The 457,862-nt window shown below is 58.0% G+C and carries 433 protein-coding genes, 5 tRNA genes, 2 pseudogenes and 1 riboswitch (2 of these 441 only partly in view); of the genes and pseudogenes, 185 read left to right on the top strand and 255 right to left on the bottom strand.

Features of this window, described 5'->3' with window-relative positions; all coding sequences use genetic code 11:
* Positions 1–1,666: the 5' portion of a 4Fe-4S binding protein gene (locus ACR3FC_RS16575; protein ID WP_480476680.1), read on the bottom strand. It extends 287 nt beyond the left edge of the window; 1,666 of the gene's 1,953 nt are visible here — the first part of the coding sequence; its start codon is at positions 1,664–1,666; its stop codon lies off the left edge, out of view.
* Between the two features lie 263 nt (positions 1,667–1,929).
* Here ACR3FC_RS16575 and ACR3FC_RS16570 point away from each other — a divergent pair, with 263 nt between their 5' ends.
* The 10 genes from ACR3FC_RS16570 (at position 1,930) to ACR3FC_RS16525 (ending at position 11,074) form a co-directional block, all read left to right on the top strand.
* A complete protein-coding gene (locus ACR3FC_RS16570; protein WP_480476678.1) occupies positions 1,930–2,484 on the top strand; it encodes a DUF3305 domain-containing protein in 555 nt (184 codons plus the stop codon).
* Positions 2,481–3,056 (top strand): DUF3306 domain-containing protein, encoded by a 576-nt coding sequence (locus ACR3FC_RS16565; RefSeq protein WP_480476676.1) that lies wholly within the window; start codon positions 2,481–2,483, stop codon positions 3,054–3,056. Before ACR3FC_RS16570 ends, ACR3FC_RS16565 begins: the two co-directional genes overlap by 4 nt.
* A 4-nt stretch (positions 3,057–3,060) precedes the next feature.
* On the top strand, positions 3,061–3,672 hold the full coding sequence (locus ACR3FC_RS16560) for a TorD/DmsD family molecular chaperone (RefSeq protein WP_480476674.1): 612 nt from the start codon (positions 3,061–3,063) through the stop codon (positions 3,670–3,672).
* A gap of 57 nt (positions 3,673–3,729) precedes the next feature.
* On the top strand, positions 3,730–3,915 hold the full coding sequence (locus ACR3FC_RS16555; protein ID WP_480476672.1) for a ubiquinol-cytochrome c reductase iron-sulfur subunit N-terminal domain-containing protein: 186 nt from the start codon (positions 3,730–3,732) through the stop codon (positions 3,913–3,915).
* A gap of 105 nt (positions 3,916–4,020) precedes the next feature.
* Positions 4,021–6,915 (top strand): formate dehydrogenase subunit alpha, encoded by a 2,895-nt coding sequence (locus ACR3FC_RS16550; protein WP_480476670.1) that lies wholly within the window; start codon positions 4,021–4,023, stop codon positions 6,913–6,915.
* A gap of 12 nt (positions 6,916–6,927) precedes the next feature.
* Positions 6,928–7,521 carry a formate dehydrogenase FDH3 subunit beta gene (gene fdh3B / locus ACR3FC_RS16545; RefSeq protein WP_209504177.1) on the top strand — a complete coding sequence of 198 codons (594 nt, stop codon included), beginning with the start codon at positions 6,928–6,930 and terminating at the stop codon, positions 7,519–7,521.
* A gap of 75 nt (positions 7,522–7,596) precedes the next feature.
* Positions 7,597–8,799 (top strand): formate dehydrogenase subunit gamma, encoded by a 1,203-nt coding sequence (locus ACR3FC_RS16540; protein ID WP_480476668.1) that lies wholly within the window; start codon positions 7,597–7,599, stop codon positions 8,797–8,799.
* On the top strand, positions 8,800–10,062 hold the full coding sequence (locus ACR3FC_RS16535) for a c-type cytochrome (protein WP_480476666.1): 1,263 nt from the start codon (positions 8,800–8,802) through the stop codon (positions 10,060–10,062).
* Between the two features lie 13 nt (positions 10,063–10,075).
* Positions 10,076–10,201 (top strand): hypothetical protein, encoded by a 126-nt coding sequence (locus tag ACR3FC_RS16530; protein ID WP_480476664.1) that lies wholly within the window; start codon positions 10,076–10,078, stop codon positions 10,199–10,201.
* Positions 10,202–11,074, top strand: a complete 873-nt coding sequence (locus ACR3FC_RS16525) for a substrate-binding domain-containing protein (RefSeq protein WP_480476662.1) — start codon at positions 10,202–10,204, stop codon at positions 11,072–11,074.
* Between the two features lie 64 nt (positions 11,075–11,138).
* Here the strand turns inward: ACR3FC_RS16525 and ACR3FC_RS16520 are convergent, their stop codons facing one another.
* The 10 genes from ACR3FC_RS16520 to ACR3FC_RS16475 form a co-directional block, all read right to left on the bottom strand.
* On the bottom strand, positions 11,139–11,954 hold the full coding sequence (locus ACR3FC_RS16520; RefSeq protein ID WP_480476660.1) for an ABC transporter substrate-binding protein: 816 nt from the start codon (positions 11,952–11,954) through the stop codon (positions 11,139–11,141).
* Positions 11,955–11,974: 20 nt separating this feature from the next.
* Entirely contained in the window at positions 11,975–12,709 is a 735-nt protein-coding gene (locus ACR3FC_RS16515; protein ID WP_480476658.1) for an ATP-binding cassette domain-containing protein, read from the bottom strand.
* Entirely contained in the window at positions 12,702–13,415 is a 714-nt protein-coding gene (locus tag ACR3FC_RS16510; protein WP_480476656.1) for an ABC transporter permease, read from the bottom strand. The genes ACR3FC_RS16515 and ACR3FC_RS16510 overlap by 8 nt, the downstream gene beginning before the upstream one ends.
* Positions 13,416–13,574: 159 nt before the next feature.
* Entirely contained in the window at positions 13,575–14,564 is a 990-nt protein-coding gene (locus tag ACR3FC_RS16505) for an ABC transporter substrate-binding protein (protein ID WP_480476654.1), read from the bottom strand.
* A 61-nt stretch (positions 14,565–14,625) separates the two neighbouring features.
* On the bottom strand, positions 14,626–15,471 hold the full coding sequence (locus tag ACR3FC_RS16500) for an ABC transporter permease (protein ID WP_480476652.1): 846 nt from the start codon (positions 15,469–15,471) through the stop codon (positions 14,626–14,628).
* Positions 15,468–16,385: an ABC transporter permease gene (locus tag ACR3FC_RS16495; RefSeq protein WP_480476650.1), complete on the bottom strand. Its 918-nt coding sequence runs from the start codon at positions 16,383–16,385 to the stop codon at positions 15,468–15,470. Before ACR3FC_RS16495 ends, ACR3FC_RS16500 begins: the two co-directional genes overlap by 4 nt.
* Positions 16,382–16,825, bottom strand: coding sequence for an N-acetyltransferase family protein (locus ACR3FC_RS16490; protein ID WP_480476648.1), 444 nt, complete (start codon positions 16,823–16,825; stop codon positions 16,382–16,384). Before ACR3FC_RS16490 ends, ACR3FC_RS16495 begins: the two co-directional genes overlap by 4 nt.
* Positions 16,815–17,612, bottom strand: a complete 798-nt coding sequence (locus ACR3FC_RS16485; protein ID WP_480476646.1) for an ABC transporter ATP-binding protein — start codon at positions 17,610–17,612, stop codon at positions 16,815–16,817. Before ACR3FC_RS16485 ends, ACR3FC_RS16490 begins: the two co-directional genes overlap by 11 nt.
* 54 nt (positions 17,613–17,666) lie before the next feature.
* On the bottom strand, positions 17,667–19,121 hold the full coding sequence (gene hydA, locus ACR3FC_RS16480; protein ID WP_480476644.1) for a dihydropyrimidinase: 1,455 nt from the start codon (positions 19,119–19,121) through the stop codon (positions 17,667–17,669).
* 91 nt (positions 19,122–19,212) lie between these two features.
* Entirely contained in the window at positions 19,213–20,463 is a 1,251-nt protein-coding gene (locus ACR3FC_RS16475) for a Zn-dependent hydrolase (protein WP_480476642.1), read from the bottom strand.
* Between the two features lie 172 nt (positions 20,464–20,635).
* Between ACR3FC_RS16475 and ACR3FC_RS16470 the strand changes: the two genes are divergently transcribed.
* A complete protein-coding gene (locus ACR3FC_RS16470; RefSeq protein WP_480476640.1) occupies positions 20,636–21,244 on the top strand; it encodes a TetR family transcriptional regulator C-terminal domain-containing protein in 609 nt (202 codons plus the stop codon).
* A 47-nt stretch (positions 21,245–21,291) separates the two neighbouring features.
* Here the strand turns inward: ACR3FC_RS16470 and preA are convergent, their stop codons facing one another.
* The 4 genes from preA to ACR3FC_RS16450 form a co-directional block, all read right to left on the bottom strand.
* On the bottom strand, positions 21,292–22,596 hold the full coding sequence (gene preA, locus ACR3FC_RS16465) for an NAD-dependent dihydropyrimidine dehydrogenase subunit PreA (RefSeq protein ID WP_480476638.1): 1,305 nt from the start codon (positions 22,594–22,596) through the stop codon (positions 21,292–21,294).
* Between the two features lie 18 nt (positions 22,597–22,614).
* On the bottom strand, positions 22,615–23,451 hold the full coding sequence (locus tag ACR3FC_RS16460) for a class I SAM-dependent methyltransferase (protein ID WP_480476636.1): 837 nt from the start codon (positions 23,449–23,451) through the stop codon (positions 22,615–22,617).
* 46 nt (positions 23,452–23,497) lie between these two features.
* Positions 23,498–24,832 (bottom strand): NAD(P)-dependent oxidoreductase, encoded by a 1,335-nt coding sequence (locus tag ACR3FC_RS16455; protein WP_480476634.1) that lies wholly within the window; start codon positions 24,830–24,832, stop codon positions 23,498–23,500.
* 159 nt (positions 24,833–24,991) lie between these two features.
* Positions 24,992–25,624 (bottom strand): cupin domain-containing protein, encoded by a 633-nt coding sequence (locus ACR3FC_RS16450; RefSeq protein ID WP_480476632.1) that lies wholly within the window; start codon positions 25,622–25,624, stop codon positions 24,992–24,994.
* Between the two features lie 143 nt (positions 25,625–25,767).
* Between ACR3FC_RS16450 and ACR3FC_RS16445 the strand changes: the two genes are divergently transcribed.
* From ACR3FC_RS16445 to ACR3FC_RS16435, 3 genes are all read left to right on the top strand, one after another.
* Complete coding sequence (locus tag ACR3FC_RS16445) at positions 25,768–26,763, top strand: hypothetical protein (RefSeq protein WP_480476630.1); 996 nt, start codon at positions 25,768–25,770, stop codon at positions 26,761–26,763.
* Between the two features lie 72 nt (positions 26,764–26,835).
* The gene (locus ACR3FC_RS16440; RefSeq protein ID WP_480476628.1) at positions 26,836–28,128 is read left to right on the top strand and encodes an O-acetylhomoserine aminocarboxypropyltransferase/cysteine synthase family protein; all 1,293 of its coding nucleotides are present in this window, start codon (positions 26,836–26,838) and stop codon (positions 28,126–28,128) included.
* A gap of 2 nt (positions 28,129–28,130) precedes the next feature.
* Positions 28,131–28,841 carry a GNAT family N-acetyltransferase gene (locus ACR3FC_RS16435; RefSeq protein ID WP_480476626.1) on the top strand — a complete coding sequence of 237 codons (711 nt, stop codon included), beginning with the start codon at positions 28,131–28,133 and terminating at the stop codon, positions 28,839–28,841.
* A 2-nt stretch (positions 28,842–28,843) separates the two neighbouring features.
* Here ACR3FC_RS16435 and ACR3FC_RS16430 read toward each other — a convergent pair whose 3' ends face one another.
* Entirely contained in the window at positions 28,844–29,548 is a 705-nt protein-coding gene (locus ACR3FC_RS16430) for an SIMPL domain-containing protein (protein ID WP_480476624.1), read from the bottom strand.
* A gap of 155 nt (positions 29,549–29,703) precedes the next feature.
* On the opposite strand from ACR3FC_RS16430, the gene ACR3FC_RS16425 reads away from it, so the two are divergent.
* Positions 29,704–31,656: a hypothetical protein gene (locus tag ACR3FC_RS16425; RefSeq protein ID WP_480476622.1), complete on the top strand. Its 1,953-nt coding sequence runs from the start codon at positions 29,704–29,706 to the stop codon at positions 31,654–31,656.
* A gap of 87 nt (positions 31,657–31,743) precedes the next feature.
* Here ACR3FC_RS16425 and hppD read toward each other — a convergent pair whose 3' ends face one another.
* The gene (gene hppD, locus ACR3FC_RS16420; RefSeq protein WP_480476620.1) at positions 31,744–32,841 is read right to left on the bottom strand and encodes a 4-hydroxyphenylpyruvate dioxygenase; all 1,098 of its coding nucleotides are present in this window, start codon (positions 32,839–32,841) and stop codon (positions 31,744–31,746) included.
* A 147-nt stretch (positions 32,842–32,988) separates the two neighbouring features.
* On the opposite strand from hppD, the gene ACR3FC_RS16415 reads away from it, so the two are divergent.
* Together ACR3FC_RS16415 and ACR3FC_RS16410 are read left to right on the top strand one after the other, a co-directional pair.
* Entirely contained in the window at positions 32,989–33,444 is a 456-nt protein-coding gene (locus tag ACR3FC_RS16415) for an Lrp/AsnC family transcriptional regulator (protein WP_480476618.1), read from the top strand.
* Between the two features lie 19 nt (positions 33,445–33,463).
* Entirely contained in the window at positions 33,464–35,344 is a 1,881-nt protein-coding gene (locus tag ACR3FC_RS16410; RefSeq protein ID WP_480476616.1) for a monovalent cation:proton antiporter-2 (CPA2) family protein, read from the top strand.
* A 30-nt stretch (positions 35,345–35,374) separates the two neighbouring features.
* On the opposite strand, the gene cobT (ACR3FC_RS16405) is transcribed toward ACR3FC_RS16410, so the two are convergent.
* On the bottom strand, positions 35,375–36,385 hold the full coding sequence (cobT, locus tag ACR3FC_RS16405) for a nicotinate-nucleotide--dimethylbenzimidazole phosphoribosyltransferase (RefSeq protein WP_480476614.1): 1,011 nt from the start codon (positions 36,383–36,385) through the stop codon (positions 35,375–35,377).
* Positions 36,386–36,463: 78 nt separating this feature from the next.
* On the opposite strand from cobT (ACR3FC_RS16405), the gene cobS (ACR3FC_RS16400) reads away from it, so the two are divergent.
* On the top strand, positions 36,464–37,228 hold the full coding sequence (gene cobS / locus ACR3FC_RS16400) for an adenosylcobinamide-GDP ribazoletransferase (RefSeq protein WP_480476948.1): 765 nt from the start codon (positions 36,464–36,466) through the stop codon (positions 37,226–37,228).
* Here the strand turns inward: cobS (ACR3FC_RS16400) and ACR3FC_RS16395 are convergent.
* The 6 genes from ACR3FC_RS16395 to ACR3FC_RS16370 all read right to left on the bottom strand — a co-directional run bounded on the left by ACR3FC_RS16395 (position 37,225) and on the right by ACR3FC_RS16370 (position 43,086).
* Complete coding sequence (locus ACR3FC_RS16395; RefSeq protein WP_480476612.1) at positions 37,225–37,986, bottom strand: potassium channel family protein; 762 nt, start codon at positions 37,984–37,986, stop codon at positions 37,225–37,227. The genes cobS (ACR3FC_RS16400) and ACR3FC_RS16395 overlap by 4 nt on opposite strands.
* 117 nt (positions 37,987–38,103) lie before the next feature.
* Positions 38,104–38,613: a CarD family transcriptional regulator gene (locus ACR3FC_RS16390; RefSeq protein WP_050603638.1), complete on the bottom strand. Its 510-nt coding sequence runs from the start codon at positions 38,611–38,613 to the stop codon at positions 38,104–38,106.
* Positions 38,614–38,893: 280 nt separating this feature from the next.
* Positions 38,894–39,232: a ferredoxin FdxA gene (gene fdxA / locus ACR3FC_RS16385; protein WP_170616129.1), complete on the bottom strand. Its 339-nt coding sequence runs from the start codon at positions 39,230–39,232 to the stop codon at positions 38,894–38,896.
* A 66-nt stretch (positions 39,233–39,298) separates the two neighbouring features.
* Positions 39,299–39,664 (bottom strand): RNA-binding S4 domain-containing protein, encoded by a 366-nt coding sequence (locus ACR3FC_RS16380; protein ID WP_209504209.1) that lies wholly within the window; start codon positions 39,662–39,664, stop codon positions 39,299–39,301.
* Positions 39,665–39,670: 6 nt separating this feature from the next.
* A complete protein-coding gene (locus tag ACR3FC_RS16375; RefSeq protein WP_480476610.1) occupies positions 39,671–42,496 on the bottom strand; it encodes a helicase-related protein in 2,826 nt (941 codons plus the stop codon).
* Between the two features lie 20 nt (positions 42,497–42,516).
* Positions 42,517–43,086 carry a tetratricopeptide repeat protein gene (locus tag ACR3FC_RS16370; protein ID WP_480476608.1) on the bottom strand — a complete coding sequence of 190 codons (570 nt, stop codon included), beginning with the start codon at positions 43,084–43,086 and terminating at the stop codon, positions 42,517–42,519.
* Between the two features lie 69 nt (positions 43,087–43,155).
* Here ACR3FC_RS16370 and ACR3FC_RS16365 point away from each other — a divergent pair, with 69 nt between their 5' ends.
* From ACR3FC_RS16365 to ACR3FC_RS16350, 4 genes are all read left to right on the top strand, one after another.
* Positions 43,156–43,446: an SCP2 sterol-binding domain-containing protein gene (locus ACR3FC_RS16365; protein ID WP_209504212.1), complete on the top strand. Its 291-nt coding sequence runs from the start codon at positions 43,156–43,158 to the stop codon at positions 43,444–43,446.
* Positions 43,446–44,420, top strand: a complete 975-nt coding sequence (locus ACR3FC_RS16360; protein ID WP_480476606.1) for an alpha/beta hydrolase — start codon at positions 43,446–43,448, stop codon at positions 44,418–44,420. The genes ACR3FC_RS16365 and ACR3FC_RS16360 overlap by 1 nt, the downstream gene beginning before the upstream one ends.
* An 85-nt stretch (positions 44,421–44,505) precedes the next feature.
* The gene (locus ACR3FC_RS16355) at positions 44,506–46,326 is read left to right on the top strand and encodes a M3 family oligoendopeptidase (RefSeq protein ID WP_480476604.1); all 1,821 of its coding nucleotides are present in this window, start codon (positions 44,506–44,508) and stop codon (positions 46,324–46,326) included.
* A 130-nt stretch (positions 46,327–46,456) separates the two neighbouring features.
* The gene (locus ACR3FC_RS16350; protein ID WP_480476602.1) at positions 46,457–46,999 is read left to right on the top strand and encodes a hypothetical protein; all 543 of its coding nucleotides are present in this window, start codon (positions 46,457–46,459) and stop codon (positions 46,997–46,999) included.
* A 53-nt stretch (positions 47,000–47,052) separates the two neighbouring features.
* Here the strand turns inward: ACR3FC_RS16350 and ACR3FC_RS16345 are convergent, their stop codons facing one another.
* The 4 genes from ACR3FC_RS16345 to ACR3FC_RS16330 all read right to left on the bottom strand — a co-directional run bounded on the left by ACR3FC_RS16345 (position 47,053) and on the right by ACR3FC_RS16330 (position 50,709).
* Positions 47,053–47,322 carry a DksA/TraR family C4-type zinc finger protein gene (locus ACR3FC_RS16345; RefSeq protein WP_480476600.1) on the bottom strand — a complete coding sequence of 90 codons (270 nt, stop codon included), beginning with the start codon at positions 47,320–47,322 and terminating at the stop codon, positions 47,053–47,055.
* 59 nt (positions 47,323–47,381) lie between these two features.
* Positions 47,382–48,356: a Gfo/Idh/MocA family protein gene (locus ACR3FC_RS16340; protein ID WP_480476598.1), complete on the bottom strand. Its 975-nt coding sequence runs from the start codon at positions 48,354–48,356 to the stop codon at positions 47,382–47,384.
* 276 nt (positions 48,357–48,632) lie between these two features.
* On the bottom strand, positions 48,633–49,529 hold the full coding sequence (gene rpoH / locus ACR3FC_RS16335) for an RNA polymerase sigma factor RpoH (RefSeq protein ID WP_480476596.1): 897 nt from the start codon (positions 49,527–49,529) through the stop codon (positions 48,633–48,635).
* Between the two features lie 142 nt (positions 49,530–49,671).
* Entirely contained in the window at positions 49,672–50,709 is a 1,038-nt protein-coding gene (locus tag ACR3FC_RS16330; protein ID WP_480476594.1) for an RluA family pseudouridine synthase, read from the bottom strand.
* Between ACR3FC_RS16330 and ACR3FC_RS16325 the strand changes: the two genes are divergently transcribed.
* The gene (locus ACR3FC_RS16325; RefSeq protein ID WP_480476592.1) at positions 50,708–51,010 is read left to right on the top strand and encodes a DUF6476 family protein; all 303 of its coding nucleotides are present in this window, start codon (positions 50,708–50,710) and stop codon (positions 51,008–51,010) included. The two genes, ACR3FC_RS16330 and ACR3FC_RS16325, sit on opposite strands and share 2 nt — an antisense overlap.
* A gap of 5 nt (positions 51,011–51,015) precedes the next feature.
* Here ACR3FC_RS16325 and ACR3FC_RS16320 read toward each other — a convergent pair whose 3' ends face one another.
* From ACR3FC_RS16320 to ACR3FC_RS16300, 5 genes are all read right to left on the bottom strand, one after another.
* Entirely contained in the window at positions 51,016–52,923 is a 1,908-nt protein-coding gene (locus tag ACR3FC_RS16320) for an ATP-grasp fold amidoligase family protein (protein WP_480476590.1), read from the bottom strand.
* A gap of 26 nt (positions 52,924–52,949) precedes the next feature.
* On the bottom strand, positions 52,950–53,969 hold the full coding sequence (locus tag ACR3FC_RS16315) for a glycosyltransferase family 2 protein (protein ID WP_480476588.1): 1,020 nt from the start codon (positions 53,967–53,969) through the stop codon (positions 52,950–52,952).
* A 55-nt stretch (positions 53,970–54,024) separates the two neighbouring features.
* On the bottom strand, positions 54,025–54,696 hold the full coding sequence (locus tag ACR3FC_RS16310) for a class I SAM-dependent methyltransferase (protein ID WP_480476586.1): 672 nt from the start codon (positions 54,694–54,696) through the stop codon (positions 54,025–54,027).
* Between the two features lie 94 nt (positions 54,697–54,790).
* A complete protein-coding gene (locus tag ACR3FC_RS16305; protein ID WP_480476584.1) occupies positions 54,791–56,671 on the bottom strand; it encodes a glycosyltransferase family 2 protein in 1,881 nt (626 codons plus the stop codon).
* A 190-nt stretch (positions 56,672–56,861) separates the two neighbouring features.
* A tRNA-Leu gene (locus ACR3FC_RS16300) sits at positions 56,862–56,948 on the bottom strand.
* A 141-nt stretch (positions 56,949–57,089) separates the two neighbouring features.
* Between ACR3FC_RS16300 and ACR3FC_RS16295 the strand changes: the two genes are divergently transcribed.
* Positions 57,090–57,749, top strand: coding sequence for a DsbA family oxidoreductase (locus ACR3FC_RS16295; protein ID WP_480476582.1), 660 nt, complete (start codon positions 57,090–57,092; stop codon positions 57,747–57,749).
* A gap of 41 nt (positions 57,750–57,790) precedes the next feature.
* Complete coding sequence (lipB, locus tag ACR3FC_RS16290; protein WP_480476580.1) at positions 57,791–58,447, top strand: lipoyl(octanoyl) transferase LipB; 657 nt, start codon at positions 57,791–57,793, stop codon at positions 58,445–58,447.
* A 494-nt stretch (positions 58,448–58,941) separates the two neighbouring features.
* Here lipB and ACR3FC_RS16285 read toward each other — a convergent pair whose 3' ends face one another.
* Together ACR3FC_RS16285 and ACR3FC_RS16280 are read right to left on the bottom strand one after the other, a co-directional pair.
* Complete coding sequence (locus ACR3FC_RS16285) at positions 58,942–59,364, bottom strand: HIT family protein (protein ID WP_480476578.1); 423 nt, start codon at positions 59,362–59,364, stop codon at positions 58,942–58,944.
* Between the two features lie 344 nt (positions 59,365–59,708).
* Entirely contained in the window at positions 59,709–60,110 is a 402-nt protein-coding gene (locus ACR3FC_RS16280) for a hypothetical protein (RefSeq protein WP_480476576.1), read from the bottom strand.
* 611 nt (positions 60,111–60,721) lie between these two features.
* Between ACR3FC_RS16280 and ctaD the strand changes: the two genes are divergently transcribed.
* The 3 genes from ctaD (at position 60,722) to ACR3FC_RS16265 (ending at position 63,638) form a co-directional block, all read left to right on the top strand.
* Positions 60,722–62,380: a cytochrome c oxidase subunit I gene (gene ctaD, locus ACR3FC_RS16275; RefSeq protein ID WP_267366169.1), complete on the top strand. Its 1,659-nt coding sequence runs from the start codon at positions 60,722–60,724 to the stop codon at positions 62,378–62,380.
* A 122-nt stretch (positions 62,381–62,502) separates the two neighbouring features.
* Positions 62,503–63,102: a DsbA family protein gene (locus tag ACR3FC_RS16270; RefSeq protein ID WP_480476574.1), complete on the top strand. Its 600-nt coding sequence runs from the start codon at positions 62,503–62,505 to the stop codon at positions 63,100–63,102.
* Between the two features lie 44 nt (positions 63,103–63,146).
* Complete coding sequence (locus ACR3FC_RS16265) at positions 63,147–63,638, top strand: DUF2244 domain-containing protein (protein ID WP_480476572.1); 492 nt, start codon at positions 63,147–63,149, stop codon at positions 63,636–63,638.
* A gap of 21 nt (positions 63,639–63,659) precedes the next feature.
* Here ACR3FC_RS16265 and ACR3FC_RS16260 read toward each other — a convergent pair whose 3' ends face one another.
* On the bottom strand, positions 63,660–64,145 hold the full coding sequence (locus ACR3FC_RS16260) for a GatB/YqeY domain-containing protein (protein ID WP_480476570.1): 486 nt from the start codon (positions 64,143–64,145) through the stop codon (positions 63,660–63,662).
* 183 nt (positions 64,146–64,328) lie between these two features.
* Between ACR3FC_RS16260 and carA the strand changes: the two genes are divergently transcribed.
* Positions 64,329–65,495, top strand: a complete 1,167-nt coding sequence (carA, locus tag ACR3FC_RS16255) for a glutamine-hydrolyzing carbamoyl-phosphate synthase small subunit (RefSeq protein ID WP_480476568.1) — start codon at positions 64,329–64,331, stop codon at positions 65,493–65,495.
* 81 nt (positions 65,496–65,576) lie between these two features.
* Positions 65,577–67,454: a glycosyltransferase gene (locus ACR3FC_RS16250; RefSeq protein WP_480476566.1), complete on the top strand. Its 1,878-nt coding sequence runs from the start codon at positions 65,577–65,579 to the stop codon at positions 67,452–67,454.
* A gap of 3 nt (positions 67,455–67,457) precedes the next feature.
* On the opposite strand, the gene ACR3FC_RS16245 is transcribed toward ACR3FC_RS16250, so the two are convergent.
* A complete protein-coding gene (locus ACR3FC_RS16245) occupies positions 67,458–68,105 on the bottom strand; it encodes a GntR family transcriptional regulator (RefSeq protein WP_267363400.1) in 648 nt (215 codons plus the stop codon).
* 100 nt (positions 68,106–68,205) lie between these two features.
* On the opposite strand from ACR3FC_RS16245, the gene ACR3FC_RS16240 reads away from it, so the two are divergent.
* The 3 genes from ACR3FC_RS16240 to ACR3FC_RS16230 all read left to right on the top strand — a co-directional run bounded on the left by ACR3FC_RS16240 (position 68,206) and on the right by ACR3FC_RS16230 (position 70,457).
* A complete protein-coding gene (locus ACR3FC_RS16240) occupies positions 68,206–68,850 on the top strand; it encodes a pyrimidine 5'-nucleotidase (RefSeq protein ID WP_480476564.1) in 645 nt (214 codons plus the stop codon).
* Positions 68,851–68,937: 87 nt separating this feature from the next.
* A complete protein-coding gene (locus ACR3FC_RS16235) occupies positions 68,938–69,186 on the top strand; it encodes a hypothetical protein (protein ID WP_480476562.1) in 249 nt (82 codons plus the stop codon).
* A 74-nt stretch (positions 69,187–69,260) separates the two neighbouring features.
* Positions 69,261–70,457, top strand: a complete 1,197-nt coding sequence (locus ACR3FC_RS16230; protein ID WP_480476560.1) for a UbiH/UbiF family hydroxylase — start codon at positions 69,261–69,263, stop codon at positions 70,455–70,457.
* Between the two features lie 12 nt (positions 70,458–70,469).
* Here ACR3FC_RS16230 and ACR3FC_RS16225 read toward each other — a convergent pair whose 3' ends face one another.
* Complete coding sequence (locus ACR3FC_RS16225) at positions 70,470–71,597, bottom strand: aminotransferase class V-fold PLP-dependent enzyme (RefSeq protein WP_480476558.1); 1,128 nt, start codon at positions 71,595–71,597, stop codon at positions 70,470–70,472.
* Between the two features lie 317 nt (positions 71,598–71,914).
* On the opposite strand from ACR3FC_RS16225, the gene ACR3FC_RS16220 reads away from it, so the two are divergent.
* Positions 71,915–72,529 (top strand): GntR family transcriptional regulator, encoded by a 615-nt coding sequence (locus ACR3FC_RS16220; protein WP_480476556.1) that lies wholly within the window; start codon positions 71,915–71,917, stop codon positions 72,527–72,529.
* 6 nt (positions 72,530–72,535) lie between these two features.
* Here ACR3FC_RS16220 and ACR3FC_RS16215 read toward each other — a convergent pair whose 3' ends face one another.
* Complete coding sequence (locus ACR3FC_RS16215; RefSeq protein WP_209504239.1) at positions 72,536–72,994, bottom strand: Lrp/AsnC family transcriptional regulator; 459 nt, start codon at positions 72,992–72,994, stop codon at positions 72,536–72,538.
* A complete protein-coding gene (locus ACR3FC_RS16210) occupies positions 72,991–73,446 on the bottom strand; it encodes an Lrp/AsnC family transcriptional regulator (RefSeq protein ID WP_480476554.1) in 456 nt (151 codons plus the stop codon). The genes ACR3FC_RS16215 and ACR3FC_RS16210 overlap by 4 nt, the downstream gene beginning before the upstream one ends.
* A 131-nt stretch (positions 73,447–73,577) precedes the next feature.
* Between ACR3FC_RS16210 and ilvC the strand changes: the two genes are divergently transcribed.
* Positions 73,578–74,600 (top strand): ketol-acid reductoisomerase, encoded by a 1,023-nt coding sequence (gene ilvC, locus ACR3FC_RS16205; protein ID WP_480476552.1) that lies wholly within the window; start codon positions 73,578–73,580, stop codon positions 74,598–74,600.
* 52 nt (positions 74,601–74,652) lie between these two features.
* Here the strand turns inward: ilvC and ACR3FC_RS16200 are convergent, their stop codons facing one another.
* Positions 74,653–75,102 (bottom strand): SRPBCC domain-containing protein, encoded by a 450-nt coding sequence (locus tag ACR3FC_RS16200; protein ID WP_480476550.1) that lies wholly within the window; start codon positions 75,100–75,102, stop codon positions 74,653–74,655.
* Positions 75,099–75,410 (bottom strand): ArsR/SmtB family transcription factor, encoded by a 312-nt coding sequence (locus ACR3FC_RS16195; RefSeq protein WP_480476548.1) that lies wholly within the window; start codon positions 75,408–75,410, stop codon positions 75,099–75,101. The genes ACR3FC_RS16200 and ACR3FC_RS16195 overlap by 4 nt, the downstream gene beginning before the upstream one ends.
* Before the next feature lie 78 nt (positions 75,411–75,488).
* Here ACR3FC_RS16195 and ACR3FC_RS16190 point away from each other — a divergent pair, with 78 nt between their 5' ends.
* Entirely contained in the window at positions 75,489–76,391 is a 903-nt protein-coding gene (locus tag ACR3FC_RS16190) for a DMT family transporter (RefSeq protein ID WP_267363378.1), read from the top strand.
* Here the strand turns inward: ACR3FC_RS16190 and glmM are convergent.
* The 9 genes from glmM to ACR3FC_RS16145 form a co-directional block, all read right to left on the bottom strand.
* Complete coding sequence (gene glmM / locus ACR3FC_RS16185; RefSeq protein WP_480476546.1) at positions 76,388–77,731, bottom strand: phosphoglucosamine mutase; 1,344 nt, start codon at positions 77,729–77,731, stop codon at positions 76,388–76,390. The genes ACR3FC_RS16190 and glmM overlap by 4 nt on opposite strands.
* A 33-nt stretch (positions 77,732–77,764) precedes the next feature.
* Positions 77,765–78,763, bottom strand: a complete 999-nt coding sequence (gene folP, locus ACR3FC_RS16180; protein WP_480476544.1) for a dihydropteroate synthase — start codon at positions 78,761–78,763, stop codon at positions 77,765–77,767.
* Positions 78,760–79,680, bottom strand: coding sequence for a dihydroneopterin aldolase (locus ACR3FC_RS16175; protein ID WP_480476542.1), 921 nt, complete (start codon positions 79,678–79,680; stop codon positions 78,760–78,762). The genes folP and ACR3FC_RS16175 overlap by 4 nt, the downstream gene beginning before the upstream one ends.
* A 100-nt stretch (positions 79,681–79,780) precedes the next feature.
* Entirely contained in the window at positions 79,781–81,154 is a 1,374-nt protein-coding gene (locus ACR3FC_RS16170) for a multicopper oxidase family protein (protein WP_480476540.1), read from the bottom strand.
* A gap of 73 nt (positions 81,155–81,227) precedes the next feature.
* On the bottom strand, positions 81,228–81,869 hold the full coding sequence (locus ACR3FC_RS16165; protein WP_480476538.1) for a cell wall hydrolase: 642 nt from the start codon (positions 81,867–81,869) through the stop codon (positions 81,228–81,230).
* Between the two features lie 187 nt (positions 81,870–82,056).
* The gene (locus ACR3FC_RS16160; RefSeq protein WP_480476946.1) at positions 82,057–84,597 is read right to left on the bottom strand and encodes a putative PEP-binding protein; all 2,541 of its coding nucleotides are present in this window, start codon (positions 84,595–84,597) and stop codon (positions 82,057–82,059) included.
* A gap of 89 nt (positions 84,598–84,686) precedes the next feature.
* Complete coding sequence (glyS, locus tag ACR3FC_RS16155) at positions 84,687–86,906, bottom strand: glycine--tRNA ligase subunit beta (protein ID WP_480476536.1); 2,220 nt, start codon at positions 86,904–86,906, stop codon at positions 84,687–84,689.
* A 9-nt stretch (positions 86,907–86,915) separates the two neighbouring features.
* Positions 86,916–88,163: a sodium/glutamate symporter gene (gene gltS, locus ACR3FC_RS16150; RefSeq protein WP_480476534.1), complete on the bottom strand. Its 1,248-nt coding sequence runs from the start codon at positions 88,161–88,163 to the stop codon at positions 86,916–86,918.
* On the bottom strand, positions 88,139–88,660 hold the full coding sequence (locus ACR3FC_RS16145; protein WP_480476532.1) for a DUF6446 family protein: 522 nt from the start codon (positions 88,658–88,660) through the stop codon (positions 88,139–88,141). The genes gltS and ACR3FC_RS16145 overlap by 25 nt, the downstream gene beginning before the upstream one ends.
* Positions 88,661–88,738: 78 nt before the next feature.
* Between ACR3FC_RS16145 and ACR3FC_RS16140 the strand changes: the two genes are divergently transcribed.
* Positions 88,739–89,371, top strand: a complete 633-nt coding sequence (locus ACR3FC_RS16140; RefSeq protein ID WP_480476530.1) for a MarC family protein — start codon at positions 88,739–88,741, stop codon at positions 89,369–89,371.
* Positions 89,372–89,376: 5 nt separating this feature from the next.
* Here ACR3FC_RS16140 and ACR3FC_RS16135 read toward each other — a convergent pair whose 3' ends face one another.
* The gene (locus tag ACR3FC_RS16135) at positions 89,377–90,309 is read right to left on the bottom strand and encodes a glycine--tRNA ligase subunit alpha (protein ID WP_480476528.1); all 933 of its coding nucleotides are present in this window, start codon (positions 90,307–90,309) and stop codon (positions 89,377–89,379) included.
* A 207-nt stretch (positions 90,310–90,516) separates the two neighbouring features.
* Between ACR3FC_RS16135 and ACR3FC_RS16130 the strand changes: the two genes are divergently transcribed.
* Positions 90,517–92,256 carry a serine protease gene (locus ACR3FC_RS16130; RefSeq protein ID WP_480476526.1) on the top strand — a complete coding sequence of 580 codons (1,740 nt, stop codon included), beginning with the start codon at positions 90,517–90,519 and terminating at the stop codon, positions 92,254–92,256.
* Between the two features lie 67 nt (positions 92,257–92,323).
* Here the strand turns inward: ACR3FC_RS16130 and ACR3FC_RS16125 are convergent, their stop codons facing one another.
* The 5 genes from ACR3FC_RS16125 to metZ all read right to left on the bottom strand — a co-directional run bounded on the left by ACR3FC_RS16125 (position 92,324) and on the right by metZ (position 98,869).
* Positions 92,324–93,898: a 5-guanidino-2-oxopentanoate decarboxylase gene (locus ACR3FC_RS16125; RefSeq protein WP_480476524.1), complete on the bottom strand. Its 1,575-nt coding sequence runs from the start codon at positions 93,896–93,898 to the stop codon at positions 92,324–92,326.
* Complete coding sequence (locus ACR3FC_RS16120) at positions 93,898–95,346, bottom strand: TrkH family potassium uptake protein (RefSeq protein ID WP_480476522.1); 1,449 nt, start codon at positions 95,344–95,346, stop codon at positions 93,898–93,900. The genes ACR3FC_RS16125 and ACR3FC_RS16120 overlap by 1 nt, the downstream gene beginning before the upstream one ends.
* Positions 95,347–95,405: 59 nt before the next feature.
* A complete protein-coding gene (locus ACR3FC_RS16115; RefSeq protein WP_480476520.1) occupies positions 95,406–96,044 on the bottom strand; it encodes a hypothetical protein in 639 nt (212 codons plus the stop codon).
* A gap of 283 nt (positions 96,045–96,327) precedes the next feature.
* Positions 96,328–97,431 (bottom strand): GTP cyclohydrolase FolE2, encoded by a 1,104-nt coding sequence (folE2, locus tag ACR3FC_RS16110; RefSeq protein WP_480476518.1) that lies wholly within the window; start codon positions 97,429–97,431, stop codon positions 96,328–96,330.
* A 247-nt stretch (positions 97,432–97,678) separates the two neighbouring features.
* The gene (metZ, locus tag ACR3FC_RS16105) at positions 97,679–98,869 is read right to left on the bottom strand and encodes an O-succinylhomoserine sulfhydrylase (RefSeq protein WP_480476516.1); all 1,191 of its coding nucleotides are present in this window, start codon (positions 98,867–98,869) and stop codon (positions 97,679–97,681) included.
* A gap of 61 nt (positions 98,870–98,930) precedes the next feature.
* A riboswitch (SAM riboswitch) is annotated at positions 98,931–99,008 on the bottom strand.
* A 123-nt stretch (positions 99,009–99,131) separates the two neighbouring features.
* Between metZ and ACR3FC_RS16100 the strand changes: the two genes are divergently transcribed.
* Together ACR3FC_RS16100 and ACR3FC_RS16095 are read left to right on the top strand one after the other, a co-directional pair.
* Entirely contained in the window at positions 99,132–99,830 is a 699-nt protein-coding gene (locus ACR3FC_RS16100; protein ID WP_480476514.1) for a glutathione S-transferase N-terminal domain-containing protein, read from the top strand.
* A 133-nt stretch (positions 99,831–99,963) separates the two neighbouring features.
* The gene (locus ACR3FC_RS16095; RefSeq protein WP_480476512.1) at positions 99,964–100,920 is read left to right on the top strand and encodes a calcium/sodium antiporter; all 957 of its coding nucleotides are present in this window, start codon (positions 99,964–99,966) and stop codon (positions 100,918–100,920) included.
* A gap of 148 nt (positions 100,921–101,068) precedes the next feature.
* On the opposite strand, the gene ACR3FC_RS16090 is transcribed toward ACR3FC_RS16095, so the two are convergent.
* A complete protein-coding gene (locus ACR3FC_RS16090; RefSeq protein ID WP_480476510.1) occupies positions 101,069–101,566 on the bottom strand; it encodes a hypothetical protein in 498 nt (165 codons plus the stop codon).
* A gap of 240 nt (positions 101,567–101,806) precedes the next feature.
* Positions 101,807–102,178 carry an OB-fold nucleic acid binding domain-containing protein gene (locus ACR3FC_RS16085; protein WP_480476508.1) on the bottom strand — a complete coding sequence of 124 codons (372 nt, stop codon included), beginning with the start codon at positions 102,176–102,178 and terminating at the stop codon, positions 101,807–101,809.
* Positions 102,179–102,305: 127 nt separating this feature from the next.
* Between ACR3FC_RS16085 and ACR3FC_RS16080 the strand changes: the two genes are divergently transcribed.
* Positions 102,306–102,629 (top strand): 2Fe-2S iron-sulfur cluster-binding protein, encoded by a 324-nt coding sequence (locus ACR3FC_RS16080; protein ID WP_209504265.1) that lies wholly within the window; start codon positions 102,306–102,308, stop codon positions 102,627–102,629.
* Positions 102,629–103,372, top strand: a complete 744-nt coding sequence (locus ACR3FC_RS16075) for an FG-GAP repeat domain-containing protein (RefSeq protein ID WP_480476506.1) — start codon at positions 102,629–102,631, stop codon at positions 103,370–103,372. The genes ACR3FC_RS16080 and ACR3FC_RS16075 overlap by 1 nt, the downstream gene beginning before the upstream one ends.
* Before the next feature lie 134 nt (positions 103,373–103,506).
* Here ACR3FC_RS16075 and purD read toward each other — a convergent pair whose 3' ends face one another.
* Positions 103,507–104,775 (bottom strand): phosphoribosylamine--glycine ligase, encoded by a 1,269-nt coding sequence (purD, locus tag ACR3FC_RS16070; protein ID WP_480476504.1) that lies wholly within the window; start codon positions 104,773–104,775, stop codon positions 103,507–103,509.
* 76 nt (positions 104,776–104,851) lie between these two features.
* On the opposite strand from purD, the gene xseA reads away from it, so the two are divergent.
* A complete protein-coding gene (gene xseA / locus ACR3FC_RS16065; protein WP_480476502.1) occupies positions 104,852–106,336 on the top strand; it encodes an exodeoxyribonuclease VII large subunit in 1,485 nt (494 codons plus the stop codon).
* A gap of 3 nt (positions 106,337–106,339) precedes the next feature.
* Positions 106,340–106,981 carry a glutathione S-transferase family protein gene (locus ACR3FC_RS16060; RefSeq protein ID WP_480476500.1) on the top strand — a complete coding sequence of 214 codons (642 nt, stop codon included), beginning with the start codon at positions 106,340–106,342 and terminating at the stop codon, positions 106,979–106,981.
* Here ACR3FC_RS16060 and ACR3FC_RS16055 read toward each other — a convergent pair whose 3' ends face one another.
* Positions 106,982–107,362 (bottom strand): hypothetical protein, encoded by a 381-nt coding sequence (locus ACR3FC_RS16055; RefSeq protein ID WP_480476498.1) that lies wholly within the window; start codon positions 107,360–107,362, stop codon positions 106,982–106,984.
* Positions 107,363–107,517: 155 nt separating this feature from the next.
* Here ACR3FC_RS16055 and ACR3FC_RS16050 point away from each other — a divergent pair, with 155 nt between their 5' ends.
* The 5 genes from ACR3FC_RS16050 (at position 107,518) to ACR3FC_RS16030 (ending at position 111,752) form a co-directional block, all read left to right on the top strand.
* Positions 107,518–108,156, top strand: coding sequence for a lysoplasmalogenase family protein (locus tag ACR3FC_RS16050; RefSeq protein ID WP_480476496.1), 639 nt, complete (start codon positions 107,518–107,520; stop codon positions 108,154–108,156).
* 58 nt (positions 108,157–108,214) lie between these two features.
* The gene (gene ftsY / locus ACR3FC_RS16045; protein WP_480476494.1) at positions 108,215–109,357 is read left to right on the top strand and encodes a signal recognition particle-docking protein FtsY; all 1,143 of its coding nucleotides are present in this window, start codon (positions 108,215–108,217) and stop codon (positions 109,355–109,357) included.
* 88 nt (positions 109,358–109,445) lie between these two features.
* Complete coding sequence (locus tag ACR3FC_RS16040) at positions 109,446–110,348, top strand: EamA family transporter (protein ID WP_480476492.1); 903 nt, start codon at positions 109,446–109,448, stop codon at positions 110,346–110,348.
* A 16-nt stretch (positions 110,349–110,364) separates the two neighbouring features.
* Complete coding sequence (locus tag ACR3FC_RS16035; RefSeq protein WP_480476490.1) at positions 110,365–110,970, top strand: inner membrane-spanning protein YciB; 606 nt, start codon at positions 110,365–110,367, stop codon at positions 110,968–110,970.
* A gap of 113 nt (positions 110,971–111,083) precedes the next feature.
* Positions 111,084–111,752, top strand: coding sequence for a Crp/Fnr family transcriptional regulator (locus ACR3FC_RS16030; protein ID WP_480476488.1), 669 nt, complete (start codon positions 111,084–111,086; stop codon positions 111,750–111,752).
* A 218-nt stretch (positions 111,753–111,970) separates the two neighbouring features.
* Here the strand turns inward: ACR3FC_RS16030 and ACR3FC_RS16025 are convergent, their stop codons facing one another.
* The 6 genes from ACR3FC_RS16025 to rpiA form a co-directional block, all read right to left on the bottom strand.
* Positions 111,971–113,464 (bottom strand): Do family serine endopeptidase, encoded by a 1,494-nt coding sequence (locus tag ACR3FC_RS16025; protein ID WP_480476486.1) that lies wholly within the window; start codon positions 113,462–113,464, stop codon positions 111,971–111,973.
* 127 nt (positions 113,465–113,591) lie between these two features.
* Positions 113,592–113,786, bottom strand: a complete 195-nt coding sequence (locus tag ACR3FC_RS16020) for a DUF2065 domain-containing protein (protein WP_480476484.1) — start codon at positions 113,784–113,786, stop codon at positions 113,592–113,594.
* Entirely contained in the window at positions 113,786–114,682 is an 897-nt protein-coding gene (gene hflC / locus ACR3FC_RS16015; RefSeq protein WP_480476482.1) for a protease modulator HflC, read from the bottom strand. The genes ACR3FC_RS16020 and hflC overlap by 1 nt, the downstream gene beginning before the upstream one ends.
* A complete protein-coding gene (gene hflK / locus ACR3FC_RS16010) occupies positions 114,682–115,824 on the bottom strand; it encodes an FtsH protease activity modulator HflK (RefSeq protein ID WP_480476480.1) in 1,143 nt (380 codons plus the stop codon). Before hflK ends, hflC begins: the two co-directional genes overlap by 1 nt.
* 72 nt (positions 115,825–115,896) lie before the next feature.
* Positions 115,897–117,255: a glutathione-disulfide reductase gene (gene gor / locus ACR3FC_RS16005; RefSeq protein WP_480476478.1), complete on the bottom strand. Its 1,359-nt coding sequence runs from the start codon at positions 117,253–117,255 to the stop codon at positions 115,897–115,899.
* Between the two features lie 124 nt (positions 117,256–117,379).
* Positions 117,380–118,168 carry a ribose-5-phosphate isomerase RpiA gene (gene rpiA, locus ACR3FC_RS16000; RefSeq protein WP_209504279.1) on the bottom strand — a complete coding sequence of 263 codons (789 nt, stop codon included), beginning with the start codon at positions 118,166–118,168 and terminating at the stop codon, positions 117,380–117,382.
* A gap of 167 nt (positions 118,169–118,335) precedes the next feature.
* Here rpiA and ACR3FC_RS15995 point away from each other — a divergent pair, with 167 nt between their 5' ends.
* From ACR3FC_RS15995 to ACR3FC_RS15980, 4 genes are read left to right on the top strand one after another with little or no spacing between them, the layout of a single operon-like run.
* Complete coding sequence (locus ACR3FC_RS15995) at positions 118,336–119,037, top strand: glutathione S-transferase family protein (RefSeq protein ID WP_480476476.1); 702 nt, start codon at positions 118,336–118,338, stop codon at positions 119,035–119,037.
* A gap of 1 nt (position 119,038) precedes the next feature.
* Entirely contained in the window at positions 119,039–120,412 is a 1,374-nt protein-coding gene (locus tag ACR3FC_RS15990; protein ID WP_480476474.1) for an L-serine ammonia-lyase, read from the top strand.
* A 20-nt stretch (positions 120,413–120,432) separates the two neighbouring features.
* Positions 120,433–120,849, top strand: coding sequence for a GFA family protein (locus ACR3FC_RS15985; protein WP_480476472.1), 417 nt, complete (start codon positions 120,433–120,435; stop codon positions 120,847–120,849).
* Positions 120,850–120,894: 45 nt separating this feature from the next.
* Positions 120,895–121,809: a DMT family transporter gene (locus tag ACR3FC_RS15980; RefSeq protein WP_480476470.1), complete on the top strand. Its 915-nt coding sequence runs from the start codon at positions 120,895–120,897 to the stop codon at positions 121,807–121,809.
* Here the strand turns inward: ACR3FC_RS15980 and ACR3FC_RS15975 are convergent.
* Positions 121,754–122,461 (bottom strand): thiamine diphosphokinase, encoded by a 708-nt coding sequence (locus ACR3FC_RS15975; protein WP_480476468.1) that lies wholly within the window; start codon positions 122,459–122,461, stop codon positions 121,754–121,756. The genes ACR3FC_RS15980 and ACR3FC_RS15975 overlap by 56 nt on opposite strands.
* Before the next feature lie 123 nt (positions 122,462–122,584).
* Between ACR3FC_RS15975 and ACR3FC_RS15970 the strand changes: the two genes are divergently transcribed.
* Positions 122,585–124,288: a hypothetical protein gene (locus tag ACR3FC_RS15970; RefSeq protein ID WP_480476466.1), complete on the top strand. Its 1,704-nt coding sequence runs from the start codon at positions 122,585–122,587 to the stop codon at positions 124,286–124,288.
* A gap of 200 nt (positions 124,289–124,488) precedes the next feature.
* Here the strand turns inward: ACR3FC_RS15970 and ACR3FC_RS15965 are convergent, their stop codons facing one another.
* The 5 genes from ACR3FC_RS15965 to nthA form a co-directional block, all read right to left on the bottom strand.
* The gene (locus ACR3FC_RS15965; RefSeq protein WP_480476464.1) at positions 124,489–124,725 is read right to left on the bottom strand and encodes a DUF2842 domain-containing protein; all 237 of its coding nucleotides are present in this window, start codon (positions 124,723–124,725) and stop codon (positions 124,489–124,491) included.
* Complete coding sequence (locus ACR3FC_RS15960) at positions 124,725–126,020, bottom strand: adenylosuccinate synthase (protein WP_480476462.1); 1,296 nt, start codon at positions 126,018–126,020, stop codon at positions 124,725–124,727. The genes ACR3FC_RS15965 and ACR3FC_RS15960 overlap by 1 nt, the downstream gene beginning before the upstream one ends.
* A 215-nt stretch (positions 126,021–126,235) precedes the next feature.
* The gene (locus ACR3FC_RS15955) at positions 126,236–126,574 is read right to left on the bottom strand and encodes a nitrile hydratase accessory protein (RefSeq protein WP_480476460.1); all 339 of its coding nucleotides are present in this window, start codon (positions 126,572–126,574) and stop codon (positions 126,236–126,238) included.
* Positions 126,571–127,248, bottom strand: coding sequence for a nitrile hydratase subunit beta (gene nthB, locus ACR3FC_RS15950; protein WP_480476458.1), 678 nt, complete (start codon positions 127,246–127,248; stop codon positions 126,571–126,573). The genes ACR3FC_RS15955 and nthB overlap by 4 nt, the downstream gene beginning before the upstream one ends.
* The gene (nthA, locus tag ACR3FC_RS15945) at positions 127,245–127,859 is read right to left on the bottom strand and encodes a nitrile hydratase subunit alpha (protein WP_480476456.1); all 615 of its coding nucleotides are present in this window, start codon (positions 127,857–127,859) and stop codon (positions 127,245–127,247) included. Before nthA ends, nthB begins: the two co-directional genes overlap by 4 nt.
* A gap of 150 nt (positions 127,860–128,009) precedes the next feature.
* On the opposite strand from nthA, the gene secG reads away from it, so the two are divergent.
* The 11 genes from secG to ACR3FC_RS15890 all read left to right on the top strand — a co-directional run bounded on the left by secG (position 128,010) and on the right by ACR3FC_RS15890 (position 137,087).
* A complete protein-coding gene (gene secG, locus ACR3FC_RS15940; protein ID WP_480476944.1) occupies positions 128,010–128,369 on the top strand; it encodes a preprotein translocase subunit SecG in 360 nt (119 codons plus the stop codon).
* Between the two features lie 160 nt (positions 128,370–128,529).
* Positions 128,530–130,173: a CTP synthase gene (locus ACR3FC_RS15935; RefSeq protein WP_480476454.1), complete on the top strand. Its 1,644-nt coding sequence runs from the start codon at positions 128,530–128,532 to the stop codon at positions 130,171–130,173.
* A gap of 112 nt (positions 130,174–130,285) precedes the next feature.
* On the top strand, positions 130,286–130,768 hold the full coding sequence (locus ACR3FC_RS15930; protein WP_480476452.1) for a bacterioferritin: 483 nt from the start codon (positions 130,286–130,288) through the stop codon (positions 130,766–130,768).
* 160 nt (positions 130,769–130,928) lie between these two features.
* Positions 130,929–131,699, top strand: a complete 771-nt coding sequence (locus tag ACR3FC_RS15925; RefSeq protein WP_480476450.1) for an isocitrate lyase/PEP mutase family protein — start codon at positions 130,929–130,931, stop codon at positions 131,697–131,699.
* A gap of 180 nt (positions 131,700–131,879) precedes the next feature.
* The gene (locus ACR3FC_RS15920; protein ID WP_209504295.1) at positions 131,880–132,329 is read left to right on the top strand and encodes a tellurite resistance TerB family protein; all 450 of its coding nucleotides are present in this window, start codon (positions 131,880–131,882) and stop codon (positions 132,327–132,329) included.
* A 20-nt stretch (positions 132,330–132,349) separates the two neighbouring features.
* A complete protein-coding gene (locus tag ACR3FC_RS15915) occupies positions 132,350–132,787 on the top strand; it encodes a tellurite resistance TerB family protein (protein ID WP_480476448.1) in 438 nt (145 codons plus the stop codon).
* Positions 132,784–133,533 (top strand): phosphate/phosphite/phosphonate ABC transporter substrate-binding protein, encoded by a 750-nt coding sequence (locus tag ACR3FC_RS15910; RefSeq protein ID WP_480476446.1) that lies wholly within the window; start codon positions 132,784–132,786, stop codon positions 133,531–133,533. Before ACR3FC_RS15915 ends, ACR3FC_RS15910 begins: the two co-directional genes overlap by 4 nt.
* A 128-nt stretch (positions 133,534–133,661) precedes the next feature.
* Positions 133,662–134,438, top strand: coding sequence for an ABC transporter ATP-binding protein (locus tag ACR3FC_RS15905; RefSeq protein WP_209504298.1), 777 nt, complete (start codon positions 133,662–133,664; stop codon positions 134,436–134,438).
* Positions 134,439–134,472: 34 nt separating this feature from the next.
* Complete coding sequence (locus tag ACR3FC_RS15900) at positions 134,473–135,222, top strand: transporter substrate-binding domain-containing protein (protein WP_480476444.1); 750 nt, start codon at positions 134,473–134,475, stop codon at positions 135,220–135,222.
* A 79-nt stretch (positions 135,223–135,301) separates the two neighbouring features.
* On the top strand, positions 135,302–136,189 hold the full coding sequence (locus tag ACR3FC_RS15895; RefSeq protein WP_480476942.1) for an ABC transporter permease: 888 nt from the start codon (positions 135,302–135,304) through the stop codon (positions 136,187–136,189).
* A gap of 91 nt (positions 136,190–136,280) precedes the next feature.
* Positions 136,281–137,087: an ABC transporter permease gene (locus ACR3FC_RS15890; protein WP_480476442.1), complete on the top strand. Its 807-nt coding sequence runs from the start codon at positions 136,281–136,283 to the stop codon at positions 137,085–137,087.
* 92 nt (positions 137,088–137,179) lie between these two features.
* Here the strand turns inward: ACR3FC_RS15890 and ACR3FC_RS15885 are convergent.
* Positions 137,180–137,256, bottom strand: a tRNA-His gene (locus ACR3FC_RS15885).
* Between the two features lie 48 nt (positions 137,257–137,304).
* Positions 137,305–137,787, bottom strand: coding sequence for a GNAT family N-acetyltransferase (locus tag ACR3FC_RS15880; RefSeq protein WP_480476440.1), 483 nt, complete (start codon positions 137,785–137,787; stop codon positions 137,305–137,307).
* A gap of 77 nt (positions 137,788–137,864) precedes the next feature.
* On the opposite strand from ACR3FC_RS15880, the gene ACR3FC_RS15875 reads away from it, so the two are divergent.
* Positions 137,865–138,053 carry a DUF6324 family protein gene (locus ACR3FC_RS15875; RefSeq protein ID WP_117869403.1) on the top strand — a complete coding sequence of 63 codons (189 nt, stop codon included), beginning with the start codon at positions 137,865–137,867 and terminating at the stop codon, positions 138,051–138,053.
* Between the two features lie 5 nt (positions 138,054–138,058).
* On the opposite strand, the gene ACR3FC_RS15870 is transcribed toward ACR3FC_RS15875, so the two are convergent.
* On the bottom strand, positions 138,059–138,490 hold the full coding sequence (locus ACR3FC_RS15870; protein WP_480476438.1) for an MmcB family DNA repair protein: 432 nt from the start codon (positions 138,488–138,490) through the stop codon (positions 138,059–138,061).
* Between the two features lie 114 nt (positions 138,491–138,604).
* Here ACR3FC_RS15870 and ACR3FC_RS15865 point away from each other — a divergent pair, with 114 nt between their 5' ends.
* Together ACR3FC_RS15865 and ACR3FC_RS15860 are read left to right on the top strand one after the other, a co-directional pair.
* Positions 138,605–138,925: an ArsR/SmtB family transcription factor gene (locus tag ACR3FC_RS15865; RefSeq protein ID WP_480476940.1), complete on the top strand. Its 321-nt coding sequence runs from the start codon at positions 138,605–138,607 to the stop codon at positions 138,923–138,925.
* Complete coding sequence (locus ACR3FC_RS15860) at positions 138,922–139,347, top strand: SRPBCC family protein (RefSeq protein WP_480476436.1); 426 nt, start codon at positions 138,922–138,924, stop codon at positions 139,345–139,347. Before ACR3FC_RS15865 ends, ACR3FC_RS15860 begins: the two co-directional genes overlap by 4 nt.
* A 214-nt stretch (positions 139,348–139,561) precedes the next feature.
* On the opposite strand, the gene ACR3FC_RS15855 is transcribed toward ACR3FC_RS15860, so the two are convergent.
* The 5 genes from ACR3FC_RS15855 to ACR3FC_RS15835 form a co-directional block, all read right to left on the bottom strand.
* Positions 139,562–139,867 (bottom strand): hypothetical protein, encoded by a 306-nt coding sequence (locus ACR3FC_RS15855; protein ID WP_480476434.1) that lies wholly within the window; start codon positions 139,865–139,867, stop codon positions 139,562–139,564.
* Between the two features lie 59 nt (positions 139,868–139,926).
* Positions 139,927–140,409 (bottom strand): transcription antitermination factor NusB, encoded by a 483-nt coding sequence (gene nusB / locus ACR3FC_RS15850; RefSeq protein WP_209504306.1) that lies wholly within the window; start codon positions 140,407–140,409, stop codon positions 139,927–139,929.
* On the bottom strand, positions 140,406–140,957 hold the full coding sequence (locus ACR3FC_RS15845) for a 6,7-dimethyl-8-ribityllumazine synthase (RefSeq protein ID WP_480476432.1): 552 nt from the start codon (positions 140,955–140,957) through the stop codon (positions 140,406–140,408). The genes nusB and ACR3FC_RS15845 overlap by 4 nt, the downstream gene beginning before the upstream one ends.
* A gap of 2 nt (positions 140,958–140,959) precedes the next feature.
* Complete coding sequence (gene ribB / locus ACR3FC_RS15840) at positions 140,960–142,081, bottom strand: 3,4-dihydroxy-2-butanone-4-phosphate synthase (protein WP_480476430.1); 1,122 nt, start codon at positions 142,079–142,081, stop codon at positions 140,960–140,962.
* Positions 142,082–142,185: 104 nt separating this feature from the next.
* The gene (locus ACR3FC_RS15835; RefSeq protein WP_480476428.1) at positions 142,186–142,773 is read right to left on the bottom strand and encodes a riboflavin synthase; all 588 of its coding nucleotides are present in this window, start codon (positions 142,771–142,773) and stop codon (positions 142,186–142,188) included.
* A 225-nt stretch (positions 142,774–142,998) separates the two neighbouring features.
* Between ACR3FC_RS15835 and ACR3FC_RS15830 the strand changes: the two genes are divergently transcribed.
* The 3 genes from ACR3FC_RS15830 to ACR3FC_RS15820 all read left to right on the top strand — a co-directional run bounded on the left by ACR3FC_RS15830 (position 142,999) and on the right by ACR3FC_RS15820 (position 147,428).
* Positions 142,999–144,210, top strand: coding sequence for a capsule biosynthesis protein (locus ACR3FC_RS15830; RefSeq protein ID WP_480476426.1), 1,212 nt, complete (start codon positions 142,999–143,001; stop codon positions 144,208–144,210).
* A gap of 80 nt (positions 144,211–144,290) precedes the next feature.
* Complete coding sequence (locus ACR3FC_RS15825; protein ID WP_480476424.1) at positions 144,291–145,424, top strand: polysaccharide biosynthesis/export family protein; 1,134 nt, start codon at positions 144,291–144,293, stop codon at positions 145,422–145,424.
* 3 nt (positions 145,425–145,427) lie between these two features.
* On the top strand, positions 145,428–147,428 hold the full coding sequence (locus ACR3FC_RS15820; RefSeq protein WP_480476422.1) for a capsular polysaccharide biosynthesis protein: 2,001 nt from the start codon (positions 145,428–145,430) through the stop codon (positions 147,426–147,428).
* Positions 147,429–147,430: 2 nt separating this feature from the next.
* Here ACR3FC_RS15820 and ribD read toward each other — a convergent pair whose 3' ends face one another.
* The 6 genes from ribD to ACR3FC_RS15790 form a co-directional block, all read right to left on the bottom strand.
* Positions 147,431–148,531, bottom strand: a complete 1,101-nt coding sequence (gene ribD / locus ACR3FC_RS15815) for a bifunctional diaminohydroxyphosphoribosylaminopyrimidine deaminase/5-amino-6-(5-phosphoribosylamino)uracil reductase RibD (RefSeq protein ID WP_480476420.1) — start codon at positions 148,529–148,531, stop codon at positions 147,431–147,433.
* A complete protein-coding gene (gene nrdR / locus ACR3FC_RS15810) occupies positions 148,528–148,998 on the bottom strand; it encodes a transcriptional regulator NrdR (protein ID WP_267367325.1) in 471 nt (156 codons plus the stop codon). The genes ribD and nrdR overlap by 4 nt, the downstream gene beginning before the upstream one ends.
* 120 nt (positions 148,999–149,118) lie before the next feature.
* A complete protein-coding gene (locus ACR3FC_RS15805; RefSeq protein WP_480476418.1) occupies positions 149,119–149,532 on the bottom strand; it encodes a secondary thiamine-phosphate synthase enzyme YjbQ in 414 nt (137 codons plus the stop codon).
* 21 nt (positions 149,533–149,553) lie between these two features.
* Positions 149,554–149,958 carry a hypothetical protein gene (locus tag ACR3FC_RS15800; protein ID WP_480476416.1) on the bottom strand — a complete coding sequence of 135 codons (405 nt, stop codon included), beginning with the start codon at positions 149,956–149,958 and terminating at the stop codon, positions 149,554–149,556.
* A gap of 78 nt (positions 149,959–150,036) precedes the next feature.
* Positions 150,037–150,582: a DUF4166 domain-containing protein gene (locus ACR3FC_RS15795; protein ID WP_480476414.1), complete on the bottom strand. Its 546-nt coding sequence runs from the start codon at positions 150,580–150,582 to the stop codon at positions 150,037–150,039.
* Positions 150,583–150,584: 2 nt separating this feature from the next.
* Entirely contained in the window at positions 150,585–151,022 is a 438-nt protein-coding gene (locus ACR3FC_RS15790) for a thiol-disulfide oxidoreductase DCC family protein (RefSeq protein WP_480476412.1), read from the bottom strand.
* 345 nt (positions 151,023–151,367) lie between these two features.
* Between ACR3FC_RS15790 and ACR3FC_RS15785 the strand changes: the two genes are divergently transcribed.
* Positions 151,368–152,387, top strand: a complete 1,020-nt coding sequence (locus ACR3FC_RS15785; RefSeq protein WP_480476410.1) for a helix-turn-helix domain-containing protein — start codon at positions 151,368–151,370, stop codon at positions 152,385–152,387.
* 178 nt (positions 152,388–152,565) lie between these two features.
* Here the strand turns inward: ACR3FC_RS15785 and rpoD are convergent, their stop codons facing one another.
* The 4 genes from rpoD to ACR3FC_RS15765 form a co-directional block, all read right to left on the bottom strand.
* The gene (gene rpoD / locus ACR3FC_RS15780; RefSeq protein WP_480476408.1) at positions 152,566–154,548 is read right to left on the bottom strand and encodes an RNA polymerase sigma factor RpoD; all 1,983 of its coding nucleotides are present in this window, start codon (positions 154,546–154,548) and stop codon (positions 152,566–152,568) included.
* A 114-nt stretch (positions 154,549–154,662) separates the two neighbouring features.
* Complete coding sequence (dnaG, locus tag ACR3FC_RS15775; protein ID WP_480476406.1) at positions 154,663–156,615, bottom strand: DNA primase; 1,953 nt, start codon at positions 156,613–156,615, stop codon at positions 154,663–154,665.
* Between the two features lie 80 nt (positions 156,616–156,695).
* Positions 156,696–156,992 carry a hypothetical protein gene (locus ACR3FC_RS15770; RefSeq protein ID WP_480476404.1) on the bottom strand — a complete coding sequence of 99 codons (297 nt, stop codon included), beginning with the start codon at positions 156,990–156,992 and terminating at the stop codon, positions 156,696–156,698.
* Positions 156,993–157,111: 119 nt separating this feature from the next.
* Positions 157,112–158,542 (bottom strand): Glu/Leu/Phe/Val family dehydrogenase, encoded by a 1,431-nt coding sequence (locus tag ACR3FC_RS15765; RefSeq protein ID WP_480476402.1) that lies wholly within the window; start codon positions 158,540–158,542, stop codon positions 157,112–157,114.
* 335 nt (positions 158,543–158,877) lie between these two features.
* Here ACR3FC_RS15765 and ACR3FC_RS15760 point away from each other — a divergent pair, with 335 nt between their 5' ends.
* Genes ACR3FC_RS15760 through ACR3FC_RS15750 form a run of 3 tightly spaced genes read left to right on the top strand, consistent with a single transcriptional unit; the run spans position 158,878 to position 161,649 of the window.
* A complete protein-coding gene (locus ACR3FC_RS15760; protein ID WP_480476400.1) occupies positions 158,878–160,515 on the top strand; it encodes a pilus assembly protein TadG-related protein in 1,638 nt (545 codons plus the stop codon).
* Positions 160,512–161,048 (top strand): TadE/TadG family type IV pilus assembly protein, encoded by a 537-nt coding sequence (locus ACR3FC_RS15755; RefSeq protein WP_480476398.1) that lies wholly within the window; start codon positions 160,512–160,514, stop codon positions 161,046–161,048. Before ACR3FC_RS15760 ends, ACR3FC_RS15755 begins: the two co-directional genes overlap by 4 nt.
* Positions 161,049–161,052: 4 nt before the next feature.
* Complete coding sequence (locus ACR3FC_RS15750) at positions 161,053–161,649, top strand: TadE/TadG family type IV pilus assembly protein (RefSeq protein WP_480476396.1); 597 nt, start codon at positions 161,053–161,055, stop codon at positions 161,647–161,649.
* On the opposite strand, the gene ACR3FC_RS15745 is transcribed toward ACR3FC_RS15750, so the two are convergent.
* A complete protein-coding gene (locus ACR3FC_RS15745) occupies positions 161,611–162,090 on the bottom strand; it encodes a hypothetical protein (RefSeq protein WP_480476394.1) in 480 nt (159 codons plus the stop codon). The two genes, ACR3FC_RS15750 and ACR3FC_RS15745, sit on opposite strands and share 39 nt — an antisense overlap.
* 157 nt (positions 162,091–162,247) lie before the next feature.
* Between ACR3FC_RS15745 and ACR3FC_RS15740 the strand changes: the two genes are divergently transcribed.
* Positions 162,248–163,159, top strand: coding sequence for a pirin family protein (locus ACR3FC_RS15740; RefSeq protein ID WP_480476392.1), 912 nt, complete (start codon positions 162,248–162,250; stop codon positions 163,157–163,159).
* A 21-nt stretch (positions 163,160–163,180) separates the two neighbouring features.
* Here the strand turns inward: ACR3FC_RS15740 and ACR3FC_RS15735 are convergent, their stop codons facing one another.
* Positions 163,181–163,768, bottom strand: a complete 588-nt coding sequence (locus ACR3FC_RS15735; RefSeq protein WP_480476390.1) for a TetR/AcrR family transcriptional regulator — start codon at positions 163,766–163,768, stop codon at positions 163,181–163,183.
* Positions 163,769–163,816: 48 nt separating this feature from the next.
* On the opposite strand from ACR3FC_RS15735, the gene ACR3FC_RS15730 reads away from it, so the two are divergent.
* The 6 genes from ACR3FC_RS15730 to ACR3FC_RS15705 all read left to right on the top strand — a co-directional run bounded on the left by ACR3FC_RS15730 (position 163,817) and on the right by ACR3FC_RS15705 (position 168,694).
* On the top strand, positions 163,817–164,119 hold the full coding sequence (locus tag ACR3FC_RS15730; RefSeq protein ID WP_480476388.1) for a hypothetical protein: 303 nt from the start codon (positions 163,817–163,819) through the stop codon (positions 164,117–164,119).
* 125 nt (positions 164,120–164,244) lie between these two features.
* The gene (locus ACR3FC_RS15725; RefSeq protein WP_480476386.1) at positions 164,245–165,531 is read left to right on the top strand and encodes a homoserine dehydrogenase; all 1,287 of its coding nucleotides are present in this window, start codon (positions 164,245–164,247) and stop codon (positions 165,529–165,531) included.
* 69 nt (positions 165,532–165,600) lie between these two features.
* Positions 165,601–166,584 carry a class II fructose-bisphosphatase gene (gene glpX / locus ACR3FC_RS15720; protein WP_480476384.1) on the top strand — a complete coding sequence of 328 codons (984 nt, stop codon included), beginning with the start codon at positions 165,601–165,603 and terminating at the stop codon, positions 166,582–166,584.
* A 93-nt stretch (positions 166,585–166,677) separates the two neighbouring features.
* The gene (gene recJ / locus ACR3FC_RS15715; protein ID WP_480476382.1) at positions 166,678–168,420 is read left to right on the top strand and encodes a single-stranded-DNA-specific exonuclease RecJ; all 1,743 of its coding nucleotides are present in this window, start codon (positions 166,678–166,680) and stop codon (positions 168,418–168,420) included.
* A gap of 98 nt (positions 168,421–168,518) precedes the next feature.
* A tRNA-Glu gene (locus tag ACR3FC_RS15710) sits at positions 168,519–168,593 on the top strand.
* A gap of 26 nt (positions 168,594–168,619) precedes the next feature.
* Positions 168,620–168,694 (top strand) — tRNA-Glu (locus ACR3FC_RS15705).
* A gap of 65 nt (positions 168,695–168,759) precedes the next feature.
* Here ACR3FC_RS15705 and ACR3FC_RS15700 read toward each other — a convergent pair.
* Positions 168,760–169,542: a DeoR/GlpR family DNA-binding transcription regulator gene (locus tag ACR3FC_RS15700; protein WP_480476380.1), complete on the bottom strand. Its 783-nt coding sequence runs from the start codon at positions 169,540–169,542 to the stop codon at positions 168,760–168,762.
* A 474-nt stretch (positions 169,543–170,016) separates the two neighbouring features.
* Here ACR3FC_RS15700 and ACR3FC_RS15695 point away from each other — a divergent pair, with 474 nt between their 5' ends.
* From ACR3FC_RS15695 to ACR3FC_RS15660, 8 genes are all read left to right on the top strand, one after another.
* Positions 170,017–171,756 carry an ABC transporter substrate-binding protein gene (locus ACR3FC_RS15695; protein ID WP_480476378.1) on the top strand — a complete coding sequence of 580 codons (1,740 nt, stop codon included), beginning with the start codon at positions 170,017–170,019 and terminating at the stop codon, positions 171,754–171,756.
* A gap of 62 nt (positions 171,757–171,818) precedes the next feature.
* Positions 171,819–172,868, top strand: coding sequence for an ABC transporter ATP-binding protein (locus tag ACR3FC_RS15690; RefSeq protein ID WP_480476376.1), 1,050 nt, complete (start codon positions 171,819–171,821; stop codon positions 172,866–172,868).
* Between the two features lies 1 nt (position 172,869).
* Positions 172,870–173,946 carry an ABC transporter ATP-binding protein gene (locus ACR3FC_RS15685; RefSeq protein ID WP_480476374.1) on the top strand — a complete coding sequence of 359 codons (1,077 nt, stop codon included), beginning with the start codon at positions 172,870–172,872 and terminating at the stop codon, positions 173,944–173,946.
* The gene (locus ACR3FC_RS15680; protein WP_480476372.1) at positions 173,943–174,806 is read left to right on the top strand and encodes a carbohydrate ABC transporter permease; all 864 of its coding nucleotides are present in this window, start codon (positions 173,943–173,945) and stop codon (positions 174,804–174,806) included. Before ACR3FC_RS15685 ends, ACR3FC_RS15680 begins: the two co-directional genes overlap by 4 nt.
* On the top strand, positions 174,803–175,600 hold the full coding sequence (locus ACR3FC_RS15675) for a carbohydrate ABC transporter permease (protein ID WP_155139158.1): 798 nt from the start codon (positions 174,803–174,805) through the stop codon (positions 175,598–175,600). Before ACR3FC_RS15680 ends, ACR3FC_RS15675 begins: the two co-directional genes overlap by 4 nt.
* A gap of 8 nt (positions 175,601–175,608) precedes the next feature.
* Positions 175,609–176,013 carry a DUF2160 domain-containing protein gene (locus ACR3FC_RS15670; protein ID WP_480476370.1) on the top strand — a complete coding sequence of 135 codons (405 nt, stop codon included), beginning with the start codon at positions 175,609–175,611 and terminating at the stop codon, positions 176,011–176,013.
* 65 nt (positions 176,014–176,078) lie between these two features.
* Positions 176,079–176,474 (top strand): BlaI/MecI/CopY family transcriptional regulator, encoded by a 396-nt coding sequence (locus ACR3FC_RS15665; protein WP_480476368.1) that lies wholly within the window; start codon positions 176,079–176,081, stop codon positions 176,472–176,474.
* Entirely contained in the window at positions 176,461–177,558 is a 1,098-nt protein-coding gene (locus tag ACR3FC_RS15660; protein WP_480476366.1) for a M56 family metallopeptidase, read from the top strand. The genes ACR3FC_RS15665 and ACR3FC_RS15660 overlap by 14 nt, the downstream gene beginning before the upstream one ends.
* A 9-nt stretch (positions 177,559–177,567) precedes the next feature.
* Here the strand turns inward: ACR3FC_RS15660 and ACR3FC_RS15655 are convergent, their stop codons facing one another.
* From ACR3FC_RS15655 to xylF, 5 genes are all read right to left on the bottom strand, one after another.
* On the bottom strand, positions 177,568–179,031 hold the full coding sequence (locus tag ACR3FC_RS15655; protein WP_480476364.1) for an MATE family efflux transporter: 1,464 nt from the start codon (positions 179,029–179,031) through the stop codon (positions 177,568–177,570).
* Between the two features lie 89 nt (positions 179,032–179,120).
* Positions 179,121–180,428, bottom strand: a complete 1,308-nt coding sequence (gene xylA, locus ACR3FC_RS15650; protein WP_480476362.1) for a xylose isomerase — start codon at positions 180,426–180,428, stop codon at positions 179,121–179,123.
* Positions 180,429–180,438: 10 nt separating this feature from the next.
* The gene (locus ACR3FC_RS15645; RefSeq protein WP_209504341.1) at positions 180,439–181,236 is read right to left on the bottom strand and encodes an ATP-binding cassette domain-containing protein; all 798 of its coding nucleotides are present in this window, start codon (positions 181,234–181,236) and stop codon (positions 180,439–180,441) included.
* A complete protein-coding gene (locus ACR3FC_RS15640; protein WP_480476360.1) occupies positions 181,236–182,534 on the bottom strand; it encodes a sugar ABC transporter permease in 1,299 nt (432 codons plus the stop codon). The genes ACR3FC_RS15645 and ACR3FC_RS15640 overlap by 1 nt, the downstream gene beginning before the upstream one ends.
* Before the next feature lie 76 nt (positions 182,535–182,610).
* On the bottom strand, positions 182,611–183,630 hold the full coding sequence (gene xylF, locus ACR3FC_RS15635; RefSeq protein ID WP_480476358.1) for a D-xylose ABC transporter substrate-binding protein: 1,020 nt from the start codon (positions 183,628–183,630) through the stop codon (positions 182,611–182,613).
* A gap of 152 nt (positions 183,631–183,782) precedes the next feature.
* Here xylF and ACR3FC_RS15630 point away from each other — a divergent pair, with 152 nt between their 5' ends.
* Complete coding sequence (locus ACR3FC_RS15630) at positions 183,783–185,000, top strand: ROK family transcriptional regulator (RefSeq protein ID WP_480476356.1); 1,218 nt, start codon at positions 183,783–183,785, stop codon at positions 184,998–185,000.
* Positions 184,990–186,501 (top strand): CRTAC1 family protein, encoded by a 1,512-nt coding sequence (locus ACR3FC_RS15625; protein WP_480476354.1) that lies wholly within the window; start codon positions 184,990–184,992, stop codon positions 186,499–186,501. Before ACR3FC_RS15630 ends, ACR3FC_RS15625 begins: the two co-directional genes overlap by 11 nt.
* On the opposite strand, the gene ACR3FC_RS15620 is transcribed toward ACR3FC_RS15625, so the two are convergent.
* The 3 genes from ACR3FC_RS15620 to xylB are packed head-to-tail and all read right to left on the bottom strand — an operon-like array spanning position 186,502 to position 190,201.
* Positions 186,502–187,800, bottom strand: coding sequence for a cytochrome-c peroxidase (locus ACR3FC_RS15620; RefSeq protein WP_480476352.1), 1,299 nt, complete (start codon positions 187,798–187,800; stop codon positions 186,502–186,504). It abuts the gene before it with no gap.
* The gene (locus ACR3FC_RS15615; RefSeq protein WP_480476350.1) at positions 187,797–188,744 is read right to left on the bottom strand and encodes an aldose epimerase family protein; all 948 of its coding nucleotides are present in this window, start codon (positions 188,742–188,744) and stop codon (positions 187,797–187,799) included. The genes ACR3FC_RS15620 and ACR3FC_RS15615 overlap by 4 nt, the downstream gene beginning before the upstream one ends.
* A complete protein-coding gene (gene xylB, locus ACR3FC_RS15610; protein WP_480476348.1) occupies positions 188,744–190,201 on the bottom strand; it encodes a xylulokinase in 1,458 nt (485 codons plus the stop codon). The genes ACR3FC_RS15615 and xylB overlap by 1 nt, the downstream gene beginning before the upstream one ends.
* A 341-nt stretch (positions 190,202–190,542) precedes the next feature.
* Between xylB and ACR3FC_RS15605 the strand changes: the two genes are divergently transcribed.
* Both ACR3FC_RS15605 and ACR3FC_RS15600 read left to right on the top strand, forming a co-directional pair.
* The gene (locus ACR3FC_RS15605) at positions 190,543–192,972 is read left to right on the top strand and encodes a GcvT family protein (RefSeq protein ID WP_480476346.1); all 2,430 of its coding nucleotides are present in this window, start codon (positions 190,543–190,545) and stop codon (positions 192,970–192,972) included.
* Positions 192,973–193,003: 31 nt separating this feature from the next.
* Positions 193,004–194,014: an Ldh family oxidoreductase gene (locus tag ACR3FC_RS15600; protein ID WP_480476344.1), complete on the top strand. Its 1,011-nt coding sequence runs from the start codon at positions 193,004–193,006 to the stop codon at positions 194,012–194,014.
* A 164-nt stretch (positions 194,015–194,178) separates the two neighbouring features.
* Here ACR3FC_RS15600 and ACR3FC_RS15595 read toward each other — a convergent pair whose 3' ends face one another.
* A complete protein-coding gene (locus tag ACR3FC_RS15595; RefSeq protein ID WP_480476342.1) occupies positions 194,179–196,116 on the bottom strand; it encodes an FAD-dependent monooxygenase in 1,938 nt (645 codons plus the stop codon).
* A 136-nt stretch (positions 196,117–196,252) separates the two neighbouring features.
* Between ACR3FC_RS15595 and ACR3FC_RS15590 the strand changes: the two genes are divergently transcribed.
* From ACR3FC_RS15590 to speB, 12 genes are all read left to right on the top strand, one after another.
* Positions 196,253–196,696 carry a MarR family winged helix-turn-helix transcriptional regulator gene (locus ACR3FC_RS15590; RefSeq protein ID WP_480476340.1) on the top strand — a complete coding sequence of 148 codons (444 nt, stop codon included), beginning with the start codon at positions 196,253–196,255 and terminating at the stop codon, positions 196,694–196,696.
* 337 nt (positions 196,697–197,033) lie between these two features.
* Positions 197,034–198,074 carry a TRAP transporter substrate-binding protein gene (locus tag ACR3FC_RS15585; protein WP_480476338.1) on the top strand — a complete coding sequence of 347 codons (1,041 nt, stop codon included), beginning with the start codon at positions 197,034–197,036 and terminating at the stop codon, positions 198,072–198,074.
* Positions 198,075–198,132: 58 nt separating this feature from the next.
* The gene (locus tag ACR3FC_RS15580; RefSeq protein WP_480476336.1) at positions 198,133–198,717 is read left to right on the top strand and encodes a TRAP transporter small permease; all 585 of its coding nucleotides are present in this window, start codon (positions 198,133–198,135) and stop codon (positions 198,715–198,717) included.
* Complete coding sequence (locus ACR3FC_RS15575) at positions 198,714–200,027, top strand: TRAP transporter large permease (RefSeq protein WP_480476334.1); 1,314 nt, start codon at positions 198,714–198,716, stop codon at positions 200,025–200,027. Before ACR3FC_RS15580 ends, ACR3FC_RS15575 begins: the two co-directional genes overlap by 4 nt.
* A 91-nt stretch (positions 200,028–200,118) precedes the next feature.
* Complete coding sequence (locus ACR3FC_RS15570; protein WP_480476332.1) at positions 200,119–200,883, top strand: SDR family NAD(P)-dependent oxidoreductase; 765 nt, start codon at positions 200,119–200,121, stop codon at positions 200,881–200,883.
* A 10-nt stretch (positions 200,884–200,893) separates the two neighbouring features.
* The gene (locus ACR3FC_RS15565; protein WP_480476330.1) at positions 200,894–201,661 is read left to right on the top strand and encodes a crotonase/enoyl-CoA hydratase family protein; all 768 of its coding nucleotides are present in this window, start codon (positions 200,894–200,896) and stop codon (positions 201,659–201,661) included.
* A gap of 4 nt (positions 201,662–201,665) precedes the next feature.
* Positions 201,666–202,148 carry a MarR family winged helix-turn-helix transcriptional regulator gene (locus ACR3FC_RS15560; protein ID WP_480476328.1) on the top strand — a complete coding sequence of 161 codons (483 nt, stop codon included), beginning with the start codon at positions 201,666–201,668 and terminating at the stop codon, positions 202,146–202,148.
* Between the two features lie 2 nt (positions 202,149–202,150).
* Positions 202,151–203,968, top strand: coding sequence for a feruloyl-CoA synthase (locus ACR3FC_RS15555; RefSeq protein WP_480476326.1), 1,818 nt, complete (start codon positions 202,151–202,153; stop codon positions 203,966–203,968).
* A gap of 15 nt (positions 203,969–203,983) precedes the next feature.
* Positions 203,984–204,859: an amidohydrolase family protein gene (locus ACR3FC_RS15550; protein WP_480476324.1), complete on the top strand. Its 876-nt coding sequence runs from the start codon at positions 203,984–203,986 to the stop codon at positions 204,857–204,859.
* A gap of 118 nt (positions 204,860–204,977) precedes the next feature.
* Entirely contained in the window at positions 204,978–206,507 is a 1,530-nt protein-coding gene (locus ACR3FC_RS15545) for an acyl-CoA dehydrogenase family protein (RefSeq protein ID WP_480476322.1), read from the top strand.
* Positions 206,508–206,576: 69 nt separating this feature from the next.
* Positions 206,577–207,866: a flavin-dependent oxidoreductase gene (locus ACR3FC_RS15540; RefSeq protein ID WP_480476320.1), complete on the top strand. Its 1,290-nt coding sequence runs from the start codon at positions 206,577–206,579 to the stop codon at positions 207,864–207,866.
* A gap of 291 nt (positions 207,867–208,157) precedes the next feature.
* Positions 208,158–209,135 carry an agmatinase gene (speB, locus tag ACR3FC_RS15535; protein WP_480476318.1) on the top strand — a complete coding sequence of 326 codons (978 nt, stop codon included), beginning with the start codon at positions 208,158–208,160 and terminating at the stop codon, positions 209,133–209,135.
* 32 nt (positions 209,136–209,167) lie between these two features.
* Here speB and ACR3FC_RS15530 read toward each other — a convergent pair whose 3' ends face one another.
* The 9 genes from ACR3FC_RS15530 to ACR3FC_RS15490 form a co-directional block, all read right to left on the bottom strand.
* Complete coding sequence (locus tag ACR3FC_RS15530; protein WP_480476316.1) at positions 209,168–210,388, bottom strand: aminopeptidase P family protein; 1,221 nt, start codon at positions 210,386–210,388, stop codon at positions 209,168–209,170.
* A 162-nt stretch (positions 210,389–210,550) separates the two neighbouring features.
* Positions 210,551–211,762, bottom strand: coding sequence for an ABC transporter permease (locus ACR3FC_RS15525; RefSeq protein WP_480476314.1), 1,212 nt, complete (start codon positions 211,760–211,762; stop codon positions 210,551–210,553).
* 5 nt (positions 211,763–211,767) lie between these two features.
* The gene (locus tag ACR3FC_RS15520; RefSeq protein ID WP_480476312.1) at positions 211,768–213,042 is read right to left on the bottom strand and encodes an ABC transporter permease; all 1,275 of its coding nucleotides are present in this window, start codon (positions 213,040–213,042) and stop codon (positions 211,768–211,770) included.
* A 70-nt stretch (positions 213,043–213,112) separates the two neighbouring features.
* Positions 213,113–214,204, bottom strand: coding sequence for an extracellular solute-binding protein (locus tag ACR3FC_RS15515; RefSeq protein WP_480476310.1), 1,092 nt, complete (start codon positions 214,202–214,204; stop codon positions 213,113–213,115).
* 103 nt (positions 214,205–214,307) lie between these two features.
* A complete protein-coding gene (locus tag ACR3FC_RS15510) occupies positions 214,308–215,408 on the bottom strand; it encodes an ABC transporter ATP-binding protein (RefSeq protein ID WP_480476308.1) in 1,101 nt (366 codons plus the stop codon).
* 136 nt (positions 215,409–215,544) lie between these two features.
* Positions 215,545–216,255, bottom strand: coding sequence for a maleate cis-trans isomerase family protein (locus ACR3FC_RS15505; protein WP_480476306.1), 711 nt, complete (start codon positions 216,253–216,255; stop codon positions 215,545–215,547).
* A complete protein-coding gene (locus tag ACR3FC_RS15500; protein WP_480476304.1) occupies positions 216,252–217,397 on the bottom strand; it encodes a M24 family metallopeptidase in 1,146 nt (381 codons plus the stop codon). The genes ACR3FC_RS15505 and ACR3FC_RS15500 overlap by 4 nt, the downstream gene beginning before the upstream one ends.
* Positions 217,394–218,437 (bottom strand): pyridoxal-phosphate dependent enzyme, encoded by a 1,044-nt coding sequence (locus ACR3FC_RS15495; protein WP_480476302.1) that lies wholly within the window; start codon positions 218,435–218,437, stop codon positions 217,394–217,396. The genes ACR3FC_RS15500 and ACR3FC_RS15495 overlap by 4 nt, the downstream gene beginning before the upstream one ends.
* Positions 218,438–218,507: 70 nt before the next feature.
* Positions 218,508–219,380, bottom strand: coding sequence for a LysR family transcriptional regulator (locus tag ACR3FC_RS15490; protein WP_480476300.1), 873 nt, complete (start codon positions 219,378–219,380; stop codon positions 218,508–218,510).
* Between the two features lie 107 nt (positions 219,381–219,487).
* On the opposite strand from ACR3FC_RS15490, the gene ACR3FC_RS15485 reads away from it, so the two are divergent.
* Genes ACR3FC_RS15485 through ACR3FC_RS15465 form a run of 5 tightly spaced genes read left to right on the top strand, consistent with a single transcriptional unit; the run spans position 219,488 to position 224,287 of the window.
* A complete protein-coding gene (locus tag ACR3FC_RS15485; protein WP_209504371.1) occupies positions 219,488–220,087 on the top strand; it encodes an amino acid synthesis family protein in 600 nt (199 codons plus the stop codon).
* Positions 220,059–220,847 (top strand): alpha/beta fold hydrolase, encoded by a 789-nt coding sequence (locus tag ACR3FC_RS15480; RefSeq protein ID WP_480476298.1) that lies wholly within the window; start codon positions 220,059–220,061, stop codon positions 220,845–220,847. Before ACR3FC_RS15485 ends, ACR3FC_RS15480 begins: the two co-directional genes overlap by 29 nt.
* On the top strand, positions 220,844–221,761 hold the full coding sequence (locus tag ACR3FC_RS15475; protein WP_480476296.1) for a flavin reductase family protein: 918 nt from the start codon (positions 220,844–220,846) through the stop codon (positions 221,759–221,761). Before ACR3FC_RS15480 ends, ACR3FC_RS15475 begins: the two co-directional genes overlap by 4 nt.
* 3 nt (positions 221,762–221,764) lie before the next feature.
* Positions 221,765–222,799, top strand: coding sequence for an LLM class flavin-dependent oxidoreductase (locus ACR3FC_RS15470; RefSeq protein WP_480476294.1), 1,035 nt, complete (start codon positions 221,765–221,767; stop codon positions 222,797–222,799).
* Positions 222,800–222,808: 9 nt separating this feature from the next.
* Positions 222,809–224,287, top strand: coding sequence for an aldehyde dehydrogenase (locus tag ACR3FC_RS15465; RefSeq protein ID WP_480476292.1), 1,479 nt, complete (start codon positions 222,809–222,811; stop codon positions 224,285–224,287).
* An 83-nt stretch (positions 224,288–224,370) separates the two neighbouring features.
* Here the strand turns inward: ACR3FC_RS15465 and cuyB are convergent, their stop codons facing one another.
* The gene (cuyB, locus tag ACR3FC_RS15460) at positions 224,371–225,078 is read right to left on the bottom strand and encodes a cysteate racemase (RefSeq protein WP_480476290.1); all 708 of its coding nucleotides are present in this window, start codon (positions 225,076–225,078) and stop codon (positions 224,371–224,373) included.
* A 3-nt stretch (positions 225,079–225,081) separates the two neighbouring features.
* A complete protein-coding gene (gene cuyA / locus ACR3FC_RS15455; RefSeq protein WP_480476288.1) occupies positions 225,082–226,095 on the bottom strand; it encodes a D-cysteate sulfo-lyase in 1,014 nt (337 codons plus the stop codon).
* Between the two features lie 122 nt (positions 226,096–226,217).
* Between cuyA and ACR3FC_RS15450 the strand changes: the two genes are divergently transcribed.
* Positions 226,218–227,123: a LysR family transcriptional regulator gene (locus tag ACR3FC_RS15450; RefSeq protein ID WP_480476286.1), complete on the top strand. Its 906-nt coding sequence runs from the start codon at positions 226,218–226,220 to the stop codon at positions 227,121–227,123.
* Between the two features lie 133 nt (positions 227,124–227,256).
* On the opposite strand, the gene ACR3FC_RS15445 is transcribed toward ACR3FC_RS15450, so the two are convergent.
* The 17 genes from ACR3FC_RS15445 to ACR3FC_RS15365 all read right to left on the bottom strand — a co-directional run bounded on the left by ACR3FC_RS15445 (position 227,257) and on the right by ACR3FC_RS15365 (position 245,607).
* On the bottom strand, positions 227,257–228,993 hold the full coding sequence (locus ACR3FC_RS15445) for a SulP family inorganic anion transporter (RefSeq protein WP_480476284.1): 1,737 nt from the start codon (positions 228,991–228,993) through the stop codon (positions 227,257–227,259).
* A 135-nt stretch (positions 228,994–229,128) separates the two neighbouring features.
* Complete coding sequence (locus ACR3FC_RS15440; RefSeq protein ID WP_480476282.1) at positions 229,129–230,811, bottom strand: bifunctional protein tyrosine phosphatase family protein/NAD(P)/FAD-dependent oxidoreductase; 1,683 nt, start codon at positions 230,809–230,811, stop codon at positions 229,129–229,131.
* 15 nt (positions 230,812–230,826) lie between these two features.
* Positions 230,827–231,711, bottom strand: coding sequence for an MBL fold metallo-hydrolase (locus tag ACR3FC_RS15435; protein WP_480476938.1), 885 nt, complete (start codon positions 231,709–231,711; stop codon positions 230,827–230,829).
* Positions 231,712–231,803: 92 nt separating this feature from the next.
* Complete coding sequence (locus ACR3FC_RS15430) at positions 231,804–232,424, bottom strand: hypothetical protein (RefSeq protein WP_480476280.1); 621 nt, start codon at positions 232,422–232,424, stop codon at positions 231,804–231,806.
* A gap of 150 nt (positions 232,425–232,574) precedes the next feature.
* Positions 232,575–233,240, bottom strand: coding sequence for a Crp/Fnr family transcriptional regulator (locus ACR3FC_RS15425; RefSeq protein WP_480476278.1), 666 nt, complete (start codon positions 233,238–233,240; stop codon positions 232,575–232,577).
* The gene (locus tag ACR3FC_RS15420) at positions 233,237–233,707 is read right to left on the bottom strand and encodes an Rrf2 family transcriptional regulator (protein ID WP_480476276.1); all 471 of its coding nucleotides are present in this window, start codon (positions 233,705–233,707) and stop codon (positions 233,237–233,239) included. Before ACR3FC_RS15420 ends, ACR3FC_RS15425 begins: the two co-directional genes overlap by 4 nt.
* Positions 233,708–234,003: 296 nt before the next feature.
* A complete protein-coding gene (locus tag ACR3FC_RS15415; protein ID WP_480476274.1) occupies positions 234,004–234,711 on the bottom strand; it encodes an IS6 family transposase in 708 nt (235 codons plus the stop codon).
* Positions 234,712–235,118: 407 nt separating this feature from the next.
* The gene (locus ACR3FC_RS15410) at positions 235,119–236,273 is read right to left on the bottom strand and encodes a Gfo/Idh/MocA family protein (protein WP_480476272.1); all 1,155 of its coding nucleotides are present in this window, start codon (positions 236,271–236,273) and stop codon (positions 235,119–235,121) included.
* Positions 236,273–237,328 (bottom strand): sugar phosphate isomerase/epimerase family protein, encoded by a 1,056-nt coding sequence (locus ACR3FC_RS15405; protein WP_480476270.1) that lies wholly within the window; start codon positions 237,326–237,328, stop codon positions 236,273–236,275. Before ACR3FC_RS15405 ends, ACR3FC_RS15410 begins: the two co-directional genes overlap by 1 nt.
* A 27-nt stretch (positions 237,329–237,355) precedes the next feature.
* Positions 237,356–238,414: a LacI family DNA-binding transcriptional regulator gene (locus tag ACR3FC_RS15400; RefSeq protein ID WP_480476268.1), complete on the bottom strand. Its 1,059-nt coding sequence runs from the start codon at positions 238,412–238,414 to the stop codon at positions 237,356–237,358.
* Positions 238,415–238,421: 7 nt separating this feature from the next.
* Positions 238,422–240,044 carry a dihydroxyacetone kinase subunit DhaK gene (locus ACR3FC_RS15395; RefSeq protein WP_480476266.1) on the bottom strand — a complete coding sequence of 541 codons (1,623 nt, stop codon included), beginning with the start codon at positions 240,042–240,044 and terminating at the stop codon, positions 238,422–238,424.
* An 11-nt stretch (positions 240,045–240,055) separates the two neighbouring features.
* Positions 240,056–241,048, bottom strand: a complete 993-nt coding sequence (locus ACR3FC_RS15390) for an ABC transporter ATP-binding protein (protein WP_480476264.1) — start codon at positions 241,046–241,048, stop codon at positions 240,056–240,058.
* Positions 241,041–242,138: an ABC transporter ATP-binding protein gene (locus ACR3FC_RS15385; RefSeq protein WP_209597607.1), complete on the bottom strand. Its 1,098-nt coding sequence runs from the start codon at positions 242,136–242,138 to the stop codon at positions 241,041–241,043. Before ACR3FC_RS15385 ends, ACR3FC_RS15390 begins: the two co-directional genes overlap by 8 nt.
* A gap of 2 nt (positions 242,139–242,140) precedes the next feature.
* Complete coding sequence (locus ACR3FC_RS15380; protein ID WP_209504399.1) at positions 242,141–242,329, bottom strand: hypothetical protein; 189 nt, start codon at positions 242,327–242,329, stop codon at positions 242,141–242,143.
* Entirely contained in the window at positions 242,326–243,264 is a 939-nt protein-coding gene (locus tag ACR3FC_RS15375) for a carbohydrate ABC transporter permease (protein ID WP_010442361.1), read from the bottom strand. The genes ACR3FC_RS15380 and ACR3FC_RS15375 overlap by 4 nt, the downstream gene beginning before the upstream one ends.
* Positions 243,261–244,208 (bottom strand): carbohydrate ABC transporter permease, encoded by a 948-nt coding sequence (locus tag ACR3FC_RS15370; protein WP_480476262.1) that lies wholly within the window; start codon positions 244,206–244,208, stop codon positions 243,261–243,263. Before ACR3FC_RS15370 ends, ACR3FC_RS15375 begins: the two co-directional genes overlap by 4 nt.
* 79 nt (positions 244,209–244,287) lie before the next feature.
* Positions 244,288–245,607: an ABC transporter substrate-binding protein gene (locus ACR3FC_RS15365; RefSeq protein ID WP_480476260.1), complete on the bottom strand. Its 1,320-nt coding sequence runs from the start codon at positions 245,605–245,607 to the stop codon at positions 244,288–244,290.
* A 270-nt stretch (positions 245,608–245,877) separates the two neighbouring features.
* On the opposite strand from ACR3FC_RS15365, the gene ACR3FC_RS15360 reads away from it, so the two are divergent.
* The gene (locus ACR3FC_RS15360; RefSeq protein ID WP_480476258.1) at positions 245,878–246,093 is read left to right on the top strand and encodes a hypothetical protein; all 216 of its coding nucleotides are present in this window, start codon (positions 245,878–245,880) and stop codon (positions 246,091–246,093) included.
* A 224-nt stretch (positions 246,094–246,317) separates the two neighbouring features.
* On the opposite strand, the gene gcvA (ACR3FC_RS15355) is transcribed toward ACR3FC_RS15360, so the two are convergent.
* Complete coding sequence (gene gcvA, locus ACR3FC_RS15355) at positions 246,318–247,190, bottom strand: transcriptional regulator GcvA (RefSeq protein ID WP_480476256.1); 873 nt, start codon at positions 247,188–247,190, stop codon at positions 246,318–246,320.
* Positions 247,191–247,312: 122 nt separating this feature from the next.
* Here gcvA (ACR3FC_RS15355) and ACR3FC_RS15350 point away from each other — a divergent pair, with 122 nt between their 5' ends.
* The 10 genes and pseudogenes from ACR3FC_RS15350 to ACR3FC_RS15305 all read left to right on the top strand — a co-directional run bounded on the left by ACR3FC_RS15350 (position 247,313) and on the right by ACR3FC_RS15305 (position 258,740).
* Positions 247,313–248,020, top strand: a complete 708-nt coding sequence (locus ACR3FC_RS15350; RefSeq protein ID WP_480476254.1) for an SDR family oxidoreductase — start codon at positions 247,313–247,315, stop codon at positions 248,018–248,020.
* A gap of 28 nt (positions 248,021–248,048) precedes the next feature.
* Entirely contained in the window at positions 248,049–249,299 is a 1,251-nt protein-coding gene (locus ACR3FC_RS15345) for an NAD(P)/FAD-dependent oxidoreductase (RefSeq protein WP_480476252.1), read from the top strand.
* 10 nt (positions 249,300–249,309) lie between these two features.
* Positions 249,310–250,200 carry a 4-hydroxy-tetrahydrodipicolinate synthase gene (gene dapA, locus ACR3FC_RS15340; RefSeq protein ID WP_480476250.1) on the top strand — a complete coding sequence of 297 codons (891 nt, stop codon included), beginning with the start codon at positions 249,310–249,312 and terminating at the stop codon, positions 250,198–250,200.
* Positions 250,201–250,254: 54 nt separating this feature from the next.
* Positions 250,255–251,502 (top strand): annotated as a pseudogene (locus ACR3FC_RS15335) (NAD(P)/FAD-dependent oxidoreductase).
* Positions 251,503–251,515: 13 nt separating this feature from the next.
* Positions 251,516–252,991 (top strand): aldehyde dehydrogenase family protein, encoded by a 1,476-nt coding sequence (locus ACR3FC_RS15330; RefSeq protein WP_480476248.1) that lies wholly within the window; start codon positions 251,516–251,518, stop codon positions 252,989–252,991.
* 5 nt (positions 252,992–252,996) lie between these two features.
* Entirely contained in the window at positions 252,997–254,010 is a 1,014-nt protein-coding gene (locus ACR3FC_RS15325; RefSeq protein WP_480476246.1) for a proline racemase family protein, read from the top strand.
* A gap of 456 nt (positions 254,011–254,466) precedes the next feature.
* The gene (locus tag ACR3FC_RS15320; protein WP_480476244.1) at positions 254,467–256,029 is read left to right on the top strand and encodes an arylsulfatase; all 1,563 of its coding nucleotides are present in this window, start codon (positions 254,467–254,469) and stop codon (positions 256,027–256,029) included.
* 126 nt (positions 256,030–256,155) lie between these two features.
* The gene (locus ACR3FC_RS15315) at positions 256,156–256,545 is read left to right on the top strand and encodes a DUF4345 domain-containing protein (protein WP_170582982.1); all 390 of its coding nucleotides are present in this window, start codon (positions 256,156–256,158) and stop codon (positions 256,543–256,545) included.
* Between the two features lie 28 nt (positions 256,546–256,573).
* Entirely contained in the window at positions 256,574–257,404 is an 831-nt protein-coding gene (locus ACR3FC_RS15310; RefSeq protein WP_480476242.1) for a DUF302 domain-containing protein, read from the top strand.
* Positions 257,405–257,720: 316 nt separating this feature from the next.
* Positions 257,721–258,740, top strand: a complete 1,020-nt coding sequence (locus ACR3FC_RS15305; protein ID WP_209599476.1) for an IS110 family RNA-guided transposase — start codon at positions 257,721–257,723, stop codon at positions 258,738–258,740.
* Positions 258,741–259,404: 664 nt separating this feature from the next.
* On the opposite strand, the gene ACR3FC_RS15300 is transcribed toward ACR3FC_RS15305, so the two are convergent.
* The 9 genes from ACR3FC_RS15300 to ACR3FC_RS15260 all read right to left on the bottom strand — a co-directional run bounded on the left by ACR3FC_RS15300 (position 259,405) and on the right by ACR3FC_RS15260 (position 270,071).
* Positions 259,405–260,028, bottom strand: a complete 624-nt coding sequence (locus tag ACR3FC_RS15300) for a DUF1326 domain-containing protein (RefSeq protein WP_480476240.1) — start codon at positions 260,026–260,028, stop codon at positions 259,405–259,407.
* Between the two features lie 11 nt (positions 260,029–260,039).
* Positions 260,040–260,825 (bottom strand): DUF2182 domain-containing protein, encoded by a 786-nt coding sequence (locus ACR3FC_RS15295; protein ID WP_480476238.1) that lies wholly within the window; start codon positions 260,823–260,825, stop codon positions 260,040–260,042.
* Positions 260,822–262,141 carry an FAD-dependent oxidoreductase gene (locus ACR3FC_RS15290; protein WP_480476236.1) on the bottom strand — a complete coding sequence of 440 codons (1,320 nt, stop codon included), beginning with the start codon at positions 262,139–262,141 and terminating at the stop codon, positions 260,822–260,824. Before ACR3FC_RS15290 ends, ACR3FC_RS15295 begins: the two co-directional genes overlap by 4 nt.
* A gap of 2 nt (positions 262,142–262,143) precedes the next feature.
* Positions 262,144–263,505 (bottom strand): FAD-dependent oxidoreductase, encoded by a 1,362-nt coding sequence (locus tag ACR3FC_RS15285; protein WP_480476234.1) that lies wholly within the window; start codon positions 263,503–263,505, stop codon positions 262,144–262,146.
* A gap of 7 nt (positions 263,506–263,512) precedes the next feature.
* The gene (locus tag ACR3FC_RS15280; protein WP_480476232.1) at positions 263,513–264,616 is read right to left on the bottom strand and encodes a glycine cleavage T C-terminal barrel domain-containing protein; all 1,104 of its coding nucleotides are present in this window, start codon (positions 264,614–264,616) and stop codon (positions 263,513–263,515) included.
* Between the two features lie 105 nt (positions 264,617–264,721).
* Complete coding sequence (locus ACR3FC_RS15275; RefSeq protein ID WP_480476230.1) at positions 264,722–266,299, bottom strand: ABC transporter substrate-binding protein; 1,578 nt, start codon at positions 266,297–266,299, stop codon at positions 264,722–264,724.
* 125 nt (positions 266,300–266,424) lie between these two features.
* Positions 266,425–267,273: an alkaline phosphatase family protein gene (locus ACR3FC_RS15270; protein WP_480476228.1), complete on the bottom strand. Its 849-nt coding sequence runs from the start codon at positions 267,271–267,273 to the stop codon at positions 266,425–266,427.
* Entirely contained in the window at positions 267,273–268,457 is a 1,185-nt protein-coding gene (locus ACR3FC_RS15265; protein WP_480476226.1) for an acetyl-CoA C-acyltransferase, read from the bottom strand. Before ACR3FC_RS15265 ends, ACR3FC_RS15270 begins: the two co-directional genes overlap by 1 nt.
* Before the next feature lie 15 nt (positions 268,458–268,472).
* Positions 268,473–270,071 (bottom strand): fatty acid--CoA ligase, encoded by a 1,599-nt coding sequence (locus ACR3FC_RS15260; protein WP_480476224.1) that lies wholly within the window; start codon positions 270,069–270,071, stop codon positions 268,473–268,475.
* Between the two features lie 193 nt (positions 270,072–270,264).
* Between ACR3FC_RS15260 and ACR3FC_RS15255 the strand changes: the two genes are divergently transcribed.
* The 3 genes from ACR3FC_RS15255 to ACR3FC_RS15245 are packed head-to-tail and all read left to right on the top strand — an operon-like array spanning position 270,265 to position 273,868.
* Positions 270,265–271,212 carry an ABC transporter permease gene (locus ACR3FC_RS15255; protein WP_480476222.1) on the top strand — a complete coding sequence of 316 codons (948 nt, stop codon included), beginning with the start codon at positions 270,265–270,267 and terminating at the stop codon, positions 271,210–271,212.
* Positions 271,209–272,084 carry an ABC transporter permease gene (locus ACR3FC_RS15250; RefSeq protein WP_480476220.1) on the top strand — a complete coding sequence of 292 codons (876 nt, stop codon included), beginning with the start codon at positions 271,209–271,211 and terminating at the stop codon, positions 272,082–272,084. The genes ACR3FC_RS15255 and ACR3FC_RS15250 overlap by 4 nt, the downstream gene beginning before the upstream one ends.
* Positions 272,081–273,868 carry an ABC transporter ATP-binding protein gene (locus ACR3FC_RS15245; protein WP_480476218.1) on the top strand — a complete coding sequence of 596 codons (1,788 nt, stop codon included), beginning with the start codon at positions 272,081–272,083 and terminating at the stop codon, positions 273,866–273,868. The genes ACR3FC_RS15250 and ACR3FC_RS15245 overlap by 4 nt, the downstream gene beginning before the upstream one ends.
* 4 nt (positions 273,869–273,872) lie before the next feature.
* Here the strand turns inward: ACR3FC_RS15245 and ACR3FC_RS15240 are convergent, their stop codons facing one another.
* On the bottom strand, positions 273,873–275,072 hold the full coding sequence (locus ACR3FC_RS15240) for a serine hydrolase domain-containing protein (RefSeq protein WP_480476216.1): 1,200 nt from the start codon (positions 275,070–275,072) through the stop codon (positions 273,873–273,875).
* Between the two features lie 108 nt (positions 275,073–275,180).
* Here ACR3FC_RS15240 and gcvA (ACR3FC_RS15235) point away from each other — a divergent pair, with 108 nt between their 5' ends.
* The gene (gene gcvA, locus ACR3FC_RS15235) at positions 275,181–276,110 is read left to right on the top strand and encodes a transcriptional regulator GcvA (protein ID WP_480476214.1); all 930 of its coding nucleotides are present in this window, start codon (positions 275,181–275,183) and stop codon (positions 276,108–276,110) included.
* Here gcvA (ACR3FC_RS15235) and ACR3FC_RS15230 read toward each other — a convergent pair.
* Together ACR3FC_RS15230 and ACR3FC_RS15225 are read right to left on the bottom strand one after the other, a co-directional pair.
* Positions 276,098–276,862 carry an SDR family NAD(P)-dependent oxidoreductase gene (locus ACR3FC_RS15230; protein WP_480476212.1) on the bottom strand — a complete coding sequence of 255 codons (765 nt, stop codon included), beginning with the start codon at positions 276,860–276,862 and terminating at the stop codon, positions 276,098–276,100. The genes gcvA (ACR3FC_RS15235) and ACR3FC_RS15230 overlap by 13 nt on opposite strands.
* Positions 276,863–277,575: 713 nt before the next feature.
* Positions 277,576–278,448 carry a bile acid:sodium symporter family protein gene (locus ACR3FC_RS15225; RefSeq protein ID WP_170379994.1) on the bottom strand — a complete coding sequence of 291 codons (873 nt, stop codon included), beginning with the start codon at positions 278,446–278,448 and terminating at the stop codon, positions 277,576–277,578.
* 227 nt (positions 278,449–278,675) lie between these two features.
* Here ACR3FC_RS15225 and ACR3FC_RS15220 point away from each other — a divergent pair, with 227 nt between their 5' ends.
* The 4 genes from ACR3FC_RS15220 (at position 278,676) to ACR3FC_RS15205 (ending at position 281,922) form a co-directional block, all read left to right on the top strand.
* Positions 278,676–279,653, top strand: a complete 978-nt coding sequence (locus ACR3FC_RS15220) for an AraC family transcriptional regulator (protein ID WP_237217123.1) — start codon at positions 278,676–278,678, stop codon at positions 279,651–279,653.
* A 161-nt stretch (positions 279,654–279,814) separates the two neighbouring features.
* Entirely contained in the window at positions 279,815–280,681 is an 867-nt protein-coding gene (locus ACR3FC_RS15215; RefSeq protein WP_058282012.1) for a cysteine hydrolase family protein, read from the top strand.
* Positions 280,682–280,729: 48 nt separating this feature from the next.
* Entirely contained in the window at positions 280,730–281,215 is a 486-nt protein-coding gene (locus ACR3FC_RS15210; RefSeq protein WP_480476210.1) for a YHS domain-containing (seleno)protein, read from the top strand.
* A gap of 137 nt (positions 281,216–281,352) precedes the next feature.
* A complete protein-coding gene (locus tag ACR3FC_RS15205; RefSeq protein ID WP_170473744.1) occupies positions 281,353–281,922 on the top strand; it encodes a carboxymuconolactone decarboxylase family protein in 570 nt (189 codons plus the stop codon).
* 30 nt (positions 281,923–281,952) lie between these two features.
* Here the strand turns inward: ACR3FC_RS15205 and ACR3FC_RS15200 are convergent, their stop codons facing one another.
* Together ACR3FC_RS15200 and ACR3FC_RS15195 are read right to left on the bottom strand one after the other, a co-directional pair.
* Positions 281,953–282,363, bottom strand: coding sequence for a LysR substrate-binding domain-containing protein (locus ACR3FC_RS15200; protein WP_480476208.1), 411 nt, complete (start codon positions 282,361–282,363; stop codon positions 281,953–281,955).
* Between the two features lie 458 nt (positions 282,364–282,821).
* Positions 282,822–283,685 (bottom strand): LysR family transcriptional regulator, encoded by an 864-nt coding sequence (locus ACR3FC_RS15195; protein ID WP_480476206.1) that lies wholly within the window; start codon positions 283,683–283,685, stop codon positions 282,822–282,824.
* A gap of 122 nt (positions 283,686–283,807) precedes the next feature.
* Here ACR3FC_RS15195 and ACR3FC_RS15190 point away from each other — a divergent pair, with 122 nt between their 5' ends.
* On the top strand, positions 283,808–284,803 hold the full coding sequence (locus ACR3FC_RS15190) for an N-acetyltransferase family protein (RefSeq protein WP_480476204.1): 996 nt from the start codon (positions 283,808–283,810) through the stop codon (positions 284,801–284,803).
* Positions 284,804–285,001: 198 nt separating this feature from the next.
* On the opposite strand, the gene ACR3FC_RS15185 is transcribed toward ACR3FC_RS15190, so the two are convergent.
* The 4 genes from ACR3FC_RS15185 to ACR3FC_RS15170 all read right to left on the bottom strand — a co-directional run bounded on the left by ACR3FC_RS15185 (position 285,002) and on the right by ACR3FC_RS15170 (position 289,644).
* Complete coding sequence (locus ACR3FC_RS15185) at positions 285,002–286,174, bottom strand: serine hydrolase domain-containing protein (RefSeq protein WP_480476202.1); 1,173 nt, start codon at positions 286,172–286,174, stop codon at positions 285,002–285,004.
* Positions 286,171–287,013, bottom strand: coding sequence for a CPBP family intramembrane glutamic endopeptidase (locus tag ACR3FC_RS15180; protein WP_480476200.1), 843 nt, complete (start codon positions 287,011–287,013; stop codon positions 286,171–286,173). Before ACR3FC_RS15180 ends, ACR3FC_RS15185 begins: the two co-directional genes overlap by 4 nt.
* 45 nt (positions 287,014–287,058) lie before the next feature.
* A complete protein-coding gene (locus ACR3FC_RS15175) occupies positions 287,059–287,691 on the bottom strand; it encodes a TetR/AcrR family transcriptional regulator (RefSeq protein ID WP_480476198.1) in 633 nt (210 codons plus the stop codon).
* Positions 287,692–288,081: 390 nt separating this feature from the next.
* Positions 288,082–289,644 carry a winged helix-turn-helix domain-containing tetratricopeptide repeat protein gene (locus tag ACR3FC_RS15170; RefSeq protein ID WP_480476196.1) on the bottom strand — a complete coding sequence of 521 codons (1,563 nt, stop codon included), beginning with the start codon at positions 289,642–289,644 and terminating at the stop codon, positions 288,082–288,084.
* A gap of 118 nt (positions 289,645–289,762) precedes the next feature.
* On the opposite strand from ACR3FC_RS15170, the gene ACR3FC_RS15165 reads away from it, so the two are divergent.
* From ACR3FC_RS15165 to ACR3FC_RS15140, 6 genes are all read left to right on the top strand, one after another.
* Positions 289,763–290,647 carry a class I SAM-dependent methyltransferase gene (locus ACR3FC_RS15165; protein WP_480476194.1) on the top strand — a complete coding sequence of 295 codons (885 nt, stop codon included), beginning with the start codon at positions 289,763–289,765 and terminating at the stop codon, positions 290,645–290,647.
* Positions 290,648–290,759: 112 nt separating this feature from the next.
* Positions 290,760–291,230: a cupin domain-containing protein gene (locus ACR3FC_RS15160; protein WP_480476192.1), complete on the top strand. Its 471-nt coding sequence runs from the start codon at positions 290,760–290,762 to the stop codon at positions 291,228–291,230.
* A gap of 83 nt (positions 291,231–291,313) precedes the next feature.
* Positions 291,314–291,877: an OsmC family protein gene (locus ACR3FC_RS15155; protein WP_480476190.1), complete on the top strand. Its 564-nt coding sequence runs from the start codon at positions 291,314–291,316 to the stop codon at positions 291,875–291,877.
* 29 nt (positions 291,878–291,906) lie between these two features.
* On the top strand, positions 291,907–293,142 hold the full coding sequence (locus ACR3FC_RS15150; protein WP_480476188.1) for an NAD(P)-binding domain-containing protein: 1,236 nt from the start codon (positions 291,907–291,909) through the stop codon (positions 293,140–293,142).
* 15 nt (positions 293,143–293,157) lie between these two features.
* Positions 293,158–293,694 (top strand): OsmC family protein, encoded by a 537-nt coding sequence (locus ACR3FC_RS15145; RefSeq protein WP_480476186.1) that lies wholly within the window; start codon positions 293,158–293,160, stop codon positions 293,692–293,694.
* 6 nt (positions 293,695–293,700) lie between these two features.
* Entirely contained in the window at positions 293,701–294,120 is a 420-nt protein-coding gene (locus ACR3FC_RS15140; protein WP_480476184.1) for an MAPEG family protein, read from the top strand.
* A 228-nt stretch (positions 294,121–294,348) separates the two neighbouring features.
* On the opposite strand, the gene ACR3FC_RS15135 is transcribed toward ACR3FC_RS15140, so the two are convergent.
* The 5 genes and pseudogenes from ACR3FC_RS15135 to ACR3FC_RS15115 form a co-directional block, all read right to left on the bottom strand.
* Positions 294,349–295,734 (bottom strand): transposase, encoded by a 1,386-nt coding sequence (locus ACR3FC_RS15135; RefSeq protein WP_480476936.1) that lies wholly within the window; start codon positions 295,732–295,734, stop codon positions 294,349–294,351.
* Between the two features lie 153 nt (positions 295,735–295,887).
* A pseudogene (locus tag ACR3FC_RS15130) lies at positions 295,888–296,043 on the bottom strand (IS5/IS1182 family transposase); the annotation flags it as partial.
* A gap of 51 nt (positions 296,044–296,094) precedes the next feature.
* The gene (locus ACR3FC_RS15125; RefSeq protein ID WP_170442133.1) at positions 296,095–296,802 is read right to left on the bottom strand and encodes an IS6 family transposase; all 708 of its coding nucleotides are present in this window, start codon (positions 296,800–296,802) and stop codon (positions 296,095–296,097) included.
* A 272-nt stretch (positions 296,803–297,074) separates the two neighbouring features.
* The gene (locus ACR3FC_RS15120) at positions 297,075–297,992 is read right to left on the bottom strand and encodes a homocysteine S-methyltransferase family protein (protein ID WP_480476182.1); all 918 of its coding nucleotides are present in this window, start codon (positions 297,990–297,992) and stop codon (positions 297,075–297,077) included.
* A 28-nt stretch (positions 297,993–298,020) separates the two neighbouring features.
* The gene (locus ACR3FC_RS15115; protein WP_480476180.1) at positions 298,021–299,415 is read right to left on the bottom strand and encodes an FAD-binding oxidoreductase; all 1,395 of its coding nucleotides are present in this window, start codon (positions 299,413–299,415) and stop codon (positions 298,021–298,023) included.
* A gap of 143 nt (positions 299,416–299,558) precedes the next feature.
* Between ACR3FC_RS15115 and ACR3FC_RS15110 the strand changes: the two genes are divergently transcribed.
* Positions 299,559–300,590 (top strand): GlxA family transcriptional regulator, encoded by a 1,032-nt coding sequence (locus ACR3FC_RS15110; RefSeq protein WP_480476178.1) that lies wholly within the window; start codon positions 299,559–299,561, stop codon positions 300,588–300,590.
* A 452-nt stretch (positions 300,591–301,042) separates the two neighbouring features.
* On the opposite strand, the gene ACR3FC_RS15105 is transcribed toward ACR3FC_RS15110, so the two are convergent.
* Positions 301,043–302,143 carry an AraC family transcriptional regulator gene (locus ACR3FC_RS15105; RefSeq protein ID WP_480476176.1) on the bottom strand — a complete coding sequence of 367 codons (1,101 nt, stop codon included), beginning with the start codon at positions 302,141–302,143 and terminating at the stop codon, positions 301,043–301,045.
* Positions 302,144–302,203: 60 nt separating this feature from the next.
* Between ACR3FC_RS15105 and ACR3FC_RS15100 the strand changes: the two genes are divergently transcribed.
* From ACR3FC_RS15100 to ACR3FC_RS15090, 3 genes are all read left to right on the top strand, one after another.
* Positions 302,204–303,640: an amidohydrolase family protein gene (locus tag ACR3FC_RS15100; protein ID WP_480476174.1), complete on the top strand. Its 1,437-nt coding sequence runs from the start codon at positions 302,204–302,206 to the stop codon at positions 303,638–303,640.
* A gap of 231 nt (positions 303,641–303,871) precedes the next feature.
* Entirely contained in the window at positions 303,872–305,059 is a 1,188-nt protein-coding gene (locus ACR3FC_RS15095; RefSeq protein ID WP_480476172.1) for a carbohydrate porin, read from the top strand.
* Positions 305,060–305,253: 194 nt separating this feature from the next.
* A complete protein-coding gene (locus tag ACR3FC_RS15090) occupies positions 305,254–305,886 on the top strand; it encodes a tyrosine-type recombinase/integrase (RefSeq protein WP_480476170.1) in 633 nt (210 codons plus the stop codon).
* A gap of 465 nt (positions 305,887–306,351) precedes the next feature.
* Here ACR3FC_RS15090 and ACR3FC_RS15085 read toward each other — a convergent pair whose 3' ends face one another.
* Complete coding sequence (locus ACR3FC_RS15085) at positions 306,352–307,050, bottom strand: HAD family hydrolase (protein WP_480476168.1); 699 nt, start codon at positions 307,048–307,050, stop codon at positions 306,352–306,354.
* A 101-nt stretch (positions 307,051–307,151) separates the two neighbouring features.
* On the opposite strand from ACR3FC_RS15085, the gene ACR3FC_RS15080 reads away from it, so the two are divergent.
* Positions 307,152–308,309, top strand: a complete 1,158-nt coding sequence (locus ACR3FC_RS15080; RefSeq protein WP_480476166.1) for a sugar-binding transcriptional regulator — start codon at positions 307,152–307,154, stop codon at positions 308,307–308,309.
* A gap of 51 nt (positions 308,310–308,360) precedes the next feature.
* Here the strand turns inward: ACR3FC_RS15080 and ACR3FC_RS15075 are convergent, their stop codons facing one another.
* From ACR3FC_RS15075 to ACR3FC_RS15025, 11 genes are all read right to left on the bottom strand, one after another.
* Entirely contained in the window at positions 308,361–310,709 is a 2,349-nt protein-coding gene (locus tag ACR3FC_RS15075) for a glycoside hydrolase family 65 protein (protein ID WP_480476164.1), read from the bottom strand.
* A gap of 34 nt (positions 310,710–310,743) precedes the next feature.
* Positions 310,744–311,727, bottom strand: a complete 984-nt coding sequence (locus ACR3FC_RS15070) for a carbohydrate kinase family protein (RefSeq protein WP_480476162.1) — start codon at positions 311,725–311,727, stop codon at positions 310,744–310,746.
* A 60-nt stretch (positions 311,728–311,787) separates the two neighbouring features.
* A complete protein-coding gene (locus ACR3FC_RS15065; protein ID WP_480476160.1) occupies positions 311,788–312,855 on the bottom strand; it encodes a substrate-binding domain-containing protein in 1,068 nt (355 codons plus the stop codon).
* Between the two features lie 83 nt (positions 312,856–312,938).
* Positions 312,939–314,099 carry a sugar ABC transporter permease gene (locus ACR3FC_RS15060; RefSeq protein ID WP_480476158.1) on the bottom strand — a complete coding sequence of 387 codons (1,161 nt, stop codon included), beginning with the start codon at positions 314,097–314,099 and terminating at the stop codon, positions 312,939–312,941.
* A 12-nt stretch (positions 314,100–314,111) separates the two neighbouring features.
* On the bottom strand, positions 314,112–315,644 hold the full coding sequence (locus ACR3FC_RS15055) for a sugar ABC transporter ATP-binding protein (protein WP_480476156.1): 1,533 nt from the start codon (positions 315,642–315,644) through the stop codon (positions 314,112–314,114).
* Positions 315,645–315,812: 168 nt separating this feature from the next.
* Positions 315,813–316,862, bottom strand: a complete 1,050-nt coding sequence (locus ACR3FC_RS15050; protein WP_480476154.1) for a sugar ABC transporter substrate-binding protein — start codon at positions 316,860–316,862, stop codon at positions 315,813–315,815.
* A 947-nt stretch (positions 316,863–317,809) separates the two neighbouring features.
* Positions 317,810–320,974: an adenylate/guanylate cyclase domain-containing protein gene (locus ACR3FC_RS15045; protein WP_480476152.1), complete on the bottom strand. Its 3,165-nt coding sequence runs from the start codon at positions 320,972–320,974 to the stop codon at positions 317,810–317,812.
* Positions 320,975–320,981: 7 nt separating this feature from the next.
* Entirely contained in the window at positions 320,982–321,245 is a 264-nt protein-coding gene (locus ACR3FC_RS15040) for a DUF4242 domain-containing protein (RefSeq protein WP_480441994.1), read from the bottom strand.
* 330 nt (positions 321,246–321,575) lie between these two features.
* A complete protein-coding gene (gene terL / locus ACR3FC_RS15035) occupies positions 321,576–323,054 on the bottom strand; it encodes a phage terminase large subunit (RefSeq protein WP_170352647.1) in 1,479 nt (492 codons plus the stop codon).
* Positions 323,041–323,472 (bottom strand): DUF5681 domain-containing protein, encoded by a 432-nt coding sequence (locus ACR3FC_RS15030; protein ID WP_093964947.1) that lies wholly within the window; start codon positions 323,470–323,472, stop codon positions 323,041–323,043. Before ACR3FC_RS15030 ends, terL begins: the two co-directional genes overlap by 14 nt.
* Entirely contained in the window at positions 323,465–324,859 is a 1,395-nt protein-coding gene (locus ACR3FC_RS15025; protein WP_480476150.1) for a site-specific DNA-methyltransferase, read from the bottom strand. The genes ACR3FC_RS15030 and ACR3FC_RS15025 overlap by 8 nt, the downstream gene beginning before the upstream one ends.
* A 448-nt stretch (positions 324,860–325,307) precedes the next feature.
* On the opposite strand from ACR3FC_RS15025, the gene ACR3FC_RS15020 reads away from it, so the two are divergent.
* From ACR3FC_RS15020 to ACR3FC_RS15010, 3 genes are read left to right on the top strand one after another with little or no spacing between them, the layout of a single operon-like run.
* Positions 325,308–325,538 (top strand): DUF3489 domain-containing protein, encoded by a 231-nt coding sequence (locus tag ACR3FC_RS15020; protein WP_093964945.1) that lies wholly within the window; start codon positions 325,308–325,310, stop codon positions 325,536–325,538.
* Positions 325,535–325,951 (top strand): DUF2924 domain-containing protein, encoded by a 417-nt coding sequence (locus tag ACR3FC_RS15015; protein ID WP_093964944.1) that lies wholly within the window; start codon positions 325,535–325,537, stop codon positions 325,949–325,951. Before ACR3FC_RS15020 ends, ACR3FC_RS15015 begins: the two co-directional genes overlap by 4 nt.
* A complete protein-coding gene (locus ACR3FC_RS15010; RefSeq protein WP_480476148.1) occupies positions 325,948–327,627 on the top strand; it encodes a recombinase family protein in 1,680 nt (559 codons plus the stop codon). Before ACR3FC_RS15015 ends, ACR3FC_RS15010 begins: the two co-directional genes overlap by 4 nt.
* Positions 327,628–328,002: 375 nt before the next feature.
* On the opposite strand, the gene ACR3FC_RS15005 is transcribed toward ACR3FC_RS15010, so the two are convergent.
* Positions 328,003–328,092: transfer RNA gene (locus ACR3FC_RS15005), tRNA-Ser, on the bottom strand.
* A gap of 202 nt (positions 328,093–328,294) precedes the next feature.
* On the opposite strand from ACR3FC_RS15005, the gene ACR3FC_RS15000 reads away from it, so the two are divergent.
* The 8 genes from ACR3FC_RS15000 (at position 328,295) to ACR3FC_RS14965 (ending at position 335,850) form a co-directional block, all read left to right on the top strand.
* Positions 328,295–329,575, top strand: coding sequence for an SPOR domain-containing protein (locus tag ACR3FC_RS15000; RefSeq protein WP_480476146.1), 1,281 nt, complete (start codon positions 328,295–328,297; stop codon positions 329,573–329,575).
* Between the two features lie 16 nt (positions 329,576–329,591).
* Positions 329,592–330,758, top strand: a complete 1,167-nt coding sequence (locus ACR3FC_RS14995; RefSeq protein WP_480476144.1) for a D-alanyl-D-alanine carboxypeptidase family protein — start codon at positions 329,592–329,594, stop codon at positions 330,756–330,758.
* The gene (gene tmk, locus ACR3FC_RS14990) at positions 330,755–331,381 is read left to right on the top strand and encodes a dTMP kinase (RefSeq protein WP_480476142.1); all 627 of its coding nucleotides are present in this window, start codon (positions 330,755–330,757) and stop codon (positions 331,379–331,381) included. Before ACR3FC_RS14995 ends, tmk begins: the two co-directional genes overlap by 4 nt.
* Positions 331,382–331,384: 3 nt before the next feature.
* On the top strand, positions 331,385–332,506 hold the full coding sequence (locus tag ACR3FC_RS14985) for a DNA polymerase III subunit delta' (RefSeq protein WP_480476140.1): 1,122 nt from the start codon (positions 331,385–331,387) through the stop codon (positions 332,504–332,506).
* On the top strand, positions 332,503–333,309 hold the full coding sequence (locus ACR3FC_RS14980) for a TatD family hydrolase (RefSeq protein WP_480476138.1): 807 nt from the start codon (positions 332,503–332,505) through the stop codon (positions 333,307–333,309). Before ACR3FC_RS14985 ends, ACR3FC_RS14980 begins: the two co-directional genes overlap by 4 nt.
* Positions 333,306–334,124, top strand: a complete 819-nt coding sequence (locus ACR3FC_RS14975) for an MBL fold metallo-hydrolase (RefSeq protein ID WP_480476136.1) — start codon at positions 333,306–333,308, stop codon at positions 334,122–334,124. Before ACR3FC_RS14980 ends, ACR3FC_RS14975 begins: the two co-directional genes overlap by 4 nt.
* A 33-nt stretch (positions 334,125–334,157) precedes the next feature.
* Positions 334,158–335,090: an AEC family transporter gene (locus ACR3FC_RS14970; protein ID WP_480476134.1), complete on the top strand. Its 933-nt coding sequence runs from the start codon at positions 334,158–334,160 to the stop codon at positions 335,088–335,090.
* A 61-nt stretch (positions 335,091–335,151) separates the two neighbouring features.
* The gene (locus ACR3FC_RS14965) at positions 335,152–335,850 is read left to right on the top strand and encodes a CbiX/SirB N-terminal domain-containing protein (RefSeq protein WP_480476132.1); all 699 of its coding nucleotides are present in this window, start codon (positions 335,152–335,154) and stop codon (positions 335,848–335,850) included.
* A gap of 39 nt (positions 335,851–335,889) precedes the next feature.
* Here ACR3FC_RS14965 and ACR3FC_RS14960 read toward each other — a convergent pair whose 3' ends face one another.
* The 5 genes from ACR3FC_RS14960 to ACR3FC_RS14940 form a co-directional block, all read right to left on the bottom strand.
* The gene (locus ACR3FC_RS14960) at positions 335,890–336,882 is read right to left on the bottom strand and encodes a diguanylate cyclase domain-containing protein (RefSeq protein WP_480476130.1); all 993 of its coding nucleotides are present in this window, start codon (positions 336,880–336,882) and stop codon (positions 335,890–335,892) included.
* The gene (locus ACR3FC_RS14955) at positions 336,879–337,466 is read right to left on the bottom strand and encodes a heme NO-binding domain-containing protein (protein WP_480476128.1); all 588 of its coding nucleotides are present in this window, start codon (positions 337,464–337,466) and stop codon (positions 336,879–336,881) included. The genes ACR3FC_RS14960 and ACR3FC_RS14955 overlap by 4 nt, the downstream gene beginning before the upstream one ends.
* Positions 337,467–337,584: 118 nt before the next feature.
* On the bottom strand, positions 337,585–339,144 hold the full coding sequence (locus ACR3FC_RS14950) for a trimethylamine methyltransferase family protein (RefSeq protein WP_480476126.1): 1,560 nt from the start codon (positions 339,142–339,144) through the stop codon (positions 337,585–337,587).
* Between the two features lie 118 nt (positions 339,145–339,262).
* On the bottom strand, positions 339,263–339,955 hold the full coding sequence (locus ACR3FC_RS14945) for an HAD family hydrolase (protein ID WP_480476124.1): 693 nt from the start codon (positions 339,953–339,955) through the stop codon (positions 339,263–339,265).
* A 24-nt stretch (positions 339,956–339,979) separates the two neighbouring features.
* Entirely contained in the window at positions 339,980–340,264 is a 285-nt protein-coding gene (locus ACR3FC_RS14940) for a DUF3572 domain-containing protein (protein WP_480476122.1), read from the bottom strand.
* Between the two features lie 88 nt (positions 340,265–340,352).
* On the opposite strand from ACR3FC_RS14940, the gene ACR3FC_RS14935 reads away from it, so the two are divergent.
* Positions 340,353–341,753, top strand: coding sequence for a diguanylate cyclase domain-containing protein (locus ACR3FC_RS14935; protein ID WP_480476120.1), 1,401 nt, complete (start codon positions 340,353–340,355; stop codon positions 341,751–341,753).
* Positions 341,754–341,758: 5 nt separating this feature from the next.
* Here ACR3FC_RS14935 and ACR3FC_RS14930 read toward each other — a convergent pair whose 3' ends face one another.
* Genes ACR3FC_RS14930 through ACR3FC_RS14915 form a run of 4 tightly spaced genes read right to left on the bottom strand, consistent with a single transcriptional unit; the run spans position 341,759 to position 343,666 of the window.
* A complete protein-coding gene (locus tag ACR3FC_RS14930) occupies positions 341,759–342,232 on the bottom strand; it encodes a periplasmic heavy metal sensor (protein ID WP_480476118.1) in 474 nt (157 codons plus the stop codon).
* Positions 342,229–342,582 (bottom strand): hypothetical protein, encoded by a 354-nt coding sequence (locus ACR3FC_RS14925; RefSeq protein WP_480476116.1) that lies wholly within the window; start codon positions 342,580–342,582, stop codon positions 342,229–342,231. The genes ACR3FC_RS14930 and ACR3FC_RS14925 overlap by 4 nt, the downstream gene beginning before the upstream one ends.
* Positions 342,572–343,189, bottom strand: a complete 618-nt coding sequence (locus tag ACR3FC_RS14920) for an RNA polymerase sigma factor (RefSeq protein ID WP_480476114.1) — start codon at positions 343,187–343,189, stop codon at positions 342,572–342,574. Before ACR3FC_RS14920 ends, ACR3FC_RS14925 begins: the two co-directional genes overlap by 11 nt.
* 6 nt (positions 343,190–343,195) lie before the next feature.
* Positions 343,196–343,666, bottom strand: coding sequence for an EF-hand domain-containing protein (locus ACR3FC_RS14915; protein WP_267362793.1), 471 nt, complete (start codon positions 343,664–343,666; stop codon positions 343,196–343,198).
* A 219-nt stretch (positions 343,667–343,885) separates the two neighbouring features.
* Here ACR3FC_RS14915 and ACR3FC_RS14910 point away from each other — a divergent pair, with 219 nt between their 5' ends.
* Both ACR3FC_RS14910 and ACR3FC_RS14905 read left to right on the top strand, forming a co-directional pair.
* Positions 343,886–344,284, top strand: a complete 399-nt coding sequence (locus ACR3FC_RS14910; RefSeq protein ID WP_480476112.1) for a DUF983 domain-containing protein — start codon at positions 343,886–343,888, stop codon at positions 344,282–344,284.
* 25 nt (positions 344,285–344,309) lie between these two features.
* Positions 344,310–345,011, top strand: coding sequence for an NUDIX hydrolase (locus ACR3FC_RS14905; protein WP_480476934.1), 702 nt, complete (start codon positions 344,310–344,312; stop codon positions 345,009–345,011).
* A gap of 10 nt (positions 345,012–345,021) precedes the next feature.
* Here ACR3FC_RS14905 and ACR3FC_RS14900 read toward each other — a convergent pair whose 3' ends face one another.
* The 32 genes from ACR3FC_RS14900 to ACR3FC_RS14745 all read right to left on the bottom strand — a co-directional run bounded on the left by ACR3FC_RS14900 (position 345,022) and on the right by ACR3FC_RS14745 (position 373,935).
* The gene (locus ACR3FC_RS14900) at positions 345,022–346,689 is read right to left on the bottom strand and encodes a ribonuclease J (RefSeq protein ID WP_480476110.1); all 1,668 of its coding nucleotides are present in this window, start codon (positions 346,687–346,689) and stop codon (positions 345,022–345,024) included.
* Positions 346,686–347,465: a type III pantothenate kinase gene (locus tag ACR3FC_RS14895; RefSeq protein ID WP_480476108.1), complete on the bottom strand. Its 780-nt coding sequence runs from the start codon at positions 347,463–347,465 to the stop codon at positions 346,686–346,688. The genes ACR3FC_RS14900 and ACR3FC_RS14895 overlap by 4 nt, the downstream gene beginning before the upstream one ends.
* Before the next feature lie 11 nt (positions 347,466–347,476).
* Entirely contained in the window at positions 347,477–348,226 is a 750-nt protein-coding gene (locus ACR3FC_RS14890) for a biotin--[acetyl-CoA-carboxylase] ligase (RefSeq protein WP_480476106.1), read from the bottom strand.
* A gap of 55 nt (positions 348,227–348,281) precedes the next feature.
* Complete coding sequence (nuoN, locus tag ACR3FC_RS14885; RefSeq protein ID WP_480476104.1) at positions 348,282–349,724, bottom strand: NADH-quinone oxidoreductase subunit NuoN; 1,443 nt, start codon at positions 349,722–349,724, stop codon at positions 348,282–348,284.
* 15 nt (positions 349,725–349,739) lie between these two features.
* A complete protein-coding gene (locus ACR3FC_RS14880) occupies positions 349,740–351,284 on the bottom strand; it encodes an NADH-quinone oxidoreductase subunit M (RefSeq protein WP_480476102.1) in 1,545 nt (514 codons plus the stop codon).
* Positions 351,284–353,422 (bottom strand): NADH-quinone oxidoreductase subunit L, encoded by a 2,139-nt coding sequence (nuoL, locus tag ACR3FC_RS14875; protein WP_480476100.1) that lies wholly within the window; start codon positions 353,420–353,422, stop codon positions 351,284–351,286. The genes ACR3FC_RS14880 and nuoL overlap by 1 nt, the downstream gene beginning before the upstream one ends.
* A 6-nt stretch (positions 353,423–353,428) precedes the next feature.
* Entirely contained in the window at positions 353,429–353,734 is a 306-nt protein-coding gene (gene nuoK / locus ACR3FC_RS14870; RefSeq protein WP_005984024.1) for an NADH-quinone oxidoreductase subunit NuoK, read from the bottom strand.
* Positions 353,731–354,279, bottom strand: a complete 549-nt coding sequence (locus ACR3FC_RS14865) for a hypothetical protein (protein ID WP_480476098.1) — start codon at positions 354,277–354,279, stop codon at positions 353,731–353,733. The genes nuoK and ACR3FC_RS14865 overlap by 4 nt, the downstream gene beginning before the upstream one ends.
* A complete protein-coding gene (locus tag ACR3FC_RS14860) occupies positions 354,276–354,878 on the bottom strand; it encodes an NADH-quinone oxidoreductase subunit J (RefSeq protein WP_480476096.1) in 603 nt (200 codons plus the stop codon). Before ACR3FC_RS14860 ends, ACR3FC_RS14865 begins: the two co-directional genes overlap by 4 nt.
* On the bottom strand, positions 354,875–355,285 hold the full coding sequence (locus ACR3FC_RS14855) for a carboxymuconolactone decarboxylase family protein (protein ID WP_170476531.1): 411 nt from the start codon (positions 355,283–355,285) through the stop codon (positions 354,875–354,877). Before ACR3FC_RS14855 ends, ACR3FC_RS14860 begins: the two co-directional genes overlap by 4 nt.
* Positions 355,282–355,776 (bottom strand): NADH-quinone oxidoreductase subunit NuoI, encoded by a 495-nt coding sequence (gene nuoI, locus ACR3FC_RS14850; RefSeq protein ID WP_480476094.1) that lies wholly within the window; start codon positions 355,774–355,776, stop codon positions 355,282–355,284. The genes ACR3FC_RS14855 and nuoI overlap by 4 nt, the downstream gene beginning before the upstream one ends.
* A gap of 1 nt (position 355,777) precedes the next feature.
* Entirely contained in the window at positions 355,778–356,815 is a 1,038-nt protein-coding gene (gene nuoH / locus ACR3FC_RS14845) for an NADH-quinone oxidoreductase subunit NuoH (RefSeq protein ID WP_117868407.1), read from the bottom strand.
* Positions 356,808–356,951: a hypothetical protein gene (locus ACR3FC_RS14840; protein WP_480476092.1), complete on the bottom strand. Its 144-nt coding sequence runs from the start codon at positions 356,949–356,951 to the stop codon at positions 356,808–356,810. The genes nuoH and ACR3FC_RS14840 overlap by 8 nt, the downstream gene beginning before the upstream one ends.
* A gap of 68 nt (positions 356,952–357,019) precedes the next feature.
* Entirely contained in the window at positions 357,020–359,041 is a 2,022-nt protein-coding gene (nuoG, locus tag ACR3FC_RS14835) for an NADH-quinone oxidoreductase subunit NuoG (RefSeq protein ID WP_480476091.1), read from the bottom strand.
* A 5-nt stretch (positions 359,042–359,046) separates the two neighbouring features.
* Positions 359,047–359,451 (bottom strand): DUF5333 domain-containing protein, encoded by a 405-nt coding sequence (locus ACR3FC_RS14830; protein WP_480476089.1) that lies wholly within the window; start codon positions 359,449–359,451, stop codon positions 359,047–359,049.
* Positions 359,452–359,549: 98 nt separating this feature from the next.
* The gene (locus ACR3FC_RS14825) at positions 359,550–359,900 is read right to left on the bottom strand and encodes a hypothetical protein (RefSeq protein ID WP_480476087.1); all 351 of its coding nucleotides are present in this window, start codon (positions 359,898–359,900) and stop codon (positions 359,550–359,552) included.
* A 37-nt stretch (positions 359,901–359,937) separates the two neighbouring features.
* Positions 359,938–360,354, bottom strand: a complete 417-nt coding sequence (locus tag ACR3FC_RS14820) for an MAPEG family protein (protein ID WP_480476085.1) — start codon at positions 360,352–360,354, stop codon at positions 359,938–359,940.
* A 6-nt stretch (positions 360,355–360,360) separates the two neighbouring features.
* Complete coding sequence (gene nuoF / locus ACR3FC_RS14815) at positions 360,361–361,659, bottom strand: NADH-quinone oxidoreductase subunit NuoF (protein ID WP_480476083.1); 1,299 nt, start codon at positions 361,657–361,659, stop codon at positions 360,361–360,363.
* Between the two features lie 12 nt (positions 361,660–361,671).
* Positions 361,672–361,893 carry a DUF5337 domain-containing protein gene (locus ACR3FC_RS14810; protein ID WP_209598087.1) on the bottom strand — a complete coding sequence of 74 codons (222 nt, stop codon included), beginning with the start codon at positions 361,891–361,893 and terminating at the stop codon, positions 361,672–361,674.
* Positions 361,894–361,923: 30 nt separating this feature from the next.
* Positions 361,924–363,024, bottom strand: coding sequence for an NADH-quinone oxidoreductase subunit NuoE (nuoE, locus tag ACR3FC_RS14805; protein WP_480476081.1), 1,101 nt, complete (start codon positions 363,022–363,024; stop codon positions 361,924–361,926).
* Positions 363,024–364,247 (bottom strand): NADH-quinone oxidoreductase subunit D, encoded by a 1,224-nt coding sequence (locus ACR3FC_RS14800; RefSeq protein ID WP_480476079.1) that lies wholly within the window; start codon positions 364,245–364,247, stop codon positions 363,024–363,026. Before ACR3FC_RS14800 ends, nuoE begins: the two co-directional genes overlap by 1 nt.
* A gap of 123 nt (positions 364,248–364,370) precedes the next feature.
* Positions 364,371–364,544 (bottom strand): hypothetical protein, encoded by a 174-nt coding sequence (locus ACR3FC_RS14795; RefSeq protein WP_010442775.1) that lies wholly within the window; start codon positions 364,542–364,544, stop codon positions 364,371–364,373.
* Complete coding sequence (locus tag ACR3FC_RS14790) at positions 364,544–365,149, bottom strand: NADH-quinone oxidoreductase subunit C (RefSeq protein ID WP_480476077.1); 606 nt, start codon at positions 365,147–365,149, stop codon at positions 364,544–364,546. The genes ACR3FC_RS14795 and ACR3FC_RS14790 overlap by 1 nt, the downstream gene beginning before the upstream one ends.
* Before the next feature lie 12 nt (positions 365,150–365,161).
* A complete protein-coding gene (locus tag ACR3FC_RS14785; protein ID WP_209504454.1) occupies positions 365,162–365,695 on the bottom strand; it encodes a NuoB/complex I 20 kDa subunit family protein in 534 nt (177 codons plus the stop codon).
* Positions 365,686–366,051 (bottom strand): NADH-quinone oxidoreductase subunit A, encoded by a 366-nt coding sequence (locus ACR3FC_RS14780; protein ID WP_209504455.1) that lies wholly within the window; start codon positions 366,049–366,051, stop codon positions 365,686–365,688. Before ACR3FC_RS14780 ends, ACR3FC_RS14785 begins: the two co-directional genes overlap by 10 nt.
* A 193-nt stretch (positions 366,052–366,244) precedes the next feature.
* Positions 366,245–367,027 (bottom strand): crotonase/enoyl-CoA hydratase family protein, encoded by a 783-nt coding sequence (locus tag ACR3FC_RS14775; RefSeq protein ID WP_480476075.1) that lies wholly within the window; start codon positions 367,025–367,027, stop codon positions 366,245–366,247.
* A gap of 1 nt (position 367,028) precedes the next feature.
* Positions 367,029–367,880 (bottom strand): hydroxymethylglutaryl-CoA lyase, encoded by an 852-nt coding sequence (locus ACR3FC_RS14770; RefSeq protein WP_480476073.1) that lies wholly within the window; start codon positions 367,878–367,880, stop codon positions 367,029–367,031.
* A 78-nt stretch (positions 367,881–367,958) separates the two neighbouring features.
* Positions 367,959–369,890 (bottom strand): acetyl/propionyl/methylcrotonyl-CoA carboxylase subunit alpha, encoded by a 1,932-nt coding sequence (locus ACR3FC_RS14765; protein WP_480476071.1) that lies wholly within the window; start codon positions 369,888–369,890, stop codon positions 367,959–367,961.
* Between the two features lie 3 nt (positions 369,891–369,893).
* Entirely contained in the window at positions 369,894–370,319 is a 426-nt protein-coding gene (locus ACR3FC_RS14760) for an ASCH domain-containing protein (protein ID WP_480476069.1), read from the bottom strand.
* Between the two features lies 1 nt (position 370,320).
* Positions 370,321–371,928, bottom strand: coding sequence for a carboxyl transferase domain-containing protein (locus ACR3FC_RS14755; protein ID WP_480476067.1), 1,608 nt, complete (start codon positions 371,926–371,928; stop codon positions 370,321–370,323).
* A 1-nt stretch (position 371,929) separates the two neighbouring features.
* Positions 371,930–372,412 carry a hypothetical protein gene (locus tag ACR3FC_RS14750; protein ID WP_480476065.1) on the bottom strand — a complete coding sequence of 161 codons (483 nt, stop codon included), beginning with the start codon at positions 372,410–372,412 and terminating at the stop codon, positions 371,930–371,932.
* Positions 372,409–373,935, bottom strand: a complete 1,527-nt coding sequence (locus tag ACR3FC_RS14745) for an AMP-binding protein (RefSeq protein ID WP_480476063.1) — start codon at positions 373,933–373,935, stop codon at positions 372,409–372,411. Before ACR3FC_RS14745 ends, ACR3FC_RS14750 begins: the two co-directional genes overlap by 4 nt.
* A 136-nt stretch (positions 373,936–374,071) precedes the next feature.
* On the opposite strand from ACR3FC_RS14745, the gene ACR3FC_RS14740 reads away from it, so the two are divergent.
* Complete coding sequence (locus ACR3FC_RS14740) at positions 374,072–374,677, top strand: OmpW/AlkL family protein (RefSeq protein ID WP_480476932.1); 606 nt, start codon at positions 374,072–374,074, stop codon at positions 374,675–374,677.
* 50 nt (positions 374,678–374,727) lie between these two features.
* On the opposite strand, the gene ACR3FC_RS14735 is transcribed toward ACR3FC_RS14740, so the two are convergent.
* The 3 genes from ACR3FC_RS14735 to ACR3FC_RS14725 all read right to left on the bottom strand — a co-directional run bounded on the left by ACR3FC_RS14735 (position 374,728) and on the right by ACR3FC_RS14725 (position 377,957).
* Complete coding sequence (locus ACR3FC_RS14735; RefSeq protein ID WP_267362877.1) at positions 374,728–375,891, bottom strand: isovaleryl-CoA dehydrogenase; 1,164 nt, start codon at positions 375,889–375,891, stop codon at positions 374,728–374,730.
* 164 nt (positions 375,892–376,055) lie between these two features.
* A complete protein-coding gene (locus ACR3FC_RS14730) occupies positions 376,056–377,246 on the bottom strand; it encodes a DegT/DnrJ/EryC1/StrS family aminotransferase (protein ID WP_480476061.1) in 1,191 nt (396 codons plus the stop codon).
* Positions 377,247–377,285: 39 nt separating this feature from the next.
* Positions 377,286–377,957 carry an HAD-IA family hydrolase gene (locus tag ACR3FC_RS14725; protein WP_480476059.1) on the bottom strand — a complete coding sequence of 224 codons (672 nt, stop codon included), beginning with the start codon at positions 377,955–377,957 and terminating at the stop codon, positions 377,286–377,288.
* Between the two features lie 134 nt (positions 377,958–378,091).
* On the opposite strand from ACR3FC_RS14725, the gene glmU reads away from it, so the two are divergent.
* The 4 genes from glmU to ACR3FC_RS14705 are packed head-to-tail and all read left to right on the top strand — an operon-like array spanning position 378,092 to position 382,509.
* Entirely contained in the window at positions 378,092–379,444 is a 1,353-nt protein-coding gene (glmU, locus tag ACR3FC_RS14720; RefSeq protein ID WP_480476057.1) for a bifunctional UDP-N-acetylglucosamine diphosphorylase/glucosamine-1-phosphate N-acetyltransferase GlmU, read from the top strand.
* A gap of 3 nt (positions 379,445–379,447) precedes the next feature.
* Entirely contained in the window at positions 379,448–381,271 is a 1,824-nt protein-coding gene (glmS, locus tag ACR3FC_RS14715) for a glutamine--fructose-6-phosphate transaminase (isomerizing) (RefSeq protein WP_480476055.1), read from the top strand.
* A 3-nt stretch (positions 381,272–381,274) separates the two neighbouring features.
* Positions 381,275–381,817, top strand: coding sequence for a pyridoxamine 5'-phosphate oxidase family protein (locus tag ACR3FC_RS14710; protein WP_480476053.1), 543 nt, complete (start codon positions 381,275–381,277; stop codon positions 381,815–381,817).
* Positions 381,818–381,822: 5 nt separating this feature from the next.
* The gene (locus ACR3FC_RS14705; RefSeq protein ID WP_480476051.1) at positions 381,823–382,509 is read left to right on the top strand and encodes a DNA alkylation repair protein; all 687 of its coding nucleotides are present in this window, start codon (positions 381,823–381,825) and stop codon (positions 382,507–382,509) included.
* Here the strand turns inward: ACR3FC_RS14705 and ACR3FC_RS14700 are convergent.
* Complete coding sequence (locus tag ACR3FC_RS14700; protein WP_480476049.1) at positions 382,497–382,928, bottom strand: hypothetical protein; 432 nt, start codon at positions 382,926–382,928, stop codon at positions 382,497–382,499. The two genes, ACR3FC_RS14705 and ACR3FC_RS14700, sit on opposite strands and share 13 nt — an antisense overlap.
* Positions 382,929–383,018: 90 nt before the next feature.
* Here ACR3FC_RS14700 and moaA point away from each other — a divergent pair, with 90 nt between their 5' ends.
* Together moaA and ACR3FC_RS14690 are read left to right on the top strand one after the other, a co-directional pair.
* Entirely contained in the window at positions 383,019–384,026 is a 1,008-nt protein-coding gene (gene moaA / locus ACR3FC_RS14695; protein ID WP_480476047.1) for a GTP 3',8-cyclase MoaA, read from the top strand.
* 3 nt (positions 384,027–384,029) lie between these two features.
* Positions 384,030–385,352, top strand: a complete 1,323-nt coding sequence (locus ACR3FC_RS14690) for a 3-deoxy-D-manno-octulosonic acid transferase (RefSeq protein ID WP_480476045.1) — start codon at positions 384,030–384,032, stop codon at positions 385,350–385,352.
* 43 nt (positions 385,353–385,395) lie between these two features.
* On the opposite strand, the gene ACR3FC_RS14685 is transcribed toward ACR3FC_RS14690, so the two are convergent.
* Genes ACR3FC_RS14685 through ACR3FC_RS14665 form a run of 5 tightly spaced genes read right to left on the bottom strand, consistent with a single transcriptional unit; the run spans position 385,396 to position 391,964 of the window.
* A complete protein-coding gene (locus tag ACR3FC_RS14685) occupies positions 385,396–386,559 on the bottom strand; it encodes a M20 aminoacylase family protein (protein ID WP_480476043.1) in 1,164 nt (387 codons plus the stop codon).
* A 24-nt stretch (positions 386,560–386,583) separates the two neighbouring features.
* A complete protein-coding gene (locus ACR3FC_RS14680; protein WP_480476041.1) occupies positions 386,584–387,747 on the bottom strand; it encodes a M20 aminoacylase family protein in 1,164 nt (387 codons plus the stop codon).
* Positions 387,748–387,762: 15 nt separating this feature from the next.
* A complete protein-coding gene (locus ACR3FC_RS14675; RefSeq protein ID WP_480476039.1) occupies positions 387,763–388,929 on the bottom strand; it encodes a M20 aminoacylase family protein in 1,167 nt (388 codons plus the stop codon).
* A gap of 43 nt (positions 388,930–388,972) precedes the next feature.
* Positions 388,973–390,139 (bottom strand): acetylornithine deacetylase, encoded by a 1,167-nt coding sequence (gene argE / locus ACR3FC_RS14670; RefSeq protein ID WP_480476037.1) that lies wholly within the window; start codon positions 390,137–390,139, stop codon positions 388,973–388,975.
* 4 nt (positions 390,140–390,143) lie between these two features.
* Complete coding sequence (locus tag ACR3FC_RS14665) at positions 390,144–391,964, bottom strand: ABC transporter ATP-binding protein (RefSeq protein ID WP_480476035.1); 1,821 nt, start codon at positions 391,962–391,964, stop codon at positions 390,144–390,146.
* Between the two features lie 285 nt (positions 391,965–392,249).
* Here ACR3FC_RS14665 and ACR3FC_RS14660 point away from each other — a divergent pair, with 285 nt between their 5' ends.
* From ACR3FC_RS14660 to ACR3FC_RS14650, 3 genes are all read left to right on the top strand, one after another.
* Positions 392,250–393,956 (top strand): peptide ABC transporter substrate-binding protein, encoded by a 1,707-nt coding sequence (locus tag ACR3FC_RS14660; protein WP_480476033.1) that lies wholly within the window; start codon positions 392,250–392,252, stop codon positions 393,954–393,956.
* A 93-nt stretch (positions 393,957–394,049) separates the two neighbouring features.
* Entirely contained in the window at positions 394,050–395,057 is a 1,008-nt protein-coding gene (locus tag ACR3FC_RS14655; RefSeq protein ID WP_209504480.1) for an ABC transporter permease, read from the top strand.
* Positions 395,050–396,030 (top strand): ABC transporter permease, encoded by a 981-nt coding sequence (locus ACR3FC_RS14650; protein WP_480476031.1) that lies wholly within the window; start codon positions 395,050–395,052, stop codon positions 396,028–396,030. Before ACR3FC_RS14655 ends, ACR3FC_RS14650 begins: the two co-directional genes overlap by 8 nt.
* 7 nt (positions 396,031–396,037) lie before the next feature.
* On the opposite strand, the gene ACR3FC_RS14645 is transcribed toward ACR3FC_RS14650, so the two are convergent.
* The 6 genes from ACR3FC_RS14645 to ACR3FC_RS14620 form a co-directional block, all read right to left on the bottom strand.
* Entirely contained in the window at positions 396,038–397,174 is a 1,137-nt protein-coding gene (locus ACR3FC_RS14645) for an MFS transporter (RefSeq protein ID WP_480476029.1), read from the bottom strand.
* 68 nt (positions 397,175–397,242) lie between these two features.
* Complete coding sequence (locus tag ACR3FC_RS14640) at positions 397,243–398,520, bottom strand: DUF3422 family protein (protein ID WP_480476027.1); 1,278 nt, start codon at positions 398,518–398,520, stop codon at positions 397,243–397,245.
* A 109-nt stretch (positions 398,521–398,629) separates the two neighbouring features.
* Entirely contained in the window at positions 398,630–398,986 is a 357-nt protein-coding gene (locus ACR3FC_RS14635; protein WP_480476025.1) for a VOC family protein, read from the bottom strand.
* 154 nt (positions 398,987–399,140) lie between these two features.
* The gene (locus ACR3FC_RS14630; RefSeq protein ID WP_480476023.1) at positions 399,141–400,595 is read right to left on the bottom strand and encodes an NAD(P)(+) transhydrogenase (Re/Si-specific) subunit beta; all 1,455 of its coding nucleotides are present in this window, start codon (positions 400,593–400,595) and stop codon (positions 399,141–399,143) included.
* Positions 400,596–400,608: 13 nt separating this feature from the next.
* Positions 400,609–402,180 carry a Re/Si-specific NAD(P)(+) transhydrogenase subunit alpha gene (locus ACR3FC_RS14625; RefSeq protein ID WP_480476021.1) on the bottom strand — a complete coding sequence of 524 codons (1,572 nt, stop codon included), beginning with the start codon at positions 402,178–402,180 and terminating at the stop codon, positions 400,609–400,611.
* Positions 402,181–402,309: 129 nt separating this feature from the next.
* A complete protein-coding gene (locus ACR3FC_RS14620; RefSeq protein WP_480476019.1) occupies positions 402,310–402,759 on the bottom strand; it encodes a methyltransferase family protein in 450 nt (149 codons plus the stop codon).
* A 172-nt stretch (positions 402,760–402,931) separates the two neighbouring features.
* Between ACR3FC_RS14620 and kynU the strand changes: the two genes are divergently transcribed.
* Positions 402,932–404,125, top strand: coding sequence for a kynureninase (gene kynU, locus ACR3FC_RS14615; RefSeq protein WP_480476017.1), 1,194 nt, complete (start codon positions 402,932–402,934; stop codon positions 404,123–404,125).
* On the opposite strand, the gene ACR3FC_RS14610 is transcribed toward kynU, so the two are convergent.
* Positions 404,118–404,696, bottom strand: coding sequence for a TetR/AcrR family transcriptional regulator (locus ACR3FC_RS14610; RefSeq protein ID WP_480476015.1), 579 nt, complete (start codon positions 404,694–404,696; stop codon positions 404,118–404,120). The two genes, kynU and ACR3FC_RS14610, sit on opposite strands and share 8 nt — an antisense overlap.
* Positions 404,697–404,795: 99 nt before the next feature.
* Here ACR3FC_RS14610 and ACR3FC_RS14605 point away from each other — a divergent pair, with 99 nt between their 5' ends.
* Positions 404,796–405,260, top strand: coding sequence for a (2Fe-2S)-binding protein (locus tag ACR3FC_RS14605; protein WP_480476013.1), 465 nt, complete (start codon positions 404,796–404,798; stop codon positions 405,258–405,260).
* Positions 405,261–405,263: 3 nt separating this feature from the next.
* Positions 405,264–407,504, top strand: coding sequence for a xanthine dehydrogenase family protein molybdopterin-binding subunit (locus ACR3FC_RS14600; protein ID WP_480476011.1), 2,241 nt, complete (start codon positions 405,264–405,266; stop codon positions 407,502–407,504).
* A gap of 59 nt (positions 407,505–407,563) precedes the next feature.
* Here the strand turns inward: ACR3FC_RS14600 and ACR3FC_RS14595 are convergent, their stop codons facing one another.
* From ACR3FC_RS14595 to ACR3FC_RS14585, 3 genes are all read right to left on the bottom strand, one after another.
* A complete protein-coding gene (locus ACR3FC_RS14595) occupies positions 407,564–408,343 on the bottom strand; it encodes a gamma-glutamyl-gamma-aminobutyrate hydrolase family protein (RefSeq protein ID WP_480476009.1) in 780 nt (259 codons plus the stop codon).
* A 221-nt stretch (positions 408,344–408,564) separates the two neighbouring features.
* Positions 408,565–408,990: a GlcG/HbpS family heme-binding protein gene (locus ACR3FC_RS14590; RefSeq protein ID WP_480476007.1), complete on the bottom strand. Its 426-nt coding sequence runs from the start codon at positions 408,988–408,990 to the stop codon at positions 408,565–408,567.
* Positions 408,991–409,047: 57 nt separating this feature from the next.
* Entirely contained in the window at positions 409,048–411,183 is a 2,136-nt protein-coding gene (locus tag ACR3FC_RS14585; RefSeq protein ID WP_480476005.1) for a malate synthase G, read from the bottom strand.
* Positions 411,184–411,390: 207 nt separating this feature from the next.
* Between ACR3FC_RS14585 and pepN the strand changes: the two genes are divergently transcribed.
* From pepN to ACR3FC_RS14550, 7 genes are all read left to right on the top strand, one after another.
* Positions 411,391–413,943, top strand: coding sequence for an aminopeptidase N (pepN, locus tag ACR3FC_RS14580; protein ID WP_480476003.1), 2,553 nt, complete (start codon positions 411,391–411,393; stop codon positions 413,941–413,943).
* On the top strand, positions 413,940–414,368 hold the full coding sequence (locus ACR3FC_RS14575; RefSeq protein ID WP_480476001.1) for a hypothetical protein: 429 nt from the start codon (positions 413,940–413,942) through the stop codon (positions 414,366–414,368). The genes pepN and ACR3FC_RS14575 overlap by 4 nt, the downstream gene beginning before the upstream one ends.
* 129 nt (positions 414,369–414,497) lie before the next feature.
* Entirely contained in the window at positions 414,498–415,757 is a 1,260-nt protein-coding gene (locus tag ACR3FC_RS14570) for a hypothetical protein (protein ID WP_480475999.1), read from the top strand.
* Positions 415,758–415,838: 81 nt separating this feature from the next.
* Positions 415,839–417,350, top strand: coding sequence for an Asp-tRNA(Asn)/Glu-tRNA(Gln) amidotransferase subunit GatB (gatB, locus tag ACR3FC_RS14565; RefSeq protein WP_480475997.1), 1,512 nt, complete (start codon positions 415,839–415,841; stop codon positions 417,348–417,350).
* A gap of 147 nt (positions 417,351–417,497) precedes the next feature.
* Positions 417,498–418,754 carry a peptidase T gene (pepT, locus tag ACR3FC_RS14560; protein WP_480475995.1) on the top strand — a complete coding sequence of 419 codons (1,257 nt, stop codon included), beginning with the start codon at positions 417,498–417,500 and terminating at the stop codon, positions 418,752–418,754.
* A gap of 80 nt (positions 418,755–418,834) precedes the next feature.
* On the top strand, positions 418,835–419,266 hold the full coding sequence (locus tag ACR3FC_RS14555; protein WP_480475993.1) for a DUF4177 domain-containing protein: 432 nt from the start codon (positions 418,835–418,837) through the stop codon (positions 419,264–419,266).
* A gap of 161 nt (positions 419,267–419,427) precedes the next feature.
* Positions 419,428–420,504 (top strand): PLP-dependent cysteine synthase family protein, encoded by a 1,077-nt coding sequence (locus ACR3FC_RS14550; protein ID WP_480475991.1) that lies wholly within the window; start codon positions 419,428–419,430, stop codon positions 420,502–420,504.
* Between the two features lie 9 nt (positions 420,505–420,513).
* Here ACR3FC_RS14550 and ACR3FC_RS14545 read toward each other — a convergent pair whose 3' ends face one another.
* A complete protein-coding gene (locus tag ACR3FC_RS14545; RefSeq protein ID WP_209597754.1) occupies positions 420,514–420,768 on the bottom strand; it encodes a BolA family protein in 255 nt (84 codons plus the stop codon).
* Positions 420,769–420,874: 106 nt separating this feature from the next.
* On the opposite strand from ACR3FC_RS14545, the gene ACR3FC_RS14540 reads away from it, so the two are divergent.
* The 3 genes from ACR3FC_RS14540 to ACR3FC_RS14530 all read left to right on the top strand — a co-directional run bounded on the left by ACR3FC_RS14540 (position 420,875) and on the right by ACR3FC_RS14530 (position 423,071).
* On the top strand, positions 420,875–421,501 hold the full coding sequence (locus ACR3FC_RS14540) for a J domain-containing protein (RefSeq protein WP_480475989.1): 627 nt from the start codon (positions 420,875–420,877) through the stop codon (positions 421,499–421,501).
* Positions 421,502–421,632: 131 nt separating this feature from the next.
* A complete protein-coding gene (locus tag ACR3FC_RS14535; protein ID WP_480475987.1) occupies positions 421,633–422,181 on the top strand; it encodes an NYN domain-containing protein in 549 nt (182 codons plus the stop codon).
* 50 nt (positions 422,182–422,231) lie between these two features.
* Complete coding sequence (locus ACR3FC_RS14530; RefSeq protein ID WP_480475985.1) at positions 422,232–423,071, top strand: hypothetical protein; 840 nt, start codon at positions 422,232–422,234, stop codon at positions 423,069–423,071.
* A gap of 166 nt (positions 423,072–423,237) precedes the next feature.
* Here ACR3FC_RS14530 and ACR3FC_RS14525 read toward each other — a convergent pair whose 3' ends face one another.
* On the bottom strand, positions 423,238–424,128 hold the full coding sequence (locus tag ACR3FC_RS14525) for a Hint domain-containing protein (RefSeq protein ID WP_480475983.1): 891 nt from the start codon (positions 424,126–424,128) through the stop codon (positions 423,238–423,240).
* A gap of 448 nt (positions 424,129–424,576) precedes the next feature.
* On the opposite strand from ACR3FC_RS14525, the gene cobS (ACR3FC_RS14520) reads away from it, so the two are divergent.
* The 4 genes from cobS (ACR3FC_RS14520) (at position 424,577) to ACR3FC_RS14505 (ending at position 429,839) form a co-directional block, all read left to right on the top strand.
* Positions 424,577–425,563, top strand: a complete 987-nt coding sequence (cobS, locus tag ACR3FC_RS14520) for a cobaltochelatase subunit CobS (protein WP_480475981.1) — start codon at positions 424,577–424,579, stop codon at positions 425,561–425,563.
* 121 nt (positions 425,564–425,684) lie between these two features.
* On the top strand, positions 425,685–427,562 hold the full coding sequence (cobT, locus tag ACR3FC_RS14515) for a cobaltochelatase subunit CobT (protein WP_480475979.1): 1,878 nt from the start codon (positions 425,685–425,687) through the stop codon (positions 427,560–427,562).
* Positions 427,563–427,643: 81 nt separating this feature from the next.
* Positions 427,644–429,434: an aminopeptidase P family protein gene (locus ACR3FC_RS14510; RefSeq protein WP_480475977.1), complete on the top strand. Its 1,791-nt coding sequence runs from the start codon at positions 427,644–427,646 to the stop codon at positions 429,432–429,434.
* Positions 429,435–429,497: 63 nt separating this feature from the next.
* Positions 429,498–429,839 (top strand): DUF427 domain-containing protein, encoded by a 342-nt coding sequence (locus ACR3FC_RS14505; protein ID WP_480475975.1) that lies wholly within the window; start codon positions 429,498–429,500, stop codon positions 429,837–429,839.
* 59 nt (positions 429,840–429,898) lie between these two features.
* On the opposite strand, the gene ACR3FC_RS14500 is transcribed toward ACR3FC_RS14505, so the two are convergent.
* From ACR3FC_RS14500 to ACR3FC_RS14410, 19 genes are all read right to left on the bottom strand, one after another.
* Positions 429,899–431,584 carry a chloride channel protein gene (locus tag ACR3FC_RS14500; RefSeq protein ID WP_480475973.1) on the bottom strand — a complete coding sequence of 562 codons (1,686 nt, stop codon included), beginning with the start codon at positions 431,582–431,584 and terminating at the stop codon, positions 429,899–429,901.
* A gap of 99 nt (positions 431,585–431,683) precedes the next feature.
* Positions 431,684–433,333, bottom strand: a complete 1,650-nt coding sequence (recN, locus tag ACR3FC_RS14495; protein ID WP_480475971.1) for a DNA repair protein RecN — start codon at positions 433,331–433,333, stop codon at positions 431,684–431,686.
* A gap of 36 nt (positions 433,334–433,369) precedes the next feature.
* On the bottom strand, positions 433,370–434,233 hold the full coding sequence (locus ACR3FC_RS14490) for an outer membrane protein assembly factor BamD (protein WP_480475969.1): 864 nt from the start codon (positions 434,231–434,233) through the stop codon (positions 433,370–433,372).
* Positions 434,234–434,359: 126 nt separating this feature from the next.
* A complete protein-coding gene (gene lpxC / locus ACR3FC_RS14485) occupies positions 434,360–435,280 on the bottom strand; it encodes a UDP-3-O-acyl-N-acetylglucosamine deacetylase (RefSeq protein ID WP_480475967.1) in 921 nt (306 codons plus the stop codon).
* Positions 435,281–435,493: 213 nt separating this feature from the next.
* Positions 435,494–437,098, bottom strand: a complete 1,605-nt coding sequence (ftsZ, locus tag ACR3FC_RS14480) for a cell division protein FtsZ (protein WP_480475965.1) — start codon at positions 437,096–437,098, stop codon at positions 435,494–435,496.
* 348 nt (positions 437,099–437,446) lie between these two features.
* Complete coding sequence (locus ACR3FC_RS14475) at positions 437,447–437,866, bottom strand: hypothetical protein (protein WP_480475963.1); 420 nt, start codon at positions 437,864–437,866, stop codon at positions 437,447–437,449.
* Complete coding sequence (ftsA, locus tag ACR3FC_RS14470) at positions 437,853–439,187, bottom strand: cell division protein FtsA (RefSeq protein WP_480475961.1); 1,335 nt, start codon at positions 439,185–439,187, stop codon at positions 437,853–437,855. The genes ACR3FC_RS14475 and ftsA overlap by 14 nt, the downstream gene beginning before the upstream one ends.
* An 8-nt stretch (positions 439,188–439,195) precedes the next feature.
* The gene (locus ACR3FC_RS14465) at positions 439,196–440,203 is read right to left on the bottom strand and encodes a cell division protein FtsQ/DivIB (RefSeq protein ID WP_480475959.1); all 1,008 of its coding nucleotides are present in this window, start codon (positions 440,201–440,203) and stop codon (positions 439,196–439,198) included.
* A complete protein-coding gene (locus ACR3FC_RS14460) occupies positions 440,191–441,114 on the bottom strand; it encodes a D-alanine--D-alanine ligase (RefSeq protein ID WP_480476930.1) in 924 nt (307 codons plus the stop codon). Before ACR3FC_RS14460 ends, ACR3FC_RS14465 begins: the two co-directional genes overlap by 13 nt.
* A 102-nt stretch (positions 441,115–441,216) precedes the next feature.
* Positions 441,217–442,155 carry a UDP-N-acetylmuramate dehydrogenase gene (murB, locus tag ACR3FC_RS14455; protein WP_480475957.1) on the bottom strand — a complete coding sequence of 313 codons (939 nt, stop codon included), beginning with the start codon at positions 442,153–442,155 and terminating at the stop codon, positions 441,217–441,219.
* Positions 442,152–442,445, bottom strand: a complete 294-nt coding sequence (locus ACR3FC_RS14450) for a hypothetical protein (RefSeq protein WP_209504519.1) — start codon at positions 442,443–442,445, stop codon at positions 442,152–442,154. Before ACR3FC_RS14450 ends, murB begins: the two co-directional genes overlap by 4 nt.
* Before the next feature lie 24 nt (positions 442,446–442,469).
* Complete coding sequence (locus ACR3FC_RS14445) at positions 442,470–442,736, bottom strand: DUF2484 family protein (protein ID WP_480475955.1); 267 nt, start codon at positions 442,734–442,736, stop codon at positions 442,470–442,472.
* Positions 442,733–442,981 (bottom strand): DUF2484 family protein, encoded by a 249-nt coding sequence (locus ACR3FC_RS14440; RefSeq protein ID WP_480475953.1) that lies wholly within the window; start codon positions 442,979–442,981, stop codon positions 442,733–442,735. Before ACR3FC_RS14440 ends, ACR3FC_RS14445 begins: the two co-directional genes overlap by 4 nt.
* A 75-nt stretch (positions 442,982–443,056) precedes the next feature.
* Positions 443,057–444,466 (bottom strand): UDP-N-acetylmuramate--L-alanine ligase, encoded by a 1,410-nt coding sequence (murC, locus tag ACR3FC_RS14435; RefSeq protein ID WP_480475951.1) that lies wholly within the window; start codon positions 444,464–444,466, stop codon positions 443,057–443,059.
* A complete protein-coding gene (locus ACR3FC_RS14430) occupies positions 444,463–445,560 on the bottom strand; it encodes a UDP-N-acetylglucosamine--N-acetylmuramyl-(pentapeptide) pyrophosphoryl-undecaprenol N-acetylglucosamine transferase (protein ID WP_480475949.1) in 1,098 nt (365 codons plus the stop codon). The genes murC and ACR3FC_RS14430 overlap by 4 nt, the downstream gene beginning before the upstream one ends.
* Complete coding sequence (gene ftsW, locus ACR3FC_RS14425) at positions 445,560–446,723, bottom strand: putative lipid II flippase FtsW (RefSeq protein WP_480475947.1); 1,164 nt, start codon at positions 446,721–446,723, stop codon at positions 445,560–445,562. Before ftsW ends, ACR3FC_RS14430 begins: the two co-directional genes overlap by 1 nt.
* A 189-nt stretch (positions 446,724–446,912) precedes the next feature.
* Positions 446,913–448,514 (bottom strand): S8 family serine peptidase, encoded by a 1,602-nt coding sequence (locus tag ACR3FC_RS14420; RefSeq protein WP_480475945.1) that lies wholly within the window; start codon positions 448,512–448,514, stop codon positions 446,913–446,915.
* A gap of 21 nt (positions 448,515–448,535) precedes the next feature.
* Complete coding sequence (locus tag ACR3FC_RS14415) at positions 448,536–449,693, bottom strand: phosphatase PAP2 family protein (RefSeq protein ID WP_480475943.1); 1,158 nt, start codon at positions 449,691–449,693, stop codon at positions 448,536–448,538.
* A gap of 28 nt (positions 449,694–449,721) precedes the next feature.
* Complete coding sequence (locus ACR3FC_RS14410) at positions 449,722–451,545, bottom strand: adenylate/guanylate cyclase domain-containing protein (protein WP_480475941.1); 1,824 nt, start codon at positions 451,543–451,545, stop codon at positions 449,722–449,724.
* Between the two features lie 838 nt (positions 451,546–452,383).
* Here ACR3FC_RS14410 and ACR3FC_RS14405 point away from each other — a divergent pair.
* A complete protein-coding gene (locus ACR3FC_RS14405; RefSeq protein WP_480475939.1) occupies positions 452,384–453,565 on the top strand; it encodes a BaiN/RdsA family NAD(P)/FAD-dependent oxidoreductase in 1,182 nt (393 codons plus the stop codon).
* Positions 453,566–453,588: 23 nt separating this feature from the next.
* Here the strand turns inward: ACR3FC_RS14405 and ACR3FC_RS14400 are convergent, their stop codons facing one another.
* The 5 genes from ACR3FC_RS14400 to ACR3FC_RS14380 form a co-directional block, all read right to left on the bottom strand.
* Positions 453,589–453,963 carry a glycine zipper family protein gene (locus ACR3FC_RS14400; protein ID WP_480475937.1) on the bottom strand — a complete coding sequence of 125 codons (375 nt, stop codon included), beginning with the start codon at positions 453,961–453,963 and terminating at the stop codon, positions 453,589–453,591.
* A gap of 109 nt (positions 453,964–454,072) precedes the next feature.
* Positions 454,073–455,470, bottom strand: coding sequence for a UDP-N-acetylmuramoyl-L-alanine--D-glutamate ligase (murD, locus tag ACR3FC_RS14395; protein ID WP_480475935.1), 1,398 nt, complete (start codon positions 455,468–455,470; stop codon positions 454,073–454,075).
* Entirely contained in the window at positions 455,467–456,012 is a 546-nt protein-coding gene (locus tag ACR3FC_RS14390) for an AAA family ATPase (protein ID WP_480475933.1), read from the bottom strand. The genes murD and ACR3FC_RS14390 overlap by 4 nt, the downstream gene beginning before the upstream one ends.
* On the bottom strand, positions 456,009–457,091 hold the full coding sequence (gene mraY, locus ACR3FC_RS14385; RefSeq protein ID WP_480475931.1) for a phospho-N-acetylmuramoyl-pentapeptide-transferase: 1,083 nt from the start codon (positions 457,089–457,091) through the stop codon (positions 456,009–456,011). The genes ACR3FC_RS14390 and mraY overlap by 4 nt, the downstream gene beginning before the upstream one ends.
* Positions 457,092–457,127: 36 nt before the next feature.
* Positions 457,128–457,862 carry the 3' portion of a UDP-N-acetylmuramoyl-tripeptide--D-alanyl-D-alanine ligase gene (locus ACR3FC_RS14380; protein WP_480475929.1) on the bottom strand. It continues 660 nt past the right edge of the window, so the window shows 735 of its 1,395 coding nt (coding positions 661–1,395); its start codon lies beyond the right edge, outside the window; it ends in the stop codon at positions 457,128–457,130.

Below are 457,862 nucleotides of genomic sequence, written 5' to 3'. Positions count from 1 at the left end.
GGTCCAGTTGTGGTACCAAGGTGATCGCATCTTCGGGGCAGATCGTCTTGCACATTCCGCATTGCAGGCACGCATCCTGCTGAAAGTTCAGCTGGGGCTTGTCAGGGTTATCCATCAAAGCCCCGGACGGGCACAGAGACACACAACTAAGACAGAGTGTGCAACTGTCAGTATTCACTGCAACGGCACCGTAAGGCGCACCTTCAGGCAATGGCAGCGGGGCTTTGGCCTGCGGATTCAGGGCCTGTGCTGCCAGTCGCGCGATTTGTCGGCGGTTGCCAAGTGGCAAGACCGGATCTGCCAACGGTTCGGGGACATTTTGCGCATACAGCAAGTCTGCCATCGCATCAGGGTCCACCTCCTCAATCAGCCCGATCCCATCCGAACTGGCTATGGCACGTGCCAGTTCAAGTTCGCGATCCAGCGCATCCCGCTCGGTCGTCGGGGCCAGCAGCACATCCACACGCGCAAATCCATGTGCCAGTGAGGCCAGCATTTCCGAATGACCGAACCCGGATATCACTTTCAATTCCAGCGGGATAACATCCGAAGGCAATCCCCGCCCGAACCTTGCTGCAAGCCTTATCATTTCGGCCCCGTGGGCGTCGTGCACAAGCAACCGGGGTGCGATACCGCCTGCCCTTCGGTACGTGCGCGCCAGAGTGTGCATCCGTGATAACAAGGCCGAAACAGGTGGATCTTCATAGGTTATCGCCGTCGACGGACAGACCGCCGCGCATTCACCACACCCGGCGCAGACCATCGGATCAATCGCTACATGCTCGCCCGAGGGCGTGATTGCACCGGTTGGGCAGATATCCAGACAGTTTGAGCACCCGACCTGTTCCGCCCGCGAATGGGCGCAAAGTGTTTCTTCCAGTCGCACGTACAGGGGTTTTTCGAATGTTCCAACCAGTTGGGCGGCGTCAAAAGCCAGACGTTCTACAGAAACCGCATCCTTGGGATCAGCCTTCAGGTACCCCTCGCGCTTGGCCGGGGCCTGCACAAAGGGCGTGCCCCCCGTCAGATCAACAATGATATCGCAGGCCGATTGCGCCCCATCTCTTGGTTCCGTCCAATTGAAAGCACCCCTGCCTGCGGGAACCACTTGCTGCACATTGTCCAGACGCAAAGAAAACCGACCCAGAGCACCCGAAACAGACCGCAACTGTCCCCGAATAACGTCGAAGGCCCGAGAGTCCTGCTCAGCCTGATCTGTGACCAGAACGGTTACAGCCAGTGTCCGGGCCAACCTTTCCGCCAGTCCAAAGGCAACGGTGCCCGGACCTATGATGAAACACGTGCCTTCGCTGATGACATCAACGCTGGGCGTCACGGGTTGCGGCAGGAACGCTTCGGCGGCTAAGGCAGCCATTTTGGCCGTCGCATCCGCGCCCTGATCGGACCACCCAGCGCGATCCCGCAGGTCGACAAAGCCGGGGGTCTCGATATTCATATCTTCGGCAAGCGACCGGAACACCTCTTGTTCTTGCAGACAGGCGATGACGATATCGCCCTCTTGCATCGAGGCCGCAGCGGATTGCAGTTCTTTTGTACAAAGCGCGGTATGCACCTTTGAACAGGAAATTCCGCAGGCGCTTTCGATCCTGTCGGTATCCAGCGCCTGAGTTCCCGCGCAATCGCAGAGCAAAAGTTTCGTGCCCATGTCCCCTCCCTCGGGAAGCAGTCCCGATCCTCTGCACTTTAGGCTGCATTCCCGATGAAGCAACTTCAACCCTGTGCAGCGTGCAGGGCGCCGGGCAGAATTGCGCGGCAAAATCCCATAAAACAAAAGCATTCTCAGGCTTTGATCACGAAGACGCTACCGGGAATACGACCAAAGTATTAACGCACGGGCTTGGCACGTGGCTATTTTGTGTACCATAGTGGACGTGGAAAGGCAGGGGAGAGCCTTTCGGGGAGGATCCAGTGGCCAAGGCCGCAAGCCAGATCGACATGCCGGTTGGCGTCATTGTGCGCAAAACACCCGGGGTCACGCGTTGGGCCCGCTGGAACTGGCGCGCGGTCGCCGTGTTGCCTGGTGCAGGGCCAGCCGATTGGCAGGAACTGCGCCGCGAAGGCGAGGCGGTCGAATACCACGCTGCCACCCTTCCTCTGACCCTTTGGGCGGACGAGACCGAAGCCTACCTGGTCAACCTGTCGGACGGGCAGCCCTCGATCTATCTTGTACTGCGGAATGAGCTGAAGGGCGACACGCCGCTGAATGCAGTTCTGATCACCGCTTCTCCGTTCCAGGGGCAGGATTACGCAGATACCGGCGAAGAAATTGTCGAGAAAATCCCAATGACCGAAGGGCTGATCGCCTGGGTGCGGGATTTCACCCTGAAACATCACCAGCACGAAGTGTTCGTCAAGCGCCGTCGCGACAAGAAGCGGACGGATCTGGTTGAAGACGGCAAAGGTGATGCACGTATCCGGCAGGCATCGGACGTGTACCGCTCGCCGAGACGGGTGCTGCAATGACAGAGCGGCGTGATTTCTGGTCGCGCCGGAAGGCAGCCGTTCAGGCCGAAGCTGAAGCCGAGACGATGGCCCTCGAAGAACGGGTGATCGCAGCACATCACACCGAACTTGAAGAAAAGAGTGACGCCGAGATTTTGGCCGAATTCAACCTTCCCGATCCGGATACCCTCGGACCCGGCGATGATGTTTCGGGCTTTATGTCCAAGGCAGTGCCTGATCGCCTGCGGCGCCGCGCCCTGCGTCGGCTGTGGCGGTTGAACCCTGTTCTAGCCAATGTCGACGGGCTGGTCGATTACGGCGAGGACTATACCGATGCGGCCTGCGTGATCGAAAACATCCAAACCGCCTATCAGGTTGGAAAAGGCATGCTGGCGCATGTCGAAGCGCTGGCCGCCGACGCGCAAGAAACGGAAGAAAACGAAATCGAAACTGATACGCTCTCTGAACCAGAGGTCGTGTCAGTTGACCCCGATCCCGTGCCACAGCCGGTTTCAGTGGTTAAGGTGGAAGAGCCGGAAGAAGTCGACCGTCCCCCGTCTCCACGTCGAATGACATTTGAATTTGAAGGATGACCGAATGACCGCAAGTGACGCGCACACTCTGGATGTTTCAGCCGAGGATCGCCTGCGCGCGGATTTCTACAACTTTCTGGGTCTGTTACTGGCAGGTCCTCCGGACCAGATGTTGCTGAACCAAATGGCTGGTCTGGTCGGAGATGACACGGATCTCGGCAAGGCCATTCAATCCATGGCGCGGGTTGCCAAGGTCACCAAGCCAGCCGCTGCCGAACGGGAATTCAATGCGTTATTCATCGGATTGGGCCGGGGTGAGTTGCTGCCTTACGCCAGTTTCTACCTGACGGGCTTCCTGAACGAGAAACCCTTGGCTCAGCTGCGCAATGACATGGCGGTTCGCGGGATCACACGTGCCCAAAACGTGTTCGAGCCCGAAGATAACATCGCCTCATTGATGGAGATGATGGCCGGAATGATCGTCGGGCGTTTTGGCAGCCCGGCATCCCTGGATGACCAAAAGGCATTCTGGAGCAAGCATATCGGCCCCTGGGCCACGCATTTCTATTCGGATTTGGAAGCAGCCGAGAACTCGGTTCTTTATGCATCCGTCGGCACTGCCGGTCGGGTGTTCATGGAGATCGAGCGCGAAGCGTTCCGGATGACGGCGGGGTAACCCGCACATCGCCGGTGTCCCATGGGCGCCAAACCGCAATTGGGAAAGGAGGTTCCCATGAGCAAGACCAAGGAAGAAGGCGCCACCCGCCGTGACTTCCTCAAACTGGCCGGAACCGCAGCACCCGCTGCCGTTGCCGCCAGCCTGACCGGGAAGGCCGAAGCCGCCGCGCTGCCGACCGACGAAACCCGCATTCAGGATACTGCGCATACACGCGCATACATCGAGAGCACCCGGTTCTAGGACTGGACGCTTTCACACCCGACAGACGGTTGCGATTGGCCCTGACGTCGGCTTCAGCAGTACCAAGCCAGCCGTGGCTTACACGGCGCGCAAGGGAGGAAAGACATGCTTAGGAAAAAGACCAACGGGGTTGCGAGACGCCCCCAGCGGACAAGTATCCTGTCCCAGGTCGGCGAGAAAACCGTCGATCGCCGCGCATTCCTGCGTGGCTCGGGCCTGACGATCGGCGGCCTTGCCGCGATCAGCGCCACAGGTGGAACCGTGACGCCAGCCAGTGCCCAGACGGCGGCCAAACAGGCCGTTGAAAACATCAAATCCGTATGCACCCACTGTTCGGTCGGCTGTACTGTCGTTGCCGAAGTGCAGAACGGTGTCTGGGTCGGGCAGGAACCCGGCTGGGATAGCCCGTTCAACCTGGGTGCACACTGTGCCAAGGGGGCCTCGGTTCGCGAGCACGCCCATGGTGAGCGTCGCCTGAAATATCCGATGAAAAAGGAAGGCGGCGAGTGGAAGCGCATCAGCTGGGAAGAGGCGATCAACGAGATCGGCGATGGCATGATGTCGATCCGCGAAGAATCCGGGCCCGACAGCGTGTATTGGCTGGGCTCTGCAAAGCACAATAACGAACAGGCCTATCTGTTCCGCAAATTCGCCGCCTACTGGGGCACGAACAACGTGGACCATCAGGCCCGTATCTGCCACTCGACCACGGTTGCGGGTGTTGCGAATACATGGGGCTACGGCGCCATGACCAATTCGTATAACGACATCCACAACTCGCGCGCCATCTTCATCATCGGCGGCAACCCGGCTGAAGCGCACCCTGTCTCTCTGCTGCACGTTCTGCGCGCAAAAGAGCAGAACAACGCACCGCTGATCGTCTGCGACCCGCGATTTACGCGCACCGCGGCCCATGCGGATGAATATGTCCGTTTCCGCCCGGGCACGGACGTTGCGCTGATCTGGGGCATCCTGTGGCACATCTTCGACAACGGTTGGGAGGATAAAGAATTCATCCGCACCCGTGTCTGGGGCATGGACCAGATTCAGGATGAGGTGGCCAAATGGACGCCTGAAGAAACAGAACGCGTCACCGGCGTGCCCGGCTCGCAACTGAAACGTGTTGCCCGAACCATGGCCAACAACCGCCCCGGCACGGTCATCTGGTGCATGGGCGGCACACAGCACACCAACGGCAACAACAACACCCGCGCCTATTGCGTGCTTCAGCTTGCGCTGGGCAATATGGGTACCTCGGGTGGTGGCACCAATATCTTCCGCGGTCATGACAACGTGCAGGGCGCGACAGACCTTGGTGTATTGTCCCATACCCTGCCCGGCTATTACGGCCTGTCCGCGGGCGCATGGGGCCACTGGAGCCGCGTCTGGGGTGAAGACCTGGATTGGCTGAAGGGCCAGTTCGCCACGATCAAGGGCAAAGACGGCAAGGACAAACCGCTGATGAATGAAAGCGGTATCCCGGTATCCCGCTGGATCGACGGTGTTCTGGAAGACCCTGCGAACATGGATCAGGACAACAATGTCCGTGCCATGGTTCTGTGGGGTCACGCGCCGAACTCGCAAACGCGGGGTCCGGAAATGAAAACGGCAATGGAAAAGCTGGACATGCTGGTCGTGGTCGACCCGTATCCCACCGTTTCCGCTGTTCTGCATGACCGCACCGATGGCGTCTACCTTTTGCCCGCCTGTACGCAGTTCGAAACCCGTGGCTCGGTCACCGCGTCAAACCGCTCGTTGCAGTGGCGTGACAAGGTCGTCGAACCGCTGTTCGAAAGCCTGCCGGACGAGGTCATCATGGCCAAGTTCGCCAACAAGTTCGGTTGGGCGGATCGCCTGTTCCGCAATATCGAGATGGAAGACCCCGAGACCCCGAATGTTGAAAGCATCACGCGTGAGTTCAACTCGGGCCTCTGGACCATCGGCTATACCGGGCAGTCACCGGAACGCTTGAAAAGCCACATGGCTAATCAGCACACGTTCGACAGAACCACGCTGCAGGCCATTGGTGGACCAAACGACGGCGAATATTATGGTCTGCCCTGGCCGTGCTGGGGAACCGCTGAGATGGGTCATACGGGGACTCCGAACCTCTATGACATGTCCAAACCGGTGGCCGAAGGCGGCCTGACCTTCCGCGCCAGGTTCGGAGTGGAACGCGATGGCGACAACCTGCTGGCCGAAGGGGTCTATAGCGTTGGATCAGAAATTCAGGACGGATACCCTGAATTCACGATGCAGATGCTGATGGACCTTGGCTGGGACGGCGACCTGACGGCTGAAGAACGCGCTGCAATCGATGCCGTTGCAGGCCCCGAGACCAACTGGAAAACCGACCTTTCGGGCGGTATCCAGCGGGTGGCGATCAAGCATGGCTGTGCGCCCTTCGGGAACGCCAAGGCCCGCGCGGTCGTCTGGACCTTCCCGGATCCGATCCCACTGCATCGCGAGCCGCTTTATACGAACCGGCGTGATCTGGTGGTGGACTATCCAACCTACGAGGACCGGCACGCATATCGCCTGCCCACCCTTTATGCTTCGATCCAAAAGAACGACTTTTCAAAGGATTACCCGATAATCCTGACGTCAGGTCGTCTGGTCGAATATGAAGGCGGCGGCGAGGAAAGCCGGTCTAATCCATGGCTTGCTGAACTTCAGCAGGATATGTTCGTCGAGATCAACCCGCGCGATGCCAACAACCTTGGCATTCGGGACGGGCAACAGGTCTGGGTCGAAGGTCCGGAAGGCGGTAAGGTCAAGGTGATGGCAATGCTGACCAATCGGGTTGGTGCCGGTGTCGCCTTCATGCCTTTCCACTTTGGCGGCCATTTCCAGGGCGAGGACTTGCGGCACAAATACCCCGCCGGTGCTGACCCCTATGTTCTGGGCGAAAGTTCCAACACCGCCCAGACCTATGGCTATGATTCAGTGACCCAGATGCAGGAGACCAAGTGTACTCTCTGCAAGATCTCGGCAGCGTAAGGAGGACGATTAATGGCTAGAGCAAAGTTTCTCTGCGACGCTGAACGCTGCATCGAATGCAACGCCTGCGTAACCGCGTGCAAGAACGAGCATGAGGTACCCTGGGGTATCAACCGCCGCAGGGTGGTGACGATCAATGACGGCAACCCGGGCGAACGCTCGATCTCGGTGGCCTGTATGCATTGTTCGGACGCACCCTGCATGGCGGTGTGCCCGGTCGACTGCTTCTATCAGAACGAAGAAGGTGTTGTCCTGCACTCCAAGGACCTGTGCATCGGTTGCGGTTATTGCTTTTACGCTTGCCCGTTTGGCGCGCCGCAATACCCGCAGGCGGGCAATTTCGGTTCACGTGGCAAGATGGACAAATGCACGTTCTGTGCCGGTGGTCCCGAAGAAAACCACTCGACCGCAGAGTTCGCCAAATATGGTCGCAACCGGATCGCCGAGGGCAAACTGCCCATCTGCGCCGAAATGTGCTCCACCAAGGCCCTGCTTGCCGGTGACGGTGACGTGGTGTCGGCTGTTTACCGTGAACGCGTCGTGGCGCGCGGTTTCGGCTCGGGCGCCTGGGGCTGGGGTACTGCCTACGACCAGAAAGACGGCTAAGCCGCTGTCTGCACAAAGCAATGGACAACCCGCTCAGCGCGGGTTGTCCGATCTTGGAATTTGACCGAGGTTCAGATGCTCCGCTTTCTCATCGCTTTTCTGTTCACCCTTGGGCTTACCTTTTCGGGTGCCGCCCAAACGACCGATGACAGCACCGCCATACCTGAAAGGGCGGGAACCGGCGGAGCGACGACCCTCGAAGACATCCTCGCCCGGCAACGTGGTGAGAAGGTGGATAACGCTTATCGCTCCGACAATACCGGCCAGAGCAATGTCGAGGGTCTGATGGGGCAGCTTGGCACCCGTGGTGTTGCATCGAACAGCGATGTGTACCGTGCGTTGCGCTATGGTTCGGCCGATGTGACCGTGTCGTCAAACGGCCCCGCTGCTAGCGTGTTGATACAGGATGGTGGCATGTGGTGGCTGAATTTCCGCACCGGGCCGCTGCGCGAATATGGCACTTACATCATCGCCGGGATGTTGGGCATCATTTTGCTGTTCTTCCTGATCCGTGGGAAAATCCGCATCGATGGAGAGAAAACGGGCCGCACAGTCACCCGTTTCAACGGGATTGAACGTTTTGGCCATTGGCTGTTTGCTGGATCGTTCCTGATCCTCGGCATTACTGGTTTGCTCACGCTCTATGGCCGCGACTTCCTGATCCCGGTCTTCGGCAAGGAAGGTTTCGCCACCATCGCACAAGGCTGCAAGTGGCTGCATAACAATCTGGCCTGGGCCTTTATGCTGGGTCTGATCATCGTCACGGTGAACTGGATTGCTCATAACATCCCCAACCGCACTGACCTGAAATGGCTGGCCGCTGGCGGGGGCCTGTTCACCAAGGGCAACCACCCGCCCGCCCGGAAATTCAATGCGGGGCAGAAGATCATCTTCTGGGCCTGCATCCTGCTGGGCGTGTCAATCAGTCTGTCCGGCTTATCACTGCTGTTTCCGTTCGAGTTGCCCCTGTTCGCCAAGACCTTCTCGGTCGCAAACGCCACGGGCGTTCCTCAGGCGCTGGGTCTGACCTTGCCGGTGCAGATGTCACCGCAGGAAGAGATGCAATTCGCTCAAGTCTGGCATGTCATGATTGCCTATGTGTTCATCGCGATCATCGTTGCGCATATCTATCTCGGCTCGGTCGGTATGGAGGGCGCATTTGACGCCATGGGAACCGGAGAGGTCGAGGAACAATGGGCGCGCGAGCATCACTCGCTCTGGCTGGAAGAGGTGCAGGAAAAAGAGGCTGGCAAAGCAGCCGCCTCACCCGCTGAATAGATGCGTGGGCTGGTTCTGGCGCTGGCGCTGGTGCCCCTGCCTGCCGTGGCAGAGTTCTTTACACTGAAAGGGCATGGCGGCCCCATTATGGGCATTGCCACCGCGCCAGACGGTCGCATCGCAACAGCCAGTTTCGACAACTCTGTGGGTCTTTGGACCGGGCAAAAGCCAGATTGGTTCGAAGGGCACGAAGCGGCGGTGAACGCAGTCGCGTTCAACGGCTCCGCTTTCTATTCTGCCGGGGACGATTTCACCCTGCGCAAATGGCCAAGCGGTGAAATCATTGGCCGACACAAGGGCAAGATTGTTGGCCTTGCCGCGTCAGAAACCCTTATTGCCACGGCCAGCTGGGATGGAACAATCGGCCTGTGGCCTGTCGATGGCACTGAACCCACGCGGCTTGAACCGACCGGCAGTGGCGTGAATGCGGTCGCATTTTCACCTGACGGCACGCAACTTTATTCGGCGGGAGTCGACGGCGCTTTGCGGCTATGGGATGTATCCAGCGGGCAGGAAACAAGACGTCTGGTCGAGCACGGGTTCGGCATCAATGAACTGGCCCTGAATGCACAGGATAACTGGATCGCCTATGGTGCGGTTGACGGTGTTACGCGTATCCTTGACCTTGCCACCGGGGGAGAGCGCGACTTCACACTGGACCGCCGCCCGATCCTTGCCCTTGCACTCAGCCCGGATCGGAGACTCTTGGCCGTAGGCGATGGCGAAGGGTATATTATGGTCATCGACACCGTCGATTGGCGCATTGCACAGGATTTTCGCGCCACGTTGCGCGGTCCGGTCTGGGCTTTGGCATTTTCCGCAGACGGTAAAAGCATCCATGCGGGCGGACTTGACGAGGCGATGTACAGCTGGCCTGTGGACGCGTTGTCCGGCCAACACCAGATGGCCTCGGCAGAACCGAGTTTCCTGAAAAATCCTGATGAGATGGACAACGGAGAACGCCAGTTTGCGCGCAAATGTTCGATCTGTCACAGCCTGTCCTCCGATAATGCACGACGTGCAGGCCCCACCCTGCACGGTGTATTTGGACGTCCGGCCGGCACAGTTCGCGGATATTTGTACTCGGATACATTGCAAGGCTCTGATATCATTTGGAATGACGAAACGATAAATGCCCTTTTCGACGAAGGGCCAGACCACTACATTCCGGGGTCGAAAATGCCGATGCAGCGGATTGCCAAAGCACAGGATCGCCAGGATCTTATCGCTTTTCTGCGTCGCGCAACAACTGACCGGAACTGAACCGGAGGAGCCCATGAAAGCCTTTCTCGCCGCCGTCGCCGCGATGGTCGTTATTGCAGGCGCAGCCCCGTTTGTGCTGGAACAAATCGGATTCAGTACCGCTGACACAACATCCGGCACCGCCGTGCGCCTCGACTGAATGCCGCAATATCTGACCACCCGTGAACTGGCCGATCTGCTGCGCATTGGCGAGCGGAAGGCCTATGACCTTGCCTCGTCAGGCGAAATACCGTGCGTGCGCGCCATGGGTAAGCTGTTGTTTCCGCGGGCCGAGATCATTGCCTGGCTCAACGCGTCGCGATCCGGTCCTCAGGTCGCCGAACCGCCCCTGCCCCCGATCATAGCGGGCAGCCACGATCCCTTGCTGGACTGGGCGTTACGTGAAAGTGGATCGGGGCTGGCCACCTATTACGACGGTTCTTTTGACGGGCTGATCAGGCTCAGCAAACGCAGCGCGCAGGCCGCTGTGCTGCACATCCACGAAAATGGCGGATTCAACAAAGAATCCCTGCTTAACACTTTGGGCGAAGCCCCGGTGATCCTGTTTGAAATCGCCCGACGTGAGCGTGGATTGCTTCTTGCCCCGGGCATATCCGACATCAATTCTTTTGACGACCTCAAGTCTCGCACCGTCATGCTACGTCAGGACAGTGCGGCAAGCCAGCGCCTGTTTGACTCCCAACTTGATGCCCACGGTCTGAGCCGGGATGATCTGGACATTCGACCAGGCTGCGCACGCACAGAAGAAGAGCTGGCCATCGCCCTGCATGACCGGAAGGCCGAGGCCGGTTTTGGGCTTGGCGCCCTAGCCGGGCTCTACAACTTGGGTTTTGTCCCCACTCATTCCGAGCGGCTGGACCTCGCGATCTGGCGCCGGGCCTTCTTCGATCCGCCAATACGGAAACTGCTGACCCTGTTGCGCTCGGGTCAATTCGCCCAGCGGGCAAGCGAATTCGGCGGCTATGACCTGTCTGGTCTTGGCACGATCCACCACAATGGGGCCAGCGGGTGAGCTTCCACCCGCGCCTTCATCTTTTCAAAAATACTCGCCCCGCAGGGGCTGGCCGCAGGCCAGCTTATTGCGCATTGGGGAAAAACACCTGCTGACCGTCCAGTCGGAAAGAGGCGATCGCCTCCTGCCCGTCCGGCCCGGTCAACCAATCGATGAACCGCTGTCCAGAGGCAGCGCGCACATGGGGATGCTTTTCGGGATTTACGAGGATCACACCATATTGGTTGAACAGACGCGGATCACCTTCGACCAGGATCTCAAGATTGCCTCTGTTACCAAAGGATAGCCACGTCGCCCGATCTGTCAGAGTATACGCGTTCATGCCGCTGGCCACATTCAGCGTTGCCCCCATACCCGACCCGGTTTCCCGATACCAACTGCCGGATGCGCCGGTTGGATCCAGCCCCGCGGCAGACCAATGCCGCAGCTCGGCCTTATGCGTTCCACTGTCATCTCCGCGCGATGCAAACGGGGCTTCAGCGCTTGCGATCGCAGCAAGAGCGTTCAAAATTTCGGCACCACCGCGAATTCCGGCAGGATCTGCCTTGGGGCCCACCAATACAAAATCGTTATACATCAGGTCCCTCCGCTCCACGCCATATCCATCAGCGACGAATTTCTCTTCGGCGGATTTGGCGTGAACCAGCAGGACGTCACCGTCACCGTTCACTGCGTTGCGAATTGCCTGACCTGTTCCTACGGCCACGACGCGCACGTCAATGCCCGAATCGGCCTCGAACCACGGCAGAATATAGTCCAACAGCCCCGAGTTCTGGGTGGATGTCGTAGATTGAACGACAATGAACGGAGTCTCTGCCCTGGCCGCACTTGCCGACAGACCAAGGGCTATCACTGCTGCCCGAAATATTGCGCGGAACATCATACTCTCCGTTTTATCTTTTAAGTAACCAATCCACCCGCGAGGTAGCGGCGCGATGCTTCGCTTACCGGGGTATCCAAAACCTGTTTTGCGGGACCGTGTTCAACCACAAGACCGCCCTGCATCATGACCACATCCGAGGCCAAACGACGGGCCTGACCAATATCATGTGTCACCATCACGATCCGTACACCCCGCGCAGAGGCGCGCAGAACCATACGTTCGATCATCTGTGTCGCGCCGGGATCAAGGGCGCTGGTCGGTTCGTCCAGAAACAGTGTTTCGGGCTCCAGCGCCAAGGCACGCAATATGGCCAGCCTCTGGGCCTCGCCGCCCGACAGTGATCGGGCGGATTGCCGGGCCTTACCATCCAGCCCGCCTTCGGCCAGCAACTCGGTGATACGTGCCTTTCTTGCTGTTCGCCCAATGCCCTGTCGCTTAAGGACAAAGCCCAGGTTTGCAGCAACAGACCGTCGCAACAGAACCGGTCTCTGAAACACCATGGCTTGGCGCGCTTTCTGCGCGGCGCCCAGAGGGTTTCCATCCTGCACCACCCGCCCGCGATCCGGCGAGATCAGGCCATGCAAGCACCGCAGCAACAGGCTTTTGCCCGCACCGTTGGGGCCAAGAAGCAACGTCGGCCCCAGACCATCCAGAACCAATGAAGGAACATCCAGCAAAACCTTGCCGTTGCTGCGAATTTGCAAGTTTTCAACTGTCAGACAGTTCGACATGTCACAGGTCACGTCACGCATGGCGCAACCCCTCCTGTTCGGCCCGCAAACTGACCGCGCTGACCATCGCGTTTACGGCAATTGCAATTCCGATCAGGATCGCCCCCAGCGCCAATGCCAGAGACAGATTTCCCTTCGACGTTTCAAGCGCAATGGTCGTCGTCATCACGCGGGTCACATGATTGATGTTTCCGCCAACGATGATAACCGCGCCCACCTCGGCGATGGCGCGTCCGAAACCTGCAAGCAAAGCCGTGACAAGTGCCAGTCGCGCATCCCACAACAAAACCGGCACCGAGGCCAGCCGTGACACACCCAAGGAGCGCAGTTGTTCGGAATATTCCTCAGCCAGCATCTCAACAACCTGTCGCGTCAAAGCCGCGACAATGGGGGTGACCAAAACGACCTGCGCAATGATCATGGCAGTCGGAGTGTACAAAAGCTCAAGCACCCCAAGGGGACCGGAACGGGACAGGGTCAGATAGACCAGCAGGCCCACGACAACCGGTGGAAACCCCATCAGTGCATTCATCAGGACGATCAGCATCCTGCGGCCGGGGAACCGGGCGACGGCCAACGCAGCCCCCACGGGCATTCCGATCAGAGCAGAAACCAGCACTGCAAACACGGACACTTTCAGAGACAACAACACAATTGCCCACAGCTCAGAATCTCCCCCGAGGATCAAGGCGATCGCAGCGCTGAATTCTGATGAAAATTCCTGCATTTTCTTCCTAGTTATCTACGCTTCGTACAGAACGCGCTAGATTACAGGGAAATACTACTTCTTTTCGGTGCCAAGTACAGACACAATTCCGACATCCCGAATACGAAACGCGGCCCCGATTGGGACCGCGTTTTTTTTCACTCAGATGAACCGTTGGCGTCAGTTCAGAGCAGCGTCCGTGATCTGATGCGTCCAGGCCCCTTCGGGTGTTTTGGTGATTACCGGATCAGAACCTCCGGCCAGCAGAGTACCAACGGTGCGATCAAAATCCGCCGGGTCCAGCGCGCCGTTCGAACCTGCGGTCAACTTGGCGATCTCACCCATCATGCGTTTCTGATGCTCTTCTGTCTGCGCACCCGTTGCATCGTTCTCCAGCACGATATCTGCCGCTTCATCGGGGTTCTCCTCGGCGTATTTCCAACCTTTCATCGAGGCGCGCACAAACCGCTGCATCTTGTCGGTGAACGCCGCATCGCTGAGATTTTCTTCCAGAACGTAAAGACCGTCTTCCAGCGTCGCGACACCCTGGTCTTCGTATTTGAAGGTTACCAGTTCATCCGGGCTGACACCGGCATCGATGACCTGCCAGTATTCATTGTAGGTCATGGTGCTGATGCAATCCGCCTGACGTTGCAGCAGCGGGTCGACGTTGAAGCCCTGTTTCAGAACTTCCACACCGTTGTCGCCTTTCCCATCAGTGCTGATGCCCAACTGGCTCATCCAGCTCATGAACGGGAATTCATTGCCAAAGAACCAGACGCCCAGCGTGCGGTTCTTCAGGTCCTCGGGCGACGAAATACCGGCATCTTTCCAGCAGGTCAGCATCATGCCCGAGCTTTTGAACGGCTGGGCGATGTTCACCAACGGCAACCCTTTTTCACGTGCGGCCAGAGCGGCAGGCATCCATTCAACGGTCACATCAGCACCGCCGCCCGCAATCACCTGTGTCGGAGCAATGTCAGGCCCGCCGGGCAGAATGGTAACGTCCAGCCCTTCTTCCTCGTAAAAGCCCTTGTCCTTGGCAACGTAGTAGCCCGCGAATTGTGCTTGCGTGACCCATTTCAGTTGCAGTGTCACTTCATCCGCCGCCAGCGCCGTACTGGCTGCCAGACCAAAGGCGGCAACCGCCCCGCTGAATAGCTTGTTCATCTTCATTTCTCCTAGTTGCTTGTTGCGCCCCGATTTTCAGGGTCTGTTGATTTTCTTCGTCTTATCCGCGTTGTGAGGGGTGCCAGAACGTCACCACTTTTTCGATTCCCGCCACCAGGCCATAAAAGGCCGTACCTGCGATAGCGGCAACAACGATTTCGGCCCAGACCATGTCCAACGACAATTGACCGACGCTGGTGGATATCCGAAATCCCATACCGAGTGTTGGCGATCCGAAGAATTCAGCCACGATGGCGCCAATCAAAGCCAAAGTTGTCGAAATCTTCAACCCGTTGAAAATGAAAGGCATCGCCGCAGGCAGCCGCAACTTCAGAAAGCTGTGCCAATAACTTGCAGCATAGGTTTCCATCAAGTCACGCTGCATCGCTGTGGCCTCGCGCAGACCGGCCACGGTGTTGACCAGCATCGGAAAGAACACCATCACAACGACCACCGCCGCTTTGGAATGCCAATCAAACCCGAACCACATGACCAGAATGGGTGCCGTCCCCACAATAGGCAAAGCCGCGACGAAATTCCCGACTGGCAATAGCCCCAAACGCAGGAAATCCCACCGATCAACAGCAATCGCTATAAGGAAGGCCGATCCACAGCCGATGACATATCCGCTGAGCGCGCCTTTCAGGATAGTCTGAACAAAGTCGGCCCAAAGAATGTCAATGCTACCTGCAAATCGCACCGCTATGGCGGAGGGTGCAGGCAGAATGACCAGCGGCACTTCAAGCCCGCGGACCACCAGCTCCCAGGCTCCGACGATGGTCAGACCAAAAATCACCGGTGCCAGGAAGCGTACCATCTGGCTGTCGGCTTGCGGGCCACTGGCCAATCGGCTGTTCAACCACCAGCCGAAGGCCCACAGCAGCAAAGCAAAGACAACCAACATCATTGCGCCATCCCCATTCGCCTCAGAACCGACCGTTCAATCAATCCCAGCAAACCGACCAGGCACGCGGCCAGAATGGCTGCTGCAAACAGCGCTGACCATATCTGCACGGTTTGACCATAGTAACTGCCTGCCAGCAACCGAGCGCCCAATCCTGCGACAGCGCCTGTCGGCAGCTCGCCCACGATTGCGCCGACCAGCGATGCCGCAATACCGATTTTCAACGAGGTGAACAGGTATGGCATCGACGCAGGCAAGCGCAGTTTCCAAAACCCTTGGGATTGGCTGGCATTATAGGTCCGCAACAGGTCAAGTTGCATCGCGTCAGGGCTGCGCAACCCTTTGACCATGCCTACAACAACCGGAAAAAAGCTCAGATAAGCTGAGATGATCGCTTTGGGAATGATCCCCTGAACCCCAACCGAGTACAGGACCACGATAATCATCGGTGCCAGAGCGATAATCGGGATCGTCTGGCTCACGATAGCCCATGGCATGACCGACAAATCCATCACGCGGCTATGCACGATCCCAACGGCCAACAAGACTCCCAGCCCGGTCCCGATGACAAAGCCCAGCATCGTAGCGCTGAGTGTCACCCACCCATGAAAGATCAGCGATCTTTTCGAGTTGATTTTCTTCAGGACAGTTGTATCCCACAGTTCAGTCGCCACCTGATGAGGTGATGGCAAACGGGGCTTACCCTGCTCCCAAGTTGCTGGAATCGCGAACGAGTTATCCTGAACCAGACCGAACTCTCCCAGATCCCGACGCGCGCTTGCGGTGGGCGGCTGAACCTCGGCTCCACCACGTTCAAGTTCGGTCAAAACCCCTTTGATGTTCATTGGAACGCAAGCGGTATACCAGAACAGAACGATCACGGCGACGACGGTGAAAACGGCGATGATCTGCTTCATGCGTGCCACTCCATACGATAGACGGGCACTGTATCCGGCGGTGCAGGCAGTTCTTCGGCGGTTACCTCGAACCCTTCACGGCGGTAAAACCTCTGCGCCGCCTGATTGGGTTTGTGTGTTGTCAGCCAAAGGTGGGTCCGACCCTCCTTCGCCTTGTCAACGAAACGCTTGCCAATTCCCTGCCCCGTCCGGCTGCAATACAACGCACCGATTTTACTCTGCGCCGGATCAACGGACATGTAGCAATCAACCGGATCACCCGCGACCCAGATCTCACGGCTGTCGAACGCATCGCGGATCAAGGCCGCCAATTCCTCCACCGGCATTTCATCAGGCATCCAGTCCGCCTGCGAGGCCCAATTGTAAATCACGCGGGCACAAGCCGGCACGTCACCTACCACGGCCTGTCTGATGGTTTCTGCCCCCGGATCAGTCGTCATAAGAATGCCCCGCCCGCAACCCGTCGCGAACACGATGGGCCACTTCGATGAATTCTGGGGTGTCACGAATGTCCAACGGTCGTTCCTTTGGCAGCGGGCTGTCGATCACATCCGTAATCCGCCCCGGCCGCGGGCTCATCACGACAATCTTGGTGCTCAGATATACGGCTTCGGGAATCGAATGCGTCACGAATCCGATGGTCTTTTCGGTTCTTGCCCAAAGCGCCAGAAGCTGCTCGTTCAAGTGGTCGCGCACAATCTCATCCAAAGCGCCGAACGGCTCATCCATCAACAAGATATCGGCATCAAAGGCCAAGGCCCGCGCGATGCTGGCGCGCTGCTGCATCCCGCCGGATAACTGCCATGGGAATTTCCCACCGAACCCTTCAAGATCAACCAGTTCCAGGACTTTTCTCACCCTTTCTTCCTGCTCGGACGCGGAATAGCCCATGATCTCAAGCGGCAACTTGACGTTCTTTGCTATGGTGCGCCAGGGATAAAGGCCCGCTGCCTGAAAGACATACCCATAGGCCCTGTTCCGCCGCGCTTCGTCCGCTGTCATTCCGTTGACAGTCAGCGACCCGCCGGTCGGTGACTCCAAGGCCGCGATACAGCGCAGGAAAGTGGTTTTCCCACAGCCCGAGGGGCCAATGAAACTAACAAATTCACCCTTGTCGATCGTCAGGTTCACGTCTTTCAACGCGTGAACAGGCCCGTCATTGGTTTGAAAGGTGAGGTCAAGCTGCCTTGCTTCGATGACGTGCTGGGTCGTGCTTTCAGTGGTCATTCTACTGCCTTGAAAAGAGTGGTACCGGGGCCGCCCAAATAGCGGCCCAACGGATCAAACCCCCGTCGCCGGGATACCTGTCCGCTCAACTGGCCGAGGGGCGGTTAGTTCTTTCCACGCGCTCAAAGCCTTGTTGACGGTCGTATTTGCCTCGCGCGCTACGAACTCGCCATGGCCTTCCTGCGTGCGGATTTCACCATCATGTACCGCAACCTGTCCACGGGTCAGCGTAAAGCGCGGCAAGCCTTTGACCTCTTTGCCCTCAAACACGTTGTAGTCGATCGAAGATTGCTGCGTACTGGCCCTGATCGTTTTCGTTTTCTCAGGATCCCATACGACGATATCTGCATCCGCTCCAACAAGGATCGCGCCCTTTTTCGGATAGCAATTCAGTATCTTGGCGATGTTTGTAGAAGTCACCGCTACAAATTCGTTGTGCGTCAGGCGCCCGGTATTCACACCGTGCGTCCACAGCATCGGCATCCGATCCTCCAGACCGCCGGTCCCGTTAGGGATCTTGGTGAAATCCCCAACTCCAAAACGTTTCTGTTCGGTCGTAAAGGCGCAATGGTCGGTTGCCACAACACTCAGCGACCCTGATTGCAGGCCATTCCACAGGCTGTCCTGGTGCTGCTTATTGCGGAACGGGGGGCTCATGACCCGCCGCGCGGCGTGGTCCCAATCCTGATTGAAATATTCACTTTCATCCAGGGTCAGATGCTGAATCAGCGGTTCACCCCACACCCTCTTGCCCTGCATTCGGGCCCGGCGAATGGCCTCATGAGACTCTTCGCAGGATGTATGAACAACATAAAGCGGCACGCCCGCCATATCAGCGATCATGATGGCCCGGTTGGTGGCCTCACCTTCCACCTGCGGTGGTCTGGAATAGGCATGCGCTTCGGGGCCAGAGTTCCCCTCAGCCAGCAGCTTGGCGCTCAGCTCGGCAACGACGTCACCATTCTCGGCATGCACCATTGCGATGCCGCCCAGTTCGGCCAAACGCCTGAACGAGGCATAAAGCTCATCGTCATTCACCATCAATGCGCCTTTATAGGCCATGAAATGCTTGAACGTGTTGATGCCGCGCGTCTCGATCACGGTCTTGAGGTCGTCAAATACCTGTTCACCCCACCATGTCACTGCCATGTGGAACGAGTAGTCGCAATTCGCCCGAGTTGATTTGTTGTCCCAGCGCTTCAGGGCATCCAGCAGGCTTTCGCCCGGATTGGGCAGCGCGAAATCAACAACCATCGTCGTGCCCCCCGCCAGGGCCGCCCGCGTACCGCTTTCGAAATCGTCGCTGGAATAGGTGCCCATGAACGGCATTTCCAGATGGGTATGCGGATCAATCCCGCCGGGCATCACATAACAGCCGGTCGCGTCCAGCTCGCTATCCCCTTTCAGACCCATCCCGATCCCGGTGATGACGCCGCCTTCGACCAATACATCCGCCTTGTAAGACAAATCCGCGGTGACAACGGTTCCGTTTTTGATAACAGTACTCATTTTGAACTCCCTGATGCGGTCTGCGCCGCTTGCTTCATCTGGCCAAAAATATCCCGGGGGAGTCGCCCAATGGGCGACGGGGGCAGCGCCCCTATTCCACGATTTCGGCAGTCTCGACCACGGCATGCAGCAGGACATCTGCCCCGGCTGCTGCCCAATCCTTGCTGATCTCTTCAGCCTCATTATGGCTCAACCCATCAACACAGGGGCACATGACCATGGCGGTCGGGGCCACACGGTTGATCCAGCAGGCATCATGCCCCGCGCCCGAGATGATGTTGGTATGCGAATAGCCCAACCTTTCAGCCGCATCGCGCACGGCGGACACGCAATCGTCGTCGAATTTAACCGGATCAAAACCGCCGACTTTCTCGAATTCGATCTGCAGGCCCATTTCTTCGACAATATCTTCCGCCGCCACCCGCAGGCGGTTTTCCATGTCGGTGATCACCTCCAGCTCGGGCGAGCGGAAATCGACCGTAAAAACGACTTTTCCGGGGATTACATTTCGCGAGTTCGGGAAAACGTCAATATGACCCGCAGCACCAACCGCATGCGGCGCATGAGACCAGGCGATTTCGTCCACTTTCTCAAGAATGCGCGCCATCGCCAGCCCGGCATTCTTGCGCATCGGCATCGGGGTCGAACCGGTATGGGCATCCTTTCCGGTCAGCGTGATCTGTGTCCAGCTCAGACCCTGACCGTGGGTAACGACGCCGATATCCTTGCCTTCAGCTTCAAGGATCGGGCCCTGTTCGATATGCAACTCAAAGAAAGCGCGCATCTTGCGCGCGCCGACTTCTTCTTCGCCGCGCCAACCGATCCGGTTCAGTTCATCCCCGAATTTCTTACCCTCGGCATCTTCACGGTCATACGCCCAGTCCTGCGTGTGCATTCCTGCAAAGACACCGGACGACAGCATGGCAGGCGCATATCGCGTCCCTTCCTCGTTGGTCCAGTTGGTCGCCACGATGGGATGTCTTGTCTTGATCCCGAGATCGTTGAGCGTTCGGATAATTTCCAACCCGCCCAGAACGCCCAGCACACCGTCATATTTTCCACCGGTCGGCTGCGTATCCAGATGCGATCCCACATAGACCGGCAAAGCGTCCGGATCGGTGCCCTCACGATGCGCAAACATGTTGCCCATCTGGTCCAGACCCATGGTGCATCCAGCCTCTTCACACCACTTCTGGAACAAGGCGCGGCCTTCGGCATCTTCGTCAGTCAGAGTTTGCCGGTTATTCCCCCCCGCAACACCGGGACCGATCTTAGCCATCTCCATCAGGCTGTCCCACAACCTGTCGCCATTGATCCTGAGATTCTGCGCCGGAGCTGCCATTGTCTTATTCCCTGTTTGCTTGCGATTTTGCTCGCTATTGGTGTCTTGATTTGACCAACTGGTCAAACTCACGCTATCACGGGTTCGGTATCAGTCAAGAAATTGCGCGGCAAAGCCTGAAATTTCAGTGTAATCCGTGCCTATCCGACGAAAAAAGAGACACACTGAAATCATGCCGAAAGACCGCGCACCGACTCGTATCCAGAAGAAGAACCGAGCCGCGATTCTCGAGGCTGCCCTGAATGTGTTTTCCGCACACGGGTTTCGTGGGGCGACCGTCGATCAGATTGCCGCCGAGGCGGGGTTGAGCAAACCCAATCTCCTCTACTATTTCGCGTCCAAAGAGGCGATCCACACCGAATTGCTTTCGGGCTTGCTGGAAACCTGGCTGGCGCCCTTGCACGATCTGGATGAGACCGGTGATCCGATGGAGGAAATGCTGGCCTATATTCGCCGGAAACTGCAGATGAGTCAGGAGCTACCACGGGAAAGCCGCCTTTTTGCCAATGAGCTTGTGCAAGGCGCGCCCCGCATTCACGATGCTTTGTCCAATGATCTCAAACAACTGGTTGACGAAAAGGTCACCATTCTCACTAACTGGATGGATCAGGGCAAAATCACGCGGCTGCACCCTTATCATCTGATGTTTTCGATCTGGGCGCTGACGCAGCATTATGCCGATTTCGACGTTCAGGTGCGGGCAATTCTGGGCGACGAAAACCCGTTTGAGGGTGCAGAACCCTTTGTTGATACGCTGTACCGAAAACTCCTGACACCATGAATTCAGGGGCCGCGTCAGCGGCCCCTGAGGGATATTCCCTGTCTCGATCATTCCGCTGCTTTGGCCATCGGATTGTTCGGGTGCGTGGTCCAGTTCGCGTAGGTCGGCTGAACCTCTTTCCCGGTGCGCGGATCGATTTCACCCGCCGCCATCGGCACCATCGAAATACAGCCTTCCACCGGGCAGACATCAACGCAGAGGTTACAGGCGACGCATTCGTCATCCATCACCTCGAACACACGGTCATCCGACATTGAAATCGCCTGATGGCTGGTATCTTCACAGGCGGCATAGCATCGGCCGCATTTGATGCACTGGTCCTGATCGATCTTGGCTTTGGCGATGTAGTTCAGGTTCAGGTATTGCCAATCGGTGACATTGGGCACCGCGCGTCCGATCACCTCATCAATGCTGGTATACCCCTTTTCATCCATCCATTCCGACAGACCTGCTGTCAATTCATCGATGATCTTGAACCCATAGGTCATCGCAGCGGTACAGACCTGCACCGTGCCACATCCCAGCGAGATAAACTCGGCCGCATCACGCCATGTGGTGACACCCCCGATGCCCGAGATCGGCATGCCATGCGTCGCCTCGGCCCGTGCGATTTCGGACACCATCGACAGAGCGATCGGTTTCACGGCAGGGCCACAATACCCTCCGTGGCTGCCCCTGCCATCGATCGAGGGTTCCGGGCTGAACGTGTCCAGATTGACGCTGGTGATCGAATTGATCGTGTTGATCAGCGACACCGCGTCCGCGCCACCATTTCTGGCCGCCGCCGCGGGTTTCCGGATGTCGGTGATATTCGGTGTCAGTTTCACGATGACCGGACGGTCATAGTATTGCTTGCACCAACGCGTGACCATCTCGATATATTCCGGCACCTGCCCTACGGCGGACCCCATGCCGCGCTCACTCATCCCGTGCGGGCAACCGAAGTTCAATTCGATTCCGTCTGCGCCGGTTTCAGCCACGCGCGGTAGAATGGCTTTCCAGGCTTCTTCCTCGCAGGGCACCATGATCGAAGCGATCAGGGCGCGATCCGGATAGTCGGACTTGACCCGCGCCATTTCCTCGAGGTTCACCTCAAGCGGGCGGTCGGTGATCAGTTCGATATTGTTCAGTCCCAGCAAACGGCGGTCGGCACCGTAGATCGCGCCATACCGCGGGCCGTTCACATTTACGACCGGCGGTCCCTCGGACCCCAGTGTCTTCCACACAACACCGCCCCAACCGGCCTCAAACGCGCGACGAACATTGTATTCCTTGTCCGTCGGCGGCGCAGAGGCCAGCCAGTAAGGGTTTGGGCTGGAAATGCCCAGAAAGTTAGTCGTCAGATCGGCCATGGCTTCTCCCTTCCCGGCTCAGCCGGATTTTTTGAATATCATTTCGGTCGGGCGTATGCGCCCGGCCTTGAGGTTTTTGACGTAGTTCTGGAACTTTTCGGGCGCCGTCTCGCCCATCATCAGATGAATGCCCAGTGGTGCCGGGCCGGATTCGGCAATCTTTGCAAAGACGTCCTCAAAGAACTGTATCGCGAATTCGGTGCGATCCGTTTCTGTCACCAGTTCAAAACCCGCGGCGCTTGCCGCAGACTTATAAACATCCGGCGCATCCACGAACGAGGTCTCGGCAACAGTGGACCACGGCAGAGGGAAAGCCAGCGGCTCGTCCACGTCTCCGGCCATCACATCGAAAAGGGCAAAAGTACCGCCCTTGGCAAGCGCCCGCGACACTTCGGCGAACAGCCCGGCCTTGTCCTTTATGTTCATGCCGACATGCATCATGACGGCCAGGTCGAACCCAGCATCCGGCACCGGCATCTCCAAAGCGCTGCCCACATGAAAGCTGGTTTTCGAGGAATGCCCGACCATATCGCTGAGAACCCTGGCGGTTTCAACGAATTCCGGTGTCAGATCGACACCTGTTACTGTCGAATCATAGCGATCCACGACATAGCGAGAGGTTCCGCCGATACCGCATCCGACATCCAGAACACGGGTCGCATGGGTCGGCGACAACTGCGCAAACAGGTTGTTGGTCGCCAGAACGCCGCCCGTGTGGAACTCGTCCCCCGCTTTCAGGTCTGCGACCGTGGCCGCATCCGGATCGATACCGCTGGCCTCAAGCGCCGCGCGAACGCGGTCGGCCAGTGCTCCGGTGGTGTAGTGTTGCGCTACGGCTTGTTCGATCTGGGACATGGGAATACCTCAGCAGCGAAAGGAATGGGGCGAATACCCCATCCTATCACGAAACCAGCGTCGCGTGGATGTCCATCGCAGCATCCCGGCCTTCAGCAACAGCCGTAACGGTGAGGTCTTCGCCGCCCGCCGCGCAATCTCCACCTGCCCAGACACCAGCCACGGAAGTGCGGCCTGCACCGCTGACAGCGATCTTGTTGCCGTCCAGCTTCAGCCCTTCCGGCGCACCTTCCAGCGTCTGACCGATGGCTTTGAGAACCTGATCTGCCCGCAGCCGGACCGTCTCTCCGGTTCCGGTAAGCTGACCGTTCTGGCTCGAGGTATATTCCAGCTCAATCTCGGTAGCGGCTCCATTGCCGTGTACTGCCACCGGCTGCACATTGGTCAAAATCTGAACCCCGTGCGAGGCTGCCAGATCCTGCTCGTACCGGCTGGCACCCATGGCGTCGCGTCCCCGGCGATAGGCAATGGTGACGTTTTCGGCACCTAACAATTTGGACTTTACCGCCGCGTCCACGGCAGTCATGCCTCCGCCAATAACGACGACGTTCCGCCCGACAGGAAGCTTTGCAAGATCACCAGCTTGCCGCACGTCCGCGATGAAATCGACGGCATCCCGCACGCCGTCCTTGTCAACACCATCCGCGCGCAGGGCATTGACCCCAGCAAGCCCGATGGACAGGAACACCGCGTCGTAGTTTTCGACCAGACCATCCAGTGAGATGCCTTCACCCAGAACCGACCCGGTTTCAATCGTGATACCACCGATTTTCAGCAGCCAGTCGACCTCGGCCTGCGCAAAGTTGTTGGTCGATTTATAGGCGGCAATCCCATATTCGTTCAGACCGCCCGGTTTGGGCTTGCCTTCGTGGATCACCACGTCATGGCCCAGCATGGCAAGACGATGCGCACAGGCCAGACCAGCAGGCCCTGCCCCCACGACAGCAACCGTTTTCCCGGTCGATGCCGCACGTTCAAACGGATGCGCGCCCGAGGACATAAGATCATCTGTCGCAAAGCGCTGTAGCCGTCCGATCTCGACCGGTTTGCCCTCGGCCGCCTCACGAACACAGGCCTCCTCGCACAGTGTTTCCGTCGGACAGACACGGGCGCACATTCCGCCCAGAATGTTTTGCTGAAAGATCGTTCGCCCGGCAGCCTGGGGCTGTCCGGCCTGAATCTGCCGGATGAATAGCGGAATATCGATGTCTGTCGGACACGCTGTCACGCAAGGTGCGTCATAGCAGAAATAACAACGGTCTGCTGCAACTGCGGCCTCATGCGGGGCCAATGGCGGATGCAGATCGGTGAAATTCGAGGTCAGCTCATCGCTTGAAAGCCGCCCCGCGACGATGCCGGGTGCCATCTGGCCCTGTGCCATCACTCTACTCCCTGTAGAAATGTTTGTTATGACCTCAGCTTGCCACAAATAAATTTTTTATCAATTGGTAAAATTTGCCAAATGGTCAAAAAATCGAAAATCCGGGCCGTTAAACCCGGATTTATTGGCATTTTAGCTGATTTCAGGGCCGAAAAGCTTTCAGACCATTTCACCAAGGTGGCAGGACTTGATCCAGACTCGGGCCCCATCAGGCCCTGCAACAGCCCGTGAGTGCGTTCCGGGAGGCAGGCGCAACCAGTCCCATTTCGAAAATTCTTCCCCCGATTCAGAGAAACTGCCCCTTATGACAAACACTTCCATGCCGTCACGCGCGTCCAGCTCGACCACGTCCCCAGCAGCCCATGTCCACACAAAAACGTCCTCATGATCATCTTTGAACAGCTGTACGTCAGAATCGCCATTTATCGAGCGACGAACCTCGGTCCGGTCCTGCGGGTCAAACTGGTGCAACTTGACCAGAATGGTTGCGCCCTCGGCAGCGGACGGAGTGTGCGAGGAAGTTGGAGGGTTGCGAACATAGCTGCCGACGGGAAAATCTCCGGTCTCGTCCTGAAATACACCGTCCAGCACCAGATATTCCTCGCCGCCGTCATGGGTATGGGCGGAAAAGGTGCTGCCGGGCGCAAAGCGGACAATGGTTGTTGCGCGGGCCACCTCATCACCAATCCGGTCCAGCATTTTGCGCTCGACCCCTGCGGCGGGAGAAGCGACCCATTCACTTTCGTCAAAGTGTACTGCGACCCGTTTGGTGAAATCCGCATTGATCCGCATGTGTATCCCTTTCTGAAGCGACCCCTGAAAGAAATGGGATCGCGTGATGAAATTTCAAATTATCCGCTTTTGACGCCTTGGGCCGCTTGATGTAATCCGAACGTCAAGGTGCATGGTCAAACACCTGTCGGGAACGGGCATAGATGCAGGCAACGTCACAGAAATTCAACGTCGCGGTCGTCGGTCAAAACAACCGTCTGCAATACGAGGCCCTGCTGTTTGCGGCTTCACTGCGCCATTCTTCACCGAAATTCGGGGGCAAACTGTTTGTCGTCACACCCAATCCGGGGCCACGCTGGAAACAGGATCCCCGCATTCAGGACGAAGATGTTCTGAAAGCCCTGAAACAACTGGATGCTGAAATTCTGCCCTTCGACTCGCATGTATTCGGTGAAAGCTATCCCTACGGCAACAAGATCGAAGCGCTGATGGCCCTGCCAGAAGAAGAGCCCTTTGTGTTCTTTGACACCGACACGCTGATCACTGGCGAGATCACATCTGTTCCTTTTGACTTCGACCGCCCCAGCGCGTCACTGAAAGTTGAAGGGACATGGCCCAAACCAACGCTGTATGGCCCTGGTTTTGACGGTATCTGGCGCGCGCTTTACGACCGCTTCGGGTTGGATTTCGAAAGCTCGCTGGACACCGATCAACCCCATGACCACTGGCGACGGTACCTGTATTTCAATGCAGGCTATTTCTTCTACAAATGCCCCCGGAAATTTGGTGAGCGTTTTCTGGACTACGCCAGAACAATCCGCGACGAAAACATTCCTGAGCTGACTGGCCAAAGCCTTGACCCCTGGCTGGATCAGGCCGCCCTGCCCCTTGTCATTCACTCGTTCGGCGGTGGTCGTGATGTTTTGCCCTCTGGTTTGCTGGATGGATCCGTCAGTTGCCACTATCGCCTGTTTCCCTTGCTGTACGCCCGTGAAAGCGACCATGTGATAGACGTTTTGGAAACCATCGTCGCTCCAAACAAGGTCAAGAAGGTTCTCAAGCAATATGAGCCGCTGAAAAAGATGGTTCTGCAGGGGAAAGGCGCAAAAGTCCGCGCCCTGTTTGACCGCGATCATCTGCCACGACGTGAACAGGCCATCCGCAACACGATCAAAAGCAAGGGCCTCTGGCTGCGCTGACAGGATCGTTGTGCGCAAGCGGGCAATGGCCTACAGATTTCGCAAGACAAATTCCAACAGGAGATTTTCAAGATGTCTGACGGCCCTATCTACGGTTTCGACACGTTGCAAATTCACGCGGGCGCCCGCCCCGACCCGGCGACCGGAGCGCGCCAGACACCCATTTATCAGACCACGGCCTATGTGTTTCGCGATGCAGACCACGCAGCGGCCCTGTTCAACCTGCAAGAGGTGGGCTTTATCTATTCGCGCCTGACCAACCCAACTGTGGCTGTTCTTCAGGAACGCGTGGCTACACTTGAGGGCGGTGTTGGCGCCGTTTGCTGTTCGTCCGGGCACGCGGCCCAGATCATGGCGCTGTTCCCGCTGATGGGTCCGGGTTGCAACGTGGTCGCCTCAACCCGTCTGTACGGCGGCACGGTCACCCAGTTCAGCCAGACAATCAAACGCTTTGGGTGGTCTGCCAAGTTTGTCGACACCGATGATCTGGACGCGGTGAAGGGCGCAATCGATGAAAATACCCGTGCGATTTTCTGCGAGTCTATCGCTAATCCCGGCGGCTATGTGACGGACATCCGTGCACTGGCAGATGTGGCCGATGCGGCGGGCATTCCGCTGATTGTCGATAACACCTCGGCAACACCATATCTGTGCCGCCCGATCGAACATGGAGCGACCCTGGTCGTGCATTCAACCACCAAGTACCTGACCGGCAACGGTACGGTCACTGGCGGTTGCATCGTGGATTCGGGCAAGTTCGACTGGTCGGCAAATGACAAGTTCCCCTCGCTCAGCCAACCCGAACCGGCCTATCATGGACTGAAGTTCCACGAAACGTTCGGACCTTTGGCCTTTACCTTCCACGGCATCGCCATCGGTCTGCGCGATCTGGGCATGACCATGAACCCGCAGGCGGCCCACTACACGCTGATGGGGATCGAAACCCTGTCGCTGCGGATGGAGCGTCATGTTGAAAACGCGCAAAAAATCGCGGCCTGGCTGGAAGCGGATGATCGCGTGGACTACGTCACCTATGCCGGGCTGCCTTCGTCGCCCTATCAGGATCGGGTCAAAGCTCAGTATCCACGCGGTGCCGGCGCCCTGTTCACATTCGCCGTGAAAGGTGGCTATGACGCCTGTATCAAACTGGTCAATGCGCTAGAGATTTTCAGCCACGTAGCCAATCTGGGCGACGCGCGTTCGCTGATCATTCATTCGGCTTCGACCACACATCGTCAGTTGACCCCGGAACAGCAGGAAGCCGCGGGCGCAGGTCCGAGCGTGGTGCGCGTATCCATCGGGATCGAGGACGTGAACGATCTGATTGCCGACCTTGATCAGGCTCTGGCCAAAGCAACCGCCTGACCATGACCCAGCACGATACAAACAACCTTGGCCAGCCCATCGGTTTACCGGTTTCGGGTGACTTTCCACGCCCGACACCACCCTATACGCCGATGGTGGGCCGGTATTGTTCTGTCGTGCCCCTTGATGTGAACAGGCACGCGCCCGGACTGTTCCGGGCGTTTGCCAAGGACACGGATGGCCACAACTGGACCTACCTGCCCTACGGCCCGTTTGACAGCGAACCTGAGTTCGAAGACTGGGCGCGCGCCAACTGCGTGGACGCGGACCCGATGTTCCATACCGTTCTGGACGGTGATGAGGTACCGTTGGGCATGGCTTCTTACCTCAGGATAGCTCCCGCCGCCGGAGCGATTGAGGTCGGGCATATCCACTTTTCACCCCTGCTTCAGCGCAAGCCGCAATCAACCGAAGCCATGTATCTGATGATGCGGCGCGTGTTCGATGAACTGGGTTACCGGCGATACGAGTGGAAATGCGACGCGCTGAATGGTCCGTCGCGCAGTGCGGCAGAGCGGCTTGGGTTCACCTTCGAAGGCGTGTTTCGCCAAGCAACCCACTACAAAGGGCGCAACCGCGACACGGCCTGGTATTCAATCATAAATACCGAATGGCCACGCATCCGTGATGCTTTCGAGGCCTGGTTGTCACCCGATAATTTCGACGCTTCGGGCCAACAACGAAAACCGCTGATGGCCCGCGCGAGGGGTTGAATTCATTCGGAAATCTCGAACACCATCGAGACGCTGACAGACACCGAAACCTCACCACCTGCCACAGGAACACCCCCTGCGTCAGCCATGCTCATCATACGCATCTCGGGCATCGGGCGCACGCCCCCCGTTTGTTCCGAAATCGTTTGCACCGCGCCAAGGGTTACACCCGCCGCCTGTGCCAGCTGCTCGGCCTTGGCCATAGCTTCGCCCACAGCTTGCGCGCGCGCTTGGGCTTCGATTGGTTTGGTATCCTGCACCCCAAAGCTCAATCCACCAAAATCGTTGGCGCCATCCTGAATGACCGCATCCATGATACTTCCTAGTTTGGACAGATCATGCACACGCACAAACACGCGGTTCGAGGCAGCGAACCCTGAGATCTCCGGTGTTTCCCCATTCTGCCCGTGCCGCCCGGACCAAACAGGGGAAAGCGACAGATCGCGGGTCTGGATATCGCGGTCTTCAATCCCCATCCCGGTCAGGTGCACAAGCATCTTCGCAACTGCGTCCGAGGTGGCCTGCATCGCCGCCGAAGCCTCGGCGTTTTCATTTGTCACACCCAATGTGATCGTCGCCATATCGGGGGCAACCTCTATGGTTCCAGTTGCGTCAACGGTGATGCGACGTTCTTCCGCATGGGCAAGTCCAGCGGTCGTTGCGGCCATCATCGCGGCCAGAAAAGCGAATGTCTTCAATGTTATCACTCCGATTTGCTTGGGTTAAAGATGGGTCGGCGATGCATTGCCATACAAGAGGAGAGTTTGCCTTTTTCTTTCCCTCGGCAAGTTCCTGCTTTAATGTCGGTCTGCGAACGCCAAGGTGTTTGCATTGACGTTGATAATTATGGTTCCTGCGGATTATGAAACCTGCCTTTGCGCTGTCTTTTTCTGCGACCGGAATATCATTGCATCATCACTCGGATGACGAATGGTTCGTTATCGGCTCGATTCCCTTGGATTCGCCGGACCTGTCTGGTCAGATGCAGGTTTTGCGGGAAAACGCTTTTGCGTTGGAAAACGACCTGAGCTGCAAGCTTGTTTTGCCTTCCGAACAGGTTCGATACCTTCAGGTTGCAACCGATGGCTTACCCCCCCAAGACACAGTGGAACGCATTGAGAGCGCACTTGCTGACGCAACGCCTTACGTTTTGTCCGAACTTAGCTACGACTATCAAACCGAAGGCGGCACCACCTATGTTGCGGCTGTTGCGCAAGAAACGCTGAGCGAGGCTCGGGCCTTTGCCTCGGACCATGGTTTCGTGCCGGTTTTATTTTGCGCCGAAGAAGACGCAGACGCATTCCCTCGAGAAGCATTGTTCGCAGAGCGTTCGGGCGCATCGGAAACCCGACCAGCAGAGCCACCGCTGTCGGCAAAAAACACAGACCAGCCCGAACCGGCAAAATCCGCCGGGAAACCAGCGCATCCCATTGCAGGCACAGCCGCACCAAACGTGTTTCTGACCCCCGAAACACCTGACAATAAGTTTGCGAATACGAAAGCGCAGGCACCGCGCATTGCGATCCCGGCATTTGCCGCGGCGGTTCTTCTTGGCGGCGTTTTCGGCGTTTGGCTGGCCTTGGACAGCGGTGGAGAAACAGATCAGGTCGCACTGAGCCCAACTCCAACCGAGATAGGTGTTTCCGAGCCGGATATCGACGCCCTGCCACCGATAGTGCCCGAAGTTGCGGCAATCACCCCCCCTGAAAATTTGCCGCCTGAGGCTCCACTGGACAGGGATGTGCCCCCCACGCCAGAACCTGCCGAGGCCGAAGCCGTAGAACAACCAGAGCTCACCCCTACCGACGCGGCAATCCTTGAGGCGCTCAAGGTGGCCCCTACTCTGGTTGACCCCATCGCTCAGGACCCCGAGGCAGACGAGGATATCAGCGCCGCCTCCGGTGTGAATGTAACGCCCCCGGCCGCTTTGGACGTGCCGGAAGCCCCGGAGCCGGACGAGTTGTATCTGACATCGATCGACAAATCCGACCTGTCCAGCGATGCGGTTGCCCTGCCCCCGGCTTCCAGTTTCGATACCGACGAACCCTTCGTTCGGGACGTGCAACATGGCATAGCAGGAGCGCGGTTCAATCTGGATGATCGCGGGCTTGTGGCACCTACACCGGAAGGAACGCTGAACCCGGATGGGATTGTCGTTTATCAAGGCCGACCGTCAAAGGTTCCGCCAGCAACGCCAGTGCGTTTCGAAGATGAACCCGTACTTGACGAGGTCGACGAAAGGCTGGCCGGTCTACGACCCAAACCTCGCCCTTCAGATCTGGTCGAGAGTTTCGAACGCGGGCAGTTGGGGGGGCGGTCGCTGGCAGAGCTTTCGGCCAAGCGCCCAAAAGCACGCCCGGACAGTCTGCAAGCGCGCACAGAAATCGACGAGACGCCAACCGCGTTGGCCGTTGTCCGTGTCCCGCGCCCCAGGGTGCGCCCGGCGGGTCTGGACACTGCAAAGGCACCCGCTTCTGGTAACTCCAATCTTGGATCAACGGCCGCGCTGGACCAGAGCTCTGACGAATCCGGATCGTTTCAGGCGAAATCTGTCGCCCCCAAGATTCCCACAACTGCGTCTGTTGCCCGGCAGGCCACGCTCGATAACGCGATCAATTTGCGTCGCCTGAATCTGATCGGTGTTTACGGCACACCCGCCAACCGGCGCGCCTTGGTCCGGCTTCCCAGTGGACGTTACAAGAAACTGAAAGTTGGGGACAGTATTGACGGCGGCAAGGTCATTGCCATCAGCGACAGCGAGCTGCGTTATCAGAAGAAGGGTCAAAACGTGACGCTGGCGATGCCGCGTGGCTGATTTCGGCACTCAAGGCCTTGACCCATTAACTGTAAACAGGCGCGTCGGAGGCGGCAGAACCGCCTCCGACATGTTGGTTTACTTTGATCAAGCTGCCGAAATCTCGCCGCTTTCGATCTGTTCACGCTCGATGGATTCAAACAGCGCCTGGAAGTTCCCTTCACCGAAACCATCATCACCCTTGCGTTGAATGAACTCGAAGAAGATCGGGCCAATCACCGTTTTCGAGAATATCTGCAACAGAATGCGCGTCTCGCCTCCGTCAACGACGCCTTCGCCGTCGATCAGGATGCCGTGTTTCATCATCCGGTCTAGCGGCTCTTCATGGCCGACCACGCGGGTCCTGGACTTCTCGTAATAAGCTTCGTTTGGACCCGGCATGAACTTCAGCCCGTTTTCAGCAATAGCATCGGTTGAAGCGTAGATGTCGTCGCTGCCAACAGCGATATGCTGAATGCCTTCGCCTTTGTATTTCTTCAGGTAAGACACGATCTGCCCGGTCTCGCCGCGGTCCTCGTTGATCGGAATACGGATACGGCCGCAGGGAGACGTCAGCGCTCGGCTGTAAAGGCCGGTAAACTTCCCCTGAATGTCAAAGAAACGGATTTCACGGAAGTTGAACAGGTCGCCATAAAACTTGAACCACTTGTCCATGTTGCCCTTGTAGACGTTGTGCGTCAGGTGATCGAGATAGAAGAACCCCTCGCCCCGAGGTTTTGATTCTTTGATCCAATTGAATTCCTGATTATAGGGTGATGTGTCGTAGTACTGATCAATGAAATAAATCAGCGACCCGCCAATACCCTTGATCGCAGGCACATTCATTGTTCTGTCATCGTGGTCGTAAGGTTCCGCACCTTTTGACAGGGCATGCTCATACGCTTTTTGCGCGTCCACCACCCGCCAGCCCATCGATGGCGCGCAGGGCCCATGTTCGGCCACGAACTTAGCCGCGAAACTGTCCGGGTCAGCATTCAGGATGTATGTGACATCCCCTTGTTGCCAAAGCTCGACAGCAGGTTTTTCCTTGTGGCGGGCCACCAGATCAAACCCCATCTTTGCGAACAGATCACGCAGCTCCTGCGGTTCTGGATGGGCGAATTCGACGAATTCAAACCCATCTGTACCGGCAGGGTTTTCTTCGCTGATCACGGATTTCGGGGCATTGTGCGGGAAAGGACCCATGGCGCGTCTCCTACGAAAACAGGAATTTCTTTGCTGATTCAAAAATACGACTTTTCTGGCGCTGTTTCTGCGCATTGTTTTCGTATAAACTGCAAGATGACGCGTAAAACGCGCATATAAATTAATAAAATCAGGATTTTTCCGCACATGCTGGATGCAACCGACAAGCGACTGCTTTCCGCGCTGCAAAAAGATGCACATCTGACGGCGCATCAACTGGGTGAAATGCTGAACTTGTCGTCCAGTCAAGCGGGACGCCGCCGACAACGGCTTGAAGTCGAAGGGTACATCACCGGATACGCTGCCCGGCTGGACCCGCTGAAACTGGGCCTGCAGGTGCAGGGGTTTGTTCAGGTGCATCTGGGCACCCATGGCCCCGAGCAATCCGCAAGCTTTGCCCGCATGGTCGACACCCGCCCCGAAATTACCAGCGCATGGACGATGACGGGCGAGGCCGACTATCTGCTGCACATCTACTGTGACGACCTGTCCGCCCTCAACAGCTTGCTACATCACGTGATCCTGCCGCATCCTGCCGTTGCAAGAGTACAAAGCCAGATCGTAATGGATCAACTTAAACGCGACGCCCCCCTTCCCACCTGAAAAGGTTCCGAGGACACACATGGACGACTTTCTATATCAGGCTTCGATCTATCTGGCAGCGGCTGTCATTGCCGTTCCCCTGTCTGCCAGACTAGGGTTGGGGTCCGTGCTGGGCTATCTTGCCGCCGGGATCATTATCGGACCCGTACTGGGACTTGTCGGAGCGGAAACCGAAAATCTTCAGCATGTGGCCGAATTTGGCGTGGTGATGATGCTGTTTCTCATTGGCCTGGAACTGGAGCCACGCGCCCTATGGGACATGCGCGACAAGCTATTGGGTCTGGGCGGATTGCAGGTGTTGCTGTCAACAATCGCGATTGCTGCCGTGGCCATGTACGCCAACCATCCCTGGTCGGTTGCCCTGGCGGTAGGGTTGACCCTTTCGCTTTCATCGACCGCGATCGTTCTTCAAACCTTGTCAGAAAAAGGCCTGATGCAGACAAATGGCGGCCGTGCGACATTTTCGGTTCTGTTGACGCAGGACATTGCGGTGATCCCAATTCTGGCTTTGTTGCCACTGCTGGCCCTGCCCGCCATGCCGCGCTTCCAAGCCGATGGATCGATAGACAGGGGGGCCGGAGGTTCACATGGCGCGGGCGATCACAGCCTGTCACTGGTCGAGGGGTTGCCGGGCTGGGCCGTTACCCTGGTCACAATCGGCGCGGTGGTGTTTGTCATTCTGGCCGGTGTCTACCTGACAAGACCGTTGTTTCGCTTCATCCACGCAACCCGTCTGCGCGAGATGTACACCGCACTAGCACTGATGATCGTCGTGGGTATTTCGTTTCTGATGACACTGGTCGGCCTGTCACCTGCCTTGGGCGCGTTCCTGGCAGGTGTTGTTTTGGCCAGTTCTGAATTCAGACATGAAATGGAAAGTGACCTTGAACCGTTCAAAGGGTTGTTTCTGGGGCTGTTTTTCATCACGGTCGGGGCCGGAATAGACTTTGGTTATTTCTTCAACGACCCGCTGGACCTGATTGGACTGGCGCTGCTTGTGATACTTGCCAAGGGGATCATCCTTTATCTGGTGGGCAGGGCTTTCAAACTGCGGGGGCGTGATCACTGGTTGTTCACCCTTGGGTTAGCGCAGGCTGGTGAGTTCGGATTTGTCCTGCTGGCATTTTCGACGAAACAGAATGTTATTCCGCCCAACCTGTCGCAGAAGCTGCTGATGATCGTTGCTCTGACGATGTTGATCACACCTCTTCTTTTCATTGTCTACGACGCCTTGTCAAAGAAGATTGGCGATTCAGCGACCACCCCCGAACCGGACGTGATCGACGAAAAGGGCCCGGTCATCATCGCCGGCATTGGTCGCTTTGGTCAGATCGTCAACCGGCTGGTACGGGCCAGCGGTTTCAAGACAGTCGTTTTGGACCACAATATTGAAACCATTCAGCTGATGCGCCGATTTGGTGTCAAAGGCTTTCTGGGTGATCCCACTCGGCCGGAACTGTTGCGCGCGGCGGGATTGGACAAAGCATCCGTTCTTGTCGCCGTTATGGATGATCACAAGCAAGTCACGCGACTGGTCAGCTATGCCAGACGGCAGCGCCCTGACCTGCACATCATCGCCCGCGCCCGCGACCGGACCCATGTGTACGAGTTGTATCAGGCGGGTGCCAATGACATCGTGCGGGAAATGTTCGACAGCTCGCTGCGTGCAGGTCGCTATGTTCTGGAGAATATCGGGCTGAGTGAGTACGAAGCAGCCCAGGCCGAGCAGACGTTTTACCACCACGACCGGAAGTCATTGCGTGATCTGGCCGAGCTTTGGGTTCCCGGACTGCCAACCGCCGAAAACAAAAAATACATTGAGCGTTCGCAGGCGCTGGAAAAGGATCTGGAAACCGCGCTGCTGGAACTGGCCGAAGAGCACGCGAAAAAATCGGCCTGACCCAAGCCTTTGCCCGAGTCAGGCGCGGGTTTAGCCGTCAGAAACCCCAGCTTCGGCAAAGGTTGCCATGCCGGAATGACAGGCAACGGCACTTTTCAGAATGTTGATCGCCAATGCCCCGCCGGACCCTTCGCCCAACCGCAGGCCAAGGCTCAGCAATGGCTCTTTACCCAATTTCGCCAGCACGGCACCATGGGCCGCTTCGGCGCTTTGATGACCTGCCACAGCATGATCCAGCGCGCCATCGGACAGCTTACACAAACAGGCGGCGGCGGCCGAACAAATGAACCCGTCTAGGATCACCGGGATGCGCAACACCCGCGCAGCCGCAATTGCACCCGCCATTGCGGCAATCTCGCGTCCACCCAGACAGCGCAGGATGTCCAGACCATCATCTGACGCGTGTTTGGCGACACCCTCGGCCACGACACGGGTTTTGTTGACCAGACCTGCGTCATCCACACCAGTTCCGCGCCCTGTCCAATCGGACGCGTCGCCACCAAACAGAGCACAGGCAATAGCCGCAGCCGGGGTGGTGTTGCCAATCCCCATTTCGCCGACCACCAAAAGATCGGATTGCGGATCAACGGCCTGCCAGCCAGTGCGCAACGCGGCTAGCAATTCATCCTCTGTCATGGCTGGGGCTTGGGTGAAATCCGCAGTCGGCTTGTCCAGATCCAGCGCGTGTACATCCATCTTCGCGCCCGCGGCCCTGGCCAACTGATTTATCGCCGCCCCGCCATGTTCGAAATTCATCACCATCTGCACGGTCACTTCCGGTGGAAAGGCCGAAACACCCTGCACGGTAACACCGTGATTTCCGGCAAACACGATAACCTGAGGCGCACTGATCTGTGGACGGGCGTCCCCCCGCCATCCTGCATACCAGACTGCAAGATCCTCAAGCCGACCAAGCGCGCCGGGGGGTTTGGTCAATTGTCCATTTCGCTCGGCCGCGCCCTGCACCGCAGCGGCATCTGGGCCCGGAGCTCCCGCCAGGACAGCACGGAACGTGTTCAAATCATTCAGTTCAGGCAGCATGAAAGCCTCATTGCATCAGAGTGGTCCTGCGTGTTTAACCGAAGGATCGAAACCAACAAGACCCCGAAAGGCACGGGCGTGCATAAAAACGACACCAAACCGTTTTCCCTGTGGGATGTTCCGCTGGCCCTGGTGCTGTTGACCCGCCTGCCCCTGCCCCGTTTGCCCAAAGCCGTTTTTGCCCGGCAGGCACAATCGGTATGGGCGTTTCCACTGGTTGGGCTGGTCGTTGGCGGGTTGGCATGCCTGACCGGTTGGCTGGCGATGGGGCTTCAACTGCCCCCGTTTGTGGCGGCTTCATTACTGGTTTCAGCGCTGATCCTGATGACCGGGGCAATGCACGAAGATGGTCTGGCTGATACGTTCGACGGGCTTTGGGGCGGTTTCACCGCTGAACGGCGGCTGGAGATCATGAAGGACAGCCAGATTGGAACTTACGGCGTGCTCGCTTTGGTGATGTCGCAGCTTTTACGAGTATCCGCGATTTCTACCATACTTGTCACTGGTCCGATCTGGATGGTGGTTGCGGCTTGTGTATTTTCCCGCGCATTGATGCCAGCACTGATGGTACTTCTTCCAAACGCCAGAACGTCGGGCCTGAGCCATTCGGTTGGTACCCCCGGCGCAGGATCAGCCTGTATCGCTGTGGGCATCGCAATTCTGGTCGCTTTCAGCTTGTGCGGAAGTCTTGCGCTTAACGCGATAGTCTTCGCGACTTTGGTCGTTGCCGTTTTGGGGCTCGTCGCGAAAACCAAGATCGGCGGTCAAACCGGAGATATTCTGGGAGCGTCGCAGCAATTGGCGGAAGTCACGTTTCTGCTTACACTCAGCGCCCAGACCTAAGGCGACCCCCCTGTTTCAATTCGCAACGTATCGCCGCAATGTTTGCAATGCACGGCGTCTGGGTCGTGCCGGTACAGCCCGCAGCTGGGGCATTTGTGACGGACCTTCTGTGGCGCGAAAATTGCTTGCGCCAGCCGGACGAACAGTGCCACGCCAACGACCATAATGAAGACAGAAAACAGCTTGCCACCCGGTGTGACCAAAGTGATGTCGCCAAACCCGGTCGTCGTGAGCGTCGCCATGGTAAAATACAGCGCATCTACGTAGGGCGTTTGCGCGTCTTCTGGTATAAAAAACACCAAAACGGCCGTCGAGGTGGCAAAGACAAAGACCAGCAGGTTGATCGCTGCGATAACAGCGTCCTCGTGCGTGCGGAAAAAACGGCTGTCGCGCCGCAAATCCCAGAGCAGGTGATATGAATGGATCAGACGCAGGGCGCGTAATATCCGCAGGAAAGCCAGGTTGCCTGTCAAAAACGGATCAAGCACCAGAGAGAGGACGACTACGATATCCGCCACCGTGTAAATCTGGCGCAACAGCTTCCAGCGGTCTTTTGAAATCCAGAGCCGCGCAGAGAAATCCAGAAAAATCAGCACGCCGACCAGTTGGCTTGCAACGGTCAAACCTGGCCCATGCGGGATGTGGGCCGTCGCGACAAAGAAAATGATTGTCGCAACATCGAACAGGATCAGCGCATACCTAAACCAAACCGAAACAGGGTCGTGTCCGATATACAGGTATTTCACAGTCTGCTTCATGTCTGTCCGGTAATCCGCTGCATACACAGTGAAATTAGCGCCATATGAACAAATCACCAAGCCACGAAAAAGGCCGCCCCAAATTCGGAGCGGCCCGTTTTGTCAAAGTACCTTCGATCAGGCAGCGCGTGAGGTCAGAACTTCGTCCACCTGCTTGGCGGCAGACACCTCGCCAGCGCCTGAAACAGCCGCGACCTCACGGGTCAGACGTTCCAAAGCGGCTTCGTACAGCTGACGCTCGGAATAGCTCTGCTCGCGTTGATCATCGGTGCGGTGCAGGTCACGGACAACTTCGGCGATCGAGATCAGATCGCCCGAGTTGATCTTCTGTTCATATTCCTGCGCGCGACGGGACCACATGGCGCGCTTAACCTTGGCTTTGCCCTTCAGCGTTTTCATCGCCTGGCTGATCACATCGGGCGAGCTGAGCGACCGCAGACCGGATTCGGTCGCCTTGTTGGTCGGCACGCGCAACGTCATCTTGTCTTTCTCAAATGAGATGACGAACAGCTCGAGCGTGAATCCCGCGACATCCTGTTCCTCGATCGAAATAATCTGACCCACGCCATGGGCGGGGTAGACAACATAGTCGTTCGGGCGGAACTCGAGCTTTTTCGACTTTGTCATTCAGTTTTTTCCTTGCTTGCGGACGGGACACGGACAACAAAAACACCACATGCGGGGACTGTCTCAGCCCCGTCAGGCGGCGATATTGTCATAAATTCAATACTCCAAAGTGAGCATACTTACGGAGCGCATCCCAATCTCGGTCATCATGTGGGGTGGAGTATATCACAAAATTACGACGCCCGAAAGTTTACCTTACGGGAATTTTTCATATTCAACCTGCGTTCAACAGGTTGTGCCGTGATCTTTATGTCAAAACAGGCCGTGTGGAACGAATCACTCAGCCGCCTTCTCCGGGCGCTTCCGAGAAATACTTCTCCATCTTACCCTCTTCACCGTCACGCTCCTCTGCGTCGGGCAGCGGGTCTTTCTTGGTGACGATCACCGGCCATTGTTCGGAATACTTGCGATTGAACTCGACCCACTCCTCCATACCCGGCTCGGTATCGGGGCGGATTGCATCGGCGGGGCACTCGGGCTCGCACACTCCGCAGTCAATGCATTCGTCAGGATGAATGACCAGCGTGTTTTCACCTTCGTAGAAACAGTCCACCGGACACACTTCGACACAGTCGGTGTATTTGCAGGCGATACAGTTTTCGGTGACTACATAGGTCATGGTTGGATTCCTGTTTGCGGTTTGAGCGACTAGCTAATTCAGTCTGGCCCGCTCTTCAAGACAGGATCAGTGATCTTCCGGGCGAGAAAGATCAATAGCGCGTCGATCTTTCTTGGTTGGCCGACCTTTTCCCTCGAAACCTGGATTTACAAGAGGCGCTTCCTGCTTTTCGGTCATATCAAAGTACAGAGTTTGCGCCTCGGGCGCCGGACCGCGGCGTTCCCCCAGTTTTTCCACACGTATGACGCGGACGATGCGACCCTGCGAGAAGGTCAGAACGTCACCGGGGGCCACGGCCTGCGCCGGTTTCAGCACCCGGTTTCCATTCAGCCGGACATGGCCACCACTGACCTGTTTGGCGGCAAGGCTGCGGGTCTTGAAGAACCGCGCCTGCCACAACCATTTATCGATCCGCAGTTTGGCCTCGGCCATCTTGCGTCAATTGCCGTCCTTCAGACCCATAAGCGCTGCGGCGAACGGGTTGTCGGGATCAATAGCCTTTTCCTTTTTCGGTGGCCGTGACGAGAAGGTCTTGGCCCCTTGCGGCTTGCCGCCCTTCTTGCCGTGTGGTTTGCCACGGCCCTCCTGCGGTTTGCCCCGTGGTTTCCCCTTGCCCTGCCCCTGCTCGCGGCGCGGACCACGGTTCGGCTGACGCTGACGGCCCCAGGTGAAGGTGTAAAACACTTCAACCTCGGGTTCATCCGACGCAGGTTCCGCGACCTGACCTTCTGCGACAGCCTCGGCTGCCGTCTCGGTGCTTTCGGTGGCCTCGGCTGCCTCCTCGGCGGTCGCGGCGACCTCTTCTGATGCCGCGTCAGGTGCTGGCGTCTCGTCGATAACGGCTTGTTCAGCCGCCTCTGTCACAGGCTGCTCAACCGGTGCCGGTTTGACCTTGCCACGCTCGCCGCGTTCGGCTTTGTAACCCAGCCCTTGCATCAGGTCAGCAAACTGTTCAAGCGTCATACCAGTGATCGACAGCATATCCGGCTTGGCTTCGAACCCGCCACGGCTGTCTTCCGCACGAAGCATATCGGCCAGACGTTCCAGCATGTCGATACGGATCGATCGGTCGCCCGCATCGCGGTAGCCGCACATGGTGTCGTAACCCTGCGGTGCATCCTTGGCGACCGGCACAGTCACCAACCCCGGAGGCGGTGCTTCGGGGAATTCCTGCAAACCGCCATACAGCGCCCACAGCACCAGACGCAGACGCGTCGGTGCGGGCTTCAGCAAGAGCGGCATGAAGATGGTGAACTGGCCAAAGCGGATGCCATGCTTGCGCAAGGCGCCACGCGCGTCCTGATCCAGATCCTTGACCTCTTGCGCGACGCCGGCGCGCGGCAGTACGCCCAGCGCCTCGAGCATGCGGAAGGCAAACCCTTTCGCCAGCCCGTTGAGCTCCTCGTCGCGCGACAGATTCAGCAGCGGCTCGAACAGTGCAGCGATCTTGCGGTCGATGAAATGCTGCAACCGGCGCCGCACCTTCTGTTCGACATCCGGACCTGCGGCCTCGTCCACAAAAACCTCGACCACGGGCTTGAGAGGTTCGGCCCCGGCAACCAGTTTGCCAACGGCATATTCGCCCCACATCAGGCCGCCCTGATCGGTGAAATCAATTTCGGTATCGGGCGCATTGTAGAAGCGATCGGCACGCAGATGGAATTGCGGCGCGAGTGCTTGCAAAGATGCCGATTTGAGCGCTTTCGCTTCGGTTCCTTGCGCGCTTTTGTCCGGGCTGAACCGGAACCCTTCCAAACGACCGACGAATTCGCCTTCGACGGTCACTTCACCCTTGTCATTTACTTCGGCCAAAAGGGCCTCCTTCTGTTTGAGCCGCCGCAACAAAACCGATGTACGCCGGTCCACAAATCTTTGAGTCAGTCGCTCATGTAGTGCGTCAGACAGCCTGTCTTCTACAGTGCGCGTTTCGTCACGCCAATGTGATTCGTCACGCACCCAACCGTTTCGTTGCGCAACATATGTCCAGGTGCGAATATATGCCAACCTTTTGGATAACGCATCGATATCCCCATGGGTTTGGTCAATCCGCCGTATCTGCCGGGCCATGAAATCGTCGGGAATACTGCCGCGTTCGTGCAGGTGGCCATAGATCACTTCCAGCAGACTGGCGTGCTCTGCATGGCTGATGCCGCGAAAATCAGGGATTCTGCACACATCCCACAGCAATCGGATGGATGGACCGTCACTTGCACGGGCGGCAATCTCGGCCTGTTGTGACAGCGATTTCAACACATTCAGGTCATCAGCAGGGCGGGCTTTGATCAGGTGTTCGTCACTCGGACTGACCTCAAGCGAGCTGATCAGCGCATCAATCGAACCAAACCGGAGAGCGGCATTCCGCCAGTTCAGCTTTTTCATCGGCGTAAACCGGCTGTCCATGATTGCCTGGGCGACACCTTCGTCCAGCGGCGGCGCCTCTCCGGTCACGCCAAAGGTGCCGTCCGACATGCCACGCCCGGCACGGCCTGCGATCTGGGCCAGTTCATTCGGGGCCAGCGGGCGCATCCGCCGCCCGTCGAATTTGGTCAGGGATGAAAATGCAACGTGGTTTACATCCAGGTTCAAGCCCATGCCGATGGCATCTGTGGCAACCAGATAATCAACCTCGCCATTTTGATAAAGTTCCACCTGGGCATTCCGCGTCCGTGGGCTCAGGGCCCCCATGACCACCGCCGCGCCACCTTTCAGGCGGCGCAGAAGCTCCGCGATGGCATACACATTCTCAACCGAAAACCCGACAATAGCGCTGCGGGCCGGCATCCGGCTGAGTTTCTTCGAACCGGAATAGACCAGCTGCGACATCCGCTCGCGTCGGACAAACTGCGCCTCGGGCACCAGCGCCGCAATCGGGCCGCGCATCGTGTCAGAGCCAAGAAAAAGCGTCTCGTTTGTTCCGCGCGACCGAAGCAGGCGATCTGTAAAGACATGGCCGCGCTCGGGATCGGCACACAACTGGATTTCATCAATCGCCACGATATCCGCACCCATACCTTCGGGCATCGCCTCGACAGTACAGACCCAATACTGGGTCCGGGGGGGTACGATCCGCTCTTCACCGGTGACAAGCGCAACAACCGACGGCCCGCGGATGGCGACGATCTTATCGTAGACCTCGCGCGCAAGCAGACGCAGCGGCAGACCGATGACACCTGTGCGGTATCCCAGCATCCGTTCGATTGCGTAATGGGTTTTACCTGTGTTCGTAGGGCCCAAAACGGCCACTATTCGGGATGACCCGCTCACCTTTGCCCCCTGCCCGGACCTTACAGCGCTGCGCCGTCAATCTGCGGCTTCAGTCGATTCACCGCATTGGTTACTTCTTCGTGGTGGGGATGTATAGCCAATGCCCGTGAATAGGCCTCGTAAGCTTTGTCAGGTTGTCCGATAATCTCAAAGATCAGGCCCAGACCGTAGATTGCCTCGTAATTGTTGGGGTTCAGGGTCAGGGCATGTTCCAGATCGGCAGCGGCCATGCCAAACCGTTCGATCCCGAAAAAGGCCGAAGCGCGCAGGTGCCAGCCTTCAGCAAAATCGGGCGCATGGTCCGTCAGGGCGGTCAGATGTTCCAGTGCCGCACTTACGTCTCCGTCATCCAACGCTTCGCGGCCACGTTCCAGCAGCAGATCGGCCGATGCTGAACCGGACTGGGCCCACAGAGCTTGCAACTGCCGATCCAGAGCAATGGCCTGATCGGGCGTCGATTGGGCAAGTTGTTGCAGCAATTCGCCCTCGTCCCGTGAATCCGCCTGTTGCGCAAGGCAAGTGGAGGAAATCGTGACTAGGACAAAAAGTGCCGCGACGATACCTTTGAGATTGTGGATTGCAATGCTCATAACAATAGTCAGTGTAGCGTTGCGACCGGGGATGTCCATTCACGGCGCACTAACAATATGAGGAAAAACATGAGCGAGACACTTGAAAAGGCAGCCGCCGCTTTGAATGAAAAACTGGAAGGCGGCGCGTTTGATGCCTCGGCCAAGTTTGATATCGCCGATCTGGGTGCCATTGTCCTGGATTCCAACGGCGCGCGGGTCAGCGACGATGATGCTGATGTCACCCTAAGCGCGGATGCCGACACGTTTGAACAGATCCTCAGCGGTGAATTGAACCCGACAGGTGCGTTCATGTCCGGCAAGCTGAGCATTGATGGCGACATGGGTGTTGCCATGAAACTTGCATCGGTACTGGCCTGATGGAGTTCTCGCCGGCCCCTTTGTTTGAAGACGTGGCCGGCGGCCCCGCCGGTGGAAAGGCCCACTGGTTGATAACGTCGGATCAAAAACGCATTCGCGTTGCTCACTGGCTTCCGGACGGAAAGGTACATGGCACTGTCATGATGTTTCCTGGACGCACGGAATACATTGAGAAATACGGCACTACTGCCAGCGAATTCGTAGAGCGTGGGTTCGCCATGCTGGCCGTCGACTGGCGCGGTCAGGGTCTTGCAGATCGATTGCTGGACGATGCTCGGGTCGGACATGTCGATCAGTTCACCGATTACCAGCAGGACGTTCAGGTCACTCTGAAACTTGCAAGCGCGCTGGATCTGCCAAAACCATGGTACGTGGTCGGGCATTCGATGGGCGGTGCAATCGGGTTGCGTGCCGTCATCGAGAAAGGATGTTTTGCCGCTTGCGCTTTCACGGGCCCAATGTGGGGAATTTTCTTCACTCCGGTCATGAAACCCCTAAGCCGCGTTACGGCCTATTGGGGCACAGCGCTTGGCCTGGGCGAACGAACGCCCCCCACCACAACACTCAAAAGCTATGTCCTGTCGCAACCTTTCGAGGGAAACATGCTGACCCGCGACCCGGACATGTACCGGATGATGCAGGATCAGTTGAATGCACACCCAGAACTCGCGCTTGGTGCCCCTTCAAATCTGTGGCTGCGCGAGTCGCTGGATGAATGTGCTTGGTTAATGGAGCAGACCGCCCCTCAGACACCCTGCCTGACATTTCTGGGCAGCCATGAGCAAATCGTTGACCGCAAGGAAATTCGTGCGCGCATGGCCAATTGGCCCAACGGAACGCTGATCGAAATTCCGGATGGTGAACACGAGGTACTAATGGAAGCACCCGAGGTTCGGGGGCCGGTGCTGGACAAGATTGCGGCGCATTTTCTGGCCAATCAGGCCAATGGCGCACCCGAGCTGGTTTCCTCGTAAACCCTTTCACCTTTGGGATTGGCCGCTTGTGATCCGGGCGCGCCAGCCCTAGATGTTTGCAAAAGCAGTCTACTAAAGGTGATCCATGCGCGACCTTCCCTTCCCTGTCCGTGACGCGAACGCAATCGGTGGCTCCGGCAATCTGGGCAATCTTCCGGAATGGGATCTGAGCGATCTCTACACCTCGGAAAACGCACCCGAATTAGCGCGCGATCTGGATTGGCTGGAAGGCGAATGTGCCGCATTTGCTGCTGATTACGAAGGCAAGCTGGCCGATCTGGAGGCCGCAGACCTGCTGACCTGTGTGCATCGCAACGAAAAGATCAACGCCATCGCCGGGCGTGTCATGTCCTTTGCAGGTCTGCGCTATTACCAACTGACCACAGACGCAGAGCGCGCCAAATTCCTGTCGGATATGCAGGAAAAGATCACGATCTTCACCACTCCGCTTGTGTTCTTCACGCTCGAGATCAACCGGATCGAAGACGATGTTCTGAAAGCGCATTTTGCGGCCAACACGGATCTAGCCCGCTACGAACCTGTGTTCCGTCGCATCCGTGCAATGAAGCCCTACCAACTGTCTGACGAGCTGGAAAAGTTCCTTCATGATCTGGGGGTTGTCGGCGACGCGTGGGAACGTCTGTTCGACGAAACGATTGCCGGACTGGCATTTCATGTCGACGGTGAAGAACTGAACATCGAAGGCACCCTGAATCTGCTGACGGAACAGGACCGCGCGAAACGTGAGGCCGCGGCGCGTGAACTGGCATCGGTTTTTCAGGACAACATCAAAACCTTCGCCCGCGTTCACAACACGCAGGCCAAAGAGAAAGAAATCGTTGATCGCTGGCGCAAGATGCCGACCGCTCAGACCGGGCGTCACCTGTCGAACGACGTCGAACCCGAAGTGGTCGAGGCCCTGCGCGAGGCGGTCGTGGCCGCCTACCCCAAGCTGAGCCATCGCTATTATGAGCTGAAGCGCAAGTGGCTTGGACTGGACGTCATGCAGGTCTGGGACCGCAACGCGCCCCTGCCCATGGAAGACACGCGTATCGTGAATTGGGAAGAGGCCCAAAAGACGGTGATGAACGCGTATGATGCCTTTGATCCCCGCATGGGCGAAATCGCGGCGCCTTTCTTCTCAAAAGGATGGATCGACGCGGCGGTGAAACCGGGCAAAGCGCCGGGGGCCTTCGCCCATCCGACAGTTACGGATGTCCACCCCTATGTGATGCTCAACTATCTGGGCAAACCGCGCGATGTGATGACGCTTGCTCATGAACTGGGACACGGCGTCCATCAGGTGCTGGCCGCAGGCCAGGGCGAGATGTTGTCATCCACCCCGCTGACGCTGGCGGAAACTGCCTCGGTCTTTGGTGAGATGCTGACCTTCCGCAAGATGCTGGAACAGGCGGAAACCCCGGAACAGCGCAAGGTTCTGCTGGCTGGCAAGGTCGAAGATATGATCAACACGGTGGTCCGACAGATCGCCTTCTACGACTTTGAATGCAAGCTGCACGCTGCCCGACGTGAGGGCGAGCTGACCCCGGATGACATCAACGCCCTTTGGATGAGTGTACAGGCCGAAAGCCTTGGCCCCGCATTTGAATTCATGGACGGGTACGAGACCTTCTGGGCATACATCCCACACTTCGTTCACTCGCCCTTTTACGTCTATGCCTATGCCTTCGGCGACGGCCTCGTGAATGCGCTTTATTCTGTTTACGAAAGCGGCGCGGATGGGTTTGAGGACAAGTATTTCGACATGCTGCGCGCTGGTGGTTCGATGCACCACAAGGAACTGCTGGCCCCGTTCGGTCTGGACGCCAGCGACCCCAAGTTCTGGGACAAGGGCCTGTCGATGATCTCAGGCTTTATCGACGAGTTGGAGGCGATGGAGGGCTGAGACGCCCTCGACAGAGGGCGGCGACATCTGCCTTGCGGAAAAAACCTGCCATGCCCGGCAATTTTGGATCAGGCTTTATGAAAAAGCTATATCTCAGTGAAGAAACGTAGCCTTGAATGCGGGATGGCCATTGAAACTTCTTACTCAATTCATAGTTGTCGCCTCAATTCTATTTGCACAATCAAGCTGTGCAGAAGGCACTCGGTTTGGTCGCCTTGAAGGGTCATACCTTATCGCCAACATGGAAAGAGAGGGAATCTGGTCAGCCGAGTTCAATGAGGCATTTATCAAGTACACCTGCTTAGAGTGCGCTTCTCCGGTCACAGCTCTCTTGGAAACCATCAAGCCTTACACGTCTGAACACTATGGAAGTTTGACCGAAAGGTATCTTTCAGAACGCAAGATTTATTGCGCGGAATTGGTAGGAAGCGGCGCCGGTCAATGCCTGAAAACACGTCCAGCACGTATGCGTGGAGGTTCTTTGTCAGGATTTGCCTCTGAGCAAGACATTGCAAGTCAGCGAGAAATCGAAATCGTGTTCTTTTACCATGAACGAGAGTTTGGCCCTGAACTAATCCGAACCAAGATTTTGCTCGAAGATGGTGCAATCTTACCAATTGATGCCCTGGGAATGTTTCGAGAGCATATGGCAAAGCTTACAATATTCTGGTGATCGAACAGTTTGCGTAGCTTATAAGTCAGGGCTCTTAGAAGCCAAACCCGAACTCACTTCAGCTGACTGTCCTTCGACCCCCGCCGATTGACGCCGCCGCGCGCTTTGAACGCGCCATCGCGTTCCTGCTGGCACTCAAGGCACAGCTTCACGCCCGGCAAAGCAACGCGGCGTTTTTCAGGGATCGTCTCTTCGCATTCGGCGCAATGGGTCAGGCTTTCACCAACAGGCCGCTTTTGCGCCTGCATCCGCGCCAACTCATCCGAAATCGACGCTTCGATCTGTTCGTTTACTGCGCCGTCGCGCGCCCAGCCTCCGGCCATGGGTCATCTCCTGCTAAACGTACGCAAAAGGATAGCCGAGCCCGCGCGCAAAGGGCAAGTTACAGCGAAACTGCACCCGCGAACACACGATCAATCACCTCTTGCGTCCCCCGAGAAAACTCCAGCGGACAGGGATACTCTACCCCTTCCCGGACCGAGCGGCAGAAGGCCTCGACCTGAAGCTTGTAATGGTCCGCTGCGGGGAACCGGGTGACCAGCACCTCAAGCCCCGGACGATGCAACTCGACCCGGGCTTCACCAAACACTCGCGCATTAAACGGTGTAGTCAGGCGGATCAGGCCATTTTCCCCGTGAAACACCATTTCCTGATGGGGATGCATCCGAATGGACACGTAGCTTGAGTAGGTAAAACCGGGGAACTGCGCGCGAATTTCGGTGAAGATGTCGATATCATCCTGCCAACGGATGGCTGACTGTATCGCCACCGGTTCCTGCCCCGTTGCAAACCGGGCTCCGCCAATTACGTAAACACCGATGTCTCGCAATCCGCCGCCGCCCGTTTCAGCGCGGTTACGAATATTCTGGGTATCTGCCCGATTGTCGAAACTGAACGCTCCGGTTACGTGCACCAGATTGCCGATTGCACCATCCGCAATCAGTTTACGTGCCAGTTGCCACTGGGGGTGATGCACGATCATATACGCCTCGGCGGCAAGCAAGCCGCTTTCGTCGCGCTTTTGGATCAATGCGTCAAACTCGTCCGCCTTCATAGTCATCGGCTTTTCGCACAGCACATGCTTGCCGGCATCCAACGCTTTCAGGCTCCATTCCACATGAAGATGGTTGGGCAGTGGTATGTAGACCGCATCAATACCAGGGTCCGCCAACAGCGCATCATAGCTTTTGAACACGTTCAGATCGGGACAGAAAGACGAAAAAGGTTCAGCCTTTGCCGCATCTGACGTCGCCAGTGCAGCCAGTCGCGCCCCGTTGGCGGCATGTATCGCCGGTGCCATGTATTCACGCGCGAATTTCGCGGCACCTAACACGCCAAACTGAACCGGTTTTTGCATAACGCTCTCCATAGATGTTCGAACCCCAAAGGGTTCGTTCCCCTGCGAGGTCCGCAGGATCGACCTGTCACACCGTCATCGAAATGAAACGCGTCTTTGCCCTACCATAGCTTTGACCCTGCGGCCATTCTTTTGGCTTCACAGTCAGGATAACGGCCTCAGACGTTCAACTGGTAGTGAGTCGTCAGGATGCGCCGGGAATGTGCGCGTAGAGGAGGATTATTCGCACAAATGCAAAAACCAGCCCGCAGCTATTGCAGCAGGCTGGTATCGTGGTCAGCTGACACCCAGCATCCCTTTTTCACGCGCAAGATCCCGCATTTTCCTTTGCAGTTTCTCGAACGCGCGAACTTCGATCTGTCGAATCCGCTCGCGGCTGACATTATATTGGGCGCTGAGGTCCTCCAGCGTCACCGGCTGATCCAGCAACCTGCGCTGAGTCAGGATATCCTTTTCACGGTCGTTCAACACGTCAAGCGCCGCAGCCAGCAACTCGCGACGCGCTTCCAGCTCATCGCGCGCCTCATAATCTCCGGCCTGGTCGGCATCTTCATCCTCAAGCCAATCCTGCCATTGCATCGTGCCTTCGCCTTCGGACCCGACCGTGGCGTTCAGAGACGCGTCCCCGCCGGACATGCGGCGGTTCATGCTGATCACTTCCTCTTCGGTCACACCCAGATCATTGGCGATTTGCGCGACATTTTCCGGACGCAAGTCGCCCTCTTCCAGGGCGCCGATGCGCGCCTTGGCTTTGCGCAGGTTAAAGAACAGCTTTTTCTGCGCCGAGGTTGTGCCCAGTTTAACCAGCGACCACGACCGCAGGATATATTCCTGAATCGAGGCGCGAATCCACCACATGGCATATGTGGCCAGACGGAAGCCTTTTTCAGGGTCAAAACGTTTGACCGCCTGCATCAGGCCCACATTGGCTTCGGAAATCACTTCGGCTTGCGGCAAACCGTAGCCGCGATATCCCATGGCAATCTTGGCCGCCAGCCGCAGGTGCGATGTCACCATCTTATGCGCGGCTTCTGTGTCCTGCTCTTCGACCCAGCGCTTGGCCAGCATATATTCTTCTTCCGGCTCAAGCAGGGGAAACTTGCGAATCTCCTGCATATAGCGGTTCAGGCCGCCCTCGGGCGTCGGCGCGGGGAGATTTGCGTAATTTGCCATTATGATGTCCCTCCGACAAATGTTTAAGTCTTTAACATAGGATATGGGTAAAGAACCCATCCTGTTCAAGAGGTGCTGCTAACAGTCTGAAATTAATCTTTCATGAAGGAAAGATAAGAAACTCTTACTCACAGGACTTTGCTTATTGTGTCAGCGGCGCGCGAAGCGCGGCAATCAGGTTCTCCATGTCTTGCGGCAGTTCGGCCTCAAACCGCAGGTGTTCGCCCGTCACCGGGTGCTCGAACCCCAATACGGCGGCGTGAAGCGCCTGCCGGGGAAAGTCGTACACGCATTCGGCAGCGGCGGGCGTAAACGCCCTGGTGGCCAGTTTCCGCTTGCCACCATAGATCGGATCCCCGACAAGCCCATGCCCGGCATGGGTCATATGAACACGGATCTGGTGCGTTCGCCCGGTCTCGAGCCAGCATTCGATCAGAGCAAGACCAGCAGGCGTGCCAAATGTTTCAACTACCCGCGTGCGTGTCACCGCGTGACGCCCGCCATGAAACAACACCGCCTGCCTTTGACGGTCGGTCTTGTGCCGCGCAAGCTGGGTGGTCACACGCATGATGTTTCCCGGCTCAAAGCTCACCCCTTTGACGCCTCGCAGACGGGGATCACTTGCATCCGGAACCCCGTAACACACAGCGCGGTAATAGCGTTCGACACTATGTGCTGCGAATTGTTCGGCCAGCCCGTGATGTGCGGCGTCTGATTTGGCGACCACCAGAAGACCGCTGGTTTCCTTATCGATCCGGTGAACGATACCGGGGCGTTTCACCCCCCCAACACCTGACAAAGCGTCACCGCAATGGTGTAACAAGGCGTTGACCAGCGTACCCCCGGGCGAGCCCGGCGCGGGGTGCACCACCATGCCTGCTGGCTTGTTGACGACGATCACGTCTGCGTCTTCGAAAACAACCTCAAGCGGGATGTCTTCAGCACCGATGTGGCTGTCTTCCGCCTCGGCCACAGTTATGGCGACCTGCGCCCCTTCGGACACCTTGGCCTTTGGGTCCTGCGTCCGGGTTCCGTCAATCCAAACCGCGCCGTCCTCGATCAGGCGCGCCAACCGCGTGCGCGACAGGTTTTCACCGTCTGGCACATCGCGGGAAAGCGCCTTATCAAGGCGAGGCGGCGGATCAGCCGCGATCTGAAACTCAATCTGGCGGGTGCCCATGACTGTCCCTTCCGAACCCCAAGAACCGCAGGAAACCCCGCAGCTGCGATTACTGCGGCGGATGGTCATGCTGCTGACCGCGGTGATGATTGGCGGGGTTCTAGTGACATTCGCCCTGATTGTCATCCGCCTATCGGACCGCGCACCTGCCTTGCCAGATCAGATCAACCTGCCCGACGGTGCCCGGGCACAGGCCCTGACCATCGGGTCCAACTGGTATGCGGTCGTGACCGACGACAACCGCGTCCTGATCTTTGACAAGACAACAGGAAAGCTGCGTCAGGAAATCGCCGTCGAGTAACCTGATCAGTTCGGGAACAGACGGGTGCCAACCCAGGCCTCACCCATCTGCACATCCAGTTCGGGCGTACGCATCTTGCGTTTTCCGCCAAACGGGCAGAGCGTGATTTCGCCCAGATAAATCTTGTCGCCAATTACATAGAGGTCCACCCGCGCAAATTCGACACGTTGCCCGACGGCTTCGGCGATTGCGACCATATCGTCAAACACCTTTGGCTTGGGCTCGGTGTCATCGCTTGTCTGGAAATACAGCTCTTTCGGGATGAAGTTGAAATCCCGGTCGTGGATCATCTGCACATGTCCCCGAGAGCGGTCCCGGTCGACCTGAACAATCTGGACCTTTCCGGCGACAACCCAGAATTTCCAATCGATGATGTCCTGACCTTCAGCCGCCAGATCCTCTTCGAGGAAATAGCGCGTGTCGATCGTGGAATACCACCATTCTGCCGCCCAAAACCCGTGGGGAATGGGTTTATTGCTCCAGTTGGCAATCTTTTCCTGGGCCAGGTTGCGGTCTTCCGTGTTCATGGGCCAGGTGACCCTGTGGTTTTGCCCCTGCCCGTTATTGCATTTGAGCCAATAGCTGCCCGGCTCGAGATCGAGGTCTTCCGGCAACTCAGGCGACGATGAAACCCAATAGCGTTTCACCGGTGTAACAAGGTTCCTGGCTGGTTCTGGGATATAACTTTCCGCTGTCAACTTATCCGCCGCCGACACTTCAGGCATCTCGGCAAACAGCTTCATGACCAGCATCTTCTCAGTCACGGTCTTGGGGTTGCTCAAATCGGGTAAATAGCGCTGGTTGTTGGCAAATCTCGACAATGACATAGACATGGCATTCAACCGCAATGCGTCATTGGCATAGTGATCCCAACCTCGCTGATGACCCGATTGGGGTTTGTCATTCACCCCATAAAGCCCTTTGTCTTTTATCTTATCCAATTCAACCTGGGCCAATTTGAAGAACTGCTCAGAATTTGCGACCTGAGCTACGGACATCACGCCGTTAGTGGCTTCACTGATTTCCTCTTTGCTGATCCGCAAGTCCGGAAGCGAGTCGGGAAACTCGATGTTCTGCGGCGCGCCCCGCCCTCTGCGCGGCAAAGGTGCATTGGCAGGACTGATCCCCAAACCGCGCAGCCTTCGATCCAGAAATGAATGACGTTTTACACCCTTGGCAAGCCACCAACGCATCCGACGGCCCCAAAGATGGACGGCCTGCGTCTGATCCGTAAGGTACTTTTTTCGAAACTCCCGCGCTGGAATGTCGTTCGCCTGCCCCGTTTGCCGAAACGGCAAAGGATAAAACACCGGGGGTGGGCTAGCGTGTTCGATCTCGCCATGATGTCGCAGAAACCACGTCATGACACCGGGTCCGTAAACACTGTGAGCCTGATCCGAGGCATGAGGCAACTCACCGGCCTTTTTCTGGCGTTCCAGATTCTCGCGTTCTTCACCTTCTACCCAAGGACGGATTGGGAATGGATCAAGACTGTATTCCGTATACGCTTTCAGCGCGGGGCTGTCGGACGGCAACCGCATGATCGCATTGCAGATCGTATTGCGATTGAAGAAACCGAAAATATGATCCGCCTTCGGGATCGGCTTCAAAGAAATCACATCCGTATCGCACCAGAGAAAATCAGTTTTTTGCATCAGTTGCAGCCTGAAAATATCAGATTGCGGAACCGGTGTTTTGAACTGGTTGTTCATAATGAACCGCTGCGGTTCGTGAATTTCGTTCGCCGAAACCAGTTCGATACCTTCGGGTACATTCTCGACTTCGTCATAGTGGAACAGCACGACCCTGTGTCCGTTCGCGACAAAAGACAAAAGGCACATCTGTTCCAGAAAACTGAGAGGACCTTCCAACCAGAGCATTCCGATTGTGGGAAGAGTATTTTCCGCGGCCATATGCAGTTTCTCCGAGGGCGAGTTTGTCAGGATTCAGGCTGTTTTACGCTGGAAGACGGTTGCTTGTCTGACGAAAGACGCGCGTGCAATCCGCGGTCTTTTGCAACAAATTCTACAGCCGGCTTATTAACAAGCGTCTGGTAAAGCGCGTTGTATTCTGGCTGTTTGAGAAGGTCCTCGATCAACGCCTTGTGCCACAGGAATGCTTTTCGGTGCAGCCGTGCAAGCCGTTCGTCGGACTGAAATTCTGCCATCACCGCGTCAACGTCCTCCTTATACCTGAGGATTGTCTCATCCGTCGCGCCACCCCTGTTCCAGCGGTCCCAGTATTCCGTTCCCAGCGTCTGCGAGGAGTGGTTGGCCCGCCCACGGCTGCGCTTGGCCAAATAGGCTTGTGTGGAGCGGACCGCGTAATGATTGATCTGTGCAATCTCAAATCCAAAAGGCGGTGCAACATGGTTCCCAAAGGGTGCGGGTTCTTTCGCGTGCCCCCCGGGAACAGACCGGAATACACCTGCCTGAAACTCGGACTTGGGATGCGGGTTGTGCATACCATAGCGGAGATAGACTTCACCCTGCCGGAAAAGCGATTTGACGAACCGGCGCCCCGCCCCGCCCTGCTCATACTTCAACTCACCATCGAAAAACTGCTGCGTCACTGGCGCGTCGCGCAACACATGGCGACCGCTGTTCGAGAATATCTTCCATGGAATGGAAATGACATCCACGCCCGGTGTGGCCTCGATCAGGTCGTCCACCTTATGGTTTCCGACATGAATATTCAGAAACTCATCCGCATCGCAGACATAGACCCATTTGGCTTCTTTCACGACGGGCAAACGGCGGGCCTGCCTCAGAGCTGATCTGTGAATCCCGCCCGTTCCAACGCGGTTCCTGTGAAACTCAACATGACCCAGGGCCTCAAGACGGCGCAAAATTCTGTTCGTACCGTCCGTGCAATCGTTGGTGTAAACAATGATCCTGTCGAAACCCACAACTTTATGATGAGCCACCCATTCCAGAATGTACGGGCCCTCATTTTTCATCGCAGAGATGAGGATTTTTTCAGGCTTGTTCATCACTGCCATTCACCCCAGACGCTTAGTCGCCCTGTTTCTTGCTGTCATCTTGCGGGGTGATTTTTTCAATAGCGATCTGCGCACCAGCAATTGCCCGGATACGCAATTCACGGGGGTGTTTGCCCAGAAACTCGTTGACGGCCCGGATCACTCCGTCGCCCCACCACCCCCGGCGGTGGTAATCATCAAACGCCATGATCCCACCCGATTTGATCTTGGGAAACAACGCCTCTAGGTCCGCAGTAACACCTTCGTAAGAATGATCCCCATCGACATAGGCAAATGAAATGCTCTCATCGTCAAAAAGCTTTAATGCTGGCACCGAGAAATCGCGAATAATGCCAACCTTGCCCTCCTCGATCTCTTTTTCGAAGGACGTGACGACCTTCTGGAAGATGGCTTCCATCTTTTCGTCTTCGGTCCTGCCGACAAACGCCGTTGTATGCGATTCCTCGCCAATATGTTTCCAGGGGTCGATCAGAAACAACTGACTGGGTTCAAGCAACTTCAGGATTGTCGGAGAAAACTCGCCCTGCCAGACACCGATCTCAACAGCCACCCCACCCTTGGGAAGGCGCGTCAGGAACGTACGTCGGATCGCGTCTTTTGTATTCTTGCGTTTGGTTGCCTTGTCTGCGTTCGGTTTATTCTGGCTGCCGGGAACAGCACCGATCACTCTGGGTTCGTTTGACATCTCGACCTCACTTGCAGACGGGTATTGATTTCTCGCGAAACCCGTTTTGTTTATTGGGCAATGGCTAACATGTCGTTGCTTCAAGAACCAGAAGCTAAGTGTCGTTTTTGGAAAGTGGTGGCAACTTGTCGATACCAAGCCACGGAGGCTCGAGGCTTGTAACCCGATAGTCACTCGCTTTGCTCGCGAGAAAACGGTTAATCGCCGAAGACATGCCGGAATAAGACCCTTTGCCCCGCCTGTAGGATGTAAAGGCGATGCTCCCGCCCGGAGCCAGAACCCTGTCGATCCGGTTCAACAGCTGCAACATGACACGCTCGGCCCGAACCCCGCGTATGATCACGACACCAACGCTTTGGTCTTCAAACAGCTTCAGCATCAAAGGCGGCAGCGCCCGGTAGACCCTCAGACGCCCAGCGACGATCGGTTCTCGGAAGTACTCCAGCAATGCATAGAAGGTGCGATCCAGGGCCTGAAGTTTAGGATCTTGCGTCGCATCCTCACAAGTAAAGCTGTCCCAGGACAGCCCCCACGGCCCAATGATCGTCAATTGCGCAACTGCATCCAATGCAAGTATTTCTTCTACGATTTCGGTTTCGACATGCCCGATCAAAACCCAGTTCTTCTTGCCACTGATTGACCTCAAGAACCGCTGTCGCTGCTCTTTCGTTCTTTCAACCTCCGGAGACACTGGCGGCAGGAAAGATGAGTCCTTCGGATCGAACGGCAAATCCACCTGTTTTGCATCAGTGATTAATGCATGCTGCGCCGCCGCTTCTTCGTACTCCATGGCCGTTCCCAGGGAATCCAGCCGGGTAAACCAGGGGTAGTTATTGGGTCTTGAGTTTTCAGATTTGGACATCTTGCCCAAACGCGTCCATTTCGCAACTTGCGCGAAAGAAACTTCGGGGTCTTTGTAGGTCTCCGCATCAAAGGAAAGATCGCCTTCTTCCATCACGCCCAGATCCAGCGCCTTTATATATCGCCCCCCGGCAAAATTCTTGTACCGAGTTATGAATCCCTGTGCGGCCTCTGTTTCACGTATCTCCGAGATACGGCGCTTGTGATAAGCAACAGCTTTTTCGTGCAAGTCTCCCAGAACACGATCCGCACGTAGTTCATCATACGATTTCCCAAGGCGGTCCAATTTGGAAAGGATCGATAATTCTTCAACTTTGTTGAAGCAATGCATGTGCCAATAGGCTTGTCCCGTTGCCTCCATCTTGGGATGAAACGCGGTTGTGTTTACATCCCCCCGCAGCCGCTTCATCAGATAACTCTCGATGGATCGGACGGCATAGTGGTTCATCCTGAAAAACTGCTGCCCAAAGGCCGCGCCAGTAGTGGAATGGGACCAACCATTTCGCCGCATTGCAGGTGGCAAGGGATCTCCGTCACCATCAATCCATGCAAAGCTTTCGGCCTTACCGGCGATTGGGCCACGCGGACGGTGTGTGTTGATTGCCCGATAAGACCCGTTGTTTCTGACAAGCGATTTGAAGGCACGCACATTCTGCGGCGTCACCACCCCCAACTCTGCTGCAGATGTGAATTGTTCGATCACAAACTTGTCTTCAAACTCGACAATCCCATTGTGTCCGAACATCTGCCATATCGCGGCAAAGCCATCTGCATGTGGAAAGGTGCGAAACAGATCGTCCAGCGTACCGTCCCCAACACGGATATCGAGAAATTCGTCGACATCACAAACCAGAATCCACTCGGCTTCAGCGTACCAGGGATGTTCCATAGCGTTCGCATAGGCCGACGCCTGCGGCCCATGCTTCCAGGGACCGGGGTTATCGATATGCGCCAGAAAACCCAGTTCCTCGCATCTTTTCAAAATCGCGTCAGTGCCGTCGGAGCAGTCATTCGAGTTAACGATGAAATGCGTAAACCCGATCGAAAGGTAATACGCGATCCATTCAAGGATGAACGGCCCCTCGTCTTTCATCGTTGATATGACAAGTCTCATCGCACCTACCCGCAACTACGGCCCGCAAATTCAGGACGAAGGGAAAAAACGCATCATTGCAGAGGCATGGCGCGCTTCCCGACACCTGGCTTAGTTACGGGCCACGGATATGCAATGCAAGAGAACAGACCAGAACGGCAAAGCCTGCTTCGCGTAAGCCAATTTGAATATCTCAAGATACGAGAAGATTTGGTGCGGTCGAGAAGACTCGAACTTCCACGGGAGTTACCCCACAGCGACCTCAACGCTGCGCGTCTACCAATTCCGCCACGACCGCACTGCCAGTGACTTGGTAGAGCGGCGTATAGACGTTGGCGCACGCGATGTGAAGAGGCAAAAACACACTGGTTTAAAAACCTTCGCAGCAGTCTTATCTAAGCCGATGAGCAACGCAGTTTCGATCTAGCAGGAGCCTCAGATGACCTCGACCGACACCCGCCCCATCATACAGATCGATATCGTGTCGGACGTTGTGTGCCCATGGTGTATAGTCGGGTTTCGCCAGCTTGATGTGGCATTGAAACAGCAGGGCATCCAGGCCCAAATTCGCTGGCACCCGTTCGAATTGAACCCGAACATGCCACCTGAAGGGCAGAACCTGCGGGAACACATCACTGAGAAATATGGCTCGACCCCCGAACAGAGCCAGCAGGCACGTGACAGGCTAACGGCGATCGGCGCAGAACTGGGGTTCACCTTCAACTTTCACGAAGACAGTCGGATCGTGAATACATTCAAGGCGCATCAGTTGCTGGATTGGGCCGAAAGTCAGGGCCAGCAACACCAATTGAAGCTTGCGCTTTTCGACGCATATTTCACACGGCAACAGGATGTGTCCGACGTTGAGGCTCTGCTGCAGGCCGTCACGTCTGCCGGGCTGAACCCTGATGCCGCACGTCAGGTGCTTGAGACCGGCGAACGCATCGCCTTGGTTCGAGAGAAACAGCAATTCTGGACCAGCAGGGGTATCTCAGGTGTGCCGTCCATGGTGTTTGGCGGAAAATACCTGCTGACCGGCGCGCAAGGGGTCGATACCTATTCCCGAGTGCTGCAACGGTGTTTGGCCGAAGCGGCCTGACCCCTCTTCCCCTGCCCGCTATGGACGGATATGAGGCCGCCATGGAATGGAAAATCACCGATGGTCTGACCAGTTATGACGAAGCGACCGCCTTTATGGAGGCACGCGTCGCCGGGATTGCACGCGGCGACGCGGAGGAGTGCATCTGGTTACTGGAACACCCGCCGCTTTATACGGCAGGCACGTCAGCTAAGATAGAAGACCTGACCGATCCTGACCGCTTTCCGGTTTATGCAAGCAAACGGGGCGGCGAGTACACCTATCACGGCCCCGGTCAGCGTGTGGCCTATGTCATGCTGGATCTGAACAAGCGCGGGCGCGACGTGCGCCAATTCGTGAAACAGTTGGAAAACTGGGTGATATCGGCACTTGCCGAATTCAACGTGCATGGCGAAATACGCGACGGGCGCGTTGGTGTCTGGGTGCGGCGCGACGACAAACCGCTGACGGTGACCGGCAAACCGGCAGAGGACAAGATCGCGGCAATTGGCCTGCGTTTACGCAAATGGGTCAGCTTTCACGGTATTTCGATCAATGTCGAACCGGATCTGGAGCATTTCTCGGGCATTGTTCCCTGCGGGATCAGCGAATATGGCGTGACTTCATTGGTGGATCTGGGGCTTCCGGTCACCATGAATGATCTTGATGCGGCCTTGAAGAAAACCTTCGAGGGCGTGTTTGGTGCCTCTGATTTCTGATTCTGCCTTGGCAGAGAATCAGCTTCCGCTGTGCTTGGATACAACAATATGCATGTGCGGAAGGCTCTGTTTCCGAAACACGTCGCAATTTACCAAGAACCATTCAGTTTTACGTTATTCTTTAGGCAAGTTTTAATTCTCTAGGATACACCGGTGTTGTTAACGAGTAATATGAAACTGCCAATCAAGAGTGAGTGGTATGTTAAACCGGTGATCAAGGGCTCGCCCTCGAAATCCGAGAAGTGTTTGGTTACGAGTCTGCCGTTCCGACCCCAAATCGGAACGGCAATTCATTTCCCCCCTTCACGCTGAAACCCGTGCTCAAGCCGCAATGGTCGGGGGCAGGCGATTTCTGCGTTGTCCAGCTGTGGAGTCTCATGGCCTGTCCCAAGGAGGGGTTTCGGGTTTTCTTGTCTCCGGTCGCGGCGACATGCACGGGCGGATGCTGGCATTTGTCCGGATTGGCACCTCACAAACAGACCAAAAGGTCTTGATTACAAAGCGGTTTTTATCTTCTCCGCATGTTTGGCAATCAGGTCGAAATCACCCATTTTACCAGGTGGGCGCATCGACACCCCGACATGACGCGGCAGGACGTGAAAATGCAGGTGGAAAACCTCCTGCCCGCCTGCGGTTTCGTTGAATTGCTGAATGGTTATACCGTCCGCGTCGAAGGCTTTCATCACTGCACGAGCCATCTTTTGAACGGTGTTCATGACCGCCGCCAGTTGGTCGGGCGTGGCATCCAGCACATTGCGGCAGGGCGTTTTGGGGATCACCAGCAAATGCCCATCAGCGCGCGGCATGATGTCCATGAAGGCCAGTGTGTCGGCGTCTTCGTAAACTTTTGACGAAGGTATCTCGCCGCGCAGAATTTTGGCGAAGATGTTGTCGGGATCATAATCCATGGTTGCCATCCGTTCCTTGAGGGGCTTTTGACCGAGTTGTGGTCCACCCGCCCCGCCGGGTCAAGCCGGGGGATTGAGCCCTGAAATGTGCAAATTGTACCGGGTTTTCAGTGGGGGTTGTACGTTTTGTACACTTGGATTTGGCATGAGATCACATCATCAGAGACAGAGGCGGCACGTTCCCAACAGGTGATTTCTGCCTACGCAGCAGAGTACCGATTTCGCAACTCTTAATCGGACGTAAACTGGTTAAGTTTTTGAATACTTCATCAAGCTCAAGTCGAAGGTGCACTGTGCGGACAAATTGAGCTTTCGCTACAGTTGCGCCAATGACAAATTTGCCGGCGAGTAGTTCATTTCAAGAACTGCCCAGCCGCCAACTGTTCTTCCAACTCTGGGAGCAAGTATACCTTTGCGTGTTGCTCCTCTCCTCGGCATGCACCGATCCATTCCCCACAGTATTTTGCGAGAGCTTCTTTCAGAAAAGCTATCGCGTCCTCTTGCTGCTCGATTGAGATAAAATGTTCGTCAAGAGCCACAGGCTCAAAGCGGTGGGATGGGTTATGGACGCGGCGTGACGTATGCGTTTTTGCCAATGTATCAAAATAGAGTGGCATACCAAGAGAGCCTATTACCCAAGTCGTTTCTCGCTTGGGCCCCTGATAAACGCTGGGCGGGAACGGTCTGCCTCCCTTTTGACCGATCTGAATACTCAGATCGTCCAATTTTAGAAACAAATACATTACCGCTTCCATTCCGCCAGTTCTGACAAAATTCAACGATACGTCAGGGTTTGACGTAGCGATCCGCCTGCTTTCGTGTTCATACCAGAACTCCAGACCTCCAGTTGTTCGGTAGTTCTGGGGGGTACATACGAGTTTCTTGGGTTGAGGTACGATGCGTCTATTTTGCTGAGCCATAACGCTGTTCCGATTCTCCCGTACACTGCATTTCCAGAGTTGCCTTCGAGCCCAAGTTGGCGCACTCGTTGCACCTCCGAACATATAGCGGACATTTAATCGTTATGCAGCATTCGGTAAATTGGCCTCAACACCCCCCTTCCCTGTCCTTGATCCTGCGGATTGGGCCGGCGGCAAGGGTTCACGCCTGCCGGGTCAGCTTTGAGAGCCGGACCCATTGCGGGCGACCTGAACACAGGCGCCAGGCCCGCTGTATCACCAGCCCCCCCGAACGCTCAGATCCCGGCTTCTCGAACACCCGTTTTCAAGGGGGGTGCGGCCATTTATCTTGATCCAGATCAAACTCGGCCATTGAAGGTCGCCCCTACGCATTCTAAAACCAGCAGGAATCCCGCGCGTTGGAGAGGTCCGGCTGCGCGGTGTAGTTGCAACAGGAGGCACCTATAATGGCAGACGCAGCCATTCATGGTCACGACCATGAAGACCAGCGCAGCTTTTTCCAGCGCTGGTTCATGTCGACCAACCACAAGGACATCGGGATTCTGTACCTGATCGTTTCGGCTCTGGCCGGTCTGATCTCGGTTCTGATGACCGTTTACATGCGGCTTGAACTGATGCACCCCGGTGTTCAGTACATGTGCCTTGAAGGCTTCATGGCCGACCCGTGTACGCCCAACGGGCATCTGTGGAACGTGATGATCACCTATCACGGTGTTCTGATGATGTTCTTTGTTGTCATCCCTGCCCTGTTCGGCGGATTTGGCAACTATTTCATGCCGTTGCAGATCGGCGCGCCGGATATGGCGTTCCCGCGGATGAACAACCTGTCCTTCTGGCTTTATGTTGCCGGTACCTCGCTGGGCGTCGCCTCGCTGCTGAGCCCGGGTGGGAACGATCAGATGGGTTCGGGCGTGGGCTGGGTTCTGTACCCGCCGCTGTCCACGACCGAGGGCGGCATGTCCATGGACCTTGCGATCTTTGCCGTGCACGTATCGGGCGCCTCCTCGATCCTCGGCGCGATCAACATGATCACCACCTTCCTGAACATGCGTGCCCCCGGCATGACCCTGTTCAAGGTGCCGCTGTTCAGCTGGTCGATCTTCGTCACCTCGTGGCTGATTCTGCTGTCGCTGCCGGTTCTGGCGGGCGCAATCACCATGTTGCTGATGGACCGCAACTTTGGCTTTACCTTCTTTGATCCGGCCGGTGGCGGCGATCCGATCCTGTATCAGCACATCCTGTGGTTCTTTGGCCACCCGGAAGTGTATATCGTGATCCTGCCCGGTTTCGGCATCATCAGCCATGTCATCGCGACCTTCTCGCGCAAGCCGATCTTTGGCTATCTGCCGATGGTCTGGGCGATTATCGCGATCGGTGTTCTGGGCTTTGTCGTGTGGGCGCACCACATGTACACCGTCGGCATGTCGCTGCGTCAGCAGGCCTATTTCATGCTGGCCACGATGGTCATCGCGGTTCCGACGGGCGTTAAGGTCTTCTCGTGGATCGCGACCATGTGGGGCGGTTCCATCGAGTTCAAGACACCGATGCTGTTTGCCTTCGGCTTCCTGTTCCTGTTCACCGTTGGCGGTGTGACCGGTGTGGTTCTGTCGCAGGCAGGCGTGGACCGTGCCTATCACGACACCTACTATGTGGTTGCGCATTTCCACTATGTGATGAGCTTGGGTGCCGTCTTTGCGATCTTTGCGGGGATGTATTTCTACTTCGCGAAAATGACCGGTCGCCAGTATTCCGAGTTCTGGGGCAAGGTTCACTTCTGGATGTTCTTCATCGGCGCCAACCTGACCTTCTTCCCGCAGCACTTCCTGGGTCGTCAGGGCATGCCGCGCCGCTACATCGACTATCCCGAGGCGTTCGCGCAGTGGAACTATGTTTCGTCGATTGGTGCGTTCATCTCGTTCGCTTCGTTCCTGCTGTTCTTCGGCATCGTGATCTACGCCCTGCTGCGTGGCGCACGCGAAACCCGGCCCAACTACTGGAACGAGTATGCGGATACGCTGGAATGGACCCTGCCCACGCCGCCGCCCGAGCACACGTTCGAGCAGCTGCCCAAGCAAGAAGACTGGGACAAGGGCCACGCGCACTGATCCCGATCTGATCAAAGGAAACCCCGCCCAGGTGGCGGGGTTTTTCTTTGCCCTCACCCCGCGTTCGCCAAGTGCCCCGAAATCAGCTATGATGTGCGGACGGAACAGTCGGAGGGTCGGCAATGCCCGAGATCGACTTTTGGTATTCCATTGGCAGCACGTACAGCTTCCTGACCGTGATGCGTCTGGACGAATGGTGCGCCGAGCATGACGCCACAGTGAACTGGCGCCCGTTCAATGTGCGTACGGTGATGTCGGCCCAGCAGAATATTCCTTTTGCTGGAAAGCCTGTGAAATCGGCTTATATGTGGCGCGACATCGAACGCCGCTGTGCCAAGTACCACATCCACGCCAACCTGCCCGCGCCCTATCCGATTTCCAATCTGCCGCTGGCCAATCAGGTTGCGGTGCTTGGGATGAAGGATGGCTGGGGCGTGACGTTCACCCAGACGCTTTATCGCATCTGGTTCGAAGAAGGGGTGGAAGCCGGTAGCGAAAGTGCACTGTCCGAGGCGCTTTTACGGTGTCAGCAGGACCCCCGACTGACCCTGGCGCGCGCACAAGGCGACGACATCGTCGCGGTCCTTGAGGCCGAGACGGAAACCGCCGTCAAACTGGGTGTTTTCGGTGCCCCCAGCTTTGTTGTCCGGCAAGAGGTGTTCTGGGGTGACGATCGTCTGGATGACGCCCTATCCTGGTCTCGGGTCGGCCACGTCGTCTGATCAAAACCCGTCGACATGAGGCCGCGCTGCGCTATGTTCGCGGTATGCCCTACACGTGGAATCAGACCTCGGAAACCGAACAGGAACTGCGGCTTTGGCCGCATAACTCGCTGCCTCCGCGAGGGGCGATGATCATGATATTGTCGGTATTCCTGTTTGGCCTGATCCCGTTGCTGGCCACGCTTGGTTCCGTGATCCTGTGGGGGTTGCTGCCGTTTCTGCTGATCACTGTGCTGGGGCTTTGGCTGGCCATCAAGACCAACTACCGCGCCCGCAGTGTTTTCGAGGTTCTGACCCTGTCGGGCACACATGCGCGGCTGGTGCACCACACCCCCGGCAAAGAGCAGCACGAATGGTCTTGCAACCGCTATTGGGCGCGACCGGCGATGCACGAGAAAGGCGGCCCGGTTCCGCATTATGTCACCCTTGTCGGAGACGGGCGCGAGGTCGAAATCGGGGCGTTTCTGTCCGAAGATGAGCGGATCACGCTTTATGACGAGCTGGTCCTAAGACTGCGCGAGCCGATCGCGCAGTAGCAATTCACAGGGCCCAGTGCCTCAGCAATCGCCGTTTGAGGCTGCGCAAAGGTGATCCTTGACCATCGGGCCGACCTTGCCGAAATCCATCCGGCCGGTATAGCGCGTCTTCAACTCGCCCATCACCTTGCCCATATCGCGGATCGAACCCGCGCCGGTTGCCGTAATGGCGGTTTGAATGGCCTTGCTGACCTCATCGTCATCCAGCTGTTTGGGCAGAAATTCCTCGATCACCTCGACTTCGCGAATCTCGCGTTCGGCCAGATCCAGGCGACCGCCCTCTTCGTAGACGCGTGCGCTTTCCTTGCGCTGCTTGGTCATTTTTCCAAGGATTTCAAGAACCTCTGCGTCGCTGCATCCCTTTGCTTCTTCATTGTCGGACGCACGTGCCGCGATGTCGCGGTCTTTGATGGCGGCGTTGATCAACCGCAGCGTCGACAGACGCTCGGCTGCTTTGTCTTTCATTGCTTGCTTCAGGGCGGCATTCACCCGTGATCGCATATCCATTTGGTTTGTCCATCCCCATGACAAAGGAACCCCGACCATATCGAAACAAAAAGCCTGACACAACCGGGGGTGAATACAGCTAACCCATTGAAAAACAACAATAGCCTAAAAATTGAACAGACTTGACCCAGACGCGCAACCCCCTTAGGTATGCGCCGATTTACCCTACAGGAGAGTCGCGCCATGGCCCCGAATGCCCCGTCCAAGCCCACCGCATGTCTGGCTTTGGCCGATGGAACCCTGTTTTACGGCGCAGGCTTCGGTGCGACCGGGCAAACTGTGGCCGAGCTGTGCTTTAACACGGCGATGACCGGATATCAGGAGATCATGACCGACCCGTCTTATGCCGGGCAGATCGTGACCTTTACATTCCCTCATATCGGCAATGTCGGTGTGAACCCCGAGGATGACGAAACCGGTGATCCGGTCGCGGCAGGCATGGTTGTGAAATGGGATCCGACCGAGCCATCAAACTGGCGCTCGACCGAGGAACTCAAGGGCTGGCTGGCGCGCCGAGGGCGCATCGCCATCGGTGGTGTCGATACCCGCCGCCTGACCCGTGCCATCCGGCAGCAGGGCGCCCCGCATGTGGCGCTGGCCCATGATCCCGAGGGAAACTTCGACATTGGGGCGCTGGTGGCTGCCGCGCGCGGCTTTGCCGGGCTGGAGGGCATGGACCTGGCCAAGGATGTCACCTGCGCACAAAGCTATCGCTGGGATGAGATGCGGTGGGCCTGGCCGGATGGGTACCAGCGTCAGAAGGCCCCCGCCCACAAGGTTGTTGCCATTGACTATGGCGCCAAGCGCAACATCCTGCGCTGCCTTGCATCCGCTGGATGTGACGTTACCGTTCTGCCCGCGACTGCGACCGCAGCCGACGTGCTGGCACATCAGCCTGACGGTGTGTTCCTGTCGAACGGTCCCGGCGATCCGGCAGCAACAGGCGAATACGCTGTTCCAATGATCAAAGAGATTCTGGAGACGACAGACCTGCCTGTGTTCGGCATCTGCCTTGGACACCAGATGCTGGCGCTGGCGCTGGGTGGTCAGACGGTCAAGATGAACCACGGCCACCATGGCGCGAACCACCCGGTCAAGGATCTGGACACCGGCAGGGTCGAGATCACCTCGATGAACCACGGTTTTGCCGTCGATGCGCAATCCCTGCCCGATGGCGTCGTGGAAACTCACCGGTCGCTGTTTGACGGCTCGAACTGCGGTATCCGCATGGCGGACCGGCCGGTCTATTCGGTGCAGTACCACCCCGAGGCATCGCCCGGACCGCAGGACAGTTTCTATCTGTTCGAGCGCTTCGCCGAGGCGATGGAAAAGAAGAAAATACAGGCATAACTGCTTGTCTGTGCAGTGTTAACCGGGCGTTAACCTTGATCGAACAACCCTGAGCGCAGGTAACTGCGCCAGGGTTTTGTTATGGCTGAGCTTGATCTTCTGGATTTCACGTCCGCCGCACCGATCCCTGCGCCCGGGTATCGGAAACCACTGGGCACCTGCCTGCTGGAAACCGGAGCCATCACCCGATCCCAGCTGGACCATGCGCTGAGCCAGCAAACCAGACAGAACGCTCCGCTGGGAGAGATACTGGTCGGCGAAGGCTATGCCACCCGGCAGGACGTGTTGAGCGCGCTGTCCGCGCAATCCGGCTGGCAGATTGCGGATCTTGAACAGATCCCGCCGATGCCGGAACTGAGCGGGCTGATGCCGGTCGACTTCTGGCTGCAACACAATGTCATCCCCTGGATGCGGATTGGCCCCCTTGTTCTGGTGGCCACGGCCCGGCCCGACCGGTTCGCAACCGTGACCGCCGAAATGCGCGAATGCGATTATGCCGTGATCCCGGTGCTGGCGGCATCCGATCAGATCGACCGCACGATCGCGCGGCAATTCTCGGGGTCTTTGGCCAGATCGGCGGAAACGCGAGTTGATCCCGCGCAAAGCTGCCGCAACTGGACCCTTAGGTCGCGCGTAGGGCCGTCGGTGGCCCTGTTGTGTGTGCTGGGGCTGTTTGCCTTGTTCCCGGCGTTTGGCCTGCTGGCGATGCTGGGCATGGCTGTGGGAACTCTGGTGCTTTTTGCAGTCTTTCGGACGGCTGGCACGCTGGCTTATCTTTGGCATCGCCTGAGAACGCAGCCGGACCACACCGAAGCGGCCATCACATTGCGGCAGCCCTGCGTGTCGATCATGGTGCCTTTGTACAAGGAGCGCGAGATTGCAAACGCTCTGGTGCACAGGCTACAGCGGCTGACCTATCCCAAGGCGTTGCTGGATGTCATCCTTGTGCTTGAGGAAAAGGATGACGTGACGCGCAATGCCCTTGCGCAGGTGAGCCTGCCCAGTTGGATGCGCATCGTCGAGGCGCCCGAGCTGAACGGGCTGACCACCAAACCCCGCGCCATGAATTACGCGCTGGATTTCTGCCGGGGCGACTTCGTTGGCGTCTGGGACGCGGAAGACGCCCCGCAACCGGATCAGATCGAGCGTGTGGTGGCGCATTTCACCCTGGCCGCGCCGGATGTTGTGTGCCTGCAAGGGGTTCTGGATTACTACAACCCGCGCAGCAACTGGCGGTCGCGCTGCTTTACCATCGAATACAACAGCTGGTTCCGCGTGATCCTGCCGGGGATCGCCCGCATGCGGCTGGTGGTGCCGCTTGGGGGCACCACGTTCTTTTTCCGTCGCGACAAACTGTTGGAACTGGGCGGCTGGGATGCCCACAATGTCACCGAGGACGCTGATCTGGGCGTAAGGCTGTGCCGGGCCGGGTACCGGACCGAAATGGTGGATACCACAACATATGAGGAGGCGAATTTCCGGGCCTGGCCCTGGGTCAAACAGCGCTCGCGCTGGCTCAAGGGGTTCATGGTCACGTATCTGGTGCATATGCGCAGCCCGCGAAAACTGTGGCGTGACCTTGGTGCTGTTAAATTTCTGGGCCTTCAGGCGTTCTTTTTGGGCACGTTGGGGCAATTTCTGCTGGCACCCATTCTCTGGGTATTCTGGCTGTCAAGCCTGGGGCTGGCCAATCCGATGGGGAATATTCTGCCGCATTCCATCTCAACCGCGCTGATCGGGCTGTTTCTGGTGGCAGAGGGGCTGAGTATCGGTGTTGGCCTGATCGCCGTATCCGCGCGTGAGCGGCGGTTTCTTTTGCCTTGGGTTCCGACGATGTTTCTGTATTTCCCGCTAGGCGTGATTGCCGGTTACAAGGCGTTGTGGGAATTGGCGACCAACCCGTTTTTCTGGGACAAGACCCAGCACGGACAGGCCAGCGAAGACGAGCCGCTGACCTGATAATCACTTGTCGCGGCGACTTGCGTCCTGTTTCAGGCGCGTCATGAACGCGATCGAGATATGATCCTTGAGCGCCCGCCCCGCCGCCTCTTCATCGCGCGCGGCAATGGCTTCGACGATGCCTTTATGTTCGCTCTGGGCAATCTCTCCGCGCCCCTGCACGGCCAGCGACGTGGTTGCCATCAAGGCCATAGTCCGGTGCACCAGATCAAGCTGCTGGACAAGGTAGCGGTTGTGCGAGGCCAGATGGATCTGTTCGTGAAAGCGCCGGTTGGCACGTGACAGCGCCATCGGATCACCCACCAGCTTGTCATCTTCGAGAACCATGTCCTGAAGAACCCTGATCTCTTCTTCGGTGGCGTGTTTGGCAGCCAGCCGCGCGGCGAGCCCTTCCAGTTCGCGGCGCACGATATAAAGCTCGGCCATCTGGTTGTGGTCCAGCGACGCCACGATCAGTGACCGACCGTCCCGTTCCAGCAGAGACTGGGTTTCCAGGCGTTGCAACGCTTCGCGGATCGGGGTGCGCGACACCCCGAACCGTTCTGCCAGCTCGCTTTCCACCAGACGATCGCCGGGCTTGTAGACGCCGACATCAATGGCTTCGAGTATCAGGCTATAGGCATCCTTGGTGGGGGATCGGGTCTGGCTCATGGGGTATTCTGTCTCCTCGTTCGGACATGTCTATCCGTCTCTGGGGGCAGCAATCAAGTACGGCATTGAAATCACCCGGCCCGCGCCCTAAACCCAAGCCATGGTCAAACCGTCCTTCAGTCATGTCACGCAATGGGTGTTCGATCTGGACAACACCCTGTATCCGCCGCATATGCAGCTGTTCGATCAGATCGAAGTTCTGATGACGGATTATGTGGTGCAAGCCATCGGCGTGGACCGGGCCGAGGCCGACAGGCTGCGCGGGCAATACTGGCGCCAATACGGCACCACGCTGGCCGGGTTGATGGCCGAACATGATCTGGACCCCGAGCCCTATCTGCACGCGGTGCATCAGGTGGACATGAGCCATATGGACCCGGATGCAGAGCTGGCCGATCACATTCGCGCCCTGCCCGGACGGCGCATCGTCTACACCAATGGCAGCGCGCCCTACGCCGAGCGGGTCTTGCAGGCGCGCGGGCTTTCGGGGCTGTTTGATGCAATCTATGGCGTCGAACATGCCGGGTATCGGCCCAAGCCCGAGAAAGCCGCCTTTGAAGCCATCTTTGCACAGGATGGCATTCAGGCTGACAAGGCCGCGATGTTCGAGGACGACCCGCGTAATCTGGCCGCCCCGCATGAGATGGGAATGCGCACGGTTCATGTCGCCCCGGACCCGCATGAGGCCGATCACATCCACCATCACACGGACGATCTGACCGCATTTCTGGCCCGCCTGCGGTAGCCTGTCACACTGCGACGATCCGTACGTTCTGCACCCGCATGCGCAGCCCTATATGCGCTGGAGCGACGAACAGAACGGAGAAGCCCCATGAGCGCGATCGATATGCCCGGACGCCTGCCGGTTTGGCAGCGCCTTTTCTTTGCAATTCCGGTTTTCGGGTGGCTGGCCCGCGACGCGGCCAACGGCAAGGCGGAGGACCTGTATTACACCGTCGGCGCGGTCCTCAGCATGTGGGGCTGTTCCGCCATGGTGTTTGGTCTTCCCGGCCTTTACATCCCTGCCCTGATGATGGTGCCGGTGATGTTCCTGGTCCTAGTCCTGATCTCGCGCGGCTGACATACGGGACAGGATGTCACTTGGCGCAGGGGGTGGAACCGAACTAGGGTCTGCCCGAGATGATGAGAGGCGCCATGACTGACAGTTGTGACATCCTGATTTCCGGCGGTGGAATCGCCGGTCTGACCGCAGCGGCGGCGTTTGGAACCGCCGGGTTTGACGTGGTGTGCGTAGATCCCGCGCCACCGATCACCGAACGGGATGTGGACGGGTCCGACCTGCGCACCACCGCCTTTCTGCAACCTGCGCGCGGCCTGCTGGAGCAATGCGGCCTGTGGGCGCGGCTGGATGCCCATGCGGCCCCCTTGCAGATCATGCGTATTGTCGATGCCGGGGGGGACGTGCCCGAACCCCGCGTCGTACGCGATTTCAACGCCGCTGACATTTCCGAGCAACCGTTTGGCTGGAACCTGCCCAACTGGCTGTTGCGCCGGGAAATGGTCGCGCGGCTGGCAGAGCTGCCGAATGTCGATTTCCGCCCCGGCACCGGCACCGTCAGCCTGTTCACCCGCACTGCCGAAGCCCGCGTTGGCCTGAGCGACGGCAGCCGCATCCGCTGCAAGCTGGTGCTGGCCGCAGATGGGCGCAACTCTCCCATGCGCGCGGCCGCCGGTATCAAAGTGCATACAACGCGGTATGGGCAGAAAGCGCTGGCGTTCGCGGTGACGCATCCCGTACCGCACGAGAATGTCTCGACCGAGATACACAGGTCTGGCGGGCCGTTCACATTGGTTCCGCTGCCCGATTGGCAGGGGCAGCCCTCGTCCGCCATTGTCTGGATGGAACGCGGGCCAAATGCCGTTGACCTTTTGACCCTTGATGCCGAAGCGTTTGAGACTGCGATGACAGAACGGTCCTGTGGCCTGTTTGGCCACTTGAAGCTGGCATCGCGCCGGACCATCTGGCCGATCATCAGCCAGTCCGCGGAACGGCTGGCGGGTGAGCGCATTGCCCTGATGGCCGAGGCCGCGCATGTGGTGCCGCCGATCGGCGCGCAGGGGCTGAACATGTCATTGGGCGATCTGCGCTGCCTGCTGGATCTGGCGCAATCCCAGCCCGAAGGTCTGGGCGACGCGCAGATGCTGGACGCATATCACAAGGCGCGCCACACCGAGATCGAGATGCGGGTCAAAGGGATCGACCTGCTGAACCGCGCCTCGATGATCGAGGCGCGCCCGCTGCGGGATGCGCGCGCAATGGGGCTGAGCGCGCTTTATTCTCTGCCCCCTGTGCGCAAGACGCTGATGCAGATGGGCCTTGGCGTTCGCTAAGGCCCGGCCTGTTTACAGAACCTGATCCAGCACGCGTTTCAGGCGCGCGATGGTGGCGTCTACATCATAAAGCTTGTCCAATCCGAACAGGCCCAGACGGAAGGTGCTGAAGCCTTCGGGTTCGTCACATTGCAGCGGCACCCCGGCGGCAATCTGCATCCCCAGAGCGGCAAATTTCTTGCCGTTCTGGATTTCGGGGTCCGAGGTGTAGCTGACCACAACGCCGGGTGCGCCGAAACCGTCAGCCGCCACCGAGACAATGCCATACTCCTTCAACATCGCCCGCACGCCGTCGCCCAATGCCCATTGCGCCTTGCGCAGCTTTTCGAACCCGTATCCCCTGGTTTCTGCCATGGTGTCGCGGAAAGCCAGCAGCGCATCGGTGGGCATCGTGGCGTGATAGGCGTGACCGCCATTTTCATAGGCCTGCATGATCTGGCGCCACTTTTTCAGGTCGATGGCGAAACTGTCCGAGCTTGTCTGTTCCAGACGCGCCTCGCCCCGTTCGGACAGCATGACCAGACCGGCACAAGGCGATGCGCTCCAGCCCTTTTGCGGGGCCGAGATCAGGACGTCGACGCCGGTGGCTTTCATATCCACCCAGGCACACCCGGATGCGATGCAATCCAGCACCATCAATGCACCCACTTCATGCGCCGCGCTGGCCAGGGCGGTCACATAGTCATCCGGCAGGATGACACCTGCCGCCGTTTCAACATGCGGTGCGAACACAACACCGGGTTTCTGTTCGCGAATCGTTGCGACGACCTCGTCAATCGGTGCGGGCGCAAAGGGGGACGGGCTGGTATTGCCGGTCTCGCGCGCCTTCATCACGGTGGTCGAGCTGGTCAGGGCGCCGCTTTCGATGATCTGGCTCCAGCGGTATGAAAACCAACCGTTCCGAACCACAAGGACATCCGCCCCGCGCGCGAATTGCCGGGCGACCGCTTCCATCGCATAGGTGCCACCGCCCGGAATGACGGCCACCCCGTCTGCCTTGTACACCTCTTTCAGCATGGCCGAGATGTCGCGCATTACCCCCTGAAACTTTTGGGACATGTGGTTCAGCGAGCGATCGGTGAATACGACCGAGAATTCTTCGAGCCCGTTCGGGTCAACGTTTTTCAGCAAGGCAGGCATATGGCGTCCTTTCAATATCGTCAGTGCAGTCTTGGTCTCTTTACCTTGGCCAGTAAAGCCATTTCGCGACAAAAAGTGACGCCACGGAATGCGGGTAAAATCGGCCTGTTTGGTGCTGTAGGACGCTGGGAACACAAGAAAATGACGCCAACCAGTGTCACTTCCCCTTTACACTTCTGCTTGCTTCTGAACAGATGCGCACACTTTTTACTTGAAGGGATATTTTTCCTGTGACGATTCATAAGCGTATTAACTTCCAGTCCGTTCGAGATGAAGTAAAACGACGTATTGAAAGCCGCGTGTGGCCTCAGGGATCTTTGCTGCCGACCGAAACGCAACTGGCGGAAGAATTCAATTGCGCCCGCGCGACGGTGAACCGCGCCCTCAGGGAACTGGCCGATCAGGGTTTTATCGAACGCAAGCGCAAAAGCGGTACGCGGGTCAAGAAAGAACCCAGCAAACACGCCAAGCTGGAATTCTCGCTGGCGCGACAGATGGTCGAAAGCCAGAATGCCGCCTATCGCTATGCGCTGGTGGAACGGACTGTCGAGGCCTGCCCCCGCTGGCTGTCCTCTCAGCTTGATGTCCCCGCCGAGACGCGGGTTCTGCATGTCGTCTGTATGCATTACGCAGACAACCGCCCGTTCCAGCTTGAAGAGCGCTGGATCAATATCGGAACCGTCCCCGATGTGGAAAAGGCCGACCTGACCCAGCAAGGACCGCATGAGTGGCTGTTGAATGCCGCTCCGTTCAACGATGCCGAGGTTGCGTTCTGCGCGATTTCCGCTGATGCAAGGCTGGCGGAATTCATGGGAACCACGGCGGGCGCGCCGATGATCCAGATGGAGCGCACCACATGGAAAGAAGACAAACCGATTACGTTTGCCCGCCTGACCCATCATCCCGGATATTACATCCGCACCAGATACTAAGGCAGGTCACCCAATCGGTCCGGGCAGCCGTTCCTCGCTCAGCAGAACATTCGCCTCGACATCGCCTGCGCCGGGCAGCGTCATGATCCGGCGCCGCAACACGCGTTCGAAATCGGACAGGTCCCGCGCCACGACGCGCAAACGGTAGTCGTACAGACCCAGAACATGCTCGACAGTCTGAACTTCAGGGATGGCGCTGACGGCGCGTTCGAAATCCTCAAGGCTGATCTGGCCCTTGCGCGCCAGCTTGACCCCCAGAAACACGGTCACGCCAAAGCCGAGCGCCTCGGCATTCAGGCGCAACCTTCGGCCCTTGATGATCCCGGCGTCCTCCAACCTGCGGATACGCCGCCAGGTGGCGGGTTGAGACAGATTGAACCTCCGACCCAGGGCACCCGCGCTTTGGGTGGCGTCCTGTTGCAGCGCACGCAGCAGACGGCGGTCAATCTCGTCCAACTCGATCATACCGGCAACACTTCGTCCCGCTTGACTCGCGCGATATGCATCAGCGCTTCGATATCGGCGATATGCGGCAGGGTCAGGATCCGGTCCCGATAAAGCTGCTGATAGTGCTTCATATCCCGCGCTATGACCGACAGGCGGACATCCACCCGGCCCAGAAAGGTCTGGATTTCGATCACCTCGGCCACGTTGCGGGCCTCTTCCATAAACTCGTCAAAGGCGCGGGCCTGTGTCTTGTCCAAGGTGATCCGAAGCGACACTTCGACAGCATAGCCCATTGCGGCCCAGTCGATCACCGCCTCCTGCCCTTCGATGATCCCGGCCGCCTGCATCTTTTCCAGCCTGCGCCAACAGACGCCAGCGCTGATCCGGCACAGATCGGCAAGTTCCGCGGTGGTCAGGCTTGGGTTGGCCTGAAAATGGCGCAAAATGCGCCGGTCGATATCGTCAAGCATGATTTTTTCGGTATTCTCCGTTTCCAAGAATTATTCTTCATCTTTTTCACAAATACTCAAGCCCAACCCTATCGCCAATCGGACGCCCGGCAGGTAGAACCGCCCCAACCAAACCAGAAAGGACCGGCAAAATGCGCGTCTATTACGATCGCGATTGCGACATCAACCTGATCAAAGACAAGAAAGTGGCTATCCTGGGCTATGGCAGCCAGGGTCACGCCCACGCGCTGAACCTGCGCGACTCGGGTGCCAAGAACCTGGTCATCGCCCTGCGCGAAGGCTCGCCCTCGGCCAAGAAAGCCGAAGCAGAAGGTCTGGAAGTGATGGGCATTGCCGAAGCGGCTGCCTGGTGCGACGTCATCATGTTCACCATGCCCGACGAATTGCAGGCCGAAACCTACAAGAAATACGTTCATGACAACATCAAGCCGGGCGCGGCCATCGCCTTTGCCCACGGCCTGAACGTCCATTTCGGCCTGATCGAGCCGAAGGACGGCGTTGACGTCATCATGATGGCCCCCAAAGGCCCCGGTCACACCGTGCGTGGCGAATACACCAAAGGCGGCGGCGTGCCCTGCCTGGTCGCGGTTCACAACGATGCAACCGGCAAGGCGCTGGAAATCGGCCTGTCCTACTGCTCGGCCATCGGTGGCGGCCGTTCGGGCATCATCGAGACCAACTTCCGCGAAGAATGTGAAACCGACCTGTTCGGCGAACAGGCCGTTCTGTGCGGTGGTCTGGTCGAACTGATCCGCTGCGGCTTTGAAACTCTGGTCGAGGCCGGTTACGCACCCGAGATGGCCTATTTCGAGTGTCTGCACGAAGTGAAGCTGATCGTTGACCTGATCTATGAAGGCGGCATTGCCAACATGGATTACTCGATCTCGAACACGGCTGAGTATGGCCAGTATGTCACCGGTCCGCGCATCCTGAAATACGACGAGACCAAAGCCCGCATGAAAGCGGTTCTGGACGACATCCAGCAGGGCAAATTCGTCCGTGACTTCATGCTGGAAAACGCCGTTGGCCAGCCGACCATCAAAGCGTCGCGCCGAGCCAATGACGAGCATATGATCGAAGAGACCGGCGCCAAGCTGCGCGGCATGATGCCGTGGATCTCGGCCGGCAAGATGGTCGACAAAGAAAAGAACTAAGTCTGACCGATGTCAGGCAAAGGGCGGCCCAGGCGGTCGCCCTTTTTCAGTTTCAGACCGCTTTGGCAAAGCATTCGCCCAGCACGAAATCCCATCCCGTATCGTAGCCGCCGCGCTTTTCGGGCGCTTCCCCTGCCCAGACGTCCCAGCCGGAATGCGTCAGGGTGACTTTGGCCTGCCCCGAGCCGCAATCCTCAAAACGCACATCGACGCGCGTTGGAGACTCCCTGCTGGTGCCCGGATGCCAGGTGAATGCCACGGATTGGCCGGGATCAATTGCCAGCACCTGACCCCAGTCGGCACGGGTTCCGTCGAACATGACCTCATAGACCGCGCCACCGATCCGGGGTTCAATAACCACGTCCCTTGCCGGTTGTCCCTGCGATGCGGACACCGCGTGGCTGTCCAGCGGCCACCATGTCCCGATGCGGTTGACGAAGATGTCGAACGCACGCGCAGCAGAGGCACTTACGACAATTGTTTTGACAATCGGGTCTGTCATGGCCTCTCTCCTGCTCTGTTCACCTCATCTGCAAAGCTGTTCATCACGTCGCTCCAGTAACGGTCGAGCCATCTGCGCAGCTCTGCCAGCCCCTCGGGGCGCACCGCATAGATCCGGCGCGTCCCTTTCGCGTGGCATGTCACCAGCCCAGCATCAGACAGCACCTTGAGATGTTGTGAGACGGCCGGTCGGCTTACCGGCAGCTTTGACGCAAGTTCGCCCACTGCCTGAGGCTGGCTGGCGACGGCTTCGAACACCTGCCTGCGGGTCGCATCGCCCAAAGCTGAAAATGTCATATCGTAAGTCATTGCTTACGGTAAGTGGAAACTAACATAAAGTCAAGATCAGCCCGTGACACCGGCGCGCACGCGGGATAAGGGGATGGAATGGTTGAACAACCCACGAAGCAGGACTGGAGCGGCGTTTTCACGCTGGGGCTTATTTGGGGCGGCACATTCATGGTCGTCGCGATGGCTTTGGAAGGCTATGGCCCGATTACCGTGGCGACATCGCGCACCACTTTGGGTGCGGTGACGTTGCTTGTCCTGATGCGGATCACCGGTCGCCGCATGCCGGTTTTGACACCCGCGCTGACAACGTCAATCCTGCTGATTGGCGTGTTGTCGACTGCGGTGCCTTTCATGCTGCTCAGCTGGGGGCAGCAATATGTGCCCTCGGCCTTTGCAGGGCTGTCCATGGCCGCAATTCCGCTGATGGTGCTGCCGCTGGCGCATTTCTTTTCCGATGAGCCGCTGAACCTGCGTCGGTTTCTGGGCGTGTGCCTTGGGTTTTCCGGCGCATTGGTCCTGATCGGACCCGGTCTGGCAAAGCTGGGTCAAGGGACCGAGCCGCTGGCGCAGCTGGCCTGTATCTCGGCTGCCCTCTGCTATGCCTCGACATCGATCCTGACGCGGCGCTGCCCGCCGGTCGAGCCGCTGGCGTTGGCCGCGCTGACCCTGCTGGTCGGCGCTGTTCTGCTGGTGCCCATCATGCTGCTGGTCGAAGGTGTCCCTACTTGGCAGGGCAACCGCCCATCGCTGGCCCTGATTGTCCTTGGGCTGATCCCCACAGCTTTCGCCAATTTGCTGCGGGTTTCGATCACCCGCAGCGCCGGATCGGTGTTTTTGACGCTGGTGAATTATCAGGTGCCGATCTGGTCGATGGTGTTCGGGGCCTGGATCCTGTCCGAGGCCCTGCCCCTGCGGTTCTACGTCGCCCTGGCCCTGATCCTGACGGGCATGGCCATCAGCCAATGGTTCAGCCTGCGCAGGGTTCTGTTCGGGCGCTAGCCTGCGGCGGCTTCGACCTCGGCCACGATACTGTCGACGACCTGTACCAGCAGCGCGTCATCCTCGCATTCGGCCATAACGCGGATCAGCGGCTCGGTGCCGGATTTGCGGATCAGCAACCGGCCCTGCCCGTTCAGCCGCGCCTCGGCATCGGCAATGGCAGCTTTAACGCTTTGAACTTCAAGCGGAGTTTGACCGTTGGCATAGCGGACGTTCTTCAACAGCTGCGGCACGGTTTCGAACTGCTTGGACAGGTCCGAGGCTTTGCGACCGGACAGAACCATCTCGGCTAGGAAATGCAAGCCGGCCATCAGGCCATCGCCGGTGGTGGCATAATCGCTCATCACGATATGACCGGATTGTTCACCGCCCAGGTTGAAGCCGCCTTCGCGCATGCGCTCGACCACATAACGGTCACCGACAGCCGTGCGTTCCAGTCGCATGCCGTGTGACGAGAGGTGCCGTTCGAGCCCCAGATTGGACATCACCGTGGCCACAAGGGCATCGCCTTTCAACTGCCCGGATTTTTTCCAGGCCGTCGCCAGCAGCGCCATAAGCTGATCGCCATCGGCGATCTGACCGGTCTCGTCGACGATAACAACCCGATCCGCGTCGCCGTCCAGACAGACACCAACGTCAGCGCCATGCGCCACGACGGTTTCGGCGGCCAGTTGCGGCTTGGTCGATCCGCAGTTGAGGTTGATGTTCTTCCCATTGGGCAAAATCCCGATCGGGATCACGTCTGCACCCAGTTCCCAAAGAACCTCGGGCGCGGTGCGGTGGGCGGCGCCATTGGCACAGTCGATCACCACCTTGAGACCATCCAGACGCACATCGCGCGGCAGCGAGGACTTCACACGCTCGCCATATCTGAACCGGGCGTCATCAACACGACGCGCCCGTCCGATATTCTGGGCCTGAGCAGGCCGGACACCTTCGTCGATCAGCTTTTCGATGTCGATCTCGGCCTGATCGGACAGTTTATAACCGTCGGGACCAAAGAACTTGATGCCGTTGTCCTCTGCCGGGTTGTGGCTGGCCGAGATCATGACACCCAGATCGGCCCGCATCGACCGCGTCATCAGGCCCACCGCAGGCGTCGGAACCGGCCCCAGCAACAGCACATTCATTCCCGTTGACGTCAGACCGGCGGTCAGCGCGTTTTCCAGCATATAGCCGGACAGGCGTGTGTCCTTGCCGATGACGACCCGGTGCACACCGGTCGCATCACGCCGGAAATAGCGCCCCACCGCAGCCCCGATGCGCAACGCCATTTCCGCCGTCATCGGATGCGTGTTGGCCGTGCCCCGCACCCCGTCGGTTCCGAACAGCTTGCGCATTGGTGTCACTCCGTGATTTTCCGTGAGACCGGATTACCGGACAGCGGCCCATAGACGCAAGGCCTGAGCGGTCTCGGCGACGTCGTGAACGCGAATGATCTGCACGCCCTGAGACAATCCGGCCAAAGCCACAGCAATTGAACCCGGCGCGCGGGCAGTCTTGTCAGGCTCCCGTCCAATTGTTCCGATAAAGCCCTTGCGGGACACGCCCAGCAGGATCGGGCAGCCAAGCCCGTGAAACAGGCTGAGATTGCGCAGCAAGGTCAGGTTGTGATCCTCGGTCTTGCCGAAACCGATACCTGGATCGACGATGATCAGGTCGCGCCGAAGCCCCAAGTTTTCCAGCAGAGCGATCTGGGTTTCGAGGAAGTCATAAACATCCAGCAACACGTTGTCGTAGCTGGGGTTTTCCTGCATCGTGGCTGGATCACCCTGCATATGCATGACGCAGACCGGTGTGCCCTTGTCGGCGCAAAACGGTGCCAATTCGGGATCGAAAGTGAACCCCGAGACATCGTTGACCAGCCCCGCGCCCGCCGCACACGCCGCTTTGGCGACGCTGGCTTTGCGGGTGTCGATTGAAATCAGGGCATCCGTTTGTGCGCGAATCGGCTCGATCACCGGGCGGGTGCGGGCAATTTCCTGATCTGCCGGAATGAAATCCGCGCCCGGGCGCGTTGATTCCCCGCCAATATCCAGAATGGTGGCTCCATGCGCCACCATCCTTGCAGCGGCATCGCGGGCGGCCTCGACGGAACTGTGAACACCCCCGTCCGAGAAACTGTCAGGCGTGGTGTTGAGAATGCCCATGATGTGCGGCACCTGCATATCCAGCCCGGCGATGGGTGCGCGCGGGCGGGTCAACCGCTCCAGCGCCCCACCGGGAATATCCGATGCTGCCATGATCTGCGGTGCGGTATCGCGCCCAAGCGCTTCGACATGGGTAAACCACAGGGGCTGACCGGCCAGAGAATACGCGCCAGCGGGCCGGGTCTGGCCGTGCTGAACCAGCGGTCTGAAATAGATGCTCACAATTCGGCCTGATCCACGGCCACAGCCCGCAGGGGGGTTTTGGGCGTTTTCGGCAATTCGCCGCCGATGACCATCATTTCACTGGCTTCAAAGGTCGCGGCAAACCATGCGGCCAAAGCCACGGCGTCGGATGGTGCGGCAGAAGGACCATCCACCGCGTCCAGAACGATCTTGGACGGGGCCCAGACACAGATCTGGCCGTTCTTCATGGCCCAGTCCAGTTCTGTCCGGGTTGAAACCACCTTGCAGCGGTGATCGCGCGCGGCCAGAACCCACGCGTTCTGCTCGATCGCCAGCAGGTCAATCCGGCGCTGTGTCATTGCGTGGCCGGTTTGCGGCGCAGCCAAGTCTGACGCCCCCACACACAGGATCAGCGGGCGCTGTCGGTTCTGCAATTGGTCGATCCACCCGGTCAGATTGTCCGAGGCGATGGCGTCATTCGACAAGTAGACCAGACGGGGATGCGGGCGATCTTCCTCGGTCACATCATGATGAACCGAGTCTTTCCCACGCACGATCTCGACCCCGAGAGCGCCCGGACCGCGATCCAGTTTTTCGATGCGAACAAAGACCCTTACAGCCTGTGGTTCATGCAAGATACGTTCGGCTACACGCTCGGCCAGGGTTTCAAGCAGGTTCAGACGCTCGGCCGCGAGTTCATAGGCAATGGATTCCGTCACCCGGTCATAAGACAGGATGCGATCCACATCGTCGTCAATCGGGTCGGTCAGGGGCCGGACTTCGACGACGATATTGAAACAGATCCGCTGGGTTGTTCCCCGCTCGGCCTGAAACGCACCGATTTCAACCTCGACAATATGGTCGCGCAGGGAAATGCGATCCAGCGGCCCTCGGGGCGAGGTCGCCTCGGACCGTTCGGTCGGGTGCGCAAATGCCAGTCGGATTTCAGAACTCATGGGTCCGGCCTTTTCGGCTTGTTGCAGGGCTTGCCCTCTATAGGCGTTGCAAGGGCCTATAACATTCAAACAAACGCCATTCCAACCGCCGAATGCGGCGTCAGGTGACGCGAAACCAGCTCATCATACCCGAAGCGGCATGTCCCAGCATATGGCAATGCAACAGCCAGTCCCCCGGATTATCCGCGACCAGAGCGATCTGGCGGGTTTGTCCGCGATCAACCAAAACAGTATCGCGCCACGGGCCAAGCGATCCGTCCGACTGGATCAGTCGGAAGTGGTGACCATGCAAATGCATGGCATGTGGAAAGACTGTTTCATTGACGAACTCGATCTTGTGAAGGCCTCCGGTCCGGGCGTCCAGAAACGGGTCGGACGGGCGTTCCGCATAACCGTTCAGGGCCCAGAACCGGCCCAACTGCGCCAGTTCCTGGCCTGACAATTCTGTGTCCCCGATCCGGGCGCTGTCCAGCCAGCGCATCGCCCCGCCTTGCAGGGACATCCGGTGCAATGGTGCGGATGAGACATCCTCGATGACTGGCAAAGGGTTGGGCGGCAACGCTGACACGCCTTGTCGCGGCGCAGGTGCGAGAGGTTCGTCAACATCAAACCGAACGATGCCAAAGGCACCATCGCGCTCAACACTCACCAGACTTGCCGTATCGCCCGCAGCCACGACATCCACAACAAGATCGATGCGTTGTGCGGGGGCGATTGGGAAAGCCCCAGACAATGGGATCGGCTTTTCCAGTGGCATACCGTCAAGAGCGACGATCCAACCAGACAACCCGTCAAGATTCAGGTCAAAAATCCGCGCGTTGGAGGCGTTGATCAGGCGTAGCCGGAGACGGTCGTTCTGTCGCGCCTCAACGCGCGGGTCAAGGGATCCGTTGACAGTGATGATATTCCCCAGCCGACCAGCATGGCTGAGATCATGGCCATTGTCGAAATCATCCGTGATCTGAGCGGTTTCCGGATCAAGCCGCCAGTCGTCCAGCATCAGTACCAGATCCTGATCCACATCAGGGGCAGCAGTTTCTTCGACGATCAGCGGCCCGTAAAGCCCGCGCGCAACCTGTTCCATCGACTGGTTATGCGCATGGTACCAATAAGTCCCTGCGTCTGGAACGACGAAGGAGTAATCAAAGCTTGCGCCCGTCTCGACTGCGTCCTGCGTCAGGCCGGGCACGCCGTCCATGGCGTTTTCGATGCGAATTCCGTGCCAATGGACCGACGTGGCTTGCGGAAGCTGGTTCATCAGGGTGCGCTGGATGCGGTCGCCCTGCCTGACACGCAGTTCAACGCCCGGGACAGACCCGTCATATGTCCAGACTTCCGTTTCAGGATAACTTGCTGGCGCGATCGGGTGTTTGGCTACACGCGCATTAAGCGGTGCAAAACCCGCGCTGGCCACACGCGGCATCAGCAATGCTGCGGCGGCGGATTGCAAAAGGTGTCTGCGGTTCAAAATCATCACGGGCCTCCTGGCCCGCAACATAGGGTGCAACCTGCCCCACGCCAGCAAGCTTCCAGCGCGGGTGCGTCAATCAGTTGCTCGCTGTCCGGTAGTTGTGACGGTAAAAAACATGCACGCCGATTTTCGCGGTCTGTTTATAGACCCGCGACCAGGACGGGCGCACCGACGTCGTGTGATAGTGTGTTGCCCCTTCGGTCAACTCATCCGCCACGCCATCAATGGCTGCCCGCGCGACTTTCGCCACACGCTCATACGCCTTTTTCTCGTGGATGACTTCCTTGCGGCCATCGCAGGTATACGTGAACTGGCACTGGTATTTCTTGCCGGTCCCCTGATGGATCACGCCGCACAGGGAATCCGGGAAACGGCTGCTTTTGACCCGGTTCAGGATCACCTCGGCAACCGCGAACTGGCCGCGCACGCTTTCGCCGCGCGCCTCGAAGTACAGGGCTTCGGACAGGCATTTCCAGTTTTCACCACCGGAGGCCTTTGGTTGCTGGTCAAGCCAGTCTTTGGAGAAGGACACTTCGACAGGTTCAGCCGCCTTGCGGGGCTGGAACAGCTTGAAATAGTCCCGAAAACTTTGCGCTGGCAGCTCGCTGCGGGCGACAAGTTCTTGTTTTGCAGTATCAGTCGCTTCCTTCTCAGCGAAGGATGCACTCGGCAGAACGGTTGCCGCCACTGCGGCAACAGCCAATATGTAACGTAGCATCAGATAACCTCGCACAGGCACATCACGCGCCTTACCCTCCCCCGGCGGGCGCGACGAGGCTGATACCCCAGACTGACGCAAAGGTCCAGTATCTTGAAAAAAGCAAGTGGAAAATCGCCCGTAGCGAAAATATTTTTCGCCTACGAGTGACCGTATAACCCACTATTCCTTGGGGTCCGGCGCGGTGTCAACCCCCAAGTCTGGAGGAAATCGCCAGTTGAGCGGCAGCCAGCCGAGCGACCGGAACCCGGAACGGTGAGCATGACACATAGTCGAATCCAAGATCGCGGCAAATGGCGATTGATTCGGGGTTCCCGCCGTGTTCGCCACAGACCGAAAGGGTCACATCCGGCTTCGCTGCACGCCCGCGTTCCGCCCCGAGTTTCAGCAGCTCGCCCACCCCGTCCGGATCAAGGACATGGAACGGATCTTCGGTAAAGACCCCCTGCCGCACGTAAGCGGACATGAAACGACCGGCATCGTCGCGGGACAGGCCGTAGGTCATCTGCGTCAGGTCGTTCGTTCCAAAACTCATGAAAGCAGTCTGTGGCGCGATCTCTTCCGCGCGCAGACAGGCGCGTGGCGTTTCGACCATGACGCCCAGCCGATATTCGAACTTCTGCCCGCGTTCCGATTCAACGGCGGCGGCGACCGAGTCGATGCGGGATTTGACCAGTTCAACCTCGCGCTTGGCGGATACCAGCGGGATCATCACTTCGGGCACCACCGGAGCACCGTTTTTTCGGGCGTCAAGCGTGGCTTCAAAAATCGCGCGCGCCTGCATGTCGTAGATCTCGGGTACGGTGACACCCAGACGAACGCCGCGCAGGCCCAGCATGGGGTTGTATTCGGTCATCGCCTCAACCCGACGTTCGACGTCGGACACGGGCAGGTCCAGCGCCTCGGCCAACTCCCGTTGCCCGGTGCGCGTTGTCGGCAGAAATTCATGCAAGGGTGGATCGAACAGGCGGATGCAGACAGGCTGACCTTCCATGATCCTGAACAGCTGAACGAAATCCTCGCGCTGCATCGGAAGCAGGCGTTCCAGCACCGCCGCCCTGCCCGCCGAGGTTTGCGCAAAGATCATTTCGCGCATCACGATCAGACGACCGGGGTCAAAGAACATGTGTTCGGTCCGGCACAGACCGATCCCCTGGGCCTGAAAGTTCCGGGCCGTCTGCGCATCAGCCGGTGTGTCGGCATTGGCGCGGATTTCGATGTCACGCTCGGCATCGGCCCAGCCCATCAGCGTCTGGAAACAGTCATCCAACGCGGCCTCGAGCATGGCGGGCTGACCGGCCAGCACCTGACCCGAGCTGCCATCAATGGTGACAATATCGCCGGTTTTGAATACCCGGCCATCCGGTGCGGTCAGCATCTTGTCTTTCGTCTGAAACCGCATTTCCGAGGCCCCGACGATACAGGGCAGACCCAATCCGCGCCCGATCACGGCCGCGTGGCTGGTCATGCCGCCTTTTTCCGTCAGAACCGCAACGGCGGCGTGCATCCCGCGCACATCCTCGGGCGAGGTTTCCCGGCGCACCAGAACACATGCCTCGCCACGGGCGGCACTGGCCTGTGCTTCGGCCGAAGTAAACACGATCTTGCCGGTCGAGGCACCGGGGCTGGCACCAATGGCCGTGGTCAGCACATCGCGTTGCGCATCGGGGTGGACCTGACGGTGCAGTAGTTCGTTCAGCGCGTGCGGGTCGACACGCATCACCGCCTCTTGCGGCGGTATGATACCGTCTTCGGCAAGACGTACGGCAATGCGCATGGCCGCGCGGGCCGATCGCTGCACCCGGACACCATCGAGAATATGCACGGTGCCGTCCTGAATGACGAATTCGACCTGCATCTCTTCGCGCAGTTTCTCGCGCATCAGCGCGGCCTGAGCCTTGACCTCGGCGAAAGCATCTGGTGCGACCTCTTCCAGCGAGGGGCCGCGCGGGTCTTTTTCCAGAAACAGGGCTGCCACATCTTCACCCAGCGCATCGCGCCCCTGACTCTGGCTTAGATAGCGGCCGGTGATTTGTGGCATTCCGGTTGTGGAATCAACCAGTTGCAGAACGCCCGATCCGCATTCCCCTTTCCCGACGCCGGGGATCATCTCTTGGATGACCAACCCAAGCCCGGCATCTGCGGGTGCCCCCTTGGCCTGCCGCAGCAAGCGCGCAGACGTCCCGTCCCATGCACGCGCCATCGAGCGCAGAACACCGATCAGCTGTTCGCCCCTGTCCTGCGGAAAGACCTCGTCGGTTTCATCCTCGTAGGCGCGCAGCGAGTGGCGCAACCCCTCGCGGCCATCAGCTTCGATGTCATCGAACACATCCGCATCCAGCCGTGCCACGTGGATCGCATAGCTTTGAACGAACCGCAGATACAGAGCTGCGGCGGCCTCGGCGCCCATGGTGTCGGACAGGTCGACATAGCGCGCGTCGTTCATTCCGATATTGAGAACCGCGCCGGGGCCGCCCCAATCGGGATCTTCGGAACTGGGTCGGACGCATAGCAACGAGGTCGGGTCGAACTGTTCGAGGATCGCCGCAATATCCGGGATCGCCCCTTCTGCAATCTGGTGAACGGCATCAAATGACAGCGCAACGGTTCGGGGCACCGGCAGGTCCAGCCGGACCAGACGTTGCAGACATTTGGCCCGCCCGCCATGTGTATGGGCGGTGACAGGCGCGTCGGATGTAATGAGCGTTGTATTCGGATTATTCTGCACTGCAGCACCTTTTGGTTTGTCTGCAGCATAGGCGCTTGCGCCCTTCACGCAAGTGCGTTGTGGGCGCGCCTGCCAGTGCGCCCAGTCGTTTACCCTTCGATCCGGGTCAGATCGGCCACGCTGGAGCAGATCTGCCGGATCTGGCTGAGCAGGTTCAGCCGGTTGCGGCGAACAATGTCATTGTCGGTGTTGACCTGCACATCCTCAAAGAACGCGTCCACCGGCCCGCGCAGCCCGGCCATGGCGGCCATGGCCGTGGGGAAATCTTCGGATTTCAGCGCGGGTTCGATTTGCGCCTGTGCTGAATCCAAAGCGGCAAACAATGCCTTTTCGCTGTCGGTCTCGGCGAATTTCACATCCGCACCGTAGGAATATTCCACCCCGTCCTTTTCTTCGGCCTGGGTCAGGATGTTGTTGGCGCGCTTGAAGCCCTGCACGAGGTTCTCGCCATCCTCGGTCGCGATCACCGCGTTCAGCGCGCGGGCGCGTTTCACCAACAGATTGAGGTCATCATTGCCCTCAATCGCGATACAGGCATCGATGACGTCGTGGCGGATGCCTTCGTCGCGGAGGAAGACCTTGAGACGCTCGTGGAAGAAGGAGAGGAGGTCGTCGGATGCGTCGGGGATCTTCTTTTCAAGGCTCAGGAAATCGGCGCCCGACACTTCGCCCAGCCTTTCCTTGACAGTCTGGAAGGCTGCGCCAAACACGCCGTGATCTGCGATTTCATCCAAAAGTTCGTCAACGTTTTCCGCCGCCAGCGCCTCGTTTGCAGCGCTTTCAGCACGCAGCAGCTGTCTGTCGAAAAACTGATCCAGATGCAGACGCAGGTCATTGTCCAGCACCAACCGGATAACCCCCAGCGCCGCACGGCGCAGGGCAAACGGGTCTTTCGAGCCAGTAGGCTTTTCATCAATCGCCCAGAACCCGGTCAGTGTATCCAGCTTGTCGGCCAATGCGACGGTCACCGACAGCGGAGCAGTGGGGACATCATCCGACGGCCCCAAAGGCGAGTAGTGCTCTTGCGCGACGGCGGCCACGGCGACATCTTCACCCGCCGCTTCGATGTAATACCGCCCCATAAGGCCCTGAAGTTCGGGGAATTCGTAGACCATTTCCGAGCTGAGGTCGGCCTTGGCCAGGCGCGCGGCTTTTTCGGCCTGATCGGCATCGGCTCCGGTCACAGGCGCCAGTTCGCGAGCCAGCGCGGCGATACGACCGATCCGGTCGGCCTGCGTTCCCAGTTTGTTGTGGAACGTGACGTTTCCCAGCGCGCGGGTCCATTGTGCAATGTCCGATTTGGCGATGCGCAGGTCATTTTCCCAAAAGAACTTGGCATCGGCAAGACGGGCTGACAGCACTTTCTGATTGCCCGCCAGAATGGTCGCGCCATTGTCAGCGGTTTCGCGGTTCGCAACAGTGACGAACCGTTCAATCCGGCCCGTTTTGGGATTGCGGACCGAGAAGAACTTTTGGTGTTCTTTCATCGAGGTTTGCAGCACCTCGGGCGGCAGGTCGAGGAATTCGTCGTCGATCCGCCCCATCAGGACAACCGGCCATTCGACCAGACCGGCGACCTCGGCCAGCAGGCCCTGATCTTCGACCAGTTCAAGACCGGCGGCAAAGGCCATGTTCTGGGCGTCGTTCCAGATGTGCCGGGCGCGTTCCTCGGGGGACAGGACGACAAAAGCCCGCTTCAGCTTGGCCGCGTAATCGTCGAAAGACGTGACCGAAAACCGGTTGGGCGCCATAAAGCGGTGGCCTGCTGTGGTGTCGCCGGACGAAATGCCATCGACATCCATTGGCACGACCTGCGCCCCGGCCTCATCCGTCAGAATGCACAGGATCGAATGCAGCGGGCGCACCCAGCGCAAGCTGCCACTGCCCCAGCGCATGGACTTAGGCCAAGGGAAATTGCGGATGGTGGCTTCGAGCACTTCGGCAATGATCTCAGCCGCGGGGCGACCGGCCTTTTCGATGGTGGCGAAATAGATGGCCCCTTTGGGCGTTTCGCGTTCTTCCAGCTGATCACGGGTCAGGCCCGCGCCGCGCAGGAACCCTTCGATTGCCTTGTCGGGCGCGCCGACCTTTGGGCCCTTGCGTTCTTCCCGGATGGTGGGGCTTTTCGCCAGCAGCCCCTCGACCGCCAGCGTCAGGCGGCGGGGCGTGGTCAGGGCGGCGGCGTTTGCATAGGTCAGACCGGCCTCGACCAGACCATCGGTAATCCGCTTTTTCAGATCCTCGCCGGCACGGGCTTGCATCCGTGCGGGGATCTCTTCGGAGAACAGTTCGATCAGCAGGTCGGGCATTGTCGGTCCTTAGAAATTGACGATCGTCTGAATGACGATGGCATTGGCGATATCCACAAAGAAGGCGGATACAAGGGGCAGCACGATAAAGGCAATAGGCGATGGGCCATATCGCTTGGTCACGGCTGTCATATTTGCGATAGCGGTGGGTGTGGCCCCCAACGCAAAGCCGCCAAACCCGGCGGCCAGTACAGCGGCGCGATAGTTGGACCCCATGACCGGGAACAGCACCCAGAGGACGAACAGCACCGCGAACACCGTCTGCGCTGTCATGATCACGGCAATGGCCATGCCCAGCTGCGCAATGGTCCAGAGTTGCAGGCTCATCAGCGACATTGCCAGAAACGCGCCCAGCGCAAATTCCGAAATCAACGCCAGCGACGGTGTGCGCGACACTTTCGGAGCATCGGGAAACAGCGCGTCCCGCAGATTGGCGATCACGATGCCCATGATCAGGCAGGGCACGAACAGCGGCAGTTTCAGCCCGGCGGCGGCAATTGATTCATTCAGTGCATATCCCAAGATGATCGCCAGGTTCAGGTGCAGCAGGACGCGCATGACGGTCAGATGATCGATGCTTGTGGTGTGCCCGTCATGCTCATCCGGCAATCCTACGCTGGGTTCTTCGTCAGGGCGGTCAGGCGTCAGGCCGCGCCGTTCGACCAGCAGGCGCGCAATCGGGCCGCCAACCAGCGCAGCAAGGACCAATCCAAGGGTGGCGACTGCCACACCCAGTTCGGTCGCGCCGTCAAGGCCCGTTGCCTGCGCCACATCCGGCGCCCATGCAATTGCCGTTCCGTGCCCACCGATCAGGGCAGCCGATCCGAACAACACACCGGCCTGTGCGGGATAGCCGAAGATCGCCGCCCCAGCCGCGCCGATCACATTCTGAAAGACAATCGTCGCCAGAGTGAGAATCAAAAGCAAGATTAACGGCTTACCACCCGCAATGAGGTCAGACAGGCGGGCGTTCAGGCCGATCCCGGCAAAAAACAGGACCAGCAGGAAATCGCGGGCTGTCAGGCCAAAGGACAGTTCGATCCCGAATACCAGATAGAGCATCAGAACCACCAGCGAGGCCAGCAGGCCCCCTGTCACGGGTTCGGGGATGTTGAAGTTGCGCAGGGTAGCGACACGGGCATTGATCTCGGCCCCGATCAGATAGACCGCAAACCCCAGTGTGGCCGTCAGGAAATCGGGGATTTCTATGACATGGCCCACGGTCTGCTCCTTCAGTTTTCCGGGCGCGGCGGGCATTCCTCGCCCACGACGGTACCGTCATAGGCTTTTTCACCACAATTGTTCAACGCGTGCCAGACATAGCCCTTGCCATCCGCGGTGATCGCCACAATCCGGTCGACGCCGAAATGGATGTTCTTCACCCCCATGAACGCCCGCGCCTGCCCGGATTCAAGCGCATCCGCCAAAGACACCGCATCGTAGCATTCAAACCATCCCGGTGCGGTCAGGGGTTCGGAGTTTTCGACAGGCACGTATCCAGCCATCTGGTCCGGCGACAATTCGGTTTCGAAGCAGGCACGATACCGGATCGGCGAGCTGTCGGCGTCGATTGCCTGAAACCCGGAATAGGCGATGGGCTCCGGCACACCGCCTGCATCCGTCATCAGGGCAACGTCCTGCCCCGGTTGCGGTTCGACCTCATAATAATAGCCGTAGACCTGTAGATAATACATGCCGAGGCCTGCCACGATGGCCGACAGCAGCAGAAGAATTGCCAGCAGTTTTCCCGTCATCTTTCAGGCCGCCTCTTTCAAGTTCTTGTAAAATAGGACAGGTTTCATCGGGGAACAGGCAGAAACGAGGTCAACACGATGGAATCCACCCTTGCCGTCGGATTTTTCGGCGCATTGTTTGCGATCATGAACCCGGTCACTAACCTGCCGGTGTTTCTGAGCGTCACTCAGGACCTGTCCGCCGCCGAACAACGCAAGATTGCGGTCAAAACAGCGGTTTACTGCCTGATCCTTGGCGGCGCCTTTGCCTTGGTCGGTAGTCAGGCGCTTGGCCTTTTTGGCATCAGTGTCAATCATCTGCGCGTCGCCGGTGGTCTGGTTGTCATGATGATCGGCCTTAACATGCTGAACGGACACGAAAGCACCTCTCATCACGGGACGAAGGGGGAAAAGGACGCTTACCCCGAACCGGATACCGTCGCCTTTTATCCGCTGGCCTTTCCCGTTTTGGTCGGCCCCGGCACGATCACCACGCTGATCCTGTATGCACACCAGATCAAGAAGCCCGTAGAAGCCATTGTTTATGCTGGTGTATTCCTTGCCATTGTTGGCCTGCTTCTGATCACGTTCTGGAACGCGGCCTGGCTGGCCCAACGCCTGTCCGACACCGCGCGCGTGATCATGAGCCGCTTTATGGGGATGATTCTGGCGGCTATCGCCGTCAGCATGATCGCGGACGGCCTGAAAGCCCTGTTGCCGGGGCTGGCCTGATCGCCTCATCCGACGCTGAACCCGGCGGCCTCGGTCTGCACAAAGGCATCCGCGCATTGCTTGGCCAGCGCCCGCACGCGCCCGATATAGGCCTGCCGTTCGGTGACCGAGATCACGCCCCGTGCATCCAGCAGATTGAAGATGTGTGACGCCTTGATGCATTGGTCATAGGCCGGATGCGCCATGATGATACGCTTGCCGGTTTTCGGGTCGTCATGTGCCTGCGCCAGGACAGTGGCGCATTCAGCCTCGGCCTCTTCGAAATGGCGCAGCAGAACCTCGGTATTGGCCACGTCAAAGTTCCAGCGGGCGTATTCCTCTTCCGTCTGTTTGAAGATGTCGCCATAGGTCAAAGCGCTGGGGGATTGCGGATCGTTGAACGGCATGTCCATCACGTGGTCGATGCCCAGCACATACATGGCCAGACGCTCGAGCCCATAGGTCAGCTCGCCCGAGACAGGCGTGCAGTCATGGCCGCCGACCTGCTGGAAATAGGTGAACTGGCTGACTTCCATTCCGTCACACCAGACTTCCCAGCCAAGCCCCCAAGCGCCCAGCGTGGGGCTTTCCCAGTCGTCTTCGACAAAGCGGATATCATGCAGGTCCATGTCGATGCCGATGGCCTGAAGGCTGCCCAGATACAGCTCCTGCAAATCCGGCGGGCTGGGTTTGATCAGCACCTGATACTGGTAGTAATGCTGAAGCCGGTTGGGGTTTTCGCCATAGCGCCCGTCCGTGGGACGGCGCGACGGCTGAACATAGGCTGCGGCCCATGCCTTGGACCCCAGCGCCCGCAAAGTGGTAGCGGGATGGAACGTCCCTGCCCCGACCTCCATGTCATAGGGTTGCAGAATCGCGCAGCCTTTCGAGGCCCAGTAGGACTGAAGCCTAAGGATGATTTCCTGAAATGAACGCGGTGCGCTGGTCGGTTCGGTCATGACATTCCCTCTGGGCGCCCCGTGCGCCCGGTTCCGGTCGGTTTGGCCCTTCCTATGCAAGGGGTCGAGGGGCGTCAACGGGGCTTTGGGCTGTGGCTGTATCTGCGCGGCCACACCACAAATTCCCCGCATTCACAGCATGGTATTTGGCAAATGAAATCGCGTATTCTGCACCTCAGTACAAACACCGCATAACACGGGCAGACTATGACACGCGTATTTTCAGCAATTCTTTTGTTTCTTCTGGTCGGCCTGCGCGCCGCGACCGCACAACAAGATCCCGGCGTCTGGGTTCAGGTCGAGGCGCAGCCCTCGCTGCGCGAAGCGCAGGACCGGGCGCAAGCCTATGCCAGCACCTTGCCCGACGTGAACGGGTTTCGGCTGAACAGCGGCTGGTATGCCATCGTCATTGGCCCCTATTCGCGCGGCGATGCCGAGCAGGTTTTGCGCGTATACCGGGCCGAGGGGCAGATCCCGCGTGACAGCTTCGTCGCGTTTTCAAGCGCGCTGGGGCAGCAATTCTGGCCGGTCGGCGAAAACGCGGTGAACCGCGACGTTGTTAGCGTGCTGACAGAACCGGCAGCACAGGCGGAAGAACCAGTGGCGGTTACGACCGCACAGGATTCGGATGAAACCCGCGAACAGGCGTTGCAATCCGAGCGCCTTTTGACGGCGCAGGAACGGAAAGACCTGCAAACAGCCCTGCAAGCGGCGGGTTTCTATAATTCGACTATCGATGGCGCTTTCGGTCAGGGAACCCGCCGGTCGATGGGCGATTGGCAGCGCTTCAATGGTTATGAGGCGACGGGCGTTCTGACCACGGTGCAACGCAAGGCCCTGATGGATGAATACAACGCGCCGCTGATCTCGGCCGGGATGGAACGGTATTCCGATGACGCAGCCGGAATTGCGCTGGACATGCCGTTGGGTACAGTCAGCTTTGATCGCTATGAGGCACCGTTCGTGCATTTCAAAAGCGCCTCGGATCTGAACGCCCAGGCCCTTTTGATCAGTCAGGAGGGTGACAAGAACACGCTGCGCGCCCTTTTCGAGGTGATGCAGTCGCTTGAGATTGTTCCGCTGAACGGCCCGCGCGAGCTGGGTCGCGACCAGTTTACCCTTGAAGGGCGCGGCAATGGGATCGTGTCATTCACGCAGGCGCGGCTGGATGATGGAAAGATCAAGGGCTTTACACTCGTCTGGCCCGAAGGGGACGAAGCGCGCCGCCTGCGTGTGCAGGCTGCGATGGCGACCAGCCTGAGCACAACCGGCGCGGTTCTGGATGCCGCCGCCGGTGCGGATGCGGAACAGCGCATCGATCTGGTCTCGGGTCTTCAGATCCGCAAGCCCCGGTTGTCGCGGTCGGGCTTTTTCGCTGGCGCGGACGGCACGGTTCTGACGGTGTCCGAAGCCGCCGAAAGCTGCACCCGGATCACACTGGAAGGGGATCAGGAGGTGCAACTGGCGCTGACGGACCCGGAGCTTGGTGTTTCGGTTCTGCGTCCTGCAAAAGCTCTTGCCCCTATGAGTGTTGCTGCTTTCAGCACCACCCAACCGCGCATCCAGTCCGAAGTGGCCGTATCCGGCTTTTCCTACCAGGGGGCTTTGGGCGCACCGACGCTGACCTACGGCCAAATCGCGGATATCCGTGGCCTGAACGGCGAGACGGGTGTCAAACGGCTGGCGCTGAACGCACAGCCCGGCGATGCGGGCGGGCCGGTCTTCAACGACAGCGGCAACGTGGTTGGCATGCTGCTGCCCACACCGTCAGCGGGTCGTACCCTGCCCGCATCAGTCAGCCTTGCGGCAACCGTCGAGCGGTTGACAGAAATCCTGACGAAAGCCGGTGTTTCCGGTCAGTCGAGCGAGGAAACCACCCGGATTTCCCCCAACGAGCTGAACCGGCGCGCGACCGGAATGACGGTTCTGGTGCATTGCTGGGATTGAACGCGCGCAGATATTGAAACCAGACATTGAAACATCAAAGTGCCGCATGAAGATGCGGCGCTTTTTGTTACAGAATGTCCGAGGTCACTTGGATCAAGGTCGGGACAGGCGCATCGAACGCCGCGCGAACCGCGCTCTGCATCTCAGCCAGAGATGAAGGGGCTGAGGCGCGCGCGCCAAAAGCCTCGGCCAGCTTGCAGAAATCCGGGTTATGCGCCACCACTGCATTGGGCGCGATCTGGCTGCGGACCATGCTGTCTTCGATTTCTTTCAGTTTTCCATTGTCCCACAGGATGATCGGCAGCGACAAACCCAGCTCGAGCGCAACACCCAGTTCCTGCATCGTATAGTGGAACCCGTAATCCCCGGCGATAACCGCCGTTGGTTTGCCGCGCCGCGCCACCGCGCCGCCAATTCCAGCCGGCAGACCATAGCCCAGCGTTCCGAACCCGGTCGGATGGTGCCAGTGATGCGGATAGGCCATGTCCCACACTTCTTTCGCGACATAGGCGAATTGGGTCATGTCGGAATAGATCATGGTATCTGCGGGCATCGCCGCGCGCAGCGCATCGGCCACTGCTACAATTCCGGGCCGTTCGGCATCCACCTCGGCCCGCCACCGGGCGCGGGTTTCGGAAATTTCATCGGGCGACCAGCCGGTTGCCGGTTTCAGGTTTTCGGTCGCCTGCCACAAGGCGCGGGCAAAGCTATCGCTGTCGGTTTGCAGTTTGATCGCGGCGCGATGGTGGTCGGACAGGACTTCGGGATCAAGGTCAACGCGGATCAGCGTTGCCGAATGCCCAAGGTCGCTGCGCCACAGATCGACCTCGCCCAGTTCTGCGCCGACCGCGATGACCAGATCCGCCGAGGCGATAACCTCGGCGCTGCCGGGGCGCGGCAGGGATGCGCCGAAGTCCAGAGGATAGTTTGCGCCCGGCAGCCCGCGCCCTGCGTATGTGGTAAAGCATGCCGCCCCTAGCTGTGTCAGAATCTGCCGCCAGTCGCTGGATTTGCAACCGCCCCCCAGAATGAACAGCGGCCTGCGCGCAAGGTTCAGCATCGAGACAACAGGCGATACGTCAGGCGGCAACGCTTTGGTGCGCAACGCGGGCTGGTTGGGGAAAGGTGCCGGATCAGCCTCGGCCTGCAACTGCGCGATTGGCACCTGAATGTGCTTGGGGCGCGGGCGCGACAGCTCGAATTCTTCAAAAGCGCGTTCGACCAGCGCATAGGCGGCCTCGGCCGTGTTGGCCTGTGCCGACCAGTCGGCAACGGTTCCGGCCGCAAGGCGCTGGTCCTTCATCTGGTGCAACTGGCCGCGCAGGGCTTGTGTTTCATCAAGGCAGGACGACACCACCAGCATCGGCACCGAGTCGCTGTAGGCCTGCCCGATCGGCGTCATGATGTTGCACAGGCCGGGCCCGGTGATCACATAGGCAACCCCCGGCTTGCCGGTTGCGCGGGCATACCCATCGGCCATAAACCCCGCCCCCTGTTCGTGACGGGCCAGAACATGTTGGATGCCAGCCTCTTCGATGCCGCGATACATTTCCTGATTGTGAACGCCGGGTATACCGAAAATCACGTCCACGCCACGATCCTTGAGCATATGCGAAATCTGCGCGCCAAGGGGTCTTTTCATCAGCCTCTCCAGAATTGAACAGTGAAGATCGCGTAAACGGCCAACAGCTCGAGCCGCCCGACCAGCATCCCGATTGTCAGCAACCATTTAGCCGTGTCGTTGAGATTTGCGAAGTTGCCCGCTGGTCCGATCTGATCGCCCAGACCGGGACCGACATTGGCCAGCGCGGTCGCTGCCCCGGAAACGGCTGTGATAAAGTCCAGACCGGTCAGCGCCAGCGCCCAGGACAGCACGCCCATCGATAGGACAAAGAACATGAAGAAGCTCATCACCGAGGTCAGAATACCCTGCCCCACAGGCCGCCCATCATAGAGCGGCACGAACACGCCATGCGGAGACCTGATCCGTTTGATCTGACTTTTGATCGAGGCAAACAGCAGCTGATAGCGGAATATCTTGATCGAACATGCCGTCGATCCCGCGCAGCCACCAATCAGGCCGATCAGGAAGAACATCATGATCGGAAAGCTGCCCCAGCCCATGTAATCGACACTGGCATAGCCGGTGCCCGAGATGATCGAGGTGATGTTGAACAGAGATTCCCGAAACGCCTGTTCCCAATGATGCGGAAAGACCGATGTCAGGAAAATCGACATGATGATGACCAGAACCAGAATGGTCGCCAGAAACACGCGAACTTGACTGTCTTTCCACAAGGACGCTGTATGGCCGTTTGCCAGCTGGACGTAGCGCACAAAAGGAAGCGCCGCCAAAATCATGAAGACCGACGCCGCATATTCGGCGGGCCCCGAGAAGGTTCCGAACGAGGCGTCATAATTCGAGAACCCGCCGGTCGAAAGCGTTGTCAACGCATGTACCAGGGCGTCGAAAAAGTTCATTCCCAGACCGGCGTAAACCAGCGCGCAGACAAGTGTCAGGAAAACATAGATGAGCGAAATCTGACCCGCGATTTCTTGCGCGCGGGGCAGGATTTTTCCCATTGTTTCAAAGCCTTCCGAGCGGAAGATCTGCATGCCGCCAACGCGCAGCTCGGGCAGGAACACCATGGCGACAACGATGATCCCGATGCCCCCCAGCCATTGCAGGATACCGCGCCACAGCAAAAGCCCCTGCGGCAGGGTGTCCAACCCGGAAATCACCGTTGAACCTGTTGTTGTCAGGCCGGACATCGCCTCGAAATACGCATCGACAAAGCGCAGCTCGGTTTCACCAAACAGAAACGGAATTGCACCAAACAGGGGCAGCGCCGCCCAAACACCGGTTGTCAACAGGAAGGTCTGGCGGATGGTCAGCCCTTCGCCCACACCGTTCGAGCAGCTCATCGCCAGAACGGACCCGGTCAGCGTCGTGATAATCGCGCTTTCCAGAAACACGTGCCATTCCCCGCGCCCCTCGATCAGGTCCGCGAGCATAGGCAGCAGCATGGTCGCCCCAAGAATGGCGACCAGCAAGCCAATCACATATCCGACCGGGCGAAGATCCATCATGACGCGCAGGGTTGGCGTGCCAACCCGACCGTGTCAAGCAGATGATCCCGGTTTACCCGTCAGTTTTTGGCATCTGCTCCGGGCATCACGGGTGGTTTGGACGGGGCACGAGTTTTTCGCGCCTGCGGTTTGCGCGGCTCTGTGGCCGGGGCAGATTTCGCCTGCACCTCAGCCGGGGCAGGATCGGCCGGTGTCGGCTTAACCTGCGTTGCCTGAACAGGCGCCGGTTTTGCAGGGGCGGGCTTGGGCGTTACGGGCGACACGTTTGCGGTCGCAGGTGTCACCGTAGATTCAACAGGTTTTACTGCTATTTCATCACTAACCGCTGGTGTCGGTTTGGCTGCCGCCGGGGGTGCTGCCGTGGGCCGCGGACTGGCTGAGAACTCAACCGGTGTGGCCGCCTGCTTGGACGGTGCAGGTTTGCGGGCCAGCTTTTTCTTGGGCGTTGACGATTTCACCGGTACGCGTTTCGCACGGGTCGCGGCGGGTTTGGGTTTGGCCACCGGTTTTTCCGCCGGTGTTTCCACCACAGGAACCGGTGCTGATGCTGCCAGGTGCAGGGCGTGGACCGGCACCATCGGCAGTTCAAGTGCCGAACGGGTCATGATCTGTGCGATCTTGATCTGGTTGACGATCGCATAGCCAGCCATGCGTATAGCTGCGGCCTGAAGCTCTAGCGGTTGGGTAATCGGATTCATTCCATAGATCTCCTCTGAAAACGATGCAGCCCGAGGAGTGAGGGTAAAGCGCCCTGCCCGCTCGGAGGGTCCGAGCGGAGGTTGGGGTCTTGCAGTCCAAGGCGTCTCACGTCTCGGCTTCCTTTCGGGTGACACACCATTGAGCGCGCCGGTGTGCCGAAGCTGCATTCCCCGTCAGGATACAGGAAGTCTTCACGCAATTGCAGCATTTTTGCTGCACTGCGGCGAATGAGCGCCGATCAGATAAATCTCTGATTAAATTCTAAACACTTACCCGAGACGTTCAGCCAACGTGAAACAGGGTCGTAAACAGTTTCGGGTCCAGGCTGGACGCGGTGAAGGTTGGGCCTTCGGTCAGAATCGACACGGCGTCATGGCTGTGCAGGCTCTCTTGATGGCTTGCGACAACGCGAAAATCGCCAACGTGATGATCTGCCAAAAGCTCGGCGCAGAACAGGCGCGCGGCATCTTCGACAAAGATCGGATTGGCTGCGTTCAGCTCGGCAAATGCCTGTTCATCTTCGCGTTTCACCATGACCTGCGTTTCCGTCGGAACCGCACGGCGGCACAGCGCAATCAGGTCTTCAAACCACAGGCAATCCGCATCACAGTCCACGACAACCGAGATCCGCGCGACGGAGCGCTGCGAATGCGGCGTCGCCAGCTGACCACGCATCGACCGGGCATGTTCGCTGAGTTCCAAAGAACATGGGCAGGTCGAGGAATAGACATAGTCAAGGTGCATGATCTTTAGACGCACACCGTTCTGTTCGACCAGTTCCAGCGCTATATCGTAATACTGGTACCCCTCAAGGCCCGAGCGCAGGCTTTTGATCCTGTCCGGGTAGGAAAAGCGCATCTGGATACGGGCGTCGAAGCTGTCCAGATCGGACATGTAATCGTCCAGGGCAGATTCCATGACCTCAAAGCTGAACGTCCGTTCCGCATGTTTGTAGAAAGACCGCATGATCCGGGACATATTGATGCCCTTTTTCTCGGCCTCGAGGCTGACCGTGCCGGTGATCGAGGTTTCCAGCGTCAGGTCTTCACCCTCTTTCCGGTGGAACCGGATCGGCAGGCGGAAGTTCGAAATACCCACATGTTGAATCTGCTGTTTGGCCCCACGGATCAGGCTGGACGGGCCGTTCTGCAAATCCGGCAAGGATGCGCGGTACGCCGCATCTACGGTAAAGTCATCGGGGTAAGCGCGAGAAAAGGGCGGATAGTTGCCCGCCGCCAGACCGGGCAGCAGCCGGGCCACAGCCGGGTCAAGCTGGTTTATCTCGGCTTCCGAGGCAGATTTGGCCCATTGCCGCAAAACGTTCAAAGCCTCGGCAGCCTTGTCCCGATCCGGTTTTTCATCAATGTCGCGCGGGTGAACGTTCATCAGCGGCAGTTCCTTGGTTGGTCGTCGGACTATATATGACTGATGGTCTATTACCAGTCTAACCCGATACGTCGGCAATAGCAGCCCGGATTGAAAAATCCGGCGCAAAACCGTCATCTCGCAACAGTTAACGCCTTTTGAGGGCGGGAACAGCGGGCGGTGCGCCTGGCTGCCGCCCGAAACAGAGTGGTCGCATGGGCAGGCAGCCAGCCCCCACGCACGAAATGGGCGCGCGGGGGGCTTTGGTTTATTTCTGCGAGGCTTCCAACGCTTGCTGAAGGTCGGCCAGCAAGTCACCGGCATCCTCAAGCCCGACGGAAAAGCGGATCAGACCTGGTGTAATGCCCAGCTGGTCCTTCTGCACGTCACTGAGACGCTGGTGTGTTGTTGTCGCCGGGTGCGTCGCGATGGATTTGGCATCGCCCAGATTGTTCGAAATCACAGGAATGGTCATTGCGTTCAGGAAGGCAAACGCCGCATCCTTGCCGCCCTTGATGTCCAGCGACAGCACGGTTCCGCCCTTGCCGCCCAACTGGGTCTGAACCAGCGCGTTCTGGGCATGGGTTTTCAGACCGGGATAAAGTGTACGTTCCAGCGCCGGGTGCCCTTCCAGCGCCTCGGCAATCTTTTGCGCGCTTTCGGCTTGAGCATTGACCCGCAGCGCCATCGTCTCAAGACCCTTGAGCATGATCCACGCATTGAACGGGCTCAGCGCGCCGCCGGTATGCTTAAGATAGGGTTCAACGGTTCCTCGGATGAAGTCCTTGGTTCCGATGATCACACCGCCCAGCGCACGGCCCTGCCCATCGATATGCTTGGTCGCTGAATAGACGACCACATCCGCACCCTGCTGGATCGCGCGCGAGAACACCGGGGTCGAGAACACGTTGTCCACCACGACAACGGCTCCGACCGCATGGGCCAGATCGGCCACGGCGGCGATATCGATCACCTCAAGCGTGGGGTTCGACATGGATTCAAAGAAAACGGCCTTGGTGTCCGGGCGGATCGCAGCCTTCCACTGTTCCAGATCGGTGCCGTCAACAAAGGTCACGTCCACGCCATAGCGGCTCAGGATGTTTTCAAGGATATAGAGGCACGAGCCGAACAGCGCCTTGGCCGAAACGACATGGTCCCCGGCCTTCAGCATCGAGGTCAGCGCGCCGTTGACGGCGGCCATACCCGAGGCCGTCGCAAACGCATCTTCGCCGCCTTCCAGCGCCGCGATGCGCTGCTCGAACATGGACACGGTCGGGTTGCCGTAACGGGCATAGATGAACTCGTCCGGGCCACATTCCAGAAACCGGGCCTCGGCCTGTTCAGCGTTTTCGTAGACGAAACCCTGCGTCAGAAAAATCGCCTCGCTCACCTCGTTATACTGGCTGCGACGGATGCCGCCATGGACGGCTTGGGTGCGTTTGTTCCAGTTCTCGCTCATCTCAATCCTTTCAGCCTCGGGTGGAGGCAAACAAAAAACCCCAGACGCGGCCAAGCGAAAGGGGTCTTTCATCCTGACCTTTTAGCGGTGTTGTTTAGCGTGGCCCGCAATCCGGTAACAAATCGCCACGTAGCTTCAGGATCGCAATACGCCTCGGGCGGTTCTCGGTCAAGCCCGGCCTGCGGTTCGGTCACGCTTTCGTAAGCGGTACTTGCCGAACCGGCAGAAACCCGCATGATCCCCGTCAACATCAGGAGAACACATGGCTGACCCGATTGATCTGTATTTCTGGCCGACACCGAATGGCTGGAAAGTTTCCATCGCCTTGGAAGAGATGGAGCTGCCCTACACCACCCATCTGATCAATATCGGCAAGGGTGACCAGTTCGACCCCGGTTTCCTGAAGATCGCGCCCAACAACCGGATGCCCGCCATCGTCGATCCCGACGGGCCGGATGGTGCACCTATTTCGGTTTTCGAAAGCGGCGCGATCCTGATGTATCTGGCCCGCAAGACCGGGCGGTTCTATGGCACGTCCGAGCGTGACCGGATCGCGGTCGAGGAATGGTTGATGTGGCAGATGGGCGGCGTTGGCCCGATGGCGGGTCAGGCGCATCACTTCCTGAAATATGCCCCGCAACTGGACCCGCCGCAGGACCTGCCCTATGCCAAGGACCGCTACCGCGCCGAGGTCGCGCGGCTTTATGGCGTACTGGACCGGCGGCTGGCCGAAAACGAGTATGTCGCGGGCGATTTCTATTCCATCGCTGACATGTCGATCTGGGGCTGGGCCAGCCTGTGGGAAGGTCAGCAGCAGGTGCTGGAGGACAAGCCGCACTTTGCCCGCTGGCTAGAGACCGTCAGCGCCCGCCCAGCCGTTCAGGCCGGACGCGCTCTTTATGCCGAGTTGCGAGGGGATCACCGGGACAAGCAGGCGCAGAGCGTTTTGTTCAAGCGGTAGGCTTGTTCCATGGCCGGTTTTGAGGTCAATCTTACGTATGCTGCGTGATGCGCGAATATCCGCCTTTGCTATTGTATAGGTTTGGCAAATCATTACATGAGCGACGGAAATCCTTCAGAAAGACCCACTCAAGATGTACGCGGCATTATTTGTCGTTTTTGGCCTTGCTGGCTTAGTGGTCGGTGGCGAATTGGTGGTGCGCGGATCGGTTTCTGCTGCCAAGTCGTTCGGTATTTCACCGATGGTCATTGGACTGACACTGGTTGGCTTCGGAACGTCAACACCGGAACTGGTTACAAGCTTGCAAGCCGCGCTTTCCGGTTCTTCAGGCATTTCAATTGGGAATGTTGTCGGCAGCAACATTGGAAACATTCTTCTAATACTCGGCATCGCAGCACTCATCGCGCCTATCGCCGTGAACCCGAGAGCACTCCGCCGGGACGGTACGGCGGTCGTGATAGTAACTCTCCTTTGTTTAAGCGTAGTTCTATACGGCGAAATCAGCCGGCTGATCGGCGCAGGGCTTGTCGTCACCTTGGCGGCCTATCTGGGCTTCACACTGTGGTCTGAGTATAGGTCCGAAGGCACGCCAGCCGCAGCTGTCTACGAGAACGAAGCAGAAGCCGTAGTCGGCCCAGAAACATCACTTGCCGTGTCGTTACTGATCACCGTTGCAGGGCTGGCGATCACGATATTTGGGGCAAAGCTCTTGGTGACAGGTGCCGTGTCTCTCGCTGAGACAGCGGGGCTTTCGGAGACGGTAATTGGGCTGACAATTGTTGCAATCGGAACCTCAATGCCGGAGCTCGTCACTTCAATCATCGCAGTTCGGAAAGGTGAGGGAGATGTCGCACTCGGGAACGTCTTGGGCAGTAACATCTTCAACATCTTGGGTATCCTTGGCGTAACTGTCCTGGTGCAACCTATGGTCATTCCTGGCGAGATTATTCGTCTCGATATCTGGGTTCTGTGTGCCTCAACGCTTGTCTTTATCGGGTTTGCCCGAAGCGGCTGGTCAATCAGTCGGCGCGAGGGCGGGCTCTTTGTGCTCGCTTACGTTGTCTATCTTGGTGTGCTTCTGGCTCGGTAAGCGTTCACTCGGATAGCCTAGCTGTCTAATGAAGCGGACCTTTAAAGCGGTGCAGTTATGGCCCGCTTTGTCCCCGTACCAGGTTACTCCGCCCCGCACCAACACGACCAGCACCCCCGGCGGCGAATCCTTGGCGCAGGGTGACCTGTCAGCGAAACTGGAATTCAGGTTCCGCGGGGAAAGACATGGAAATACCTGTCCAGTGCCCATTGCGCAGCCTTGCAACGTTCCGCCCGTCAACACGCATCCGGGTTGTCAGGACAAATGCGGCCTGCCCTTTGTTCGCTCCGGCTTTCTGGGCTGCGCCGTCAGAACGCTCTGCCCTTTCGAAAAGCATCCCATCGGGTTTTGCCGACCGCCGGGACCGAAAGCTCGGGATCAAATGCGGCTTTCGATCCGCTTTCTCCGCCGAGCGCGACGCCTCCATCCGCTTGAGTTGCTGCAACTCCGACCGAAGCCTTTTTGCAGTCTCAACCTGCCTGCGTTCAAAGGAATAAGCGCTTAACGCCTCATCGATCATTCGGGCGGTATGAACATATCCCGCTGAACGCGTGAGTTCCGAGAGCTCAGCCAGACGGTCGGAAATCCGGCTTTCTTCCAGAGAGACGGTATTTTCGAGCGATCCTTGATGTGTTGCGTTGGGCATCCGAACTGACTCTGAAAAGACGTTGAGTGATGCGCAATCCGGCCCGAGCTTTGACACAAGCCGATGCGCAAAGATGCGTGTCACTACGCGCCCGGTGCCAAAGAGTCGACCATCCCGCGTTCAAGTGGCGGAAAAGCGCCTTAGTCGCGCATTTGGGGCATAGAAAACATACCGCCCGTTCTTCAGGCGCGGGTTTGCGGCACTGCGACGGACAATGTCGGATTGATCCGCACAGCAGACCTAACCCTGCCCCTGCACCAGCAGGTCCAGCATGCCCGAGATATCCTCGATCTCTTCCGCGATCACATGGGTCACCGAATGCGCCCGCTGCATCCGGCCCGTCACCTTCAGCAACCGCCCCGAGATCACCGCACGGCGGAAGCGTTCGTAGATTTTGCGCCAGACCACCACGTTGACGATCCCGGTCTCATCCTCAAGCGTCAGAAAGATCACGCCTTTGGCTGTCCCCGGCCGCTGCCGCAGGATCACCAGCCCGGCCACGGCCACACGCGCCCCTTCGGGCGGAGCCTCCAGCTGGGCGGAGGGCAGACAGGACGGCGGTCGCGGCCAGTCCCGGTTTGAAATCGCGCGGTGAAAAGGGGCAGTAAACATAAGAACAAAAATAGAACAAAATACAGGAAAGTCCAGACACGGCGCAAGGAGTCGCAAATGAGGCTGGAAACACCTAACTCCCTTCACTAAGGAAGGTTTCGAACATCGCAAAAGGAAGACGCACGCAATGGCAAAGATCACCTATGTCGAGCATGGCGGTACCGAGCACACTGTCGAGGTCGCCAACGGACTGACTGTCATGGAAGGGGCCCGAGACAACAATATTCCCGGCATCGAGGCCGATTGCGGCGGTGCCTGCGCCTGCTCGACCTGCCATGTCTATGTCCACCCCGACTGGGTCGAGAAGATCCCGGCCAAGGACGACATGGAAGAGGATATGCTGGATTTCGCCTATGAGCCCGACCCGGCCCGCTCGCGCCTGACCTGCCAGATCAAGGTGACCGACGCGCTGGACGGTCTGATTGTCCAGATGCCCGAAAAGCAGATCTGATGCTGTCCAAAGCGCCGCGTCAACCCGCCCGCCTGTGGCAATGTCGGGTGCGCAGCGCTTTGCTCCCTTTTGGCATGTGGTGCGCGCTGCCAATCGCAGTCCCGGCGGACACCATCACCGACGCTCGCTTCACGGAACCAACCACGCGATACGCGCATGGTGTTTTGGGCGACAACATCGAATACGGCGCGCTGGAACTTGTGGTCAATGACACAGTCGTAACGGTTCGCCTGCCACAGGACCGTGTATTCGAAGACCTCGCGCCGCGTCTGGCAGACATCGACAGGGACGGCGCGGTTGAAGCAATTGTCGTTGAAACGCAGGACACAACAGGCGCTCAGCTTGCGATCTACAACGCCGCTGGCGAAAAAATCGCGGCCACACCTCATATCGGCGCACGTTTCCGCTGGCTCGCCCCGGTCGGTGCTGCTGATCTGGACGGTGACGGCAATATCGAAATCGCCTATATCGACCGCCCCCACCTGGCCAAAACCCTGCGCATCTGGCGCTTCAAAGATGGCGGCCTGACCGAAATCGCCGCTCTGCCCGGCCTGACCAACCACAAGATCGGTGAGGATTTCATTTCCGGCGGCCTGAGGAGCTGTGGTGAACTCCCTGAGATGATCCTTGCCAGCGCCGACTGGTCGCAGATCATCCGTGTTTTTTATCAGGATGGCTGGCATCTGACGGACCTGGGCCCGCTCAAACACCGCGACAGTCTCACATCAGCCCTGAATTGCTGATCCGCTTCTTCATCTGGCCAATAATATCCTGGGGGTGAGCGGTTGAAAGGAAATCGTCCAGTGGACGATTTCGACCGCGAACGCGCGCAGCGCCGGGAGGCCGCAAGGCCGAGGGGGCAAAGCCCCCTGCCCGATCATCCCTCCAAAGCGCGCCAGCCGATATCGCTGCGATAGAACCCTTCGGGCCAATCCACGGCATCAACCATCTGATACGCCCGGTCGCGCGCCTCTTGCAGCGTTTTTCCGCGCGCGGTCACGTTCAGAACGCGCCCGCCGACAGCCTGCACCTGCCCCGCAGCCTCGCTAGTGCCGGCATGAAACACCATATTGCTGCTGTCCTCGGGCAAGCCGTCCAATCCTTTGATGACCGTGCCCTTCTCGTAGGTTCCCGGATAACCTTTGGCCGCCATCACGACCGTCATCGCGTGATCATCAGCCCAGTTGACCCGCATCTCGCCCAGCCGCCCTTCGGCGGTGGCATGCAACAGGTCCATCGCCTGCGCGCCCAGACGCATCATCAGGACCTGACATTCCGGGTCCCCGAAACGGACGTTGTATTCCACAAGGCGCGGCTGGCCGTCCTTGATCATCAGCCCCGCATAGAGAATTCCCTGAAACGGTGTGCCCCGGCGCTTCATTTCGGCAATGGTGGGCCGCACGATTTCTTCCATCGCGCGCGCTTCAACTTCCGCGCTCAGAACCGGCGCCGGAGAATAGGCACCCATCCCCCCGGTGTTCAGGCCGGTATCCCCTTCGCCCACCCGCTTGTGGTCTTGTGCCGTACCGATGGACAGGATGTCTTGGCCATCGCACAGAACAAACAAAGACGCTTCTTCGCCGTCCATAAACTCTTCGATCACGACCTCGGCCCCCGCGCCACCAAAGGCACCTCCGAACATGTCGTCAATGGCGTCAAGCGCCGTGTCTTCGTCCATGGCCACGATCACGCCCTTGCCGGCGGCCAGACCATCGGCCTTGACCACGATGGGCGCGCCCTGTTCGCGGATATAAGCCTTGGCGGGTTCGGGCGCGGTGAACCGCGCATAAGCGGCGGTGGGGGCATGTGCCGCGTCGCAGATTTCCTTGGTAAAGCTTTTCGAGGCTTCCAGCCGGGCCGCTTCGGCAGACGGTCCGAAAACCAGCACCCCGGCTTCGCGCAGGCGATCCGCCACTCCTGCTGCCAAGGGAGCCTCGGGGCCGACAATCACGAAATCAATCGCGTTTTCTTCGGCAAAGCTGACGACGGCCCCGCCGTTTTCGATATCCAGAGCGGCACAATCCGCGATCTGAGCGATCCCGGCATTGCCCGGCGCCACAATCAGACGGTCGCATTTGGGGTTTTGCATCACCGCCCAGGCCAGACTGTGTTCGCGCCCGCCGCTGCCGAGAATAAGGATGTTCATGGGGTCGTCTCCGATCTGCTTGGCCTCGCCTGCGCGGCGTTCTAAGCTGGGTGAGCATTTGAAACAAGGCGCTGAAATGTCCGACCTGCTTGATGACCCGATTCCGGGCCAAAACACCCCTGAATACACGGTTTCCGAGGTATCGGGCGAGGTAAAACGCACGCTGGAAGGCGCGTTCGGGCGAATCCGCGTGCGCGGCGAAGTTGGCCGCGTGTTCAAGGCCCGATCCGGGCACCTGTACTACGACATCAAGGACGACCGGAACGTTTTGGCCTGCACGACATGGAAAGGTCAGGTTTCCAGCCTCTCGGTCGTGCCAGAGGAAGGGCTGGAGGTTGTCGCCACCGGTCGCCTGACCGCTTTTGGCGCGCAATCCAAATACAACCTGAATGTCGATGAAGTTGCCGTTGCCGGTCAGGGCGCGCTTATGGCCTTGCTGGAAAAGCGCAAGAAGCAGCTTGAGGCCGAAGGTCTGTTTGCGCCCGAGCGTAAGAAGCCCCTGCCGTATCTGCCGCAGATCATCGGCGTTGTGACATCGCCTTCGGGCGCGGTGATCCGTGACATTCTGCACCGGCTTCGGGACAGATTCCCGCGCAAGGTGCTGATCTGGCCCGTGGCCGTGCAGGGCGCAAACTGCGCCCCCGAGGTTTCCCGTGCCATCGAAGGGTTCAACCAGTTGACACCCGGTGGCGCGCTGCCCCGTCCTGACCTGATCATCGTGGCCCGTGGCGGTGGGTCGATCGAAGATCTTTGGGGCTTCAACGAAGAGAGTGTCGCGCGCGCCGCCGCCGCATCGGACATACCGCTGATTTCGGCCGTTGGGCATGAAACCGACACGACCCTGATCGATTTCGTTTCGGACCGCCGTGCGCCTACACCCACAGCTGCGGCAGAGCTGGCCGTGCCGGTCGGCATCGAACTGCTCGCCTGGACCGGCGAGCAAGGCGCCCGCCTGTCGCGCGCGGCAACGGACGCGGTGCAGCGCCGTTCGCAAAGGCTGCGCGATTTGTCCCGCGCCCTGCCGCGCCCGGACAGCCTGTTGAACTCCCCCCGGCAACGCCTTGATTTGATTGCGGATCGCTTGACCCCGGCTTTGACACGAGGAGTGCAAAACCGTCGCCTGCAAGTGGTGGAACTGTCGGCCCATCTGCGCCCGTCAACTCTGCGCACTCTGGTCTCGGCCCGGCAGGAATCATTGCGCAACCTGTCTTCGCGCCTGTCCCTGCGCCCGTTTCAACGCGAGATCGGCCAGCACGCGCAAAACCTTGCCCGGCTTGCTGATCGGATGAACGCGGCGCAGACCACGCGGCTGGATCGTCTGAAACATCAGCTTGAGGCCACTGACCGCCTGCGCGAAACGCTCAGCTACAAGGCGACGCTGGAACGCGGATATGCCGTGGTCCGCGCAGATGGGAATGTCATCACGACCAAAGCCGAGGCCGCAAAACATACAGCGCTGGACATCGAATTCGCCGATGGCATCCTTGGCACTGGGACAGCCGCAAAGCAGCCCAACCGGAAATCCAAACCGGATGCACCAGATCAGGGATCGTTGTTCTAAACCATGCTGACAATCTGGGGCCGCAAAACGTCATCGAATGTTCAGGCCCTGATGTGGTGCGTCGGAGAGCTGGATCTGCGCTTTCATCGCCACGATGCAGGGCACAGGTTCGGCGGGCTGGACACCGATGCCTTTCGCAAGCTGAACCCGAACGGCACCATCCCAGTACTACAGGATGACAATCACCCACCGCTGTGGGAGACCGGCGCAATCCTGCGCTATCTGGCGAATGCCTATGGCGGGAATGCCTTCTGGCCACGCGACCCGGTCCAGCAGGCCGAAGTCGACAAATGGGCGGAATGGGCCAAGATCAACGTTGCGATGGGTTTCACAGTGCCCGTGTTCTGGCAGGTTGTGCGGACGGCCCCGGCGCAGCAGGACCAACACGCGATTGAACAGGCTGTTGCCGCGCTGGATAGAAAACTGGCACTTGCCGATACCCGACTGTCAGAAAACACCTACCTGTGCGGGCCCGATCTGACGCTGGCCGATATTCAGCTGGGACATATCCTTTATCGCTATTACGACATCGGCATATCCCGCGCGGTCCTGCCCAACCTGCGGCGCTATTACGATAAGCTGACAGAAAGACCTGCATATCAGGAGCATGTCATGCTCAGCTATGATGAGCTTCGGGTGACCTAGTCAAACCCCGACGTCGGGGCCATAACACACCATTTCTTCCCCGATATCTTCCGCCTCGTACAGCTCGGTCGCCTGCGGGTCGCCTTCAAACTGCGCGACAAGGCCACCGCCGGATCGTGTAAAGACCCAGCATTGCGGATCAAACCGGTCTTCATAGATGAAACAAATCTGTTCTTCCTGCTGATACCATACACCTTCCTTGCAATCGCCATCCAGAAAAGACCAGATCACGCGGCGGTTGGGCAAATAGCGTTCGACCCCGTAAACCTGCCCTTCGAACCCGTAAAACAGGGTCTTGCCCTGCGTATAGGTGTCGAATTCGGGGCCGGACAAAGGGGTCTGGGCCGCAGCGGGCGGCGTGACAAAGCAGGCGAGAATCATCAGCGCTCGGAACATATGCCCATTGTGTCAGATGCGATCCGGGGACGCCATTCACCCTTTGGCCAGGGGTTGGGGAAACACGCTTAACTCCACGTAAGCGCTTGATTATTTGCCCCACTCGGGATGATGGTATTCGAAAACCGCGGTGAGGTGACATGACAACCTTTCTCTTCTGGATCGCCCTTGGCTGCGCATTGGGATACCTGCCCCTGACGGCCCGACCAGCCAGTTCCTTGCGCACTGTGCTGAAAACCACCTCGGTCGCCGCGCTGGCAGTCATTGCGGTTCTGCAGGGCAGCCCATGGATGCTCGCCGTTGCACTTGCCCTGTGCGCAACCGGGGACGCGCTGTTGTCGCGTGAAACGGATGCCACGTTCATGGCCGGCATTGCTGCTTTTGCCGCCGGGCATCTGGCCTATATCGCCCTGTTCCTGTCGCATCCTGCCAGCTCCGCCAGCCTGATCTGGGATGCCCCCGCGATCGTGTGGTCTCTGGTCATTCTGGGCATTGTCATGGCCACCCTGCTTGCCCCCCGCGCCGGAGACCTGAAAGGCCCTGTTCTGGCCTATATCCCGATCATCCTTGGCATGGGGATCACCGTGCTGGCGCTGCCCCAGACAGGTGCCTTGCGATGGGCATTCCCGGCTGCAATCGCCTTCATCGCGTCTGATCTGATCCTTGCTACGGAAAAGTTCCTGCTGCCTGCGAACCATCCCGCCCACAAGCTGACTCCCTATCTGATCTGGCCGCTCTATTGGGGGGCGCAATTTGGTTTCGTCTTCGCTTTTGCGTGACCCTTTGCAACTGCCGCAAATCCGCATTAGGTGAAAGGAACACCTGCGGAGACCAAATATGGCGTTTTTCTCAAAGCTAAAGGACAAACTGTTCAAATCCTCATCCCGCCTCGAACAGGGGCTGGACGCCATCGTCGAGGATGGTGGCGAGGAAATCGCCGCACCCGACCCAGTCCTCCCCGAACCTGAGCCCGAGCCGCAACCGGTCCCGGAAATTCCGGCCCCTGAACCGGCTCCGCAACCGGCTGAACAACCTGCCCCCGCCCCGGCAGACCCCAAGCCCATTGCCCCACCGCCGGAAATTCCCGAATCCAAAGGCATCCTGAACCGCCTGTTCAGCCGCGGCGGCGCCGCCACTGAAATGCGCCGCACGCTGGATGACGACATGCTCGAGCAGCTCGAAGAGCTGCTGATCGCTTCTGACATGGGCGTCGACACCGCCCTCCGTGTCACCTCGAACATGGCCGAGGGGCGCTTTGGGCGCAAACTCTCGACCCGGGAAATCAAACAGCTTTTGGCGCAGGAAGTGTCCCGTGTGATGGAGCCCGTGGCCAAGCCACTGCCGATTTACCCCAAACGCCCGCAAGTGGTGCTAGTCGTCGGCGTCAACGGCTCGGGCAAGACCACGACCATCGGCAAACTGGCCAGCCAGTTCAAGCAGGCTGGCAAAAAAGTCGTCATCGCCGCCGGTGATACCTTTCGTGCTGCGGCCGTCGAACAGCTGCAAGTCTGGGGCGACCGCGCCGGGGTTCCGGTTCTGGCCGCGCCCGAGGGCTCGGACCCCGCCAGCCTCGCCTTTGACGCGCTGACCCGTGCTCAGGCCGAAGGCGCGGATCTGCTGATGATCGACACCGCCGGACGCCTGCAAAACCGCACCGACCTGATGGAGGAGTTGGCCAAGATCGTCCGCGTCATCCGCAAGGTTGACGAGACCGCACCGCACAACACCTTGCTGGTCCTCGATGCTACCACAGGCCAGAACGCGCTGAGCCAGGTGGAGACCTTTCGCAAGCTGGCCGATGTCTCGGGCCTGATCATGACCAAGCTGGACGGAACCGCCAAGGGCGGCGTGCTGGTCGCTCTGGCCGACAAGTTCGGCCTGCCGATCCATGCAATCGGGGTGGGAGAGCAGATTGATGACCTTGCCCCCTTCGACCCCGAAGACTTCGCCGCCGCCCTGACCGGGCTCGACAAGGGCTGATCCGCCACTTCATCTGGCCCTGAATATCCTCGGGGGTGTGGGGGCAGACAGCCCCCACCCCTTTCCGCCCGGCAAAAGGTTTGCGTATTTGAGCGACTGGCTGATCTCACTTGAAGGCACCGAAGCCGGTCACCAGCTGGCGCTGGCACTGGCGTTGATGGCTGCCTTCCTGCACGCCGCGTTCGGGGCGCTGCAGAAAGGCCGCCATGATCCATGGCTGTCCCGCGGCGCCATTGACGCCAGCTATGGCCTGATGGCCGCCCCGTTTGCCTTTTTCGTGGTGCCTTGGCCTGAACCACATATGTGGCCGATCTTCGCCCTCGTCTGGCTGATCCACATTGCCTACAAGACGCTGCAGGCCGCGGCGTACACCAAGGGGTCCTACACGGTCGTCTATCCCGTCGTGCGCGGGACAGGCCCGCTGTTTACGGTCATTGGTGCCTATCTCCTGTTCGGTGAAACATTCTCGACCGTGCAGTGGCTGGGCGTCGCAACCCTGCTGGCCGGGATATTTGGCCTGGCCGCCTATAATTTCCGGTTTCTCGAAACCAACCGGGACACACTGGGGATTGCGCTGGTCCTGGCGATCATTACGGGCCTGTTTGTAGCGCTTTACACCACCTATGACGCCTATGGCATACGTGCCACCGCCGACCCGTTCACATTTCTGGCCTGGTTCTTCATGATCGACGGCGCGGCGATGCCGGTCTACGCCTTCCTCAGATGGCGCGCGATGACACATCGCCCTGCACCCGGTCCGCTGATGCTGCGGGGCCTGGCCGGGGGCATCATCGCGCCTTTGTCCTTTGGGTCGATCATGCTGGCCACACGGCTGGACAAAGTCGGTGAAGCTGCCGTGCTGCGCGAAACCTCAACCGTCTTTGCGGCGCTGATCGGCTGGCTTGTCCTGAAGGAGACCGTTGGCCCAAGACGCATTGCATTGATGGCATTGATTGCACTCGGCGCCGTAATAGTTGAAATGGGCGGGTAAGCAGCAGGACGTACCGATGACAGGCAAAAAAGATATCAACCCATTTCTGAAACAGGTGCTGGAACTTGGCCCGCCGCTGGCCTTCTTCTTCATCTACCTGCGCTTGCGTGATGACAGCTTTCTGATCGGTGGCACCGAGTATTCCGGCTTTATCATCGCCACGATTATCTTCGTCCCTTTGATGCTGGGGGCAATGGGTATCCTGTGGTACCTGACCGGCCAGCTTAGCCGGATGCAGATTTTCACGGCCTTCATGGTCATTTTCTTTGGTGGCCTGACCGCATGGTTCAATGACGAGCGGTTTTTCAAGATGAAAACCACGCTTGTCTATGGCCTGTTCGCCCTGATCCTTGGCATCGGGTTGCTGCAAAAGAAATCTTATCTGGCCTACGTACTGGATGAATTGCTGCCGATGAAGCACGAAGGGTGGATGATTCTGACGCGCCGCCTTTGCGCCTGTTTCGCCGTTCTGGCCGCCGCAAACGAGTTTGTCTGGCGCACCATGTCGACCGACCTTTGGGTCAAAATCGAAACCTTCGGATTTCCCATCGCGCTGATGGCCTTCCTGATGCTGCAATTCAGCATCCTGCAACGCTATATGGACGACCCGGAACAGAAATAGCTGTCCTGACGTCGCAATACCTGCAAAACAAACAAAATTCTTGGCTTAGCCGCCGAGCTATGGGAAGTTGTGCCACCACCCACACTCACACCTTACCCAAGATCGGTGTATACATGACGGCCTTTCCCACCAGCGGCTTCCTTTCGGAGGCCTCCGACGGGCTTAGAGAGATGCTTTCGGCGCAGGCGACCGACATCTCGCTGGCTCAAGGCGAAACCCTATTCGAACAGGGCGATGAAGGCGATTCGCTCTACGCCATTCTGGAAGGCACGCTTGAAGTGTCCTTTCTGGCGATGAGCGGGCGAAAGCTGACGCTGACCCTGATGCGCCCTGGCGAAGTCTTTGGCGAAATTGCACTGTTTGACAACGGCCCGCGCACGGCGACTATTGCGGCGGCCGAGCCATCGCGCGTTTTGCGCGTACGTCGCAATGACGTCATGAACCAGATCAGAAAACAGCCTGATCTTGCCGTGGATCTGATCCGGTTGGCCGGGGTGCGCATGCGATGGATGGGGTTGCAGCTGAACGAGCAGGTCTTTTTGCCCATGCCCATTCGATTGGCCCGAAAGCTGTTGCATCTGTCGGAATTGCAGGACGACCCAACGCAGCGCATCACCCTGTCGCAGAGCGAACTGGCCGAATTCGTCGGGGCCACACGCGAGGCCGTTTCCAAGACGATCTCGATCTGGAAACGCGACAATATTGTCGAATCCTCGCGCGGCGGATTGCTGATTCAGGATTTCGACGCTTTGCGGGAACTGGCCGATTCCGAACTTATCTGACCCAGTGTGATCTGGTTCACATACGAAGAGGTCGGCGTTGACCTAAGGTGAAGTTGTTACCGTAGGAGGTCAGAGAATCATCCCCGATATCTGTCCACTGATCTCTCCCTGTATCTGAGCCATACGCAATTACCGCGTATGGCTCATTTTCTTTCTGCATGCCTCTTCAGGTGTTCAGGCAATGAAAAAGGCCGGGTGCTTGTCCCGGCCTTTTCTAATCACTCTTCCAGGCTTAGCGCCACAAATCGCGGCTCGCCCCCCCTGCGAACCAAAAGCAGCAGGGATTTCCGCCCAGCCTCTCGCGATTGGTCCATTCGGGCCTCCAGATCCGCGATGGTTTCCACCTTTTGCTGACCCGCTTCCGTAATCAGGTCACCCGCGCGCAACCCTTTCGCGTAGGCTTCAGACGCTTCGTCGACATTCGAAATCACCAGACCTTCGGTATCTGCATCCAATCCCATATCCGCGCGCAGCGTATCTGTGAGCGGGGAGATGGTCAGCCCGAGAATATCGGCGTTTTCTTCGACCGGAGCATCTTGCGTTTCTTCTTCGTCATCTTCTTTGCTTTCTGCGTCTTCGCGGCGTCCCAGCGTGACCAGAATTGTCTGCGTGCCGCCATCGCGATGCACAATGACCCGGACAGCTTTGCCGACTTCTGTTTCGCCAACCTGACGGACCAGACCACGGGTGTCTTCGACTTCGACACCGTCAAAGCTGATGATCACGTCGCCTGCTTTCAGACCGGCCTCCTGGGCGGGGCCTTCAGGAACATCGCTGATCAGCGCGCCGCCGGGCTTTTCCAGCCCCATGGCCTCGGCCATGTCCTCGGTCACGTCTTGAATGCGGACACCCAGCCAGCCGCGCCGGGTTTCACCAAACTCGCGCAGCTGATCGACAACCTTCACTACCACGTTCGACGCCATCGAAAAGCCGATGCCGATCGAGCCACCGTTGGGCGACAGGATGGCGGTGTTCACGCCGATCACTTCGCCGTCCATGTTGAACAACGGACCGCCCGAGTTGCCCCGGTTGATCGCCGCATCCGTCTGGATGTAGTCGTCATAAGATCCGCTGAGCGCTCGGTTGCGGGCGGATACGATACCAGCGGATACAGAAAAGCCCTGACCAAGCGGGTTGCCCATGGCAATAACCCAATCACCCACACGCGCCACGTCGCTGTCGCCGAATTGCACGTATTTCAAGGGGCCGGACGCTTCGACCTTGAGCAGCGCGATATCGGTTTTCTCATCGGTTCCGATGACCTTGGCCACCAGTTCTTTTTTGGGCTGCCCGTCGCCGGGGAAGAATTCTATGAGGATTTCATCAGCTTCCGCAATGACGTGATTGTTGGTGACAATAAAGCCATCCTCGGAGATCACAAAACCCGACCCAAGGGCGTTGCTGCGTCGGGGCGGGCCGTTGTCATTGCCGCCGTTGCGATCCTGAAACTCGCGAAAGAAATCCTCGAACGGAGACCCCTCGGGCACGATGCCCTGCGGACCTGTCTGACCTTCGATCAGGGTGCTTGTGGTGATGTTCACCACGGCCGGGCTGATCTTTTCCGCCAAGGGCGCCAGGCTTTCGCTTCTGGCTTGAGCGGAAACCGACTGCGCCAGCACAAGCAGTGTACCGGCAAAGGCCAGCCACATCAGCCGCATCCAAACACTCGCGTCGTCCCATCGGACGGATAAACTGCGCGCTTTCGCCTGCACTTGAGCTCTCCTTGTCGACAATCTTGCCAAGGCCTGTATCGGCCTTTCTTAGTTTCCAATGTAGTCAGTTTAACCCGGTGAGCAACTCGGGATCGCAGCGAAATCACCCGCACGTGAAACCGCCCCGTCAAAAGCCCAGTTGATATGCCCCCCAGAGCAGGATCAAACCACTGACAACACAAAGCAACCCGGCCAGACGCCGGGCCTGTACGGGCATGGCGCGCAGCGCCTCCAGCATCCGTTCGATAAGCGAAGGGGCCAGCGCATAGGCCAGCCCCTCGACAATCAGTACCAGCCCGAAGGCCAGAAGGATCATGCCCATTATTCAGAGACCGGAGCCGCCGGAACACTCCGCCCTGTGGGTGAACCCAGGTAATTGAAAAATTCGGAATCCGGGCTCAACACCAGCGAGCTGTTACCGCCTTGCAGCGCATTCTGATAGGCCGTCAACGAGCGGTAAAATTCAAAGAACTCCGGATCGGCGCTATAAGCTTCGGCAAAGATCGCGTTGCGTTCGGCGTCGGCTTCACCGCGGGTGATCTCAGCCTCACGGCGCGCATCCGACACCAGTTCAACCACAGTCCGGTCAGCCTGCGCGCGCACACGTTGCGCCGCCTCGTTACCACGTGCGCGTTCATCTGTCGCTTCACGTTCCCGCTCGGCCTTCATCCTGTCAAATGTGGCCTCAAGGTTGGCCTGCGGCAAGTCGGTCGCTTTCAAGCGCACGTCGATTACGGTGACGCCTAACGCCTGCGCTTCGGCAATCGCGCTATTTCGAATGCGCAGCATCAAGGCTGCACGGTCCGAGCTGAGGATGTCACGCGAGGAAACCGAACCCAGTACTTCGCGGGTTTCAGCACGCAGAATGCGGTCCAGACGATCCTCGGCCACCGGGATACCACCGACGCCAACGGCCTGACGGAACTGTTCCAGATCAGAAATTCGATAACGCGCAAACGCATCAACCACCAGACGACGATCATCCAGCGGAGTAACTTCCAGCGGGTGGACATCGATGGACAGGATGCGGTTGTCATAGCGCACTACTTCTTGAATCACCGGTATCTTGAACGCCAGACCTGGCTCCTCCTTCACCGCGACAACGCGGCCAAATTGTAGAACCAGAGCACGTTCGCGCTCGTCCACGATGAAAATCGAGGAAAGAACACCGACTACCGCGATGAAAACGATCGGCAAAATAAATGTCGTCTTACGCATCAGTTGCTCTCCCCAGAAGGACTACGGCGCAGCTCATTCAGTGGCAGGTAGGGCACGACGCCCTGCCCTTGTCCACTCGAACTCGGGTCTAGAATGATCTTGTCGACGTCACCCAAAATCTGTTCCATCCGCTCCAAGTACAGACGCTTGCGAGTCACGTCCGGTGCCTTGGAGTATTCTTCCAGAACCGCGCTAAAGCGGCTGGCCTCACCTTGGGCACTATTGATTTGTTGGGCGCGGTACCCTTCAGCCTCTTCCAGAATCTGTGCGGCTTCACCACGTGCCTCGGCCAGCACACGGTTGGCATAGGCGTCTGCCACGTTCTGCAACCGGTCACGTTCTTGCGCGGCAGCCTGGACATCGCGGAAGGAGGCGATCACGTCCTGTGGAGGGTCGGCTTTGTCAAAGTTGACGCGAATGATGTTCACACCCGAATCGTAGCTGTCCATTGTATCCTGAATCAGCACCTGCAAACGATCGGCGATTACGCCGCGATCACGGTTAAGGATCGGTGCAAGCTCGCTTTGTGCAATGATCTCACGCATCGCGGATTCGGACACGGCTCGGATCGTCTGGCGCGGATCACGCAGATTAAACAGGTACTTGGCCGGGTCGTTGATGTTCCAGACAACCTGATAATCTATGTCGACCACATTCTCGTCGCCGGTCAGCATCAGGCCATCGTCGCTACCACGCGCGCCACCCATGTCTTCGTTCTGTTCGCGGGTCACCGGAATAACCTCGGCGGTTACAAACGGCCATGGCGCAAAGTTCAGGCCCGGATTGCCGACGGCCGAGAATTCACCCAGAAACAGTTCGACAGACTGTTCTTCGGGTTTGACAGTATAAAAGCTCGCAAGCCCCCAGACTACTGCAGCTGCAACAAGGCCAATCGCAACTGTGCCCTTGGTAAAGGCCGGACCGCCACCGCCCTGACCACCGCTACCGCCACGGCCACCGCCGCCACGGCCGCCCATGAGGACGCGCAGCTGTTCCTGGCCTTTTTTCATCAGTTCATCGATCTCGGGAATATGCGGGCCATCGCTTTCGGGAGGCTTGCGCCCGTTCCCGTTGTTACCCTGATTTCCTCCGCCACCGGATGAGCCTCCGCCCCCCCAGGGGCCGCCGCTGTTGCCCGCCATATGTATCTTTTCCTTCGTTTTGGACCGTGTGATCACGGGTTCCCTTGTAACCTGTGTGCGCGCGCTTGCAAATCAAGCCGTGCGCACAGGTTGCCGCATTGTCACCAGTTCTTCGGCCATGACCGGGTGAACTGCAACCGTGCGGTCAAAATCTTCCTTGGTCGCGCCCATCTTTACGGCGATTCCCGCCAGCTGGATCATCTCGCCGGCACCGGGGGCGACAATATGGCAACCCAGCACCTTGCGCGTGGCCTGAGAGACGATGAGTTTCATCAGTACCCGCTGCGTGCCGCCAGCAAAAGATTTCTGCATCGGCTTGAAAGATGTGGCATAGACCTCGATCGGTTCCTGTTCTGCTGCCTCTTCTTCGCTGAGGCCGACAGTTCCCATCTCAGGCTGAGTGAAGATTGCCGTCGGAATCAAGTCGTGATCTACCGGTGTCGGATTGCCTTTGAACACGGTTTCCACAAAGGCCATCCCCTCGCGAATCGCGACCGGGGTCAGGTTCACCCGGTCGGTCACATCGCCAATGGCAAAGATCGAGGGAACGGCGGTCTGGCTGTATTCATCCACGATGATCTCGCCTTTACGGCCGCGTTCAACGCCCAAAGCCTCCAGCCCAAGGTTATCGGCATTCGGCGCACGGCCCGTGGCATACATCACCACATCAAAACTCTGCTCGGAGCCGTTGGTGGCCTTGACCCAGATCTTGTCGCCTTGCTTTTTCATCTCAAGCACATTGGTGCCCAGATGCAGGTCGATGCCGTTCTGGCACATTTCTTCGCTGATCAGTCCACGCGCCTCGTCATCAAAACCCCGAAGAATCTGTGCGCCGCGATAAAATTGAGTCGTCCTGACCCCCAGCCCGTTCATGATCCCGGCAAATTCACAGGCGATATAACCGCCCCCTACGATCAGGATGCTTTCTGGCAGCTTGCCCAGATGGAATATCTCGTTCGACGTAATCGCCAGTTCCGAGCCCGGAAAATCCGGAACAACCGGGCGACCGCCAGTGGCGATCAGAATGTGTTTGGCGGTTTTGCGGGTTCCATCGGTCAGCTCGACCGTGTGGGCATCCACAAGGCGCGCACGCTGGTCAAAGCTTTCGACGCCGTTGTTCTTCAGGATATTGCGATATATCCCTTCCAACCGATCAAGCTCGGCCACCAGCTTGCCGTGGAAAGTGTTCCAGTTGAACGCGCCGGGCTGAATGTCCCAGCCATAGGCCTGCGCATCCCCGACCATGCCCGAGTATTCGCTGGCAAAGACCATCAGCTTCTTTGGCACGCAGCCCCGGATCACACAGGTGCCGCCATACCGGTCTTCTTCGGCCAGCGCGACCTTGGCGCCGGTTTCGCCCGCCGCAACACGCGCCGCGCGGACCCCGCCCGAACCTCCGCCGATGACAAAAAGATCATAGTCAAAGCTCATGCCGGGTTCCTTCGTTCAACTTTCAAAATTCTCTGGATATCTGGGCGTAAAAAAGCCTGTGCCAACCCCCGGCGCGGAAAATTCGAACTTTCATAGCCACTTGCCGAACGGAACTGCACGAAACTCAGTCCGAAAAATCGGAGAACAGATTGTCGCGCGACCCGCTGAGCAGCTGATCCAGTTCGACCGTGCCCGCGTTGATATCCCGCAGCTCGACCCGGCCATCGCCATGGCCGATCACGACCTTGTCGCAGATGTCGATGAACAGGCCATTTTCCACAACACCGGGCACCTGGTTCAGGATCAGCGCCATCTGGCGCGGGTTGCCGATGCGCTTGAGGTGCAGGTCAAGGATGTGGTTGCCCTCATCGGTTACAAACGGGGCCTCACCATTCATGCGCAGCGCCGAGGACGTTCCAAGTACATCCATTGTATCCAGGGCTTCCTCGATCAATGTGCGCGTTGTCTGCCAGCCAAAGGGAATGACCTCGACAGGCAGTGGAAAGGCCCCCAGAGTTTCAACTTCTTTGCCTGCATCGGCGATGACGATCATCTGATCGCTGGCCGTGGCCACAATCTTTTCCTGCAAATGCGCACCGCCGCCCCCCTTGATCAGGTTCAGGTCCTGATCGAACTCATCCGCGCCGTCGATGGTCATGTCCAGCCAACCGGCCTGATCCAGTGAAATGACGTCAATACCAACCTCGCGGGCAAGCTGCGCCGTGCGGGTCGAGGTTGGAACACCCTTAATCCGCAGGCCGTCTTCGCGCACCCGTTCACCCAGACGGCGCACCAGCCAGGCGGCTGTCGATCCTGTGCCAAGGCCCACGCGCATCCCGTCTTCGACCATGTCGGCGGCACGGTACGCGGCAACATATTTCGCGGTGTCGATTGGCGACAGATCTCTGGTCATAGCAGCTTTCCCAGTTTATTCTGACGGAGTTATAGGGAATGCGTCAGGCGACTGCGACCCCATTTTGCGATCCGACAGGCGTTAAGATGTCTCAGGACTACGCGTTTCCTGTCGGAAAAGTCGCAATCATGTCTTACACCCACATCTTTGCGCTGTAAGTTGCGCGCATGTTGACCCCGTACCGCCTGCACTATGCCCCTGACAACGCCTCGCTGGTGATCCGGCTGGCGCTGGACGAGATGGGCGTGGCTTATGAAACGGTGCTGGTGGACCGCTGCCAGAACGAGCAGGACAGCGACGCGTATCGGTCGCTTAATCCCAACGGGCTGATCCCGGTTCTGGAAACGCCGCAGGGCCCGATCTTTGAAACCGCGGCGATCCTGCTTTGGCTGACGGAGCGCCATGGTCAACTTGCCCCGACGGCGGATGATCCTGAACGCGCCGGATTTCTGAAATGGCTGTTTTTTGCGTCCAACACGTTGCATGCGGATCTGCGCATCCTGTTCTACGCTGAAAAATACATAGACGCCTCACAGGCCGACACGCTGCGCGCGGGCATCCGACCCCGGTTGCTGCAGCACCTGCGGCTGCTGGATGCGCTGGCGCAACGCGGGCCTGAGTGGTTTCGCGCAGGTGTCCCATCGGTTCTGACCTATTATGTCGCCTGCATGATGCGCTGGATGGCCCTGTACCCCGTAAGTGCTAACCGTAGCTGGTATCAACTGGCCGACACGCCGCATCTGCGGAAAGTTCTTCTGCACCTTGAGACATGCCCCGCCACCCGTTCGGCAATCGCTGCGGAAGGTTTGGGCGTTACACCCTTCACATCCCCTACTTACGCTAATCCCCCGGAAGGCTCGGCTATCTGATATGTTCCTATCTGTCTTCGATATGTTCAAAGTGGGCATTGGCCCGTCTTCATCTCACACAATGGGCCCGATGGTGGCCGCGGCGCGCTTTTTGGACATGATGCGCGCCTCCCCCTTTGAATTTACAGGCCTGAAAGGATCGTTGCACGGCTCGCTTGCCTTCACCGGTGTCGGTCACGCGACCGATCGGGCGACCATTCTGGGTCTGGCGGGTTTTGTTCCTGACACCTATGACAATGAAAAGGCCGAGGCCGCGCTGGCTGATATCGCCCGCACGCACACGGTCACGCCCGAAGGCCTGCCGACGCTTCATTTCGATCCCAAGGCGGATCTGATCTTTGACTACGACAACAATCTGCCCGGACACGCCAACGGGATGATCCTGATGGCCACCGACGCACAGGGCGATGTGATCCTGCGGCAGGTGTTCTATTCGATCGGCGGCGGCTTTGTCCTGACCGAGGAAGAACTGGCCGAGGGGAAAGACACCGACGAAGGCGACCCGGTCCCGTTCCCGTTCAAATCCGCCGCAGAAATGCTTGAGATGGCCAAATCCAGTGGCAAAAGCATTGCCGGGATGAAGCGCGCGAACGAGATCGCGCGGGGCTGCGCCGACAGTTTCGCGAAAGGCTCGGCCCGCCTGTGGGACGTCATGAATGCCTGTATCGAACGTGGCTTGACCACTGACGGCATCCTTCCGGGCGGGTTGAAAGTGCGCCGCCGCGCGAAAGGCATCTATGATGCGCTGATGGCCGAGCGCGGCATGAACCTGACCGCGCCGCACACGATCAACGACTGGATGAGCGTCTATGCCATGGCGGTCAACGAGGAAAACGCGGCGGGCGGGCAAGTTGTCACCGCGCCCACCAACGGGGCCGCAGGTGTTCTGCCCGCTGTTCTGCGCTATTATCTGGATCACGTACCGGGCGCGTCCGAAAGCCATATCGAGGATTTCCTGCTGACCGCAGCGGCCATTGGCGGGTTGGTGAAATACAACGCCTCAATCTCGGGTGCCGAAGCGGGATGTCAGGCCGAAGTTGGCAGCGCGGCCGCCATGGCGGCAGCCGGGCTTTGCGCCGTGATGGGGGGAACCCCCGAACAGGTGGAAAATGCCGCCGAGATCGCGCTGGAGCATCATCTGGGCATGACCTGCGACCCTGTTGCCGGGCTGGTTCAGGTTCCTTGTATCGAACGAAACGGGCTGGGGGCCATCAAAGCGGTTTCAGCCGCCTCGCTGGCCTTGCGCGGAGATGGTCAGCATTTCGTGCCGCTGGACGCGGTGATCGAGACGATGCGCCAGACCGGCCATGACATGCATGAGAAATACAAGGAAACGTCGCTGGGTGGTCTGGCTGTGAACGTACCGAACTGCTGAAACCGAAAGTGAGGGACGACATGCGTGGACATTGTCTGTGCGGCAAGATCCGGTTCGAGGTCGACCCTCCGGTACTGTCATGCGTCACCTGCCATTGCGACAGTTGCCGCCGCCAATGCGCATCGCCGATGACAACGTATTTCGGAGTTCGAGATGGCCATTGGCGGTGGACCGGTGAAGAGCCCAAGCGTTTCAACTCCTCTCCCGGTGTCGAGCGCAGCTTCTGCCCGCACTGCGGCACGCCGATGTCCTTCCGTTCAACCGCCATGTCGGATGTGATGCACCTTTTTGTCGCGACGTTGGACTCTCCTGAAGCGCTGGAACCTACGTTACATGTCGCGCATGAAGAAAAGCTGAAATGGCTGAAATTGGAGGATGGTTTGCCTACCTGCAACGGGCCGGATTACACCAAGGTTCAGCCCCTGGCCGACCGCTGACAACAGCGCTTCCCTCTGCGTCGCGAAACAGTTAGCGTCGCGCTCATGACACAGGACAGACCCGTCTTTGGCATCTTTTTGATGCTCGGTTTTTGCGTGCTCGCGCCCTTGGGGGATGCGATGGCGAAGCTGTTGGGCGAGACCACACCGCTGGGTCTGCTGGTCATGGTCCGTTTCGCGGTGCAAGCGGTGATCCTGATCCCTCTGGTTGCGGTGACGGGGCGGCCCTGGCGGATGCGCGGACGCATCCTGCGGCTGACCCTGCTACGGACCCTGCTGCATATCATCGGTATTTCGGCCATGTTCAGCGCGCTGCAATTCCTGCCTTTGGCGGATGCCGTTGCAATTGCCTTCGTCATGCCATTCATCATGCTGCTGCTGGGCAAATATGTTCTGGAGGAAGAGGTCGGTTCCCGCCGTCTTGCCGCCTGCATCGTCGGGTTCATTGGCACGTTGCTGGTTATTCAACCCAGCTTTGCAGAGGTGGGCGCACCTGCGTTGCTGCCACTGATCGTTGCCGTGGTTTTTGCCTTGTTCATGCTGGTCACCCGGCAAGTCGCGAAAGAGACCGACCCGGTGTCGTTGCAAGCCGTGTCCGGCGTATTTGCGACAGTCCTTCTGGCTCCGATCCTTCTGATTGGCACGCAAATGAACATTCAAGAGCTCTCGATGACCCTGCCGTCCAGCGACCTGAACTGGCTGCTGATTGCGATCGGGGTGTTGGGTACGGTCGCCCATCTACTGATGACCTGGTCGCTGCGCTATGCGCCCTCTGCTACACTGGCCCCGATGCAATATCTGGAAATCCCGGTTGCAACCCTGATCGGATGGGTGATCTTCAGCGACCTGCCCGACGGATTGGCTGCAGTTGGCATCGTCATTACCATTGCCGCAGGCCTGTACGTCATTCTGCGCGAGCGGGCCAGCGCCCGGTCTGCCCCGACAGAAACACCTGCATAAGCGGATCGAGTGCAGCGCGCGGGATCATCACCAGCAAGCCCGGCCCATCCATCTTCAGCTCGACAGGTGCCAGTGCGCGGTTGGACGTTCCCACCTGCCCGTCCGGCCGAAAGGCCAGATCGTCAATCGGCCATTCCAGCCCGGTACTACGCCCCGTTACTGGCTGCATCGGAAACAGCGAGACCACATCGCCGGGCGCAACCGGCAGCTTGATCTCTGGCGGTGCGTGAAAAACCAATTCACGTTCGCCCAGCAATATGCAGGCCTGATCCTGCCGCCGGACCAGAACGTTCAGAACGGCCAGTTGATGATCAAGCCGCCCGCCAAGAAACCCAGCCCCCAGAACCAGCGGAGCGTGCAGATTGCGCAGAGCCTTGTCGAAATCGGTGCTGTCCTGTTCGCGGATGGCAAACAGGCGATCCGCGGGAATTTTTGCTTGCGTCGCTTTGCTCAGCGAATCGAAGTCACCAATCACCGCATCGGGAATCCGGCCTGATTCTGTCAAAACGTCCGCTCCGCCATCGGCGGCAACGACCGAATTGACGCGATTCAGCACCAGATTCAGGTCTCCAGATCCGATAAATCCACCTCCGAACAGCCCAATTGGATCGGCAGAGCGTACAATTGGCTTGATTTTCCTAAGATTGGCCATTTTTCCCGGATTTGGACACATTAAGACCACAAAATGATAGGTTCATGCATAAAGTTCAGAGCCTTCGTGTGCTCCCGATTCCGGGTAAGTGGGCTCTCGTAGTTTGTAAAGGACGTGCGTCTGATGGTACAGAATAACAAGGTATTAACCGTTTCATATGGAACCTTCTCCTGCACTTTGGAAGGATTTGATGATTCCTTTGAAACGATGAAAGCCATCGCCGAGTATTTCCGCGATCTCGCAGCGGATGACCGCTACTTCGGCTCAGAACCCCCGCAACCGGATGCCGAAATGCTGACCCGCATCGCCCGGCGCGATGCATCACAGCGCGTCGAAGCCCGTCAGAACGAATCCGGCCTGTTGCTGCGCGCCACTCAGACCACCGAAACTCCTGTCGCTGCTGAAGAACCGGCCCCGCACACGGCCGCTATCAAGGCTGCCGAAACTCCCGCTCATGTTCAGCCGCATACGGCCCCCGCGCAGACCGGGTTCGCCGAGGCAGAACCTGTCGCGGACACCCCGCCCCCGGCTGCTGACAGCATCGCGGCGAAACTGCAACGCATTCGCGCAGTCGTCTCTCATTCCGACGTGCCCGCTGCCGAGTATTCCGAAGACGAAGAGTCGCCGCTGCTGGCCAATACCGCCCCCCCGGTAGATGCTGTGGCCGCTGCGTTTGAGGCCGGTGCGCTCAGCGCAGAAGACTTTGCCGAACCCACTGAGCCTGAAGCCCAGGAAACCGAAGAGCCTGCAGCGCCTGCGATTGATGAGTTGCAGGATCAGGAAGCTGAAGAACCGCAAGCGGCTGAGACAGCAGAAGCGCTGATCCCCGAAGCTTCTGAAACTCAGATCGAAGAAACCGTTGACCTGCAGGCGCCCCTGACCCCCCAGCCCCTGCATATCGACGAAATCGAAGACGCGCCGGTGGCGGATCAGTCCGCTGCCGAGCCTCTGTTCGCTGATCTTGAAGACGTTGCCGAAGACGATTTCGACGAAGAAGATGCCCCCAACATCCTCAACGTTGAAGACGTAGCAATTGAATCCGACGATGAACCGGTCGAGGAAGACCTGACGCAGGGTGTATTGACGGCAGAAGACGAAATGCACCTGTTGACCGAAATTTCCGAGATCGAACAGCACCTGTCCGGTCGTTCGAGCCAAAAACTGGCTGACGATGCGGATCCCGATCAGGATATGTCGCGCCTGATGGCAAAGACCGGCGAGCATATGGATGACCCCAGCAGCAGCGATGCGCGCGAAACCTATTCGCACCTGCGCACCGCCGTCGCAGCCACCGAAGCCGACCGCGACGGTCAGGCGCGCTCGAAAGAGGCGGCCGACCGGGAATACCGCGGCGATCTGGCATCCGTGGTCAGCCCACGGCGACCCGAAATCAAGGTAACCAGCATGCGTCCGGCACCGGAAGCTCCGGCGCCACTCAAGCTGGTGGCCGAGCAGCGCGTGGATGAACACGGAACATCCGCAAGTCCGGTCTTGCCACGTCGCGTCACTACAGACCAGGAAGCAACCGGATCAGAGGAAGGCGGTTTTGCACAGTTTGCACAGGAACAGGGTGCGCAATCGCTGCCTGATCTTCTGGAAGCGGCTGCCGCCTATCTGTCCTTCATCGAAGGTCAGGAGCAGTTTTCGCGCCCGCAGCTGATGAACAAGGTGCGTTCGCTGAAACAGGACGAGTTCAATCGCGAAGAAAGCCTGCGTTCTTTTGGGCAGTTGCTGCGCGATGGTAAAATCGAGAAAGCCGGAGGCGGGCGTTTCGCGGCGTCCAACCTGATCGGTTTTCGCCCCGACGACGAGCGTGCCGTAGGCTGATCACACTGGAAGGTTCACAAGCAAGGCCGGGGTTTGCCCCCGGCCTTTTTGCTTTTGCAATTGGACCATACGCCAGCCTTGAATGGCAAAGCCCGCGCGTTTCGACTGTTACCAGACGGTCGTCACCAAAGCGCCGAGGACCACGCGTTTTCCCGCACGGCACTCAGCAGGCCCGGTCATTTACACGTACCTGACGAGCGCTAGGACTGATCGGGGTCTTCTTTACCGACGCCGCGAAACACGAACTTGAACGGCAGGGCCCAAAGGATGCCCAGCACGATATAAACCAGCAACTCAATCCAGATCGGAGGACGCCCAAGCAAGTTCACGATCGTCACCACGGCGATGATGTACAGCGGAAGGCCAAGCACAAGGATCACCAGCGACCAGCGCCGGCGTGCCTTGTAACTCAACCCTGTCTTCTGTTTCTCGCGCATCAGTCAGCAAAGGGGTCCGTCACCAGAATGGTGTCGTCCCGCTCCGGGCTTGTGGACAAAAGCGCAACCGGGCATTCGATCAGTTCTTCGACCCGACGCACATATTTGATCGCATTTGCAGGTAAATCCGCCCAGCTGCGCGCGCCTTCGGTCGATTCGCTCCACCCCGGCATTTCTTCATAAATCGGGTTACAGCGGGCTTGCTGATCAGCAGCGGTCGGAAGGTAATCCAAACGTTCGCCATCCAGCTCATACCCGGTACAGATCTTAAGTGTCTCAAACCCGTCCAGAACATCCAGCTTGGTCAGCGAAATACCGTTCACGCCGCTGGTTGCGCAGGTCTGGCGCACCAGACAGGCGTCGAACCATCCGCAGCGGCGCTTGCGGCCTGTTGTCGTGCCGAATTCGTGCCCGCGTTCACCCAGACGCTGACCGTCTGCGTCTTCCAACTCGGTCGGGAACGGCCCTTCTCCAACACGGGTGGTATAGGCCTTAACAATGCCAAGCACGAAATTGATCGAGCCTGGGCCAATACCAACACCGGTTGCCGCCTGCCCCGCAATCACGTTTGACGACGTCACAAAGGGATAGGTGCCGAAATCGATATCCAGCAGCGCGCCCTGCGCCCCTTCAAACAGGATGCGTTTCCCGGCCTTGCGCTTTTCGTTCAGCACTTTCCAGACGGGAGCTGCAAACGGCAGAATTTGTTGCGCTATCTCTTTGAGTTGAGCAATCAGCGCGTCGCGGTCAACCGGCTCGATACCCAGTCCCTTGCGCAACGGATCGTGATGTTGCAACGCGCGGTCAACGCGGGCCTCCAGCGTGGCTTCGTCCGCCAGATCGGCAACGCGAACAGAACGCCGCCCAACCTTGTCTTCATATGCCGGGCCAATTCCACGACCGGTTGTTCCGATCTTGGTGCCTTTGCTCGCAGCTTCCTCGCGCGCACGGTCCAACTCGCCATGAATGGGCAGAATCAATGGCGTGTTTTCAGCGATCATCAGCGTCTCAGGAGTGATCTCAACACCCTGCGCCCGGATGGTTGCGATCTCATTGACCAGATGCCAGGGGTCCAGAACCACGCCGTTGCCAATAACGCTCAACTTGCCGCCGCGTACCACGCCCGAAGGAAGCGCGTGCAGCTTATAAACCTCACCGTCGATCACCAGCGTATGACCGGCATTGTGACCGCCCTGAAAACGCGCGATTACGTCCGCCCTTTCGCTGAGCCAGTCGACAATCTTGCCTTTTCCTTCGTCGCCCCATTGGGCGCCGACAACAACCACGTTGGCCATATCCGGTCCTTTTCGTGCTGAGTGATCAAACCCGGCTCATATAGCGGGGCAAAAACGGCAGGGAAACCGATATTTCGCCGCAGAGGAAAATCGCGCTGGCGCGCGATGCCTCCGGCGGGGATATTTGTAGCCAGATGAAGAGTGGATCCCCTGCTTCACCTGGCTGTAAATATCCCGGGGGAGGCGCCCGGAACGGGCGGCGGGGGCAGAGCCCCCTAACCCTGTCGCCGTAAGTGGACAGGTTGCCCATGCGGAGTGGTCAGGTAAGCCTCTTCCCAGGCCTTATGCAGATCAAGCACATCTTTCGGCCTTGCAGCGCCCTGTTCGGCCAGCAATGCCTCAAGCGTTTCCAGCCATGCGTGGAAGTAATCGTCACCGCCATCCAATTCCCGGGCAAGCCCATTGTGTTTCAATGTCGCTGAAAAGCGCGCCGCCCAATCCGCCCAATCGAACCGCCCAGCCTCGTTCAGCGCGACGGTGACGGCAAAGACCTGAGCGTGCCAGGGTTCAGCAAAAACCGGCTCGGGGGCTCCGTATGAGATACAGTCGTTCATGCCGGTTCCAGGTAGCTTTGCCAGAGGTCCAGCACCACCTGGTCGGCGGGATGTTCGGTGGCGGCCCAGAGTTCTGATGCCGCAAAAGCCACTGCATAAATCGGCTCTGGCGCCTCACCCAACCCATGCGCATTGGAATCGGGCAGAACATGGGTTCCGTGCAGGCGCAGGATTCGGCCCCTGGCACCGGATGCATAGACAGGCAGGCGCGTGTGACCTCCATCCACGAGGCGATTTGCTGTCGGCCGGACCGTGACAACCTCTTGCCCCACAGAATACAGCGCCGCGACATTGGAAGGCCTGTCCGCAGGCCCGCCTTTGGCCAGCGCAGCGGACACCGCTTCGGCCTTGAGCGCTCTGTCTGCCAAGGGGTGCGGATTGTCGCCGCTCACGCCACGCAGATCATCCAATGTCAGAACACCCTTTTCGACCAGCAGATCGGCCAGACCGGATATCCATTTCTCATAATACGAAAACCGGGTGTAATCCTTCGGAGACAAGCGTTCGCGCGCGTGGCGCGAAACGTCGATGTTCCACTGCCCCAGAAACCCGGATGCAAGTGTCACCGCAAGAGCGCGGGCGTGCCAGTCTTCGGCAAAAACAGGCGCGTCCTCTGCCTCGGGGTGTATCGGACCATCACCGAAACGGCCTCCCATATCGTGAACGCGGGTCATGATGGCACCTTGGGAAGGCCCGTGCCGATCATGCTGTCGCGCGTCACAAGCGCAGCAAGCTCATCTTCGCTCATTCCGTCTGTGCCTTCAGGGCGCATGGGCAAGACGAGATAGCGAATCTCGGCCGTCGAATCCCAAACCCGTACAGAGGTGTCTTGGGGCAAGGTGACGCCGAATTCGGCCAACACCTTGCGCGGTTCTCGCACTGCGCGGGCTCGGTAGGCGTCGGATTTGTACCATCCGGGCGGGATACCCAGCAGCGGCCAAGGGTAACAGCTGCACAGGGTGCAGACGACCATATTGTGCCGGTCCGGTGTATTCTCGACCACCACCATATGTTCGCCCTGGCGGCCATAGTAGCCAAGGTCCGCTACGACCGGAGTGGCGTCTTCAAGCAGGGCAGCTTTGAAGGCAGGGTCGCTCCAGGCTTTGGCAACGACGCGCGCGCCGTTTTGCGGCCCGATCCTGTTCTGATAAGTGTCGATGATCTCATCCAGAGCCGCCGGATCGATCAGCCCTTTGCGGGTCAGAATCGTCTCGAGCGCTTTGACGCGCAATGCGGGTTCAGGTGGCAACAGGGCATGCGGGTGGTCGTGATCGTCATGTGGCATGGCCGCAGCCTGCGTCACAAATCAACACACTGTCCAGTCCCTTTGACGTGATGGGATACATCAAAGAAGTTGATGCCAACTCCTGACTTGCCCCCGCTGGCAAACTTGCATAAGTACCACGCGATACACGCCACGCTGTACAGGACCACCATGGAAAACGTCGTTCTCATTATCCATCTTCTTCTGGCTCTGGGCCTGATCGCCGTTGTCCTGATGCAGCGGTCCGAAGGCGGTGGCCTGGGTATGGGTGGTGGCGGTGCCATGGCCGGTCGCGCAGCAGCGACGGCATTGGGCAAGCTGACGTGGATTCTGGCGGCCTGTTTCATCGTCACCTCGATCACGCTGACCATTCTTGCGGCTCAGAAATCTTCGGGCAGCTCGGTAATCGACCGTCTGGGCGTTCCGGCACCGGCTTCGACCGAGGAAAGCGCACCGGCGATTCCGTCGGTTGATGATCTTTTGCCGCCGGCACAGGACGACAACGCGCCTCTGATCCCGCAGGCGGATTGATCCACAAAACCTAGAAACATGAAAGAGGACTGCAACAGCATCTTGCGGTTCTCTTGCGCTTTTGGCGCGAATCCTTTATACGTGAAGTCCCGTGATGCAGCGGTTTTTCGGAACCGCCGGGCAGCTGATTTTGACGTCTCACGGGAGCAGCCGAAAAACTATGGCACGTTTTATTTTCATCACCGGTGGTGTGGTTTCGTCCTTGGGCAAAGGGCTGGCTTCGGCAGCTTTGGGCGCTTTGTTGCAGGCCCGCGGTTATTCGGTGCGTCTGCGCAAGCTGGACCCCTATCTGAACGTCGATCCCGGCACGATGTCGCCCTTTGAGCATGGCGAAGTGTTTGTCACCGATGATGGCGCCGAGACCGATCTGGACCTTGGCCATTACGAACGGTTCACCGGTGTCGCAGCGCGCAAGACCGACTCGGTCAGTTCCGGGCGGATCTATTCAAACGTGCTCGAGAAAGAACGCCGCGGCGATTACCTTGGCAAGACCATTCAGGTGATCCCGCACGTCACCAACGAGATCAAGGATTTCATCGCCATCGGCGAGGATGAGGTTGATTTCATGCTGTGTGAGATTGGCGGTACCGTGGGTGACATCGAAGGCCTGCCCTTCTTTGAAGCCATCCGACAGTTCAGTCAGGACAAACCGCGCGGCCAGTGTATCTTTATGCATCTGACGTTGCTGCCCTACATCAAAGCGTCGGGTGAGTTGAAAACCAAGCCGACCCAGCACTCGGTGAAAGAACTGCGCTCGATCGGTCTGGCCCCCGATATTCTGGTCTGCCGGTCCGAAGGGCCGATCCCGACCAAGGAACGGGAAAAGCTGGCCCTGTTCTGTAACGTGCGTCCGGACAGCGTGATCGCCGCGCAGGACCTGTCCACCATTTACGACGCGCCGCTGGCCTATCACCGCGAGGGGCTGGATCAGGCCGTTCTGGACGCCTTCCAGATCAGCCCTGCCCCCAAACCTGATCTGGCCAAATGGGAAGATGTCAGCGACCGCATCCACAACGCCGAAGGCGAAGTGAAAGTGGCCATTGTCGGCAAATACACGCAGCTTGAAGACGCCTATAAGTCGATTGCCGAGGCGCTGACCCATGGCGGTATGGCCAACCGTGTGAAGGTCAAGATCGAGTGGGTGGATGCCGAAGTTTTCGACACCGAAGACGCAGCTCCGTATCTGGAAGGCTTCCACGCCATCCTCGTCCCCGGTGGATTTGGCGAGCGTGGCACCGAAGGCAAGATCAAGGCGGCGCAATATGCGCGCGAGCACAAAGTCCCCTATCTGGGCATTTGTCTTGGCATGCAGATGGCGGTGATCGAGGCAGCGCGAAACGTTGCGGGTATTACCGAAGCCGGGTCCGAGGAGTTCGACCATGAGGCCGGGAAGAAACGGTTTGAACCGGTGGTCTATCACCTCAAGGAGTGGGTACAGGGCAACCACAAAGTCGAGCGCAAGGTCGGCGACGACAAGGGCGGCACAATGCGCCTTGGGGCCTACAACGCAGTATTGGCGGACGGATCCAAAGTCGCCGAGGTCTATGGCGGCACTCAGATCGAGGAACGGCACCGCCACCGCTATGAAGTGGACATCAAGTATCGCGACAAGCTTGAAAAAGCGGGCCTGAAGTTTTCGGGCATGTCGCCGGACGGTCGTCTGCCCGAAATCGTGGAATGGGCGGATCACCCGTGGTTCATTGGCGTTCAGTACCACCCAGAACTGAAGTCCAAGCCGTTTGACCCGCATCCGCTGTTTCGCGATTTTGTGCGGGCCGCGAAAGACACCTCGCGCCTGGTCTGATCCCTGACTGTGTCGGACCGTCACCCCACGTTGTTTCGTGGGGATTGACCTCTTAACTGTGTGCAGCGGCAGGCTTTCTGCTTTTGCATTTCACGATTTCAGGAGATTTCCGATGAGCAACGCAACAACGATCAGCAACCTTCAGCAAGCGCTTCATATGGAGCTTACTGCCGCGCACCAATACCAGTTGCACGCGCACGTTTTGGACGACTGGGGCCTTGATATTCTGGCTGAGAAAATGCGGGGCGAGATGCAGGAAGAACTGGTGCATTCTGACGCCTTTATCGAACGTATCCTGTTTCTGGGTGGAACCCCCGAGCTTGCGTTTCAGAAAAGCCCAGCCGCAGCGGGCACGCTGGAAGAAATGTTCGCCTCTGATCTCCAAGACGAGAGTGAGGCCGTCGATTTCTACACCAATGCAGCGCAACAGGCGGCCGAAGTCGGTGATGTTGGTTCGCGTACATTGTTCGAACGTATCCTGATGGAAGAAGAAGGTCATAAAGCCTGGCTGGAGACACAGCTGAGCCTGCTGCAACGTCTTGGCGAATCTGCGTTTAGCGCGAAATTCGTCTCTGGCGCTGCGGGCGAAGCCTGAGGCCTTGGTTTCAAACCAGTGGATGTCACAGGTACTTTGCACAGCTGACGCAATCTGTGCCTGTGCCGTCACCTCAAAGTGACCTGTCTGGGTGCAAAAACTCTGGCCGGGTCATTTTCACAGCGTTAGCTGTAGGATACGCGACAACAGGAGAGTTCCGATGACCAGCCAGTCCCAGAAAGCCGTGACCTTTACCAGCCTTCACAAGAAAGGCGATCCTGTCATTCTGTTCAATATCTGGGACGCTGGCAGCGCTGGCGCTGTTCGGGACGCTGGTGCCCAGGCTATCGCGACCGGCAGTGCCCCTGTTGCAATGGCGCAGGGCTATGGCGACGGGCAGAACATTCCACTTGAGGCCGCGTTGGACAATGCACGCCGCATCGTTGCAGCGGTTGATCTGCCTGTAACACTGGATTTCGAGGGGGCTTATGCCGAAGACCCGCAAGGGATCGCGCAAAACGTTCAGCGCGCGCTGGACTGCGGTGTTGTTGGTTTCAACTTTGAAGACCAGATCATAGGTGGAGACGGCCTCTTTGACATCGCCACTCAGGCCAAACGTGTTGAAGCGATGTGCGACGCCTGCGCGCGCGCAGGCATTCCCGCCTATGTCAATGCGCGCACAGATATCTTCCTGAAGGCCGCTACGGACACTCATGACGACACGATGCTGGATGAGGCTATTGCCCGTGCCAATGCCTATGCTGATGCAGGTGCCAGCGGATTCTTTGCACCCGGGCTAAAGAACGAAGCCCTGATCGCCCGGCTTTGCGAATCCACGGCCTTACCGGTCAATATCATCGCCCTGCCCGGCACGCCGGATACGCCCACCCTGGCAAAACTGGGGGTCGCGCGGATCAGCTACGGTCCGGTTCCCTATCGCCAAATGCTGGCCTGGTTGCAAACCGCAGCCAAAGAGGCCCTGACCTGGTAATCACAGGTCTTTGTTTCCTCAGCACAAATTGCAACCCATGGATATTGGGCTATGATTGATTGTTGGCCGGTGTGTACCAGATGCCGCACAGCTCTGATTCAGCCTGGGACACACGCAATACCATAGAGCGACCAGCATTTCGTGCTTGGCCGATCACGACCTGTCGTCTAGGTGTTTGTTATGTTGAAAAGGTTCTTTAAGGCGCTCAGACCGCCTCATCATGAACAGTTGCCGGACCCGGATGCAGAACTTGCTCTGGGTGCTCTGATGGTGCGCGTCGCGCAGGCAGATCGCGATTACAAGCTGGAAGAGATCAGTCTGATCGACAAGATACTGGCCCGTCTGTACCAGCATAACGCGATTGAGGCAGCCAAGGTGCGTGCCACCTGTGAAAAACTCCATGCTGCGGCACCGGAAACTGATACGTTCGGCAAACTGATCCGGGAAACCACGGATCTGAAAGAGCGGCTGGCAGCCCTTGACGCGTTGTGGGAAATCGTTCTGGCGGATGGCAGTTCGGACGAGGGCGAGATAAAGATCGTCGAAGAAGCCCGCATTGCCATGGGCCTGAGCTACAATGACAGTCAGGCAGCGCGCGAGCGCGTCCAAAGCCGCTTGGATGTGAGTTAAGCGCCCGCTATATCTTACCCATGTTCAGTGACTTTCTTTCCAGGCTCACACAGCCCAAGCCCGACCCGCTTGTCGAAGATGATGCCCGCCTGGCCCTGACGGCCCTGCTGGTGCGTCTGGCACGATCTGACAACGATTATTCTGCCTCAGAAATGTCGCGCATCGACCGCATATCGGCAGAACGATACGGTTTGTCCCCATTCGAAAGCGCGGCTTTGCGCGCCCGTGCCGAAGATCTGGAGGCTGAAGCCCCCGACACGGTCCGTTTTACCCGCGCCATCAAGGAAGCAGTCGCTTATGAAAACCGGCTGGCGGTGGTTCAGGCGCTGTGGTCAGTGGCCCTGGCTGATGGCCACCGCACGGGTGAGGAGGACTCGCTGCTGCGTCTGGTTGTCAGCCTGCTGGGGGTCAGCGACGTGGATTCGGCTTTGGCCCGGCAAAAGGCCGCCAAATCTTGATAGCCATGCTTGGCATGTACGACATGCCCGAGGTTCAGGCCGCCAATGGTCGGTTCTGGGGGTTGATTCGCACGAATCTGGGTTACGGGCCAGAACAGCTGACCCGAGACGCCGATGTTTGGCAGGTTTGGCTTGATCCCGATCTGGTGCTGGCACAGACCTGTGGAATGCCCTATCGCACACGCTTGCATGGTCGTGTTCAACTGGTGGGCACCCCGGATTACGGCCTGCCCGGTTGCCCTGCCGGGCATTATTGCTCGGTCTTTGTGGCGCGGCGCGACGACGACCGCACGCTGGCGGGAATGACTGACGGTATCTTCGCATATAACGAAGCATTGTCCCAATCCGGCTGGGCGGCACCCATCACGCATTTATCCCGGGAGAACCTGTATCCCGCGTCGTTGTTGGAGACAGGCGGTCACGCGCTGTCAGCGCAGGCGGTCTCGGAGGGGAAGGCAGATTTCGCGGCGCTGGATGCGTTGACCTGGATGATGTTGCAAGAACATACCGATCTGGGCGAAAGCCTGCGCGAACTGGCAAAAACCGCTTCTACACCGACCCTGCCCTATATTACCGGACCCGACCAAAACGCGGATCTGGTCGCAGACGCAGTTCGGGCAGCAATAGAAAACCTTGCCGAACACGACCGCAAAACGCTGCACATTCAGGGGCTGATCGACATCCCGGCGGAGGAGTACCTGTCCGTACCGACCCCGCCACCGCCATGCGCCCAGCGGATAATCTGATGGCCAAATTGTCGGGTGCATTTGGTCAATTTGACAGTTTCCGACCCTGAATTTGCGAATTGCGCATTGCATTGAGCAAATTTTTCGGCCCTAGTACCGCACCAACACCACAAACTACTGGACTGCCCGTGACAGAAACCGCTCCCGTCATCGAAATCAAAAACCTTCACAAAAGCTTCGGCAATCTGGAAGTGTTGAAGGGGGTGGACATCACAGCGCATGGCGGCGACGTGGTCTCGTTGATCGGGTCATCGGGGTCAGGAAAATCAACTTTGCTGCGCTGCTGCAATCTGTTGGAAGACAGCCAGCAGGGCGAAATCCTGTTCAAAGGCGAACCTGTCAAATGGTCGGGCGATAGCCATGGGCGCCGCCCCGCGGACCCCAAGCAGGTCCTGCGCATCCGCACCAACCTGTCGATGGTGTTTCAGCAGTTCAATCTGTGGGCGCATATGACCATCCTGCAAAATGTCATGGAAGCCCCCGTGACCGTTCTGGGCCGCGACAAGGCCGAAGTGGAAGACAGCGCGCGCAAATACCTTGAGAAAGTTGGCATTGGCGACAAATGCGACGCCTATCCGGCGCAATTGTCCGGCGGTCAGCAACAGCGCGCCGCTATCGCGCGGGGGCTGTGCATGGAACCACAGGCGCTGTTGTTCGACGAACCGACCTCGGCGCTGGATCCCGAACTGGAACAGGAAGTGATCAAGGTGATCAAGGATCTGGCAGCCGAAGGGCGCACCATGATCATCGTGACTCATGACATGAAAATGGCGGCAGATATCTCGAGCCACGTGGTATTTCTTCATCAGGGCCTGATCGAGGAAGAAGGTTTGCCCGAAGATATCTTTACGTCACCCGAATCCGAGCGGCTTCGGGGCTTTCTCTCCGCCACTCAGGCGGCTTAACTTCAAGAACAGAACCAAAACTGGGGAGTAACCAATGAAAAACCTGATTCTGTCCACTGCGGCCCTGGCGCTGACTGCTGGTATCGCCATGGCCGACACGATCCGCATGGGCACCGAGGGCGCCTACCCTCCGTACAACTTCATCAACGATGCAGGTGAAATCGACGGGTTCGAGCGTGAAGTCGGCGACGAGCTGTGCAAACGCGCCAACCTGGAGTGTGAATGGGTCAAGAACGACTGGGATTCGATCATTCCGAACCTGGTCTCGGGCAACTACGACACCATTATCGCCGGTATGTCGATCACAGCCGAACGTGATGAGGTCATCGACTTTACCCAAGACTATTACCCGCCGACCGCTTCGGCCTATGTTGCGACCTCTGACTCGGCAGACGTAACCGGCGGTGTCGTTGCGGCGCAAACCGCCACGATCCAGGCGGGTCACGTTGCCGAATCCGGCGCAACGCTGGTTGAGTTCGCGACCCCAGAAGAAACCATCGCAGCCGTCCGTAACGGCGAAGCCGATGCCGTTCTGGCCGACCGCGACTATCTGGTGCCGCTGGTCGAGGAATCGGGCGGTGAGCTGGTCTTTGTCGGCGATCCGGTTCCGCTGGGCGGCGGCGTCGGCATGGGCCTGCGTGAAAGCGACGGTGAACTGCGCGGCAAGTTCGACGAAGCCATCACTTCGATGAAAGCCGACGGCACGCTGAACGAGATGCTGATCAAGTGGTTCGGTGAAGGCACCGCCACATACGGTACTGACGGTTCGGTCGTCACCAACTAAGACCTGACCAATCCCGGTCCGGTGCCTCGGCACCGGGCCGATTCCGGCCTAGCCGGAACAGACGTTGGAAAGACGCCATATGTTCTCGTACTGCGCTGATCCTGACACGCTGGGCACGTTCCGCTGGTTTTCATGCTACCTGACCAATGGCGTACACTGGTCGTTCTACCTGTCTTTCATCAAGGTTTTGGCCCTGCTGGCTGTGACCGCGCCCGTCGCACTTGGCTTCGGGTTTGCAGGTGCCATGGCGGCGCGCTCGCATTTCCCCCCGCTCAGCTGGCTGGGCAAAGGGTATATCGCGATTGTGCGCGGCGTGCCCGACATTGCGTTTTTCCTGTTTTTCGTCATCGCACTGGATCAGGCGTTCGAGTGGACACGGCATAAGATATTGTGCCCGGACTGGACCGACCCAATCCGCCAGGGCAATGATTTCCTTGTTTGTCAGGCTGCCAAGCTGCCACTCGGGACCGCGCCTGAATGGGTGCATGAAACCTATGGGTTTTTCCTGGCGGTCATCACGTTCTCTATCGTTTTTGGCGCCTTTGCGGCCAATGTCCTGTTCGGGGGGATGCGCGCCGTACCACATGCGCAACTGGAAACGGCCGAAGCTTATGGTATGAACCGCCGCCAGACCTTCTGGCGCATCCTGGTGCCTCAGATGTGGGTCTACGCGCTGCCCGGCCTGTCCAATCTGTGGATGGTGCTGATCAAGGCGACGCCCCTGCTCTTCCTGCTGGGTGTTGAAGATATCGTGTATTGGGCGCGCGAACTGGGCGGCACCAAAACCTCGAAATTTACGCAATACCCGCATGGCGACTGGCGCATGTGGTATTTCCTGTTCCTGCTGATCTTCTACCTTGGCATGACCCGTTTCTCGGAACTTGGGCTTGAAAAACTGATGCGGCGATTGTCCCACGGACAGGCCACTTCGGGCGGAGAGCTTCTGCGCAAGGAGACCACGGCATGATGATCCGCATTCAAGACCGCAACCGGGTGCCGCACGCGATTGCACAGCAATCTCCTTCGCGCACGCAATCTCCTTTCCAAGGAGCCCGAGCATGAGCTGCATCCAGACCATTCAGGATTACGGCCTGCGTTCGCTTGGCATTGGGGAGCGCCTGCTGCCCAAGACCGATTTCACCCTGTGCGAACAGTTCACCCTGATCGGATCGGGCATGATCTGGAACATCTATTTCGGCGTCATGGCGCTGGCGACCGGGTTCTTTCTGGCCACTGCACTGGCCGTCGGCAAAGCCTCGACCAACAAATGGCTGCGCAAACCTGCCGAATGGTTCATCTTCCTGTTCCGGGGCTCGCCGCTCTTTATCCAGTTCTTCTTTGCCTATTTCTTCTTTCTGTCGCTGAAGAAAACCTATCCAATGTTTGACGCCTTCACCTCGGCTTGGCTCGGCGCACTGATCGTGCTGTTCCTGAACACCGCAGCCTATTCAGGTGAGATTTTTTATGGTGCTCTGCGCTCGATCCCCAAGGGAGATATCGAAGCGGCAGATGCCTATGGTATGTCCGGCTGGTCGCGGTTTCGGCGGATCGTCTGGCCAACCATGCTGCGGCTGGCCTGGCCTGCCTACACGAACGAAGCCATCTTTCTGTTCCACGCCACCACGCTGGTCTTCTTCTCGGCCTTTCCGGCCTGGCAGCAGCGCGGCGACGCGCTCTATTACGCCAGCTATTTCGCGGACAAGACGTTCAACCCGTTTATCCCCTATCCAATTCTGGCGTTCTATTTCATCTTGCTGACATTGGTGATTGTCGGGGGTTTTGGCCTCATCAACAAACGCCTGAACCGCCACCTGCCCACTGCGAAGCGGGTGAAAATGCGGTTCAAACTGAACCTGGCGCGCTAAAGATCAGCGCGCCGGACTTTCCGGCGTTCGAGCCTACACTATGTTTGTAATGCGCTTGGCGGTGCGAACACGGACAGTCGATTTTGGGGGAATGGTACCGCCTCCCTGGCTTGAACAGGGGACCTCTGGATCCACAATCCAGCGCTCTAACCAACTGAGCTAAGGCGGCACTTCGTGAGGGGCGATGTACCGAACGCGCCGGGGGAATGCAAGAGGATTAAAGCCGAATTCTCCAGCTTTGTTCGACAAGATCGACCCCAAAGGAATGCACCGGTTTGCTGTCGATCAGTTCCCAGCCAAACGCCCTGTAAAGCGCGCAGGCAGCCGTATGGCTTTCATGGGTCCACAGAACCATTTCCCGATATCCAGCCTCGCGTGCGAAGTCTGTACAGGTCTGTAACAGCCGTTTCCCCAACCCAAGTCCGCGCGCCTCGGGGACAAGCAGGAAGAGGCGCAGTTTGGCGGTCGTCTGGTCCACGCGCACGCAGAAGATGCTACCCAATCTTTGTCCAGCCCGTTCAGCAATCCAGCCTTTTTCAAAGGACGGGTCGTTGTCTGCAATGAACTCCTCAAGGATGCGCGCAACCAATGGGGCAAAGCTGTCATCAAATCCTTCGTCGCGCGCATAGAGCAACCCGTGCTGTTCAACCAGCCACGCGGCATCATCGGGGCGAAACGTTCTGAGAACCACTTTATCCATGTCTTATCTGACCGCAAAGGTGACTTGATTCTCAACCCCGTGCGCGTTAGCACGAACGCTCAGGCTCGGAGGCACAGATGGGCATCAATACCGAACGCGATATACAGGCCAACCTGCAAATCGGCCCGACCGATCAGGGGATGGTACGCTTGTTCATCGAAGCCGACGGCATCGAGATTCCGATGGATTTCGATCCCGAGGAAGCCGAAGAAATCGCAGACGAGATCCGCGCCGCGATACAGGCCGCCCTCGCCGTCAAAGGCTGAGCTTTTTACAAGCGCGGATCGCGCAGTGCATGCAGTCGGCGTGCTGCATCTGTTGCAAATTTCTGGATCATCTTTTTGCGCCGCGCTGGAGCAAGCTTGTCCTCGGGCGCCATGCGCACGATCTCGGCATCATAGGCATCAGCAATGATCAAGCCCGTTTCGTCAGGTAACAGATCGGTCGGAAACTCGGTATCCACGGCCCAGAAGAATCGGTCGCACCATTCCAGATAGCCCTGCCATTTGGCATCCGATTGATAATCGGCACGGCTGGATTTGCATTCGATCACCCAAATCTCACCTTTGGGACCCAGGCCCATTACATCGACACGCAGACCACGTGCCGGAACGAATTCTTCAACAGAAACAAAACCATGCGTGGCAAGGTGGCGTGCGACGCCACGCGCCAGTTTCTGTCCGGGCTGCAGATCTAAAGTCATGTCAGAAATGTGAACAATTAGGGAACAAAAGTAAAGTGCTGCGTCGTACTTGACATGATACCTTTGGGTGTCGCATTAATATGATACCAAATGGTATCTCTTCTGGGGTTGCTTATGGATAACCGAACTCAAAACGCGTTTCGTGCGCTGGCCGATCCCACACGTAGGGACATTGTGCAATTGCTCTCGTCTCAAGACATGACCATCGGGCAGTTGACAGACCGGTTCGACATGACCCGGGCCGCGGTCAAAAAACATCTGACCGTGCTATCCGACGGCGGCTTGATCACCGTTGAAACCCGCGGCCGCGAACGCATTAACCGTCTTGAACCACAGGGGATGGCCCCCGTTTTGGACTGGCTCAGATATTTTGACCAGTTCTGGGACGATCGCCTCAACTCTCTCAAGGAAGCTGTTGAAAGGAAATCGAAATGACCGATGCAGTTCTGAATAAATCGATCTTTCTGAGGGCCGAGCCGGAAACGGTTTGGGCTTATCTTACAGACCCGGATCGTCTGGCGGAATGGTTCCACAAACCTCGACATACTCTGTCCGCGGGTCAAAAGCTGGAGATGTTTGGCACGACAAGCGGCGACCTGTTGATCTGGGGTGAGGTTCGCGTTGCCAACCCGCCCAAATATCTGGAATACACGTTCACCGTAAAACCGATGGGCGACGCGGTGAGCGTAGTCAAGTGGACCCTGGAACCCGTCGCAGGCGGGACGCGCCTTGACCTGCGGCATGAAGGCCTGCCGCAGGGGGCCGATGCCTTTGGCCTGATTCTGGCGCTGGACAAGGGTTGGGACGAACACTTTGGCAAGATGCGCACGGCATTGCACGAAACTGTTGATGCCTGACCCCTTGTGCGAACCCGTCATACGCCCTACTTAAGCGCGTGGCGGGTTCTGCCCTTCTTGTGAAAGGTAGCATTCTGGTGGCCTTAAGCAATTCCGAGGGGGCTGGCTCTGTTCAGGTCCTGGCCTGATTACCTGGCGCCCACCTGTATATACAGGTCCTCGGGAATCAAACCACACGGTTGTTTGGTGGTCCCGCCACATTTTCCACGGAAGTTCAGCGCCCTGCGCGGGCTTCCTGCTTTGCAACCGCCGGTTCAAAGCTGTGTACAACAGGTGTCCCCCGGCGCGGGCCTTGCGGCTTTTCTGCCATGCTCATGATCTTGTAGGCGAACTGAACACCGGCAAAGACAATGCCGTTCATGAACCAGATCATCACCAAAGCGATAAAGCCGATTTCCGAACTGGTTATCAGATGGCGGAGATTTGCGACATTCAGAGCCAACAGAACGCCGACAAACACAGCCGAAATGACAAAGCCCCAGGCAACTTGCGTGATATAAAGGCGGATCAGTTTGGGCATGGCGAACCTCTTTGCGCTATGACATTCAGGTTAGCGCATATTTGGTTCTCGTAAAGGCGTCAGAATGCCTCGGGCTGTGCCTCGCGCGCCATGTGATCCAGCACGGCATTGACGAATTTCGGCTCTTTGCCTTCCGGAAAAAACGCACGCGCCACATCGACGAATTCGGTGATGACAACCTTTGGCGGCGTGTCGCTTTGGGTCAGCTCGGCACCTGCGGCACGGAACACCGCACGAAGGGTCGGATCGATGCGCGCAATCGGCCATTTGGCCACCAACGCACGGTCAGTCATCTGGTCGATGGCCGCCTGATAGTTAACCGCGTTGTCAACCAGGGACCTGAAAACCGAGATATCGCCATCCAACATCTCCTCGCCCTCATAGACGGCGCCAAACCGGTGATCCAGAAACTCGTTCACGACAGCTTCGGTCGTTTGCCCGGACTGTTCCATCTGGAACAGCGCCTGCACGGCATAAAGCCGGGCGGCGGATTTCATCAGGCGTTTCTGGTTGGCCGGTTTCGGCGCGTCTGTCTTGGTCATGCTGTCGAGGGTCCGTTGCTGTCGCCCGCCACAAGGATGGACTCGGACGGCGGCTTGAAACCAACGCCCTTTTTGGAAGAGCCCCACTTACGGCTGAGCGCGATCAGATGCAAGGCCGCAGCAGCAGCCCCACCCCCTTTGTTCATCTTTTTAGGGTTCGCGCGGACTTCGGCCTGCGCGTCGTTTTCCACAGTCAGAATGCCATTGCCGATGCACAAGCCCTGTAGGCCCATCAATTGGATGGCCCGGCTGGAGTCGTTGCAAACGGTTTCGTAATGCGTTGTCTCACCGCGAATGACGCAGCCCAGCGCGACGTAGCCGTCAAAGTTGCATTGACGGTCGGCCATAGCGATGGCGGTTGGGATTTCCAGCGCGCCGGGTACCTCGACCACTTCGCAGGTGCCACCCGCGGCTTCGATTTCGGCCTTCGCGCCCTTGATCAGGTTATCGGCAATCGCACGATAAAACGGCGCCGCCACGATCAGCAGCTTGACCGGCTTGTCAAATGTCGGTGTCGGCAGAACGCCATGTTCGTCTTGAGCAGCCATGATCAGTCTTCCTTCAGAATCGAACGGGTGCCGACGATGGACAGGCCAAACGCGTCAAGCCCCAGATATACGGTTTGCGGCGAGTCGGTCAGCAGGACCAGTTCCTGAATTCCCATCTTGGACAGGATCTGCGCCCCCAGACCGGTTTGTTTGATGGTGCGCGGCCCCTCGTCACCCGTGGCGTATAGCGAGTTGCGCGGTTGACGGAACAGGCAGACCACGCCCCGTCCTTCTTCAGCAATCTTTTCCATGGCGCGCGGCAGTTCGCGCGAGGATTTCGGACCAAGACCCAGAATATCGGGGGCCTCGTGCAGAGCATGGGTGCGGGTCAACACCGGTTCGGGTGTGGTGATGTCGCCCTTGATCATGACCACATGTTCGATGCCGTGGGTCTGATCGGTGAACAGCCGCATCTCCCACTCGCCGCCATATTCTGACGTCACCATCTGACGCGAGGTTTCGACCACCAGATTGTCATTGCGCGACCGGTAGGCGATCAGGTCACTGATCGTGCCGATCTTCATGTTGTGCTCTTGCGCAAACTCAACCAGATCGGGCAGACGCGCCATGGTGCCGTCGGGTTTCATGATCTCGCAGATCACGCCCGAGGGGTTCAGACCGGCCAGACGCGAGATATCAACGGCAGCCTCGGTATGACCGGCACGCACCAGCACCCCGCCCCGCTTGGCGCGCAAGGGGAAGACGTGGCCGGGCGTTGCGATATGGGCCATCGTGTTCTGCTCGTTGATTGCAGTTGCCACGGTCAGCGCACGGTCGGCGGCAGAGATCCCGGTACTGACCCCTTCGCGCGCTTCGATGGACACGGTGAATGCGGTTTCGTGCCGGGACGAGTTGTTCACCGCCATCATCGGCAACCCAAGCGCTTCTACACGTTCTGCTGTCATCGGCAGACAGATAAGGCCACGGCCATGGGTGGCCATAAAGTTAATGGCCCCGGCATCAGCGAACTCGGCAGCAATCACCAGATCGCCCTCGTTTTCGCGATCTTCGTGGTCGACCAGGATATACATCCGGCCCGCACGCGCCTCTTCAATAATGTCTTCGATCGGGCTGATCGCGTCGCGCAGCCGGGCCTCGACCGGGCCGGGTGTCTCAAAGCTCATTGGGCAGCCTTTCGCATGGCATGTTTGAACGGCGGAATAGACCACTGAGGGCACAAAGACCAGTCCACAAACGGCGCAGGTCTGCTCCGACGCGACGTATCGTATCAGGACATCTCGGCCAGACGCGACACATAACGGGCCAGCGTATCGATCTCAAGATTGACCCGGTCACCGACCTGCACGTCACCCCAGGTGGTGACCTCTTTGGTGTGCGGAATGAAGTTGATGCCAAAATCGCAATCTGTCACGTCATTGACCGTCAGGGATGTGCCATTCAGTGCCACCGACCCTTTGGGCGCAATGAACCGTGCAAGATCCTTTGGTGCGCGCAGGGTGACGCGGGTGCTGTCGCCGTCTTCCTTGATCGCGATCACCTCGGCTACGCCATCCACATGGCCCGAGACGATATGACCGCCCAGTTCGTCACCAACCTTCAGGGCACGTTCCAGATTGACACGTTTGCCGACAGTCCATGTGTCGAGATTGGTTTTCGAGACGGTTTCCGCGCTGATCTGGACATCATACCAATCGTCGCCCAGCGCGATCACGGTCAGACACACACCGTCACTGGCAATCGAGGCCCCGATATCGATGCCCGCAGTGTCATAGGCGGTCTTGATCCGCGCGCGCAGGTCACCCTGCTGCTCCAGCTCGGCGACGGTGCCCATGTCGGTGACGATCCCTGTAAACATTCCGTTAACCCTCAGTTTCTAACCTGTGCCTGACTATCTCCGTCGAGGTAAGGCCAACGGGCCGCGCGGGCAAGCCCTGCCTTGCCGTACACCGACCAAACGGGCATAGTTTTGGTAACAACAATACGAGCAGTTCGGATGCAGCACCCGCCTTTAAGGTCTCATGATCGGGTCTTCCTGTTCCTTCAGGGCCCGCACGGACCTTTTTTCCCGGCCTTGGGGCGTATGTTGCGCGCCACGGGGGCCCGGGTCTGGCGGGTTGGATTCAATGCAGGCGATCAGGCGTTCTGGTTTGACAAAGCAAGTTACATCCCGTTTCAGGACAAACCGGAAAACTGGCCCGCAACACTGTCCTCTTTAATCGCTGAAAAAGCTGTTACGGACATTGTACTATATGGCGACACCAGACCCATACATGCGCGCGCGGTCGAAATCGCACGGTCTTGCGGAGTTACCGTACATGTATTCGAGGAGGGGTATCTGCGCCCCTGGTGGGTGACCTATGAGCGGGACGGGTCAAATGGAAATTCCCGGCTGATGACGCTGGACGTTCAGCAGATGCGTCAGGCCATGGCCCTGTCCGACCGAAAGGCGCCGCCGCCCCCGTCGCATTGGGGAGACATGCGGCATCATATCTTCTATGGCGCCCTTTATCATTGGTTCGTGATGACTCTGAACAGCCGCTACCGAAACTTTCAACCGCACAGGGAATTACCTGTCTCGCAAGAATTCAGATTGTACCTCAAGCGCCTGTTTTTGATGCCTTTTCATCGTCTTCAGCGAAGTGTGGCGACGGTGCGGGTCAGATGGGGCGGATACCCCTACCACCTCGTTCTGTTGCAGCTTGGGCATGACAGCTCGGTGAAGGCTCATTCCAGCTTTTCGGGCATGTGTGAATTTCTTGAGCTGGCAATCGAAGGATTTGCGCAAGGCGCGCCGACCCATCACAGGCTGGTGGTAAAGGAACACCCCCTGGAAAACCATCGCGAACCGTTGCGACGCCGGGCCCGTGAGATTGCCAGAAAACACGGCATCGGCGACCGGGTTCATTATGTGCCGGGCGGCAAGCTGGCCAGATTGCTGGATGAGGCGAATTCGGCCGTCACCGTGAATTCCACCGCCGGACAGCAGGTTTTGTGGCGGGGCATTCCGTTGCGCATTTTCGGGCGTTCGGTTTATGACAAGCCCGATTTCGTCTCGCAGCAGCCGATCGCGGCGTTTTTTGCCGATCCTTGCCGCCCCGATTCCGAAGCCTATCGCTGTTATCGGCAATTTCTTCTGGAAACCAGTCAGGTACCCGGCGGGTTCTATTCAAGACGAGGGCGCCGTCAGCTGCTGCGCCGCGCCGTGGATATGCTTTTGGACACCAACGATCCCTACCAATCGGTTCTGAATACGAACGAGGCGCGAACGACACAGTTGAAAGTCGTCGAATGAAACGGGTGGTGTGTGACTGGAAGTTAAGCAACTTACCAGCTAATCTGCACGCAACTACAAAAGACTGAGGATATCGGGCGGTGAAAGTCTCTCCTAGGCGATGGATTCGGGGCGTGTCCTTTGTGGCTGCAATTGGCCTGCTGGCCGCGTGCCAGCTGCCAAAATCCGGACCGAACAAATCCGAAATTCTGGCCGGTTCAGTTCAAAAAGGGGGCAACGCATTTGTCGTTGAAGTTGATGACAACGTCACACGCGCGACATCCGCTATTCCTCAGTATGGTTTTTCTTCCTCCTTTAGCAGTGCCCAGACATTGACCGCGGATACCGTCCGCCCTGGCGACGTGCTGGGGCTGACCATCTGGGAAAACGTCGACGATGGCCTTCTGTCCGGCGAAACCGGTCTTGCGACCGCGTTGAATGAGGTTCAGGTCGACAGCGACGGATTTATCTTTGTTCCCTATGCAGGCCGGATTCGGGCTGCGGGAAACACGCCGGAACAGCTGCGCGTTCTGATCACCAACAAGCTTCAGGAACAAACGCCGGACCCGCAGGTCGAAGTGCGGCGCGTCGCTGGTGACGGGTCCACCGTCTCGCTGACGGGCACGGTCGCCGCACCGGGCATTTATCCGATTGAACGGCCAACCCGGTCGCTGCTTGGTATGTTGTCCCAGGCGGGCGGAGTCTCGGTCGCGTCTGACATCGCGCTGGTGACCCTGATCCGGGGCGATCAGAAGGGTACCGTTTGGTACGAGGACCTGTTTCGCAACCCCAAGCTAGACGTCGCCCTGCGCGGTGGCGACCGCATTCTGGTGGAAGAGGACAGCAGATCGTATATCGCCCTTGGCGCAACCGGGGGCCAGTCGCGCGTGGCATTTGAAAGTCAGGACCTGTCGGCACTGGAAGCCTTGGCACAGGTCGGTGGTCTGCTGACGCTATCCTCAGATCCAACCGGTATCTTTATCCTGCGCAAGGAACGTCAGGATGTCGCCCGCAGTATCACCGGACGCGCCGACCTCAAAGGGGATCAGCGCATGATCTACCTGCTGAACCTGACAGCCCCCAACGGCCTGTTCATTGCACGCGATTTCGTGATCCGGGACGATGATACGATCTACGTGACCGAAGCGCCCTATGCACAATGGAGCAAATCGATCTCACTTATCGCAGGCGGTCTGACACCCGTTGCAAACGTTGCCACCCTAACCGGCAATTGATGCATGAGGCCCGATCCCGACACGTCAGCCGGGAGCGGGCAAAATCGGCTGTTCGTCTATAACGGCGGCTTTCTGACCCAGAAACGTCTGAGACGAATCCTGTCGCTTTCGGGTTACGACATTCGTCTGGGATATCCCAAAGACGGCGATTGCGTAGGTGTCTGGGGCAACAGCCCGACAGCGCATCGCGGTCTTAAGATTGCCGAAAAACACGCTGCCCCGGTTCTGCGGGTCGAGGACGCCTTTCTCAGATCACTGCACCCGGGCCGGAATGGCGAGCCCCCTTTGGGGCTGTTACTGGATCGTTCCGGCCTGCATTTCGATGCCGCCACGCCGTCTGAACTTGAAACAGTGCTGGCCACGCACCCTCTGGATGACACGGCCCTGCTGAACCGGGCCCGCGCCGCGATCACGCGGATAAGGGAGCTTAACCTCAGCAAGTACTCCGCCTTCGATCTCGATCTTGACCCACCCGATCCGGGTTATGTTCTGGTGATTGATCAGACGGCCGGCGATGCGTCGGTAACAGCAAGCAGAGCGGACCGCGCCCGGTTTCTTGAAATGCTTGTCTTGGCGCAGGAGGAAAACCCCGGCGCGCGTATCCTGATCAAGACGCATCCTGAAACACTGGCTGGTCACCGTCAGGGGCATTTTACCAATCAGGACCTGTCAGACCGGATATCGCAGTTCAGCGACCCGATCAGCCCATGGCCGTTGCTTGAAGGGGCTGTCGCAGTCTACACCGTGTCCTCGCAACTGGGGTTTGAGGCAATTCTGGCTGGCCACAAACCGCGTGTTTTCGGCCAACCTTTCTATGCAGGATGGGGCCTGACGCAGGATGACCGCCCCGTTCCGCGTCGTCAGCGCAGCCTGACACGGGCACAATTGTTCGCGGCCGCCATGCTGCTTTACCCGACTTGGTACGATCCCTATCGCGATCAGCTGTGCGAGCTGGAAACGGTGCTGGACACGTTAGAGGCACAGACCCGCGTTTGGCGACAGGACAAGAACGGCTGGACGGCATCCGGGATGCGCTTGTGGAAACGCAGGCATCTGCAACAGTTCTTCGGACAACATGGAAAGCTGCGCTTTACGGCATCTCAACCCGGCACACCGGACCACCCCCACATGGTCTGGGCCAGCCAGGCAAGAAACACCGAAGGGGCGGTTCGGGTCGAAGACGGGTTCTTGCGTTCACGCGGACTTGGGGCGGCACTGGTCCCGCCACTGTCGCTGGTGACGGACGAATTCGGTATCTATTACGACCCGACAAAACCCAGCCAGTTGGAAGAGTTGATCACTTTGCGTGAAACGTTGAGGCCGGATCAGGACCTGCGCGCAGAGCGTCTTATCGAGAACCTCTTGGCCGCAGGCTTGAGCAAATACAATACCGGCAATCCCGCCAGCCCCCTGCCCGAAGGCCATCGTATTCTTGTGCCCGGACAGGTCGAGGACGATGCCTCAATCCTGTTGGGTACCAGCGCGGTTCGCAACAATCTGGACCTGCTGAAAGCTGCGCGCGACGCCAATCCCGACGCGATCCTGATTTACAAACCCCACCCCGATGTCGAAGCGGGTTTGCGCGAAGGCAGGATCGATGCCGAAGCAATTGCCGACATCGTCGCAACCCAAACAGACCCCGCATCATTGTTGCTGCACGTGCAGGAAGTATGGACCATGACGTCGCTTCTGGGGTTCGAAGCTTTGCTGCGCGGCGTGAAGGTTACAACTCTGGGCGCGCCTTTCTATGCGGGTTGGGGGCTGACCACGGATCTGGGGGCTGTTCCTGCCCGGCGTGGTGCGCGACCGACGTTGATGGGCCTCGTCCATGCCACCCTGATTGATTACCCTCGCTATTTCGACCCGGTCACGGGGCAACCCTGCCCCGTCGAGGTTGCCGTTGAACGTCTGGCGCAGGGCACTTGTGCCCCGACCGGTCCCTTCAATCGTGTTCTGTCAAAACTTCAGGGCGTGTTTGCGACACATGCGCACTTGTGGCGCTAAACCTAGTCAGACGCCCTGCGCCAACGGTGCAGGATATCCCCACCCACCCTATTGGTTTCCGTCAGCTCGAATCTTGGCGCAGCGTCCAGCGTCGTTAACCCCAATGTTCCAACTGCCGCCAGCCCCTCGGCACCGATGGTCAATCCGGCAGTAAATCCGACCAGTTCATCCACCAGATCCTCGGCCAGCAGTGACGCCGCCAGCGCCGCCCCCCCTTCGCAGAAGACGCTAGTCAGACCGGCTTGCCCCAACTGATGGAGCAGATCGACCGCGTCAATCTGATGATCTTTCAACGCGCAGGGGATCAGCCTTGCGCCCAATCCTTCCCAGGCTTTCGCGCGCTCGGAATCCGGGTGATGCGCATGGCAGAGCCAGACAGGTGTCTTTGATGCCGTGCGGGCCAAATGTCCCATCAGGGATATGTCCATATGGCGCGAAACGACAACGCGCACCGGTTGATGTTCAACGCCAAGATCCCGAACCGTCAGTAACGGATCGTCGGCCCGCGCGGTACCCGCTCCGACCATCACCGCATCGTGACGCGCACGCATGGCATGGACAACACGACGCGCCTGTGGCCCGGTAATCCATTGGCTGTGTCCGGTCGAGGTTGCGATCCGCCCATCAAAACTGCTGGCCAGCTTGAGGGTCACGAAAGGTCGGCCTTGTTCCGTCTTCAGGAAGAAGCCTTCCAGATCACGTTCCGCCTGCTCTGCGAGGACACCGGTTACGACCTTAATTCCGGCCTCGCGCAACTTGGCAAAGCCCTGCCCTGCGACGCGCGGATCACTGTCTTCCACGGCGGCCACGACACGGGCGACACCCGCAGCAATCAAAGCCTCGGCACAGGGGGGTGTCTTGCCGTGATGGGCGCAGGGTTCCAAAGTTACATAGGCGGTCGCACCGTGCGCGGCCTGCCCGGCTTGCGCCAAAGCCTCGGTCTCGGCATGGGGGCGACCGCCCGGCTGGGTCCAACCGCGCCCGACAATCCGGCCTTTGCGCACGATAACACAACCCACTGCAGGGTTTGGCCAGCACATCCCCTGACCGCGCCGCCCCAGTGACAGGGCCAGCGCCATGAATCGCTTATCTGTTTCGCTCACTCGTCCGTCGGTGGCTGCGGCGGGCGCAGTTCGTGGACAAACTCCTCAAAATCATCGGCCGCCTGGAAATTCTTGTACACACTCGCAAAGCGAACATAAGCGACGGTATCGATCCGCGCCAGAGCTTCCATGACGATCTCGCCGATCTTGTGGGACGGGATATCCGTATCGCCCATGCTTTCCAGCCGACGTACGATACCCGATATCATCTGATCGATCCGTTCAGGATCAACTGGCCGTTTCTGCATCGAGATACGGATCGAACGTTCCAGTTTGTCGCGGTCGAAGTCCTCGCGCTTCCCATTGGTCTTTATGACAACCAAATCACGCAGTTGCACACGTTCATAGGTCGTGAACCGCCCGCCACAGGCCGGGCAGAACCGGCGTCGGCGGATTGCCACGTGATCCTCTGCCGGACGTGAATCTTTTACCTGAGTATCGATATTTCCGCAAAACGGGCAGCGCATCCGCCGTCTCCTCGTCCCTTGTTCCGCCTCTTTTTGTAAGCGCTGCGACTTACTTATCCACAACTATAGGGCAGCAACTAGGATTTGGGTAGTCGGAAATTTCAACCGCTAGATAAAGGGTCAGGCCAGGTGCGCTGCAATCCGTCTCTGGTGTGGTGCCGTGCGGTGTTCAAACAGATATATCCCCTGCCATGTTCCAAGGCATGGGCGACCCTGCGACACAGGTATCGACAAGGATACAGGCAACAGCGCAGCTTTTATATGCGCGGGCATGTCATCGGGGCCTTCATAAGTATGCCTTAGATACGACATTGACGGGTGATTGGATGGCGGCACCAGCCTTTCGAAGAACGCCCGAAGGTCGGTTTGAACTTCGGGATCCGCGTTTTCCTGAATAAGCAACGAACAGGAGGTGTGGCGAACGAAAAGCGTCAGTAAGCCATCCGTCGCCACCTGCCCCAGCCAATGCGTCAACTCGGCCGTGAACTCGTAAAGACCTGAACCTTGGGTCTGTATTACAAATTCAGTCTGCATTCACGGTGTCTCGCCGTTTTGTCAGTCGTTAAAGAACGGTCGATAGTTACACCTGGCATTCGCGCCTTGTACAGACATGCTGTACCCCGGCTGAAAACCAACCGAAACAAAGCTGCTTGGCTGCGCACCGACATTCTGTGGCGGCTTGATCGAAAACTGAACCGCTGTTTTACGCCCTGTGGTGACGCTTGGCCCATACCCGCGCAACACGTAGATCGGATCGCGCCAGCCCGCGCCCAAAGTACGCCGTGCATAATCCGCTGCCGCGCACCAGTATCCTTCGGTACGCTGGTCGCCGCGCGGAATAACCTCGAAGTCAGTGGCGTTTATCGGCTCGGTCCGGTACCCGTGCGGCGCTGCGTCAGCAGCCATGGGAATGCTGAACGCCAGGGCGGCAATCGCGGCAAATGTCCGTGTATGTTTCATTGTCATTACTTCCCTGATTGTGTGTGTCAAAAAGGTTAGGCCATTAGCTTCGTCGGCACAGGGTCGCTCACGTTCTGTTTAATCTGTCTCGTGCGATACGTGAACCGGCGTGAGCCATCCCTGATACCTGATCAACATTCCCAGTCCCGGCGCGTCCGCAGACACATCAAACCGAAAGCGCCCCGCTTTGTCCTGCCATTCGCGCGTTCTTGATCGCGGCAAGGTAAAAGCTGGCATCGGAATGCCAAACACGGTCAGGCGGAGGATTTTGATGTGCATTCCGTTTTCTCGCCAAATGGGCTTTAACCAGATTGAGATCGAGCCGAAAGATTCCCGAACACACTCTCTTTTCGTATCATATTTCAGAGTTGATCGGGTTTTGTGGCCCGCGAAATTCCGGTCCCATGACCAGAATTCGCCATTTGCACCAATTTGCAGGGAAACGGGGACGTCTTTGCCGCTTCGCGGAAATCCGGCCAGACGAGTTGCAAGGGCAACCCATAGCCCTTTGCCACGTTCGATGTCGCAGCGTCCCACAAAGCAGCCCTCGCTCATGTGCAAAACTCGAACCGCCTTTGGCAACCTTTCGATCGATCCTATCGCCTTAAGAAAGGGATCGCCCATCGCTAGTACCCGTATTCGGCAAAACGAGCCCTGATATCGGGACCGGGAACCAGACATGTCTTGGAACGACCAAAGAACGCGTATCTGTTTCGTGCGATCAAGCGATAGGCCGGATCCTTGATGGGCCGAGGCAGAAACCGGCATATTGATAAAAGCGACCACGGAGCGCGCAACTGTCGCATCGCCTCAGAAAATGCATCCAGATGCTGAAAAACAGCGCCATCCACGACCACCAGATTGGTTTGAAAATCCTGTGTGGGAAGGCCGAGATCTCGATACAGTTTTTGCCCAAGCGGGGACTGCGCCGTGGCAAATTGGAAAACATGGCGCCGGTCACGTTTCAGCATAAACTGGAAAAACCCCGAACACAGCACGCATTCGCCGTCAAACACAATCAGGTTTTGGTCATAAACCCCTGTATTCTCAAAAACATCTTGCAAGGTTTTTCACCGGTATTTTTGACTTAAAGCCAGCCTGACAAAACCACCTGAGCGAAGCAATGCGACATGTACGAAAGGTATGGGGGCGTGCCGGGGAGCCTTGACCAGAGGCTGGTGATTTCCCCGAGGCTCTGACCTCATCCCCATAAAGGTCTGGACCCGGCAACATTGCTGAATTGGTTCGTTGCACATGGCGACGCTTGTCCATACCGGTCAATAAATTTCGAGAATTTGCCACCGATGGCTTGTTTCTGTGTGAAATCGACTTGTCAGCACCGTCGATCATGAAAGAGAATTCTGTAATAGTCCGCTTATGTATTTGAAAATTTGAGGTACTGCTTCGCGATGGATGTCGATATCGGCCGACTTCATCTGTTTGTTCAGGCACTGGACCGCTATTCCGGAAATGGCGATATGTCCTGTAATGTCCTGAAGATGGCAGGGCTGCGCCCTCAGGATATCGCGCCGCCGGTCTCAACCTACAGCGTACAAAGCGAGGCTTTGTTTATCCGTTATGCATGTGACGCCACCCACGACGTCACGTTTGCGGCTCGCACGGGTCTTGAGGTTACGTCAGCCTCGACCGTGACCGCCTATATCAGCAAGTATTCCCGCGATCTGAAACAGGTGATGGAGAACCTCTCGCGCTTTCACGGCATCATCGACCCTGCCATCGCGCTTAACCTGCGCGTCGCGGGTAACTTTGCGACCTTGGAAGCCGAGTGGAAAGACCCCGGATTTGCGCGGTATCACAGACGCACCGAATTCCTGATATTTGCTGCCCTGGCCAGAATGCGGAACCTGACGCAAGTCAATCTCTATCCGATAGAAATTCGGTTTCAGCACAGGGTCGGCGACCACGCCCGAAGATTTGAGAAGCTTGCCGGTTTTCCTGTGACCTTTGGGGCTGAGAACCTCGAGATTATCCTGCCACTTTCCGCGCTGGACCTGCCTGTGCCGACATATGACCCCCAACTCAGAGAGCACTTGCTGGGATATGCAGATCGCCTGCTTTCTGAGAGAGGTGCGCCCAAACATCTGACCCGCTCCAAGGTCGAAGGGCTGGTTACCCGTTCCCTGCCCGGCACAATCCCGCAGGCCGAAAGCGTCGCGGCTGATCTGGGGATGAGCCTTAGAACCTTCAGCAGGCGCCTCAGGGATGAAGGCACCAGCTATCGCGATGTTGTCGACGATCTGCGGTGCGACCTGGCGCAGACCTTTATCAAGAATGAAATGCCCTTGTCCGAAATCGCCTATTCGCTGGGCTATGCGGATCAGGCCGCATTTTCGACCGCTTTCAAACGTTGGACAGGCCAGCCGCCCAGCGCGTTCAAGACACGATTGGCACACCCGATACGGACATGAGACCGGGGGTCATCAGCTTGAAAAACCTCGCCCCGGCCCGTCCCATGAGTGGACAGAACGGATATAGAAGGACAGGAGGTCCGGGCCTTGTGCGTTCCCGCCAATGTGATGGGAGAACAGGCCATCGTGAAGAGCGCCTTGATTGAAAAAAGGCGCCTCGGGTGAGGCGCCTTGGAAATTATTGATCCAGGAAGGACCGAAGTTTTCGGGATCGGCTGGGATGCTTCAGCTTCCGCAGCGCCTTCGCTTCGATCTGGCGGATACGTTCGCGGGTCACGCTGAACTGCTGACCCACCTCTTCCAGCGTGTGGTCGGTGTTCATACCGATGCCGAAACGCATCCGCAGCACACGTTCTTCGCGCGGGGTGAGCGAGGCCAAAACCCGTGTGGTGGTTTCCTTGAGGTTTTCCTGAATGGCGCTGTCCAGAGGCAGCACGGCATTCTTGTCCTCGATGAAATCACCCAGCTGGCTGTCTTCTTCGTCACCAATCGGCGTTTCCAGCGAAATCGGCTCTTTGGCGATTTTCATCACCTTGCGAACCTTCTCAAGCGGCATTTGCAGCTTTTCGGCCAGTTCCTCGGGTGTCGGTTCGCGGCCGATCTCGTGCAGCATCTGGCGGCCGGTCCGGACCAGCTTGTTGATCGTTTCGATCATGTGAACCGGAATGCGGATCGTGCGCGCCTGATCCGCGATTGAACGCGTGATCGCCTGACGAATCCACCACGTTGCATAGGTCGAGAACTTATAGCCGCGGCGGTATTCGAACTTGTCTACCGCCTTCATCAGGCCGATATTACCTTCCTGAATAAGATCAAGGAATTGCAGGCCGCGGTTCGTGTACTTCTTGGCGATCGAGATCACCAGACGCAGATTGGCTTCGACCATTTCCTTCTTGGCCTGCCGCGCCTCTTTTTCGCCCTTCTGGACCTGCTGAACGATGCGGCGGAATTCGCTGATGTCCAGACCCACATACTGGCCGACCTGAGCCATGTCGTTGCGCAGCTCTTCGACCTTCGCGGTCGAGCGTTCGATGAACATCTGCCAACCCCGACCCGGCTTTTCCGCCATCTCGGCCAGCCAGTTCGGGTCAAGTTCGCGGCCGCGGTATTCGTCGATGAACTCGCGACGGTTGATCCGCGCCTGATCGGCCAGCTTCACCATCGAGCTGTCCAGCGCCATAACGCGACGGTTGATACCGTAAAGCTGATCGATCAAAGCTTCGATCCGGTTGTTGTGCAGGTGAAGACCATTCACCAGTTGCACAATCTCGGCCCGCAACTTCTGATAAGTCGCTTCGTCCTCTTCGCTGAACGTGCCATCCTCGTTCAGGGTGGCCGAAATACGGCTGTCCTGCATTTCAGACAGCATCGCGAAATCGGTAGAGATCCGTTCCAGAGTGGTCAGAACCTGATCCTTCAATGCCGCTTCCATCGCGGCCAGCGACATATTGACCTGATCGTCTTCGTCATCATCGTCGTCGCTGGTGATCGGGTTGCCATCCGCATCCAGTTCCGGCCCGGCCTCTCTTGCAGGTTTTGCAGCCTGCACGGCAGACGCATCAACGACTGGCGCGTCGCCGTCTTCGTCCAACTGGTTGCCGAACGTGGTTTCCAGATCGATGACATCCCTCAGCAGAATGTCCTCGGACAGCAATTCGTCGTGCCAGATGGTGATCGCCTGGAAGGTCAGCGGGCTTTCGCACAGACCAGCGATCATGGTGTTGCGCCCTGCTTCGATCCGCTTGGCGATGGCAATCTCGCCCTCACGGCTCAGCAGTTCAACCGAACCCATCTCGCGCAGATACATGCGAACAGGGTCGTCGGTGCGGTCCAGCTTTTCGGTGGCGGCCCCTGCCAACGCAACCTCGCGGTTGCTTTCTGTGGTTGTCAGATCGGTCGAGCCTTTGTTCTCTTCCTCTTCGGCCTCTTCATCTTCGATGATGTTGATGCCCATCTCGGACAGCATCGACATAACGTCTTCGATCTGTTCCGAGCTGACCTGATCAGGCGGCAAAACCTGATTGAGCTGATCGTAGGTGATGTAACCTTTCTCGCGGGCCTCGGCGATCATCTTCTTGACGTTGGCCTGGCTCATGTCCAGCGAGATTTCCTGTTCCTGCTCGTCGGATTTGCTATCTTCGGTCGTATCTTTGGCGGCCATTCAATGCTCCTGCAGGGATGGGTGATTCGTTTGATCCGAATCATTAGCGCGTAGAAGTGATTCGGCCACCCGTTTACCTGTTTTTCTTTTCCAGTGCCTTACGAAAACACCATTTTACCGGCGTTTCCGCTCGAATTTGATGCCGGACATAATCGCCTCGAACGCGTCTTTCTCGTCGCGGTTGATTCGCGCGCCGTTGTCGGCGATGTCGAATATGGCCTTGTCCTCATTCTGGCTTCGGCTTGTCCGATTGCGTTCTTCCGCCGCTTGCGCCAGCCGATATGTCAGCGCCTCATCGGCCAGATCGGACAATTCCTCTGCGGCTTCGGCAATCTCAGCATCCAACCCCTGGAGCGCTTTGATTTTCGCGAGTTCTTCGGCCAGTGTCATCTCGGCCTTTTCTACGTCGCCTGGGTTTCGCACACAGGGTATTATGGCGACATGGCTAAGCGCCAGCAGGTTTTCAAGGGGTTCAGGTCCTAAAGCTGCAACAATATGGTCTTTGATATTTTCCGGGTCGTCGATTGCGTGTCTGAGCAAAACATCCCGCATCGCATTCAGTTCGGGATCTAGGCACGACATTTCATCAATCTGATGTTCGAACTGGACAACCAAGGCGGGTGTCAATATTGCGATTGCGAGAATTACACTTTCCTTCCAACGAATATCCGCGCTGTTCTTCTGAGTGACTAAGAAGGAAGTAAGAGTGCCTTGTGTAGGTCCAGCGGACTTAAGGTCCCGCTCCCTTTTGGACTTCCAGATTCGCGCAGGGATTTGTTTCTGAGAGCGATAGAAATGGAAAAGTAGATCCCTAATTTCTTGTCGATAGTGATTTCGTATCGACTTATCCCGGATTAACTTGATTTTTTCCCAAAGTGCTTTGTCCAACGCAGATCTGCGTTCGGGGCTGTCGAACACCCTGCCGTCGGTCTCGCGCTGCCACAGCAGCTTGACCATCGGAATGGCACCATCCAGTACGGCCTTCACGGCACCTGCCCCTTCGGCGCGCAGCAGGTCGTCGGGGTCTTTGCCCTCGGGCATCAGGGCAAACCGCAGCGACTTTCCAGCTTCGAGCAGCGGCAAGGCCAGATCAACCGCCCGCATCGCAGCGCGCAGACCTGCCGTGTCGCCGTCCAGCGCAATGATCGGCTCGTCCGATATCCGCCAGAGCAGTTGCAGCTGATGTTCAGTGATGGCGGTACCCAATGGGGCAACCGACGCGCCAAAGCCTGCTTCGGCCAGCGCGATCACATCCATATAGCCTTCGGCCACGATCAGCGGCTGCCCCTTCCCTGCCGCCTGTCGGGCCGGGCCTTGATTGTAAAGACTGCGTCCTTTGTCGAACAGCTCGGTCTCGGGCGAGTTCAGGTATTTCGCGTTGTCATTGGGGTCCATCGCCCGCCCGCCAAACGCGATACAACGCCCGCGCGGGTCGCGGATCGGGTACATGATGCGGTTGCGGAAGGTATCATAAGGCTTTTTGCCCTTGTTCGAGGGCTTGGCCAGCCCGGCCCCAAGGATCAGGTCCTCGGCCACGTTCTTGCCGCGCAGATGGTCCCAAAGCGCCTGCCAATCGTCCGGGGCAAATCCAATCTCCCACCGGTCCAGTGCTTGCGCGTTCAACCCGCGGCGCGCGAGGTAGTCTCGTGCGGCGGCTCCTGCCCCGGTCTTGAGTTGCAGGCGGAAGAACTGCGCTGCCTGCTCCATCACATCAGCCAGCTGTGTTCGGTGGTCCTGTTTTTCCTGCGCCTTCGGATCGCGCGCAGGCATCGGCATCCCGGCTTCGCGGGCCAGAATCTCGACAGCTTCGATGAACGAGACATTCTCGGTCTCTTTCACAAAACTAATCGCGTCGCCTTTGGCGTGACAGCCAAAGCAGTAGTAAAACCCCTTTTGGTCATCCACGTGGAACGAGGCCGTCTTTTCATGATGGAACGGGCAAGGCGCCCACATATCCCCTTTGCCCGGATTGGACTTGCGTTGGTCCCACATGACTTTGCGCCCGACAACCTGAGACAGGCTGAGCCGCGTGCGCAATTCGTCCAGAAATCCGGGGGGCAATGACATGAGTCAAACCTGACAGAAACAGGAACGCGCGCCAAGGGGATGGCGCGCGGTTGTCCACAGGGAAATTGCCGGGTTGTGGATTATTGTTGCAGGCACAGTTCAAGCCACGCCGCGCCCAGGTCTTTCTTGCGCACATCCCGCATCTTTTGCTCATAAACCCAAGGTGTGATCAGCGGGATTGCAGCATTGTAGTTTTCGGGCCATGTCGGGCCGCTATCCGCCACCGCTTGTACAACGTCACGTTCGTTTACACGGTCCAGTCGCGCCTTTTGAATCGCAGCCACCACATCTGCTTGATACTTGCAGCTTTGCTCCTTGGTTTCCTGAGCGGTCAAAGGGGTGGCCAACAGAGCCGCAACAAAAGCGATACGCAACATGGAATTCTCCGGAGATTCGTTTCTTTGACGTAGATTGCCCGTCAACCTAACGGGCTGTCATGGACATTCAAGCCGCAGCCGATGCAGGCGGGGCGAATTGATCACCCCGCCTGTCTGATTCAGAGACCTTTGGCGCGGTAGCTTTTTGCGACGCGGTCAATCGCCACGATATAAGCCGCCGTACGCAGGTCCTCGACATCATCACGGCTGTGCCAAACCTCACGCATCGACTGATAAGCAATGCGCATCGTGTCATCGAGACCCGAGCGCACCAACTCAAGCTCATCCGCGCCTTTGAGGTACTTGGCCTTAAAGTCCGGCGACATCGACCATGCATCGCCCAGGTACCGGTCCAGCCTTTCCAGCTCGCTGACGATCAGTTCATGACGCGATTCTTCCTGTCGACGCTGCATCCGGCCAAAGCGGATATGGCTAAGGTTCTTGACCCATTCAAAATAAGACACCGTCACACCGCCCGCATTTGCATACATGTCGGGGATGATCACTGTGCCTTTCTTGCGCAGGACTTCATCCGCGCCAGCGGTAACCGGACCATTGGCAGCTTCGATAATCAGCGGCGCCTTGATCCGATCGGCGTTCGACAGGTTAATAACACCCTCCAAAGCCGCCGGGATCAGAATGTCGCATTCGGCCTCCATCACTGCTGCACTTTCAGCGGAATGGGTCGCATCGGGATAGTCTTTTACGCCGCCGTGTTTGACAATCCACTGCCGCACGGCTTCGACGTCAATGCCGTCGGGATTAAATAGTGCACCGTCCCATTCGATGATTCCGGTGATGCGCGCGCCATCTTCCTCGCTCAGGAACTTGGCTGCGTGATAACCTACATTGCCAAGCCCCTGCACGATAATGCGCTTACCATCCAGTTTGCCCGACAAACCTGCTTTTTGAATGTCTTCAGGGTGGCGGAAAAACTCGCGCAGCGCATATTGGATGCCACGTCCGGTCGCCTCGACCCGCCCGGCAATGCCGCCCGCATTCAAGGGCTTGCCGGTGACACAGGCGCGCGCGTTGATATCCGTTGTGTTCATCCGCGCGTATTGGTCGGCGATCCAGGCCATCTCACGTTCACCGGTGCCCATATCGGGCGCGGGCACGTTTTGCGAAGGGTTTATCAGGTCTCGCTTTGCAAGCTCATACGCAAATCGCCGCGTGATCTGTTCCAGCTCATGCTCTTCATATTCTCGTGGATCAATGCAAAGCCCCCCCTTGGAGCCACCAAACGGCGTTTCGACAAGCGCGCACTTATACGTCATCAGCGCAGCCAGGGCTTCGACTTCGTCCTGATTCACTGCGGTGGCATATCGAATACCGCCCTTGACCGGCTCCATATGTTCCGAGTGGACAGATCTGTAGCCGGTGAAGGTATGAATTTCACCACGCAACCGAACGCCAAATCGAACTGTGTAGGTTGCGTTGCAGACACGGATCTTTTGCTCCAACCCCGGCGGCAGCTCCATAAGGGCGGCTGCCCTGTTGAACATCAGGTCAACACTTTCACGAAAGCTGGGTTCTTTGATGCCGGTCATAAAATCCTCCGTAGCGGTACATGACGATACGTCACGACGTTTTGTCGCACCACTGGCGGCATGCTGCAATCAAACAATGCACTTTTTTTAATCATTTTATGAACGCATGCTTAGTTGCCCCAGGGTGAGTCGCTCAGATCGGCCAACTCCTTAACGAATTGTTTTCATTTCATCGACAGATCACCTGAAACGGTCCGAATTATACCCCTCGGGCGCGTAAAAAGGCCAAAACCAAGCCTTTTTCGCCCAATTCACGCCACGTTTGAAAATTAACTTTGTCCCAAATCTCTTTTTCTTTGACGCACGAATTCGACGTGTGAAGCGGAGTAACCAGAATGCTTAATTCCTTGCTTTGTAACGACGGCTCGAAACCGAAGCGCAAAACGTTCAAGTTAGAGCAGTTCGCTCGGAACGAAGATGGCGTCTTCACCATTTTCGTATTGTTTATGGTGGTCCTGATGCTGGCGATTACCGGCATGTCCATGGATGTCATGAAGTATGAGCGCGACCGTGCCAGCCTGCAATCCACACTGGACCGTGCTGTGCTAGCAGCCGCAGACCTCGACCAGGACCTTCCCGCCAAGACGGTTGTCGATTCCTATATGGACAAGGCCGGGCTGGGCAATCTGAACGCCGTTACGACAGTTGTTGAAGGTTTTGGCTCCAAGAAAGTGTCTGCAACTGCTGAGGCTGTTCTAACAACGCGTTACCTGCGGTATGGCGGCGTTCCTAAACTGAACCTGAAATCAAGCAGTACGGCCGAAGAATCCATTGGCGCTGTCGAAATCTCGTTGGTTCTCGACATCTCCGGCTCCATGTCCAAAGCATCTGCCACGCCATCTAAGACCAAAATCGCAGTTCTCAAAGAAGCTGCATCGGAATTTGTAAGGCTCATGCTAGACAAACCGAACGAAACGCAGATTTCAATCTCGATTGTTCCTTACGCAACGCAGGTAAGCGCAGGAGCGTCAATCCTGGACAAGTTCACGAATGTCACGCAGGAACATAGTTATTCGCACTGCGTAAACTTTATTCCGGAACAGTACAGCGATTCTGATCTGGAACGGGATGACAGGCTGGAACGTACCGCCCATTTTGATCCATTTTACTATGCTGAAGGAACTCTCAAAGAACCTGTTTGCCCGGTCCGCGCAGGGAGTGCGATCACCCCTGTCACCGACAACATGAACAAACTGCTTGCTCAGATTGCGTCCCTCACCCCCGGTGGCAACACATCGATCGATATTGGGATGAAGTGGGGTACCGCCCTGCTCGACCCAAGTATGCGCGGAATTGTTCGCGACCTGTCACTGGAACCGGATCCGGCCTATGCGTATACAACTATTGTGCCTTCAAAATTCTCGGTCCGACCTTCGGACTATGACGGTGATGTTCTGAAAATCGCCATTGTTATGACCGACGGTCAGAACACCGATCAATACATGCTTAACCCGTCGTTACGCGAAGGCATGTCCGACGTCTGGTACAACTCAGAATCCGGTGAATACACTGTCTACCATTCTGAGGGCCGCCCGAATTATTTCTGGCCTCAGCAAGGCGTTTGGGCGGATCATCCTTACGGAAATCTGGAATCCGAGACCGCTGCGGACGAAGAACCGGGAACCGCGATTCGGTTAACATATCCTGTACTGTTTAACCGGATATCTTTGGCCTCGAATGCACGCGACAACTATTACTGGCAGTCCAGCGGATGGGCAGAATGGTATTCTAAAGCCTTTTCGAAAGTCGAAACGTCGGCCAAGAACCAGCGCACCAAGCACATTTGTGATGCGGCCAAAGATCAGGGAATCATCGTTTACGGTATCGCGTTCGAAGCGCCCAGAAGCGGATACAGGACCCTCAAAGACTGTGCCAGCTCTGACAGCCACGTCTATGACGTAAGTGGCCTGAACCTTGAGAAAGCCTTTGAATCCATCGCATCGTCGATCCGCAAGCTGAGGCTAACCCAATGATCAGTAAAAAACTCTTGAAGCTCCGTCTATTTCGGCACTCTGAGGCCGGAAATGCGACAATTGAGTTTGTCATGCTCATTCCGTTTTTCCTGGCGCTTCTTGTGGCCGGTGCCGAGCTGTCGATCATCACAATGAAACATGCTGCACTGGAGCGTGGGGTCGATCTGGTCGTACGGGATATTCGACTGGGTACCGGCACTGACTGGCAACACGACAAGATCAGGGATCAGATTTGCGATGTTTCCGGCATCAAGGATTGCAGCGGTAATTTGCGGCTGCAAATGATCAAACAGAATGCGTTTGAAGGAATCAATCTTCCAGAAAAAGTTGAATGCACTGATACTTCTGAAGAGGCCGATCCATTGCAGGTGTTCAAGTTTGACAATGGCTTATCCAATGAATTGATGATCCTGCGGGCCTGTCTGCGTATCGATCCGGTTCTTGAGGCTTCAGCCATTGCAAAGCTGGTCCCGGATGAAACCGGTCACTATGTGGTGACCGCGACGACAGCATTCGTACAGGAGCCACTGTAAGATCATGTCTGCACTCAGAAAATTGAAGAACTGTGCCAAAGCCTTCAAGAATGATGAAAACGGCATTCTGACCGTAGAAGCCCTCATGATTTTCCCGTTGATGCTTTGGACAATCACGTTCACCTTCACGGCTTTTGAAGGATTTCGTCAAAGTGCGTCAAACCTCAAGGCAGCCTACACAATCAGCGACCTGATATCGCGTGAAACGGATGCCGTAACCGATGTGTATATCGACTCGCTGCACGATTTGGCGGGCAAGATGATCAATAATCGGTCAGACGTGAAAATGCGTGTGTCGCTGATCGTTTACGACGAGGACGATGAACGCCACTATGTGCGCTGGTCGACCGTTCGCGGCTTTGACAATGAATGGGACGACAACAGCATCGATGAAATCAAGGATCGCCTGCCGCCAATGCCCAATCAGGATACGGTTATTCTGGTCGAAACGTCGAATGAATACATCCCCACGTTTAGACCGGGTTGGGACTTTGCGACAGGTATCACTTTTGAGAACTTCATCTTCACCCGTCCCCGCTTTACCAACGAAGTTGCGTGTAACTTATCCAGGACCCCGTTCGTCTGCACAAATAGCGGATAGAATTTCGGACATGAACTTGGCTTCGGCGGCAGATGTCATGCCGCCCACGCCAACCCGGTGACCCACCCGCCACCACAATCCCGGAGCCCAGCGGTTCGCCGCTTTGTTTCGCGTACGGACCAGAAAGCCGTTTGACGGTTTGAACGCGAATACACCCCGATCCACCGTTTCAATATCGGCCACTTCCGCGATGACCTGACCCGATCCCGTTCGCAACTCGGTCCGGGTCAGTTCGATACAGTCTTCTGTGGCGCGCCATACCCGAAGCGCCAGCCAAAGCGATGCACCGCCAACGACAAACAGAAACACCTGCCAAACCGGTTCGGGCGGCGATGCCAGCGCGACATAGGTAACCAGCATTCCAACCGTTGTCAGCATCCCTACCCCGGTCCATCGTCTGGGGGATGAGGCCTGAATCGTTGCCAACACGTCGTCCTGCATGGATGTCTCCTGTCTGATCCACTTCGATCTAGCCATTTTGCGCCGGAAACAACAGGGGTTTGGCTGCAAAACAATTTCGCACAGGTCCGGTTATTTTGTGCAAATTGACTGCTGTGGCGCAGAGATTACATGCTGCCCGGATGAAACGGAGGCAAACATGTCCCTTAGACCGACGTTGGAAACACGCAAAGCCATCCCCACAATGGAAGGGGCTGGTGTGAAACTTCACCGCGCATTCGGGTTTCAGGACCCGTCCGAACTGGATCCCTTTCTGCTGTTTGATGATTTCAGAAATGAACGCCCGCAGGATTATCAGGCCGGTTTTCCCTGGCACCCGCACCGGGGGATCGAAACGATCACTTACGTCCTGACCGGCACGGTCGAACATTCGGATTCGCTGGGCAACACCGGCACGCTTGGCGCCGGTGATGTGCAATGGATGACCGCCGGATCCGGTATCCTGCATCAGGAAATGCCAAGCGGCAACATCTCAGGCCAGATGCACGGCTTCCAGTTGTGGGGCAACCTGCCTTCGGACCAGAAGATGACCGCCCCGCGCTATCAGGACGTCCAAAGCAAGGATATCCCCGAAATCACCGATGACGATGGCACGACAGTGCGGGTGATCGTAGGTGATTTCTGGGGTAAGACTGGACCCGTAGACGGGATAGCTGCTGACCCGCAATATCTGGATATCTCTGTCCCGGCGGGTGTGAAGAAAACTTTCCGGATCGATACGTATCGCCGTGCTTTTGCATATGTGTTTCAGGGTCAGGCCGCCTTTGCCGATGCCTCGCAGCCGACAGGCGTGCTGCTGGAAAAGGAAATCGGCGGGCAAGAGGTCAATATCCGCGACATGTCCGGGGATCGCACGCTTGTCCGTTTTGGCACTGGCGATGAAATCACTGTTCAGGCTGGCCCCCAAGGCGTGCGGTTCCTACTGATCTCAGGGGCTCCCATCAACGAACCCGTCGCCTGGCATGGCCCCATCGTGATGAACACGCGGGCCGAACTGGAACAGGCATTTCGCGAGTTGCGCAATGGTACGTTCATTCGCCCCGCGCACTAACAGCGTGACGGTTTGACTTTGTCAGGCCGTCACTGCCTTGTGAACCATGTTCCAATAGATCTCCTCGACCTCGTCCAGTGACAGGCGACCGCCCGAGCGGTACCAGGTCATCACGCCATTCAGCATGGCAATCACGGCCAGCGTTGCAATCTTCGTGTCCGAAATTGCGAAATGTCCGGCCTGCTGCCCTGAATCAAGGATGCTTTCCAGCACGTTTTCGTACTGGCGCCGCAAGTCTTCAATTTCAGCAAAGTTTTCGGGCGAAAGGTTCCGCAACTCCATATAGGCGATAAAAACTTCGTCCGGTCGTTGCAGATGGAAGCGGATGTGAAAGCCGATGAACTGGCGCAAAGCGTCTTCGGCATCGTCGCAACTGTCCAATGCGTCAAGCGCCGCCAACAAGTCTTGCATGTGTTCGCGCATCAACCGGTGCAAAAGGCTCTGCTTGTCGGGCGTGTAATTATAAAGCGCGCCTGCCTGCACGCCGACCTCTTTTGCAATCTGCCGCATCGAAACGGCGGCATACCCGTAACGGGCAAACAGGTGCAGCGCGGCCTTGCGGATACGCGGGCCGGTTATGTCGGAATGTGAGCCTTGAGTGCGTGCCATGGATCCACAGTATATGAACAGATGTTCATATAGAACCCCGCTTGAACGATGTCGTCAAAACGTGCATCACGATGGGGCAACAAAAACCGAAAAGCCTGCGACATGAAATTGCTGCCTGTTTTGCCACTTATTCTGTTTTGCACCGCCTGTGCGGACATTCCCGAGCTGGAAGGCAGCGAACCAGCTGCAGTCAGATCCGCCCGCTACCCGCGCCTTGTTCCGTTGCAGGAAACCTTGGGGCCACCGGTGGATCCAATCCATCAGGCGGCAGCCGTCGAAGACGAACTGACACAACGCAGCAATACCTTGACCCAAAAGGCACAGGCGTTGCAAAACGCGCAAACCAACTGACGCGTCATAAATCAACTCCACTTTCCCCGGTGACGGATTGCACCCTTGGCCTGAACCCGCTAAGGCAGCGCTGATTGGACAAGCATCCGATACCAGAAAAATTCGAGCGGAAAAGGACCCATGACATGACACAGGCACTGCGGCTGGGAATTGCGGGCTTGGGAACGGTCGGCGTGGGTGTCGTCAAGATCGTCCGCCGCCATGCAGAGCTGTTGCAGACCCGTACAGGCCGTTCGATTGAAATCGTGGCCGTATCCGCGCGCGACCCGAACAAGGATCGTGGCGTGAACCTGTCGGATTATGCCTGGGAAACTGATCCGGTTGCACTGGCAGAACGTGACGACATAGACGTTTACGTCGAATTGATGGGTGGGGAGAACGGTCCTGCCAAAGCCTCGGTCGAAGCAGCATTGGCCAGCGGCAAGGATGTCGTCACGGCCAACAAGGCGTTGCTGGCCATCCACGGGCAGGAACTGGCTGAAAAGGCCGAGGCCGCCGGTCGTGTGATCCGGTTTGAGGCCGCTGTCGCTGGTGGTATCCCGGTGATCAAGTCCCTGACGGAAGGTCTGGCGGGCAACGAGATCACCCGCGTGATGGGTGTCATGAACGGGACGTGCAACTACATCCTAACCCGGATGCAATCGCAGCGTCAGGGCTACAACGCGCTTTTCGATGAATGCGCCGAATTGGGATATCTTGAGGCCGACCCCAATCTGGATGTCGGAGGTATCGACGCTGCGCACAAGCTGGCTCTGCTATCCTCGATCGCGTTTGGGACCAAGCCAAATTTCGACGGGATCGAGATCGAGGGTATTCAGCAGATCAGCCTGGACGACATCGATCAGGCCGAAGACATGGGCTTTCGCATCAAATTGCTGGGCGTGGCGCAGCGCACCGCGCGCGGGCTGGAGCAACGTATGCAGCCTTGCCTGGTACCCAGCGACTCGCCACTGGGCCAGCTGGAAGGCGGCACCAATATGGTCGTGATCGAAGGCGACGCGGTTGAGCAGGTTGTTCTGCGCGGCCCCGGCGCGGGTGAAGGCCCGACAGCCAGCGCTGTGATGGGCGATGTCTGCGATCTGGCGCGTGGATTGCAGATCCCGACCTTTGGCCGCCCAGCGACCATGCTTGAAACCGCAGTTCCCGCCGTCACCGGTCGACCTGCGCCGTATTATCTGCGGCTGGGCCTGCTGGACAAACCTGGTGCATTGGCCAAGGTTGCGGCCATTCTGGGCAATGCCGGGGTGTCAATCGACCGGATGCGCCAATACGCTCATGCCGAAAGCACAGCGCCTGTACTGATCGTCACCCATAAGACCACCCGAACGGCGCTAGACGTCGCGTTGGAGGGTTTCCGCGAAACCGATGTGGTGGCAGGCGACCCAGTTGCATTGCGGATTGAAGCGGTTTGACCTTGCGGCCTGCATGAAACGCAAGCTATGCCGGAAGACACGGCTATACTGACCAGAGGATACAGAAACATGAGTGCTGCCAAGACCGATTTCAATGACCGCCTACTGTCTCTGGGGCTGGCGAGGGTGGCGGAACAGGCTGCACTGGCTTCGGCTTCGCTTGTGGGCCGGGGCGATGAGAAGGCCGCGGATCAGGCCGCAGTGAACGCGATGCGGGAACAGCTGAACCTGCTGGATATAGCAGGTGTCGTGGTCATCGGTGAAGGCGAGCGTGACGAGGCACCGATGCTGTATATCGGCGAAGAGGTTGGCACCGGAAATGGCCCCGGCGTGGATATCGCACTGGATCCGCTGGAAGGCACCACGCTGACCGCCAAGGATATGCCGAACGCACTGACCGTCATCGCAATGGGCCCGCGCGGCTCGATGCTGCACGCGCCGGATGTCTATATGGACAAACTGGCGGTTGGCCCGGGTCTGCCGGAAGGCGTTGTCAATCTGGACATGACGCCGCGCGAGCGTGTCGAAGCGCTGGCCAAGGCCAAGGGGTGCAAACCGGCCGACATCACCGTCTGCATTCTGGAACGCCCGCGCCACGAAGCGATGATTGCCGAAGTGCGCGAAATCGGTGCCGCGATCCGTCTGATCACTGATGGTGACGTGGCGGGTGTCATGCACTGCGCCGAAAGCGAAGTGACCGGCATCGACATGTATATGGGCCAGGGCGGCGCGCCCGAAGGTGTGCTGGCCGCCGCTGCGCTGAAATGTATGGGCGGGCAGATTTTTGGCCGCCTGTTGTTCCGGAACGATGACGAACGTGGCCGGGCCGCCAAGGCTGGCATCACCGATCTGGACCGAGTTTATGCACGTGATGAGATGGTGACGGCGGATGTGATCTTTGCCGCCACCGGCGTGACTGGCGGCTCTTTGCTGCCCCGGATCAAGCGCGAGCCCGGCTGGGTGGAAACCACGACACTGTTGATGCGGTCCAAGACCGGGTCGGTACGCCGCATGTCCTACCGCACGCCGACTTGGCCGCATGACAATTCATAACGGCTTGCGCCGTTGCCTTCGGCCAGAGTATTTCTGAAAAGGTGAAGAGGCCGGGTCCGCAAGGGTCCGGCCTTGGCGCATAAGAGGCGAGCAATGAGTTTTCTTGGAGTCGAGCAATCACTGACGGGACGGCTTTGGGTTGGACCTAGCCCCGAGATTGAGCGGGCGGCCGAGATGATGGCGCAACAAACCGACCTACCCCGTGCCGTTTGCCAAGTTCTGGCCCGGCGCGGCGTGCCGGTATCGGAGGCGCCCGGCTTTCTTGAACCAAAGCTGAAGGAGTTGCTGCCTGATCCGCGGGCCTTAAAGGATATGGAAGTTGCCGCCACGCGCTTTCTGGAAGCCGTCCGCAATCGTCAGAAAATCGCGGTGTTTGCAGATTACGATGTCGATGGCGGCAGCTCTGCCGCGTTGCTGCTGGTCTGGCTGCGGCAGATGGGCGTGCAGGCGACGCTTTATGTGCCGGACCGGATCGACGAAGGGTATGGCCCCAACGTTCCCGCAATGCAGGAGCTTGCGGCCAGGCATGACCTGATCATCTGCGTTGATTGCGGCACGCTCAGCCATGATCCGATTGCGGCGGCTTCGGGTGCGGATGTGATCGTTCTGGACCACCATCTGGGGGGCGAGACGCTGCCCGATTGCGTCGCTGTGGTAAATCCAAACCGACAGGATGAAAGCGGCGATCTTGGTTATCTTTGCGCGGCAGGCGTGGTGTTTCTGATGCTGGTCGAAGCCGGTCGCCAGCTGCGTGACTCAGGCGCAAGGGGACCGGACCTGATGGCCCTTCTGGATCTGGTGGCCCTGGCGACCGTTGCCGATGTGGCGCCGCTGATAGAAGCTAACCGCGCCCTGGTGCGACAGGGGCTGAAAGTGATGGCACAGCGGCAGCGCCCCGGCCTTGTCGCGCTGTCCGATATCTCGCGCATGGATACAGCACCCAACAGTTATCACCTGGGGTTTCTGCTTGGGCCCCGTGTGAATGCCGGGGGAAGGATCGGTCAGGCCGATCTGGGCGCACGCTTGCTGAGTACCGATTCTCTGCATGAGGCGCAGGCGTTGTCCGAACGTCTGGATGCATTGAACACTGAGCGCCGCGACATTGAAAACGCGGTGCGTGCCGCCGCGCTGGCGCAGGCCGAGGCGCGTGGCTTGGACGCCCCTTTGGTCTGGGCGGCAGGCGAGGGCTGGCACCCCGGTGTCGTTGGTATCGTGGCGTCTCGGTTGAAAGAGACAGCCAATCGACCGGCAATCGTGATCGGTTTTGATGGGGATGAGGGTAAGGGTTCGGGCCGCTCGGTTTCTGGCGTCGATCTTGGGGCTTCGATCCAGCGTCTGGCAGCCGAAGGGTTGCTGGTCAAAGGAGGCGGCCACAAGATGGCCGCAGGTTTGACCGTCATGCGCGATCAGTTGGAACCCGCAATGGAGCGCCTGAGCGAGTTGCTGGCCAGACAGGGGGCCGGCCAGGGCGGTCCTGCGGATTTTAAACTGGATGGCGCGTTGATGCCCGGCGCGGCAACCGTGGATCTGATCGAGCAGATCGAACAGGCCGGACCGTTTGGCGCCGGTGCTCCGGCCCCGCGCTATGCGTTGCCTGACCTGCAGGTTCGCTTTGCCAAACGGGTCGGTGAATCGCATCTGAAACTGTCGCTGACCGATGGAATGGGCGGCGGGCTGGATGCGATTGCCTTTGGTGCTTTTGACGGGCCGATGGGCGAAAAACTGTCAAATCACGGCGGTGCGCGCTTTCATTTTGCGGGTCGGCTAGAGGTCAACACCTGGGGCGGACGCCAATCTGTGCAGCTCAGGCTGGAGGACGCGGCAGAAGCCCGTTAACACGCAGCTTTGGTGCGCTAAAAAACTTTCCGATCCCTGCGTTTTTACGCTTGCGGGGGTCACGGCGAAACCGTAAAAGGCCCTCCACAAGCCAGCGTGGCCCGTTCGTCTATCGGTTAGGACGCCAGGTTTTCAACCTGGAAAGAGGGGTTCGATTCCCCTACGGGCTGCCATTTGCGCTTGTGACCTGATACCAAGTGGCCCGTTCGTCTATCGGTTAGGACGCCAGGTTTTCAACCTGGAAAGAGGGGTTCGATTCCCCTACGGGCTGCCACTCTTCCTTAGCTTCTTCCATCCCAAAGCAGTATGACCATCCGGGCCGCGTCTGGAAACTGCAATCTAACTGTCATCAGCGATCTGAATTTCTATGCCCCAACGGTCAAGGAATCTGGCCACCCCACCCTTTGGCACAGCATCCGTGACCAGCGAATGCACCAGCCGAGGGTCCGGCCCCACATAAGGTGCCCTTTCACCAAACTTGGAATGCGCTGCAGCCATGACAACCTGGTCCGCACACCTGACCACCACCGATGCAAGATCCGCTTCGACCGCGCTGTGGTAGAGAAACCCTTTGCTGTCGGAAATCGCGTCCGTGCTCAGGATCACGATGTCAAAGGCATAGCGTTGCAGCTGCTTGTGGGTGACGTGACCAAACGTCCCCCTTTCATCGATCTGCAACTCACCCCCCAAAAGGTGCACCCGGTTTCCGTTGACCCCGGCCAAGGTCTGAACGACACCGATGGAGTTGCTGACAACCGTGAGGTTGCTGACCTGGCGCAGCTCTTCAGCGACGAAAGCGGTTGTCGATCCCACATCCAGGAAAACGGTCATCTGATCGCGAACCAGTTTCGCGGTATGCCCGGCAATCAAACGCTTTTCATCCGCGTCTTGTGATATCCGGTGAAAGAAGTTGGGGGCACCCTGCACTCCGGCAAGGTAAGCTCCGCCATGAACGCGTTCGACCGTACCCGCCTTTGACAAGGCTTTGATCGTTCGGCGCACCGTCTCTTCGGATACGCCGAGCATATTCGCCAAATCCGAATTCCGGGCCGTTCCACCCAAACGTCTGAGGGCATCAAGCAATTCCAGCTCACGATGGGTGTTGAGGGTATTCTTCTTCACGAACCGGCTCCGGAGATTTTCTTTATATGGACACGGAATACCGTGAACGGCAAGGCAGTGCTACATCCGCATTGCCACAACTGGCCTTTTGTCGGAACGGATTGGTGCCATGTGAGCACTGAGTTTCAGCAGTAGTGATCCGGGAAGCTGGTTTGCCTGACTTCTCACGAGTGCCGGATCAGTGTCCATGCCTCTCGCAACGCGAATGCAATTCAACGCACCCTCTGTCATCTCTTGCTTGCAATGGATCTCAGTGGAGTTCCCTATTTCCCTCGCGGAGAAATTTTGAAATTTCGATAACAGAATTAGGTAGTTACAACCGTTTACAGCGTTGGATACAAATTCATTTCACGCGGCTCCAGAATACCTGAACGTCAATTACTAAAAATTTAGTTTGACACATACGCAAAAAATCGCTGATGCTGTTCTGCATCCGGTTCCCGCCGGAGAACCATAATTTTTGGGAGGAGACAGATGCGGAGACATCTACTTTCCGCAGTGGCGGCGGCTGCCGTCATTGCGGGGCACGGGTCCGCTTGGGCCGACGAAGCCGCAGCACAACGTTGGATCGACGACGAATTCCAGCCATCGACCTTGTCGAAAGACGAACAGATGGCCGAGATGCAATGGTTTATCCAAGCTGCACAGCCCTACGCTGGCATGGAAATCAACGTCCTGTCCGAAGGTATTCCGACGCATTCCTACGAGTCGGAGGTTCTGACCAAGGCGTTTGAAGAAATCACCGGCATCAAGGTCAATCACCAGATCCTTGGCGAAGGCGAAGTGGTCCAGGCTGTTCAGACCCAGATGCAGACAGGTCGGAACCTGTATGACGGCTATGTCAACGACAGTGACCTGATTGGTACCCACTCGCGTCTGCAACTGGCCTATCCGCTGACCGACATGATGGGCGGCGACTGGGCGGCGACAACCTCGCCGACAATCGATCTGGATGACTTCATGGGCATTCAGTTCACCACCGGGCCGGACGGCAAGCTGTATCAGCTGCCCGACCAGCAGTTTGCGAACCTTTACTGGTTCCGCAAGGACTGGTTCGATGACGAGGCCAACAAGGCCGCGTTCAAAGAGAAATACGGCTATGATCTGGGCGTTCCGGTCAACTGGTCGGCCTATGAAGACATCGCCGAGTTCTTCACCAATGACGTGAAAGAAGTCGACGGCGTGGCGATCTACGGCCACATGGATTACGGCAAGCGCGCGCCCGACCTTGGCTGGCGCATGACCGACGCCTGGCTTTCGATGGCCGGTGCTGGTGACAAGGGCGAGCCGAACGGTATTCCGGTTGACGAATGGGGCATCCGCATGGAAGCGGGCACCTGTAACCCGGTCGGCGCCTCGGTGTCGCGCGGTGGTGCTGCAAACGGTCCGGCTGCGGTCTATGCGATCCGCAAATGGGACGAATGGCTGCGGGCCTACGCGCCTCCGGGTGCGGCATCTTACGACTTCTATCAGTCGCTGCCGGCACTGAGCCAGGGCAACGTGGCCCAGCAGATTTTCTGGTACACCGCCTTTACCGCCGACATGGTGAAGCCGAAATCCGAAGGCAACAACACCGTGGATGACGAAGGCACGCCGCTGTGGCGGATGGCGCCCAGCCCGCACGGCCCCTACTGGGAAGAAGGTCAGAAGGTTGGCTATCAGGACGTGGGTTCCTGGACGTTCCTGAAATCAACCCCCTCGGATCGTGCGCAGGCAGCCTGGCTTTATGCCCAGTTCGTTACGTCCAAGACTGTTGATGTGAAGAAGTCCCATGTGGGTCTGACCTTCATCCGCGACAGCTCGGTCAACCACGAGTCGTTCACGGAACGTGCATCCAAGCTGGGTGGTCTGGTCGAATTCTATCGCTCGCCTGACCGCGTGGCATGGTCGCCGACCGGCATCAACGTACCGGACTATCCAAAGCTGGCCCAGATCTGGTGGCAGCAGATCGGTGACGTGAACTCGGGCGCCTTCACCCCGCAAGAGGCGATGGACCGTCTGGCCGAAGAGATGGACATCACCATGGCCCGTATGCAGGCCGCGGATGAAAGCGCCGGTGTCTACGGTGGCTGTGGCCCGCGTTTGAATGAACCGCAGGACGACGCATTCTGGCTGGAAAAAGCGGGTTCGCCCAAGGCCAAGCTGGAAAACGAAAAGCCGCAGGGCCAGACCGTCAACTATGACGAACTGGTTAAGCGCTGGCAGTCCCAGTAAAAGCAACATCGTAGGCCGGGCTTAAGCCCGGCCTACCCCTGAATGCCCCGCGAGTTTCCCAGATGATCGAACTTCAAGACGCGACCAAACGGGTCGGCAACGTCATCCATATCAAGCCAACCAACCTGACGCTGCAAACCGGCCATTTCAACGTGCTATTGGGCGCGACAGGTTCCGGAAAAACGTCACTGATCAAGATGATGGCCGGGTTGGACCCGATCGCCTCGGGCAAGGTCCTGATGGACGGGCAGGACGTGACACGGTTGAACACGCAAAAGCGGCAGATCAGCCTGGTGCACCAGTTCTTCGTGAACTACCCGCATATGACCGTATTCGACAATATCGCCTCGCCTCTGCGCGTGGCTGGCATGGCCAAGTCCGAGATCGATGGCCGCGTGGAAGAGGCCGCCGATCTGCTGCAATTGCGCCCCATGCTCCACCGCCGCCCACACGAGCTGTCGGGCGGGCAACAACAGCGAACCGCGCTGGCGCGTGCCATTGCAAAAGAAAGCCGCGCCGTCTTCCTTGATGAGCCGCTGGCGAATCTTGATTATAAACTGCGCGAAGAGTTGCGCGAACAACTGCCCGACCTGTTCGCTGGTCGCGGGGCCGTCGTTGTCTACGCCACCTCGGAGCCTGAAGAGGCATTGCTGCTGGGGGGCTACACCGCGCTGATGGAAGACGGCCGCGTGACCCAATTCGGCCCAACCACCGACATCTACCGTAATCCGGAAAACATTGCCGCGGCACGTGTATTCTCGGACCCGCCTATCAATGTGGCTCGTATCACCGTTGCCAGCGCCCGGGCGCAATTGGCAGGCAATGTCGGCTGGGCTGTCTCGGACATGGCCGATGGGGAATATATGGTCGCTGTGCGCCCTCATCGCGTGACGCCATTCCGTACGTCTGACGCTGATGTCGAACTGACCGGACGTGTGATCGTGACCGAACTGTCAGGTTCGGATTCCAGCGCGCATTTCCAGCATGGGGACGAAGCCTGGGTTTCACTCGCCGCTGGTGTGCATCCCTATCAGGTCGGCGAAGATCACAGTTTCTATATGAACCCGGCGCATTGCCGGTACTTCAGCCAAGACGGCAAAAGGGTGGCCTGACATGGCACAGATCAAGCTTTCAAACCTCCGACACAGCTATTTGCCATCGCCAAAAGGCCCCGAGGACTATGCGCTGAAGGAAATCGACGTCACGTGGCGCGATGGCGGGGCCTATGCGCTTTTGGGGCCGTCAGGTTGTGGCAAGTCCACGCTGCTGAACATCATATCCGGTCTTCTTACCCCCTCGGAAGGTCGGATACTGTTCGATGATCAGGACGTCACCGCCCTGCCCCCGGACCAACGCAACATCGCGCAGGTGTTTCAGTTCCCGGTGATCTACGACACGATGACCGTGGGCGAGAACCTGGCCTTCCCGTTGAAGAACCGGGGTGTTGATCCCGCGACAATCAAGCGCCGTGTTCTGGAAATCGCCGAGATGTTGGACGTCACGGACATGCTGAACACCCGCGCGTCAGGTTTAAGCCCGGACAACAAGCAGAAGATCTCGATGGGTCGCGGCCTTGTTCGCGACGACGTGAATGCGGTGATGTTTGATGAACCGCTGACCGTGATCGACCCGCACCTGAAATGGAAACTGCGGTCCAAGCTGAAAGAGCTGCATCAGCGCGTGCAGGCAACCATGATCTACGTGACACACGATCAGACCGAGGCACTGACCTTCGCCGACGAAGTGGTGGTAATGCAAGACGGTGAAGTGGTTCAGATCGGAACACCTGTCGAATTGTTTGAACGGCCGCAGCACACATTTGTCGGCCATTTCATCGGCTCGCCGGGTATGAATGTCCTTCCGTGTGAAGCCAAAGGCGACCGCGCCGTATTTGAAGGGCACGAGGTCATGCTGGAAGGTCCCACACACGGTGACGGCGGCCGCACCGATTTGGGTATCCGCCCGGAATATGTAGGTTTCGGCGACACTGGCATTCCGGCACATGTGACCAAGGTCGCCGATATCGGCCGCCACTATGTGGTCAGCGCCGTGGTCGGCAACACCGCCCTCAAGGTCGTGACCGAACACAGTGTACCGGAACCGGGATCACAGGTCTTTTTGCAATTCAAACCCGAACAATCCCGCGTCTACCGCGACGGCTGGATCGCAACTCAGGAGCGGGTGCAATGAGAACGGAAAACCAAAAGGCGTGGTTCTTTGTCCTGCCCGTACTTGCGCTGGTAGCGTTCAACGCGCTGGTGCCTATGATGACGGTGGTCAACTACTCGGTGCAGGAAACCTTCGGCAACAACCAGTTCTTCTGGGAAGGACTGGGCTGGTTCGAACAGATCCTGCGATCCGACCGGTTTCAGGCAGCACTTGGACGGCAGTTTCTGTTCACCTTCCTGATCCTAATCATCGAGGTACCGCTGGGCATCATCGTCGCCCTGTCGATGCCGCGCAAAGGCTTTTGGGTGCCTGTCTGTCTGGTGCTGATGGCCTTGCCGATGCTGATCCCTTGGAACGTTGTAGGGTCGATGTGGAACATCTTCACCCTGCCCAAGATTGGATTGCTGGGATATTTCCTGAATGACGTGCTAGGCATCAACTATGACATGACGCAACAGCCGCTTTCGGCCTGGATAACCGTCATCGTCATGGATGTGTGGCACTGGACGTCGCTGGTCGTGCTGCTGTGCTATGCGGGCCTCGTATCAATCCCCGACGCCTATTATCAGGCCGCCAAAATCGACGGCGCCGGCCCGTGGTCGGTGTTCCGCTATATCCAGCTGCCAAAGATGAAGACGGTTCTGACCATCGCGGTTCTGCTGCGGTTCATGGACAGCTTCAATATCTATACCGAGCCTTTTGTTCTGACTGGGGGCGGTCCCGGCAACTCGACCACCCTGCTGTCGATTGACCTTGTGAAGATCGCGCTGGGGCAGTTCGACCTTGGCCCGGCGGCAGCGATGAGCCTGATCTACTTCGCCATCACGCTGCTGGTGTCGTGGCTCTTCTACACTCTGATGACAAAGGACGACGCAGAATGAAAAAGCGGTCCATCATCCCGATCCTCTATATCGCGTTCCTGATGCTTCCGATCTATTGGCTGGTGGCGATGTCCTTCAAGACCACGAACGAGATCCTGTCGGGCTTTTCCTTGTTTCCCCAGACTTTTACGCTGGAGAACTATATTACCATCTTCACAGACCCAACCTGGTACTGGGGTTACATCAACTCGATCACCTATGTGACTCTGAACACAGTGCTTTCCGTCTGCGTTGCCTTGCCTGCGGCTTATGCGTTCTCACGCTATCGGTTCCTCGGCGACAAGCAGCTGTTCTTCTGGCTGTTGACCAACCGCATGGCCCCGGCGGCCGTGTTCGCCCTGCCATTCTTCCAGCTATATTCGTCGATCCACCTTTTCGACACCTATCTGGCCGTGGCTTTGGCCCATACGCTGTTCAACGTGCCGCTGGCGGTGTGGATTCTGGAAGGGTTCATGCGTGGTATCCCAAAGGAGCTCGATGAAACCGCATATGTGGATGGATATTCGTTCCCGCGCTTCTTCGTGACAATCTTCCTGCCCAACATCAAGGCAGGTGTCGGTGTCGCGGCGTTCTTCTGCTTCATGTTCTCATGGGTTGAAATGCTGCTGGCTAAGACCCTGACAGCGGTTGAAGCCAAACCCATCGCTGCCGTGATGACCCGCACAGCATCCAGTGCCGGGTACGAATTGGGTCTGCTGGCCGCCGCGGGCACCCTGACCATCATCCCCGGTGCCATCGTCATCTGGTTTGTTCGCAACTACATCGCGCGTGGCTTCGCGATGGGACGTGTGTGAGGTTCGACATGCGAAAACTGCTTCTCACCCTCCCCTTCGTGCCCTCAGCAGCCTTTGCCCAGGCCAAGGCCGGATGGGGCAATGTCAGACAGGAGGCCGAAAAAGGGTTCTCGTGGACGGACCCCTTGTGGCCTGATTTCTGGATGGCATGGACACCTGCCACGCTGGCCGTGTTTGTCGGCATCTTCTCGGCCATAGCATGCATTGGCTTGCTGGAAGGCTTCAAATTCCGCGACGGGATTGAACGACGCGGGGTTCTGGGGCTGACAACCACGCTAGGGGATCGCCTGTTCATAACCCTTCTGGGGTCCGCGTACATTTTCCTGGCGTGGCTTGGATTGGTCGGGCAACCGGTCTGGACACCGCTATTCCTGTCAATTGGCTGGGGCGTTTTTGTGTTCTGGAAAGTTTAGACTTTGAGAAATCGCGAAAGGATGCTTGTCTGTCAGGCATAATAACCATGACGACACCGAGACCGATGCGAAAGAAAAAGACGACAAATCTGCTGACCGAGGTCGAACTGGAGTTCATGAACGAGCTCTGGGCCCTCGGGCAAGGCTCGGTGCGTGATGTCCTGGACCGCCTGCCGTCAGAACGCAACCTGGCCTATACATCCGGGGCCACGATCCTGCGCATTCTGGACGAGAAGGGTTTTGTGGAAAGCCAAAAGTCGGGAAAAACCCTGATCTATACGCCGCTTCTGGAAAAGGACAGATATCAGGCCCGTTCGCTGCAAAATCTGTCGCGCACGCTTTTTGACGACACCCCCGCCACACTGGTGGCGCGGCTGGTCGACGACGCGGGGCTGAGCGAAGCCGACCTGGAGGAAATTCGAGCACTGGTAGAGAGGAGACTGCAAAATGACAGCGGTTAGACCGGTTCTCGACGCATTCATCGAACTCAACATCGTGCTGGCCTTTTCGGCGGTCATCTGGCTGATGACCCGCACGGCCCTAAGCCGCACCGCACTGCGCAATGGCTATGTTGTACAGTTGCGGGCCCTCAAGACCCTGTGCATCTGCGTCCTTGCCAGCCCGTTTCTGGCGGTTTGCGTGTCGTCGCTGACGACCTACGCTTGGCCGGGCAGTGCCGTGGCCCTTGGTGATATCGCTGTTGCGGCCTATCTGCGCGGTGACATCGCAATGCCTGCGACGCAGTTTGAAGCACTGCTGAACACCCGCGAAAGATGGGTTGATCTTGCATTGTCGGGACAGCAACCTGTAATCACCCTCGTTGCCGCCATATTTGCCTGTGTCGCAGCCGTGTACGCCGCGCGTGCCTTGCGGGACGCAATGGCGATCCGTCTGACTGTCAATTCCAGTTTTCTTTGGCGGCGGTCTGCCAAGGTGGATATTCGCCTGTCCGATCGCATCACCGTGCCGTTCGCCGTGCGCGGACTTCGCCGCCGCCACGTCGTTCTGCCTAGCCATCTGTTGGACACCCCGCTCGAGTTGCGTTTTGCGCTCGCTCACGAGTTTCAGCATATCCGCACGGGTGATGTGGAATGGGAACTGGGGTTTGAGCTGCTGCGTCCGCTTTTTTTCTGGAATCCTGCCTACCTGATGCTCAAGTATCAATTCGGCCGGCTGCGCGAGTTGGCCTGTGACCAGTCGGTTGTTGCGCGCAAACGGATTGATGCGCGGGAATACACGGCGTGCCTGCTGGACTATTGCGCCCGGACAATCTCAACCAACAGCCCACGCGTTCTGAATGTTGCTTTTGTGACAGGCGGCAAGGCAAAGCGCGTACTGCGGCAACGCGTAATCGCGCTGACCGATGTTCAGCCATCGGTACCCGCCTTGCCAGCATTGTTCCTCGGAATGACGCTGATCTTTGGTGCCCTTTTGGCTCTGGGGTCGGCCTCAATCCAGCAGACACGGGATTGGAGCCATGACCGCCTGATGCTGTCGACGGTGGTCAACTTGGAACGACTGGAGGCACGCAATCAGGGGAACTGACCTGATCGCTTACCAGCCGCGACGCCCGAACAGCGAGTGAAGCCGCCCCTGATCGGTAAAAGGCTCGGGCGATTGCACGCGTTCCAGCCGCGCAACAACGCGCGCGACAAGAACCCATCCTATGACAGCAAAGATGACGCCCCCAAAAGCCTGCCCCAACAGAACGCCCGACGCCCCGGCGATTTGTGAGCCAATCGTGGCAAACACCCATGTGCCAATGGTGTGACGACCCCAGTTTATCCACGTGGAATAGACCGGATGGCCTAGATTGTTGAAACTGGCATTTGTCACAAAAATCACACCGTTGAAGAAAGAAGCCAATGCCAGCGGGCCACAAAACAAGTAAATCAGTACGCGCGTTTCCCCCTGGGCTGCGAACAAATTTGCAATTGGGGACCGCAGCAAAAACAAAATAGCCGACATGCAAAGAACATAGATTGCGGTGAACTTGATCCCGGCCAGAAACGCAGTGCGCACGCGATCAAATTTTTCTGCCCCGAAATTCTGCCCGATGATTGGCCCTATCGCGCCGGACAGCGCAAAGATGACCGAAAACGCCACCGGCAACAGCCTCCCGATCACCGCCATGCCCGCAACTGCATCCGTTCCGAACTGCGCGATTTCCCGAACAACGATGGCATTCCCGATCGGCGTGGCGACGTTCGTCAGAACAGCAGGGATTGCGATGGCCCGCACGGGCCGAAAATCCTGTGCCACCTGTTTCATCGATGGGCGTGCAAACCCCTGATGCACCCGCAGCGCGGGCCATAAGGCTGCGCCCAACATACATAGCCGCGCCAGAACCGAGGCTATCGCGGCCCCATCCAACTCCAGTCCAACGGCAAATATCAAAATCGGGTCAAGAACTGCATTCACAACGCCGCCGTAAATCGTTGCCATCATTGATCGGCGCGCATCGCCGTGGGCGCGCAGCACAGCCATCGCCGCCATCGCAATCGACATCACCCACATGGTCGGCAGAATGATAGAGACATAGCGCGTCGCCAGCCGCAAAACCTCGCCCTTTGCGCCAAGCAGCGACAGCAGAAAGCTGACGTTCAGCAGCACCAAAACTGAGGTTACCAACCCGACGATCAGCCCCAGCACGGCGACACTGGACGCGTATTGCCTTGCCTGTTCGACCCGCCCGCCGCCCAACTCACGCGCGACCAGCGCCCCGGCAGAAATCGACAGACCGATACTGATGGCGTTCGTAAAAAACAGCAGCGTCCCGGCATAACCTACCGCTGCGGCCAGCGCGTCGTTGCCCAGCATCGAGATAAAGACCATATCGACAAAATCGACAGCAAAGATCGCCATCAATCCAATGCTCGTGGTCAGCGACATGCGCGTCACATGCAGCATCAGGTTGCCACTTAGAAAGATTGCCTTACCTGATGATTTTTCCACCAATACTCTGGTCGTCCCATCTGCGCGACCCAGACGGGCCCATGATGCCACTGCGTTCGACAAGGGAAAGCCCCGGGCAACGCCTAAGTAAACTCACGCGTTTCCGGGGCTTTGTACACCGATTATTTCAGTTCAGGCTGAGCCGACAGGAATCACACAAAGCGGTTCACGTAATTCTCAAGCACTTCCTGACGCCCCGAGCGTGGCTGAGGATTGAGGTCTTCGGCAATCACCCGCGCTGCAATCTCGTCGAGGCCAGAGGTTAGCATCGCCTGAGCTTTAGGCGTTCTCCAGCCTGCATACCGGTCGGCCAGCGCCTGTTCCAGACCACCATCTTCAAGCATCGCAGCTGCCGCTTTCAGGCCCCGGGCACAGATATCCATCCCGCCCACATGCGCAGCGATCAGGTCTTCGGCGTCGATGGATTGCCTGCGAAGTTTAGCGTCGAAGTTGGTGCCACCCGTGGTAAACCCGCCCGCTTTCAGGATGTGGTAATAAGCCAGCGCGACTTCGGGCGTGTTGTTGGGGAACTGATCCGTATCCCACCCGGACTGGTAATCGTTCCGGTTCATGTCGATGGACCCAAGCATACCCTCAGCCGCAGCAACAGCGATCTCATGTTCGAAACTGTGTCCTGCCAGGATTGCGTGCCCTTGTTCCAGGTTCAGCTTGACCTCATCCTCGAGGCCGTACTTGCGCAGGAAACCGATACAGGTTGCCGCATCGAAATCATATTGATGCTTGGACGGCTCCTGCGGTTTGGGTTCGACGAGGATCGTGCCTTTGAAGCCGATCTTGTGCTTGTACTCGACCACCATGTTCAGGAACCGGCCCATATGATCCAGTTCGGCCTTCATGTCGGTATTGAGCAGCGTCTCGTAGCCCTCGCGTCCACCCCAAAGCACATAGTTCTCGCCGCCCAGTTTGTGGGTCGCGTCCAAACAGGATTTCACCGTGGCGGCAGCGAAAGCAAAGACGTCGGGGTCGGGGTTGGTGCTGGCACCCCCCATCCAGCGACGGTGGCTGAACATGTTGGCCGTTCCCCACAACAGCTTGGTGCCGGATGCCTGCATCTTTTCACCGATATAATCGGTGATCTCATTCAGCGTGCGCAGATTGTCGGCGAAGTTCCCCTGCTCAGGGCGGATATCCGCGTCATGCCAGCAGAAATAGGGCTGTCCCAGGATCTGAAACATCTCAAAGGCGATATCGGCCTTCATCTTGGCGCGGCCCATGTCGTCTTGCGGATGCCATGGGCGTTCAAAAGTCGAGCCACCAAACGGATCCCCGCCTTCCCAGGCAAACGAGTGCCACCACGCCACGGCAAAACGCAGGTGATCCTCCATGCGCTTACCCATCACGATCTCGTCCGGGTTGTAGTGACGGAATGCGAGCGGGTTCTTACTGTTCTCGCCCTCGAATTGGACCTGCTCGATCCCCTGAAAGAAACCGCTCGTCATCTCTTTTGCCTCATTCCGTCTTTTCACCGGGCTTCTTGCCCAGAATGATCATCGACAGCAAATCGTCATCCGTGACATCGGCGATGTCGACTGTGCCAACCAGTTGCCCGTTTTTCATGACCGAAGCCCGGTCGCACAACTCCATTACTGCATGCACATCGTGGTCGATCAGGAAAATTCCGATCCCTTGCGCCTTGAGCTGCTGGATCAGGTCCGCCACCATCTGTGTTTCGTGCGGGCCAAGCGCGGCTGTGGGCTCGTCCATGATCAGGATGCGCGCATTGAAATATACCGCACGCGCGATGGCCACCGACTGCCGCTGACCACCGGATAGCGCCGAGACCGGGTCGTTGAACTTCTGAAAGTTCGGGTTCAACTGTGCCATGATCTTGCGGCATTCGGCCTCCATCGCGGCATCGTTGACCAGCCCGAAAGGCGTTACCATTTCCCGCCCCAGGAAAAGGTTCGAACTTGCATCCAGATTGTCCGCCAAGGCCAGCGTCTGATAGATCGTCTCGATATTGTTGGCACGCGCATCGCGGGGGTTGTTGATCTCAACCTTCTTGCCGTCGATCAGGATCTCTCCGTGGTCCTTCTGATAGGCACCCGAAAGCACCTTGATCAGCGTAGATTTACCGGCCCCGTTGTGGCCCAGAAGTCCCACAACCTCGCCCGGGTACAAGTCGACCGAGACACGGTCCACCGCCTTGATGCCGCCGAACGAAATCGAGATATCGCGCATTTCGACAAGCGGAGGCTGGCCGGACCCTCGGCCCGAAGTTTGGTTCTGTGTTTCTTGTGCTTGCATCATTTCGCTCCCAGACGTTTGCGATAGACGATGTCGATATAGACGGCCAAAACCAGAACGGTGCCCACGACGATGTTCTGAAACGGTGCGTCCACGCCAACCATAGCCATGCCCGATTGAAGCGCCTGCATGATCAGCGCGCCAAGGATCGCGCCGTAGATCGTACCGATACCACCGGACAGCGCCGTGCCGCCGATTACGGCCGCAGCAATCACGCGCAGCTCATCCAATGTGCCGATATCGTTCGAGTGGTTGGCCAGGCGGGCCGAAGCCACGACCGCCGACAGCGCACACAGGAACCCCATCAGGGCAAAGATCTTGACGGTCATCATGCGAGTGTTGATGCCCGACAGTTCCGCCGCATCCGGGTTGCCCCCCGTGGCAAAGATATAGCGGCCAAAGCGGGTTTTGCGGGCCACAACAGTCAAGGTTACCGCAACAAGGATCAGGATCAGAACCGAGATCGGGATACCATAACCCACAACAAGCCCCTCAGGCAGGGCCTCGCCACGCGCTTCGAACATACGTTCCAGCCTGCGGGTGGGAATCGAGTAGCTGTTGACGATCAAGACATAGCCCATAATGGCGATGCCAATGATCCCCGCCAATGTAGTTTCAGCCCAAACCGGTTTCACAGGAAACCCATGGGCAGCCTTGGAGCGGCGACCGCTCCACAACGCCCAAACCGCAATAGCGGTGGCGGCAAGGCCGAACAGAAGGCTGACCGTTGTTCCCAATGTCCCGTTGGTTCCGCCAAATATCAGGAAGGTGCTGTCCAGCGGGCCGATAGTCTGGCCATCGGTCATGTACCAGGCGACGTTGCGCCAGACCAGAAAACCGCCAAGCGTCACGATAAAGGCCGGTATGGTCAGATAGCCGACCATCCAACCGTGGAATGCGCCGATCAAGGTTCCAACTGCAAGGCCGACAACAAGGGTGATTGCCCAGGTGGCCGGGTGATTCAAACCTAGCCCCAGCACGTTCGGCAGAAGCTCGGTCTGGGTCATCGCCATGACGGCGGATGTGGTCGCCAGCAGCGCGCCGACCGAAAGATCAATGTGGCGCATCACGATAATGAACACCATGCCACAGGCCATGATCGCGACCGAGACCGTCTGAATCGACAGGTTGAACAGGTTTCTGGGCGTCAGAAAACGGCCATCCGTTACGATGTTGAAGCCGATGCACAGGATGATGAAGGCGCCGATCATGCCCAATAGCCGCATGTCCAGTTCCAGTTGCTGGAACAGGCTGGCCTTTGCTTTTTGGGGTACCGGCTGAGACGAAGTTTCGGTCATATCCGATCTTTCATGTTCAGCTATGGTCTCTGGCCCGACCTTGCGGGCCAGAGACGTTATGGTTTGGACACTTGACTTAGTTACAGGGTGCAGGACCGTTTTCGACGCCCTGGCACAGGTGTTCCAGCGGAATCCAGCCAGCATCGACCACAACGGATAGGTTGTCTTTGGTGATCGGCACAGGTGCCAGGAAGACTGACGTCATCTCGGTTCCACCTGGCGAAGTCCAGCTGACCGCGCCTTCAACGTCTGCTGCAGCCGTTCCGCCGCTTAGCGCGACTGCGATTTCACCTGCGGCCTTGCCCAGCTCACGTGCGTCTTTCCAGACCGAAACGGTTTGTGTGCCTTTGGCCACCCGGTTCAGCGCCGCATGGTCGCCATCCTGACCTGACACCGGAATGCCGTCCATACCTTGTGCGGTCAGTGCAGCAACAACACCGCCTGCAGTTCCGTCATTTGACGCGACCACAGCATCGACTTTGTTTTCGTTGGCCGTCAGGATCTGTTCCATGTTGCGCTGCGCGTTCGCAGGCAGCCAGCCATCGGTATAGGCTTCGCCGACGATCACAATGTCACCACTGTCAACAGCGCCCTGGATGATCTCCTGTTGGCCACCGCGCAGGAAATCCGCGTTCGGGTCGGTTGGCGAGCCCTTGATCATCACATAGTTGCCCTTGGGCATCGCGTCGAACACCGCGCGCGCCTGCATACGACCGACTTCGACATTGTCAAAGGTCAGGTAGAAGGCCCGATCATCTTCGATCAAACGGTCATAAGCGATGACTGGGATACCTTCGTCGGCCGCTGCCTGAACAGCTGGACCGATGGCCTGGGAATCCTGCGCCAGAATGATCAGCGCATCAACACCCTGGGCGATCAGGCTTTCAATATCCGACAATTGCTTGGCCGACGACGATTGCGCATCTGCCGAAATATACTTGGCACCGCCTGCCTCAAGCGCGGCTTTGATCGCCGCTTCGTCGGTTTTCCAGCGCTCTTCCTGGAAGTTCGACCAGCTGACACCGACCGTGGTTTCTGCAAACGCAACCGTCCCCATCAGGACGGCCACAGCAGAAGCGCTGAGAATTCGTTTCATGATTTCCTCCCGGTTTATCGAGCCATCGCTTCATGATTCGTGGCTCTCACAATTCTGAGTATCATATTTATTTCAGTCAGTAAAATATTTATGCTACCGGAAAGAAGAAAAACCGCTTACGCTTAGGAAATCACCAGATTCGCGAGGGCAGGATGCTGAAAAGCAAGGTTTCTTCAAACGCTACGGATCAACGAAACATCACCCGTTTGCGTGTGCTGGAACAAATCCGGTCGACCGGCGCGATATCGCGGATCGACATTGCAAGCGCGCTTGAGACCAGCCCAGCGACAGTGACGGCGGCAACGTCAGATCTGCTTTCAGCTGGTCTGATTCAGGAAATCGAAAGCGAAACACCGTCAAAATCCGCGCGCCGCGGCAGACCACGTGTGCTGCTGAAGCTGCATGGCGGATGTCACCTGATTGCCGGTGTAAAAGTGGCCCGGCACCAGATTTCAGTCATCTTGGTCGATTTTGAAGGCACCGAGATCACCTCTTACACTCATCCGCTGGAGGAGGCCCGGATGGCCCCGGAGGCGTTTGCAAAAAAGATATGCGCGGCGCTGGAACAGGCCTGCGTCTCTGCAAGCAAGTCCCTGACAGACGTCTCCGGCGTCTGCATAGGCATTGCCGGACTGGTCGACGCAGAGCGGAACTTTGTACATTGGTCGTCTTCACTGACAGTGCGCAACGTGGATCTGAGCCCGCTTCTGTCTCAAGTGCTCCCCTGCCCCGCGTTCATCGAGAATGACGCTAATCTGGTTGCAAAGGCCGAACAGCTTTTCGGGCTTGGCAAAGGGTTGAAGAACTTTCTGGTTGTCACGATAGAACACGGCATTGGTCTGGGCATTGTGTTGGATGGCAAGCTATATCGCGGCGAGCGCGGCTGCGGTGCGGAATTCGGGCATGTCAAAGTTCAGCTGGATGGCGCGTTATGTCAGTGCGGGCAGCGCGGATGCCTTGAAGCTTATGTTGGGGAATATGCCCTGATCCGCGAGGCATCCATTGCCAGCCAGGCTACTGACCCGCACACTCTTGCTGATATTCACGCAGCTGCCCAATCCGGTGATGCCCGGTCCATTTCCGTTTTGTCGCGCGCTGGTCAGATGTTTGGAATGGGGCTTTCCAACCTGATCAATCTGTTCGATCCGGAATGTATCATCCTGTCCGGCACCCGAGGCAGCTTTGAATACCTGCATTCCGACGCAGTGATGACCCGCATCAATAACGGTGTTGTCAGCGTTGACGCGCCGCTGCCTGAAATCAACGTAAACCATTGGGGGGATTCAATGTGGGCAAAAGGGGCGGCGGCCTATGGGATCGAACAAGTCTCGATTTTGAAAGTCAGGGAACTGGCGGAAAATGCGAGTTGAACTGACGATCCTGCTAGCGACAGCGTCTGCCGCCTTGGCTGACATCAGCCTGCCACAGTTTCACAGCATCGACGTCCCCAGCCATGTTTACGACGGCGGGTGGGAGCACTTCGTCGGCGGAGGCGTTGCCGTTTTTGACTGCAACGACGATGATCGGCCCGAGCTGTTTGCCGCAGGAGGAACTAATCCGGCTCAATTGTTTGTCAACACATCAGGACCCAATGTCAGTTTTCGGTCAGAAACGCCAAGCGCACTGTCTCTGACCGGCGTGACCGGCGCTTACCCACTGGATATCGATGGAGACGGGTTTGTGGACCTGGCAGTATTGCGCGTTGGTGAAGACGTTTTGTTGCGTGGCAAACCAAATTGCGCATTCGAACCGTTCACCTCGTTGAATTTCCAGTCTCAGGATCACTGGACCACCGGATTCTCCGCCACTTGGGAAAGCGGTCAAACCCTGCCGACACTGGCTTTTGGAACATATGTCGACCGAACCAACCCCGATGGCCCGTTTGAAGCCTGCGGGCCGACGCTTTTGTATCGCCCCGAAGGGGCGGCCTATGGCCCACCTCTCCACCTGGCACCGGGACATTGTTCCTTGTCCATTCTGTTTTCCGACTGGGCGCGCAGCGGGCGCGCGGACCTGCGTGTCAGTAACGACCGCCATTACTATGTGCGCGGCGGGCAAGAGCAGCTTTGGGCTATGGAAGACACGCCACGCCTTTACGCGCCGGAAGATGGGTGGCTGCCCTATTCGATCTGGGGCATGGGGATTGCATCAAGGGATATATCAGGGGACGGCTTCCCGGATGTTTACCTGACCTCGATGGGGGACCAGAAGTTTCAGATCTTTGATCCCACTGCCGAGGGGCCGACATGGCGCGACGCGACTTATGACCGGGGAACAACGGCGCACAGGCCGCATGTTGGTGGCGATGGCCGCCCCTCAACCGGCTGGCATGCGCAGTTCGGCGACGTCAACAACGACGGGCGCGACGACATATTTGTCGCCAAGGGCAATGTCGAACAGATGCCCGATGCAGCGCAAACTGACCCCAACAACTTGTTGCTGCAATCCGCAGATGATCAGTTTTTCGAGGCTGCCTCAGCGGCGGGTGTCGCCTCTATGGGCAAGTCCCGCGGTGGAGCCCTGGCGGACCTGAACGGGGATGGATCGCTTGATCTGGTCGTGGTCAATCGCGGGTCAGCGCTTGAAGTATTTCAGAACGAACAACAACTTGGAAACTGGGTTCAGGTTGATCTTGGCCAGGATCGTTCCAACCGCGCAGCTGTCGGCAGCTTCATCGAGGTCAAAACCACCGACGGAATTCAAACACGGGAAGTGACCATTGGCGGCGGTCACGCAAGCGGCATCTCAGGGCTTCATCACTTTGGCCTGGGCAACGCGGACGAACTGGCGCTGCGGGTTATCTGGCCAGACGGCACAGTTGGTGATTGGCAGCCCTTCAGAAGCAATCAGGTGCTTCGCATCGACCGCTGATCATTGATCAACAGGCAAACCGCTGGGCACATGCGCAGGCACACCCAGCCGGACTGCCGGGTCTTCCAGTGTGCTGAGGAAACTTAGAATGGCGTTCACCTCGTCATCACTCAGGCTGATTGGGGCCAGTTCATTCGACGCTGCAATCGCCTCGATCAACGTGGGGTCGAGCAAGGCTTTTTGATCTTCCGCGCCCGGAAACTCTGGCAACGCTGCTTTTTCGATCGAGTAGCTGCGCAAAGCTGCGACCGGATCCAGATGATGACGGACAACATCTTCAAGCCGCGCGTAGGCTCCGTTGTGACCATAGGGTGCCGTCAGGGTTACATTACGCAAGGATGGCGTGCGAAATGTGAAGGCGTCATCCGCATTGCCCGTCACACGCAATCGCCCGTCATCGCGAACATGGTTCTCGAACCGGGCGGCTTTTCCCGGCCCGATTTGCGGCATGGCGATAGAATGAAACCCATGATCCGTCTGGAACCAGCCGGAATGGCAGGTGCTGCACCTGGCCTTGCCGTAAAAAAGGTCGAGCCCCATTTGCGCCTGCTCGGGCAGCACCTCTTTTCCTTGCAGCGCACGATCAAACAGGCTGTTGTCAGCGCGCCATTCAAAAGCGATGAAATCAGCAATGATATTGGCGATTGCGGTAAAAGTGATCTCTTCTCCGGGCGCGAGCTGGTCAAAGCGTGTCCTGTATTCCGGGATTGCGGCAACACGCGCCGCGATAAGATCCCATGCGCCATCCTTTTGGGTCAGCAAACCAAGACGTACGGCTTTGCTCACTTCGTTTTCCGAATAGTGGCCCGCCATTTCGTCAGCCGACAAGACCGGGAACATCGCTTGCGCGGCCAGTGCAGATTGGAAGCCCGGCCTCATATCTGTGCCCAAGGGCGTTCTGAACCCGTCAGGCTGTGACGGGTCTGCCTCAAGACGCCCGTCATGAAAGAAGGTGGTGAATTCCAGCGCCCCAAGGTTCCACAGCCCCGGTGCATTTCGGGGAATGCGCTGCTCGGGCATGTTTTCCTGATCAAGCCTGCGCGCTGCCCCCAGCCCCACACCGCCTTCACCGATACCCAGAGACAGCGCGTCTGACGTTCCCAGTTTCGGATGATGACAAGTGGCGCAGCTGATGTTTTTGTTCCCCGACAGGATCGGGTCGTAAAACAGCAACTGTCCCAGTTCGACCTTGGCAAGGTCCGGTTCTACAAATTGAGGAAGCGGCCCGAGGTCCTGCGCCTGCGCCGCCGACAGTGTCACGCAAAAGGCCAGAGCATACACCGATATCCCAACTCTCATACCTGATCCCCTGAGATTTCCAACGTCAGAACTTGTTTATAGGGTTTGTCCGGAGAATAGATGACGGACGGAAACAAGGGGTGGTTCACAGCGTCCGTGTAACCGGAAGGCTCAATGCAAAGCCCTGCGCATGGCGTGAAAGGATCAGACAGGTGCGCGGCGGAATAGACCTGCGCGCCGGGCTGATCAGAGTAAACATTCATGCGCAAACCTGACGGTGTTTCAACCGTTGCAACCGGTCGATTTGATTTGCCCGCCTCTTCAAACACGAAGTAGTGGTCAAGGCCACGCCCCTCATCACCGATAACGCGCACGGATGAGAAATCCAGCCCTTGGTTTTCGATCTCATTCACGGCGCCTGTCGGAATGGAGCTGTCGTCCAGTTCCAGTACCCGCTTTGAATTCAGGGCCAACCGGCTGTCAAGAATACCGCTTTGGCGCCCAAGAGTATAGTAATTGTGCTGCGCAATGCTGATCGGCGTAGGCCGGTCCGGCCATGCGGTGATCGTGTAAGTCAGCCGTGGAAAAGCCAGCTTGACATGAATCTCGAACCTGATTTCTCCGGGAAAACCATCATCGCCGTCAGGTGACGTCAAGGAAAGAACCGCACGGTTCGGCTTAGTCTTCCTGATAATCCAGTGGCTGCGCGACAGCCCGAGCGCACCGCCATGCAGCGTGTTTTCCCCCTCATTCGCTGTCAGGCGATAAGCGGCATCCTGCATTTTAAACTTTGCGCCACCGATCCGATTGGCGACGCGACCCACGATTGCACCCAGATAATATGGGTCCGTCAGATATTCCTGCGGGTTTGGATAGCCCAGGATCAAGGGCGTTTCACCGATCCACCAACCTTGTGTGATCGCCCCATAGCTCAGCAGGGAAACCGACATCGCACCATCTTCCAGAACAACCTGTTCGATGGGTAGGGAAGTGACGCCCTTCATCATGGCGCAGACAAGGGGGATAGTGCCGCATAAAACTGGCGGTATCTTTGATATTCAGCCTCATAGGCGTCGAATAACCCCGCGCGGGGCTGAACAATTTCAGAGATTTCTGGCGATGTCATGAGCTCCACCGGGTCTGCGCCGTTTACTGCACAGGCAGCAAGGCGCGCCGCGCCGATGGCGGCTCCGAATTCACTGCCTTTGGGCAAGGCAAGCGGGACGCTCAGAACAGTTGCCAGCGTCTCGACCCAGAACCGTGATCGTACGCCCCCGCCGACAACCATCAGGCTTTCAGGTTTTGTTCCCGTGCTCCTGAGGGCTTCAAGGCAATCACGCAGCGCGAATGAGACACCCTCCATCACGGACTGTGCAAGATCCGCTGGATCCGACGCAATATCCAGCCCCATAAACGCCCCCCGGATGGCGCTGTCATTATGAGGGGTACGTTCCCCCGACAGGTATGGCAGGAACTTGGTCTTCGACGGCCCGGTGACGGTATCCGGCAAAGCCGATGCGAGTGCACCAACGGATTGGCCGAGATTCCGGGACAGCCAGTTCAGGCTGTTGGTCGCCGACAGGATGACGCCCATTTGGATCCAGCGCTCCGGCACCGCGTGGCAGAAGCAGTGAACCGCCGTTTCCGGTGCGGGCGCGTAACTGTCCTTGGCAACCAGCAGCACACCGGACGTTCCCAGCGATAGAAAACCGCGGCCTTCGGCGATGCTTCCAATACCACAGGCCGCCGCCGCGTTGTCGCCTGCCCCGCCCGCAACGACTACGGGTCCGGTCAGGCCCCAGTGCTGCAAAATCTCCGCCCTCAGCTCGCCCCCGGCGGCGCTGCCTTCGACCAGTTCGGGCATCTGATCCCGACGCATATGGCTGAGCTCAAGCGCTTTTTCTGACCATTCCCGACGTCCGACGTCCAACCACGCTGTACCCGCGCTGTCAGACATGTCGCTGATGTATTCTCCGGTCAACCAGAAGCGCAAATAATCTTTGGGGAGCAACACTTTGGCAGTCTTTTCAAAAACGTCAGGTTCATGCCTGCGCACCCATTCCAGTTTAGGCGCAGTGAAGCCGGGAAAAACGATGTTTCCGGTGATCGATCGCATCGCGGAAAGCGCATCCAGTTCGGCAGCTTCACGGGCAGACCTTGTGTCGTTCCAAAGGACACAGGGCCTCAATACGCTACCATTTCGGTCCAGAAGCGTTGCGCCATGCATATGCCCGCTCAGACCTATGCCCCGCACTGCCGAAAACGCAGCGCTGTTTTGCCCCTGCAACTGGGCAACGACCTTTTGACACGCTTCAACCCAATCCGCAGGTTCCTGCTCTGACCAGCCCGGATGCGGTGTCGATGTGTTCACGCTCGCTTCGGCCTCGGCAACGACGTCACCGCCTTCACTGACCACAATTCCTCGAAGACCTGACGTCCCCAAATCAAGACCGAGATACACCTGCTCCTCCCATTTGTAAGCCGCAATACTGAGGCAACAGAAACCCAGTTTTGCAAAGGCATCAGGTTTCACTGGCACAGTTTGCGCTAACATCACAAGGTGAAACAAGACAAGGAATATAAAAATGATGTCGTCCTGGACAGCACTGAATGACCCGGACCCAGACAGCGACCAATACGAAGGTGCCCGATAAGAGGTGACCTGAACTAAGCCGCGGGAGAAATTTTTTGCGATTGTCTGGCAACATGTTTCCGTAAAAACTTCGGAACGTTCTCATCTTACTGATTTCGGGCAGGCAGAGCTTCTGACACCATGATCAGCCGCAAGAAGGAAATCGGCGAATGAAATCACATGCCAAAGTTGTTGTCGTTGGCGGCGGATGTGTGGGCGCGTCCCTTCTGTACGGTCTGACACAGCACGGCTGTAGCGATGCGGTGATGCTGGAACGAACCACGTTGACCTCAGGCTCGACCTGGCATGCCGCCGGTCTGCTGGTCACCTTCGTGCGGTCCCATAACGTGTCGAAGATGACGATAGAAACCATCCGCATCTATTCAGAAGTCGAACAGAAGATGGGTACGTCGGTAGGCTTGCGTAAAGTGGGTCAGCTGCGCGTTGCCAACACACAGGAACGTTGGGATGAATTCCAGTCATATATCTCGATTGCCGAGGCTGCAGGTGTGCCCTGCAAACTGCTGACGCCCGCGGAAATTGCCGATGTTCATCCCCTTCTGAACCAGTCCGAGCATATTCGCGGCGGTATCCTGCATACCGAGGACGGCTATGTGAACCCGGCCGACATCACCATGGCAATGGCAAAGCTGGCGCGGGATGCGGGCGCCACAGTCTATCAGAACACCGAAGCACAGGCGTATGAAAAGCTGGAAAGCGGTCATTGGAAAGTGACCACCAATCAGGGAGAGATCACGTGCGAGCATCTGGTTTTTGCCACCGGCAACTATGCCCGTGAAAATGCCCGGCGCGTTGGGCTGGACCTGCCCTGCATTCCCATCGTTCACCAGTACTGGACCACGGAAACCGTTCCGCTGCTCAAGGAACGTCGTGCGCAGGGTTTGCCCGAGTTCCCGATCCTGCGGGATGAAGATTACGGCGCATATATGCGCGAAGATGTCGGTGGCATTCAGTTCGGGCCCTATGAATTCACTAAGGACCTAAAACTGTTTGCCGAAGACCGCGTGCCACCTGACTTTGGCGCAGACCTCTTGCCCGAGGATTTCGATGCCGTGGAAACCCAATGGGCACGGGCAATCGAACGGGTTCCAGTCCTTGGAGAGGTGGGCATCAAAGCCAACACGCGCGGCCCCTTCCAAATGACGCCGGACGAATTGCCACTTGCCGGGCCAGCGCCGGGGTACAAAAACCTGTGGCTGGCCGAAGGGATGCCCGGTGGCATTCTGTGGGGCGGCACCGTGGGCGAACGTCTGGCCCGCTGGATCGTCGACGGTGATCCGGGCATGGACATGTCGGAACTGGACCCGCGCCGTTTCTCGGACTACGCCTCTAAACGCTGGACCATGGACAAGGTTCGCGAAACCTGGGGCACACATATGAACGCGCATATCCCCGGCGAAGATTTCCCGGACGCGCGCCCAATGAAAACCGTGGGGTCTTACGATCTGCTGACGGCGCATGGCGCAGTCTGGACCAGCTTCAACGGCTATGAATTCCCGCGCTGGTTCGCCAAATCGCCGCAAGAGGCGATCCCTGAACATTCTTTCCGCCGCACCAATCACATGGAACGCGTTCAGGAGGAAGTGCACACCACCCGCGAAGAGGCCGGGTTCATCGAGATGTCGCCAATGACCAAGTTTACTGTACGCGGTCCCGGCGCCGCGCGGTGGCTGGATGGTCTGATGGCAAACAAACTGCCCAAAGTGGGTCGCATGAACCTGTCGCTCTTGTTGAACGCAAAAGGTGGCATGGATGCGGAATACACAGTTGTCCGCTATGCCGAGAATGATTTCTATCTGGTCTCTACCCCGAATTGGCGCGCCTATAACTGGGATCAGCTGCAACGTCTGCTACCACAAGATCAATCGGTTATCCTTGAAGACGTTTCAGAACAGTTGGGTGTGATCGCTCTGGCGGGTCCCAAGGCGCGCGAGATTTTGCAACCGCTGACCGACAACGATTTGACGAACGCAGCTTTTCCCTGGCTCTCTGCACAAAAAGGTGAAGTTGGTTATGCCAAAGACGTTCACCTGCTTCGGGTATCTTACACAGGCGAGCTGGGCTGGGAACTGCACCATCCGGTCGGGTATAACCGCCATCTTGTCGACCTGCTTTTGAAAGCCGGTGTAAAACCCTTCGGGCTTGAGGCGTTGGAGTCCATGCGCCTTGAAAAATCCTATCGCGCCATCAACCGTGAGATTTGCAAGGACATGACACCATATGAGGCCAGCCTTGATCGGTTTGTCGTCACCGAGGGACGCGAGTTCATCGGAAAAGCGGCGCTGGAGAAGCAGAGATACGAGGGCAATCACAAACGGCTGGTCACGTTGAAACTTCCCTTTGGCGAAACTTCGGTGATGTTCGATGAAGGTGTTTATGCAAACGGTGAACTGATTGGTCGCGTTACATCGGGTGGGTTTTCTTATTATTGCAACCACGACATAGCGATGGCACTTGTACCAAACGATATGACCGCGCCGGGTGCAAAGATGCAGGTGTTGGTCCATAACGAAATGCGCGATGCCGAGGTGATCGATACTTGCGCCGTTGATCCCACCAACGCACGTGCGCGTGCCTGACCCCTGAAGTAAGAAGACTGGATTTGAAAAGATGACCGAACACTCGATCAAAACGCTTTCTCTTGCCGAGGTTCGGGCGCTGGCGAAAGCCGTACTTGTTTCTGCCGGAGTTAATGCACAGGGCAGCGATATTCTGGCCGACATTGTTACCCGGTCCGAGCGGGACGGCCCGCGCAGCCACGGATTGCGTATGCTGCCGGTCTATGTCCAAAGCTTCACCTCGGGCTATGCAAACGGCAATGCGAAGCCAAAGATAGAAAAGGCTGCCCCGGGCGTTCTGCGCTGTGACGCCGATAACGGGTATTATCAGGTCGCGGCAGCCGAAGCCCGCGACATGTTGATCGAAATGACGCGGGAAAACGGCATTGCCGCTTTCACCTGCGCAAATTGCCACCATCTGGGCGCGTTAAGGTTTGACACCGAACCGCTTGCCGAAGCTGGTCTGGTGGCTTTCGCCGTGATCAACTCATTGTCCATGGTGGTGCCGCAAGGCGGGGTGCGCCCGGTATTTGGCACCAACCCGATGTCTTTTGCCTGTCCGCGCGAGGGCGGTGCGCCGATAGTCTGGGATCAGGCGTCTTCAATGGTTGCTTTGATGGATATCCGCATGGCCGCAGCCGAGGGGCACGACCTGCCCCACCCTGCCGGTCTGGACCCTGACGGCGCACCCAGTACGGACCCGAACGCTATCCTGGAAACCCGCAGCCTGTTACCTTTTGGCGAGCACAAGGGCGCCGCAATCGCTTTCATGGTTGAAGTGTTGGGTGCCGCCCTGGCTGGTGGAACCCTTTCCGTGAACAATCAAGAACGTGAGGCGTTCGGAGCCCTTAACATCAAAGGCGGTGCAACACTGATTGCGATTGATCCGACGCGGTTCGGCAACGAGGCCTTCAATCAATATATCGCGCGCATTTGCTCAGAAATTGTCGGTAATGGGGACGCCCGTGTTCCGGGTGATGGGCGTCTGGCCAAACGGGCGGCAGCCGAGGCTGACGGTGTTGAGGTCAGCGCCGAGGTTCTGGCCACGTTAAACGCGTCCTGAAAAACCTGCGCTCAGCTTTCTGGCTAGAGGGCCTTCCTACGACACGGGCGGATTCAAGCGCCAATCCAGCTTTGAACAGGCGGTAATCTTGCCGAACCAAGCACGGATGCGACAGTCCATTCTCCCCTCGTAACGGCGGTCCGTTGGGGTCTGAGTCGTCGCACTTATCGACCGCCGCCCGCAACAAATAGCCTGGAAAAGAAGTCAAACAGGTCAGCGTGACACTCTAATGGCAGGATATGCGCCACATATTGGTCCGGCCTGACGACGACCATACAGCCCTTTGTCCGGTCAATTCCGCGCATTTCGTAGATGTCTTCACGCCTCTTGTGATCAACGCAAAAAACCTTCTCGAAGTCGCGCAGGCCATACCTGCCCTTCTCGGGTTTCAAAAGAGACGGCATATCCTCATAATTCAGCGATATGAAATCCTCCGGGAAGATGGCCCGTAGGTCTATCAAACCGTCGATGTCTTCGTCAGGGCGCACAAACCGTCGCAGAGGAGAGTTCGGATCGCTTTGCAAAACCTCGCAAAGCTGATGGATCGATCCGCCTTGGGTACCTGCGTCTCTCTGTCCTGCGAAGGCATAGAGCCTCCAGCGCGCATCCGCTTCGGCCACATGCCCCAATTGCATGGGCATGGCATCTGCAAGCCGGACAACTGGTGCTGAATGAAATCGCTTGCCTATAACCAGCCCACGCGCCAGATGCTGGTGAACCGGTTCGGCGACCAAGTCCGAAGGCCCATAGTGAACCGAAAGCCCGCCGGTGAACTCCAGATTTTCGATAAACTGTTTTTGAAATCGGGGCATATCGGTGCCGTCAAGCTCTGACTCGCCCGGAGGCGCACTTATGATCCGGGCCCATTTATGGTCGGTTTCGACCAGTCTTTTGGCCTCTTGCAAACGCTCGGCCGAGTAGCTGTGAAGAAGATCAGGCTTTGACCTTCCTGTCAGCACATGCACCAGTTTCCAGCCCAGGTTGAAAGTATCGCCCATCGACACGTTCATCCCCTGACCCGCCTTGGGGCTATGCGTGTGGCAGGCGTCGCCCGCCGTGAAAACGCGCGGGGTGCGTGTAGCAACTTCATGCTTAGGAACATCGTCGAACTTGTCGGTCAGCCTGTGGCCAATCTCGTAGACCGACCACCAAACGACTTCTTTTACGTCGATGGAATAAGGACGCATGATCCGGTTCGCGGCAGCGATGATATGGTCAGCCGTCAGATTGCGGTTGGCGATCCGCTCATCCGGGTTCAGTTTGTCAAGCTCAACATACATTCGGAACAGGTATCCGCCCTCGCGCGGAAGGATCAGAACGTTTCCTTCCGATGCCGATTGAACAAGGCATTTCCGCCGCAAATCGGGAAAATCGGAATTCGCCAGAATGTCCATAACGCCCCACGCCTGATGTGCGGCATCGCCTTGCAGCTTACCCCCGATGGCCTTGCGCACATTGCTGCGTGCACCGTCACAGCCTACGACATAGTTGGCACGCACTGTAAGCCGTTCAACCACGCCACCATCATCGCCCAAGCGTTCAAGCTCTGCCGTGACGGGGTGATCCGTGGAACCGGTATCAATTGTGAAATCGCTGACACGAAGCCCGTAATGGGGTTGCAGCCGCGTTGGAGCGTTTCTCATCACATCCAGAAACAGCTCATGAATCCGGGCCTGATTCATCAAGGTATGTGGCATCTCGGATTGATCGTCGGCAACGTCCTGCACCGTGCCCACCCGGCGGATGTGGTCCGGGTTTGTAAGATCGGGCGTCCAGAATGCCGTTTGGTTGACCCAATATGCTTCGCGCTTCACTTTCTCAGCAAAACCAAACGCCTGAAACATCTCCATCGAGCGGACGTTGACGCCATCCGCCTGGCCTTTCTCCATAGGACCCGGCTTTTGATCCACGATCATTGTCGAAATTTCGGCGAACCCGGCCAGCTGCGCCGCGAGGCAAAGCCCGGCCGGTCCACAACCCGCGATCAAAACATCAACCTTTTCGGGGATGGATGCGGGGTGGTCGTGGTGATCGGGGCGACCGAACGCAGCCGGTTTGATATCCGGGTCACCCGGACGAAATCCATCAACGTAGTATTGCATTGTCCCCTCCTCCGCAGGTTCACGCAACTTTAATAACTATACTTACTATTTGCCGTCAACAAAGATATGTACACTCACTAATTGCCGCGGTAATTCTGGAATAAGTGACGGCGTAAAGTGATTTCGGAGGTTTTGCGTGAGTATTTACGGAATGGCGGGCCACCTCATCCGCAGGCTCAACCAGATTTCAACCCACGTGTTCTCGGTCCGGATGCAGGAGGCCGGGATTGACCTTACATCCGTTCAGTTCGCAGCACTTGAAACAATTCGCGCCGAACCCGGCATTGATCAGGCCACAGTCGCGGCAAAAATCGCCTATGACCGCGCAACAATCGGCGGGGTCATCGACCGGCTGGAGCAGAAAAACTATGTCAAACGCTCGGTCAGTAAACGTGACAGACGCGCGCGCGAGGTCACCTTATCCGAAAAAGGAAAAGACATCCTCGCGGCGGCTATGCCAGTCGTAATTGACCTGCAAAACGAGATCCTCGGAGGGCTAACTCCGAATGAACGCGAAACGTTCCTGAAGCTCGCAGGCAAGGCAGTTGATGCTGTCACCGACGATAACACACGGCCTTGAATTTCATGACGGACGCTGGTTCAATTGAAACAAGGAAAGCAAATCCACCGTTTTTGAGCTTTAGTTTCCGAAACCAGAAACTAAAATCTAAGAAATCTCAATTTACCTTTGAGCCAACCGAGGGCAATGTAATCCTGAGAGGATAAATTGCGTCCGCGCATGACCTGTCTGATGCGTAGCGTTTCGACGAAAAGGTTCACATGTGTGAACATTCTGTTTTCCGAAAAGGACCTGAAACCAAACACTGAAAAAGTGGATATAACTCGTTATAAAACATAACTAATATGAGCAATCATGAACAGGGGATGATACTCATAGGTCATCTAGGGAGGAGACCATGACCAACTTGCGCAGAACCATACTCAAATCTGCAGTGGCGGCGATTGCTTTCGGTGCCATGTCAACCACTGCCATCGCGGCCGAAGTGACACTGCGGATGCACCAATTCCTGCCGGCACAAGCCAACGTACCCAAGAACGTTCTGGATGTCTGGGCCGACAAGGTCGAAGCGGATTCGGATGGCCGGATCGAAATTCAAAGGTTTCCGTCCATGCAGCTTGGGGGCAAACCCCCCGAACTGATCGACCAGGCCATTGATGGTGTGGCAGACATTGTCTGGACTGTGTCCGGATATACACCAGGCCGCTTTCCCCGAACCGAGGTGTTCGAACTGCCGTTCACCATGACCAATGCCGAAGCCGTCTCACGCGCCTATTGGGATCTGGCCGAAGAAACCATGATGGACGATGACTTCAAGCAGTTCAAAGTACTCGGTCTCTGGGTGCACGGCCCCGGTTTGATCCATTCAAAGGAACCGATCGAAAGCATCGAGGATCTGAACGGCGTAAAGCTGCGCGCACCGACACGCGTAACCAACGGCCTTTTCAGCTCGCTTGGAGCAACCCCGGTTGGCATGCCTGTTCCTGCGGTGCCTGAAGCGCTGTCCAAAGGCGTGATCGACGCCACCGTGATTCCCTGGGAAGTGACTGGCGCCCTGAAGGTCAACGAGCTGGTCGGAAACCACACGACCTTTGGCGATGACACGCTATACACCACCACTTTCATCTTCGCGATGAACAAGGACCGCTGGGATGCACTGCCGGATGATCTGAAGGCCGTCATCGACGCCAACTCGGGCGCTGAATTCTCGGCCTTCGCAGGCAAGCAGATGCAGGCCGATGATGACGGGCCTCACAAGCAGGCGATGGAACGCGGCAACAACATCATCACGCTTAGCCCGGAACAGGTTGCGGAATGGAAGGCAGCATCACAGCCGACCACTGACGCCTGGATCGCCGAGATGGATGAAAAAGGTCTGGATGGAACCGGCTTGCGCGCCCGCGCGCTCGAACTGATTTCGCAATACTCCGGCAACTGATCCGGTCGCTCTTCCGGCGCTATTTCCCGCCGGGAGAGCAATCCCTTTGGAGTTGATCATGCGGAAACTGGTAGAGCGCATCGCGCGCTTCATGGCCGTTCTCGGCGGTGTGGTTCTGACTGCGCTGGTCCTGCTGACCTGTGTCAGCGTGCTGGGGCGCGGCCTGAATACGCTGGGCCACTCGGACGTCATGACGTCACTGTCGGAAGCAGCGGCAAATGCGCTGATTGCATCGGGCGTCGGGCCTGTGAATGGCGATTTTGAACTGGTCGAAGCCGGCATTGCATTCGCCATATTCTCGTTCCTGCCTATATGCCAGCTCTATGGCTCTCACGCCACAGTCGACGTATTCACCAACACGCTTCCGGCAAAGGCGAACAAAGTGATAATCACATTCTGGGAAATCGTCCTGTCGCTTGTCATTCTTTTGATCACGTGGCGCTTGTTTGTCGGCATGCAAAACAAGCTGGACTATGGTGAAACGACCTTTCTGCTGCAATTTCCGGTTTGGTGGGCCTATGGGCTAAGCTTTGTTGCCGCCCTTGTCGCATCACTTGTTGCTGTCTATTGCGCCGTCGCGCAGGTCATCGAGCTTGTCACCGGGCGTCATATCCTGCCCTACCGCGGGGAGGCCGCACATTGACCATGCTCGAACTGGGCTACGTGTCCTTTCCCGTACTTCTGATCATGATCTTTCTGCGCGCACCGATTGGCCTTGCCATGTTGCTGTGCGGGATTGGCGGGCTGTATTTTGCCATGGGTAGCACCAGCATGTTCATGGCCAAGCTCAAAACCGAAACCTACTCAACCTTTTCCAGCTATTCGCTGACGATCATTCCGATGTTCCTGCTGATGGGGCAGTTCGCGACATTGTCGGGCATGTCTTCAGCCTTGTTCAAAGCTGCTGAAAGCTGGCTGGGCCACCGCAAAGGGGGCGTCGCCATGGCGGCAGTCGGCGCTTGTGCCGGATTTGGCGCAATCTGCGGGTCCTCCCTTGCCACTGCCGCAACGATGAGCCGTGTCGCGCTGCCCGAACTGCGCCGCTACGGCTATTCCGGCGGGTTTTCAACCGCAACGCTTGCTGCTGGCGGCACATTGGGCATTCTGATCCCGCCTTCGGTGATCCTTGTGATCTATGCGATCCTGACGGAACAGAATATCGCCAAGCTGTTTCTCGCGGCCTTTGTCCCCGGCATTTTGGCAGCGCTCGGCTATATCATCACGATTTCGATCTATGTGCGCATGTATCCTGACGCCGCGGGCACCCGCGAAGCGATCCCATATCCTGAACGCGTTCGGGCACTGCTGGATGTCTGGCCTGTCCTTCTGGTTTTTGGCCTTGTTGTCGGTGGCATCTATCTTGGCTGGTTCACCCCAACCGAAGGCGCAGCCGTGGGGGCGGCGGGAACCGGGCTGATTGCTCTGATCTCGGGCAATCTGAACTGGCAGGTCTTCGTCGAAAGCATCATTGCAACGGCCTCAAGCACGGCGATGATCTTCTTCATCGTGTTGGGCGCAGGGCTGTATAACAGTTTCCTAGCGCTCACTCAGGTACCGCAGGAACTGTCTGGCTGGGTCGTTGGACTTGGGCTCAGCCCGTGGATGGTGTTGTGCCTGATCCTGGTGTTCTACCTGATCTTTGGATGTCTGATGGACAGCCTGTCAATGATCCTGCTGACTATCCCGATCTTCTTTCCGGTCATCAGCGCACTAGATTTCGGCATGAGCCCCGAGCATGTGGCCATCTGGTTCGGTATTCTGGTTCTGATCGTTGTCGAGGTCGGGCTGATCACCCCTCCGGTCGGGATGAACCTGTTCATTATCAACGCCATGGATCGTTCAACCCCGATGACCCAAACTTACAAGGCAGTGATGTGGTTTGTCACCTCTGACATCATTCGGGTCATGATCCTGGTGCTGTTTCCGGCCATTACCCTGTTCCTGATCCCCTAGCGAAATCACCATCAGCGGTCCGGGGCGGGCCCATCCGAAAATAGATATGAGACACAACAATGATTGAACATACTAAAATGGAGAGAGCGCGATGCAGTTAAGTGGATGTGTCGCCCTGGTCACCGGCGGCGGAAGCGGGCTGGGTGCTGCAACGGCTAGGCATTTCGCCGCCAGCGGAGCAAAGGTTGCCGTTTTGGATTTCAATGCTGAAGGTGCGAAGGCAGTTGCTGACGAAATTGGTGGTCTTGCCCTGCAAGCCGATGTCAGTGACGAGGCCGCCGTCAGTGCCGCGTTTGAGACGGCAATAGCCCATTTCGGGTCGGCACCCAGAATCGCTGTCAGTTGTGCGGGCGTCGGCATGGCGGCCAGGATCGTCGGGCGCGAAGGCAAGCTGTCATTCGACGTGTTCGAGAAAACTCTGCGCGTGAACCTTTTTGGCACCTACAACGTCATGAGCCACGCGGCGAGACACATGGCCGGTCTCGACCCGTTGGCTGACGGTGAACGCGGTGTGATCATCAACACGGCGTCGGTTGCGTGGCAGGACGGTCAATTGGGTCAAGCCGCTTATGCCGCATCCAAAGGGGCAATCGCCTCGATGTGCCTGCCTGCCGCACGGGAGCTCGCGCAGTCGGGGATTCGGGTGATGGCCATCGCACCTGGCCTGTTCCACACGCCAATGATGGAAGGCTTGCCGGAAGAGGTCAGTGCCAAGATCACTGCGAACATTCCCTTCCCGGCCCGCCTTGGCGAAGCGCGTGAGTTCGCAATGCTCGCCGAACAGATCGTTGAAAACCCGTTTTTGAATGGCACCACTATTCGACTTGATGGCGCCGTTCGTCTGCCGCCCCGGTAAGGAGTTCCCCATGGACAGCCAAATCCTGAACATTGAGGTCAACGGATCCATCGCGACCCTGACCATGAACCGCCCTGACAAGCGAAACGCGATGTGCGAGGAACTGTTAGGCGCGCTGGATGATTTCTTTTCAGCTCCACCCAAGAACGTGCGCGTGGTGATCCTGACCGGAACTGAAGGGCATTATTGTTCCGGATTGGACCTGTCCGAGCATGTTCATCGTACGGCCGAGGAAAACCTGCACCATTCCCGCCACTGGCACAGTGTCATGGACAAGATCCAGTTGGGTGGGCTTGCGGTTGTCTCGGCCATGTTTGGCGCCGTGATCGGCGGCGGGCTGGAGCTTGCAGCGGCAACACATGTTCGCATCGCTGAACCTTCGACGATCTTTCAGCTTCCCGAAGGCCGGCGCGGAATATTTGTCGGTGGCGGTGCGACCGCGCGGGTCGGTCGCCTGCTGGGGGCCGATCGGATGACCGAGATGATGTTGACCGGCCGCAAATATGGTGCCGATGAAGGGGTATCGCTGGGGCTTGCACATTATAGCGTGGGTGAAGGCGAGGCTTTGGCGCTGGCCCAAAAGCTGGCAGGTAAGATTTCCCGAAACGCGCCACTGTCAAACTATCTGATGATTCAGGCGGTCGCGCGGATCAATGAAATGTCGCAGAACGACGGACTGTTTACTGAATCGCTGGCCGCGGCCCTGTCGCAAACAACACCAGATGCGCAGGAAGGACTGCGGGCCTTTCTTGAAAAGCGCGCCCCGAACTTCAGGTGAACACATGAAAAGGAAACATGAACACACGCCAGAAGACGGCGCGCCTAACACGATCAGCGATGCCACGCTGCGGGGGTTTGTCGGGTATCGCATGAAACGGGCCTTCAATGTGGTGCAGGAAGACCTGACAACAACTCTGCGTCCCTTTGGTCTGCGAATGCTGACTTATTCGGCACTGGTTCTCATCGTCGATAACCCCGGTTTGCGGCAGTCCCAACTGGCTGACGCAATGGATATCGAGCGCCCGAACCTTGTCGTCATCATTGACGAACTGGAGCGCAGGGAACTGATCGTCCGCGACCGGGTACCGACCGACCGGCGCGCCTATGCGCTAAGGACGACACTGGCGGGCAGGCAATTATATGAAAAGGCCGTCGCCGCGGTTACCGCCCACGAAGGCAAGCTGCTGGCCGGTTTGGATGACGCAACCATCACCACCGTTTTCGATGCCCTCAGGACGATCGAAAAAGCGAGGAAAAGGGGCTGATCATGCAACGCACATCGGAATACCTGGTGCATTCTGTTTCGCGCGAAGATCGGGCCGACGGTTCCATCCTGCTGAAATCGAACCACACTCTTGGTCCTGTCGTCGACAAAACCGGTGTCTGGCTGCACGCCTGGGCCTCGGACGCGCCTGACCGCACGTTCATTGCTGAACGCAGCGGCGCAGGATGGCGCAAGGAAAGCTATGCGACCACGCTTGAAAAGGTGCGGGCAATCGCAAGCTCGCTATTGGCGCGTGGGATGGGGCCTGACACACCGATCCTGATCATGAGCGGCAACGGCTTGGATCATGGTCTGCTGAGCCTGGCTGCTCAGTACATTGGCGTACCGACTGCGCCCGTAGCCGAACAATACGCCTTGATCCACGGTGCACATGGCCGCCTGCGCCATGCCATCGAACTGGTGCGCCCGAAGATGGCCTATGTCGTCGATGCGGATCAATACCGAGAGGCGCTGGAACTGGATGCGCTTCAAGGGGTCGAAATCGTAGCCAGCCGACAAGGCAGGAACAGTCAGGTCACAGCGTTCGACGAACTTCTCAAAGGGGATGTCAGTGTCGATCTGGAGGCAGCCTATGAACTGGTTGGCCCCGATTCCGTCGCCAAGATCCTAATGACCAGCGGTTCAACCTCGGCCCCGAAGGGGGTCATCACGACCCAACGCATGATGTGCGTGAACCAGACCATGCTGGCCGACGGGTTGCCATTTCTGCGCACGCGTCCGCCCCGTGTGGTCGATTGGCTGCCATGGAACCACGTCTTTGGCGGATCTCATAACTTCAACATGATGCTCGCCAACGGCGGAAGCTTCTACATCGACGACGGCAAACCGGTAGCCGGTCTGTTTGAGAGGACGCTGGAAAACCTGTCCATGGTCACCGGCACGCTCAGCTTCAATGTCCCCGTAGGTTACAGCATGCTGCTGGGCGCATTGCAGCGGGATGGCGATTTGCGTCGGCGGTTCTTCGAAGAACTTGATCTGATCTTTTATGCGGGCGCTTCACTGCCACAGGACATCTGGTCTGGATTTGAACAGATGGCGCTGGATGTCAAAGGTGAGATACCGCTGATGACCTCGTCCTGGGGACTGACCGAGACAGCGCCCGCCACAATGATGCAGTCCGAGCCCATTGACCGTTCCGGGGTTGTTGGCGTTCCGATGAACGGCGTGACACTCAAGCTGATACCGGATGAAGACATGCGATGCGAAATGCGCATCAAAGGGCCAAACGTGATGCCTGGCTATTTCAACGAGCCGGGCAAGACAGCCAGTGTTTTCGATGAAGAAGGGTTTTTCATTACCGGCGACGCCATGCGGTTCATCGACCCGCAGGACGTAAACAAAGGTATGAAATTCGATGGCCGGATTTCTGAAGATTTCAAGTTGCTGACCGGTACATGGGTGCGTGCCGCGCAATTGCGGATGGACTTATTGACCTGCCTTGCGCCTCTTGCCTCAGATCTGGTCATTACAGGTGCCGACAGAAATGAGATCGGCGTCATGGTCTTTCCCGATGTTGCCGAGCTGAAGCGGGAAGGATTTGACCTGAACGACGACAGTGGCGCCTACTGCTGCAAATTGCTGCAAGGCGAAATTCACCGCCGCCTGGCAGAGCGCGCCCGCGAGTTATCGGGCAGTTCCACACGGGTCGGGCGCGCCATTGTCCTTAGCGAGCCCGCCTCGATGCCCGAGGGCGAAATGACCGCCAAGGGGAACCTCAATTTCCGCAAAATACTGACACGGCGGCAAAATTTACTTGAGCGTCTTTATGACGACGCCGACCCGGCAATCGTAAAGATCTGAGAAAGGAACGAACAGATGGTCGATATCACCAAGGTTCGCGCAATCGACATTCACACCCACGCTGAAGAACCCTGCGGGTGCCACTCGGATGACGGCTATGACGATCTGCAGGCAACCATGGCCAACTACTTTGGCGCTCCGTGGAGCCACCCGCCTACGGTTCCCGAAACTGCACAGCACTATCGCGAGCAAAACATAGCCGCGGTGATCTTCCCGGTCGATGCCGAGCGGGAGACCGGCTATCGGCGCTACAAGAACGAAGAAGTTGCCGCTTTGGCGGCGGAAAATGACGATGTGCTCATCCCGTTTGCGTCAATCGATCCGCACAAGGGCAAGATGGGCGCACGCGAGGCGCGCCGCCTGATCCGCGAATTTGGTATCAAAGGGTTCAAGTTTCATCCGACGATGCAGGGGTTCTACCCCAATGACCGTATGGCTTATGAACTATACGAGGCAATCGCCGAGGAAGGCTGCATCGCCCTGTTTCACACAGGCCAGACCGGTGTCGGTTCGGGCATGCGCGGCGGTAACGGAATGCGGCTTAAATACTCGAATCCGATGTTCATGGATGACGTCGCCGTCGATTTTCCGGATATGAAGATCATCCTCGCCCATCCGTCGTTTCCCTGGCAGGAAGAGGCTCTGTCCGTGGCACAGCACAAGCCCAACGTCTATATCGACCTGTCCGGTTGGTCACCAAAGTACTTCCCCGAGATTCTGGTGAAATACTGCAACTCGATCCTCAGGAAAAAGGTCCTGTTTGGGTCCGACTGGCCAATGATCACTCCTGAACGCTGGCTGTCGGATTTCGAGAAGATCAATATCAAGGACGAACTGCGCCCGGACATCATCAAAGGCAATGCCGCGCGCCTGCTGGGACTGACCCCGTGATGCTGCCCCCCGCCCCATCGCGCCCCTACCCAGTCACTTTGAACTTCGACAGTGCCAAACCGCCAGAACCGGGCCGCGTCGTGGTCGTCGAAGTCACCAGCTATCGGGTGATATGATCATGAAGCCATTCGAAGCCCCACTTGCGGACATCTTATTCACGTTGAACCATGTAGCCCGGGCTACCGAGCTTTCAGATTGGGACGCTGACCTGGCTGGTGAGATCGGCGAACATTTTGCCGCCTTCGCGCAAGGTGAAATTGCCCCGCTGGACGAGCCGGGAGACAGGCAGGGATGCACGCTGGAAAACGGTCGCGTATCCATGCCGGCTGGCTTTGCCCAAGTTTATGCCAAGTATTCGGAACAGGGCTGGCCCTCGCTCACCGTGCCTGAAGAATATGGCGGTCAAGGGCTTGGAGCCCTGATGCTGGCAATCACCTCCGAGGTGTTTTCGGGCGCAAACCACAGCCTTCAGATGGTTACGGGGTTGGTTCCGGGCGCGGTGCGTACCTTGTTGCGCTTTGGCACAGAGGATCAGCAATACCGGTACATTCCGTCTCTGGCCTCGGGTGAAACTCTGGCCACCATGTGCCTGACCGAACCCGGGGCCGGATCTGACCTTTCACGCGTGCGCTGCCGGGCGGAACCTGCCGAGGATGGCTGGAGGGTCACGGGCGAAAAAATCTTTATCTCTGGCGGTGACCAGGACATGAGCGATCACATCCTGCATCCTGTGCTTGCGCGCACGTCCGATGACGGCGTCAGAGGTTTATCGCTGTTTCTATGCCCCAGCTCCTGCACAGACGGCAGCCGCAACCAGGCTACCGTAACGCGCATCGAGGAAAAGATGGGCCTGCATGCCTCGCCCACGTGCCAGCTGGCATTTGATGGTGCCAAAGCCGAATTGATTGGGGCCGAGGGTGAAGGTCTGATGGCCATGTTCACCATGATGAACCACGCCCGGCTTGATGTCGCCCTACAGGGCGTCGCGCACGCCGCGCGGGCTTATGACATTGCCAGTACTTATGCCAGTGAAAGGGTGCAGGGACGCAATCCCGACGGTCAACCGGCAACACTGGATCAACATGCCGACATCCGCCGCATGCTGGATCAAATCGATTGGCTGGCGGTCAGTAGCCGCAGTCTTGCACATCTTGCATTTGTCACCATGGAACGGGGCACATCGCCTGACCTGGTCGATTTTCTGACCCCGGTCGCCAAGGTCTATTGCTCCGACGCCGGTATCAAGGCCGCCGAATTGGGTATGCAGGTTCTGGGCGGCTATGGCTATTTGCGCGAATACCGGCTGGAGCAGACCTATCGTGACGCCCGAATTACCTCGATTTACGAAGGGGCCAACGGCATACACGCGCGTATGCTGGCAACACGTCTGGCCGCAGGGCCTGCGGGCGACGCCTTTGCCGAATTTGTTTCACAAGAAGCCGAGCATTGGACATGCAATGCGATTTCGGACGCACTGGACACTTGGCAATCCGCTCGCAGAAAGCTGAAGCAGGGTGACAGCGCGGCGATGGCGCATGGGTTCATGCAAACGACGATTGATACCGCTCTGATCTGCCTACGGGCGCAGCTGCGCAACGCCGCGAGCCTTCATCCATCCCCGGAACGGATCAAACGCATTTGTGGTTGAGGGTTTATCCACACGCGCCGATTATCGACAACCAATTCCCGCCACCAATCGGACTGAAAGACACACAACATGACAGATCCAAAAGTGCTTATCGCGGGTGGTGGAATTGCCGGGTTGTCGCTGGCACTGACACTGCATCAGATTGGCATCGACTGCACCGTCTTTGAAAGCGTTCGGCAACTGTGCCCGCTGGGTGTCGGAATAAACCTGCAACCCAACGCCGTGCGCGAGTTGTACGATCTGGGTTTCACGGCTCAGGATCTGGACGGGTTCGGCGTCCCTGCGCAGGAATGGGCGCTTGTTGGTTTGAATGGGCACGAGATTTACTCGGAACCGCGCGGAACATTCGCTGGTTACAACTGGCCGCAATACGCGGTGCATCGCGGCGCGTTTCACATGGCGCTTTACCAGCGGTTTGTCGAACGCGCAGGCCCGGATGCCGTACGCCTTGGTGCTCGGGCCACTGGGTACCAGACCAATGCGGATGAGACGGTTACAGTGCGGTTGCAAACTGACCAGGGGGACGTCCGCGAAACCGGTGCCATTCTAATCGGCGCCGACGGTATCCATTCAGCCATCCGAAACCAGATGCATCCAAGCCAACCTCCGATCCATTGGGGAGGCGCCGTCATGTGGCGCGGCACAACTTTGGCAAAGCCCGTGCGCACGGGTTCTTCCTTTGTCGGACTGGGTACGCATAAGAAACGAATGGTGATCTACCCGATCTCACACCCCGATCCCGGAACCGGCATGGCGCTGATAAACTGGATTGCCGAAGTCACCTACGATGACCCGGACGCGCATGCGGCAACCGGGTGGTTCCGGCAGGTCGAGGCCAAGGATTTCGCGCACCATTTTGACGGATGGACCTATGACTGGCTGGATGTTCCAACTCTGATCCGCGGTGCGGATGTGACATATGAAAACCCAATGATCGACCGCGATCCGGTTGAAACGTGGGTTGACGGGCCGGTTGCCCTGATCGGAGACGCCGCACACCCGATGTACCCTACCGGATCGAATGGGGCCAGCCAAGCAATTATGGACGCCCGCATATTGGGGGCCAGTCTGCTCAAGCATGGCGTGGGCCCAACCGCGCTGGCGGCCTATGATGACACGCTGTGCGGTCCGGTGTCAGACCTTGTCCTTCGCAATCGGGGTGCCGGGCCTTTTGGCCTGTTGAATTTGGTCAACGACCGCTGTGGCGGTGTGTTCGACGATATTGAAACAGTCATTCCCTTGGCTGAAAGGGCCAGTTTCATGGCCAAATACAAAGCTGCCGCAGGTTTTGCGCGCGACGCTCTGAACAGCGCACCGCCAACGATTGCGCCCGGCTCGCAGCTGGCTTTGCAGGCGTGATGGAAAAGCCATCGGTGGATTGAACACCTGCGCCCATGTCAACAGCGTTTCGCCGGACCTGTGTATCGCCCGCAAAATCATGTGCTGCCGTGAATGATTTTGCTGCATACCAGCTTGCCCCTCTGAATTTTCGTTTGAGGAGAAACGACCAACAGCTAAACGGAAAGAATGCACCGGATCGGACCTGTCTGAACGCCAGACATGTTTTGATCGAAGAAAAATAATTTCATTGCACCGCCTTCTCATGTTCAATTGCACGCAAGGCGACAGGGCCATCTAAAAGGATTGAATATGCAGGATCATGGATATGCGTCAGGTCGACTGAACCTACCTTTCGTTGGAATATCGACCTTTGGAAAATCTCCGTATGTCGAGGATTGGGACAATATTGATGCGGATGTTTGCGTCCTTGGTGCGCCATTTGATTTCGGCACGCAATGGCGGGCCGGGGCAAGGTTCGGCCCTCGGGCCGTGCGTGAAGCTTCGACCCTGTTCAGTTTTGGACATGCCGGTGCCTATGACCACGAAGACGACGCAACCTATCTGGACAGTTCCGTGCGCATCGTGGATTTGGGGGATGCGGATATCGTCCACACAATGACCGAGGCCAGCCACGAAAACATCGCCTATGGTGTTCGCAAAATTCTTGCCGCCGGGGCGCTGCCGCTTGTGATCGGCGGCGATCACTCTGTCAACATTCCCTGCGTTTCCTCGTTTGAAGATGATTGTGCACAAAACGGCCCGATCCACGTGGTTCAAATTGATGCGCATCTGGATTTCGTGGACGAGCGTCACGGTGTCACCAATGGCCACGGCAACCCCATGCGGCGGGCGATCGAGAAAGACTACGTCTCGGGGATGACCCAGTTGGGTATTCGAAACGTCTCGTCAACCGCCAAGGAAGGATACGAGGACGCGCGCGCACGTGGATCAGACATCCTGTCCGTGCGTCAGGTGAGAAAGCTGGGAACCGAGGCTGTTCTTGAGCGAATTCCCGAAGGTGCTCGGTACTATGTGACAATAGATATCGACGCCTTTTGCCCCTCTATCGCGGCAGGGACGGGGACGCCCAGCCATGGGGGTTTTCTGTATTATGACGTACTGGAAATCCTTCAGGGCCTCGCTAGGCGCGGCAATGTCGTCGGCATTGACCTTGTCGAAGTGGCGCCAGCCTATGACCCCAGCGAAAGCACGCAGATACTGGCCGCGCAGCTATTGTTGAATTTCCTGGGTTTTATCTTTCACGAACGCGCCGGTCGCGAGAAATGAAGGGGGGAGCGTTTGCTCCCCCCCTCTTTGTATCAGGCATCGATGATGTTGTGGCCAGGCCCATATGGGAAGCCGGTGATGTTCTCGGCGCCGTCTTCGCCCACCACCAGAATATCATGCTCGCGGTAGCCCCCTGCACCGGGTTGCCCTTCGGGGATCCACAGCATGGGCTCGATTGAAACGACCATGCCAGGTTCCAGCACGGTGTCGATATCCTCGCGCAGTTCCAGACCGGCCTCGCGCCCGTAATAATGGCTGAGGATGCCGAAAGAATGGCCATACCCGAACGAGCGGTATTGCAGCAGCCCCTCATCGGCAAAGAAACGGTTGATCTCGGCAGTGATGCCTGAACAGGTCGCACCGGGTTTGATCAGGCTCAGACCCAGTTCATGGGCCGCCACATTGGCCTTCCACAGGCGCAGGCTGTCGGCGTCCGGCTCGCCCAGAAACAGGGTACGTTCCAGCGCAGTGTAATAGCCTGAGATCATCGGGAAAGTGTTCAGCGACAGGATATCGCCTTTTTGCAGGGCGCGTTTTGTCACCGGGTTATGCGCGCCATCGGTGTTCAGCCCGGACTGGAACCAAACCCAGGTGTCGCGATATTCGGCATCTGGATAGGCGCGCGCGATTTCCTCTTCCATTGCGTCACGGCCCGCCATGGCAATCTCGATCTCAGTTGCGCCTTCACGGATGGCCGCATGGATTGCCGCCCCGCCAACATCCGCGGTGCGTGCCCCACCCTTGATCAATTCAATCTCTTCGGCGGATTTGACCATGCGGGCGGTCATTGTATCCGGCGCGATATCAACCAGCTCGGGGGTACCCAGCATCCGCAGGGCAGTGTCGCGGGCGGCCAGCGTCATGTGGTCGCCTTCAATGCCGATGCGCTTGGCGTTGCCGATCAGGCTTGCAACCGCACGCCAATAATTGTCGCGCTTCCAGTCAGTATAAATCACGTTGTCTTCGACCGACCGACGCCACGGTTGCCCGGCGTCGATGTTGGCCGAAACGGTGGTGCAGGCCTCTTGAGTGACCACGCAGCCATACGGACGGCCAAAGGAACAATACAGAAAGCCCGAGTAGTAGGCGATATTTTGCATTGATGTCAGCAGAACCGCAGGGATATCACGTGCGGCCATGATGCTGCGAAGCTTGCTGAGACGGCGATCATATTCACCCTTGCTGAACGGCAAAGGCGCTTTGTCACCATTGTGGCAGGTAAAGAATTCGGGGCGTTTTGTTGTGTCGGTCATCACTTGGTCTCTCAACTTTGCCGGGCGACAAATCCCGGCCACATGTCCCGGCGTTCAGGACAGGCGGTCTCGGGGTCCGAGAGCCGATCACCCCCTTACGTGCCGCGACGCCATCGCAGCGAGGGTGAACAGGGAAATCGTTAGATCAGACGATACGATCCGTCAAGCGGGGGAAAGCCCCCGCAGGCGTTCCGAACGACGCCGCAGCAATTCAACCGTGGTCAGCAGCGCAATCGACAGAACCACAAGGATTGTCGCAACCGCCAGAATGGTCGGGCTGATCTGTTCCCGCAGGCCGGTGAACATCTGCCACGGCAAAGTCTTCTGACTGGCTGAGCCCACAAACAGAACCACCACAACTTCGTCGAACGAGGTGATGAAGGCGAACAGACCACCCGAGATCACTCCCGGCAGAATCAGTGGCATCTGGATCTTGAAGAAGGTACGTACCGGCCCTGCCCCCATATTCGCAGCAGCACGCGTTAGTGAGCGATCAAAGCTCACAAGCGTGGCGGTCACAGTGATGATCACGAATGGGATACCCAGAACGGCGTGCGCCAGGATGACTTTCAGATAGCCCACAAAGTTCTTGTTCATGCCCAACGTCCCTTCAAGGAACCGACCGATATCGCTGTAGAAGAAGAACATGCCGGTGGCCGAGATGATCAGCGGAACGATCATCGGCGAAATCAGGATTCCCATGATAGCACGGCGACCGGGGACGTGGCTCTGGCTGAGGCCAATGGCCGCCAGAGTACCAAGCGAAACCGAGATGACTGTGGCAATCGGGGCAATGATCAGCGAGTTCTTGAAGCTGCGTTGCCATTCATTGTTGGTAAAGAAATCGCGGTAGTGCTTCAGCGAATACCCTTCAGGGTCAAGCCGCAACATCTCGGGCGTGAAGGTGAAAAAGTCTTGTGCGTTGAACGACAGCGGCAAGACCACAAGGATCGGTGTAATCAGGAAGACGAAGATCGCACCGCAGATCACCCGAAACAGGTAGTGGTAAAAAACTTGCTGCGCGGTCAGGTATGGCAGCAGCTTGCGCCGGTATCGCCCTTCGTACAGCCAGTAGGTAAACCAAATAAAGAACCAGCCGCCCAGCAGGCCAAGAACGCCTCCCATAAGACCTGACAACAGGAAGCCTACGATGCCAAAGCCGAGAATATTGATCCAGCGGGCCAACTGCTCGTTCTTCAGAATGTTGATGTAAATCCATGCCAGTCCGGCGATCACGATGGCGCCGCCCAGGACCCCCAGCAGAACCGAGCCGTTTCCGGCGCCGACAAAGATACCAGCGAATGCCCCGGCCAGTGCGACGCTGGGCAGAACCATGGACAGAGGTTTGCGGGATATCGGAGTAAGTGCGGCCATCTTGATTATCCCAACTTCACGTTATCAATGCCCACGATCTTGTCGTAGACCCAGTAGAGCAGCAGAACGACCGCCAGCAGTATCGTTCCCAGCGCCGCCGCCAGTCCCCAGTTCAGTGAAGACGAGATGTGATAGGCGATCCGGTTTGAGATAAAGACACCTTTGGTACCACCCACAATTTCAGGCGTGATGTAGTAGCCAATCGCCAGAATGAACACGAGGATGGAACCAGCGCCGATGCCCGGAATGGATTGCGGGAAATAAATGCGCCAGAAGGTCGTCCAGTTCGTCGCCCCCATGGATTTCGCAGCGCGTGTATAAGTTTCCGGAATGGTCTGCATCACTGAATACATGGGTAGGATCATGAATGGCAGCAGGATATGCGTCATCGCTGTGATCGTACCGATCTGGTTGTTGATGATCACCAGCCGTGCATCGTCGGCTACTAACCCCAGCCAGACCAGCGTTTCGTTGATTACGCCTTGCTGTTGCAGCATGACTTTCCAGGCTGATGTTCGGACCAGCAGCGACGTCCAGAACGGCAAGAGCACAAGGATCATCAACAGGTTCGACACCCGCATCGGCAGGGTGGCCAGCAGGTAGCTGACCGGATATGCCAGAAGAATACAGGCGCCGGTAATAACCAGTGACATGAACAGGGTCCGGCCAAACAACTTGATCAGGATCTGCTTGTCTTCAGGCTGAGATTGCGCGCCGTCAGGGGTTCTGCGCATATCCACTGCATTCAGAAAATACCCGTTGGTGATCTTCGGCGAATGGGTTTTGATCACGCGCCACGTTTGTGGATCGCCCCATCCGTCGTGAATATCAATTAGTTGCTCCTTGAACGGACCATCCGTTTCAGGATCCAGTTTCTTGATCTGACGACCTGACTTGCGGAACATCGAAGACATACCGGTTTCTTCGTAGTTCAAACGCGAACCAAGCCGTGTGTGCTCTTTGTTGTCAATCGCAACAATCATATCCCGGACAAATGCGTTATACACATCTTCGCCCGGCAATTCGCCAGACTGCTCGTCCCAATTTTGAAGCGCCTCGACAGTTAGAGGCAGTGTTTCCGAAACGATGCTGTTCTCGACCGATCGGAAAAGCATCGCCGCGATCGGCACAATAAAGGAAAACAGCACGAACAAAAGCAAAGGGGCGATCAGAAGAAGGGCGCGCAGCTTTTGCCGCCGCAGCGAGCGTGCCAGCGATAGTTTGAGCGGCGTTCCGTCCGCTGCCAGCATGGGTCCGGCGTTTTGGCTTGCGTCAGTCATTCGAGCCCCTCGGGTATGTCTTGGTTCAGGGGCGGCGCACCGCCCCCGACTGTGTCATGAAATCAATCGCTTACTGCGCCAGCCATGCCTGGAACTTGGCGTCGATATCGTCGCGGTAATCCGCCCAGAATTCGTAGTTATACAGGAACGTGTTCTTGGCGTTTTCCGGATCGGTCGGCATATGCGGTGCCATATCGATACCCAGATCGGCGTGCTGACCCACAAGTGGAGCTGACGAAGCGCGGGCCGGACCGTACGAGATGTACTTGGCCTGATCCGCCAGACGCTGAGTGTCGGTTGCGAACATGATATAGTCCAAAGCGCGCTGCTTGCGCTCATCGCTCAGTCCGGCAGGGATGATCCAACCGTCCAGATCGAACACCTGCGCGTCCCACAGCATTGCAACCGGCTGTTTCTGCTCTTCGATCACACTGAACAGACGACCGTTATAGGTCGAACCCATGACAACTTCGCCGTCAGCCAGCAACTGAGGCGTGTCCGCACCGGCGGACCACCAGACAACGCTGTCTTTGATGGTGTCCAGCTTGGCCAAAGCCTGATCCTGACCTTCCGAAGTCGCCAGAACGTCATAGACATCATCCTTCGCGACGCCGTCACACAGCAGCGCCCATTCCATATTATTAATGGGGCGCTTTTCCAGCGAACGCTTGCCCGGATATGCCTCCAGGTCGAACACTGCACAGATGTCGGTTGGTGGGGTGTCACCTACCAGATCGGTGCGGTAGCCGAATGTGGTCGAATAGACGATCTGCGGAATAAAGCAATCGCTGACTAACAGTTCCCCGAAATCTTCAGAAGCCGGCGTGCCATCCGGAGCCGGAGCCAATTGGCTGTCAAAATCGATTTCAAGCGCCAGACCTTCGTCGCAAAGCCGGATTGCGTCAGCGGCCACAACATCCACTACATCCCATGTGATGTTGCCCGCTTCATTCATCGCGCGCAGTTTGGCGACGGCCTCGTTCGAGCTGTCATCGTTCAGAATCGTGATGCCGGTCTTTTCCGAATAGGGCTCGTGATACGCCTTCAACTGCGACTTTGAATAGGCACCGCCCCAGGAAACGATAGTCATCTCCTCGGCTGAAACAGTGCCCGCAGCCGTCGCAATTGCAGCCGCAGTGAGCATGATCTTGGTTGGTTTCATGTGTTACTCCCAGTTCATCCCGTTTTATGTGGTGGTCAGCCGATGCACGGGTTTTCACCGGCCGGTCCCTCAGCTTAACCGCGCTTGTCCCGCGCGGTTTGGTCTATGCGTCGAGCGCACGACAATCCTGTGCCAGCCAGCCGATCTCGATCTCCTGACCCGGGGTCAGGCGTACGGCATCAGGCGCATTTCGAGTTTTGGCGATGAATTCGTTGTTTCCGGCAACGGACATGCGGAACCGAAATACGTCGCCCATGTAAATGAATTCTTCGACCCTTGCTTTCAAAGTATGCGCGTCGGCGTGCAGGCGGTCTTTGTTGAATTCCACACGTTCAGGGCGGATCGAAACTTTGGTCCGGTCGCCTGCGTTGTGGACGTTGATCGGAACCGCGTCGATTTCCGATCCATCATCCAGGCGTACGACGCAAGTGTCGCCATCAATCGATTTAATAACACCTTCCAACGTGTTGTTTTCACCGATGAATTGCGCGACGAAACTGTTTTCCGGCTCTTCGTAAAGCTGATCAGGCGGCGCAAGCTGTTGAATGCGGCCATCGTCGAAGACAGCCACCCGATCTGACATGGTCAGCGCTTCGGTCTGGTCGTGGGTCACGTAGACAGTTGTGATCCCAAGCTCATGGGCCAGACGTGTGATTTCGAACTGCATATGTTCACGAAGCTGCTTGTCCAATGCCCCCAAAGGCTCGTCCATCAAGACCAGTTCGGGCTCGAATACCAGGGCACGGGCCAGAGCAATCCGCTGTTGTTGCCCGCCCGACAGCTGAGCAGGACGTCGGCCACCAAAGGCGCCCATCTGAACCATATCTAGCGCGCGCTTGACCTTTTCATCCCGCTCCGACTTGCCCAGCTTACGGACTTCAAGTGGAAACGACAGGTTCTCGGCCACCGTCATATGCGGGAACAAAGCGTAGTTCTGGAAAACCATGCCAATACCGCGCTTGTGCGGCGGGATATTGTTGATGGGCTTGCCGCCCAGGAGGATTTCACCGTGCGTGGCGGTTTCAAATCCGGCGAGCATCATTAGGCAAGTCGTCTTGCCCGAGCCTGACGGCCCAAGCATTGTCAGAAACTCACCTTTGGGCATTGCAAGGTTTAGGTCTTTTACGACGAGGTTCTCGCCGTCATAAGACTTCTGTACGCGTTGGAATTCGACAAACGCGGCGTCGTTCATTGTATCGGCCACAAGACCCCCTGTTACGTCAAATGATTATCCGTCTTCTGCGGATTTCATTGATCTGTAGCCGTTAGTTAAGACCAAGCGATGTTCACATTGCAACAGTGAATCCCGGTTTTGTTACACAATATCGGGATTTAACAGCTCACCCGGCTTCGTTCAGAACCCGCATATGCCACGCAAGACTTTGATTACTGGACAGAACCGGCTTGCCGATACGAGCGCGTATCTCAGGAATAGCCTGTTGCGTGCGAAGGTTTGTACAACTCAGAAAAACCGCATCAACCGACGGGTCCGAGCCCAGTTTCGTGGCAGCGTCGATGACGGATTGCACCGAAATCCGAACAACTTTGGCCTCTTCTGATTCCCCGAATGTCCCAAAAACATCCATCTCCACTCCGCCTTGTGCAAAGGCCCGGCGCAGGGGAAGGTTTACCTCTTCAATATAGGGCGACAGCAGCGCGAATTTCGAAACTCCCAGGTGTCGCGCACAGGCCGTAGCCGCACGCAAAGGGTTTGTAACTTCGGCGGTCTGGCATGTCTGTTTAACAAGTTCCGCTACACGGTCGGACCCGATAACCGAGCTTGCAGACGTGCACCCGTACCCGACAACGCGATAAGGTCGCGCGCTGGGCAGCAATCCGGCGGCGGCTGGCAGCGCCTTCTCCATTTCCGCAAGGCTTTCCGTCGTCACCTCAATCCCGCTGGGAATACGCGTCACGTAGATTGGATACTTGCGGTCCGAAAAATACGAGCTGAACTCAGGCTCCAACGTTTCATCGGTCTGCAACACGATCAGACCAAGTGGGGTGGCCTTGGGATCGTCCTCATCAAGGGCGTAATGTATTCGGGTCATATCTCGATCACCTCTGGCCCGATACGCGGGCTAAGAAAACATGGAGCGCCTTCGGTGATGACAATGTTTTCTTCATGGACAAGTATTTTTGTACCAACGGCGATGCCCGGCTCCAGTGTCAAAACCATGCCGGGTTCCAGCACGGTCTGGTCTGCCGGAATAATGGATGGCCATTCTGTCAGTGACATCCCCAACCCATGACCCAGCCGCCCTGCATCTGTGCCTTCAGCATCTTTGGTAAGCACCTTGTTCATAGCATGGAACAAATCTGAGGCTGTTGCACCGGGTCGGGCGATTTCGAACGCGGCATCTGAGGCTTCCACCAGTCGGGCGTGCGCTGATCTCACTTCGGGCCGGGCTGGGCCTACAGACCAATTGCGATCAAAATCACAGAAATAGCCATCCCAAACCAGACCTGTATCCAGCATAAGTACGTCGCCAGGTTCCAACGGCGCCGAAGTTGCAGGTGATATTACATCACTGTAGCCGCCCTGCTCTGCCCCGCCTGCTAGATACGGCACCCAATCGGCCCCTTCCTCAAGGCAGAGCATCTGGAAGCGGCGAAAAACCGTGTCCAGAGGCACCCCTGCGCGGGCAATCTCGGGCACGCGGGTGAAGGCGCGTCCCGCAATACCACAGGCTGTTTGGATCTTGGCAATTTCAGCCTGGGATTTGATCATGCGCAGCCGGCGCAGGATACCCTGATCTCCGGTGATGCGTCGCGTGCCGAGAGCGCCGCGCAAGCGTTCAATGTCCGCCATGGGCATACGCACATGAGTCTCATGGCCGTCCGGCATTCCGACATTGCCTGAAACGGGCGTCAGTTCGGCCAGGACATCGGCCAGAAGCGAGATACCGTCGTCCTGCAAATCGGGCGCGCTCCAGGTTCGGATGTCATCGATCCAGGTCTGCCCCATGAGCGCGGCCCCGATCGAAGGGATCACGGCCACCGGTTTGCCCGTGGCCGGTACGACCAGAAACCATGGCCGGGTTGGGCTTTCCCAAAATCGGGTCAGATAGCCGGTAAAGTAACGCACATCAGTTTCTGTGGTCAGCAGCAGCGCCGACAAATCCGCGGCTCGCATCAGCTCCTGCGCGCGTTTGGTGCGCGCCTCGAACTCTGTCTGATCGAACCCTCTCATTCCGCGATCTCCGACAGAAAGCACAACACGCGTGAGTTTTCGTCGATCCCCATGGCTTTCCGTGCGGTTTCGTTCATCACCGCCGCAAGGCCTGCCCCGCCTGACGCCGTGGTGGCCAGCCCGACCTTTGCCATCGCGTCAAGCTTTGTCGCCACATCGTCATCTGAAAGGGTCAGGAACAGGTCTGTGTCGCGGGCCAATCCGTTTAACGCGATCAACGACGGTTCCTTGCAGTCCAGACGCCCCATGATGCTGTCCGGGCCATCCGCGAAAACACATTTTCCGGCAACTATGCTGGCCTGCAACGCGGGCGCCGCTTCGGGTTCAACCACAACGATCTTCGGTGCGTCGCCCCAGATGTGTCGTGCATAGGCAGCAACGGCACCGGCCAGCCCGCCCACGCCTGCTTGCAACAGAATATGCGTCGGAATCTCAGGGCACTGCCTGACAGCCTCTGCCGCCATTTGCAGATATCCTTCCATGAGCGTCCATGGCAGGTCATAATATCCATCCCACGAACTGTCCGACAGCAATATCCATCCGTTGTCTTCGGCAGCCGTTTTCGCGGCCTCCATGCTGGCGGCATAGTCAGCACCACTTCGAACAACTTCGGCTTTTTGGCCTTTCAGACGTTCCGCAAAGGTTTCGGGCACAGTTTCAGCAATGTAAACAACAGCCTTCGCACCGAAAACTCTGGCACCAGCCGCAACACTCATGCCGTGGTTCCCGGCGCTGGCAGTCACATAGGTTGCGCCTGCCAGAGCTTGTTCACCCGGCTCGCCTGTCTTCTCGGCCGCATGACGCGCAATTACATAGGCTGCCCCTAAAGCTTTGAACGAACCAAGGTTCATCCGCGCCCGCTCATCCTTTACCCAAAGCCTGGCTACAAGGGCCAGTTTCCCGGCATCAACCAATGGCGTTTCTTTCGCGACAGGGCACCGAGAAATCAAGTCTGCAACACGGGCAGCGTTTGTAGAAGGATACGGCGCAGACGGTGCAAGCTTTTGGCCCCCCCGATGTGGATTGTTGATGATCTGCATACGCCCTCCCCCAATTGTTCATCTGGTGACGTGACCCTATCGATGGAACACTGTCAATCAACCTCTGCCGTCAGCCAGAGACGTCGACGACCTTCGGGGTCTGTTCTGTTATCAGGGCCAACACCCAGTCGTGAAACAACCGGGCAGCCGGATTGGCGGCGTTTGACGAGAGGTAATAGCCTTCGTTGCTGTCAACCGAACATTCATGCGCGCGTATGACCAGACCTGCGGCAATCGCATGAGTCGTCAGCAATTCGCTGACCAACGCGACACCGCTGCCGTGAACGGCCAGTTGCAGTGCCATCCCAAATGTATCGACAAAAACACCAGGTTGGCGGCGCAAGTCCTGTTTTTCAAACCATGTGCCCCACCCACTTGATGTCCCGACAGCCTCGATCAGAGGCAGGTCAAACACGCCGCCCGCGACCGTCGGAGATTTCACGGCAACCAGACGGTCAGGCATCAGGCGGACAGCGCCCTGCCCCACCTGTTTCTTTGATCCGAACCTAACCTGAACATCAGCGTGGGATGCGTGGAAATCGTCGGGCCAGATCGCACTGAGAAGCCGGACGCGAACTTCAGGATGGCGTCTGGTAAAATCTGACAGATATGGGGCAATAACCCAATGGGCGATGCTAACAGACGTGGCGACAGTCAAGATGTCTCCGGACGCGCTGGCGTCCACGCGCCCGGCAGCCGCGGCAAGCGCTTCAAGCGCGCTGCCAACCTCGGGCAATAGTTTACGCCCCGCATCCGTCAGCGCCAAGCTTCTGGGGTGCCTCACAAAAAGAGCTGTCCCCAAACGCATCTCGAGCGATTTCACTTGCTGACTGACCGCCGATTGCGTCAAGCCAATCTCTTCGGCAGCCGCCGTAAAGCTAAGCGTTCGTGCAGCCGCCTCAAAGGATCGGAACCAGGTCAGTGGTGGAAGAGATTTACCCATTTGGTCAAGCTGTCCATTAATCTTTTTAATGGCAAAGCACATAATTCAATCATTTGTCAAAAACCCTGTCCGTTTTTAACGTTTGCGAGCGCGACAGGAGAGCTTTGATGCAACCGGAAATACGTAAGATCGTCACCTACGATGAGGAGGTCCTTGTCGAGGGCTTCCGAGCCGCCAAAACCCCATGGCGCATGTTTGCCGTGGCGGCAGTGGTTCACAACCCCTGGGCAGGACGGTTTGTGGAAGACCTTAAACCCGAGATACAGGCCTATGGCCCTGTTCTGGGTGAGATGATGACAAAACGTATGATCAAACTGGCCGGGAGTGGTGAGGCAATCGAAGCCTATGGCAAAGCCGCCGTGGTCGGGCTGAATGGTGAGGTCGAGCACGCTTCGGGCCTTATTCACACGTTGCGCTTTGGCAATCACTACCGTGAGGCCGTCGGTGCGAAATCCTATCTGGCGTTCACCAACACACGTGGTCCGGCAAATGCGCCGATCATGGTGCCGTTGATGGATAAAAACGATGCCGGGCGGAGGTCGCACTACCTGACAATTCAGTTCTCAATTTCTGACGCACCGCGCGATGACGAAGTTGTGGTCGTATTAGGCGCAGCAACCTCGGGCAGACCGCACCACCGTATCGGTGACCGTTATCAGGATCTCAAGGATTTGGGCCATGACCTGGACAACCCGGCCGCGGTCTGAGATCGGCGGGCTGGCGGCTATCCAGACTGGTTCGGGTCAGAATATCCTTCTGTTGCATGGTGTTGGTTTACGGGCTGAAGCCTGGGGTGCGCAATTGGACGGGCTTGAGTCCGAGGGTTGCATGACCGCTCCGGACATGCCCGGTCACGGAAACAGCCCATTAACTGACCTCAGCATCGGGCTTTCGGCGTACACCGAAGCGGCTCGGGGTGTTCTGGACTGCATGAGTGGAGCGGTCGTTTTGGTTGGCCACTCGATGGGGGCCATGATCGCGCTTGATGTTGCCACCAAAGCGTCAGACCGGGTTTGTGGGGTCGTCGCATTGAACGCGGTTTTTGAGAGAGCCGCGAATGCGGCACAGGCCGTGCGCGACCGTGCGGCGCAGCTGGATGGCAAGACGATCGCTGATCCCACCAGCACATTGCATCGATGGTTCGGAGATGTCGCCTCGGCTGAGCGCGATGCCTGCCGTAGATGGCTGACGGCCATGGACCCGGCTGCGTATAAAACGGCCTATTCCGTCTTCGCCCACAGCCAGTGCCCCCGACGCGATGCGTTGGAGAAACTAAGCTGCCCGGCGCTTTTTCTAACCGGCAGTCTTGAGCCCAATTCAACCCCGGAGATGTCACGCGCCATGGCGGACGCCGCGATGAACGGGCGCGCGCAAATCATTGAAGGCGCTGCACATATGATGCCGATGACGCATGCAGATCAGGTCAACGCTGCGATTTCCAGCTTTCTGAGTGAGCTGCGCCCATGACCGCGCTTGATCCTCGTGACCTTCGTCGTGCATTCGGTCGGTTCATGACCGGTGTGACGGTTGTGACGACGTGTGATGACGTAGGCAATCCACTTGGCTTTACGGCCAATTCCTTCACTTCGGTTTCTCTCGACCCGCCGCTGCTTTTGGTCTGTCCGGGAAAAAACCTGTCTTCTTTCGACGTTTTTGCAACCTGCGCCCGTTTCGCGGTGAACATTCTGGCCGAGGGGCAGGAAAACGTATCCAATACGTTTGCCGGGTTCAAAGGTGATCGATTTGCCAAAGTCGATCACTACTTTGATAAGAATGACGTCCCTTTGATCAGGGGGGCAGTCGCAACGTTTTCCTGCCGCACTCATCAGGTTGTCGAAGCCGGCGACCATTGCGTTTTGATCGGTCAGGTCGAAACGTATTCTCAGGACGATGCCACCGGACTTGGCTATGCGAACGGGCAGTATTTCAGCCTCGGACTGGAGCGTGGCGCGCTGGAACCATCCGGGCGAAATGTGGTCTGTGGCGCGATCATCGAACAGGACGGGCACGTCTTTCTGGAGAAAACAGATGCCGGTTTCCGCCCGCCGCAAGTTACGCTGTCAGATCGGCAAGATCTGCGAAGCAGCCTTATGCAGAACCTGACGGCAAGGGGTATCAATGCGCGCCTTGGCGTCGCGTATTCCGTCTATGACGATGCGACCACGCACCATGTTTACATTCTTGCGTCTGCGCCCGCCCTGCCCCGGCATGGCCCGTTTCACGCAGTCGCAACCAAAGACCTGGCGACCCTGCCTTACGCGTCAGCACCCATCGCCACCATGATGGCTCGTTTTGCGCTGGAAAGCCGAACCCGCAATTTCTCGCTTTATCTGGGTGACGCCCAGCGGGGCGATGTGCACAGCCTGTCGGAAAGGACCTGAGGAATGGAGTTTTCCCTTTTTGCCCATATGGAACGGCTGGGCCCCGAAGAGTCGCATGAGAAGTTGTATGAAGAGTTCATCGAGCTGTGCAAGATGGCTGATCAGGCAGGGATGCGTGCGGTCTGGACCGGTGAACACCACGGGATGGATTTCACCATCGCACCCAACCCGCTGATGTCGCTGGTGGACATCGCGCATCATACCAAAAACGTGCGCCTTGGCACCGGCACTGTGATCGCACCGTTCTGGCATCCGATCAAACTGGCGGGAGAGGCAGCCGCGGCGGATATCATGACCGGTGGCCGGATCGAACTGGGCATAGCGCGCGGTGCCTACTCTTATGAATATGAGCGGCTTATGCCCGGTCTGGACGCATGGACCGCCGGTCAGCGAATGCGAGAGATCGCTCCTCTGCTGCCCAAATTGTGGAAAGGCGACTGCGCGCATGACGGAGCGTTCTTTCAGTTTCCCGCCACCAGTTCGGCGCCAAAGCCGGTGCAACCCGGCGGGCCGCCCATCTGGATTGCCGCGCGGGATCCGAACAGCCACGAGTTCGGCGTTCAGAACGGGTTCAACATTCAGGTCACCCCGCTGTGGCAAGGAATCGAAGAAATTGAGACACTGATGACCCGTTTTGAGACCGCCTGTGCCAATCACGGCGGAGCGCGCCCGAAGATCATGCTGCTTCACCACACCTATGTCGGGCGCGATGACACTGAACTGGATCAGGCTGCGCGGGATTTGTCCCGGTTTTACAACTATTTCGGCGCGTGGTTCCAAAACAAGCGACCAGTCCGACAGGGATTGATTCAGGCGCTAACCGAAGAAGAAATGGCAGCCAACGCAATGATGGCACCCGAAAATCTGGCGCGCGATCTGACAATCGGCACGGCGGACGGGGTAACAGAACGTCTGAAACGCTATGAAGACCTTGGATATGATGAATACTCGTTTTGGATCGACAGCGGCATGAGCTTCGAACGCAAACGCGCTTCGCTTGCCCGTTTCATCGACGATGTAATGCCAAAGTTTCAGTGAGGGGCCGCAATGCACCAGAAGCCACATTACCAGCTATTTATCGACGGCGCTTGGACCGAAGGGGCACGTGGGCAAGTGATGGCCTCGTTGAATCCGGCAACGGGCGAGGAATGGGCCAGTTTCGCCTGTGCCGCAGCCGAAGACGTAGAGCGCGCCGTTTCTGCAGCGCGCCGGTCACTTGATGATCCGGCGTGGCGGGACATGACGCAAACTGCACGTGGCAAACTGTTGTTCCGGCTTGCAGAACTGATCGAACAGAACGCAGGACGCCTTGGCGAGATCGAGACGAAGGACAGTGGTAAGCTACTGGCGGAAACCGCGACCCAAACGGCATATGTCGGCGATTACTACCGCTACTATGCGGGGTTGGCGGACAAAATCGAAGGCGCGGTCCTGCCGATCGACAAACCGGACATGCATGTCTTTACGCGGCGCGAGCCCATTGGCGTGGTGGTCGCAATTGTCCCCTGGAACGCGCAGATGTTTCTCACGGCTACCAAGCTTGGGCCAGCTCTTGCCGCGGGTTGCTCGGTTGTGCTGAAGGCGTCAGAGGTTGCGCCCGCCCCAATGCTGGAATTTGCCCGCTTGATCGACAAAGCGGGATTCCCACCCGGCGTCGTTTCCGTCATTACCGGGGACGCAGAAAACTGTGCGATCCCTCTCACCCGACATCCTGACGTAGACCGGATCGCATTCACTGGCGGCCCGGAAACGGCGCGTCATGTGGTGCGCAACTCGGCTGAGAACTTTGCCGTAACCACGTTGGAATTGGGTGGAAAATCCCCGATCATAGTATTCGATGATGCCAATCTGGATGGTGCGGCCAACGGACTGATCGCGGGCAATTTCGGCGCCTCAGGTCAAAGCTGCGTCGCAGGATCGCGCGGGCTGATCCATCGCCCAATTATGGAATCCCTTATTGCCAAAATCGAAGAAAAGATGTCGGGCATTGTCATCGGCGATCCATTGGAACCTGAAACTCATATTGGCCCGCTGTGCACAAACGCCCAGATTGTCAGAATTCAGGCGACGCTGGCCAAGGCCAAGGAACAGGGCGCCCGTATTCGTTTCGGTGGCGCGCCACTGGATCAGTCAGGTTATTTCATGGCCCCAACGCTGGTGGAATGCACCAATGCCGAGACGGAGACCCTGAAGGTGGAAATGTTCGGCCCCGTCATGTCCTTGCTGCCCTTCGACACTGAAGAAGAGGCAATCGCCCTGGCCAATGACACGCCGTTCGGGCTTGGCTCGGGTATCTTCACCGAAAATGTCGCCCGTGCTCACCGTGTTTCATCACGCCTGAAATCGGGCATCTGCTGGATCAACACCTACCGCGCCGTCTCACCCATCGCGCCCTTTGGCGGTTTAAATCAATCCGGTTATGGCAGGGAAGCGGGATTGGAGGCCATTCACGATTACACGCGAACCAAGACCGTTTGGCTGAATACATCGGACAAACCGATGTCGAACCCATTTGTTATGCGCTGAGGTGATCTGCAAGACGATCAACGATCACAACTGCACAGCAGCGCTGCCTTCCAGCCTTATCACTTGCCCCACTTTCAGCAGGATCAAGAGTGGGTGCGATTTGCTTGGGAAAACGCGATGATCGCATCAACCAACAGGTCAATCGTATCAACGGCTATTACGTCCGCGGCGACACTGTCGGCGATTAACGACAGCTCTGAACACGCGATAAGTTGCATATCTGCCCCGGCACCAATCAGTTCCGCAGATACGGTATTCAGAGTTTCGCGTGCCTCATTGTAAGGATCACCGGCCTTGATCCTGCGGATGGCCGCAAGCATCTTGCCCTCATCTGCTGGCCAGACAACTGACATTCCCCGCGCTTGAAACGCGGTGTCGAAAAGACCTACGCGCCGCAGCGCGGGCGACGCCAGCATCCCGATACACCCACCCGGTCCGATTGTCCGGTCGGCACGATCCACTGCCAGTTCCACCATGTTCAACAAGGGAATAGTCGCGGCATCCGTAATCGCAGCAGCATAGTAATGTGCAGTGTTGCACGGCATGGCCAATGCCACAGCCCCGGCAGCTTGAAGACGACGTGCCATCGCGGCAAGCACAGGCCCCGGATCCGCGCCCGTTCCGTCAATCAAGTGAGAAATGCGAGACGGCACCTGCGGGTTCATATCGATCAACAACGGGATATGGTCGCGATCGTCGTCTGCTGGCACAGTCTCCACCAACTTGCGCTGGAGGAGGATAGTCGCCTCAGGGCCCATGCCACCAAGAATACCGATCGGGGCCCGCGTCATTGGTCAGATATTGACCCAGCGGTTCTGATGATCAAACACAAAGTCATACCCCCCCAGCGCCGCTGCACCGCCGGTATGCAGGAATACGACTCGCTGGTCCTGGAACTCGCCTTTGCGTGCAAGATCAATAAGACCTGCCGCACCTTTTGCCGAATAGCAGGGATCCAAAAGTATCCCCTCCAGCTCGGCGAACATCCGGATTGCCTCGATACCACTTTCGGTAGGCAAGCCGTAACCCTGTCCGACGTAATCTGTATTGGCCATCACGTCTTCGCGGTTCACGACGCCTGCACATCCCAGCTTCTCGGCTGTTTTACAGGCAAGATCGTAAACCATCTGTTCTTGTTTAAGTTGGGGCGCCCGGGTCCCGATCCCCAAAACCGGCACCTTCGCGTTCATGGCGCACATACCGGTCACCAACCCCGCCTGCGTTCCCGAAGAGCCGGTCGCGTGCACCAGCCGGTCAATTCTCAAACCGCGGTCGTTGGCTTGGCCCAAAAGCTCAAAAGCTGCGTTCACATAGCCAAGGGCACCTGTCGGATTTGATCCACCACCGGGGATGAGGTAGACGTTGCGTCCTTCTGCCCTTTTCTTTTCTGCTGCTTTTTCCATCTCGGCCGGCATGTCATGCCCGCCGGGAAATTTCTCGGTGGTTGCACCGTGCAGGTGATCCAGCAGGACATTGCCGTTGGTGTTGTAGTTTCCGTCCTGATAACCGGTGCGATCTTCCAGCAGAATATGGCAATCAAATCCCAGCTTGGCTGCAAAAGCGGCTGTCTGTCGGCCGTGGTTGGTTTGAGTTGCCCCTTGCGTCATGACCATATCCGCGCCCTGCGCCTCAGCTTCGGCCATCAGGAATTCCAGTTTGCGCGTCTTGTTGCCACCGGTCGACATACCAGTGCAGTCATCGCGTTTGATCCAGATTTCCACCCCCAGTTCTTTGGACAGCCTCTTCATCGGTTCCAACGGCGTCGGCAGATGGGCAAGATGCACACGGGGAAAGCGGGCGAGATGCATGTGGAGGCTCCTAACATTGAATTTCGGCAATTTATCATCGCTTGAACCGCGTATCTAATTCGAAATTCAACTCATAACTTGCATGAATTGCATATTAGAAATGCTTGGTCTATTTAAACCCCATGCGCTTGGAATGGATCGATGACATTTTGGCTGTTTTGGATGGCGGTTCCTTGACACGAGCCGCTGAAAAGCGGCTTCTCACTCAATCGGCCTTCACCCGGCGTATACGGCTTATCGAAAACAGCGTCGGAGCCACCCTGTTTGACCGCCGCCGCAAGCCCGTATCACTTATGCCTGGCATTCAGTCATTGGAGCCCGAACTGAGAGAGCTTAGTACGCGGCTGCACAAACTGCGACATGTGCTGAAGACAGCGAATGACCAAACCGGGAAGTCACTGTCGTTTGTGTGCCAACATGCTTTGACGACCACGATTTCGCCAAGGATCGTGCAAACGCTGACCGAGAATGACGATATCTCAATTCACGTGCGATCGGGGAACCAGGACGAATGTCTTTTGAACCTGATCTCAAAACAGGTCGATTTCGCGATCATGTATTCGGTTCCGGGCGACGAAATAAGCAGTATTGGTGACGCATTCGAAGCCAAGACACTTGGCGCGGACACTTTGATCCCCGTTTGCGCACCCTCTGTTCGCAACAAAATCACCAGCGCGGCACTTCCGGTCATAGGCTATCCGTCCGATGTGTTTCTGGGGCAAGTTTTCGCTCGGAAAATCGCGCCGCGATTACCAGAGGAAACCACACTTGTGACCAGAGCTGAAACGGCCCTGACATTTGCGATGCAACAATATGCCATCAATGGAATTGGCGTTGCCTGGTTACCTCATTCTCTGGTTGCTGCGTCCCTGGCAACAGGTCAGCTTCAACGCGCTGACAGCACACTTCCTTCACAGGAACTGACAATCAGGATGGTTCGTTTTGCAGTTGCTCAGTCCGAATATTGTGAGCAAATCTGGCAAAGCTTTGATGCGCTTCCACTCGATTTCGCTACGTTGCATTATTGATCTGACGTCGAAGTAAACAACTTCCAGAACGCGGATGAGTGCGGCCCAAGGCAGCCCACCTATTCAAGGTGAACCCGAGTATTAAGCCCGCATCGGAACTTCTCACGGGATTCTGGCCCTAATTCGGCTCTGGTTACTCTGCCGCTGATGTTACCCTGTCCGGTGCGGTCAACCGCTGCCATGCGTCGTACTGGGCGAGAAAGATTTGCCCGTTGAGGTCGTCGAGGAAATGCGACTGTTTCAGGCGGTCCATCACGGGGCCTTTGACTTCGGACAGGTGCAGACCAACGCCCATGTCACTCAGGCGGTGGTTGATGGCCTCAAGGCTTTCAAGGGCTGAAAAGTCGACCTCGTTCACCGCCGAGAACATCAAAACCACGTTGCGGATTTCGCAGCCCTCGGTCACTCGCGCTTGGATCAGGTCTTCGAGGAAACGGGCGTTCACGAAATACAGGCTTTCATCCACCCGCAGCGTCACAAGTGACGGCTCGGTGTCGACTTTGTGGCGATTGATATTGCGGAAGTGCTGCGTGCCCGGCACAAGCCCGACCTCGGCCACATGCGGGCGCGAGGTTTTGTAGAGATGCAGAAGGATCGAAATCGCAACGCCGCTGGCCACACCGGTTTCGACCCCGGCCAGCAAAGTCAAAACGATGGTGGCGGCTACGGCGGTAAAATCGGCGCGCGAATATCCCCAGGTCTTTTTCAGGATCGACAGGTCCACAAGGCTTAGCACCGCAACAATGATCGTCGCGGCCAGGGTGGCCTTGGGCAAAAAGTACACCAGCGGTGTCAGGAACAGCGCGGCAATCGCCAGACCACCAGCGGTATATATGCCTGCCGCCGGGGTTTCCGCCCCCGCATCGAAGTTCACGACCGAGCGTGAGAACCCGCCGGTGACCGGAAAGCCGCCGGTAAATGCCGCGCCCAGGTTGGCTGCGCCCAGACCGATCAACTCCTGATCGGGGTCCACGCGCTGGCGTTTCTTGGCAGCCAGCGTCTGCGCAACCGAGATGCTTTCGACAAAACCGATGATCGAGATCAGGATCGCAGGCACCAGCAATGCACCGATGAGGTCCGAGGACAGCCCAGGCAAAGTCAGTGGCGGCAGGTTCTGGGGCACGTCGCCGACGATCTTGACGCCCTGCGCATCCAGCCCGAACCCCCAGACGACAACTGTGGTCACCACCACGGCAGCCACTGGTCCGGCCTTGGTCAGCACGTCAGCCAGCAAGGGCGTCACCCCCATGCGCCGCAACGCGGGTTTGAGGTTCTTGCGCACCCAAAACAGGAACGCAGTGGCCAGCACGCCGATGATTACCGTCAGCCAATTGGTCTGCCCAAGGTTTTCGAAGATTGAACCCAGCATCCCCGGCAGGGTATGCCCATGCGCGCTGACACCCAGAATGTGCTTTAACTGGCTGGTCGCTATCAGGACACCCGACGCGGTGATGAAGCCAGCGATGACAGGATGGCTGAGGAAATTGGCCAGAAAGCCCAGTCGAAAAACGCCCAGCAGCACCAGAAACCCACCCGAGAGGAAAGCCAGTGTCAGTGCCGCCACCATGTATCCAGCTGTGCCCTGCTCGGCCACCTGCCCCACGGCGCTGGCTGTCAGCAGCGACACAACCGCCACCGGCCCCACCGCCAAAGCCCGGCTGGTGCCAAAAACTGCATAAAGGATGATCGGTAGAATCGAAGCATAGATCCCGGCCTCAGGCGGCAACCCTGCCAGCAAGGCATAGGCCAAGGACTGTGGGATCAGCATGATCGTGACGATCACGGCTGCGATCAGATCATTCGACAGCGACGCACGTCTATACTGGCGACCCCAGTCCAGAATAGGAAGGAAACGTAAAAGGCTCTGCATGGGTTCACGTCCTGAGAAAGCGGCGGCCAGAGCGCGGAAGGCTCTGACCGCCATACCGTGGCCCGTCGCACATTTAGTGAAGGCGGGACAGGCCAGATCTAACACCGGTTCTTCCGGTGTCAGTTTCGAAGGGAGTTAATCGGTCGCCACCTTCAGTGGTTCGGGCTTGGCCAACCACTCTTTGCCCTTCAGCATCGCGGACCAGTAGATCGGCGGCAGCAGCTTCTCTTTCAACAGCCACGCCAACCGGCTGGGTTTGGTTCCGTCGATCAGGAATTTCGGGAAGCTGGGTGTCATCACTCCACCATAAGCGAACTCGGCCAGAACGATCTTGCCACGCTCGACCGTCAACGGGCACGAGCCATAGCCGTCATAGGCGGCAACCGGGCCGCGGCCCTGAATATCGGCCACGATATTATCGGCCACGGTCGGTGCCTGTTTACGCGCCGCCGCCGCGGTTTTGGCGTTGGGCGCGTTCATCACGTCGCCCAGCGACCAGATATTGTCGAAGCTCTTGTGGCGCAGTGTCGCCTGATCAACATCGACCCAGCCCGCCGCGTCCGCCAGCGGCGACACGCGAATAAAGTCTGGCGCGACCTGTGGCGGGCAGACATGCATCATGTCAAACTCGACCGTGACCAAATCCGGCTCGGCGTCGGGCACTGCAACCTTAAAGGTCGCTTTTTTCGCCGCCCCATCTACCGACACCAGATTGTGAAAGAAATTCAGCGAGGCGTCGTATTTCCTGACGTATTCCATCAGCGCCGGGACATAGTCCTTGACCCCGAACAGCACACCGCCAGCGTTCATGAACTGGATGTCGATATCCTTCAGAACACCGCGCCGGAACCACGCATCGCCCGACAGATATAGGGCTTTTTGTGGCGCACCCGCGCATTTGATCGGCATCGGCGGCTGCGTGAACAGCGCCCGGCCCTCCTTAAGCCCTTCGACAAGCTGCCAGGTGTAGGGCGCCAGGTCATAGCGGTAGTTCGAGGTCACCCCGTTGCGGCCCAAGGTTTCTTCCAGCCCTTCGACCGCGCTCCAGTCCAGCTTGAGCCCCGGAGACACGACAAGACGGTCGTATTTCACCACGCGACAGCCATCCAGAATAACGGCATTGTTCAGCGGCTCGAAGGCAGCAACTGCCGCCTTGATCCACTTCACCCCGCGCGGGATCAGGGATCCCATCGTCTTGGCGGTCTGTTCTGCGGAGAAGACGCCCCCGCCCACCAACGTCCAGCCGGGCTGATAATAATGCACGTCAGACGGATCAATGATGGCAATCGACAGGTCGGATTTGCGCGCGTGCAGGCTGGCCGCAGTGGCAATACCGCCAGCCCCACCGCCCACGATAACCACGTCGAATGATGCGTCGCCCGTGTCGGTCGGCGTTTTCCCACCATTGGCAATGCGGCGGGCGACGCCGCTCATGTCATAACCGGCGACCTTGGTGGCAGACAGGATCTCGGATACCGGACGCTTGTGCGCCGCCTCGTTCAACGACCACAAAGTGGCCGAGCGCGTGCCGGTCCGGCAATAGGCCAGAACCGGACCCGGCAACTCGGTCAGCGCGCTGCCAAAGGCCTCGGCGTCCTCGTCCGTGACGATCCCGGTTTGCACTGGAACATAGCGCACCTCGAGACCCAGTTTTTCCGCAGCTACCTCGATCTCCTCGAAAGTCGGCTGATCGGCACCTTCGCCATCGGGACGGTTGCAAATGATGGCACGAAAGCCCGCGCCTTTTATCGCCTCGATGTCATTTGGCGTAATCTGCGGCGACACCGAAACTGCGCCTGATATCTTTCTGATGTCCATGGGTGCCTCTTGCGTTCAGAGCTTGTTGACTGGGACTTTGAGCATCTGGTTCCCATCCTGGTCCGTTGGAATGCCGCCCGCCCGGATGTTGACCTGAATCGAGGGGACGATCAGTGTCGGCATTGCCAGCGTCGCGTCGCGCTCGGACCGCATCTTGATGAACTCGTCCCTAGTCTTGCCGCCGCCCACGTGAATGTTGTGGGCCTTCTCCTCGGCGACGGTGGTTTCCCACTGGATGTCACGCCCGTTGGGACCATAATCGTGACACATGAACAGCCGGGTTTCGTCCGGCAGGCTAAGCACCTTGTGAATCGAGTCATATAACGTCCCCGCGTCGCCCCCGGGGAAATCGGCCCGCGCCGAGCCACCGTCAGGCATGAACAACGTGTCGCCCACAAAGGCTGCATCCCCGACAACATGCACCATGCAGGCGGGTGTGTGGCCCGGCGTATGCATGGTAAAGGCGGTCATGTTGCCGATCTTGTAGGTCATGCCATCGACGAACAGGGCGTCAAACTGGCTGCCGTCCCGCTGAAACTCGGTGCCTTCATTGAAGATCTTGCCAAACACGTCTTGCACGATCTTAATGTTTTCACCGATGCCGATCTTGCCGCCCAGCTTTTGCTGGATGTAAGGCGCGGCTGACAGGTGGTCGGCATGGGCGTGGGTCTCAATGATCCATTCCAGCTTGAGGCCCCTCTTCTCTACCTCGGCAATCAGCATGTCGGCATGGCCAAACGTAATGCGTCCAGCGGCATAATCGATGTCCATGACACTGTCGATAATCGCACAGGCATTCGAGGTCGGGTCCGCAACAATATAACTGATCGTCGCCGTCGCCTCGTCGTAAAAACCCTGAACATCGGGCTTCACGCTCAGATCAACTGGGTAGCTTCCAATCGGCGTCGCTATCGCGTCGGCCATCTTTTTGTTGTGCATCTCGATTGACTTCTGATCATTCATGATCTTGCCTCCTAACTGGCGCGGATCCGTTACCCGTTTACGCCGCGTGTCATCATCATTTCGTGGACGGCGTCCATGCCGCGATCCGCCATCGCGCTCACTTCGGCCGCATGGATATGCATGGCTTTGGCTATTTCCGGATCGTCAGATGTTTGCACCACTACGATCCCTTCAGAGGTCACTTCGATATCCGAGGTGATCTTGTCGCCATGTTGAAAAAATATGTCGAGGGTCGGGCTCTGAATGATGATCATCGGATCATCCTTGCGACTCACCCGATCGATCATCCCGGCAACATGGGAGACCAGAGCATCCATGACATCCGGGTCGGAAGATCTTGTGACAGTGCGAATACCGTTGGGAAGGTTTTCAACCTCGCGTGTGATCGTATCGAAATTGCGGAACATCACAGCCAGTTCGGCACTTTCCTCGGGCGTCGCGTTCTCGCCCCTCAGCCCCGGCATGTTGACCTCGTCGTGGCCTTGCCCATCTGCACCGTGACGATGCTCTGCCCGTTCACCGGCCATTCCCTGGCGGTGCCCGTGCCCGGAAATCAGAAAGATGTAACTGCCAGCCGCGCCGACCAAAGCAGCAACAAGCAACGCAATGGCGATGCCGCCGAACGTCCGGGCGGGAATGCGGTCATTCATCTTTGTCTCCTCCGTTTCTGCCAACCCTCATCCGGCCTTCGCGTGAGACCTGCAATCACCATCGCGGTATGATAAGTTGAGGAGTAAGTATAACTTTGAAACCCCGACTTCAGTGACAAAGTCACGAAACCGGAAAATTTCCCGAAATGGTCAGGTGCTTTGAGCCAACTGTTCCAAAGCCGCCTTGTCGGTTATCGTAATGCGCCCCCGCGATTGGGTAATCATCTCGCGTTTTTGAAAGTCCTGCAAAATCCGCGATACGACTTCACGCGCGGTGCCCAGTTCGCTGGCAAGTTGCTGATGCGTTGCCTGAATGTCTTCCCGACCCCCGGACAGAACCAGAAGGCGTTCAGCAAGGCGAATATCCAGGTGCCCGAATGCCACGTCATCGACCACCCGCAACAGATCAATCAGCCGGCGTGAGTAGGCCTCGAACACAAACTCGCGAAATGCGTCTTCTTCCGAGACCAGACGGTCGAAGGCATGTTTCGGCAAGGTCACCGCCGTTACGTCGGTTTCGGCAATACCTTCAGCGTTATATGCTTCTTCTGCCAGCATGCAGGCCGTCGTCAGCACACAGCTTTCCCCCGCCTCGACCCGATAGAGCACGATCTCGCGGCCCGAATCCGAACTTTGAGAAATGCGAATCCGTCCGTCATACAAGAACAATAGGCTGTCGGGGACGTTGTCAGGGCCGAATACCTGAGCGCCTTTTGGGCACCGCACAATACGGGCCGCCGTACGTAACCTTTCACGCACAGCCTTCGGAAGGCGGCTTGTCCCGTGAAATCGCTCAGTCCAGTCCAAAATTGTCATCTTGCGTTGCGCATGGGTGCCACAATGCCCTCCTCAATCGGCGCGATACGGTTCAACAACTCGTTTCTGTTTGAGGCGATGTCAGCCAGCGTCAGATCATCAAGCACAGCCATGAAAGCCCCTGTTGCCTTTTGGATCGCTTGGGACAGTTTGCATATACCGATCAGAGGGCAGGTGTTTTTTTCAGGGTTAAAGCATTCGACCACATCCAGGGGGCCTTCGGTCAGGCGAATTACATCGCCGATTTTGATCTGTTCCGCCGGTTTGGCCAACCGGAAACCACCACCTCGGCCCCGTGCTGTTTCCAGATAACCGGCCCGACCCAACTCGTGCACGATTTTTACGATATGTGGCCGGGCAAGGCCATGCACCCGCACGACATCGTCAACGCGAATGCGGTCCGGAGCCTTGAGCGCAGCCAGCTGCAAAGACCGTAGCGCATAGTTGGAATAGGATGTCAGTTTCATGCGTACCTCCGGCAAAAGCTCTAGGCACAATATAACTTACTTTCAATTTCAGTGTTTTTTCACTGACCGGGTGTTTCGCTGAATGTGAAGTCAGGCCAGCCTAACTGAACTTCACATGGACTGGGTGGATGACTGGGACGCAGCGTACATCGCGTCATCTCTGGTCGGGATGCTGTTGGCGTCCGGTCGGAACGGCAGTACAATTCACTGCAAAAAACTCAGAGCAAAGACGGTATGAGTGGCGGTGCTGTCAGACGAATTCGAACCAGTCTCAGTTTGCCGCGGAAACCGCGAACCTATCCGGAACAAAGTTGACGCCACTCGGCGAGAGCGGCGGTGCGGGTCAGCTTGAAGGTGTCTCGACTGGCTAGCGATCTTTCCTGGCTGAAGTGATTGTAGACAGAGGAATGGACGGAGGCGAATTTCTGCAAACTTCGCATTCGCCTGAAACGCTGCATCGCGCGTTCGCGTCGTCGAAACGGCAGGTGCGAATTCTCGACGCGGTTGTTGAGCCACCTTCCCGTCTGTTGTTTTTCGAGCGCGCCCATTTCTCTGAGCGCAGCCATGTAGGAAGCGAATCGATCTGTGACGATCTCTTCAGCGCGACCGTGCCGCTTCACCAATTTCCTGAGGAATTTCAGTGCTGCAGCCTTGTTTCGACGTTTGGTGACAACGGCTTCCAGCACCTCGCCTTCATGATCCACAGCCCGCCAAAGATAGTGCCGCTTGCCATTCACCTTCACGAAAACCTCGTCCACGTGCCACTTCGATTTTGAAAAGGCTCTGAGTTGCTGAACACGCTTTCTTCGGATCTCAGCGGCAAACACCGGCCCAAACCTATTCCACCAATACCGGACAGTTTCGTGACTCACGTCGATGCCTCGCTCGTGCAGCAGATCTTCGACATTTCGAAGCGAGAGTGGAAACCGAATATACAGCATCACCGCAAGGCGGATGATCTCGGGGCTGGTTTTGAAGTATTTGAATGAGGCAGGTCTGGTCATGGGAAAAAGCTACGCAACCGCCCTGCTCCGCTCAAGCAAAGTTCTTCTGACAAGACCGCTGCAGGCATTGGTTTTGCTTTCATGCCTGAGTATTCGGTTACTCTGCCGGGCTTGTTGCAGCGCCCGCTTGTGGAGCCAGAAGTTTCAAGAACTATCGCGGCCTTTACAGTCCCTGGCCGAAAATACTCGCCGGCTCTCGATGCGCTGATGAGGTTTTCGCAGACTTTTGCATGGCCGGGATAAAAAACTTCGGTTTTGGGCCTGCTCTGAAACCCGATTTTCCTGCCGTTTGTAGTTAGAGTTTTTCGCTCGTATTTTCCTTTGGTCGTTCCAAGAGTTTGCGACACTTTCATCAAACGGCAAGTTAACGTGACAACCCCCGTCTGCCCTATGCCCACAACCAGATTCTAAGCTAAGTCGATCCAAGCCGCATTCCTTGAAGAGCTTTGCACGCACGCGGCCACAAATTTAACGCCATTGAGCCCGTCATAGACTGTTGGATAAACAACCGAAGCGTCAGGTGAAATACCATTTCGGAAAGCTTGGATCGCTTCAGCAGCCTCTCCATAGATATTCGCGAACCCCTCAAGATATCCCTCGGGATGTCCCGGAGGAACTCTACTCAACCGGTTGGCTGCATCAGCAGCACTAGCTCCATTTCGTGTGATTAGACGCTTTGGTTCGTTGTATGGCGTGAACCACAGGTAATTGGGATCTTCCTGAGCCCACTCCAACCCACCTTTTTCGCCATAGACGCGCAAACGAAGTGCGTTTTCGTTGCCGGGAGCCACCTGAGAAGACCACAGCATACCGCGCGCTCCGCCTTTGAAGCGAAGCAAGACGTGGGCGTTGTCATCGACTTTGCGCCCCAGCACAAAGGCCTGCAGGTCCGCCGCAAGGCTTTCCGCTTTAAGCCCGGTCACGAAGCAGGCAAGGTTGTATGCATGAGTTCCGATGTCACCGGTTGATCCACCCGCGCCCGAGCGATCGGGATCGGTTCGCCATTCCGCCTGTTTGAAATCCTGCTGCTCGGTCAGCCAATCCTGTGGGTATTCAACCTGAACCACGCGGATCTTGCCAATGTCGCCGTTGGCAACCATTTCACGCGCCTGCCGAACCATTGGATAGCCTGTGTAATTGTGGGTCAAAATGAATAGGGCATTCGCGCTTTCTGTTGCTTTGACCAGCTTTTTCGCATCGGCAAGGGTCGAGGTGAGTGGCTTGTCACAAATTACATGAATACCGCGTTTCAGGAACTCACGTGCGGCTGCATAATGAACGTGATTTGGCGTGACAATTGAGACTGCCTCGATCCCAGATTTCAGTCGGGCTTCCCTAATCGCCATTTGTTTGAAGTCTTCATAGACCCGTTCGAGCCCCAATGCCTGACCACTTTCAAGAGATTTCTCTGGCGTCGAAGACAAAGCACCGGCAACTAGCTCGAACTTGTCGTCCAATCGCGCGGCGATGCGATGAACACCCCCTATGAAGGCATCATTTCCGCCGCCAACCATGCCAAGCCGAATGCGTCCTGAGGTTTCTTCACTGCGTCCTGTGACCATCACTCAATCCCCAGCATTTTACGATTGGCGGCTTCGTCAGCGCCACCGTCGGCGAAATCATCAAAGGCTTTCTCGGTCACACGGATGATGTGATCTGACACAAATTGAGCACCTTCACGCGCTCCATCCTCGGGGTGTTTGAGGCAGCATTCCCATTCGACTACAGCCCAGCCATCAAAGTCATTCGCGGCCATTTTTGAGAAGACTGCACCGAAATCCACTTGGCCATCACCAAGTGATCGGAAGCGCCCGGCACGATTGACCCAGCTTTGATACCCGGAATAAACACCCTGCCGCCCGGTCGGGTTGAACTCGGCATCTTTGACATGGAACATCCGAATTCGATCTTTGTAGATGTCGATGTTGTCCAGATAGTCGAGGCATTGCAGCACGTAGTGCGACGGGTCGTATAGCATGCAGGCCCGTGGGTGATTTCCCGTCCTTTCCAGAAACATCTCGTATGTCACACCATCGTAGAGGTCCTCTCCGGGGTGAATTTCGTAGCAGACATCGACACCGCAGTCTTCGGCGTGATTCAGGATGGGCACCCAACGACGAGCGAGCTCATCAAATGCCGTTTCTATCAAGCCAGCAGGGCGCTGAGGCCAGGGGTAAACATAGGGCCATGCCAACGCGCCTGAGAATGTCGCATGTGCCGAAATGCCTAAATTTTTCGAAGCGGATAGCGCTTTGTTGACCTGGTCTACGGCCCATTCTTGACGGGCTTTAGGGTTTCCTCTGACGCTTTCCGCTGCAAAGCCATCAAACGCACTGTCATAGGCTGGGTGAACGGCAACAAGCTGACCCTGAAGATGCGTTGAAAGCTCAGTGACTTCGACACCATTTTCTTGGGCCTTGCCTTTGAACTCATCGCAGTAACCGACGCTGGACGCGGCTTGCTCCAGGTCGAAAAACCGCCCATCCCAACTGGGAACCTGAACGCCTTTATATCCACAGTCAGCCGCCCATCTAGTGATCGCGTCCCACGAATTGAACGGCGCTTCGTCCCCGGCAAATTGTGCAAGAAACAAAGCTGGACCTTTGATTGTCTTCATTAAATTTCCTCCCCAAAACCTGAGCCTCTATGGCGGTAAATTTTCCTTCAGATAAATGTCGATACGGATACGTTCCTGGGCTTTGTTGAATGGCACTTTGTCTGAAGTTGCACGCAGCAGACGGACGGCTGAACGAACAATGTGCCCAGTGTCTTGCGAGATAAGAGCGTCAAATGTACCTAGCCTAAGCGCCTCACGACTAAGCGGAGTAAGCTCATGAGCTATGATCACCAGATCTTTGCTGAGCTTGTTTTCTGAAAGAAATTGAATCAGTCCTGCATTGCCTGCTGCGGAGGAATAAATTCCAACAAGATCCGGGTAGGTTTCAAAGATCTCGGGCATCATCTTGTAAATCAGATTCGGGTCATCCCGGCCCTCGACAGACGCTACGACTTCGAGGTGTGGAAATTCCTCAGCTACAACTAGATCAAAGCCTTGACGGCGCTCTAGGTGGTCACGTGCCAAACGGGATCCTGTAAGTACCAAAACCTTGCCGTCGCGATGCACAAATCGTCCCATCAGCTGAGCTGCGGTTCGCCCTGCCGAAACGTTATCAATTCCTACAAAGTGGTCTCGCTCAGAACTCGGTAAGTCAGACACCAAAGCAACGACCGGAACGTCTTTGTCCCGGAGCCTTTTTACGGCGTCGCGGACAGAAGGCGTTTCAGGCCCGAAAACGGCGACTCCGTCAATATCCAAACTGTCGATAGCATCCAGAATGTAGACGATTTCTTGCGGCTCGAACGGAGCGACCTTCTTTATCGCAATGCGGGTCCGCTCGATAAATTGGTCACGGGATTGTTCTGCGATCCGACTGCTGATTGCCTCAACAAACTCGTTGTCCGTGTCGGGTAAAACAAAGAGGAAGTTGTAAACTCGGTTTCGCGCTAGGTTGGCCGCGGCCGTATCGCGCACATATCCCAGCTCATCAATCGCCTTTTGGACTTTCTGCACGGTCACTGCCCGCACGCCGGGGCGCCTGTTCAAGACCCGGTCAACAGTCGCCAGACTGACACCCGCAACGCGCGCGATGTCGTTGACGGTTGGCTTTTTCACCAATTCTAGTTTTTGTTTTTGGTTTTCCACGTGTTCTTCAGTCCTCAATCTCCCGCGCTAAGCCTTCAAATAACAAGGCAACGGCCTCAGCCCCCGGATCGTTATGTCCAACTAGATTTTCTTCGGGAACATAAGCTGCACGACCCGCCTTCGCACGACGAATTTTTGCCGTGTTGTCCGCGCCTTCGCGAGCAGCCTTGGCCGCATCGGTTAGGCCAAACGGGAGAGCGGCAAGTGCGGGTGCCAGAGCGTCAATCATCGTTCTGTCGCCGACCTTGGCACCCCCAACCTGGCTCACGCGATTCAGGCCTTCGACCAGAGACTTCGATACCGAAGCCCCGCTTGCACAGGCATCTCCGGCTGCATTGAAGAAGATTGCGAGTATCACACCGGACGACCCGCCCATTGTCTGGCTTAACTCATTGCCCAACGCCGGAAACAGTTGCGTCAGATCAGCAAGAGGCATGCGGTCAAGGCTACCTTGCAATGCTCTTGCGGCGGTGGCCAGTGTGCTTCCTGTATCGCCATCTCCGGACTTCGCGTCCAGCTCGTTCAGAGACTTCTCTGCGTTGATGAGCAGCTCAGATAAGCGGGTGATCGTTTCCCTCGTGGTGGGATTGTTCGAAGGGATTGGATCGATTGGTGTCAGGCCATCAGGCAACGGGGCTACTTTGATCGGGTCGATGGAATTGACGCCGGGCCATGCGGCCAGATCAACAGGTGCTTCAAGAGCTGACAATTCGTCCTGATCCACAGGCAGAATGGATACCGAAAACCCGTGCATATCCAGCGACGTCATCATCGGTGCCGGGCCAATGATATGGTGGGCAATACCAGTTTCGGACAACGCATGCGTGAGGACAGCCATTTCCAGAGGAGTTGTAGAGCCCAGGTTGTTGACCAACGCTACACAATGCCCGGCACCCACCCTTTGCTTCAGCTTCTCCACCACCGTGGACATGGCCGATACAGCATTTGAAAATTCGACTTGTTGTACACCGGGCTCGCCGTGGATGCCCAAGCCGAGTTCCGCTTTGCCAGGGGCAATCCGGTCTTCTTTTGGAGAGCCCGGAACAGTGCAGGTGTCCAAGCTCATTCCGATGCTGACAACCTTTGCTATGGTACTTCTTGCTGCTTTGGTAACGGTGTCCAGATCGGCACCCCCTTCAGCAAGCGCTCCGGCAATTTTGTGCACCAATAACGTACCTGCCACGCCACGTGGTTGCGGAAGGTCGGGCAAGGCGATGTCATCATCAACTACGACCATCTCTACTTTGCGGCCCAATGCACGGGCGCGTTCAGCCGCCAGTCCAAAATTCAATCGATCACCGGTGTAATTTTTGACGATGAGCAGGCACCCGGCCTCACCCGTGACCGCAAGAATGCCCGCCAGAACTGCCTCGACCGAGGGTGAGGCGAAAACTTCGCCGCAGACCGCGGCTGTCAACATACCGGCGCCAACGAAACCTGCATGGGCGGGCTCGTGACCAGACCCTCCGCCAGAAACCAAGGCGACTTTCGACTTGTCCCAATCCGATCGGTAGACAACCTTGATATGCGGGTATCCGTCCAGCCGGATAAGCTGCCCGCCAGAGGAAGCCAGAAGGCCGTCTATCGCCTCGGTTACCAGGGTTTCTTTTGTGTTGAGGAACTGGGCCATGCTTTTGCTCCTTAATTCACCCGCGCGCCGGACGCGTCAAAATACAACGGGTTGTGGGGGCGGATTTTTATAATCTTTCCAGATGGGTAATCCTGATGAATTTCAATCAAAGTCACAACCGGGTGACCATTCAGGTCCAAATGCAGCCGTGTTTGATCGCCCAGATGCTCGGCACGTATCACACGCGCCTCGCTGCCTTCGCCTTCAATGATGTTTTCCGGGCGAAGACCAATCTGCGAGCCTTTGTGATCGCCTCCGAACAACTCGGACGGCAGGATGTTGATTCGCGGCAGACCCAACCTGCTGGCAACGTAAACACTGCCCGGGTTTTCGTAGATATCGCGAGGGGTACCGTATTGAACCAACCGGCCGTTCTCTAAAACGCCGATATGCGTAGCCATTGTCATGGCTTCGACCTGATCGTGGGTCACGTAAAGCAAGGTTGATCCCAGATCGGCCTGAATCCTTTTCAGCTCGACCCGCAAATCCGCCCGAAGCTTGGCGTCCAAAGAGCTGAGCGGTTCGTCCATCAGGAAGATCTGGGGATCGCGCACCAGCGCCCGTCCGATTGACACACGCTGCATTTCGCCGCCGGACAATTCGGTGGCTTTGTTGTCCAGCTTGTGCGGGATCTGCAGGATCTCCGAGACTTCGTTGACCTTCCTGGCGATCTCATCCTCTGACGTTTTCAGGATCGGCGATCGCAGAGGGAAAGACAGGTTTTCACGCACTGTCATATGCGGGTACAGCGAATATTGCTGGAAGACCATCGCCACATCGCGCTGGGCGGGTGTATCCATCCCGACGTCGCGCCCGGCAATGCGAACAGTGCCTGAATCCAGTTTCTCAAGCCCGGATATCAATCTCAGCGTTGTTGTTTTCCCCGCGCCCGTCGGACCCAACAACACCACAAAGGCACCGTTGGGGATCGTCATTGAGATATCATCCACCGCTTTGATTTCGCCGAATGACTTCGAAATGTTTTCCAGAACGACTTCAGCCATTGCTTAGTACCTCGTCGTTCAGAGCGGACCTCAACGCGCGTCCGGTAGAATTTTCAAAAAGGGTCACTGCGGATGAGCGGAACTTCAAGCCAACCGTCTCGCCGGGGTTAACGGTTTCGCGCGCATCAATGCGGGCTTTCAGCTCTCCGTTCGGGCTTTGCAGCGTCACGATCTGGGTGGTTCCAAGATATTCTGCGGCCAGGACCTTGGCTCGGTAGGCGCTGGCATCCGACAGAAAAACATGCTCAGGGCGAACACCGAAAACCAAGTCACCTTCCGCCCCTTCCAACAGTGTGGGTACGGCTTCGTCGTGACCATTCAGTCGCACCGTTTCCGAGCCAGGCGCGACCTTTCCCTGAAACGGCAGGAAGTTCATCGAAGGAGACCCGATAAAATCTGCAACGAACATCGTAGCTGGTTTGTCGTAGATTTCCTGAGGTGTGCCGAATTGCTCGATCACAGCGTTGTTCATCACCACGATCTTGTCCCCCATTTGCATGGCTTCCAGCTGATCATGTGTGACGTAAACAGTGGTCGCCCCCATGCGATCATGAAGCGCGCGCAGTTCTTCGGCCATGTGCTCACGAAATTCGGCATCCAGGGCACCAAGAGGTTCGTCCATCATGAACGCCTTGGGTTCGCGAACAATCGCGCGTCCAAGCGCCACGCGCTGCCTATCGCCGCCTGACAACCCACCTACCGGGCTATCGAGGATGTCCTTGATCCCCAGAATTCCCGCGACTTCTTCTACTTTGGCTTTGACAGCAGCACGCGGCATGCCCTGCGATATCAGGGGGTAGCTGATATTTTTTCGCACGTTCATGTGCGGATACAGCGCAAACATCTGGAACACGAAGGCAATGTCTCGCTCCGATGGGGGGCGCTGGCTGATCTCCTCGCCGTCCAGGTAGATTTCACCCGACGTCGGAAGTTCCAAGCCTGCGATCATCCGCAGCGTCGTCGTCTTTCCGCAGCCGGATGGCCCTAGCAACATGAAGAACTCACCGTCCTCAATCGTGAACGAGCTTTCGCGGACAGCCGTGAAATCGCCGAACATCTTCTTTACGTTTTTAACTACGATCTGGGCCATTTCTACTCCGGGAAATGGCTGACGATGATGAACATGACGGTTCCGATCAGCGTGACGATGAAAGAATATGTGAAGGCCCAAAGGACAAAGGGCTGCATAAGCATGAAGACACCCAGAGCGATGAGGATGGTCGCGATCATCTCCCATGGGCCCCGGCGAAAACGCATCAATCCGGTAAGAAACTCGCTCATTTGCGCACGGCTCCGAATGTGATCCCACGCAGCAGGTGTTTGCGCATCAGGATGGTGAAAATCATGACAGGGATCAGGAAGATCGTGGCACCTGCCGCCACTGCAGGCCAGTCCAGGCCGCCAATACCGATAATGGTTGGGATGAACGGTGGTGCAGTCTGCGCGTTCGCGGATGTCAGCAGCACGGCAAACGCGTACTCATTCCAGGCGAAGATCAGGCAAAAGATAGCTGTTGAGGCTATGCCGGTCGCGGCTTGCGGCAGCACCACTTTGTAAAACGCCTGAAACCTCGTGTAGCCATCTATGAGCGCGGCTTCTTCGTACTCTCTTGGGATTTCGTCGATGAAGCCTTTTAGCAACCAGACCGCCAAGGAAATATTCACGCCCGTATACAGCAGGATCATCCCCAGATGCGTGTCGCTTAATCCAAGGTTTCTGAACATCAGGAAGATTGGGATGGCGACAGCGACCGGTGGCATCATCCTTGTACTCAGGATAAAGAACAAAAGGTCGTCCTTGAGCGGGACCTTGAACCTGCTGAACGCATAGGCGGCCAGCGTACCAAGGAAGATACTCAAGAACGTCGAGCCAAATCCGATGATAACCGAATTCATAAAGCGCTCGCCAAACTTTGATGGCCCGACAATCACCATGTCGTATTGGCGGACGATCTCATCGGCCCAGTTCTGCGGCGGGTTCGCTTCCAAAAACTCCTGCGTCTGCCGCGTGCGCGTGGTGAAGAGATTTACATACCCTTCAAGCGTTGGGTCAAAGACCACTTTGGGTGGGTAGCTGATCGCATCGGCTGGAGACTTGAAACCTGTCAGTAAAATCCAAACCAGCGGGATCATTGTGATCAGCGCATAAGTGATGACCAGAAAACCGGCGATCCACTTGGAACGGTTCGAAGGTTCGGTTACGGAAAAACTGCTCATCTCTGTTTCACCTTGTTCAAGGCTTTGACGTAGATCGACGCAAGGCCGAACACGGTGACGAAAAGGATGATCGCATAGGCCGAGGCGTAGCCCGTACGCCACTTCTCAAACGCCTCCCGCTTGAGATTGATTGAGGTGAGTTCCGTTACAGAACCTGGCCCTCCGCCGGTTAGCTGAACCACCAGGTCGAACATCTTGAAGTTCTCGATCCCTCGAAACAGCACGGCAAGCATCAGGAACGGAAGGACCATCGGGATGGTGATCGTAGAGAACTGCCGCAGCTTGCTGGCCCTGTCGATCTCAGCCGCCTCGTAGATGTAATCGGGAATACTGCGCAGTCCGGCCAGACAGATAAGCATCACGAAAGGTGTCCACATCCAGGTGTCGACAATCACGATCGCCCACGGGGCCAACGTGACGGATCCCAGCATTTCAAAGCTCGATGGGTCTTTGCCTGTGAACCATGACACGATGTAGTTAAACAACCCGATCTGAGGTTGATAGAGGAACTTCCAGAAGTTCCCGACGACTGCAGGAGACAGCATCATCGGCAGCACGATGATCGTGGTCCAAAGATCGTTGCCCTTGAATTTCTTGTTGATCAGCCAGGCCAGAGTAAACCCGATAAGGACCTGGAAAAAGATCGTCCAGAACAGGAAATGCGCCGTCGCCTGCATATTCAGCCAGGTGTCCGAGTCTGTCAGGATACGCTCGTAATTCCTGAGCCCGATATCTTTGACTTCACGCCCGATCCTGTTGGCCTTGTAGTTGGTAAAGCTCAGTTGGATGGTCCAGATCAACGGAAAGATGTTGATCGCCAGCAATAGAAATATCGTTGGGGAGATGAATATCCAGGCGATTGCGCGGTCGGATAAACCTCGGATTTTTCGCGCAACTCGCTCGGGCGTTGCCTGGGCAACGCGATCTACGGTCCGGTCAGACATCTCTTTGCCAGTTCTTGTTGGTTTAGGACTCATGGGTGAAGGTGGAGCGGGATTGCGCCCGCTCCTGCCTGTGTCCGGACTACAGCTTTCCTTCGTCTTCGAAGACTTCAGTCCAATCTTCGATCAAAAGATTAAGCGCTTCTTGAGCTGTACCTTGATCAGCAACGACGTAGTCGTGGATGCGTTTCTGCATGGCCAGCAGGAGTTCTGCATAGGCAGGCTCTTGCCAGAAATCCTGAACCCCAGCCATTGCTTCCAGGAAGTCACCGGCAAACGGTTGGCTGTCCACGAAACCAGGATCTTCCAGCACAGAGTTATGCGCCGAGTAGCCGCCTAGCTCCCACCACTTGGCCTGCACTTCAGGCTGTGCGAACCACTTGATGTACTCAAGTGCAGCGTCCTGTTTGTCAGAGTAGCTGACAACAGAGATACCTTGTCCGCCCAGTGTCGAACCTGCCTGATTTTGCGGTGGGTTCACAAAGAAGTCGATCTTGTCACCGCCGGTATTGGGGTCAGCATAGAGACCTGGGAAGAACGCAAACCAGTTCATGGCCATGGCGACCTGACCGGACTTGAAGGCGTCCAAGCTCTCACCCATGTAAGAGTTGGTATATCCCGGAGGCGTCGCCGTTTCGTAGAACTCCTTATAGAATTCCAGCGCCTCTACCGCTTCGGGTGAGTTTACGGCGCCTTCCATGTCATATGAGCCTGGGGTGTTTTCGTATTTAAAGCCCCAAGGATACAGTGCTCCGGTCACACCCATGGTGATCCCTTCCGAGCCGCGTTCGGTAAAGATAGCTGCCCCGTAGACTGTCTTGCCGTCGATCTCACGGCCCTGGAAGAACTGCGCGATCTGCAACAACTCTTTCTGAGACTGAGGTTCACGTAGGTCCTGACCAGTCGCCTCCTTGTATGCAGCTTGGATTTCGGGGTTTTCGAACCAGTCCTTGCGATAGAACCAGCCGTTTGCATCGCCCATCGCAGGCAGCGCGTAGTAGTTTGGCGTACCCTTGGGCCAGGTCGAGTAAGCGTAAACAGTGGCCGGCGCGAAATCGTCCATGCTGATGCCTTCAGCATCGAAGAAGTCGTTCAGCTGGACATAGTGACCATTCTCTGCGCCACCGCCGATCCATTGGCTGTCACCGATCAGTAGGTCGCAGAGCTTACCCCCAGAGTTCAGCTCGTTCAGCATTCGGTCCGCAAAATTTGGCCAGGGAACAAATTCGAAGTTCATCGTGTGTCCGGATTCTGCTTCGAATTCTTTTGATAGCTCAACAAGTGCGTTGGCCGGGTCCCATGCAGCCCAACAAAGCGTCAGATCTTCAGCATTTGCCTTGGTAGAAAGAGTAGTAGTGGCAAGGACTATTGCGCTGGCCGAGGCCAGTTTTGTGTAAGTCATCCATTCCTCCCTTTTTGCGCCGTCAATCGAGGATGTGCGAATCGCGGCATACCTCCAAGGCTATTTGAGGTACGCACCTCATGTCCAGATTTTTTTGAGGTTCGTACCTCAAATTGTCAGAAGAGGCCGTCAAATATTCTTTTAGCTGTTGATTGGCTTTGTTGCGCAAAGGCTGGGTGAGGGATTAATCTCGTGAATCCAGCATGGTAGCTGGCTGTATGAGCAGACCTATCCCACCGAGCTACAAGACCAAGAACTGACCAGCCTACAATGAAGCCCGCCAACAACTTGGCAATACCGGCCTATGTGGTCATCGATGCCGCCATCGACACGCCCTGGACCCGTATGCCCTTCAACCCGGACGCGCCCGAAGATTTCTTCAGTAAACCCGATACCATAGCAGAGGAAGTGTTCCATATCGCCCATCAAGACCGATCTACTTGGTCGTTTGACGTAGAACTGCGACCCTACGGTGAAAAGTGGTGAGCGACGGACGGCCCATAGCCGTCGTTCGACCTTGATCACCATCGCTGCGGTGCGGCTCATCAGAGGAGACATTCGCTGCGCGAGCAAAGCTCGAAGACAGGCGGAGTTCAGAAGAGCGGACAATGCTGTCGATTGCAAAGAAGGTGAGAAAGTCGGGGAATCATCACGCGCCACAATTGCTTTGGAACGAGGCGGCGGACTTGAGCGCTCTTCCGCCCTGCGAGCTACGCTTGTTCCTTCAACCAATTCCTGACTGTTGCCACAACTTCAGGTTTCCTGGGGGCTCGAGGGGCCACCACGTAATATCCCTCTTCCGTCGTCACCGAGATATCGAACGGCTGGCAAAGCCGGCCAGATTGAAGATCAGCTTCGACAAATTCCCGGTTCGTCAGCGCCACGCCTTGTCGGGCAATTGCAGCATCAATCGCGAGCGACGTTTGGCTGAACGCCATTGTCTTGAGAGCCGAAACAGGCTGATCGCCAAGTGCGGCTTCGAGAAACAGGGGCCATTGGCCATGAGTGTCTTCCAGCAGTACCTGGGTCAACAGGTCTTGTGGGGAACGGATCGAGTTAGAGCCATCGGCAAGGTCCGGATGGCAGACCGCAATCAGCTCTGCATTGAACAGCGGCTCCGCCAGAAGGCCCGGCCCGAAGGGGGGCTTGCCCTGACGGATCGCAATGTCGACTCCATCTGTCTGGAAATTCGCAAGCGCGTTCGATGCGTCCATGCGAACGCGAATCTCGGGGTGATCCAGGGCAAGTGTCCCCAGTTTTGGCACCAGCCACTTTGTTGCAAAAGAGGGGGTTGAGCTGATTGTCACCACGGTGTCCTGAGGCGACAGATTGGCTGTTGCTTCGGCCATCATCTCGAAGGCGCGGCGGATCGGGGGAAGGTATTTCCGGCCTTCATCCGTCAATGACAATCCGCGGGCTTGTCGTTCAAACAGTTTGATTTTCAACAACTCTTCAAGCGCGCGCACCTGTTGCGCAACGGCACCCTGGGTGACACCAAGCTCTTCCGCGGCAAGCCGGAAATTTAGATGACGCCCCGAAGCCTCGAAAGCCTTCAAAGAGTTCAATGGTGGTAGCTTGCGCATGGTACTTGCTCCAAGGGAGTAGAATTTCTACAGCGTTAAGACAGAATTACTGATTGGTCAAATGCTGTGATAGGCCCGATGTTGGACCCAGACGGATACAACGAGGTTCACGGAGACGGAAAATGGCTGACAAGAAAGTAGCGATCATTATGGGCGGCGGCAGCGGCATGGGAGCAGACAGCGCCCGTCGGCTTGCGGCTGACGGCTTCAATGTCGCCATTCTGTCTTCGTCGGGCAAGGGCGAGGCTCTGGCACAGGAATTGGGCGGTATCGGCGTGACCGGCACCAACAAATCCAGCGCGGACATGCAGAAGCTCGTCGATGCGGCCATGGAGAAATGGGGTCGCGTCGATGTGCTGGTCAACTCGGCCGGTCACGGTCCGCGGGCGCCGGTGCTGGAAATCAGCGACGGCGACTGGCATGAGGGCATGGAGGTTTACTTCCTGAACTCTGTACGTGCCACGCGGATTGTAGCGCCGATTATGCTTGAACAGAAGTCGGGCACGATCATCAACATCTCGACCTTTGCCGCGTTTGAACCCGATGCGGTTTTCCCGACCTCGGGCGTGATGCGAGCGGGGCTTGCGGCCTATACCAAGCTGTTTGCGGACAAATACGCCGCCGACAACGTTCGTATGAACAACGTCTTGCCGGGCTTCATCGACAGCCTGCCGGAAAACCCGGATTTCCTGGCGAAGATCCCAATGGAGCGGTACGGCAAATCGTATGACGAAGTTGCCGCGACCGTGGCTTTCCTGGCCTCGGAAGGCGGCGCCTATATAACTGGCCAGAACATCCGCGTGGATGGCGGCATTACACGCTCGGTCTGATCCGAGTTCCAGCGCGAAAGACAAAATCATGAAACCGACTTCGAAAGACTCCTCTTGGGAGATGGATCTCCCTGTGTTTTCAGCAACCCCGAAGCATGATGCCTATGACGTCGTGATTATCGGCGGTGCCACGATGGGGGCCTGCACTGCGTGGTTTCTGGCCTCGAATCCTGACTTCAAGGGCAAGGTTCTTGTGGTTGAGCCCGACCCGACCTTCTCAAAGGCCCAGACCGGGGCCTCGAACAACTGCATGCGCCAGCAGTTTGCCAACCCAATCAACGTGAAGATTGGGCAGTACGCGGCAGAGTTCGTGCGCGATTTTCGCAAAAACCTGGGCGGTGACCCGAAGGTGCCCGAACTCAGCATCCGCAACTTCGGTTATCTCTATCTCTCTGACTCCCCGGATTTGACCAAGGTTCTGCAACGGGACCAAAGCGTTCAGGAGGAATGTGGTGCAGGCACCAAAATGGTGGCGCCCGAAGAGATTGCGGCAGCGTATCCGTTCTACAACCTCGATGACATCGAAGCGGGCAGCCTGAACACCGTCGACGAAGGCTATTACAACGCCCCTCTGATGATCGAATGGCTTATCAAAAAGTCGGTCGAAGGCGGTGTCGACTATGTTCAGAACACAGTCACCGCGATCACGCGCGACCGCAACAAGGTAACCGGCGTGACCCTCGCCACAGGCGAAGTCATTGCGGCGGGCGCCATCGTCAATGCCGCAGGAACCCGTGCCGGAACGATCGCCGGTATGGCCGGTGTCAAACTCGATATTCAAGCCAAGCGGCGCTATACGTTCATTTTCCGCGCCAAAAAACCGCTGGATCGCGACCTGCCCCTGACCATCGACCCGACAGGCGTGCATTTCCGACAATTCGGCGATGATTACCTGGTTGGCTGTCCGCCTCTGGGCGAGGATGCAACCGTCGACCCAGACGACTTTTCGGCAGAGGAAACCATCTGGGAAGACAAGGTTCACCCGATCATCCGCAACCGTATTCCACAGTTCAAGGATGTTGAAGTCATCGACTATTGGATTGGGCACTACGATTTCAACACGTTCGATTTCAACGTGGTGATAGGTCCGCATGACGAGGTGTCGAATTTCCATTTTACCAACGGATCATCAGGGCATGGATCGCAACAAGGCCCCGCAGTAGGTCGGGGTGTCGCCGAGCAAATCATCTATGGCGAATTTCGTTCGATGGACCTGTCACCGTTTCTCTATGAGCGCTTTGCCAAAGGCGAACGCGTCATCGAACGCGCCGTAATCTGAGGAAGTTGATATGAGCTACAATGTGAAACTCTCGGGTGTCATGCCCGCCTTGGTCACACCGTTTGATGCGGCGAACAAGATCGACTTTGACGCCTTCGAAACCCTCCTGACCCATTTCCGGGATGCGGGCGTGACGGGCTGGGTGCCAAATGGCTCGACCGGCGAATATTTCAGCCAGTCGACCGAGGAACGGCAGCAGGTTCTGCAATTCGTCAAGGAGTTCGCCAACGATGACGAGATTCTGATCGCCGGCACCAACGCGCCCGCTACACGGCAAGTGATCGAACAGACCGCCATGGCCAAGGAGATCGGCTATGACAACGTGCTGTTGGCGCCGCCTTTCTACACCCGTCCGACGCAGGACGAACTGATCAGGCACTATGAAACTGTGCTGGCCGAGGTTGATGTGAATCTGGTGCTTTACAGTTACCCGGCCAAGGACGGCAGCGATATCAGTTTCGAGCTGATGGATCACTTCGCAGACAACCCGCGTGTCATCGGAATCAAGGAGAGCTCGGGTGTGTTGCAGCGCGCAATCGATATTGCCACTCGGTATGAAGGCAAGATCCAACTGATCTCAGGCTCGGACGACATCGCTTTGGACTTTATGTTCTGGGGCGCGGACAGCTGGATTTGCGGCCCGTCGAATTTCCTGGCCAAAGCCTGCTGCGATCTGGATCGCGCCTACAAGGCGGGTGAGCTGACCAAGGCAAAGGAAATCATGGCCAAGCTGTACCGTGCGATGAACATCCTCGAAAGCGGCAAGTTTGTGCAAAAGATTAAGTATGGTTGCGAACTGCAGGGCTTGCCGGTGGGCGAATGCCGTGCACCTCTGGGTCCGCTGACCAATGAAGAAAAGGCCGCTTTGAAAGAGGCGTTGGAGCCGATCCAGGCCATGTGACTCTTGTGCTTGGGGTGGCCGCCGCCCCAAGTCCAGCATTTTAGGTAGCGTGCCATGAGCACATCAACTGCAACAACCACAATTGTCATCGGGGCCGGAGTGATCGGCGCCGCCATCGCCTATGACCTGCAGAAGCGAGGGCGAAACGTGACGCTGATCGACCGGGACGCTCCCGGTTCAGGTGCATCCTTCGGCAACATGGCGTCGATTGCGGTGAGTGAATTCATGCCCGTGGCGCGCCCCTCGACATGGAAGCAGATTCCCGGCTGGATGATGGACCCGGAAGGACCGATCCGGGTCAGTCCGCGCTACATGCCGCGTCTGATCCCTTGGTTCATCCGCTTTTTGGCTGCAAGCCGCCCGTCCACTGTTAGGCGATTGGAAGCGGCGGGCGCGGCGCTTTGTCAGCATTCATTGGCGGACACGCAGAGCCTGATGGCCGAAATTGGCATGGAGGAGCAGCTGTCGCAAACAGGGTGCCTATCCCTTTACGCCAATGAGGCCGAGTTCCAGGCTGACCGCGAACGCATCGATATGTTGGAACGGTTTGGCTTCGACTATGAGGTGTTGGACGCCGCGGCCATCCGTATTCTCGAGCCGGAAATTACCCATCAGATAACCAAAGCCATCCTACTGCCAGACAATCGAACTTTGGCGGATCCCTTTAAGTTCGTGGAGCGGCTTGTAGAGCGTTTCGAAGGCTTGGGCGGTATCGTACGCCGCGCTGATGTGACCGGATTTGAACGCAGCGCCCGGATAACCGGTGTTCAATTGGGCGTCGCGCGTCTGCAAGCAGACGAAGTGGTTCTTTGCGCGGGCGCCTTCACATCGCGGCTCTCTAAGCTTTTGGGTGAACCAATGCCCCTGGAGACTGAGCGTGGCTACCACACCCAGATGCTGGCGCCGGGGATCGACATGGCGCATTCCATCATTTAGCCTGCAAAAGCCTTCATGGTCAGCCCGACGGCAGGCGGCATTCGAGTGGGTGGTACAGTTGAAATGGCGGGCCTTGACGCCGCCCCGGATTATCGCCGTGCCAAGATCACAGTGCGTCGGGCGCGTGAGGCCTTGCCAAACCTACAAGTCGAAGACTTCACCGAATGGATCGGCCACCGACCGGCCTTTCCCGACACGATTCCGGTCATGTCAGCGTCGGCCAAGACCCCGGGCGTGTTCTATGCCACAGGGCATGGGCATCTGGGGCTTACCTATGCTGCGACTTGCGCTCATCTGATGGGCGACCTGATTACGGGAAGTCGGCCAGCCATCGACATGTCCCCATACCGAATTGACCGTTTCTGAAGGAAATCAAGCCATGCAAAATCAGCTGTTCATAAATGGCGAGTGGGTTGCGCCCGCATCTGGCCAAATGTTCGACGTGGTCGACCCTTCTGACTGCACTGTGATTCATCAGATTGCGGCTGGCAGTGCCGTCGATGTGGATGCTGCGGTGAAAGCCGCTCGCACAGCTTTCGACAAGGGGCCATGGCCGCGGATGAGCGGCGCAGAACGTGCCGCTATACTTCGCAAAATGGGCGACGAGATCACCGCCCGCACGGACGAACTTGCGCGCATCGAGGTGCGTGACAACGGTAAACCTTTACCCGAGGCTGTTTGGGATATCGAAGACACCGCAGGGTGTTTCCATTTCTACGCAGACATTGCGGAGCGGTTCGACAACAATTCCGAAGAAGAAATCATCCTGCCGATGGATGAGTTCAAATCCAAGGTTGTCAGAGAGCCGGTAGGCGTGGCCGGGGCGATCATCCCGTGGAACTTCCCGATGCTCATGGCCGCATGGAAAGTGGCACCGGCGCTGGCAACAGGATGTACGATGGTTCTGAAGCCGTCGGAATTGACGCCAGTTACTGCGCTGGAACTGGGCGTGATCGCCAAAAAGGCGGGCCTGCCCGATGGCGCTTTGAACATCGTCACTGGGTTCGGTGCGCAAGCCGGGCAACCGCTGACTGAACACCCGGAAGTCGACAAGCTTGCGTTCACAGGGTCCGTTCCAACCGGATCACGCATCATGGCCACCGCTGCGCGGGACATCAAAACCATTTCGCTGGAATTGGGCGGCAAATCCCCGATGGTGGTGTTCGAGGATGCAGATATCGCCGAGGCGGTGGAGTGGATCCTGTTCGGTATCTTCTGGAACCAAGGCGAAGTCTGCTCGGCCACCAGCCGGGTGCTGATACACGAAGATATCTACCCGGACTTGATGGAGCGGCTAATCGCGGAGACTCGCAAGATTAGGATCGGTCACGGGCTGGACGACGGTGTTTTGCTTGGACCTCTGGTCAGTCCATCGCAGCACGACAAGGTGTTGGCGGCCATTGAGAAGGGCAAGACCGAAGCCACCCTCGCCGCCGGGCGCGGCGTGCCGGAAGGGTTGGAACATGGCTGCTATGTCGAGCCCACCATCTTCACCGATGTGCCAGCAGACGCTTGGATCTGGAACGAGGAAATCTTTGGTCCGGTGGTCTGCATCCGCCAGTTTTCAACCGAAGAAGAGGCCGTGGACCTGGCCAATGGCTCGCGCTTTGGTCTGGGCGCGGCGGTTCTGTCCAATGATTTGGACCGCGCCGAGCGCGTAGCGCGCGCCTTTCGCGCCGGGATCGTCTGGATAAACTGCTCACAGCCGAAGTTCACCGAGGCGCCCTGGGGTGGCTACAAACAATCAGGCATAGGCCGAGAGCTGGGGGAATGGGGGTTTAACAACTACCTCGAGACCAAACAGATCACCACATATGACCGCTCGGCCCTCTGGGGCTGGTACATCAAGGAGTAAGGCACATGCGCTGGAAACGCACACTGCAGACCGTCGATGTTCATTGTGCAGGGGAAATCGGGCGGGTCATCTCCGGAGGCTTTCTGAGCATTCCCGGTGACACCATGGCAGCCAAGCTGGCCCATATCAACGAGGTCGATGACAGCCTGCGCCGCTGGCTCTGCTCCGAACCGCGTGCGGCGGCAAATCATTCCTTTGTATTGATCCCCCCGGCCTGTCATCCGGAGGCAGATTTCGGGATGATCGTGCTTCAAACAGATCAAGCCCATGCCATGTCCGGCTCAAATTCCATGTGTGCCGTGACCGCCATCTTGGAAACCGGAATGATGGAGATGGTTGAACCGGAAACCGTGGTGACATTGGATACCGCCGCCGGGCTGGTGCGGGCGACAGCGACGTGCCGGGACGGCAAGGTCACGGGTGTCAGCCTGGACATGCCAGCCTCGTTCGTGGCCGCTTCTGACGTGGTTGAGACCGAGCGCTGGGGCCCTGTGGCCTTTGACCTGTGCTACGGCGGCGTGTTCTATGCCTTGGTTGATGTGGATCAGGTTGGCATGACGATTGCCCCGGAAAACGCGCGTGCCCTTGCCGAAGCGGGGGTTGTTCTGCGCGACCAGATTGCCGAAATAACAGATGTCGTACATCCTGAGATCGCCGAGGTGCACGGGCTCGCCTATGTCATGTTCCTCTCGCGAGAAGCGGACGGGGCGATGCGCCATTGCACGACCCTGAAACCTGCGCGCGCCGACCGGTCGCCTTGTGGGACCGGCACCAATTCTACGATGGCGGTGCTGCACGCCAGGGGAGAGATTGCGAAAGGCGATCAGATCACCACCAGGTCGATAATCGGCGGGGAATTTTGCGCCGAACTGATGGGAGAGGCACAAATCGGCCCTTACCAGGGAAGCCAGGTGCGGGTGACCGGGCAGTGCTGGATCTATGGCATGTCCCAGATCGGGTTGGACCCTGGTGATCCCTTCCCAGGCGGATTTATCCTGTCAGACACTTGGGGCGGTTGACGCAGATCAGCCGAGGGCGACTTTTCGAATGCCGCCTTTCGCCGCGCGCAGCATTGTGCGAATTGGGCTTCTTGCAGACGTTGGAGCAGGTGCAGCATCAGATCGAAATTAAATCTTGCTCGGATGAGGACGGCCCATAAGAGACATTCATCATCCAGTTCCGATGCTGCGGTCGCAGTCCGCTTACCGGCCATTCGCTGCAGGCGCACAGTTTTGATTAGATCGAACTCACAGACCGCGGACTTTGCAGCCATCCGCATTCTTGCTCTAAAGGACCACAATCAGCCCAAACCGGACATTCAACCCAGGACTTTGCAATTCCGGCTTGGCGGGCTTTTTGGTCGAAGAAATTTCTTGCACCAAGGTGCTGAGCCCAAAAAGTTAACAAATCAGACCGTTCCTCTAAGCCGATGTTTTTCCTATGGTTGGTAAGAAGTACCAAGTCGGGAGGTCTTAATGAACAAGCTTATCTCAGTAACGGGTGCCGTCTGCTTTGCTTTCACTGGAGCTTGGGCCGACGAACATACCCCGCCCAACATTCTTGTCATCATGGCAGATGACGTAGGTTGGGCGAGCGTCGGCGTTTACCACGGAGGTGTCAAAAGCATCGAGACGCCGAACTTGGATCGCCTCTCCTCTGAGGGTGCTCGTCTCACAGATTATTATGCCGAGCCAAGTTGTACTGCCGGTCGATCAGCTTTCATGACCGGACAATTGCCAATACGGACTGGTATGCACACGGTTGGACTGCCGGGAGATCCGGTAGGTTTAAACCCAGATGACCCAACGCTTCCGATGTTCCTGAAAAAGTTGGGGTATACGACGGGGCAGTTCGGAAAAAACCATCTAGGCGACCTCAATGAGTTCCTACCGACTGCAAAAGGTTTCGACGAGTATTGGGGTTGGCTCTATCACTTGAATGCTATGGAATATACGTCTGATCCGGATTGGCCAGACGACCCAGAATTCAACGCGCAATTTGCGCCTCGCAACATCATTCATTCATTTGCAACAGAGGAGGTAGACGAAACAGTCGACCCGCGATTTGGAAAAGTCGGGAAGCAGCGCATTATTGATGACGGGCCTGCGCCTCCTGAGCGCCAAAAGACTTTGGATGACGAAGTGACATCTTACACGAAGGACTTCATTTCTCGTGCAGTAGAGTCGGACACTCCGTTTTTTGTCTGGATGGCTCCAGCCCGTGCACACGTCTGGACCCACCTCAGCCCCGAATACGAAGCTATGTTGGGCAATGGGCGCGGACTTCAGGATGTTGTCATGAAGGAGTTGGACAACAACGTTGGTAACGTTCTCAGCCACCTTGAGGATCTGGGAGTCGCCGATAATACCATAGTGATGTTCACCGCAGACAATGGCCCGGAAACACTGACGTGGCCTGATGGTGGTACGACACCGTTTCATGGGGAAAAGGGTACTACTTGGGAAGGTGGCTTTAGAGTTCCTGCGATTATTCGCTGGCCGGGCAAAATTCCAGAAGGTCAAGTCTTGAATGGCATCTTCAGCGGAATGGACTGGATGCCAACATTTGTAGCTGCGGCTGGAGGTCCGACAGATCTAAGAGAAAAGCTCCTAGAGGGATATGAAGGCTATAAAGTGCATCTCGATGGCTACAATCAACTATCTTACCTGACGGGTGAGAATGAAGAGAGCATTCGCCGCGAGCTGATTTACTATCAGGGTACAGACCTCCAAGCAGTACGCTACAACGATTGGAAAGCGCACTTTGTCGTTCAAAACCACGGCTGGTCAGGCCCGAAGGAAGAATTGGTCGCCCCCTTGCTTTTCAACCTCCGCCGCGATCCCTACGAAAAAGCTGCGGAGGAAAGCGGTATGTACGTCCGCTGGATGGGTGAGAAAATGTGGGCATTCGGCCCAGCCGCCCGGTTAGTGCAGGCACATCTCGCTACTTTCGAGGAGTTCCCTCCGCGCGGGAAGCCGGTCGCCAATCAAGACCATGTTGAAGAACAAACATCAACCGAAGGCGGCATCTCTCAGTAGAGGAAGCGAGGCAACCAATACGCCTTTCCCACCGCAGCGTGGGCATCCGGCTCGGATCATCGGATGCCCAAAATAACCGACTAGGAATTTCGCAAAAAGCGAAACCTCTACGAGAAGGAGTCCTCCATGAGTGCTAGATTAGTCCTTCTGCTTGCTGCCGTCGGCCTCGTGCCAATTGCGTTGTCATACGGTCTGATGCCCGGCCGTTCGATCCCAGTTTTGCTGGGATTTCCAGTGGAAGGGACGAACCTGACGCATGTTTTCCGAGCGATTATGGGTCTTTACATGGCAAACGCTCTGTTTTGGTTGGCGGCTGCTTCGAAACCAGAGTTACAACGCCCCGCGCTGTGGGTTCTATTTTTGTTTATGTCAGGACTGGCCGTTGGGCGCATACTAAGCATCCTTATCGATGGAGTTCCGAACGGGGTACTTCTCTTTTATCTTGCAGCCGAGATAGCTTTTGCAGCTCTGGCGGCGGTTTCTCTGAAAAAAGTACGAGGAAACAGGAAGTGGTAAAATGGTGAGGTCTGGCTTTGTTTTCTCGATGATCGCAACTTTATCAGTTTCGGCATCCGCTTTTGCACAATCTTCATCTGTCCAGACCGCGGTGGACGAAAACTTCTTAGAGCTTGAGACTGCCGTTTCCGAAGCGGGAGCTGCTCCAATCGCATCGATAGATCACGCGCGCCTGGCCAAGGCCGAAGGCGTCGAAATGCCAGCATCTCGTGTACTCGTTTTCTCTGATCCAGAGGTAAACACACCTATACTGGAGGAGAACGTACGTGCAGGTCTGGACCTTCCTTTTCGCGTTCTTTCATTCGATCAGGATGGTCGACCGCAGATCGAATACACAGACTCTCAGTTTCTCAAAGTTCGGCATGGTCTAATCAATACCCAAGCGTTGAATGCATTTGAGAACAAGTTGCTCGAAGTCCTGAACGACTTGGATGCAGCACCAGCGCCGACCAAAGGATTAGTTGCAAACCATGGCATCATCGAATTGCGATCTGAGCTCAGCGTTCCAGAGGCAGTGGAACGTGTCAGGACAGCTGTGATGGGACAGGACGATACAGTCTGGTTTGGGGAGATCGATTTTGCGGCCGAAGCGTCCCAACTGGGGACGGAGCTGCCGGATGCTGTTCTCTTGCTATTCGGCGGACCAGCGCCCGGTGGTGTGGCTATGGCGGACTTTCCGGCAATTGGTTTGGATGCCTTTTGCCAAAAACTATTGGTTTACGCGAATGAAGAAGGCGGCTCCGTAGTCATTTTCAATGACATCGCTGCTTTGGCGGAGTTGCACTACGGTTCTTCAGCCGAACCTCATCACGGTTTGAACAAACGGCTGACGGAGACATTTCGCAAGGCAATTGAGTAGCCGCTGTTAGGAAAACGCAAAAAACCTTTGCCGATTGGCCATCTTTTCGTCGTCCGCTTTGGGTTGATTTCAGCGGTTCTCAACGCAACAGGCCTACCACGCTTTGGGCCGTTCGTTAAACTTTGCAAAGGCCGCTTTCTGCGCATTGCTGTCATTGGGGCATAGAGCAGCATCGGTCAAAGTGGGCTCGAAGCGGACAGTCGGCAAATTTGGTGGAGCGTCTGCTTCGCGGATGGGGTGGATGGCGTCTGCAGCCAACCGTCGCGCTTTGCGGCGAACTGCAGAAGACATCTTCTGCAAGGAAAGGAGCCCCACCATGGAAGTCACGACAATAGGATTGGATCTCGGTAAAGACGTCTTTCAGGTCCACGGGATCGCTGATGACGGTACGGTTGTCTTCAATCGTTCGATCCGCCGCAGACAATTGCTGAAGTTCTTTGAGACCCTGCCGAGCTGCCTCGTCGGAATTGAGGCGTGTGGGTCGGCACATCACTGGGCGCGTGAGCTGACTGAAATCGGCCATGACGTGCGCCTCATGCCGGCGACTTACGTAAAGCCCTACGTGAAGCGTGGAAAGACGGATGCGGTTGATGCCGAGGCAATCTGCGAGGCCGTCACGCGACCGACCATGCGGTTCGTCGCTGTGAAATCGAAGGAACAACAAGCCCTTCTTACAATGCATCGCGTGCGCCAGCTTGTCGTGCGCCAGAAAACCCAGATGCTGAACGTGATCCGGGGTCTTCTTCGAGAGTTTGGTCATGTGATCGGGAACGGGCCGGTGGCGGCGATGCGCTTCGTCAAAGGGTTCAAAACCAACGATTGCCCGGACATGCCAGACGTTGCGAAGAGCATGCTCAAAACCCTCTGCGAGCAGGTTGTTGCACTCGACGAGCGCGTGGTGTTCTACGACAAACTGATCGAGTATCATTCGCGGATCGATGAACGGGCCAAGCGGATCAGAACCGTCCCTGGTGTTGGTCCAATCACCGCCTCTGCCATCGTCGCCACCATCGGCGACGGCAAACAGTTCAAGAACGGGCGCGAGTTTGCTGCTTGGCTTGGTCTCACCCCATTGAACAGATCGAGTGGTGGCAAGGAACGCCTCGGCCGGATTAGCAAGAAGGGTGACCGTTACATAAGAAGGCTTCTGGTGATCGGTATGACCTCACAAGTACAGCGCGCCCGCGGCTATCCAGAACGCGTGCATCCTTGGATCATGCAACTCCTCGAGCGCAAACCCGTCCGACTTGCCACGATCGCGATGGCAAACAAAGCCGCACGGATCATCTGGGCGATCCTCACCAAAGAAACATACTACCGGCAATCAGCGGCATAACCGGAGGCACTGAACAAAAAAGAATTGCAAGACGAATGCCATGATGGCACGTGCGGTCATCCGAGAACCCGGAAAACCCGAGCTTCGTCCTGAACTCTCAGGTTCGCTTTGCCGATTGGGACCAGGTTCACGGAACCCATCAAGGCCAGCGGCTCAAGCAAATGCCGCAATCAAAGGCCGGACACAGGACTGTACTGACCAGCCGCGCAATCAGAGCATTTTGTCCTTGCAAAGCAGACGCCATCCACACAGGACCAAGCGGACTTGTGCAAGCGCAGCGAACGTGAGTGTGAGAAATATTCGCGGATGCAGCATTGCACATTCGGCGATGCAGCAAGTTTCCCCAGACTGATCTTTTGAAGCTCTCGAAATTCGTTAGAAAGAGTCTAGCTTTGCGCGGCGATGTATTCGTCCGATTGGGAGAATGGGACGACAACGACCATGGTGTCGCCAGTTGCTGGCTGCGCAGACCCGGACCGGACTGCGAATTAGTGATCGCATAGAGTACTCCACCGCAACCAGAACATCACCGTCGGGAAGATCGGATAGATCAATTTGTCTAACGGTCGCCTTTGTCTTGCCATCGGCGTCCCTGTCGACGACCAGTGCGTTGAAGCTCATTGAGGTTCCCTCCGAAGAAATAATGCTTGGCTTGGTCCGATACTCAGCTGGGGCCGTGCCAATTGATCAGGCAGATCTCCGCGGATCGGCCGTCAAAGTCCCAGACCCGGCCATAGGCACGAACGCGGCCCTTGCCAGCCTGAGCGATCGTAATGTCCGGTCCCATCCAGTATCCGGTGTTTGACACCACGACATCTTGGTTTTGATCCGGGCCGGAAATCGGGGTGACTTCGCCCTGGATCTTCTTGCCCACCATCAAGCGGCGTGTCTTGCCTTCGGTGGTGTACTCGACCGGGGCCCGTTCGGCACCCAGGAACTCTGACACCATGATCGAAAACAGCCCGGTCGTGCCTCGGACCTTTCCGGAAAAAATCTGGATCAGCCCGTCGTAGGCAGCTTCAGAAGCACGTTCATCAATATATGCGGCAGCCTTCCAGTTTCCGCGTCCCATGTTGCCCGGAATGTCCATGAGCAGGCCGACATTCAGTCCGGCAAGGCTTTCGCCTGCGAAATGGCCTTCGTCGATCCGGACGCCCACCCAGGCCTGGCAATAACCTTCGGTCGGCGGGTGCTTGCCCAGCGAAACGACGCAGGGACAGAACACGGTGCAGTTGCAATTGAGGATCAGCTCCCCCTTTATGGCCCATTCGGGCAGCGTTTGTGACATGTGATTTCCTTTCATGAGGTCAGCGCCATCACCATGACCAGTCCGGACGATCCCAATAGCAGGACGCCCGCGGGTCGGGTCAGGGGTTTTCCGATTTCGGGTAGTTTTTCCAAGACCATGAACAGGGTCGCCGCCCCCATCCAGATCAGGTTCATGATGCCGCCCACGAAGGCCAATGCCATCAGGGCCCAGCAGCAGCCAAGACAATAGACACCCAGGTGCAGACCCATCCACAGCGACTGGCGCAGCCCCGGCGCCCAACGTTCCATGAAATAGGTCAGCGGCATCCGGCATTTTGCAAGACACGCGGCCTTCGCTTGAGTGAACTGGTAAAGACCGGCGCCAAAAAGCAGCGCGGCTGTCAGCCAGAGCGACAGACTGGAACCATCAGGCGCCAACAGGCCGAGACCTGCGAGAAATCGTTGTGCGACAGTGCCAATGAGCGAACCCCCAACCCAAATCGCGCCATAACCAATGACAAGGGCCAGCGCCTCCGTGGGGCGCGCTGCGCCTGCATGTCCAAGGTCAAGAAATACGCGCAAGGTCGGCACAAATGTCGGCATCATCATCGCCGCTGCCATGATCAACCACATCGCAAAGAGAGCGCCAAGGCCGGTGTCTATGGCCCCGCCGCACAACGCGCGCCAAAGGTCGCGCGGCACCCCGAACAAGGGCGACGTCATTGTCATGAAGAACAAGGCGGCCCATGCGCTCAGAACGATTGCAAAGAACGCAATCCAAACAATTGCGGTTCCAGCTTTCGGATGATTGAGACTGATCTGTAGCTTCGAAATCATGCCGCCGCTCCAAGTGTCCGACCGGCGATTCCTGCCATCCCTTGCTGCTGTAGCACGCCGGCCAATGTCTCACCGTTCACATCCTGAACCCGCAAAGCGCCCTCCAGTGCCATCGTGGCAGCAACACCCGTCGCCTGCCCCATTGCCATGCATTGCGGCATGCCCCGGACCGAGGCAAAGGCCACCGGATCGGCACAGATGAGGCGACCGGCGAACAGTAGATTCTCGATAGTTTCGGGAACCAATGCGCGGTACGGGATGGTGTAGTAGGCACCTTGGTCGACTGCCGCCTCATGGGTCATCTCCGCGCTGACGCGCATCACGTCGTCGATCGGGTTGTCGCAGGCGACGATGCCATCTGCGAACCTGGTACCCTCGGCGATGTCCTCTCCGGTGATGCGATAGAGCGCCTGCAGCTTTCGGGTTTCACGCACGCCAACGGTCGGGCCGAGCCCCCACATCTGCGCGTTTTGGAAGCCGGGCACATCCTGGATCAGAAAGTGCGCCACCTGGTGGCAGCGGCGGCGGCCCTCTTGCGTGGCACGGGCGATGGCCGCCGGGTCGGTGCCGTCGACGCCCCGGATGGTCACGGTGTTGCAGAACACGGTGCCGGGGTGGAAGCCACGCATCAGGTAGAGCTTGTGCAAATCGGGGTGTAGCCGCCCTTCGGCGATGCCTCGTGCGGCGAAGCGGCGGAAATAGGGGTCGCCCTCGGCAAAGGCGGCCTGCGTATCGGCACCGACCATGTGAAAGGTCAGGCTGACCGCCATCATGTTGCCCCGGTCGTCTCCCAGAGTATATGGCACGCCAGCGCGCGCGGACAGATCGCCATCGCCGGAACAATCGATCACCATGCGCGGGAGAAAGCGCAGCGGCCCCAGTCTGTCTTGCGCCGATACCGCGCCGATGCGCTTACCGGCCATTTCGGGCAGGCCCGAGAAGGTGTTCAGATGCAGGATGACGCCCGTCTGATCCATCATTTCGAACATGACCAGCGTTGCGGCCTCATGGTCGTATTGAACCTCAGGGCCGAAGTTTTCCAGCGCGCAAGGACGAACCTCGGCGGCGGGCGGCGCCATGGCTGACAGCCTGCCCGTCAGTTCGGCAAAGATGCCGCCGATACTGTGGCCCAGAGGATAGCCGCCGCCCCAGGGCATGCCAGGACAGGAGGCCATGACCCCGCCGATCTTGGGCCCGGCCTCGATCAGGCGGACGCGCAGCCCCTCTCGGGCCGCGGCAAGCGCCGCCGCGAAGCCGGCGGTGCCGCCACCCACCACCAGCACATCGGTTTCGATCTCGCGCGTCGGCTCTGCCATGGTCAGGCGATCCTCACGCCCTGGCGGAGCAGTTCGGCCTGAACCCCAGTCATGTCCACCTGTGCCACATCGCAGTCCGCCTTGACCGCCCACGCCGCGGCGACGCCTGCGCCCTGCCCGGCGACGGCACAGCAGGCCATGTTGCGTGTTGCCGCATGGGAGATCCGGTCGCCGCCAATGGCGCGGCCCGCAACCAGCAGGCCCTTGACCTTGCCCGGCAGCATCGCCCGGTAGGGGATCTGCATGTAGCGCCCGGTGGTCGGGATAATCAGCACGCCATAGCCGTCGATGAACTCGGGGTAGATGCCGATGGAATCCTCGAACCGGCCCTGCTGGCGCACGTCGGTTTCGGTGATGTTGTAGGCCGCATCGATCTTGCGCGTGTCGCGGATACCGATGGTCATGCCAAAGTTGCGTAGTCGCACACCGACGCAGCCTGGCATGAAGCGGCGCAGCGCCTCGATTGCCAGCATGGCCTGTTTACGCCCCTCGATTTCGCCCCGCGTCAGACTGTCCGGGTCGGTCCCGTCCACCCCCGCCAGGTGGACGAGGTTCATGTAGGTCAGTTCGCCCGTGTCATGCATCGCGCCCCATGTCCCGGCGATGGTGTTCAGATGCGGCGGGATCACGCCCGCCTCGATTGCCTTGGCAAAGGGTTTCTTGAGGAAGGGAGAGAACATGTCGTCCTCTTTCCCATCGGTTTCCACCGTCCATTCGCCGGTGGACCAGTCCTTGTAGGTCTGCGGGTCGCGGCGCACCTCGGCCATGAAGGCGGCCTTGTCCACACCGGCCAGGTGGAACATGACGCTGGCGGCCTGCATGTGTTCGGCGGGTGTCTTGTGGGTGGGTGCACCGGCCCGGTGCGCCACGTCGGCGTCGCCGGTGGCGTCAATCACGACACGGGCCAGGATCGCCTCGCGCCCGGCCTTGGATTCCACGATGATCCCGGCGATGCGGTCGCCCTCCATCACCGGGGCCACGAACTGGCGGTGCAGCATGCCGTGGACACCCGCTTCTTCGACCAGCCGATCGGCGACGAGCTTGAAGCCCTCGCTGTCGATCTCGTAACTCAGCGACTGGCTTTCGGGCACGGCGGCACCCATGTCGCGTGCGCGGTCTTCGAATTCGCGTCCGATACCGCCTGCCTCTACAGTGGCCTCGTGGCGATACCAGGCAAAACCCTCGACTCCGACAACGGTGATGTTGCCGCCGAAACAGCCAAAACGTTCCACCAGACAGACCTGGACCCCGGCCCGCGCCGCCGCAAGAGCTGCGGCAAGACCCCCGGGGCCGGATCCGACCACAAGCACGTCCGCATTATGGATGACCGGCGTCTGCCGGGCGGGTTCCGTGATGACAGTCATTTCGCCCTCAGAGGAACGGCAATTCACAAAGGGTACCTTCGACGGCTCCGGCCGCGCGCCTTACGACGACCCGGTCACCGGGTTTCGCAGAGGTCGCCACAAGCGCGAACCCGATGTTTTTCTTCATGCGGTAGGACCAGACACCGGTGGTCATGTCGCCAATGCGCGTGCCATCCTTGTCGATGCCGTTCCAAGTGAACTCCGCCTTCACCGGTTCCGAATTGTCCAGGACGACTCCCAGCTGATGCCGTTTCGGCCCCTCGGCCGCGATGCGGCGCAAGGCCTCGATCCCGATCGTGTCGTCGGGCACATGAAGATCGACATACTTGCCCATCCGAACCTCGAACGGATTGGTTTGCCCATCCGAGTCGCCGCCATACGAGACCAACCCGCTTTCGACACGTTCGCACCAGTTGGGGTTGCCTGGGCCGATGCCGTGGGGCTGTCCGGCTTCCTTGACCATGTTCCAGAGTGCAGTGCCCTTAGTGCCATCCATCAGGTAGATTTCGAACCCACCCTGCTTGGACCAGCCGGACCGGGCCACCGCCACGGGGATTCCGTCGATCTCTGTTTCGCGGAACCAGAAGTATTTCAGGTCGTGGACCCAGTCGCCGAAGATCGAGGCGACAACGGTTTCTGCCTTTGGCCCCTGTACGGCTAGCGGCGATACGTCTGGCTCGCTCACCTCGACATTCAAACCGCGCTCGCGCGCGATGGCCTCGGCCCAGAACCAGATGTTGCTGTCGGCGATGGACAGCCAATAGCGGTCTTCGTCCAGTTTCAGCAGGATAGGATCATTGATCAAGACGCCGTGGTGATTACACAGGGGGACATACTTGCCTTGCCCGATCTTGCATTTCGACAGATCACGGGGCGCAAGGATCTGCGCCAGCCGCCCTGCGTCCGGGCCTTTCAACTGCACCTGGCGTTCAACCGCCACGTCCCACATCGAGACGCCGTTGATGATGCGCCAGTATTCCTCTTCGGGGTGGCCGTACGAGGTAGGCATCAGCATGTGGTTGTACGTCGTCATGGCACAGACGCCGTCAGCCAGTGTCGCTTCGTAGAAGGGAGAAGGACGCAGACGTGTGGAAGGCGAGATCGAGAACATGGTAGCCCCGGAGATTGAGTGGAACGAAAACGAAGGGCCGCCGATCCGGGTGGACCGGCGGCCAGGAGTCAGTCGGCATAGGCCTCTGACAGGGAGGATGTTTGCTTAGGCGAGCCAGACGTTCCGCAGCGTCTGTCCAAACCCACCCATCGCGCCGACGGAATGAGGCGTGTAGCCCATAACGTTCTTTGCCGTTGCCTCAAGCTGGTTCTGGAACACAGGGTTCACGAAGCCGCCGTCGTCGTTCATCATGTGCAGCATGTCGCAGTACATCTGCGCGCGCTTGGCCTCATCCAGTTCGGCACGGGCGGCAAGGATCATGGCGTCGAACGTGTCCGATCCCCACATGGTTTCGTTCCAGCTGCCGCCCTTCATGTGAGCGATGGTCAGGAAAGCATCGACTGTCGGACGCGCCTGCCAACCCGACATGGTCATCGGTTTCTGCATCCAGATGTTCGACCAATAGCCATCAGACGGGGTCTTGATTACGTTGATATCTGCCGCGCCCTTCGCGGATTGCTGGAAGGTCAGCGCGATGTCGTTTGCGGTGCTGCCCGCGGTCTCGGACGTGTAGAGATCGACCGCGTTGACGCCTGCCTTGTCGAAGTAGAATTTCGCCTTGTCGAGGTCGTATTCAGCGGGCTTCACGTCCTCGCACCAATATTTGTAGGTGGGCCCGATCGGCGTGTCGGCCGAGATCGTGCCGATACCCTTAAACACCTGGTTCAGGATGAGTTCCCGGTCAAGCGCATGCTTTATGCCCTTGCGGAAGTCCGCGTTGTCGGTCGGCGCGCGGTCGACCATCATCACGATATTGGTGAAACCGCCCGTGGGCGTATTGTGCAGCGTGATGGAGTCGTTGCCACTCAACTGTTCCACGGCGAAGGCGGGTACGTCGCGGATGGCGTCGACGTCACCGGCCAGCAGCGTGCTGAGCGTGGCGTTGGCATCCGGCACAGGGATGAAGTCGATCCCGTCGAGATAGGGCTTGCCCTCTTCGTAGTAGTTTTCGAAACGTTCGAGGACAACACGTTCACCGGGGATGAACTCCATCACCTTGAACGGGCCCGAACCGATGGCCATTGCGAAATCGGTATGGCCTGCAGGGTGAATGGCAAGATGGTAGTCGGACATGATCACCGGCAGGTCGGCACTACCCGAGGACAGGGTGATCTTGACGGTCGAGGCGTCCGGTGCGTCGATCGCGGTGACGGTCGAGAGTAGCGCCTTGGCTGGAGATTCCGAGCCCTCGGCGATGTGCCGCGACAGGCTTTCGACGACATCAGCGGCGGTAACCGGCTGGCCGTTGTGGAAGGTCAGACCGCCACGCAGCTTGAAGCTCCATTCGGTGGCCGCGTCGTTGACGCTCCATTCTTCAGCCGCGTCGCCTTCGACCTCCAGCGTCGGCGTGAAACGGGTCAGGCGCTGATAGACGCAGTTCGAATAGATGCCGTCATCGGTATCGACCATGCGCACAGGTTCAAGCGTGTTGTCGGTGTTGCCCTGTGCGATCCGCAGCCAGCCGCCGCGCTTCGGTTCTTCGGCACGGGCCGGTCCGGCCATCGCAAGGATACCGCTTGCCGCCGGCACCAAAAGGCCGAATGCGCCCGCGCGCTTGAAAAAACCCCGGCGGCTGAGCGCGCCGGCCTTGTATTGCCGTACCAGGCTGTCGATGTCGGACATATCTTTCCTCCCAGATGACCGATGACGGGCTGCCCCGCTATTCCTTGGACATTGCGAGGGACAAGCGCAGTGCACAAACAACCGATTTCATGACTTTGCCATAACTGAGGTTATGGGTCCGACTTTCACCGCTCGCGCGTCAGGAATGGTTCTGCGGTCATGCCTGTTGGAACTGTCACACCCATTCGCGTCAGAATCGATGGCGCAAGTGCCAGCTGATCCAACATCGTCTCTTCTGGAGGCAAGCCACTGTCACCGAAGTAGTAGAAGGCAACGTCCTGTTGATCCTCTCCGGCACCGCCGTGATGGCCAAGGTCATCCTGACCATGATCTGCTGTGATAATAACGTCATAGCCAAGGTCGCGCCAACGAGTTACGTAGGGCGCAAGTGCTGCGTCAAGATAGTAGCAGGCGTCGCTCATCTCTCGTTTCCCATGGCCAAACCGGTGTCCCATGCTGTCAAGTGTCGACGTATGCAGCAGTCCGTAGTCGATCCCCTTGGCCTCGCAAAGATATGTCAATGTGGCGAACAGATCGGCATCGGACGGGCTCATCTGGTTGGCTTCCGTCGCATCGGCCATGGTGTGGAAACGGCCATGGTGGATCGGGCCTTGCGGGCTGTCGAGTTCGATGTCGCGCACGGGGTCGAACGGCATCCGGTGGAACAGTTCACTCCACCAACTCAGCGCCACGGCACCGGTCTTGCGCCCCGCCCCAGATAGTTCCGAGAACACATCCGGCGCCTCAAGACGCTGGCGGTGCTTGTTCCCGGTGACGCCATGGACGTGCGGCGGAAGGCCTGTGTGCATCGACGCATAGCAGGCCGAGGAAGTGGACGGCAGGACCGACCGCATCCGACGCACCCGTGCCTCACCCGAGGCGACCCAACCTTCGAGATTGCCGAACAGGCGTCGGAAATTCCGGTAGGGAACGCCGTCCAGGATGATGAGAAGAAGCTTTTCGGGATTCGTCATCAGGCTACCTCGAACAACCCGGCAGCCCCCATTCCGCCGCCGATACACATCGTGACAACAACGTATCGGACGCCGCGTCGTTTGCCGTCGATCAGTGCGTGGCCAACCAGCCGCGCACCTGTCATCCCGTAGGGGTGACCCACGGAAATCGCGCCGCCGTTTACGTTCAGCTTGTCGGGATCGATCCCTAGTTGGTCACGGCAGGGAATGGCTTGCGCGGCGAAGGCCTCGTTCAGTTCCCACAACCCGATGTCGTCGACCGTCAGCCCGGCCCGCTCAAGCAAGCGCGGCACGGCATAGACCGGGCCCATGCCCATTTCCTCCGGGGCGCAACCGGCGACGGCCAGCCCTCGGTATACCCCAAGCGGCGACAGCCCGCGCTTTGTGGCCGCTTCTGCCGACATCAGGACGCAGGCAGAGGCACCATCCGACAACTGGCTGGCATTGCCCGCGGTGACCAGCCCGCCCTCGACCACGGGCTTCAGGCCCGCCAGCGTGTCCGCCGTGGTGCCTGGGCGGTTGCCCTCGTCCCGCGTAAGGGTGACGGTTTCTTCGTGCACCTCGCCGGTTTCGCGGTTCTTGATCAGCTTGGTGGCGGTCACCGGGACGATCTCGTCATCGAAGGCCCCGGCGGCCTGCGCGGCGGCGGTGCGGGCCTGCGACAGTGCGGCGAATTCGTCCTGTGCCTCACGCGTGATGCCGTGCAACTGCGCCACGTGCTCGGCCGTCATTAGCATCGGCATATAGGCGTGCTCGGCCGCGCGGGTCACGGCGGGGTCTTTCTCGGCCATAACCCAGTCGAAATAGCGTGCCTGGATTGCCGAGATGTTTTCCTGACCTCCGGCCACCACGACGCCCATGCCATCGAGAGCGATCTGCTTTGCGGCAGTCGCAATGGCCATCAGCCCCGAGGCACATTGCCGGTCGATGGTCTGTGCGACCGCCGTGGCGGGCAACCCGCCCGCCAGCGCTGCTAGCCGAGCGACGTTTAGCCCGGCAGTGCCGGCAGTCAGGACCGAGCCCATCACGACGTCTTCAACCTCGGCAGGATCGACGCCAGACCTCTCGACAGCCGCTCGGATCGCGTGCCCTGCCAGCGTGGGTGACTTGATGTTGTTGAAGGCCCCCCGGAAGGCAGAGCCTATGGGCGTGCGGGCAGTCGAAACGATGACGACGTCGTTCATGGCGAAAGTTCTTTCCTAACAATAGCGGGTTCTCAGGGCTTTCTTGTCCAGTTTCCCGACCGAGGTCTTGGGCAGCGCTTCGACAACCTCGATCCGGTCGGGCACGGCCCATTTCGATAGCGCCCCGTCCGCGACCGCCCCGGCAAACGACGTGCGCAGTGCTGTCACAATTGCCTCCGGGGCATCGGTGCAGGCGACCACCAAGAGCGGGCGTTCGCCCCATTTGGGGTCCGGCACGCCGATGGCGGCGGCCTCAGCCACCCCCGCGACCCTGCTGGCAAGGTTTTCCAATTCGAGCGAGGAAACCCATTCCCCGCCGGTCTTGATCACATCCTTCAACCGGTCGGTGATCCGCAGGGTTCCACCTTGATCGAACAGCCCCACGTCGCCGGTATGCAGCCAGCCGCCGCGCCAAAGCGCCTGCGTGCCCTCCTCATTCTTGAGATAGGCCTGCGTTAGCCAGGGGGCGCGGGTGACGATCTCGCCGGTGGACTTTCCGTCACGTGGCACGTCGTTCATCTCGGGATCCACAACCCGGATCTGGACCATCGGCGCCGGTTTGCCGGTCGCAGTCCGCACCTCGATCGGCGCCTCTGGGTCGCGCGTCGCCATCATGTCAGCCACGGTAAGAAACGGACAGGTTTCCGACATGCCGTAAGCCGCGTGAATGTCGACGCCCCGCGCCAGTGCCTGGCCTGCCAGACCCTCCGGCAAGGCCGAGCCGCCGATGATAACCTTCCAGCGGCTCAGGTCCGTCTCTGCCGCCTCCGGCGCGTTCAGCAGCATCGCCAGGATCGTCGGCACACAATGCGAGAAGGTCACGCCATGCTCGGCAATCAGCGCTAGCAGGCGCGCGGGATCGTAACGCCCCGGATATACCTGCTTGAGCCCCATCAGCGTCGCGACGTAGGGAATGCCCCAGCCGTGAACATGGAAAAGCGGTGTGATCGGCATGTAGACATCGCCACGGTTCAGCCCGCCTCCGGGGATCGGACCCAGGCCCGATGCCACAGCAAGCGTGTGCAGCACAAGCTGGCGCTGCGAATAGCTGACCCCTTTGGGGTCGCCCGTCGTGCCCGTGGTATAAAACAGCGTCGCACGGATATTTTCGTCGAAGTCTGGAAAATCGCTGACCGGCGTGGCGGCGTCCAGAAGGGCCTCATACTCGCCCTCGGCTTTCACATCCGGGGGCGTCTGGCCGTCATCACTCATCACCACCAGGCGCCAGGGCCGCTCGATCCGGTCGGCGATCCCCATGAGCATCGGGAGGAAATCGACATGGCAAAGGATCAGGTCATCCTCGGCATGGTTGATCGTGTAGAGGATCTGTTCCGGCGAAAGTCGGATGTTCACCGTGTGCAGGGTTGCCCCTATCATTGGCACGGCAAAGAAGCATTCCAGATAGCGGTGGCTGTCCCAGTCCAACACCGCGACAACGCTGCCTTCGCAAGCGCCAAGGGCGCGCAAGGCCCCGGCCGCACGTCCGATCCGCTCTGCGAATATGCGGTAGTCGTAGCGCATAGTATCGGCATGAACGATTTCCTGCCCGGGCGCATGACAAAGGGGCGCGGTCAGGATCTGCTTGATCAACAAGGGGTAGGCATAGGCGGTCATGGGCTTCTCCGGTTTCAAAACTTGTGCCGCCTCAAGTCGGCATCGGGCAAACAACAAAAAACCGGGCTTTGCCCTGATCCAAGGCAACCCATGCCCGACCTATAACGAAAACACACCCATCATGTCTTCTATGGTTGTTTGTCGAAAACGACGCTTGCCCTGAAACTGCGAGCAGCCTTGAGGGAGGAACGAGGTGTATCGCATCATATTGACGCGCCTGGCGCAGGGTTTGCTGACCTTGCTGCTGGCATCCATCATCATTTTCGGCGCGACCGAAATCCTACCCGGCGATGTGGCCGAGGCGATTCTGGGACAAAGCCGCACGGACGAGGCGCTGGCCACTCTGCGTGAGGAGATGGGCCTGAACCGCCCGGCCATCGTACGCTACTTCGACTGGCTGGGTGGGATGGTGCAGGGTGACCTGGGCACCTCGCTGGCAACCAAGCGTCCCGTGGCCGACATGATAGAAAGCCGGATGTGGAACACACTGCGACTGGCGCTGCTGGCGGCGGCGATCTCGGTTCCGCTGTCGCTTGCGCTTGGCCTCTGGTCGGCGATGCGGGCCGGAGGCAAGGTCGACAAGACGCTGGCCATGACTACACTCGCGCTGATCGCGGTGCCCGAGTTCTTTATCGGCCTTATCCTGATGAAGGTCTTCGCGGTCGAGCTGAAATGGTTGTCCGCCTCTGCCAATACCCGACCATATTTCGATTTCTGGCAGAATTTCCGCGCACTTGCCCTGCCGGTCGCGACGCTCAGCTTTGCGGTTCTTGCGCATATGATGCGGATGACGCGGTCATCGGTGATCAACATTTTCACCTCGCCATATCTCGAGATGGCCGCGCTCAAGGGTCTGCCAAAGCGCCGTCTGGTCATCCGCCATGCGCTGCCCAATGCGCTGTCCCCGATCCTGACCGTGATCGCGCTGAACCTCAGCTATATGGTGTCCGGCGTGATCATCGTCGAAACCGTGTTCGGCGTCCCGGGTCTGACTCGCCTGCTGGTCGATGGCGTCACGCTGCGGGACATCCCGCTGATCCAGGCCTGCGCCATGATCTTCGGCGCCGTCTATATCCTTCTGAACCTGCTGGCCGATGTCCTGTCCATCATGGCCAATCCGCGCCTGAGGTACCCCAAATGAGCGACGCAACCGAAATTGCCAAGCCGCGCGCTTCGGTCTTTGCGGGCCTGCGCCTGACCTGGACCGCCACCATCGCGGGCTCGGTCCTGCTGTTCTGGCTGGTCCTTGCCCTGTTCGGGCCATGGATCGCGCCGCATGGCGAGGCCGAGATCATCTCGGGCACGACCTTTGCACCAATTGGCGAAGGCGGACTGTTGGGGACGGACAAACTGGGGCGTGACGTCTTCTCGCGCCTGATCTTCGGGGTGCGCACGACGCTTCTGCTTGCGCTGATCACCACGGTGATTTCCTTTGCCTTCGGCGTGACGCTGGGTTTTGCCGCCGCGATCCTCAAGGGCTGGTTCGACATCGTCGTCAGCCGCATCGTCGAAGCCTTCATGGCCTTCCCCTCGACCCTGCTGGCCCTCGTGGTGATCGGCGCATTCGGGACCTCGATCACGGTTCTGGTGCTCACGGTCGGATTGGTGCTTTCTACCAGCGTCTTCCGGGTGTCGCGCGCGCTTGGCTATGACATCGGTGTGATGGATTTTGTCGAGGCCGCCCGCGCCCGCGGCGAAGGCACCTGGTGGATCCTGACGCGCGAGATCCTGCCAAACTCCATGGCCCCGCTGATCGCGGAGTTCGGACTGCGCTTCACCTTTTCCATCCTGTTCCTGTCGGGCCTGTCCTTTCTGGGGCTCGGCGTTCAGGAACCGGCCGCCGACTGGGGCCTGATGGTGCAGGAAAACGTCGGCGGGCTGTTCCTGGGATCCTCCGCTGCACTGATCCCGGCCGCCTGCATCGCCTCGCTGACCGTATCAATGAACCTGCTTGTCGACTGGTTCCAGCAGCGTCAGCAAGGTGAAACCGTTCTGGAGAAGATCGACCAATGAACGATATCCTGACCATCAAGAACCTGCACGTCGAGGGTCGTCCGCCCGGGGGCAGCTATGTGCCGATCGTCAAGGGCGTGTCGCTGAACGTTGCCAAGGGTGAAGTGCTGGCCCTGATCGGTGAAAGCGGGTCAGGTAAATCCACGATCTCGCTGGCGTCGATGGGGTTTGCCCGGCCCGGCTGCCGCATCGCGGGAGGAGAAATCTGGCTGAATGGGCGCGACATCATGAAACTGTCACCGCATGAGCGCCATGCTCTGCGCGGTGACGAAGTGTCCTACGTTGCGCAATCGGCGGCAGCCAGCTTCAACCCCGCGCTTCGGATCGGCAAGCAGGTGATCGAGGCACCGCTCTGGCATGGCGCCGGCGATGCCGCGACGCTGACCGCCACAGCCGTCGATCTTTACCGCAAGCTGGACCTACCGAACCCTGACACCGTCGGCGACAAGTTCCCGCACCAGGTTTCGGGCGGGCAGTTGCAACGACTTATGGCGGCGATGGCCATGTCCTGCGGACCGGATCTACTGATCCTTGATGAGCCGACAACGGCGCTGGATGTGACGACGCAGATCGAGGTGCTGAAAGCCTTCAAGGACATCATCCGCGATCAGGGGACGGCGGCCATCTATGTTACCCACGACCTGGCGGTCGTGGCGCAGGTGGCGGACCGCATTCTTGTTCTCAAGAATGGCGAAATGGTCGAGGAAGGCCCAACCGCCCAGATCCTGAATGATCCGACGCACGAATATACCCGCTCGCTGATGGCCGCCGTCCGGCCCGCACCGCATCTGGTCGACCATGTTGACGGCAGCGCGGCGCAAGCGCCCGTCGTCTCCGCACGAAACATCACGGCGGGTTACGGGGCGCTTACCATCCTGTCGGATGTATCAGTTGATGTCCCTGCGGCATCGGTTGTGGGGGTGATTGGTGAAAGCGGCTGCGGAAAAAGCACACTGGCGCGCGTCGTCGCCGGCCTGACGCCGTTGCGAGAGGGAGAAATCAAACTTGATGGGAAGGTTGCGGCTCCAAGCGTGAAGGATCGACTCCGCACTACGCTCAAGGATTGCCAGATCGTCTTTCAGATGGCCGATACCGCACTGAACCCGCGCCAGCGGATTGGCGATATCCTGGGCCGCCCGCTGGAGTTCTATCAGGGCCTCAAGGGGCGCGCGCGAGCAGACAAGGTGGGCGAGCTTCTGGAACTGGTCGACCTGCCACGCAGCTTTGCCTCGCGCTTCCCAGGCGAATTGTCGGGCGGGCAGAAACAACGCATCAACCTCGCCCGTGCATTGGCTGCCGACCCCAAGGTGATCCTGTGTGACGAGGTCACCTCGGCGCTGGATACCGTGGTCGCGGCAGGGGTGATCGAGCTTCTGAAGTCGCTCAAGGACAAGTTGGGCGTGGCCTATATGTTCATCAGCCATGACCTTTCGACCGTCGCCTCTTTCGCGGATGAGGTGGTGGTGCTCTACGCCGGACGGGTGGTCGAGAAGGGACCGTCAAAGGCCGTCTTCAGCCCGCCTTTTCACCCCTATACAAGGCTGCTTCTGTCCTCGGTACCCGAGATGCGGCAAGGCTGGCTGGAAGGGGTGGCCGATACCGGCGAGGCTAAGGCCGCGAGCGCCGGAAGCGTGATCATTGGCGCCAAGGGCTGCCCCTTTGCAAATCGGTGCACACATGTGATTGCCGGCACATGCGACGGGGTCACACCGCCGCTGCGCGACCTTCCCGGCGGGTTGTCTGTCGCTTGCCACCTTGACGCTGATTCACTTCCGAGTAATTAAACGGTCAGCTGACAAGCGCCTGATAGCTCAGTACACGTAGCTGACGACGCAGGGTAAAGGCGCTCGAGGGAATGAGCTGGGTCATCAGGATCACGGTCATTTCCTCGACCGGGTCCACCCAGAAAGCTGTCGAGGCCATGCCGCCCCAGGCGAACTCCCCGGGTGAACCGACGATCTTTGCCCGCGCCGGGTCGAGCATCACCGAAACCCCAAGGCCGAACCCGATCCCTTCGAATGTGGTTTCGCTGAAATGCGCCTGCCCACGGCTGGCCAGATCGCCGCCCATGTGGTTCGACACCATCAGATCGAAAGTCTTGCGGCCAAGTAGCACCCCACCGTCAAAGGCTCCACGTCGCAACAGCATCGTCGCGAAACGCTGGTAATCCACCATCGTCGAGACCAACCCTCCCCCGCCGCTTTCCAGCGTCACCGGCGCGATGCAACGGTCCTGGTTCGCCGATGGAGTAAAACCCGCGGAGCTGTGGTCATAGAGCGTGGCCAGTCGGCTAGCCTTGTGGTCGGGAACAGAAAACCCTGTATCTATCATGCCAAGAGGGTCAAAGATCCGGCCCTTCAGGAAAGCGCCTAGCGTTTGCCCGCTGATGACTTCGATCAGATGGCCCAGAACATCGGTCGACAGACCGTAGAACCAGCGTTCGCCCGGATGAAACGCTAATGGAAACTCGGCCAGCGCCTCGACGGCTTGCGATATGGTGACAAAACCGCGGTCGAAATCGAGCCCGGCTGCCGACAGGCCCTGTTCCAGAGCATTGCCCTGCTGGTCTCCATAGACGATACCGGCCTGATGGGTCAGCAGGTCATGGATGGTCACCTGGCGTCGTGCCGGCTCGGTCGCGTCCAGAGCATGGCCCGGCCCCTTCCATACCCGGGGCGCACCGAAGGCCGGCAGGAAATCGGCAATGGGCTGATCCAACTGGAATGCCCCTTCCTCATACAGCATCAGCAGTGCGAGCGAGGTGACCGGTTTGGTCATCGAATAGATCCGCCAGATCGTATCGGGTGTGACGGGCTGGCGCGTAGCCGTGTCGGCATACCCCGCGTGTTCGGAAAACGCGACCTCCCCCCGTCTTGCGATCTGTACCGCCAGACCGCTCAGCCGCCCCTCGCGGACATGGGCCTCCATCCACTGCGAGATGCGCCGCAGGCGCTGCGGGTCAAAACCCGAGATTTGGTCGATGGGCAAGGCGGTACCTCCAGTGGATTCCGGCTCCATCCTGCGCCTGTTCGATCAAGGCTTTCAAGCGACCTATAATCACCCTATAACTAAACAATATTTATGCATGAGTTGGCCATGAGCACCCGACGCCTTCCACATCTGACCTGGCTGCGCGCTTTTGAGGCATCGGCGCGGCATCTGAGTTTTACCAACGCCGCCCAGGAACTGAACCTCACCCAGGCCGCGATCAGCAAGCAGGTGAAGCTTCTGGAGCATTACCTGCGCGAACCGCTGTTCGAGCGCAAACCTCGCAGTCTTGTTCTGACCAAAGTCGGCGCGGCCTATTTGCCCAAGGTCCGCGACGGTTTCGAACGCCTTGCGGCGGGCACCGAAGAGGTCTTCGGGCTCAGGCGCTCCGAGGTGCTGACAGTGCGCGCGCCGGTCGGATATTCCGTGAACTGGATCGCGCCCCGGCTTCAGGGCTTTTTTGATCGCCACCCAGATACCGAGGTCCGTCTGGTCTCCAGTGTCTGGGGCGACCAATTCGACAACGAGCGATTTGACCTCGACATCCAGTACGGCACGGGACGCTGGCCCGGTTACAAGGCTGATCGACTGACCTGGGAAGTGATCAAACCTGTTTGCGCACCATCACTTTTGGAAGGTGAACACGCGATCAGGAAGCCGGCGGACCTTGCTCACCATCGTCTCCTGCACGTGCTTGGCTACGAGGAAGGCTGGGCCGATTGGCTCAGATACGCAATGGCAAGTGGCATCAATTCGGGTCAGGGGCTGCAATTCGATACGTCACTGTTGGCATTCGAGTTTGCATCACGCGGTGGCGGGGTGGCATTGGCCCGCTCCTCGATGCTTGGCATTGAGATAGAGCGAGGCCGACTTGTCGAGCCATTCAGTATCGAAGCGCCTTTACAGGAAGCCTTCCACCTCATCTCGCCAGAAACAGGCCGCGACCATCCGGATGCCCAGAAATTCCGGGAGTGGTTGATCGAAACGGCTGAAAACGACCCGGAAAACAGGCGAAACCGCGAGACTTATCGCGCCTGAAGCCGCACGCCGGCATCAAGGCGAATGATCTCGCCGTTCAGCATCGGATTGCGGATGATGTCGACGGCCAGTCTGCCGAATTCGGCGGGTTCACCGAACCGGTTCGGAAACATTCGGCCATCCAGCATCCCGTCGATGACCTCCTGTGGAATGTGATCGGAAATTGGCGTTTTGAACAGACCCGGCGCGATCGTCATGACCCGGACACCCCGCGGCATGAATTCCCTTGCGGCCTGCAGGGTGAGGCTGGCGATTGCCCCCTTGGAAGCCACATAGGCCCCCTGCCCGATTTGCCCTTCAACGGCGGTGATCGACCCCGTGTTGATGATTATCCCGCGCTCACCATCCTCGTTCAGTGGCTCCAGCGCCATCATTCGGGCCGCACACTTTGTCATGACGCTGACGGTTCCCATGAGGTTGACGTCGATGACGCGCGCAAAGGCGGCCATGTCCACCGGACCGTCGCGCCCAACAAGACGCATGCCACCAGGGATACCAGCGCAGTTCACATTGATGCGGATCGGTCCGTTGTGCCCTTCGGCTTTTGCCAATGCTTCTGACACCGCGCCCGGGTCGGTAACGTCACAGGCGACACCCACGCCGCCGATCTCATCGGCCACCAGCGACACCTTCTCTTCGTTCAGGTCCAGAATTGCGACCTTGGCACCTGCCTTTTTCAAAGCCTCGGCGGCGGCCAATCCCAAACCCGAAGCCCCGCCAGTAACCAGCGCTGAAAGACCGTCAACCTGCATCACACATCACTCCTGTTTGTCGTGATGTGATAGCCCGGCGTCTCCCGATATTCACCCGACGAGTGTTTACCCTTTGGCCAACCAGAATTACTAGGATGAAGCTAACCAATCACAATGCCAGCACGTTAAGGTCTCGAAAAGTTCGCCCAGTGGGACCAGATCGAATGCCCGGTAGAGAGTGTTTTCTGATCCAGTGCGGCCTGATCCCTCAAACTCTCTGGATCGAGAACGGATGGCCGCTAATCACGCTGCACGGCAGCGCTGAAAATGATGGATTCGAGGCGATTTTCGTGCTGCGAGCGCACGCAGCGAAAAAACGCAATGACGGGGTTGGGCTCAACGCTGTCATCTGAGTCTATTTGTCAGATGAATGGTAACCCTTCGTAACCTGTCACTCATGACAGATCCTTGCCGCGGCAAAGTCCGGTTTTGCGCCGCAACGACTGCTTTTACCAACTTCGGCCATTCGCTGCAGTTGCGTACGATGTCTCACATGCGGACAAAACTGACCTTGGAGTCTACACCTTCGCTGACGCAGGATCCACCGCACTGGCAGCAACAGTTTTCCCCTCCAACAGGGAAAATCGCCAAAGCGGCCGTTCCACAGAGGGCTTGGGAGCTCCTTGATCGCTCTTTGACCAGATGGCGCTCCGGCATGGAAACTAAGGGACTTGGCCCAGCCCATAATCAGAGCTGGCAAATAGGCGTCAGGATCATAAAATTGGGCTTCTTCGCGCAAGGAAAGCGAACACAGGCAACATTGTTACGATCCAGACCACGCTATAAATTGCGGATGGGATGGCATATTCGCTTAACCCATTGGTGTTAGGCAACAGCAAGGTGGCAATTGCGATCCCCAAAGCTCCGTTTTGAACGCCGGTCTCAATTGAAATCGTCTTCGCCTCGATGTCTGTGCATCCGAGCATCCCTGAACTCATGATGCCAATAAACGTGAGTGACGCACCTACAACCAAAAGTGCGGGTCCAAGCCTAAGGAAGTTATCCGCGACCACCACCCAGTTTGAAATGATCGCGCCTCCAATGACCAGCGCAAAAAGTAGCATAGAGACCTTGCTAAAGACTGGTTCGACAGCGGCTACAATACGCGGCGCCAATGACCGCGCGGTCACCCCGACTAGGATTGGAGAAGCTGTTAAAAAAAACATTGCTAAAGCCGTCGAAGAGATGTCGATAGCGGGCGCAGTTGCCCCCATGAACATCTGCATCGAAAACCCCAGGATAAGCGGTACGGTAACGACACAAGTCAGACTGAAGACTGCTGTAAGAGTAACGGACAAAGCAACATCCCAATTCGAAAGCTTGGTTACGATGTTACTGATCGCCCCGCCCGGACAGGCCGCTAAAATCATAATGCCAACGGCTGTCTCGGTGGAAATCCCAAAGATAAAGATCACCATCAAAGCGATGCAAGGCAGCAAAATGATCTGGTTGAGAGCCCCGACGCAAAAGGCACGTGGACGTCGTCCGATGCGTTGAAAGTCAGCCGCTGTGAGTCCGAGGCCAAGGCAGAACATGATGACAACAACTGCGAGCGGCAGCAGCACAGATATAAAAATTTCGCCCATCTACCATGACCTCTATGACTGCATGCTTCTTCACGCTTTCGGACGATACCGTTCAGAAAACCTGATGACGAGTTTTATCAGTTTGGCGCATTTATCCTCAAGCGCCCGAAGATCGAGGCTGTCTTTATTTATTATACCTATCACTGGGTGGGACGATCTGGTGTGAAAGAGCATTCCAGTGCTAATCTCACTGTATGGCAAGTGTAACTTACGCATTCGCCCGCGCGATGGCCAACGCCGCCGGGATGACGCTGAACGACGATGGCGCCCTGATTTCGAATGGCGCTGTCGTGCTGCGTTTACCAGAAGCTCAAGACGGCCAATTGGCGGATGATGCGTATTTCGATTTGATAGATTGGATTCGTGCGCAACAAGCGGATGAGGTTGCGTTGGTTGAGGCCTATGCGAACGCGATTGCGACCGATGATCTCGGCGTCCTTGGCCTGGCTGTAAAGACAGCTCCCACCTTGCGGGAATCTTTGCAACGGATTGAACGTTATTTTCGTCTCGTCACGGACACCGCAGTTTACAGACTTGACGAAACCGGCGATCCGGTCCTTTGGATATTTGAAGGGCAAACGCCACATCGCGCCGCCTTGGAATTGCGCAACGAATGCGCGCTTGCCGCCTTTGCACGGAATATGTATCGGTTTGTGGGTGCTGGATTGTCGCTCGAATATGTCGCGTTCAAACATGCGTGCCGACAAGAGCATGAACGTTACGCCCAGCATTTTGCTTGTCCCGTGCAATTTGGTACTGACCACAACGCCATTGCTATGCGCCCTGCTATGCTGGAAAGCGAAAATCGTCTTGGCGATCCGGGCTTGTCAGATTTCATGACGAAGCACCTGGATGAGGAGTTCAACTCTCGCGATGACGACACCTCACTGAGCCAAGCAATTGTCCACCGGCTTACGCCAGCCCTAAGTAACGGCGCACCGCAGGCGGCGCATGTCGCCCAAGAGATGGGAATGAGCGAGCGCACTCTTTACCGCAGGTTGGCCGAAGAAGGGCTGACCTATCGCGACGTTCTTGGTCAGGCACAAGTTGCACTCGCTCGTGACCTGCTCCGTGACGGTAAGGCTTCCATAGCCGAGATCGCCTTTATGACCGGGTTTTCGGAACAGAGCACGTTCAGCCGCGCCTTCAAGCGCTGGGTTGGCCAGGCTCCGGCACGATTCAGGCAGCAGGCGACCTCCGACTAGGCACACACCTCAAGACCACATGGCAGGTTCGGCCAAAACCTTGGCAGGGCGGGCCGATACCTCAATCGATGTGGCGCCTAACTTCTTCTTTGTCAGATCCACCTGGGGCGCTCCCGAGTAAAGCAAACCCATTTGCCCCTCTCAGACAAAGGAAATTTGCAATGAGCAATCATGACCACAAACATGGAGCAAGCTGCGCTTGCGACGTCACGCCCGAACGCGTCGATATGGCGCGCCGGCGACTCTTGCAACAAGCCGCCGGTGCGGCCGCGGCAGGTACAACAATAGTGGCTGGCGGGCAGGCCCTTGCCGCGACCGACGAAGCACGCGCCTACTATGCTGACCCGGAAAATCCAGGCCTTCCCCAAATCGACATGACCATCGAGCCGGGGCGTACTGCGCTTGTGGTGACCGACCCCCAGATTGATTTTTTGTCAGAAGACGGTGTGACGTGGGGTGTCGTTGGCGAAAGCGTGACCGAACAGGGCACGGTCGATAATATCGAACGGCTTTTCATTGCCGCCAAGGCTGCGGGGATGCCGGTCTTCATCTCGCCCCACTATTACTACCCGCATGACCACAAGTGGGAGTTCGAGGGCACTCTGGAAGCCACGATGCACAGCATCGGCATGTTTGACCGCCTGGGACCGCTCAATTTGGACAACTTCGAGGGCTCAGGTGCCGACTGGATGCCGCAATACAAGAAGTACATCGAGGATGGCGAAACCATCATTTGCTCGCCACACAAGGTTTATAGCCCTGCTCAGAATGACCTGAACCTGCAATTGCGTAAACGCAAGATCGACAAGGTGATCCTCGCGGGGATGTCGGCGAACCTGTGTACGCAGGCGCATCTCTACGAGCTGCTGGAGCTGGGCTACGAAGTCGCTGTCGTTCGCGATGCCACAGCCGGGGCCAAGGTGCCTGAAGGTGACGGGTATCTCGCCGCCATAATCAACTTCCGAATGGTCGCCAACGGCGTCTGGTGGACCGACGACGCGGTTGAGCGCATTGGCCAATCGGCCTGACCCAAATCGATCTTCAAATTTGATCCCGACATCCTGAAAGGACATATCATGACACGCATCTTTACATTTCCCGCACTTACAACAGCGTTGACTCTCGTCCTGGCGGCGGCGGCATTGGCTGACGATGAATACAACGTTTCGAACAGTCTTACCTTGACCGGGCAGCCCCTCGGCATGCATGGCGTCGATCCTGTATCGATGTTTGAAGCCGAAAAACCCGAAATGGGCAACGCCACTTTTACATCGGCCCATGATGGAGTGGACTACTATTTTGCGTCGCAGGCAGCGCAAGCCACATTCGAGGCGGATCCGACGGCACATCTGCCTCAATTCGGCGGGTTCTGCGCCTTTGGCGTCTATGTAGGCAAGAAGCTTGATGGCGATGTTCGGTATGCCGATATCGTGGACAACAAGCTCTATCTCTTTGTGAATGAGGACATCTTCAAGAAATACCTTGAGGACAAAGAGACCGTGATCCAAGGCGCCCATGCCAAGTGGGCAGACATCCACCACACGCCTGTCAGCAGCCTTTGATCGAGGAATTTGGTGGCTTTTGCCGGTCGGAGCCACCGCTGCCTCTCCCCTCCCCAAAAGGCCGGCATTTCTCCAAGACGCCCTGTCCGCAATGACAATTCGCGAGCGTCGAAAACTCTTCCCAAAGGAAACCAGACATGACTGATTTTGAGACCTATACAATCGCCTCAGCCCCTGATGCCGCGAAACCAATTCTGGAAGCATCGCTGAAAGGATATGGTTTTGTGCCCAACCTTTATGCGGCCATGGCCGAAGCGCCCGCAATTTTGGAAGGCTATACGACACTTTCCAACATCTTTGGAAAGACCAGCCTGTCAGAGACTGAGCGCCAGATCATCCTTATGACTAACAACCGGTTGAACGGGTGCAAGTACTGCATGGCCGCCCATACCACTCTTTCACAGATGGCCGGTGTCCCCGAAGACGTGATCGCAGCGTTACGCGATGGCAGCCCTATCGCCGACCCCAAATTGGAAGCACTGCGCAAATTCGTCATCGTGATCAACGAAAGCCGAGGCTGGCCCAGCGACGCACAGGTCGAGGCGTTTCTGACGGCTGGCTATACCCGCCAGACCATGCTGGAAGTCATCCTTGGCACAGCGTTGAAAATCCTGTCGAACTATACGAACCATGTGGCGGAAACGGCTTTGGATGATGCGTTTGTCCCAAATGCATGGACCGCCTCATCCGCGGCGGCGGCTGAATAGCGCGATATTGCCTAATTGTTGGTCTTGCGCTTAGGCCTGAGTTTGGTTCTGGCCAATAAGGGAATCCGATTTGAGACGTTCGACCGCAAAATCAACAAAAGCGCGTACCTTCGCAGACACGGTTCGACCCTCTTGATGCACAAGATGGATGGGAACCTCGGGTGGCTCATATGACTTCATGACAGTCTTGAGCCGCCCATCTGCAATGTAGGGTGCCACCTGATACGACAAAAGCCGTCCGATCCCATGACCTTGCAACGCCAACTCAATCACGGCGTCATTAGTATTCATGCTGATGCGTGGGTTCACTCGTTTGGTTATGCTCTTTCTACCGCTTTGAAAATGCCATTGGGCGGATGCATTCAGGGCAGTAGAATTAATGATCGCCGACCTTGTGGCTCTCCACAGCCCGGGAGGAGTGGTTTCCGAGGCACTGTCCATTGGTAAGCAGGTGAGAGGTGCTGAGCTTTCTACAGCCGTTCTAGCTGGCTCGATGTGCGTGTCGTCATGTCCTTACATCCTTGCAGGCGGTGAGGAACGCCTCGTCTCTCGTCGAGGCATTGTGGGTAGGCCCGGAATACTGCGAAAATAGGCTTCTGTTGCTACCCGTACCAAAGACTTTGCAAAGTCCGCTTACTGCGCATCGCTGACATTGGTGCTTTCAGCAACATCGGTTGGTTTGGGCTCATAGCTGGCCTCGGGCGCAACGCAGCATCAGGGCAATAGAAACAACTTCCACCGGCGAGAACGGCCCCTAAGCGGACATCCAGCAGCCAACCGATTTGCTGCGGTTGCAGCCCGCTTTCCGGACATTCGTCGCAGGCGCGAAATCGACCCTCGCTCGAACAGGAACTCTGCGGACTTTGCTTCCGTTCGCTTTCTCGAACCGAAGGTCTGCTTCACTCGAATTCAGACGCAATCCAATCAACGATCCGCTTGATGCGCGTCTGGCCCAAATGGTGCTTCGCCCATGAGATATAGAGCCCATCATCAGAGGGCTCCGGATCGACCCAAATCTCCACCAGTTTCTTGGCCTGCAGATCATTCTCCACCATGTAGGTTGGCGCGATGGCAACGCCGTGACCACCGATGGCGGCATCCAAAGCCAAGGCAGAGCGGTCAAAATTGAGCAGCTTGTTCGTGTCTCCATATCCCGTGGCCTTGATCAGCTTTTCCCACCGGCGGTGTGCATCCTGAAGCAGCGGCAGCGTCAGCAGGGTTTCCAAACCCATGGGCCAGTCGGGGCGTAGGTAATCGGGGCTGCACACAGCGATAAGACGAATGTCGGTCAGTCGGCGTGATCCGTGGGCCGGGTTCGCGTCTCGCGTTTTGCCGGGCCAGATCGCGATCTCGTTCCGGCCCAGGCTGCGCGCCAAGCTCCGCTCGTGAACCTGTGTGGTCAGGGAGACAGTCGGGAACTTGGCCGCGAAAGCGTCCATCCGGGGCATCAGCCACTTAGTTGCTGTGGACGAACCAAGATGCATCGTGACGCGATCATCCTCCTCGCTGAGGCTCACCAACGCGGTGTCGAGGATCGCTAAGGCTTTCTCTATGGCCGCGCGGCAGCGCTCGCCTTCCGGCGTGAGCGAGACGCCGCGTGCGCCCCGCACGAGAAGAACCACCCCCAGCTCTATTTCGAGCTGTTTGATCCGTTGGGAGACTGCGCCACGCGAGAGGTTCAGCTCTTCGGCGGCGCGTTGCAGGTTCCCCTGCGACGCGACAACCGCGAACACACGGAGCGCGTTCAGATTCACGTTCTTCATTCGACGCTCCAAAGGCGATAGTTTTTCTAAATGCTTATGGAGTTAACCTGCTTTGTCAATCTAGTGCAGGCGGTCGATACAAGCGGGGAAGCAGCACTCAGCGATAGCCAAGGGACGGAGTGATGACCCAGACAATTCGACCAGCCACACCCGACGACATACCGCGCCTGGTCGAGCTTCTGATGCTGGACGCGGGCGAACGCCACGCGCAGGACGCAACCCTCTGGAAGTTGGCGGACGATGCGTCCGCGCAGATCGAGAAGGCGCTGACCTTCGCGTTGACCGCCGAACAACAGCCCTTTCAGCAGATTTGGCGGGTCGCGGAGGATGGCGGTCAGGTCACCGGCGTAATTCACGCGATGATGCTGCCTGTGCCGCCGATCTACGCGGGTTCCTTCGGTGAGCCAGGTCTGATCCTCCCCGACTCTTTCGTGGCACCCGATGCGCCGCGCGGCACGGTCGAGGCTTTGCTGTCCACAGCCGAAAACGCCCTTCATGAAGCCGGAGCGCGGATCAATTTAACCTCTTACGTCGCAGGCGAGGACTGGCGCAGCGCCTTCGAGGCAAACGGGTACGAGTCCCTTACGCTCTACTTTTCGCGCACCGACCTTGGTGACAGGGGAATGCCAGCCGACATTCGGCAAGCGACGGAAGACGATGTTCCCGGTATCGTTGCGCGCAGCGCCGAAAACCGGCAGGTTCTTTTCGACATCGACCCCTTCTGGGAAATCCACCCCGAAGCTGATTCACGGTTCTCAGCTTGGATGACGCGAAGCCTTACACTCCGGGATCGGGACATGATGGTTCTGGGCGCGTCCGAGGATTTGCAGGGATACGTCATCGCACAGCCCGCCTCACGGCTGCATTTTCCCCCTGCCCACGACATCACAGGGACGGGTGTGATTGATGACTATTATCACCCCGAGCTGGCCAACCCGGCGGCTCTCGACCAAGGCAGTGAAGGTGCGAGCGCGCTGTTACGCGCCGCCGAGACGGCGTTTGCCAACCGTGGAACGGGAGCCGCATTTGTCGTCTGTCCGGCGGTATGGATGTCCAAGATCGAGTTGCTGGAATCCGCCGGTTACGAGACAGCAATGGTTTGGTCCATCAAGCGCTAGGCATTTTCTAAGCTGCCATTCGGTCAGTCCGCAGCATCGGTGAAATTGGGCTCGCTACTGCCGTTAGATCAGTCGCAGCATGTTAGCCTAGGGATTGATGTTGCAACAGCAAGGACGGCCCCTAAGCGGACCTTAGGCCAGGAGGTCTTCGCTCCATTGCGGCTTTCCCAAAGCGGACATTGCAACTTCAATAGTCACTTATTGCTGTAGGGTGCCAATGAGCGTGCTTGCAAGCGCCTCCTCTAAGGCAGGAACGAGATCGGTGCTATTGTCCACAACGCCCACGTCGCTATTGATCTGGAATGCAATTGTGAGGTCGTGGTCCGCATAGTGTCGGAGGCTCGAAACGTAGCCGGGAATCCAGCCGCCGTGACCGAAAACCGGACCGCGCGGGGTTTCCTGATAGATCGCAACGCCAGCTCCGTAGAACACGCCCGGGGCGTCCGGATGGACTGCCACCCCGTCCAGCAGAGCGTCCAAATAATCCGTGTCCATCGCAGCACCTGAGAACAGCGCATGACCCCACAGAGCGAGGTCCGCTGAGGTGGAGGCAAATCCACCTCCTGTCCATTCGACCACGGGATTCCACGTCAATCGACCGCTGCTATCCATCGTACGTGGCGCGAGACCGAATGGATTGTCGTTGACTGTATATCCTACGGCAATGCCTTCGAGCGTCGTTGTATCTGATGGGACCGTAGCAGTGAGGCCAAGCGGAACCAGCAGACGCTCAGTGGTAAGCTCAAACACACTTGCGTCCGTCGCAGCCTCTATGACCAAGCCCAACAGAATGTAGCCCGTATCGGTGTAGCTCCAAGCTGTCCCGGCCTCAAAGAGCGCGGGCTCGTCCAACACAAACGACACCAAGTCCACAGGATCAAAGGCTGCTTGTTGGCCCAACACGATCACGTCGGACGCAAATCCTTCCATGTGAGCTTGATCCGGCAGCCCCGATGAATGCGTGAGAAGATGTCCGATCGTGATGTGATCCGCGTTTGGCACCCGGGCAAACCAAGGCTCATCTCCGAGGTACTCCGACACCAAGTCGGATCGGCTGATCACGCCATCACCCTCGAGAGAGAGCGTGAGAGCCCCCCAGATCGTCTTTCCGATACTGGCCGCCAGCATCCGTGTTTCGGACGTCATCGGAGTGACTGCCTCGACGTCCGAGAGGCCAATCGCGAAGCTTTGGACTTTGCCGTCCACGCCGACATAGGCAAGCGTCGCGCCCGGAAACCCATAGGACTCGTGAAAGGATTCCAGCAGCGCTTGAACGTCCGATCTTCTGTCCAATGGTTCTGCAATGGCGGCTTGGAATAGTAGGGACAGAAGGACAGGAACAACCGTAACTGAGCGAAAGAGCGATCTCATGGGTCGGCCCTCCCGTCGACGGGGATGACCTCAGTGACGGCACCCTGTCGTTGCAGCATGGTCTCCCGGTTCCACCAGACAACCACCGCCGCCACAATGACGAGAAGCCATGTGTCATAGGGCTGCGCATCCGGCCAGACGGGCAGGATCAGCTGCCAATGAAACAGCATGGGCCAGAAAAGGCTGCCGCGACCTGAATTAAAGATCGGAGTCACAAGGACGGCCAGAGTGATGTTGCCGACAAGAAACGGAAAGAAATTCCATGCTGCAAAGACCGTGCCGGAGAGGAAGAACGCCGGAAGGTGCCAGATGCCCCAGATGGTTCCTATGATCATGCCTGCCCAAAGAGGGGCTAAGTGCCGTTGCAGGATGGGTTGCGCGAAACCGCGCCAGCCGAACTCTTCAATCGGTCCAAGGAAGAGCATCATGAAGGTGAGGGCGATCATAGCGCCGAGGCCTTCGGGTGGAATAGGTGCAAACAGCGGGCCTGACTTGAGAGACGACCCGATCATGAAGACAAGCGGAATGCCGATCCCAATGAAGGCGACCCAAACTGGCGACAAACGCCATAAAGTCAGCCGGGAGAAAAAGGCTTTGAGCCCTGCAATACCGCCAAAGTAAAGCACGAGCGAAAAGGCCGAGATCGCCGGCGCCCAGGTCGCGAGAAAGAAGAACGGGTGCGATCCGCTGATCTCGCCAAAGGTCGATGACGCCCATTCAGGCGCGATGATGTACAAGCTGACAACGCCCCAGGTGATGGCGAAGGTCAAAACGAAGAAAACTGTCAGAGCATGGGATGGAACCGGGTAGGTCCTTGTTGGTGCAGAAATATCTGCCATGGGAAATTCCCCCGATTATTGAGATGCGTTTCCCTGCTCATGCCTCTACTTCACGACCCGAATGGGGTTCATGAAGTCAAAGCTTCCCGGTTTTGCGCCGAGTGCTTTTTCTATGATTGTCTGCATCGCCAAGCGCCGCGCGCGCAGCTCGGCTTCATCGAAGCCGAACATGTCGCCGTCCGTCAGGAACTGTGCGCCGGTGAATAGAAACTGGATGGTCTCGAGGGGCTTGTCGACATCGAAGACCCCCTCTCCAATCCCTTGCTCCACAATCTGGGCAAGGATTGGCGAGAGCTGCAGAACTGTCTGGATATTGGTGAGTTCGTGAAGCTCGCGGTTTTCGGGCAAGTGCAGCATCTCGGCGACGTCCAGGCTGTCGTCATCGCCGATGTGGCTGTTCCCCAGAAGCGCCTCCATCTTTTGCATTGCTGTGAGCGATGGCTCTTTGGCAACGCTGCTTGCCATCTCGACGATCTGGGTGAGCGCCTTGTCAACGATGGCTTCAAGAATGTCCGGCTTCGACTTGAAGTAGTAGTAGAACGTTCCTTTCGCGACCCCAATTTCACGAATGATCATCTCCACCGAGCACTTCGCGTAACCATGCTGCCGAAACAACCGATCCGCTGTTTCGATGATTTCCGCGCGCCGTTCCTCTGGGGCTTTGACGATCCGTGCCAAGGTGAGTCTCCAATTTGCAATCTTCTTACTGACTGACGGTCAGTCGGTCAAGATGGTGAACACTCGAAGAACTCCTCCGGCATGGCTCTAGCGCCGGAGAATTTTGCCGGAGTCGGTGATATCGAAGGTCAGCAACGTTGGGTTGTAGATGGGAAGGGCATAGTGGATCGGAGGATCAGCCATGGAAATGGCACCAAATAGGCCCTAACCGGACATTGACCAAGCACTCGGAATTCTGCGATTACATTCCGAATTTCTGACACTGGTGTAGGAAGGCACATTGCCGGGGGCAAACGCCAGATCACACGCCAGGTGCCGCCAAGAAAATCATTATCTTGATAGCCGCGCTGAGCTCGCAATCACACCTCAGATTTTTAGTTGAAACAGTGATCAGGTCTCTGAAAATCCCAAGTCTTTGAGAGCCAGATGCAGGTCTTTTCTGACCACCGGGTCGTGTATCGGGATGGCGGAAAAGAACTGCGCAATCGAAGCGTCGGGACGGCGTGCGAGTGTCTGGTCGTGCCAGAACTGCGCCTGCGCATTCCTTCCTGCAACCTTGTTTACGCCGGCTGCTATTGTCGTGACGATGTAATGCGCACCGGGCTCACGCGCGCCTTTGTCGGTACTTTCGCAGGCTTGCTCGTGTTCGCCAAGGTGCAGATGGGCGAGGGCCTTGGCCTGATACATGGCATAGAGAAATGGGTCCAGCGGACTGAGCGATATTGCGTCATTCGCCGAAACCAGAGCGGGAGCACCGTGTCCGACAATCATATCGGCATGCGACTTTGCATATAGGCCGTGAGCAAAGCTGGGGCTCATTCCTACGGAACGCTGCAGGTAGGATTGGCCTGAATCGTGATCATCATTGAGCCAAAACGATCGACCGTAGTTGAAATTTCCGAACGGATCCAACGGGTCGATTTCAAGGCACTTCTCTGCAAACCGTCTTGCATTGTCGACCTCTTGGGCGCGGTCCGTGGAATACGTCATGAACGCGGCCTGAAAGGAGGTGAAGGACCGCGCTGCAAAGGCGCGGGCAAAACCGGGATCGAGTTTGGTCGCCTTGGCAAAGTGCTCGGCTGCGATTGCGTTATCCTTCTCGGTGAACCGATACATGTGATGAAGGCCAAGATGAAACAGGCTCCAGGCGTCGAGGCTCTCAGGCGACCGCAATCGCGCACGTTCGGTCTCGTGCATGTTGATGTGAAGTTCGAGACCCGAACAGACGAGCCGGACAATGTCGGTCCGGATTTGGTGTACGTCGTCAATGGCGCCCGCCAATGTCTCGCACCAGATGACTCGGCCATCGCGTGTGTCGGACAGCTCCACGGTAATCGAAATGCGGCGTCCGATTATTTCGACATCACCCACAAGGCTATAGGTGGCACCGAGGGTGGTGCGGATGACGGACATGTCCGGTAGCGGGTCGCGAAACCGAAAGGTGGACCCTCGCGCCAGCACTCGGAGCCATCTGAGGCGCGACAGTGAAGAAATGAGTTCCGCCGGAACTGCGTCGGCCATTGCGGACCAGCCTTCCAGCTGACCAACACTGCGAAACGGGAACACCGCAATCGACGGACGGGACGTTTCGGTTACCGACTCCTCGCCGGGCAAAATCACCTCAGATTTGGCACGTGCGGGAATGCTCTGGCGCAGCGGACCCACAAAGCGAAATCCGCGCCCGTGGATCGTGCGGATAAACCGCTGAGACTTGCCATCGTCACCCACCGACCGACGCACGGTCTTTAGAAGCGTCGAGATCGCAGCATCAGTCACAATCCTGCCGTCCCAGATGACCTCGACCAGTTCGTCTTTGGTCACCAGCCGGTCGGCGTTGGCCACAAGGTGGCACAAGAGCGCGAAGGCGCGCGGCTCGACTTGGACCTCTTGCCCCGTCTGCGAAAGCTGCCCTAGGGCTGTATCCAGAGTAAAATCTTCAAAATCGTATCTCATCTTCCCAGACTACGATTTCCTCAGAACTTCGCCACGAAATTCTCAGCTCTCCCTCAAGCACAATGGCCCGACCTCCGTCAGGTTGATCTCGAAATGGATCACGACATGGAGACTAGAAATGAACCAACAGACCTATATCCCGGAAGCCGAGCCCGCATCGCCGCTGGTCGATTTCTGGAACGACGTACTTGCACCGAAGTTCGTTCGGTACCGCCACATCCTTGAAGGCGGGTTGTCGCGTCATTCCGAGGCGGTCTTTCCGATGCTTCCCGTCCAAAAGGGCCAGCGCATCCTGGATGTCGGCTGTGGGTTTGGCGATACCGCGATAGCGCTTGCCAATGCGACCGGCTCGCAGGGCGCAGTGCTGGGCGTCGATTGCTGCAACGCTTTTCTCGATATCGCGCGGCAAGAAGCAGAACAACAAGGGATTGAAAACATCCGCTTCGGATGTGCGGACGTCGAACGCGGACTTAACGAGCCACCGTTTGACATGGTGTTTGCGCGTTTCGGGACGATGTTCTTTGCCAATCCTGTCGCAGGACTGCGGGCCATGCGGTTTTGTCTGAAACCCGGCGGTCGGCTGGCCCACATCGTCTGGCGTGATCGGTCCGACAATCCCTGGCTGATCGAGGCGCGCGATATCGTTCGTCGGTATCTGCCACCGCCCGGAGAAGACGCTGTGACCTGTGGTCCCGGACCGTTTTCCATGGCCGATGAGGCCGTGACACGGGCGCAGATGGAGGCCGCTGGCTTTGAGGACATCGTCTTCCAGCGCGTCGACGCCAAGGTCCTGGTCGGACGCGACATTGCCGATGCAATTGCCTTCCAATTGGCCATTGGCCCAGCCGGGGAAACGTTCCGCGAGGCAGGCCCACTTGGCGAAGCGAAGCGGCCTGAGATCGAAGCTGCACTGGGTGAAATGTTCGAGGCCGTCATCGCCCGCGAGGAGGGCCTCTGGATGGACAGTTCATCGTGGCTGATCACGGCCCGCAACCCGGTCTGATCCCATTTTCACCAGCGGCCGCATGTGCGGCCATTACCAGGCGCGGGCATCTATCGCCGTCCGCGCCGACCGACCCGGCTTTGCCGACAAGAAACCAGAAAGGAAAACGACCATGAACTACACGACCACACTTGCAACAATTTTGGCCGCGCTCACCGTGGCAGGGACCGCCCAGGCCCAGGACACGCATGCTCCTGCTCCTTACCTGGCCGAGGCCGCCGAATGGGCGCCTGCTCCGCCGGTATTGCCTGCTGGCGCTGAAATCGCGGTCGTGTCCGGCAATCCGTTCGGCGATGGCTGGTATGTCCTGCGGCTCAAGCTGCCAGTCGGCTACGATGTGCCGGCCCACATTCATTCAGGCGATGAACTGATCACGGTGATCTCTGGCGAATTCAACGTCGGCCATGGTGAAAAGCTGGATCGGGGGTCAAGCCAGCTTTTGAAAGCTGGCGGATTTGTCGAAATGCCGGCAGGCCACCCGCACTATGCCTGGACCACTGCTGAAACGGTCCTGCAGATCCACGGGCCCGGTCCGTTCGACATCACCTACATGGACCCTGCCGACAATCCCGTCGGCCAGTAGACCAGGCAATCCTCTGCAGGGCTGCCCGCAGCCCTGCATTCTTCCAACCACCAGACCAACCCAAAAACCGAAAGGAAACGAAAATGACATATCAATCTGAAATCAAGGCCAACAATGGAGTCGATACCGAAGCCCTAATGGGCGCGCGCGGTGCATTCGACCAAATGCCCGAGGCCGCGGCCTTTACCTTCCGCAGCGATTGCGCGTGGATCGAAGGCACCTACAGCACGAACAGCCTGAATGGTTATTTCGGGCTGGGTCAGGAGCACGAGCGCAAGCAGACCTACAAGATCGAATCCGATCACCCAGAGGTCTTTCACGCCGCCGATCGCGCGCCAACACCGCCGGAAATTGTCTTGGCCGCTCTGGCATCCTGCCTGACCGGCGGCGTTGCTTCGGTTGCGCAACACCGCGGCATCCAGTTGAACGCGGTCCGCGTCATGGTCGAAGGAGACATCGACGTCCGCGGCATTCTCGGCATGGACCCCGATATCCGCAACGGTTTTTCCGCGATCCGTGCGTCGTTCGAGATCGACGCGGATGCATCGCGTGAAGATATCGCCGCCCTTGTGGCGCAATCGCAGAAGCGCTCGGCCGTGTTCGACATCCTGACGAACCCAACCAACGTGAATGTCACTGTCGCCTAAGGCGCGGATCAACAAGAGAAGCGAGTGTCATGAAATATATCACGACCGTCATCATCGGCGCCGGGCATAGCGGACTCGCCATGAGCAAAGAGCTTGCCGCGCGCGAGGTGGATCATGTGATCCTCGAACGCGGCAAGATCGCCAACAGCTGGCGCACTGAACGCTGGGACAGCCTGCGCCTGTTGACCCCCAACTGGATGAACGATCTTCCCGGCACCGCTTATTCAGGATCGGACCGAGACGGATATATGACCTGCGCCGAACTGATTGCCCAATTCGACAGGTCCGCTGCCGCAATCAACGCTCCGGTGATGACTGAAACGACAGTTCTTGGCGTCTCACCTCAAACGCGCGGATATCGCGTTATCACAGATCAGGGCACGATCTTTTGCGACACTGTCGTAATCGCGACGGGCGCGACGTCTACGGCAAGCCGACCCACGTTTGCAGATGCTCTGCCGGCAGACATCGCTCAATTCACGCCTTTGGACTACAAACGACCCACCGATCTTCCGCCGGGCAAGGTCTTGGTCGTCGGTGCCTCGGCATCGGGTACGCAAATCGCGCGCGAGCTGCAGATTTCGGGACGAGATGTCACCTTGTCGGTTGGCGAACACGTCCGGATCCCACGCCGCTATCGCAATGCAGATATTCTTGCGTGGATGGAAATGACCGGTCGGTGGTCGGACAGTTATGAGGATGTCGAGGACATCGACCGCCAGCGTCGCTTGCCATCGCTGCAACTGGCGGGTTCCCACGACCCAATAGACCTGAACGCGCTGCAGGATATCGGTATTGAACTAATTGGGCGAATGGCGGGTCTGTCCGATGGACAGGCACAGTTTTCCGGGTCGCTGGCCAATATCTTTGCATTGGCAGACCTCAAAATGGATCGCCTGCTCGCATTGTTTGACGCGTGGTCCTTGAGGACCGGTCTGCAAGATTTCATGGACCCGCCCGAGCGACCAGTCCGCACCCGTATTCCAACATCGCCGCGCTTGGCCATTGATCTCAAGAAGGAAGGGTTCGGATCTGTTGTCTGGGCAACGGGCTACCGCCCGGACTTCAGTTGGCTTGAGCTGCCGGTATTCGATCAAAAGGGCCAAGTACGCCACGACGGCGGGGTGATTGCCGACGGACTCTATGTCATGGGTCTGCCCTTTCTGCGTCGTCGCAAGTCGACATTCATCGACGGCGCAGCCGACGACGCTGCCGATTTGGCAGCCCATCTGACCGCGCGTCTGGTCAGCAAATTCGCCGCATAATCGGAAGGAACAATCATGCTGGACCATCAGTTGGACGAACGCGATCTGCGCATTCAGACGTCACAATCCCGCGCAATCGCAATCATGCAGAGTGATCCCGCGAGGGCCCGTAGCAAGACAACCACAACTGGTGTTGTTGGTGAGGGTTTGGCTTGCAGGATTACACAGGGTCCTTTTGCCTTTACAGCAGATTTGGGGCGAGGCATGGGCGGCGACGCGGCCGGGCCTTCGCCCAGCTTTTATGCCCGTGCTGGCATTGCGGCGTGCATTGCAATCGCAATCAAGATGCATGCGGCAAACGAAGGTCAATCCTTTCGACAGGTTGCTGTAGACGTGGAAACTGACATGTCCGACCTAGCACTTTGGGGTATTGGCGAGCACTCCGCGGCGCCGTTGCAGACCAACATCCGCATTGTGATCGAGACAGATGCAGCCCAGTCAGTCGTCAATGCGATCGTAGATACCGCGCTGTCCAGAGATCCGTGGTATCTCGCGCTTCGCGACGGACAAGCGGTAGAAACCGAAACGCTCCTCACCGGTTTTGAAAGCTAGGCCGAAATGACTATTCCGCTCATGAGCCTTTTGGGCTTCGCCATCTGGACGTTGTTGTTACTTGCGTTGACCGTCGGTGCGTATAGGTGGATTCTGGTTTTGTCAGGGCGCGCGAGCGTTCGGCAATGGCGCGCAGACCGGCCCGAGGGCCCGGATTGGTATTTGCGCGCCATGCGCGCCCACGCCAACTGCGTCGAGAACTTGCCAGTGTTTGGTACGGTTGTCGTTGTCGCGCATCTATGCGGCGTCACAACCCCGACGTTCAACGAATTATCCCTTCTGGTCCTATTTGCGCGCGTCCTGCATTCACTCACGCACGTGGCCCTAATCCAGAGCGAAGTGGTATCAACTATCCGCTTCGGGCTCTTCTTTGCACAATTTCTCGGTATGATTGGTATGGCAGCGTTAATTGTTCTCAATCTCTAACCCCGATTAGAATGATGCTCTGGAGTAGAGGCTTGGACAGCTCGAAACTGACCGGCGAACTTGCAAAGAAATTCCCGGACGCCAGCAAGTTTGAATGTCGGCTTTTGGCAACCTCCACAGCCCGCCGCTGCATTGCAGCGAAGGTCTGCTTCCCGCCGATTCTGTTGAAAAACAACGTGTTGCTGGTGCAGAAATGGCGGCCTGAGCACTGCACGAACGCCTTTCTGGTCAGGCTTTTCGCGTTTGCTGCGGTGCAGGAAAGATTTTAGCCAATTTGCGGAGGTTTTGGGCGGTGGCGGCGAGGAGGAATTCGTCATTTGCGCCACATGGTCCACGTAATCGGAGGCGGCCCAACCCGAGAATGCGCTTGAGATGGGCGAAGAGCATCTCGACCTTCTTCCGGAGCTTCATCGAGATCTGGTAATGGCGGGTCTTGGCAATGTCGCGGGCAACCTGCCGGGCGTCTTCGTGCTCTTCACGTGTGATCTTTCGAGCATCGGCGTTCGGGCAGCACTTGGCTTTCGACGGGCAGGTCTGACAGACGTCTTTCAAGGCGCGATAACGGGCCGTCCCTTTGCCGGTTGGCCCTCTGTTCGGATCCGAGTAGTTGCGCCGGAATTGCTTCAACGCATGACCTTTGGGACAGATGTACTGATCGTTCCCGGCGTCCCATTCGAAGTCCGCACGGGTCCAGGTTCCGTCGTTGCGCCCGGATTTATCAAAGACAGGAATGTGCGGCGCGATCTTGCGGTCGACAAGCCAACCCAAGAGCGGCCCGGTGCCATAGGCGGTGTCCGCGATCAGCCGTTCTGGATGCAGATCGAACTTGTCCGCTACCCGGTTCAGCATGGTTTTGGTTGATCCGACCTCAGCTTGTCGGATGGACCGTGTAGCTTCCACATCGACGATGACGCCATGGTCCGTGTCGATCAGATAGTTGTCGGAATAGCTAAAGAATGCTGGGCCCTTACGGGCCGCCGTCCACTGGCTGGCAGGATCGGAATGGGATGTGAACTTGGGTTGGACTTCGCTGGCGGCACCGAATGCTGCTTCATCTAACGTATCGAGATACTCGCGAACGGCGCGAGGCGCATCTGCCGGGTCGATGTCGGAGACGCACCAATCTTCTTTGGGTGTCGAATTCTGCTTGTTGGCATCCGCCTCGATCAGACTGGTATCAATTGCCAGGCGCTGGCCGCTGACCAAACCTTCCGCGATGCAACGCGCTACAGTCGTCTCGAACAGATGACGCAGCAGCTCACTCTCACGGAACCGGCCATGCCGGTTTTTGGAGAACGTCGAATGGTTAGGCACGCGGTCAGTCAGATCGAGACGACAGAACCAGCGATAGGCCAGGTTCAAATGCACTTCCTCACAGAGCCTGCGCTCCGAGCGGATACCGAAACAGTAGCCCACCAACAGCATTCTGATCAGCAGTTCAGGATCGACTGAAGGACGGCCTGTGTGGCTGTAGAAATCTGCCAAATGCGCGCGCATGCTGCTCAGATCAACAAAGCGGTCAATCGATCGAAGCAGGTGATCTTTGGGAATATGGTCATCCAACGAGAACTCATAAAACAATGCCGCCTGCGCTTCCTGTCTCGGTCCCATCATGGCTGATCCCCCCGCTCGTTGAGAGAATTGAATCAACGACGGACGTCTCAATCAAGCAGGAGTTTTTCAACGAAATACGCCGATATTGTTGAAAAACAACGTGTTGCTGGCGCAGAGAGAGGCGTACCGAACTGAGCGCGAGTGCCTTTCTTGTCAGGCTTTGCTCGTTTGCTGCGGTGCGGGAAAGATCTTGGCCAGTTTTCGGAGGTTCTGGGCGGTGGCGGCGAGGAGGAATTTGTCGGTTGCACCACAAGGGCCACGTAATCGGAGTCGTCCCAGCCCGAGAATGCGTTTGAGGTGGGCAAACGGTGCTGTCAGACGAATTCGAACCAGTCTCAGTTTACCGCGAAAACCGCGAACCTATCCGGAACAAAGTTGACGCCACTCGCTAAGAGCGGCGGTGCGTGTCTGCTTGAAGGAGTCTCGGCTGGCTAGCGATCTTTCCTGGTTGAAGTGGTTGTACACGGAGGAATGGACGGAGGCGAATTTCTGTAGACTTCGCATGCGCCTGAAACGCTGCATCGCGCGTTCGCGTCGTCGAAACGGCAGGTGCGAATTCTCGACGCGGTTGTTTAGCCACCTGCCCGTCTGTTGTTTTTTGAGAGCACCCAAATCTCTAAGGGCAGCCTTGTAGGAAGCGAAGCGATCTGTGACGATCTCTTCGGCGCAGCCGTGCCGCTTCATCAATTTCTTGAGAAATTTCAGTGCTGCAGCTTTGTTACGGCGCTTCGTTACAACTGCTTCCAGCACCTCGCCTTCGTCATCCACAGCGCGCCAAAGATAATGCCGTTTGCCATTCACTTTCACAAAGACCTCGTCCACGTGCCACTTCCGTTTTGAAAAGGTTCGGAGTTGCTGCACACGCTTCCGTCTGATCTCAGCGGCGAACATCGGGCCGAACCTATTCCACCAATAGCGGACTGTCTCATGGCTTACATCGATCCCACGTTCATGCAGGAGATCTTCGACATTCCGAAGCGAGAGTGGAAATCGGATGTACAGCATCACCGCCAGGCGGATGATTTCGGGGCTGGTTTTGAAGTATTTGAAGGAGGCAGGTTTGGTCATTCCTAAATGCTATGCAACCGCCCTGCCCCGTTCAAGCAAAGTTCTTCTGACAAGACCAATGGTTGATCTGCTACGCTTCTCGGGAATTGCAAAGTCTAATTGCGAATGTCCGTTTTGGGCTGTCTGCGGTCCTTTGGAAAAAAATGCGGATGGCAGCGTTGTCCGCAATGCAGTCATTGAGCGTAGGTGAGCGAACGTCTGCCTCGAGCCCATTTCACCCAATGCTGCGCATTGCACCAATGGCGGAAAACTGTGAAAGCCGATTGTGGCAATCAATGAGCCACCAGAGCTTTTGCAATCTCCCGCAGGTGCGTGTGTCCGGTGCCGCAGCACCCACCAAATATATCCATATGCGGATAGCGTTCAAAAAGGTCTCGTATTTGCGCGCCGAGCTCGATCGGGTCACCGTCCTCGATATGCCCAAGCTTGCAGAGGGCAAGTTTTTCCATCTTGGAAGCATTGGGGCGGACCCCGCGCAGCCGCTTGATCCACTCCCGGTTCTCTAGGGCGGGTTCATATTCAAGCGGATGGGAGCAATTGACCATGTAGAACTCCGGGGCGGCATGTTCGGACTGACGATCAATTTCTGTGATCGCTTCTGCCAAAGTCGGTCCCGACTTCAACCGGTATGAACTGTCGAGCGTCAACGACACCGAGAGCGGCACCCCAATCCGGTCCGCCGCGCGGAGGGCGCCGACCGCTTCCGTTACATTGTTGAATGTGGCGGCGCATGCGAAATCCACATCTGCCCGTTTCAACGTTTCAAGTTGAACGGCATGGTATTCCTCCGAACTCTCGGCTGTAATCTCCTCGTTGAGGCTGTATGCATCCCCTCTGGGACCAAGAATCCCTCCGATCAAAAGTCGTGGAATCTGGCTCCGATACCCTTTCGCAACATCCCTGAGAAACTCAATCGCGGCGAGATTGGCATCCGCCAAGCCGGTGGGTGAATAGCCGAGTTTGGCACCCCAGTCCGGGCTCGCGCGATAGTCGAGCCCGGTCAGCAGAAAGGACAAGCCAAACTCTGCGGCCACATCAAGCTGCTGCGAAAACACATCCCGCATCGCGGAAACGGCCTTTGGATTATCCAGCAGCGGTAGCATACAGAATTCAGGCAGTTCGAACCCATGACGGTACATGATCTCGGTTTCGGTGCCGCCCTCGGTGAGAAAAATCTCACCCGAGCCCATGGCGGGCAAAGGGGATTGAATGGTCATGTCAAACCCCCGGCTTAATATTTTGATTGAAGCGAAATCGGTTGTCCGGATCGTACTTGGTCTTGATTTCCACCAATCGCTTGAAGTTTTCACCGAAAGACGCCTGGGTCAGTGCGTCGCCGTCCTCACCATGGCCCGGAAAATTCAGATAGGCCCGGCCATGGTGCCCAAAGCGCGCGGAGCTTTCCCAGCCATCGCGTGACCAGGCAATGTTCTGGGCATCGTCTGCCGGGTCTGTCCAGACCCCATCCAGCGAGTACATCCAACCCATCGATCGATCCCCAAAGGCTGTGGCAGCCGCTGGAACCTCTGCAGTCGCACCGCCAAAACTCCACAAAGAGGAAATCGAATTGTCAGAAGGTGCTGAAAGTGCGTTCTGCATGGCAAGATCAATCATCTCGTCTGAGAGATCGGTCAGATACCGTGCTTTCCAGTAGCATCGAAAATCACCCGCAGGCATCAGGGTATCGAAGAGTTGCTGAACCTCGCAGTAGTTCATTCGGCCGGAAAAGTCGGCGACCATCGTGCCGAGTTCTCGTAGCGGCTGCAACAACGCCTCGCCTTCGTCAGCATCTCCATTGAACACGCACGCCAGCGTATAAACGCGCTTGCCCTGATCCTTCTCCGCGAAATCCTCGCCACCGGCCGTCGAAAATTCGCAAAGCGATCCGACGAGGCCGCCGTGCTTCTTCATCATTTCGCGCCAGGCACGGATTGGCTCCGGCCCGTCTTCAACCGCATAGATTGGTGCCGCGAACATGATTTCGGGACCAATGGGATGCAGGGCGAATTCGAACCGGGTGACGACGCCAAAATTGCCGCCACCGCCCTTGAGCGCCCACAACAGGTCTGCATTTTCATCCTCGCTGGCCCGAACCAGTTGTCCTTTGGCCGTCACCACCTCTGCAGCGACAAGGTTATCAATCGAAAGCCCGTGCTTTGCGCGCAGCCAGCCGATCCCACCTGAAAGCGTCAGCCCTGCAACGCCCGTATCAGAAATCAGCCCGCCGGGTGTGGCCAAGCCGTGCTTTTGGCTTGCGGCATCGACATCGGACCACAATGCGCCAGCGTCGACCGACGCAATTCGCTTGTCCGGATCAATTGAGACCGCGCGCATACCACTGAGATCAATCATCAACCCATCGTCACAGACCGCGTGACCGGCAACATTATGTCCGCCACCACGGATCGAGATTGGCAGATCATGGGCGCGCGCATGATTGACTGCCGCAATGACGTCCTCGCTATTGCGACACCGAACAATCATGCCGGGGCGACGGTCAATCATGGCATTCCAAACAGCGCGGGCGGTGTCATACGTCTGTGACTTGGGCAATATGACTTCCCCGGAAAATCCCGGGATGTCTTCTATACTCGTTGTTTCAAGACCGTCCATGTCATCCCTCCTAACGTTTGCTTCCTGTACAGTAAGGAATTTGAGGACATGGTATCAGTGGCAACTTCGCCAGATACGTGGCATAATAGACATAAAGAGAATCCAAATCCGACAAAACAGTGCCAAATATGACAGGAATGCCTATGTCATCCCAACGCAAACCGACAATTGCCCTTCTTGCGGCACCAGAAACATCAGCATCCGTTCTTTACGGGCTTTACGATGTTCTGCTCTCCGCAGGCGCTGTTTACCCCGACATGGTGAATGGTGCGCCTGGGGATGAATTGCTGGACATCAAGATCGTGTCTGCAGACGGAAAGCCTTTTCACTGCATCGGCAACATACCGGTCGAACCTCATGCCGCCATTAGCGATCTGGCCCCGCCGGATGCAGTGGTTATTTGCGATATGTATACGTCGATCTACGATGTTCCAAAGGGCCGCTATCCACGTGAAATCGCATGGCTCAGGAAAATGCACGCCGATGGCGCACTGCTCTCCTCCGTTTGTTCGGGGTCCTTGCTGCTGGCTGAGTCCGGGCTTCTGAACGGACATGAGGCAACTGCCCATTGGGCATATCGCGACATGTTTCAACGACATTTCCCTGAAATCACCTTTCGAAATGAATCCGTTCTGTGCCTTGCTGCCGAAACCGACCGGATCGTCACTGCTGGAGGTGTCAGCGCATGGCATGATTTGACGGTCTATCTGATCGCCCGGTTCTGCGGATACAAAACCGCGATAGAAACAGCCAAGGTCTTTCTCATCAGCGGTCACTCTGAAGGACAGTCGCCTTATTCGGTGATGACCAGACCTATGGAATCCAGCGATGGTCCGATTTCGGAGTGCCAACTGTGGATCGCTGACAATTACGCCACAACCAATCCCGTCGAGAAAATGGTTGAGCGGTCAGGACTGAACCCCCGAACATTCTCCCGACGCTTCCGTGCAGCAACGGGTTTCACACCGATTGAATACGTACAAGCGCTGCGCGTCGAGGAGGCCAAGCAAATGCTGGAGACCGCTCAACAAAAGGGTGACGATGTCGGCTCTGCTGTCGGCTACGATGATCCCGCTTCCTTCCGGCGCGTGTTCAAACGCGGAACAGGAATGTCTCCCGCAGCGTACCGAAAGAAGTTTCAGCGCATCTCTCAGATCGCCAGCGCTGAGAACTAGGTTTCGGCTCCGTCAACAGAGCAGACGTCCAACTAGCAATATCAAAAGTCTGCTATGTCCGCGATGCAGTCATTGCCGGGTTTTTGAACAGCGTCTGCTCACACGCTAAGCGGTCGTTCGCGGCTGAAAGTTTGAAATCTCTGCGCCCAGCGACCGCTCACCGACGCTTAGCTGTCATCTGAGCAAAACAGCCAGATGACCGGGTCGAGCCCAACCTGTAAATTCGAATTTCTTGCCGCGTGCGCACGCAGCACCAGAAATGCAGCATGCACGTGAATTTCGGTGCCGCCGCGCAGCGGAAGGGCCGGTCATTCATGTTGACCGCAGCGAGGATCAGACGCCGAATTCACCAGGAGCGGGACAAACCAGCCACTCGTATTGAAACGGTCTTGTCGGCGGCGACTGCCTGAAGAGAACGACGCTGTCGTTACCGACCCGGCTGCGGATTGCATTTACGACGAACTGGATCGAAAGGCCGTCGGTGTCATCCCGGTTTGGGACTTAAAGAATCGCGTGAAATGGGCCTTGTCCACATAACCCAACTTCGCGCCGATTTCAGCTGCGGTCCTGTCGCTGTTACGCAAAAGGTCTTCGGCAAGATCGATTTTTAGGCGCTTGATTTCGCGAGGCAGGGTCGTGCCATGATGCTTCAGGGCTTTGTGCAAACGATTAGTCTGAATACCCAGAAAACCCGCGATAGCGTCAGAGCTAAGATCTGGTTCATCAAGCTTGTCGCGCAAAATGGACCGCATGGCCGCAACGATCGTTACCTCGTCGTCAAGGGCTAGCCGTTTCGGCGGTGTGTTATCAGGCATCTTCGACACGTCCCGAAACAGCCAATCGACGGGAAAACTTAGCTGCATGCCAGGGTCAGGCATGAACCGGGTTTGGACACCGGCATAGTTTGGTGGCAGGCAGGCAATATAGCGGGTTTCCCATACAACCTCTGCGGGGTTCCATATGTCGCCGGCCACAGATTGCAACAGCCGGACATATATCGCCGCTCCGAAACCAGTGACTTGGACAGGGGCGACCGCGGGTTCCTGAAGTCGCGAGATCCGGTAGATCGCTCGTTCTGCCTCCACGATCAAGCTATGGCGCACAGAACTCGACTCTTGTGGGACAAGGCTTACAAAACTGGCAAGGAACTCGAACAGGGTGGTTGCTGATTGCAGGGACGTCGCGAAAGGAGGCCAGGCCTGCAGGTTGAACGCTTCGCCCACGCGAAGGCCGAGATACTTGTCGCCAGCCAGGTCCGATAACCCGTTCAAGAGCCCGAAGACGAGTTCGGAGTGGACATAAACGCCCGTGTCATTGATTTGATCGGCACTTAATCCAACCTTGTCCAGCGCCGGACGCGGGTGGATGCCGCGCTCTTCCAGGTAGTTCAGAAAGGGAGCCACCAGCGCGAGGCGAATGAAGCCTTCCCGGTGCAATTCGTAGTTGGTCTGAAGTGGCATTGGCGTCTCCTGAGGAAAGCCTAGCATGCATGGCTGAAAGAGTGTTGCCACTTTTAGGGTTAAGAATCGACTTTTTGGAATCGAAACTGGCAACCGGCTTGAACGCTTTCTCGTCTATCCTCTTTGGAATACGCCACAAAGGAGGCCAGAGTCATGCCCAGTTCAATCAAATCTGTTTTGCTCGCGACCGTTTTCGCTTTTTCCCCTGTCGTCGTCGCGCATGCGCAAGAGGGGCCACCACCGATCCTGTTCACAAATGTGGATGTGTTCGACGGGTTCGGCCCGGACCTGATCGAGGATGCCAACGTGCTCGTCGAGGGTAACGTCATCACGCAGGTCTCGACCGATCCGATCGAGGTAGAGGGCGCCTTCGTCATCGAAGCAACTGGAAAAGTGATGACGCCCGGTCTGATCGATATGCACCAACACGTGATGCTCAACCCGCCCGAAGGCACAGCAGCCTATCAGACCCGCTGGGACGGCGCGGCTGGTGGAGCAATTGCCATCCAATACATGAACGATCACATGCTGATGAAGGGGATCACGACGGTTCGGGACATCGCCGGCGATCCGCTGGATGTCGCCAAGGCCATCGATATGGGCCTCATTCGCGGCCCGCGGGTTTATTCCTCCGGTGGCGCGATCGGCCAGACCGGCGGTCACAGCGACTGGGCCGGGCGGAACGTTCCGCCGTCGACGCTCGAGAACGGTCAGGATATGGGGCAGGCGACCGGCAACACCTGGGTGGTCGACGGAGTGGATGATGTCACGCGTGCTGCGCGTCTGAACTTGCGCCGGGGCGCAGCCTTTCTCAAGGTCATGGGTGGCGGAGGAGTTGCAAGCGAGTTCGATCCGCTCGAGATTCTTGGGCTCGCCGAGGACGAAGTTGCCCGGGCAGTCGAAATCGCACGTGACAACGGCACTTATGTGGCCGTGCATGCGTACCACGACGAAAGCTACGAGAGGCACCTGAGGCTCGGTACCCGCTCTTTCGAACATGGCTTCCTGATCTCCGAGGACATGGTGAAGAAAATGGTCGCAAAATACAATGAAACCAAGGACATTGTCTGGAGCTTCCAGTGCTTTATGAGCGTCAAGTCCTTCGGTAGCTATGATTCCATGCCGGCATTCTTCACACATGAACAGAAGCTCAAGGGCGTAGCGGCCGGCGAAGGCGTGCGCCGGATGTCCAAGTGGATGAATGAGTACGGCATGTTCATTGTGGGGGGGTCGGACATGTTCAGCCCTGGACTGGTCGAGAAGATCAAGGAGGACATCACCTGCAACGTCGATGCGGGTTTCAGCCCTGCGCAGGCCTTGAAGCACTGGACCGGCAACGCGGGGATCGTGCTCAAGTGGTCTGGTCCAAAAGACCCCTATCCGACCTATAACCTGGGCCAGATCGCACCTGACAGCTATGCCGACATCCTGATCTGGGACGGCAACCCGCTTGAGGACATCAACCTGATCCTGGATGAGAGCAAGCTGCAACTCGTGATGAAGGATGGCCGCGCCTACAAGAACACCATGGTCGATACCGACAGCATCATGTACCGGCCAGCGGTTCGGGAACCGAAAACTTATCCGTAAGTCTTGAGACAAGCGCTGGGGCGACCTCTTAACGGGTTGCCCCGTCTGATCCTTCTTAGGCCTTGGGACCGCTCGACATGTGCCACTTAGATGTGTGCCTCTTCCGTGTCGTTTCAGTTTTCGCAGAGCATCAATGCGCTGCGACGACGCGAAATCGCCCAGGAAGTTGAAAGACAAAATCAAATCGCGGATAAACCAGCGCCCCGAGAAGTGATCCGCAGAGGAATCGCAATGACTATCCTTCGATCAATCGTGGCTGTTGCCGCCATGGTCCTTTTTCCGGACGTCTCGTCCGCGCAGGGACTATCTGGCCCATCATCTACCCAAGCGGATCTGGCCCCCGGCGACGGTCTGACCGATCCGCAGTTCCGCTCGGACTTTCCCCGCAATATCGCGCCCGGCTGGTTCGCCTGGAAAGAAGGTCTGGCCGAAGACGGTTTCAAGTTCAATCTCGATTACTTGTCTCTTGGACAATGGTCCAACGCAGACCTTGGTGAAGAAGAAACCGGAGGTGGTATCGCCCGCTTTTACGGCAGTTGGCAAGCAACGGAACAAGGCTCTTTGACCTTCAAGATTGAAAACCGTCATGCCTATGGCGCTGTTGCTCCGCAGTTCTTCGGGCTGGATGGCGGCGCTCTCTCAATCACCGGCACGGCGTTCAATGACAATGGCACGATGCTGACCAACCTATTTTGGACACAGCGGGCGCAGGACGGGTCGTGGACATTGCAATTCGGCCAGATTGACGTCACCGACTTTGTGGATGTCTATGGTTTGGTAAGCCCTTATTCCGGTTTTCAGAACCTCGCCTTCAACACCAATCCCACCATCAACGCGCCTAATCCGGGACTTGGGATCGCCGGAGGCCTAAAGCTCAACGACAACTTTTACCTCGTTGGCAGCGTCGCCGATGCAAATGCCGATCCTTCCTCACCCGATCTGGATGTGTTTAGCCATGGCGATCTCTTCAAGAGTATCGAGATCGGCTACACCAGTGGAATGGACCGCATCTATTTCGACAACATCCATCTCACGCTTTGGCATTCAGATGCCGCGGACGACGGCAGCCGACCTGAGGACTACGGTGCGGCGTTTTCCGCCGCTTGGTTTGTCGACAACAAATGGATGCCATTCGTGCGCGCCGGAAAATCAAAGGGCACCGCGGCTCTTTACGAAAACTCAGTCTCCATCGGTCTGGGCTACTATGGCCGCAATACAGATCTAGCTGGACTAGGGCTGAACTGGGCCGAGGCGAATGGCATTCCCGGCAGCCAGACAACGCTGGAAGCATTCTATCGCTTCTCGATTTCCCCTAACCTCCAGATCACACCGTCGGTCCAGCTCATCAACAATCCGCTGTTAAATCCGGGGCAGTCCAGCATCACGATCGTGGGTCTGCGTGCACGGGTTGTCTTCTAGCAGCTGATACGACTTTTGAGGATGGCCATTTCGTTGGGCGAGGAGCGGCCGCTTCGGGCTCAAACCAGCCCAATGCATCCGCGGCGTTTCCCAAAGAACACGCAAGCTGACAACGGCCATTCAAACCACCAGTAAACTGAGGCGTCAGCGCTGTGCTGATGTCTGGGATTGGCGGGAGGATTGGAGGGCGCACAATGCCAAGAGTCCAACTTCCCGCTGTCACCCCGAAACGAAGAGCCTGGAACAAGGGCCGGATTATCGGCCAGAAACGACCACTGTTGCCGAAACAGGTCTGGGCAATCCGCGCCCGGCTCGAACTGGCGGGCAACCTGCGCGATCTTGCGCTGTTCAATGTTGCAATTGATAGCAAGCTTCGGGGATGCGATCTGGTGAAACTGGCCGTCACCGACCTGGTGAGGGATGATCGCGTTCGCGAACGCGTGTCCGTGATCCAGAGCAAAACCAAGCGGCCCGTTCAGTTTGAACTCTCTGAAAACACGCGGAATACCATTGCCGCATGGATCAAGTCGCCAGAGATGCTCGGTTGCCGGTTCATGTTTCCCAGCAGGTTTCATGACCGCCCGCATATCTCGACACGCCAATATGGTCGGCTTGTGAGGGATTGGGTGGCCGCGATTGGGCTGGAGCCCAGCGGATACGGCACCCATTCGCTGCGCCGGACCAAAGCAGCGGAAATCTACCGCAAAACCGGGAATCTCCGGGCGGTTCAACTCCTGCTCGGACATACCAAGGTGGACAGCACTGTCAGATACCTTGGCGTCGAACTTGAAGATGCGCTGAGTATCGCCGAGCAAATCGACATTTGAACCACCATGGCGGGCGGCTCTTGCCGTTCGCCAATTCAGACCAGACCTACGGTCGCACCGCGGCAGTGGTTCGGTTCGAGCCCAGAGTGCCGGATGCTGCGCAGACGTAATTGCCGGACAACCATTGAAACCCAACGTTAGCGATATTGAGGACGGCCCGGAGCTGCCGTCCATTGGACAACTTCGATGCTGCGTTGCGGTTCGTCAAACCTGCAGCTCGCTGCCAGCGCGAGACAGGGGGAAGGCCAGTCGAACAGTTCGCGGATTTTCCGGGCCTTCAGCCAAACGCCTTACACGCGCGCAAACAGTCCCAGCAGTTTCAAGGCCGCATCTGAGCTTGGCTGAAGCGGCCAATAGTCCAGTTCGGACACCGAAGTTACGAGAGGTTGAGTACACGTTACTGAATCTTGGGTGTAGTTTGCTATCTGCCCCCAAGAAATCCAATTCTATATCGCTACACAGTACTCAAACCGACCGCTCAGACCTAGATCCATCTATCTGTTCAATATCGATCTCGGCCAGCGAAGAAACGACGCAGTCCGCCGCCGTTAGTTCACCCTCGTGATCTTCATGAAGAAGACCTACGCAGTAGAAACCACCATTCTTTGCCGCTTCGACCCCGGAGGAGGAATCCTCGATCACGACACATTCATCCACTTTCAGCCCCATCCCGCTGGCGGCGGTGAGGAATATATCAGGGTTGGGTTTCCCTTTTTCGACATCGTCGCCCCCGATAACAACCGGAAAGGAATCCAACAAACCGGCTTTTTCCAGAACGGCTCGGACATTGGCGCTGCTGGAAGCGGCCGCCAACCCGTAGCCCTCTGACTGGCATTGTCTAACTAGGTGCACAGCAGCATCGAAGACCTGGAACTCGCCTCGCTCGATCATTTCAACATAATAGTCATTTTTTTTGTCTGCGGCGGTTCTGACTTCATTCTCCGAATGTCGGGTCATGACCGCTCGCGCCCCATCATAACGAGGGCGCCCATCGACAAGCCTCCGGTATTCCGCCATTCCAAACTCATACCCGTATTCTTCGAACATGCGTTTCCAAGCAGCAAAATGCGCCGGTACGGTGTCGACCAAAACACCATCGAGGTCAAAGATCAGTCCTTTGATCGGCATGCTGAATCTCCTGGTTCGAGCCTGTGCAAGAAACACGTAGCATGTAAGGAATTTTCTTCAATCGGCTGGCATGTGAATGATTATCTGGCATAATTATTCACGCTGTCAGGATCCTGCTAACGAACAATATTGAACAAATGATCGACGTTAAAAAACTTCCATTTGAAGAACGCGCCCAGTGCGCTGCCTATATGCGCGCAACGCACAACATGTCACAGGTAGAGATAGGAGCAATTCTTGGTGGCCTGTCTCAACCGCATGTATCGCGGTTACTCAAACACGCTGAACGCCAAAACTACTTGGTCATCGAACAACGCTTCGTCAAAGAACAATTCTCAGACGAGTGGATTGCCCAGATGGACGAATTGCTGGCACCTTCTGGACTTAATTCTGATCTGAAACGATATTGCAACAGGAACAACCTCAGACCGCCTCGGCTTGGGGTGTTTGAAAGCGGCCCGGGGAACACCGAGGCTGCGCTGTCACAGCGACGGGCCAGATTTGGGCGAACGGCATCCGGGCGATTGATGAAACTGATCGAGAAATCGAACGTCGTAGGTGTTGCGTGGGGGCGAACGATTAAATCGCTGGCAGAAGGAATTGCCGCCTCAAGGCAACCCATAGATAAAACGAAAAAGACGGAGTTTGCAGCGGTTTGCGCAGAATTGATGTCGCTGGCTCAGCATGGATACTCTGCCAGTCGGCTTGCCGGAACTTTTGATGAGCTATTTAACGATCAGCCGGAGGATAGCCCTCAGCTCACTGGTTTCCCGGCATACATACCCCGTCACTACGATGAAACCATGCGCCGTTCCATTTGGCAGTACATCTCTGACACCCCAGGATTTCACCGCGTGTTTTCGGGGCCTGACGCGTTGATTGGCAAAATGGATATGCTGATTTCCAGCGTTGGGTCTTCAAGCACTCCGGTTCTGGGCAGTTTTGAAGAGTTGGTTCAGGCAGGCGGTTTAAGGGCTGATGATCTCCGGCAATTGGTCGTCGGAGACCTTGGCGGCATTTTGATCCCAAGGACGGAAATATCACAGGCCAAGATGGACCTGATTGACGAACTGAACGGGTTGTGGACCGGGATCAAAACAGAGCATGTCAAGGCCATCGCGGACCGAGCATTTGACGATCCTGACCAAAGTGGTGTTGTGGTCGTCGCGATTCAGAAGGAACGAGGTGATACGGTATTTGAACTGATCACCCGGGGGCTTGTTAACGAATTGCTCATCGATCACGCGGCGGCGGAACAACTGCACATGCGCGTTGTCGAGGCTCTTGCAGACTGACGATAGCACCTCGGCACACCTTGACCATTCCTGCGAGAATAAACTTGGTTGTCACGCTGGCTGCGGCGCAAAGACCACTTCCTCTCCTGCAATCAAGGTAACAGGATGACCCATTACCTCGATCGTTTCTTTTGTGCCAGGCGGAGCGATGAACTTAAACAGGCACTCGTCGTGGGAAATCGCGACCATGACGTCATTCCCTTTCCATTTCAGGTTAAACCGGATTCCGGACCATGCCTCGGGCAGCCAGGGTTTGAACGTCATCTCGCCGTGCTTGACCCGGAACCCGCCAAATCCACAAACAAGCGACTGCCAGGTACCACCGGCCGAAGCGATATGCATACCGTCTTGCGTGTTACCCTGATTGTTGACCAGATCAACAAAGGCAGAGCGTTCGAAATAGCGATGCGCCGAAGAGATGTCGCCGACTTCAATCCCCATGATCGAATGAATGGCAGGGCTAAGTGAAGACTTGTGCATCGTACGTTTCTCGTAAAACGCGTAGTTTGCCGCTTTGACCTCATCCGAGAACTCATCAGGTAAGAGATAGTTCAACATGATCACATCCGGTTGTTTAAGCAGCATTGAACCATTCAGTGAAAAGTGATCATGCCCCTCGGGGTAGACCGGCATACGGTTTTTGTCCCATTCGGTGATGGGAATGTCATTGAGCTGGAAATACCCTTCAAATTGCTCAATCAGATTGCGGGACGGGTCAAAGGGAACATAGATTTTTTCGGCCGTTTCCAACCAATTATCCACTTCCTTTTCTGTTAAGTCTAACCGAATCCGCAATTCGTCATGAACCGCTGACGAAGCCTTGCTGAACTCTTTGAAAACACGCACCGATTGCTCCAGGTGCCATTTCGCCATTCGGTTGGTGAACGTGTTGTTGTCGACATGTTCGTGGAACTCGTCCGGCCCGATAACGTTTGTCAGCTCGTACCGGTCCTTGTCATTGTTCCATTCCAGCCGACTGATCCAGAACCGGCTGGTTTGATACAAAACCTCGGCACCGAAATCGCGAAGGAAATCTCTGTCTCCGGTCGCCGCAACATAACTGAGGATGCCATATGCCACGCATGCGGTGACGTGAATCTCTTCTTCTCCGGTCCAGATACGGTTCGCACCGTCTGCTGTCCATTTTGGCGTTGTCTCCACTCCGGTATCGGCAGATTCCCATGCGTACTGCGCGCCCTTAAGCCCATTCATTCGGGCGTTCTCAAGTGCGCCGTTCAACGTGTTGTAACGGTATTTCAGAAGGGCTTTGGCCGTCTCCGGCTGCGTGAAAATGTAGAATGGCAGCAGGAATATCTCGGTATCCCAGAAAACGTGACCTTTGTATCCTTCCCCAGACATGGATTTGGCGCCGATATTCGCGCGCGGGTCGTTTTCGTTAGCTGCAATAAGCAAATGATATATGTTGAAGCGCATCGCCCGCGTTGCTTCAGGATCACCGGTCACCACACAATCACAGGAATCCCATTTTTTGCGCCAGGCTGCGGCACTTTCGCTTAGACATGCGGAGAACCCTTTGGCATGCGCGGTCTCAAGGGAGGCTTCGCACTTGGCCGCCAATTCCGCGCCGTTCAGATCTCGCGATGTATAAATCGACACAAGCTTTTCGAAGGTCAGGCTTTGCCCGTTGAGCGCCTCGACAGAAACGGTTTGCGAAACCCGCTCATAATCACGGTTTGCGCCTTTGAACTCGCTGAAGGAAGGACAATCCAAGGCAGACGCCATGCCAATCGAAATGCCAGTGTCCAGAGTTAGAGCTTCGATATAGGACGCATAGCTGCTTGCATGTGACTGAGTGACCTTCAGGTGTCGGCTTTTGGCCCATTTTTCCCATTTTACCTCGGGGTGGAAGACCGGATTTCCCTGATAAGCTGGCAGGCGGTCCAGATTGTACCGTTGGGCATCAAGGGCGCTTTCGACAGTGATCTCGGACGAGTGATTTTCGGGAGTGACGATCAGGCGAATGCCACAGATGTGCTGATCGGCAAAACTGGCAAAGCGGATGCTGGTGATGCGAGTGCGACGGCCTTTGCTATCTTCAAACACCGTATCTCGGTGGAGAAATCCGGTCTGCAGATCCAACACGCGCTTGTGCTCGACCACTTTACACGTTTGGACATCCAGAATTTCACCTTCGACACGGACCCGAAACGGCAGCCAGGTAGGCACATTGACCTGATCGATCACCGTCGAGTCATGGTGATCGTAAACACCGGCCAGATAGGTGCCAGACAGCTCTCCTTTGTGACCCTCTTCCAGCGACCCGCGTGTGCCCTGATAGCCGTTGCCGACCGTAAAAATGGTCTCCCTAAAGTTCGCTTCATCCAGATTGAATTGGGTTTCTTCGATCAGCCAGTCGCTACTGCTCAGCATTGTCTGCATGTCAGGGCTCCATTCGGGTGATATTTCGGATAATTCAGTCGCCGTAGGTTTCGGCAATCTGACGTTCGGTTTCTTCCAGTGATCCGTAGACATCCAGCTCGCTGCTCGAGCAGCGCTGCGCTCCTGCACAGTTTCCGAACTGGCAGGCTTTGACGAAATCGCCAGTCTTGAGGTAGCCAAAAGCCAAGCCACCAGCAAAGCTGTCACCGCAGCCCGTGGTGTCGACCACATCCTCGACAAGCACCCGCTTGACCAGATGTTCCCGCATCCGACCGGTTGCATCTTTGTGGTAGACGGCGCAGCCGTGTTGATCCAGCGTGACGTAGAGCGCCTTGACGCCCAGATCCAGGCAGTGTTGGGCGAACTTGGGTAACTGGTCCATCGTGAGTTCGCTTATGTCCTGCAACTCGTCAGAACCGTATTCTCCCTTGAACCAACTGCATTGAGCCTCTTCCAAATTCATCTTCAGAAGGTCGATATGCGGAAGCCAGCGATCTCTATCGATCCAGAATTTATGATACCGTTTACCATGTGCTGAACACCCGCTGGTGGGACCATGCGCATCAAATACAACCAGACCATCGCTGTTGGCCTTGATGTATCGGATCGTTTCCAACGGAACCTCGAAATCCGTGATCGGAACGAAAACGAAAGCCTCGCAATCCATCAGGTCTTCGATGTCGTCGGGTAGGATCGGGTTCATGAAACCCGTTTGCTTTTCGTTGCGATGGTTCTGATCGACGTAAACCAGATCGATCACCGCGCCCTGATCTGCATCGCCTGTGATATGACTGACATCCAGATGCGGAAACTCAGACAGCAAGGAGCGAACATTGTCGACGTCAGACCTGCGCACATGGCTGACAACGTTGATCCGCGAACCCGGGCCGGCCAGTGAGGACATACAGACCGCCGTGTAAATCGCGCAGCCAAATTTATTGAATTTCTCACCCTGATAGCTGGTGATATTGTCCCTTGGGATTGGGCCAAGGACTGCGACATTGATCTTGTCAGACATTTCGGTCCCTTGCTTGTATTCGCTGTTTTGCCGACGGGCGTATACGTGATTATAGCAGCTTCAGTTCTGATAGATCTGTTCGCTGGTATAGAACCCGCCGTCGATCACCGTGCTGTCGATCGTATCTTTTGACACTGCGAAGACAGGAGTGATGACCGTCGGGATCTCCGCGAAACCATTGTCGATCAGTGTATATTCACCGATCAGTTCGCTGATTTCGGCATCCGGAGACTGCGCTATTTTCACGGCAATATCCGCCGCCTCATAGGCCAAAGGTTTGATTTGCTTCCAGATTTCCAGCGCTTGCACATCATTGGCGACCATCTGGACATTCCGCAGATCAGCGTCTGAACCAGCAACAAAGACCTTATCCGCCGATGCCAGATCCTCATCCGACAATGCGGCCAGAACCCCAAAGGCAAGCCCGCTGTTATTGGCGATGAACGCGTCGATGTCGTTGTCATATTCGACCAAAAGGTTTTCGGCAGTGTCTCTGGCCATATCCGGAGACCAGGCCACGTGGCTACGATCCGCAACAAGTTCGAGCCCAGGATGATCGGCAATTACTTTCAACACACCACTGCTGAGCGCTTCGGCATTGGCATCACCGGGCTGACCGCGGATCAGGGCGACGCGGCCCACCACTTCACCATGGGTGTCGTTCAGCCACTCGACCATTGCTTCGGCCTGCAACTGCCCAACGGCCCAACTGTCCTGCATGACCATGACGTCAAGCGGCCCTTCCTGCAGCATCGAGTCATATCCGACCACTTTGACGCCCTGTTCGTGGGCCAGATCAACCAGTGCTCCGGCGGTTGCGGTGTTGACAGGTTGCAGAACCAGAACGTCCACCCCCAATTCTAGCATTTCCTCAACCTGCTGCAACTGGCGCAACGGATCATTGCCGCTGCTGTCAAAGATCACATCGACACCTTGGGCTTCCGCGCGTGCGATGAACAGGGATTTGTCTGTTTGGTACCTGTCTTCCTGCATGGTCTTGAGCAGGAACCCGATCTTGGCGTTGTCCTGCGCTGCCGCGATCATTGGCAGCAATGCGGATAGAAGGCCGACCAAACCCAAAGCTTTGAGGCCATATGTGCGTAAGGTTGCTAAAATGGACTGGACCATCGCTTACCTCCCAACTGTCATTCAAGTTTTCGGGGATTTTGGCGGTGCCCCCGGTGCATGTGACCGGGGGCAGGCCTGAAGCTTTATTTTTTCTGCATTACATCGAACCAGACGGCGAGAATGATGATCAAACCCTTGATGATCAGCTGATAGAACGTGACCACACCAAGCAGGCTCATGCCGTTGTTCAGGACACCGATCAGTAGGGCACCGATGATGGTTCCACTTACCTTGCCAGAGCCGCCTGCCAGGCTGGTGCCGCCGATAACGACCGCGGCGATCGCGTCAAGCTCGAACATCGTTCCAAGATTGGGCGAAGCACCGTTCAGACGCGAGGCCAGGATAATTCCAGCTAGGGCCGACAGGACCGAAATGACCGTATAGACAATCATCTTGGTGCGGACGACGTTGATGCCGGACAGGCGAGCCGCATCCTCGTTTCCGCCAAGCGCATAGAGGCGGCGACCAAAGCGGGTGCTGTTCAGCGTATAGATCCCGGCAAACGCAATGACTGCAAAGATCGCAACAGGAACGGGGATCCCTTTGTAGCTGGTGAACACGTGGAAGGCCAAAGCAAAGCCACCAATCATCACGGCCCCGTTGACTAGCAACTCTTGCATGTTCACTTCGACGCCATGCGCCTTGCTTTGCTGAACATCCCGGAAGATCGAATAGACAGCAAGCGCAGCACACACGATTAGCACAATACTGGACAACATCGGCGGGATATAAGCCCCACCAATCAATGGAAATACATTACTCGTTACCGGTACAGAACTGCCATTGGTCAGGGTCAGTGCCAATCCGCGTGCGATAGTCAGCATTCCAAGGGTTATGATGAATGGGGGTATGTTGAACTTGGCTATCCAAAACCCGTTCCACAGACCTATTCCAACACCCACGATCAAAAGGGTTGCAGGTACCGCCAATATGGTCGGCACGCCCCATTGCATCATGAGTGTACAGACGACCGCTGATAACCCGACGACAGAGCCAACGGATAGGTCAATACCCGCAATCAGAATGACCATCGTCATGCCTACGGCAATGATCCCGATGATGGTAACCTGACGGGATAGGTTGCTAAGGTTCCTTGCGGTGAAAAACGCGTCGTCGGCAAAGCTGAGCCCGACGACAAGCACGATCAACGCAATTAGCGTCGCGTTGTCCTTTATAAAGTTTATCAGGTGGTTTTCTTTGGCGCCATTGACGCCAACACCTGCAACGTTGCTGTCAGCACTCATTTGCTTCCTCCCTTATGCGCTGCCTGTGGCATACGCCATGATTGCTTCTTTCTTCGCATCGTCCCGTTCAAAGTTTGACACGATCTCGCCTTCGCACATCACCAGAATCCGGTCACACATGCCCAAGACCTCAGGCAGTTCCGAAGAAATCATGATGACGGTGACACCTTGTAGGACCAGTTCGTTCAGCAGCTTGTAAATCTCGACCTTGGCACCGATATCGATCCCACGTGTGGGTTCATCCAGAATGAACACATCCGGCCGTGAGTTCAGCCACTTACCCAGAATGACCTTCTGCTGATTGCCGCCGCTGAGTGTACCGATAACGGTGTCAATCGACGGTGTTTTAACGCCCAACTGGTCGACATATTCCTTAACGATTTTGCGCTCCTGCTGGGTGTTGATAATGCCCAGAACCTTTGAACTGATCGTCTCAAGCGAGGAAATCGTCGTGTTGAAGGAAATGGATTTGTCCAAAAACAGCCCCAAAGCCTTACGATCTTCGGTCAGCAGCGCGATGCCGGCATCAATGGCGTCCTTCGGCGATTTGATGTCCAGCTTTTGCCCGTTCAGCTTCACTTCACCGGTGGTCTGGTCCGGATAAGCACCGAATACACCGCCAACCAGTTCGGTCCGGCCAGCGCCCATTAGCCCGGAGATGCCCAATATCTCGCCTTTGCGGGCAACGAAGCTGGCGTTCTTGACCAGATAGCTGCCAGGCAGGTCGGGGTTTGTGACCGACAGATCGTTGACCTCCAAAGTCACCTCACCCGGTATGAAATCGACCTTGGGGAACATATCCTTGATGTCGCGCCCGACCATTCGGGCGATTATCTGATCAAGCGTGATATCCGCGATAGGCGTGACGTCACCGATGGTCTGGCCATCGCGCAGAACCGCAATCCGGTCGGCAATCTGCTCGATCTCTTCCATCTTGTGCGAGATGTAGCACATACAGACACCGTCGGCTTTCAGCTTGCGGATGATACGGAAGAGATCCTTGACCTCCTTATCCGTCAGCGCCGACGTCGGTTCGTCCAGCACCAGTATCTCGGCCTTGAGCGACAGGGCTTTGGCAATCTCAACCATCTGCTGTTTGCCCACAGTGATATTTTGCACCAGATCTGTCGGGCGAATGTCGTTGATACCCAGTTCAGTCAGCAGTTTCTGAGTTTCGGCAAAAGTCTGGTTCCAGTTGATCCTGCCCTTGGCATCGGTGAACTGGCGATCCAGAAAGATGTTTTCTGCAACCGACAAACCCGGGATCAGGTTGAGCTCCTGATAGATGATGCCAATGCCGGCCGCCTCAGCTTCTTTCGTATTCGAAAACCGGACTTTTTCGCCGCGCAAATAGATATCGCCTTCGTACGTCGGATAGGGCCAGACCCCGCTAAGAACTTTCATCAACGTGGATTTGCCCGCTCCGTTTTCTCCCATCAACGCCAAGAGCTCGCCCGAGCGGGCTTCGAAATTGACATTGTTCAGGGCGCGGACACCGGGAAAATCCTTGATGATACCCTGCATTTTCAGGACGACTTCAGACATGCTTTTTCCCATCACATTCAGAAAGGTATTTCGGACATTCCCCACCCTGACCGGCAGTTTTGCCGCAAGGGGTTTAAGGAAGGAGGGCACCATGAAGCCGCGCGCGGGGAGTACACGCATAGGAAGCCAAATGGCGAAACGCCCTCCTTCAGGAAACAGTCCCGAGGATCAGTTCCCGTAGACTTCTTCCTTGGAGTAGAATCCGCCAGCGATGATCGTGTCATCGATGTTGTCCTGCGTCACAAGCGTGATTGGGGTCACGATTGTCGGCACGTCGGCGAAGCCGTTATTGATAACCTTGTCCACCTCGACCAGATCAGCGGGCGCGGTTTCCGGCGCTTTAGCCAAAGCCACTGCAACTTCTGCCGCGGTTTCAGCCAAGGGATCGATCTGTTTCCAGATTTCAACGGCTTGCTTGCCTTGCGCGACGTATTGGATGTTGGCCAGGTCGGCATCAGATCCGGCTACAAACACTTTGTCTGATGAAGCCAGCCCCTGTGCTTCCAATGCCGCGATAACTCCACGGGCCATGCCACTGTTGTTGGCGATAAACGCGTCGATGCTGTTGCTGTTTGAGGTCAGCGTATTTTCCGCAGTCGCCATGGCCTTTTCCGAGGACCAACCTTCATGCGCCTGATTTGTTACCAGTTCCAACCCCGGGTTCGCTTCGACAATCTCCAACACACCGCTGCTCATAGCAATCGCGTTAGAGTCGCCGGGTTGACCTTGAATCAGGGCAATCTTGCCGGACACCTCTCCGTTTTTCTCCTGCAGCCATTCGACCATGGCTTCGCCTTGCAAGCGGCCCACGGCCCAGCTGTCTTGCATCACCATCGCATCCAGCGGCCCATCCACGAGCATCGAGTCGTACCCGACAACGCGCACACCTTCGCTGTTTGCCATGCTGACCATGCTACCAGCAGTGCCGGTATTCACGGGCTGCAACACGATGACATCTGCTCCCTTGGCGAGCATGTTCTCAAACTTCGCGAGCTGCGTCAGCTCGTCATTGTTCGCTGAATCAAAGATAACTTCGGCGCCCAATGCCTCAGCTTTCGCAGTAAACGCGGCGCGGTCGCGCTTGTAGCGCTCTTCCTGCATGGTTTTCAGCAGAAAGCCAATTTTGACATCGCCTGCATACGCTGTCCCGGCAGTTAGTGCGACAGCGGCGACAGACAGCAAGGCGGCTCTACGGGTAATGGTCTGCAAAAGGGACATATTTCCTCCAGTGTATGTTCCTTGGCTGCCGGTCCAATTGGGTCGGCAACGCTAAATGCTTCGCAAATTGTGCTGGGTGCCGGCTAACCGGTAAGAACAAGCATCAATCCCAAAGCGATAACGCTAACATAGCGGTGAAGATTGAGAGGAGAATTTGTATATTTAGAAAGCATAAATATTCACAATACCATTGAGACTCCTGCGCCCAAAGGAATTTTACATATTTAACAACACTATAATAGATTGCCACTCACTAATTGAATACATTGAATCCTCTTGGACAGGCCGCGACAGAGCTGTGCCATAATCGCAAAGCGGGTTGCAAAGCCGCGAATTCGGCAATCAAACAACCTGATGACATAGCCAGGCCGACACCGTATGGTGGTTTCTCTGTTTGCGTGCTCAAGCGGACCAATAAGTTAATTCACGCAGACGTCGTCGAATGACCGCTAAGCAAGACTGGGAATGGCTTTTCGCGAGAGCAGCGAAGGTCCGGTTTGTCTAAGATTTTTTGATGCGGGCCAGTGCGTTAGGTTTGTGCTGGGTGGCGTGGCCCGCGTTGACAAATCTGACAAGTTGGAAGCCGCGGGACGCTGGCGCGAAGGACAAAAGGCGGCCGTTCAGATCACGAACGCCAATGACGGTATATTCCCGCTTCTCGTTAGTCGGTCGTGGTTGCAGCGAAAGGGCGGTTCAAAGTTCGCGCCTCAGACTGGCATTGAATGACCGCTCTGACGACATCGGCTGCATCGCAGCGATGAGCGTGCCGCACCTGCAATAGAATGCTGCATTAGCAAACACCTGAAATGGCAATGGCAGCAAAGTCCCGCAATTCGGACATTGATCGATTTTCCCCAAATAACCGCTCTGCGGACAAACCTGACATTGGCACCAAAGGGGTATTGGACAAGGCAATAAAGGACCGTTTCGGCAACTAACCTCAGAATTCAACTGGATCGCATGTCGCTGCGGATTTCCTTAAGAAGTGGAAGCATTTCGCAGGACTTCGCCAGCTCCACGGCTTCTTGGAAAGACTGCTTTGCCGCTCGTTGTTGACCATGTTGAGACAGTGTTCGCCCAAGAGCCCCGAGAGCATACGCCAACATTCCTTTGTCTCCATTCTGTCTGGCGCGCGATACTGCGACCCGGGCCTGATCTTCGGCCTTTCGAAGGTTCCCAAGAGCCGCCCAACAGGACGCCAGATGAACCGCTTGTGTCCCGCGGCCCCCGCTGCCTTTACCACTTGCCTCTCTTGCAACGGCCTCCTGCAGGAGAGGCAGCGCAGCTTTGGCCTTATCGAGCCTGATAAGAGCCAACCCAAGTGGAGATGCTACCGAATGAAACCATGCTGCATTTTCGTCATCTTTTGTCAGCGGCAAAACGGATTGAAGGGTATTGGCTGCTAGCTCGCTGTTTCCGTAGCGCAACCAGAATACTCCAGTCGCCACGCCTGCAAGAATCCGAAAAAACGGTGGGCGATCCTGTGACAGATCATTCTGACAGTCGAGTACCTCGATTTTGACCTCTTCGAAACGCCCCAGTTCGGCTGCGCACCACACCAACCATAAACGAGCAAGTGCGTATGTGATGGGCGACAACTCATGCTGTGACCCTCGATACTTAACGCAGGCGTCCATAACCGCACGGCTAGATCCAAAGGCTTCGGCATATTGGCCGGTGGCTGCGAGCATCTGGGCCTGCAGGAATCTGAGTTCAGCAACTTCTCGAAACTCGTCCACCTTTTCGTTTTCGACGATCAAAGCCCTTACTTGAGTTAAGGCATCGCCAATGTCACCTTGCGCGACCATGTTGCCAATTATATGACGCCGCACCAGGCGCGATCGTTCGTCATCATGGATCCGATCACAAATGGCCATGGCTTCATTTAGTCTCTTTCCGATCTCGTCAAACTGGGACGTTGCGAAGAGGGCATCACGCAGCATCAGTCGGACATCGATTGCAAGTTGATCGATTTCTAGCGTCCGCACTTTTACATGGCCTTCTGACTGTAGCGCGAGACAAAGCAGCTCGGTGCTTTCGGTATAAGCCAGGCGAGATTCAGCTCGCTTGCCAGCGGAAAAATACGAACATGCGGCTTGTTCATACAAACCGGCACGGAATGCTTGTCTGCCAGTTTTGGCATCTTGTCTGCGTCCACGTGCGGTGTCCCGTAGGTACTCATAGATTGTCGTATGAAGCTTACGCCGTTCATCGCGAAGCAAGGATCTGTAGGCGGCTTCACCCACAATGGGGTTTACGAACGCATATAGCGTGCTGGGCAGAAAGCCGGTTTCGCGCACCAAACCGGCATCAATAACTTGTTGGAGCAAATTGAACGTGTCTGCTTCATTGTGCCTGGTTAACGCGACCAGCGTTTCGAGAGTGACAGGGTTTTCGAAAGCTGCGCCTACTTGAAGAAGTTGTTTCGCTTCAATAGGCAGGCGGTCAATCCGCTCTTCAAAAAGATCGACAACGCTTTCAGGAATACTCAACTGAGTTGTTTGATTGTCCAGTTCGTCCGGTCCACTTTCAGACAAATGCCGGGCGAATTCGGTAAGAAATCTAGGGTTGCCGTCAGCTCTGGTGATAATCTTTTCAATCAAGTCCTTGGAAAGGGGTCTGTCTGCGAATTGCTCAGTTAACAATTGCAAAGCAGCGCGGTGCTCCAGCGGTCTAACTTGCAAAACCTGCCGGGCCGTTGACCGGAAATCAGACAGATCTTCGCGACTGAATAGCAAAACCAAAAGTGGCTTCGTGTCTACAATTCCAGAGGCCGCCTTAAGGAACGTTCGACTCGAGGCGTCAGACCACTGGAAATTGTCGATCAGGATTATTAGTGGCCCCTGATCTGCAAGCGTTTCGAACATCAATTGTAGCGCGCTTAGCGCTGCGAAGCGCCGGCTTTCGGTTTCTTTCTGATCGACCTCTTCACTTTCTGACATGAGGAGCCAGATCACATCGTCCGCGTGCTCGCCAATTTTTTGATCCAAGAGCGCAAGTTTTTGCGATAATTCCTGAGCAGGATCATGCGAGACATCTTGAGCGATGTTTAGCAACGACATTACAAGGCGTCTCAGGAGCGCATTGGGGTCAGAATGGTCTTGTGCTCGGTTTGATGCGACAGCAATGCGCGCGTTTGTCGGTTGCAGCTGGCGAATGAACTCCAACAGCAGGCGCGTTTTGCCAACTCCCGCTCCTCCGAGCACGGAAATTACATCCCCGATGCCATCGTCCAGCTGTTCGTAGGCGCCCATGAGAAAGTTCATTTCACGATTGCGGCCTATAAACGGAAACTGCGCGAGCGCATCTTCTGGAAGCAAATCCTGTGGATTGCTGCCCACAGAAACCAATTGAAATGCGTTCAAGTCAGAAACGGGACGCACTTCGATGGAATGCCCGGCCAGAAAACGCGTTGATTCAGTGATCAAAACAGTTCCTGGGGTAGCTTTTGCCTCCAAATGCGCGGCAACATTAACCACATCACCGATCGCGTCGATTTTATATGCTCCATCGCCTTCTGTGACGTTTACAACGGCAGTTCCGGAACTAAGGCCAATGCGCAGTTGAAGCGATCCACCAGCAGGCGTTTTCAATTGGTCAGCTGCTGCCAACATGTCCAAAGCCGCATGGCATGCTCTGTAAGCGTGGTCTTCTTGCGCCAGTGGAGCTCCGAAGACGCAGAAAATGCCATCGCCCATAGTCTTAGCGACGACTCCACCGGCCGCTTCTATGCAGGGGCTCAGGCCCTCAATCGACCGCTTTAGAAAACCCTTAGCATCTTCCGGGTCCAGCCCTTCAACTAGTCTTGTGGAACCCACGATATCGGCAAACACAACCGTAATGTGCTTCCGGGCCTCAGTATCAGCGGGTCGCGAGTTGGAACCCTTGCCGCGGTCGCGCGCCGATGAGTGATTTGGCATTACGCCCTCGCCATCATTTTGCGGTGCTGGAGATCCACAAGCGTGGCAAAAACTAGCGTTGGGCTGCAGCTCCGTTCCGCAAGAGGAGCATTGCACTATTTGCGATACCCCGCAGCTCGGGCAAAAGCGGGCTCCTGCAGGTAGGCTGCTTCCGCACGCTACACAGCCTCCCTTAAGTTCCTTTTGGGTCACGTTCAACCTATGGCGTTAAGTCAAGCGCCTCTACAACCCGTACATAGGGAATTTGTGCTGCTTTGTTTACTTCTTCCACGTCATCCGCATTTTCGGCTTCAAACAGGCACATCGAGCGGTCTTCTCCCGGAACAAAGGTCGTCCGGATATAGCGCACAGATCGGCCATCCTGGTTGAAGCCATCAGAGAATTCGATGGCCCGTTGTTGCGCGGCAGCCAGCTCGTCCATCGTGATGCCAGACAAATCGCGTTCGACCATAAAAACAGACATCTTTAGTCTCCTCCCAAATAGCTCATCTGAAAAGAAATGCTAGCAAGAATAAAGGTGCCGATAAAGCTTCGAGTCCGCGGGCCACAGTAGCATTTGTTTGCATGATCATAAGCTCTCGGATTATGTGGATTGGTTTGGATTAGCTCTACTGCAATAGTCTAGAAAACCCACACCTCTTGGGACCGCTTTGGGCTCAAAGCCGTCATCCGACGGCATTAGCGATTAGACCGGTTTGTGGTTGCGAGCGGTCATTGGGGCCGCTCTCAGGATTGGTCCGACATCGGCCCTCCCAGTACTATTCAACGAGTTTTCAAGCTCAACTCCGAGATCCTACCGTCGCCTGACCCTCTCTCGATTACGCTCCCGACGTTCGATGTTGATCCGGTGGTCGCGGCCCAATGCCCGGTAGAAGCCCGGTCCCTTGGACCAGTTCAGAAAGTGGGCAAAGCTGTCGACCTGATCGTCGTTGCGTCCGCGTGGAAAGGACTGAAGCTCCCGTTTGAATACCGGCAGCCAGGGTGCATCTGCAGGCAGATAAACCTTGCCCTCTTCGACAGGACCGCAAGCGGACTGGAACCGGGTTTCCTTGTCCTTGTCGGGTTTAATGCGTTCGTAGCGCCGACGGTCATCACGAAACAATTCGTCCAAAAGAGGTTTGCCGGAGGCCGCATCTTCGATCAGGACACGATCGGGATCCCAACGGCCGACAAGTTGCAGTGCCTTGGCTTTCAGGTCTGGGTAGTCTACCTGCCCGCGCCAGACGTCGATAAGATGCCACGCATTTTCGCGGAACCCCCAGGTTGTACAGACAGAGAAATCAGACCGGGGGTCTGCCGACATGCCCGTATCCCAGCTCTGAACCACCAGTTGGAACCAGCGGCGATCTTCGATGGTCTCGTAGGTGCCAAACCACTCCCAGCGCAAGGGCGACCCGTCGGGAGCAATGGGGTTCTGCTGATACTGGCAATTGAACACGGCCGCGCCCATTTCGCGACGCTTGGTATCCAGCGTTTGCTGATCCAAACGGGACGGGCACAGGAGATCACCCGGTTTGCGGCGCATGACCCTTCCACGCCCAAGAGGAACCACCTCATGGCCTTCTGCGATGGCAGGCAGATTCAGATGCCGGTAGGTCCCGCGTTCGAGCAGATAACCCGGCGGATCCATCTCGTGCAACCGTTGCGCAACCATAACCACACGCCCTTCGGCCGGATTGTCGAAGCGCGACAACAAGGTCCCCTCAATGAACTCCTGCGCCTTGACCAGCTCGGCTTCGGAGCCGGCATCTCCGGCTTTCAGCAGGTCATCGATGATGATGTAATCGGCGCCATGACCGGTGACAGAACTTCCAATGGAGACAGCCTTACGGCTGCCTCCCTTTGTGGTGCGGATTTCTTCTGAGGTGTTGCCCTTTTTAGCCAAGACCGTTTCAGGGAACATTTCCCGGTACCAGCGCGCAGACATGATCCGACGACAATCTTCGGAATGTTTGCGCGCCAGATCCAACCCATAGCTGGCAACGATGATCTTGGCGCTGGGGTTATGACCGAGAAGATAAGCGACATATGCAACGGCCACGGTGACCGATTTCAGGCAACGTGGCGGGATGTTGATGATCAGTCGCTTGTTTTCGCCTCGACGGACATTGTCCAACTCATGGCACATGGCCCGCACATGCCAGGCCGGATCAAAGCTGCGGTCAGTTCCCTGGTGCAGCGTGCCAAACACACGCCAAACGAAGGGAAAGAAATTGTCCCGGCAAACCTCGCGAGCGGCTTGCACGACGATTTTTGGATCAGGAGTCGTCATCTTCCGCCTCCTCGTTTTCCAGATCACCGTCACCGTCCAGTTGGCTGGAAAAGAAATCCCGGAGGATGTCGTAGTCGACAGCGTCGGGCTCAACCGTACGGACGCTTTCTTGCGCGTCCAATTCACTTGCGTTGAACAGATCTGTGTCCAGCTTAAGCAGCGCCATCAACAATTTCGTGTCGCCCTTCAACGCGCCTGCCGTGAACCGCTTGGCAATTGCCTCAGCCTTGGAAATCCGGATTTCGTGGCTGCCTTCGCGAACCGTAATCTTGGTTTCCAATTCACGTTTCAAGCTGGCATTCACCCCCTTGGCACCTTTCGGCCGCCCTTTCGGATTGCCGGATCGGCCTTTTTTGAATTGGGTCGCTTTGGGCGGTTTGCCGTAGCCGACCTCATACTCTTTCGTATCGTCAGACATGACCCACCTCCTGTTCTGAAGTGGTATCGTTGGCCGCAAAACGCGCATCGAACGTCTGGCCTGTTACCGCGTGCACGGCGCTATCACCGGTCATCTCCTGCCAACGGCGGATGGCCACATCGACATAAGCCGGGTCGAGCTCAATAAGCCGCGCTTGGCGCCCGGTTTTCTCAGCTGCCAGCAGAGTCGCGCCGGACCCGCCAAAGGCGTCCAGCACGACATCGCCGCGGTGGCTCACATCCATGATGGCATCTGCAACCAGAGCTGTCGGCTTCACCGTGGGATGATCCGCGAGATCCGCCTCGCGCCCTGCCCCAAAGCTGTTCACACCGGCGTAATCCCAGACGTTGGTCCGGTTGCGCCCGTGTTTGCCCAGCTCGACGTTGTTGATGTGCGGCGCACCAGGCTTCTTGAAAATGCAAATCAGCTCATGCTTTGAGCGACAAAGGCTGCCCATGCCTCCGTTCGTCTTGTTCCAGACGCAGAGATTGATGAGGTCCAATCCAGCTGCTTTGCCCGCCGTAATCAGTTCTTCGATATGACGCCAGTCCATGCAGATCATCGCGATGCCTCCGTTCGGCAGGCAGTCAAACAACTGCGTGATCGCGCCTGAAAGAAAGCCGCGGAACTCGCTATCCGTCATTTCTCCCGACGCCATGGCAAACTCGCGGTGTTCGGCGCTATTGCCGGACCGCACATGCCCATTGACAGGCACGTTGTAAGGCGGATCGGTGAAGACTATCTGCGGGGTCTCGCCTTCCAGCAAGGTGTCGTAGCTCTGGGCTTGAAGGGCGTCCCCGCAGAAAATGCGATGATCTCCGAGAACCCAGAGGTCGCCCGGCTCCGTGACTACGGGTGCCGCAGGGTCCGGCGTCTCAACAGTTTCCGCTACAGATACCGTCACCTCACCGACGCTGTCGATAATGATGTCGATCTCCGGTGTTTCGAACCCTGTGATGTCCAGATCAAAGTTCAACTCGCCATCAAGGCTGAGGTCCATCAGCTCGGCAAATTCGATCTGCAACGCCGCTTCATTCCAGTCCGACAATTCCGCCAGCTTATTGTCCGCAATGCGCAGAGCGCGCACTTCCGCTTCTGACAAATGATCCGCGACAACAGTCGGTACGGAATTCAACCCCAGGGCCTTAGCGGCCTCATAGCGGCCATGACCCGCGATGATTGTGCCCGAACCATCCAACAGGATCGGAGTGACAAAGCCAAACTGGGCCACCGATGCTTTCAGTTTGTCGACATTCTTGGCCGCGTGCACGCGGTTGTTGTTGGCGTAGGGCTTGATCTGGCTGATCTGGGATTGGATAACTTTTTCGGCCATCCAGATAGGCGTATTGGACGCCCGAACGTCGCTGTGTGTGTTTTTGGCAGGCATAACCGCCTCCTTTTGCGTGACGCCGCGCGGACGTCGAGATGGAGGGATCGCGCTGGAAAATCGGAGAGAGCACAAATCGCAACTCCCCGGACCAATCGATCCGAGACGTTGCTCCTTTGAATGCTCTCTGCGGAAACCTGTGTTTCCAATGAGTGCTGCCTGCGGGAGCAGTTTCCCGCCCTGATAGTCCGGGCGATTAGGTCGAATGTAGGTGCCATCAATACGAGACGCAACCCCCCAAACTAAAAGTAACCAATTAAGATTGTTGACGAATAATCGGGGGTACGCCAGCAACGCCCTTCAAAACACACGCCTCAAGTAATCGCTTCAGAAAGAGCTGGACTGTTGCCGTCAACCACGCATCACTGAACCCACGCCCGAGCCATTCGGGCGCTCCTCGGTACCGGGGTTCGGCATCTAGCCAGCCCCAAATCAGAGGAGACAATACATGTCCAAGCGGAAGCAAACCAAAATTGACAAAGTGCAACACTTGTTGCGCCGCCCGAGCGGCGCCAGCCTTGAGGCGCTCTGCAAAGCAACGGGATGGCAGCCTCATTCGGTCCGAGCAGCTCTAAGCGGTCTGCGGAAAAAAGGCGTCACAATTGAACGGCGGACATCCGACAAACCAAATGGACCATCCACATATCATCTGGCGGCGGGAACTGGAGAAGCGTCATGACCAAGACGAGCGATGTCGCCGATCTCGCCGCCATGGGTCGATCGGATCTGGTCACGCTTTGGCAGCAACTGTTTGATCAACCCGCCCCCGCCATGCTCAGCCAACCCTTTCTGCGCCGCTTTATCGCCTTTGAGATGCAGTCCCGCCGTCATGGCAGGCTACCCCGCCAGGTCAAAGCCACGCTGGAAAAGGGCTCTGGGAAGAAACCCCGGCCTACATGCCCTGCCCTAAAACCCGGCGGGCGCCTGCTACGCGAGTGGAATAGTGTGACCCATGTAGTCGACGTTACAGAAGACGGCTTCACTTGGAACGGTCGGTCCTATCGCTCACTCTCGGCCATCGCCCGAGAGATTACCGGCGCGCATTGGTCAGGGCCGCGTTTCTTTGGGCTCACCGGCAAGGCGGCCAAATGAGCCCGCGCCGTAAAATCCGATGCGCCATCTACACGCGCAAGTCCTCAGAAGATGGTCTGGATCAGGACTTCAATTCGCTGGATGCGCAATATGAGGCCTGCGCGGCCTATGTCGCAAGCCAGCGACATGAAGGCTGGACCCTGTTGTCCGGGCGCTACGATGACGGTGGCCTGTCGGGCGGCACCCTAGAGCGACCCGCCCTTCAGCGCCTTCTTGAAGAGATCGATGCCGGGCGTATTGACATGGTGGTGGTCTACAAGATTGACCGGCTGACCCGGTCGCTTGCCGACTTCTCTAAGCTGGTCGACCGGCTGGAACAGGCAAACTGTTCTTTTGTGTCCGTCACGCAGGCCTTCAATACCTCATCTTCCATGGGCCGGTTAACGCTGAATGTGCTGTTGTCCTTTGCTCAGTTTGAACGGGAAGTCACCGCCGAACGTATTCGCGACAAGATTGCAGCGTCGAAGAAGAAGGGGCTTTGGATGGGTGGCAACCTGCCTCTGGGCTATGATCGCCACCCCGATCCGAAGGCAAGAACGCTGGTGGTGAATGAAGAGGAGGCCAGAACGGTCCGGCATCTCTTTGGGCTTTATGACGAGCTTGGTTGCCTGCGCAAAGTAGAAGAACGGGCAACGGCAGAAGACCTGCGGTCAAAACGGGTTGTTCGGACAGATGGCAGTGTGAAGGGGGATTGTCCGCTGTCACGGGGTCAAATCTATTACCTGCTGCGCAATCCGGTCTATCTCGGAAAAATCCGCCACAAGGATAAGATCTGGGACGGACAACATCCGGCGATCATCGATCAGGACATCTGGGACCGGGTGCAGGAAAAAATGCGACAGGCCTCCAACCGCTCGCGGGCACGCGGCGACTCCGATGCGCGCCAACACTCCACTGACCCCGGGGCCTGGCTCACCGGTCTGCTGTATGACGAAACTGGTGATCGGTTGACGCCGACCCACACCACGCGCAACGGCCGACGGTTGCGCTACTATATCTCCAATCGACTGATCTCAGGCGGCAAGGATATCTCTGGCTGGCGACTGCCCGGCCCAGCGCTGGAAAACGCGGTCATTGATGTCATCGTCAGACATTTGCAAGACGCCGCCGCGGCGCACCAAGTACTGGCGCAGCCGGAGGCCGGGTCAGCCGAGGCAGTTCAGACTTCAGTTGCGGATTTAGTAACCCGGCTTCTAGGCCATGGCTGTCAGATCGGCGCTGCTCTTCTGGCCAAAGGCAAACTTGCACGAGGACAGATCGACCTCGAATTTAACCCCAAAACTCTGGCAAGCGCACTTGGCATCGCGGCCGATCATCTGCACCCGGATCTCACCCACGTCACCGCATCTTTCGATCTGTGCCGCCGCGGCGTCGAGGCCAAGGTCATCGCCGGAGACATGGCACCCCAACCTGATCCCCACCTCCGGTCCATGCTGATCCGCGCCCATGGCTGGGCCCGTGATCTGAAGGCCGGAGTTCAACTGATGGAGATTGCCCGCCGCGAAAGCGTCCCTGACGCCTTCATCCGCACCCGTGCTCAGCTCGCCTTTCTCTCACCAAAGATTCAAACGGCGATTCTCGACGGGAGCCAGCCGCCCGAACTCACACTCAAGCGTCTGGTCAGCGTGACCCACCCACTTGAATGGTCCGAACAGGAACGCCTGTTCGGCTTCTGACATCTCCAGCTCCTGCGTCCCTGATACAGACTTCGCCCTCCCTGATCCGGCGGAACAATTCCCTGTTCGCACGAGGAAATTCCCTGTTCCACCTTTTAGGGAATTTGCAACATAAACCTCTGAGAAACATACAGTTCTGATAGAAGAAATGACGGAAGTCAGTCCCGGTTTGCGAATATTCCCTGTAAATTGCAGGTTATCAGGGAAATCCAGCCCAAAGCGACCCCGCTAAAATGCGACACTGAGACTCGCGCCTGAATTGTCCTCTGAATGTACGGTTTGCTTCGTCTCTGATTGAAAGCGCATGCGCCAACGCGCGGGAATTGCGTAACAATTCCGGATCAGAAAATACAACTGAAGTGAGACAGGTATGAGTGGCGGGGAGACAGGGATTCGAACCCTGGGGACGCTCTCACGCCCAACGGTTTTCAAGACCGCCGCATTCGACCACTCTGCCACCTCCCCGTCGAAGGCAGGGTCTAAGCGCAAGTTCTGCCAGAGGCAAGTCGAAATCGGGATTTCTTGCCGAAGCCCGCGCAGCGGTCTTTCCATGACTCTTCAGCCGCGTTATGATCCCCGAAATAGACCGAAACAGGCTGGCAAGCAGAACCAGCAGACCGGCAGCGGGGTTCCGAGAACGAGACCCCTTCAGGCAAGGGATAAGCAGATGAAGCGAGCGATCATGACACGCCCGGGACCAAAACGGTTGGCGTATCTGGCGTTGACTTTGACAGTTCTGAGCGGGTGTGAGGACATTCTTCAAGAGGCTGAAAAACCTGAAGAAAACTCAAACAAAACCGAACTCCTTCCCGAGGCGGCCTCGGGTTCGCAGCGTGACGTCGAAGCCCCTGATGTTTTTCAGGTCACCGAAGCGGGGCTTTGGGATGGCAGACCCTCGCTGGGTGGGATCTGGGTTGCCTACCCGGATGTTTCACAGCCCGAGCGTGTCGTGATTACGAACACCGCAAACAACAAGTCCGTAACAGGGGCCCTGTTCCGACGTGAACGCAACCTGCCCGGCCCGGCACTTCAGGTGTCATCTGCGGCTGCGGAACAGCTCGGAATGCTGGCGGGCGCGCCGACAAAGGTCAGTGTTGTCGCTCTGCGCCGTGAAGTTGCAAAGGAATCACCACCAGAGGACGCGCCCAAACCGGAAGACGAAGCGGCGGATACGGCTGCGGTGTCGGACGCCGCAGCCACCGACGATCCATCCGCGGCAGATAGCGAAAAACCTGCCAAGCCGAAATGGTGGCAAAAGAAGGCGCCAGCGGCAGCAGCCGGTATAGCAGTGGTTGCGGCGGAAGCGGCAAGTTCTGCCAACGAAGCGACCGAAGGTACGGATACGACCACCGACGCGGCATCAGCCACTGAGGATCCGACAGAGCCCGCTGAAGAAAAACCCGCCAAGCGGAAGTGGTGGCAGAAACAAGAGCCAGCAGCGGCGGCTGCGGGAGCCACCGTGGCTGCGGCGGATGTCGCGACGGACAGTGTTGATGTGGCCGCGGATGTAGCGGTAGCCGCAGCTGCACCGGCGTTGTCGGATGCGCCTGTCGAAGCCCCCGCTGAAAAACCCGCGAAACGGAAGTGGTGGCAAAAGAAAGATCCCACTGAAATCACCGAAACGCCGCTGGACCCCATCGAAGGCGCGGCAGCCGCGATTGACGCGACCGAAGCGATTCCGGCCGCGGCAGCAGCAACAGGCGCTGCGTCTCCGCTGAGCAAACCATTCGTGCAGATCGGGACATTCAGCGTCGAAGCAAATGCCAATGCCGCTGCTGAGAAAGTGCGCCGGAATGGCATGTCGACTGTTGTGCGGGAACTGAAAACCGAAAACAAAACAGTATGGCGGGTCCTGGTTGGCCCTGCCACAACCCGGGCCGAACGCAAAGCCATTCAAAAAGATGTAAAGGATCTTGGTTTCAAAGATGCGTTCACCGTGTCCGACTGATACAGGGAGGCATAACATGCTATCCTCATTGCGAGTTTCTGTTCTGGCCTTTGGGCTTGCCGTGCTGGCAATCCCGGCTCAGGCTTTTGATACATCCGCCCGCGCGGCATATGTGATCGATCAGACCACCGGTACGGTGCTTTTAGCAAAAGACGCTGATCAACCCTTGCCGCCTGCATCCATGTCCAAGCTCATGACGCTGTATGTTGCTTTCGAAGCGCTGCGTGACGGAAGACTGACGCTGGACGAAACCCTGCCCGTGTCTGAACACGCGATGAGCTATGGCGGCTCGACCATGTTTCTGAACACGCAGGACCGGGTTCGGGTCGAGGACCTGCTGCGCGGCATCATCGTTCTGTCAGGCAATGACGCTTGCGTGGTGCTCGCCGAGGCGCTGAGCCCCGACGGGACAGAGGCCGGGTTTTCCCGATACATGACCCAACGCGCCAAGCAGATCGGTATGAACAACTCGAATTTCGCGAACTCGAACGGTTGGCCTGCCGCCGGACATATGATGTCGGTTCACGATCTGGCGGTTCTGGCCGACAGGCTGATTACCGACTTCCCCGAATATTACCCCCTGTTTTCAGAAGAGGAATTCGAATTCGATGGCCGTGCGCCATCGAATGCCCGTAACCGCAATCCGTTGCTGAAACTGAGCATCGGCGCGGATGGCCTTAAAACCGGCCACACGCAGGAGGCCGGATACGGCCTCGTCGGCTCCGCCAAACAGGGCGACCGCCGTGTCATCTTCGTCCTCAGCGGGCTGGACAGCACCGGCCAACGGGCAGAGGAGGCTGAGGCCGTGGTTAACTGGTCGTTTCGAAATTTTGTCGAGAGGACAGTTGCCAACGCGGAAACGCCGATAGCTGAAGCCAAGCTGTGGATGGGCGAGAAAAAGACCGTAGGTCTTGTACCTGACGGCGATCTGACGGTTCTGTTTCCAGTTCTGGGCACACAGAACGTCAAGGCCGAAGTTGTCTATCAGGGTCCCATCAATGCGCCGGTCAAAAAAGGCCAGCAACTGGCCGAGCTTGTCATCAAGCCTGAAGGATTGCCGGAAATAAGACGTCCGCTGGTGGCAGCGGAAGACGTTGCAATTGGTGGATTTGTCGTTCGTATGCTGACCGTTGGTGGCATTGTTCTGAAAGACGTGATCAATAATCCGCTGGAGTCGATGTGACCAGGGCCGGGTTATTTCTGACTTTCGAAGGCATTGACGGATCAGGCAAGTCAACTCAGGCGCGGATGCTGGCAGATCAACTGCGCGCGCAGGGTCATGAGGTCGTTTTGACGCGTGAACCGGGCGGCTCGCCTGGCGCGGAAGAAATTCGTAGTCTGGTGTTGGAAGGTGATCCCGACCGCTGGTCGGCAGAAACGGAAATTCTGCTTTTCACGGCCGCCCGCCGCGACCATCTGGAACGTACGATCGAACCCGCGCTGGCCGCAGGGCAAGTCGTGATCTGCGACCGTTTTGCCGACAGCACACGCATGTATCAGGGCCTATCGCGGGGAGATCTGCGCGGCCTTGTTGATCAGCTGCACAGCCTGATGATCAAGCGCGAGCCTGACTTGACGCTGCTGATCGACATGGACCCCGATACCGGCCTGTCCCGCGCCAAAGGGCGGCAAGGCGCGGAAGAACGGTTCGAAGATTTCGGCCCGGACCTGCAAAAGAAAATGCGGGCGGGCTTTCTGGCGCTGGCCCGTGAGTTTTCCGACCGTTTCCGCGTTGTGGACGGCAACCGGGACATGGACAGCGTTGCACAGGATGTGACAGAAATCGTCCAGGCTGCATTGCGATAGACGATGAATGACGAAATCCCCTCTCCGGATCAGGTGCCCGGTGCGCCACATCCCCGCGAGACCGTCCGGCTTTTTGGTCAGGATGCGGCGGAACAGGCGTTTCTGACCGCCTACAACTCGGACCGGCTGCACCACGGCTGGTTGCTGACCGGGCCGCGTGGCGTCGGCAAGGCAACGTTGGCCTGGCGGATTGCGCGGTTCTTGCTGGCAACACCTTTGGCAAACGACGGTGGGCTGTTTGGCGCGCCGCCACCGCCAGAGACGCTCGACATTGATCGCGACCACCCGGTGTCACGTCGCATACTGGCCGGGGCCGAGCCGGGATTGGCCGCGATAGCCAGGTCACTGAATGATCAGGGGCGGCTGCGCAACGAAATCGTTGTGGACGACATCCGAAAGCTGGGAAAGTTCTTTGGCCTGTCCTCTGCCGATGGCGGGCGCCGGGTCGTAATCGTGGATTCGGCGGATGAGATGAATGTCAGCGCCGCCAATGCACTGCTGAAGATGCTGGAGGAGCCTCCGGCGCGTACAACTCTTTTGCTGGTATCGCACCAACCCTCGCGCTTGTTGCCGACCATCCGCTCTCGGTGCCGGACCTTGCGTCTTGGGCCCCTGAGTGCCGGGGATATGCAGGACGCGCTGTCGCAAACCGGGACGACCTTACCGACGCATCCCGAATATCTCGCCGCATTGGCTGCTGGCTCGGTCGGGGAGGCCGTTCGCCTGATCAATCTGGGCGGGCTTGAAATCTATGCCGAACTGATTGCCATTCTGGGCACCCTGCCCCGCCTGAACCGGCAGCGCGCGCTGGCCCTGGCCGAGGCTGCGGCACAACGCGGCGCGGCCGAGCGCTTTGATCTGCTGCTGACACTGATCGATATCGCCTTGTCTCGGCTGGCCCTGACCGGGGCAACCGGAGCACCGCCGACCTCTGAGGCCGCCCCAAACGAAGCTGAAACGCTGGCCAGACTGTCAGATTCTTCGGATCAGGCCCGTCGCTGGGCCGAAGTCGCAGCGACAATCAGAGCCCGCACGCGACATGGTCAGGCGGTGAACCTTGACCCTGCCGCTCTGGTCCTAGATACGGTGTTCAAGATACAGGAAACCGCCGGCCAGGTCAGATGAGCGACACCCCCCAGATCACCGACAGTCACTGCCACCTGGACTTCCCGGATTTTGACGGTCAGTTGGACGACATCATCTCGCGCGCGGCCGAGGCTGGCGTGACCCGGATGGTGACGATTTGCACCAAGCTGCGCAATGAACCCGCAGTCCGTGCAATTGCCGAAGCCCATGCACCGGTATTCTACGCCGCAGGCACCCATCCGATGAGCGCCGCTGACGAGCCTATGGTCTCGGTCGATGAATTGTTTGCGTTGGCACAACATCCCAAATTTGTGGGCATCGGCGAATCCGGTCTGGATTACCACTATACCGCCGACAGCGCTGAGCTTCAGAAGCAATCCCTGCGCATTCATATCGAAGCAGCCCAGCGCACAGGGTTGCCTTTGATCATCCATGCCCGCGCCGCAGACGACAATATGGCCCAAATTCTGGCCGAAGAGTATCGCAATGCGCCCTATTCCTGCGTGATGCACTGTTTCTCGTCCTCGGCCGAGTTGGCCAAGGCCGCGCTGGATCTGGGGTTTTACCTGTCCATGTCCGGCATTGCGGCCTTTCCCAAAAGCCAGGAGTTGCGCGACATTTTCGCAAGCACGCCAGTGGATCGCATTCTGGTGGAAACCGACGCGCCCTATCTGGCACCGCCCCCTTATCGTGGCAAGCGAAACGAACCGGCCTATACCGCACATACAGCCCGAAAAGGGGCCGAGCTGTTCGGGTTGGAGTATCCGGCTTTTGCCGCCCAAACTCAGGCGAACTTTGACCGGCTGTTCAGCAAGGCGGCAACGTACAGGGCCGCTGCATGACCGAATTGCGATTTACCATTCTGGGCTGCGGATCGTCAGGCGGCGTACCCCGGTTGGGTGGTCACTGGGGTGATTGCGACCCTGCAAACCCCAGGAACATTCGCCGACGCTGTTCCCTGCTTGTCGAGCGTGACGGTCCAGGCGGCACAACCTCCGTGTTGATTGATACGACCCCGGACATGCGCAGCCAGTTGCTGGACACGGGCACCGGGCGGCTTGATGGTGTGGTCTATACACATTCTCACGCGGATCATGTCCATGGAATCGACGACCTGCGCATGATCGTGTTCAACATGAAAACCCGTGTTCCGGTCTGGGCTGATGGTGATACTCAGAACGCCCTGCTGGGGCGGTTTGGATACGCCTTCATTCAACCCGAAGGGTCACCCTATCCTCCGATCCTCGACCTCAAGTCCATCGAAGGGCCGTTCGAAATCAACGGACCCGGCGGTTCCATTCCGTTTCGACCGTTCAAGGTGAACCACGGCTCGATAGATTCTCTGGGCTTTCGTATGGGGCAGCTCGCCTATTTGCCGGATGTTGCCGAAATTTACGACGACGCATGGCCTGAAATGGAAGGGTTGGAATATCTTATCATCGACGCCCTGCGCCGAAGCCCTCATCCCACACATGCACATCTGGAAAAAACGCTGGAGTGGATTGGGAAGCTGCAACCAAAACAGGCGATACTGACCAACATGCATATCGATCTGGACTATGCGACCGTCGATGCAGAAACTTCGGACAATATCACCCCCGCCTATGACGGAATGGTGATACATCACGCGTTTCAGGCCCCTGTTCCCTTTGCATAAGATATCGCAGCTTGGCAGCTGCATGGGGGCCAAATGCTGCAAAGCCTGATTGACGTCATTCTTCCTGTCTTTCTTGTGATCGGTGCCGGTTACACGGCAACACGAACAGGTTATTTCAAAGAAAACCATGTCGACGGGCTGATGAGATTTACGCAAGGGTTCGCGATCCCATGCCTGTTGTTTCTGGCCATCGCGCATCTGGACCTCAGCGCCAGTTTCGATCCCCGGCTTTTGGCCAGCTTCTATTCCGCCGCTGCCTTGTGTTTCACCACGGGTCTTTTTGGTGCGCGCATCATTTTCAACCGCGAATGGGAAGACTGCGTGGCAATCGGGTTTTGTTGCCTGTTCTCAAACTCGGTTCTGCTTGGATTGCCGATTACCGAACGCGCTTATGGTCCTGAGAACCTGACAGGCAACTATGCGATTATCGCCTTCCATTCCCCGTTTTGTTACGGCGTTGGGATCACGGTGATGGAGGTTGTCCGCAATCGCGGAAACGGTGGCGCGCGCATGGCACGTTCTGTTCTGTCTGCAATGTTCAAGAACGCGCTGATCCTTGGTATTGCACTGGGGTTCGTGGTCAATCTGTCCGGTTTGACCATCCCGGCTGTGGTGGACGAAGCCCTTGGTCTTATCACTCGGGCCGCCCTGCCCGGCGCCCTGTTTGCACTGGGCGGGGTACTGGTCAAATACAAACCCGAAGGCGATCTGCGAACTATCGCCTTTGTTTGCGCAATCTCGCTGATGCTACATCCCAGCCTAGTGTGGATATTCGGCAAGTCCACGGGGCTGCCGCAGGACCTTTTCCGCTCGGGGGTGTTGAACGCAGCCATGGCGCCCGGGTTTAACGCCTATATCTTTGCCAATATGTATGGCCGCGCCAAGCGGGTCGCAGCTTCTTCTGTTCTCATTGGGACAGCCACATCCATCCTGACTGTCTGGCTTTGGCTAACGGTTCTGGGCTAACAGTAGTGTTGACCTCAGTTCGCACAGAGGCACGTAACGCATATCGTGTCAGGAGATCCAAATGCCACATGCCATCATCGTCGCACATGGCCAGCCGTCCGATCCAGAACCGGCTGAGGCTGCTTTGGCTGCATTCGCGGCTACGGTCGGCGCCCTGACCGAGCATGTAACGGTGCATGCTGCAACTCTGGCCGCGCCCGGCGCGTTCGAGGCTAAGCTGAACAGCCTGCCGGAAAACACGGTCATCTATCCGCTTTTCATGGCAAACGGATGGTTTGTCACCAGCGCACTACCCAAGCGATTAGGGGATCACAAAGCGCGCATACTAGATCCATTGGGTGTTGATCCAGAGCTACCGGAATTGACCGCGCACGCCCTGCAATCCGAGTTGTCCGAAAGGAATTGGGCAACTGCGTCGACCGATCTGGTCATTGCGGCCCATGGGTCGGGGCGTAGCCGAAACCCGTCGGTCGTGGCTCTGAATTTCGCATCGCAGCTTCAAGAAATGCTGGCTTTCAAATCTGTCCGCGTTGGGTTTGTTGAAGAACCGCCATCCATTTCCGAAGCCGCGACTGGCATGGGGGCTCAGGCGCTGTGCCTTCCGTTCTTTGCCTGCACCGGGGGGCACGCAGTGGACGACGTGCCCGCCGGATTGCGCCAAGCAGGCTTCAAAGGCGTTCTGCTGCCTGTGGTTGGGGAACTGCCACCCATCCGGCACCAGATTGCCAAGCAGGTAACGAAGGCCGTTCAGCTCGCGTAAAAATTCGCCTGAGTTCTTTGCCCCGGAAACAGGCAAAACTCAGGTTTGCGCTTTGATCAGAGTGGAATACAGGCGGTGGCAGGACCGGCCATCTCGCTTGGCCTGATAAAGGGCGACGTCGGCGGCGTGAAGGATGTCGGCGGCTTTGGGAACCTTGAACTGGGTGGACAAGGCCGTTCCGATACTTGCAGAGATACAGCACGGTTGGTCCTGAAACATTATGGGTTCATTCAACCTCGCGATCAGGCGCCCGGCGATGGACTCCAGGGTTTCTTCCCGCGTCAGACCTTTGAAAATAATGACAAACTCATCCCCGCCGACCCGCGCGACCGTATCGTCTCCACGCGTCTCTTCAAGCATGATGCGGGCCGCCTGTTGCAGGACGTAATCCCCGGCAGCATGGCCCAGCCGATCATTCACGGATTTGAAGAAGTCCAAATCCAGATGCATAAGGGCGAATGTAGAATTTGTCAGGATCAGATGCCCCAGCAAATGATCCATCGCGCGGCGGTTCTTCAATCCTGTCAATGTATCGGTATATGCCTGCTCTTCCGCGGCTAGCATTGCCCCCTGAAGCCTGAGATTAAGTGAACGAGACGCTTCCATCGCGGCGGATTTGGCTTCGACCAGATACAACAGCTCGATCGCCAGGTCGGTGCCGGAAAAATCAGCGCTTGTCAGGGCGTAATCCCGAACCGCATCCAAAATCGAAATACCGAATGACAGATTGATGACTGCGCCGCCCGAGTCGGGCAAGGGCGCGACCAGGCCTTTCAGGGTCGTACGCGGTTCATCGCGAAATCTCAGATGCAGTTTGGCACCGGCCATCGACATCAACGCGGGAAGGGTGGTGACTGTTCTGGGGCGGATCAGCTCGAACACGTCCAGAACCCCCAGCCCGACCAAAGGCAATTCGGGCCGCAGCTTTTGCAGTGTCGGACCCGCTTGTTGAATGCATCCGCTTCGGTCCACCAACAGGAACATCGGGCAAAGCGTTTCCAGAAGATCTGCCAGTTCCTGAGCATGTGTCATCTGTTCCGAGCCCCCAGATCAAAATGGCGCCCCTCGGCAAAGGCGCTTTCGACCAAAATGATTGAAATAATTTCACAACACTCCTGACGACCCTCATGCGACAGCATCACCAGCGCACCATAATCATCGGCCATCGCGCGCAGGACCCCGACCATAACACTGGAAAATCCCGGTAAGTCCGGAAGGCAGCACAACTGGTATTCCGTGGCTGAAAGCTCTCTCAACTCAAGCGCAGGCAAAGTCAGATCAGAGACAGCCAGTCTCACGCGATCCGCAAGATCATCTAGGGAATGAAGAAACTCGACATAGGTGACACCCCCAAACCTGAGCAGTCGGCGCAGCCCTTCCATGTTCGGATGGGACACCAGATATGTTCCTAGATCTTCAAGGATTTCCGCCTGTGGTCGGTTGAGGTCAATACTCAGGGCCTCGAGCAACCGGGTCGTCATGTCATCGTCATAGATGAGCATGGCTTCAAACTCGACAAACCCAAGCCGCGCACCTTCGGTCACGCGAACCCAGCAGGATTGCCCGTAGGTCGCGCCGACAAAGGACTGTATCGCCCGATTGATCAGACCATGCATCGGATGCCTCAGATTGGTGTCCTTGGCACTGTGGTCTGAGAAACCTTAACAAATAGCCAAAATTCGCCCCGAGTTGCTGTGAATGCAACTGAGTATCAAGACGACTCTACCCACCTTGTCAGAAGTCCGTCGGCGCGCCGCCTTCGGCCTTGCGGCGTTCGACGAACTCGGCCAGTTCCTCGCGAATACCATCGTCCATCGGAGGGGCCTCAAAGCTCGAGATGATCTCTTTGAACATGTGATGCGCACGCTCAGCCGTCCAGATGCCTCCGGCGGCCTCCCAGCCTTCATAGTTCTTCCAGTCACTCAGGAAGGGCTGGTAGAAGGCCGTGCTGTAGCGATCCTGTGTATGCTGGATGCCAAAAAAGTGACCGTCATTGCCAACCGCTCGAATGGCATCCAAAGCAATCTCATCCGGCCCGGTCGCGGTCAGATCAGGGTTCATATAGCGCTGAATTTGCTGCAAAACCTCGCAATCCATGATGAATTTTTCCGGGCTGGCGATCAGGCCACCCTCCAGCCAACCGGCGGCGTGGTACACCATGTTGGTGCCCGACTGTACGGCCGCCCAGAGCGAGTTCGAGGTTTCCCACACGGATTGCCCGTCTGGCACATTGGCCGCACACACACCGGATGAACGCAGCGGCAGCCCATAATATCGCGCCATCTGCCCGGTCATCTGTGTCGAGCGCATGTATTCCGGCGTCCCAAAAGCGGGCGCGCCTGATTTCATGTCCACATTGGATGTGAAAGTTCCGATTACACAGGGGATACCAGGGCGCACATATTGGAACAGAGCGATGGCGCACAAGGCTTCGGCCAGGGACTGTGCAACCGCACCCGCCATCGTTACTGGTGCCATTGCCCCCGCCAGCGTAAAGGGGGTTACGACAATCGCCTGCCCGCGCCGCGCCAATCTAAGGCAACCATCTATCATCGGATGGTCATGCTTCAACGGCGAGGTCGAGTTGATGTTGGTGTACATCCGTGGCGAGGCCTCGAATTCCTCGTGGCTGAGACCGCCCGCGATGCGCACCATCTCCATCACATCTTCAACACGTTCCTTACCCAACGAATAAGCGTGCATCGCCTTGTCGGTCAGGGTCAGCTTGTCATACAGCACATCCAGATGCCGGACACTGGCATGAATATCGACGGGTTCTACAGGATATCCGCCTGCGAAGTGAATACAGTTGAAGTACTGCGTCAGTTTCAGAAGATTCTGGCACATCTCGCGATTGCCCGGCACTTTCTTTCCGATTTCCATGTCCCAGTAATTGGGCGGAGATGAAACGTTGCCAAACAGGATATTCTTTCCACCTATCTCGATCCTGTGGTCAACATTTCGGGGGGTAATGGAAAACTGGCTGGGCGCCTTGGCGATCATCTCCATGACAAAATCGCGCCCCATGCGGACGTTGTCACCATTGATCGTGCACCCCGCTTCGCGCAGGATGCCGATTGCCTCTTCGTTGTAGAATTCGATCCCGATCTCTTCCAGAATACGCATGGCCCCTTCATGGATCGCTTCGATCCCGGCCTGATCCAGCGGTTCAGTCGGGCGATCTATATTGATGGGTGGGTCCCACGGCATCTGGTCAATCACCGCACTGCCCCTGCGTGCTGCCGCACCTGCGCGTCCTCCGCCGCGGCGTTTGCGTGTGTTGGTCTCGGCCATGGTTGCCTCCGTTCTGGCTTGATACAAGCAAGACCCGAAGACGCATTTCTGGCCGCTCCATCTGCGACAGAGCTTGTCGGTTTTCTATAATTGTGCGTCGATTTTCCGGATCAACGCATCATTTTTCGGCCAGCCATGCAGGAATGTGACCGATATCCGGCAGGACCACATCCGCCATCGGTGCCAGCGCATCTGCTTCTGCCAATCCGGTCAAAACGCCAATGGTGATCATCCCGGCTGCGCGCCCCGCTTGCAGGTCATGAACACTGTCACCCACCATTGCAATGCGCGACGGCTCGACCCCGACCTGTGCGGCAAAGGCCAGCAACTGACCTGGCCCCGGTTTGAACCCATGACCACTGTCATACCCAGCGATAAAATCAAAGTGTTCGCGTATTCCAGCAGATTCCAGATGCTGCAATGCCGGGTGCTCACTGTCATTTGTCGCAACGCCCAGTTTGATCCCGGATTGCTGCAACCCTTTCAGGAATGGACCCAACGGCACGGCAGGGGATTGAGGAGCGGCTGCGGCCTCGGCATTCATCATGTCCACAACTTCCTGCAATGTCACATCGTCAACATGCGCAATAAGCACCTCGGCGATTTCTTCGACCGTTGCGGCGATCACAATGCTATCCGTGGAATACCGCTCTTGCTCGAAGTCAAATCCGATGATGCTCCCGAGTTCCACCGCCCGGTCTACATCCCCCTTTGTCAGACGCATCAGCAACGACCGCCCGAAGGTTCCCCAGGTTTTGGCAAAATCGAACAAAGTGCCATCCTTGTCGAAGACGATTGCTTCTATTGGCATCGCGTGCTCCTGCGGAAAAGGTGTTCAGGTCCAGTGTACATCGCCACCGCCTGACAGAACCGCCCGCGCTTGGGCAGGGTGATCATAGGCGATCGAGTTGGCGTCACAAAACGCCATGACCCACGAATCGTCAAGCACTAGAAAATCGAGAACCGAAGCCAGAAAGTCCCGGTCACCGGCCCGATTGCGAACATCCCCGATCGAAGCACCTGTCGAGCCAAGAAAGACAGGCAAAAGCTCGTCATTGCTGACCAGCCAACCCAAGGCCGTCAGAGCAAGAGTCTCGGCTGAATCGGGCGAAATGGACATAAACAGTGCTCGGATCAGGTGATGGAAAGAGTTTGTTAACCAGACTCATAAACAATTTGTTCACGCATGCAATCAACGGTGAACGACTATGTCTGTGCAAGGCACCATCCTTGTCCTCGACGGGGTATCAACCAACCGCATAATGCTGAAGGTTCAACTGACCGCTGCCTGGTATCACGTGGTACAGGGTGGAAAACTTGAAGGGCTACAAGCCCTTGCGCGTCGCGTTCAGCCGGACCTTGTACTGACGGCACAGACATTGCCCGACGGAACAGCCGCAGATGTCAAGAAAGCCCTTACCGAAGTATCTGGCCTGGATGACGTGCCCGTTGTCGTACTTGCAGCACAGAATGACAAAAACGCGCGCCTGCGTGCCCTGAAAGACGGGCTGGACGATGTGTTGACGCATCCTTTCAAAGATACGTTGCTGCTGGCACGCATTCGCAGCCTTTTGCGTGCGCGCGCAGTTACTCAAGATTTGCAGGTCAGCAACGGATCACAACCTATTGGATTTGGGGAACCCGCCCCTGTCATGATCACCCCCCCGAACGCGGCCCGGGTTGATATCTTGACCAATACTGTCCGAACCGGTGCCCTTTGGCACAAGGCCTTGCAAGGCCAGCACCATTTCGATCTGTCCTGGCACCTTCAATCGAACTTGCAGGGCGTTTTGTCCGGACCGATACCGGACGCGATTGTGGTCGAACTGAGCTCGCACCCGTCCGCGCTGAATATCCTTGCAGATCTCAGGTCACGGGCAGCAACCCGGAACACTGTCCTGATTGGCGTCTTGCAAGACTACGATGCCGTGCAGGCCTCAGAAGCGCTGGACAGAGGAGCAGACGCCGTGTGCCTGGGGGGATTCTGCGCGCAAGAGATCCTGTTGCGGCTGAACAATCAGATTGCGCGCAAGGCGCGGCTTGATCATTTGCGCGTATCATTGAGAAAAGGGATCGCCGAGTCCTGGATTGATCCGCTGACCGGGTTGCACAATCGTCGTTACGCCATGCGGGCATTGGATCAGATCGTGCGCCAGTCTGCCCGTACCGGGTGTGGCTTTGCCGTCATGCTGGCGGATCTGGACCATTTCAAGGCCATCAATGACTGCCATGGCCACGGCGCCGGTGATTGTGTTCTGACGCTGGCCGCAAAACGCATGCAAAGCGCACTTGGATCCAAAGGTTTTGTCGCCCGTATCGGCGGTGAAGAGTTCATGTTCGCGGTGCCCGATGTGTCACAAAAGCAAGCCAGAAAACTGGCTGAGACCATCTGCGACAGCATTTGTCGCGCCCCGTTCCTGCTATCGGACCAAGGTTTACAGGTTAACGTCACGATCAGCATTGGGCTGGAGATGCCGCAATCGGGTCAGCCGGGAAAAGAACGCACGCCCGTTCCTGTAGAAGATATCCTGAAAGCCGCCGATAAAGCCCTTTACGCAGCAAAAAAAGCGGGGCGCAATCAGGTGAGTATCAGGCAAAGCGCCGCCTGAACCCGTCAATCCTTTTTCTTGTGTCCATGCGGCCCGCGTTCGACGATCTTTTGCAACCTGTCCGCATAAGACTGCCGCTCTGCGTCGCTCATGGCGGTGACGCGAGCCAGCCATCGTGTCTGCAAGGCTAGTTGCAGTTCTGCCGTTGCCTGCGACTGTTTCTGCAACAACACTTCAACGGCGACTGGTTCGAAGGGCACTGTGCGCAGTGCCAGGCTCAAGGCTTCAAAGTCCTGTCTGCGCCCCCTTAGGTCTTTTTCGCGTAGCGCAGACAGTTCCCCTCGCATCGCTTTTCGATCATCTTTCGGCAAAGAGCGATATAGCGCCGGGCCGAATCCCGGCGGTGCCTCGGTGTGATCTCCATCCTTCAGGCGCAGCACGGTTCCGACTGCAACACCGACAACCAACAGGTTCAGAGCCAATGACAAGACCAACAAAACCGTCATCCACCGGCGTTTCGGTTTAAGGGCAGCGTTCATTCTGTGCTCTCCAGAAAACTCGTGTCATATCCAAGGTCCGCCACAAAAAATGCCGCCTCTTGCGATGTCAGCAGATTGGCGGGATCGGGCAGGAACCCCGGCGCGGAAAAACCGATCCAGAGCCCCGCCGCACTGGCGGCGATCAAGCCGCCCACCCCCTGCCAGCCACCTACGTTGTCCATCATTCGATGCCAGATCGAAGATTGAGGTCGAGGTTCAGGCCCTAGGCGACTAAGACGGAGTTTTTCAGCATCTGTCTGGATGCGCACGGCCAGATCGTCGGGCAGCGCCGGTCGGTTCTGCCGAGCCTGCGCAAACAAATGATCCAGTTCCAGGTTTTCATCCGTCATCGTCATACCCCAGTTCTTCACGTCGCCCGGCCAGTATCGCGGTCAGACTTCGTTTGCCCCGCGCGGTCAAGCTTTCGACCGCTTCTACTGAAATTCCCATGATCCCGGCAATTTCAGGGTTGGGCAACTCTTCGATGTGGCGCAGAATCACTGCCTGCCTCTGCCTTTCCGGCAGCTGAGACAGGGCAAGCTGCAATGCATCCACGCGGGCCTCATCCTGCAGTCGGTCGGCTACGCTGGCTTTGCCATCTTCTGGCTCAGGAATATCCGACAACCTGCCGGGGGCCTTCCTGCGCCGGATGTCCACACACAGATTCAACGTCACGCGATACAGCCATGTCGACACTTTGGCCTGACTCGGCACCCATTCCGGCGCCATCTGCCACATCCGCATCATCGCCTCCTGCGTTACGTCTTCTGCCTCGGCCCGATTGCCCAACATACGCAACGCGACGGAATAACAAAGCGGCCCAAGGCGATCGGTTAAGACCCGCGCAGCCTGTGCGTCACCCTCAGCAAATTGGCTCAGCAACACATCGTCGCTGAGAGAGCTCGCGGTGCAACCCGCACCGCGAACATTGTGTAGGTGGGAGGTCAGGTTCTCCACCCTGCATCAGTTGTCGATTGCACCCGACTTGTGGTGCTTTTTCTTATGGTGCCGTCCCATCCGGTCTTTGGCATCGGCAAATTCCTGTTCCGATATTCCACCACTGTTATCTGCATCCATCCGGTCAAACATCTTGTCACCCCGGCGCGGTTTCGGCAACTCGTCCTGGCTTAGGAACCCGTCTTTGTTCGCATCGTTGTTTTCGAACATTTTGGTGACGCGGTCGTTTGCTTTTTTCTGAGCGGCGGCCTGCATCTCCTCAAGGCTGAGCTGGCCGTCCCCATCAGTATCCGCGGCCGAGAAACGCTCGGTGCGATGTGCTTCCATTTCCTGCTGTGTCACTTGACCGTCGCCATTGGCATCCAATTCCTGAAAGGACACTGGCTCACGACCACCCGGGCCAGCCGCCAGAACAGACGTGCCGGTGATTGCAACACCCGACAGGACAATCGCCGTGATGAACTTTGCGTTTTTCATTTCGGTTTTCCCTTGTTGACGCGGCCTGAGTGCCGCGGCTCATATCCATTCAAACGCGCGAGGCAGGGAATTCCGTCGCAGTGTCAGCAACTTTTTTTGAACCATCTCGGTATTTCACAACGTGGTTCACCCTAGGTGCGTTGCAAAGCGACGCACCCCCCTTTAAAAACCACCCGTTCAGGCGCATTATCCGCCAAAGATTACTGCGCGAGTTATATTATGACGGATCAGACGATCGACACCACAACCCAGAGCGAGCGTGAAACCTGGCCCGCTTTGGTCAAAGGGTTTCGGTGCAAGTGCCCTAGTTGCGGCGAAGGCAAGCTGTTGCACAGCTACCTGAAAGTGAATGACACCTGCTCGAACTGTGGACAGGAACTGTTTCATCATCGCGCCGATGATGGGCCCGCCTATCTGACGATCCTGCTGGTCGGGCATTTGTTGGCCCCGGCCCTGCACGTCTCGTATGTGAACTGGCGCCCGGACCCATGGGTAATGGCCATCGGGTTTTCCATTGCTTGCATTGCACTGTCGCTGTTTTTGCTCCCCCGTTTGAAAGGCGCTGTGGTCGCCTATCAGTGGGCGCGTCGTATGCACGGTTTTGGCAACGATTCATGAGCCGGAAGAAGCGATTGTTCTGGGCATGATGACCGACAAGACCGCCATCCGCGACGCCGCAACCGTCATCGTTTTGCGGAACAGGTGGACCAATCCGTCGATCCTGATGGGTCAACGTGGGTCCAAGGCTGTGTTCATGCCCAACAAATTCGTGTTCCCCGGTGGAGCGGTCGATCCGGCGGATGCGGATGTACCGCTTGCGACCGCACTGCCTGACCTGTGTTCTGAGCGGTTGGCGGAACAGGCGGAATCCGGAAAACAACACGCCCTTGCCGCCGCAGCAATTCGCGAGCTTTGGGAAGAGACAGGACTTGTCCTTGGCCAGACAGGACACTGGCCGGGCAGCATTCCCGACGACTGGCAGAGCTTTTCCGCCATGGGTTACGTGCCGTCGGCAGCTGCGCTACAATTTGTTTTTCGCGCAGTCACACCGCCCGGTCGCCCCCGCCGGTTCGATGCGCGGTTTTTTCTGGTCGATGCCGATGCGCTGCAGGGCGATCTGGATGATTTCAGCCATGCCTCGGACGAGCTGTCGCATCTGCAATGGGTGGAACTGGATCGGGCGCGCGACCTAGATTTGCCGTTTATCACCGAGGTTGTTCTGGCCGAGGTCGCGGCCCGGGTGACCTCACCCGAGCCGCCAGTATCGGTTCCGTTCTATCAGAACAACGAAGAAGCCAATCTGTTCCTGCGGCTCAGAGGCTATCCGATGCCCGAGCACGACTGACCGATCAGTTTCACCGCATCCGGCTGACAACCACCGTCACTTCGGGTTTTTTGCCGATTTCCGCTTTTGCCGTCTGACGCACAATCCGGCGCATTTCGTCTTCCAGCTTGTCGTCATCCCGTAGGGTCTTGGCTGCCGCCCGCATCAGGAACTGGTTCAGGTCTTCTTCCAACACCTCGACCAATCCGGCCCGGGACGTTCCAACCTCGGGCAGACCCATCGTATCGCACCACGGTTCGCCCAGCGGCTCGTCTTCTTCGTCCAGAACGACTGTCACAGTTACGTGGCCGTTCAGCGCCATGCGAATACGGTCCCGTACCACACCGTCCATCGCACCGATTTTCACTGTACCGTCCAGATAGGTACGCCCGGTTTCGACATAGTCGATCACCACGGGTGCATTGCCGCTGAGATCCAGCATGGTGCCGTTCACGGCCAGCACACCCGTTCTGCCACCCTGCTCAGCCAGTTTGACATGTTCGCGCAGGTGCCGGTGCTCTCCATGCATTGGGATCACAACTTGCGGATCGATCAGCGCGTGCACCTTCTCAAGATCGGGCCGGTTCGCATGGCCAGAGACATGATAGAGGCCCGAGCTGTCATCCACCACATCCACGCCCTTTTCACTGAGCTGGTTCATGATGAAAATCACGCCACGTTCATTTCCGGGAATGGTTTTTGACGAGAACAGGAACAGGTCGCCTTCGGACAGTTCCAGACCACGGTACTTGCCGCGGGCCAGTTGCGCGCTTGCCGCACGGCGCTCGCCCTGGCTGCCGGTCACGATCAGCATCAGGTTCTGGCGCGGCAGGTCCAGCGCCTCTTCCGCGCTGATCACCTTGGGGAAGTCCGACAGGATACCGGTTTCAGTCGCGGCCTCGATCATCCGCCGCATTGCGCGCCCCAGCAACACAACTGAACGCCCCGCGCGTGCGCCCGCCTCGGCCAATGTTTTAACCCGTGCCACGTTCGACGCGAAGGTGGTAGCCACAACCATACCCTCGGCGTTTTCGACTAGCTTTGTAATCTCTGGCCCAACCTCGGATTCCGAACGGCCCGGATGCGCCGAGAAAACATTCGTGCTGTCGCAAACCAACGCCTTGACACCCGGCTTGGAAATCTCGGCCCACAGGTCGGGATCAAAGGCTTCGCCCACGACTGGGTTTGCATCTAGCTTGAAATCACCCGAGTGCACCACGCGCCCTGCGGGCGTGTCGATGACCAAAGCAGCACTTTCCGGTATCGAATGTGAAACCGGAAGGAAGCCCACCGTAAACGGTCCGACTGAGACCGTTTCGGGCCAAGAGGACACGGTTGTCACCGCATCGGTCGGGTGCGCGTATTCTTCCATCTTGCGACGTGCGATATTGGCCGTGAAAGCCCGGGCATAAATCGGTGCTCCCAGTGCCTCATAGCAATGCGCCACGGCGCCGACATGGTCTTCATGCGCATGGGTGATGAAAACGCCATCCAGCCGGTCGGCCCGTTCTTTCAACCAGGAAATATCCGCATAGATCAGGTCGACGCCCGGTGTTGTGTCCATATCGGGAAAGGTGACACCCAGATCCACCAGGATCAGGCGTTCCTGCCCGGGCTGACCATATCCGTACACATAGACATTCATGCCAATTTCGCCCGCGCCACCCAGCGGCAGGTAGATCAATCTTTCACTGCTCATATCGAGCCATTATCCTTGTTATAGCGATGAATCACGGTCAAGCCGTGCATCGTCAAATCATCTTCGATTACGTCGAACCCCACGTCGGCCTGATCGAACAAGGGGGCCAACCCTCCGGTTCCCACGACTTTCATCGGCATTCCATATTCGGCCTTGATCCGCGCGATCAGCCCCTCGATCAGGCCGGAATACCCCCAATACACGCCTGACTGGATACAACCAACCGTATTCGTACCGATCACCTTCTCGGGACGCGTGATGTCGATATGCGGCAGTGCGGCTGCGCCCTGATGCAAAGCCTCAAGGCTGAGATTCACACCCGGAGCGATGACGCCCCCAACATAGGCACCGTCCGCGGCGACAACGTCGAAATTTGTTGCAGTACCAAAGTCCACCACGACGACATTGCCGCCATGACGGTCAAATGCACCAACTGCATTGGCCAGTCGATCCGGGCCCGGCACAGTCCCCTGATCCACGCGCGGCGGCACGGGCAACAGGCAATCCGGCCTACCTACCACCAGCGGCCTGCACCCAAAAAAGCGATCGGCAAAGATGCGCAGGTTGAACACCACGCGCGGCACGGTCGACGCAATGATGACATCCGAGATATTCGCCTCGATCCCGTAATGTTTCACCAGCGTCGAATACCAGGTGAAATAGGCGTCCGCCGTGCGTGCATGATGGGTCGAGGTGCGCAGGGTGCACAGAAATTCCTGACCGTTCCAGATCGAGAAGACTGTATTGGTATTGCCGCAATCAATGGCCAGAAGCATTTGCGCCCCTTTCAGAAATAGACATCCGCCGCAGGAATGCTCACGCGGCCTTTGGCGGTGTTTAAGACAAGGTTACCGCCTGCGTCTACCGTTTCGAAGGTCCCAACCGTCTCAGACGTGCCGGTACGGGCCGTAATAACCTCGCCCAGCCGGGCAGCACGGGACAGCCACGCGGTGCGAATGGGTTCGAACCCGTAGGTAACAAACTGAGTTTCATATTTGGCATAGGCTGAAGCAAGCTCGGTCAGAAAATCCTCGGGCGTGACGTTTGCACCGGTTTCCGACAAAAGAGAGACAGGTCGGACCGCGCCCGGTTCCACCGCGTCGGCGTCTGGGGCGTTGGCCAGATTCACACCAATACCGATCGACAGATACGCCACACCACGCCCCTGCCCGGCGCTTTCCAGCAAAATACCAGCAAGCTTGCCACCGTTCAGTAGTACGTCATTGGGCCATTTCAACGACAGCCCCGCCGCACGCCCCGTCACAGAGACACAAGCGTCAAACAGAGCCAGTGCCGCAACAAAACTGCGCAGAGCCGCCTGTTCTGGAGCACCTTCAGGGCGCATCAAAAGGGTCGCGGCAAGGTTGCCCATAGGGTTGGCCCATGACCGTCCGCGTCGCCCACGCGCAGCCGTCTGATGATGCGCCATGATCCACACAGGACCACGGGCATTGGGGGCAATCCGCGCTGCTTCGTTGAGTGTGCTATCAACTTCCTGCACCTCGTGCAGGCCATAGCCTTGTGGCCACTTGGTCATATCAAAAAGGCCCGGTCACGCGACCGAGCCCCCTCTTTCAGATTGTGCAAAACGTTCAGTTGACAAGAGTTGCCGCCGCAGCCGCCGCAGCGCCCTCGATCCCAAACTGATAGAAGACCCCGATCAGCATCAGCGCCGCGGACCCCATCAGGGCGACCCACAGAACGGGTGTCGACCGCGTTTCAATCGGGTCTTCGTTCTCGGCCCCGAAATACATGTAGAACACAATCCGCAGGTAATAGAAGGCGCCAATTACCGATGCGATGGCTGAAACTACAACAAGGCCGGTCAAATCGGCACTTACACCAGCCCGCCAAACACCAAACTTCGCAAAGAAACCCAGCATCGGTGGCACACCGGCAAGCGAGAACATCAGGATCAGAACAGCAAGGGCCTTGCCCGGATCACGTTTGGAATACTGGCGCAGCGCATCAATGTCAGTGACGGGTTTGCCGTCGCGTTCCATCATCAGGATAAACGCAAACGTGCCGATGTTCATGGTCACGTAAATCGCCAGATACATCAGCATCGCCTGAATACCCAACTCGGTGCCAGCCGCCAGACCGATCAGCGCATAGCCCATATGGGCAATCGACGAGAACGCCATCAGTCGCTTGATGTCGCGCTGACCAATTGCGGCAACCGCCCCCAGCAGCATCGACAGCACCGACAGCAAAACGATCACTTGCTGCCAGTCTTTGACCACACCTCCGAAGGCGTCATGCAGCAGGCGTGCAAACAAGGCCATTGCCGCGACTTTCGGGGCGGTGGCAAAAAAGGCCGTAATTGGCGTCGGCGACCCTTCATAGACATCCGGTGTCCACATATGGAACGGAACAGCCGAAACCTTGAATGCCAGACCCGAAATCAGGAAGATCAGGCCAAACAACAGACCAACCGAGACGTCCCCATGATGGACCGTCTGAATAATGCCCGAGAACAGTGTCGTGCCTGTGAACCCGTAAACCAGCGAAGCACCATACAGCAGCAGACCTGAACTGAGGGCGCCCAGAACAAAGTATTTCAGCCCTGCTTCGGTTGATTTCGCGCTGTCACGACGCAGCGCGGCAACAACGTACAGCGCAAGGGATTGCAGCTCGAGTCCCATGTAAAGAGACATCAGATCGCCCGCGCTCACCATCATCATCATACCGACGGCTGCAAGGGCCACCAGCAACGGATATTCAAAGCGCAGCAGACCCCGGCGCGCCATGTATTCCTGGCTCATCACCAGAACGGCACCTGCCGACAAAAGGATGGCAACTTTGGCAAAACGCGCGAACCCGTCATCCACGAACATGCCATTGAAGGCTACGTTGGTGCCACTGCCCTGGGTAGCGATCCAGATCGCCAGAACCGCCATCAGGCCCGCCGTAGTCCAGACCAGAACCGAAGCCAGCCCGTCTTTCGAGGTGTAGACAGCCCCCAACAGAGCCACCATCGCATAGATCGCCAGAACGATTTCCGGCAGGATAATTGTCAGATCAGCCTGGATCATGTCTCCAAAGCTCCCTTAATGCGAAGCGGCAGTCTGGGTCGCAGCCTTAGCCGCGGCCAGAGCCGTGTCATAGTTCGAAATGAGTGCCGTCGTCGATTGGCCGATCACATCGGTCACCAGTGACGGGTAAACGCCCAGAAGGATCGTCATCACGATCAGCGGGGCAAAAATCAGCCGCTCGCGCGAGCTCATGTCGGTCATCGCCTTCAGGCTTTCCTTGATCAGATCCCCGAAGACAACGCGACGGTAGAGCCACAGCGCGTAGGCTGCCGAGAAGATCACACCGGTCGCCGCAACAGCAGTCACCCAGGTGTTGACCTGGAATGTGCCCATGAGTGTCAGGAACTCACCAATAAACCCGCTGGTGCCCGGCAGGCCGACATTGGCCATGGTGAACAGCATGAAGACCAGCGCGTAGGCGGGCATCCGGATGACCAGACCGCCATAGGCATCGATATCCCGTGTGTGCATCCGGTCATAGATCACACCGACGCAAAGAAACAGTGCGGCAGAGATAAAGCCGTGGCTCAGCATCTGGAAAATCGCGCCGTCAATGCCCTGCTGGTTCGCAGCAAAGATTCCCATCGTGACAAAACCCATATGCGCGACCGAGGAATACGCGATCAGCTTTTTCATGTCTTCCTGCACCAGTGCCACCAGCGAGGTATAAACAACCGCTATAGCTGACATCCAAAGCACAAGATCAGTCATCACCGCCGAGCCAACTGGGAACATCGGCAGGCTGAACCGCAGGAAGCCGTAGCCGCCCATCTTCAACAGGATCGCGGCCAGCACGACCGAGCCCGCCGTCGGCGCTTGAACGTGCGCATCGGGCAACCAGGTGTGCACCGGCCACATCGGCATTTTCACCGCAAAAGACGCGAAGAAGGCCAGGAACATCAGCGTTTGCATACCGCCGGTGACATAGATGCCCAACACGCTGAAACTCTCGGATGCGAACTGATGGGCCATCAGCGCTTCGATATCCGTGGTGCCCGCGTCAGCATACATTGCGACCATGGCCACCAGCATCAGCACCGAGCCAAGGAAGGTGTAAAGGAAGAACTTGAAGCTGGCATAGATACGATCCTTGCCGCCCCAGATACCGATGATCAGGAACATCGGGATCAGACCCGCCTCGAAGAACAGGTAGAACAGCACCAGGTCCAGCGCCATGAACACGCCCAGCATGAGCGTTTCCAGCAGCAAGAAAGCAATCATGTATTCTTTGACTCGGTCCGTCACATTCCAGCTGGCCAGAATGGTCAGCGGCATGATGAAAGTGGTTAGCAGCACGAACAGAACGCTGATGCCATCCACACCCATCTTGTATTTCAGGCCCATCAGCCATTCACCCTCTTCCACCATCTGGAAACCGGTGTTCGAAGGATCAAAGCCTGTGTAGATGCCAATTGACACCAGAAACGTCACAGTTGTCGCCAGCAACGCAATCCACTTGGCGTTGCGCTGCGCTGCAACGTCGCTGCCGTGCAGGAACAGCGCCAGAATGCCTGCTGCGATGGCGGGGATAAAGGTGACAATAGATAGGATATTGTCCATTAGTGTGCGCCTCCGCCGATCGACATCCAGGTGACAAGGGCCGCAATGCCCAAAACCATCCAGAAGGCGTAAGTAAAGATGTACCCGGTCTGCGCCTTGCCTGCGAGGCGGGTGAAGAAGGGAACCACGCCCATAGCAACCCCATTCAGGAAGCCGTCAATCGTGTTGCCGTCACCGCGTTTCCATAAGAACCGGCCAAGGGCGACAGTGGGTTTGACAAAGATCGCGTCGTAGATTTCGTCGAAATACCATTTGTTCAGCAGGAACAGGTACAGCGGACGCTGGTTTGCTGCCAAACGTGCGGGCAGAGACGTGTTCACGATGTAGAACCAATAGGCCACGATAAAGCCAAGCACCATCGCAACGAATGGTGAAACCTTGACCCATTTCGGAGCCGCATGCGCATCGTCCAGAATGTGGTTGTCCGGCGCCATATAAAGCGCCCCTTCACCCGGCTCGCCCGCAAACACATAATGGTGGTCCCCGCCCTCTGCGGCATTCTCACCATGCGCGGCGTCATCAGCATGGCTGTCATCGGCATGGCTGTCTTCGCCGTGCGACGCATCCGCCGCCGCGTGATCACTGGCCTTGGCATGCTCTGAGGCTTCTGCAACCGGAATACCGTAGAATTTGCCGACCTTATCCGCATGGCCAAAGAAGTTTCCGTACCAGATCATGCCCGCGAATACCGCACCCAGCGACAGTACACCCAGCGGCACCAGCATGACCATCGGGCTTTCATGTGCGTGATCATGCGTGTGCTTGTCGCCGCGCGGCTCGCCATAGAAGGTCAGGAAGATCAGACGCCAGCTGTAGAACGAGGTGAACGCGGCAGCAACAACCAGCAACCAGAAGCCATAGCTTGACCCGCCCGCATAGGCGCTTTCGATAATTGCGTCCTTTGACAGGAAACCGGCAAACCCAAAGGTGGTCAGCGGGATGCCAACACCGGTAATCGCCAGAGTTCCGATCATCATCGCCCAGAAGGTATAGGGGATCTTCTTCCGCAGACCGCCATATTCGGTCATCTCCTGCTCGTGATGCATCGCGTGGATCACAGAACCGGCCCCAAGGAACAACAACGCCTTGAAAAAGGCATGCGTAAACAGGTGGAACATCGCCGCCGAATACATGCCCACGCCCGCCGCCACAAACATGTAGCCTAGCTGCGAACAGGTCGAATACGCGATGACACGTTTGATATCGGTCTGAACCAGACCAACAGTAGCAGCGAAGAACGCGGTTGAGGCGCCAAGAACAGTGATGAACCCTGTCGCGCCCGGTGCGAACTCCATCAGCGGGGACATGCGGCAGACCAAAAAGACGCCTGCGGTCACCATGGTCGCAGCGTGGATCAGTGCTGACACAGGCGTCGGGCCTTCCATCGCGTCCGGCAACCATGTGTGCAGGATCAACTGCGCCGATTTACCCATGGCACCGATGAAGAGCAGAACGCAGATCACTTCGATCGCGGTCCATTCCCCCCACAGGAAATGCAGCTTCTCTTCTGCCAGCGCAGGAGCAGAGGCAAAGATATCCGAGAAGTTGATACTGTCGGTCAGGAAGAACAGCGCGAAGATGCCCAGAGCAAAACCAAAGTCGCCAACCCGGTTGACCACAAAGGCCTTGATTGCCGCCGCATTGGCCGAAGGCTTGCGATAATAGAACCCGATCAGCAGGTATGAGGCGACGCCCACACCTTCCCAGCCAAAGAACATCTGCACCAGATTATCCGCCGTCACCAGCATCAGCATGGCGAAAGTGAAGAAGGACAAATAGGCAAAGAAACGCGGCTTATAGCTTTCGCCTTCGCGCCATTGCGGATCGTGATCCATGTAGCCGAAGGAATACAGGTGCACGAGCGCCGAAACGGTTGTCACCACGATCAGCATGATCGCCGTCAGTCGGTCCAGACGGATGGCCCAGCTTGTCGAAAGCGAGCCGCTTTCGATCCAGCGCATGATCTCGATCTGCTGTGTGTGCCCGTCGAAGGTGAAGAACACGATCCAGGACAGCAGACAGGCCAGGAACAGCAGGCCCGTCGCCGTCCACATGGCAGCTTTCTGGCCAATGAACTTCCAGCCGAACCCGCAAAGCAGCGCGCCCACCAGCGGGGCAAAGAGGATGGTGGTTTCCATGTTCCCTTACCCCTTCATCATATTGACGTCTTCAACCGCGATCGTACCGCGGTTGCGGAAGAAACAGACCAGAATGGCCAGACCAATCGCCGCCTCGGCTGCTGCAACGGTCAGCACGAACAACGTGAACACCTGCCCGACCAGATCGCCGAGGAAACTGGAAAACGCCACAAGGTTGATATTCACCGCCAGCAGCATCAGTTCGATGCTCATCAGCAGGATGATGACGTTCTTGCGGTTCAGGAAGAGACCGAAGATGCCGATGACGAACAGCGTCGCCGCGACCGTAAGATAGTGTTCAAGTCCGATCATAGCTTCGCTCCTGGCGAGTCGGGGTAGTAGAGTTTGCAGCCGCAGGTGTAGTCGATGCGCTTGTGGTTTTTGGTTCGAGCAAAGAACTTCCGGATATCTTTCGTGAATGAATATCGATGTTCGGATGCAATCTGCTTCAGTTCGGCTACTGTTGTCTCAGCGGTTAGTCCGATGGGACCTTCTGGCTTTTGTATCAGATCAATAGAACTTGGCACGTAACCGGCGATGTTGGTCGGCCTATATTCTCCATAGATAACGATACCTTCTCCGCTGCCGCAGTTTTGAAAGAACAGGCTTTGTTTCGGGCTGCAACCGTCTCCGGCATTCACACGTTGTCCAATGCGTCCATTGCCAATATTGACTACGGCTTCTCCGGAGAACGTTTCAAATTGCCCTCTACCGCCATTTACAAAGCTGCAATCGGAGTTCATTCGATTTAACTTGTAACCCTCGTTCTGCGGCGCACTCTCACACGCCAACAGCGACGCCGGAGCTAGCGCAAGACAAGCCGTCATGGCTATAACTTTCAAAAGTTCGCCTCTCACAACCCCTGCCCCGGTTTCACGTCCTTCAACTCCATCGCCTTGGCCGGGTCACGCATCATCTGGCCGATAATGTCCTGACGCTTGATGTCCTTGCGGTGGCGCAGCGTCAGAACGATGGCGCCGATCATGGCCACCAGCAGGATCAGGCCCGCCAGTTGGAACAGAAGGAAATATTGATCGTAAAGGATGAGGCCAAGCGCCTCGGTGTTGTGGCGGTCTGCCGGGACCGGCTGCGCCAGATTGGCCGCAGCACCCTGTGCGCTGTCCCACGCCCCGAAAGCCATGACAAACTGCATCAGGATGATCAGGCCAATCAGCAGTGCCAGCGGCATATAGCGCGCCATTTCGGCCTTGAGCTCGGCAAAGTCCACGTCCAGCATCATCACCACGAAGAGGAACAGAACCGCGACCGCGCCGACATAGACGATAACCAGCAGCATCGCCACGAACTCGGCCCCCAGCAGCACGAACAACCCTGCCGAGGACAGAAACGCCAGGATCAACCACAGGACCGAGTGCACCGGCTGGCGGCTGATCACCGTGAACAGCCCGCCGGTGATGGCGCTGATGGCAAACAGGTAGAAGGCAAAGACGGTCATTGATCCTCATCCTCGTTGTCGCCCATGACCTCTTGCGCCAGATCCAGCGCGCGGGTCATGGCCGGGATGCCGGCAAAGACCGACATCTGACCGATCGTTTCCACGATCTCTTGTTTCTTCGCGCCCGCTTCCAGCGCATGACGCACGGTCTGGCGCACGGCCGAATCCGCCTGAGCGCCCTGACAGGTCAGCCCGGCCAGCGTCAGCAACAGGCGCGTTTTGGCATCCAGCCCGTCCTTGTTGACGGTGTTGCCGAACATCATCTCCATGACCTCTTTGGGCATGGTCGGCCACAGCGCCTCGAACCCTTTGGGCGAGAAGCTTTCCATCGCCGGGTTCATCGCCTTGGCCATGTCCTGAGCTTGCTTCATCATCAGCTCGAACGGATTTGTCGGGCTGTCACTCATCGGTACGGTGCGTCCAGTTCCAGATTGCGCGCGATCTCGGCTTCCCAGCGCTCGCCGTTCGACAGGAGTTTTTCCTTGTCGTAGAACAGCTCTTCCCGGGTTTCCGTCGCGAATTCAAAGTTCGGGCCTTCGACGATGGCATCGACCGGGCATGCCTCTTGGCAGAAGCCGCAATAGATGCACTTGGTCATGTCGATGTCATAGCGCGTGGTGCGGCGGCTGCCGTCCGCGCGGGGTTCGGCATCGATGGTGATGGCCTGTGCCGGGCAAACCGCCTCGCACAGTTTACACGCGATGCAGCGCTCTTCACCGTTTGGATAGCGGCGCAGGGCGTGTTCACCGCGAAACCGCGGGGACAGAGGGCCTTTTTCGTGCGGATAGTTCAGGGTGGCCTTGGGCGAGAAGAAATACTTCATCCCCAGTTTGAAGCCGACCCAGAAATCCTGAAGCAGAAAGTACTTGGCAGCGCGGGTATAGTCGATTTGGGTCATATCAGCCTCCTACGCTCCAACGGGCGAATGCGCCCCAGAACCAGTCGAATTTCGCCGCAAAGGCCACAAAGACTACCCAAACCAGCGAGAACGGCAGGAAAACTTTCCAACCCAACCGCATCAGCTGGTCATAGCGGTAGCGAGGCGTGATGGCCTTGACCATCGCGAAGATGAAGAAGAAGAACGCCATCTTGGCGACCATCCACAGTACGCCATCGGGTAGGCCCGGGATTGGCGACAGCCAGCCGCCGAAGAACAGCAGCGAGGTCAGCGCGCACATCAGGAAGATCGCGATGTATTCACCGGCCATGAACAGCAGGAAGGGTGTGGCCGAATATTCGACCTGATAACCCGCCACCAGTTCCGATTCCGCTTCGGGCAGGTCAAACGGCGGTCGGTTGGTCTCGGCCAGCGCCGAAATGAAGAACAGAAAGACCATCGGGAAATGCGGCAGCCAGTACCAGCTGAAGAAGCCGAACGACCCATCCTGCGCGCGGACGATGTCACCAAAGTTCATCGACCCGGTCGAGATGATCACACCGATGATGATCAGACCGATGGAAACCTCGTATGAGATCATCTGCGCGGCTGAGCGCAACGAGCCGAGGAACGGGTACTTTGAGTTCGACGCCCAACCGCCCATGATCACGCCATAAACCTCAAGCGAGGACACGGCGAAGACATAGAGGATTGCGACGTTGATGTCCGACAGGACCCAGCCATCATTGAACGGGATCACCGCCCAGGCGATCATCGCCAACACGAAAGAGGTGAGCGGCGCGAGGATGAAAACCGTGCGGTCGGCCCCCGCGGGGATCACGACCTCTTTGACGACGTACTTCAACGCATCCGCCACCGATTGCAGCAGGCCGTAAACGCCGACCACGTTAGGGCCGCGGCGCATCTGGACAGCGGCCCAGATCTTGCGGTCGCCATAAACAAGGAACAACAGCGAGATCATCACGAAGGCAACAACAGCAAGCACTTGCGCCAGAATGATGATGGCTATTCCGCCGGGGGTGTTAAAGAATTCAGCCATTGGTCCTCACACCGTGGGTATTCCGTTTTTCGCGCGCGATGCAAAGGCCAGATGCCTGCGCAAACTGCGGCTGGGTCGGCGCGTTGGTGTAAACAGCATCTGCCGCCATTGCGCCACCCTTTTTCTTTCGTTTCACGCACATTTCCGGCGCAGTCAGGTGCCACCCGACCACAGCGCTGGTTTGCGATATGAAACTGCTTTCGTTCATTCCGCCGCAATCTTCTCAGCTTTGCGGGCTTGCGCCTGCGCCGAAAGCTCGGCCATCAGTTGCGAGGCCCGTGCGATCGGGTTGGTCAGATAGAAATCCTTGATCGCATTGCGGAAGGCCGCCTTGCCCAAAGACCCGGCCTCCAGCGCTTGAACCTCATTCTCAATCACCTCGTCGATGCGGGCCAGATGGGGAACCGCATCGATCAAGGCTGTGCGCAACTGCGCCAGTGAGTCATAGGGGAGCGTCGCCTCCAACTCGGCCGACAGCGCACGCAGGATGGCCCAGTTTTCCTTGGCCTCACCAGGCGCAAACCCGGCGCGCATCGCCAGTTGCGGGCGGCCTTCCATGTTCACGAACAGACCGTTTTCCTCGGTATAGGCCGCGCCCGGCAGGATCACATCTGCGCGGTGCGCGCCCCGATCCCCGTGGCTGCCCTGGTAGATCACAAAGGCGCCTTCGCCGATTTCGACCTCATCCGCACCAAGGTTATAGATCACATCCGCAGCATTGATTGCTTCCATACCGCCATCGTTGGTGGCGTCCACATCCATCGCGCCCACGCGCGACGCCGCAGTGTGCAGAATGATCAGGCCGCTTTCCGTATTTGCGGCAATTGTTTGCGCGGCAGCCAGAACAGCTCCTCCATCCGCCTCCTGCAGCGCTCCCTGCCCGACGATAACCAGCGAGCGTTTGCCCCTGATTTCATCATCGCCGCCCATGTCAACAACCTTTTGCAGCGCTGCGCGATCATCGCCCACATGATGGTACCCATAAGTCAGATCGATCGCTGGACCCACCAAAGCGACTTCGGCCCCGTGCGCCCACGCCTTGCGGATACGCGCGTTCAAAACCGGTGCTTCATCGCGCGGGTTGGTGCCGATCAGAAGGATGCGTTCCGCGTCGTCGATGTCTTCAATCGCGGCGGTCCCGGCATATGCGCCACGGTTTCCGGCCGGAAGGTTGGCCCCATCGGTGCGGCACTCAACAACTCCGCCTTGCCCTTCGATCATCTGTTTCAATGCGAATGCGGCCTCGACCGGTACCAGATCACCGACGATACCGGCTGGCTTCTCAGCACCTTTCAGTGCTTCTGCGGCCTTGGTCAGTGCTTCCGACCATGAGGCCGGGCGCAGCTTGCCGTTTTCGCGGATGTAAGGTTTGTCCAATCGCTGACGCCGCAACCCGTCCCAGACAAAGCGGGTTTTGTCGCTGATCCACTCTTCATTCACTCCGTCATGATTGCGAGGAAGGAAGCGCATCACCTCGCGCCCTTTGGTATCGACACGAATGTTCGATCCCAGCGCGTCCATAACGTCGATGCTTTCGGTTTTGGTCAATTCCCACGGGCGCGCCGTAAACGCATAAGGTTTCGAGGTCAGCGCCCCAACCGGGCACAGGTCGATAATGTTGCCCTGCAGGTTCGAATCCAGCGTCTGGTTCAGATACGAGGTGATCTCGGCATCCTCACCGCGCCCTGTCTGACCCATCTGAGTAATCCCAGCGACTTCGGTGGTAAAGCGCACGCAACGGGTGCAACTGATGCAGCGGGTCATTGCCGTACCCACAAGCGGTCCCAGATCCAGATCATCAACCGCGCGCTTGGCTTCTTTGAACCGCGAACCGGACAGGCCATAAGCCATCGCCTGATCCTGAAGATCGCACTCTCCGCCCTGATCACAGATCGGGCAATCCAATGGGTGGTTGATCAGCAGGAACTCCATCACCCCTTCGCGGGCCTTCTTGACCATGGGAGAGTTCGTCTTGACCACCGGTGGCTGCCCTTCTGGCCCCGGGCGCAGATCGCGTACCTGCATCGCGCAGGATGCAGCCGGTTTCGGCGGACCGCCCACCACTTCAACCAGACACATCCGGCAGTTTCCCGCAATCGACAGACGCTCGTGATAGCAGAAACGCGGCACCTCGACCCCGGCCTGCTCACAGGCCTGTATCAGGGTCATCGCACCTTCGACTTCGATTTCCTGCCCGTCGATATTGATCTTGCGGAGGTCAGACATGGCTCTCAGTTCGCTCTCAAATAAACGCCAATGGCGCTGTTTCTTTGGATTTCCTTCTGCCCCAAAGAGCAGAATGTTTTGGGGTTGTCGTAGGACACGCCGTTTTTCGCCAGATAAGCCTCGCCCTTGGCCCGCATCCGATCCTTTTCAGCATCCGACTCGACATATGAGCGGATTTCCGTGTCCGAGTACCCCAGATTATTCGCTTTGGACCGCAGTCCCCACATCACACTGATCGCTTTCAATCGCCGCCCGCTGATCGACGGGCAGAACTCGGAAATCTCATTTGCAATGGCGATGTAGTAGAGTTCGTTGTCGATCTCTTTGACATCCCTCAAGGGCGGCTTTGCTTCTACAACCGTCGGCAAGGCCATCAGCGATGCGAGGGCGACCAATTTTACAACAGACATGGGTTTTCCTTTCGTCTTGGACTGTCCAAGACGAAGCGGTTCGCAGCTGCTAGGCAATAACACCCTGCCCGCCCACCAGAGATATGGAAAAACACCGGTCATGGCCGCTGGCAGGTTCCTGCAAATGTCAGTTGATCATTGCTGATGCTAAGGTTCTGCGGGTCTGTATCCGGACCCACCGTCCACGAAATCCGAGACGACCCGAAGTTCTGGATGCAGAATTTGGTTCCTTCATGACGTCCGGCCTCGCGCGCACCATCGAGTGAAGCAGAGACGCCTTTGACGACAACCGTAAAGTCCGCGGGCGAGGTCTTCTTGTCGACCACCTTCGCCTTGGTTCTGAACGACTTGCCATCAAACAAAAGCCGATCTGCCGACGGCTTAACCAGACCGCAAGCGGAAACACCAACCAATGCCAGCGCAACAATAAGGGCTTTGGGGGCCTTCATACTTTCCCTCTTTGTTTTCTGTTCCGCTGCGTCGCTATCAAAACGCCGCGACCAATGCCATGAGCCCGATTACGACCATGCACGCCCATCCGATCACATACAAAATTGTCCGCGGGCCGCTGGTTGGCTTGCCTATCCCCTTCAAGTGCACCACCAGCATCGCCAAGCGCGCAACCAGCGCCACCGAGGCCAGCAGGTTTACCCAGAACGGGCTGACGCCCAGCAGAATCGCCGCTGTAATGACTGTCACAAACGCAGGAAGTGTCTCCGTCCCGTTCAGATAGGCCCGGTTCAGACGATACGCCTTGTCGGCATAATCCTGGTCAGGTGTCGCACCGGGTGCCAGCCCCTTGGCTTGTTTGGCCAGTGCCGAAAACGGCGCCAGAAACAATACAACCAGCGTGAATAGCACAACCGACGCAATTGCGTGGCTATATTCTGCAAACACTTCCATCTTCGTTCACTCCGCTGCCATCGCACCCATACGGCCCGATTTCTGAGCCTTGATGCGGTCTTCGATCTCTTCCCGGAAATTCCGGATCAGGCCCTGGATCGGCCAGGCGGCCGCATCGCCCAAGGCGCAGATCGTGTGTCCTTCGACCTGTTTGGTCACGTCAAACAACATGTCGATCTCTTCCAGCTCAGCTTCACCGCGCACCAGACGATCCATCACACGCATCATCCAGCCGGTGCCTTCGCGACACGGCGTACACTGACCACAGCTTTCATGCTTGTAAAACTTCGACAAGCGCCAGATCGCCTTGATGATGTCGGTGGACTTGTCCATCACAATCACCGCTGCCGTACCCAGACCCGACCCCAGATCGTTGCGCAGGTAATCGAAATCCATGATCGCGTCGCGCATGTTTTCACCGCGCACGCAGGGAACCGAGGATCCACCAGGGATAACCGCCAGCAGATTATCCCACCCGCCGCGAATGCCGCCGCAATGGGTTTCGATCAGCTGTTCGAACGGGATCGACATCGCCTCTTCGACGACGCAAGGGTTGTTCACGTGGCCCGAGATCGCAAACAGCTTGGTACCTGCGTTGTTCTGACGACCAAATCCAGCGAACCAATCCGCACCCCGTCGCAAGACGGTCGGCACCACCGCGATGGATTCCACGTTGTTCACAGTGGTCGGACATCCGTACAGCCCCGCGCCCGCCGGGAACGGAGGTTTCATCCGCGGCATACCCTTCTTGCCCTCAAGGCTTTCGATCAGGGCGGTTTCCTCGCCACAAATATAAGCCCCTGCCCCGTGATGAAGGAAAAGATCGAAATCCCAGCCCGAACCAGCGGCGTTTTTGCCAAGAAGCCCCGCGTCATAGGCCTCGTCAATCGCGGCCTGCAATGCCTCGCGCTCGCGGATATATTCGCCGCGCAGGTAGATATAGCAGGTATGCGCGTTCATCGCGAAAGAGGCGATCAGACACCCTTCAATCAACGTGTGCGGATCATGGCGCATGATCTCACGGTCTTTGCAGGTGCCGGGCTCGGATTCATCGGCATTCACAACCAGATAGGAAGGGCGACCGTCGCTTTCCTTTGGCATAAACGACCATTTCAGGCCAGTTGGGAAGCCCGCACCGCCGCGTCCGCGCAGCCCGGAATCCTTCATTGTCTGAATGATCCAGTCCCGGCCCTTTTCAATCAGGCCAGCTGTGCCGTCCCAATGCCCGCGGGCTTGCGCGCCTTTCAGCGTGCGTTCGTGCATCCCGTAGATGTTGGTAAAGATCCGGTCCTGATCCTTCAGCATCATTCGTTACCTTCAGCTGTCCTGACGCATGCGCCAGAGTTGAAAAATGTTCACACCCGCATAAATGAATGCCGCCAGAGCGGCAAAATCAAACAGCAGCGCGTGCCGGGCCGTCAAACCCAGCGCGGGGCCAATGAACAGGTTCATGGCAAGCCAGATCACCATCGTCACCGCAATGACGATGCCGATATGTCGGCCCTTTCGGGCTATGGCCTGATCCTTATCCTTGTCCATCATCCCCCGATGCCCCGATGGGGCACCCGTTTAGTCTTCGTAAGTGCCATCTTCCTTGGCACGTTTGGCAAATTCGGTTTCCTCACCCGCCGCAAGCTTGGCTGCCTGTTCAATCCAGCCATCGCGCTCGATCCGGCCCTTGAACTTCAACCGAGCATCTACCCATGCGACCTGTTCCGGCGTCCAGGCTGCGATCTGATCATAGTGGAAGAAGCCCAACTCGTTCAGGGTCTGCTCCAGCTTGGGGCCTACGCCTTTCAACAGTTTCAGGTTATCTGCCTTGCCGTCGCGCGCGCCTGTCAGTGTTTCGGGCTGGTCCTCTTGCGCTGCCTTCGCCTCAGCGGCCTGTTTCACAGCAGGTTTCGCTGGGGCTGGCGCTTTGGGCGGCTTCGGTGCAGCTTTGGTCGCAGCCGCTTTGCCATCCTTGCCCAACCAAGGGGTCAGGATCGGAACCTCGGTCCCATCAATGCGCCTGACCGTATCGCCAATATCGGTGGCCAGTTCGACGCTGGCGTTGTACTGCGTTTTGCCGCTGTCATACTCCGTCAGGCTGGTCAGCCCCTTGAGCGGTTCAGCCGCATAGCGACCATTCTGCGGGCCCGGCGTCGGAACTTTCCCCGCCACCAGATCATCAAGGATCTTGCCAAAGCTCGCAGCGGTCAGGTCTTCGTAGTAATCCTTGCCGATCTGCGCCATCGGCGCATTGGTGCAGGAGCCAAGGCATTCGACCTCTTCCCAGCTCAGCTTGCCATCGGCGGACAGCACGTGTGGCTTGGCCGCGATCTTCTCCTTGCAAACAGCGATCAGATCCTCGGCCCCGCAAATCATGCATGAGGTCGTTCCGCAAACTTGAACATGGGCCACAGATCCCACCGGTTGCAGCTGGAACATGAAGTAGAACGAGGCCACCTCTAGCACGCGGATATAAGCCATACCCAGCATGTCGGCGACGGATTCAATCGCCGGGCGGCTCAGCCAGCCTTCCTGCTCCTGCGCACGCCACAGCAGAGGGATCACCGCACTGGCCTGACGGCCTTCGGGATATTTGGTTATCTGCGCTTCGGCCCATTGCTGGTTGGCAGCGGTGAAGGCAAAGCTTTCAGGTTGTTCGGGATGAAGACGGCGGAGCATTAGCGGTCAATCTCTCCAAATACGACGTCCATAGTGCCGATGATGGCGGCGACGTCGGCCAGTTGGTGGCCTTTGGCAACGTGGTCCATGGCTTGCAGGTGCAGGAAACCCGGCGCGCGCAGTTTGGCGCGGTAGGGTTTGTTGGTGCCGTCAGCGACCAGATAGACGCCGAACTCGCCCTTGGGGGCTTCGACGGCGGCATAAACTTCACCGGCAGGAACGTGGAAGCCTTCGGTGTACAGCTTGAAGTGATGGATCAGACTTTCCATCGAGGTCTTCATGTCCGAGCGTTTCGGCGGAGTGATCTTGCCACGCGCCAGAACGTCACCCGGGCACTCGCGGATTTTGGCGATGGCCTGACGGATGATCAGCAGCGACTGGCGCATCTCTTCCATGCGGACGAGATAGCGGTCATAGCAGTCGCCGTTCTTGCCAACGGGGATCTGGAACTCGAACTCGTCGTAGCACTCGTAGGGCTGCGCGCGGCGCAGGTCCCATGCCAGACCCGATCCGCGCACCATCACGCCCGAGAAGCCGTACTTCTGAATGTCATCCTCGGTCACCACGCCGATATCTGCGTTGCGCTGTTTGAAGATGCGGTTTTCGGTCAGCAGCCCGTCAATGTCATCAAGGACGTTGGGGAATTCGTGGCTCCACGCCTCGATATCGTCCAGCAGTTCCGGCGGCAGGTCCTGATGTACACCACCCGGACGGAAATAAGCGGCGTGCAGGCGGGCACCGCAGGCACGCTCATAGAACACCATCAGCTTTTCACGCTCTTCAAAACCCCAGAGTGGCGGGGTCAGTGCGCCGACGTCCATCGCCTGCGTCGTCACGTTCAGCAGGTGGTTCAGGATGCGCCCGATCTCGGAATACAGAACCCGGATCAGCGAGCCACGGCGCGGCACCTCGACCCCGGTCAGCTTTTCGATGGCCAGACACCAGGCATGTTCCTGGTTCATCGGTGCTACATAGTCCAGACGGTCGAAATACGGCAGGTTCTGCAGATAGGTCCGGCTTTCCATCAGCTTTTCGGTGCCACGGTGCAGCAAGCCGATATGCGGGTCGCAACGCTCGACGATTTCACCGTCCAACTCGAGCACCAGACGCAAAACTCCGTGCGCCGCAGGGTGTTGCGGGCCGAAGTTGATGTTGAAGTTGCGGATCTTCTGCTCGCCGCTCAGCGCGTCCGTGCTGCCGTCATCGTATCTTGAGCCGTCCATCAACGCCCTCGTTTTTTCTTTGCTTCGGCCCGAACCCGGACCTTTTCCGCCTCGGTCGCCTTGACCGCAGCTCCGGCCAGTAGAACCCCTAACGCGCCCAGAATGATCAACTCACCCATCATCTCAGCGTCGCTCCAACTCTTGCAGTTTCAGCCCAACCCACCACAGCAATGCGATCGTGCCGAAAGGAACCAGACACAGCAGGCACCAGTATTTGTTGATCCCGAAAAACGGCAAAATCTTCACCATCGGAATGATGGTCAGCGCAGACAGGATCAGCCACCAGATGCCACCCATTATTCGGTCTCCTGCTTCTCATCCCCCGGCAGAATGTAGTTCGCACCTTCCCATGGGGACATGAAATCAAACTGACGATACTCCTGCACCAGACTGACCGGCTCATAGACCACGCGTTTCTGCGCCTCGTCATAACGCACCTCGGTATAGCCGGTGGTCGGGAAATCCTTGCGCAGCGGATGGCCGCGGAAGCCATAGTCCGTCAGAATCCGCCGCAAATCTGGATGTCCCGAGAACAGGATGCCGAACATGTCGAACACCTCACGCTCGAACCAGTTGGCCGAGGGGTGGATATCGACGATCGAAGGCACCATGTCATCTTCGCGGATCGAAACCCGCAGACGGACACGCTGGTTCTGGTACATCGACAGGAAGTGGTACACCACATCGAACCGCTTGGCACGTTCGGGGTAATCGACGCCGGTGATATCCACCAATGTTGAGAACTTGCAGTTTTGGTCCGACCGCAGGAATTCTACGAATTCCACCAGGTTCGACGGCGCCACATCGACGTTCAGCTCGCCATGGGTCACATCCCAGGACAGAACGCAATCGGCTCGTTTCAGTTCAAGCTGGGTGCCGAGTTCTTTGAGTGCTTCGCTCATCTACCCTTCCCCTCAGCGTACAATTGTGCCGGTGCGGCGGATTTTGCGTTGCAGCTGTAGCAGACCGTAAAGCAGCGCCTCGGCGGTTGGAGGGCAGCCAGGCACGTAAATATCCACCGGAACAACCCGGTCACAGCCACGCACGACGGAATAGGAATAGTGGTAGTAGCCCCCCCCATTCGCGCAGGATCCCATCGAGATCACATAGCGCGGCTCGGGCATCTGGTCGTAAACCTTGCGCAAGGCAGGAGCCATCTTGTTGGTCAGCGTGCCAGCCACGATCATCACGTCAGATTGGCGCGGAGAGGCGCGTGGCGCGATGCCGAAACGTTCCGCATCATAGCGCGGCATCGAAGTGTGCATCATTTCAACCGCGCAGCAGGCCAGACCAAAGGTCATCCAATGCAGCGAACCCGTACGGGCCCAGTTGATAATATCCTCGCTCGAGGTCAGCAGAAAACCTTTGTCCTGCAACTCGGCATTCAGGGCCTGAGTGGCGACTTCTTTGTCGACGCCAGCGGTATTTGCACCGGTCATCACTCCCATTCCAGGGCCCCTTTCTTCCACTCATAGGCAAAGCCGATGGTCAGCACGGCCAGAAACACCATCATCGACCAGAAGCCGACATCGCTGATATCGCGGAACCCGACAGCCCAGGGAAACAGGAATGCGATCTCAAGATCAAAGATGATGAAGAGAATCGAGACCAGATAGAATCGGACGTCAAATTTCATTCGCGCATCGTCGAATGCATTGAAGCCACATTCATATGCGCTGACCTTTTCGGGGTCGGGATTGCGGACAGCCAGTACAACGGCGGCAAGAATCAGGACGATTCCAAGGCCTACGGCAACGGCCAGAAACACCAGAATCGGGAGATACTCCCGCAGCAGGTCTTCCACGAATAGCTCCTTTCTTGCGCACGCATCTTGTCGGGTGCGCCGTCAATTGGCGTGTTGACTGGACATTCTCTATCCCCGCCGGGTCAGAGGGTCAACCGAACACAGCCCCCTCTGCCATCAAACATACGCTTGACAGCGCGGCATAGAATCGCATCACGAGCGATTTGCATTGGCTTACGGAAACTCGGTAAACTTACTTATTCCATGCAGGTTTACGTTTTTCGAAGAACGCCGCGATCCCTTCACGTGCCTCTTCCGTTTCCCAGCGCTCGACCAGTTCGTTGATGGTCTGGTCGATTGTGGCATCATCAATACGAGGTCCCAGAGTTCGAACCAATGCCTTGGCAGATGCAACTGCCCCCGGCGCGCACGAAAGATAGGGCCGGAGTTCATCTTCTATCGCAGCCGCAAGCTGCTCGGGAGGCACAGCCTTTGCCAGCAATCCCAAATCAACCGCTTCGGGCGCATCGAACAACCGGGCCGACATGAATACACGCCGTGCCCGCGCCTCACCCATACGAGCGATAACATAAGGGCCGATTGTCGCTGGGATCAGCCCAAGCCGGGTCTCGGTCAGTCCCATCTTCAGACTATCTACACCGATGGCGACATCGCACACGGCCGCCATTCCAACACCTCCGCCAAAGGCGTTGCCTTGTAGCGCCCCGATCAGGGGTTTGGGCATCGTGTTCAACGCCTGCAACATCTCGGCCAGCTTGCGCGCCTCGACAAACCGCGTCGCCTTGTCGGCCGCCATCTGGTCCTGCATCCATCCCAGATCACCACCAGCGCAAAACGTCTTTCCCGCAGCAGCCAGAACGACCGCTCTGACAGTGCCATCCTGACCCAGTTGCGACGCGGCCTGTGTCAGCTCGGCAATCATCTGACCCGAGAGCGCGTTGTGCTTTTCCGCCCGGTCCAGAGTTAACGTGGCAACACCGCGTTCGTCTGCTGAAATCGAGATTGTTTCGAACATGTTAGCCTCTCAACGCCTTGGCCATCTGCGCGGCCTCTTCGACCACATCGATATCCAGACCGGTTTGATAGCCCAACCGGTGCAAATGCGCTGCAACGGTTTCAGTCGCGACATTACCCGCAGCCCCCGGAGCATATGGGCAACCGCCAAGCCCACCCACGGCCGCGTCGAACACACGCACACCCAGCGAAAGTGCCGCATCGATATTGTCGATTGCACGCCCATTGGTGTCATGAAAATGCCCGGCAAGCCGCGTCACAGGAACCCTTTCCCGAACCGCCAGAAGCATATGCGCAATCTTGTCTGGCGTGCCTTGCCCGATCGTGTCCCCCAATGACACCTCGTAACAGCCCAACGCAAACAACCGGTCGGCAATTTCGGCGACTTTCTCGGGCGGGGTCGGGCCATCATAGGGGCAATCCGTCACGCAAGAGACGTAGCCGCGAACCGGAAGGTCGATATGACGCGCCGCTTCGAGAATCGGCGTGAACCGTTCGATTGACTCGGCGATCGAGGCATTGATGTTTGCCTTGGAAAACCCCTCGGAAGCCGACGCGAAAATGGCAATCTCATCCGCTTCGGCAGCCAGCGCATCCTCGTATCCGCGCATATTCGGCGTCAACGCCGCGTAGCGCACGCCGTCCGCGCGGGTAATACCGGCCAGAACCTGCGCCGACCCCGCCATTTGAGGCACCCATTTGGGAGAGACAAAGCTTGCAACTTCGATCCGTCGAAACCCGGCGCGGCTGAGGCAATTGATCAGCGCCACCTTGTCGGCAACCGGTATCTCACGTGTTTCGTTTTGTAGCCCGTCGCGCGGTCCAACCTCGTAGATTTCGACCAGATCACCCATGTCAGAACCCCTTATGGCTTGTTCTCATTCCAAATACGGATCGCGCGACCGTGCCACGTCAAGCCGCGCGGGTACAGATCACTCTTCTTCCAAACGCACCAAAGCTGCCCCAGCCTCGACCTGCGCGCCATCTTCGACCAGCACCTCGGCCACCACACCATCGCGCGCGGCCAGCAACGAATGCTCCATTTTCATCGCTTCCAGAATGGCCAAACGGTCGCCTTCCTGAACGGTCTGCCCCGCGGTGGCAAAAACTGCCTTGACCAGACCCGGCATCGGCGCCTCGATCACGTTGGTGTCACCCGTCGCGCTGGCATCCCGGTCCAGCGGGTCGATAACGTCGAAACTGTGACCGTAGTCGGTAAATACGGTCAAAGTTGTTCCGCTGACAGCGACCCGCGGCATCGGTGCGCCGTTCAGCGTCCACTGCCCCGAGATCCGCTCGGCCACGACACGGTGTTCGCCCAGCTGCCAAAGCTGGCGATCCGACCCGTCGACTTGCACGTCCAGATCAAGAACCTCTCCCTGATCGGACAGCTGCACCGCCCGATGCAACGGAGCCCAGAGCGAAAACCCGGTGTCAGGCGTGACATTAACCAAATCCAGTGCGGTCATAGCAGCCGCAACTGCGGTTGTGGCCGGAGTCGGCGATTCCCGCACCAACCCGTCAAGATCGCGCCCGATCAGGCCCGTATCCACATCGCCCGAGGCAAATCCGTCATGGCGGGTCAGCGCGCCCAGAAAGGCGAGATTCGTAACGGTGCCCGCCACTTCGGTCTGCCGCAGCACTCGGTGCAACGTCTCAAGCGCAACCGCGCGGGTCGGACCATGCACCACCACTTTGGCAATCATCGGGTCATACCAGGGGCTGATCGTGTCACCTGTGCGAACACCACTATCCGCTCGGCAGTTGGCCGGGAAAACCAGATGGGTCAATGTACCTGTCGCCGGCAAGAACCCCTTTGGTACATCCTCGGCATAAAGCCGGGCTTCGAAGGCGTGACCCGAGATCGACAGATCATCCTGTTGCCTGGGAAGTCTCTCTCCTGCTGCTACGCGCAACTGCCATTCCACCAGATCGATGCCGGTGATGGCCTCTGTAACCGGGTGTTCCACCTGCAGGCGGGTGTTCATCTCCATGAACCAGAATCTGTCGGGGCGCAGCCCGTCCGAGGTATCGACGATGAACTCCACCGTGCCTGCACCCTTGTACCCGATCGCCTCGGCGGCACGCACACCGGCCTGCCCCATCGCCTCCCGCATCTCAGAAGTCATGCCCGGGGCTGGTGCCTCTTCGATCACTTTCTGATGGCGGCGTTGCAACGAGCAATCGCGTTCAAACAGATGCACCGCATGGGTACCGTCACCAAATACCTGCACTTCGATATGGCGAGGTTTGGCCACGAATTTCTCGACCAGCACTGCGTCATTGCCAAAAGCGGTTTTGGCTTCGCCCCGTGCGCTGTCCAATGCGGGACGGAAATCCTCGGGGCGTTCGACCAGACGCATACCTTTACCGCCGCCGCCTGCAACGGCCTTAATCAGCACCGGATACCCAATCGCATCCGCCGCACCCGCCAAATGTTCGGGATCCTGATTGTCGCCGTGATAGCCGGGCACCACGGGCACGCCAGCCTGTTCCATCAACACCTTGGCCGCATCCTTGAGGCCCATTTTGCGGATCGCATCCGCTGATGGGCCGATAAAGGTCAAACCCGCAGCCTCGACCGCGTCGACGAAATCGGGGTTCTCTGACAGGAAGCCATAACCGGGATGGATCGCCTGCGCGCCCGTATCCAGCGCAGCCTGAATAATCACATCGCCCTTCAGATAGCTTTCCGCCGGGGCGGGGCCGCCGATATGAATGACCTCATCCGCCATCTGCACATGCTTGGCCGCAGCGTCCGCATCGGAATAAACAGCCACACAGGACACGCCCATCCTCTGAGCGGTTTCCATAACCCGGCAAGCGATCTCGCCCCGGTTGGCAATCAGGATTTTGTTGAACATAGCTTACCCCTCAACCGCCAGATCTTCGACAAGGCGAAATCGTTCGCACAGCAGCTCCATCTCGGGATCAAACCCGCCATTGCGTTCGAAATACTGGCGATGCCCCTCTCTCCATCCCTCGAGCGTTTCATTTTCGCCCTCTGCCAACGCGAAATCCTCGGTTACGTCGCAGTATCGGCAGGTCGAGACGTCGACCGTTTCGATCACCAAGGCCGGACGATCATCCCATTCCAGCGCAATGTCTCTCCGCCCGACAACAGGAGTGTCAGGGCTACCTTCGGGATAGTCGCGCAACGCACCGCAGGTTGCCGTTTTCCGCCCTGATCGTACCAGAGCCAGCAGTTCAGCACTCAGCCGGGCATTGTCACCAAACTTGAAAGTCTGGGCACCAGGATAGCGGGCCATGACGTCATTCAATGAAACGTTCATCTTACATCCTGAACACGCCGAAACGTGTCTCCTCAATCGGGGCATTCAGCGCCGCACTCAGCGACAAGGCGAGCACATCACGGCTTTTGCGCGGGTCGATGATGCCATCGTCCCAGAGACGGGCCGAGGCATATAGCGGGTGCGATTGCTCTTCGAACATGTCCAGCGTCGGACGTTTGAATTCGGCCTCTTCCTCGGCCGACCAGGTACCGCCCTGTCGTTCGATCCCATCGCGCCTGACTGTCGCCAGAACACCAGCTGCCTGCTCGCCCCCCATCACCGAAATCCGAGAGTTCGGCCACGTCCACAGGAACCGCGGCTGATAGGCCCGCCCCGCCATGCCGTAGTTCCCGGCCCCGAACGAGCCGCCGACCAGCATCGTGATCTTGGGAACGCTCGTCGTTGCAACCGCCGTCACCATCTTGGCGCCGTGGCGGGCGATCCCCTCGTTCTCGTATTTGCGGCCTACCATAAAGCCGGTGATGTTCTGCAGGAAGACCAGGGGCGTTTTGCGCTGCGAACACAGCTCAACAAAATGCGCGCCCTTTTGCGCGGCCTCCGAGAACAGCACGCCATTGTTGGCAATGATCCCGACTGGGCACCCTTTGACATGGGCAAAGCCGGTCACCAGTGTCTCCCCAAAGCGGGGTTTGAACTCATCAAACCGAGAGCCATCGACCAGCCGTGCGATCACTTCACGGATGTCATAGGGCGTGCGCAAGTCGGCGGGAACGACACCCAGAATTTCATCCGGATCATAAGCAGGCTCCTCAGGTGCTTCGAACTGTAGGCCGGGCTTCAGCCCGGCACCGCCCAATGACCCAACCGCGCGGCGGGCCAATGCCAACGCATGCGCATCATCTTCGGCCAGATAATCTGCCACACCCGACAGGCGCGTGTGCACATCGCCACCGCCCAGATCCTCGGAGCTGACAACCTCACCCGTTGCAGCCTTGACCAAAGGTGGCCCTGCCAGAAAGATCGTACCCTGTTCCTTCACGATGATCGTCACATCGGACATTGCTGGAACATAGGCCCCACCCGCCGTGCACGACCCCATAACCACGGCAATCTGAGGGATACCCTTCGCGCTCATCCGCGCCTGATTGTAGAAGATACGCCCAAAGTGGTCGCGGTCTGGGAACACTTCATCCTGATTGGGCAGGTTCGCGCCGCCACTGTCGACCAGATAGATGCAGGGCAGATGGTTTTCCTCGGCAATCTCCTGCGCGCGCAGGTGCTTCTTGACGGTCATCGGATAATAGGTGCCGCCCTTCACGGTGGCGTCATTGCACACCACCATAACTTCGCGCCCCTGCACCCGGCCAATGCCCGCGATGACCCCGGCACAGGGCGCGGCATCGCCATACATCCCATGCGCCGCCGTCGCCCCGATTTCAAGGAACGGAGACCCCGGATCAAGCAGGTTCGCCACCCGCCTGCGCGGCAACATCTTGCCCCGAGATTCATGCCGCGCGCGGGATTTCTCGCCCCCGCCCATGCGGGCCGCTTCGGCGGCAGCAGAGATTTGCGCCAGCGCATCAAGATGAGCGGCGCGGTTTGTCTTGAAGCCCTCGGAGCCGGGCATGGCTTTGGATGTGAGTTTCATATTATTCTCCCAGAGCCTTCCTTAGCTGAGAAAAATCGTAATGACCTTGCGCTGAAGCTCGCCAATGATCAAACTTGGGGTTTGGGTATTCTTCATTTCTGACTTTGGACCGACCATTCATCCAAATACTTCTATTTCCAGCATTTTTTCCAGAAGAAGTAGTCACGCAATTTTCTATGAAGTCTGGCGACGACATGATCCACATCTCGTCAAGGCGCTCCGAGTAGAACACAAAGAAGAAGCCGTCACGCTCGTTGGGGTGTGATTGGCCAACACCAAACAAAGCAGACGAGCCGAATGCAACCCGGTTCGAGCGCGCCTTAATTTGCAAGTCCAGTTTCTGACCTGTTTTACCTCGAATAATCGCGTCGATACCATCGTCGTCGACCAAAGGGACAAAGACGTCGAAGCCGTCCTTCAGAAGTAGCCCTACTACCCAATACTCTATACGTTTCCCGAAAGAGGCTGAATTGCGAAAGGTCAAGGTTTCACCTCCCCCGCCGCCCGCGCCTTCAATTCCTTCCGAATAACCTTCCCGGTCACCGTCATCGGCAACTCGTCTAGAAACGCCACTTCGCGTGGATAAGAGTAATGCGCCAAACGGTCTTTGACCCAATCCTGCAACTCCTGCTCCGCAGCCTCGGCTCCCGGCTTCAGCACCACATAGGCCTTGACAATCTCAGTCCGTAGCGGGTCAGGTTTTCCGACCACACCCACCGTCGCCACTGCCGGGTGGGTCAGCAGGCAGTCCTCGATCTCGGCCGGGCCAATGCGGTAACCCGCCGAGGTAATCACGTCGTCATCGCGTCCTACGAAACGCAGATAGTCGCCCTCCCACACGCCGCGATCACCGGTGATCAGCCAGTCGCCCCGGAACTTCTCGGCGGTTGCTTCGGGGCGATTCCAGTACTCCAGAAGCATCGAGGCCGAGCCGCGCCGGATGGCCACGTCGCCCTCGTCCCCGGTCGGGTTGCCGTCCTCATCAATCACCGCAACCTCATGCCCCGGCACCGGTTGGCCGATACAGCCGGGGCGCACAGGGAAATCTTCGGCGCAGGAGGATACGACCATGTTGCATTCGGTCTGGCCATAAAATTCGTTGATCGTCAGGCCGAACGCCTTCTGACCCCATGCCAGCATTTCGGCCCCCAGCGGTTCTCCCCCGGATGCGACCGAGCGCAGACCGGGGATCACCTGTTCCGCTGCCTTGAGCATTCGCAGCGCCGTTGGTGGGAAAAAGACGTTCCGCACCCCGCCACGCGCGATGATGTCAGCGCAGGCCTCGGGGGTGAATTTCTCAAGCCGCGCGGCAACGACCGGAATGCCCAGCGCAAGACCCGGCATCAGCACATCGAACAGCCCGCCGATCCACGCCCAATCCGCCGGAGTCCAAAGACAGTCACCTTCGCGCAAGTGATTATGGCTGATCGAAACTCCAGGCAAATGCCCGGTCAGAACCCGGTGTCCATGCAGCGCGCCCTTCGGGCTGCCGGTGGTGCCCGAGGTATAGATCAACACAGCCGGATCATCTGGGCTGGTCGCGGCGAATGGTACAGCAAGGCCTTCCTCGCCAATTTCCGACGCGATCAAAGGCGCAGCCAGATCACCCAACAGATTAGCCCCTTCGGCGTCGGTCAGCACAATCCGGACACCTGCGTCACTGACCCGCGACCGCAACGCGTCCTGCTTGAACAGTTTGAACAAAGGGACCGACACAGCCCTGATCTTCCAGATCGCCAGATGGGCCGCCGCGCACCAGGGAGATTGGCTTAGCAATACTCCAACGCGATCACCGGGCTGCACATGGCGCAATAATGCTCGGGCTAATCCGTCCGTCATTTGCGACAGCTGCGCATAGCTGATGCGCTGCGGGTCCGGTCCGGTTAAATCGATCAGCGCAACCCGATCCCCCGCATGCCGCAGGCACTGCTGCGCCATGTTCAGACTGTCCGGCAGATCCCAGCCTCCATCCGGGCGCAAACCCGGTATGCGCTCAGCGCTTAGCACGGTGATTATTCCCTATATTTCCTGCACTTATCGATTCATCTGCAGCCAGTTCTTTCACGTTTACTTGATGCAGATCAGAGTGGGCAATTTCAGTCGCTGCAACACCAAGGTCATCAACGAAACCAAAGGCAAGACAATGACCAAGAAACTCGCCGCTTTGACTCTTTCCACCGCGTTGGTGGCTCTGGCCGCCCCTGCGTTTGCCCAATCTCAGGGGGATTGGACTCTCGGTATCGGTGTGGGGTACCTGGACCCGAAATCCAACAACGGAACACTGGCCGGCCTTGGCGCCGATATCGACTCGGATACGCGCCCGATCTTCACCGCCGAGTATTTCATCCAAGACAATCTGGGGATCGAGCTTCTGGCCGCGACCCCGTTCAAACATAACGTCACCTTGGGTGGAAGCGTGGACGCTGGCAGCGTCAAGCATCTGCCGCCCACCTTGTCGCTGAACTATCACTTCCCGACCAATAGCGCCTGGAAGCCCTATGTCGGTGCCGGTCTGAACTATACCATCTTCTTTGACGAGCAATCTGCCCTTGGCAACCTCAAGGTCGATGATTCCTTCGGCGTATCGCTGCAAGCCGGTCTCGACTATATGATCACCGACAAAGGTGCAGTCCGTCTGAATGTACGCTGGTTCGACATCGACTCGGACGTCACGCTGAACGGAGCCGATATTGGCACTGCAAACATCGACCCTTGGCTGGTCGGTATTTCCTACGTTCATCGCTTCTGATCCTTTGATCGAAACGCCCCGCTGTAACCTCGTCTGCGGGGCGTCTTCACTCAGCGCATTTCGTTCATCATTTCCCGGCCGATCAGCATCCGTCGAATCTCGCTGGTGCCTGCGCCGATCTCCATCAGCTTGGCGTCCCGGAAAATCCGACTGACCGGTGCATCCGACAGAAACCCTGCCCCGCCCAGCGCCTGAACCGCCTGATGCGCCTGAACCATCGCCTGTTCGGATGCGTAAAGACAGCACGCCGCTGCGTCCTGCCGAGTGACGTCTCCTCGATCACAGGCCTTGGCCACCTCATAGACATAGGCCCGTGCCGAGTTCATCGCGGTATACATGTCGGCAATCTTGCCCTGCATCAGTTGGAAGCTGCCAATCGGTTTGCCGAATTGCTTGCGCTCGGCCAGATACGGCATCACCTCATCCAGACAGGCGGCCATGATGCCGGTTCCGATCCCGGCCAGAACCACGCGCTCATAGTCCAGACCTGACATGAGCACGGCTACGCCCTTGCCCTCTTCTCCCAATACGTTCTCGAACGGCACTTCGACATCTTCAAAGATCAGTTCAGCCGTGTTCGACCCGCGCATCCCCAACTTGTCGAAATGGGGTGAAGTCGAAAAACCCTTCATCTCTTTTTCAATCAGAAATGCAGTAATACCCTTCGATCCGGCATCGGGGTCTGTCTTGGCATAAACCACCAGTGTATCCGCGTCTGGCCCGTTTGTGATCCAGTACTTGTTGCCGTTCAGTCGGTAATGGTCGTTGCGTTTTTCCGCCCGCAGCTTCATCGACACCACGTCCGAACCTGCGGAAGGTTCCGACATCGCCAGCGCACCCACATGTTCTCCCGATACTAGGCGCGGCAGGTATTTCTGTTTCTGCTCTTCCGTACCGTTCAGCTTGATCTGGTTCACACACAGGTTGGAATGCGCCCCATAAGACAGCGAAACCGAGGCAGAAGCGCGCGCAACTTCTTCGACAGCAATTGTATGCGCCAAATAGGACATGCCCGCACCGCCGTATTCTTCTGGCACGGTGACACCCAAAAGACCAAGCTCTCCCATTTCTTTCCACAGTTCATTCGGAAAGCTGTTCTTGGCATCAATCTCAGCCGCCATCGGCTTGACACGCTCCTGCGCCCACCGATGCACCATCTCGCGCAGGGCGTTCACATCCTCACCCAGATCAAACTTCATCGTGGCCATGAACATCTGTGTCCTCCCTCCGCATTAATGAACAAGTGTTCAATAAATCTCTAACAGCGAATCTGTCTTCGGTCAATCTTTGTGAAAGCCCGGACCAAAACGCGAAACGCCGCCCAAACCGGGCGGCGCTCTCAAGGGTCGAGTGCGCGCTGAAAGCGCACTCTGTTTTGCTAGGATTGATAAACTGCGCCCACTTCGGCTCGGATGATGCGCGCGATCACTTGGCAATCCTCCAGTGAAAAGGTCAGCGGCACACGCATATCCATGATGCCTGCCAGAACACGATCACTTTCCGGCATTCGTTCGCTTTCAAAATATCTCCAGCTGTCATAGCGCGACGTGAACCCTGTTGGCTCAGCCCCGCCAAACCATTTGATCTCGACCCCACGCGCGGCGCAACGGCTGATAACGTCGGCTATCCGCTCAGGCGACCAATCCAACAGCAGGAACTGGATCGAAGACCCGACATAGGTTTCCTCTTCGGGTCGCTCGACAATCGTCAGGCCCGGAGTGCCGCGCAGCCCGGTCTCGATCTCGCGATAGCGCTCGTTCCACCGTGTCACCTGCCGGTCCAGATCCCGCAACTGAGGGCGTAGGATGGCGGCACGCAAATTGTCCATGCGACCGGACACATTGGGTGTGGTGTACTTTATCCGCTCGAACACTTCAGGTCCCGGCGCTGCCAGATGGCGTTCATACAGCATGTATGACCCCGACAGCATTGTGGCCTTGGCCGCCAGTTCCGCGTCATCAGTAACCAGCAAACCGCCCTCGCCCGAGTTCACGTGCTTATAGGTCTGGCAGGAATAACACCCGATCGCCCCCTGCCGCCCCGACAACTGACCACGCCAGGCCGCGCCCATCGTGTGTGCGCAGTCCTCGATCACGATAACGCCTGCCGCGTCACACATCTGCATCAGACGATCCATGTCACACAGATGCCCGCGCATATGGCTGAGCATCAGGACACGGGCCTGATCCAGTTTGCCCTCAAGATCCTCCAGATCGATGGTCAGGTTTTCGGTGACGCCGACAAAGATCGCCCGCGCTCCGACCGATGCAATTGATCCCGGCACCGGAGCCAGAGTGAACGCATTGGTCAGAACCGGGTCGCCCGGCTGCACACCGACGGCCCGCAACGCGGTGGCAAGCGCATAACCGCCAGAGGAAACCGCCAAGCAATACTTGGCCCCCATCTGTGCAGCAAACTCCTGTTCCAACAGGGCCGTTTCCCCCAACTCACCGGGGACCACGTTATAGCGATGCAGCCGCCCGTGACGCAGGACAGCCAGCGCTGCCTCGATTGCGTCGTCTGGAAGGGGTTCCTGCTGCGTGAAATTACCAATGAATGTTTCCGTCATGGTCTTTTTCTGGATCTCCGACAGGGTCCGGTCAAGGTTTCAGGCTGCCGCACCGATCAGATCAGGCACAAGATCGGGCAAGTCGTCAAAGTGATGCAGCAGGGCTTCGGGCTCCAGCGCTGCCATGTCCTCCCCTGACGGCCCGAAAGTCACCAAAACCGATGGGACCCCTGCCGCTCGGGCGGTATTGCGGTCGGTATCCGAATCTCCGATCAGCACGCACCAGGCTGGATCTCCCCCGGCCCGTCGCGCAGCCTCGCGCAGAGGGGCCGGGTCCGGCTTGCGCACCGGCAGCGTATCCGCACCTACCAACGAGGCAAAACGATCCCGCACTCCCATGCGCGTCAGTAACAATTCGGCCAGATGTTCCGGCTTGTTGGTGCAAATGCCGACACCGTAGCCCGCGTTACTCAGCATCTCGACGGCCTGCAACGCTCCCGGATAGAAACTTGTGTGGGTGTTGATATCTTGCGCGTAAGCCTCAAGCAGAACCGGATAATAGGCCTGAACGGTGTCCTCGTCGTAAGCTCCAACGCGTTTCAGCCCTTGGGTTAACATCATGCGCCCGCCACGCAGCGCGATGCCTGCATCCTGCCCATGGACCAGCACATCACCATGCCCCATTTCGCGGAAACAATGGTTCGCTGCCGCCAGCAAATCGCCTGATGTATCCGCCAAAGTGCCGTCCAGATCGAAGATGACGGTCCGCATGTTGCCTCCTGTTTCGGCAGGTTTTCGCCGTGTCCTGTTTCAATCGGCAATCTTGTTTGATGGCCGAACAGCTTGCGCCTTTGCCCCCAGCGGATAAAACGGTCGGCAACAAAACACAAAGAGAAAACGATTTCATGACCATTGCCCTTGTCATCCTTGCCGCCGGAAAAGGCACCAGGATGAATTCGGACCTTCCCAAAGTCCTACATCCCATCGCTCAGGCTCCGATGCTTGTTCACGCGATGCGTGCAGGGTCTGTTTTGTCGCCCGAACGCACGGTGATCGTCACCGGCCACGGGTCCGAAGCTGTAGCAAAGGTTGCTCAGGACGAAGACGAAGATGCCCGGATAGCCGTTCAGGAGGAACAATTGGGTACAGCCCATGCGGTTGGTCAGGCCCGGACAGCACTGGACGGGTTCGACGGTGATATCGTAGTTCTTTACGGCGACACCCCGTTTTTACAACCCGATACGCTGGAGCGGATGGTCGAGGCACGGTCCCGAAATGACCTGGTCATCCTTGGGTTCGAAGCGGCTGATCCGGCCCGCTATGGCCGGTTGGTCATGAATGGCGACACGTTGGAACGCATTGTCGAATTCAAAGACGCATCAGATGATGAGCGCGCCATAACATTTTGCAACTCAGGTCTTTTAGCTTGTGATGCCCGGTTGCTTTTTTCGCTGATTGACGCCGTTGAAAACAACAATGCCTCAGGCGAATACTATCTGACAGACGTAGTCGAGATCGCCCGCAACCGCGGTCTGAACGTAACCGCCGTCGCCTGTGACGAGGCCCAGACGCTGGGTGTGAACTCTCGCGCTGATGTGGCCGCCGCCGACGAGGTGTTTCAGGCACGCGCTCGGGCAGAACTGCTGGATATGGGTGTCACATTGATGGCACCGGAAACGGTATACTTGGCTGCAGACACAGTGATTGGGCGTGACACAGTAATCGAACCCAACGTGGTCTTTGGCCCCGGAGTGACCGTCGAAAGCGGCGCGACCATCCGGGCTTTCTCCCACTTGGAAGGGTGCCATGTCAGTCGCGGTGCCGTCGTCGGCCCCTACGCGCGGCTGCGTCCGGGCGCAGAATTGGCCGAAAACACGCGGATCGGCAATTTCGTTGAAATCAAGAATGCCGAAATCGCCGAAGGCGCGAAGGTCAACCACCTCAGCTATATCGGGGACGCATCAGTGGGTGCTGCGACGAATATCGGCGCGGGAACAATCACCTGCAACTATGATGGCGTGATGAAGCACAAGACCACCATTGGTGCGAATGTCTTTATCGGCTCCAGCACCATGCTCGTGGCCCCGGTCACGGTGGGCGATGGCGCAATGACAGCGACAGGCACCGTGGTGACCAAAGACGTACCGCCCGAGGCGTTGGCCGTGGCGCGCGCCAAGCAGGAAAACAAACCCGGCTACGCGCGAAAACTGTTTGATATGTTGAAGGCGAAGAAGGCTCGCCGCGATAACGAGGCCTGAGATATGTGTGGAATTGTAGGTGTCTTGGGGAAGCATGAAGCGGCCCCTATTCTGGTAGAAGCCCTGAAACGGCTGGAATATCGCGGCTATGACAGTGCCGGGATTGCAACCGTTAATGACGGTGTCCTGGGTCGTCGGCGTGCGGTCGGCAAACTTGTCAACCTCAGCGATCTGTTGGTGCATGATCCGCTGCCGGGAAAATCCGGCATTGGTCACACCCGCTGGGCCACGCATGGTGCGCCTTCCGTCAACAACGCGCACCCCCACAAAGCTGGCCCGGTGGCCGTGGTTCACAACGGGATTGTCGAAAACTACCGCGACCTGAGGGCGGAACTGGCCAAACACGGCGTGGCCTTCAAGACCGAAACCGACACGGAAACCGTCGCGCTGATGACGGAACATCACCTCAACACAGGCATGTCCCCGGTCGAGGCCGCTTTCAAGACCATCGACAAGTTGGAAGGTGCCTTCGCCCTTGCATTCCTGTTCGATGGTGAGGACGACCTGATTGTAGCCGCCCGCAAAGGATCACCTCTGGCCATCGGCCACGGGGATGGTGAGATGTATGTGGGTTCGGACGCCATTGCCCTTGCGCCGCTAACCAACCAGATCACTTATCTTGAGGAAGGCGACCGCGCGGTTCTGACCCGAACATCATTGGAAATCCGCAACGAGGCCGGTGAACTGGCCAACCGGGAAAAGCGCAAGATCAAGCTGGATCATGCGCGCGCCGACAAGGGCGAGCATAAGCATTTCATGGCCAAGGAAATCGCTGAACAGCCTATCGTTGTGGCTGAGGCCATCCGATCCTACCTGCCCACGGGCGGTGATCGCGTAGTGTTACCCGACGCCGAGCTGGATTTCAGCAAGTTGGACCGTCTGACCATGGTCGCCTGCGGTACAGCGTTTTACGCCTGCCTGACTGCGAAATACTGGTTCGAGCAACTGGCAAAGATGCCGGTCGAGGTCGATATCGCCAGCGAGTTCCGCTATCGCGAACCTCCGATCACGGGTCGCACACTGGCGCTGTTTGTCAGTCAGTCAGGCGAAACCGCCGACACCCTGGCCGCGCTGCGCTATTGCGAGGGCAAGGCGGACAAGATCGTTTCTGTCGTCAATGTCCCCGAAAGTTCGATTGCTCGGGAAAGCGATATCGCCCTGCCGATCCATGCTGGCGTTGAAATCGGTGTGGCTTCGACCAAAGCCTTCACCTGTCAACTAAGTGTTCTACTGATGCTGGCGCTCAAGGCAGCGGCCGACCGCGGCACTCTGACCGATGAGGAGATTGCCGATCATGCCGCTGCGCTGCGCGGATTGCCGACCGTGCTGAACACGGCATTGGATCAGAACCGGGCGATCCGCAAAGCAGCCCAACGCCTGTCCGAGGCGCGCGACGTTCTGTTCCTGGGCCGTGGCCTGATGTATCCTCTGGCAATGGAAGGGGCGCTGAAGCTCAAGGAAATCAGCTATATCCACGCCGAAGGATATGCATCGGGCGAGTTGAAACACGGACCCATCGCCCTGATCGACAAGCATATGCCTGTTGTCGTCATGGCACCCCGCGACACCGTGTTCGACAAGACCGTGTCGAACATGCAGGAAGTGATGGCGCGCAAGGGCAAAGTGATCCTTGTGTCTGATGATGATGGAATTGACGAGGCCGGAGACGGCGTCTGGAGCACAATCCGGATGCCTCATATTCACACCAGTCTTGCGCCGATCCTTTATTCGGTTCCCGCACAGTTGCTGGCATACCACACGGCTGTAGCCAAAGGGACGGATGTAGACCAGCCGCGCAATCTGGCAAAATCAGTGACGGTAGAGTGACCCATGTCCAAACAGTTTTCCCAGCTTGATGACGCGCATCAAAAGTTCATCGAAGATCAGCATATGTTCTTCGTCGGCACTGCCGGGACCGAGGGAAAGGTCAATATCTCGCCCAAAGGTATGGACTCGCTGCGGGTGCTGGGACCAAACCGCATCGTCTGGATGAACTTGACTGGCAGCGGAAACGAGACGGCGGGGCATCTGATGCAAGTCAACAGGATGACACTGATGTGGTGCTCCTTCACCAAACGCCCGCTGATCCTGCGCACATATGGCACTGCCCGCACTCTGCACGTCGGAGATGAGGGCTGGGATGAACTGGCCAATCTTTTCCCCAACCACCGCAGCGCCCGGCAGATCTACGACCAGTCGATCGAAATGGTTCAGACCTCCTGCGGGTATGCAGTGCCGTTCATGGCATTCCAGTCCGACCGCGACACGATGCAGAAATGGGTCGATGGCAAAACGGACGGCGACATCCGGTCTTATTGGGCTGAAAAGAACAGCCAGACGATAGACGGCGAACCAACAGGCGTTCCGGTCTGACCCCGATGCTGACCACTTTTCTTGATCAGATCAATGCCCATGCCGACCCCGAACGTGCGGGTCAGATGGCCAGTTATCACAAGGCGGATCGCGTCTATCTTGGCGTCGCCAACCCGGTTCTCAACGATCTGACCAAAGCATGGCGGCAAGAGCTGGATGTGAATAAACGCGTCGCGCTGGCCAAGGCGCTGTGGCAAACCGATATCCACGAAGCGCGCCTTGCCGCGGCCAAGCTTCTGACCCAGGCCCGCATCCGGCCCGACGATCAGGTTTGGGACCTGCTTCAAAGCTGGCTACCGGATTTTGACGCCTGGGCCGTCGCCGATCATGCCTGCATGGCGATGCAAAAACGACTGATGGCCGACCCCGAGAGACTGATTGTCGTCGAACAGTGGACTCAGTCCGATCACATGTGGACCCGGCGCGCGGCCCTTGTCGCAACACTGCCCTGGACCAAACAGAACCACCCCAAGCCCGAAGACCTGCAACGTCGCGACTGTATCCTCGGCTGGGCCGCCGGATATGTCCCTGACCGCGACTGGTTTATTCAGAAATCAATCGCCTGGTGGCTCCGGGAACTGTCCAAACCCGACCCCGAACGTGTGATCGCGTTTCTGGACAAACACGGTGATGCCATGAAACCGTTCGCCCGACGCGAAGCAGCCAAATACCTGAAAAGTCAGTCGGCATAGACCGCGACTTCGACCAGTTCGTCTAATGGCACCAGAAGGGCCCGCATGGCATCCAGCGACAAGCGGCTGCCGCTACTTTCCGGGCCTGCGGCAGGAACCAGGGTGATATAGGCCTGCGCGCCGGTTCTGGGCACAACAACTCGCGCCGTTACCTCGCTATCGACCAGCGGCGTCTGCATCCAGCGCCCTGGTGTGGTCGGATCACCAAGCCCGGCAATGGTTGTTTTGGCCCCGACCCAACTGGGGCGTGCCGCAACCGGCTCGGGCTGAAGAACCTCCTCAGCGACAACTGGCGCAGTTTCAACGTCCGATACGGCCGCAGCCGCCTCATCCCCCGACCCGAACACACGTTCCGTCGTTGCCCGGACAGAATCGCACCCGGTCAAAACAACGCATAGAAAAACAAATACCTTTTTCATGCCCGGAAACTACAACCCCATGCGGGTGTGATCCAGTGCAAAGCGCAGTTCGCACTTGTCGCAGGCTGGTTACAGCTTTACCTATGTCGCATGTCTGCTCCGCTCATCGACCCGTTTGCTCGCGCCATCACGTATCTCCGCGTCTCCGTTACGGACCGCTGTGATTTTCGCTGTGTCTACTGCATGTCCGAAAACATGACTTTTCTGCCCAAGAAAGACCTTCTTACGCTGGAAGAGCTGGATCGCATGTGCTCGACCTTTGTGAGAATGGGCGTCGAGAAACTGCGCATTACCGGCGGTGAGCCATTGGTTCGTCGCAATATCATGACCTTCTTCAACGCCATGACCCGCCACTTGGAAAGCGGTGCGTTGAAAGAGCTGACGCTCACGACAAACGGTTCGCAGTTGCATCGCTTTGCCGAAGATCTTTATGCCGCCGGTGTGCGCCGTGTGAATGTTTCCCTGGATACGCTGGATGACGACAAATTTGCAAAAGTCACGCGCTGGGGCCGCCTCAAACAGGTACTGAACGGCATCGACGCGGCGCAAAAGGCCGGGCTGCGGATCAAGATCAATGCTGTTGCGCTCAAGGGATTCAACGAACCCGAACTGCCGAAGATCACCGAATGGTGCGCCGAGCGCGACATGGACCTGACCTGGATCGAGGTCATGCCGATGGGCGATATCGGCAACGAGGATCGACTGGATCAATACTGGTCTCTCAAGGATGTGCGCAAAGAGTACGAAAACCATTACACGATCACTGATCTGGCCGAACGCACAGGCGGACCGGCCCGCTATATCAGGCTGGAAGAAACCGGTCAGAAGATCGGCTTCATCACGCCCCTGTCCCACAATTTCTGCGAAAGCTGCAACCGCGTACGCCTGACCTGCACCGGCGAGCTTTATATGTGTCTGGGGCAGGAGGACATGGCGGATCTGCGGGGCGCATTGCGGGATCACCCCGATACCGAACAGCCGCTTGAAGATGCCATCCGTGCGGCGATTAACCTGAAGCCAAAAGGTCATGACTTCGACTATTCTCGCCAGTCCGTTGATGGTCGGATGAGCCGCCATATGAGCCATACAGGCGGCTGATATATGCCGGATCACCAAGACCGCCCCACAGCACTGTACCACCTGTACTGCGCCCTGATTTCTCTGGCCGCACCTCTGGTCTGGAGAACCGTCCGAAAGAAACTTGAGGCTGCCGGTGTACCAGCCAATCGCCAACAGGAGCGTCTTGGCCATGCCAGTATGCCCCGCCCCGCAGGGCAGTTGATCTGGTTCCACGCCGCCAGTGTCGGCGAAAGCCTGTCAGTCCTCACTCTGATCAATCGGCTGGCCGACCGCCTTCCCAAAACCGAGTTTCTGATCACCTCAGGAACGCCAACCTCAGCGGCCCTGATCGAAAAGCGACTGCCGCCTCGCACCCGACACCAGTACCCACCGCTTGACACAGCCGGCCCGGTTCAACGCTTTCTGGACCATTGGCAACCCGATGCCGGGATCTTCGTCGAAAGCGAGATCTGGCCGCGGCTGATTGTCGAAAGCGCGGGGCGCGACATTCCGCTGGCTCTGCTGAATGCTCGATTGTCGGACAAATCTGTCGCCGGATGGAAGAAGCGCCCTAAAACAGCAAGGTTTGTCCTGAATAAATTTCGCCTGCTCTTAACGCAAAACAACAAAACAGCAGCCAACCTGATTGCCATGGGTGCCCCAGCCCAACGGGTGCAGCCCGGCACCAACCTCAAGGCCATGTCCGATCCTCTACCTGTGGACCAGAGCACGCTGGACGACATTCGTGCGCAAATAGCCGCCAGACCTGTCTGGATCGCCAGTTCCACCCATGCCGGAGAAGAGGACAGCGTTCTGACAGCCCACAAGGCGTTATTGCAACATTGGCCCGACCTTCTGCTGCTACTGATCCCACGCCACCCCGAACGACGCGGCGAGGTTGCAGAACTTCTGAACAACGCCGGGCTCATGGCATCCTTCCGGTCAAAAAATGCACCGATCACAGATACGACGCACGTGTATGTTGCCGACACGCTGGGCGAAACCGGAACCTGGTACGCGCTTTGCCCGATCGTGTTCCTTGGGGGCTCACTGAAAGAGATTGGCGGACACAACCCGTTTGAACCGGCACAGGCTGGGGCCGCCGTGGTCACCGGCCCAGGGTATTTCAACTTCGCAGAAACGTTTGCCCCGCTGATCGACGCCAAGGGCGCTGTCGAGGTCCAAACATCCACTGACCTCTCTGAGGCCGTTTCACATTGGCTGTCGGATCAAAATGCCCTTCAAGCCGCCAGAACGGCTGCACAATCCTGCGTCAATACGCAGTCGACCGCCTTGGATGCCGTCGTCGAAACCCTCTGCACGGTGCTTGATCTGCAAGCAAAGGATCCCGCTTCATCTGGCTAGAAATATCCCCGGGGGTGTGGGGGCAGAGCCCCCACCCTCACCATCAGGCGGCTGGCATCCGCTGTTCAACAATCTCTGCCCACCAGCTGCATCCGGCCGGAATGGCTTCGTCGTTGAAATTGTATTCCGGGTGATGAACCATTGCGGTGTCACCGTTGCCCACAAGAATATAGGCGCCTGGGCGCTCTTCCAGCATGAAGGCAAAATCTTCGCCCCCCATGACCAACGGTGCCTCGTCGCAATCACCGGACACCGACCGGGCCACATCCGCCGCAAACTCTGTTTGCTCGTCGCTGTTCACCATTACCGGGTACCCGCGAATGTAAGTCACGTCAGCGGTGCCGCCAAACGTGGCCGCTACACCGTTGCAAATCTCGTTGATCCGCTTTTCAGCCAGATCCCGCATGCCCTTGCTCATTGTGCGCACGGTGCCTTTGATCTGCACGGTCTGAGGGATCACATTGAATGCCTTGGATGACGTCTCGAACGACGTCACAGACACCACGACCTGGTCTATTGGGTCGGCATTGCGCGAAGAAATCGTTTGCAACGTAAGGACTGCCTGTGCTGCCAGAACTGTAGTATCCACAGTCTCATGCGGCTTGGCGGCATGTCCGCCGCGACCCTCAAAGGTGACATCGAACTGATCAGTTGCCGCAAAGAACGAACCCGGCCGGATTGCGAACTTGCCAACAGGCTGCCCCGGCCAATTATGCATGCCGTAGACTTCCTGAATGTTCCAGCGGTCCATCATTCCGTCTTCGCACATTTCGCGGCCCCCGCCGCCACCTTCCTCAGCAGGTTGGAAGATCACGACAACAGTGCCGTCAAAGTTGCGGGTTTCCGACAGGTACTTTGCCGCCCCCAGCAACATCGCGGTGTGCCCGTCATGGCCACAAGCATGCATCGCACCCGGCGTTTTCGAGGCATAGTCCAACCCCGTTGCCTCATGTATCGGCAAAGCATCCATATCTGCGCGCAGGCCGATCACCTTTCCCTTGCTGTCCGACTTGCCTTTGATCACCCCGACAACACCGGTACGTCCGATACCGGTCACAACCTCATCGCAGCCGAACTCCTTCAGCTTCTCGGCCACCTTCGCGCTGGTGCGGTGGGTTTCGAACAGGATCTCGGGATTTTCGTGCAGATCCCTTCGCCATTCCGTGATTTCATTCTGCAATTCGGCAAAGCGGTTCTTGACTGGCATGTCTTTTCTCTCTCCTGATTCAGGTCAAGCCGCTGGCATCCGGCGCTCGACCATTTCCGCAAACCACGAGCACCCAATGGGGATGATCTCGTCATTGAAATTGTATTCGGGGTGGTGCAGCCCAGCACTGTCACCGTTGCCCAAAACGATGAATGCCCCGGGCCTCTCTTCCAGCATGAACGAGAAATCCTCGCCCCCCATCACCATCGGCGCTTCAATGCAACTGCCCCCAACCGACACCGCGGCCTCTGCTGCATATCCCGTCTGAGCTTCGGCATTGATCGTCACCGGAACACCGCGTTTATAGGTGACGTTCACAGACCCGCCAAATGTTGCAGAGATCCCTTCCGAGACTTCCTTCAGCCGTTGTTCGATCAGGTCGCGCAACTCGTTGGAATGGGTCCGAACAGTGCCGCGGATCCGTGCTGATTGCGGGATCACGTTGAACGCTTTCGAGGACGTCTCGACCGAGGTCACAGACAGCACGGCCTGCAAAATCGGATTCGCATTGCGCGACACAATCGTCTGCAACGCCACGATCAGCTGCGACAGCATCACCGTTGTATCAATCGTCTGATGAGGTTTTGCCGCGTGGCCGCCGCGCCCTTCAAGATGGATGTCAAACTCATCCGCTGCCGCCAGCAACGGCCCCGAACGAATGGCAAACTGCCCGGCAGGAATACCCGGCACATTGTGCATCGCATAGACTTCCTGAATGCCGAACCGATCCATCAGACCGTCCTTGCACATGGCCTCGGCACCATTTCCACCCTCTTCGGCAGGCTGAAAGATCACGATTGCCGTGCCATCAAAATTGCGGGTTTCCGCCAGATACTTGGCGGCCCCCAAAACCATCGCCGTATGGCCGTCATGACCACAGGCATGCATCGCATTCGGTATTTCCGAGGCATAGTCCAACCCGGTCTGTTCCTGCATCGGCAGGGCGTCCATATCGGCGCGCAAGCCAATCACACGGCCCCGTGTGTCGCTTTTGCCGCGAATGACGCCAACGACTCCGGTACGACCGATGCCAGTCACGACGTCGTCGCAACCAAACTCGTTCAGCTTTTCCGCAACCAGCGCACTGGTGCGGTGAGTGTCGTACAGAATTTCCGGGTGTTGGTGAATGTCACGCCGCCAACCGGTGATCTCATTATGCATCTCTGCGAGACGGTTCTTGATCGGCATGTCATTCTCCCTGTTTCATACGACAGGCAATCGTCGTTCCACAAGCTCGGCAAACCAGCTGCAACCGGCGGGGATCGCGTCGTCGTCAAAGTTGTATTGCGGGTGGTGGCACATGGCCGTATCCCCGTTCCCGATAAAGATGTACGCGCCGGGGCGTTCTTCAAGCATATAGGCAAAATCTTCGGACGGCATGATAGGGTCCGTGCTGTCGTTGACCTTGCCCGCAACCGCAGCTGCCGCCTCGGCCGCATAGCCCGTTTCGGCCTCGGAATTCACTGTCACCGGATATCCGGGTGTCCAGATAACCTCCGCCTTCGCGCCAAAGGCCGAGGCTGTATCCTCGGCAATCCGGCGCACGCGTTCTTCGGTGATTGTACGATACTCGGGGTCAAGTGTCCGCACGGTTCCCTGCAAACGCACCGTATGAGCGATCACGTTCGACGCAACGCTATCCGTCACAAACGTCCCAACGGTAAGGACAACTCGCTTGATCGGGTCAACGGTCCGGGACACCACCGATTGCAAGGCAACAACGATATGCGAGGCTACCAGAGTTGTATCCACCGCCTCGTGCGGTGCAGCGGCGTGTCCGCCCTTGCCAGTGACCGTGATTTCAAACTCATCGGACGAGGCCAGCAACGCGCCGGGGCGAATTGCGAACTCGCCCACCGGAAGACCGGGCATATTGTGCATGCCATAGACCTCGTGAATGCCCCAGCGGTCCATCAGCCCGTCCTGACACATGGCCAGACCGCCGGCCCCGCCTTCCTCGGCGGGCTGGAAGATCAGAACCACAGTGCCATCGAAATTGCGCGTCTCGGAAAGGTACTGCGCGGCCCCAAGCAGCATCGAAGTGTGCCCGTCATGTCCGCAGGCGTGCATCTTGCCCGACACGGTCGAGGCATAGTCCAGCCCTGTCGCCTCTTCAATCGGAAGCGCGTCCATGTCTGCACGCAGGCCGATGACGCGCCCCTGTGTATCCGTGCGCCCTTTGATCACCCCGACAACGCCCGTTTTGCCAACGCCCGGAGTGATCTCGTCCACTCCGAATTCTTTCAGACGGGCAGCGACAAACGCCGCAGTTTCATGGACGTCATACATCAGCTCCGGATGGGCGTGCAGGTGGCGACGCCATTCGGTGATCTCGCCATGCATTTCCGCAAGTCTGTTTTTCACGGGCATCTCAAGACCTTTCTCTCAACCGCTGGCACCGTATTACACCGGGCTAGACGCATAGTTTTTCAACCAATCGCTGCATGAATTTATGACCGGCTTCGAATTGTTCAATCGTAATGAACTCATTCGGCTGATGGGCCTGCGCTATGTCTCCGGGTCCGCATATCACGGCAGAATACCCGGCCTCCTGAAACTGACCTGCCTCGGTCCCGTAACTGACCACATGGCTTGCGTTGTCTCCGGTCAGGGCGCGTACCAGTGCTTCGGCTTCACCATCCTCTTCCGGGATCAACCCCGGAATCGCGAAGTTTTCAGTCAGTTCGATGCGGGTATCCGGGTGAACGGCCTGCATCTGAGCCTCAATGTGCCGAACCTGTTCGAAATAGGCATCGCGCCATTGGGCCTGAGTTTCATCGGGCACAGTCCGGAAATCCATCATGAACCGGCAGTCTTTGGCGGTAATGTTATGGGCTGTTCCGCCTTCAATCATACCGACGTGGCAGGTTGTCCAGGGTGGATCGAACACGGCAGCAACGGTACTGGGTTGCGCCGCCATGTTTCGCGCGTTCTGTTGGTTGGCCCAGTCGATCAGTGGGGCCGCCGCCATGATGGCGTTGACGCCTGTGTGCATGATCGAGCTGTGAACTTCGAACCCGACGATATGAGTGTCAAAGCCGAATCCGCCCTTGTGACCCGTCACCGCCTGCATCATCGATGGCTCGCCCACAACCACCGCTGAGCCTTTGGGGAGAACGCCCTGCATCGCCTCGATCATCGGCGGCGCCCCGGTACACCCGACTTCCTCATCAAAACTCAGCGCAAGTTGGAGCGGTCGTTTCACACGTGCGTAATGCGCCTCGACCAGCGTCCAGATGGCAAGCGCATCAAATCCCTTCATGTCGCAGGTGCCGCGCCCGATATATTTGCCGTCCTTCTGGGTCACGGTGAAGGGGTCGGTGTCCCAGGGTTGCCCGTCAACCGGTACTACATCCGTGTGCCCGGACAGCACAACTGAGCCTTCTTCCAAAGGGCCGACATGCGCAAAGATCGCCGCCTTATGCGGCTGATTCGGATCAGCCCAGCGGTGCGACGTGATCCCATGGCTTTGCAGGTATTCGTCCACCCAGTCGACCAACGGCAGGTTGGTGTCACGACTCACGGTTGGAAATGAGATCAGCTTGGTCATGATCTCAAGCGGCGTCAGGCGCTTGCCCATCGGGTCAGTACCCACTGTCTGTGGTCAGGATAAAGTGACCCGGTTCAACCTCGTGATATTGAGAGGGTTCCGGCTTGAAATCGACAGGGTGGATTGGTGACGGGATCGGTTTGAAGTTCAGGTCTTTTTCAGTCTTTCGCTTGTTCGGGTCAGCAATTGGAACTGCCTTCATCAACGCCTGCGTATAGGGGTGTTGTGGGTTTTCAAACACACGCGCACGCGGGCCCAGTTCCACGATGCGACCCAGATACATAACGCCGACATAGTGGCTGACACGTTCAACCACGGCCATGTCATGGCTGATGAACAGATAAGACAGTCCCAAATCGGATTGCAGTTCCATCATCAAGTTCAGAACCTGTGCCTGAACCGACACGTCGAGGGCCGAGACCGCCTCATCCGCGATGATCAGCTTGGGGTTCAGGGCCAGTGCGCGGGCAATCGCGATCCGCTGACGCTGCCCACCGGACATTTCATGCGGGAAACGACGCATGAAGCTGCGCGGCAGCTGCACTTTGTCGAACAATTGTGCTACGCGGTCCTGCAACTCGGATCCCGACGCCACGCCATAGTTGCGCATCGGCTCGGCGACCTGATCGACCAGCTGCATCTGTGGGTTCAGTGAGGCGAACGGGTCCTGAAAGATCATCTGCATGTCCAGCCGCGCCTTGCGCAGGCCGGACGGGTCCAGCTTCATGATATCGACACCGTCCAGATTGACCTCACCCGCCATCGGCTCGACCAGCCGCAGGATCGAACGCCCGGCCGAGGACTTGCCGCACCCGGATTCGCCCACAAGGCTGAGCGTCTGACCTTTGTTCAGTGTGAATGACACATCCTCGACCGCATGAACGTTCGAGATCGTGCGCCGCAGAAGACCACCTTTGACCGGAAACCGCGTGGTCAGGTTCTTTACCGTCAACAAAACTTCTTCGGTTCCGGGGATGGGTGCAATTTTCTGCCCCTCGACACCCAGCAACTTCATCGGTTCGGGCGCCGACTTACCCTGCATTTCACCCAGCTTCGGCACTGCGGCCAAAAGCGCCTTGGTGTAATCATGCTGCGGGTTTTCAAAGATTTCCCTGACGGTCCCCTCTTCGACCTTGTTGCCGCGATACATGACGACAACACGGTCAGCCATCTGCGCCACAACCGCCATGTCATGGGTGATGAACATTACCGCCGTACCGGTTTCACGCTTGAGGCGATCCATCAGGGCCAGGATCTCGGCCTGAATAGTCACGTCTAGCGCCGTGGTGGGTTCATCCGCGATCAGCAAGCGGGGTTCGCAGGCCATCGCCATTGCGATGACGACACGTTGGCGCATCCCGCCCGACAGCTCATGCGGGTACTGTTTCAAACGACGCTCGGGCTCGGGGATACGAACCTGGCGCAGCAACTCAAGTGCCCGGTCCTCAGCCTGTGACTTCGACATCTGCTTGTGGATGCGCAGACCTTCGGTCAACTGGCGACCAACGGTAAAAACTGGGTTCAGCGCCGTCATCGGCTCCTGAAAAATCATCCCGATCTCGTTGCCGCGAATCTGTTTCATCAGATCCGGATCGGCTTTGGACAGGTCCATTTCGCCCCCATCGCGGCGATCGAACAGAAGTTCACCACCCGCGATTTCGCCGCCTCCAAACTCGACCAGCCGCATCAGCGACAGCGACGACACCGATTTCCCCGAGCCCGATTCGCCAACGATACAAACGGTTTCACCCGGTTTGATCTCGAACGAGACATCCTCAACACCGACAACGGGGCCATCCTTCGTCTGAAACTCCACCCGCAGTTCTTTAATCTGTGCAATAGGCTGATCCAGCACGCGCGCGCTCCCTTGACGACGGTATTCTTTTTCTGAATTCCGAACGCTAAGGCGGGCCGCCGGGAAAAGTCAAACCCATTACACATTTTCGCGACGGCACTACTTGCAATTTTCTCAGGTTCTGTTTCGATACGCCATGTAACCGACCTGGGGAGGCGGCGCAGACTGAAATCGTTAGCGCTATTATCTTTGTTGATCAAAACCTTACCTTGGGGCGGCAACGCCAAACCCGCAGGCCTTGCGGAGATAATCGAGACACGAACGTGTCCAACTTGGGAGTAACTTATGAAAATCAAAACCCTTTTGCTTGGTGCGATTGCAAGCACGGCGATGGCCCCTGCGGCCTTTGCTGAGCGTGGATCGGACGGCAATGTCAGCATCATTTACTGGCAGGCTCCGTCGATCCTGAACCCGTACCTGTCCTCGGGCACCAAAGACATCGAATCGGCTTCGTTGGTGATTGAACCGCTCGGTCGCTATGACCAAGACGGGAACCTTGTAGCCTATCTCGCCGAGGATATCCCGACCGTGGAAAACGGTGGTGTTTCGTCGGATCTGAAATCGATCACGTGGAAGCTGAAATCCGGTTTGGTCTGGTCCGATGGATCGCCCGTGACGTCGGCCGACGTAAAGTTCACCGCGGATTATTGCATGCATCCGGAAGGTGGTTGCGCCCAGCTTGCCAAGTTTGAAGGCGTCGAAAGCGTCGAGGCAATCGACGATCTGACCATCAAGGTCAACTTTGCCGAACCAAAGCCGAACCCCTATGGCCCGTTCATGGGTGGTCAGTCGCCAATTATCCAGATGGCCCAGTTTCAGAACTGCATGGGCTCCAAGGCGCCTGAATGTACAGACCAGAACTTTGGCCCGATCGGAACCGGCCCGTTTGTTGTGGACGAATTCAAGCCAAACGACGTGATCACCATGTCGGCCAACCCGAATTATCGTGACCCAAACAAGCCCGCTTTTGCCACGCTGACCTTCAAAGGTGGCGGTGACGCAACGGCGGCTGGCCGTGCTGTGATGGAAACCGGCGAATTCGACTATGCGTGGAACCTGCAGCTGGCGCCCGAAGTCATCGAGCAGATGAAGGAAGGTGGTAAAGGTACTCCCATCGCGGCATTCGGGACCCTGGTTGAGCGGATCGAAATGAACATGACAGATCCGTCCCCCAGCCTGCCTGAAGGCGAACGTTCAACCGCCAAACATCCGCACCCAGCCTTATCGGAACTGGCTGTTCGCAAGGCCCTGTCGATGGCAATCGACCGTGATCTTCTGGTTGAGATTGGCTACGGTCAAGCCGGTCGCCCGACCTGCAACCTGGTACCGGCCCCGGCATTGTACGCAAGCGACAACACCGAGTGTCTGACGCAGGACATTGACGGCGCGAACCAGATGCTGGATGAAGCCGGCTGGGTGAAAGGCGCTGACGGCGTCCGCGCCAAGGATGGTGTAAGACTGTCGCTGGTCTATCAAACCTCGACCAACGCTGTTCGTCAGGACTTCCAGGCGCTGATCAAGGAATGGTGGAGCCAAATCGGTGTTGAAACCGAGCTGCGCAACATCAACGCGTCGGTCTTTTTCGGCGGTGACCCGGGCAGCCCGGACACATTCCAGCGTTTCTATGCAGACGTTGAAATGTACGCCAACAACTTCGATGGCACCGATCCGGAAAGCTATCTTGCGCAGCACACCTGTGACAAGGCACCCAAGCCGGAAAGCCAGTGGCAGGGTGAGAACATCAACCGTTACTGTGACGCCGAGTATGACAAGCTGGTGGCCGAACTGGGCCGCACCGGTGAGCTTGAAAAGCGTGGCGAAATTGCACGTAAACTCAACGATATGCTGACCAAGGACAGCTATGTCGTGGTTCCGCTGGTTGATCGTGGACGGGTCTCTGCACATTCCAACACGTTGGGTGGCGTGATCCTGAACACTTGGGACAGCGAGCTTTGGAACGTTGCGGACTGGTACCGCAAAACCGGCTCCTAAGCGTTAAACCTGCCAAGCCGCGCCCCGATCTTCGGGGCGCGGTCATTTGCAGGCCGTTCCAACAAGAAGACGCATCAACAAAGGCGCCTTTGAATGCTCAACTTTACAATCAGACGACTGGTGTTGGCGGTGCCCACACTGCTGTTCATCAGCCTCGTCATCTTCCTGCTGCTCGAGCTTGCCCCTGGCGACCCGATGGCACAGGTTCCGCTCACCGTTCCCCCGGAAGTCAAAGAGAAGATGCGCGAGGCGCTTGGCCTCGGCCAGCCGATGCATATCCGGTTCTGGAAATGGATCGTGCAGTTCTTCTGGATAGAACCACAGGTATTGGTCGACTCTGTATTCGGTACAACCTTCTCCGAAGGCGACTTGCGTGTGATTTCGTGGCAGACCCGCTCACCGGTCATGGACATCGTCGTTCAGCGTATCCCGCAGACCCTGTGGGTTGTCGGCACCGCCTATGTGGTCGCCATCCTGATCGCGCTGCCCATCGGCATCTATTCGGCCTACCGCCAGTATTCGTGGTTCGACCAGATGGGCACATTCGTGTCGATGGTTGGCTTTTCCGTTCCACCCTTCTTCTCGGGTGTTCTGGTGATCGTCATATTCTCGGTCCAGCTGGGCTGGTTCCCGTCGATCTATGACACCACGCTGGTGGTCAACAGCTGGGACAGTTTCGTTGTGCAACTCAAACAGATGATCATGCCGGTCATGGTTCTGGCCTTGCAGATTACAGCGCAGCTCAGCCGGTTCATGCGCGCGTCCATGCTGGATAACCTCAATCAGGATTATGTTCGCACCGCCCGCGCCAAGGGTCTCAGCGAATATACCGTGGTCATGGTTCACGTTCTGCGAAACTCGATGATCCCGGTGGTCACCGTGATTGCGCTGGGTATTCCGTCCATCTTTGGTGGCGCCATCATCACCGAGCAGGTGTTCAAAGTGAATGGCATCGGTCAGCTGCTGATCGGAGCGATTCAGGCCAATGATCTGCCGATGGTGCAAACCCTGACCTTCATCTTTGCCGTACTGATCGTGCTGTTCAACCTGATCGCTGACGTACTTTACGGCATTCTGGACCCGAGGATTCGATATGACTGATCATGATCGTACCGATACACTGGTCCCGGACGAAGGATTTGCACCTGCCTCGACAGCCTTGCCAACGGCCGGCGTGATGGAAGAACTGGCCACCCCTCCCCGCAGCCAATGGCGCGATGTGTGGGATCAGTTCAAGACCCACAAAGGCGCAATGGTCGGTGCGATCCTGTTTATCATCATCGTCGCCGGTGTTTATTTGGGCCCGTATCTGTGGAGCATCGATCCAACCCAGATCGATATCCGGTCGCGCAATCAGGGCCCCAGTTGGGCGCATCCCTTTGGCACCGATCAATTGGGTCGCGACATTCTTGCGCGCATGATGTCGGGTGGTCAAACCTCAGTCTCGGTTGGCATAACCGCGATGTTGCTGGCGCTGTTTCTGGGATCGTTCATCGGCGTTCTGGCAGGATTCTTCAGACGGCTCGATGGGCCGCTGATGCGCCTGACCGACCTGTTTCTGGCCCTGCCCTTGCTGCCGTTGTTGCTGGTTATGATGCTTCTGTTCCGCGAGCCCCTGTCAGCGGCTTTTGGGCTGGAGCGCGGGATATTCATCCTGATCGTCTGCGCCATCGGCATCACCTCATGGATGCCGACTGCGCGGATCGTGCGCGGTGATGTGCTGGCCATCAAGGAACGTGAATTCGTTCTCGCCGCGCGCTCCATCGGCACCAGCAACAGCCAGATCATCACGCGGCATATCCTGCCGAACGTTCTTTCGCCAATCATGGTGTCGGCAACGCTGGGGATTGCCACAGCGATCATCACCGAAAGCGCGCTGTCCTTCCTTGGGTTGGGATTCCCGCCCGACTTCCCGACATGGGGCCGCCTGTTGTTTGATGGTGTCGACTATCTTCAGCAATACCCCGAGCGTGTATTCTGGCCCGGCCTTGCGATCTCGCTGACGGTGCTGAGCGTCAACTATCTGGGTGACGGGCTGCGCGACGCACTGGATCCCCGCATTCGCGGACGCTGAAACAAGTTTAGTCGGCGCGCCTCAGCGCGCCGGCCAACAGCACGATCAGAACGGCCAATGGCAACAGCACGGCGAACGCCAGACGCAGGCCGAACAGTTCCGCCAAAAATCCGATCAGCGGCGGCCCTATCAATAACCCACCATATCCCAGCGTAGCTACACTTGCGATGGCTTGCCCCGGCGGGACAAGCGGATCGCTGGCTGCATGGCTGAACGCCAGCGGCATTATCACCGCATACCCTATGCCCATCAGCGCAAACCCCGCCAATGCGGGCAAGGGCGCAACCGAAGAAACCACAGCGAAAACGCCCAACGCCGCGCAGATCCCGCCGAACCGGGCCGTCGCAGCAGGACCAAACCGCATAATGACAATCGCGCCTGCTAGGCGAAACGCCACCATCGTCACGGAAAACACGGCATAGCCCAATGCGGCAACACTTTCGGGCGCTCCCGAAATGTCTCGCAGGAAAATCGCGCTCCAGTCTGCGACGGCGCCTTCACCCAATGCACCGCACATGGCCGCGAATCCGACCAGTATCAGCGCGCCCGAGGGCAAAGCAAAAACCGAGCTTTTTGACCGTTCGGACCGATTCGACGTCCAGCGCACCCACGACAAGGCCAGCGCGAAGGCAACAACCGCGCCACCCGCCAATAGGAAATGCACCAGAACCGTCAGCCCCATCTGAACAGCCACGTACCCGCTGAGCGCGCCAAGACCGGCCCCAAGGCTCCACATGGCGTGGAATGACGACATTACAGGTTTGTCATATGCCTGCTCGACCTCGGCGGCCCAGGCATTCATCGCCACATCCATCGATCCGTGAAAGGTGCCAAAAACAAACAAACAAAACGCCAGCGCCCAAAACCCGCCAGCAACAGCAAGCAGGACCAGCGACAGCGTGTACAGAACGGCCACAATCCGGGTTATCGCAACTGCGCCATACCGATCCGTCAACTGCCCTGTGACCGGAAACGAACAGACGGCGCCGGCCGCCATGAACAACAACCCGTACCCCAACGCATCATGGGACAGCTCCAACCGGTCGCGCACGGCCGGTATGCGCGAGGCCCAGATGCCGAACAAAGCCCCGTTCAGGATGAACATGGCCGCAACTGCCCGCCATGCCGAGAAAACACCAATCAACAGAGAACCTCGTGCTGTCTGCCCGCCTCACCCGTTCTACAGGTTGGGCGCAAATTGGCAATTGCAGCTTAACCCAGGCGTTTGCGGATGCGCCGAACGGCGAACCATACGCCCGCTACAACCGGGATCGTCGCCGCCGCCGTCAGCATTCCCTTGCTTATGCCGGCGGCAGTCAACGGATACAGAAGGTAGCCGACAAGTGAGACCGCGTAATAACTGATGGCCACCACAGAAAGGCCCTCAACCGTGTGCTGCAAGCGCAAGGCAAGATCGGCCCGACGATCCATGCTTTCCAACAGGGCCTGATTTTGTGCACTCCGCTCGACGTCCACCCTTGTGCGCAACAACTCACCCGCACGTATGGCCCGGTTAGACAGCGCCTGCAGGCGGCGTTCTGTTGATTTCACGGTACGGATCGCAGGGTCATAACGGCGCATCATGAAATCGGCAAAGCTTTGGCCGCCTTCGAACCTTTCCTCGCGCAGGACATCGATCCGCTGATTGACCAGCGCCTCGTAAGCGCCGGTCGCACCGAATCGGAACGAACTGCGGGCCGATATGGTCTCGAGCTCGGTCGATATGGCCAGCAATTGAGGCAACAGCGCATCTGGTGGGGTGGTGTCATCCGTCATTTCAACCATCAGCTTCGCCAGCTGGGCATCCAGTTCCTCGATCCGGGGGGCCAATTGTTTGACGCGGGCAAAGCCAAGCATCGACATCGCCTTGTATGTCTCGATCTCGCACAGCCGCTGGATGATACGCCCTGTGCGGCGCGTGCCCGTGCCTTCGGTCACGAACAAAGCAAAACGCATGTGACCAGCCGGGTCGATACGGAAATCACTGGCGCAAATTGCCGAAGCATCCAACACCCGCGACACCGCCAGACTTTCAGGTTCGAACCAATCAGCCAGAGCGACCTTTACAGCCGCATCTTCCGGGCGCGGCACCACCCGCATCAGCAGCGAGGTGATCCTCTGGCCCGGGCTGGCCATCAGCCAATCCGGGGGAAAAACTTCGAAATCAGCCGGGTTGAAGGGACGGCCGCTGACGTTCGGCACAATCGCCGTATACGTGACAAACTCAGTGTGCTGCTCCCATTTCAGCCAATGGCGTCCTATCTGCCCGGCATAATGCGTGGCCCCCGGCTGCGGATGTTGCGCCCCATGTCGGTCAAGCAGATCGATCAGATGGGCAATATCCTGACTGCGGTCCCGAGCGACGGCTGCTTCAGGCTTCTTGATCGCAAGAAAGGCGACCGTGCACGGCGTATCGGCGGCCGGAAACGGGCGGGCATGAAGTTCATTTGCCAGCGCATAGCGCAGCGGGTGATCATCGATTGGCGTCATTCCGAGGCTCCGATAGCGGTGTCCGCACTATACGTCACAACTCGGATACATCAATTCTTATTTTATTTCATATACTTACACGAATACAAAGGTATACAAACCGACTATCTCATTGATTTGGCTGCCACAGCTCGATCGGATTTCCCTCCGGATCGTGAAGCCGAGCGAACTTTCCGATCTCGCTGTCCCAGTCTGGGCGGGTCTCAACAGCGATTCCGGCAGCTTCAAGCTGCTGTATCATCGCGCCCAGATCGTCGACCCGAAAATTGATCATCCATTGCTGATCCGGGTTTCCGAAATACTCAGTGTCTTTAGCGAAAGGCGCAAACACCGTATACCCTTCGCGCTGCTTCCAGGGCACCGGATCATAGTGGTTTACGCCCAGATGTTCTTCGTACCAGCGGCTCAACGCCTCAGGATCACTGGCCCGAAAGAATACGCCCCCTATACCGTTCACTTTCTGCATGTTTCGCTCCTACCACACGGCATCGAGTATATCACAACCCGCCCGCTTCATCTGGCCATAAATATCCTGGGGGTTTGGGGGCAAAGCCCCCAACAGCACAAAAAAAGAAAAGGGCGCCCAAAGGCGCCCTTTGCAAATGGATCAAACCGGTTAATCACTCGATCATCGGCAGCAGCTTGTCCAGAGACGCTTTGGCGTCGCCATAGAACATGCGGGTATTTTCCTTGAAGAACAGCGGGTTTTCGATACCCGAATACCCCGTACCCTGACCGCGTTTGGACACGAAGACCTGCTTGGCCTTCCAGCATTCCAGAACTGGCATACCGGCAATGGGACTGTTGGGATCTTCCTGCGCCGCAGGGTTCACGATGTCGTTCGAGCCGATAACGATGGCCACATCCGTGTCCGGGAAGTCATCATTGATCTCGTCCATTTCCAGAACGATATCATAGGGCACCTTCGCCTCGGCCAGCAGCACGTTCATATGGCCCGGCAAACGGCCCGCGACCGGGTGGATCGCGAAACGCACCTCTTTACCTTTGGCGCGAAGCTTACGAACCAGTTCACTGACCGATTGCTGTGCCTGCGCAACCGCCATCCCGTAGCCGGGAATGATGATTACACTGTCGGCATCGTTCAGGGCTGCAGCCACGCCATCAGCCTCAATAGCCACCTGCTCTCCCTCAACAGCCATCTGTTCACCCTGCGGGCCACCAAAGCCGCCCAGGATCACGCTGACAAAGTGACGGTTCATCGCCTTGCACATGATGTAGGACAGGATCGCACCGCTTGAGCCCACCAGCGCACCGACCACGATCAGCAGGTCATTGCCCAGCGAGAAACCAATCGCCGCCGCGGCCCAGCCCGAATAGCTGTTCAGCATCGACACAACCACCGGCATGTCCGCGCCACCAATGCCCATGATCAGATGATAACCGATGAACAGCGCCGCCAATGTCATCAGGATCAGCGGCAACAGCCCGCCAGACGCGGTGTACCAGATCAGACAGATCAGCGAGAGGCCCGCTGCCGCCGCGTTCAGCGCATGACCACCGGGCAGCTTTGTCGCCGCCGAGGTCACTTTGCCCGCCAACTTGCCATAGGCCACGACCGAACCGGTAAAGGTGATCGCACCGATAAAGATGCCCAGGAACAGTTCCACATGCAGGATTGCCAGCTCGGCCGGTGTCTTCTTGGCGATCAGTTTGGCAAAGGTGCCCAGATCATGCAGATCCGCCTCTTTCGCCGTATCCGCAATCGCCATGACCTGTGCCACGTTGCCGATTTCAAAATGTGCATTGAAACCCACAAACACAGCGGCCAGACCGACGAGTGAATGCATCGCGGCCACCAGCTGCGGCATCTCGGTCATCTGGACGCGCTGCGCCACGTATTGACCGATCAGACCGCCGCCAATGATCAGCAGGATCGACAGCAGCCACAGGCCAGAACCGGGGCCAACCAGTGTGGCAAAGACCGCCAGCGCCATACCGACGATACCGTACCAGACCGCGCGCTTTGCGCTTTCCTGGTTTGACAACCCGCCAAGGGAAAGGATGAACAGAACAGCCGCAACGACGTAGGCGGCAGTGGTGAAGCCAAATTCCATGTGCCCGGCCTCCTTAAGATTTCTGGAACATGGCGAGCATGCGCCGGGTTACGAGGAAGCCGCCGAAAATGTTGATCCCGGCCATGAAGACGGACAGCGCCGCCAGCAGAATGACCAGGAACGACCCCGATCCGATCTGCATCAATGCCCCAACGATAATGATCGACGAGATCGCGTTGGTGATCGCCATCAGCGGCGTGTGCAGGCTGTGCGAGACATTCCAGATCACCTGGAAGCCCACGAAAATGGCCAGCACGAAGACGATGAAATGCTGCATGAAGCTGGCCGGAGCAACCAGCCCTACCAGCAGCATCAGCGCGCCGCCAACACCCAAAAGGGTGAACTGCTGCTTGGTCTGCGCCTTGAAGGCCGCAATCTCCTGCGCCTTTTTCTCTTCCGGGGTCAGTTCCTTGACCTCGGGCTTTTTCTGCGCCGCAATCGCCTGAATCTTGGGCGGTGGCGGCGGGAAGGTGATCTCACCCGCATGGGTCACGGTTGCGCCGCGGATCACGTCATCTTCCATGTTGTGATTGATCTGACCGTCCTTCTCGGGCGTCAGGTCAGTCATCATGTGACGGATGTTGGTTGCATAAAGCGACGAGGATTGTGCCGCCATCCGGCTGGGGAAGTCTGTATAACCGATTATGGTCACGCCATTATCGGTTACAACTTTCTCATCCGGCACAGTGCCTTCGACGTTGCCGCCACGCTCGGCTGCAAGGTCGATAATGACCGAACCCGGCTTCATCGCCTTGACCATATCCTCCAGCCACAGCTTGGGCGCCGGACGGTTGGGGATCAGGGCGGTGGTGATCACGATGTCCATCTCGGGCGCAAGTTCGCGGAACTTGGCCAGCTGGGCGTTGCGGAATTCTTCCGACTGGACCGAGGCATAACCGCCTGTGGCCGCGCCATCCTGCTGCTCTTCTTCGAAGTCCAGATAGACGAACTCCGCCCCCATCGATTCGACCTGTTCGGCCACTTCAGGGCGCACGTCGAACGCGTAGGTGATCGCGCCCAGCGACGTAGACGTCCCGATTGCGGCCAGACCGGCCACACCGGCCCCAACGATCAGCACCTTGGCAGGAGGAACTTTACCGGCGGCGGTCACCTGACCGGTGAAGAAACGGCCAAAGTTGTTGCCTGCCTCGATCACGGCGCGATAGCCCGCGATATTTGCCATCGACGACAGCGCGTCCATCTTCTGCGCGCGCGAGATGCGTGGCACCATCTCCATGGCGATCACGTTGGCGCCCTTGGATTTGGCCAGCTCCATTCCTTCTTCGTTGCCCGCAGGATTGAAGAACGAAATCAGGGTCTTGCCCTTGGTCAACCGTTTCAGTTCGGCCTCAGTCGGGATCCGAACCTTGGCAATGATATCCGCGGTCTTCCACAGCGACGCTGCGGTCTTGACCACCTCAACGCCTACGGCCTCGTATGCGGCATCCGAAAAACCGGCAGCCGCGCCCGCGCCTTTCTCGATCAGGCACTCATAGCCCAGTTTCTGCAATTGCACGGCCGAGTCGGGCGTCATTGCAACCCGGTTCTCACCGTCCAGTATTTCCTTTGGCGTGCCTATCTTCACTGGCAGTCCCCCTAATTTTTACTCTGTCCGAGCGGGTGGTCGGTATTCTTTGTTAAGCAAAGATGTATCCTGCGCAACATTATTTCGCAAGTGCAGCATTTTTTACGTGACATCACGAAATCAGCCACCTTAGATCCAACGCCGCGTCTTGTGTTCATAGCGTGCGAAATCCGTGCGGAACTGCCGGCGCAGGCGGTCTTCTTCCGGCAGGATAAACCGGCGCTCCAGCACCCAGACGAAGACCGGAACCAAAACCAGTGACAACACGGCGTCAAACCGCAGGATCAAACCCGCAAGAATCAGAACGTCACCGACGTAGATCGGGTTTCGACTGCGTTTGTAGATGCCCGATTGCACCATCGCGGTCGGCGTCTCATGGGGAATGACGGTTGTTTTGTGGCGACGAAACTCGACAATGGCCAGAACGGCCATCAGAACGCCGCCGCCGATTAGAACTCCGCTGAGAAGGTCGGTCAGGCCGCTCTCAAGTGACAGGCCCAGCGCCATGTATCTGGCTTGCGCCCATGCCAGCGCCGCGAAAGCGATCAACCAAACCGGCGGTACATCTATCCAGCGCATTCTAAGCCCTCATGAGCGACGACAATTTCGGGTATATGTCGCTTCTGACCGACGTCCTATCGTTTTTCGACCAGATTGGCAAAAGACCAGTATGTCGCATCGATAGACAGACATGTCAGGATCGGCTACCCCAAATGCAACAAAAGACGACCACACAAGTGAGTGAACCTTCATGACCGATTTTGCAGCAACCAAAGCCATGTTCGACCTGCCCGAGGGCGTGATTTATCTGGACGGCAACTCGTTGGGTCCGCTGCCTAAAACGGCTGCGTCTCGTGTGCAGAACATGCTGACCGAGGAATGGGGGCAAATGCTGATCACCGGCTGGAACAAGGCCGGTTGGATGGGCCTTCCCACTGGGCTTGGAGATCGAATTGGCCGCCTGATCGGTGCCGAGCCGGGCAGCGTCGTGACCGGCGACACCCTGTCGATCAAGGTTTATCAGGCCGTGTCCTCTGCCCTTGAACTGAACCCGACCCGCAAGGTTGTGCTTTCCGACAATGGGAACTTTCCGTCAGACCTGTACATGGTCGATGGCCTGCTGCGATCCCTTGGGGGCGCATACGAACTGCGCGTCGTCGACCCGCAGGGCGTCGCAGATGCAATCACAGAAGAGGCCGCGGTCCTGATGCTGACCGAAGTGGATTACCGTACGGGACGGATGCACGACATGAAAGCGCTGACGGAACTGGCCCATGCCAATGGTGTCGTGACGGTTTGGGATCTGGCACATTCCGCAGGTGCCATCCCCGTTGACCTTGCAGGGTGCAATGCCGATTTCGCAGTCGGGTGCACTTATAAATACCTCAATGGCGGCCCCGGTGCGCCCGCTTTCATCTATGTTGCGCCCCGACTGGCAGATAGTGTGCGCCCGGCCCTGTCTGGTTGGCTGGGGCACGAAGCGCCCTTTGCCTTTGACCTAGACTATCGGCCCGGAAGCGGGATTGAGCGTATGCGCGTTGGAACACCTCCGATCATCCAAATGACCGCACTTTCGGCGGCCATGGACATCTGGGATATGGCCGACATGGCGGATGTGCGCGCCAAATCCATTGAATTGACCGAGCTTTTCATCCGTCGGGTCGAGGCGACCTGCCCAGACTTGCAATTGGACAGTCCGCGTATTCCCGAGCAGCGTGGCAGTCAGGTTTCATTCCGCTTCAAGGAAGGCTACGCCGCGATGCAAGCGCTGATCGCGCGTGGTGTCGTCGGAGATTTCCGTGCTCCTGACACAATGCGGTTTGGTTTCACGCCGCTGTATATCGATGAAAGCGATGTCGAGCGTGCAGTCGGGATTCTGGCGGATGTGATGCAGAACAAGCTTTGGGACACGCCTGAGTACAAAACGCGACAGCGCGTTACCTGATTTCCAGCCCAGCTCCGATCAGGGCCGCCAACTGGTTCGTGCGCCTTTCAAATTCCTCGGCGTCTGACGCGGTCAGCTTGATCCCCTTCAGCGTGACCGTAAGTGTTTTCGCCGTCTCTTCAGGCGTGTCGAATAGGCGAACGCGGCCAGCATCCTGCTCTCGCCTCAGCCATTCGGCATAAAGCGCGGCAAGTTCCCCTTCGCCCCGCTCGACAATATCGATGGCCATGGATTTGGTTGTGTCCAGCATCTCAAGCCCATGCGGCGACGCCAAAATCGCAGCCATGCCCTCGGTCTGGGCATGGATCGCCTTCCTGGCAATGTCCGAAACCGAGCCTTCGCTGTTCAGCGCCTCGGCCACCGTTGCGGACTTTTCCTCGTAATGCCGTTCAGTCAGCTTGCGAACGATCGCTTCCTTGTTCCTAAAATACAGATAGACCGCTGGCCGCGACATCCCCGCACCGCGCGCAATGTCATCCATCGAGGTCTTGCGGAACCCGTATGCGGAAAAAGCCTGAAAAGCAGATGCAAGGATCGCTTTCTGCCGGGATTCGTCACTCGTATCTTTCATAAGAAAATCTCTGACAGTTATTGTTTAATTTGTCAATTGACAAACTGACACTTTGCACCCATTATGTCAGAACCTGCCACAGATACAAAAAGGTGCGCCATGGCGACGGCCCTTAAGATTAACGGAACTCCCCATCAGATCGACCTGCCGGATGATGTCCCCCTGCTTTGGGTTCTGAGGGATGAGGTTGGCCTGACCGGCACCAAGTTCGGCTGTGGCGTCGCCGCTTGCGGGGCCTGTACGGTTCATATCGATGGCGAGGCCGTACGCTCATGCCAGGTGGCGCTGTCGGATGTCTGGGGCGAGGTGACCACAATCGAAGGCGTCGGCACGCCAGAAGCGCTGGCTACGATCCAGCATTCTTGGGCTGATCATCAGGTGGCGCAATGTGGCTATTGCCAGTCGGGCCAGATCATGCAGGCCGCTGCCCTGCTTGCGGAAAACCCTGCGCCCACGGACGCAGAGATCGATGAGGCGATGCAGGGAAACCTGTGCCGCTGTGGCACCTACCCCCGCATCCGGGCCGCGATCCACGACGCAGCATCCAAGTTGAAGGAGGCGTAAGAGATGGCTTCTGTTGGCAAAATTATCCGCCGTACGTTCCTGATCGGCTCAGCCGCAATTGTTGGCGGCGTCGCCTTTGGCGCGTATTATGTCACCCGCCCTGCCCCCAACCCGCTGAAACCGAAAGAAGGTGAAGCGACACTGAACCCCTTCGTGCTGATCGATCAGAATGGCGTCACCCTGTTCGCGCCCCGTGCCGAGATGGGACAGGGCGTGAAAACCACGTGGGCCGCGCTGATCGCCGAAGAACTGGATGTCGATCTGGATCAAATCACCGTCCTGCACGGTCCGGCAGCAACCGCCTATTACAACTCAGCCATGATGGGCGAGGGACTGCCAAACAAGGGCTACGACATCTCGGACTTCCAGCACAACTTAGGTGAAGCACTGGGTGTTCTTGGCAAGGCCCTAAGCCTGCAAGTCACAGGCGGCTCAACCTCGATGAAGGACGGGTTCGAGAGGATGCGGCAAGCCGGCGCTTCGGCCCGTGAAACGCTGAAACGCGCCGCCGCTGATCGGTTGGGGGTCGCGCCCTCGGACCTGAAAACAGCTTCAGGCCATGTCATCGCCCCGAACGGTGACAAGATCGCTTATACCGATCTTGCAGTGGAAGCGTCCGGACTGGAACCCGTCGAGGTACCTTTGCGAGACCCGTCCCAATGGCGTTATCTGGGCCGGACACAACCGCGACTGGACATGATGGGCAAAGTGACAGGCACTGCCGAGTTTGGCATCGATGTTCGCCTGCCCGGTATGAAATTTGCTGCCGTGCGCATGAACCCCAAACTGGGTGGCGCGATGAACAGCTTTGAAGACAGTGCTGCAATCTCCATGCCCGGGGTCGAGAAGGTTGTTGATCTGGGCACTGGTGTTGCCGTGATCGCGAACAACACATGGCTGGCCAACCAGGCGGTTGAGGCTGTTGAGATCGACTGGGGCGATGCGCCATATCCACCTGATACGGACGGCATTTTCTCAAAGATTGCCGAGGCGTTTGACGACGCGCCGAACTCGACTATGCGCGACGATGGCGATGTCAGCATGACGCCGGATGGCGCGACCGAGATCACTGCCGAATACCAAGTGCCCTATCTGGCGCACGCCACGATGGAGCCGATGAATGCCACCGCGCTCTATACCGGAGATGCTCTGGAGCTGTGGTGCGGCAATCAGGCCCCGACGCTGATCCGTTTTCGCGCTGCGAATACCGCAAATCTGGACACTGAGGCTGTTCAGATTCACACCACCTATCTTGGGGGAGGGTTTGGCCGCCGGGGCGAACTGGATTTCGGAGAAATCGCCACCAAGGTCGCGATGGCCATGCCTGGCACACCGGTCCAGACAACTTGGAGCCGCGAAGAAGACATGCGTCACGACTACTTCCGCCCCGGCGCCATCGCCCGGATGCGCGGCGCTGTTCAGGACGGCAAAGCCGTTCTCATTGACGGCAAGGTTGCGGCACAGTCCTGCACGCAACAGGCGGTCGAGCGTTACACCGGCTTCCCCGGAGGCGGACCCGACAAAGTGCTAGTCGAAGGGTTCTTCAACCAGCCTTACGCCGTGCCAAACTACCGGATGAGCGGCCACGTCGCTGATCTGGCGGTCCCGGTGGGCTTCTGGCGTTCGGTCGGCAACAGCTACAACGGCTTTTTCCACGAGACTTTCTTGGACGAATTGGCCCATGCCGCAGGGCGCGACCCGCTGGACTTCCGGCTAGAGCTAATGAGAACCGAACACGCCCCGTCTGCCGGATGTCTGGAAGCGGTCAAGGAAATGTCCAACTGGACCGGGAAAACACCTGACGGCGTAGGCCGTGGCGTAGCCTTCACCTACAGCTTCGGCACGCCGGTGGCTCAGGTTATCGAAGTTGTCGACGAAGACGGTGCCATCCGCATTCACAAGGCCTGGATCGCCTGCGACATGGGGCTGGCGCTGGACCCGGAAAACGTCAAGGCGCAGATGTTTGGCGGCATGATGTATGGCCTGTCTGCCGCATGTTTCGGCGCGATCACCTTTGCCGGCGGGGAAGTCGAGCAGTTCAACTTTCCCGACTATGACGCCCTTCGTATGCATACTGCGCCACAAGTCGAGGTGCGCGTTCTGGAAACCAACCGCCATATGGGCGGCGCTGGTGAGCCCGGCACCCCCCCCTCGATGCCCGCACTGGGCAACGCCCTGTTTGATTTGACGGGAAACCGCGCGCGCAGCCTGCCGCTGGTCAATCAGTTCAACCTGCTGGTCTGATTGCCATTCACCTTCCCCTGCACCGGTCCGTCGCGCGCCCGCACGGTCCGGTGCCCAAGTCAGGCTGATTTCTGAACTGCCTGACAGGCAATCCCCGCCGCCCATCCCCGCACAGCCATGCCGAAGGCTTCGAACAAGGGGCGTGAAACCGGGTCGTTGATCGCATCCCATTCGGGATGCCATTGCACGGACAGCGTAAATCCGGGCGCGTCCTTGATGTAGATCGCCTCGGGCGTTCCATCCGGCGCATGCCCATCGATCACCACACGCTGTCCGATGCACTTGATCCCCTGCCCGTGCAGCGTGTTTGTCATGACCTCCTGCGCACCAAACAAGTCGTGGAACACACCGTTTTCCGTCAGTTTCACCACGTGGCGCAGCGCAAATTTTTCCTCAAGTGTACCATCGGGCGGCATCCGGTGGTTCATCCGCCCCGGCAGATCACGAATTTCCGGATAGAGTGTTCCGCCCATGGCCACGTTGACCTCTTGAAATCCGCGGCAAATGCCCAGAAACGGCTGACCCCGTTCCACACAGGCCCGAACCAGCGGCAGGGTGATCGCGTCACGCGCGCGGTCAAACTCTCCATGCGCCTCGGTAGCCGGTTCACCATATTCTTCGGGATGCACATTGGGGCGACCGCCGGTCAGAAGAAAGCCGTCGCAAACCTCCAGCAACTCCTCAACCGACACATAACGGGGATCGGCGGGGATCAGCAGCGGCAAACATCCCGATACGTTCGCCACAGCGTCCGAATTCATCGTCCCCCCTGCATGGGTCGGGTATTGATCGTTCATGAGGTATGAGTTGCCGATAATACCAACAACGGGTCGAGACATTCCGCTTTCCTTGTTATACATCCCCTTGAAAAGGAAGCTAACCGCAGCTTCACAGTCGTGCAAGAATACACCTCCTGCGTGACAGCGCAGGGACGTGTTCAGGGGTGCACAAATACCCCCCGCGATCAGTCAAGTCACGGCTCGTTTTCCCCGCCTAAAACTTCAAGTCGGAAACATGCGCCAAGTCATTGCTTTGACGGAGCTGCTCTCAATGGTCGGACTTAAATCTCGCCGTCCAACCCAGCGGCCTCAATTCCCGCCATCGCAACGGCAGCATCGTTTTCTGACGTGTCGCCGGTTACCCCAACGGCACCGATCACGTCGCCCTTTCGACCCCGTATCAAGACCCCGCCCGGAACTGGTACGACCTGCCCGCCATACACTCCGTTTACAGCCGCCATAAAGTAGGCTTGCGCCTCGGCCCGTTGCATCTGTGCCGTGCCCGCCATGCCCAGCATGACAGAGCCATATGCCTTGCCATGCGCAATCGCAAAGCGGCCCGGTGCTGCATCATCCTCACGCTCGAACGCGATGACGTGGCCGCCTGCGTCCAGAACAACCACCGAAAGTGGCTTCAGCTCCATCTCGCGGCCTTTCTCAAGCGCTTTGCGGATAATGGTGCGGGCTTTGCGAAGGGAAACTTCCATGTGCATTCCTGTGTCTGCATGTCGAAAGAAGAAAGGGGGCGGATCGCCCCCTTCGTTTTACGCTGTGGCTGCCTTCAATTCCAGACGGCGTGCGTGCAGGACCGGCTCGGTGTAGCCCGAGGGCTGCACACGGCCTTTGAACACAAGGTCACAAGCCGCCTGAAAAGCAATTCCGTTAAAGCCCGGCGCCATCGGGACATAACCCGGATCGCTTTCATTCTGGCGGTCCACGACAGCCGCCATTTTCTGCATCGCAGCCATCACCTGTGCTTCGTCGACAATGCCATGATGCAACCAGTTGGCCAGTGCCTGAGACGAAATTCGGCAGGTCGCACGGTCTTCCATCAACCCGATGTCATTGATGTCGGGGACTTTGGAACATCCCACGCCCTGATCGACCCAACGCACGACATAGCCCAGAATGCCTTGTGCATTATTCTCGACCTCGCGCGAGATTTCTGCGTCGCCAAGATTGCGCCCCCCCAGCAGGGGAATGGTCAGCAAATCGTCAAGTGTTCCTCGGGCACCCGCCATTGCGATCTCGTCCTGACGGGCCAGTACGTTGACCTTGTGGTAATGTGTGGCGTGCAGCGTCGCAGCTGTGGGCGACGGCACCCAGGCGCAGGTCGCACCAGCCAGCGGGTGACCGATCTTGGCCTCAAGCATGTCGCCCATCCGGTCCGGCATCGCCCACATGCCTTTGCCGATCTGCGCCTTGCCCTTAAGGCCACAGGCCAAACCGATATCGACATTGCGGTCTTCATAGGACGCAATCCAAGGCGTGTTTTTGATGTCGCCCTTGGGCAGCATCGGCCCGGCCTCCATCGAGGTGTGAATTTCATCGCCAGTGCGATCCAGGAAACCGGTATTGATGAAGGCGACGCGTGATTTCGCGGCGCGAATGCATTCTTTCAGGTTCACCGACGTGCGGCGCTCCTCATCCATGATCCCCAGCTTTACGGTGTTGCGCGGCAGACCCAGAATGTCTTCGACCATGTCGAAAATCTCGACCGCAAAGGCAACCTCTTCCGGCCCGTGCATCTTGGGCTTCACCACATAGACCGAGCCGGCGACCGAGTTGCCCCCGTCTCTTTTCAGATCATGCATGGCAATCAGAGTGGTGCAGAGCGCATCCATCAGGCCCTCGCCGATCTCATTACCCTCGGCATCCAGAACGGCGGGGTTGGTCATCAAGTGACCCACATTGCGCACCAGCATCAGTGAACGGCCTTTCAGGGTCGCCTGCTCACCTGTCGGTGTGGTGAAAGTCAGATCCTCTGCCAGCTTGCGGGTAAACGTGGCGTCGCCCTTGGTGACGTCTTCGGTCAAATCACCCTTCATCAGGCCCAGCCAGTTGCTATAGGCCACGACCTTATCCGCCGCATCAACACAAGCGACCGAGTCTTCGCAGTCCATAATCGTTGAAAGGGCGGATTCCAGCCGGACGTCTGCTATACCTGCGGGATCAGAGGCGCCGATGGCTCCAGTCGGATCGATCATGATCTGAATATGCAGGCCATTGTTTTTCAGAAGCACAAAAGCCGGCTTGTCTGCCGCGCCACCGAAACCAACAAATTGATCGGGGTTTGCCAGTGCCGGGGAAAGAGCACCTTCTTCGACATGCAGTCCCGACACGTCGGCCCAAGACCCACCAGCCAGAGGTACAGCGTCATCCAGAAAGGCTTTCGCCCATGCAATCACCCGTGCACCGCGCGCCGCATCATACCCACCGCCTGTTGGCAGATCGCCTATCGCATCGGTGCCATAAAGCGCATCATACAGGCTGCCCCATCGCGCATTCGCCGCGTTCAGCGCAAAGCGTGCGTTGGTGATCGGCACAACAAGCTGCGGCCCCGGTGTCAGCGCGATCTCGGGGTCGACATGCGTCGTGTCGATTTGAAACCCGTCGCCTTCCTCGACCAGATAACCAATTTCCTTTAGAAAAGCCTGATAGTCAGTGGGATCAATGCTCTGACCCTTGCGCGCAATATGCCAGCCATCGATGCGCCCTTGTATCTCGGCCCGCTTGGCCAGAAGCGCGCGGTTCTTCGGCCCCAGTTGAGACACCAGTCGCGCCAGACCCGCCCAGAAATCCTGCGCCGACACACCCGTACCCGGCAATGCCCGCGTCTCGATAAACTCTGCCAGTATTGGATCGATCTGCAGCCCGCTCAGGGTTTGTCTGCCACTCATCTTCCTGCTCTCCCGCGATTGTGTGCCATTGTATGCGTAAGTGACTTAGGCCGAAAGTTTCCGATAGGCAACTTTCGACTTTGCGTTAGGGTTATTCGGATCGAACGGAAGCTGTTTCAAAAACAACAAGGGAATGGCGGGGGCCAGTTGCAGCTCTGGAACGATGCCCCTAACGTCGCGCCAGACACGAACCGATGCGAGGCCCCCATGCGCGACGCTGCCCCCACCACGATCTTCCTGAAAGACTACACTCCATTTGGTTATCTGCTGGACAGCGTGCACCTGACCTTCGATCTGTCGGCACATGCAACACGGGTCACGTCGCGTATCGCGTTTCGTCCAAATCCCGACGCGACCGATCGCACCTTTTTCCTGCATGGCGAGGATCTGAACCTGATCCGTGCCTCCATCAACGGAACCGAAGTTTCGCCCGACGTCACGGACAAGGGCCTGACCGCCGATGTTCCCGACGCCCCGTTCATCTGGGAAGCCGAAGTTGAGATCGATCCGGGCAACAACACCGCGTTGGAGGGGCTTTATATGTCGAACGGCATGTATTGCACCCAGTGCGAGGCGGAAGGTTTCCGCAAGATCACATATTACCCGGATCGCCCCGATGTCATGTCCACCTTTACCGTGCGTATCAATGGCGACCTGCCGGTTCTGCTGTCGAACGGCAACCCCTCGGGCAAAGGCGAAGGATGGGCCGAATGGACCGACCCCTGGCCCAAGCCTGCCTATCTGTTTGCGCTTGTCGCTGGGGATCTTGTGGCCCATCCCGGCCGGTTCACCACCAGATCAGGCCGGGATGTGGCGTTGAACCTGTGGGTGCGTCCGGGGGATGAGGGCAAATGCGCCTTCGGCATGGAGGCGCTGAAGAAGTCCATGAAATGGGATGAAGACGTCTATGGCCGGGAATACGATCTGGACGTCTTCAACATCGTCGCCGTCGATGACTTCAACATGGGCGCGATGGAAAACAAGGGGCTGAACATCTTTAACTCTTCGGCTGTTCTGGCCAGTCCCGAAACCTCGACCGATGCCAATTTCGAACGGATCGAGGCGATCATCGCGCATGAGTATTTCCACAACTGGACAGGCAACCGCATCACCTGCCGCGACTGGTTCCAGCTGTGTCTGAAAGAAGGTCTGACCGTCTTCCGCGATGCACAGTTCACATCCGACATGCGCTCGGCCCCTGTGAAACGCATCCACGACGCCATCGAACTGCGGGCGCGGCAATTCCCCGAGGATAACGGCCCGCTCTCGCACCCGGTCCGGCCCGAAAGCTTTCAGGAGATCAACAATTTCTACACGGCCACCGTTTACGAAAAAGGTGCCGAAGTCATTGGCATGCTAAAACGGCTGGTCGGGGATGAGGCCTATGCAAAGGCGCTGGACCTCTATTTTGACCGCCATGACGGGCAGGCCTGCACGATCGAGGATTGGCTGAAGGTGTTCGAGGACACCACAGGCCGCGACCTGACCCAGTTCAAACGCTGGTACAGCCAGTCGGGCACGCCGCGTTTGACCGTATCTGAAGATTGGGCCGACGGGACCTATACCCTGACGCTGAAACAGCGCACCGATCCCACACCTGGTCAGGCAGAGAAACTGCCCCAGGTGATCCCGGTCGCTGTTGGCCTGCTGGGGCCAAACGGGGATGAGGTCCGCACGACAGAAGTGCTGGAACTGACAGAGGCCGAGCAGAGTTTTCAGTTCACCGGGCTTGCGACAAAACCCACAGCCTCGATCCTGCGCGATTTCTCGGCACCGGTCATTCTGGAACACGATCATTCAAACGCCGAACGCGCGTTTCTGCTGGCGCATGACACAGATCCGTTCAACCGCTGGCAGGCTGGCAGATCGCTGGCGCAAAACACCTTGCTGCGGATGATCTTGGACGAGGCAACCCCAGACGCCGATTACCTTGACGGGCTGCTGGCCGTGCTGCGCGACGACACGCTGGACCCGGCCTATCGCGCCTTGATGCTTGGGCTGCCGACGCAATCCGAACTGGCTGCGGCTTTGCATGAACGCGGTCACACGCCAGATCCAATGGCAATCTGGTCGGCGGTCGAAACGCTGCGGCAGGCCACGGCACAGCACGTGCAGGATCTGCTGCCCCGTCTGCACAGCGAGGCGTTGGTGGATGGCCCCTACAGCCCGGATGCCGAGCAATCCGGAAAACGCGCCCTTGGCAGCGCGGCACTGGCGCTGACTTCTCGTCTGGACGGAGGGGCAATGGCGGCCACTGTGTATGCCAACGCGGATAACATGACCCTGCAACTGACAGCCCTGTCCTGCCTGCTGCGCGCCCGCAAGGGCGAAGCCCAGCTGACCGCCTTCTATGACCAATGGCAGCATGATCGGCTGGTCATGGACAAATGGTTTGGCTTGCAGGTGACCATGGCCGCACCCGAGGCGACACCGGAAACGGCAAAGGCATTGACCGGGCATCCCGATTTCAACTGGAAGAACCCGAACCGGTTCCGCGCTGTCATGGGGGCCTTGGCGATGAACCACGCAGGGTTCCACCAGCCGGATGGTGCCGGGTACAGCCTGCTGGCCGATTGGCTGATCCGCCTTGATCCTGTGAACCCGCAAACCACGGCACGGATGTGTTCAGCTTTTCAGACCTGGAAACGGTACGACACCGGGCGTCAGGGCCAGATGCGCACGCAGCTTTCTCGCATTGCAGAAACACCGAACCTGTCGCGCGACACGACGGAAATGGTATCCCGCATCCTCGGCGCATGACACCCTACAGCTTTACCCGCCGCAACCGGAACACACGAACACTGGTCATTCTGGCCAGTGTCTACGCGACCCTGCTGGCGCTGGTCATCCTGTTCGACGCGGCTTGGTGGGTTGTCGGCCTGCTGTCTCTTGCCACTCTCCCCGCAATCTGGGACGTGATCCAGAATACCAGCGCTGGCGTGCATCTGGACCGGGATGCGGTGCGCTGGTTCACGGGCAATCGTAAGGGAGATATCCCGATGCGGGATATCGACCATTTCCGATTTGACACCCGGTGGGACTTTTCCGTTCGCGTATCCATCGTCCTGAAATCCGGGAAACGAATCCGGCTGCCAGATGAGTCTCTGCCGCCGCATCGGGATCTGGAAACCATTCTGAAACAGGCAGGTTTTCGCGTAAACCGTCATCATTTCACTGTTTTCTGAAACACTGCGTGATCTAAGGGCGCATTGGACACAAAAAACAAAGTTTATTAAGCAAATTACTTGAATTGAGCCTGATACCTCGCCAGACTTCAGACTCAGTTAAGTGTTTTTACAGTTTTGAGTTTTACCATGTTTCGGTCGTTAAGGGCGCTGTTTGCCCAGCCCATATCCAATCCCACGGACGCCTCAGAAGATCTGTGCGCAACGAAATCTGCGCTGGCCGCTGCCCTGCCTGAACATGGGCAGCTCAACATTCCTGTTGCAACGTCGAATTGCGACAATCTGATTGGACATTCTACAATCGAACATGGGCGCTATCTGGCCAGACAGGATCGCTGGACCGAGTTGTCCGATGAAATGCGTGCAGCGGATCAGGATCGTGCCGCCGTATCAGATGGTATGCCGATTGCCGATCTTTTGGCGTTCGGGGCCAGATCTGACGTGATTCTGGCTGCGGAACATGCGCTGTCGGACGGCAAGGCCATATCTGATTACGATTTGCTGGGTGGTATTTCGGAACTGGAAGGCGAGTTGTCTGACAATCCTGGTGATCCGATGATCGCTGCCGTTGTGGCGCTGGCCCATATCGATCTGGCCTGGGCCTGGCGCGGGAACGCCAAGGACACGGCCTTGCCGCCCTTGCACCGCTCGCGCTGTGCCGCTCATTTCGACCGGGCCGCTGCGATCCTGCCCAAGTGCAAGGCGGATGCGCCGGACAGCCCTCTGATTGCGGCCGCCGGTTGTGCCCTGTTGGCCGGGCAGCGCAAGTCAAACGCCCGCGTTGCTGATGAGTACGAGCACCTGATCACACTGGACCCGCACAATCAGCGTCACATGCGCGCGATGGGCAGCCATCTTTTGCCCCGGTGGTTCGGCAGCTACGCAGAACTGGAATTACAGGCACTGCGCAATGCCGTCCGGACACAGGATATCTGGGGCGCAGGTGGATATACGTGGGTGCAATTCGATGCCATCGCTTTGGACGAAGAGGCCTGCGCACAGGTCGATGTCGAATATTTCCTTGAAGGATTGCGCGATATCGTCGGTCTGCGCCCTGATCAGCAGATGATCAATATGTTGTCGGCCTATTGTGCAATCACCATTCAGAATGGTCACGGGCTGAACGAAAAAGCAGACAATGTCCGCGCCCAGATGCGCGACACCGCAAACTGGCTGATCCGCGATCACCTGACCGAGCTTCACCCCCTGATCTGGGCCCATGCCGCCAACGGGTTCAACAACTCGGTCCGCATCAACTCGCCCGAGCGGTTTGCTGCGCGCGGTCAGCGCGACGCGCTGCGCGCTATCTCGGATCTGTTCCGGGATGAACTGCGCAGCGGCAAGGATGTAACCTTCACACCGTCTGGTCTGCAGTTTTCCAAGAACTGAACGCGTCAGGATTCCCCCTTGCCCCTAGGCCCTGCCGGGCCTAATACGCAGGCTTAGACTTCTGCGGAAATGAGGCGCGCCATGCTCGACCTGACATACGAAATGCCCAAACCCAAAACCATTGCCGGAGCCAAGCACGATTGGGAACTGGTGATCGGGATGGAGGTGCATGCGCAGGTCTCATCCAATGCCAAGCTGTTCTCGGGCGCGTCCACCAAATTCGGGGCCGAGCCGAACTCGAACGTGGCTTTCGTGGATGCGGCAATGCCGGGGATGCTGCCGGTGATCAACGAGTTCTGCGTGGAACAGGCGGTGCGCACCGGGCTGGGCCTGAAAGCGGATATCAACCTGAAATCGGCCTTTGACCGCAAGAACTATTTCTATCCTGACCTGCCGCAAGGTTACCAGATTTCCCAGCTTTATCATCCTATTGTGGGCGAAGGCGAAGTGCTGGTCGAGATGGGTGACGGCACTGCGCGCATGGTGCGGATTGAACGTATCCACATGGAGCAGGACGCAGGCAAATCGATCCACGACATGGACCCGCACATGTCCTTTGTCGACCTGAACCGGACCGGTGTCTGCCTAATGGAGATCGTCAGCCGCCCTGATATTCGCGGGCCGGAAGAGGCCGCCGCCTATATCGCCAAGCTGCGTCAGATCATGCGCTATCTGGGCACCTGCGACGGCAACATGCAGAACGGCAACCTGCGGGCGGATGTGAATGTCTCGATCTGTTTGCCGGGCGCGTATGAGAAGTATCAGGAAACACAGGACTTTTCGCATCTGGGCACCCGTTGCGAGATCAAGAACATGAACTCGATGCGGTTCATCCAGCAGGCCATTGAGGTCGAGGCCCGCCGCCAGATCGCCATTGTCGAAGCCGGTGGCAAGGTCGAGCAGGAAACCCGTCTGTATGATCCGGACAAGGGCGAAACCCGGTCGATGCGGTCCAAGGAAGAAGCGCATGATTACCGCTATTTCCCCGATCCTGACCTGCTGCCGCTGGAGATCGAACAGGCATGGGTGGACGATATCGCCGCCCATCTGCCAGAGCTGCCTGACGACAAAAAAGCGCGCTTTATCAGTGAGTTCGGCCTGACCGACTATGACGCTTCGGTGCTGACGGCCGAAGTGGAATCGGCGGCCTATTTCGAAGAGGTCGCGCAGGGCCGCAATGGCAAACTGGCCGCGAACTGGGTGATCAACGAGCTGTTCGGGCGCCTGAAAAAAGAAGACCACGACATCACGGAGTCGCCGGTTTCTCCGGCGCAACTGGGTGGGATCATCGACCTGATTTCGTCTGATGCCATCTCGGGCAAGATCGCCAAGGACCTGTTTGAAATCGTCTATACCGAAGGCGGTGACCCGGCGCAGATCGTCGAGGATCGCGGGATGAAACAGGTCACCGACACCAGCGCGATCGAGGCTGCACTGGACGAGATCATCGCGGCCAATCCGGCCCAGGTCGAGAAGGCCAAGGTGAACCCGAAACTGGCGGGTTGGTTCGTGGGTCAGGTGATGAAAGCGACCGGCGGCAAGGCCAACCCGAAGGCCGTTAACGATTTGGTCGGCAGGAAGCTGAGCTCCTGAACCTTACAATTTGTACAAGCCTGCCAGTGGCAGTTGTCAGGTTTGTACAATCAGATCTCCACGATTTCTTAAGAAATGGGGTCAGCTCATCGGCTTGACTTCGCCTGTGATTGCACCCTTTCTTCCGACCCAGAGAGGTGAGGTATCATGCAGAACAGATTTGATCAGGAACTCGAAGATCGGTTGGTGCGTTACGCGGCGATCGACAGTCAGAGCGATGAGACCTCGGCGACCACGCCGAGCACACAGATACAGTTCGACATGCTGAACCTGCTGAAGCAGGAACTGACCGAGATCGGCGCCAAGGATGTGACACTGACGGGTGACAGCGTGGTCGTCGCGACCATCCCCGGCACCGCACCCGGCCCGACGGTTGGCTTTCTGGCGCATGTGGATACGGCCCCCCAGTTCAATGCAACGGGCGTCAAGCCGCGGGTGATCAAAGGATATAACGGTGGCGACATTTCCTTTCCGGACAATCCGGATTTGGTGTTGTCCCCGGACGAGAACCCCTATCTGGCCGAGAAGATCGGACATGATCTGATCACGGCGTCGGGTACCACCCTGCTGGGCGCGGATGACAAGGCCGGGGTGTCGATCCTGATGACCATGGCGCGGCATCTGATCGAAAACCCGGATATACCGCACGGCCCTATCCGCATTGCCTTTACCCCAGATGAAGAGATCGGGCGCGGCGTTACCGAACAGCTGCCCAAGGATCTGGGGGCGGATTTCGCCTATACTCTGGACGGTGCCGAAGTGGGCGAGATCGAATATGAGAGCTTCTCGGCCGACCGCGCCGTGATCCGGATCGAAGGGGTATCAATCCACCCCGGACTGGCCAAGGACAAGATGGTGAACGCGACCCATCTGGCGGCGAAGATCGTGCAGACCTTGCCGCAGGCCACCATGACGCCCGAAACAACCGATGGCCGCGACGGGTTCATCCATGTCACCGACATGAGCGGCGGGTCGTCCGAGATGGAAATCAAGCTGATCCTGCGCGATTTCGAGATGGAGGGCCTTGAGGCGCAACGTGACATCGTGCGGCAGGTCTGTGCGGCCGTGCAGGCCACGGAACCGCGCGCGACCATCACCTGCGATATCAGCCACCAGTACAGGAACATGCGCTATTGGCTGGAAAACGACATGACACCGGTTGATCTGGCGCGCGACGCCTGCCGCGAGCTGGGGATCGAGCCGCTGTCGGTGCCGATCCGCGGCGGCACCGACGGGTCGCGCCTGACCGAGTTCGGCACCCCCTGCCCCAACCTGTTCACCGGAATGCAGTGCATTCACGGGCCGCTGGAGTGGATTTCGGTGCAGGACATGGCAGTGGCGACCGAGCTGTGCCTGTCGGTTGTGACCAAGGCGGCACAGGCTAACGGCAATAATCAGGGCTGAAAACCGCCGCTCGGGCGACGGCCCTTTCACCCCGGGGTCAGCGTGGTAAGTTGGCGCGAACAGGTATTTAGGAACACTTGATGCAGCTTTTTGAATACAAGGTCGTCCCCGCGCCGCAAAAGGGCGTGAAAGCCAAGGGCGTGAAAACGGCCGAGGGCCGCTTTGCGGTCTCGGTCGAACAGGTTCTGAACCAGATGGCGCAGGACGGCTGGGAATACCAGCGCGCCGAGCTGCTGCCCAGCGAGGAACGCTCGGGCCTGACCGGATCGACCACAAACTGGCGCAATGTGCTGGTGTTCCGGCGGGTCGTGGCCGAGGAAGTCGATGCGTCGGTGATCGGAGAAGTGCCCGAGTTTGACGACACCCCGTTGGCCCAACCGATCCCCGGCCCCGGTGTGGTGGCCGCGCCGAAACCAATCTCGGAAGAAGCGAATGAACCGCCTTTGTCGTTGAAAAGCCGGGACCAGGTTGACCAGGATACGGATACCGCCAATGACAAGAAAGACGCCTGAGACGGATCAGGGTTTGACGTGCGGTTACACCTGCAACACGGTGTGCACCGCAGTTTGAGCAGCCCGCCCGCGGGCAGGTTTGGCGCTGCGGGCGCGATATGTGCTTATCAACCCAGCGAAATCTGTGGCATGTTAACCGGAAAACCGGGAGGGATTTTGAAATGGGTATTCGGCAGACACAGGGGCGGGCACGCCTGTATGACAGCATCCTTGATACAGTCGGCGACACGCCCTGTATCCGGATCAACCGGATCGCGCCGGAGCATGTGACCGTTTATGTGAAGTTCGAAGCGTTCAATCCGGCGGGGTCGGTCAAGGACAGGCTGGCGCTGAATATCATCGAGGCGGCAGAACGGGACGGGCGGCTGAAACCCGGTCAGACGGTTGTCGAGGCGACATCGGGCAATACCGGGATCGGGCTTGCCATGGTCTGTGCGGCCAAGGGATATCCGCTGGTCGTGACGATGGCCGAGAGCTTTTCGGTCGAGCGGCGCAAGCTGATGCGCTTTCTGGGCGCCAAGGTTGTTCTGACCCCCAAGGCGCAAAAGGGGTTCGGCATGTATACCAAGGCCAAGGAACTGGCCGAGGAAAACGGGTGGTTTCTGGCCAGCCAGTTCGAGACCGCAGCCAATGCCGATATTCACGAGAACACGACCGCGCGGGAAATCCTTGCGGATTTCGAAGGCAAGCAGCTGGATTACTGGGTGACAGGCTATGGCACCGGCGGCACGGTCGCCGGAGTGTCACGGGTTTTGCGCAAAGAGCGGCCCGATACGAAAATCATCCTGACCGAACCGGCAAATGCCGCCATCGTGTCATCAGGCTATGTAAACACGCGCAACGACGATCACCAGCCCACCGAAAGCCACCCCAATTTTGAGCCGCACCCGATTCAGGGCTGGACGCCGGATTTCATTCCATGGGTCCTTCAGGAAGCCATCGACAACGCCTATTACGACCAGCTGATCCCTGTTCCGGGGCCGCAAGGGATTGAATGGTCACGCCGCCTTGCCTCGGAAGAGGGGATATTCACCGGCATCTCGGGCGGGTCGACCTTTGCGGTGGCGATGAAACTGGCCGAAACCGCAGCACCGGGATCGGTCATGCTGGTGATGCTGCCGGATACGGGCGAGCGTTACCTGTCGACGCCTCTGTTCGAGGGGGTCGAAGACGTCATGACGGATGAGGAATATGCGATCTCGGCCTCGACCCCATCCGCGCAGATGAGCGCAGAATAGGGCGCAGCGTCAGGTTCCAATATCCAGCGCCAGCGCGTGGATGCGGGGCACGATGTCGCCCAGCGCCTTGTGCACGGCCCGGTGGCGGGCGACGCGGGATTGACCGGCGAATGCGGCGGCGCGGATGCGGACGTTGAAATGGCTTTCGCCGCCTTCCCTGTGGCCTGCATGGCCGCGATGGCTTTCGCTGTCGTCGATCACGTCAAGTTCATGCGGGTCAAAGGCGGCTTGCAGGCGGGTTCGGATTTCGTCGGTCACACTCATTTTTTTGCTCAGCGGCAAAATTTTTGCCGCCCCCCTCTTCTACTTTCGGCTGCTTAGACTAAACTGCTGCCTCCGAGTCGAAAAGATGCGTTCGTGAGGATAGAGCATGGCGAAATCAGACCCCTTCGGATTCGATATGTCCGTTTCCAGCGCCAAGAAAAAGAACCCGCGTGGGCGCCGGGGCATGTCAGGCGCGTCCGAGACCTCGGTCCGGATCTGCGATCACGACGGGTGTGACGAGCCGGGCAAGTTCCGCGCGCCAAAGGCACCGGATGTTCTGGATGACTATTTCTGGTTCTGCCAGCAGCACGTGCGCGAGTATAACCAGAAGTGGAACTTCTTCGATGGCACCACTGAGGCCGAGCTGAACGCGCAACGCTCGAAGGACAAGGTTTGGGAACGTGAGACCAAGCCGATGGGAGACCCGGAGGCGCGCGCCTGGGCCCGTCTGGGCATTGAGGACCCGCATCAGGTTCTGGGCGCCAACAGCACGCAGAACAAGGGGCGCACCTCGGGTGGTGGCGGACGTCGCCTGCCCCCCACTGAACGCCGTGCAATCGAGATTCTGGAAGCCCATGACAGCTGGTCCAAAACCGAAGTGCGCAAGGCGTACAAGAAGCTGATCAAGGTGCTGCATCCGGACATGAACGGCGGCGACCGGTCGCAGGAAGAGCAGTTGCAAGAGGTCGTCTGGGCCTGGGACCAGATCAAGGACAGCCGGAATTTCAAGTAGGGCCGCCGTCAGTCGCCAGCTGTTTACACAGTTTGAACGGATTGTGAGGATGCTGTCTGGAAACCTGTTTCAATTCCCGCAATAGTAGTGGGAATTGAAATAGTGCTTTTCCCGGAGCAACCGCTGTGCGTATGCCTTTCTTTTTGCTGCTTGCCTCACTTTGCGGGCTGGTCGTGGCGCAGTTCTATCCAACCGAGATGGACTGGCTGTTCCTTTTGGCCCTGCTTTGTGTGTTCGCCAGTACGATCCTTCTGATCCGGGCCTGGTTCGGCTGGCGCAGGGCCAACACATGGATCATCGTGGACGGGTCGAACGTGATGCACTGGAAAGACGGCGCACCGGATCTGGCAACGTTGCGGCAGGTTCTGGCCAGCCTGAAGCAAGCCGGGTTCAAACCGGGCGTCGTGTTCGATGCGAACGTCGGGTACAAGGTCGAAGGGGAATACATGAACGACCGGGCGCTGAGCCGCGCCCTGGGCTTGCGGGCCAAGCGGGTCATGGTCGCGCCCAAAGGCACGCCGGCAGATCCGTTGATCTTGCAGGCGGCGCGGGACAGCAAGGCACGTATCGTTACAAATGACATGTTCCGGGACTGGGAGGACGAGTTTCCGGATGTGTTGAAAGCGGGTCGTCTTGTGAAAGGCGGTTTTCGCAAGGATGAGCTTTGGTTTTCGCTTTGACCACGCGACCATAGCTTTACGCATCGATCCGGGTTTCGTAGCGTTCAGGGATGACACTGACGTGGCCTTGCCCCGACAGAACAGTTTTGGATGCAAGGACCGTGGTACGCAAAGAGCAGAAACCACCAAAAGCCAAGATCCCGCCGGATCATCCGTTTTCTGACATCGTCAGCGATGCGTACAGGGTTTTCGCCTATCCAAAGCCGAGCAGTATAGAGGTTTGCGAAGGCTGCTGCATGGACGCCGATATTGAGGCGGACTTCTTCACGCCGTCCATTGCCGAGCTGCCCCTGCATTACGTTCAGGATTGGTTCTTCGCCGCTTGTGATCCCGCGGGGATAGCCCGCGAAACATGGGGGTACCTACTGCCCCGGATCCTTGAGATTCTGTCTGTGGACGAAGACCCCGCCAGTGTTGGGCTGGAGGTGAGCCTGAACCGGTTTGAAACCGGTAACCCGGATAACTGGTCACCCGAGGAATGGCAGATTCTGGACCGGTTCCAGCGCGCGTATCTGAAACGCGAGATGGCACGGGAACGCGGCTGTCTGGACGATACGCTTTGCATGTTCGCCCTGGCAGGGTGGCCGCTGGAGTCGCTGTTCGAACAGGTCGCCGCAAGCCCGGATACCGAATTGGTGCTGCGCCTGTGGCGCGATTGGTGTGCATATTGCGTTCCGGGGCGAGACTCGATCTGGATCACCGCGTTCTGGAACAGCCCGGGCAATACGCGAGCCTTTGAGTTTTACACCTCGGAAGCGATGCACGACAGGATGACCCGCATCGCGTTCGCCGAGGACACTCCGGAGGATATCGCGGAAAAGGCGCTGGCCGTGGCCAGTGTTATCGAGACCCATGCCGATTGGGGCATAGGCGGGTTGAACGGCCCATAATGCCCGTGCCATGCGCGAATGATGTTGGGTCGATGTCCCGGAGGATGAAGGCGTCAAACCTTGTTCGGTTGATCCCCGATTAGCAACTTCTGCACTTATGCAGGTAACAGCGGGGCGTGATCCGGGCGCGCACCAACAGCGGCGCCACGATTTCCGTTATGTGGGCCTAGTCTGCGAACATGTCTCGCAACGCGCGTGCCTCACGCCCGGTCAGGCAGCTTAGGCACGTTTGGGGGTGCGGTCCTGCGTCTGAAAGTAACCCCGGAAAGAGCGCGCGCAGTTCCTCGACATCGTCGCGATGCAGTGATTTCAGCGCCATATCGCCCGGAAACAGGCTTTCGCTTTGCAGGCCGTGCGAGGTGAGGATCACGTGTTCGGCGCAGGCGATGTGGTAATATGTCACCGCTTCGCCCGTCGTCACCTGCCGGATGGTATCATCGTTGACCAGATGAATGGCCGCGCAGAACACACTTGGTGCGCCAAAATAAAGCTCGGCCCGCCAGCCCCCCAGCACGACCCGGTGTTGCGGAGAAAGGTAAAGATCCCTGTCCGGCAGGCCCTTGCCCATCGCATCGCGCCGGATGCAAACCGGGTTGAATTGGGGCCGGACGCGCAGGATTTGCGCACTGAGCGTTCGTTTGCCGATCCATTCGATGGGCAGCGTGGTCCCACCGGCCACGCAAACCCGATCGCCCACGGCCAGATCTTCGACCGGGCGCGGACCGCAATCCGTTTCGATCAGGGTGCCCGAGACAAAACAGGGTGGATCGGTCGGGTTCAGATCAACCGGGGTGATCTTCCAGTTGCCTGTGGTCATCGGGCCTGTTGGGTTATTGGCATCCCAGGCGTAGATCTGCCCGCCGACCTGAATGAACTCTCCGGATTCCCCGGTTCCGCGATAGTTTCCCTGGCCAAGATAGGTGTAGGGCTGGAAGGTCGTGCCCCCATCAAACGACACCATCGAACCGCTGATGATCGCGGGTTGTGTCGTGTTCTGGACGATGAGATCGTTCTGGCCCGTCGTATTGACGGTGTGGAGAAGAGCGTTAAATGCCACCGGGAGTCACCGCGGCTTTGCAGGCAATTTCTAACGTCTGCCTGTCATTCGACACGGAGCGACACCCCGGTAAGGCCTGCGCTTGGCATTCCTGCTTCACCAACACCCGATCACTTACAAAACGCCCCATAAGACCATATTATATGCCTGATAAGGTCATCCTCTACAACATGTAGATTGTTGAATACCTACCTGCGTGCAGCCTTTCGGACACATGGTTTGGCGGGTGCGTCCGAATGGCAGCACTGTCATTGTTGATGAACGCGGCTTGATCTGCGTCTTGTACCCATCGCGACCAAGGATCGTCCGCGCGTCAATAGGGCCAGTTTGAAAGAAAAACCTGCTCACCTTTCGGAGCGGGCCGCTTTCCCTTGCCCTTGTCCGCAATATGTTGCACCACACACGGGTTCAAACCCGGTGAGCGGGGCAAAGGATAAGGACAAGGCGCATGGCTGACGGATCGATCGATGTAAACGCAAAACCCACCGAAGATATCTCGGTCCGTGACGTATTTGGCATTGATACGGACATGAAGGTCAAAGGGTTTGCCGAAGCCACCGACCGTGTGCCCGTGATCGACCCGACCTACAAGTTTGACCCCGAGACAACATTGGCGATCCTGGCGGGCTTTGCCCATAATCGCAGGGTGATGATTCAGGGCTATCACGGCACCGGCAAATCGACCCATATCGAGCAGGTCGCCGCCCGTCTGAACTGGCCCGCTGTGCGCGTGAACCTGGACAGCCACATCAGCCGGATTGACCTGATCGGCAAGGACGCAATCAAACTGCGCGATGGCAAGCAGGTGACCGAGTTCCACGAAGGCATCCTGCCCTGGGCCCTGCGCAACCCCGTGGCCATCGTGTTCGACGAATATGACGCGGGCCGCGCCGACGTGATGTTCGTGATCCAGCGGGTGCTGGAACATGATGGCAAACTGACCCTGCTGGACCAGAACGAGATCATCACGCCGAACCCGTGTTTCCGCCTGTTTGCCACTGCAAACACCGTGGGTCTGGGCGATACCACAGGTCTGTATCACGGCACGCAGCAGATCAACCAGGCACAGATGGACCGCTGGTCGCTGGTCTCGACCCTGAACTATCTGAGCCATGACGCCGAGACGATGATCGTGCTGTCGAAGGCGCCGCATTACAACACCGCCGAGGGCCGCAAGACCGTCAGCCAGATGGTCACCGTGGCCGACCTGACCCGGACCGCCTTCATGAATGGCGACCTGTCCACCGTCATGAGCCCGCGGACCGTGATCAACTGGGCGCAGAATGCCGAGATCTTCCGCAACGTGGGTTATGCTTTCCGCCTGTCGTTCCTGAACAAGTGCGACGAGTTGGAACGTCAGACCGTTGCCGAGTTCTATCAGCGCTGCTTTGACGAGGAATTGCCGGAAAGCGCGGCGAGTGCGAGCTTGGGCTAAGCGCCCGGATTGCGCCCGTTCCGGGCGCAATGCCTCCGGCGGGGATATTTTTGGCCAGATGAAGTCGGATCCGTTATTGTTTTCCGCGCCGGGCAGGTCACTTTGATGAGGGCTTAAGGACATGGCACAGAAGAACGACAACCCTGCCGATCCCTTCAAGAAGGCCTTGGCCGAGGCCACCAAGGTCATGGCCAACGACCCTGAGCTGAACATCTCATACACGGTCGACCCATCAGGTCTGTCGGGCGAGGCGATGCGGCTGCCGCAGGTGTCTCGGCGTATGACGCGGGAAGAGGTTCTGCTGGCGCGCGGCACGGCGGATGCGCTGGCCTTGCAGCGCCGGTATCATGATGACGCCACCCATGCGCGCTATGCGCCTCCGGGGGATATGGCGCGGGACTTGTACGAGGCGATGGAGACGGCGCGTTGCGAGGCGATGGGTGCGCGGGATATGCCCGGCACCGCCAGCAACATAGACGTCAAGATCGGGCATGAGGCGATCCGGCGCGGCTATGACCAGTGCAAGCAGCCTGCCGATGCGCCCTTGTCGGTGGCGGCGGGTTATCTGATCCGGCATCTGGCCACCGGGCGCGATCTGCCGCCTGCGGCCGAGAACATCATGAACCTGTGGCGCGGGTTTATTGAGGAACAGGCCGGTGGCGTCTTGGAGAACCTTGATGACGTGCTGTCGGATCAGGCGGAGTTTGCCAAGTTCGCGCGGCAGATGATCAAGGATCTGGGCTATGGCGATCAGCTGGGCGATGACCCCGACGAGCTGGACGACGATCAGGAAGATCAGGCCGAGGACGACGCCGAGGAACAGCCCGATCCTGACAGCACCGGTCAGGATGATCAGGACGATCAGGACGCGGATGCGACCCCTGAGCAGACACAGGAAGAGCAGCAGGATCAATCTCAGGCGCAGGTCTCGATGGATGAGATGGCCGAGGATGAGCTGGGTGACGAGGCGGAGATGCCGGATGGCGAAGCGCCGCTGGAGCCGCCTGCCCCGCCGCCCGCATCCGAGGCCGACCCGGATTACAAGGTCTATCTGAGCACGCATGATGAAGAGATTGCGGCCGAAGATCTGGCCGAGCCTGCGGAACTGGAACGGCTGCGGGCCTATCTGGATCAGCAGCTTGAACCTTTGAAAGGTGCGGTTTCGCGCCTTGCCAACAAGTTGCAGCGCCGATTGCAGGCGCAACAGAACCGCAGTTGGGAATTCGACCGCGAGGAAGGCATTCTGGATGCGGGCCGTCTTGCGCGCGTTGTGGCAAACCCCACCACACCGCTGAGTTTCAAGGTCGAGAAGGATACCGAGTTCCGCGATACGGTGGTGACGCTGTTGCTGGACAATTCGGGGTCGATGCGGGGGCGTCCGATCTCGATCGCGGCCATTTGTGCCGATGTTCTGGCGCGGACGCTGGAGCGCTGCAATGTGAAGGTCGAGATTCTGGGCTTTACCACGCGGGCGTGGAAAGGCGGACAGGCGCGCGAGGCATGGCTGAACGATGGCCGCCCGCAGCAACCCGGCCGCCTGAACGACCTGCGCCATATCATCTATAAGGGCGCCGATGCCCCATGGCGGCGGGCGCGGCCCAATCTGGGTCTGATGATGAAAGAGGGCCTGCTGAAGGAAAACATCGACGGTGAGGCGCTGGAATGGGCGCATCGCCGGATGATCGCGCGGCGCGAGCAGCGCAAGATTCTGATGGTGATTTCGGATGGAGCTCCGGTTGATGATTCAACGCTGAGCGTGAACCCCGCCAACTATCTGGAGAAGCACCTGCGCGATGTGATTGCCATGGTGGAAAAGCGCAAGATGGTCGAGCTGCTGGCGATTGGCATCGGTCATGATGTGACCCGGTATTACGACCGTGCGGTGACGATCACCGATGTGGAACAGCTGGCTGGTGCGATGACGGAACAACTGGCGGCCCTGTTCGACAGTGATCCGCGCGCGCGGGCGCGGGTGATGGGGATGAAAAAGGTCGGCTAGGCTGGCCTTGCCTCTGGCGGGAGTATTTCCCAAAAGATGAAAAGGCGGCGATATCGACCGCCCGGCTGAGGGAGGAGTAGTATGTTCCAGTCCTTTGAGGTGACCGCGCGGCCCGAGCAGGGGCCGCCGCGTCTGGCTGCGTTGCGCGCTGAGCTGGTGCGCGAAGGGTTGGACGGGTTTCTGATCCCACGGTCGGATGCGCACCAGGGCGAGTATGTGGCCCCGCGGGATGAGCGTCTGGCCTGGTTGACCGGGTTTACGGGATCGGCCGGGTTCTGTGCTGCGCTGACCGACATGGCTGGTGTGTTCATCGACGGGCGGTATCGCACGCAGGTCAAGGCGCAGGTCGCGGATGTGTTCACGCCGGTGCCGTGGCCTGACGTGAGTCTGAGTGCATGGTTGAAAGAGCAGTTGCCCGGTGGAGGCAAGGTCGGTTTCGACCCATGGCTGCACGCGGCAGGACAAATCTCGGCCGCGCTTGACGAGCTTGAGGGCACAGGCGTCGAACTGGTGCGCTGCGACAATCTGGTGGACCGGATCTGGGCAGACCAGCCTGAACCGCCGATGCAGGCCGTCAAGGCGCATCCGATCGAGTTTGCGGGTGAAACCGCTGACAGCAAGATTGCCAGACTGGCCGCAGACCTGCGGCAGGCCGGGCGAAAGGCCGCAGTAATCACATTGCCGGATTCGATCATGTGGCTGCTGAACATCCGGGGATCGGATATCGCTTACAACCCCGTGGCCCACGGGTTTGCGATCCTGCATGACGACGGCAGGGTCGATCTGTTCATGTCTGCGGCAAAACTGTTGGACGTGCAGGATCATCTGGACCCGAAGGTAACGGTGCGCAACCCTGCGGAGTTTCTGGATGCGGTGGCAGCGCTGGACGGTGCGGTACAGGTGGATCTGAGCACGGTGCCGCAGATCGTGGCAGACGCTTTGGGCGATGCCATGGTGGATGGCGGCGACCCCTGTGCCCTGCCCAAGGCCTGCAAGAACCCGGCCGAAATCGCGGGCAGCGCCGAGGCGCATTTGCGCGATGCGGTGGCGGTGGTCGAAACTCTGTGCTGGCTGGACACGCAGCCCCCCGGTAGCCTGTCCGAGACGCAGGTGGTCACGCGGCTGGAAGAAAACCGCCGCAGGGACAATGTGTTGCAGGATATCTCGTTCGATACCATTGCCGGGACAGGCCCGAACGGCGCGATCATGCATTACCGCGTGACGGACGAGACCGACAGCCGGTTGCAGGATGGTCATCTGCTGGTGCTGGACAGTGGCGGGCAATATCTGGATGGCACCACCGATATCACGCGGACGCTTGCCATCGGCTCTGTCGGGGCGGAGGAAAAGACCTGCTTCACCCGCGTGCTGAAGGGCATGATTGCCATGTCGATGCTGCGCTGGCCCGCAGGGCTGGCCGGGCGCGACATCGAATGCGTGGCCCGCACGCCGCTATGGGCGGCGGGGCAGGACTTCAACCATGGTGTCGGACACGGCGTCGGGGCCTATCTGAGCGTGCATGAGGGGCCGCAACGCCTGTCGAAGGTCAGCCATGTCCCGCTGCAACCCGGCATGATCTTGTCGAATGAGCCGGGATATTACCGCGAGGGCGCTTTTGGCATCCGCATAGAAAACCTAGTGGTTGTAGAAGAAGCCCCGGCCCTGCCCGGTGGCGATGCGGAACGCGCGATGCTGTGCTGGCGCACCCTGACATTTGTGCCAATTGACCGCAGGCTGATCATGGTGGATATGTTGACGCCTGACGAACGCGGCTGGCTGAACGCCTATCATCGCGACGTCGCGGAAAAAATCCGCCCAAGGCTGGGACATGACGCGCAACTGTGGTTGGATGCCGCAACTGCGCCGATCTGACACCCGCCTGTTACATAGAACGGGCAGAGGAGAGGCCCCAATACGTCGACGGAAGGAATAGAAATGACTGAGATCACGATCCAAAAAGCACCGGGCAAATGGACTGTCCGTTCGGGCGGTGCGATTCTGGGCGAAACGAGCAACGCGCTGGAACTGCACGAAGGCGACAAAGCTCCGGTGATTTACTTTCCGCGCGGCGATGTTGCGATGGCGTTTCTGGATCAGACCGACAAGGTGACGCATTGCGCCGGCAAGGGCGACGCGACGCATTTTTCCATCGTCAACAAATCCTCGGTGACCGAAAACGCGGTCTGGAGCTATGAAGACCCGATTTCCACCGTGGCCGAGATCAAGGGATACCTGGCGTTTTATCCGGTGGACTCGGTGAAGGTGGAGCAGATTTAGAGGCGCCGGACAGGGTTTCAGCGGAGGTTTCCGGAACGCTTGTCCCGGTCGCGGGAGCCTTACGAATGTTCCTCGGCCGCGGTGGCTGCAAGGGCCCGGTTGTAAGCCTTGAGCGCGTCGACATGGTAGAGCGCGCCAACCGGTGTCTCGGACCCGTCCTGTTCCAGAACGATAACCGGAATGCAGGGAATGTCGTCGCGGTCGAAATAGGGCATCGCGGCCTCAAGCGTGGCGCTGGCCTGAATGCACAGGCCCTGTTCGATCAGGGCTTGCGCCTCGTCCGCAGTGATCGACCGTTGATCCCCGAGCGGACGCATTACCGCCCCGGCACGGAGCATTGCCAGCAGATAGGCCTGCGGCCCGGCGGCCAGATGGACATCGCGGCGTTCCAGCTGGGTCAGGAAGAACGACCTGTCCACCAGGCGTGAGGCCAGCGCCGTGGACATGGACACACTGACCATAACAGCAAGGCCGATCTGCCAGTCGCCGGTCAGTTCAAACACGATCAGAGTGGTCGAGATCGGGGCACCCAGCACCGCCGCGGCCACCGCGCCCATTCCGGCAAAGGCATAAAGTGTATGCGTGCCGGACACATCCGGCAGCAGCCCAGTGGCGATCAGTCCGAACGCCAGCCCGGTCAGCGCGCCGATCATCAGGGACGGTGAAAACACCCCACCCCCCATGCGCCCGCCCATGGTGATCGCCACGGCGATAGTCTTGGTCACCGCAAACAGGATCGCGGTCGTCAGAACCAGATCACCGGTCAGGGCGCGGATCGTGGTCTGGTACCCGACACCGATGATATGCGGGAACCAGATCGCCATCAGCCCCAGCATCGCGCCGGACACGGCCGGGCGCAGCCAGCCCGGAATGGACAGGCGGTTCTGGATATGGCTGCCGATATCTTCAGCAAAGAAGATCGATCGCATCAGCAGCAGCGCGACAAAGCCGCAGATCAGGCCGAGGATCAGGAAGGCGGGAAGTTCGACATAGAATTGCAGCGATCCGGGCGTTTCCAGCGTGAACTCGGTAACGTCGCCATATTCGAGGCGGTTGATCACCGTTCCGGCGACCGAGGCGATGACGATCGGGGCAAAGGCATGCACGGCGAAGTGGCGCAGCACGACCTCGAGCGCGAACAGGGCCCCGGCGATGGGGGCGTTGAAGCTGGCTGATACGGCGGCGGCGACAGCACAGCCCAGCAAGTCGCGGCCCGTGATCCCGTCGGCATGGATACGGTTGCTGACCCAGGTGGAAATCACCCCGGCCATATGCACCACGGGGCCTTCGCGGCCCGTTGACCCCCCGGAACTGAGCGTGATCAGCGAGGCAAAGAACGAGGCGATGCCGGCCTTGACCTCGACCCGCCCGTCGGTGATGGCGGACCCTTCGATCACATCAGCGACGGACCTGACGCGCCCGTCATTGGTGAACCGGTTCAGGATCAGGCCCACGACCAGCCCACCGATGATCGGGATGATCAGGATCATGAACCACGGCAGTTTCTCGGCATGGCTGTGCAGCAGCAGAACGTCGTCGGTGTCATAGAGATAGGCCTGCAACGCGCGGATGGCTTTGCGGAACCCAAGCGCCATGAAACCGGCAGCGATACCGATGACCAGTGCGATGAACCAGAACTGGATCTGGCTTGGCCCCCGGCGCAGCATCACCCGCCACGCATCCTTGATCGCGGCCAGAGCCTGATTGAGCTGGTTGCGCAGAACGGTGCGGGTCGACTGGGTCATTGGCCCTCGGGGATCATCACGTAACCCTTAGTAAGCCACGGAGCACCCTAATAAAAGTGAGATAGCGACAGTGTGAGGCCAATTCGTGCCACGGGCGCATCAGGCCTGCAGCAGGGCCCGGGCGGCGGCGCGCGCCTCGTCCGTGATGGTGTCGCCTGCCACCATGCGCGCAATCTCGTCCACCCGGTCGGGCTGGGCCAGAGGGATGACGGTGGACAGGGTTTGCCCGTCCGTGACCTGTTTCTGCACCCGCCAGTGATGCGCCGCACGCGCGGCGACCTGCGGAGAATGGGTGACAACCAGCACCTGCCCGCCCTGCGCCAATGACGCGAGCCTGCGACCGACCGCATCTGCAGTGGCCCCGCCAACGCCGCGATCAATCTCGTCAAAGATCATCGTGCGGGCGCTGTCATCGCCCGACAGGCACACTTTGAGCGCCAGCAGGAAGCGGCTGAGTTCACCCCCCGAGGCGATCTTGTTCAGCGGCCCCGCAGGCGCGCCCGGGTTGGTGGCCACGGTAAAGGCCACCGCGTCGGTCCCTTCGGGGCCGGGTTCAGCCGGGGTGAGTTCGGTCCGGAACACCGCGCGTTCCATTTTGAGCGGAGCCAGTTCCGCCATGACGGCAGAGTCCAGCCGCCCGGCAGCCGCCGTGCGGGCCGCGCTTAGGTCGGCGGCGGCATTGTCATAAGCCTTTCGTGCCGCGTCCACGGCGGCACGCCTGTCCGCCAGGTCGGCATCGCCTGCTTCCAACTGGTTGAGGCGGGTGCGCAGAGTGTCGGCAAACGCGCCCAGGTCATCCGGGGCCACGTCATGTTTGCGGGCCAGTGCGCGGATGGCAAACAGGCGTTCTTCGGCCTGTTCCAGTTCCGACGGGTTGAAGTCCAGCGCCTGAAGGCAGGCGTTCACGCCATCCTGCGCCTCGCCCAGTTCAATCATGGCGCGGCCCAACGCGGCAATCGGTTCGTCCAACTGACCGCCCGCGTTGCCGGACACGCCTTCCAGCCAGCGGATAGCGTCGGACATCGCCCCTTCGGCACCGTCCCCGGTCAGCATGGCATAGGCGCGGGCGACATCATCGCGGATACGCTCGGCCCCCTGCATCATGCGGCGGCGGGCATCAAGTTCGGCATCCTCACCGGGCTGAGGATCAAGCTGATCCAGCTCGGAAACCGCGTGGCGCAGGAAATCTTCCTCACTTCGGACGGCGGCCAGCGCGGCCTCGGTCTCGGTCAGAGCCTTGCGGGCGCGTGACATAACGGTCCAGGCCGCACGAACGGATGTCAGCCGGTCCGAGACCCCGGCGAAATCGTCCAGCATGGCCCGGTGGCCGCGCGGGTTCAGCAACCCGCGGTCATCGTGCTGGCCGTGCAGTTCGATCAGGGTTTCCGACAGTGCGCGCAGCACATCGCCCGAGCAGCGACGGTCATTGACCCAAGCGGTCTTGCGCCCTTCGGCGGTGTTGACCCGGCGCAGGATCAGCTCATCCCCGCCTGGCAGGCCCGCTTCGGACAGTATCGCATGTGCGGGATGATCGGCGGAAAGCTCGAACTCGGCCACAACCTCGCCCTGTGCCGCACCTTGCCGTACCAGTTCCGCACGCCCGCGCCAGCCCAAAACAAAGCCCAGCGAATCCAGAAGGATCGACTTGCCCGCGCCGGTTTCACCGGTCAACGCATTCAGGCCCGGCTGAAAACTGAGTTCCAGCCGGTCGATGATCAGCATGTCGCGGATATCAAGGGCGCGCAGCATCGGGTCTTCAGCGTCCCAAGCCTAATGCCATGGCGATTACAACCACTCACCCTTGATGGTCTGACGATAGATCGTGCTGAGCCAGTTGTTGCCACGGCTCTTGAGCTGAAGCCCGCGTGAGGTCAGCAGCTTGTACGCATCGTCATACCATTCCGAGGATTGGTAGTTGTAGCCAAGGATGGCACCTGCGGTTTGCGCCTCATCCAGCAGGCCGAGGGAAAGATAAGCCTCGACCAGACGATAAAGCGCTTCGGCGGTGTGGGACGTGGTCTGGAAATCCTCGACCACGACGCGGAAGCGGTTGATGGCCGCGGCAAAGTGATCCTGACGCAGGTAATAGCGCCCGATCTCCATCTCTTTGCCGGCCAGATGGTCAAAGGCCAGATCGAATTTCAACACTGCCGAGGTGGCATATTCGCTGTCGGGATAAACCTCGATCACGGTGCGCAGCGATTGCAGCGCCTGAAAGGTCAGCCCCTGATCGCGCCCGACCTCGTCAATCTGGTCGTAATAGCTGAGCGCCAGCAGATACTGGGCATAGGCCGCGTCTTCGTCCGTTGGATAGAAGTCGATATACCGCTGGGCCGCGGCCCGGCTTTCTTCGTAGTTCTTGTCGGAGTGGAACGAGAACGCCTGCATGATCAGCGCACGCTTGGCCCAGTCTGAATAGGGATACAGACGCTCAACCTCGGAGAAATACCAAGCCGCGTCATCCGAGCGATTCTGCGACAGTTCGTATTCGCCACGGGTGTAGATCTGTTCCGGTGTGAACCCTTCCAGATTCTGTTCCCGGTCCGCGCCCTTGTTGCCGAAAAGGCCGCCCCCGTTACCGCATGCCGTCAAAACTGCTGCCAGAAGAACCGCGCCTGCGAATCTGACTGCCGCTTTGCTGCCAACCATACCGCCCATCCTTGTCGTCTTACTTAATGGGGTTCGCCCCGAATTGAGCCATGGTCTAGCACAGAATATTCCGGTGCAAAACGCCTTATGCAACATCTGGCGCAAATGTCGTCAGAGTTGATCTGATCAGGCGACTTCGGGAATTTCGTTTACGATCAAGCCCTGCCCGGGCAGGCGTGCGGCCTGTTCCGGCGTGCACAGAACCGGGCGCACCGCGCCGGGCGTTTCAAACAGATTGCGCAGCAATGTGTTGGTCAGCGAATGACCCGACTTGTCGCCCGTGAAACGGCCCAGAATCGGCCCGCCTGCCAGATAGAGGTCACCCAGAGCATCCAGCATCTTGTGGCGCACGGCTTCGTCGACGCGGCGGAACCCGCCGGGCGTCAGAACCTCGCTGCCCTGCACGACCACGGCGTTATCCAGAGTACCGCCCAGGGCCAGCCCGTGTTCGCGCATGGCTTCAACATCAATGCGGCGGCAGAAGGTGCGGCAATCGCTGAGTTCGCGCGCGAACGACCCGTTGCGCATATCCAGCGTCTTGGTCTGGCTGCCGATTGCGCTGTCTTTGAAATCGATGTGGAAATCGATGATCAGCCCATCCGCAGGTGCGATGCTTGCGCTGGCCCCTTCACGCGATGCGGTGACGGTCTTCAGCACCTCATAGGCCAGCACCGGGCTGGCCTGACGGCGCACGCCTCGGGCCATGATGCCGCGTACGAAATCGATCGAAGACCCGTCCATGATCGGAACTTCGGGGCCGTCGATTTCAATCAGTGCGTTGTGAACGCCGCACCCGGCCAAAGCTGCCATGATATGTTCGATGGTGGATACCGACACCCCGGCATCATTCACCAGACGGGTGCAAAGCGGGGTCCGTTCGACCACGTGATAGATCGCCGGGATCATCGCATCGCCCAGATGGATATCCGTCCGTTTGAACCAGATGCCATGACCAGCTGCTGCCGGTTTCAGGATCATGGTCGCAGGCTTGCCGCTGTGCAGCCCGACGCCTTTAAACGTGACCGGAGATTTGAGCGTATGTTGCAAAATGGGCCTCGGCGAGTGGTGTCCAGCCTGCTGGGGCTGTGTTGGACACTCAGTTAAGGAAGCCCGCGTCAAGGCTCAACTCACTCTTTGTAACCGAATGAAACATGTATGTAACAGATCGGCAAAACCCTGCTTACCCGTTCGTAAGCCACTGTTTTAAAAAGAATTAGGGCCGCCAAATGGCGACCCCTTGAGTGGATTTTGTTACCGCGATCAGTTGGCCTGACGGCGCAGGAAGGCTGGAATTTCGATACGATCCTGATCCGGGTCGGCCTCATCGTGAATCGGTGCCGTGGCCTCGGACTGGCGCAGAACGGGCTGCTGACGCGGCGGATGGGCCGGTGTATCAGAGGCGTGCCCGGTCATCCGGTCGATCAGCCGATTGAAGCCAAACCGCGAGCGTTCTTCGGGTTCGTGATGCGAAACCGCCGCTTGCGGGCGGGGCGTTGCGGCGCGCTGAGCTGCAGAGGGAACCTTCTGAACCGCTGCCTGCAAACGCTGGAGCGCTTCGGGCGACGGGGTGCCTGCGACAGGCGCGCGCGGGGCAACAAAAGCCTCGGGCGCCGGTTCTATTTGCTCGGGCTGCGGCTCGAATTCGGCGACGCGCGGCTGATAGGCCGGTGGCGGCAGATCGTCCTCATCCCGTTCATCAAACGGCTGGAACTTCGGCTGGGCGGGCTCTTCCGCGGCTTCAAACAACGAAGGTTCGCGGTCCTCTTCCATCTGCGGCGCGGGCTCTGCCATTTCGGCGGCTGCGGGCGCTTCTTCGCGACCGTATTCTTCGGCCGAAACGGTGCGGGTCAGCGGCTCGGACATCGAGCGGCGCGCGACCGGAATATCAGCCGTTTTTTCGGTGGCGTCGATGCCGGTCGCAACAACCGACACGCGCATGCCGCCTTCCATCGCGGTATCCAGCGTCGAGCCGACGATGATGTTCGCCTCGGGGTCCACTTCCTCGCGGATGCGGTTGGCGGCTTCGTCCAGCTCGAACAGGGTCAGGTCGTGCGAACCGGTGATGTTGATCAGTACACCCTTGGCGCCCTTGAGGCTGATTTCGTCCAGCAGCGGGTTGGCGATGGCTTTTTCCGCCGCCTGAATGGCGCGGTCTTCGCCAGTTGCCTCACCGGTGCCCATCATGGCTTTGCCCATCTCGTCCATCACGGCGCGTACATCCGCAAAGTCGAGGTTGATCAGGCCCGGACGCACCATCAGGTCGGTTACGCCTTTGACCCCCTGATACAGGACATCGTCGGCCATCGAGAACGCCTCGGTAAAGGTAGTCTTTTCATTGGCGAGGCGGAACAGGTTCTGGTTCGGAATGATGATCAGCGTGTCGACGACCCTTTGCAGTGCCTCAACACCGTCCTCGGCCTGACGCATCCGCTTGGCACCTTCGAACTGGAAGGGCTTGGTTACGACACCCACGGTCAGCACACCCAGCTCACGCGCGGCCTGCGCGATGATCGGAGCGGCGCCGGTGCCGGTGCCGCCGCCCATACCCGCGGTGATAAAGCACATATGCGCGCCTGCCAGATGGTCGACGATCTGTTCGATGCTTTCTTCGGCAGCAGCGGCACCCACGGCCGGGCGGGCCCCTGCCCCCAAACCTTCGGTGACCTTCACACCCAGTTGCACCCGCGCCGAGGACTGGCTTTGCTGCAGCGCCTGCGCATCGGTGTTGGCGACGACAAAATCGACGCCGTCCAGCTGTTTTTCAATCATGTTGTTGACAGCGTTACCGCCCGCACCGCCAACGCCAAATACTGTAATCCGAGGCTTCAGTTCGTCTTGCCCGGGCATCGAAAGATTCAATGTCATGCTCTGTCCGCCTGTATTTATGTTCCGCCAAAGCGGTATTTTTCTTACCTATCCTTGCTCGATTCTAGCGGGCTGATGCGAAAAGGTCACGTCAAAAATCGCGATTCACCACAAAATATGGAGGAAATAAGGCAGAAACCGGCGGCATTTCGCAGGTACTGCCAGATATAGCGGAAACAGCGGCGACCATCACAAGGCAGACGACCACGGCGCGAGGACTCAGCCGTTCGTCACGCTTTGGTCGACCATCATTTACACTGCGGAAAACTGCTCAGGTCCTGCCGCGAGGCCTCTGCCGGGCCTTGTGGATATCTTGAGGGATAAATCGGCGCGCCGCAACCGGATTTTTCAACTGAGCGGCGCACTTGGACAGTTCAGGCTGGTTTCGGTGATGCTGCGCACCTCCTGGATTTCGCTTTCTGCAAACGAGGCCAGACGCACCATCAGACGGCCTTCGTGCAGGAAGGGCCACCAGCAGACGGGAATACCATCCGGATCATTGTCATAGAGAAAGCAGATCTGACCGTTTGGCGTGGTGATCTGCCCATAGACACAGCCCTGCCCTTCTTGCCGCCAGACCGAAGCGTGACGGTTCAGAAATTGCTCGGTCCCGACGAAATAGCCGCTGCGAATCTCATGGAACGTGAGCGTTTTGCCGACGGCGGCATCCAGAAATGCCTCGGGCGTGATGATGGTCTGGGCCGAAACCCATCCCGGCAACAGGGCCGCACACAGCGCGGCCCGTTGCAGGTGTCTACCAATTGTCACGGAACCACCGGACGGCCCGCTTGAACGGGCGCGCGGCATATGTGTCGACCGGGATTTCGAAATCCCACCATTCGTCCTGCGGGTGCGCCGCAAACAGGCTAAGCCCCACTGAGGACGAGAACGCCGGTCCTGTCGCCGATTGCGGCAGGCCATGCACCCGCAGCGGGCGGCCCAGACGCACGCGTTGACCAAGGATGCGGGTCGCCAGACCGTCCAGCCCCATGATCTGACTGCCGCCACCGGTCAGAACGATCTGCTGGCTTGGCATGTGTTCAAACCCGGCCGCATCCAGACGCACGCGGACCTCTTCTAGAATTTCCTCGACGCGCGGACGCATGATGCCGATCAGTTCGGCCCGACTGACTGTGCGGCGGTCGTGTTCCCAGTCACCGGTATCGCCGCCGATATCGATCATGTCGCGGTCATCAGCGCCGGTCGCATGAACGCCGCCATTGAACGTCTTGATCCGCTCCGCAACTGCTGCGGGCACACCCAACCCCATCGAGATATCGGCGGTCACGTGATCGCCGCCCATACGCACGCAATCGGCATAGATCATGTGTTTCTTCATGAAGATCGAAACGCTGGTGGTACCGCCGCCCATGTCGATACAGGCCGCGCCGAGTTCCTGCTCATCTTCGACCAGCGCGGAAATTCCTGAGACATAGGCCGAGTTCGCAATCCCGGCGAGTTCCAGATCGCAGCGTTTGATACAGCGCACGATGTTCTGGATCGCCATCGCATCGACGGTCAGCATGTGCATATCGACCGCAAGACTTTGGCCCATCTGCCCGCGCGGGTCGATCAGGCCCGAGCGGTTGTCGAGCGCAAAATTGACTGGCTGTGCGTGCAGCACTTCACGCCCGTCGCCGTAATCCGGCACGTCGCAGGCATTCAGAACACGGCCCACTTCGGCCTCGGTCACCAGCTGGCCATCCAGATCGACCTGCGCGTCCAGCCCGTAAGAGCGCGGGTTGGCCCCCGAGAAACAGGCGATGACGTGATCAACACGGATATCGGCCATCTTCTGTGCGGCCTGAAGCGCGGTGCGGATGGCGCGTTCGGTTTCCTGCATGGCGGTGACTTCGCCAAACTGTACGCCGCGCGAACGTGTCGTTGCGGCCCCTATAACCCGAAACCCAGTCTGCCCCGCCATTGAGCCGATGGTGTTATCTTCACTCAGCCGGCCCGATCCGTCAAAACGCAGAACGAGGCAGGCAATCTTGGAACTGCCCACATCCAGAATCGCGATCACACCGCGTTGCAATGCCTGGCGCCGCATTTGACGCATGGCGCGTTGGGACTGATAAAGATCGGTCATCATGCTCGTTACTGCCCGTTACTCAGTGTCACTTTTGTATTCCACCAGTCTTCGCTGGCGGCTTTGGTCATTCGGATGGTGGGACGCTGGCCAAGGCGCATGTCGACCACGGCCACGTCGCGTTCCAGAAGGTCCTGCACCTCGTTCACCGCAAGCACGCGTTCCAGCGCGCGCACCGGGCGCTCGGTCGGCAGCATGATGCGCTGGCCACGGTCCAGGACCAGATCCCAGCGCCGTTCACCCACGCGCACCAGCCCGCGCACACGATTGCCCAGGCTGCGGGCGGTCTGAAAGATCTCGAGCGCCTGTGCCACATGTGCATCCGCGCCCGCGCCCGCGATCAGCGGCAGGTCGGCATGGTCCTTGCGAGAGGTGGTTTCCTTGACATGCGCGCCGGTCTCGTCGAGCAGTTCGAGCCCGTCATGCGTCCGCCAGACAATCACGGGCTGACGCTCGACCACGTTGACCTGAAGGATGCCGCCCGGACGGATACGTACGGTTGCCGATTTCACCGGATCAAGCCCGGTGATCGTGTCGCGCATCTGTTCGACATCCAGATCCCAGGAACTGATCGGGAAATCCAGAGGCACGACCTCGCGGATATCATCGGACAGGCTGGTGCCTGCCCCGTCGATGGCCATCAGGTTGACCATGAACTCGGGGCGTTCCTGAATCGAGGTGCGAATATCGGCAATATAGGTACCAAGCGCTTCGCGCCGTTCCTGAGAGGCAAAATAGACGCCAACTGCCGCGGCAATGGCGCAGATCGGCAGGCCAAGCTTGACGCCCAGACGGATGCCCGGTGTCAGCATCCAGCGCTGAAGACGATAGCTGAGGCGCGACGGGGCCGGATCGCTGCGGCGTGCGGTGCGGGAAAACACCCGCGCCCCGCGCAGACGCAGAATGGGCTGGGTGTCATGCGGTTCCGTATCTGCCGAGGCAAAATCGGCATCCGGCCCGGCAAGGGGCTTGGTGCGATGGATTTCCAGAGAGCGGCTGGCGATTAACGGTTGCATGAGGCGTCCTTAACCATCCAGGCGCAGAGCTGACCAAATGTCATGCCCATATGCGCGGCCTGTTCCGGGGCCAGCGAGGTGGGTGTCATGCCCGGCTGGGTATTGGTTTCCAGCAGAAACAGCCCATCAGCACCCGCGCTGTCATCCCAGCGAAAATCGGTGCGGCTGACACCCTTGCAGCCCAAAGCATCATGCGCGCGCAAGGCATAATCCATGCAGCGATCAAAGATATCCTGCGGGATATCGGCGGGGACCACGTGCCATGATCCGCCGGGTTTGTACTTGGCGTCATAATCGTACCAGCCGCCATCGGTCATGATCTCGGTCACAGTCAGGGCGCGGTCGCCCATGACGGTCACGGTCAGCTCGCGCCCGGCCACGTATTTCTCGACCATGATCTGGTCGGGCATGTCTTCGGACAGCTGCGGCGGGCCGTTGGCGTTTTCGTGAACGATGTAGATGCCGACACTGGACCCTTCGTTATTGGGCTTGGCCACATAGGGCGGTTCCATCACATGGGCGCGGGTCACTTCGGCCCGCGGGACGATCACACTGGGGACAACGGGCAGACCTTCGGCCTGATAGACGTCCTTGCTGCGTTGCTTGTCCATGGCAAGGGCCGAGGCCAGAATGCCCGAATGGGTATAGGGGATACGCATCCATTCCAGCATCCCCTGCACGCAGCCATCCTCGCCCCAGCGGCCATGCAGGGCGTTGAAAACCACATCCGGCTGAATATCCAACAGGCGCGCATAGAGGTCGGGACCTGCGTCCAGTTCGACCACTTCAAAGCCTTCTCCCACAAGGGCGGCCGCGCATTCGCGCCCAGAGCTGAGAGACACCTCGCGTTCCGCCGAGGGGCCGCCCATCAATACCGCCACTTTGGGGTTTGTCCTGCTCGACATACCCAATGTGCGCCTCAATGTCCCCGGACCTTATGTGGTGGCCCGTACTGCGTTTATGCCTTTGATCCGTCGCCTGAATTTGCCTGTTTTGGTCTGACGGTCGGGGCTTTATTCTTTTAGCGGATCACCGACCCGCATGATTTCCCACTCTAGCGTGATGCCGCTTGTTTCGTAAACCTTTTTTCGCACCTCTTCGCCCAGACCTTCGAGGTCGTCAGCGGTGGCGGTGCCGGTATTGATCAGGAAGTTCGAGTGTTTCGGGCTCATCTGCGCCCCGCCGCGTGCCGCACCGCGCATTCCCGCATCGTCGATCACTTTCCACGCCTTGAGGTCATGCACGTCATCGGCCTGCCCGGTCGAGGAAAACCCGGCCGGGTTGCGGAACGTCGATCCGGCGCTGCGGTCCTTGGTGGGCTGTGTTTCGTCACGCTTTTTCAGTTGCGCTTCCATTCGGGCATGAAGATCATCGGGATCGCCGGACGGGCCTTCGAACGTGGCCGAAATCAGAACGGCGCCTTCGGGCAAGTCGGACTGGCGATAGCGAAAGTTCAGATCCTCGGGCGTCAGGTCCCGCAGGTCGCCCTGCCGGGTGACAATGGTGGCCTTGCGCAGCACGTCCGCCGTGTAGCTGCCGTAACAGCCCGCATTCATCCGCACCGCGCCCCCGATCGAGCCGGGGATGGTGCGCAGAAAGGTCAGGTCCACACCCGCATCCGCGGCCTTGCGCGCAACATGCGCGTCCAGTGCGGCAGCGCCCGCGATGACCGTATTGCCCTCAACCGAGATGGCGTTGAACCCGCGCCCCAGCCGGATCACCACGGCCCGCAAGCCACCATCGCGCACGATGAGGTTCGAGCCGACCCCCATCGGGAAGACCGGCACACCATCCGGCAGATCGCACAGGAAGGCCTGCAAGTCTTCGATATCGGCAGGTTGAAACAGGTAATCCGCCGGCCCACCGACGCGGAGCCATGTGAGGTCAGACAGGTTACGCGCTTTGGACAGGCGGCCCCGGACGTCAGGAAGGACAGGGGGAAGCCGTGTCATGTAGTCGCGCGCACCGCCAGGCTGCGCCCACCGACCCCGCCCATGATTGCGGCGAAAAGGAAGGGGAGAACGCCGGCAGTCAACCAGACCAGCGGGCCGAACGCCTTGTCTTCTTCACCCGTTCCGACACCAGCCAGCACGACGATCAGCCCCAGACCAACCGCGGATGTCAGCCCGATCAGCCACAGAAGGCTACGCAGGCCAAGCCAGCGGCCCGCCGTAAACCCGGCAGCGGCACCCAGAACGAAGGAAACGAGCGGTAGATAGGCAAATGTGGCGATTGTCGCCATGACAGATCTCCTGAAGTTGGCCGGTTATTCTTTGGCCGCCTTCATGCCCTGCATTTTCGCCTTTGTCCAACGGGTCAGATAAATCACCGGCCAGCGCAGCACGGACATGCCCATTGCCAGCACCAGCAAACCGATCCAGGGGCCGTTTTCATAGGTGACATAGCCGACGATGGGAATGCCCACGATGATCAGGATATAGGCGCGCGTCCAGTGGTTGTCGGTACTGGGGATCAGCGCAAGGATGTTGGCGGCAAAGCCCCACAGGGCCGCCAGAGCGATAGACCATGTCATTCCGCGACCTCGTGCCCTGTCCATTTGCGCCAGTAATACCGGATGGGGTTGCGAAACATCGACACGAACCCGGCAAATGCCGCGACCGACCAGAACCAGCCATGGACATACCCAAGCCACACGACCAGCACTGGTGCGCAGATCAGCAGGACAAACCCCAGCGGGAATTGCAGCCGCATCGGCAACATTGCCACGATGGTGGCGCAGATCACCCAAAGCGCTGCAAAGATCATCGAATAGTCCATTCGCCCCTCCGAGGACACGCGACTGCTGCAGTCAGAGTATCACACTTTTAAGTTGTGCGACAAACAAATGACGCGTCAAACAGCTTGTTTTCTTTGCAATCTCTCGGGCAAGCCGTTGGCCCAGGCGCTGATCGTACCGGCCCCGAGGCAGACGACCATGTCGCCCGGACGGGCCTGTTCGCGCACGAGGCGTTCGAGATCGTCTTCATCCAGCAGCGCACGGGCGTGGCGGTGGCCGTGACGGATCAGGCCCTGCACCAGATCGTCGCGCGAGGCACCTTCGATCGGGTCTTCGCCAGCGGCAAAAACCTCGGCAATCGCCACAACATCGGCGTCGTTGAAGCAGGTGCAGAAATCATCAAACAGGTTGGACAGGCGCGAATAGCGGTGCGGCTGATGCACCGCAATCACGCGGCCTTCGGTCGCCTGACGGGCAGCCTTGAGAACAGCTGCGATTTCAACCGGGTGGTGGCCGTAATCGTCGATGATGGTGACACCGTCGATTTCTCCGACCTTTGTAAAGCGACGGTTGACGCCGCCGAAATTGGCCAGCGCATCGCGGATTTCCGCAGCTTTCATGCCCAGATGGCGGGCGACAGCCACAGCGGACAGCGCGTTTGAGACGTTGTGATCGCCGGGCATCGGCAGGGTGCAGCCTTCGATCATCTTGTCTTCGTATTGCAGGTGGATGTCGAAATGCGCCACGCCGCCCTTATAGGTCAGGTTCACAGCCCGCACATCTGCCTGCGCGTTGAACCCATAGGTGCGCACGCGGCGGTCGGTGATGCGGCCGACAAGGGCCTGAACCTCGGCATGATCGGTGCAGCAGACGGCCAGACCGTAGAATGGCAGGTTCGAGACGAATTCGTAAAAGCCGTCGCGCAGCCTGTCGAAATCACCCCAATGTTCCATATGCTCGGGGTCGATATTGGTGACAATGGCAATGGTTGCGGGCAGGCGGTTGAACGAGCCATCGCTCTCGTCGGCTTCGACCACCATCCATTCGCCCTGCCCCATCCGCGCGTTCGATCCATAGGCGTGGATGATGCCGCCATTGATCACGGTCGGATCGAAATCGCCGGCCACCATCAGTTCGGCCATCATGGTCGTCGTGGTGGTCTTGCCGTGTGTTCCGGCAATGGCAATGTTTGAGCGCAGACGCATGAGTTCGGCCAGCATGTCGGCGCGGCGGACAACCGGCAGCCCTCGGGCGCGGGCTTGGTCCAGTTCCGGGTTGCCCGGTTTGATCGCGGTCGAGACAACCACAACGGCGGCGTTTTCAAGGTTTTCGGCGCGCTGGCCGACGAAAATCTCGGCCCCCAAACTGGCCAGCCGGTTGGTGATCTTCGAGGCTTTCAAATCGGAGCCCTGTACCTGATACCCCAGGTTCAGCAGCACCTCGGCGATGCCCGACATGCCGATCCCGCCGATGCCCACAAAATGGATCGGCCCTACGTCCTGCGGCAGTTTGGTTGCTGGGTTCATGTGGTCTCCTTCTGCGCCAGCTGCTCGACCAGAGCGACCAGACGCTGGGTGGCATCGGGCGCCCCGACCGACAGGGCGCCATGGGCCATTTTCTGTGCGGCTTCGGGGTTCGTGAGAACCGTGGTGATTTGCTGTGTCAGCGTGGGAACGTCAAGCGCATTTTCCGGGATCATAATGGCCCCGCCGGCCTGCACCAGCCCGCGCGCGTTGGCGGTCTGATGATCCCCGGCGGCGGCGGCAAACGGGATCAGGATCGAAGGGCGACCGATGACCGAGATATCGGCCACGCTGGACGCGCCCGAGCGCGAGATCACCAGCTGCGCATCCGACATGCGGCGGGGAATGTCATCGAAGAAGGGCTGAACGTCGGCGCGGATACCATGATCTTGGTAGAATGCGCTGACCCGTTCGCCATCTTCATCCCGCGCCTGATGCGAGACACGGATATGCGCGCGAAGGTCTTGGGGCAGCGCGGCAATCGCTCCGGGCACCATATCGCTGAGGATGCGCGCACCCTGCGAGCCGCCCATCACCAGAACCGACATCGGATAGTCACCCGGCGGGATATACCCGGCGGCGGCGCGGTCCAGAACCGCGGCACGTACCGGGTTGCCAGTGTGGATGCCATGCGCGCCTTCAGGCAGATCCGTCGGCCAGACGCCGCAGGCCACCTGTGCAACGCGGGTTGCAAACAGCTGATTCACGCGGCCCAGTACCCCGTTCTGTTCATGGATCATCCGCGGAACTTTCAGCAGGGTCGCTGCGCCCAGCGCCGGGATCGAGGGATAACCGCCAAAGCCTACGACAACATCGGGTTTGTCGCGCATCATCTGGAAGACCATGCTGGTGACACCACCAGCGATAATCGGGCCAACCATCGCCTTGGCCGCCAGACCGCCACGGGCGAAGGTGGCCGAGGACGCCTCGACAATTTCAGTCGAATGGGGAAAGCCGCCGGTATAGCGCGCACCGCGCGGGTCGGTGGACAGGCGCACGCGCCAGCCCTTGTGCAGCATCGCCTCGGCCAGCGCCTGAGCGGGGAACATATGGCCCCCGGTGCCGCCAGCCGCAATCAACAGGTAAGGGTTCCCCATTATCCTCGTCCGCGCAGAATATCGCCTAGTTCGCCCTGTGGGCGGTTTCGGGTGAAGGCCAGCAGCATGCCGACGGCAATACCGCCTGCAATCAGCGACGAGCCGCCATAGCTGACGAACGGCAAAGTCATGCCTTTGGCGGGCAACAGACGTACCGCAACACCCATGTTGATCATCGCCTGAACGCCAAACATGCAGGCCAGACCAGTACCGGCCAGACGGATGAACATGTCGCGTTCGCGCATCAGCCGCAGCAGCGAGCGCACGACGATCAGCGCGTATAGCGCAATGATGATCATGACGAGGATCAGTCCGTATTCCTCGGCCGCGACGGCGATGATGAAATCGGTATGGGCATCGGGCAGCGACCATTTCACCTGCCCCTCCCCTACGCCGACGCCGAACAAGCCACCTTCGCGGATGGCGTTGGTGGCATAGCCAAGCTGGGTGGTCGGATCGACTTCCTGATTCAGAAAGCCGTCGATGCGGCGGGCAAAGTGTTCGGAATTCGAATAGGCCAACATCCCGCCCAAAACGACAACACCGGCCATGCCTAGCAACAGCAGCATCGGTGCCCCGGCCACGAAATACATGACGCCCCAGCCGAACAGGATCAGGCAGGCCTGACCGAAATCGGGTTGCATCACCAGCATGGCCACGATGGCCATGCAGAGCGCAAAGGACCACAACCGCCCCGGAGGGCCGTTGATTTCCTGCGAGGCGGCCAGCAGCCATGCAGCCACGACGACAAAGCCGGGTTTCAGAAACTCGGACGGTTGCAGCGAGGCAAAGCCCAGTGAATACCAGCGCACCGCGCCTTTGCCGAAATCCGTTCCAAACACCGGCAGGAAGACCAGAGCGACGAAGGCCCCCAGAAAACCCAGAACGGCCAGACGCCGCACCAAGGTTGGAGACATCATTGAGGTCAGCAGCATCGCGATCAGCGCCAATCCGCCAAAGAAGGCCTGGCGCTCGACATAATGGAAGGGATCGAACCCGTTACGACCGGCCAGCGGCGGCGAAGAGGCCAGCCCCAGCAACAGTCCGATGGTAAACAGGATCAGAACGCAGGACATCGTCCAGCGATCGATAGTACGCCACCATTTCGGTAGAATCGGTTCTCCGCGCTGGTCCTGGACCGCGCCATACACCATCTCAGTCATGAGATACCGCCACTCTCTGCCTCGTTAACGCCCCGTTTTCGGGATCTGGCTGAAAGTCTACATGCAATTTGGCGATCAGGCCAGCCTGTTCGCGGGCAAATCGGGATTTCCCGCCCAAGACCCGTGCCGCACACCCGGACCGCCGGTCAGCCGTGTTGCGACGGCCACCGGGCGGAAGGCGGCGGGCTGTCAGACTTTGGTCAGCAGCAGCGGCACATCCAGCAACCCCGCCACACCGAACAGTTCGGCCCTGGGGGGTGGCGTGTAACCGTTGATCGCGTCAACTTGCAGGGTTCCTGCGGCAGAAGACCAATACCAGTGGGTGTTGTCGAAACGCGTTGCAGATGTTTCGAGGTTCTTGAAGATGGCTTTGATCTGCACACCATTGAGAACATTGGGCGACTTTCGCTGCATCATCGCGATTGCCCCTGCAACGAGGGCCGAGGCCCCCGAAGTCCCGCCAAATTCAGTATAAAGCCCGGCAGGATCATCCACAGCCTTTTTTCGGGTTTCGACAGCCGCGGCAAGGCTGCCTTCGACATAGCCCCGCGGGCCCGGCACATCCAACGTCACCAACCGTTGAGATGCGAAATCGACAATCGGGATCGCGTCACCACTGCCGTCGCGTTTCAGGTGATGTTTCGGGTTTTCCAGATGGAAGTCAGTGGCCGAGGCTGCATCACGGTCCAGACGAATTTGATAGCGGTTGTATATCTCACCGTCATCCGAGGGGGCGGAAACGGTCAGATCTGCAGAGTAGTTCGAATACCCGGACCGGGTGCCATTATAGTTGACGGCCCCCACCGAGATGATCCCGTTGGCTGGATCACCGGACAGGCTGGCAGGATAAATCAACTCGCTTCGACCGTCGTTGCCAGCGGCACAGACCACCGGGATTTTCGTGCTGACCCATTTGATGATCTTGTCCAGCGCCGACCATGCCATCGAGATGTCGCGCGCGTCGCCGTCGGGTTCGTCGCGCCTCGTCTCGTGCAGGCGGGTCTTTTCGTGCGAGTCCAGACCCGGATAGAACGGCTCGGTGCCAGTGGCAGGGCGAAATCTATATCCCGGCCAATGAGCAGGGTTCGCGGCATCGCGCGGAAACAGGATGACATGCGCGCCTTTGTGGAGGGCATAAAGAAACGCCGCAATCAATTCTTCCGGGCTGGGCGAGATCGACGTCGTGATCGGAATAATCCTGCTTTTGGGATCGACCCCGTAATACGCCGCGATATTGCCGGTATTGCCGAATTGATCGGCTGCAAAGCTGGTTCCGCAGGCCAGCCCGGCACAGCTGGTGCCGTGCCCGGCATAGCGATCGTCATAGGCATCGATGTAACGTTTGACGCCAAAACCCGACCTCAGCCCGGCAATCACCCGCCGTTCCTGAGAGGTCAGGCCCGGAATGCCCAAGGGGTCCTGAATGCCCGACAGATGTTGCACCTGTTCTTCGATATGCTCGGCCCCTGCCGCAACAGTCGACCGGTCGATGTATTTGACGCCGAACGGGTGGCTGGCCAGATCAAGGGCGTCGTCCCGAATGACCCTGTCCGCCGGAACCGGTCCGGTGTCCGGCGATTTCAGGTTCGGGTGATGCGGGGCCACGCCCATGTCGATCAGGGCGATTTTCGCCTCGGCCAGAGCGGGACCTGTGAAATCCCAGGTCGCGGTATCGATTTCCGGGCAGGTCTCTCCGTCGGCTGGTAGGGGCGCCTTGACGGTCAAGGCTTTGATCGCGACCAGATGCCAGAGATAGTAATAGCGTGCGTAGTCTTCGTTTCCTGCGGTCATTTCGTCACCTCGCGTTGATCCTTAGCCCAGCCATTCGTCTTGTGCTTCGTCCATCAGTTCGTCCAGAACCTCGGTCAGGTAAGCCACGGTTTTTCTGGCCAGACTTCGCCCGGCGGCTGTGTCGCTTGGATAATGCAAACCGGCCCATTCGCGGTTTTCAGCAATCCGCTGGGCGCGGTGGAACAAAGCGACAGTGCCCGGATGTTCGGGGATCAGACGCGAGAACAGTTCGGCAATCGCGAAGGATTGGTAGGAGTGGTTCGAGGGGTAAGCCGCATGATAAGGCACCGGAAGAAAGGGCCGGATCAGCGGCTGGATAATATTGGGTCTGGGCCGGCTGAAGCGGTTCTTGTAGGTCAGGCCGATTTCATTCGTCAGTTCCAGCAGGATCGTCATCAGCGCGCGGGTCGCATCAAAGCCGCCCTTCTCGTCAATGCCCAGCGGACTGAGATATTCATCGATGCCAAAGCCTGCCTGCGCCACGATTTCCTCGCGCCGTGTTGCCTGATTTGACCACTTGAGCCGCCCTTGCAGGATCAGCAGGTATTCAGTTTCCTTCATGCTTTCGTCAGGCCCCGGTGGCGGCAGAAGATCGATATTTTCCCAAACCTTGCCCAGCAATCCGGATGCGGGCAGCATACCGATCCGGCACAGATCGCGCATCTCGCGCCAGCCGAAGGAGGCATCGCTGCCGCCGACGTCAAAATCGCTGCGGTTTCTGTTACGATTGCGATTTCTGTTTCGGTTCCGGTTTCTGTTCCGATTGCGGTTTCTATTGCGGTTTCGGTTCAGTGCGAATGCCGAAGATGCGCTCATCGCGACAGACGCCGCGCCGAGGGCAGAGCGTTTCCCGATCTCTTCGTCTTTCGCACCTTTTACGCGGCTGTCGGATCTGAAGGGATCAATGAAGTCTTCGTTCTGCATGAACTCGGTAAGCTCGCGCAGTTTTTCAATATCCAGCAACTCGGGATCCAGATCATGAATGGCATTGAGGTAATCGATGAAGCTTTCCCTCTGCGCGTCGTAAATGAAATTGTCCAACGCCTTTCGATTGTCCCCCGGTGAGGCACCGAGACCACCGGTTCCGGCAAGGTTCATCAGTTTCACCACTTTGCACGAGATCAGCTCACCACGTCGGACCATCATTCCGAAACCGTTGAGCGTGGACACGTAAGACATAAGTAAACCCCCTACTTTTACCCCTACTTCAAGCGTGTTGCGGCAACCCGATCCTGGACAGGCCGCTTTCCATCAGTTGCGCGCTGAACCGTGTTGGCACCGGGAACCGGTCCTGCTGGATGCAGGCCAGCGACATGTCCGGTTCCAGGCTGGTCAGCCGCTGCAAGGCGAACTCGCCTCGCTGCCGGTCACCTGCGTGCCCGTAAGCCGCAGCCAGATAGCGCATGACGGTTTTGAACTGCGGCTGAACCTCCATCACGGATTCTCCGAACCTGATGGATTTCTCGAACTCGCCATTGACCAGCGCGGCGACGCAACCGGCCCCGTCGAACAGGTGCCGGTATGGGCTGTGCCGCCCGATAAGCCTTGCCTTCTGTGCGGCTTCAACCGCCAGCGCCGGACGATCCGTGTAGCAATAAAGCATGGCGGCTGAATCCCAGCTCATCGCCCGATAAGGGCTGAGCTCGAGCGCGCGGTCGACCAGATCCTGCGCCACCGAAAACTCTCGGAACACGTAGGAATGCACGTGGGCGACAAGGCCCAAAACGGTGCCGTTATCCGGGTCAGCCTCGACCGCGCGGCGGGCCAGATCGCGCGCCTGCGCTTCCAGTGTGGCATCCCAGGTTCCGTACCGTTCGCCGACCTTGAAGGTCGTGACATAAGCCAGCCACGCAAGGTAGACCGGCTTGGGATCAAGCTCGTAAGCTGCAAGAATGTCCGCCTCGAGCTGGTCCAGCCCCGGCCCGGTCATGGTCAACAGGTGATGCACGGCGGCAACGGCGGTTTTCGCCGCGTGATGGGCGGCCGGGTCGCGCATGTGACGCCCGTTCAGCAAGGCCGTCAGCAAGGCGTCGGTGGCATAACTGATGAACGACGTCAGCCCAGAGCAGTTTTGACCCAGAAAGTCACCTTGATCGGCCACTACATTCTGGCTCCAGATCACTTTCCTGTCTTCCGACCGCATTGCTGTGGCGGACACTTGCAACATGCTGCCACAGGTCGAGGCGCGGCATTGCAGGAACAGGTCAGGCCCTGCCGACAAAGGTTCCTGCGGGAACGCAATCTGCGGCACCCGGTAATCATGAACCTCAAGCGCTTCGGTTTCGGTAAGGGATTTGGACAGCTGTTCCGCAACGATGTTGGACACGAATGCCGCGGTTTCGGAACCGCCCCCTACATCCGGAGACAACAGACCGATCACGAAATTCGGGCGCGGTAAGGTGAACGACAGCTGTTCTGACCGGAAAGCCGTTGGGTTGGCGGGAACAGGAACCGGCTGTTCTTTTCCGTCCTTCTCATAGGGGACGTCGATTGTCGCGCGTGCAACTTTAAACAGCTCGAGCGAGGCACCGATATTCTTGAGATTGGGCCGCCCGATCGAGTTGAACAGGAAATCCTGCCGCCCGCGCAGCGCATTGCGCACAACGCTTGAGACCAGAACCTCGCCGGATGACCCGACGCTTTCGATGCGCGCTGCCGTGTTCACGGCGTCACCGATGATCTGCTGGTCAACCTCGAACGTGTCGCCCAGATGTATCCCAATTCGATACCCTTTGGCGTACCGGTCGGGGGCATGGGTCAGGACATCCTGCACCCCCAGCGCAGTTTCGACGGCGGCACGCGCACTTGGAAAGACGGCGCATAGCCCGTCACCGGTCAGGCCGGTCACCCGGCCCCGAAAGCTGTTAACCAGATCGCTGACGCAGTTCAGATCGCGGCGGATTCTGGCCAGCGTTTCAAGCTCGGCCTCGCGAACGGCGGCAGAGTAATCACATGCATCAAGGAACAGGATCGCCCTGAGCCGCGCCTTGGGAAGGTCGCTTGGATTGTTCAAATTCAGATTAATACCCATGATCGTGTCTCGGAACTCTTTAACTTGTTGAAATGTGCCACCCCGAAAACAGGCGGGCTGGCACGCATCAGAGGCGTGTTGCGATTGCAAATGCAGCCGACGGGTGTGAATGGCGCTGCATTGCGCGGGACGGGCCACGGGCCTGAATGGAAATCACGAGGCATTAATCGGCCCGCTGATGAGATTTGGTTTCTAAAATGCGTTAAGTTCAAAATAATAAGGGTTATTGTATTGTTTTAGTGAACTTCCGTCGACATATTTTTATTTTTGCACGTATTTTTCGGTGCAATTTGGCCAATTTACCCGGCATCTGTGGCGCTTGGTGCTTGGCGGGCAAGACGGGCTGATGCGGCAAGACTTCCCGTTAGGAGTGCGCGAGGGCTGACCCCGGTCAAGTCCTTGGCATTGGACCTTCCTGTTGCCGCTGAACCGGGCGGACAGTACGACGCAACAGCGGCTGACAGGTACCGGAAATCGATTCTCCAAAAAGTATCCGAACGTTGCCCGGCCCTCACCGTTTCTGCCGGTCAAGCCAGTCACCACCCTGTTTGGTGGCCCACATGTGGCGGGATCAGGTGCCTCGCACAACCTGAACGGTGCCGCATTTTGACCGGACCCGAACGTGGTTTTCTGCGATCTGCGCCCTTCCAGCCCAGCCCCGAAACACCCGCGCAAAATCCCGACAACCAGCCCAAATCGGACCCCACGCAAGGGTGTCACCGCGCGCAAGCCCCGAATTTCCGGGAATCATTCACCTGACAACTAAATCCTTTGCCTCAGGCCCGATGCGCCGGGTTTCACCCTTGTCATCGCCGAAAATCCACGCCAAGGGCGGTGCATGAGGTTCGATACGATCATATTGGGCGCCGGAGCGGCAGGCATGATGTGCGCGGCCCGTTGCGGTGGGCGGGTGCTGGTGATCGACCACGCCAAGGCGCCGGGCGAGAAAATTCGCATCTCAGGCGGAGGGCGGTGCAATTTCACCAATATGTATGCAGGCCCGGACAACTTCCTGTCGCAAAACCCGCATTTCTGCAAGTCCGCGCTAGCCCGGTTTACGCAGTGGGATTTTGTCGATCTGGTGAACCGGCACGGCATCGGATGGCATGAGAAAACGCTTGGGCAGTTGTTCTGTGATGGCTCTTCAAAGCAGATCATCCAGATGTTGCTGGACGAGATGAGCCGCGCCGGCGCCGAGCTGTGGGTCCAGACCGCGCTGCGTGATCTGCGCAAGGATGGCACCGGATTCGCGCTGGAGGTCGAGCGTGAGGGGCAGCGCCTGCATCTGACCTGTGCCAATCTGGTGCTGGCCACGGGGGGCAAATCCATCCCCAAGATGGGCGCGACCGGGCTGGCCTATGACATTGCCCGGCAGTTTGGCCTGCGGGTGACCGACACCCGCGCGGCGCTGGTGCCATTCACCTTTTCGGATGGCCGGTTCAAGGACCTGTCCGGTGTTTCCCTGCCCGTGCGGCTTTCTAACGAACGCACAAGTTTTGACGAAGCGCTGTTGTTCACCCATCGCGGCCTCAGCGGGCCGTCCGTTTTGCAGCTGTCCTCTTATTGGCGCGAAGGTGAGGAGATCGGCGTGAACCTGATCCCCGAACTGCCCCTGTTCGATCTGCTGCGTGCGCAACGGCAAAACGCCGGGCGCAAGGCGCTGACAACGGAACTTGCGCGGCATCTGCCGTCCCGGCTGGTCGAGTATCTGAGCCAAGTCATTCCGATGTCCGGCAATCTGGCCGATCAGTCGGACGCGAAGCTGTCTGAACTGGTCGCGGCCCTGTCTGACTGGCGGCTGGTACCGTCGGGAACCGAAGGGTATCGCACTGCCGAGGTCACACTGGGCGGAATAGATACCGATGATCTGTCGTCGAAAACGATGGAGGCCAAGGATGTCCCTGGCCTCTATGCGATTGGCGAAGCGGTGGATGTCACCGGGTGGCTTGGCGGCTACAACTTTCAATGGGCGTGGTCATCAGGCCATGCCGCAGGTGTTGCCATTGCCGCCAGACATTAACCTACACTTCCGTTTGCGCGGCATTAACCTACGACGTTGTAGCCGCGACCGCGCATGCAGTTGCGCACGATCACTTCCTGGTTCTGGGTGTTGCTGATCGCACTGGCACCCACACCGACCAGAGCACCGGCCGCCGCCGCACGGCCAAGATCGCTGGCGCTGTTGTCGATAATTGCCGTGGTTGCCGCCGCACCAGCCGCGCCGATGGCGGCAGCGCCCGCGGTGTTGCTGTCCAGCGTCGGGCGGGACCGCGCCAGCGCCTGACAATTGGCCAGATCGGACTGGTAATTCGGCCCCACAGGCCCGTCGATGATAGGAACATAATTCGCCCCGCTATTGGCACAGGCCCCGGCCAGCGCAACGACGGGAAGGATGGAGAGAATTTTGCGTGCAGACATTTCCGCTTCCTCTTTATTGAACTTAAGGTGACGCAACCTCAATTCCAACAAAGTGTCAATCTGACTGAAAAATGTCCACACGTACCGGCAGGCTGTTGCAGGTGCGGTGTTAGCCCAGCCGTTTTTGCACCTGCGCTGTGAAATCGTCGCCACGCTGTTCGAAATTGTCATATTGATCGAAACTTGCTGCTGCCGGGGCCAGCAGAACGGTCTCGCCCGCCTGTGCATCCGCCATGGCCTGCGCCACTGCCGCCTCCATCGTGGTACAAACCTGTGCGTCGGACGTCAGTTGCATCGCAAAGCCCGCCGCCTCACGACCGATAACATAGGCTTTGATCACCTGATCCGCTGCTGCGTTCAGGGCTGCGACACCGCCTTCCTTTTCAAGGCCGCCACAGATCCATCGGATCTTTTTGAACGCCATAAGCGCTTTCAGGGCGCTGTCGACATTGGTCGCCTTGGAGTCGTTGACATAGGTAACCCCGTCGGCCTCGGCGATGATCTGGCTGCGGTGGGGCAGGCCCGGGAACGAGTGCAGCGCGTCTTCGATCACGCGTGGCGCAAGGCCCAGCGACCGGCAGGCCGCATACGCCGCGCAGGCGTTCTGGTGGTTATGGGCACCGGGAAGGCCCTTGATCGCGCGCAGGTCGATGGACCCGGCCTGCCGCCCCTTGCGGTATTCCGACAAAAACCCCTTGCGCGCAAAGACCTGCCATCCCGGCCCCGTCAGCTTTCGCGTTACCGAGATACGAATTACGCGGTCATCCGCTGGCCCTTCGGCCAGTTGGCCAGCAAGAAAGGCGCCTTCGGTTTCATCGATGCCGACGATCGCGCGGTCCGGGCCGCCTTCGGCAAAGAGGCGCCGTTTGGCCGCGAAATATCCCCCCATGCCGCCGTGGCGGTCCAGATGATCTGGCGAAAGGTTGGTGAACACCGCCACATCCGGGGTCAGCGCACGGGCCAGTTCCGTCTGATAGCTGGAAAGTTCCAGCACCACGACCGAACTATCGCCACCCGGATCGATATCCAGAACACCGCGCCCGATATTTCCGGCCAGCTGCGCCTCGCGCCCGGCCTCGGTCAGGATGTGATGGATCAGAGCAGCAGTGGTTGATTTCCCGTTCGAGCCGGTGACCGCGATGACCCGTGGTGGAGTGTCATAGTTGCTCCATTCCGGCCCCGCAAAAGAGCGGAAGAACAGCCCGATATCATTGTCCACAGGCACGCCTGCGTCCAAGGCTGCGGCAACCACGGGGTTGGGTTCGGGATAAAGATGCGGAATGCCCGGCGAAACGATGAGCGTGGCAATGGTGTCAAACGCCCCCTGTTTGCGCAGGTCGGCACAGGAGAATCCTTCGCCCTCGGCTATGGCGCGAGCTGTCGGGTTGTCATCCCAGCAGACCGGCTCCGCCCCGCCTGCGCGCAAGGCGCGTGCGGTTGCCAGGCCGGACCGGCCCAATCCCAGAACCGCAACTTTCTGCCCTGAAAAGCCTTTGACCGGGATCATTTCATGTGTCCTTTGCCTAGCTGCGCTTCAAGCCAGTCTGCCCGCTCGACCACGGGCCGTTTCGGGACAAGGACTGTCTGGAAACCAAGTTTCGGTAAGCGGTCGCACAAAGCTTCATATTCCGCAAGAGCGTCAGACAGATCATGCTGTCGCTCGCTGTCCTGAACATAGATTTCAGGCCATGGTGGAAACAGGAACACGCGGCAATCATAGCCAAGCCGCAGAATCTTATCACGCAGTGCATTTTCAAGATTTGTGCCCGTGCGCTCGAACCAGATCAGAGCATCCAGCGCCGACCTGTCAAACAGAACCAGACCAGCTGGAGCATGGGCCATGTCGTCAATAGCCGTGCCGATCACCTTTCTGCAAAACGCCTTGGGGTCATTCCACGGTAACGCGTTCCCACCGCTATGCTGCTCGGCCCTGACCACACGTCGACCAGGTTCAGGAACCGTTGCGTAGCCACGTTTCGCCATTTCCTGAAGCAGGGTTGACTTACCTCCGCTGGAACATCCTGACAAAACAACTCGACGGTTGGTCACCGGACTTTCAGCGTTGCCAGACCGATCATCGCCAGGATCAGCGAGATGATCCAGAAGCGGATGACGATGGTAGGCTCGGCCCAGCCCTTTTTCTCATAATGATGATGGATCGGGGCCATCAGGAAAACCCGCTTGCCGGTGCGTTTGAAGTAGAGAACCTGAATGATCACGCTCAACGCCTCGACCACGAACAGGCCGCCGACGACGGCCAGAACCAGCTCGTGCTTGGTGGCCACGGCAATAGCGCCCAGCGCGCCGCCCAGTGCCAGCGATCCGGTATCCCCCATGAACACCGCCGCCGGGGGGGCGTTGTACCACAGAAATCCCAGACCCGCACCAAAGAGCGCAGAGGTGAAGATAAAGATCTCACCCGTGCCCGGCACGTAATGCACGTCGAGATATTCGGTAAAGTCGACGCGGCCCACGGCATAGGCGATCACGCCCAGCGTCGAGGCGGCGATCATCGCTGGCATGATGGCCAGACCGTCCAGACCGTCGGTCAGGTTTACCGCGTTGGCGGCCCCTACGATCACGACAATCGAGAACGGGATATAGAAGATACCCAGATTGACCAGCGTGTCCTTGAACACCGGCACGGCCAGTTGATTCTGCAACGCTTCGGGGTGGTGCAACGTCGCCCAGAGCGCGGCCAGCACCGCGATGATCACGCCCAAGGCAAGGCGCATCCGCCCCGGAACGCCCTTGGTGTTCTGTTTCGACACCTTGGCATAGTCATCCGCGAATCCAATGGCCGCATAAGACAGGGTCACGAAAAGCACCATCCAGACGTAAGGGTTGTCCAGACGTGCCCAGACGAGGGTCGAGGTCACAAGAGCACCGACAATCAGCAACCCGCCCATTGTTGGCGTGCCTGCCTTGGAAAAATGCCCCTCGGGGCCATCATTGCGGATCGGCTGGCCCTTGCCCTGCTTTCTGCGCAGCACGTTGATCAGGGGCTTTCCGAAGATGAACCCAAAGATCAGTGCCGTCATGAAGGCACCGCCTGCGCGGAAGGTGATATACCGGAAGAGGTTCCAGAAATCCCCGCCATCCGACAGGGCGGTCAACCAGTACAGCATGACAATACCTTTCTCACACGAGGCGCATGGGCGTGATCACCCATCAAGCGCGCCCCCTTGCCCCATTTTGCGCAGACCGTCAACAATCGAGGCCAATCCCATGCTTAGAGAGCCCTTGGCCAGAACAGTATCGCCGTCCCTGACCAGCGACGGCAACCGTCCGGCCATCTCGGCGCTGGTTTCGGACCAGAGACCGCGTTTGGCAGGGGGCAGAGCGTGGTGCAGTGCCCGCATCAACGGGCCGATACAATGCACCTGATCGACATGTGCCATCGCTTCGGCATCGGCCATGGCGGCGTGCATCGCCACTTCCTGTGTGCCCAGCTCTTTCATGTCGCCCAGAATGGCGATGCGGCGTTTGCCTTGTGAGGCAGCGAGTACATCCAGCGCGGCCTCCATCGAGGTCGGGTTGGCGTTATAGCTGTCATCCAGCAGTTCGATCTGCCCGCCGCCGGGCAGAGGAATGCTTTCCCGTACGCCGCGCCCCTTGACCGGGGACCATGCGCGCAGACCTGCGACGGCGTCATCGAGATCAACACCCAATTCAACGCAGGCTGCCAAGGCCCCCAGCGCGTTCATGGCGAAATGCGTACCGGCAGAGTTCACCTCAAATCGGATTACCTGTTCACCAACGGCAGCCTCGGCTTTCACGGTGTTCGCCGCCTGCTGAACGTCGGTCAGCCGGTAATCCGTTGCGCCTTGGCCGAAATCCACGATTCCGGCCCCCTGCCCAAGCGCCGTTTGGCGCAGGATGTCTGCGTGGTCGATATC

The sequence above is a fragment of the Ruegeria sp. AF3 genome (genome assembly GCF_056536285.1).
This window is presented reverse-complemented; position numbering and strand designations above follow the sequence as displayed.

Excerpts from the sequence above, each read along its gene's own strand:
- ACR3FC_RS16565 (WP_480476676.1), top strand. The coding sequence starts at position 2,481 with ATGACAGAGCGGCGTGATTTCTGGTCGCGCCGGAAGGCAGCCGTTCAG.
- ACR3FC_RS16560 (WP_480476674.1), top strand. The coding sequence starts at position 3,061 with ATGACCGCAAGTGACGCGCACACTCTGGATGTTTCAGCCGAGGATCGC.
- ACR3FC_RS16555 (WP_480476672.1), top strand. The coding sequence starts at position 3,730 with ATGAGCAAGACCAAGGAAGAAGGCGCCACCCGCCGTGACTTCCTCAAA.
- ACR3FC_RS16550 (WP_480476670.1), top strand. The coding sequence starts at position 4,021 with ATGCTTAGGAAAAAGACCAACGGGGTTGCGAGACGCCCCCAGCGGACA.
- fdh3B (WP_209504177.1), top strand. The coding sequence starts at position 6,928 with ATGGCTAGAGCAAAGTTTCTCTGCGACGCTGAACGCTGCATCGAATGC.
- ACR3FC_RS16540 (WP_480476668.1), top strand. The coding sequence starts at position 7,597 with ATGCTCCGCTTTCTCATCGCTTTTCTGTTCACCCTTGGGCTTACCTTT.
- ACR3FC_RS16535 (WP_480476666.1), top strand. The coding sequence starts at position 8,800 with ATGCGTGGGCTGGTTCTGGCGCTGGCGCTGGTGCCCCTGCCTGCCGTG.
- ACR3FC_RS16530 (WP_480476664.1), top strand. The coding sequence starts at position 10,076 with ATGAAAGCCTTTCTCGCCGCCGTCGCCGCGATGGTCGTTATTGCAGGC.
- ACR3FC_RS16525 (WP_480476662.1), top strand. The coding sequence starts at position 10,202 with ATGCCGCAATATCTGACCACCCGTGAACTGGCCGATCTGCTGCGCATT.
- ACR3FC_RS16520 (WP_480476660.1), bottom strand. The coding sequence starts at position 11,954 with ATGTTCCGCGCAATATTTCGGGCAGCAGTGATAGCCCTTGGTCTGTCG.
- ACR3FC_RS16515 (WP_480476658.1), bottom strand. The coding sequence starts at position 12,709 with ATGCGTGACGTGACCTGTGACATGTCGAACTGTCTGACAGTTGAAAAC.
- ACR3FC_RS16510 (WP_480476656.1), bottom strand. The coding sequence starts at position 13,415 with ATGCAGGAATTTTCATCAGAATTCAGCGCTGCGATCGCCTTGATCCTC.
- ACR3FC_RS16505 (WP_480476654.1), bottom strand. The coding sequence starts at position 14,564 with ATGAACAAGCTATTCAGCGGGGCGGTTGCCGCCTTTGGTCTGGCAGCC.
- ACR3FC_RS16500 (WP_480476652.1), bottom strand. The coding sequence starts at position 15,471 with ATGATGTTGGTTGTCTTTGCTTTGCTGCTGTGGGCCTTCGGCTGGTGG.
- ACR3FC_RS16495 (WP_480476650.1), bottom strand. The coding sequence starts at position 16,385 with ATGAAGCAGATCATCGCCGTTTTCACCGTCGTCGCCGTGATCGTTCTG.
- ACR3FC_RS16490 (WP_480476648.1), bottom strand. The coding sequence starts at position 16,825 with ATGACGACTGATCCGGGGGCAGAAACCATCAGACAGGCCGTGGTAGGT.
- ACR3FC_RS16485 (WP_480476646.1), bottom strand. The coding sequence starts at position 17,612 with ATGACCACTGAAAGCACGACCCAGCACGTCATCGAAGCAAGGCAGCTT.
- hydA (WP_480476644.1), bottom strand. The coding sequence starts at position 19,121 with ATGAGTACTGTTATCAAAAACGGAACCGTTGTCACCGCGGATTTGTCT.
- ACR3FC_RS16475 (WP_480476642.1), bottom strand. The coding sequence starts at position 20,463 with ATGGCAGCTCCGGCGCAGAATCTCAGGATCAATGGCGACAGGTTGTGG.
- ACR3FC_RS16470 (WP_480476640.1), top strand. The coding sequence starts at position 20,636 with ATGCCGAAAGACCGCGCACCGACTCGTATCCAGAAGAAGAACCGAGCC.
- preA (WP_480476638.1), bottom strand. The coding sequence starts at position 22,596 with ATGGCCGATCTGACGACTAACTTTCTGGGCATTTCCAGCCCAAACCCT.
- ACR3FC_RS16460 (WP_480476636.1), bottom strand. The coding sequence starts at position 23,451 with ATGTCCCAGATCGAACAAGCCGTAGCGCAACACTACACCACCGGAGCA.
- ACR3FC_RS16455 (WP_480476634.1), bottom strand. The coding sequence starts at position 24,832 with ATGGCACAGGGCCAGATGGCACCCGGCATCGTCGCGGGGCGGCTTTCA.
- ACR3FC_RS16450 (WP_480476632.1), bottom strand. The coding sequence starts at position 25,624 with ATGCGGATCAATGCGGATTTCACCAAACGGGTCGCAGTACACTTTGAC.
- ACR3FC_RS16445 (WP_480476630.1), top strand. The coding sequence starts at position 25,768 with ATGCAGGCAACGTCACAGAAATTCAACGTCGCGGTCGTCGGTCAAAAC.
- ACR3FC_RS16440 (WP_480476628.1), top strand. The coding sequence starts at position 26,836 with ATGTCTGACGGCCCTATCTACGGTTTCGACACGTTGCAAATTCACGCG.
- ACR3FC_RS16435 (WP_480476626.1), top strand. The coding sequence starts at position 28,131 with ATGACCCAGCACGATACAAACAACCTTGGCCAGCCCATCGGTTTACCG.
- ACR3FC_RS16425 (WP_480476622.1), top strand. The coding sequence starts at position 29,704 with ATGAAACCTGCCTTTGCGCTGTCTTTTTCTGCGACCGGAATATCATTG.
- hppD (WP_480476620.1), bottom strand. The coding sequence starts at position 32,841 with ATGGGTCCTTTCCCGCACAATGCCCCGAAATCCGTGATCAGCGAAGAA.
- ACR3FC_RS16415 (WP_480476618.1), top strand. The coding sequence starts at position 32,989 with ATGCTGGATGCAACCGACAAGCGACTGCTTTCCGCGCTGCAAAAAGAT.
- ACR3FC_RS16410 (WP_480476616.1), top strand. The coding sequence starts at position 33,464 with ATGGACGACTTTCTATATCAGGCTTCGATCTATCTGGCAGCGGCTGTC.
- cobT (WP_480476614.1), bottom strand. The coding sequence starts at position 36,385 with ATGCTGCCTGAACTGAATGATTTGAACACGTTCCGTGCTGTCCTGGCG.
- ACR3FC_RS16395 (WP_480476612.1), bottom strand. The coding sequence starts at position 37,986 with ATGAAGCAGACTGTGAAATACCTGTATATCGGACACGACCCTGTTTCG.
- ACR3FC_RS16390 (WP_050603638.1), bottom strand. The coding sequence starts at position 38,613 with ATGACAAAGTCGAAAAAGCTCGAGTTCCGCCCGAACGACTATGTTGTC.
- fdxA (WP_170616129.1), bottom strand. The coding sequence starts at position 39,232 with ATGACCTATGTAGTCACCGAAAACTGTATCGCCTGCAAATACACCGAC.
- ACR3FC_RS16380 (WP_209504209.1), bottom strand. The coding sequence starts at position 39,664 with ATGGCCGAGGCCAAACTGCGGATCGATAAATGGTTGTGGCAGGCGCGG.
- ACR3FC_RS16370 (WP_480476608.1), bottom strand. The coding sequence starts at position 43,086 with ATGAGCATTGCAATCCACAATCTCAAAGGTATCGTCGCGGCACTTTTT.
- ACR3FC_RS16365 (WP_209504212.1), top strand. The coding sequence starts at position 43,156 with ATGAGCGAGACACTTGAAAAGGCAGCCGCCGCTTTGAATGAAAAACTG.
- ACR3FC_RS16360 (WP_480476606.1), top strand. The coding sequence starts at position 43,446 with ATGGAGTTCTCGCCGGCCCCTTTGTTTGAAGACGTGGCCGGCGGCCCC.
- ACR3FC_RS16355 (WP_480476604.1), top strand. The coding sequence starts at position 44,506 with ATGCGCGACCTTCCCTTCCCTGTCCGTGACGCGAACGCAATCGGTGGC.
- ACR3FC_RS16345 (WP_480476600.1), bottom strand. The coding sequence starts at position 47,322 with ATGGCCGGAGGCTGGGCGCGCGACGGCGCAGTAAACGAACAGATCGAA.
- ACR3FC_RS16340 (WP_480476598.1), bottom strand. The coding sequence starts at position 48,356 with ATGCAAAAACCGGTTCAGTTTGGCGTGTTAGGTGCCGCGAAATTCGCG.
- rpoH (WP_480476596.1), bottom strand. The coding sequence starts at position 49,529 with ATGGCAAATTACGCAAATCTCCCCGCGCCGACGCCCGAGGGCGGCCTG.
- ACR3FC_RS16325 (WP_480476592.1), top strand. The coding sequence starts at position 50,708 with ATGACTGTCCCTTCCGAACCCCAAGAACCGCAGGAAACCCCGCAGCTG.
- ACR3FC_RS16330 (WP_480476594.1), bottom strand. The coding sequence starts at position 50,709 with ATGGGCACCCGCCAGATTGAGTTTCAGATCGCGGCTGATCCGCCGCCT.
- ACR3FC_RS16320 (WP_480476590.1), bottom strand. The coding sequence starts at position 52,923 with ATGGCCGCGGAAAATACTCTTCCCACAATCGGAATGCTCTGGTTGGAA.
- ACR3FC_RS16315 (WP_480476588.1), bottom strand. The coding sequence starts at position 53,969 with ATGAAAAATGAGGGCCCGTACATTCTGGAATGGGTGGCTCATCATAAA.
- ACR3FC_RS16310 (WP_480476586.1), bottom strand. The coding sequence starts at position 54,696 with ATGTCAAACGAACCCAGAGTGATCGGTGCTGTTCCCGGCAGCCAGAAT.
- ACR3FC_RS16305 (WP_480476584.1), bottom strand. The coding sequence starts at position 56,671 with ATGAGACTTGTCATATCAACGATGAAAGACGAGGGGCCGTTCATCCTT.
- ACR3FC_RS16295 (WP_480476582.1), top strand. The coding sequence starts at position 57,090 with ATGACCTCGACCGACACCCGCCCCATCATACAGATCGATATCGTGTCG.
- lipB (WP_480476580.1), top strand. The coding sequence starts at position 57,791 with ATGGAATGGAAAATCACCGATGGTCTGACCAGTTATGACGAAGCGACC.
- ACR3FC_RS16285 (WP_480476578.1), bottom strand. The coding sequence starts at position 59,364 with ATGGCAACCATGGATTATGATCCCGACAACATCTTCGCCAAAATTCTG.
- ACR3FC_RS16280 (WP_480476576.1), bottom strand. The coding sequence starts at position 60,110 with ATGGAAGCGGTAATGTATTTGTTTCTAAAATTGGACGATCTGAGTATT.
- ctaD (WP_267366169.1), top strand. The coding sequence starts at position 60,722 with ATGGCAGACGCAGCCATTCATGGTCACGACCATGAAGACCAGCGCAGC.
- ACR3FC_RS16270 (WP_480476574.1), top strand. The coding sequence starts at position 62,503 with ATGCCCGAGATCGACTTTTGGTATTCCATTGGCAGCACGTACAGCTTC.
- ACR3FC_RS16265 (WP_480476572.1), top strand. The coding sequence starts at position 63,147 with ATGCCCTACACGTGGAATCAGACCTCGGAAACCGAACAGGAACTGCGG.
- ACR3FC_RS16260 (WP_480476570.1), bottom strand. The coding sequence starts at position 64,145 with ATGGATATGCGATCACGGGTGAATGCCGCCCTGAAGCAAGCAATGAAA.
- carA (WP_480476568.1), top strand. The coding sequence starts at position 64,329 with ATGGCCCCGAATGCCCCGTCCAAGCCCACCGCATGTCTGGCTTTGGCC.
- ACR3FC_RS16250 (WP_480476566.1), top strand. The coding sequence starts at position 65,577 with ATGGCTGAGCTTGATCTTCTGGATTTCACGTCCGCCGCACCGATCCCT.
- ACR3FC_RS16245 (WP_267363400.1), bottom strand. The coding sequence starts at position 68,105 with ATGAGCCAGACCCGATCCCCCACCAAGGATGCCTATAGCCTGATACTC.
- ACR3FC_RS16240 (WP_480476564.1), top strand. The coding sequence starts at position 68,206 with ATGGTCAAACCGTCCTTCAGTCATGTCACGCAATGGGTGTTCGATCTG.
- ACR3FC_RS16235 (WP_480476562.1), top strand. The coding sequence starts at position 68,938 with ATGAGCGCGATCGATATGCCCGGACGCCTGCCGGTTTGGCAGCGCCTT.
- ACR3FC_RS16230 (WP_480476560.1), top strand. The coding sequence starts at position 69,261 with ATGACTGACAGTTGTGACATCCTGATTTCCGGCGGTGGAATCGCCGGT.
- ACR3FC_RS16225 (WP_480476558.1), bottom strand. The coding sequence starts at position 71,597 with ATGCCTGCCTTGCTGAAAAACGTTGACCCGAACGGGCTCGAAGAATTC.
- ACR3FC_RS16215 (WP_209504239.1), bottom strand. The coding sequence starts at position 72,994 with ATGATCGAGTTGGACGAGATTGACCGCCGTCTGCTGCGTGCGCTGCAA.
- ACR3FC_RS16210 (WP_480476554.1), bottom strand. The coding sequence starts at position 73,446 with ATGCTTGACGATATCGACCGGCGCATTTTGCGCCATTTTCAGGCCAAC.
- ilvC (WP_480476552.1), top strand. The coding sequence starts at position 73,578 with ATGCGCGTCTATTACGATCGCGATTGCGACATCAACCTGATCAAAGAC.
- ACR3FC_RS16200 (WP_480476550.1), bottom strand. The coding sequence starts at position 75,102 with ATGACAGACCCGATTGTCAAAACAATTGTCGTAAGTGCCTCTGCTGCG.
- ACR3FC_RS16195 (WP_480476548.1), bottom strand. The coding sequence starts at position 75,410 with ATGACTTACGATATGACATTTTCAGCTTTGGGCGATGCGACCCGCAGG.
- ACR3FC_RS16190 (WP_267363378.1), top strand. The coding sequence starts at position 75,489 with ATGGTTGAACAACCCACGAAGCAGGACTGGAGCGGCGTTTTCACGCTG.
- glmM (WP_480476546.1), bottom strand. The coding sequence starts at position 77,731 with ATGCGCAAGCTGTTCGGAACCGACGGGGTGCGGGGCACGGCCAACACG.
- ACR3FC_RS16175 (WP_480476542.1), bottom strand. The coding sequence starts at position 79,680 with ATGAGTTCTGAAATCCGACTGGCATTTGCGCACCCGACCGAACGGTCC.
- ACR3FC_RS16170 (WP_480476540.1), bottom strand. The coding sequence starts at position 81,154 with ATGATTTTGAACCGCAGACACCTTTTGCAATCCGCCGCCGCAGCATTG.
- ACR3FC_RS16165 (WP_480476538.1), bottom strand. The coding sequence starts at position 81,869 with ATGCTACGTTACATATTGGCTGTTGCCGCAGTGGCGGCAACCGTTCTG.
- glyS (WP_480476536.1), bottom strand. The coding sequence starts at position 86,906 with ATGCCCGACCTGCTGATCGAACTGTTCTCCGAAGAGATCCCCGCACGG.
- gltS (WP_480476534.1), bottom strand. The coding sequence starts at position 88,163 with ATGCCCGCCGCGCCCGGAAAACTGAAGGAGCAGACCGTGGGCCATGTC.
- ACR3FC_RS16145 (WP_480476532.1), bottom strand. The coding sequence starts at position 88,660 with ATGACGGGAAAACTGCTGGCAATTCTTCTGCTGCTGTCGGCCATCGTG.
- ACR3FC_RS16140 (WP_480476530.1), top strand. The coding sequence starts at position 88,739 with ATGGAATCCACCCTTGCCGTCGGATTTTTCGGCGCATTGTTTGCGATC.
- ACR3FC_RS16135 (WP_480476528.1), bottom strand. The coding sequence starts at position 90,309 with ATGACCGAACCGACCAGCGCACCGCGTTCATTTCAGGAAATCATCCTT.
- ACR3FC_RS16130 (WP_480476526.1), top strand. The coding sequence starts at position 90,517 with ATGACACGCGTATTTTCAGCAATTCTTTTGTTTCTTCTGGTCGGCCTG.
- ACR3FC_RS16125 (WP_480476524.1), bottom strand. The coding sequence starts at position 93,898 with ATGAAAAGACCCCTTGGCGCGCAGATTTCGCATATGCTCAAGGATCGT.
- ACR3FC_RS16120 (WP_480476522.1), bottom strand. The coding sequence starts at position 95,346 with ATGATGGATCTTCGCCCGGTCGGATATGTGATTGGCTTGCTGGTCGCC.
- ACR3FC_RS16115 (WP_480476520.1), bottom strand. The coding sequence starts at position 96,044 with ATGAATCCGATTACCCAACCGCTAGAGCTTCAGGCCGCAGCTATACGC.
- folE2 (WP_480476518.1), bottom strand. The coding sequence starts at position 97,431 with ATGAACGTTCACCCGCGCGACATTGATGAAAAACCGGATCGGGACAAG.
- metZ (WP_480476516.1), bottom strand. The coding sequence starts at position 98,869 with ATGAGCGAGAACTGGAACAAACGCACCCAAGCCGTCCATGGCGGCATC.
- ACR3FC_RS16100 (WP_480476514.1), top strand. The coding sequence starts at position 99,132 with ATGGCTGACCCGATTGATCTGTATTTCTGGCCGACACCGAATGGCTGG.
- ACR3FC_RS16095 (WP_480476512.1), top strand. The coding sequence starts at position 99,964 with ATGTACGCGGCATTATTTGTCGTTTTTGGCCTTGCTGGCTTAGTGGTC.
- ACR3FC_RS16090 (WP_480476510.1), bottom strand. The coding sequence starts at position 101,566 with ATGCCCAACGCAACACATCAAGGATCGCTCGAAAATACCGTCTCTCTG.
- ACR3FC_RS16085 (WP_480476508.1), bottom strand. The coding sequence starts at position 102,178 with ATGTTTACTGCCCCTTTTCACCGCGCGATTTCAAACCGGGACTGGCCG.
- ACR3FC_RS16080 (WP_209504265.1), top strand. The coding sequence starts at position 102,306 with ATGGCAAAGATCACCTATGTCGAGCATGGCGGTACCGAGCACACTGTC.
- ACR3FC_RS16075 (WP_480476506.1), top strand. The coding sequence starts at position 102,629 with ATGCTGTCCAAAGCGCCGCGTCAACCCGCCCGCCTGTGGCAATGTCGG.
- purD (WP_480476504.1), bottom strand. The coding sequence starts at position 104,775 with ATGAACATCCTTATTCTCGGCAGCGGCGGGCGCGAACACAGTCTGGCC.
- xseA (WP_480476502.1), top strand. The coding sequence starts at position 104,852 with ATGTCCGACCTGCTTGATGACCCGATTCCGGGCCAAAACACCCCTGAA.
- ACR3FC_RS16060 (WP_480476500.1), top strand. The coding sequence starts at position 106,340 with ATGCTGACAATCTGGGGCCGCAAAACGTCATCGAATGTTCAGGCCCTG.
- ACR3FC_RS16055 (WP_480476498.1), bottom strand. The coding sequence starts at position 107,362 with ATGATTCTCGCCTGCTTTGTCACGCCGCCCGCTGCGGCCCAGACCCCT.
- ACR3FC_RS16050 (WP_480476496.1), top strand. The coding sequence starts at position 107,518 with ATGACAACCTTTCTCTTCTGGATCGCCCTTGGCTGCGCATTGGGATAC.
- ftsY (WP_480476494.1), top strand. The coding sequence starts at position 108,215 with ATGGCGTTTTTCTCAAAGCTAAAGGACAAACTGTTCAAATCCTCATCC.
- ACR3FC_RS16035 (WP_480476490.1), top strand. The coding sequence starts at position 110,365 with ATGACAGGCAAAAAAGATATCAACCCATTTCTGAAACAGGTGCTGGAA.
- ACR3FC_RS16030 (WP_480476488.1), top strand. The coding sequence starts at position 111,084 with ATGACGGCCTTTCCCACCAGCGGCTTCCTTTCGGAGGCCTCCGACGGG.
- ACR3FC_RS16020 (WP_480476484.1), bottom strand. The coding sequence starts at position 113,786 with ATGGGCATGATCCTTCTGGCCTTCGGGCTGGTACTGATTGTCGAGGGG.
- hflC (WP_480476482.1), bottom strand. The coding sequence starts at position 114,682 with ATGCGTAAGACGACATTTATTTTGCCGATCGTTTTCATCGCGGTAGTC.
- hflK (WP_480476480.1), bottom strand. The coding sequence starts at position 115,824 with ATGGCGGGCAACAGCGGCGGCCCCTGGGGGGGCGGAGGCTCATCCGGT.
- gor (WP_480476478.1), bottom strand. The coding sequence starts at position 117,255 with ATGAGCTTTGACTATGATCTTTTTGTCATCGGCGGAGGTTCGGGCGGG.
- rpiA (WP_209504279.1), bottom strand. The coding sequence starts at position 118,168 with ATGACCAGAGATCTGTCGCCAATCGACACCGCGAAATATGTTGCCGCG.
- ACR3FC_RS15995 (WP_480476476.1), top strand. The coding sequence starts at position 118,336 with ATGTTGACCCCGTACCGCCTGCACTATGCCCCTGACAACGCCTCGCTG.
- ACR3FC_RS15990 (WP_480476474.1), top strand. The coding sequence starts at position 119,039 with ATGTTCCTATCTGTCTTCGATATGTTCAAAGTGGGCATTGGCCCGTCT.
- ACR3FC_RS15985 (WP_480476472.1), top strand. The coding sequence starts at position 120,433 with ATGCGTGGACATTGTCTGTGCGGCAAGATCCGGTTCGAGGTCGACCCT.
- ACR3FC_RS15980 (WP_480476470.1), top strand. The coding sequence starts at position 120,895 with ATGACACAGGACAGACCCGTCTTTGGCATCTTTTTGATGCTCGGTTTT.
- ACR3FC_RS15975 (WP_480476468.1), bottom strand. The coding sequence starts at position 122,461 with ATGGCCAATCTTAGGAAAATCAAGCCAATTGTACGCTCTGCCGATCCA.
- ACR3FC_RS15970 (WP_480476466.1), top strand. The coding sequence starts at position 122,585 with ATGGTACAGAATAACAAGGTATTAACCGTTTCATATGGAACCTTCTCC.
- ACR3FC_RS15965 (WP_480476464.1), bottom strand. The coding sequence starts at position 124,725 with ATGCGCGAGAAACAGAAGACAGGGTTGAGTTACAAGGCACGCCGGCGC.
- ACR3FC_RS15960 (WP_480476462.1), bottom strand. The coding sequence starts at position 126,020 with ATGGCCAACGTGGTTGTTGTCGGCGCCCAATGGGGCGACGAAGGAAAA.
- ACR3FC_RS15955 (WP_480476460.1), bottom strand. The coding sequence starts at position 126,574 with ATGAACGACTGTATCTCATACGGAGCCCCCGAGCCGGTTTTTGCTGAA.
- nthB (WP_480476458.1), bottom strand. The coding sequence starts at position 127,248 with ATGACCCGCGTTCACGATATGGGAGGCCGTTTCGGTGATGGTCCGATA.
- nthA (WP_480476456.1), bottom strand. The coding sequence starts at position 127,859 with ATGCCACATGACGATCACGACCACCCGCATGCCCTGTTGCCACCTGAA.
- secG (WP_480476944.1), top strand. The coding sequence starts at position 128,010 with ATGGAAAACGTCGTTCTCATTATCCATCTTCTTCTGGCTCTGGGCCTG.
- ACR3FC_RS15935 (WP_480476454.1), top strand. The coding sequence starts at position 128,530 with ATGGCACGTTTTATTTTCATCACCGGTGGTGTGGTTTCGTCCTTGGGC.
- ACR3FC_RS15930 (WP_480476452.1), top strand. The coding sequence starts at position 130,286 with ATGAGCAACGCAACAACGATCAGCAACCTTCAGCAAGCGCTTCATATG.
- ACR3FC_RS15925 (WP_480476450.1), top strand. The coding sequence starts at position 130,929 with ATGACCAGCCAGTCCCAGAAAGCCGTGACCTTTACCAGCCTTCACAAG.
- ACR3FC_RS15920 (WP_209504295.1), top strand. The coding sequence starts at position 131,880 with ATGTTGAAAAGGTTCTTTAAGGCGCTCAGACCGCCTCATCATGAACAG.
- ACR3FC_RS15915 (WP_480476448.1), top strand. The coding sequence starts at position 132,350 with ATGTTCAGTGACTTTCTTTCCAGGCTCACACAGCCCAAGCCCGACCCG.
- ACR3FC_RS15900 (WP_480476444.1), top strand. The coding sequence starts at position 134,473 with ATGAAAAACCTGATTCTGTCCACTGCGGCCCTGGCGCTGACTGCTGGT.
- ACR3FC_RS15895 (WP_480476942.1), top strand. The coding sequence starts at position 135,302 with ATGTTCTCGTACTGCGCTGATCCTGACACGCTGGGCACGTTCCGCTGG.
- ACR3FC_RS15890 (WP_480476442.1), top strand. The coding sequence starts at position 136,281 with ATGAGCTGCATCCAGACCATTCAGGATTACGGCCTGCGTTCGCTTGGC.
- ACR3FC_RS15880 (WP_480476440.1), bottom strand. The coding sequence starts at position 137,787 with ATGGATAAAGTGGTTCTCAGAACGTTTCGCCCCGATGATGCCGCGTGG.
- ACR3FC_RS15875 (WP_117869403.1), top strand. The coding sequence starts at position 137,865 with ATGGGCATCAATACCGAACGCGATATACAGGCCAACCTGCAAATCGGC.
- ACR3FC_RS15870 (WP_480476438.1), bottom strand. The coding sequence starts at position 138,490 with ATGACTTTAGATCTGCAGCCCGGACAGAAACTGGCGCGTGGCGTCGCA.
- ACR3FC_RS15865 (WP_480476940.1), top strand. The coding sequence starts at position 138,605 with ATGGATAACCGAACTCAAAACGCGTTTCGTGCGCTGGCCGATCCCACA.
- ACR3FC_RS15860 (WP_480476436.1), top strand. The coding sequence starts at position 138,922 with ATGACCGATGCAGTTCTGAATAAATCGATCTTTCTGAGGGCCGAGCCG.
- ACR3FC_RS15855 (WP_480476434.1), bottom strand. The coding sequence starts at position 139,867 with ATGCCCAAACTGATCCGCCTTTATATCACGCAAGTTGCCTGGGGCTTT.
- nusB (WP_209504306.1), bottom strand. The coding sequence starts at position 140,409 with ATGACCAAGACAGACGCGCCGAAACCGGCCAACCAGAAACGCCTGATG.
- ACR3FC_RS15845 (WP_480476432.1), bottom strand. The coding sequence starts at position 140,957 with ATGGCTGCTCAAGACGAACATGGCGTTCTGCCGACACCGACATTTGAC.
- ribB (WP_480476430.1), bottom strand. The coding sequence starts at position 142,081 with ATGAGCTTTGAGACACCCGGCCCGGTCGAGGCCCGGCTGCGCGACGCG.
- ACR3FC_RS15835 (WP_480476428.1), bottom strand. The coding sequence starts at position 142,773 with ATGTTTACAGGGATCGTCACCGACATGGGCACCGTCGCCGAGCTGGAG.
- ACR3FC_RS15830 (WP_480476426.1), top strand. The coding sequence starts at position 142,999 with ATGTTGCGCGCCACGGGGGCCCGGGTCTGGCGGGTTGGATTCAATGCA.
- ACR3FC_RS15820 (WP_480476422.1), top strand. The coding sequence starts at position 145,428 with ATGAGGCCCGATCCCGACACGTCAGCCGGGAGCGGGCAAAATCGGCTG.
- nrdR (WP_267367325.1), bottom strand. The coding sequence starts at position 148,998 with ATGCGCTGCCCGTTTTGCGGAAATATCGATACTCAGGTAAAAGATTCA.
- ACR3FC_RS15805 (WP_480476418.1), bottom strand. The coding sequence starts at position 149,532 with ATGCAGACTGAATTTGTAATACAGACCCAAGGTTCAGGTCTTTACGAG.
- ACR3FC_RS15800 (WP_480476416.1), bottom strand. The coding sequence starts at position 149,958 with ATGAAACATACACGGACATTTGCCGCGATTGCCGCCCTGGCGTTCAGC.
- ACR3FC_RS15795 (WP_480476414.1), bottom strand. The coding sequence starts at position 150,582 with ATGGGCGATCCCTTTCTTAAGGCGATAGGATCGATCGAAAGGTTGCCA.
- ACR3FC_RS15785 (WP_480476410.1), top strand. The coding sequence starts at position 151,368 with ATGGATGTCGATATCGGCCGACTTCATCTGTTTGTTCAGGCACTGGAC.
- rpoD (WP_480476408.1), bottom strand. The coding sequence starts at position 154,548 with ATGGCCGCCAAAGATACGACCGAAGATAGCAAATCCGACGAGCAGGAA.
- dnaG (WP_480476406.1), bottom strand. The coding sequence starts at position 156,615 with ATGTCATTGCCCCCCGGATTTCTGGACGAATTGCGCACGCGGCTCAGC.
- ACR3FC_RS15770 (WP_480476404.1), bottom strand. The coding sequence starts at position 156,992 with ATGTTGCGTATCGCTTTTGTTGCGGCTCTGTTGGCCACCCCTTTGACC.
- ACR3FC_RS15765 (WP_480476402.1), bottom strand. The coding sequence starts at position 158,542 with ATGACCGGCATCAAAGAACCCAGCTTTCGTGAAAGTGTTGACCTGATG.
- ACR3FC_RS15760 (WP_480476400.1), top strand. The coding sequence starts at position 158,878 with ATGCTTAATTCCTTGCTTTGTAACGACGGCTCGAAACCGAAGCGCAAA.
- ACR3FC_RS15755 (WP_480476398.1), top strand. The coding sequence starts at position 160,512 with ATGATCAGTAAAAAACTCTTGAAGCTCCGTCTATTTCGGCACTCTGAG.
- ACR3FC_RS15750 (WP_480476396.1), top strand. The coding sequence starts at position 161,053 with ATGTCTGCACTCAGAAAATTGAAGAACTGTGCCAAAGCCTTCAAGAAT.
- ACR3FC_RS15745 (WP_480476394.1), bottom strand. The coding sequence starts at position 162,090 with ATGCAGGACGACGTGTTGGCAACGATTCAGGCCTCATCCCCCAGACGA.
- ACR3FC_RS15740 (WP_480476392.1), top strand. The coding sequence starts at position 162,248 with ATGTCCCTTAGACCGACGTTGGAAACACGCAAAGCCATCCCCACAATG.
- ACR3FC_RS15735 (WP_480476390.1), bottom strand. The coding sequence starts at position 163,768 with ATGGCACGCACTCAAGGCTCACATTCCGACATAACCGGCCCGCGTATC.
- ACR3FC_RS15730 (WP_480476388.1), top strand. The coding sequence starts at position 163,817 with ATGTCGTCAAAACGTGCATCACGATGGGGCAACAAAAACCGAAAAGCC.
- ACR3FC_RS15725 (WP_480476386.1), top strand. The coding sequence starts at position 164,245 with ATGACACAGGCACTGCGGCTGGGAATTGCGGGCTTGGGAACGGTCGGC.
- glpX (WP_480476384.1), top strand. The coding sequence starts at position 165,601 with ATGAGTGCTGCCAAGACCGATTTCAATGACCGCCTACTGTCTCTGGGG.
- recJ (WP_480476382.1), top strand. The coding sequence starts at position 166,678 with ATGAGTTTTCTTGGAGTCGAGCAATCACTGACGGGACGGCTTTGGGTT.
- ACR3FC_RS15695 (WP_480476378.1), top strand. The coding sequence starts at position 170,017 with ATGCGGAGACATCTACTTTCCGCAGTGGCGGCGGCTGCCGTCATTGCG.
- ACR3FC_RS15690 (WP_480476376.1), top strand. The coding sequence starts at position 171,819 with ATGATCGAACTTCAAGACGCGACCAAACGGGTCGGCAACGTCATCCAT.
- ACR3FC_RS15685 (WP_480476374.1), top strand. The coding sequence starts at position 172,870 with ATGGCACAGATCAAGCTTTCAAACCTCCGACACAGCTATTTGCCATCG.
- ACR3FC_RS15680 (WP_480476372.1), top strand. The coding sequence starts at position 173,943 with ATGAGAACGGAAAACCAAAAGGCGTGGTTCTTTGTCCTGCCCGTACTT.
- ACR3FC_RS15675 (WP_155139158.1), top strand. The coding sequence starts at position 174,803 with ATGAAAAAGCGGTCCATCATCCCGATCCTCTATATCGCGTTCCTGATG.
- ACR3FC_RS15670 (WP_480476370.1), top strand. The coding sequence starts at position 175,609 with ATGCGAAAACTGCTTCTCACCCTCCCCTTCGTGCCCTCAGCAGCCTTT.
- ACR3FC_RS15665 (WP_480476368.1), top strand. The coding sequence starts at position 176,079 with ATGCGAAAGAAAAAGACGACAAATCTGCTGACCGAGGTCGAACTGGAG.
- ACR3FC_RS15660 (WP_480476366.1), top strand. The coding sequence starts at position 176,461 with ATGACAGCGGTTAGACCGGTTCTCGACGCATTCATCGAACTCAACATC.
- xylA (WP_480476362.1), bottom strand. The coding sequence starts at position 180,428 with ATGACGAGCGGTTTCTTTCAGGGGATCGAGCAGGTCCAATTCGAGGGC.
- ACR3FC_RS15645 (WP_209504341.1), bottom strand. The coding sequence starts at position 181,236 with ATGCAAGCACAAGAAACACAGAACCAAACTTCGGGCCGAGGGTCCGGC.
- ACR3FC_RS15640 (WP_480476360.1), bottom strand. The coding sequence starts at position 182,534 with ATGACCGAAACTTCGTCTCAGCCGGTACCCCAAAAAGCAAAGGCCAGC.
- xylF (WP_480476358.1), bottom strand. The coding sequence starts at position 183,630 with ATGAAACGAATTCTCAGCGCTTCTGCTGTGGCCGTCCTGATGGGGACG.
- ACR3FC_RS15630 (WP_480476356.1), top strand. The coding sequence starts at position 183,783 with ATGCTGAAAAGCAAGGTTTCTTCAAACGCTACGGATCAACGAAACATC.
- ACR3FC_RS15625 (WP_480476354.1), top strand. The coding sequence starts at position 184,990 with ATGCGAGTTGAACTGACGATCCTGCTAGCGACAGCGTCTGCCGCCTTG.
- ACR3FC_RS15620 (WP_480476352.1), bottom strand. The coding sequence starts at position 187,800 with ATGAGAGTTGGGATATCGGTGTATGCTCTGGCCTTTTGCGTGACACTG.
- ACR3FC_RS15615 (WP_480476350.1), bottom strand. The coding sequence starts at position 188,744 with ATGAAGGGCGTCACTTCCCTACCCATCGAACAGGTTGTTCTGGAAGAT.
- ACR3FC_RS15605 (WP_480476346.1), top strand. The coding sequence starts at position 190,543 with ATGAAATCACATGCCAAAGTTGTTGTCGTTGGCGGCGGATGTGTGGGC.
- ACR3FC_RS15600 (WP_480476344.1), top strand. The coding sequence starts at position 193,004 with ATGACCGAACACTCGATCAAAACGCTTTCTCTTGCCGAGGTTCGGGCG.
- ACR3FC_RS15595 (WP_480476342.1), bottom strand. The coding sequence starts at position 196,116 with ATGCAATACTACGTTGATGGATTTCGTCCGGGTGACCCGGATATCAAA.
- ACR3FC_RS15585 (WP_480476338.1), top strand. The coding sequence starts at position 197,034 with ATGACCAACTTGCGCAGAACCATACTCAAATCTGCAGTGGCGGCGATT.
- ACR3FC_RS15580 (WP_480476336.1), top strand. The coding sequence starts at position 198,133 with ATGCGGAAACTGGTAGAGCGCATCGCGCGCTTCATGGCCGTTCTCGGC.
- ACR3FC_RS15570 (WP_480476332.1), top strand. The coding sequence starts at position 200,119 with ATGCAGTTAAGTGGATGTGTCGCCCTGGTCACCGGCGGCGGAAGCGGG.
- ACR3FC_RS15565 (WP_480476330.1), top strand. The coding sequence starts at position 200,894 with ATGGACAGCCAAATCCTGAACATTGAGGTCAACGGATCCATCGCGACC.
- ACR3FC_RS15560 (WP_480476328.1), top strand. The coding sequence starts at position 201,666 with ATGAAAAGGAAACATGAACACACGCCAGAAGACGGCGCGCCTAACACG.
- ACR3FC_RS15555 (WP_480476326.1), top strand. The coding sequence starts at position 202,151 with ATGCAACGCACATCGGAATACCTGGTGCATTCTGTTTCGCGCGAAGAT.
- ACR3FC_RS15550 (WP_480476324.1), top strand. The coding sequence starts at position 203,984 with ATGGTCGATATCACCAAGGTTCGCGCAATCGACATTCACACCCACGCT.
- ACR3FC_RS15545 (WP_480476322.1), top strand. The coding sequence starts at position 204,978 with ATGAAGCCATTCGAAGCCCCACTTGCGGACATCTTATTCACGTTGAAC.
- ACR3FC_RS15540 (WP_480476320.1), top strand. The coding sequence starts at position 206,577 with ATGACAGATCCAAAAGTGCTTATCGCGGGTGGTGGAATTGCCGGGTTG.
- speB (WP_480476318.1), top strand. The coding sequence starts at position 208,158 with ATGCAGGATCATGGATATGCGTCAGGTCGACTGAACCTACCTTTCGTT.
- ACR3FC_RS15530 (WP_480476316.1), bottom strand. The coding sequence starts at position 210,388 with ATGACCGACACAACAAAACGCCCCGAATTCTTTACCTGCCACAATGGT.
- ACR3FC_RS15525 (WP_480476314.1), bottom strand. The coding sequence starts at position 211,762 with ATGGCCGCACTTACTCCGATATCCCGCAAACCTCTGTCCATGGTTCTG.
- ACR3FC_RS15520 (WP_480476312.1), bottom strand. The coding sequence starts at position 213,042 with ATGACTGACGCAAGCCAAAACGCCGGACCCATGCTGGCAGCGGACGGA.
- ACR3FC_RS15515 (WP_480476310.1), bottom strand. The coding sequence starts at position 214,204 with ATGAAACCAACCAAGATCATGCTCACTGCGGCTGCAATTGCGACGGCT.
- ACR3FC_RS15505 (WP_480476306.1), bottom strand. The coding sequence starts at position 216,255 with ATGACCCGAATACATTACGCCCTTGATGAGGACGATCCCAAGGCCACC.
- ACR3FC_RS15500 (WP_480476304.1), bottom strand. The coding sequence starts at position 217,397 with ATGAGAGGGTTCGATCAGACAGAGTTCGAGGCGCGCACCAAACGCGCG.
- ACR3FC_RS15495 (WP_480476302.1), bottom strand. The coding sequence starts at position 218,437 with ATGCAGATCATCAACAATCCACATCGGGGGGGCCAAAAGCTTGCACCG.
- ACR3FC_RS15490 (WP_480476300.1), bottom strand. The coding sequence starts at position 219,380 with ATGGGTAAATCTCTTCCACCACTGACCTGGTTCCGATCCTTTGAGGCG.
- ACR3FC_RS15485 (WP_209504371.1), top strand. The coding sequence starts at position 219,488 with ATGCAACCGGAAATACGTAAGATCGTCACCTACGATGAGGAGGTCCTT.
- ACR3FC_RS15480 (WP_480476298.1), top strand. The coding sequence starts at position 220,059 with ATGACCTGGACAACCCGGCCGCGGTCTGAGATCGGCGGGCTGGCGGCT.
- ACR3FC_RS15475 (WP_480476296.1), top strand. The coding sequence starts at position 220,844 with ATGACCGCGCTTGATCCTCGTGACCTTCGTCGTGCATTCGGTCGGTTC.
- ACR3FC_RS15470 (WP_480476294.1), top strand. The coding sequence starts at position 221,765 with ATGGAGTTTTCCCTTTTTGCCCATATGGAACGGCTGGGCCCCGAAGAG.
- ACR3FC_RS15465 (WP_480476292.1), top strand. The coding sequence starts at position 222,809 with ATGCACCAGAAGCCACATTACCAGCTATTTATCGACGGCGCTTGGACC.
- cuyB (WP_480476290.1), bottom strand. The coding sequence starts at position 225,078 with ATGACGCGGGCCCCGATCGGTATTCTTGGTGGCATGGGCCCTGAGGCG.
- cuyA (WP_480476288.1), bottom strand. The coding sequence starts at position 226,095 with ATGCATCTCGCCCGCTTTCCCCGTGTGCATCTTGCCCATCTGCCGACG.
- ACR3FC_RS15450 (WP_480476286.1), top strand. The coding sequence starts at position 226,218 with ATGCGCTTGGAATGGATCGATGACATTTTGGCTGTTTTGGATGGCGGT.
- ACR3FC_RS15445 (WP_480476284.1), bottom strand. The coding sequence starts at position 228,993 with ATGCAGAGCCTTTTACGTTTCCTTCCTATTCTGGACTGGGGTCGCCAG.
- ACR3FC_RS15440 (WP_480476282.1), bottom strand. The coding sequence starts at position 230,811 with ATGGACATCAGAAAGATATCAGGCGCAGTTTCGGTGTCGCCGCAGATT.
- ACR3FC_RS15430 (WP_480476280.1), bottom strand. The coding sequence starts at position 232,424 with ATGAATGACCGCATTCCCGCCCGGACGTTCGGCGGCATCGCCATTGCG.
- ACR3FC_RS15425 (WP_480476278.1), bottom strand. The coding sequence starts at position 233,240 with ATGACAATTTTGGACTGGACTGAGCGATTTCACGGGACAAGCCGCCTT.
- ACR3FC_RS15420 (WP_480476276.1), bottom strand. The coding sequence starts at position 233,707 with ATGAAACTGACATCCTATTCCAACTATGCGCTACGGTCTTTGCAGCTG.
- ACR3FC_RS15415 (WP_480476274.1), bottom strand. The coding sequence starts at position 234,711 with ATGACCAGACCTGCCTCATTCAAATACTTCAAAACCAGCCCCGAGATC.
- ACR3FC_RS15410 (WP_480476272.1), bottom strand. The coding sequence starts at position 236,273 with ATGGTCACAGGACGCAGTGAAGAAACCTCAGGACGCATTCGGCTTGGC.
- ACR3FC_RS15405 (WP_480476270.1), bottom strand. The coding sequence starts at position 237,328 with ATGAAGACAATCAAAGGTCCAGCTTTGTTTCTTGCACAATTTGCCGGG.
- ACR3FC_RS15395 (WP_480476266.1), bottom strand. The coding sequence starts at position 240,044 with ATGGCCCAGTTCCTCAACACAAAAGAAACCCTGGTAACCGAGGCGATA.
- ACR3FC_RS15390 (WP_480476264.1), bottom strand. The coding sequence starts at position 241,048 with ATGGCTGAAGTCGTTCTGGAAAACATTTCGAAGTCATTCGGCGAAATC.
- ACR3FC_RS15385 (WP_209597607.1), bottom strand. The coding sequence starts at position 242,138 with ATGGCCCAGATCGTAGTTAAAAACGTAAAGAAGATGTTCGGCGATTTC.
- ACR3FC_RS15380 (WP_209504399.1), bottom strand. The coding sequence starts at position 242,329 with ATGAGCGAGTTTCTTACCGGATTGATGCGTTTTCGCCGGGGCCCATGG.
- ACR3FC_RS15375 (WP_010442361.1), bottom strand. The coding sequence starts at position 243,264 with ATGAGCAGTTTTTCCGTAACCGAACCTTCGAACCGTTCCAAGTGGATC.
- ACR3FC_RS15370 (WP_480476262.1), bottom strand. The coding sequence starts at position 244,208 with ATGTCTGACCGGACCGTAGATCGCGTTGCCCAGGCAACGCCCGAGCGA.
- ACR3FC_RS15365 (WP_480476260.1), bottom strand. The coding sequence starts at position 245,607 with ATGACTTACACAAAACTGGCCTCGGCCAGCGCAATAGTCCTTGCCACT.
- ACR3FC_RS15360 (WP_480476258.1), top strand. The coding sequence starts at position 245,878 with ATGAAGCCCGCCAACAACTTGGCAATACCGGCCTATGTGGTCATCGAT.
- gcvA (WP_480476256.1), bottom strand. The coding sequence starts at position 247,190 with ATGCGCAAGCTACCACCATTGAACTCTTTGAAGGCTTTCGAGGCTTCG.
- ACR3FC_RS15350 (WP_480476254.1), top strand. The coding sequence starts at position 247,313 with ATGGCTGACAAGAAAGTAGCGATCATTATGGGCGGCGGCAGCGGCATG.
- ACR3FC_RS15345 (WP_480476252.1), top strand. The coding sequence starts at position 248,049 with ATGAAACCGACTTCGAAAGACTCCTCTTGGGAGATGGATCTCCCTGTG.
- dapA (WP_480476250.1), top strand. The coding sequence starts at position 249,310 with ATGAGCTACAATGTGAAACTCTCGGGTGTCATGCCCGCCTTGGTCACA.
- ACR3FC_RS15330 (WP_480476248.1), top strand. The coding sequence starts at position 251,516 with ATGCAAAATCAGCTGTTCATAAATGGCGAGTGGGTTGCGCCCGCATCT.
- ACR3FC_RS15325 (WP_480476246.1), top strand. The coding sequence starts at position 252,997 with ATGCGCTGGAAACGCACACTGCAGACCGTCGATGTTCATTGTGCAGGG.
- ACR3FC_RS15320 (WP_480476244.1), top strand. The coding sequence starts at position 254,467 with ATGAACAAGCTTATCTCAGTAACGGGTGCCGTCTGCTTTGCTTTCACT.
- ACR3FC_RS15315 (WP_170582982.1), top strand. The coding sequence starts at position 256,156 with ATGAGTGCTAGATTAGTCCTTCTGCTTGCTGCCGTCGGCCTCGTGCCA.
- ACR3FC_RS15310 (WP_480476242.1), top strand. The coding sequence starts at position 256,574 with ATGATCGCAACTTTATCAGTTTCGGCATCCGCTTTTGCACAATCTTCA.
- ACR3FC_RS15305 (WP_209599476.1), top strand. The coding sequence starts at position 257,721 with ATGGAAGTCACGACAATAGGATTGGATCTCGGTAAAGACGTCTTTCAG.
- ACR3FC_RS15300 (WP_480476240.1), bottom strand. The coding sequence starts at position 260,028 with ATGTCACAAACGCTGCCCGAATGGGCCATAAAGGGGGAGCTGATCCTC.
- ACR3FC_RS15295 (WP_480476238.1), bottom strand. The coding sequence starts at position 260,825 with ATGATTTCGAAGCTACAGATCAGTCTCAATCATCCGAAAGCTGGAACC.
- ACR3FC_RS15290 (WP_480476236.1), bottom strand. The coding sequence starts at position 262,141 with ATGGCAGAGCCGACGCGCGAGATCGAAACCGATGTGCTGGTGGTGGGT.
- ACR3FC_RS15285 (WP_480476234.1), bottom strand. The coding sequence starts at position 263,505 with ATGACTGTCATCACGGAACCCGCCCGGCAGACGCCGGTCATCCATAAT.
- ACR3FC_RS15280 (WP_480476232.1), bottom strand. The coding sequence starts at position 264,616 with ATGTTCTCGATCTCGCCTTCCACACGTCTGCGTCCTTCTCCCTTCTAC.
- ACR3FC_RS15275 (WP_480476230.1), bottom strand. The coding sequence starts at position 266,299 with ATGTCCGACATCGACAGCCTGGTACGGCAATACAAGGCCGGCGCGCTC.
- ACR3FC_RS15270 (WP_480476228.1), bottom strand. The coding sequence starts at position 267,273 with ATGACGAATCCCGAAAAGCTTCTTCTCATCATCCTGGACGGCGTTCCC.
- ACR3FC_RS15265 (WP_480476226.1), bottom strand. The coding sequence starts at position 268,457 with ATGAACGACGTCGTCATCGTTTCGACTGCCCGCACGCCCATAGGCTCT.
- ACR3FC_RS15260 (WP_480476224.1), bottom strand. The coding sequence starts at position 270,071 with ATGACCGCCTATGCCTACCCCTTGTTGATCAAGCAGATCCTGACCGCG.
- ACR3FC_RS15250 (WP_480476220.1), top strand. The coding sequence starts at position 271,209 with ATGAGCGACGCAACCGAAATTGCCAAGCCGCGCGCTTCGGTCTTTGCG.
- ACR3FC_RS15245 (WP_480476218.1), top strand. The coding sequence starts at position 272,081 with ATGAACGATATCCTGACCATCAAGAACCTGCACGTCGAGGGTCGTCCG.
- gcvA (WP_480476214.1), top strand. The coding sequence starts at position 275,181 with ATGAGCACCCGACGCCTTCCACATCTGACCTGGCTGCGCGCTTTTGAG.
- ACR3FC_RS15230 (WP_480476212.1), bottom strand. The coding sequence starts at position 276,862 with ATGCAGGTTGACGGTCTTTCAGCGCTGGTTACTGGCGGGGCTTCGGGT.
- ACR3FC_RS15225 (WP_170379994.1), bottom strand. The coding sequence starts at position 278,448 with ATGGGCGAAATTTTTATATCTGTGCTGCTGCCGCTCGCAGTTGTTGTC.
- ACR3FC_RS15220 (WP_237217123.1), top strand. The coding sequence starts at position 278,676 with ATGGCCAACGCCGCCGGGATGACGCTGAACGACGATGGCGCCCTGATT.
- ACR3FC_RS15215 (WP_058282012.1), top strand. The coding sequence starts at position 279,815 with ATGAGCAATCATGACCACAAACATGGAGCAAGCTGCGCTTGCGACGTC.
- ACR3FC_RS15210 (WP_480476210.1), top strand. The coding sequence starts at position 280,730 with ATGACACGCATCTTTACATTTCCCGCACTTACAACAGCGTTGACTCTC.
- ACR3FC_RS15205 (WP_170473744.1), top strand. The coding sequence starts at position 281,353 with ATGACTGATTTTGAGACCTATACAATCGCCTCAGCCCCTGATGCCGCG.
- ACR3FC_RS15200 (WP_480476208.1), bottom strand. The coding sequence starts at position 282,363 with ATGGACAGTGCCTCGGAAACCACTCCTCCCGGGCTGTGGAGAGCCACA.
- ACR3FC_RS15195 (WP_480476206.1), bottom strand. The coding sequence starts at position 283,685 with ATGAAGAACGTGAATCTGAACGCGCTCCGTGTGTTCGCGGTTGTCGCG.
- ACR3FC_RS15190 (WP_480476204.1), top strand. The coding sequence starts at position 283,808 with ATGACCCAGACAATTCGACCAGCCACACCCGACGACATACCGCGCCTG.
- ACR3FC_RS15185 (WP_480476202.1), bottom strand. The coding sequence starts at position 286,174 with ATGAGATCGCTCTTTCGCTCAGTTACGGTTGTTCCTGTCCTTCTGTCC.
- ACR3FC_RS15180 (WP_480476200.1), bottom strand. The coding sequence starts at position 287,013 with ATGGCAGATATTTCTGCACCAACAAGGACCTACCCGGTTCCATCCCAT.
- ACR3FC_RS15170 (WP_480476196.1), bottom strand. The coding sequence starts at position 289,644 with ATGAGATACGATTTTGAAGATTTTACTCTGGATACAGCCCTAGGGCAG.
- ACR3FC_RS15165 (WP_480476194.1), top strand. The coding sequence starts at position 289,763 with ATGAACCAACAGACCTATATCCCGGAAGCCGAGCCCGCATCGCCGCTG.
- ACR3FC_RS15160 (WP_480476192.1), top strand. The coding sequence starts at position 290,760 with ATGAACTACACGACCACACTTGCAACAATTTTGGCCGCGCTCACCGTG.
- ACR3FC_RS15155 (WP_480476190.1), top strand. The coding sequence starts at position 291,314 with ATGACATATCAATCTGAAATCAAGGCCAACAATGGAGTCGATACCGAA.
- ACR3FC_RS15150 (WP_480476188.1), top strand. The coding sequence starts at position 291,907 with ATGAAATATATCACGACCGTCATCATCGGCGCCGGGCATAGCGGACTC.
- ACR3FC_RS15145 (WP_480476186.1), top strand. The coding sequence starts at position 293,158 with ATGCTGGACCATCAGTTGGACGAACGCGATCTGCGCATTCAGACGTCA.
- ACR3FC_RS15140 (WP_480476184.1), top strand. The coding sequence starts at position 293,701 with ATGACTATTCCGCTCATGAGCCTTTTGGGCTTCGCCATCTGGACGTTG.
- ACR3FC_RS15135 (WP_480476936.1), bottom strand. The coding sequence starts at position 295,734 with ATGATGGGACCGAGACAGGAAGCGCAGGCGGCATTGTTTTATGAGTTC.
- ACR3FC_RS15125 (WP_170442133.1), bottom strand. The coding sequence starts at position 296,802 with ATGACCAAACCTGCCTCCTTCAAATACTTCAAAACCAGCCCCGAAATC.
- ACR3FC_RS15120 (WP_480476182.1), bottom strand. The coding sequence starts at position 297,992 with ATGGGCTCGGGTGAGATTTTTCTCACCGAGGGCGGCACCGAAACCGAG.
- ACR3FC_RS15115 (WP_480476180.1), bottom strand. The coding sequence starts at position 299,415 with ATGGACGGTCTTGAAACAACGAGTATAGAAGACATCCCGGGATTTTCC.
- ACR3FC_RS15110 (WP_480476178.1), top strand. The coding sequence starts at position 299,559 with ATGTCATCCCAACGCAAACCGACAATTGCCCTTCTTGCGGCACCAGAA.
- ACR3FC_RS15100 (WP_480476174.1), top strand. The coding sequence starts at position 302,204 with ATGCCCAGTTCAATCAAATCTGTTTTGCTCGCGACCGTTTTCGCTTTT.
- ACR3FC_RS15095 (WP_480476172.1), top strand. The coding sequence starts at position 303,872 with ATGACTATCCTTCGATCAATCGTGGCTGTTGCCGCCATGGTCCTTTTT.
- ACR3FC_RS15090 (WP_480476170.1), top strand. The coding sequence starts at position 305,254 with ATGCCAAGAGTCCAACTTCCCGCTGTCACCCCGAAACGAAGAGCCTGG.
- ACR3FC_RS15080 (WP_480476166.1), top strand. The coding sequence starts at position 307,152 with ATGATCGACGTTAAAAAACTTCCATTTGAAGAACGCGCCCAGTGCGCT.
- ACR3FC_RS15075 (WP_480476164.1), bottom strand. The coding sequence starts at position 310,709 with ATGCAGACAATGCTGAGCAGTAGCGACTGGCTGATCGAAGAAACCCAA.
- ACR3FC_RS15070 (WP_480476162.1), bottom strand. The coding sequence starts at position 311,727 with ATGTCTGACAAGATCAATGTCGCAGTCCTTGGCCCAATCCCAAGGGAC.
- ACR3FC_RS15065 (WP_480476160.1), bottom strand. The coding sequence starts at position 312,855 with ATGGTCCAGTCCATTTTAGCAACCTTACGCACATATGGCCTCAAAGCT.
- ACR3FC_RS15060 (WP_480476158.1), bottom strand. The coding sequence starts at position 314,099 with ATGAGTGCTGACAGCAACGTTGCAGGTGTTGGCGTCAATGGCGCCAAA.
- ACR3FC_RS15055 (WP_480476156.1), bottom strand. The coding sequence starts at position 315,644 with ATGTCTGAAGTCGTCCTGAAAATGCAGGGTATCATCAAGGATTTTCCC.
- ACR3FC_RS15050 (WP_480476154.1), bottom strand. The coding sequence starts at position 316,862 with ATGTCCCTTTTGCAGACCATTACCCGTAGAGCCGCCTTGCTGTCTGTC.
- ACR3FC_RS15040 (WP_480441994.1), bottom strand. The coding sequence starts at position 321,245 with ATGTCTGTTTTTATGGTCGAACGCGATTTGTCTGGCATCACGATGGAC.
- terL (WP_170352647.1), bottom strand. The coding sequence starts at position 323,054 with ATGACGACTCCTGATCCAAAAATCGTCGTGCAAGCCGCTCGCGAGGTT.
- ACR3FC_RS15030 (WP_093964947.1), bottom strand. The coding sequence starts at position 323,472 with ATGTCTGACGATACGAAAGAGTATGAGGTCGGCTACGGCAAACCGCCC.
- ACR3FC_RS15025 (WP_480476150.1), bottom strand. The coding sequence starts at position 324,859 with ATGCCTGCCAAAAACACACACAGCGACGTTCGGGCGTCCAATACGCCT.
- ACR3FC_RS15020 (WP_093964945.1), top strand. The coding sequence starts at position 325,308 with ATGTCCAAGCGGAAGCAAACCAAAATTGACAAAGTGCAACACTTGTTG.
- ACR3FC_RS15015 (WP_093964944.1), top strand. The coding sequence starts at position 325,535 with ATGACCAAGACGAGCGATGTCGCCGATCTCGCCGCCATGGGTCGATCG.
- ACR3FC_RS15010 (WP_480476148.1), top strand. The coding sequence starts at position 325,948 with ATGAGCCCGCGCCGTAAAATCCGATGCGCCATCTACACGCGCAAGTCC.
- ACR3FC_RS15000 (WP_480476146.1), top strand. The coding sequence starts at position 328,295 with ATGAAGCGAGCGATCATGACACGCCCGGGACCAAAACGGTTGGCGTAT.
- ACR3FC_RS14995 (WP_480476144.1), top strand. The coding sequence starts at position 329,592 with ATGCTATCCTCATTGCGAGTTTCTGTTCTGGCCTTTGGGCTTGCCGTG.
- ACR3FC_RS14985 (WP_480476140.1), top strand. The coding sequence starts at position 331,385 with ATGAATGACGAAATCCCCTCTCCGGATCAGGTGCCCGGTGCGCCACAT.
- ACR3FC_RS14980 (WP_480476138.1), top strand. The coding sequence starts at position 332,503 with ATGAGCGACACCCCCCAGATCACCGACAGTCACTGCCACCTGGACTTC.
- ACR3FC_RS14975 (WP_480476136.1), top strand. The coding sequence starts at position 333,306 with ATGACCGAATTGCGATTTACCATTCTGGGCTGCGGATCGTCAGGCGGC.
- ACR3FC_RS14970 (WP_480476134.1), top strand. The coding sequence starts at position 334,158 with ATGCTGCAAAGCCTGATTGACGTCATTCTTCCTGTCTTTCTTGTGATC.
- ACR3FC_RS14965 (WP_480476132.1), top strand. The coding sequence starts at position 335,152 with ATGCCACATGCCATCATCGTCGCACATGGCCAGCCGTCCGATCCAGAA.
- ACR3FC_RS14960 (WP_480476130.1), bottom strand. The coding sequence starts at position 336,882 with ATGACACATGCTCAGGAACTGGCAGATCTTCTGGAAACGCTTTGCCCG.
- ACR3FC_RS14955 (WP_480476128.1), bottom strand. The coding sequence starts at position 337,466 with ATGCATGGTCTGATCAATCGGGCGATACAGTCCTTTGTCGGCGCGACC.
- ACR3FC_RS14950 (WP_480476126.1), bottom strand. The coding sequence starts at position 339,144 with ATGGCCGAGACCAACACACGCAAACGCCGCGGCGGAGGACGCGCAGGT.
- ACR3FC_RS14945 (WP_480476124.1), bottom strand. The coding sequence starts at position 339,955 with ATGCCAATAGAAGCAATCGTCTTCGACAAGGATGGCACTTTGTTCGAT.
- ACR3FC_RS14940 (WP_480476122.1), bottom strand. The coding sequence starts at position 340,264 with ATGTCCATTTCGCCCGATTCAGCCGAGACTCTTGCTCTGACGGCCTTG.
- ACR3FC_RS14935 (WP_480476120.1), top strand. The coding sequence starts at position 340,353 with ATGTCTGTGCAAGGCACCATCCTTGTCCTCGACGGGGTATCAACCAAC.
- ACR3FC_RS14930 (WP_480476118.1), bottom strand. The coding sequence starts at position 342,232 with ATGAACGCTGCCCTTAAACCGAAACGCCGGTGGATGACGGTTTTGTTG.
- ACR3FC_RS14925 (WP_480476116.1), bottom strand. The coding sequence starts at position 342,582 with ATGACGGATGAAAACCTGGAACTGGATCATTTGTTTGCGCAGGCTCGG.
- ACR3FC_RS14915 (WP_267362793.1), bottom strand. The coding sequence starts at position 343,666 with ATGAAAAACGCAAAGTTCATCACGGCGATTGTCCTGTCGGGTGTTGCA.
- ACR3FC_RS14910 (WP_480476112.1), top strand. The coding sequence starts at position 343,886 with ATGACGGATCAGACGATCGACACCACAACCCAGAGCGAGCGTGAAACC.
- ACR3FC_RS14905 (WP_480476934.1), top strand. The coding sequence starts at position 344,310 with ATGATGACCGACAAGACCGCCATCCGCGACGCCGCAACCGTCATCGTT.
- ACR3FC_RS14900 (WP_480476110.1), bottom strand. The coding sequence starts at position 346,689 with ATGAGCAGTGAAAGATTGATCTACCTGCCGCTGGGTGGCGCGGGCGAA.
- ACR3FC_RS14895 (WP_480476108.1), bottom strand. The coding sequence starts at position 347,465 with ATGCTTCTGGCCATTGATTGCGGCAATACCAATACAGTCTTCTCGATC.
- ACR3FC_RS14890 (WP_480476106.1), bottom strand. The coding sequence starts at position 348,226 with ATGACCAAGTGGCCACAAGGCTATGGCCTGCACGAGGTGCAGGAAGTT.
- nuoN (WP_480476104.1), bottom strand. The coding sequence starts at position 349,724 with ATGATCCAGGCTGATCTGACAATTATCCTGCCGGAAATCGTTCTGGCG.
- ACR3FC_RS14880 (WP_480476102.1), bottom strand. The coding sequence starts at position 351,284 with ATGGACAATATCCTATCTATTGTCACCTTTATCCCCGCCATCGCAGCA.
- nuoL (WP_480476100.1), bottom strand. The coding sequence starts at position 353,422 with ATGGAAACCACCATCCTCTTTGCCCCGCTGGTGGGCGCGCTGCTTTGC.
- nuoK (WP_005984024.1), bottom strand. The coding sequence starts at position 353,734 with ATGATCGGACTTGAACACTATCTTACGGTCGCGGCGACGCTGTTCGTC.
- ACR3FC_RS14860 (WP_480476096.1), bottom strand. The coding sequence starts at position 354,878 with ATGACCGTCTTTGCCTTCTACCTGTTTGCCATCAGCGCCATCACCGGC.
- ACR3FC_RS14855 (WP_170476531.1), bottom strand. The coding sequence starts at position 355,285 with ATGAGTGACAGCCCGACAAATCCGTTCGAGCTGATGATGAAGCAAGCT.
- nuoI (WP_480476094.1), bottom strand. The coding sequence starts at position 355,776 with ATGACCCAAATCGACTATACCCGCGCTGCCAAGTACTTTCTGCTTCAG.
- nuoH (WP_117868407.1), bottom strand. The coding sequence starts at position 356,815 with ATGGCTGAATTCTTTAACACCCCCGGCGGAATAGCCATCATCATTCTG.
- nuoG (WP_480476091.1), bottom strand. The coding sequence starts at position 359,041 with ATGTCTGACCTCCGCAAGATCAATATCGACGGGCAGGAAATCGAAGTC.
- ACR3FC_RS14830 (WP_480476089.1), bottom strand. The coding sequence starts at position 359,451 with ATGTCTGTTGTAAAATTGGTCGCCCTCGCATCGCTGATGGCCTTGCCG.
- ACR3FC_RS14825 (WP_480476087.1), bottom strand. The coding sequence starts at position 359,900 with ATGAAGGCCCCCAAAGCCCTTATTGTTGCGCTGGCATTGGTTGGTGTT.
- ACR3FC_RS14820 (WP_480476085.1), bottom strand. The coding sequence starts at position 360,354 with ATGGAAGTGTTTGCAGAATATAGCCACGCAATTGCGTCGGTTGTGCTA.
- nuoF (WP_480476083.1), bottom strand. The coding sequence starts at position 361,659 with ATGCTGAAGGATCAGGACCGGATCTTTACCAACATCTACGGGATGCAC.
- ACR3FC_RS14810 (WP_209598087.1), bottom strand. The coding sequence starts at position 361,893 with ATGGACAAGGATAAGGATCAGGCCATAGCCCGAAAGGGCCGACATATC.
- nuoE (WP_480476081.1), bottom strand. The coding sequence starts at position 363,024 with ATGCTCCGCCGTCTTCATCCCGAACAACCTGAAAGCTTTGCCTTCACC.
- ACR3FC_RS14800 (WP_480476079.1), bottom strand. The coding sequence starts at position 364,247 with ATGGACGGCTCAAGATACGATGACGGCAGCACGGACGCGCTGAGCGGC.
- ACR3FC_RS14795 (WP_010442775.1), bottom strand. The coding sequence starts at position 364,544 with ATGGGTGGCATCTGGTGGCTGATCCTGTCTGCGCTGACCATCATTCCG.
- ACR3FC_RS14790 (WP_480476077.1), bottom strand. The coding sequence starts at position 365,149 with ATGAGCGAAGCACTCAAAGAACTCGGCACCCAGCTTGAACTGAAACGA.
- ACR3FC_RS14785 (WP_209504454.1), bottom strand. The coding sequence starts at position 365,695 with ATGGGAGTGATGACCGGTGCAAATACCGCTGGCGTCGACAAAGAAGTC.
- ACR3FC_RS14775 (WP_480476075.1), bottom strand. The coding sequence starts at position 367,027 with ATGTTCGAAACAATCTCGATTTCAGCAGACGAACGCGGTGTTGCCACG.
- ACR3FC_RS14770 (WP_480476073.1), bottom strand. The coding sequence starts at position 367,880 with ATGGGTGATCTGGTCGAAATCTACGAGGTTGGACCGCGCGACGGGCTA.
- ACR3FC_RS14765 (WP_480476071.1), bottom strand. The coding sequence starts at position 369,890 with ATGTTCAACAAAATCCTGATTGCCAACCGGGGCGAGATCGCTTGCCGG.
- ACR3FC_RS14760 (WP_480476069.1), bottom strand. The coding sequence starts at position 370,319 with ATGAACGTTTCATTGAATGACGTCATGGCCCGCTATCCTGGTGCCCAG.
- ACR3FC_RS14755 (WP_480476067.1), bottom strand. The coding sequence starts at position 371,928 with ATGAAACTCACATCCAAAGCCATGCCCGGCTCCGAGGGCTTCAAGACA.
- ACR3FC_RS14740 (WP_480476932.1), top strand. The coding sequence starts at position 374,072 with ATGACCAAGAAACTCGCCGCTTTGACTCTTTCCACCGCGTTGGTGGCT.
- ACR3FC_RS14735 (WP_267362877.1), bottom strand. The coding sequence starts at position 375,891 with ATGTTCATGGCCACGATGAAGTTTGATCTGGGTGAGGATGTGAACGCC.
- ACR3FC_RS14730 (WP_480476061.1), bottom strand. The coding sequence starts at position 377,246 with ATGACGGAAACATTCATTGGTAATTTCACGCAGCAGGAACCCCTTCCA.
- ACR3FC_RS14725 (WP_480476059.1), bottom strand. The coding sequence starts at position 377,957 with ATGCGGACCGTCATCTTCGATCTGGACGGCACTTTGGCGGATACATCA.
- glmU (WP_480476057.1), top strand. The coding sequence starts at position 378,092 with ATGACCATTGCCCTTGTCATCCTTGCCGCCGGAAAAGGCACCAGGATG.
- glmS (WP_480476055.1), top strand. The coding sequence starts at position 379,448 with ATGTGTGGAATTGTAGGTGTCTTGGGGAAGCATGAAGCGGCCCCTATT.
- ACR3FC_RS14710 (WP_480476053.1), top strand. The coding sequence starts at position 381,275 with ATGTCCAAACAGTTTTCCCAGCTTGATGACGCGCATCAAAAGTTCATC.
- ACR3FC_RS14705 (WP_480476051.1), top strand. The coding sequence starts at position 381,823 with ATGCTGACCACTTTTCTTGATCAGATCAATGCCCATGCCGACCCCGAA.
- ACR3FC_RS14700 (WP_480476049.1), bottom strand. The coding sequence starts at position 382,928 with ATGAAAAAGGTATTTGTTTTTCTATGCGTTGTTTTGACCGGGTGCGAT.
- moaA (WP_480476047.1), top strand. The coding sequence starts at position 383,019 with ATGTCTGCTCCGCTCATCGACCCGTTTGCTCGCGCCATCACGTATCTC.
- ACR3FC_RS14690 (WP_480476045.1), top strand. The coding sequence starts at position 384,030 with ATGCCGGATCACCAAGACCGCCCCACAGCACTGTACCACCTGTACTGC.
- ACR3FC_RS14685 (WP_480476043.1), bottom strand. The coding sequence starts at position 386,559 with ATGCCAGTCAAGAACCGCTTTGCCGAATTGCAGAATGAAATCACGGAA.
- ACR3FC_RS14680 (WP_480476041.1), bottom strand. The coding sequence starts at position 387,747 with ATGCCGATCAAGAACCGTCTCGCAGAGATGCATAATGAGATCACCGGT.
- ACR3FC_RS14675 (WP_480476039.1), bottom strand. The coding sequence starts at position 388,929 with ATGCCCGTGAAAAACAGACTTGCGGAAATGCATGGCGAGATCACCGAA.
- argE (WP_480476037.1), bottom strand. The coding sequence starts at position 390,139 with ATGGGCAAGCGCCTGACGCCGCTTGAGATCATGACCAAGCTGATCTCA.
- ACR3FC_RS14660 (WP_480476033.1), top strand. The coding sequence starts at position 392,250 with ATGAAAATCAAAACCCTTTTGCTTGGTGCGATTGCAAGCACGGCGATG.
- ACR3FC_RS14655 (WP_209504480.1), top strand. The coding sequence starts at position 394,050 with ATGCTCAACTTTACAATCAGACGACTGGTGTTGGCGGTGCCCACACTG.
- ACR3FC_RS14650 (WP_480476031.1), top strand. The coding sequence starts at position 395,050 with ATGACTGATCATGATCGTACCGATACACTGGTCCCGGACGAAGGATTT.
- ACR3FC_RS14640 (WP_480476027.1), bottom strand. The coding sequence starts at position 398,520 with ATGACGCCAATCGATGATCACCCGCTGCGCTATGCGCTGGCAAATGAA.
- ACR3FC_RS14635 (WP_480476025.1), bottom strand. The coding sequence starts at position 398,986 with ATGCAGAAAGTGAACGGTATAGGGGGCGTATTCTTTCGGGCCAGTGAT.
- ACR3FC_RS14630 (WP_480476023.1), bottom strand. The coding sequence starts at position 400,595 with ATGGAATTTGGCTTCACCACTGCCGCCTACGTCGTTGCGGCTGTTCTG.
- ACR3FC_RS14620 (WP_480476019.1), bottom strand. The coding sequence starts at position 402,759 with ATGCGCTGGATAGATGTACCGCCGGTTTGGTTGATCGCTTTCGCGGCG.
- kynU (WP_480476017.1), top strand. The coding sequence starts at position 402,932 with ATGACCGATTTTGCAGCAACCAAAGCCATGTTCGACCTGCCCGAGGGC.
- ACR3FC_RS14610 (WP_480476015.1), bottom strand. The coding sequence starts at position 404,696 with ATGAAAGATACGAGTGACGAATCCCGGCAGAAAGCGATCCTTGCATCT.
- ACR3FC_RS14605 (WP_480476013.1), top strand. The coding sequence starts at position 404,796 with ATGGCGACGGCCCTTAAGATTAACGGAACTCCCCATCAGATCGACCTG.
- ACR3FC_RS14600 (WP_480476011.1), top strand. The coding sequence starts at position 405,264 with ATGGCTTCTGTTGGCAAAATTATCCGCCGTACGTTCCTGATCGGCTCA.
- ACR3FC_RS14595 (WP_480476009.1), bottom strand. The coding sequence starts at position 408,343 with ATGTCTCGACCCGTTGTTGGTATTATCGGCAACTCATACCTCATGAAC.
- ACR3FC_RS14590 (WP_480476007.1), bottom strand. The coding sequence starts at position 408,990 with ATGGAAGTTTCCCTTCGCAAAGCCCGCACCATTATCCGCAAAGCGCTT.
- ACR3FC_RS14585 (WP_480476005.1), bottom strand. The coding sequence starts at position 411,183 with ATGAGTGGCAGACAAACCCTGAGCGGGCTGCAGATCGATCCAATACTG.
- pepN (WP_480476003.1), top strand. The coding sequence starts at position 411,391 with ATGCGCGACGCTGCCCCCACCACGATCTTCCTGAAAGACTACACTCCA.
- ACR3FC_RS14575 (WP_480476001.1), top strand. The coding sequence starts at position 413,940 with ATGACACCCTACAGCTTTACCCGCCGCAACCGGAACACACGAACACTG.
- ACR3FC_RS14570 (WP_480475999.1), top strand. The coding sequence starts at position 414,498 with ATGTTTCGGTCGTTAAGGGCGCTGTTTGCCCAGCCCATATCCAATCCC.
- gatB (WP_480475997.1), top strand. The coding sequence starts at position 415,839 with ATGCTCGACCTGACATACGAAATGCCCAAACCCAAAACCATTGCCGGA.
- pepT (WP_480475995.1), top strand. The coding sequence starts at position 417,498 with ATGCAGAACAGATTTGATCAGGAACTCGAAGATCGGTTGGTGCGTTAC.
- ACR3FC_RS14555 (WP_480475993.1), top strand. The coding sequence starts at position 418,835 with ATGCAGCTTTTTGAATACAAGGTCGTCCCCGCGCCGCAAAAGGGCGTG.
- ACR3FC_RS14550 (WP_480475991.1), top strand. The coding sequence starts at position 419,428 with ATGGGTATTCGGCAGACACAGGGGCGGGCACGCCTGTATGACAGCATC.
- ACR3FC_RS14545 (WP_209597754.1), bottom strand. The coding sequence starts at position 420,768 with ATGAGTGTGACCGACGAAATCCGAACCCGCCTGCAAGCCGCCTTTGAC.
- ACR3FC_RS14540 (WP_480475989.1), top strand. The coding sequence starts at position 420,875 with ATGGCGAAATCAGACCCCTTCGGATTCGATATGTCCGTTTCCAGCGCC.
- ACR3FC_RS14535 (WP_480475987.1), top strand. The coding sequence starts at position 421,633 with ATGCCTTTCTTTTTGCTGCTTGCCTCACTTTGCGGGCTGGTCGTGGCG.
- ACR3FC_RS14530 (WP_480475985.1), top strand. The coding sequence starts at position 422,232 with ATGACACTGACGTGGCCTTGCCCCGACAGAACAGTTTTGGATGCAAGG.
- cobS (WP_480475981.1), top strand. The coding sequence starts at position 424,577 with ATGGCTGACGGATCGATCGATGTAAACGCAAAACCCACCGAAGATATC.
- cobT (WP_480475979.1), top strand. The coding sequence starts at position 425,685 with ATGGCACAGAAGAACGACAACCCTGCCGATCCCTTCAAGAAGGCCTTG.
- ACR3FC_RS14510 (WP_480475977.1), top strand. The coding sequence starts at position 427,644 with ATGTTCCAGTCCTTTGAGGTGACCGCGCGGCCCGAGCAGGGGCCGCCG.
- ACR3FC_RS14505 (WP_480475975.1), top strand. The coding sequence starts at position 429,498 with ATGACTGAGATCACGATCCAAAAAGCACCGGGCAAATGGACTGTCCGT.
- ACR3FC_RS14500 (WP_480475973.1), bottom strand. The coding sequence starts at position 431,584 with ATGACCCAGTCGACCCGCACCGTTCTGCGCAACCAGCTCAATCAGGCT.
- recN (WP_480475971.1), bottom strand. The coding sequence starts at position 433,333 with ATGCTGCGCGCCCTTGATATCCGCGACATGCTGATCATCGACCGGCTG.
- ACR3FC_RS14490 (WP_480475969.1), bottom strand. The coding sequence starts at position 434,233 with ATGGTTGGCAGCAAAGCGGCAGTCAGATTCGCAGGCGCGGTTCTTCTG.
- ftsZ (WP_480475965.1), bottom strand. The coding sequence starts at position 437,098 with ATGACATTGAATCTTTCGATGCCCGGGCAAGACGAACTGAAGCCTCGG.
- ftsA (WP_480475961.1), bottom strand. The coding sequence starts at position 439,187 with ATGACCGATCTTTATCAGTCCCAACGCGCCATGCGTCAAATGCGGCGC.
- ACR3FC_RS14465 (WP_480475959.1), bottom strand. The coding sequence starts at position 440,203 with ATGCAACCGTTAATCGCCAGCCGCTCTCTGGAAATCCATCGCACCAAG.
- murB (WP_480475957.1), bottom strand. The coding sequence starts at position 442,155 with ATGACACGGCTTCCCCCTGTCCTTCCTGACGTCCGGGGCCGCCTGTCC.
- ACR3FC_RS14450 (WP_209504519.1), bottom strand. The coding sequence starts at position 442,445 with ATGGCGACAATCGCCACATTTGCCTATCTACCGCTCGTTTCCTTCGTT.
- ACR3FC_RS14445 (WP_480475955.1), bottom strand. The coding sequence starts at position 442,736 with ATGACATGGTCTATCGCTCTGGCGGCCCTGTGGGGCTTTGCCGCCAAC.
- ACR3FC_RS14440 (WP_480475953.1), bottom strand. The coding sequence starts at position 442,981 with ATGGACTATTCGATGATCTTTGCAGCGCTTTGGGTGATCTGCGCCACC.
- murC (WP_480475951.1), bottom strand. The coding sequence starts at position 444,466 with ATGAACCCAGCAACCAAACTGCCGCAGGACGTAGGGCCGATCCATTTT.
- ACR3FC_RS14430 (WP_480475949.1), bottom strand. The coding sequence starts at position 445,560 with ATGGGGAACCCTTACCTGTTGATTGCGGCTGGCGGCACCGGGGGCCAT.
- ftsW (WP_480475947.1), bottom strand. The coding sequence starts at position 446,723 with ATGACTGAGATGGTGTATGGCGCGGTCCAGGACCAGCGCGGAGAACCG.
- ACR3FC_RS14420 (WP_480475945.1), bottom strand. The coding sequence starts at position 448,514 with ATGACCGCAGGAAACGAAGACTACGCACGCTATTACTATCTCTGGCAT.
- ACR3FC_RS14415 (WP_480475943.1), bottom strand. The coding sequence starts at position 449,693 with ATGTCTTACGTGTCCACGCTCAACGGTTTCGGAATGATGGTCCGACGT.
- ACR3FC_RS14410 (WP_480475941.1), bottom strand. The coding sequence starts at position 451,545 with ATGGGTATTAATCTGAATTTGAACAATCCAAGCGACCTTCCCAAGGCG.
- ACR3FC_RS14405 (WP_480475939.1), top strand. The coding sequence starts at position 452,384 with ATGAGGTTCGATACGATCATATTGGGCGCCGGAGCGGCAGGCATGATG.
- ACR3FC_RS14400 (WP_480475937.1), bottom strand. The coding sequence starts at position 453,963 with ATGTCTGCACGCAAAATTCTCTCCATCCTTCCCGTCGTTGCGCTGGCC.
- murD (WP_480475935.1), bottom strand. The coding sequence starts at position 455,470 with ATGATCCCGGTCAAAGGCTTTTCAGGGCAGAAAGTTGCGGTTCTGGGA.
- mraY (WP_480475931.1), bottom strand. The coding sequence starts at position 457,091 with ATGCTGTACTGGTTGACCGCCCTGTCGGATGGCGGGGATTTCTGGAAC.